This window comes from Bordetella genomosp. 7, assembly GCF_002261265.1.
Lineage (GTDB): Bacteria > Pseudomonadota > Gammaproteobacteria > Burkholderiales > Burkholderiaceae_B > Bordetella_A.
This window is the reverse complement of sequence record NZ_NEVK01000004.1, coordinates 396354-762500: the sequence shown is the minus strand read 5'-3', so window position 1 is coordinate 762500 and position 366147 is coordinate 396354. Positions and strand designations below refer to the sequence as shown.

Sequence of the window (366147 nt, the reverse complement as noted above, 5' to 3'; positions counted from 1 at the left end):
TGTACACACCGCCCGTCACACCATGGGAGTGGGTTTTACCAGAAGTAGTTAGCCTAACCGCAAGGGGGGCGATTACCACGGTAGGATTCATGACTGGGGTGAAGTCGTAACAAGGTAGCCGTATCGGAAGGTGCGGCTGGATCACCTCCTTTAAGAGCGAGTGAGTCCGTGTTGTCAGAGCGTCCACGCTTATCGGTTGTTTGTATGTGTAGCTGGGATCGGTTGTGGGCGTAGGTAGAGGGGGACACCTCCCTGTGCCGCAATCCTGACTGCTGATCCGAAGAGGTTTTTGGGTCTGTAGCTCAGTCGGTTAGAGCACCGTCTTGATAAGGCGGGGGTCGTTGGTTCGAATCCAACCAGACCCACCAGGTTGCCGGGGTTGGCCAGCGTTACGGGTGTTTGCATGGTGGGTTTGTGCAAGGGCGCGTGGTGCGGTCGGTTTCGTGTGATTGGGGGTGTAGCTCAGCTGGGAGAGCGCCTGCTTTGCAAGCAGGATGTCATCGGTTCGATCCCGTTCACCTCCACCATTGATTTGTAGAAGTCAGTGCATAGGGTTGGTAGCCAGTCTTATGCATTGGGTTTTACCCAATGAAGCTATACATTGTTCTTTAACAATTAGGAAGAAGCACAACGAAATTGTGCACATGAAGTAGTTGGCCGCCAGGCTGATGAACATGTGCACGGGTTGTGATTGCATTAGATTGTTCCAAGTTCTCAAGGTTTTGGTTGCAAGACCAGAACGGCTTTGAAACTTATGAACGGCACAAACGCGAAACATATCAGCGTCCTATAAGACGGTAGTGTTATAGGATCAAGCGACTAAGTGCATATGGTGGATGCCTTGGCGATCACAGGCGAAGAAGGACGTGGTAGCCTGCGAAAAGCTGCGGGGAGCTGGCAAACAAGCTTTGATCCGCAGATGTCCGAATGGGGAAACCCACTGCAGCGATGCAGTATCCCTGGCTGAATACATAGGCCAGTGGAGGCGAACCGGGTGAACTGAAACATCTCAGTAGCTCGAGGAAAAGACATCAACCGAGATTCCGAGAGTAGTGGCGAGCGAAATCGGAAGAGCCTTTACGATTTAGCAGATCAGGTAGTCGAACGGAATGGAAAGTCCGGCCGTAGCAGGTGATAGCCCTGTAGACGAAATCTGGTTTGTGGAACTAGGCGTAAGAGAAGTAGGGCGGGACACGTGAAATCCTGTCTGAAGATGGGGGGACCATCCTCCAAGGCTAAATACTCGTGATCGACCGATAGTGAACCAGTACCGTGAGGGAAAGGCGAAAAGAACCCCGGAAGGGGAGTGAAATAGATCCTGAAACCGTATGCATACAAACAGTCGGAGCCTCTTTATGGGGTGACGGCGTACCTTTTGTATAATGGGTCAGCGACTTACATTCAGTGGCGAGCTTAACCGGATAGGGAAGGCGTAGCGAAAGCGAGTCCGAATAGGGCGATTCAGTCGCTGGGTGTAGACCCGAAACCAGATGATCTACCCATGGCCAGGTTGAAGGCACGGTAACACGTGCTGGAGGACCGAACCCACTAGTGTTGAAAAACTAGGGGATGAGCTGTGGATAGGGGTGAAAGGCTAAACAAATCTGGAAATAGCTGGTTCTCTCCGAAAACTATTTAGGTAGTGCCTCAAGTATGACTGCGGGGGGTAGAGCACTGTTATGGCTAGGGGGTCATGGCGACTTACCAAACCATGGCAAACTCCGAATACCCGCAAGTCCAGCTTGGGAGACAGAGCACCGGGTGCTAACGTCCGGACTCAAGAGGGAAACAACCCAGACCGCCAGCTAAGGTCCCAAATTATCGCTAAGTGGGAAACGAAGTGGGAAGGCATAGACAGTCAGGAGGTTGGCTTAGAAGCAGCCATCCTTTAAAGAAAGCGTAATAGCTCACTGATCGAGTCGTCCTGCGCGGAAGATGTAACGGGGCTCAAGCGATAAACCGAAGCTGCGGGTGTGCACTTTAGAGTGCACGCGGTAGGAGAGCGTTCTGTAAGCCTGCGAAGGTGGCTTGTAAAGGCTGCTGGAGGTATCAGAAGTGCGAATGCTGACATGAGTAGCGATAAAGGGGGTGAAAAGCCCCCTCGCCGTAAGTCCAAGGTTTCCTGCGCAACGTTCATCGGCGCAGGGTGAGTCGGCCCCTAAGGCGAGGCAGAGATGCGTAGCTGATGGGAAGCGGGTTAATATTCCCGCACCGTCGTACAGTGCGATGGGGGGACGGATCGCGGAATGTCATCAGGGTGTTGGATGTCCCTGTTGCTGCATTGGAGAAGGCGCTTAGGCAAATCCGGGCGCGTAATTCAAGGGTGTGGCACGAGGTCCCAAGTGGACCGAAGTGATTGGAAGTGGTTCCAAGAAAAGCCTCTAAGCTTCAGCTGTACGAGACCGTACCGCAAACCGACACAGGTGGACGGGATGAATATTCCAAGGCGCTTGAGAGAACTCAGGAGAAGGAACTCGGCAAATTGATACCGTAACTTCGGGAGAAGGTATGCCCCGTTAGGGTGATGCGCTTGCGCGCAGAGCTTGAAGGGGCCGCAGAGAATCGGTGGCTGCGACTGTTTATTAAAAACACAGCACTCTGCCAAGACGAAAGTCGACGTATAGGGTGTGACGCCTGCCCGGTGCCGGAAGGTTAAGTGATGGGGTGCAAGCTCTTGATCGAAGCCCCGGTAAACGGCGGCCGTAACTATAACGGTCCTAAGGTAGCGAAATTCCTTGTCGGGTAAGTTCCGACCTGCACGAATGGCGTAACGATGGCCACACTGTCTCCTCCTGAGACTCAGCGAAGTTGAAATGTTTGTGATGATGCAATCTACCCGCGGCTAGACGGAAAGACCCCATGAACCTTTACTGTAGCTTTGCATTGGACTGTGAACCGGCCTGTGTAGGATAGGTGGGAGGCGCAGAAACCGAGTCGCCAGATTCGGTGGAGCCGTCCTTGAAATACCACCCTGGTTTGTTTGCGGTTCTAACCTTGGTCCGTTATCCGGATTGGGGACAGTGCATGGTAGGCAGTTTGACTGGGGCGGTCTCCTCCCAAAGCGTAACGGAGGAGTTCGAAGGTACGCTAGGTACGGTCGGAAATCGTGCTGATAGTGCAATGGCATAAGCGTGCTTGACTGTGAGACTGACAAGTCGAACAGGTGCGAAAGCAGGACATAGTGATCCGGTGGTTCTGAATGGAAGGGCCATCGCTCAACGGATAAAAGGTACTCTGGGGATAACAGGCTGATACCGCCCAAGAGTTCATATCGACGGCGGTGTTTGGCACCTCGATGTCGGCTCATCTCATCCTGGGGCTGTAGCCGGTCCCAAGGGTATGGCTGTTCGCCATTTAAAGAGGTACGTGAGCTGGGTTTAAAACGTCGTGAGACAGTTTGGTCCCTATCTGCCGTGGGCGTTGGATACTTGACGGAGCCTGCTCCTAGTACGAGAGGACCGGAGTGGACGTACCTCTGGTGTACCGGTTGTCATGCCAATGGCATTGCCGGGTAGCTAAGTACGGAAGAGATAACCGCTGAAGGCATCTAAGCGGGAAACTCGTCTGAAGATTAGGTATCCCGGGGACTTGATCCCCCTGAAGGGTCGTTCGAGACCAGAACGTTGATAGGTCGGGTGTGGAAGCGCAGCAATGCGTTGAGCTAACCGATACTAATTGCCCGTGCGGCTTGATCCTATAACTCTGCGGGTTTTATAGACCTGATATGACACATAGCGAACAAGTGCCGTTCAATCAATAAATACCTTCACAATCGCTGGCCAGGCCGAAACGCCTGTCGCCCAGCTCGATGTGCTTCTTCCCAATTGCGGTGCCCGAGACCCTAAACCTCGTGCACCCTAGCGCTTACGCTTGACGACCATAGCAAGGTGGACCCACTCCTTCCCATCCCGAACAGGACAGTGAAACGCCTTCGCGCCGATGATAGTGGACTTCCCGTCTGTGAAAGTAGGTCATCGTCAGGCTCTTATCCCTCAAAACCCCAGCACATACAACGTGCTGGGGTTTTGTCTTTGAAACACGCAAAATTACAATGCATACGCCGCAGCCCGCTGGACATTGCGGTTGCGCAAATTCTCACCGTTTGTTGATTCTTCAGACCTCGCCCACGCGGGCGCCGCAATAGAATTTCTTCCCGTTCTATTGTTCGGCAGTTTCGCTCCATGCGGGAAATAGTCGTCTACATACGTAGCCGCAACAAATTCGGCGATCAGATTGTCTCGTTCGCTGCTCTGTACCAGCTGAAGCAATGGTGGCCCGACGCGCAACTGCGCATAGCAGCCCAGCACGACGTCGCCAGCTATTACCGCCTGCTGCCCTGGGTGGATGACTTCATTCGGTACGGCAGCTTTCTTCAAATGTTGCGCAGCTTGCCGCGCAAGACAGATATGGCGGTATGCCTGCACCACAGCAGCGAGCGCTATGGCTTGGTAACCCTGCTGCGGCAGGCTACGGTGCGGCTGGGATTTTCCAATGACCGCGTCTTTGATTTTGCCTGGACTCATTCCTGGCGCAAGAACGTCAATGAATATATCGGCCTGGCGAATTTGTATCTACTTAATGCCTACCGTCCGGTAGATCCCGAATCGACGTTCAGGCGGTGCTTCGAACGAATTGCCGCGCTTGCCCCCGAAGCGCGGGCCCAGGCCCACGTGGTATTGATCCCGGGTGGCGGCGACGGCAATTTCAAGCGGTGGGGAATCCGGAATTTCGTGGCCTTGGTGGATCTGTTGAAAGCGCGCCTTGGGCCCCATACCCGTTTTGCGTTTGTTTTGGGCCCGGCTGAATCCGCTGAACGGGCGGCTCTGCAGGCGCTGAATCGGCCCGATTTCGAGCTGGTGTCGGGGTGCTCGTTTCCGGAGTTGACGGCGCTTATGCTGCGCGCGCGCCTGGTGGTGGCGAACGATTGTGGGCCTTCCCATATCGGCCAGGGTGTCTGCGTGCCCTATGTGGGAGTATTCAACGACGCCAATCCGGAGTGGTTCTGGGACCGTCCATATTCCAGACATGTCTGCCCATCGGACGGATCGTCCGATATACAGAAAGTCGATCCGCACAAGGTGGCGCAGGCGTGCTTCGAAGTAATGGCGGGCGCCTGAGGATCAGGGCACCCGGATGCCGACGTGGCGCAGCAATAGTGCTGTTTCGTGCACGGGCAGCCCCATTACGCCCGTATAGCTGCCCGACAGGTGCTCGATGAATGTGCCGGCGAGGCCTTGTATGCCGTACGCGCCTGCCTTTCCATAAGGTTCGCCGCTGTCGCAATAACGGGCGATTTCCGGGTCATCCAACTGCCGCATGCGAACTTCCGACACGGATACGGCTTCGTAGAGCTTGCCCTGGTGACAAAGCGCGAGTGCTGTATGCACGTGATGCGTGCTGCCGGACAGGCGGCTCAGCATCTGTATGGCATGTTCCCGGTTGGCGGGTTTGCCCAGGACTTCGCCACGCAACACCACGGTGGTGTCTGCCGCGAGTACCGGCAAGGCCGGCAGATCCTGTGCGACGATCCATTGTTCAGCGCGTTGCGCCTTGTCGCGGGCGGTGCGCTGCACGTAGATCTCGGCAGGCTCACCCGGGTGCTGCGGCTCGTCCTCTCCTGGGGGAGCCGGGACTTTCAGCACCGTGTGTGCAAGACCTATCTGGGTAAGCAATTCGTGGCGGCGCGGGCTGGCGGATGCCAGGTAAATACGGGGAAGCGCCAGGGCGGGGTTGGTGGCTTGTACCATCACGTTTCAGGCACGGTGGTAGGGATGGTTGGTCAATATTGCCCAGGCGCGATAGAGCTGTTCGCCAAGCACCACGCGCACCATGGGGTGCGGTAATGTGAGCGACGACAGGCGGATCTGGAGGTCGCAGCCGCGTTTCAGGTTTTCGTCCAGGCCATCTGGGCCGCCTACCAGGAATACGACATCGCGACCGCCGGCGCGCCACTGTTCCAGTTGGCGCGATAGCGCCATCGTGGTCAGGTCCCGTCCGCGCTCATCCAGCGCCACCCGTAACGCCGCGCCTGGTATGGCCGTTTCGATGCGGCGCGCTTCGGCGGCCATCATTTGCGCCGGCGTCTTGCCGGTGGTGCGTGGCTCGGGCCGGATTTCACGCAGTTCCAGCGCGCAATCCGGGGGTAGGCGCTTGGCATAGTCGTCCCACGCGGTTTCTACCCAGGCGGGCATGCGATTGCCAACGGCGATGATAATGAGCTTCACGCGGGGTCAGGATTCGGTGTCGCTGACCCAAGTGCCCGCCGCGGGCGCGCCGCCCGAGCCGGGCAAGAGTTTGACGCGCACGGGTTTGTCACCCCAGATTTCTTCCAGGTTGTAATACTGGCGGATGGCAGGCTGCATGATGTGGACCACGATGTCGCCCAGGTCCACGACCACCCATTCGCCCGTATCTTCGCCTTCGACCGTAATGCCCGACAGTCGCAGGGCCCGGCCACGGTCGGCCACACTGGAGGCCAGGGCGCGGGTTTGCCGATTGGAGGTGGCGCTGGCGATCACGACCCGATCGAACAGGCTGGTGAGATGCGTCGTGTTGAAGACCTTGATGTCCTGTGCTTTGACATCCTCGAGGGCATCGATGACGGCGCGCTGAAGTTTCTGAATATCCATGTTCGCAAATATAACCTTTCCGCACATGCGGAATGGGCCGAGGAGGGCGGCTACTGGTACAGGCCCTGGTCGGCGATGTAGTCGGCAACCGCGGGGGGAAGCAGCCCCGCCGTAGAGTCGCCGCCGGCCAGGCGCCGGCGGATGTCGGATGCCGATATGGCCAAGGGAGTAAACGGCAGTTGCAGAAGTGGCCTGCCCAGATCGTGCAGCCAGGCCTGCAGTTCGGCCGGTGCGGCAAGCGATGTGCCCGGACGGCTGGCCACGGCCAGGTCTACGTACCGGACGATCTCCTTCCACTGCCGCCATGTGCAGAAATTGGCCAATTGGTCGGCGCCGAGCAACCATACGTACTTGGCGTCCTGGGGCAGCGCCTTCAGGGTATCGATGGTGTAGGTGGGGCCGTCCCGTTCCAGCTCGATTGGATTCACGGCAAGCCGGGGATCGCCGGCGATGGCCAGTTCGATCATGCGCCGTCGATGGGAGCCCGCCGCACGCAGTGGCGCACGCTGCCAGGGATTGCCGGCCGGGATGAACTGGACCTGGTCCAGCTCAAGCTCGCTCAGTGCCGCGCGGGCCAGCGCCAGGTGCGCCTGGTGCACCGGGTCGAAGCTGCCGCCGAGCAGGCCGACGCGCTTCACACCCAGTCCCGGGGTTGGAGGAAATCGGCCAATGCCGCTTCGGGCGTGCCGGATTCGGGCTTCCAGTCGTAACGCCAGTGCGCGCAGGGCGGCATCGACAAAAGAATGGATTCGGTGCGGCCGCCGGATTGCAGGCCAAAATGGGTGCCGCGGTCGAATACCAGGTTGAACTCGACATAGCGGCCGCGACGGTATGCCTGGAATTGGCGCTGCGGGTCGGCATAGGGCATGTCGCGGCGGCGCTGGACGACAGGCAGATAGGCGGGCAGGAAAGCGTCGCCCACCGAACGCAGCAGCGCGAACGAGGCGTCAAAGCCGGGTTCGTTCAGGTCATCGAAAAAGATGCCGCCTATGCCCCGCATTTCCTGTCGATGCTTCAGGTAGAAGTATTCATCGCACCAGCGCTTGTAACGGGGGTAGTAATCGGCGCCGTGCGGCGCGAGCGCGGCCTGGCAAACCTGGTGAAAATGGCGGGCATCTTCTTCGAAGGGGTAGCACGGCGTGAGATCGAGGCCGCCGCCGAACCAGAATACGTCCGCCTCATCGTGGCCCGCACGCGCCGCCGCCAAGAACATGCGCACATTCATGTGCGTAATGGGCACGTAGGGGTTGCGCGGATGCAATACCAGCGACACGCCCATGGCCTGCCACGACCGGCCCGCAAGCTCGGGCCGGTGTGCGCTTGCCGACGGAGGCAGTTGGCTGCCGTGCACATGGCTGAACAGTACGCCGGCCCGCTCGAACAATTGGCCGCCCTCGATCAGGCGCGATACGCCGCCTCCGCCTTCGGGCCGCTGCCATGAGTCGGTACGAAACGTTTCTTGGCCGGCGTCTTCCAGGGCCTGGACGATGCGTGCCTGCAGGCCGGTGAGGTAGGCGCGGACGTCGGAAATGGGAACGGCGTTCATGGCAGAAAAGGCCTCAGGCCTGCGGCTTGGATTTCTGCTGCGAGGGACGCAGGGCGCGCCAGCCTATGTCGGCGCGGTACTGGCGTCCGGCGAACTGTACGGAGTCGACCATGGCATATGCGCGCTCGCGCGCCATGCGCACCGAGTCGCCCAGGGCCGTGACGCACAGCACGCGGCCGCCTGAAGTAAGCAGTTGATCGCCTTCGGCGCGCGTGCCGGCATGGAAAACCACGCAGTCCTCGGTTTCGGCGGGCAGGGGGGCAATGACGTCACCGGTTCGCGGAGTGCCGGGATAGTTGTGCGCCGCAAGTACCACACCGAGCGCCGTACGGCGATCCCAGATGATGTCGGCCTGGTCCAGTGTGCCGTCGACGGCGTGCTCCAGCGCGTCGAGCAGATCGCTCTTGACCCGCATCATGATGGGCTGCGTTTCCGGATCGCCCATGCGGCAGTTGAACTCGAGTGTCTTGATGGAACGGTCTGGATCGTCGCCGGGCGCGATCATCAGTCCGGCGTACAGGAAACCCGTATAAGGAATACCGTCGCGAGCCATGCCCTGTACGGTGGGCAGGATGATCTCCCGCATGATGCGATGGTGCAGTTCGGGTGTGATGATGGGCGCGGGCGAGTACGCGCCCATGCCGCCCGTGTTGGGGCCGGCATCGCCATCGCGCAGGCGTTTGTGGTCCTGGCTGGTGGCCAGCGCCAGTACGTTGCGCCCGTCGACCATGACGATGAAGCTGGCTTCTTCGCCCACCAGGCATTCTTCGATGACGACGCGCGCGCCGGCCTGGCCCAGGCTGCCGTCGCCGAGCATGGCGTCGACAGCCGCGTGGGCCTCTTCGAGGTCGGCCGCCACCACGACGCCCTTGCCGGCGGCCAGACCGTCGGCCTTGATGACGATGGGCGCGCCCTGTTGGTCGATGTAAGCGTGCGCCAGGGCCGGATCCGTGAAAGTTTCATAGCGGGCCGTGGGGATGCCGTGACGCACCATGAAAGCCTTGGCATAGTCTTTGGACGCTTCGAGCTGGGCGGCTGCCTTGGTAGGCCCGAATATCTTCAGCCCGCGGGCGCGAAACACATCGACAACGCCAGCCGCCAGAGGAGCTTCGGGGCCCACCACGGTAAGCGAAACGCCTTCGCGCTGGACGAAATCGGCGAGTTCTTCCGGGCCGGTAAGCGCCACGTTCTGCAGCAGGTCGCCATGTTCGGTTCCGCCGTTGCCCGGCGCCACATATACCTTGTGAACGCGAGGGGAGCGGGCCAGGCGCCAGGCCAGGGCATGTTCGCGGCCGCCGGAGCCGATTACCAGGAGTTTCATGTGTGGTTGATGCTTCATAAAGTAGCCATGGCGTCGCGGCACGGCACGCCTGGCGGGACCGTCGCGGCGGGTTCGCCGCGGTGCGGGTTTATTGTGCTTCGTCGAACACGACGTTGGTATAGACCTCCTGGACGTCGTCCAGGCTTTCCAGGGCGTCGAGCAGCTTTTGCATCTTGGCCGCGTCGTCGCCGGTGAGCTCGGTTTCGTTCAAGGGCTTCATGACGATGCCTTCGACCTCGGCCTTGAGTCCGGCCGTCTCGAAAGCTTTGCGTACCGCCGCATAGTCGGCGGGCGCACAGATGACCTCGATGACGCCTTCATCGTCGGTGGCGATATCCTCGGCGCCCGCTTCGAGGGCGGCTTCCATGACGGCGTCTTCGGCCGTGCCCGGCGCGAATACGAACTGGCCGCAATGCTTGAACATGAAGGCTACCGAGCCTTCCTGTCCGAGGTTGCCGCCATTCTTGGAAAAGGCGTGCCGGACTTCGGCCACCGTGCGGGTGCGATTGTCGGTCATGCAGTCGACGATGACCGCCGCACCGCCTACGCCATAGCCTTCGTAGCGGACTTCTTCATAATTGGCGCCATCGGCGCCGCCGATCCCGCGCTGGATGGCCCGCTGGATGTTGTCTTTGGGCATATTGGCGTCGGTGGCCTTGTCCCAGGCCACGCGCAGCCGCGGATTGCTGTCGGGGTCGGAGCCGCCTGCCCGCGCCGCGACGGTGATCTCACGGATGATCTTGGTCCAGAGCTTGCCCCGCTTGGCGTCCTGGCGCCCCTTGCGGTGCTGGATGTTGGCCCACTTACTGTGTCCCGCCATAATGTTCCAGAAGGTGATGTACGCAAAACAGGCATTTTACCGTGCTTGCGGGTACTCGGGCCGGGCAACGAGGGGCCGCACACAACATGCGCCGCACGCAATACACTTGTGCCACTATTTTTTGCGCCCCGGAGAGCGAGCCATGCCAGATCCCATTGTCGTTGCACAGAACGCCCAGGCCAAGCTTACCCTGCTGCCGGCGCTGGCCAACCGCCACGGCTGCATCACCGGCGCCACCGGGACAGGCAAGACGGTTACGTTACAGGTGCTGGCCGAAGCCTTTTCCCGCATAGGCACCCCGGTATTCATGGCCGACATCAAGGGCGACCTTACCGGGATATCCCAGGCGGGCGCATCATCGCCCAAGCTGCAGGAACGCCTGAAAACGATAGGGGTGCCCGAACCCGTATGGGGGGCCAGCCCGGCGGTGCTGTGGGATGTATTTGGCGAACAGGGCGTGCCGGTACGCGCTACCGTTTCCGACATGGGGCCGCTGCTGCTTGCCCGCATGCTCGAGCTCAACGACACCCAGGAAGGCGTCTTGACACTGGTGTTCCGCGTGGCTGATGACGAGGGCCAGCTGCTGCTCGACTTGAAAGACCTGCGCGCCATGCTGCAGAACGTCGCCGACCGTGCCGCCGAACTGAAAACGCAGTACGGCAACGTGTCCTCGGCATCGGTGGGCGCGATCCAGCGCAGCCTGCTCAGGCTGGAATCCCAGGGCGCGGACCGGTTTTTCGGCGAACCCATGCTCGATGTACACGACCTGATGCGCACCGATGCGCAAGGGCGGGGCATTGTCAGCATACTGGCCGCTGACAAGCTGATGCAGTCGCCGCGCCTGTACGGCGTCTTCTTGCTGTGGCTTCTGGCCGACCTGTACGAAAAGCTTCCCGAAGTCGGCGATCGCGAGCAGCCCAAACTGGTGTTCTTTTTCGATGAGGCGCATCTGCTGTTCGACGATGCGCCCAAGGCCCTGCTGGACAAGATCGAACAGGTAGTGCGGCTGGTGCGCTCCAAGGGCGTGGGTGTGTATTTTGTCACCCAGAACCCTCTGGATATTCCTGACGCGGTGCTCGGTCAACTGGGCAACCGGATCCAGCATGCGCTGCGCGCGTTTACCCCCCGTGACCAGAAAGCGGTGAAGACGGCCGCACAGACCATGCGCCCGAATCCGGGCCTGGACATCGAGGCCGCCATCACCGAACTCGGGGTGGGCGAAGCATTGGTGTCACTGCTCGACGAAAAGGGCAGGCCCGCGCCTACCGAACGCGCATGGGTCATGCCGCCGGGAAGCCGTATCGGCCCTGCCACCGACGCAGAGCGCCAGGCGTTGCGCCAGGATCCGACCATGGCGGCGAAGTATGCGCAGACCATCGATCGTGAATCGGCCTATGAGGTACTGACAACAAGGGCTGCGGCCGAGGCGCCTGCGACGGCCGGTGATGGCGCTTCCGCCAAGGTTCCTGACGCGCAGGCTCGGCAAGAGTCGGGCGGTCTGATGGATGGCCTTAGCGATGTGTTGTTCGGGTCCACGGGGCCGCGTGGAGGCCGCCGCGATGGCGTCGTGCAGTCCGTGGTCAAGAGCACCGCCCGCACCCTGGCGCGCCAGTTGGTACGGGGCATGCTCGGTTCGCTGCTTGGCTCGCGGCGGCGCTAGGCGCGGGCGCCGATCAGGCGCCCACAAACGCGCTGGTGTCGTCCAAGGTGGCCACAAAGCGTTGCACCATGTCGCGCACCTGCGTGGCCTGGATGATCAGCGGCGGGCAGAATGCCACGGTGTCCTGGATGCCGCGCACGATCAGGCCGTGCGCATGGGCCCGTTCGTAGGCATAAGCGCCGGCCTTGCCCAGCGGGTCGAATGGGCGCCGGCTGGCCTTGTCGGCCACCAGTTCGACGCCCGCGATCAGGCCCAGGCCGCGCACTTCGCCCACCAGCGGGTGGCCGGCCAACGCGCGCAACTCCTGCTGCATGAGTTCTCCCACTTCGGCGGCATGCTCGATCAGCCCCCGCTCGTCGATGATGTTCAGGTTTTCGAGCGCCACGGCGGTGGCCACCGGGTGGCCGCTGGCGGTGTAACCATGGCCGAATGTACCCAGCCGCCCGCTATGCGACGTCACGGCGTCTGCGACCTTCGCATTGAGCAGCACCGCGCCCAGCGGCTGATATGACGATGTGATCTGCTTGGACAGCACCATGATGTCCGGCTCGATTCCCAGCACATCGGACCCGAACCGCTGCCCCAGGCGGCCGAAGCCGGTGATGACCTCGTCGGCCACCACCAGGATGTCGTACTTGCGGCACACGGCCTGGATCTTCGGCCAATAGGTACGCGGAGGAACGATGACGCCGCCGGCGCCCATCACGGGCTCGCCGATGAAGGCAGCGATCGTGTCCGGACCTTCGCGCGTGATCAGGGCTTCCAGCTGCGCCGCGAGCCGGGTGGCGTAGTCTTCTTCCGATTCGCCAGGCAGCGCATTGCGATAATGGTGCGGGCAGTCGGTATGCAGCATGCGGGGCAATGGAAGGTCAAAACCGTTATGGTTGCCCGCAAGCCCCGTCAGGCTCGCGGATGCCACGGTGACGCCGTGATAGCCGCGCTGGCGCGCGATGATCTTCTTCTTGTCGGGGCGGCCCAGGGCATTGTTGTAATACCACACCAGCTTGATCACGGTGTCGTTGGCTTCGGACCCGGAGTTGGTGAAGAAAGCCTTGGCCATGCGTCCATCGGTGTAACCGATCAGGCGCTCGGCGAGCTCGATGGCGGGCGTATGCGATTTGTGGGTGAAGGTATGGTAGTACGGCAATTTCTGCATCTGGCGGGTCGCGGCGTCGACCAGCCGCTGCTCGCCGAAGCCCACCGCCACGCTCCATAGCCCGGCCATGGCTTCCAGATACTGGCGGCCCTGGTCGTCATATACATAAATGCCTTCGCCTCGGTCGATCACGACCGGCCCGGTGCGTTGATGCACGACGGCATTGGTGTACGGATGCAATTGGAAGCGCACGTCGCGCAACTGAGTGTCGTTCAGTGTTGTCATGGTTGTCAGGCCTGGAGAAGGGGCCCGGCGATGCGCCGGCCGCCAATGCGCTTGTTATATCATCATCAGATACATGCGGGGCGCCGGCCGAACTGCGGCGCTGCCGGTTCTTTCACTCTGACGTCTCCCGCGACCATGAAAATTGTCTTCGCTTCTACCCATGAAATCTCGCCCGCCGATTGGATAGACCCGCTGGAAGCAGCATTGCCGGGCTCCCGGGTCGTGATGTGGCAGCCGGACCTGCCGGCGCAGGATGCCGAAATTGCCGTCGTCTGGGGCCCTCCGGCGGCGTTGTTCGAGCGCGAGCGCAAGCTGCGGGCGGTATTCAATCTGGGAGCAGGGGTCGACGCCTTGTTCAAACTGCCCACTTTGCCGGCCGATCTGCCCATTGTCAGGCTCGAAGACGCCGGAATGGCGGTACAAATGGCCGAATACGCCGTTTGGGCCGTGGTAAGGGCCAGCCGGCAGTTTGACGACTATGTCCGCCAGCAAGGCCAGGGTCTATGGAATCCCTTGCCCGAACTCGACCGCGCTCAATGGCCCATAGGCGTGCTGGGCACCGGCGTCATGGGCACTCGCGTGGCCCAGACCCTTGCGTCACTGGATTATCCCGTTGCGGGCTGGTCGCGCAGTGGCGCCGTTCCGCCGGGGGTACAGGGTTTTGCCGGCACGGCGCAATTGCCGGCTTTCCTGGCTCGAACCCGCGTACTGATCAATACGTTGCCCCTGACCGACGACACGCGCAATATCCTGCGTCGCGACACGCTGGAGCAATTGCAGCCCAACGCCTGCCTTATCAACATGGGCCGCGGCGAGCACCTGGTCGAAGAAGACTTGCTGGCCCTGCTGGAAAACGGCCGGATGCAGGGCGCCACGCTGGATGTATTCCGCCAGGAACCGTTGCCTTCGGATCATCCGTTCTGGAGCCACCCACGCGTGACCATCACCCCGCATGTGGCCGCGCTCAGCCTCCGGCGCGAAACTATTGCGCAGGTCGCCGACAAGATCGGGCGCTTCATGCGCGGCGAGCCGCTTACCGGCGTGGTGGCGCGCGACCGGGGGTATTAAGTGCAAGCGCGCGGGCGTCGGTTCGCGGGCCGGCACGTTTGATCTCTGACAATGCGGCAGTGTAGGACTGACTCCTACACTGCCGCATGCAAACGCGTACCTCCAATCTAGAACTGGTCGCGCCCGCAGGCAGCCTGGCTGCCTTGAAAGCGGCGCTCAAAGCTGGCGCAAATGCGGTTTACCTGGGGCTGAAGAACGCCACCAACGCACGCAACTTCGCCGGCCTGAACTTCACCGAAACCGACGTTCGCGCAGGCATCGACCTGGCCCATTCCATGGGGCAGAAGGTGCTTTTCGCCATCAATACCTTCCCGCAGGCGGGGCGCGCCCACGAATGGCGGGCCGCGGTCGATGCGGCGCACGCCTTGCAGGCCGACGCCGTCATCATGGCCGACCCAGGCCTCATGGCGTACACACGCGATCGCTATCCCGACCTGCGCCTGCATATGTCCGTGCAAGGCTCGGCTACTCATGTCGACGCCATAGAACTGATGCGCGAGCAGTTCGGCATCAGCCGCGTGGTGTTGCCGCGCGTGCTCACGATGGCCGAAATAGGCAAGATATGCGCGCAGACCTCGGTGGAAATCGAGGTCTTCGGATTCGGCAGCCTGTGCGTCATGGCCGAAGGCCGTTGCCTGCTTTCGTCATACGCCACGGGCGATTCTCCCAACAACAAGGGCGTGTGCTCGCCCGCGCATGCCGTGCGCTGGTACGAAACCGAAAGCGGCCTGGACGCCCGCCTTAATGGCATCCTGATCGACCGCTACGCGCAAGGCGAACACGCAGCCTACCCGACACTGTGCAAGGGGCGCTTCGAGGTTGAAGGCCAGGCCGATTACGCAATCGAAGAGCCAGCCAGTCTCAACGCGCTGGGGCTGCTGCCGGCCATCTACAACATGGGGGTGGCGGCTATCAAGATCGAGGGCCGGCAGCGCAGCCCCGCCTACGTGCAGCAAGTGGTTGCGACGTTGCGCGCTGCGCTGGACGCCGTGCACGCCGACGTGGCTCGATATTCCGTCAAGCCCGAATGGCTGTCCACGTTGGCTAGCCACGCCGAAGGGTCTCAAGTTACACAGGGCGCCTTCGACCGCCCCTGGAAATAATGCTCATGCCATACCAGATTTCCCTGGGGCCGCTGCTCTATTACTGGCCCCGCCGCACTGTATTGGATTTTTACGCCACCATGCTCGACAGCCCGGTGGATATCATCTATCTGGGCGAAACGGTGTGCAGCAGACGCCACGAACTACGCGCGGCCGACTGGCTGGAGCTTGCATGTGCCTTGCGTGATGCCGGCAAGAGCGTCGTCCTGTCGACCCAGACGCTTATCGAGACCAGCGCCGATGCAAACGCGCTTCGGCGCTGGTGCGAACATGATGACTTCCTGATCGAGGTCGGCGAGGTGGGCGCCTTGCGTCATGTGAACGGACGGCATTTTGTGGCCGGACCGCATCTGAATGTGTATCACGGCGATACGCTGGCCTGGCTGGCCGCGCAAGGCGCCATACGCATGGTGGCGCCCGTCGAGATGGGTCGCGATGACATGCAGCGCCTGTTGCAGGAACGTCCGCGCGGCATACAAGTCGAGCTGATGGTGTGGGGCAGATTGCCTCTGGCATTCTCGGCACGCTGCTTTACCGCGCGGCACTTCCGTCTGAAGAAGGACGCGTGCGAATTCCGCTGCATCGAATATCCCGATGGCTTGCCCGTGAATACGCGCGAAGGCCAACCCTTTCTTGCCATCAACGGGATTCAGACCCAGTCGGCGGCCTGCCTTGACCTTATCGACCGGGCCGGCGAGCTTGTGGGCATGGGGGTAGACGTACTGAGGGTGAGCCCGCACTCGCAGAACACGCTGGCGGCGGTTCGCGCACTGGATGATATCCGGCAGGGCCAGGCGCCCGGCGAAGTCCGGCCGCCAGCCGGCATCAATCGATGCAATGGATACTGGCATGGCCGGCCCGGTATCGATTACGTGGAGTCTCTCTCATGACACGTTTTACCGCCATCATGGCACGCATGGATCGCGTGGTGCCGGCTCCGTTGGTATCGGCGCATTTTGCCGCGAGCCTAGAAATTGCCCGCCTGATGAAGTGGCTGCAGCCGCCGACCGAAATTGAGGGCAAGCGCTTTGCCATCAAAATCGATGATCTGGGCCTGCGCAGTTGCTTCACCTGCCGCCAGGGACGTTTCAGGCCGCTATGGAAGCGCGAGGCCGATCTTGAACTGAGCGCCAGTCTGGGCGATTTCATCGCGATGATGCGCGGTACGTGCGACGCCGATACGCTGTTCTTTCAACGACGGTTGCGCGTAGAGGGTGACACCGAACTGGGCTTGATCGTGAAAAACTGGCTGGATGCGACCGAGCGCCCGGCCTGGTTGCGTCACTCGGGCCAGGTCTGAACGATGAAGTCCGGGCGATCCGATCTGCCGCTGGTGTACTCGTGCTCCGGGTGCTCTAGCGTGGCACAGTTGGCCAACGATCTGGCGGTTCGGTTGGACCACGCAGGCCTGGCTGAAATGTCTTGCATCAGCGGCGTGGGCGGTGGGGTTCCCATGCTCGTAAAGCGCGCTCGCAGCGGCCGGCCCATCTTGGCCCTGGACGGATGCGTACTGGCTTGCGTGCGGGCTTGTCTGGCCAGTGCCGGCGTGCAGGCTTCATGCCATCTGGTACTGAGCGAGCATGGCGCGACCAAGCGATATCACAGCAACTGCACCGACGCCGAGCGGGCAGCCGCCTGGAATCTGGCTAGCGAGGCAGCCCAGCAATTGGCCGGGGCTGGCGGCCCGAGCAAATAGAAATAGCGCTGCGCCGGGATAAGATCGGCGGGGCTGGCGCGAGCCCCCCGCCTTCAAGGCAATGATCAGGTGAGTACGGCGGCGTCACGTTGCGGGGCGGCGTGTGGCATCGCATCCGGCATGTCGCCGTGCAGCAGGTAGTTGATTAGCTCGCGCACCGACCGTATGGCTTCTCCGAATGGCAGCTTCGAGGCGCCGCGGAAGAACAGCCCTTTGTCGACTTCTCCGCGCATGGCGGCGGCCAGCTTCAGGTCGATGCAGAACTGCCCGAAGCGGGCCAGACCATCACGCAGGCCGCATTGGGTCAGGCAGTCCATGCGTTGCGTGCACCGCCGCGGGTCGGGACGGGCATTTTGCTGCAGGCGTTGTTCCTGGCGCAGGTAGCGTGTCAGCCAGGGGGTCGCGACCGCACGGGCCGGCAGGCCGGCCACGCTGATGAATTCTTTGAGCCTGGCAGGGTCGGCATCGATGAGCACCTGCTTGAAGTTGGGGTGGGCGTCGCCTTCGGTGGTAACGGCAAAGGCCGTGCCCACCTGGACGGCGTCGGCGCCGTTGTTCAGCCAGTATTTGACCTTGTCGTGCGAGCCCACCCCGCCGGCCACGATGAGCTTGGGAGCGTCGCGATTCAGCCCTAGCTCGTCGAACAGCGCGCGGCATTCCGCCAGTACGCGGCCGAAGCTGAATCGCTCGTCGTGCAGGTCGGAAAGCTTGGTTGCGCCCAGATGTCCGCCCGCATGGCCAGGATGCTCGATGACCACGGCGGGGGCCAGGCGGCCCTTTTTAAGCCATTTTTTCAGCACGATGCCCACGCCGCGCGCTTCGGACAGAATGGGGATGAGCGCGATTTTCTGGTGGTCGGCTGTCATGTCGGGCAGGTCGATAGGCAGGCCCGCGCCCATGACAATGGCGTCCGCGCCGCTTTCGCAAGCCTGTTTTACCAGGGCGGCATGGTCACGTACCGCTTTCATGACGTTGACGGCGATGAGCCCCCGCCCGCCGGAGCGCTCGCGGGCAGCGCGGATTTCGCGGTCGAGCGCCACGCAGTTGGCTTGGTCGATGGCGGCGCGGTCGCGGCACTTGATGGTTTGCTCAAGCAGGTCTGGATGGTGATGGCGAAGGTCGACGCTGGCGATGGTGCCTACGGCGTTTTCGCTTGCGACGGCGCCGGCCAGCCGGTGCGCCGATATTCCTACGCCCATGCCGCCTTGGACAATGGGCAACAACTCGCGTCCGGCGAGAGACAGTGTTTTAAACCACATGGATACAGAATCCCTAGTTTGGGCAATGGCAAAACGGTAGGCGATCAGATGCCGTTACGTATTGCGCGGAATCAATCTGCCTAGCGATAGGCAAAATGCGGGAACAGCGCGGCCAGCTCGGACTGGGCGTTATCGCTGAGCACGGCGTCGGGCGCCGCGTCGGGGGAACGGCGATAGTTTTGCACTGCGTAATGAGATACGCCGCGGTGCGCGAGGTGGCCGGCAAGGGCAAGCAGTTCGGGTTCGGGCAGCCAGCGCGGGCTCCAGGTGGTTCGGCATTCGAACGCGACACCGCTGGCCAGCACTGCGTCCAGGCAGGCCTCGGTTGTGGCCGATGTACCCGGCCGACCTGTAAGTGCGTCATAGCCCTGGGCATTGCTCTTGACGTCGAACCCTATCCAGTCAAGGCGCGGAAGCAAAGCCTGCAGACGTGAAGGGTAGATGCCAGCCGTGTGCAACGCCACCCGGAAGCCGAGCGCCCGGACGCTGCGTATCATTTGTGCAAGCTGCGGCTCACTGAGCGGTTCTCCTCCCGAGAATACGACGGCATCGAGAAGCCCGCGGCGGGCTTGCAGGAACTCCAGCACGGCATGCCAGTTGTAATGGCCGGCGCGTGTCTGCAAGTGCGGGTTATGGCAGTACCCGCAGCGCCAGGGGCAGCCGGCGATGAACACCACGCAGGCAAGAGCCCCGGGCCAGTCGACACTTGAGAACGGGACGAGGCCGCCGATGCACGGCTCGCCCCGGGGTACCGTGGCAGCCGCGGGCGGCGCCGCGATCCACGAGACCGGTTGGCAGGCTGGATCAGGCGGCACGTTGTTCGCAGAAGAACTGTCGCTCATTGAACTCGCCTTGTTTGCCGATATTGAATGAGGTAACCGGCCGGTGATAACCCATGACGCGCGTCCAGATTTCGCAGCGTACGCGCTGGTCGTCGCTGATCGGTGCGGGGCCGTTGCCGACGGTGGGGGAATTCAAGGTTTGCATGGAAGCTCCTGTGGGAGAAAACAGGCCCGGCTGACCGGGCGGGCAATACCAGGCGCCGAAGCGTCTAGTCATTACTGCATGTCTGGGTCCGCGATAGCAGTTCGGCGTCGCATTTCGGGCAGAACTCGTGTCGGCCCGACAGGTAGCCATGATTGGGGCAGATGGAGAACGTGGGCGTCACGGTGATGTAGGGCAGGCGGAAGTTCTCGAGGGCGCGCCGTACCAGGGCGCGGCAGGCGCTTGCGGACGACACGGCTTCGTTCATGTAAAGGTGCAGCACAGTGCCGCCGGTGTACTTGCTTTGCAGCGCTTCCTGCATGGCCAGCGCCAGGAAGGGATCGTCGGTGTGCCCCACGGGAAGTTGGCTGGAGTTCGTGTAGTAAGGCTGCGCGTCGGTGCCGGCCTGCAGGATGTCCGGCCAGCGCTTGCGGTCCTCGCGTGCGAAGCGGTACGTGGTGCCTTCGGCAGGCGTGGCTTCAAGGTTGTAGAGGTGCCCCGTGGATTCCTGGAATTCGGTGATGCGGGCCCGGATATGGTCGAGCAGGCGAACCGCCAGCGCGTGGCCGCGTGGGGTGGTGATGTCATCGGTGTCGCTGCTGAAATTGCGCACCATTTCGTTGATGCCATTGACCCCCAGCGTACTGAAATGGTTGCGCAGCGTGCCCAGGTAGCGCCGGGTGTACGGATACAGCCCTTGGTCGATATAGCGTTGAACCACCTTGCGCTTGACTTCCAGGACATCGCGGCTGAGGTCGAGCAGTGTGTCCAGGCGCCGCAGAAGCGCGGTTTCGTCGCCGGCATGCAGGTAGCCCAGGCGCGCGCAGTTAATGGTAACGACGCCCACGGAGCCGGTTTGCTCGGCCGACCCGAACAGCCCATTGCCGCGCTTCAGGAGTTCGCGCAGGTCGAGCTGGAGCCGGCAGCACATGGAGCGCACCATGTGGGGCTCGAGGTCGGAGTTGAGGAAGTTCTGGAAGTACGGCAGGCCGTACTTGGCTGTCATGTCGAACAGCAGTTCGGTATTGGGGTGGTCCCAATCGAAGTCGGCCGTGATGTTGTAGGTAGGAATCGGGAAAGTGAACACCCGACCCTTGGCGTCGCCGGCCATCATGACTTCGATGTAGGCGCGGTTGATCATGTCCATTTCGGCCTGCAGCTCGCCGTAGCTGAAAGGCATCTCGGCGCCGCCGATATAGGGAATCTGCTCGCGCAGGTCGGCAGGGCAGGTGAGGTCGAACGTCAGGTTGGTGAACGGCGTCTGCGTTCCCCAGCGGCTGGGCACATTGAGGTTGTAGATGAGTTCCTGCATGGCCTGCTTGACTTCGGCATACGACATATTGTCGCGGCGTACGAAAGGCGCCATGTAGGTGTCGAAGGAGCTGAATGCCTGGGCGCCCGCCCATTCGTTCTGCAGGGTTCCCAGGAAGTTGACGATCTGCCCGATGGCTGCCGACATATGGCGGGGCGGCGTGGCCTCGACCTTGCCCGGCACGCCGTTGAAGCCCTCGGTAAGCAATTGCCGCAATGACCAGCCGGCGCAGTAGCCGCTGAGCATGTCGAGGTCGTGGATATGGATGTCGCCGTCGCGGTGGGCCTGTCCGGCGGCCGGGTCGTACACATGCGACAGCCAGTAGTTGGCGGTGACCTTGCCCGCCACGTTCAGGATCAGCCCGCCGAGGCTGTATCCCTGGTTGGCGTTGGCGTTGACACGCCAGTCGCGCTGGTCGAGATATTCTTCCATGGAGCTTTCGACGTCGACCAGCGTGTGCCGCAATGTGCGCAGCCGCGCGTGACGTTCGCGGTACACGATGTAGGCGCGGGCCGTTTTCCAGTGCCCCGCCTCGACCAGTACTTCTTCGACGATGTTCTGGATGGTTTCTATGCCCGGGCAGGGGTGGCTGGACAGCCGTGCCGCCACGCGCGTGCCCAGGATGTCGGCCTCGGAAGGCTGGACTTCGCCGGTGGCGCGACCGGCGGCGGCGATGGCGCGGACGATGTTTGCGCCGTCGAAGGGAACCACGCGGCCATCGCGTTTGAGGATATGTTGTGGCGTCATTGCGAGCACTTCATGTAGTAGGGTTGCGGGTAGCCTACTACCACATCCTGTGGTCCGAAAGTCAAAGTCGTGGCCAATAGCCCCGGGCTTGATGTGGCGCAAGCGAATCGCTCGTTTGCGGTTTATTTGCGTTGAATCAAGTTGCTGCGCGGCCTCAGTTTGCATAATCGCAGCATGCCTTCGTCTCCCACGTTCTCGCGCGACGTTCTGGCCCGTCTCGATAAAAACGGCCCGCGTTATACCTCCTATCCCACTGCCGACCGCTACCATGGCGGGTTCGGGCCTCCGGAGTACAGCCAGGCGCTGGCGGACCTGAGCGCGCGGGCCGACGCGCCGCTTTCGCTGTACGTGCATATCCCTTTCTGCGAGTCGTTGTGCTACTACTGCGCCTGTAACAAGGTCATCACCCGGCATCACGAGCGGGCGGCCCGTTATCTGGATGCGCTGCAGTCCGAGATGGCCCTGCATTCGCAAATACTCGGACGGGGCCGGCCGGTGTCGCAATTGCATTTCGGGGGCGGCACGCCAACGTTCCTGTCCGACGAAGAACTCAGCGGCCTGATGGGCGGCATACGCGATCATTTCCGCCTGCTGCCCGACGCCGAGCTTTCCATCGAGGTCGATCCGCGTACGGCCACGCCCGAGCGGCTGGAGCACCTGGCCAGCCTGGGCTTTAACCGCCTGAGCCTGGGCGTACAGGATTTCGACCCGGCCGTGCAGCGGGCCGTGCACCGCATTCAGCCTTATGAATGCGTGCGCGATCTGGTGCACAGCGCCCGGCGCCTGGGCTGCGCATCGATCAACATGGACCTGATCTACGGCCTGCCGCTGCAGACCGCCGAATCGTTCGCGCATACGCTGGAACAGGTCTGTGCGCTGCGGCCGGATCGCATCGCGCTTTACGGGTACGCGCACCTGCCCGAACGCTTCAAGCCCCAGCGCCGCATCGTGCCGGCCGAACTGCCTACCGGTGAAACCCGCATCGAACTCCTGGGCAGCGCCATCTCGCGCTTTCTGGACGCGGGCTATGACTACATCGGCATGGACCACTTCGCCCTGCACGACGACACGCTGGCCCGGGCCAAGCGGGCCGGCCTGCTGCACCGCAATTTCCAGGGCTACAGCACGCAGCCGGACTGCGACCTGGTTGCGCTGGGCGTGTCGGCCATCGGCAAGGTGGGTGGCACCTACAGCCAGAACGCAAAATCACTGGATGACTACTATGCGCGCATCGAGCAGGGTACTTTCGCCGTGGAGCGCGGCCTGGAAATGAGCCACGACGACCTGCTGCGCCGCGATGTGATCATGGCGATCATGTGCCAGGGTGGCGTCGAGTTCGACGCCATCGAGCAGGTTCACGACATCGCGTTCGACACCTACTTTGCCGCCGAGCTCCAGGCCTTGCAGCGTTTGGTAGACATGGGGCTGGTGCGCAATGAGCCGGGTGCATTGCGGGTTACCGACATGGGGTGGTATTTCGTGCGTGCGGTAGCCATGACATTCGACCGGTACCTGCGCGAGCGCAGCACGCAGGCACAATACTCGCGCATCGTATGACGCCTGCAGCGCGGCTTGGTCTGTCGCGAGTGCCGCGTTGCGGCACTATCGCGCCGGGGCCGGCCCGCTGCCGGGCGAGCGTGTCAGCAACGACATGCCGGCCACCACGATCAGTGTCATGCCTGCCATTGCCAGCAGGTCCGGCGGGCGGTTGAACAAGAAAGTGCTGAACGCCACCGCCATCAGCAGGTGGCAATAGTTGAACGGCGCCAGGGTCGAGGCGGGCACCCGGTTGAACGCCGCAATCAGCAAGATCTGGCCCACGCCATTGACGACGCCCATGAATATGATGAAGGCCCAGTCGGCAGCGTCCGGCCAGGGCTGGGGCAAGAAGAACGGTGCCGGCAGGGCCGTGACAATCAGGCAGATCACCGCCGTGGATGCATACTGAACGTGGCTCGGCACGCGCCCCGACAGTCGGCGCGTCAATACCTGGAAAATGGCGTAGCTGACCGCCGCAATGGCCATCAACGACGAACCCAGCCACGGAAGATCGCCTCCCGGACGCACGATCAGCAGCATGCCCGTGCAGCCCAAAGCCACGGCCGCCCACTGCCGCAGGCCCACGCGTTCGCCCAGCAGCCATGGCGACAGCGCCACCACTATGAGCGGCGAGGTGAAATAAATGGCTGTGGCCTCGGACAGGGGCATCCAGATCAGGGCCGTCATGAAGCAGGTGCCCACGCTGCCCAATGCCAGTCCGCGAGCCAGCAACAGGCCTTTGTCGGCGGTACTCTCCCAGCGCGGCCAGCCATGGCGTATAAGCAGGCCCACCCCGATGGTGGTCACCGAGAGATAACGCATTACGTTGAGAAAGGGCGCCGGATAGAAGTTCAGCAGATGCTTCATGGCGGCGTCGAAGCTGGCGAAGGTGACCAGTGCCGCGAGGTATAACGCGATCCCCGAACGGGGTGTAGGAGCCGACATGGTTGGAATGGGCCGGGTAGGGGCGGATACGGAGTCAGTCGGGTACGGTTTGCGCCATGCCCTGGAGGAATGCGTCCAGCGCCGGACCGATGGCTTCGACCAGGTAGCCCCCTTCCTGCACGATTACGGTGGGCAGGCCTAGCCCGTTGATCCGTTCGCCGATGTGGCGGTATGCGTCGATATCCAGAGCCAGCACGCTGATGGGGTCGTCGATGTAGGTGTCGAAACCCAACGATAGCACCAGGGCGCGGGGGCGATAGTCACGCAAAGCCACCAGGGCATTGTCGAGGGCGGCCAGGAACGCCTCGGTGTCTGTGCCGTGGGCAAGAGGGAAGTTCAGGTTGTAGCCGTGGCCGCTGCCATAGCCGCGTTCGTGGACGTGTCCCGTATAGAAGGGATAGTACCCGGCCGGGTCGGCGTGCAGCGACAGGGTCATGACTTCGGGACGTTGGTAGAAGATCTGCTGCGTCCCGTCGCCGTGGTGCGCGTCTACATCCAGGATGGCGATCTTGCCATAGGTTTGCAGCAAGCGTTGCGCGGCGACGGCGCCGCTGTTCAGGTAGCAGAAGCCGCTAGCCCGGTCGCGATGGGCGTGGTGTCCTGACGGCCGGCACAGTGCGTAGGCAATGCCCTGGTGCCGGGCCACCTGATCGGCAGCCGCCACGGCGCTGTGTGTCGATCGCAGCGCGGAACGCCAGGTGTGCGGGCCCACCGGGCAGGACAGGTCGCCCAGGTAGTAGCCCGCCTGCGCCACGATGGAGCTGGACGGGCAGGGCCCGCGCTCGGCCTGCTCGGGGTGGCCGCTGTGGTAAGGCGCGAGGTTGGGCAGCACCTCGACGCCCGGGTCCATGCCTTGCGCTTTCAGGGCGAGCCAGCGCGTGTAAGCGTGCTCGAGAAAGTCCAGGTAGTCGGGGCTATGCACGCCATGCAACGGTGCGCGCCCGTAGTCCGGCGGCTGTTCCAGGGACACGCCGCGGGCCGCCAGCGCCGCTTGCAAGGCGCGGGCGCGGGCCGGAGTGTCAGTCGGCGCGCACAGCCGCCCCAGCCGCATGAACTGGCGCGGTTCGTGCAGCAGCTGTTCTTCGCAGAAAAAAGCCTTCATAACGACTCCTAGGCTTGCTTGAGTTCGATTTCCACGAAGACAAATTCGGTCTCGTTCGGGTTGATGACGTTATGTTCCACGCCGGCGGGCCGGAAGTACGAAATGCCGGTGCGCAGTTCGCTGGTGACCTCGCCATCGGGTGTTTCGAGCAGCAGCGCACCGGTGCTCTGGGGAACGATGACATAGGCCAGGCCATGGCGATGCCAGCCGGTTTCGCCGCCGGGCGGGAACCGCCACTCGGTAACCCGCACATGTTCGTTGTCGATCTGCACCGTGGGTGCCGCTTCAGGGCGCTTCATGGTTGTCTCCTGTTGATGGCCGCATCAGGCGGGCATGACTTGCGCAAGGATGTCCATCGCTTCGCTCATGGTTTCATCGGGGATGGTCAGCGGAAACAGGAAGCGGATGACATTGCCGTGCACGCCGCAACTGAGCAAGAGCAGGTTCTTTTCGAGCGCCCGCGCCTGTAGTTGCCGGGTGTAGTCGGGCAGGGGAGTGCCGTCGGCGGGATGGCGGAACTCGGCGGCCACCATGGCGCCCAGCGCCCGTACGTCCGCCAGTTCCGGCACGCGGGGGCGCAGCGCTTCGAGATGGCGGCGCAGCCGTTCGCCATGGGCGGCGCCGCGGGCGGGCAGTTGGTCTGTCTGCATCACCCGCACCACTTCGAGCGCCGCCGCGACCGACAGCGGGTTGCCGGCGTATGTCCCGCCCAGTCCGCCCGGCGGTGGTGCGTCCATGACCTCGGCGCGCCCGCATACGGCCGACAGGGGCATGCCGCCGGCAAGCCCCTTGGCGATGGCGGTAAGATCGGCGGCCACGCCGTAGTGCTCCATGGCGAACATTTTGCCGGTACGCCCGAAGCCGGTCTGCACTTCGTCTGCAATGAGCAGAATGCCATGCTGGTTGCACAGCGCCCGCAACGCGCGCATGAATTCTGGCGGGCAGATGTTGAACCCGCCTTCGCCCTGCACGGGCTCGATGACGATGGCTGCAACCCGCCGCGGGTCGACATCGCTGTCGAACAGCGCCTGCAGCCCGGCAAGCGCGTCGGCGACGGAAACGCCATGCATCGGATTGGGATACGGGGCGTGATAGACATCGGCCGGAAAGGGGCCGAAGCCGGCCTTGTAGGGGATGACCTTGCCGGTGAGCGCCATGCCCATCAGGGTGCGTCCGTGGAAGGCTGCACTGAACGCGATCAGCGCAGGGCGGCCGGTTGCGCAGCGGGCGATCTTGACGGCATTTTCGACCGCCTCCGCTCCGGTGGTGAAAAGCGCGGTTTTCTTGGGAAAGTCGCCCGGGACCAACCGGTTGAGCTGCTCGGCCAGTTCTATGTAGCTGCCGTACGGCACGATCTGGTAGGCGGTATGCGTGAAGCGCCTGACCTGGGCCTCGATGGCCTGCACGACGTCCGGGTGGCGGTGGCCCGTATTGAGCACCGCGATGCCGCTGGCAAAGTCGATATAGCGCCGGCCTTCGATGTCCCAGAGCTCGGCATTGTCGGCGCGGTCTGCATAGAAGTTGCACATGACGCCCACGCCCCGGGGCGTGGCGGCATCTTTTCGGCGCGTCAGGTCGGCATTGGTCATAGCGCGGGTTCCAGTTGCGGACCGCCCGGCGGGTTCCAGTGCTGGCCCGGAATGGCGGCTATCAGTTTCTGGGTATAGGCATGGCGGGGCTGGTCGAAGATCTGGCTCGGGCTGCCGTACTCGACGACCTTGCCCTGGTGCATGACCAGCACTTCGTCGCAGACCTGCGCCGCCACGCGCAGATCATGAGTGATGAAGATCAGGGCGATCTGCAGGCGCTGCTGCAGCCCGTGCAGCAACTGCAACACCTGGGCCTGCACCGAGACATCCAGCGCCGACACGGATTCGTCGGCAACCAGGATTTTCGGCTCGAGCGCCAGCGCCCGGGCGATGCCTATGCGTTGACGCTGCCCGCCGGAGAACTGGTTGGGATAGCGGTCGAATGCGGAAGCGTCCAGGCCCACGAGCTCGAGCAGTTCGCGCGCGCGGGCTTCGGCCTGCGCGCGCGGCTGCCCGCTGGCGACAGGGCCGTCGCTGATGATGCGGCCGACCGTGTGCCGCGGATTGAGCGATGCGAACGGATCCTGAAAGATCATCTGGATCTCTTTGCGCAACGGACGGAACTGGCTTTCGGTCAGCCCCGCGATGTCGCGCCCGTTGAAGATCATCTCGCCGCCATCGATGCCGATCAGCTTGAGCAGGCATTTTCCTATCGTGGACTTGCCCGATCCGGACTCGCCCACGATGCCCAGTGTCTGGCCGCGCCGGACAGCGAAGCTGACGCCGTCGACTGCGCGCACGGTGCGCTTGCGCCCCAGCCAGCCCCGGCCGGTGACGTAGGTCTTGTAGAGGTTGCGCACTTCGAGCACCGGCTTATCGGTGTCGCGCGATTCTTGCGCATGGGCGCGGCGGCGTGGCACTGCGCTGATCAGGCGCTGGGTGTAAGGGTGCCTGGGCGAGTTGAGAATCTGGTCGGCCGGCCCTTGTTCGACCAGTTCGCCGCTTTCCATGACTGCGACGCGATGCGCAATTTCCGCAACGACGCCGAAGTCATGGGTGACGAACATCACGCCCATGCCCTTTTCTTTCTGGATGCGCGCAATCAGGTCCAGGATCTGCGCCTGCGTGGTGACATCCAGCGCGGTGGTGGGCTCGTCGGCAATGAGCAGCGCGGGTTCCAGCGCCAGGGCCATGGCAATCATGACGCGTTGGCGCTGGCCGCCGGACAGGCGGAACGGATAAACATGGTAGAGCGTGGCGGGGTCGGGCAGGCCGACGAATTCCAGCAGCTCGAGCACGCGCTGTCGACGCGCGTCGCCAGGATAGGCCTGATGCACGCGCATGACTTCTGCGATCTGTTCGCCGACCGTCATCAGCGGATTCAGCGCCGACAGCGGCTCCTGGAAGATCATGGCCATGTCTTTGCCGCGCATGGCCTGCAGCGTGGCTTCGTCCTGGGCAAGCAGGTCGGATCCGCGCAGCAGGATCTGTCCGCTTTGCGGGGTCAGGTAATCGGGCAGCAGGCCCATGATGGCGTTCGCGCTCATCGACTTGCCCGAGCCCGATTCGCCCACGATGCACAGGATCTCGCCTTCGTGCACGTCGTAGGAAACGTTATGTACGGCGTAGCGGCGATCCCCACCGGAGGGCAGGGGAATGGTCAGGTTGCGCACTGACAGCAGCGGTGTCTTGTCGCTCATGCGGCCTCCTATTCGCCGCGCTTGCGCAGCTGGGGATTGAGGGCGTCGTTCAAGCCTTCGCCGATCAGGTTGATGGCCAGCACGGTGAGCAGAATGGCCACCCCCGGCCACACGCTCATCCACCAGGCTTCGCGTATCATCGTGCGGGCCGCGCCGATCATGAAGCCCCAGCTCATCAGGTTGCGGTCGCCCAGCCCCAGGAACGACAACGCCGATTCGGTAAGAATCGCCGTGGCCACCATGAACGACGCCGACACGATGATGGGCGACATGGCGTTGGGCAGGATCTGGGTGCAGACGATGCGCGAAGGCGTCTGGCCTATGACGATGGCAGCCTGCACAAACTCGCGCTGCTTGAGCGTCATGAACTCGGAGCGCACCAGGCGCGCCGCCGGAGGCCACGACACGAGTGCGATGGCCCCCATGATCGAATACACAGACGGGCTCAGCACCGCGACCAGCACCACGGCCATGGCCAGCTGCGGAATGGTCTGGAAGAATTCGGTGAACCGCATCAGCGCGTCGTCGATGCGGCCGCCGCAGTAGCCGGCGATCGCGCCGATGACAATGCCGAACGCCAGCGCCACGCCTGTGGACAGCAGCCCCACCAGCAGAGAAACCCGGGCTCCCCATACCAGGCCCGCCGTGATGTCGCGCCCCAGCATGTCGGTGCCGAACGGATAGGCCGGGTCGGTGAACGGCTTGATGAGCGGCTCGGCCACCATCATCCAGGGCGATTCGGGATAGAGCAGCGGCGCGGCCAGCGCAATCGCCACGACCAGCAGCATGACAGCCAGGCCGCCCACCGCGCCATAGTTGCGCATATAGCGCTTCAGGAATGGCTTCATGCTGCGGCCCCCTGTGAATCGGCCGAGATACGCGGATCGATCAGGCGGTAGAGCAGGTCGGTAAGCAGGTTGAAGGCCACCACCATGACGGATGTCACCAGGAAAATGCCCAGCAGCAACTGATAGTCGCGTTGCAGCAGTGCGTCGAACATCAGCCGGCCGATGCCGGGCCAGGCAAACACAGTTTCGGTGAGCACGGCGCCCCCTGCCATCTGGCCCAGCTGGATGCCGGCGAACGTCACCACCGGAAGCAGGGCATTGCGCAGCACATGGGTGCGAATGACGCGATTGGGGCTCACCCCTTTTGCGCGGGCGGTCTTGACGAAGTCCATGCCGATCACTTCCAGCATCGAGGCCCGCGTCAGCCGCACGTAGACGGCCATGAAGAAGCAACCCAGCGTGACGGTGGGCAGGATAAGGTGCAGGGAGATGTCCTGCACTCGCGCCCAGCCGGTGTAGCCCGCACCCACGGTTTCCATGCCGAACGCCGGCAGCCAGCCCAGCAATACCGAGAACAGCAGGATACCCATCAGTGACAGCCAGAACAGCGGCGTTGCGTAAAGCAGCAGCGCACCCGTCATGACGCTGCTGTCTATCCAGCGGCGCTTGTTGTTGTAGCGCGCTTTGGCGGCGATGACCCCCAGCAGCACGCCGAACACAATCGAAAACACGAAAGCGCAGAACATCAGCAGGAAGGTGGCCGGCAGGCGCTCGAGTATCAGATCCAGCACCGGCACGTGATTGCGATAGGAGTAGCCGAGGTCGAGCTGCAGCACTCCCTTCAAGTACAGGCCCAGTTGCGTCAGCAGCGGCTTGTCCAGGCCGAATTCGGCGCGCAGGGCGGCGAGGTAGGCCGGATCGCCCGCGCCCGCCTGGCCGGCCAGCACGGCCGCCGGATCGCCCGGGGCCAGCCGTATCATGAAGAAGTTCAGGATGACCACGCCCAGCACGACCGTGAGGGCCTTGCCCAGGCGCGATATGAAAAAGGACAGGAATTTCATGCAAAGCATCTCCGTCGGAACACCGCGGGCCGGCGGACCGCGGGTTGCGGCGGTCCGCCGGGGCGGAAACCCGCGGCGGACCGGGCGCGCCAGGCGCGCCTGCTTTTACTTCTGGATATAGACGTCGGCGAACGTTTCGTTCAGCCCGATGGCGGTCTGGACCAGGTTCTTGACGTTGCTGCGGTACAGCGTGGGGAATTCCATATCAACCAGGAATCCATTGGCAACGTCGTTGACCAGGATGGTCTGGATCTTGGAATACAGCTCTTGCCGTTTGGCGGGATCGACTTCCGAGGCGGCGGCGGTCCAGAGCTTGTCGGCCTCGGGGTTGTTGTAGCCCTGCACGTTGGCAAAGGGCGAGCCCTTGACCATGTTGGCCGCGGCGTACAGGCGCTGCACGCCCAGTGCCGGGTCGCCGTACTGGTAGGTGTAGTTCAGCGTCAGGTCGAAGTCCCAGTTGCCGGTGCGGCTGGCCCAGCCGCCTGCATCGGTGGCTTCCATCGTGATCTTGAAGCCCAGCTGTTCCATTGACTGCTTGATGTATTCGCCCAGCCGGTCCCAGGTGGGTCCATACGGAAAGCCCAGGAAGCGCAGGTTGTACGCGCCGGGGTCGATGCCGGATTCCTTGATCAGCGCGCGCGCCTTCTTCATGTCGAAGTCGATGGGCGGCATGTTCTTGTCGTAGAACATCTCGGTGGTGACAAACGGGCTGGTGGCCACCTGTCCCAATCCGAAGAAGATGTTGTTGACGATCAGCTTGCGGTTGAGCGCCGCCATGACGGCCTGCCGCACCTTGACGTTGTCCAGCGGCGGCGTGCGCATGTTGAACATCAGGTAGGCCTGCGGTGAGAACATTTCCCAGCCCTGCGTGGTGTATTCGACATTGGGCAGGGAACGCAGGCGCTTGACGTCCACGTTGTCGACGTCGCCGCCACGCAGCGCGTCGACGGTGCCGCGTTCGAAGGCGACCGCGCGCGAGGCCGAATCGGGAATAATGTTGAACACCAGCTCATCGAGGTACGGCTGGCCTTCCTTCCAGTAGTTGGGGTTGCGCACCAGCTTGATGTATTCGCCGCGCTTCCAGTCGTCGAACATGAACGGGCCCGTGCCTACCGGTTTCTGGTTGGCCGGATTCTTCATGTAGTCGGTGCCCTCGTAGATGTGCTTGGGCATCATCGGAGCGAACCCTGGTTCGAACATCAGCATGAAGGCGGGAAAGGGCGTCTTCAGGCTGATCTTGACCGTGTGGTCGTCGATCTTTTCTACCTTGTCCAGGTATCGGCCCAGAATCACGCGGGCCCGGGCGTGCGTCTTGGGCAGCAGCTCGCTCAGCGAAAAGACGACGTCGTCCGCGGTAAAGGGCTTGCCGTCGTGCCACTTGACGCCTTCTTCGAGCTTGAAGGTATAGGACAGCCCATCGGGCGCGACTTCCCACGACTTGGCCAGGCCAGGTTGCGGCTTGAGGTCGAACGAGTACGTCAGCAGGCTTTCATACATTTTGCCTGCCACAAACTGCGTGGGCGCCTGCTGGTTCAGCGCCGGCACCAGGATGGGCGGTTCGGGCTGCACGATCATGCGCAACGTGCCGCCGCGCGTCTGTGCCTGTGCTTGTACCAGGGCCGTGGGTACGGCGGCGATCAGGGCGAGCGCGCCCAAGGACAATTTGAGGCGTGTTGTTAGTTTCACTGTGGACCTCCGGGCATAGTAAGAAATACGGGAGGGCAGCGCAGGGCTCCTGTGCTCTGGCAACCATGCCTTCCCGCGACTCAGGTGCTACGGGTGGAACAGGTACAGCGTGGCGCGGCACGGGGCCGGCCTGGGCACAACAGTGGCAAGTGACGGTAAGTCCGGTTGCATGGTTTTCCCCTTGGCATTTTTTGGACATTTTCTGCTTGCGCTGAAGCAGCGTATCGAATATTTGGTACTCTCAATAGGTCCAAATCGTTTTTAGTTTCTGGTGCCACTTTGAAAGAACTGATTCTGTCCGAGTGCCTGCTACAGCGATTGGAGCGTCGCGCAACGGTGCCCTTGTCCAGGCAAATCTACGACATTCTGCGTGGATTGATCCTGAATGGCGATGTGCCCGCGGGCACGAAGCTGCCGGCCACGCGGGCGCTGGCTGTCGACACAGGGTTATCCCGTAATACGGTGCTGCATGCGTACGACCAGCTGACCGCCGAGGGGTACCTTGTGTCGGTATTCGGAAGTGGCACCTTTGTTTCGGATACTGTGCCCGTGGTGCCGCAGCCACCCGAAGCCGAGCGGCCGGCCGGGGCCGCGCCGGCCCCGCATTTTGCGCTGTCGCGGCGCGGCTCGCAGCTGGTGCACGAAGCCTCTGCCTCGGACCGGCAATGGGGGGCGTTCGTGCCAGGCGTGCCCGACGTGGCGCTGTTCCCGCGCGCGGTGTGGGCCCGGCTGCAAGGACGGCGCTGGCGCCAGTCGACGCCCGAACTCCTGACCTATGCGCACGGGGCGGGATACCTGCCACTGCGCCGTGCGCTGGCCGAGCACCTGCGGCTGTCGCGGTCGGTAAAGTGCGAAGCCGACCAGATCGTCCTGACCAGTGGCATTCATCAGTCGCTGAGCCTGCTGGCCCGTCTGCTGGGCGACTACGGAAACACCGCCTGGATGGAAAACCCGGGGTACTGGGGCGCGCGCTCGACGTTGATGGCATGCGGCATCACGCCCGTGCCGGTTGATGTCGACGACGAAGGCATGGCGCCCAGCGCCGAGCAGATGCGCGATCCACCGCGGTTTATTTTCGTGACGCCATCGCACCAGTATCCGTTGGGCATGGTGATGAGCCTGGCCCGCCGCCGCATGCTGCTCGAATATGCCCATACGCGCGGCGCGTGGATCATAGAAGACGACTACGACAGCGAATTCCGCTTCGACGGCCGGCCGATAGCCTCATTGCAGGGGCTGGACCAGCACGATCGGGTCCTGTACCTGGGTACGTTCTCGAAAACCCTGTTTCCCGGGTTCCGGCTGGGGTACATGCTTTTGCCCAAGCCCCTGGCCAGTCACATGGCGACGGGATTGTCGGAGCTGTACCGGGAAGGGCGGCTGATGGACCAGGCGGTGTTGGCCGATTTTATCGAAGGCGGCCACTATGCGAGCCATATCCGCCGCATGAAGCAGCGTTACGCGGCGCGGCAGGCGCTGCTGCGTGAAGCCATCACGGCGCGCTTCGGAGCCGACTGGCCGATATCGACGCATGAAGCCGGCCTGCACCTGGTGATGCATCTGCCGGATGGCACCGACGACCTGGGGATTTCCATTGCGGCGCGTACGCTGGGCCTGCACGCGCGACCGCTGTCCCGTTACTATGCCAGCGAACGCGACGCCCGGCCGGGCGTGCTGCTGGGGTATGCGTGCGTGCCTGACGAGGAAATCCGGCCGTCGTTCGACCGGCTGGTACAGGTGATCACACCGGCGCTTGAACACGTGCAGCGCTCGCAGCGGCGGCCGGTGTACAGCGATAAACTGAACGCCGAGGCATGGAGCGGCGCGTGATGAAGGCGTGATACATATTCCCTACGTCCTTGCCGGCAGGGCCGGGCAGGGCTGACCTTTACTGGAGAACATCGGTGGCAGGAAACCAACACAAGATCGCAGTCATTCCGGGCGATGGCATCGGCAAGGAAGTGGTGCCCGAAGGCTTGCGCGTGCTGGACGCCGCGGCGCGGCGCTTCGGCATCAATTTTCAATGGGACCACTTCGACTGGAGCTGCGATTACTACGCCAAGCACGGCAAGATGATGCCCGACGACTGGGCCGCGCAGATCGGCGGCCATGAAGCCATCTTCTTCGGTGCCATCGGCTGGCCGGACACGGTGCCCGACCACGAGGCGCTGTGGGGGTCGCTGTTTCGCTTCCGCCGCGATTTCGACCAGTACATCAACCTGCGCCCCGTGCGCCTGATGCCCGGTGTGCCATCGCCGCTGGCCGACCGCAAGCCCGGCGACATCGACTTTTTCATCGTGCGCGAGAATACCGAGGGCGAATACTCCAACAGCGGCGGAAAGCTGTTTGCGGGCACCGAGCGCGAGGTCGTCATCCAGGAAAGCGTGTTCACCCGGGTGGGCGCCGACCGGGTGCTGAAGTTCGCGTTTGAACTGGCGCAAAAGCGCGGCAAGCACCTGACCGCCGCCACCAAGTCAAACGGTATTTCGATTTCGATGCCGTGGTGGGACGAGCGCGTGGCGGACGTGGCCGGCCAGTATCCGGATGTGCGCTGGGACAAATACCACATCGACATTCTGTGCGCCCACTTTGTGCAGCATCCCGACTGGTTCGACGTGGTGGTGGCGTCGAACCTGTTTGGCGATATTCTTTCCGACCTGGGCCCGGCCTGCACCGGCACCATCGGCATCGCGCCGTCGGCCAACCTGAACCCCGAGCGCAAGTTCCCGTCGCTGTTCGAGCCGGTGCACGGTTCGGCGCCCGACATCTATGGCAAGGGTATTGCCAACCCTATCGGCCAGATCTGGAGCGGTGCGCTGATGCTCGATTTTCTGGGCTACCCGCAGGCCTCGCAGGCCGTCGTGGCGGCCATCGAGACCGTGTTGGCCGAGGGCCCGCGCACCCGCGACATGAAGGGCACCGCGTCTACGGCCGACGTAGGCAAGGCCATCGCCGAGGTGGTGGCAGCCGGCTAGGCGCGGCCGGCGAGGTGTGGCCGGCTAGGTGCGGCCGGCGAGGTGCAGCCGGCGAGGCGCGGGGCGCCGCAAACAGATCAGTGCGGCGCCTTGCGCAGCCCCGACCACACGATGGCCGCCACGATAAGGGCAGCCCCGGCCGCCATGCGCAGTGTGGGCTGCTGCGCAAACAGCATCCACGCGAAGGCGATGGCATAGACGGGCTCCAGCGCTATTACCAAGCCGGCGCTTCGCGCATTCAGGCGGGTAAGGCTGGACACGAAAAAGAAATGGGACAGCCCCGTGCAGAAGATGCCCAGCAGGGCAAGCCATAGCCAGTCGAGCGCGGGCAGCATGGGCAACTGACTGGCCGCGAAGGGCAGCATTGCCAGCACCACTACGATATTTTGCCCGCAGGCCACTTGCATGGGGTCGAGCCCCACCGTGGAGCGCCGGTTGGTCAGCGCTAGCAGCGCGAACGACAGGCCCGACAGAAGTCCCCATGCCAGCCCGACGGTGCCTTGATCGGCGAAGTCGAACGAAGGCGTCACCAGTACCAGGCCGGAGGTGACCAGCGCCAGCAGCAGCCATTCTGCCATGCGCACGCGCTCGCGAAACAGCAGCGCCTCGAACAAGGTGATGAAAGCCGGGAAGCTGGCGAAGCCCAGCGTGGCGATGGCGATGCCGCCGGTTTTTACCGAAATGAAGAACGTGACCCAGTGCGCGGCCAGCAGGCCGCCGGCGACGATCAGCATGAACAGCTGCGCTGGCGTCAGGGCGCCGAACAACGGGCGGCGCTGCATGCGCGCAAAGCCGGCCAGGGCCGCCACCGCGAAGGCGGCGCGGCCCAGGGTGATTACCGCGGCGCTGGCCTGGATCAATTCGCCGAACACGCCGGTAAGCCCGAAGAGCACGGCGGCAAAATGGATGTAAACAAGGGCGCGTTGGCGTGTCATGGAAGCAGGAAGGCGGCGTGCCGCGCCCCGGACGGGCGGCGGAAAATATAAAATCATCGCATGAATCGCCCCGCCAGGTATTGGCCCACGACCGTCGTCTCGCCCCGTATATTGGGTTTCATCCTGGCCACGCTGGGCGCCGTGCTGTTCGCGGCCAAGGCGATTGTGGTCAAGCTCACGTACCGGTACAACATCGATGCCGTCACCCTGATCGCGTTCCGCATGCTCTTCGCGATGCCCTTTTTTGCTGCCGTGGCCTGGCGCGAATCGCGTCGGGCGGCAAGGGGCGAACTGCCGGTGCTGACGCGGCGTGAACGTGCCCAGCTTTGCCTGCTGGGCCTGCTCGGGTATTACCTGTCCAGCTTTCTGGATTTCCTCGGGCTGCGCTATGTAACCGCGAGCCTCGAGCGGCTTATCCTGTTTCTGTCGCCTACGCTGGTGGTGCTGCTTTCGGCCTGGTGGCTGAAGCGCCCGGTATCGTCGCGGCAATGGGTGGCCATGCTGGCGTCGTATCTGGGCGTGGTGCTGGTATTCGCCCAGGACCTGAGGCACGGCGCCGGTTCCCACGTGGCGCTTGGGGCTTTCTTTATTTTCGGATCGGCGCTCAGCTATGCTGTGTACCTGATCTGCACGGGTGAGCTGGTCAAGCGGGTAGGGGCGACACGCCTGGTGGCGTACGCCATGCTGGTGTCGTGCCTGGCCTGCATCCTGCAGTTCTTCCTGGTTCATCCGCCCGCCACGCTGGTTCAGCCGGCGGGGGTGTATGGCTATTCCCTGATTCATGCCACGCTCAACACCGTGCTGCCTGTGTTCATGCTGATGTGGGCGGTGGCCCTGGTCGGCGCGCCCACGGCGTCGCTGCTGGGCATGGTGGGGCCGGTGTCGGTGCTGTTCCTGGCGGCGTGGCTGCTCGACGAGCCCATTACCGTGTGGCAGCTCGCCGGCACCGCCCTGGTTCTGTTTGGAGTTTTTGTGCTGATGGGGCGCGGCGCCGGCAAAGGCTGAGCCGGGCACGGGCCGCACCTGCGTCAAGCATGGTTGTCTTGAGGTTCAACACATAAGGAGGCCGCATGGCCAGCAATCTCGTCAAAGCTATCCGCATCGAACAACATGGCGGTCCTGAAGTCCTGAAGCTTGTCGACGTCGAGGTTCCTCCACCAGCGTCAAATGAAGTCACCATCCGGCAGCATGCCGTCGGCCTCAATTTCATCGATATTTACTATCGCACCGGTTTGTATCCGCATGCCCTGCCGCATGGGTTGGGTTTCGAGGCGGCGGGGGTGGTAGAAGCCGTGGGGGCCGACGTAACCAGCCTGAAGAAGGGCGACCGGGTCGCTTACGGCCAGAGCCCGATAGGCGCGTATGCCCAGGCGCGCAACGTGCCTGCCGCACAGGTTGTCAAGCTGCCCAAGGGGGTCAGCTTCGAAGACGCCGCCGCGCTGATGCTCAAGGGGCTGACCGTGCAGTACCTGTTCCGCCAGACCTACCGGCTGCAGGGGGGCGAAACGATTCTGTTCCACGCAGCCGCGGGCGGCGTGGGCCTGATCGCCTGCCAATGGGCCAAGGCCCTGGGCGTGAAGTTGATCGGTACCGTCTCCAGCCCCGAAAAGGCCGAAATTGCCCGCGCCCACGGAGCGTGGCAAACCATCGACTACTCGCGTGAAAACGTGGTCGAGCGCGTGCTTGAACTGACAGGGGGCAAGAAGGTGCCCGTGGTGTACGACGGGGTGGGCAAGGACACCTGGGAAGTTTCCCTGGACTGCATCGAGCCGCGCGGCTTGATGGTGAGCTTCGGCAACGCTTCCGGGTCCGTGACTGGCGTCAATCTGGCCACCCTGAACCAGAAGGGCTGCCTTTATGTCACGCGCCCGTCGCTGGGGCTGCATGTGAACACGCCCGAAAAACTGAACGCGGCCGCGGCCGAGATGTTCGGCCTGGTGCAGAAGAAAAAGATCAAGGTGCGTATCGACCAGCGCTACAGCCTGGCGCAGGCAGGCGAAGCCCAGACTGCGCTGGCTGCGCGCAAGACGACCGGCGCCACGATCCTGACGGTGGATTGAAGTGGCCGGGGCGGCCAGCCCGCCCGGGAAATGAATACGGGCATGCAGCGCGCTGCATGCCCGTACTTATTGGTATCGGCCGTGCCGGTGTGCTTACGCCACGCGCATTTGCTGCAAGGCGGCGATGCGCGAGGGAATGGGCGGGTGCGAGGCAAAGATCGCGGCCAGCCCGCCCTTGCCGGCGATACCCGAGGCCTCGAACGATTTGGGCAGTTCTCCCGCTTCCAGGCCGCCCAGGCGCGCCAACGCCCGAATCATGGGTTCGCGCGAGCCCATCAGCTGGGCCGAGCCGGCGTCGGCACGGTATTCGCGCTGCCGCGAGAACCACGCCACGATGATGGAGGCCAGCATGCCGAAGATGATTTCACAGACCACCACGGTGATGAAGTACCCCGCGCCCACGCCGCGCTCGTTGCGGAACACCGTGCGGTCGATAAAGTAGCCGACCAGCCGCGCCAGGAACACCACGAACGTGTTGACCACGCCCTGGATCAGCGTCAGCGTGACCATGTCGCCATTGGCGATGTGCGCGACCTCGTGGCCCAGCACCGCGGCCACTTCTTCTTCGGTCATGCTGTCGAGCAGCCCGGTGGATACGGCGACCAGCGAGTCGTTCTTGAATGCGCCCGTGGCAAACGCATTGGGAGGGCCGTCGTAGATGGCCACTTCGGGGCGGCCGATGCCGGCGCGGTCGGCCAGCTGGTGCACGGTATCGACCAGCCAGGCCTCGCGATGGCCTTGCGGCGCGGCCGGGTCGATGACGCGCGCGCCGGTGGACCATTTTGCCATGGGCTTGCTGAGCAGCAACGAAATGATCGCGCCGGTAAAGCCGATGACGGCCGACAGGATCAGCAGCGCCTGGATATCGATGCCCTGCGCGGTGATGTAGCGGTCGACACCCAGGATGCGCAGGGTGGCCGACAGCACGACCAGTACGGCCAGGTTGGTAATGACGAACAGGAAAACGCGTTTCATGCTTTTCGGGGTCCTTTGCGAGCAATGGCGCCTTTTTTGACCGGCGCGGGGCACAGCGGTTCCCTCGCGCCCGCAGGCGTTCCGGAGCGGGAGTATAGTATCGCTTTCCCCTATTTCAGTTCTTCTTTCGTTACCTGGCCCCTCGATGCAGGCTCTTTGGATGTTGGTGGCGTCCGCCATGTTCGCCATGATGGGGTCGTTTGTGAAGCTTGCCACAGAGCACGGCGCTTCGCTTCCCCAGATCGTACTGTTTCGCGGCTTCCCGTCGGTTGTGCTGCTGCTGATATGGGCCCGCGCGGCGCGCCAGTCCATTGTGCCGACCAGCTGGCGGTTGCACCTGTGGCGCAACCTGTCGGGCGTCACGTCCATGTGGCTGGGGTTTTTCGCCATATCGCACCTGCCCCTGGCCACGGCCACCAGCCTGAACTACACCGCGCCGCTGTTTATCGCCTGCTGGATGCTGGGGTGGGGCGGGGCGCAACGCGACCCGGTGCGCATTGCGGCCGTCGCCCTGGGCTTTCTGGGGGTAATCGCCGTGCTGCGCCCCAGCATCAACCCCGACGAATGGCTGGCTGCGGCCCTGGGCCTGACTGCCGGCGCCATGTCGGCGGTGGCCATGATGCAGATCCGCCAACTGGGCCGCATAGGCGAGCCCGAATGGCGCACAGTGCTGTTCTTTTCGCTGGGCGTATGCCTGAGCAGCACCGTGGGCTTGCTCATCGAAGGGTGGGGCCACGCCGACCTGCTGGGCTATGCCGCGCTGATCGGCGTCGGCATGGCGGGGCTGTTCGGCCAGCTGGCCATGACGCGCGCCTTCGGCGTCGGCTCGGCCCTGTTGACGGCGGCGTTGCAGTACTCCACGATCATATTCGCCGCGCTCCTGGGCATGGGCTTCTGGGGGGACCATCCCGATGCCCTGGCCTGGGCCGGCATGGGCCTGATCATCGCGGCCGGCCTGCTGTCGGTATGGCGCACCATGCGCATGCCGCCCGAAACTTGAGCATTTCCGTAGGAGCTTGCATGACCCACACGCTGATATCCGCCGCCGCCCTGGCCGAACGCCTGCAGTCGGGCGGCCTGCGCGTATTCGATGTGCGCCACGATCTGGCCGACCATGCCGCGGGCCGCCTTGCCTTCGAGCAGGGCCACATTCCGGGCGCCCGCTACCTCGACCACGAAACCGAACTGTCCGCGCCCCGCACCGGCACCAACGGCCGCCATCCGCTGCCGTCCCGTGATGATCTGGCCGCGCTGATGCGCGCGCACGGCGTGCAGCCCGATACACTCGTGGTGGCGTATGACGCCAGCGCGGGCATGTTCGCTGCGCACCTGTGGTGGATGCTGCGCTGGCTTGGCCATGAGCGCGTGGCGGTGCTGGACGGCGGCTGGCAGGCATGGGTCGCTGCCGGCCTGCCCATCAGCACCGAACCTGCGGCCCCCGGTACGCCGGCGGCGGCGGCGCCCCTGCCTGCGCCATTGGTCGAAACCGTAGATGCCCAGGCGGTGCTCGCCAATCTGGCGCAACCGGCCTTCACGGTGCTTGATGCGCGGGCGGCCAACCGCTACCGGGGCGAAGTCGAGCCCATGGATCCGGTTGCCGGGCATATCCCCGGCGCGCTCAATCGGCCCAATGGCGAAAACCTGCAGGCAGATGGCCGCTTCAAGCAGCCCGAGCAGTTGCGGGCCGAATTTGCGAAGCTGCTGGGAGATCGCGATCCGCGCGCAGTCGTGCATCAGTGTGGCTCTGGCATTACTGCGTGCCACAACCTGCTCGCCATGGAAATCGCCGGCCTGTCGGGCTCGCGCCTGTATCCGGGCTCTTGGAGCGAGTGGTGCAGCGATCCGGCACGACCGGTGGCGCGCGGCGCATAGCACGCCAGCGGGCAGGGCGGCGCGCTGCGGCGTGGGCGCGCGCATAAAAAACGGCCGCCGCGGCGGCCGTTTCGGTCGGGCGTGACCAGAGTCAGTCCTGGTGGGGCTCCTGCATGACGCGCCGATACCATTCATGGAAATGCTGCATGCCGTCTTCCATGGGCGACTGGTAGGGCCCGGACTCGTTGACGCCGCGCAGCATCAACGCCTTGCGGCCGGCGTCCATGCGTTCGGCGATCTCGTCGTCCTCGATGGCGGTTTCCATATAGGCCGCACGCTGCGCTTGGACGAATTCGCGCTCGAATGCCACGATTTCCTCGGGGTAATAGAACTCCACCACGTTGACGGTTTCTTGCGGGCTCTTCGGATAGAGAGTCGACAGCACCAGCACGTGCGGATACAGCTCGATCATGTGGGTGGGGAAGTACGTTACCCATACCGCGCCGAAATCCGGCGCGTCGCCAGCCCGGTAATCGAGCAGTCGATCGTGCCATTGCCTGTAGACGTCGGAACCGGGCTGCGCCAGCGCCTTGTGCACGCCCACGCGCTGCAGGCTGTACCAGTCGGAGAATTCCCAGCTCAGGTCGTCGCAGGTGACGAAGCGACCCAGGCCCGGATGGAAGGGGCCGACGTGGTAGTCCTCGAGATAGACCTCGATGAAGGTCTTCCAGTTGTAGTTGCACTGGTGCACTTCAACGTGATCGAGCACATAGTCGCCGAAGTCGAACTCGGGGCGCGCAAAAAGCGGGGCCAGGTCGGCTGCGGGGTCGCGCGGGCCTTCGAACAACAGCCCGTGGCAATCGCGCAGGCGGAAGCGCTGCAGGTTCATGCAGGGAGTCGATTCGAACTGCGGGGCCCCCAGGAGCTCGCCACGGTTGTTGTACGTCCAGCGGTGCAGGGGGCAAACGATGTTGCCCCCGGTTTCCTTGAGGTTGCCATGCCCGGCGGTATGACTGGTGACATTGCCTGCGTGTCCGCCCAGCATCACGGCCTGGCGGTGGCGGCAGACGTTCGACATCAGTTCGACGCCCTGGGCATTGCGCACCAGCACACGTCCGCCGTCTTCGTGCGGCAGAGTGCGCCAGTCGCCGATTTCGGGAACCAGCTTTTGGTGACCGACGTACAACGAGGATTGCTTGAATATGAGTTCTTGCTCGCGCTGGAAGCGGGCTTCGTCAAAGTATGCGCTGACGGGGAGCTGGGTGCGAGCCGGCACGACATGCGCCATCCGACCAATGTCGGTCATGATTCCCTCCGCTCGGATAAAAAAGCCAGGACGGCAGAGTTTCCGTTCTGGCGCGAAGAAAAATCGGGCTGGCCGATCAAACCGTGAATTGTACCCTATCCCTTATTTCCCGGGACGGCATTTGGCTAGACCAGGCGCCGGGTCATGGGGTGGCGGCGCAGCAGCCAGCTGCTGGCCGCCGAAAGCGTGAACACCGCCACCGCCAGCAGCGGCACATTCCAGGCGGCGCCTGTCGCGTGCGGCGTGCCGGCGAGGTCGGCCAGGTCCAGGAACAGCGGATGGATCAGGTACACCCCGAAGGTAAGAGGGGCCAGAGCAGAAAGCGTGGGCAGCCGCGGCGTGTCGAGGATAAGCTGGAACGCGGCCAGCGACATGAACGGCACCGTGATGCTGAAGTAATCGTAGAAATACAGGTTCAGTTGCCCGCTTTCCGACAGGGTATACACGCCCCATGCCGTGGCGAACACGCTCAGCGCCAGCATCAGTGCGGGCTGGGGCACGCGCAGTTCGCCCTCGTAGATCATGCGGCCGGCCAGAAAGTATCCCAGGTAGGGCAGGAACCAAGTCAGGAAGAAGCCCGGGCCCACGCCCGCCGCCTGGCGATACAGGGCATCCAGGATGGCAATGCCCAGGACGGCCGATACCCACAGGCGGCGCGCCGCGGGTTGGCTGCGCTGGTATAAGGCGCGCACCGCCGGCGCGAACAGATACAACCCCACGATCATATACAGGTACCAGAGGTGGTAATAGGGAGCGCCTTCGGCGATCTTGCGAGGCCAGAACGACACGTCGATGCGGCCGTCGTCCCACCAGTCGAGCAGGGTGCGCCAACACAGATAGAACAGTGTCCAGAATACGAGGGGGGCGCAGATGCGCATGGCGCGCTTCTGATAGAAGCCGCGCGCGTCCTGTGGGCGGCTGCTGTCCAGCAGCAGTGCGCCGCTGACCATGACGAACACCGGCACACACCAGCGCACGGCCGAGTCGTACAGGTTGGCTGCCAGCCAATCCGTGCTGCCGAAGGCCCCGGCATCGGATACCGGCTGCGCTGCGCTGTGCAGCATCACTACCGCGAACGCGGCAATCCAGCGCGCAGCGTCGAGGCGGTCGAGGCGGTCGGTGTCATGCGGCGTGGGCATCTGCGGGCGGCTGGTCCGGAGTCAGGGAAAACCCAGCTTAGCTGCGCGCGCAGGCCCTCGTGTTTCGAACCGTTAGCCCGGGCGTGCAAACGCAATCGGACCGCGCCCCCGCACCGGCCGCGGGGGCATTTGGTTGCAAATGAAGAAATTTACTGGCGTTCGAGCCCGGCCTGTTGCACCAGCTTTTCGATCACGGGCTGCTCGCTGGAGATTTGCCGGGTGAGCTCGCTTGCCGTGCCGGAACGCGGCTCGATGCCCATGTTCAACATTTTCTGGCGCACTTGCGGGTCTTGCAGAGTGGTCACCAGCGCCTTTTGCAGCGTTTCCAGGACGTCTGGCGGCGTGCCGTGCGGCGCCACGAAACTGAACCAGGCGGTCAGGTCGAACGCGGGATAGCCTTGTTCCGACATCGTCGGAAGATCGGGCAGGGTGGCCAGCCGCGACTTGCTCGTGATGCCGTACACCTTCAGCTTGCCCGCTTCAACCTGGGGCATGCCGGTAGCCACCATGTCGAAGAACAGGTCAACGTCACCGTTGATGACAGCCGGCAGGGCCTGGGTCGCCCCCTTGAAAGGCACGTGCAGCAGGTCGATGCCGGCTTCTTGCTTGAACAGTTCACCGGCCAGATGCGACGACGTGCCTGGGCCGAAGGTGGCGAAAGTCAGGCTGCCGGGCCGCTGCTTGGCATGAGCGACAACATCTGCCGTGCTCTTGAAGCCATGCTTGTCATTGGCCAGCAAGACCAGCGGGCCGATGCCCACCATGCCGATCGGTGCGAAGCTGTCGGGGTCGTAAGGCAGGGACTTATACAGGAAGCGGTTGGTCACTAGAGTGGAGTTGGTGGCCATGAGCAGTGTGTATCCGTCGGGCGCCGCGCGGCCGACGTAGGCGGCGCCGATGGTCGTGCCCGCGCCTGCCTTGTTCTCGACGATGATGCTCTGCGCCAGCGCCTTGCTCATGCGGTCGGCCAGGATGCGGGTCAGCACATCGGTGGCGCCGCCGGCGGGAAACGGCGAAACGATGGTAATGGGCCGCTCGGGATAAGCGGCGCTGGCCGTTGCGGCAGATACCGACAAAACGAGTGCAGCGGCAATAGTGGTGAGGCGTTTAAACATGTTTTCCCCTGAAGCTGTCATGGACGTGAAAGTCGACTTCTTGTAAATTTCGTGGATCGAAATTTAATTTTGTTGACCGAAACAAACTATAAAAACGAACGGATTCCTATGCAAGCCCCTTTCGATCGATCTGCCGCCGGCACAGCCGGCACATCCCTGAGCGGACCGGCGCGACGTCGTCGCGGCGACAGCCCGGGGCGCGGAGCGCCCGAGTTCATCGAGGCGCTGGCGCGTGGCCTGGACGTGTTGCGTTGCTTCGGTCCCGCAGCGGCCAGGCTGGGCAACCAGGACATTGCCGGGTTGACCGGGCTGCCCAAGCCCACGATCAGCCGCATTACCTACACACTGACCGAACTGGGCTATTTGCGATACCACGCCGACAGCGGCAAATATTCGCCCGGCTATGGCGTGCTGGCCCTGGGCTTCGGGGTGCTGGCGGGGCTGGAGGTGCGGGAGCTGGCCAGGGATTCCATGCTGCAGCTGGCGAAAGCCACCGGAGCGGCGGTTGCCTTGGGCGCCTTCGACGGCGACGCCATGGTGTATATCGAGGCGATACACGGGTCGTCCGAGCTGTATCTGCGCCTGCCGGTGGGGTATCGCGCCAGTTTCAACAGTGCCATGGGCCGCGCCTATCTCGCAGCGCTGCCCGGTTCGCAAAGGGACGAATTGCTTGGCCGCCTGGGCCAGGCCGCGCCCGATGCGGCGGTTGTGCGTCAGGCGGCAGCCGACCTGGCCGCTACCGGCTGCTGCTTTGCGATTGGCGGCTGGCGCGCCGATATCAATGCGGCCGCGGTTCCGTTTCCGTCCGTAACGGGGGAGGGGGTGTTTGTCGTAAGCTGCGGCGGCCCGTCATCGTTGCTCCCGGCCGATGCCCTGCGCGAACGCGTAGCCCCTGCGCTGCGAGACGTGGCGCGGCAATTGTCCGGGCATCGCCCCTGAGCGGCCGCCTGCGGCAGGCCGCTGGGCCCAGCATCGTACAATTCGGGGATTAATCTATTTATCCCCGCGCACGGAGCCCTGTTTGGCCAATTCTCCGCACACTGATCCTCAGCAAGACGACCGCCCTTTGCCCCAGGACTTCGAAACCGCCCTGGCCGAGCTCGAATCGCTGGTGGCGGCCATGGAAAATGGATCGTTGCCCCTTGAACAGTCGCTGGCGGCCTATCGGCGCGGCGTCGAATTGACTCGCGTCTGCCAAGAACGTCTTGCGCAGGCCGAGCAGCAGGTCAAGGTGCTGGAAGACGGCCTGTTGCGGCCACTGGATCCGCGCGCGCTAGACGACGAATAAGCGCATGAAGCAAAAACACGTTGCATTCGCCGACTGGCTGCACGAACGCGCGCAGCACATCGAAGCGGTGCTGGACGAATGCCTGCCGCCCGCCGACGCGCTGCCCTCGCGCCTGCATGAAGCCATGCGCTACGCCGTGCTGGGTGGCGGCAAGCGTGTCCGCGCGGCCCTGGTCTATGCCGCCGGGCATGCCTGCCCCGTCAACGGCAGCGCGATAGCCATCGAAGCCTCGCTGGACCGCGCCGCGGCAGCCGTCGAATTGATACACGCCTATTCGCTCGTCCACGACGACTTGCCCTGCATGGACGACGACACGCTGCGGCGGGGCCGCCCGACCACGCACGTGCAGTTCGACGAGGCAACCGCAATGCTTGCCGGCGACGCGCTGCAACCGCTTGCCTTCGAGCTTCTGGCGGACATGCCCATTGCGCCGGCGCTGATCGTCCAGGCCACGCAGGCGCTGGCCCGGGCTGCGGGCAGCCAGGGCATGGCGGGCGGGCAGGCCATCGACTTGCACAGCGTGGGGCGTGCGTTGTCGCGCGACGAACTGCAGACCATGCACAGCATGAAAACCGGCGCGATGCTGGCCTGCAGCGTGGCGCTGGGCGGCATCGTAGCGGGCGCAAGTTCCAACACCCGGCTGGCCCTCGACAACTACGCGCAGGCCATCGGCCTGGCGTTCCAGGTGGTCGACGACATCCTCGACGTTACCGCCGACAGCGCCAGCCTGGGCAAGACGCCGGGCAAGGATGCCGCCGGCAACAAGCCAACCTACGTATCCTTGCTGGGGCTCGATGACGCCCGCGCGCTGGCCGAAGAGCTGCGCGTGTCTGCGCACACTGCCCTGGTTCCGCTGGGCGAGGCCGGCTCCATGCTGGCCCGCCTGGCCGATTACATCGTACTCAGAGACCGCTGATAACGAGCATGACGACAGAATTTCTGGACCGCATCCAATCGCCGGCCGACGTGCGCCAGCTAGACCGTCGCGAGCTCAAGGCCCTGGCCGACGAGCTGCGCGGCTTTGTGCTTGAGTCGGTCTCCAAGACCGGCGGCCACTTGTCGTCCAACCTGGGCACGGTGGAACTCACCATTGCCCTGCATCGCGTTTTCGACACCCCGCACGACCGCATCATCTGGGACGTCGGGCATCAGTCGTATCCGCACAAGATCCTGACGGGGCGGCGCGCCGGCATGGCCAGGCTGCGCCAGGCCGGCGGCATATCGGGCTTTCCCAAGCGCAGCGAATCCGAGTACGACGCGTTCGGCACGGCCCATTCGTCCACCTCGATCTCGGCCGCGCTGGGCATGGCGGTCGCGTCGCGCAACATGGGCGTGCAGCGCAACCACATTGCGGTGATCGGCGACGGAGCCATGTCTGCGGGCATGGCTTTCGAGGCCATGAACAACGCCGGGGTCACGCCCGACATCAACCTGCTGGTGGTGCTCAACGACAACGACATGTCGATCTCGCCGCCAGTGGGCGCATTGAACCGCTATTTTGCGCGCCTGATGTCCGGCAGGTTCTACGCCGCGGCCAAGAATGTGGGTCGTGCCGTGCTGCAGCATGTGCCGCCGGTGCTCGAACTGGCGCGCCGCTTCGAAGAACACGCCAAGGGCATGGTCACGCCCGCCACGCTGTTCGAGGAGTTCGGCTTCAATTATGTGGGCCCCATCGATGGCCATGATCTCGATGCCCTGATCCCCACGCTGCAAAACCTGAAGGCCTTGCAGGGCCTTCAATTCCTGCACGTGGTCACCCGCAAGGGGCAGGGCTACAAGCTGGCCGAAAACGATCCGGTGCTGTACCACGGCCCCGGCAAATTCGATCCGGCCGTCGGCATCGAGCAGGGCAAGGCGCCGGCCCGCAAGACATTCACGCAGGTGTTCGGGCAATGGCTGTGCGACATGGCCGAACGCGATGCGCGCCTGGTGGGCATCACGCCAGCGATGCGCGAAGGCAGCGGCATGGTGGAATTCGAACAACGATACCCGCGCCGCTATTTCGATGTGGGCATTGCCGAGCAGCACGCCGTCACCTTCGCGGGCGGGCTGGCCTGCGAAGGCCAGAAGCCCGTGGTGGCGATTTATTCGACCTTCCTGCAACGCGGCTACGACCAGCTCATCCATGATGTGGCGCTGCAGAACCTGGACGTGACCTTTGCGCTGGACCGCGCCGGCCTGGTGGGCGCCGATGGCGCCACCCATGCGGGCAACTATGACATCGCCTATCTGCGGTGCGTGCCCAACATGGTGGTGGCTACGCCGTCGGACGAAAACGAAGCCCGCCTGTTGCTGTCGACCTGCTACGAGTATCCGGGTCCCGCGTCGGTGCGCTATCCGCGCGGCGCCGGCTGTGGCGCCGAGGTATCGGCCAGCCTGGACACCGTGCCGCTGGGCAAGGGCGTGGTGCGCCGGCAGGGCGGCGACATCGCCATCCTGGCCTTCGGCACGTTGTTGCAGCCCGCGCTGGCTGCGGCCGAGGCGCTGGGTGCCACGGTGGCCGACATGCGTTTCGTCAAGCCCATCGACCGCGAACTTATCCTTGAACTGGCCGCCAGCCATCGCGCCCTGGTCACCATCGAAGAGGCCGCCATCATGGGCGGCGCAGGCAGCGCGGTCGCCGAAGTGCTCAACCAGGAAGGCGTCAGCGTGCCGATGTTGCAGTTGGGCCTGCCGGATCGGTTCATCGATCACGGAGATCAGGCCGCGCTGCTGGCCGGTGTAGGCCTGGATGCGGCAGGTATCGAGCGATCGATCCGCGATCGGTTCGGAAATGCCGGCCGCGACGAGGTACAGAAAACGGGGCCATAGAGTTGCCAACCTACTAGTAGGAGGGTTTTCCACACCCTGCGCAGTTCTTTTCGGTAATAATGGCTCCGCTAACATATTTCAGGGCATAGCACTTCGTCCGTTCCGCCCTGACAGGTAACTTTATGAATTCTCCGATCGATCCCGTCCTGGTCATGCCCGACGTCCAAAGTTCGGCTGACACGCGACATATACCCATTCAGCGCGTCGGCATCCGTGGCGTGCGGCACCCCATGCTCGTGGCGGGGCCCGATGGCGCTGCCCAGCCTACGGTGGCGACCTGGACGCTTACGGTGGCCTTGCCGGCCGAAGAGAAGGGCACCCACATGTCGCGGTTCGTGGCGCTGCTCGAGAAATTCCGCAGCGTGCCCATGACGCCGGCATTGTTCGCCGACATGGCGCGCGAGATGCTGCCGCTGCTGCATGCAGAGCGCGGCGACATCACCGCGGCGTTTCCGTATTTCGTCAACAAGTCGGCTCCGGTGTCCGGAGTGCAGAGCCTGCTCGACTACGAAGTGCAATGGATTGCCCGCGCCGCGGGCGACCAGGTCGAATTCGAACTGGTGGTGCAAGTGCCGGTCACCAGTCTGTGCCCGTGCTCCAAGGCCATCTCCGAATACGGCGCGCATAACCAGCGCTCGCATGTCACCGTGTCGGCCATCCTGAATGGTGACGTTGCAATGGATCGCATTATTCGCCTGGTTGAAGACGAGGGCTCGTGTGAACTCTGGGGGCTGCTCAAGCGGCCCGACGAGAAGTTCGTCACCGAGCGTGCCTACGACAATCCGAAGTTCGTCGAAGACCTGGTGCGTGACGTGGCTGCCCGGCTGGCCGCCCACCCGGGCGTGGCGCGCTATCGCGTCGAGGCCGAAAACTTCGAGTCCATTCACAATCACTCGGCCTACGCCGTCGTCGAGGGCTGACGCAGCACGCGGCGCCTGGGCCGCCTACTTGCATGTCTGGCCGTAACAGGCGATAATTAAAGGCTTTCTTGCTCGATCACCCCATTTCAGGGTGGCGGGCTGCCCCTTGCGGGCCGGTGGCGGCGCTTTGCGCGGCCCTGCACCCGCAGGACATCCACAAGGAGTTTTACCTATGCGTCACTACGAAGTAGTGTTCATTGTCCATCCGGACCAAAGCGAGCAGGTGCCCGCCATGGTCGAGCGCTACCAGTCGCTCGTTACCGGCCAGGGCGGTACGGTGCACCGCCTGGAAGACTGGGGTCGCCGTCAATTGGCCTATCCCATCCAGAAGCTGGTCAAGGCCCATTACGTCTGCATGAACATCGAGTGCGGCCAGGCCACGCTCGACGAGCTCGAGCATTCGTTCCGCTACAACGACGCCGTGCTGCGCCACCTGGTCATCAAGACCAAGAAGGCCCAGACCGCTCCCTCGATCATGATGAAGTCGGTCGAGCGCGAAGAGGCCCGCAAGGCAAGCGCCGAATCGTCGGCGCCGGCCCAGGCCCAGTAACCCCGCGCCGCTGCTTTACCACCACGCTCCGGCCGGATGAACACCCTGGAACTGAGCGCCCGCGTTCTTGAATGCGAGCCTTTGCGCCATACTCCTGCCGGCGTGCCAGTGCTGGAAATGCTGCTGGCCCACGAATCGGAAGTCGTCGAAGCGGGGCATCCGCGCCGCGTCGAACTCACGATTACCGCCGTGGCCCTGGGTGATCTGGCGCAATTGCTGACGGGCATCCCCTTGGGGGCCGAACTTCAGGTGCAGGGCTTTCTGGCCGCTGCCCGCAAAGATTCGGTAAAGGTCAAGCTGCACTTGCAGCGGGCCCGTAAAACCGGCGGCAGCGCAGGGCACGACCCACTGGTGGGATGACGGCATACCGGAACCAGAAACAGATTCCGGGCCCGCGACACAACGACGCGGCCCGACTAGACTAAGAGGCACATCATGGCTTTCTTCGGAAAACGCAAAGAAAAACGCAAATTCACGCAGCAGAACCCGCTGTTCAAGCGTCGCAAGTTCTGCCGCTTCACCGCCGCCGGCGTCGAAGAGATCGACTACAAAGATCTGGACACCCTGCGCGATTTCGTCCAGGAAAACGGCAAGATCATCCCGGCCCGCCTGACCGGCACCAAGGCACACTACCAGCGTCAGCTGGACACCGCCATCAAGCGCGCGCGCTTCCTGGCCCTGTTGCCTTACACCGACAACCACAACTGATCCCGGGGGCACTGAAATGCAAGTCATCCTGCTCGAAAAAGTCGTCAACCTGGGCAACCTGGGCGAAGTCGTCCGGGTGCGTGATGGTTACGCCCGCAACTTCCTGATTCCCCAGAAGAAGGCTCGTCGCGCTACCGACGCCGCCCTGAAGGAATTCGAAGCCCGCCGCGCCGAACTGGAAAAAATCCAGGCCGAGAAACTCGCCGCTGCCGAAGCCCTGGGCGCCCGCCTGGCCGGCTTCCAGCTCAAGGTCGTGCAAAAGGCCGGCGTCGATGGCCGTCTGTTCGGTTCGGTTACCAACGCCGACGTGGCCGAAGGCCTGCGGGCTGCCGGCTTTGACGCCGTGGAAAAGGGCCAGGTGCGCCTGCCCAATGGCCCCCTGAAGGCCGTGGGCGAGTTCCCCATCCAGGTTGCGCTGCACCCCGATGTCACTGTCGATGTGAACGTCCTGGTCGAAGGCGACCTCGCCTAAGCGTCTTGTCAGTACCTGCAAAAAGCCGGCGGCCGCGCCGGCTTTTTTGCTTGAGGGCCCCATTCACGCCAGCTTTTTGCAGGAAGGTTTCGTGAGCCAGCCGCCACCCCCGCACAGTCAAGCCCCAGCCGGCCTGCAGGCCTGGCTCGACAGCGTCGACAGCGCCCGCGAGCCTTCCGTGCGCGAGGTCGTCATCGATGGCACGGCCTGCGTGATCAAGCGCCGCCGGGCAGGTCTGGCCCGTGGTATCAGCTATGCCCTGAGATACGTGCGCGCATTGTTCCTGGCGGTGGGCTGCAAGCTGTTCCTGGGCGAGTTTCCCCGCCCCAGTGTGTTGTTGCGCAATGGCCTGCCTTACGAGGCGCAACGCCTGCGCGCGCTGGCGCAGGCCGGTTGCCGCGTGCCGCACGTGTGGCGGGAAGCGCCGGGCTTGCTGGTGCTGGAACATGTGGGGGCCGACCTGGCCGGCGTGCTGCGGCATGGCGATCCCGGGCAGCGCGAGCACTGGGTGCGCAGGCTTGCGATAGATCTGGCGCAGTTCCATGCGGCCGGGCACTGCCATGGCGGCGCCCAGGTGCGCAACATTACCCTGCGCGACGGCCAGCTGTGGCGTATTGACTTCGAAGAGAACATCGGCGGCGCGCTGTCGCTGCCCCTGGCGCAGGCCTACGATCTGTTCCAGTTGGTATCGTCGCTGCTCGCGCTGCGCAAGCTCGACGATGACAATTTGCCCGCACTGGGTAAACTGTTGGTGGATGTCTATTTCGTCACCCATCCCGCTCCCGCGGTCCGGGCCCGCCTGCAACGGCTGGCCCGTGTCGTAGGCGGTGCCGCCGCTGTGTTGCGCCCGGTGGCGGGGCGCCTGCCGGGGCGCGACGTCCAAGGTTTTTTCCGGGTGGCCGACACCCTGCGTACTCTTTATTAGCCCACAGATGAATACACCCGCCGACTCCCAGCTAGATTACTTGCGCGTGCCTCCCCATTCCATCGAGGCCGAGCAGTCGGTGCTGGGAGGGCTGCTGCTGGACAACGCCGCCTGGGACCGGATTGCCGACGTACTCGACGAGTCCGACTTCTATCGCCATGACCATCGTCTGATCTGGCAGCATATTGCGCGGCTGATAGGGCTGGCGCGGCCGGCAGACGTGATCACCGTGAACGAATCGCTGGTCAGCGCCGGCAAGGCGGAAGACACTGGCGGGCTGGCGTACCTGAACGCCCTGGCGCACAACACGCCTTCGGCCGCGAATATCCGGCGCTATGCGGAAATCGTGCGCGAGCGTGCGATGCTGCGCAAGCTCGTGTCGATCGCCGACGAGATCTCCGCCGCCGCGCTCAATCCGCAAGGCAAGGAAGCGCGGCAGTTGCTCGATGAAGCCGAGTCCAAGGTATTCAAGATCGCCCAGGAAGGCGAAAAGGGTTCCGCCGGGTTCCAGGAAATCCAGCCGCTGCTGACCCAGGTGGTCGAGCGCATTGACGAGCTCTATCATCGCGAGGGCGATTCCGACGTGACCGGTGTGCCCACCGGGTTCACCGATCTCGACAAAATGACTTCCGGGCTGCAGCCCGGAGACTTGGTCATCGTGGCCGGGCGGCCTTCCATGGGCAAGACCTCGTTCTCGATGAACATCGGCGAGCACGTGGCCATCGAACAGGGGTTGCCGGTTGCCGTGTTTTCCATGGAAATGGGCGCGGTGCAGCTGGCAATGCGTATGCTGGGCTCGGTGGGCATGCTCGACCAGCACCGCATGCGTACCGGCAAACTGGTGGCCGACGACTGGCCCCGCGTCACGCATGCTGTGCAACTGATGCAGGATGCGCAGGTGTACATCGACGAAACGCCTGCATTGAGCGCCATGGAAGTGCGCGCGCGGGCGCGCCGGCTTGCCCGTCAGTGCGGCCAGCTTGGCCTCATTATCATCGACTACCTGCAACTGATGGCGGGCAATGGCGGCGGCGAAAACCGCGCGACGGAAATCTCGGAAATCAGCCGCTCGCTGAAGGGCCTGGCCAAAGAGCTCAACTGCCCGCTGATTGCCCTGTCGCAGCTGAACCGAAGCCTGGAGCAGCGTCCCAACAAGCGTCCTGTGATGAGCGATTTGCGCGAGTCGGGCGCCATTGAACAGGATGCCGACTTGATCCTGTTCATTTACCGAGACGAAGTCTATAACCCCGATTCGCCCGACAAGGGCACGGCGGAAATCATCGTGGGTAAGCAGCGTAACGGTCCCATCGGCACCGTGCGGCTGACGTTCCAGGGTTCCAGTACCCGCTTCCTGAACTTCACGGCAGCGCCGCAATACTGAAGCCGGGCGTCAGGGCTCGGACTGCGGCTGGCCATCGCCATGGTCGAGCCGTGCATGGGTGTCTTCGATGCCGAACACGGACGTATAGGCGGGATAGAAGCTGCAGTACAGTACGCCGCCCGCGGCGATGTTCAATGGAACCTGCAGTGAGCCGGCCAGCGAAGGCGGCAAGCCGACGGCCATGAGCAGGCCGGCGCACAGATCGATGAACAGAAATACCAGGATCCACGCCACGCCGTATACGAGGAACGGCCATTTATTGCGCCAGCATGCAACGCCCGAAAAGAACAGGGCCTGGCCGATACGCAAGCCGTGCCAGGCCACCAGCACCGGGGCGTGCCAGAACAACGCCGCGATGATGACGTAAAGGAAGCCGAACAGCACCAGGGGCACGCGCATGGCGCTGATGAACGGCGTGAGATCCTGCTCGATGGACGCCACCCGCATGCTTTCGGTCAGGGCCGAAGCGAACGGCATGAACGATACCAGGCCCGCCCCAATGCACAGCCCCGCGTACAGCACGCCCAGGATGAGCATCTTTTTCAGGGCGCCCGGCCGCATCAGCGGTTGCGGCCACATCGAAGGCAGCATGATGCGGCCCGCGTCGATGTGCTTGCATGCCGCGAGCGTCATCAGCGTGATCACCGGCATCAGCGCCACGAAGATCAGCGGCCCGATGGGGGGCGTGAAGGTTGCAAACAGCACCAGCAGGCTGATTGCCAGCGCCCAGGTGAACACTGCGAGGGGCTGCTTCTTGAAGAGCCGCAGGCCATCACGCACCCATTGCCAACCATACGATGCGGGTAAACATGCTGCTTGCATAGGAAAAGTCGGGCCTTAAAGGGGTCTTTACACTCAATTATGCGGGCGGTGGCGCTTAGGGCAAGGCCGGCAGCCCTGGCTGGTGGCGTGCTTGCAACACTCTTTCAAAATGACGCGGATCGTGGGGCTTGAGTGTCTGGGCGGGCCGCGGCAGGAAGAAGTCGTACAGGCGCGATATCCAGAAGCGTAGCGCGGCCCCGCGCAACATGGTGGGCCACGCCTGGCGTTCGTCGTCGGTGAACGGTCGTATCGCGGCATAAGCCTGCAGCCAGGCATGCACGAGTTCGGGCACGAACTTGCCGCTATCGCGCTCGATGCACCAGTCATTCACGCTGACAGCAACGTCGAACAGCCAGGTGTCGCAGCCGGCGAAGTAAAAGTCGATGATGCCGCCCATTTGCGGGGTTTCGAACGTGCCCGCGAACAGCACGTTGTCGCGGAACAGATCGCAGTGCGCCGGGCCCGCGGGCAGAGCCTGCCAGGCGGGCGTGGCGGCGGCGGTTTGTTGCAGTTCCAGTTCGAGCGCAAGCAACCGGGCCTGGCCGGCGTCCAGAAACGGCATGACTTTGGGCGCGGTTTCGCGCCACCACGCCAGGCCGCGCAGGTTGGGCTGCTGCAAGGGAAAATCGCGCGCCGCCAGGTGCGCGCGGGCCAGTGTCGCGCCGGCCAGCGCGCAGTGCGTGGGCCCGGGCGCCGGTTCGTAGCCGCCGGGCAGGCGCGTCACGATGGCGCAGGGCTTGCCGTGCAGGCTCGTCAGGCGGCTGCCGTCAAGCAGGGTCTGGGGCTGCGGTACCGGCACGCCACGCGAGGCCAGGTGATGCATCAACTCGATATAAAACGGCAGTTGTTCCTGGGTCAGCACCTCGAACAGCGTCAGTACATATTCGCCGCGGGTCGTGGCCAGAAAGTAATTGGTGTTCTCGATGCCGGCGGTAATGCCGCGTAGCGATACGAGTTCGCCCAGTTCGAATCGGGTGAGCAGGGCGCGGGCATCGGCGTCAGAAACGGGGGTGAATACGGCCATGGGTCAGCGGTTAGAGTGAGACGGCCGGCGTGCGCCGCAGGCGGCGCCGCACGGGGGTGCGCCGCAATTTTAGTCTACGGGGCGCGCGGGCCTTGCGGGCCGTGGCGGCGGAGCCGGTGCGGCGCGCCGTAAAATAGCCGATTATTCATCGTAATAACGCAATGCTTAACGCTTCCGACTGGCGCCTTTGTGTCGCTCCCATGATCGACGTAACCGATCGCCACTGCCGCTATTTCCACCGGCTGCTGGCGCCGCGCGCGCGTCTTTACACCGAGATGATCACCACCGGCGCGCTGTTGCACGGCAATGTCGATCGTCATCTGGACTTCGATGCGGCCGAGCATCCGGTAGCGTTGCAGCTGGGCGGCAGCGAGCCCGACGCCCTGGCCCATGCCGCCCGCCTGGGCCGCCAGTGGGGCTATGACGAGATCAACCTGAACTGCGGTTGCCCTTCCGAGCGTGTGCAACGCGGCGCATTCGGCGCCTGCCTGATGGCCGAGCCGCTGCTGGTGGCCGATTGCTTCAAGGCCATGCAGGATGCGGTGGATGTGCCTGTCACCATCAAACACCGGCTGGGCCTCGATTACGACGATTCATACAATTTTGTGCGCGATTTCGTGGGGACCATCCACCAGGCGGGTTGCCGCGTGTTCATCGTGCACGCCCGCAACGCCGTGCTCAAGGGGCTCTCGCCCAAAGACAACCGCGAAATTCCGCCGTTGCGCTATCACACCGCCAGGCAACTGAAATCCGACTTTCCCGACTGCGTCTTCGTGGTCAATGGCGGGCTGGCCGACGCGGCGCAGTCGGTTCAGGCGCTGGATGACTTCGATGGCGTGATGCTGGGAAGGGCCGCGTGGCATACGCCCCGGGTATTGTCCGAGGTATCGATGCAATTGTGGCCATCGGTGCGGCTGCCCACTGATGCGCAGGTAGTCGACGAGATGGTGCGCTATGCGGCGCGCGAGATCGCCCGCGGGGTGCCGCTACGGATCATCGTGCGCCCGTTGCTGGGGCTGGTGAATGGCCAGTCTGGCGCGCGGCGCTGGCGCCGGATGTTGTCGGACCCCGCCCGCCTGTCGGCCAATGACCCGACGCTGATCTTCGAGGCCTGGCGTGCCCTGCAGGGCGCACCGCTGGAGCGCGCGCCCGCAGGCGCGCTGAGCGCCGCCCCCTGACCGGGCGGGCTCTGGCCCCTGTATCTTCAGGGCTTGCTGCTGCTGTTGGCGGGCGAGCTGTCCATGGGCCAGTCGCGGATATAGGCCTTGAGCATATTGTTCTCGAACTGTTGCGCGGCCACGATGGCCTGCGCCATGTCGTAGAACGAAATCACGCCCAGGAGCGTGGGGCCATCCATTACCGGGATATAGCGCGCGTGTTTTTCGAGCATCAGGCGCTGCACTTCGTCGGCGCTGGTATTGGGCGATACGCTGACGGGCGCGTCGTCCATGATGGCGCGTATGGTGGTCTGCCCGAGTTGGCCGTCGTGATCGTGCAGGTGGCGGATGATTTCGCGGAAGGTCAGCATGCCGACCAGCATGCCGGATTCCATGATGACCAGCGAGCCGATATCCTGCTCGCTCATGGTCTGGACGGCGGTCGCCACGGGTGTGTCGGGTTTGGCGGTATAAAGCGTGTCGCCCTTGACGCGCAGAATTTCACTGACTTTCAACATGATGATCTCCCGGGGCCCGCGGCCCCCTCTTGCTGCTTATTTTCGTCTCGAGCGGCACCACGGCCGCAAATGCTTCGGTGGTATTGTGCGCCACGCCGGTCAGTTCTTCCAGCGTGGGCGAGGGCTGGCTGCCCAATATGGCTGCGGCCGCACGCAGGATTCCGGGTTCGTCGCGCAGGCGCGGCTGGCGCCTGTCGAGCAGAAAATTGTCCACCACGACTTCTAGCGTAGTTTCGCGCGGATCGCACGCCAATACCCAGCGTTGTTCCGTCGTGCGGGCGGCCAGGCCCACGGTTTCGAGCTTGTCCAGCACATCGTTGAGTTCATCATGGTGCAGGTGCAGCCGCTTGGCCAGGCTTGCGGCACTGCGGCCGGGGGGGCGCATGCCCTGCGCGGCCTGCAGCGAGCGCAGCACCGCCAGCGCGTCGATATAGGGTGCGCCGGGCGCCCGGTTTATTTCCCAGCGGCCCAGCCTTATCAGCGGCCCGCTGGCAGCCACCGTGGCCCCGAACAGCACGGCCAGCCACGACAGGTAAATCCACAGCAGGAAAATGGGCAGCGTGGCGAAGGCGCCATAGATGACCGTGTACGTGGGAAAGCGCGTCAGGTAATAGGCGAACGCCGCCTTGGTCAACTCCAGGACGATGGCCGCACTGAATCCGCCGACCAGCGCGTCGCGCCAATACACGTGGCGATTGGGCACCACCACGAAAAGCGCCGCGAAGCCCAGGCCGGTCAGCATCAGCGGGGCAAAGGAAATGGCCAGGCTGAGCAGTTCCGGAACGTCGCCCACCAGGCCCATCGATTCGCGAGCCAGGAACGACGTGGCCCAAAGGCTGGCCCCCGCCACGACCGGCCCCAGCGTAATGACCGCCCAATACACCAGCGCGCGCTGGGGCAGGGGGCGTTGGCGCGTCACGTGCCAGATATCGTTGAATGACTTGTCGATGGTCATGATCAGCAGCAGCGATGTGACCACCAGGAATGCGCCGCCTATCGCCGTCAGGCGCGAGGCCTGGAAGGCGAACTGGTTGAGGTAATCCATGATGTTGTCTGATACCGCCGGCGGCATCAGACTGTTTGCCAGGAAATCCTCCAGGGCGAGGCGGAAATCCTGGAATACGGGGAAGGCGGTGAACAACGACAACACCACGGCCAGCATGGGGACGATACCCAGCACGGTGGTGAATGTAAGGCTGGAGGCCACCTGCAGGAGCTTTTCTTCGTCGGCGCGCTGCGCGGCGAAACGAAACACCCTGCCGGTGCGCGCCACCCAGGTGGCGCGCCGACGGGAGACAGCGGCCGCCGCCGGCTGAGCGGGGGCGGGCTCTGCAGAGTGGCTCATCAGGCGATAATAGCAGTATGAACTCTGAACTCAACCCCCATCTGCGACGCGTCGCGGCGGCGGCGCTGCTGGCCCTGATTGCCTTGTGCGTGGCCTGGGAAACCGTCCTCGCGCCCATCCGTCCCGGCGGTTCCTGGCTGTTGCTCAAAGCGCTGCCGCTGGCGTTTCCGCTGCGAGGCGTCCTGCGAGGCGACGTGTATACCTTCCAGTGGGCCTCGATGCTGGTGCTGTTGTACCTGATGGAAGGCACAGTGCGCGTGATGTCCGACCCGGCGCCGCTGTCGATGGCGCTTGCGGGCGTCGAAGTCGCATTGTCGCTGGTGTTTTTCATCGCAGCCATTTTGTACGTGCGTCCGGCCAAGCGGGCGGCACGGGCGCGGCGCACGGCAGGTACATCATGAGCCTTGTCCATACCCTGGGCGAACTGCGCCTGCAGAACAGCTATGCGGCCCTGCCGCCGGCGTTCTATACCCGCCTGCAACCGCAACCCCTGACGGACCCCCGCCTGTTGCACGCCAACGAAGAGGCGGCCAGGCTGATAGGGCTGTCGAGCCAGGCGCTGCAGTCCGATGAGTTCCTGCGGGTGTGCGCGGGGGCGCAGGCGTTGCCCGGCGGCGATACCCTGGCAGCGGTGTACAGCGGTCACCAGTTCGGCGTGTGGGCCGGCCAGCTCGGCGACGGGCGTGCTCACTTGCTTGGCGAGGTCGCCGGCCCGCATGGCAACTGGGAATTGCAGCTCAAGGGGGCGGGCATGACGCCGTACTCGCGCATGGGCGATGGACGGGCGGTGCTGCGTTCGTCGGTGCGCGAGTACCTGGCCAGCGAGGCCATGCACGGGCTGGGCATTCCCACCACGCGGGCCCTTGCCATCGTGGTTTCTGCAGACCCGGTCATGCGCGAAACCGTCGAGACGGCCGCCATCGTGCTGCGCATGTCGCCCAGCTTTGTGCGCTTCGGGTCGTTCGAGCATTGGTCGTCCCGGCGCCAGCCCGAAGAGCTGCGCATCCTGGCCGACTACGTCATCGACAAGTTCTATCCGCAATGCCGTGAAACGCCAGCGGGCGGCGACGCCAGCGCCACGGGCCCCGTGCTGCGCATGTTCGAAGAGGTCGTGCGCCGCACCGCCCTGTTGATGGCCGACTGGCAGGCCGTGGGGTTCTGCCACGGTGTCATGAATACCGACAATATGTCGATACTGGGCCTGACGCTCGACTACGGCCCTTACGGCTTCATGGATACGTTCCGGCTCGACCATATCTGCAACCACTCCGACAGCGAAGGGCGCTACGCATGGAACCGCCAGCCGTCGGTAGGGTTGTGGAACCTGTATCGGCTGGGGGGAAGCCTGCATGCGCTGGTTCCGGACGCGGACGCGCTGCGCGGTGTGCTGGACGGTTATGAAGCCGCTTTCACGCGGGCGTTCCACCAGCGCATGGCGGCCAAGCTCGGCCTGAACGCCTGGCGCGCGGACGACGAGCCGCTGCTTGACGACCTGCTGCGCCTGATGCACGAGCAGCGCGCCGACTTCACCTTGACGTTCCGCCGGCTGGCCGACGCGGTACGCGGGCGGCCACAGGGGTTCCAGGACCTGTTCATCGATCGCGCCGCTGCCCTGGCCTGGTACGAACGGCTGGCGGCGCGCCATGCGCAGGATGCCGGCCCGGCCGACGCCGAGCAGCGCGCGCGCGGCATGGATGCCGTAAACCCGCTTTATGTGCTTCGCAATCACCTGGCCGAGCAGGCGATCCGCGCCGCCAAGGCCGGTGACGCCGGCGAGATCGACACTTTGCTGCGCCTGTTGCGCGACCCCTGCGTCGAACGCCCCGGATACGAGGCCTACGCAGGGCTGCCGCCCGACTGGGCCGGCGGCATCGAAGTCAGCTGTTCTTCCTGAGCGGCACGCGCACGCTACGTTTGGTAGCGGGCGCCGCGCCGGTCAGTGTCATAATCGCATCTGCTTCCAACGCCTTTCTGAACCGTTTATGTCCGGCAACACCCTAGGTACTCTGTTCTGCGTCACCAATTTTGGCGAATCGCACGGGCCCGCCATCGGCTGCATTGTCGATGGCTGCCCGCCGGGCATGCCCCTGGAAGCGGCTGACATCCAGGCCGAGCTCGACCGTCGCCGGCCCGGCACATCGCGACACGTGACGCAGCGCCAGGAACCCGACCAGGTCGAGATCCTTTCGGGAGTCTACGAAGGGGTGACCACCGGCACGCCTATTGCGCTGCTTATCCGCAATACCGACGCGCGCAGCAAAGACTATTCGAACATCGCCGATACCTTCCGCCCCGGACACGCCGATTTCACCTATACACACAAGTACGGCCTGCGCGATCCGCGCGGAGGCGGTCGGTCATCGGCCCGTCTTACGGCGCCCACGGTGGCTGCCGGCGCCATCGCCCGGAAATGGCTCGCGCAGCAGTACGGGGTGCGGATACGGGGCTATATGAGCCAGCTGGGGCCCATTCCGATTCCCTTTGTGTCCTGGGATGACGTGCCGGCCAATCCGTTCTATGCGCCCAATGCCGCCATCGTGCCCGAGCTCGAAGCCTACATGGACCAGCTGCGCCGCGACGGCGATTCAGTGGGTGCGCGCATCGAAGTCATCGCCGAAAACCTGCCTGCGGGCTGGGGCGAGCCCCTGTACGACCGCCTGGACGCCGACATCGCGCATGTCATGATGGGGCTGAACGCCGTCAAGGGCGTGTCCATCGGTGCGGGGTTCGATTGCGTTGCGCAGCGCGGCTCCGAGCACGGCGACGAGATCACGCCTGATGGTTTTGTGGGAAACAATGCGGGCGGGGTGCTGGGCGGCATCAGCACCGGCCAGCCCATTACGGTGTCGTTGGCCATCAAGCCCACGTCCAGCATCCGGGTCGAGCGGCGCTCGGTCAATCGGGCCGGCGAGCCCATCATGGTGCAGACGCTGGGCCGCCACGACCCGTGCGTGGGCATACGCGCCACGCCTATTGCCGAGGCCATGCTGGCGCTCGTCCTTATCGACCACGCACTGCGTCATCGGGGGCAGTGCGGCTGAGCCGAAAAACGTTCCGGAGGTGTGCATGAACGCGGGAATTCGAACAGTTTTGCGCAGGCCGCTGCGTGCGGCGGCAGTGGCCGGCGGCATCGCCCTTGCAGGGTGCGCCAGTGTCAATACCACGCAATCGGGCGCCATCGGCATCGAGCGTACCCAGTACATGTCCAGCATGGTGCCCGAACAGGCCCTGACCCAGGAAGCAGGGCAGCAGTATGCCGAGATCATCCAGAAGGCTCGCGCACAGGGGGCGCTGGATCGCGACGCCCGGCAGGTTGCCCGCGTGCGCGAAATTTCCAAGCGGCTCATCGCCCAGGTAGGCACCTTCCGCCCCGACGCTGCAAACTGGCAATGGGAAGTGCACGTCCTGTCGGTCAATGAAGTCAATGCCTGGTGCATGCCGGGCGGCAAGATTGCCGTGTACACCGGTCTGCTCAACCAGATCAAACCCAGCGACGCCGAACTGGCCGCGGTGCTGGGCCACGAAATCGCCCATGCGCTGCGCGAGCATGCGCGCGAACGCGTATCACAGCAGATGGTTACCAACCTGGGCCTTTCGGTCCTGTCCATCGCAACGGGCGTGTCCGCCGACCTGGGCAGCAAGCTTACCGACGTGATGTTCACGCTGCCCAACAGTCGTACGCACGAAACCGAGGCCGACCTGATGGGCTTGGAACTGGCCGCCCGTGCGGGCTACGACCCCCGAGCGGCGGTGACGCTGTGGCAGAAGATGGGCGCGGCCGACGGCGGCAGCGCGCCGCCGGAATTTCTGTCCACGCACCCGTCGGCCGCCACACGCATTTCCGAACTGCAAGCGGCGGCGCAGCGTGTGATGCCGCTGTATGAGCAGGCGGGCGGCAAAGCCAGGTAGCAGCAGGGTGGTGCTACCAATACTAGGATAACAGCTGCCGTTGTACTAGGTTGAGAGCATGGGCATAATCGAGGGCATCGATTTTCGATGTCCCCGTCCGGCTCGTCCGGATCTTGCTCGAGTCTACTCATGGCCCAAACTCTCTACGACAAACTCTGGGACGCCCACGTCGTCCACCAGGAATCCGACGGCACCTGTTTGCTGTACATCGATCGCCATCTGCTGCACGAAGTCACCAGTCCGCAGGCCTTCGAAGGTCTGAGCATGGCCGGACGCAAGCCCTGGCGCGTCAGTGCCAACCTGGCGGTGGCCGATCACAACGTTCCCACGCTGAACCGCGCACGCGGCATCGACGACCCGGTGTCGCGCCTGCAGGTCGATACGCTGGATGCCAACTGCGATAAATACGGCATCACCGAATTCCGCATGGCCGACCTGCGCCAGGGCATCGTGCACGTCATCGGGCCCGAGCAGGGCGCCACGCTGCCCGGCATGACCGTCGTCTGTGGCGATTCGCACACCAGCACGCACGGAGCGCTGGGCGCGCTGGCTTTCGGCATCGGCACTTCCGAGGTCGAGCACGTGCTGGCCACGCAGACCTTGCTGATGAAAAAGGCCAAGAGCATGCTCATCAAGGTCGAAGGCGAGCTGCCCTTCGGCTGTACGGCCAAAGACGTGGTGCTGCACATCATCGGCGTCATCGGCACGGCGGGCGGCACGGGCCACGCCATCGAGTTTGCCGGCAGCACCATCCGGGGCCTGTCGGTCGAGGGCCGCATGACCGTCTGCAATATGGCGATCGAGGCGGGCGCGCGCTCGGGCATGGTGGCAGTGGACGACAAGACCATCGAGTATTTCCGTGGCCGTCCGTTCGCCCCCACCGGCGCGCTGTGGGACCAGGCCGTCGCGTACTGGCGCACCTTGCACACCGACCCGGGCGCCAGCTTTGACCGCGTCGTCGAAATCAACGCCCAGGACATCAAGCCGCAGGTCTCGTGGGGCACATCGCCTGAAATGGTGTTGCCCGTGGATGCGCGCGTGCCCGATCCCGATCGCGAGAAAGACGACGTGCGCCGCAACGGTATGGAGCGCGCGCTGCAATACATGGGGCTCAAGCCCAACACGCCGCTGACGGATATCCGCATCGACCGCGTGTTCATCGGCTCGTGCACCAATTCGCGCATCGAAGACCTGCGCGCCGCGGCCGCCGTGGCGCGCGGCAAGCGCGTGGCCGCCAACGTGCGCCAGGCGATGGTCGTGCCCGGTTCTGGCCTGGTCAAGCAGCAGGCCGAACGCGAAGGGCTGGACAAGATCTTCATCGAAGCCGGCTTCGAATGGCGCGAACCCGGCTGTTCCATGTGCCTGGCCATGAACGCCGACCGCCTCGAACCCGGCGAACGCTGCGCCTCGACGTCGAACCGCAATTTCGAAGGGCGTCAGGGGCAAGGCGGGCGCACGCATCTGGTCAGCCCGGCCATGGCCGCCGCCGCCGCGGTGGCGGGCCATTTTGTCGACGTACGCAACTTCCGCTAAAGAGCGACTCTCATGCAAGCATTTACCACTCACGAAGGCCTGGTCGCGCCGCTCGACCGCGAGAACGTCGACACCGACCTCATCATTCCGAAACAGTTCCTGAAATCGATCAAGCGCACCGGCTTCGGCCCCAACTTGTTCGACGAGCTGCGCTATCTGGATCACGGCGAGCCCGGCATGGACAACAGCAAGCGCCCGCTCAACCCCGATTTCGTGCTGAACCAGCCGCGCTACCAAGGGGCGTCGGTGCTGCTGGCCCGCAAGAATTTCGGCTGCGGATCCAGCCGCGAGCATGCGCCCTGGGCGCTGACGCAGTACGGCTTTCGCGCCATCATCGCGCCGTCGTACGCCGATATTTTCTTCAACAACAGCTTCAAGAACGGGCTCTTGCCCATTGTGTTGTCCGAGCTCGAAGTGGCGCGCCTGTTCGACGAAGTCAGGGCGTTCTCGGGCTACAAATTGCGTATCGATCTCGACCAGCAGGTCGTGGTCACGCCTGAAGGCCGCGCCATGCATTTCGATATCGAGCCGTTTCGCAAGTATTGCCTGTTGAACGGCTTTGACGACATCGGGCTGACGCTGCGCCATTCCGACAAGATCCGCGCCTTCGAGGCCGAGCGCCTGGCGCGCCATCCCTGGCTCGAAAGCCGGCCGCTGGGCTGAGCGCGTACCCGCGCCGCGCATGAGCGGCGCGGGGCGCCTGCTGCCCTGCACTGATTCTTTATTTATCGATAGGTTCTTTTCATGACGCACAACATCGCAGTGTTGCCCGGCGACGGCATCGGCCCCGAAATTGTGGAGCAGGCCGTACGTGTGCTGGGCGCGCTCGGCTTGCCGCTCGAAATACAACAGGCGCCGGTGGGCGGCGCGGCCTACGACCAGGCGGGTCATCCGCTGCCGCAGGCCACGCTGGATCTGGCCCGCAACTCGCACGCCGTGCTGTTTGGCGCGGTTGGCGACTGGAAATACGACAGCCTGCCGCGCGAGCATCGTCCCGAGCAGGCCATCCTGGGCCTGCGCAAGGCGCTGGGGCTGTTTGCCAACCTGCGCCCGGCCATTCTGTATCCCGAACTGGCCAGCGCTTCGTCGCTGAAGCCCGAAATTGTTGCCGGGCTGGACATCCTGATCATCCGCGAACTCACCGGCGACATCTATTTCGGTACGCCGCGCGGCGTGCGCGCCGCGGCCGACGGCCCTTTTGCGGGCGAGCGGGAAGGCTTCGACACGATGCGCTACGCCGATACAGAGGTTCGGCGCATCGCCCGCATCGGCTTCGAGTCGGCGCGCAAGCGCGGCAAAAAACTGTGCAGCGTCGACAAAGCCAATGTGCTGGAGACTTCGCAATTCTGGCGCGACATCGTCATCGAGGTGGCGCGCGATTATCCCGATGTCGAACTGTCGCACATGTATGTCGACAACGCCGCCATGCAACTGGTTCGCAACCCGCGCCAGTTCGACGTCATCGTTACGGGCAACCTGTTCGGCGACATCCTGTCCGACGAAGCGGCCATGCTTACCGGATCGATCGGCATGCTGCCATCGGCTTCGCTGAACGCGTCGGGCCAGGGCCTGTACGAGCCCAGCCACGGATCCGCGCCAGACATCGCGGGGCAGGGCATTGCCAATCCGCTTGCCACGATATTGTCCGCGGCCATGTTGCTGCGCTACTCGCTGAACCTGGCTTCGCAGGCCGATCGTGTCGAAGCGGCCGTGCGCACCGTGCTGGCCGATGGCCTGCGCACGGCAGACATCCACGAGCCGGGCACCACCAGGGTGTCTACGTCGCAAATGGGCGACGCCGTGCTCAAGGCGTTGCGCTGACGCAGCGCCAGCGAGCATCCCTGCGTTGCGGTTCCGCCCGGGACGCAGGGCTCGCGCCGGCTGCACGGCAGTCGCTTTCCGACGGCAGGGGCGGGGGCTCCCGCAGGCCCCTTTTGCCCTGCAGTGCAACATTTCTGTCCGGCATTCTGATAAATTGTCGGGATAACCGGCTTTTTTATCCATTTTTCCAAGAGCATTGAACATGACGCAAGCAGTAGGCCTGGTCGGCTGGCGCGGCATGGTCGGTTCCGTTCTCATGCAACGCATGCGTGACGAAAACGACTTCGCCCTGATCGACCCCGTTTTCTTTTCCACCAGCAACGCCGGTGGCGCTGCGCCCGCCTGGGCCGATGGCGCCGGCCCGCTGCAAGACGCCTACGACATCGATGCTCTGAAAAAACTGCCCATCATCGTCACGGCGCAGGGCGGCGACTACACCACCGAGGTATTCCCCAAGCTGCGCGCGGCGGGCTGGACGGGCATCTGGATCGACGCGGCCAGCACGCTGCGCATGAAAGACGACGCCATCATCGTCCTCGACCCGGTCAACCGGCCGGTTATCGACGCGGCGCTCAAGCGCGGCGTACGCAATTTCGTCGGGGGCAACTGCACGGTCAGCTGCATGCTCATGGGCCTGGCAGGGCTCTTCAATAACGACCTGGTCGAATGGATGACATCCATGACCTACCAGGCGGCTTCCGGCGGCGGCGCGCAGCACATGCGCGAACTTCTCACCCAGTTCGGGCTGCTCAACCAGGCGGTCAAGCCTCTGCTCGACGATCCGGCCTCGGCGATCCTGGAAATCGATCGTGGCGTGCTCCAGGCGCAACAAGACCCGGCGCTGCCGCAAGAAAACTTTGGCGTGCCCCTGGGCGGCAACCTCATCCCCTGGATCGACAAGGACCTGGGCGACGGTATGTCGCGCGAAGAATGGAAGGCCGAAGCTGAAACCAACAAGATTCTCGGTCGCGGGCAGAGCTTTGGCACTCCAGCCACGCCTATCGACGGATTCTGCGTGCGCATCGGCGCCATGCGCTGCCACAGTCAGGCGCTGACCATCAAGCTCAAGCGCGATATCCCGCTCGACGAGATCGAAGCGCTTATCGCGCAGGGTACCCAATGGGCCAAGGTCGTGCCCAACACCAAAGAAGACACCATGCGTGCGCTGACGCCGGTGGCCGTGACGGGCACCCTGGATATCCCGGTCGGGCGCCTGCGCAAGCTGTCGATGGGGCCCCAGTACCTGGGCGCTTTCACGGTGGGCGACCAGCTCTTGTGGGGCGCCGCCGAGCCGTTGCGGCGCATGTTGCGCATTGCGCTGGCCGAAGCCTGATTCACCGGCTTGCGGTTGCACTCATGGCCTTTCGGGCCTGGCAAAGGCACCTGCGGGTGCCTTTGCCTTTTATCCTTACGCAAGAGCGGGATGCGATTTGTGAATCAGAGTCCATCCATTACACTTTCGCCCAGCATAGGCCGGTAAAACGATTCGTTCTGCAGGATTCCACACCATGACCTCGCGTTCGCGCCGCGTTTCCCACACTTGCCGTCTCAAAGCCCTGAACTGGGCCGTGGCCTTGGCGCTGGGTGCATCAGTTGTTCCCATGACGCAGGCGGCCACTGTCGGGCATTCCCGGGTGGTGTCGGCTCCGGGAGCACCTTTGCAAGTGGTAATTCCCTTGGACGGCCTGACTCCCGAAGAGGCGGCCTCGCTGCAAGTCAGGGTGGCCGATGCGGACGCCTGGCGTCGGGCCGGGCTGCAACCGCCCGTGCCGCTGGACACCATGCGGGTCACCATTCGTGACGTGCAACGCCAAGCCGCCCGGAACATCAGCATCACATCATCGCAACCGCTGGCAACGTCCGCGGTCGATCTGCTGCTCGACTTGCAGTCCAGCCTGGGCCAGCGACAAATACAGGTCACCATTCTGGTGCCGCAGCGCGGCGCCGCGCCCGGCGTACAGTCGCCACGTGTAGGGGCGGCGACCGCCGAGCGGGCGGCCGCGGGTTCAGTATCGGTACGCCGCGGCGACAATCTGTTTCGCATTGCTCGCCGCAATGCGGTGCCGGACGCCAGCATGTACCAGATGCTGGTTGCCTTGTGGCGTGCCAATCCGCACGCGTTTATCCAGAGCAACATGAATCTGGTGCGCGCAGGCGAAACGCTGTCCATCCCGGACGCTGCGACCGTTCGCGCCATTGACCCGGCCGAAGCGCGCCGCATCTACGCCCAGCACCTTGAAGCCTTCGACCGCTATCGCGGTCGCGCCGCGGCCGACGCCGCCGGCAGTGCGACGGCTGCCGCCAGTGGCAGCGCGGCAGCGGGGCAGGTAAGCGAGGCGCAGGCGGGCCAGGCCAGTACAGCCCCGGCGCCGCAGGACCGCCTGCGCGTCAGTGCTGCCGACTCGCCCGACGCGCAGGCGGATACGCGTGTTTCGGCCGATCGCGCCATGCAGGATACCCAGCAGCGCGTGCAGACGTTGCAAGGTAACGTCGATGCCCTGAACCAGGCGCTGGGCAGCAATACCGACGGCAATGCCGGGGGCACGCCCGGCCAGGCACCCGGCAATGCCGACTCCTCGGCTGCGGCAGGCAGCGCCGGCACAGCAGGTGGCCCGGGTGCAGCCGGTGCTCCCGGTGCGGCAGGCGCACCCGGTGCGGCAGGCACTCCTGGTGCAGCAGGCGCTCCCGGTGCAGCAGGCACTCCCGGTGCAGCAGGCACTCCTGGTGCGGCAGGCACTCCTGGTGCAGCAGGCACTCCCGGTGCGGCAGGCACTCCCGGCGCAACAGGCACTCCTGGCGCAGCAGGCGCTCCCGGTGCGGCAGGCACTCCCGGTGCGGCAGGCGCACCCAGTGCGGCAGGCGCTCCCGGTGCGGCAGGCGCTCCCGGTGCGGCAGGCGCTCCCGGTGCAGCAGGCGCTCCCGGTGCGGCAGGCGCTCCCGGCGCAGCAGGCACTCCCGGTGCGGCAGGCGCACCCGGTGCAGCAGGCACTTCCGGTGCAGCAGGCACTTCCGGTGTGGCGGGCGCCGACGGCGCTGCCGTCACGCCGGGTACACAATCTACGGCCCGCAGCGCTGCGGATGCGGCCAGCAACAACGAAAAGGAAGCCGCCATGGATTCGATGCCCGGCTGGTTGGCAAACAATCTGCTTGTCGTGGTGACCGCGGCGCTGGCCATCATCGTGCTGATCGTGGCATGGGTGCTGCGGCGCGCCGGCGCGCGCCGCGCGGATGAAGACGAGGCCACCTACGGTGAGGCGCTCGACACCGAAGCCCTGAACCGCAAACTCAATAGCATCAACCTCGACCTCGACCAGCCCCCCACCGACGAGCCGCGTCCTGGCGGACGGGCCTGAGTCCGTGCCCCGCGTTGCACTGGGCCTGGCCTATGACGGGTCGGGTTGGCAAGGTTGGCAGACCCAGCCGCACAGGCAGACTGTGCAGGACACGCTTGAAGCGGCGCTGGGCCGGTTCGCGGGCATAGACGGCCGCGTGGCCACGATTTGCGCGGGCCGCACGGATACGGGCGTGCACGCCGCCATGCAGGTGGTGCATCTGGACACAAGCTTGCAGCGGCGCGCCGAGTCGTGGGTGCGGGGCGTCAACGCCTTCCTGCCGCCCAGTATCTCGGTGCTGTGGGCGCAACCCGTGTCCGACACATTCCATGCGCGGTTCTCCGCGCGGTCCAGAACTTATCACTATCTGCTGTGGCGCGGACGGGTTCGCCCACCGCTATGGGCCGGCCGTGCGGGCTGGTGCTTCCAGCCCCTGGATGTGCAAGCCATGCGCCAGGCTGCGGCGCTTCTGCTGGGCGAGCACGATTTTTCCAGCTTTCGATCCTCGCAGTGCCAGGCGCGTCATCCCGTACGCACGCTGCACGAGCTGGCTATCGAAGAGTGCGGGCCTTTCCTTGTGTTCAGGTTGCGCGCCAATGCTTTCCTGCATCACATGGTGCGCAACCTGCTCGGCGCACTGTTGCAGGTCGGGCAGGGGCGGCAGGCAGTGGCGTGGATGTCGGCCTTGCTTGCCGCGCGCGACCGGCGCTGCGGCGCGGCCACTTTCGCGCCCGACGGCCTATACCTGACCGCGATCGAATATCCGCCTGAATACAGCTTGAACGACACCGACGGCAGCAGCCAATTGATGCCCCGAATTACATTTTCTTAAGGGTAATCAGCAGGCAGGCAACTTCCTGGAATCGCTATATTATTGCGAGCGAAAAAATTGGCGCCCTATACCGGCGCCGTTTCGCGGCCGTTTCACACGAACGGTACGCGCTTGCATATTGATCCCAACCAGGAGACTTCTGTAATGCATCGTCGTTCGTTCCTCAAAAAGGCCACATTGGGCGCCGCAGCTGGCGGCGCCGCGCTTGCCGCTCCGGTGGTGGCGCAAGAATCGCCCACGCTGAACTGGCGGCTGGCATCAAGCTTTCCGCGCAGCGCCGACGCTATTTATTCGGGCGGCGAAAACCTGGCGAAGTATGTCTCCGAGGCCACGGACGGCAAATTCAACATCCGCGCTTTCCCGGCGGGCGAAATTGTGCCCGCCCTGCAGGTGCTGGATGCCGTACAGAACAATACGATCGAATGCGGGCACACTGCCTCGTACTACTATTTCGGCAAAGACCCCGCGCTGTGCTTTGACGGTGCGGTGCCTTTTGGCCTGAACACGCGTCAGATGAACGCGTGGATGCGCCACGGCAATGGCCTGAAGCTCACGCGCGAGCTCTTCCAGAAGTACAACATCGTCAATTTCCCCTGCGGTTACACCGGCACGCAGATGGGCGGCTGGTTCCGCAACGAAATCAAGACCGTCGATGACCTCAAGGGGCTGAAGTTCCGTGCCAGCGCTTTCGCCGGCGCCGTCCTGTCGCGCCTGGGCGTCGTGCCGCAGCAGATTGCCGGCGGCGACATCTACCCGTCGCTCGAAAAGGGCACCATCGACGCCGCCGAATGGATCGGCCCGTACGATGATGAGAAGCTGGGCTTTCACAAGGTGGCCAAGCACTACTACTTCCCGGGTTGGTGGGAAGGCACGCTGCAGGTGTCGCTGTACGTTAACCAGGACGTGTATAACCAACTGCCCAAGCATTACCAGTCGGTGCTGGCGCAGGCGGCCGCCACGGCCACCAACGACATGATCGCCAAGTACGATGCTGAGAACCCGGCCGCTTTGCGCCGCCTGGTGTCGCAGGGCGCCGAGCTCAAGGCTTTTCCCAAGGCCGTCATGGATGCCTGCTATGCCGAGGCCGTGAAGGTGTACAACGAGTTCTCCGCGAAAGACCCCATGTTCAAGAAGGTCTATGACGACATGGTGGCCTTCCGCAATAACGAAATCCCGTGGTTCCGTCTGGCCGAGGGCAGTTTCGACGGCTTCATGGGCACGATCAACCGGGGCCAGTAAGTCGGCAGCGGCTTGGGGTTTCGGGGCGGCGGGGCGGGCCGGGGGTAAAATCGCCCGATTCCGCCTGCCGCAGCGCTTGTCACAAGCCGGCGTCGCCAAGGCGCCGCATGCCCGTGGCATAACCCGGACACCCCGTAGACCACGCATGCTCACGCCTGCGCCGCACCCGGCGCAAGGTATTTTCCCTTTCCGGATATTTTTCCCATCATGAAAGCATTACTCGCTATATCGCGCGCCATTGACGCGCTGAATCTGCGGGTTGGCCAAGCCGTGACATGGATCACGCTGCTGGTGGTGCTGGTCAGCGCCGGCAACGCGGTGGTCCGCAAAGTGTTCGAGACCAGCTCGAACGCCTGGCTGGAACTGCAGTGGTACATGTTTGGCGCCATGTTCCTGCTGACGGCTGGCTACACCCTGCTCAAGAACGAACACGTGCGCGTCGACATCCTGTCGTCGCGGCTGTCCCGGCGGACGCAGATCTACATCGAAATCTTCGGCGTACTGTTTTTCCTGCTGCCGATGGCCATCCTCATTATGTATTTGTCGTGGCCCATGTTCATGGATTCGTACATTTCGAACGAGCAGTCGTCGAACTCCGGCGGCCTGGTGCGCTGGCCGGTCAAGTTGATGATACCGGTGGGGTTTGCGCTGCTGGTGCTGGCCGGCATCTCGCGCCTGATCAAGTGCGTGGCATACCTGCGCGGCCAGGGGCCTGATCCGCTCGCCCGTGCCGAAGGCAAGTCAGCCGAGGAACTGCTGGCCGAAGAAATCGCCCGTGAAGCGCAGGCGCGCGAAGCGGCCCTGCAACAACAAAACAGGGACCGCTGATCATGGAGTTTCTCATCGCAAATCTGGCGCCGATCATGTTCGGCACGCTGGTGCTGTTCCTGCTGCTGGGCTTTCCGGTGGCGTTTGCCCTGGCCGCCAACGGCATCCTGTATGGCCTGGTCGGCATGGAGCTGGGCCTGTTCAACGCTTCGCTGTTCCAGGCATTGCCGCAGCGGGTGTTCGGCATCGTGTCCAACGACACCTTGCTCGCGGTGCCGTTCTTCACCCTGATGGGCCTGGTGCTCGAGCGATCGGGCATGGCCGAAGACCTCCTGGAAACCATCGGGCAGGTATTCGGCCCGTTGCGCGGCGGCCTGGCCATCGCGGTGGTGGTGGTGGGCGCCATGCTGGCCGCCACCACCGGCGTGGTGTCGGCCTCGGTGATCTCCATGGGCCTGATTTCATTGCCCATCATGCTGCGCTACGGCTATGACAGGCGGCTGGCCACGGGCGTCATTGCCGCCTCGGGCACCTTGTCGCAGATCATTCCGCCCTCGCTGGTGCTGATCATCCTGGCCGACCAGTTGGGCCGGTCCATTGGCGACATGTATCGCGCGGCCATGGTGCCGGGGTTCCTGCTGGCTGGCGCGTACATTGCGTACATCGTGCTGATGTCCATCATCAAGCCTTCGTCGGCTCCGGCCCTGCCCGAAGAGGCGCGCGCGTTCCGCGAGCCCAACGGCTCGCGCGGCGGCCGATCATTGCTGGTATTGATGCTGATCTCGGCAGTGTCCGCGTACCTGTTGACGCAATGGCTCGAAAAGGCCGACGCTCCGGTCGACGAAAAGGTGGTGCTCAGCCTGCTGCTGTGGGGCCTGACTGCTTTTGTGATCGCCATCATCAACAGGGTGTTCAAGCTGCGCGTGCTGTCGGCCCTGGCCGAGCGCGTCACCTTCGTGATGATCCCGCCGCTGTTTCTTATCTTCCTGGTGCTGGGCACCATCTTCATCGGCGTGGCCACGCCCACCGAAGGAGGAGCGATGGGTGCCGTGGGCGCCATCATCATGGCCTTGATCCGCCGCCGCCTGACGCTGGACCTGTTGCGCCAGGCCATGGATACCACCACCAAGCTGTCGTGCTTCGTGGTGTTCATCCTGGTTGGCTCGACCGTGTTCGGCCTGACCTTCCGCGGCGTCAGCGGCGACCTGTGGGTCGAGCACCTGCTTACCAGCGTCCCGGGCGGCCAATGGGGCTTCCTGATCGTCGTCAGCGTCCTGACGTTCGTGCTGGCCTTCTTCCTGGACTTCTTCGAGCTGGCGTTCATCATCGTGCCGCTGCTGGGGCCGGTGGCCGACAAGATGGGCATCGACCTGATCTGGTTCGGCATCCTCCTGGCCGTGAACATGCAGACGTCGTTCATGCATCCGCCGTTCGGTTTTGCCTTGTTCTACCTGCGATCCGTGGCCGCCAAGGATCGCTACAAGGACAAGGTAACCGGCCAGATGATCGAACCGGTGACCACGGGGCAGATATACTGGGGTTCTGTGCCGTTCATCGTGATCCAGCTGATCATGGTGGCGGCGGTGATGATTTTCCCCGGCATGGTCATGCATTACAAATCCGGCATGTCTACCGTCGACCCCGACACGGTGAAGATCGAAATCGAAACCACGTATGGCACCGGTATCTACGGCAACGAAGCCGCCGATCCGGCAGCCGCGTTCAAGTAAGCAGCAATCCATGCGTACTCGCGTCAAAATCTGCGGGTTGACCCGCGAAGCAGACATCGCCTCGGCCGTGCAGGCCGGGGCGGACGCGATCGGCTTCGTGTTTTACCCGCCAAGCAAGCGGTATGTGTCGCCGGCGCGCGCGGCGCAGCTGCGCCGCACGGTTCCCGCCTTTGTCGATGTGGTGGCCTTGTTTGTCAACGCCAGCCAGGCCGAGATCCGCGCCGTGCTGGATGAAGTCGGGCCCGATCTGTTGCAGTTTCATGGCGACGAAACCGCCGCTGACTGTGCCCGGTATGGAACCCGCTACCTGCGGGCCTTCCGCGCCGGCGCTCCAGGCCTGGATGCTCCACAAACGCTGGCCGATGCATGCCGTGCCTTCGACGGGGCGGCCGGCTGGCTGTTCGACAGTTACAGCGCCGGTTACGGCGGCAGCGGCCAGGCTTTCGACCACAGCTTGCTGGCCGCTGTGCGGGCCGACGCCGCGGCGCGTCCGGTGATCCTGTCCGGCGGGCTGAATGCCGCCAACGTGGAGCAGGCCATTTCGGTCAATCGGCCGTGGGCGGTCGATGTCAGCAGCGGAGTCGAAACCGCACCCGGCGAAAAATCGCCGGCCAAAATTCGCGAACTCTGCGCGGCTGTGCGGCGGGCCGACGATCGCTTGCGCGGCGAATAGTATGTGTATATAATCTCGCTTCTTTGCAGGCGGTTAGCTCAGATGGTTAGAGCGCTACGTTGACATCGTAGAGGTCGTTGGTTCGATTCCAATACCGCCTACCAGAATTACTTGAGCCGCGCAGCTATTTGCTGCTGCGGCTTTTTGCTGTTTGCCTGCCGTGTATTGCGGCTGCCCCTGGTGATGCATAAAGGGGTTGTCACCCTTGGTTTGTTGCCTGGAGCGGCTCATTTGAAACGGTGGTTGACTTAACTGCACATGCCGCCCATAGTGGGCCTGATTCTCAAGTGTTGTGATCGTAGTGCGGTCATGCGCGTCTGACGCGCCATCATTGTCCACAGTCCTTCCTTGATCGTCTTTTCGAGCATTTGCTCGTGTGTTGTTTACTTAAGGAAGCACTATGGAAACCGGCATCGTGAAATGGTTTAACGCAGACAAGGGCTTTGGCTTCATCATGCCCGAGAACGGCGGCAAAGATTTGTTCGCCCATTTCTCGGAAATCGAAAGTAACGGCTACAAGTCGTTGGAAGAAAACCAGCGCGTCAGCTATGTTCAGTCGCAGGGCGCCAAGGGGCCTCAGGCCACCAAGATCCGCGTTCTCTGATCGGCATCGCTCTCGAAAAACCCTCGTTCGCGAGGGTTTTTTGTTTGCGCATCCGATTCGCGTTCAAAGCGCAGCCAGATGTTGGCGCAGCCGGATTTCCAACTCGAGCAATAGCGCTTCGACGCGTGCGTAGGATGGGCCGACGGCCCCGGCGTTTTCCGTATCGAGCGCGGCCGCAAGCCGGTCGAAAGCCGGCAAGGCATGGACATGTCCGAGAAAGCTCACCGTACCTTTCGCGCGGTGAGCCTGTTGCCGCGCTTGGCGGAAGTCGCCCGCCGTGACGGCCACCCGCAACGTGGCGAGATCGTCATGAAGATGCGCAAGCGCTTCTTCGAGCAGCCGGCGCCTGATGGACGCATCGGGGTACAGCGACAAGACCGTGTCGATATGCACCATGGTGTCAAGGGCCTGCCTGCTGGTCGAATTTTTCTTTCAGGTACAGCGCCAAGGCCAGGTCGTCGGCCAGCCCGAGTTTTTTCATTGAGCGACGCTTGTGCGTGCTGATGGTTTTCTTGCTGCGCAGCAGGCGGGCGGCGATCTGTGTAACGGACAGCCCTTGCGCGATCTGGCGCAGCACTTCGATTTCCGCCGCCGTGAGGCGGGTGTCCGGGTGCGCGGGAGCCGTCGTGAGCAGTTCGCCATTTCGGTAGGTGATGAAACCACGGCCATGCTGGTTACAGGCGGCACGCAAGACGTCAATCAGCACGGGCAGGGATGCGGTTTTGGGCAAGTATCCGTGGGCGCCCGCGCGAAAGGCGGCATATTCCGTTTCGGCCGGCGCGCCGGCCGAAAAGGTGATGATGGCCATCTTGGGGTAGTGGCGCCTGAGCCTGCGTATGAAGTCCACGCCGTCCCAGGCCTGTCGAGGCAGGTAGAAATCGACGATGGCGATATCGCACGGCTGGCGCGCCAGCTTGTCCAGAAGGGCTTCCGACGAAGTCTCGGTGTGCACGATGTCGAAATCGGGTTGTGACCTGAGGTAGGCGGCCACCCCCAGCGTGATGACGGGATGGTCGTCGAGGATGGCAACCCGTATGCGATCGTCGGCGCCCGAAAGCAGCATGTAGCGGCGTCCAGCCGTGCTGGGCACGGAGGCCGGGTGGGTGGGGGCGGAGGTCCGGAAGGGCGGCATGATGTGAAGAACTGGCGGGCGGCGCCCTGAAGTTGGGTACGCAGTGCGTCGAGGGTACCCAGTATGTAGAGCGACAAAGCGAAAGTGCCCGCAAAATCAGACTTGTCCAAGCTGGGCGTGTAGCGCGAGGGGGAGGGCGTCCGCTTTTATATCGACCGTGGCGAGCGTCGTGGGTTCCGAAAGGGCAAAGCGGCGGCGGGGATGCTACAATCTTTGACTACAGGCGCGCACTTCGCGTGCCGGTTTTACAGGCTGCCAGGCATGACGTCTCGCCCGACACGAACTACGACCGGAAACTTCCGCCCCATGTCGCGTTAGTTTTTTCAGCGTCGGGTTTGCCCATGTCAGGCAGTGGCAGTCCCAGCAAGCACCAGACGGAACGCGGCGGACAGCCGCGTTTCTCGTTTCTTCCCCAGGAAATTCTCGATGGTACAGATCACTTTGCCAGATGGTTCGCAGCGTCAGTTTCCCGGCCCGGTCACGGTGGCCGAGGTCGCGCAGTCCATCGGCACCGGACTGGCCAAGGCAGCCCTGGGCGGGCGCATCACCGTGGCGGGCGACGCCCCCCGGCTGGTCGACACCAGCCACCTGCTGGAGCAGGACGCGCAACTGGCCATCGTCACCGCCAAAGATCCTGACGGGCTGGAGCTCATCCGCCATTCCACCGCTCACTTGCTGGCCTATGCCGTAAAAGAACTGTTTCCCGACGCGCAGGTCACCATAGGGCCCGTTATCGACAACGGCTTCTATTACGATTTCTCGTACAAGCGCCCGTTCACGCCGGAAGACCTGGCGGCCATCGAAAAGAAAATGGCCGAACTCGCGCGCAAGGACGAAATCGTGACACGCGAAGAATGGACGCGTGACGATGCCGTGGCGTACTTCAAGAGCATCGGCGAAGACTACAAGGCCGAGATCATCGCTTCGATCCCCGCGAACGAAACGCTCAGCCTGTACCGCGAAGGCAATTTCATCGACCTGTGCCGCGGCCCGCACGTGCCGTCCACCGGCAAGCTCAAGGTTTTCAAGCTGATGAAAGTGGCGGGCGCCTACTGGCGGGGCGACAGCAACAATGAGATGCTCCAGCGCATCTACGGCACGGCCTGGGCAACCCGCGAAGAGCAGGACGCCTACCTGCACATGCTCGAAGAAGCCGAGCGCCGCGATCACCGCAAGATCGGCCGCGAACTCGACCTTTTCCACTTCCAGGACGAAGCCCCCGGGCTGATCTTCTGGCACCCCAAGGGGTGGACGCTGTGGCAGCAGGTCGAACAATACATGCGCGCGGTGTATCGCGACAATGGCTACCAGGAAGTCAAGGCGCCGCAGATCCTCGACCTGTCGCTGTGGAAGAAAACCGGCCACTGGGACAACTACCGCGAAAACATGTTCACCACCGAGTCCGAGAACCGCGTGTACGGACTCAAGCCCATGAACTGCCCGGGCCACGTGCAGATCTTCAACGCCGGCCTGCATTCCTACCGCGAGCTGCCGCTGCGCTACGGCGAATTCGGGCAATGCCACCGCAACGAGCCCTCGGGCTCCCTGCATGGCATGATGAGGGTGCGCGGCTTCACCCAGGACGACGGACATATTTTCTGTACCGAAGACCAGTTGCAGGACGAATGCGCGGCCTTCACCGAACTGCTGCAGAAGGTCTATCGCGACTTTGGGTTCAACGAAGTGCTGTACAAGGTGGCCACGCGCCCCGAAAAGCGCATCGGCAGCGACGAAATCTGGGACAAGGCCGAAACCGCCCTGATGGAAAGCCTGCGGCGTACCGGTTGCGAATTCGAGGTGTCGCCGGGCGAGGGCGCCTTTTATGGCCCCAAGATCGAATACACGCTCAAGGACGCGATCGGACGGCACTGGCAGTGCGGCACGATCCAGGTGGATTTCTCCATGCCGCAGCGGCTGGGCGCCGAGTACGTCGATGCCGAGGATCAGCGTCGGGCGCCGGTCATGTTGCACCGGGCCATCCTGGGTTCGCTCGAGCGTTTCATCGGCATGTTGATCGAAAACTACGCCGGCGCGATGCCGCCCTGGCTGGCGCCGGTGCAGGCCGTGGTCTGCTGTATTTCCGAGCCGTCTGCCGATTATGCGGCGCAAATCACACAAACCCTGAAAAAACAAGGCTTTAGAGTACAGTCCGATTTGCGTGGTGAAAAAATCACTCGTAAAATCCGCGAGCATAGCCTGCAAAAGGTGCCGTACATCCTTGTCGTGGGCGACAAGGAAAAGCAAAATGGTACCGTTGCCGTCCGTGGGCTGGGCGGACTGGACCTGGGCGTCATCCCGCTCGAGGCCTTTACCGCCCGCCTGGCCGAAGACGTTGCCGCCCGCCGCGTCGTGCAACAACAAAGCAGTGATAGTTAATTCTTTTAGGAGTCGTCAACATCGCCACTGAAAAAGCCAATCGCATCAACGGTGAAATCCGCGTCCCCGAGGTGCGCCTGATAGGTCTGGACGGGGAACAGCTCGGTATCGTCAAGATCGCCGATGCGTTCCGTCTTTCCGAGCAAGCCGACGTGGATCTGGTCGAAATCGCGCCCAACGCGGATCCGCCAGTTTGCCGTTTGATGGACTACGGCAAGTTCAAGTACCAGGAACAAAAGCGGCAAGCCGAAGCGCGCGCCAAGCAGAAGGTCATCCAGGTCAAGGAAGTCAAGTTCCGGCCCGCGACCGACGAAGGCGACTATCAGGTCAAGCTGCGCAATCTGCGCCGTTTCCTGGAAGAAGGCGACAAGGCCAAGGTAACGCTGCGTTTCCGTGGCCGGGAAATGGCTCACCAGGAACTGGGCATGCGCGTGCTCGAGCGCGTGCGCGACGACCTGACCGAACTGGCCCAGGTCGAGGCCATGCCCAAGCTCGAAGGGCGCCAGATGGTCATGGTGCTGGCTCCTCGCAAAAAGAGCGTTCCGGGCAAGTCCGATTCGGCCTCCTGAACGCCACGCCCCGCATGGCCGGTGATCCTGTCTCCGGCCATGCGCGCAGGCGGACGGCGCGGGGGTGACAATTACGTTACGATGGCGTTTTGACACGCCGGGCGTGGCACGGCGTGAGGCCTGGACGTTCCTACCATGCATGTACTCTTCATCATCGATCCGCTGCCGCTTCTGAAGGCATACAAGGACTCTTCGGTTGCCATGATGCGCGCGCTGGTGGCGCGCGGCCATACACTTAGCTTCGCCCTTCAGGAAGACCTGTTCATCGACGCGGGGGTGGTGCAGGCCCGCAGCACGCCCATCGAGCTGGTGCAGGGCGCCGATCTGCACGGCCATGCATGGTGGCGTGAAACCGCCGCCGCCCGGGACGTGCCGCTTTCGGAGTTCGGCGCGATCATCATGCGCAAGGATCCCCCCTTCGACATGGAGTATGTCTACTCCACGCATATGCTCGAATACGCCCAGGCGCAGGGCGCCAAGGTGTTCAACGACGCAGCCGCGATCCGCAATCATCCCGAAAAGCTCGCCATCACCGAATTCGCCGACCTGGCCGCGCCCACGCTGGTCACGCGAGATATGGGCCGCATCAAGGCGTTTCATGCGCTTCATCGCGATGTCATTGTCAAGCCGCTGGATGGCATGGGCGGGTCCGGCATTTTTCGCCTGCAGGCCACCGAGCCGAACCTGAACGCCATCCTCGAGACGCTTACCGACAACGGCGCCCGCACTATCATGGCGCAGCGCTATATTCCGGAAATCGTCCAGGGCGACAAGCGTATTTTGCTGATAGGCGGCGAGGCCGTGCCGTATTCGCTGGCGCGCATTCCGCTGGCCGGCGAAACGCGCGGCAACCTGGCTGCCGGCGGTCGAGGCGTGGCGCAGCCGCTCACCGAGCGCGATCGCGAGATCGCGGCCGTGGTGGCGCCGCGGCTGGCGGCGCGCGGGCTATTGGTGGTGGGCCTGGATGTCATCGGCGACTACGTCACCGAAGTCAATGTCACCAGCCCGACCTGTTTCGTCGAAATTGCCGAGCAGACAGGTTTCGATGTGGCCGGTGCTTTCGCCCAGGCCCTGGAACGCGCTGCGACGTAAAGGCACTCCATGACCGGCCTTGTTATCGTGGTGCATGCGCCACTGGGAGTGGCCATGCGCGAGTTCGCCGAACACGTGCTGGGCGCCGCCGTGGGCAGCCAGATGGCGGTGCACGACATCCAGCCCGACGACATGCCGGACGATCGCGTGCCCGCGGTGCTGCAGGACATTCGTGCGGCCGATACCGGCGGCGGCGTGCTGGTGCTGACCGACCTTATCGGCGCCACGCCCGCCAATATCGCCAAGCGTGCCGTCGAAGAGGCGCAAGCCCTCGGTACGCAGTGCTGTGTGGTGGCGGGGCTGAACACGTCGATGCTGCTGCGGGCGCTGACCTCACGCGAGGCCAGCCTTGCGGAAACGCGCGAAAAAGCGCTCGCGGGTGGGGTGCAGGGGTGTCTGCGCGTAGATTGAGCAGCCGGATTTTGCCCTATCATGTCGATGCACGGCGCAGGCGCGGCGGCGACACATCGTTTCCCCGGGCCGGCCGCCAGCGCCAGGCTCTGTTTATCTGATTTCTATGCCAACTTCAGACATCGTCATTTCAAACAAGCTGGGCCTGCATGCGCGCGCAGCAGCCAAGCTCACCCAGCTTGCCAGCCAGTTTGGCAGCGAAATTTTTATTTCCCGGGGCGCCAAGCGCGTCAACGCAAAAAGCATCATGGGAGTCATGATGCTGGCTGCCGGCAAGGGTGTCACCGTCAGGCTCGAAGCGTCGGGCGCCGATGCCGACCGGGCGCTATCCGAAATCCAGAACCTGTTCGACAGCAAATTCGGTGAGCACGAATAGCACGCCTTCTCATCCTGCCACGGCGCATTGCGCCGTGGTGGCGTTGCATGGCAAGGGCGTGGCGCGCGGATATGCGATCGGCCGCGCTGTGGTGATGGGCGCAGCATCGCTCGAAGTGGCCCATTACCGTATCGCACCCGAAGACGTCGAGGCAGAATGCGCGCGTCTGACACAGGCGCTTTCCCGGGCGCAGGATGACCTGGCGCAAATTGTCGATACGCTGCCGGCCGATGCGCCGCGCGAGCTGGGCGCGATGCTGAACGTGCACCGATTGCTGATGGCCGACCCGTTATTGGCCGAGCAAACCTGCGACCTCATCGCGCAGCGGCTCTACAACGCAGAATGGGCGCTCGCCACGCAGGGGCAGATTCTGGGCGAGCAGTTCGACGCCATGGAAGACGAGTACCTGCGCGAGCGCGGCGCGGATGTCCGCCAGGTTATCGAGCGCGTGTTGCAGGTGCTGTCCGGAAGCAGCGCCATGCTGCCCGATGGCGCCGACCTCGATGGCAACGACCCCCTGGTGGTGGTGGCCCACGATATATCTCCGTCGGATATGCTGCGGTTGCGGGGCGGCCGCTTTGCCGCGTTCGTTACCGACCTGGGCGGGCCGACTTCGCATACCGCTATCGTTGCGCGCAGCATGGGCGTGCCGGCCGTGGTGGGGCTGGGCAATGTGCGCGACCTGGCGCGCGATGGCGACACGGTGGTCATCGACGGCGACGCCGGCGTAGTGCTGCTCAATCCTGCGCCGCCCATGTTGCAGGAATACCGCGACCGGCAGGTTGCCTATGCCGCCGAGCGCGCCGAGCTCGCCCTGTTGCGCGACGAACCCGCCGTTACCCTGGATGGCATCGCCATCGTGCTCAACGCCAACATCGAACTGCCCGATGAAGCGGCCGCCGCGGTGCAGGCAGGGGCGCATGGCATCGGGTTGTTCCGCAGCGAGTTCCTGTTCATGGGCCGGCCGTCGCTGCCCGACGAAGAAGAGCAATACCAGGCCTACGCTGCGGTGGCGCGCGTCATGGGAGGGCGCCCCGTCACCATACGTACGCTGGACATCGGCGCCGACAAGACGCTTGACGACGAGGCCACGGTGGCCACCAACCCGGCGCTCGGGCAGCGCGCCATCCGTTATTGCCTGGCCCGGCCCGAGATGTTCGCCACGCAGTTGCGGGCCATCCTGCGGGCTTCGGCGCACGGCAACGTGCGGCTGTTGCTGCCAATGGTGACGCACATGCACGAAGTCGCCGCCGCGCTGGCGGCGATCGACGCCGCGCGGCGCGAGCTGGACGCGCGCGGGCAGCCGTATGCAGAACGCCTGGAAGTCGGCGCCATGGTCGAGGTGCCGGCGGTGGCCATCGCCATTGAACCGTTCGCGCAGGCGCTGGACTTCCTGTCGATCGGCACGAACGACCTGATTCAATACACGCTGGCCATCGATCGTGGCGACCACGACGTGGCCAGCCTTTACGATCCGCTGCATCCCGCGGTGTTGCGGCTGGTGGCCAATACCATCAACGCCGGCGCCCGCCTGGGCAAGCCCGTTGCCGTGTGCGGCGAGATGGCGGGCGATGCCCGCCTCACGCGCCTGCTGCTGGGCCTGGGGCTTACCGAGTTTTCGATGCACCCGCAGCAGCTGCTCGATGTAAAGCGCGAAATCCGCCGCGCGCACAGCAACGAGTTGCGGGTCAAGGTGGCGGCCGCCCTGAACCGGGCCCTGCCGGTCGACCTGGACCTGCTCGGTCAGCCCTGACGACCGATCGCGGCCCGACCGATCGCTGGTTTATGGCGCGATCTCTACGATCACCTTGCCGAAGTTGCGTCCCTGAAGCAGGTCGATGAAGGCGGCGGGCGCCTGCTCCAATCCGCTGACGCGGTGTTCGCGCACCTTGATGCGGCCAGCGTCGATCCACGCGCTCATGTCGCGCCGGAAAGCCTCGTAGCGATCGGCATAGTGGTCCAGGATGATGAAGCCCTGCAGGCGGATGCGCTTCTGCAGCGCGGCGGCCATCATGGCCGGCAGACGGTCGGGCCCTGTGGGCGGCCCGTCGTCGTTGTAGTGCGCGATCACGCCGCAGATCGGTACACGGGCCCCGATATTCAACAATGGCAGCACCGCATCGAAGACGGTTCCTCCCACATTTTCGAAGTACACATCAATGCCCTGGGGGCAGGCGGCGGCCAGCATAGCCGGCAGCCGTGGGTCGTGGCGGTCGAGGCAGGCGTCGTAGCCCAATTCCTGCACTGCATAGCCGCACTTTTCGCGGCCCCCCGCAATGCCCACCACGCGAGCGCCCTGGAGCTTGGCGATCTGGCCCACCATGGCGCCCACCGCGCCGGTGGCGGCCGCCACCACCACAGTCTCTGCGGGCCGTGGCTGGCCGATATCCAACAGGCCCACGTAGGCCGTGAAGGCGGGCATGCCCAGCGCGCCCAGCGCATAGCTGGGTTGCGGCATGCCCGCAAGCGGCAGCAGATCCGTTCCATCGGACAGGGCGTAGTCCTGCCAGCCTGCGTTGGCCAGCACCAGGTCGCCCGGCCGGAATTGTGCATGGCGCGACTCCACCACGCGGCTGACAGTGCCGCCCACCATGGGTTCGCCCAATGGCACGGCTGCCGCGTAGGCCGGACCCACTTCGTCCATCAAATTGCGCATATATGGATCCAGCGACAGGGCAAGGGTGCGCAGCAGCACCTGCCCATGATGCGGCGCGGGAACTTCGGTGTGTTCCAGCCTGAAGTCGGTGGTCTGGGGCAGGCCGCGGGGGTGCGCGGCCAGGACAAAGCGGCGGTTGATGGATGCATTTTGCGGCATATCGGGTCCCTGAGGCGTTTTCGGGCAGACACACTGTGTTGGCGGCTTTGTGGGCCGGCTTCGAAATACTAGGGGCGTCTGGCCTGGTGGAGGGAGTTCGGCATGCTGCCGGCAGGGTCTTGCCGGCTTATGGATGAATTGTGCAGTGCGCAATAAAATTGTGGAATGAAAAAGCGCGTAGGCCATGTGGGTGCTGATGGCAGCCAGTTTGTGCTTTAAACACAACAAAAATTATGATGCATCAAAAAATGTTGTGAAGCAGCAAAAGCAGGACTAAGATGGTCCAGGTGGTGCCCTTTCATTCTCTCAAGGAGCAGGTCATGGCAGATTCCACTCGCAGGGCCACGACGCCGGGCCAACCGGCAGGCGGGATGCCAGGCTTCTGGCGCCGCATGCAGGACCGTGTAACCGGCTTTCTGGAAGCGGTGGGCGAAGTGCTGCACGGCATGGATCAAGCCAGGCAGATGCATCCCACCATTTCCGCCTATCACGATCCGCACCGCTGATACGGGCGCTGCCCGTCAGGCAAATGCCAGTCGCCCGACTGGCATTTTGTTTTGGGCGGCCGCCCGCGGGCGTGGCCTGCCCGCAGGGCCCGGCCCAAGCGATAATGGCGATCCTACAGGAGGATTGCATGCAAGTTATCGACACCGAAAAGACCCGCAGCGTATTGGAATTTCCCGCCGTGATCTCGGCCCTGCGCACCGCCTTCCAGGCGGGCGCCAGCGTGCCGCCGCGCCACGTCCACGCCATTGAGTCGGGCGGTTCGCAGGGCACGTCGCTGATCATGCCGGCGTGGAACGAGCAGGGTTATTTCGGCGTAAAGGTCATCAATATCTTTCCCGAAAACACCCGGCAGGGCCTGCCCGGCCTGCATGCCACCTACACGCTTTATAGCGCCCGTACCGGAGTGCCCCTGGCACAGGTCGATGGCGATATCGTGACGGTGTATCGCACGGCGGGTGCGGCGGCACTGGGCGCCTCGTACCTGGCGCGGCAGGATGCCAAGGTATTGCTGATCGTCGGGTCGGGACGCATTGCCGGGCTGGTGGCGCAGGCGATGCGCGCCGTACGGCCCATCGAGCGGGTGCTGGTTTGGAACATACGCCCGGCAGGGGCACGCAAGCTGGCCGAGTCGCTGGTGCAACAGGGTTTTGACGCCGCCGCTATCGAATCACTGGAAGACGGGGTGCGCCAGGCCGACATTGTCAGTTGCTCGACGCTGTCGACCGAGCCGCTGGTGCGTGGCGCGTGGCTGCGCCCGGGCACGCACCTGGACCTGATCGGCAGCTTCAAGCCCGAAATGAAGGAAACGGATCCACAGTGTTTCGCGGGGGCGGAAGTCTATGTAGACACCGACGAGGCGCCGACCAAGGCAGGCGACCTGCTGGCGGCGTTTGACGCGGGCGTGCTCACGCCGGCCGCCATACGCGGCACGCTGACCGAGCTGGTTGCGGGGCAGGCTCCCGGCCGCGCCGATGACCGCCAGATCACCGTGTTCAAGGCGGTGGGCAGCGCGCTGGAAGACCTGACGCTGGCCGCCATGGTGTACGAAGCGCATCAAGGGCGCGCAAACGCAGAGCCTGGGGCAAAATAGCGCCTTGCACGCCTGCTGACGGATTTTTTCAACATTTCTGCCGGATACCCGCCATGTCCTCTTCGTTACTACGGTTGGCTGCCGCCGCCGCCACTATCCTGCCGATGCTGTCCTGGTCGGCCCGCGCCGAAGTCGTGATCGGGATCGACGTCTCGACCACGGGGCCAGCCGCCGCCATCGGCATCCAGACCAACAATGCCCTGCGCCTGTGGCCGCAGACGCTGGCAGGCCAGCCGGCGCGCTACATCGTGCTGGACGACGGCACCGATGTCAGCCGCGCCGTCAAGAACATCCGCAAGCTCACCTCCGAAGACAAGGTGGATGCGATCGTCGGACCCAACATCACCGCATCGGCACTGGCCGCCCTGGACGTACTTGCCGAGACGGGCACTCCCATGGTGGCCCTGGCCGCGTCGGCCGTCATCGTCGAGCCGCCGAGCGACCCCAAGCGGCGCTGGGCGTTCAAGATGCCGCAGAACGATTCCCTGATGGCCACGGCGCTGGTGGATGACATGCGTCGCAAGGGAATCAAGAGCGTGGCCTTCATCGGTTTCGCGGACTCTTACGGCGACAGCTGGCTCAGCGAATTCACCAAGGCGGCCGGCAGCGACATCAAGCTGGTGGCGCAAGAGCGGTTCCAACGCAATGATGCATCCGTGATGGGACAGGTGCTCAAGGCCATGGCGGCGCAGCCGGAGGCGATATTGATCGCCGGGTCTGGCACGCCTGCGGCCTTGCCTCAAAAGACCCTGGTGCAACGTGGCTACAAAGGGCCCATTTACCAGACGCACGGCATCGGCACGCTCGAATTCCTGCAGGTAGGCGGCAAGGATGTCGAAGGCACGCTGTTCCCCACGGGGCCGGGCGTCGTGGCGCGCGAACTGCCCGATGACAATCCGGTCAAGAAAGTGGCCGTGGAATTCGCGGACAAGTACGAGGCCCAGTATGGGGCCAATACCCTTACCCAGTTCGCCGGCGACGCGTATGGCGCCTGGATACTGCTCGATTCGGCGGTAGGGCGCGCGCTCAAGACGGGCGCCAAGCCGGGTACGCCGGAATTTCGCGCCGCGCTGCGCGATGCGCTCGAAAGTACGCAGGATCTGGTCGTGCCCAACGGGGTGCTCAACATCTCCAAAACCGATCATCAGGGCTTTGACGAGCGCGCCCGGGTCATGGGTGTGATACGAGACGGAAAGTTTTCCTACGCTCGGTAACGACCCTGATTCGCCGGGGCAGACGCCGCTTCAGGCGTGCTGCAACGGGCGAATCGTGAAAACTTTGCCCTTCAAGCAGGCCGCGCGCCTGCTTTTTTGTCGCCATATGGTTTGTGTTGAAATGATTGATTGACGTACTATTTCGCGTGAATTGGTTTTGTATATAACTATCTTCAATGGGAGCTGCGCATGTCACTTATTCTGGACAAAATGAAATGGGCCGTATTGGCAGTCAGTCTGGGGTTGTTGGCGGCATGCTCGGATTCGGCAGACGAAGAACCCGCCAAGGCTGCGTCCAATGAGCCGCCGCCGGCGACCCAAAGCACGCTGCAGGCCGCCAAAGAGGCGGGCAAGGTCCGTATCGGGTACGCCAACGAGGCGCCTTATGCCTATATGGACAGCGCCGAAAACCGCCTGACGGGCGAGGCCGTCGAGATCGCGCGCGTGGTGCTCAAGCGCATGGGCATCAACGAAGTAGAAGGCGTGCTGACAGAGTTCGGCTCGCTGATCCCCGGCCTGCAGGCCAATCGCTTCGACATTATTGCGGCGGGCATGTACATCACGCCCGAACGTTGCCAGCAGGCGACTTTTTCCAACCCCACCTACGGGGTGGGCGAAGCGTTCCTGGTGCAGAAAGGCAACCCCAAGAATCTGCACAGCTACGAAGACATCGCCAAGCAGGACGACGTGCGCCTGGGCGTGGTCGTGGGTGCGATCCAGAGCGAGTATGCGCGCAAGCTGGACATTCCGACCGACCGGGTAGTGGTGTTTCCCGATGTCGTGAGCGCGTTGTCCGGCGTGCAGGCCGGCCGGGCCGATGCCTATGGCGCCACCGCGCTGACCATCAACGACCTGATGAAGAAGTCGGCCACCGGCGACCTGGAAAAGGCCGAACCGTTTACCGATCCGGTGATCGACGGCGAAAGCGTGCGCGGCTATGGCGCATTCGTTTTCCGCCCGGCTGACCAGGAATTCGTCGACGCGTTCAACGCCGAGCTGGCCAAGTTCATCGGTTCCGAAGAGCATGCGAAGCTGGTGGAGCCCTTCGGGTTTGGCAAGAACGAACTGCCCGGCGACGTGACGGCTGAAAAGCTGTGTGCGGCCAACGGCCAGTAACGCATGGCTATTACGCTAGAAGGCATGGCGGGGCTGCTGCCCCCCTTGCTCGATGGGCTGGCGATGACGCTGCGCATCACGATCGGAGCGGCTGCGCTGGCCGTTCCGATCGCGCTGCTGGCGGGCCTTGCACGCCTGTCGCCGCATCGCTGGATCCGCTGGCCGGCCACGACCTACGTTGAAGTATTCCGCGGCACATCGGCGCTGGTGCAATTGTTCTGGTTCTACTACGTGCTGCCCTTGTTCGGCATGAAGCTGCCGGCGGTCACAGTGGGCATTGTGGTGCTGGCCGCCAATGCAGGCGCGTACGGCGCCGAGGTGGTGCGTGGCGCCATCCAGGCGGTGGCGCCGGGGCAACGTGAAGCGGCGGTGGCGCTGAACATGACGTCGGCGCAGAGCATGCGGCGCATTGTGCTGCCGCAGGCCTTTCCGGCCATGTTGCCGCCCGCCGGCAATCTGCTGATCGAGCTGTTGAAGAACACCGCGCTGGTGTCGCTGATCACCATTACCGACCTGACATTCCGAGGGCAGATGCTCAGGGCTGAGACCCTGCGCACGACTGAAGTCTTCCTGCTCCTGCTGCTGCTGTATTTTGCCGTGGCGTTGGTGATTACTGCCGGCATACGCCTGCTCGAGCGGAGGTTCCGCGTCCGATGAAGCCCATTTTTGATTGGACTTTTGCCTGGGAAATACTGCCCGCATTGGGCTCGGCGTTGGTGATCACCGTGCAGGCCACGGCGCTGGGGATGTTGCTGGCCATCGTGCTGGGACTGGTGCTGGCCTTGCTGCGCCGGTCGCGCTTGCGCGTGATCTCGGCGCCGACGGCGCTGTTGATCGAGTTCGTGCGCAGCACGCCGCTGCTGGTACAGATGTATTTCCTGTTCTATGTACTGCCGCAGAGCGGGTTTCGGATGTCGCCGCTGGCCACCGGCATTCTGGCCTTGGGCGTGCACTATGCCGCGTACTGCGCCGAGGTCTACCGCGCCGGTTTGGAATCAGTGCCTCGTGGGCAGCTCGAGGCGGCTACGGCATTGAACATGTCGCCCTGGCGTACGGCGGTGGGCGTCGTCCTGCCCCAGGCTATTCCGCCTGTGGTGCCGGCGCTGGGCAATTACCTGGTGGCCATGTTCAAAGACACGCCGCTGCTGTCGGCCATTACGGTGGTAGAGCTGCTGCAGCAGAGCAAGATCATCGGATCGGCCACATTCCGCTATACCGAGCCGCTGACCCTGGTCGGGGCACTGTTCCTGGTGCTAAGCCTGGGCGCCGCCTGGGGCGTGCGCCGCCTGGAGGCGTGGTTGAAAAAATTTGGAGGTTCTCGATGAGCGCGAGCATCAGCCTGAAAAATCTGTGTAAACGCTATGGCGAGCTGGAGGTGCTGCGCGGCATCAACCTGGAAATTCCGGCGGGCCAGACGGTATCGGTCATCGGTCCGTCGGGCTCTGGAAAGTCGACGTTGCTGCGCCTGTTGATGACGCTGGACCGCCCCACCAGCGGCGAGATCCTGATCGACGGGCAGTCGATGTGGGTGGACGCCCAGGGGCGGCAGGCGGGGCCCAATTCGGCCCATGTGCGGCGCGTGCGCGGCAAGATCGGCATGGTGTTCCAGCACTTCAACCTGTTTCCGCACAAAACGGCGATGGGCAACGTGATGGAAGCGCCCATCTACGTAGAGGGCCTGTCGCGGGACGAGGCAGCGCAGCGCGCGCGCGAATACCTGGAACTGGTAGGCCTGGGCGACAAGCTGGACGCCTATCCCGCCCAGCTCTCGGGCGGCCAGAAACAACGCGTGGGCATTGCGCGGGCGCTGGCGATGCGTCCGGAAGTCATGCTGTTCGACGAGGTGACCTCGGCGCTGGACCCGGAGCTGGTGGGCGGCATCCTGCAGATCCTGCGCGATCTGGCGGCCCAGCGCACGATGACGATGATCATCGTCACGCACCAGATGGGTTTTGCCGAACGCAGTTCCGACCGCACTCTGTTCTTCGACCAGGGCAACGTGGTCGAAGATGCGGAGTCCAGCGTGTTGTTCTCGAACCCGCGCGAAGAGCGCACGCGCCAGTTCCTGCAGACGGTGATCGAGGCGGCCTGAGCGGGGCCGCCCGGGCGCCTGCGGCGGGAAGCCCCGGGCGCCTGCCCAAAGGGCCGTCAGCGCACTTTCGCGTAGGCTTGCGACAAGCCGCCGTGCAGGGCTTCGGCAAAATCGGCGCGCGTGGGGTCCAGGGCGGACATCAGGCGCGCCAGTACCACATTGTCTTCTTCGCCGTGCCACATCTTGATATAGGTGCCGGCCTGGTAACCGTTTTCCTGGCGGAAGATATTCAGTACGTTCTTGGAGACGTACTGATTGAAGGCTTCGTCCCAGGTGAGGCCGCAGCGCGCCATAGTGCATTCCAGCGTTTTGTAGCTGGCGCGTCCGCATACTGCCAGGCCGCCGATCAGCTCGAGCAATTGCGGCACATCGAGTGCTTCGAGCCTGTGCGGGTTGCCGTCGAGCACAATGGTGTCGGGGGCGGCCAGGTCGGCCACCAGCAGCAACGCCGCATCGGTTGCGCAGCCCTTGGCCGACACCAGTGTGTGAGACAGGTAAAAGTGCAGGATGTCGATGAGTTCCATCTGCACTTGCGGCAGGTCGGTGCTTTGCTTCTTCCACCATTTCCAGCCATAGTGTTCCAGCGCTTCTGCCGATTCCACGAAGGCGGCACGCAGGAATCGGGCGCCGCCGTCTATCCATTGTGGATTGATCAGGCTGTTGAGGCGGTCCTGCAGTTTCAGCATGGTTGCCGCTTGGGCTTCGGTCAGTCCGGCTGGGGTGTCGCTCACGAATGCTCCGCAATGTCAGTTGGCATGGCCGCCTTGGGCCCGGAATGTTAGCACCAGGCCGCGGCCCGGTCAGGCCCGCCCCTGGTCGCGCGGCGGCAGGGTGCTCAGCGGCGGCAAGGCAGGCAATGGCCGGCGGCGTTGTGCCGAACGCAGGCGGCTGCCGCCCTTGAGCAGCATGAACGCGCAGATTCCCAGGAACACTGCGGGAACCAGGTCGTCGAACTCCATCGGGTCGTACTCGAGCGCCAGCATGAGCAGCCGCACCGCGTGCCAGAGGGCAAAGGCGCCGGCGATGGTCAGGGCAAGCGCCACTCGTCGCTGCCCGGTGCGGGCGGCAAGGGTGGGGGGCGGCCTGCCGGCATCGCCCGGGGCCACGCCAGGCAGGGCGGCGGCGGGCGCCGGTGCGGACGGGGTGCCGTGAGACGTGGTGGCGCCGCGGCGGCCCCAGCCGCCCCTGTCGCTTGCTCGCGCCGGCTTCTGCAGCACCTGTCCGGGCGAGCCGGCCTGGCGATTCAGGGAGTCGATGTAGCGTACGTAATCGCCGTCTTCAGGTTCGCCATCGATGGCCATGGGTTCCGTTCCGAGTCAGTGGTATATCGCATGAGGCGCCACGACGTTGCAACAAACCGACGTGGCCGATGCGGTATCTTAACGCCTGCCATCGTGGCCGCGCCCGCCGGGATCGCCGGCCAGTCCATCAACAACCGCGCCACCTATCCCGACGACTATGGATTCTCTGACACAAGCGGTGCTGGGAGCCGGCATCCAGGGCAGCCTGATGGGCCGGTACCAGGGTCGCAAGGCCTTGCTGTACGGCGGCCTGCTTGCCACCTTGCCCGACCTGGATGTCCTGGTGAGCTACCCCGATCCGGTGTCGCTCATGACCTACCATCGCGGCTTTTCGCATTCCGTCTTCGTGCTGGGCGGCCTGGCTGCCGTGCTGGCATGGCTGATACGCAAGAAATGGCCGCATGCGCCCTACAGCGCCGGGCGCCTGTTCCTGACGCTGTTCCTGGTGCTGGTCACACACCCCGTCCTGGACGCGTTCACGGTGTATGGCACGCAGCTCTTCTGGCCGTGGCCCAGCGTGCCGGAAAGCTGGTCGGCGATGTTCATCATCGACCCGGTCTATACGGTGCCGTTGGCCCTGGCGGTATTGGCCGCTGCGATTTTCGGCTGCACGGGCGGGACGCGCCGCGCCCTGGCAATAGTGTTGATGCTGGGCACGGTGTACCTGGGCGCGGCCCTGGCAGGGCGCTGGCACGCAGAAGAGCGGGTCAGGCAGGCGCTGTTGCAGCAAGGCGTGCGCCCGACTGCCGTGCTGGCAACCCCCATGCCGTTCAATATTTTGTTGTGGCGCGTGCTGGCCAAAGACGGCCACGGTCAGTACTACGAAGCCGTAAGCGGCTGGCTCGACAGACATCCCCCCGAAATGCTGGCGCTGCCGCTGCACCTGGCGCAGCGGCCCATTCTGGACGGGGTGGCATTGCACGATCGCCTGCGCTGGTTCACGGACGATTGGCTGCGCTACGACGTGATCGGCGACGTCCTGGTGGTGACCGACCTGCGCATGGGTGTGGCCGGCTATTACACCTTTCGATTCGTGATGGCCGAGCGCGGCGCCGATGGGCGCTGGCATCCCGTGGTGCCGCGCCGGTGGCCGAGCGGGCGCGGCGGATGGCCGCAGATGCAGTTGCTGCTGGCGCGCATCTTCGACAGCAGCACGCCGTTGCCGCTGGCCGAATGGGCCGCCTACGCCGCGCGGGCGCTGCCGTAAACGCCGCGCACTACATCAGTATGCCGGGCTCGTGCTTGATGGTCTGCATCACGATGTGCGTATAGAACGCCTGGACGTTGTCGTCTCGTTCGAACAGCCGGTCGGCCAACGCCAGGTAATCGTCCATGTCGCGCATATGGGCGATCAATACGCAACTGACGTCGCCGGTGACCATATAGCATTGCGTGACGGTCGGTTCGATACGCACGCGCGCAAGAAAGTCCTGCCGGTGAACCGTGCCATGCCGCGCGAATTCCACGGTGACAATGGCGGTCAATCCATGAGCGACCCGGGCGGGGTCCACCACGGCCACGATGCGCCGAATGATGCCTTGCTTTTTTAGCCGGGCAACGCGCCGCAGGCAGGCCGAGGGCGACAGGCCCACGCGCGCTGCGAGCGCGGCGTTGGAAAGGTCGGCATCACGCTGCAGTTGCGCCAGGATGCGCACGTCCAGGTTGTCCAGGGTCATATTGGGTTTTCAGGCTAGCGGGGTCGCACGCCCGCCGGTGCGCGCGTGCATTGGGCGATTCGTGCAGTTTCAAGGCAACTTAGCACAATAATCGTGCGCGATACACAATAAAATGCGTCCTAATTTCGCGGCGGCTGCCTTATGCTGGTGCCCCGACTCTCATTGCATACTGGATGTTCCCCGTGCCGTATCTCGTCAACCTGTGGCGCCGCAGCCGGCGCTTGTTCCTGGTCCTGGTAAAGGTGATGCTGCCGGTCATGGCGCTGGTCCAGGTCATGCAGTGGCTGGGTTGGGTCGACGCTCTGGGTCGTGTCATCGCGCCCGCCATGGGGCTGCTGAATCTGCCGCCCGAGGCCGGCATGATCTGGGTGGCGGGCATGTGCGTGGGGGTGTATGGCGCCATTGCCGCCATGATCAGCCTGGCGCCGACACTGGATTTCACCGCTGCCCAGTTGAGCGCCTTGTGCGCCATGGTGCTGTTTGCGCACGGTCTGCCGGTGGAGCAGGCCATCGTGCGCCGCGCCGGCGCGAGCTTCTGGGCAACGGGCGCGCTACGCGTGGGGGCGGCCGTCCTGTATGCGGCCATCGTGGGGTGGGCCTGCAGTTGGGGCGGCTGGTTGCAAGACCCGGTTTCCCTGGGTTGGCTGCAGGGTTCGGCCCTGGAGGGGGAACCCGCCGGCAGCGGCCTGATGGCCTGGCTGCAGAGCACCGCCGTGTCGTTGCTGATTACATACGGAGTGATTGTCGCGCTGTTAGTACTGCTCGACATCTTCGACCGGACCGGGCTGACCCGTGCCATTACGGCCCTGTTGATGCCGTTGTTGCGCCTGTCGGGCCTGAACGCCCAGGTTGCTCCGGTGACCACCGTGGGCGTCCTCCTGGGCTTGAGCTACGGCGGCGCGCTCATCATTGAAGAGGCTGACAAGAACGAACTGTCGGCGCGCACGCGCTTTCTGGCGCTGGCCTGGATTTCGCTGTCGCACTCGCTTATCGAAGATACCGCGCTGCTGCTGACGCTGGGCGCGGATATCTGGATCATCCTGGTGGGGCGCGTGGCCCTGACCCTTGCCATCGTGGCGCTGCTGGCGCGGGTGATCAAGGGAGACGGGCCCGCCGATGCCCGGCTCAGCCCGGCCGCAGGCTGAATGCGCAAGCAGGCGCGCTCAGGGCAGGCGCGCCGCGATTTCCGCGATGAGCCTGCGCGCGGCCTCGAGCTTGGAGCCCGCCGGCAACGGGTGGGGGCCGTTGGCGTCGAACAGCACCAGTTCGGTGGTGTCTGCGTCCATGACCTTGTGGGCCAGGTTGCCCACCAACAGGGGGATGCCCTTGCGCAGGCGCTTGGCCTCGGCATGTTCTGCCAGTTTTTCGGTTTCGGCCGCAAAGCCTACGCACCATGGCCCATTGGGCAGCTTGGCGACTTCGGCCAGGATATCCGGGTTGGGCTCGAATTCGAGCACGGGCGCGCCGCCGCCTTCGGTGGTTTTCTTCAGTTTCTGATCGCTGACGTTTTTCACGCGCCAGTCGGCCACGGCTGCTACCGCGATAAATACGTCGGCGTCGTGCGCGTTGGCCATGACGGCGTCGTGCATCTGGCGCGCGGTGGTCACCGACAGCGCGGTAACGCCACGCGGGATGGGCAGGGCGGTCGCGCCGGTTACCAGCGTGACCCGCGCGCCGGCTTCGCGCGCGGCCCGCGCCAATGCGTAACCGGTCTTGCCCGACGAGCGGTTGCTCAGCACACGCACGGGGTCCACGGGTTCGGAAGTGGGCCCGGCGGTCAACAACAGGTGACGGCCGGCCAGCACCTTGGGTTGGAAAAAGGCAATCAGGTCGACCAGCAGTTCGTGCGCTTCAAGCATGCGGCCGTCGCCGGTTTCGCCACAGGCCTGCTCGCCGGACGCCGGCCCCAGCACGGTGATGCCGTCGGCCCGCAGTTGCGCCACATTGCGTTGAGTCGCGGGGTTGGCCCACATCTCGCGGTTCATGGCGGGAGCCACCAGCAGCGGGCAGGCGCGCGCCAGGCACAGCGTAGAGAGCAGGTCGTCGGCCATGCCGTACACCAGCTTGGCCATGAAGTCGGCGCTGGCCGGCGCCACGAGCACAGCGTCGGCGCCGCGGGTCAGTTCGATATGCGCCATGTTGTTGCCGATGCGCGCATCCCAGGCGTCGACATAGACCGGCCGTCCGGACAGGGCCTGCATGGTGACCGGCGTAATGAAATGGGTGGCGGCTTCTGTCATGACGACATCGACCACGGCCCCCTGTTCCGTCAGGCGCCTGACCAGCTCGGCGATCTTGTAGCAGGCGATGCCGCCAGTCAGGCCGAGGACGATGCGTTTGCGGGCAAGATCAAGCATGGAGGGCCGGCGAGCGAGCGCCGTCAGTCAGGGCGTGAAAGGAATGAAGTGATTTTAAGCGTTGCGGGAGCGGCGCGTGCGCAACAGTTCGTCCAGCACCAGCAGTACGGCGCCGCACGTGATGCTGATGTCCGCCACGTTGAACGCCGGGTAGTACCAGTCTTTCCAGTAGAAAAGCAGGAAATCGATGACGTGCCCGTAGGCCAGGCGGTCGATCACGTTGCCCAGCGCGCCGCCCAGAATCAGCGTCAGCGCCAGGCAGAAACGCGGCTGTTCACGGTGGCGCCGAAGCATCCAGACGATGATGACCGCGGCCACGATCCCCAGCGTCGTGAAGAACCAGCGTTGCCAGCCGCCTTCGGATGCCAGGAAACTGAAGGCCGCCCCGCGGTTGTACATCAACGTGAAGTCGAACACCGGCAGTACATTCAGGCGCTCGCCGTATTCGAAGGCCGCGTCGAAATACAGCTTGGTGACCTGGTCCAGGATGATTATCGCCGCCGCCAGCGCCAGCCAATGCCCGATACGGGGCGTACGGCTGGACGGGGCGGGGGCTTTGCCGGCTGCAGTGGCAGCCATGCGTCAGGCCTTCTCGCGCGGTTCGCCCGCGCCGAACAGGTTGCTGACACAACGGCCGCAGATCTCCGGATGGTCGGCATGGCTGCCCACATCCAGGCGCCAATGCCAGCAGCGCTCGCATTTCTGGTGCGCCGAGGGCGCGATTTCGATGCGCAGCTCGCCCTCGCCCGCATGTACGGTTGCGCGCGAGACAATCAGGACGAAACGCAGGTCGTCGCCCAGACTTTGCAGCAATTCAAGATCGGCGCCATGGGCATACATGTCGACTTCGGCCTGCAGCGACGAACCGATGCCGCCGGCGGTACGCACTTCTTCGAGCTTGCGCTGGACCTCGGCACGGATCGTGCGCAGGCGCGCCCACTTCTGCAGCAAGGCGTCGCTGTCGGCGTCCGGCGGCAAGGTGTGATAAACCTCGGTGAAAATGGTGACACGCCCCGCATCTGCCTGGTTGCGCAAGGCAGAGTCGGCCAGCACCTTCCAGGCTTCTTCGGCGGTGAACGACAGGATAGGCGCCATCAGCTTGAGCAGCGCCTGCGTGATCTCGGCCAGGGCTGTCTGTGCCGAGCGCCGTGCGCGGCTGTCGGCGGCCGTGGTGTACAGCCGGTCTTTGAGGATATCCAGGTAGAACGCGCCCAGGTCTTCCGAACAGAAAGTCTGCAGGCGCGCCACCGCAGGGTGGAAGTCGTAGCGTTCGCAATGCGCCACGACTTCGGCCTGCATCTGCGCCGTCATTGCAAGCGCGTACCGGTCGATTTCCAGCAGCTCGCCATAAGGCACCGCCTGGCCCACGGCGTCGAAGTCGGCCAGGTTGGCCAGCAGGAAGCGCAGCGTGTTGCGGATGCGCCGATAGCCTTCGACCACCCGCTTGAGGATCTCGTCGGAAATGGAGAGCTCGCCGGAATAGTCGGTGGATGCCACCCACAGGCGCAGGATCTCGGCGCCCAGCGAGTCGGAAACCTTTTGCGGGGCAATCACATTGCCCACCGACTTGCTCATTTTGCGGCCCTGGCCATCGACGACGAACCCGTGCGTCAGCAAGCCTTTGTAGGGGGGCTGCCCATACAGCATGCAGCCGGTCAGCAACGACGAATGGAACCAGCCGCGGTGCTGGTCCGAGCCTTCCAGGTAAAGGTCGGCCGGCCACGCCAGTTCGGCGCCGTGCGAGCCGCCCAGTACCTGGTCTTTGCCGCCCAGCACGGTGGCGTGGGTAGTTCCGGAATCGAACCACACATCGAGCGTGTCGCGGTTCTTTTCGTATTGATCGGCCTCGTCGCCCAGCAATTCGCGGGGGTCCAGCGCCTGCCAGGCTTCGATGCCGTGCTTTTCGACGCGCTGGGCCACCTGTTCGAGCAGTTCGGGCGTGCGGGGGTGCAGCGCGCCCGTTTCCTTGTGCACGAAGAAGGCCATCGGCACGCCCCACTGGCGTTGCCGCGACAGCGTCCAGTCGGGGCGGTTTGCGATCATGGCGTGCAGCCGCGCGCGTCCCCAGGCGGGGTAGAACGCCGTGGCCTCGATGCCGGCCAGGGCCGTCTCACGCAGCGTGGGGCCGCCGTCGGCGGGCTTGACGTCCATGCCGGCAAACCACTGGCTGGTGGCGCGGAAGATCACCGGCGTCTTGTGGCGCCAGCAGTGCATATAGCTGTGGGGCAGCTTCTGTACATGCATGAGCGAGCCGGCCGCCTTCAGGGCGTCGACGATGCGAGGATTGGCGTCCCAGATCGACAGCCCGCCGAACAACGGCAAGCTTTCCGCATATTTGCCATCGCCCAGCACGGGATTGAGGATGTCGTCGTCGGCCAGGCCATGCGCCTTGCAGGATACGAAGTCCTCGATACCGTAGGCGGGCGCGGAATGCACGACGCCGGTGCCGGTATCCAGCGTGACATAGTCCCCCACGTAAACAGGCGAGCTGCGGTCATAGCCGGCGTCGGCCTGGGCCAGCGGATGATGAAAGCGCAGGCCCGCCAGCGCCGCCCCGGTAGCCGTGGCGATCACTTCGCCCTGCAGGCCCCAGGCCTGCAGGCAGGGCTCGACACGTTCGCGCGCCAGCAGCAAAAGCGGGCCATGCGCGGGAACCGGCGTGACGCGGACCAGCGCGTAGTCGATTTCCGGATGCACGTTCAAGGCCTGGTTGGCGGGGATGGTCCAGGGGGTGGTCGTCCAGATCACTACCGCGCCATCGTCTACCGAAGGCAGGCCGAACGCCTGGGCCAGCGCCGGTTTGTCGGCGAACGGAAAGGCCACGTCGATGGCAGGGTCGACGCGGTCCGCGTATTCGACCTCTGCCTCTGCCAGCGCCGAGCCGCAATCAAAACACCAGTTCACCGGCTTCAGCCCGCGGAACAGGTACCCCTTTTGCAGGATGTTGCCCAGCGCGCGGATTTCATTGGCCTCGTTGGCGTGGTTCATGGTCAGGTACGGGCGGTCCCATTCGCCCAATACGCCGAGCCGCTTGAAGTCCTTGCGCTGCCGGTCGATCTGCTCAAGCGCATAGGCGCGCGCCTTGGCCTGCACCTCGGTCACGGGCAGATGCTTGCCGTATTTTTTTTCGATCTGGATCTCGATCGGCATGCCGTGGCAGTCCCAACCGGGCACGTAGTGCGCATCGTAGCCCGCCATGTTGCGGCTCTTGACGATGATGTCCTTCAGGATCTTGTTGACCGCGTGGCCGATGTGGATATCGCCGTTCGCATAGGGCGGCCCGTCATGCAGAACAAAGCGAGGGCGCCCGCGGCTGGCCGCTCGGATGGCCTGGTAGACGTGGTTTTCTTCCCACTGGGCAACCCAGGCGGGTTCGCGCTTGGCGAGATCCCCCCGCATGGGAAAAGGGGTGTCGGGCAGGTTGAGGGTTTTTTTATAGTCCATGAACGGCAAAATAGGCGCGCGCATTTCGCGCGTCTTCGGCGATGGCGGCAGTCAGGGAAGGGAGATCAGGAAATTTTTCTTCGTCCCGCAGTTTGTGCAGGAACTCGACTCGCACGAGTTTACCGTATGCGTCGGCCCCGCCATCGAGCAGGTGTGCCTCGAGCAGCACCCGCCCGCCATCTTCGACCGTGGGGCGCACGCCCAGGCTGGCGACTGCCGGCCGGGCCTGGTCGCCCAGCCCGTGCACGCGCACGACATAGATGCCCGACCGTGCGGCGCAACGGGCGGCCACGCGCAGGTTCAGGGTGGGAAAGCCCAGGGTGCGGCCCAGTTTCTGGCCGTGGACGACATGGCCGCTGATCTGGAACGGCCGGCCCAGCAGGTCCTGGGCGCGGGCGATGTCGCCCACCGCCAGCGCGGTGCGTACCTCCGAGCTGGACACGCGATGGCCATGGTCGTCTGTCACGTCAGCCAGCGTCTGCACCTCGAAGCCATGCACCATGCCGGCCTCGCGCAACAGGTCGATGTCGCCGCTGCGCTTGCGGCCGAAGCGGAAATCTTCGCCCACCAGGAGCCACCGCGTGCACAGCCGGTTTACCAGCAGGTCTTCAATGAATGCGTTGGCCGACATATCGGCCAGCCGGGCGTCGAAGCGTTCGATCAGCACCTGCTGCATGCCGTGGCATGCCAGCGCTTCGAGCTTGTCGCGCAGCCCGGAAATGCGGGTGGGAGCGAGTTCGGGGCGCTGGTTCAGCCGGGCGAAATACTCGCGGGGATGCGGCTCGAACGTCATGACGCCTGGCACCAGGCCGCGCTCGAGGGCCACCTGCCTGACGCGCGCCAGGATGGCCTGGTGGCCGCGATGGACGCCATCGAAATTGCCGATGGTCAGGGCGCATGGCGCGCGCCGCGAGGCGGGCGGCGCGGATCGGTAGAAGTGCAGCGAGGTTTTCACGACCGAGAGTTTACAATTTTGGGTTGGCGTGCCTTCGGAATCTTTTATCTTGCCTGAATCTTCACCCATGACGTCCCGGCGCCGGCTGGTCATCCTGATATCCGGACGGGGCAGCAATATGCAAGCCCTGGTGCAGGCCTGCCGTGACCAGGCATGGCCGGCCGAGGTCTGCGCGGTCATCGCCAGCCGGCCCGACGCACAGGGGCTGGAATGGGCCCGCGAGCAGGGTATTGCCACCGGTGCACTGCACCACAAGGATTTTCCCTCGCGCGAAGCCTTCGACACCGCGCTCGCCGCGGAAATCGACCGGTACCGGCCCGATTATGTTGTGCTCGCCGGTTTCATGCGGGTGCTGACGCCGGCGTTCGTCAACCACTACGCCGGGCGGCTGGTAAATATCCATCCTTCGCTGTTGCCCATGTTCCCGGGCTTGCATACCCACGCCCAGGCGCTGGCAACGGGCGTGCGCCTGCACGGGTGTACCGTCCACTTTGTCACGCCGGTACTGGATCACGGGCCCATCATCGCCCAGGGTTGCGTGCCGGTGCTGGCCGGCGATACGCCCGATGCCCTTGCACAGCGCGTACTCGAGGTTGAACACCGTGTGTATCCGGCGGCGGTGCGCTGGCTCGCCGAGGGGCGGGTGCGCCTGACGGCCGACCAGCGGGTGGAAGTCGAGGGCGAGCCGCCTCGCTTGTTCACAGGAAGCGGGATGGGCTGACCGCCCGATGCCTTATCCTTCAGTGTTATGACCGGCCCGCATGTTTCGTTCGGGCCCCACTGGAATCACCATGACCAAGAATTCTGTTTCCCGGCAGCCCGCCACTTCGCGCCCCGCGCGAGGCGGACAGCGCCGCGCGCCGGCCGGCCGGGGGGCAAACCCCGCTGCCATCCATCCGCGCACCCCGCTGGCCGCCATCCGTATCGATCAGGTGCAGCGTGTGCTGGGCGAACTCCTGCAATGGCGCTATCCCGCCGACGCGGTGCTGTCGCACTGGTTCCGCGCGCATCCCGCCCTGGGCGGACGCGACCGCGCCGAAGTCGCCGAAGCGGTCTTCAATGTGCTGCGCAACCTGCGCAAATATCGGCAGCTGGCTGAAAGCGGCAGCGGGGCGGCATCCCGGCGGCTGGCCATTCTGGGCCTGGCGGCCACGTTGGGCACAGGCGCACTGCGGGACGGGCTGGGGGCCGAAGAAGATCAATGGCTGCAGCGCGTCGGCCGCATCGATCCGGCGACGCTGCCGCGTGCCGTACGCGCCAGCATGCCCGACTGGCTGGACGAACGGCTGGGCCAGCTGGACGATGCCGAAGGCCTGATGGCCGCGCTCAATGTGCCCGCGCCCCTGGATCTGCGCGTGAACCCCTTGAAAGCCGAACGCGACGCCGCGCTGGCTGCGCTGATCGACAGCCCTGCGGGCCGTTACGATCCCCGTCCCACGCCGCATTCCCCCTGGGGCATTCGCCTGGCCGGCCGTCCGGCGGTCAACCGCTGGCCGCAGTTCGAAAATGGCAGTATCGAAGTCCAGGACGAGGGCAGCCAGCTTCTGGCGCTTCTGGTTGGCCCGCGCCGCGGCGAGATGATCATCGATTTCTGCGCGGGCGCGGGCGGCAAAACCCTGCTGCTGGGGGCGCTGATGCGCTCTACCGGCCGCTTGTATGCGTTCGATGTGTCGGCGGCGCGCCTGGCCCGCGCCAAGCCGCGGTTCGCCCGCAGCGGCCTGTCCAACGTGGTCCCGGTGGCCATCGACAGCGAAAACGATGCGCGCGTCAAGCGCCTGGCGGGCAAGGCGCAACGTGTGCTGGTCGACGCGCCGTGCAGCGGCATCGGCACGCTGCGGCGCAACCCCGACCTGAAATGGCGACAACACCCCGAGGCGCTGGCCGAACTATGTACGTTGCAGGCTCGCATCCTGGCCAGCGCGGCGCGTTGCGTAGCTCCTGGCGGGCGGTTGGTATACGCCACCTGCAGCCTGCTGCCCGAAGAAAATGAAGCCCAGGCTGCGCAGTTCCTGGCCGCCCATCCCGGGTTCGAGCTGATCGATGGCGCGGCGCTGCTGCAGGCGCGGTGCCCCGATCTGGCTATCTCCGGTCCGTACGTGCGGCTGCGCCCCGACCTGCATGGCACCGACGGCTTCTTTGCCGCGGTTTTCGAACGCAAGAAAGTGGGTGCCGGGCAGGATGCCGGCGCGGCCGTGGTGTCGGATGCCGCTGCCGCCGAAACGACGGATCCCGCCACGTCTGCGTAGCGGGCCCGCTACCTGGGTCGGGCGGGCGCGGGGCGCGGCATGACACGTATGGCGGCGTCGATCTCTCTGGGGGCGGCGCCGCGCGCCTGGTACGTGACTTCCCATGCCATCGTGTCGCTGCCCGGTTGCAGCGCCTGGTAGCGGATCTGCACGGCAGGTACCGCCATGGTCCCGCAGCGGCCTCCCGTCTGTACGACTTGCCGTTGGAGTTTTACAACGGTCGCGCGCCCCAGGCGCGGTTTTTCCCCCAGTCGCACCCGGGGGGCGGCCAGTGCCTGGCAGCTTCCCCGGTCGATCTCGTAATACGTGCCCAAGGGCAGTTCCTGGCCCTGCGTAACCGCAGTGTTCAGGTCCGCCGCTTGCGTCGCTGTAACGCACAGACATAACAAGAAAAGGGGTCGCATGGCGCGGACAGTGTGCAGCAGTATTATCGAAGAGTGCAAGGCTTAGTCCTTGATTTGTCATTGAAAACTATTTTGAAAACCGGCTGTCCTAAGCCAACCAGGTAGGCTAAACTCCCTGGCATTCTTTTCTGCGAGGGTCGCAAAAAGCTTTATGGATCAATTCCTTTCCTTTCTTTCCGGGGGCTTAGCCCAAGCCACGTGGTGGCAGATCGTCCTGTACACGTTGGCCCTGACCCATGTCACCATCGTGTCGGTCACGATCTTCCTGCACCGCAGCCAGGCGCACCGCGGCCTTGATCTGCATCCGGCAGTCATGCACTTCTTCCGGTTCTGGCTCTGGCTGACCACCGGCATGGTCACGAAGGAATGGGTTGCCATCCATCGCAAGCACCACGCCAAATGCGAGAAAGAAGGCGACCCGCATTCGCCCATGCTGTTCGGCGTCTGGAAGGTGCTGTTTCGTGGCGCCGAGCTGTACCGCCTGGAATCCAATAATAAAGAAACCATGGCCAAGTTCGGCCACGGCACGCCCGACGACTGGCTCGAGCGCAACCTGTATTCCAAGCACAGCCTGATGGGCGTGCTGATCATGCTGGGCATCGACGTCGCGCTGTTCGGCGCCGTCGGCCTGACGGTGTGGGCCGTGCAGATGGCCTGGATCCCCTTCTGGGCGGCTGGCGTGGTCAACGGCATCGGCCATTATTGGGGCTACCGCAACTACAACAGCCCCGATACCAGCACCAACGTGTTTCCGTGGGGCATCGTGATCGGCGGCGAAGAGCTGCACAACAACCACCATGCGCACGGCACTTCGGCCAAGTTCTCGGCCAAGTGGTACGAATTCGACATCGGCTGGTGCTATATCAGCGTGCTCAAATTCTTCGGCCTGGCCAAGGTCAAGAAGGTTGCGCCCAAGCTCAAGCTCGAATCCAGCGCCAAGGCCATCGACCTGCGCACGCTGCAAGGCGTCATCACGCACCGCTACGAAGTCATGGCGCGCTATGCCGACATCGTCAAGACCGCTGTGCGCGAAGAGCTTGCCAAGCGCCAGTCGGCCCAGGATGAATCCGTCTCGCGCCTGCAACGCGTGCGCCGCTGGCTGCATCGCAACGAAGAAGTGCTGCAACCCGAGCAGCGTGCCGAGGTCGACCAGGCCATCGCACAGAACACGGCCCTGGCAACGCTGGTGCAGATGCGCCGCGAACTCGGCCGCCTGTGGGAAAGTTCCAGTGCCAGCAGCGAACAACTGCTGCACGACCTGCAGGCCTGGTGCCAACGCGCCCAGCAAAGCGGCATCGCCGGGCTCGAGCAATTCGCGCATCGCCTGAGCCGCTACGCGGCATGATGCTAGAGAAGCTCAATCCTGAACAACGTGCCGCCGTAACGCTCGAACCGCAGCATGCCCTGGTCCTGGCCGGGGCGGGCAGCGGCAAGACCCGGGTGCTCACCACCCGCATGGCCTGGCTGATTCAAACCGGCCAGGCCAGTCCTTTTGGGCTGCTGGCGGTCACGTTCACCAACAAGGCTGCGCGCGAGATGGTTGCTCGCATGTCGGCCATTTTGCCGATCGACACGCGCGGCCTCTGGATCGGTACATTCCACGGCCTGTGCAACCGCCTGCTGCGTGCGCACCACCGCGACGCCGGACTGCCGCAAACGTTCCAGATCCTCGACACGGCAGATCAACTGGCTGCAATCAAGCGCCTGCTCAAGGCCAATGGCCTGGACGACGACAAATATCCGCCGCGGGACGTGCAGCGCTTCATCAACGGCGCCAAAGAAGACGGCCAGCGCCCGGCGGATGTGCAGGCCTACGACAGCCACCAGCGCAGGCTGGTCGAAATCTATCAACTGTACGAAGCCCAGTGCCAGCGCGAGGGCGTGGTGGATTTCGCCGAGCTGCTGTTGCGCGCGTACGAATTGCTCAGCCGCAATGCCCCCGTGCGCGAACACTATCAGCGGCGCTTTCGCCACATCCTGGTCGACGAGTTCCAGGACACCAATACGCTGCAATACCAGTGGCTGAAGCTGCTGGCCGGCGGCGGCGCCGCCATCTTTGCCGTGGGCGACGACGACCAATCCATCTACGCATTCCGTGGCGCCAATGTCGGCAACATGGCCGACTTCGAGCGCGACTACGCGCGCGGCACCGTCATCCGCCTGGAGCAGAACTATCGCTCGTACGGGCATATCCTGGATTCCGCCAATGCGCTCATCGGCCATAACAGTGGCCGCCTGGGCAAGAACCTCTGGACGGAACAGGGAGAAGGCGAGCCGGTGCGCGTGGTCGAGCAGCCCACAGACGGCCTCGAGGCGCAGTGGGTCGTCGACGAAGTGCGGTCACTTATCAACGAAGGCAGCCTGCGACGCGAAATCGCCGTGCTGTACCGCAGTAACGCGCAATCGCGCGTGCTGGAGCACGCGCTGTTCTCTGCCGGCATCCCGTACAAGGTGTATGGCGGGTTGCGCTTTTTCGAGCGTCAGGAAATCAAGCACGCACTGGCCTACCTGCGTCTGATGGCCAACCCCCATGACGACACGTCTTGGATGCGGGTCGTCAATTTTCCTACGCGCGGCATCGGAGCGCGCACGCTCGAATTGCTGGCCGATGCGGCGCGCGCGCAAGATTCCAGCCTGTTCGGGGCCGTGGCCCGAGTGCCGGGCAAAGGCGGCGCCAACCTGGCGCAATTCGCCCAGTTGATCGGACGCCTGGCGCACGAAACACAAGACCTTCCGCTGCCCGAGCTGGTCGGCCACATGCTCGAGGCGAGCGGGCTGATCGCTCACTACAAGACCGAGCGCGAGGGTGCCGAGCGCCTTGAAAACCTTAACGAACTGGTCACCGCGGCGGCCGTATTCGCCTCGGAAGAGAACTACGAGGGGCTGCCGGCGGGGCGTGTGCCCGACCTGGGGCCGGATGTGCCTTCAGATGGCCTGACGCCCCTGGCGGCCTTCCTGACCCACGCGGCGCTCGAGGCCGGCGACAACCAGGCACAGGCCGGTCAGGACGCTGTCCAGCTCATGACCGTCCATGCAGCCAAGGGGCTGGAATTCGACGCGGTGTTCATCACCGGCCTCGAAGAGGGCCTGTTTCCGCACGAAAACAGCATTCTCGAGCCCGCCGGCCTTGAGGAAGAGCGGCGCCTGATGTACGTGGCGATCACCCGTGCCCGCCAGCGCCTGTATCTCAGCCTGGCCCAGAGCCGCATGTTGCACGGCCAGACACGCTATGCAATGCGCTCGCGCTTTCTGGACGAAATCCCCGAGCAGCACTTGAAATGGCTGACGCCCCGCATGGGGTCGATACCCGCGCAGAGCGGCTTTGGCGATTCAGGCTGGGCGAGCCGCGGCGACGCTTTCGGCCGCCGGTCTACCGGCACGATCTCGCCTCGCCAGCCCAGGGGAGTCACCAGCGGGGTCACCGTCGGCGACAGGCAGTATCGTATCGGGCAGGGGGTGCGGCATGCGCGCTTTGGCGACGGCACCATCATCGGCTTGAGCGGCGCGGGCCAGGACGCCCAGGCTCAGATCCAGTTTCGCGACGTGGGCGCCAAGACTTTGGCGCTGGGCATCGCCAAACTGGACATCATCCAGGGGTAGGCACATGGGCAGCAGCGACGACACCCAAACCGAATTGGCGGCTCTGCGCGCCGAAGTAGACGAGATCGATCAACAGATCATGCTGCTGTTGGGCGTGCGGTTTCGCTGCACCGACATGATCGCCGAGCTCAAGCAGGCGGGCGGGCTGGATCCCTTTGATCAAGAGCGCGCTCAACAGCAGCTCGAGCGTATCCGCGATGTTGCCATCGACGCCGGCGTGCCTCCTGATCTTGCCGTGACGATCCTGCGTGCCATTATCGATGTGGTCGTGGCCGATCATCGCCAGCAGCGCGATCGCCCGTACTCGTAACGCGGCCCGCATGGCGCAGTGCCGGGACAGGCCCTGCGCCATGGCTGGGGGCGATCAGTTGCCGGACGAGGCGGCCAGTTCATCCAGTGATGTCTGGACTTGCAGCCATTCTTCTTCAAGCACATCCAGGCGCTTGGCCAGTTCGCCATGTTCGGCCATCACCTGCTGCCGCTCGACGCGGCGGGCGTCCGAATAAAGATCGGGGTCCGCGATCAGCGCGTCCAGTGCGTGCAACCGTTGGCGCAACTGGTCCATTTCGCGTTCTACTTTGTCCAGCTGCGTCTGTAGCGGCTTGCGCAGCGACGCCAGTTTCTGGCGTTGTTCCGCTTCGAGGCGGCGCTGGGTCTTGCGGTCGGGCGCAGCATTGTCCGGATCGCGGGCCGCGGTTTCTGCGCGCGCCTCGGCCCGCATCGCGGCGTTGCGTTGGTTCAGCCAGTCACGATAGTCTTCCAGGTCGCCATCGAACTCGCGCACCTGGCCATCGGCCACAATCCAGAAGCTGTCGACAGTGGTGCGCAGCAGATGGCGGTCGTGCGACACCAGCAACATGCTGCCGGAAAACTCGGCCAGGGCCGTGGCCAGGGCCTCGCGTGTTTCGACGTCCAGGTGGTTGCTGGGTTCGTCCAGCAGCAGCAGGTTGGGTTTCTGCCAGACAATCAATGCCAGTGCCAGCCGCGCCTTTTCGCCGCCGGACATCGGGCCCACCAGGCCGGTGGCCGCGTCGCCCGAAAAGCCGAATCCGCCCAGGTAATTGCGCAGTTCCTGTTCGCGCGCATCGGGCGCCAGGCGTGCCAGGTGCGCCAGTGGGGTGGCCTGCAGATCCAGCATGTCGAGCTGGTGCTGGTGGAAATAGCCAATCGCCAGGCCCCGCGACGCTCGTCGCTGGCCGGCCTGCACCGGCAGCTCTTCAGCCAGGGTCTTGATCAGGGTGCTCTTGCCTGCCCCGTTGGCGCCGAGTATGCCGATGCGGCTGCCGGCGCGCACCATCAGGGTGACGTCGCGCAGAATGGGCACCTGCGTTCCGGATGCATCGGTATAGCCCGCGGCCAGATTTTCCAGCGCCAGCAGCGGGTCTGGCATATGGTCGGGCGACGGGATGCGTATATCGATGCCTGCCTCGGCATGTACCGGCGCCAATGCTTCCATGCGCGCCAATGCCTTGACGCGGCTTTGGGCCTGCTTGGCCTTGGAAGCCTTGGCTTTGAAGCGGTCGATGAAGCTCTGCAGGCGGGCAGCTTCGCGCGCCTGGCGCTCATGCGCAAGCCCGGTCTGGCGTAGCCTTTCGGCGCGCTGGGTCAGGAAGTCCTGGTAACCGCCGCGATAGCGGATCAGTTTGCCGTGGTCGAAATGCAGGATGACGCGCGCGACCGCATCCAGGAATTCGGTGTCGTGCGAAATCAGCAGCACCGTGCCGGAATAGGCGGCCAGCCACTTCTCCAGCCACAACATCGCGTCCAGGTCCAGGTGGTTGGTGGGCTCGTCCAGCAACAGCAGTTCGGAAGGCGCCATCAGCGCCCGCGCAAGCGCCAGACGCATGCGCCATCCGCCCGAAAAACTGGCCACAGGCCTGAGCCATTCGTCCGGAGCAAACCCCAACCCAGCCAGCAGCTGCTCGGCGCGCGAATTGGCGCTCCAGGCACCTGCTTCGGACAGTGCGGCCTCGAGTTCGCCGATGCGCGTGCCCTGGTCGTCCGGCACGGCCGCGCGTTGCGCCTGCAGATCGCGCAGGTGCGTGTCGCCGTCGATGACGAATTCCCGCGCCGGGCGATCATCGGCGGCGATTTCCTGTTGCACGCTCGCAATGCGCCAGCCGGCCGGCACGTCCAGTGTGCCGGCGTCCGGATCCAGGCTGCCGGTAAGTAAGGCGAATAACGATGATTTGCCGGCGCCGTTCTTGCCAACGAACCCCACGCGCTCGCCCGGGTTCACCACGAAATCTGCGCCTTCGAGCAGCACCTTGGTGCCGCGACGCAAGGTCAATCCTGTAGCGCGTATCACGGCGTGGCCGTATGCGGGGCGAGCTGGTCGCGTGCGAGCAGCAAGATTTGGTCGCTGGCCGCTTCGGTGTCCAGCCACACGGGCTGCAGCTGCGGAAAAGCCGCGTCAAAGTGTTCGCGCTCATGCCCGATTTCGAGCACCAGCACGCCTTGCGGCGCCAGGTAACGCGGCGCGGCAGCCAGAATGCTGCGCACCAGATCCATGCCATCCACGCCTCCGGCCAGCGCCAGGCTGGGCTCGTGGCGATATTCCTGGGGCAGGGCGGCCATCGAGCCGCTGTTTACATATGGCGGGTTGCAGACGATCACGTCATAGGCGCGTTGCGGCAGTTCGTCGAACAGGTTGCTGCGATACAGGGTAAGGCGGTCCTGCAGGCCGTAGTCGTCGACGTTGCGGCGCGCCACCTCCAGCGCGTCTGCCGAAACGTCCACGGCATCGACATGCGCATCGGGAAACGCCAGCGCAGCCAGGATCGCCAGGCAGCCCGAGCCCGTGCACATGTCCAGTGCCGTGCCTACCGCGTCAGGCTCGACCCAGGGCGCCAGGCCTTGCTCCAGCAGTTCTGCAATAGGCGAGCGCGGCACGATGACGCGCGGGTCGACATAAAACCGATGTCCGCACAGCCAGGCCTCCTGGGTGAGATAGGCCGCCGGCATGCGCCCGGTTACGCGCCGTTCCAGCAGGTCGAGCACGCGCGCGCGTTCGTCGGGCAGCACCCTGGCGTCGATGAACGGGTCCAGCGTGTCCAGTGGCAGGTGCAGGGCATGCAAGACCAGGTAGACAGCCTCGTCCCAGGCGTTGTCGCTGCCGTGGCCCAGCGCGACGCCGGCCTCGCGCAGGCGCGAGACGCCGTAGCGGATCAGGTCGCGCAGTGTCTGCAATTCGGGGTGAGAAGCAGGTGGCATGAATTCCTAGCGGGGCAGCAACAGATTTTCCAGCGTGCGCCGGTAAATGTTCTTCAGGGGTTCGAGCGCGTCGAGCGCGATGCGCTCGTTGACCTTGTGGATCGTGGCGTTGACCGGACCGAACTCGATGACCTGCGGGCAGATCTTGGCGATGAAGCGGCCGTCGGATGTGCCGCCCGTGGTGGACAGTTCGGCCGCCGCCCCTGTTTCGGCGCGTATGGCTTCGACCAGCGCGTCGGTAAGCGTGCCGCGGGGTGTCAGGAAGGGCTCGCCACCCAGTTCCCATTGCAGTTCGTATTCCAGGCCGTGCTTGTCCAGCATCGCGTGGACGCGCTGCTTCAGGCCGTCCGGCGTGCTGGCCGTCGAGAACCGGAAGTTGAACAGCACGACCGCCTCGCCAGGCACGACATTGGTGGCGCCCGTTCCGGCCCGCAAATTGGATACCTGGAACGTGGTGGGTGGAAAGTACTCGTTGCCGCGGTCCCATTCCGTGGCCGCCAGTTCCGCCAGGGCGGGGGCCAGCTGGTGTACCGGGTTGCGCGCCAGGTGGGGATAAGCCACGTGACCCTGAATACCCTTGACGGTGAGCCGGCCCGACAGTGAGCCGCGCCGCCCGTTCTTGCAGGTATCTCCGAGCACGTCCACCGACGTGGGTTCGCCCACGATGCAGTAATCGATCTGTTCGCCGCGCGCCTGCAGTTCGTTGCAGACGATGACGGTGCCATCCACCGCGGGGCCTTCCTCATCCGAGGTGAGCAGCAGCCCGATCGAGCCGGCGTGGCCGGCATGGGCGGCCACGAATTCCTCGGCCGCCACCACGAAGGCGGCAATCGAGCTTTTCATGTCGGCCGCCCCGCGTCCATACAGGTGGCCGTCGCGTTCGGTCGGCACGAACGGGTCGCTATCCCATTTTTCGCGCGGGCCGGGCGGCACCACGTCGGTGTGACCGGCGAACACCACCAGGGGGCCGGCGCTGCCGCGCCGTGCCCAAAGGTTGGTGACCCCGCCGCGGGCGATGGTCTCGCAGCGAAAGCCTGCCTGCTCCAGGCGCTGCGCGAGCAGCACCTGGCAGTCGACGTCATCCGGCGTGACCGAAGGGCGGGCGATCAGCTCGCGCACCAGCGCGAGTACGGCGCTGTTGGCGGTCATCAGGCCCTCAGCAGGTCGTTGATGCTGGTCTTGGCGCGGGTCTGCGCATCGACGCGCTTGACGATCACCGCGCAAGCCAGGCTGTGCGAGCCGTCTTCGGCCGGCAGCGAACCGGGCACCACGACCGAGCCGGACGGTATGCGGCCGTACGTGACCTTGCCCGTGGCGCGGTCGTAGATCTTGGTGCTTTGCGACAGGTACACGCCCATGGCCAGCACCGAGTTTTCTTCAACGACGACGCCTTCCACGACTTCCGAGCGCGCGCCGATGAAGCAGTTGTCTTCGATGATGGTGGGGTTGGCTTGCAGGGGCTCGAGTACGCCGCCGATGCCCACGCCGCCGGACAAGTGCACGTTCTTGCCAATCTGCGCGCACGAGCCCACCGTGGCCCAGGTGTCGACCATGGTGCCTTCATCGACATAGGCGCCGATGTTCACATACGACGGCATCAGCACGACGTTGCGGCCAATGAAGGCGCCCCGGCGCGCTACGGCGGGTGGTACAACGCGGTAGCCGCCATGCTGGAATGCGGTGTCGCCGAATTCAGCGAACTTCAGCGGCACTTTGTCGTAGAACTGCATGGGCGACTGGCCCATGATGGCATTGTCGTACAGGCGGAACGACAGCAGCACGGCTTTCTTGATCCATTGGTGCACGATCCAGCCCGCCTCGGTTTTCTCGGCCACGCGCAGGCGGCCCAGATCCAGCGCGGCGATGGTCTGGTCGACGGCTTCGCGCACTTCGGCGGTGGCGTCGACGGGCGACAGGCTGGTACGGTTTTCCCAGGCGTTTTCGATGGTGGTCTGAAGATCGAGAGTCATAACGGCTCAGCTACGTAAAAAGGGTTGATCAAAGCGTGGTGCGAACAAACTGGGCAATGCGGCCCGCGGCCTCGACGCATTGTGCCAGGGGCGCTACCAGGGCGATGCGGATGCGGCCATGGCCGGGGTTGACCCCGTGCGCTTCGCGGGCCAGGTAGCTGCCCGGCAGCACGGTAACGCCGGTGCGTGCGTAAAGATCGCGTGCGAATGCCGTGTCCGACCCGGCCACCGGCAGCCACAGGTAGAAAGATGCCTGCGGATGCCGGGCATCGAGCGCGGGCTGCAGCAGCGGCACGACGGCGGCAAATTTTTCGCGATATTGGGCGCGATTGTCGCGCACATGGGTTTCATCGTTCCAGGCCGCGACGCTGGCGGCCGAGACAACCGGGCTCATGGCGCTGCCATGATAGGTCCGGTACAGCAGGAAGCGGTCCAGCAGGCGCGCATCGCCTGCAACAAAGCCCGAGCGCAGTCCCGGCACGTTCGAACGCTTGGACAGGCTCGAGAACACCACCAGATTCTTGTAGTCGTCGCGCCCGAGCCTGCGAGCCGCCTGCAAGGCGCCCAGCGGCGCGTCGCCCTCCTCGAAGTAGATCTCCGAATAGCACTCGTCTGACGCAATGGCGAAACCATAGCGGTCCGACAAGTCGAACAGGATGCGCCAGTCTTCCAGCGGCATGACGTTGCCTGCGGGGTTGCCCGGCGTGCAGACGAACACCAGCTGCGTGCGCCGCCATGTCGCCTCGCGCACGCCCAGCCAGTCGCAGCCAAAGTTGCGCGACGGGTCGGCATTGACGTAGTAGGGCTGTGCGCCAGCCAGCAAGGCCGCGCCTTCGTAGATCTGGTAGAAGGGGTTGGGGCACACCACCAGCGGCTGTTGTGCTGCGTCCAGCACCGTCTGTGCGAACGAAAACAAGGCTTCGCGCGAACCGAGCACCGGCAGCACCTGGGTGTCAGGGTTGGGAGCAGGAATGCTGTAGCGGCGCGCCAGCCACTGGGAAATGGCCGCGCGCAGCGCGGGGTCGCCCTTGGTGGCCGGGTACACCGACAAGCCCCCGAGATTGTTGCAAAGCGCCTGCCCTACGCAGGCAGGGGCGGCGTGCTTGGGCTCGCCTATCGACAGGTCGATGGGAGCAATATCGGCCGGCGGGGGGCCGGCCGATTCAAGCAGCGCCCGCAATTTCGTGAAGGGATAAGAGTGCAGGGCATCAAGGCGCGAGTTCATGACGCAAGATTTTAGCAAGCAAGCTACAATACCGGGCTTGGCTTTGCGAAGGTGGCGAAATTGGTAGACGCACCAGGTTTAGGTCCTGACGCCGTAACAGGTGTGCGGGTTCGAGTCCCGCCCTTCGCACCAACTCATTTCGCCGCAGCCTGAACGGGCGGCGGCTGGGGCCGGGTCGGCCCCATCAGCAAGAGTCACCGTGCAACACTACGAAGACCTTTTCTGGGCCATGGCGGCCATCGTGGCCGCGTCATTGGCCGGCGGCGCGCTGCTGGGCCGTTGCGCGACCGTGGCGCGCAGCCTGGCGGGCGTCGCGGCGATATCGGCCCTGGTGGTGGTGCTGGTGGTTGTGCTTGCCGGCCGCGCCGGGCTCGGCGATATCGTCACCTTGCTGGCCGTTGCAGCCTTCATGTTTTCACTGGTCATCGGCACGGCCGCCACACTGGTGTCGCGCAAGGTGTGGCGCCTGCGCAGGGTCAGGCGCCTGCCGCCCGGCAGCGCCTGACACCGCGGCGCGCTCAGTCGTCGTCTTCCGGCTCCTCGTCGTCTTCATCCTGCTGGTCCAGCGCATCGTGTCCTTTCCACGTCAAGCGCCAATGCGGTTGGCTTGCCTGGCCGTTTTGCGCGACCATGGAGATGAGCCCCGCGTCCGCAAGGATGTCCAGATGGTGCACCATCACGGCAGTGGCCGGCGCGTCCGGCATGCTGGCCGCCACGGCCGCCTCGATATCCTGCTGCGACAGCGACGCCGCATCGGCATTGCGCAGTTCACTCAAAATCGTTACCACCAGATCAAAATCACGCTGCATGGGCCGCTCCCGGACAAGACCAGATCACACCATACCAGCACTTGTGTGGTGCGTGCGACAGTTTCCGATGCGGCTGGTATAGTCGCGGCCCGGCGCACACCTACGGATGCATAAGCCATGGATATAACCAGTCGTCAAGTTGCAACAATCGCGCACGGCGTGCACCTCGAGACCACGCTCGACGGCGAGCGTATCGACGCTTACGTCGTCATTGGCGCGCCCGACCTCGAAATGGTGGCCGATATCGTGCCGCGCGACAAAGCCGAGGCCGGTGCCGATATCCATGTGGCTGCGGTCGATGCGGTAGATACCGCGCAAGAGCAGGTGGACCAGGTGCTCGAAAACGTCAATCCGGCAGATGTGGTTGTGTTCCTGTGCGCGGATGAAGACGCATACAACGCGGCGCTGGATCTCCTGGGCGTTCCCCTCGACTAGCGCGCGCTGGCGCGCGATTGCGGCCCGGCGCCACAGGCTTGCCCGGCCTTCGCGCGACGCGCGCGGACCGCTCGGACGCGGATTGGTTCCAATATCACCCGTGTGCCGTTTCGCTTTGTTGCATTATTGGCACGTATTTTTGAGGATTATGTTGACTTGTGAGGGGAACCTAACGATAGTGTCGGGACACGATCTCAAGCGTTGCGATTTTCGTTCAGTGCAGTGCCTTTTCCGGCCAGCGTTATTGTTCTACTGTCCCCTCCTTGTTGATTCGTGACCCCCGGGCATTTGCCCATTATCTCTAGGAAATACAGTATGGAAACCGGCGTTGTTAAGTGGTTCAACTCGGAAAAGGGCTACGGCTTCATTACCCCGGAAGCGGGCGGCAAGGATTTGTTCGCGCACTTCTCGGAAATCCAGGCCAACGGCTTCAAGTCCCTGGAAGAAAACCAACGCGTCAGCTTCGTGACCGCTAACGGCCCCAAGGGTCCGCAAGCCACGAAAATCCAGGTGATCTAAGCTCCTGGCACTAAAAAAGCCCCTTCGGGGGCTTTTTTATTGGTGCGCCATCCAGTCGGTCTGTCCGGCGCCGGGGCAGACGCGCGCGTTCATCCCGGGCGCGCTCGTGTACGGGCGTTGACGCGTTTCCGGGTTCCCCCATACACTGGCTGAGCGAGATTCTCAAGCGACGTGGTCGCCGCTCCAGTCGCCGTACACGGTAGCCAGTTGCCCATCCCATCCTTGAAGATCTGGCGTCCCGCGAGCAATCGCTATTCCGAAGGTGAAGGGCACATCCATGGCAACAGGCATCGTCAAGTGGTTCAACGCTGAAAAGGGTTACGGGTTCATTACTCCCGACGACGGCAGTAAAGACCTTTTCGCGCATTACTCGGAAATCAGCAGCGAAGGCTACAAGTCGCTGCAGGAAAACCAGCGAGTGACGTTCGAAGTCGGGCAAGGGCCGAAGGGCCCTAGCGCCAAGAACATCAAAGTCACCAGCTGACCGCTGCGGCGCTGTCCGCAGGGGTATCGTGCGCCTCGCCGGCCCTGGGCCGGGCGGGGCGTTTTTGTCTGACCGCTATCGGCGCGAGCCGACAAAGATGTAAACAAATATGGCAGTTGCTGCGCCTGCCGGCCGGTATTGGCCGGCCGTTCAGGCGGCACAGGGTGGGGAGTTCCCCAGGTCTGGCTACCCGTTCAAGCAGGGGCCTGGAGCTTTACGGTAAAATGCGCCGTTTACCTGTTCGTTCACTTACTTTCGGAAAATTTGATGCAGCCTGAGGTTGAAACCCTATCTGGTCTGGAACGCCGTGTCGATCTGACGGTTTCCGTGGCCGACGTCGAAAAGGAAGTCCAGGCGCAACTCAAGCGCGTTGCCCGTACCGCCAAGGTGCCCGGATTCCGTCCTGGCAAGGCTCCGCTGGCCATGCTCGAACGCAGCCATGGCCCCGGCATCCGCTACGACGTCATCAACGGCCAAGTCGGCCGCGCCTTTGAACAAGCCGTCGAGGGCGCCAAGTTGCGCGTCGCGGGCGCGCCCACGCTCGAGCCCAAGACTGAAGGTGTTGCCGACGACACCCTGGCCTTCAGCGCCACGTTCGAGGTCTATCCCGAAGTAACCTTGCCCGACCTTTCGGCCTTGTCCGTTACGCGTTACGCCACGCCTGTGACCGACGCCGAAGTGCAACAGACGCTCGATGTGCTGCGCAAGCAGCGCGCTACCTACGAAGCCCGCACCGACCGCGCCGCCCAGGATGGCGATCGCGTCACGCTCGACTTTGCGGGCACCATCGACGGCGTGCCGTTCGAAGGCGGCAAGGCCGAGGACTTCCCGTTCGTGCTGGGTCAGGGTCGCATGCTGCCGGAGTTCGAAGCGGCGGCCACGGGCTTGAAGGCCGGTGAAAGCAAAGTGTTCCCGCTCAAGTTCCCCGACGACTACCAGGGCAAGGAAGTGGCGGGCAAAACCGCCGAATTCACCATCACCGTCAAGGAAGTGGCCGAAGCCATCCTGCCCGAGGTCGACGCCGAGTTCGCCCGGGCGCTCGGCCAGGCCGAAGGCGATGTCGAGAAGCTCAAGGCCGACGTCCGCACCAACATCGAGCGCGAGGTCAAGGCTCGCACCCAGGGCCGCACCAAGGCCAGCGTCATGGACGCCCTGGTCGAAGCCGGCAAATTCGATGTGCCCAAGGCGCTGGTCGACAGCGACGTGCAGAGCCGCGTGCAGGCCGCCCGCGAAGAGCTCAAGCAGCGCGGTGTGCCCAATGCCGAATCCGTGCCGATCCCGGCCGAAATGTTCACCACCGAGTCCGAGCGCCGCGTGCGTCTGGGCCTGCTGGTGTCCGAACTGGTCAAGCAGGCCCAGTTGCAGGCCAAGCCGGAGCAGGTGCGCGCGCGCATCGAAGAGTTCGCGCAAAACTACGAGCAGCCGGCTCAGGTGGTCAGCTACTACCTTGCTGATCGCCAGCGTCGTGCCGAAATCGAGGCTATCGTGCTCGAAGACAACGTCGTTGAGCACGTGCTCAGCCAAGCCAAGGTCACTGAAGAACAGGTGGCCTTCGATCAGTTGATGGGGATGGCATAAACATATGCAGCGTTTTACCGATTTCTACGCGTCAATGTACGGTGGGGCGTCGGTCACGCCCACCGGGTTGGGATACATCCCGATGGTCATCGAGCAGTCGGGGCGCGGCGAGCGCGCCTACGACATCTACTCGCGCCTGCTGCGCGAGCGCCTCGTGTTCCTGGTGGGCCCCGTCAACGACAACACGGCCAACCTCATCGTGGCGCAGCTGCTGTTTCTGGAATCGGAAAACCCTGACAAAGACATCTCGCTGTACATCAACTCGCCCGGTGGGTCGGTCTATGCCGGCATGGCAATCTACGACACCATGCAGTTCGTCAAGCCCGATGTGTCCACGTTGTGCACGGGCCTGGCAGCCAGCATGGGCGCGTTCCTGCTTGCCGCGGGCAAGAAGGGCAAGCGGTTCACGCTGCCCAACTCGCGCATCATGATCCACCAACCCTCGGGCGGGGCGCAGGGGCAGGCTTCCGACATCCAGATCCAGGCTCGCGAGATCCTGGACCTGCGCGAACGCCTGAACCGCATCCTGGCAGAGAATACCGGCCAGCCCGTCGACCGCATCGCCATAGACACCGAGCGTGACAACTTCATGTCCGCCGAAGATGCGGTATCGTATGGTCTGGTGGACAAGGTTCTCGCATCCCGCTCCGAGAGCTAGGCCGCGGTAATCCCGCGGGCAGTGCGGTACCGTCACGTCCGAGTAAGCGCTGAATGTGCCGGCCCGGCCCGGGCCGCCATATTCTCACCAGAGATACGAAACACATATGCCTGACAAGAAGGGATCGGCCGACGCAAAGGTGCTGCATTGCTCGTTCTGCAATAAAAGCCAGCACGAAGTCCGCAAGCTGATCGCGGGGCCATCGGTGTTCATTTGCGACGAGTGCATCGACCTCTGCAATGACATCATCCGCGAAGAAGCGCAGGCCAGTGCGCGTGCGGCCATACGGTCCGAGTTGCCCACGCCGTCCGAAATCAAGACGTTCCTCGACCAGTACGTCATTGGCCAGAGCCTGCCCAAGCGCATGTTGGCGGTGGCCGTATACAACCACTACAAGCGCATCCGTCACGGCGAGATCAAGGGCGACGACGTCGAACTGTCCAAGAGCAACATCATGCTCATCGGACCTACCGGTTCGGGCAAGACGTTGCTCGCACAGACCCTGGCGCGCATGCTGAATGTGCCCTTCGTCATGGCCGACGCCACGACACTGACCGAGGCCGGCTACGTAGGCGAAGACGTCGAAAACATCATCCAGAAGCTGCTGCAGAACTGCAACTACGAGGTCGAGAAGGCGCAGCGCGCCATCATCTACATCGACGAAATCGACAAAATCTCGCGCAAATCCGACAACCCGTCGATCACGCGCGACGTGTCCGGCGAAGGCGTGCAGCAGGCTTTGCTCAAGCTCATCGAAGGCACGGTGGCCTCGGTGCCGCCGCAGGGCGGCCGCAAGCACCCCAACCAGGACTTCGTCCAAGTCGACACGACCAACATTCTGTTTATTGTGGGCGGCGCCTTCGACGGGCTCGAAAAGGTCATCCGCGACCGCACCGAGAAGTCCGGCATCGGCTTTTCGGCTTCGGTACGCGCCAAGTCCGAGCGCGGGGTAGGGGAACTGTTCAGCGAAGTCGAACCGGAAGATCTGATCAAGTTCGGGCTCATTCCCGAACTGGTGGGTCGACTGCCGGTGGTCGCCACGCTCGACGAGCTTGACGAGGCCGCGCTGGTACAAATTCTTACCGAACCCAAGAACTCGCTCATCAAGCAGTTCCAGAAGCTGTTCGCCATGGAAGGCGCGGAACTCGACGTGCGTCCGGGGGCCCTGAAGGCCATCGCCCGCAAGGCGCTCAAGCGCAAGACTGGCGCGCGCGGGCTGCGCTCCATTATCGAGGCGGCATTGCTCGACACCATGTACGATCTGCCTTCCCAGGGCAATGTCGGCAGGGTGGTGCTCGACGAGAACGTCATCGACGGCGACGGCAAGCCGCTGTTGATCTACGCCGACGAAACCACCGCGCCCGACAAGCCGGCGCGCAACCAGGTTCGAGGTGCGGCAGCCTGAAAATGAATGAAGCAAAAAAACCCGTTACGTAACGGGTTTTTTGCCTATAGCGCCCGCCCGGATGCCGGCCGCTTGATTTTTCGGCTATCGTTCCCATATCAGACGTAACCCATACGGATAAAAACGTCCGACCGGACGTCCGTACCGATACGCCGAGTCTCACAAGGAATTTTTTATGTCTGCCAGCCAGACCCTGCCTTCAGAACCCATCGATCTGCCGCTGCTTCCGCTGCGCGACGTCGTGGTGTTCCCGCACATGGTCATCCCGCTGTTCGTCGGGCGCCCGCGTTCGATCAAGGCGCTCGAGGTGGCAATGGAAGCCGGCAAGAGCATCATGTTGGTGGCGCAGAAGTCCGCCGGCAAGGACGACCCCACGCCCGAAGACGTCTATGAAATCGGCTGCGTGGCGGGCATCCTGCAAATGCTCAAGCTGCCCGACGGCACCGTAAAGGTATTGGTCGAAGGCACCCAGCGCGCCCGCATCGACAGCATCGAAGACGCCGAATCGCACTTCGTGTGCCAGGTGACCCCCGTGGCGCATGACGTCGTGCAGGGGGCCGAAACCGAGGCGCTGCGCCGCGCCATCGTGGCCCAGTTCGAGCAGTACGTCAAACTCAATAAAAAGATCCCGCCCGAGATCCTGACTTCGCTTGCAGGCATCGATGACGCCGGCCGCCTGGCCGACACCATTGCCGCGCATCTGCCGCTCAAGCTTGAGCAAAAGCAGAAGATGCTCGAAATCCTGGGCACCTCCGAGCGCCTTGAAGGGCTGCTGACGCAACTCGAAACCGAGATCGATATCCTCCAGGTCGAAAAGCGCATTCGTGGCCGCGTCAAGAAGCAAATGGAGAAAAGCCAGCGCGACTACTACCTGAACGAGCAGGTCAAGGCCATCCAGAAGGAACTCGGCGAAGGCGAAGAGGGCGCTGACATCGAGGAACTCGAGAAGAAGATCATCGCCGCGCACATGCCCAAAGAGGCGCGCAAAAAGGCCGACGCTGAACTGAAGAAGCTCAAGCTGATGTCGCCGATGTCCGCCGAAGCCACGGTGGTGCGCAACTATATCGACACGCTGATCAACCTTCCCTGGAAGCGCAAGAGCAAGATCAACAACTCTATCGGCAATGCCGAGAAGGTACTTGACGACGACCACTACGGCCTGGAAAAGGTCAAGGAACGCATCCTTGAATATCTCGCCGTGCAGCAACGGGTGGACAAGGTCAAGGCGCCCATTCTGTGTCTGGTCGGCCCCCCGGGGGTAGGCAAGACCTCGCTGGGCCAGTCGATCGCCCGCGCCACCAATCGCAAGTTCGTGCGCATGGCGCTGGGCGGCGTGCGCGATGAAGCCGAGATCCGCGGTCATCGCCGCACCTACATTGGTTCGATGCCTGGCAAGATTCTGCAGAACATGAGCAAGGTGGCGGTGCGCAACCCGCTGTTCCTGCTCGACGAAATCGACAAGCTGGGCATGGATTTCCGCGGCGACCCGTCGTCGGCCCTGCTTGAAGTGCTCGACCCCGAACAGAACCACACGTTCCAGGACCATTACGTCGAGGTCGACTTCGACCTGTCTGATGTCATGTTCGTGGCAACCAGCAATACGCTGAACATTCCGCCGGCCCTGCTCGACCGTATGGAAGTCATTCGCCTGTCGGGTTACACCGAAGACGAAAAGGTTCACATCGCTCGTGACCACCTGCTGCCCAAGCTGATGAAGAACAATGGGCTGAAAGAGTCCGAGCTTACGGTCGATGATTCGGCCCTGCGCGATATCGTGCGGTATTACACCCGCGAAGCCGGCGTGCGTGCGCTCGAGCGCGAAGTCGGCAAGATCTGCCGCAAGGTGGTCAAGGAACTGCTGTCCGAAGCCGACAAAGCCAAGGCCGATGGCAAGCCCGCGCAGCCGGCGCCGGTGCATGTCAATGCCGACAACCTCAACGATTACCTGGGCGTGCGGCGTTACACCTTCGGCATGGCCGAGAAAGAGAACCAGATCGGACAGGTCACGGGGCTTGCCTGGACCGAAGTGGGCGGCGACCTGCTGACCATCGAAGTCGCCGACATGCCGGGCAAGGGCGCGATTCAGCGCACGGGTTCGCTGGGCGACGTCATGAAGGAATCGGTAGAAGCCGCGCGCACCGTAGTGCGCTCGCGGGCGCGTCGTCTGGGCTTTGCCGACGGTGTTTTCGAAAAGCGCGACATGCACGTACACGTGCCTGAAGGCGCAACCCCCAAGGACGGCCCTTCGGCTGGTATCGCCATCACGACGGCCATGGTTTCGGCGCTTTCGGGTATTCCCGTGCGCGCCGACGTTGCCATGACCGGCGAAATCACCCTGCGCGGCGAGGTGCTGCCCATCGGTGGCTTGAAAGAAAAGCTGTTGGCCGCGCATCGTGGCGGTATCAAGACGGTGTTGATCCCCGAGGAAAACGTCAAAGACTTGGCCGAGATTCCGGACAACGTCAAGAACCAGCTCGAGATCGTGCCGGTGCGCTGGATCGACAAGGTGCTGGAACTGGCGCTTGAGCGCCAGCCCGAACCCCTGGCCGACGATGATGCCGTGAAAGAGCCGCTGGTCAGCAAGCCGGCCGACCCCGCGCCGACAGACCCTGTCTTCAAGCATTAAGGGTTGTAGGGGCGGTTATCCGCCCGGGCAAAAAAACAGGGCGCTACATGGCGCCCTGTTTTTTTTTGCGTGCTCGCCGCGCCGGTTCGATTTTTTTTGCACACCGTTGCCGGCGCGGAGACTCTCGTTGTGGGCCGGCGGGATGCCGCCTTGGCCAGGCCGGCGGCGCCTTAGTGCAACGGTTGGGTGCGAATCAGCCCTACCGCAATACCTTCAAGCGCGAATTCCTGAGTGTTGTCGACGAGGATGGGAGAGAAGTCGGGGTTTTCGGGCAGCAGCTCGATGCGACCCTGGCGGCGCTGCAAGCGCTTGACGGTGACGTCGTCACCCAGGCGGGCGACGATGATCTGCCCGTTGCGAGCGTCGGCGGCGCGTTTTACCGCGAGCAGGTCGCCTTCCAGAATGCCTGCGTCGCGCATGCTCATGCCGCGTACCTTCAACAGGTAGTCGGGAGCCTGCGCGAACAAGGCTGGGTCGACGCCGATTTCGCGCTCGACGTGTTCGGCAGCCAGGATGGGGCTGCCGGCCGCCACCCTGCCCACCAGCGGCAGCAGCAGCCGCCCGACGGTGTCGGCCATGCCGGCCAGCGCGGACGATGCAGCAGCGGATGCGGCGGCAGCGGATGCGGAGGAGTGGCCGGCGTCTTTCAGGCGTATGCCGCGCGACGCGCCGGCTGTGAGTTCAATGGCCCCTTTGCGCGCCAGCGCCTTGAGATGGTCTTCGGCGGCGTTGGGCGAGCGGAACCCCAGCGCGCGGGCGATTTCTGCCCGCGTGGGAGGAAAACCGGTGCGCTCGACCGTAACCCGGATGAGATCCAGGATTTCCTGCTGGCGGTCGGTGAGTTTAGTGGCCATGGCGATGATCCGAAAGGCGGACTGTATGGATATACAGCGTGGATTCTGGACGAGCGCGGGCGAAAATGCAAGCGCCGTGCAGCGGGAGCGGCTGCGCGGTTTGTTGCACGGGTGTGGCATGGACGAGCGTCGCCGCGGATCCGGCCGCGGGGAAAGCCGACTCGCAACAAAAAAGGCCCGTCCTTTGCCGGACGGGCCTTGCTGCGCAGTGGCCGGGCTTACTGCTTGATGACTGCGGCGATCGCGTTGGCGACGGTGTCGATATTGCGGCTGTTCAAGGCCGCCACGCAGATGCGGCCGCTGGACACAGCGTAAATGCCATGTTGCTCGCGCAGGACGTCCACCTGAGCGGAGGTCAGGCCGGAATACGAGAACATTCCGCGTTGCTGCAGCACGAAGCTGAAGTCCTGCGTGGCGCCTGCGGCGGCGATTTTCTCGACCAGTTCCTTGCGCATCAGGCGGATGCGGTCGCGCATGCCAGCCAGTTCTTCTTCCCACAGCGCATAGAGCTCCGGCGTATTCAGCACGGTGGAGACCACCGTGCCGCCGTGCGTGGGCGGGTTCGAATAGTTGGTGCGGATGACGCGCTTGAGCTGGCTGAGCACGCGCGTGGCTTCGTCCTTGTTGCCGGCCACTACAGTCAGCGCGCCCACCCGCTCGCCGTACAACGAGAACGATTTGGAGAACGACGAGCTGATCAGCATGGTCAGCCCCAGGCTTGCAAACAGGCGCACTACCGCGGCGTCTTCCTGCAGGCCTGCGCCAAAGCCCTGGTAGGCGATGTCGAGGAAGGGCACCAGGTTGCGCGCCTTGACGACCTGTGCGATCTGCTGCCATTGCTCGGGCGTCGGGTCGACGCCGGTGGGGTTGTGGCAGCACGCGTGCAGCACCACGATGGTCTGTTCCGGCGCGGCCTGCAGCGAGGCCAGCATGCCCGGGAAGTCCAGGCCATGAGTGGCCGGGTCGTAGTAGGCATACGTATCGACCGTGAAGCCCGCGCGTTCGAACAGCGCCCGGTGGTTCTCCCAGCTGGGGTTGCTGATCAGCACTCTGGATTGCGGCAGCAACTGGCGCAGGAAGTCGGCGCCGATCTTCAGGGCGCCGGTGCCGCCCAGCGCCTGGGCGGTCAGGACGCGGCCTTCTGCGGCCAGCGAGGAGTCCGCGCCCAGCAGCAGCGTTTGCGCGCCTTTGTTGTAGCCGGCGATGCCTTCGATCGGCAGGTAACCCCGCGCCGACGCGGCCTCGATGCGCGCGATTTCCGCCTTGCGCACCGCCGACAGCAGCGGAATACGGCCATCGTCGTCGTAGTACACACCCACGCCCAGGTTGACTTTACCGGGGCGGGTATCGGCGTTGTACTGTTCGTTCAGACCCAGGATGGGGTCGCGCGGCGCAAGTTCGACGGAATCGAAAAGGGAGCTCATGGGAGTTCAGTAAGGTGTGTGGACGCGAGAAGGCCCGCTGTGGATAATGGGGGGTTTACCCTGAAACAGTCTAGCATGACCGCCCCCGGATTCGTCGATTTTCCCGACAGCCCCTTCCATTTGTACCAGCCCTATCCGCCGGCTGGCGACCAGCCCACGGCCATCGACAGCCTGGTGCAGGGCATACAGGACGGGCTCATGTACCAGACGCTGCTCGGGGTAACCGGCTCGGGCAAGACGTACACCATGGCGAACATCATCGCCAGGCTGGGGCGGCCCGCGCTGGTGCTGGCGCCCAACAAGACCTTGGCCGCCCAGCTGTACGCCGAAATGCGCGAGTTCTTTCCCAAGAATGCGGTGGAGTATTTCGTTTCGTATTACGACTACTACCAGCCTGAGGCCTACGTGCCGACACGCGACCTGTTCATTGAAAAAGACTCGTCCATCAACGAGCACATCGAACAGATGCGGCTGTCGGCCACCAAAAGCCTGCTGGAGCGGCGCGACACAGTCATTGTGGGCACCGTATCGTGCATATACGGTATCGGCAACCCCGGCGACTACCATGCCATGGTGCTGATCCTGCGCGCCGGCGATCGCATTTCGCGCCGCGAAGTGCTGGCGCGCCTGGTGGCCATGCAGTACACCCGCAATGACGCCGATTTCACCCGCGGGACTTTCCGCGCCCGCGGCGAAACGCTCGACATCTTTCCGGCCGAAAGCCCGGAACTCGCCGTGCGCGTCACCCTTTTCGACGACGAAATCGAGTCGCTCGAACTGTTCGACCCGCTTACCGGCCGCGTGCGCCAGAAGGTGCCCCGGTTCACCGTGTACCCGGGTTCGCACTATGTCACCCCGCGCGATACCGTGTTGCGCGCCATCGAAACGATCAAGGAAGAACTGCGCGAACGGCTGAAGCTGCTTACCGCCGAAGGCAAGCTGGTCGAGGCCCAGCGTCTGGAGCAGCGCACCCGCTTCGACCTCGAAATGCTGCAGGAACTCGGTTTCTGCAAGGGCATCGAAAACTACTCCCGGCACTTGTCGGGCGCGGCGCCCGGCGAGCCGCCGCCGACGCTCATCGATTACCTTCCCGCCGACGCCCTGATGTTCATCGACGAAAGCCATGTCACCATCGGGCAGCTGGGCGGGATGTACCGTGGCGACCGGGCACGCAAAGAAACGCTGGTGCAGTATGGCTTCCGGCTGCCGTCGGCGCTCGACAACCGGCCGCTGCGCCTCGAAGAATTCGAGGCGCGCATGCGGCAATGCGTGTTCGTGTCCGCGACGCCGGCCGCCTACGAGCAGGAGCACACTGACAACGTCGTCGAACAGGTGGTGCGCCCCACCGGGCTCGTCGATCCCCAGGTCGAAGTGCGCCCCGCGCGCACGCAGGTCGACGACCTGCTTGGTGAGATCAAGCGGCGGGTGGCGGTCCAGGAACGCGTGCTGGTCACCACGCTGACCAAGCGCATGGCCGAAGACCTTACCGATTTCCTGGCCGAGCACGGGGTGCGCGTGCGGTACCTGCATTCCGACATCGACACCGTCGAGCGCGTCGAGATCATCCGCGACCTGCGGCTGGGCACCTTTGACGTGCTGGTGGGCATCAACTTGCTGCGCGAAGGGTTGGATATCCCCGAAGTTTCGCTGGTGGCCATCCTGGACGCCGACAAAGAAGGCTTCCTGCGATCCGAGCGCAGCCTGATCCAGACCATCGGGCGCGCGGCGCGCAACCTCAACGGGCACGCCATTCTTTATGCCGACAACATTACGGCGTCCATGCGGCGCGCCATCGACGAAACCGGGCGCCGCCGCGCCAAGCAACTGAAGTTCAACGCCGACCACGGCATTACCGCACGCGGCGTCAACAAAGCCGTGCGCGAGCTGATCGACGGGATTGTCGCCCCGGCGCGCCACGATACGCTCGAAGCCGCGGTGGCGCCGGAACTGCTGGCCGACGAAAAGGCAATGGCGCGCGAAATCCGGCGCCTGGAAAAGTTGATGACCGATCACGCGCGCAACCTGGAATTCGAGCAGGCGGCCGCCGCGCGCGACGCCCTCAATGCGCTCAAGCAGAAGGTCTTGCTGGGCGGCGGCGCCTAGCATGGCGCGGCCCCGGATCGGCATTAAAAATGGGCTGATAACAGCCTTGTGTTGCATCGCAGCCAGCGCTCCGCGGCTGTTACAAATGCGGCGCAACAAAAACCGAGAATAAGCTTTCAGTGATCGCTATAAGCTATTGATTTGATATAGATAAACAATGGCTGTGATTGCGCGCTGCATGACTGCGCAAATGCAAAAAAAACTTGCTATATTCCGGGTTTTCCCTCAGACTTGCACCCATGATGACCAAGGTACTTTTCGTTTGCATGGGTAATATCTGTCGCTCGCCGAGCGCAGAGGGCGTTTTTCGCCATTTGGTGAACGATGCCGGCTTGGGCGATGTCGTACATGTGGATTCCGCAGGTACGCACGCCTATCACATTGGCGAGGCGCCGGACGCGCGCGCGCAGGCGGCGGCCCGTAAGCGCGGCTACGAGATCGGCCATTGCCTGGCTCGTCAGGTCACGGCCGACGACTTCCGCGAATTCGACCTCATTCTGGCTATGGACTGGGACAATCTGTCTGCGTTGCAGCAACAGTGTCCCAAGCAATATCAGCACAAGCTGATGCTGCTGATGCGCTTTGCCAACGAATTCGAAGAAGCCACGGTGCCCGATCCCTACTACGGCGGGCCTGAAGGTTTCGGCAAAGTGCTCGATTACCTTGAAGACGCCTGTCAGGGCGTGCTCGAACTCGTCCGCAAGCGCGCAACCCAATATCAGGCTGCCTGAACCGCAGCTTTCCCGCAAAACCGCGCCCAGGCGCGGTTTTTTGCGACTGCGATGACTTAGCAGTTTAGTCGGGAATTTGCTATACTTGAGGTAATTACTCAGGTATTGGTTGCCCATCCGGGGTGGCCTGCCGGTTTTACAGGAAACCACCATGCGGCTTACGACGAAAGGGCGGTTCGCGGTCACCGCGATGATCGACCTGGCCATGCGGCAGCACAGCGGTCCGGTGACTCTCGCGGCGATCAGCCAGCGCCAGAATATTTCGCTTTCCTATTTGGAACAACTCTTCGGCAAGTTGCGCCGCCACGAACTGGTCGACAGCGTGCGGGGCCCGGGCGGCGGCTATTCGCTGGCCCGCTTGGCGCGCAACGTCACTGTGGCCGACATCATTTTCGCAGTCGACGAACCCCTGGATGCCACCAACTGTGGCGGCAAGCACGATTGCACCAGCGGCAAGGACGGCAAGTCGGGCAAGTGCATGACCCACGAGCTCTGGACCACGCTGAACCGCAAGATGGTCGACTATCTTGATTCCGTTTCCCTGCAAGACCTGGTGGACCAGCAGCGGCTGCGCCAGTTGCAGGAAGCCTCCCAGGCGGCGCAGAGCTGTGCGGCTGTACGGGTAGAGCGCGGCAGTGCCGGCGCCCCCGCAGCCTCGAGCTCTTCAGTTGCCGCCGGTGCCACCGTATAAGAAGCAGGAGCCTTTCCCTCATGACCACCCGCCCGATTTACCTTGATTATTCCGCCACCACGCCGGTCGATCCGCGCGTGGTCGAAAAAATGGTGCCCTGGTTGTACGACAATTTCGGCAACCCGGCTTCGCGCAGCCACGCGTTTGGCTGGGAAGCCGAGGAAGCGGTCGAAAATGCGCGCCGTGAAGTGGCATTGCTGGTCAACGCCGACCCCCGCGAAATCATCTGGACATCCGGCGCCACCGAGTCCGACAACCTGGCCATCAAGGGCGCCGCCAACTTCTATTCCGAGCGCGGCAAGCACATCGTCACCGTCAAGACCGAGCACAAAGCAGTGCTGGATACCTGTCGCGAGCTCGAGCGGCAGGGCTTCGAGGTGACGTATCTCGACGTGCGCGACGATGGCCTGATCGACCTGGATGTATTCAAGTCGGCGTTGCGGCCGGACACCGTGCTGGTTTCGGTGATGATGGTCAATAACGAAATCGGCGTGATCCAGGACATTGAAACCCTGGGCGAGATCTGCCGCGAAAAGGGCATCGTGTTTCACGTCGACGCGGCCCAGGCTACCGGCAAGGTGGCCATCGATCTGCAAAAGCTGAAAGTCGACCTGATGTCGTTTTCGGCGCACAAGACGTACGGCCCCAAGGGTATCGGGGCGCTGTATGTGCGCCGCAAGCCCCGGGTGCGCATCGAAGCGCAGATGCACGGGGGCGGGCATGAGCGCGGCTTCCGTTCGGGCACGCTGGCCACGCACCAGATTGTCGGCATGGGCGAGGCTTTCCGGCTGGCCCGCGAAGAAATGGGCACCGAGAACGAGCGTGTCCGCATGCTGCGCGACCGCCTGTGGTCGGGTCTGTCCCAGATCGAGGAAACCTACCTGAACGGCGATTTCGAGCAGCGTGTTCCGCACAACCTGAACGTCAGCTTCAACTACGTCGAGGGCGAATCGCTGATCATGGCCATCAAGGAACTGGCGGTGTCCAGCGGCTCGGCGTGCACGTCGGCGAGTCTGGAGCCGTCGTACGTGCTGCGGGCGCTGGGGCGCAACGATGAACTGGCGCACAGTTCGATCCGTTTCACGCTGGGACGCTTCACGACCGAGCAGGATATCGACTTCACGATTGAACTGATCAAGAGCCGCGTGGGCAAGTTGCGCGACATGTCGCCGCTTTGGGAAATGGCCCAGGCCGGCATAGACCTGAACACCGTACAGTGGGCTGCTCACTGAGCCTGCACGCGACCGACACAGGAGAATCACCATGGCATACAGCGCCAAAGTACTGGATCACTACGAAAACCCCCGCAACGTGGGCTCGTTCGACAAGGGCGACGAGTCCGTGGGCACCGGCATGGTCGGCGCGCCCGCCTGTGGCGACGTCATGAAGCTGCAGATCAAGGTCAGCGAGTCGGGCGTCATCGAAGACGCGCGCTTCAAGACCTACGGCTGCGGGTCTGCCATCGCCTCGAGCTCGCTGGTTACCGAATGGGTCAAGGGCAAGACCCTGGACGAAGCCCTGTCCATCCGCAACACCCAGATCGCCGAGGAGCTGGCGTTGCCGCCCGTGAAGATCCACTGTTCGATCCTTGCCGAAGACGCCATCAAGGCTGCAGTGCACGACTACAAGGCCAAGCACGAGGCCCCCGTGGATTCGGTAGCGGCTGCCACGACGAACTGATATGCCCATTACCCTGACCCAACAGGCGGCCTCGCATATCGGGCGCTACTTGCAGAAGCGCGGCAAGGGCGTAGGGTTGCGGCTGGGCGTGCGTACCACGGGGTGCTCGGGCATGGCCTACAAGCTCGAGTACGTGGATGAGCCCTCTCCCGAAGACTTGGTGTTCGAGAACTTCGGGGTGAAGGTGTTCATCGACCCCAAGAGTTTCGCCTACCTGGACGGGACCGAGCTCGACTACGCCCGCGAGGGCTTGAACGAAGGGTTCAAGTTCCGTAACCCCAACGAAAAGGCGACCTGCGGCTGCGGCGAGTCGTTCACGGTGTAGCCTTTGGCGGCAGACGATCACTTCAGCCTGTTCGGCCTGCCCGCGCAGTTCGACATCGATACGCAGGCGCTCGAGCAAGCCTGGCGACGCGTGGCGGCGCAAGTGCACCCCGACCGCTACGCAACGGCCAGCCCAGCCGAGCGGCGGGTGGCCATGCAATGGGCGGCTCGCGCCAACGAAGCCTACAGGCAGTTGCGCGATCCGTTGCTGCGAGCCCGCTATCTGTGCGAGCAGGCGGGCATAGACCTGCAGACCGAAAGCAATACCGCGATGGATCCCGCGTTTCTGATGCAGCAGCTGCAGTGGCGCGAGATGCTGGACGACGCGCGTACCGATGCGGCCGTGCACGCCGCGCTGCAAGCCGAATTGAACGACGCGCGCCAACAGATGCACGCCACGCTCGCCATGCTGCTGGACGAACGCCGCGACTACGCCGCCGCCGGCACGAAGGTGCGCGAGTGGATGTTCGTCGACAAACTGACGCGTGAACTCGCGGCCAGCCGGCCGCCCGGCTGACGGCGGCCCCCAAGGGCCCGCGCCAAGCCGCTATTCCGCTTACCGACCTGAAGCTTAATCATGGCCTTATTGCAGATTTCCGAGCCTGGCGAATCGCCCGCCCCGCACCAGCGCAAGCTTGCGGTGGGTATCGACCTGGGCACGACCCATTCCCTGGTGGCCGCGGTGCGTAGCGGCACGCCCGAAGTCCTGAACGATGCCGACGGGCAGCCTTTGCTGCCGTCGGCCGTACGCTATTTTCCGGATGGCAGGGTGGCCATCGGCCGCGAGGCCCTGGCAGGCCAGAGCTCCGACCCGTTCAATACGGTGGTTTCCGTCAAGCGGTTCATGGGGCGCTCGATCGACGAAGCGCAGGCCAGCGGCGCACCTTATGAATTCGTGGACGCCCCCGGAATGGTACGGCTGCATACGGTGCAGGGCGATCTCAGCCCCGTGGAAATCTCTGCCCAGATCCTGGCCGTGCTGCGCCAGCGTGCCGAAGACGTGCTGGGCGATGACCTGGTCGGGGCAGTTATTACCGTGCCAGCGTATTTCGACGATGCACAGCGCCAGGCTACCCGCGACGCGGCCCGTCTCGCGGGCCTGAACGTATTGCGCCTGCTCAACGAGCCGACCGCCGCAGCCATCGCGTACGGGCTCGACCAGGCGGCCGAGGGCACCTACGCGGTGTACGACCTTGGCGGCGGCACTTTCGATATTTCCATACTGCGCCTGACCAAGGGTGTATTCGAGGTGGTGTCCACGGGCGGCGACACCGCGCTGGGCGGCGACGATTTCGACTGGGCCATCAGTGAGTTTGCTCGCGAGTCGCTGGGCGAAGCGCCATTTGCGCCAGCCGACCGGCGCAACGTGCTGGTTGCCGCACGCCAGGCGCGCGAAGCGCTTTCGCAGGCCGAGCAGGCGCCGCTGCGCGTTGCGTTGCAGGATGGCCGCGAGGTCGACCTGACGCTCACGCGCGCGCAATTCGAGGAACTGGCCCGGCCGCTGGTGCAGCGGACGCTGGACCGCGCACGCTCGGCCCTGCACGACGCCGGCCTGTCTGTGTCGGAGGTCAAGGGTGTGGTGATGGTGGGCGGAGCCACCCGCATGCCGGTGGTGCGCCGGGCAGTGGCCGAATTGTTCGGTACCGAGCCGCTCGTCGACCTCGATCCGGACCAAGTGGTGGCGCTGGGGGCGGCGTTGCAGGCCAACCTGCTGGCCGGCAATCGCATGCCGGGCGAAGATTGGCTGCTGCTCGACGTCATTCCGCTGTCGCTGGGGCTGGAAACCATGGGCGGCCTGGTTGAGCGCATCATCCCGCGCAACAGCACCATCCCCGTTGCGCGCGCGCAGGAATTCACCACGTTCAAGGACGGCCAGGGAGCCATGAGCGTGCATGTGGTGCAGGGCGAGCGCGAGCTCGTGTCCGATTGCCGGTCGCTGGCGCGATTCGAGTTGCGCGGTATTCCACCCATGGTGGCGGGCGCCGCCCGCATCCGGGTCACATTCCAGGTCGATGCCGACGGTTTGCTGAGTGTGACGGCCCGTGAACAGAGCACCGGCGTCGAAGCCGCCGTGGCGGTCAAGCCATCGTATGGCTTGTCGGACGACGAGATTACGCGCATGTTGGCCGACAGCGTGGCGCAGGCCGACAGCGACGCCCAGGCGCGCATGCTGCGCGAGCAGCAAGTGGAGGCCCGGCGCCTGGTCGAATCCGTACAGGCCGCGCTGGCCGCAGACGCCGACCTGCTGGACGCCGAGGAACGCGCCCTGGTGGATGCCCGCCTGCAGGCGGCGATCGCCGCGCGGGAATCCGAGGATGTCGACACGGTGCGCAACGCCGTGCAGGCGCTTTCGGACGCTACCGAGGATTTCGCCGCGCGCCGCATGGACCGCGGAATTCGTGCCGCCCTGGCTGGCCGTAAACTGGACGAAATCGCCTGATATAACTACCGTATGCCCAAACTTACCGTACTGCCTCACCCGGACGTCTGCCCAGAAGGGGCGGTGATCGAAAACGCCCCCCAGGGCACGTCCATTTGCCGCGTGCTGCTCGATAACCATATCGAAATCGAGCATGCCTGTGAGCTGTCGTGCGCATGCACGACGTGCCATGTCATCGTGCGCGAAGGTTTCGGGTCGCTCGAGGATGCCACGGACGACGAAGAAGATTTGCTGGACAAGGCCTGGGGACTGAGCCCGACTTCGCGCTTGTCGTGCCAGGCGCGGATTGCCCAGGCCGACCTGACGATCGAAATTCCCAAGTACACCATCAACCACGCCAAAGAGGAACACTGATGAAGTGGGTTGATACTTACGAGATCGCCGCCGCGCTGGCGGATGCGCACCCCGACGTGGACCCTGCCACGGTACGATTCACGCAACTGCGCGAGTGGGTAATTGCGCTGCCCGGGTTCGACGACGACGCGGCGCGCAGCGGCGAGAAAATCCTGGAAGCGATACAGATGGCCTGGATCGACGAAGCTGCCTGACTGCGCGTCGATCCGGCCACACCGTTGCGGCGTCTTTCGTAATCCCTCATTGATCCGAGTGCCATGACTGCCTTGCGTTTCGGCCTAGCTGCCAACCGCCTGCATCACGAAACGCCCGATGCGGCCTTGTTCGACTGGCTGCGCGCCAGTTCTGCGGGCATACGCAATCTGGGGATGCAGCTGCACACGGTGGGGCGCACGCACGACGCCATTCTGCGTGAAGGCATGTTGCAGGGTTATAGCGGCCTGATCCGCTATCCGTATGGACGCGAGGGCGGGCTGATGAAGCTGGTGGCCCGGGTGACCGAAGGGCGCGATGGCGACGCGCCTTTCGACGGCGCGATCTACCTGATCGATCCGGTCGACCCCTCGTCCATTTTTCCGGAGGCCCTGGCGCTCAAGCGGCAGTGCATCACGCATGGCCGGCCGTTCATCTCGACGCTGGCGGGCGCTATCGAATGGATCGAAGTGGAGTCCGTCCTGGCACAGCTTCCGCCCGACCCGGCCGTGTCGCGCTATTTCGATTTCGGGTCGCAGACCATCGCCCTGATTGCGCACGACGCGCTCAAGGACGAAATGATGGCTTTCGCGGCCGAACACTTCGACTTGTTGTCGCAGTTTGCCGGACGCGTGGCCACCGGCACGACCGGCGGCCGCCTGAACGAACTGGCATGGTCGCGCGGCTGGCCCGCCGACAAACCCTGGGTGCATCGTTACCTGAGCGGCCCGCTGGGCGGCGATGCCCAGATTGCCGAACTGGTGCTGGAGCACCGCTGCCAACGGGTGGCTTTCTTTGAAGATCCGCACGTGGCACGGCAACACGAGGCCGACATCCAGTTGCTCGAGCGCGCGGTGCGCGTGGCTACCCGCCATGCCACTTGCGTGACCTCGCCCAGCGTGGCCAGGCGCTGGGCGCAGGCCGTGACCATACGCCAGCAGAAAGCCCGACGCTGAGGGCACAGGCCCGCATGCGCCACCAGGGCGGCATGGCGCCGCCCGCTAGCGGCGCTTGAACAACACGATGACGCCGCACGCCAGCGACAGCGCCAGCAGCACGCCGGCGATACGCAGCAGGCCGGTGCCGCCCAGCACGTCGCCGGCCCCCGTAACGGTGTCGGAAATGCCGCCCAGCCAGAGCAGCGCGCAGAACAAAGACAATATGAACAGCACCACGCCCGCGGTGGCCAGCAAGGTCAGCGCCAGCCGGTTGGCGGGGGCACGGGCGGCAGTGGCGCGGCGCCTGGGCAGGACCAGGTACAACACCCCCAGGATGACGGCCGCGATGATCAGCAACTTGATGAGCAAGGCGGCCTCCCGGGTCAGTCTTCGCGCCGCAGGTGCGGGAACAGGATGACGTCGCGGATGCTGGGGCTGTTGGTCAGCAGCATGACCAGCCGGTCGATGCCGATGCCGCACCCGCCGGTGGGCGGCATGCCGTATTCAAGGGCACGGATGTAGTCGGCGTCGAAGTACATGGCTTCTTCGTCGCCCGCGTCCTTGGCCTCGACCTGGGCATGAAAGCGTGCGGCCTGGTCTTCCGGGTCGTTGAGTTCGGAAAACCCGTTGGCGATTTCACGGCCCGTCATGAAAAGCTCGAAGCGCTCGGTAATGCCCGCCCGCGTATCCGAAGCGCGGGCCAGCGGCGAGACTTCGACCGGATAGTCGATGATGTAGGTGGGGTTCCACAGCTGCGCTTCGGCGGTTTCTTCGAACAGCGCGAGCTGCAGCGCCCCCAGGCCGGCGCGAGCCAGCACCGGGCCATTGATGTCGGTGCCGAATTTCTTCAGCTCTGCGCGCAGGAAGGCGGCGTCGTCGAGCTGGGCCTGCGTATACCCCGGCGCATACTTGAGTATGGCTTCGCAGATCGTAAGGCGATCGAACGGCCGGGAAAGATCGAGTTCGCGGTCCTGGTATCGCAGCACTGCGCTGCCGGTGGCCGCAACGGCGGCCTGGCGCAAGATCTGCTCGGTGAAGTCCATCAGCCAGCGGTAATCCGCATAGGCCGCGTAGAACTCCATCATGGTGAACTCGGGGTTGTGCCGGGGGCTGACGCCTTCGTTGCGGAAGTTGCGGTTGATCTCGAACACGCGCTCGAATCCGCCGACGATCAGGCGCTTCAGGTAGAGCTCGGGCGCAATGCGCAGGAACATTTCCATGTCGAGCGCATTATGGTGCGTGACAAACGGCTTGGCCGCCGCGCCGCCGGGAATGGGGTGCAGCATGGGCGTCTCGACTTCGAGGAAGCCGGCGTCGAGCATGACCTGGCGGATGGCGCCCACGGCCTTGCTGCGGATCTCGAACGTGCGGCGCGTGTCCTCGGTCATGATGAGGTCGACGTACCGCTGGCGATAGCGCAGTTCCTGGTCGGCCACGCCGTGGAACTTGTCGGGCAGCGGCCGCAACGACTTCGCCAGCAGCCGGGCCGTGGCGGCGTGCACGGACAGTTCACCCTTGTTCGTCTTGAAAACCGACCCTTCGATCGCGATGATGTCGCCGATGTCCCATTGCTTGAAAGCCGCGTAGGCCTCTTCGCCCAGTGTGCCGCGGTCAAGGTAGATCTGGATGCGGCCGCTGCCGTCTTGTACGGTGGCGAAACTGGCCTTGCCCATGACGCGCTTGAGCATCATGCGGCCGGCCACCTTCACCTGCTTGTCGGCGCTGGCCAGGGCTTCCTGGTCTTGCTCGCCATATTGGCGATGCAGGTCGGCGGCATGTGCGTCGGGCACGAAATCGTTGGGGTACGCGACGCCGGCTTCACGCAGCTTGGCCAGCTTGGCGCGCCGCTCGGCGATCAAGCGGTTTTCATCCTGGGCAGCCGGGGCGGGCGAGTGGTCGGTCATGGTGGATCAGTTGTAATTGCGGATGTCGTCGATTTCGGTCGCACCGAAATCATCGCGGTCTAGGTAGGCGAGGATGCGGTCGGCCACGGCCGACGGCGATGCAAGCTGGCCGGTGGCGTGGAGTTCCTGGAAACGGGGCAGGGCCGGGAAGCTGGAGGGATCGCTGGCGCGTATGGCCTGCTGCATGTCGGTGTCGACCACGCCCGGGGCCAGGGCGACGGCACGTACGCCGCTGGCGCCTTGTTCCTGGTTCAGCACACGGGTGTACATGTCGAGCGCGGCCTTGGTGGCGCAGTAGACGCCCCAGCCCGCATTGGGATTGCGGCCGGCGCCCGAAGAGATATTGAGAATGCGGCGCTGCGCCTGCAGGCCTTGCACCGCCGACACGAAATGCGCTGAAAGCAGCATGACGGCGGTGACATTCAAGTTGAAGGCGCCGGCGATGGCGGCGCCTTCGGTAAGCGAGGCAGTGCTGGCCACGGGTTGCACCGTGCCGGCATTGTTGATGAGCAGATAACGCTTGGCGTCGCGGGGCAGCGCCGACGCGATGCGGGTGGCGGCCGCGGCCGCTGCCTGCAGGTCGGACAGGTCGACCTGGATCTGCTCCAGTTCGGCGCCCTGCGCCTGGGCGTGGGCAGCCAGATCCGGATCGGCGCGGCGCGCCAGCGTAATCAGGCGCGTGCCGGGCCGGGCCAGGCCGCGGGCCAGCGCCGCGCCTATGCCGCGGGAGGCGCCGGTCAGGATTGCGATCGTATCGGTCATGCGCTTGCCTCTTGAGGGGTTCACGATAGAAAGCGGCGCGCAAGCGCGCCGCCGTGGATCACACGCCTTGCTTCAGGCTGGCCTGGATGAAGGCATCGAGGTCGCCATCGAGGACTTTCTGGGTGTTGGAGATTTCGACGTTGGTGCGCAGGTCTTTGATGCGGCTCTGGTCGAGCACGTAGGAACGGATCTGGTGCCCCCAGCCTACGTCGGTCTTGGAGTCTTCGAGCTTTTGCTGTTCGGCCATGCGGTTGCGCATCTCGAGCTCGTAGAGTTTCGACTTGAGCATCTGCATGGCTTCGGCGCGGTTGCGGTGCTGCGAGCGGTCGTTCTGGCACTGCACAACGATGCCGGTGGGGATGTGGGTCAGCCGCACCGCCGAGTCGGTCTTGTTGATGTGCTGCCCGCCCGCCCCGCTGGCGCGGTAGGTGTCTGTGCGCAGGTCGGCCGGATTGACCTCGACCTCGAACGAGTCGTCGACTTCGGGATAAACAAAGACGCTGGCAAAAGACGTGTGCCGTCCGCCGGAGGAGTCGAACGGGCTCTTGCGCACCAGCCGATGCACGCCGGTTTCGGTGCGCAGGTAGCCGAACGCGTATTCGCCTTCGATCTTGATGGTGGCCGATTTCAGGCCGGCGACTTCGCCTTCGGATTCTTCGAGCACCTCGGCCTTGAAGCCCTTGCGTTCCGCGTACTTGAGATACTGGCGCAGCAGCATCGACGCCCAGTCCTGCGCTTCGGTGCCGCCCGCGCCTGCCTGGATGTCCATGAAGCAGTTCAGCGGATCGGCCGGATTGGCGAACATCCGCCGGAATTCCAGGTCTTCGAGCTGTTCCTGGAATGTGTCGGCATCGCGCTCGATGGACGATAGGGTGGCGTCGTCGTCGTCGGAGGCAGCCAGTTCGAACAGTTCGAGCGAATCGGCGATACCCGCACGCAGGTGCGTCAGGGTTTCAACGACGGTTTCGAGGGATTTTTTTTCGCGGCCCAGGTCCTGGGCGTGCTTGGGATCGTTCCAGACCGCCGGGTCTTCCAGTTCGGCGTTGACGACGTGCAGGCGTTCGGCCTTCAGGTCGTAGTCAAAGATACCTCCGTAGCGCCTGCTCGCGCTCTGCGTAGTCTGCGAGGCGGGCGGCTAGCTGGTTCTGGCGTTCGGCTTCCATGATGTGTCCTGGCTTGATTCCGGTGCGAAACCAAGCATTTTAGCGTGGATTATTCGGCGTGTTCGACGACGAGCTGGGCCGATACGATGCCGTTCCAGACGTTGGGTTCCAGCCGGTAGGCCACGCGCACGTGTCCGGGCAGCGGCTGGTCGTGTCCAAACCAGATGGCGTCGAACCGCTGATGGCCGCGCTCCAGCGACAGCTTCAGGTGCTTTTCGCCCACCAGCCGCTGATTGCGCACGGCGAATTCGTCCAGGAACAGGGGCGGCGCGAAACCCGCCCCCCATACCTGCTGCTGCAGCAGCGTGGCCACCTCGGCGTTGGCATAGCCGGACTCGAGCGATCCGTCGGTTTCCAGCAGCGGCTCGAACGAGTGGCGTCCGGTAAGTTCGCGCACGGCCGCGTCGAATGCGGGCGCGAAGGCGGGGAAGTCGTCCCGGCCCAGCGTCAGGCCGGCCGCCATGGCGTGGCCGCCGAATTTCCGGATAAGCCCCGGGTGGCGCTTGGAGACGAGATCGAGCGCATCGCGCAGGTGCACATCGGGGATGGAGCGCCCCGATCCGCGGATTTCTGTATCGCCGGCCGGGGCAAACGCCAGGGTAGGGCGCCAGAATTTTTCTTTCAGGCGCGACGCCACCAGCCCGACCACACCCTGGTGCCAGCCCGGGTCGAAGACGCATACCGTGGCGCCGCCCGTGTCGCCGGCCGCGTCCATGGCGGCCAGCGCCTGGTCGCGCATTTCGGCCTCGATGCCGCGCCGCTCGCGGTTGATCTGGTCGAGCTGGCGCGCCATGTCGAGCGCCTGGTCTTCATCGTCGGTGGTCAGGCAGGCGATGCCCAGGCTCATGTCGGCCAGGCGGCCCGCCGCATTGATGCGCGGACCCAGGGCGAAGCCCAGGTCAAAGCCGCTGGCGTTGCGCGGCTCGCGCGCGGCCACTGCGAACAGGGCGCGCACGCCGGGCTGCATGCGGCCGCTGCGCATGCGCTGCAGCCCCTGCGTGACCAGCAGGCGATTGTTGGCGTCGAGCTTGACTACGTCGGCCACGGTGCCCAGGGCCACCAGATCGGCCAGGGCATCCAGGCGCGGGCCTGCGTCCGGCGCATAGACGCCGCGCCGACGCAGCTCGGCTCGCAGGGCCAGCATGAGATAGAAGATCACGCCCACGCCGGCCAGGTTTTTGGAGGGGAAGCCGCAGCCCGGCTGATTCGGATTGACGATCGCCAGGGCGTCGGGCAACGTGTCGCCGGGCAGGTGATGGTCCGTGACTAGTACGCCTATTCCTGCCGCATTGGCCGCCGCTACGCCATCGACGCTGGCGATGCCGTTATCCACGGTGATGATCATGTCCGGCTTGCCGTTGCGATGATTGCAGGCCAGCTCGACGACGGCCGGCGACAAGCCGTAGCCGGTCTCGAAGCGGTTGGGCACCAGGAAATCCACGTCTGCCCCGAAGGCCCGCAATGCGCGCAGGCCCACGGCGCATGCCGTCGCACCGTCGCAATCGTAGTCGGCCACGATCAACAGCCGCTTGCGCTGCGCGATCGCATCAGCCAGGATGGCCGCGGCAGTCGCGACGTGGGTCAGGGTTGCCGGCGGCAGCAGCGCGGGCCAGGCCAGGCGTGTCTGATCGGGATGCGTGACGCCGCGTGCAGCCCACAGGCGCGCCAGCAGCGGGTGTATGCCTGCGGCCTGCAGGGTGCGGCAGGCGTCGAAATCGGCGGGGCGGATTGTCAGACGGGGCGAGACCACCAGCTATTCCAGTTTTTGTTCGGGGCAGGCAGCCAGCCCAGCAGGCGGCTGCGGGGTTTGAGGGTCAGATGGGCGCGGCGGTCGGCGCCCAGCAATAGAAGCTGCATGGGTTCGAGGGGACGCCGTGCCGCATCGGCCAGCGGCCGCAGCCGCAGCCGGTCGATGTCGGCAAGCGCCTGCAGCCATGCGGACCAATCGGCGGCACGATGCGGAGCGTCCAGCTCATCGGCCACCATCGCCGGCGGGGCGTCGGCGGCTTTCCAGGCGGTGCCGCCGCCGTATAGCCACAAGGCATTGACGGGCGGCGCGCCGCGCGCCTGGCGGGCTTCATTGGCCGGATGCCCGTGCCATGCCATCTGTATTTCGTTCAGCAACCGGCGCCACGGACGCATGGCCGGGTCCTGGCTCCACCAGTCGCGCAGCGGCTGGCCTGCGACGGCGGCCGGACTGGCCGTGGCGGGCGCCAGGCCTGCGGGCAAGCCGAGGCGCCAGCGTTGCGGCGCCAGCGGTTGAACGGCGAACCCCGCGGCGTCGAGGCTGGGCCGCGCGGCCTGCAGCAGGGCATCGCTCTCGTCCGCGCGCACGTCCATTTGCGCCGGATCGAGCAGCACGGCCTGGTCGGCGCCCAATGCCAGGTGCGACAGCTCGGCCAGCCACACCGGCTCGCCGTCCGGGGCATGGCCTGGGGCCAGCAATGGTCCCAGCCCGCTGCCCAGCGGCAGGCCTTGGGCAGGCCGGTAGCCTGCCTGCTCCAGCTGCCAGCCTTCGTAAGGCGTGCAACCGTGCGTGCGCACATCGAACCGTTCCACCCGTGCGGTTGCGGCCTGCAGCCAGGCGTGCAGCACGGGGGCTTGCTGCGGCAGCAGGCGGGCCAATTCGGCGGCAACCGGCGGGGGCGGCAGTGCGCCCGGGATGGCTATGAACATGGCGCAGATTGTAGTCGCAGCGCGCGGCTGCTGGCTGTCGTGGCAGTTAATGCCATAATGCGCGGGTGCTGAAAATACCTTATGAACTCTGGATCGGCGCCCGCTATGCGGGCATGGCCCGCATCCGCCAGCGACGCGGGCGCCGCGACCGCTTTATTTCTTTCATTGCCGCCACTTCCATGGCGGGCATCGCGCTGGGCGTCGCCGCCTTGATCGTGGTGCTGTCGGTGATGAACGGGTTCCAGAAAGAAGTACGCGACCGCATGTTGTCGGTCTTGCCGCACATCGAGCTCTACATTCCGGGCGCCGTGCCCGAGCGGGTGCTGGAGCAATGGCGGCAGTTTGCCGACGCGGCCGAACGCAACAGCGAGGTCAGGGGTGCGGCGCCTTTCGTGGCCGCACAAGCCATGCTGGCGCGGGGCCAGGCGCTGCAGGGGGTGCAGGTGCGCGGCATCGACCCCGGCACCGAGGCCCAGGTTTCCGATGTGCCCGGCCAGATGAGCACCGGCCGGCTTTCCGACCTGCAGCCGGGCAGTTTCGGCGTGGTGCTGGGCAGCGACCTGGCCAATGCCCTGGGCGTGCAGGTGGGCGATACGTTGCTGGTGCTGGCCCCGCAAGGCTCGATCAGCCCGGCGGGCTTTACGCCCCGGATGCGGCAGTTCACGGTAGTGGGCACCTTTCACTCGGGGCATTACGAATACGATTCCAGCCTGGCGTTCGTCAATGCACAGGATGCGGCGCGGGTGTTCCGCGACAGCGGCACGGCGGGAGTGCGGCTGCGGATCCAGGACATGCAAAGGGCGCCGCAGGTGGCGGCCGAGCTCGGCAAGGTGCTGCCGCCCTATGTCATGGCCAGCGACTGGTCGCGCAACAACCGTACGTGGTTCGCGGCGGTGCAGACAGAAAAACGCATGATGTTCCTGATTCTTGCCCTGATCGTGGCCGTGGCGGCTTTCAACCTGCTGTCGTCGCTGGTAATGGCCGTGAAGGACAAACAGTCGGATATCGCGATCCTGCGCACGCTGGGCGCTGGCCCGGGCGAGGTGGCGCGCATCTTTCTGGTGCAGGGCGCATTGATAGGCGTGGTCGGCACCGTGGTCGGCGTGCTTGGCGGCATGCTCATCGCCTATAACGTGCACGTCATCGTGCCCTTCATCGAAGGGTTGCTGGGCATACATTTCCTGCCTCGCGAGATCTACTTCATCAGCCAGCTGCCTTCCGATCCGCGCTCGGGCGACATCATCTCCATAGGCGTGACTTCGCTGGTGCTTTCGCTTCTGGCCACGCTGTACCCGAGCTGGCGCGCTTCGCGCCTGCAACCCGCCCAGGTGCTGCGCCATGACTGACGCCGTTTCTATGTCCGCTCCCGACACGCCGGCCCTGGAAGCCCGCAACCTGGTAAAGACCTACGACGAGGGGCCGGCGCGCATCCAGGTGCTGGATAACGTCAGCCTGACCGTGCAACGCGGCGAGATGGTTGCCATCATAGGCGCGTCGGGCTCGGGCAAGAGCACGCTGCTGCACATCCTGGGTCTGCTCGATGTGCCCACCTCGGGGCAGGTCACCGTAGACGGGGTGGCGGGCAACGGGCTGTCAGAGTCGCAAAAGAGCGCACTGCGCAACCGCAGCCTGGGGTTCGTGTACCAGTTCCACCACCTGCTGCCCGAGTTCTCAGCGCTTGACAACGTTGCCATGCCGCTCATTGTCAGGCGCGAACCGCGCGACAAGGCGCGCATCGCCGCGCGCGAGGTGCTGGAGCTGGTGGGCCTTGCAGCGCGCGAAGGGCATTTTCCCGGCCAGTTGTCTGGCGGTGAAAGGCAGCGCGTTGCCCTGGCGCGTGCGCTGGTCACCCGGCCGGCATGCGTGCTGGCCGACGAGCCCACAGGCAATCTGGACCGCGGCACGGCGCACAAGATGTTCGAATTGCTGACCCGCGTAAACCGGGAATCCGGCACAGCGTTTGCTATCGTCACGCATGATGCCGAACTGGCCAGGCTGGCCGACCGCCAGTTGCTGATGGAAAGCGGGCAACTGGTGTCGGGATAGCACTGCCATGGGTCGCGGCCGCGGGCCGCGAAGCGCAAGCCGTACCGAATCGCTATGTTGATCGACACGCACTGCCACCTGGATGCCGAGGAATTCGACGCCGACCGCCACGACGTAGCGCGGCAGGCGCATGCGGCCGGCGTGAGGCATATCGTCATCCCCGCGGTCGAGCGCGCCAACTTTTGCGTCGTGCGCGATCTTGCCCGACGGATCGAAGGCGGAACATACGCGCTGGGCATACATCCATTGTTCGTCCAACGCGCCCGGCAAGAGGACCTGGATGCCTTGCGCGAGGCCGTGGTGTCGGCACTGGACGACCCGCACTTCGTCGCCATCGGCGAGATCGGCCTGGATTTCTTCGTGCCGGAGATCGCCTCGGGTCAGGCGCGGGATAAGCAGGAGCGCTTCTACGACGCTCAATTGGCCATGGCCGCGGAATTCGACCTGCCCGTGCTGCTGCATGTGCGTCGTTCGCAAGATATCGTATTGAAGTATCTGCGGCGTCGCATCGGCGTGCGCAGCGGCATTGCCCATGCATTCAACGGCAGCGCCCAGCAGGCCCAGGGGTTTGTCGAACGCGGCTTTGCCCTGGGGCTGGGGGGCGCCATGACATATGCGCGCGCGTTGCAGATACGCCGCCATGCCACCGACATCGGCCTCGAGCACCTGGTGTTGGAAACCGACGCTCCGGATATTCCTCCCGCCTGGCTGCACCGGCCAAACCGGCGCAACGACCCCGCGCAACTGCCGCGAATTGCCCAAGTGCTGGCGGAGCTGCGCGGCATCGAACTCCACGAGATCGCGCGGGCGACCACGGCCAACGCACGCCGCGTGCTGCCTCGCCTGCCGGCCTGAATTTGCTTGCTGGTTCCATCGTGCGTTGATGAAACGCAACGCCTTGTTGCGCCATATGGCTGTCGCAGATTGACATAATTCTGAGAATCAATATCATTTGCGCAGCTTAAATAAAGCTGAATGCAAATGATCCATGCGTGCGGGGCAGGCTGACGCCCGCGGCGCTTTTTTCGATTTCAGATTCCGGAGATTATGTCGTGACTGCTTCTATGTCCGCGCCGCCCGAGGTGCCGCTATCGCAACCCTGGCGTGCCGCGCGATACCCTGCCTTGGTGGCCGCACTTGCTGCCGCCTGGTCTGCTTGCGCGCAGCAGGGTTTGGCCGAGGACACCATGGGCATCGCCCAGATGGACACCGTTGTGGTGACGGCGGCCGGGTTCGAGCAGGAAATCAAGAACGCGCCGGCTTCGATTTCGGTAGTGACGCGCGAGCAGCTGGAGGCGCGGCCGTTTCATAACCTGGCCGATGCGGTCGCCGATATCGAAGGTGTGTCGGTCGAGCGGGGCGGCAAGGCCGGCGGCATGAACATCAGTATTCGCGGCATGCCGAGCGACTACACGCTGATCCTGGTGGACGGCAAACGCGTCAACCGCAACAGCAGCGGGTCGCGCCCCAACGGTTTTGGCGATGTCGACACCAATTTCATCCCTCCCATGGCAGCGATCGACCGCATCGAAGTGGTGCGGGGGCCGATGTCCACCCTGTACGGCTCCGACGCGATGGGCGGCGTGATCAACATCATTACGCGCAAGGTGGCCGAGGACTGGATGGGCCAGGTTACGGTAGATGGCACCGTGCAAGGCGACAATCGGTTCGGCAACAGCTATGGCTCGGCGTTCTACCTGAGCGGGCCCATCAAGTCGGACATGCTGGGCTTGTCCCTGCGTGGCGGCTACCAGCGCCGCCTGGCGGCAACCGGCCAATACCCTGCCAATCTGGCCGAATACAACAGCGGCGACTATACGGGCGACGTCGGCAGTTTCAGCGGCCTGGGCGAAAGCAAGTTGACGAACGTGGGCATGCAGCTGGCGTTGACCCCCACTCGCGACCACGACATCCTGTTCGATGTGGACCAGAGCTGGCAGCAGTACGATAACTCCAACAGCCAGGTGGGTACGCTCAACAGTGAGGTCGAGCCGGGCCGCGCCGGCGGCGGCTATGCGCCCGAGTTGAAGTTCAACCGCACGCGCTACGCGCTTACTCACCTTGGCCGGTATGCGTCGGTTACGTCGGACACGAGCCTGGTGTACGACACTACCGAGACCAAAGGGCGCACCAACCCCATGAGTTCGCCGCGGCAGCCGGCCGATGGTACGTCTCGCAAGCTGGAATACGACAACTGGGTGTTCGACACGAAGTGGACCATGCCGCTGTTCAACGATCGCCACAACCTGACGGTAGGCGGTCAGTGGCGCGAGCAGAAGTTCGTCGACTCGCTGGCGTCGGCGCCGCTGGACCTGACGCAGTGGCAATGGGCGTTGTTCGCCGAAGATGAATGGCGCATCGTGGACGACCTGGCCCTGACCCTGGGCGCGCGCTACGACCGCAACCAGCAGTTCGGCGGAGAATGGAGCCCGCGGGGCTACCTGGTGTGGAACGCCACGCCGTCATGGACGTTCAAGGGCGGCGTCAGCCGCGGTTACAAGACGCCCGACATCAATCTCATGACCGACGGCATCATCGGCCTGGGCGGGCAGGGCACCATCCCCTTGCTGGGCAATTCGGAACTCACTCCCGAGCGCAGCACGTCATCCGAACTCGGCGTGCTGTTCGACGACCAGGAAGGCCTGCGCGGCAACCTGACGTTCTTCCATACGAAGTTCAAGGACAAGATCGATACCGAAGATGTGCCCAACTGCCGCGCGCCCGGCAACAACGTTCCGGGCTGCCTGGACCTGGGAGACTGGCGTCGGCGCGGCGTGCCGGTGGACACATTCTCGCGGCGCGTCAACATCGATTCGGCCACCATACGCGGCCTGGAAATCGGCGGTACGGTGCCGCTCTACGAAGGCCTGTCGTTCAATGGCAACTACACCTACACCGCCAGCGAGCAGACGTCGGGCGCTTCCGAGGGCCAGCCGCTGGGCTCGCAGCCGCGCCACGCCTTGAACCTGGGGTTGAACTGGAGCATCAACGAGCGCGCCAACACGTGGATTCGCGGCGAATACCGCGCCAAGCAGTTCCAGGGCGTGGACTGGAACGAAAAACAGGTGTTCTATAAACCGTACTGGCTGACCAGCGTGGGCGGATCGTATGTCGTGAACAAGAACGTCACCGTGTCGGCCGCCGTGTTCAACCTGTTCGACAAGAATTTCGTCGACTACGGGCCGCCTCGCACGGGCACCAGCGCGCCTGTGGCCGACGCGAGCTGGAGCAACTCGTATCGCCAGGTGCTGGAAGGCCGCCGCCTTTGGGTGTCTGCCAACATCACGTTCTAGGCAAGGTGCCGGCGCGGCCTGACGGCCGCCAGGGACTTTTCCATTCACTGCACGCCCCCGATGCCCCGGCCACGGCCTACGCTGTGCGCTTTGGGGGAACAGCATCGTCGGGCGTCTTTTCCTGTTGGCCATACTGGCGGGCGTATCGGCCGTCCAGCTGCTGCCAGAGTTGCCTGCCGCGAACCGGTGGGGGTTGTGGGCGGTGTCGTGGCTGCCGTCGGCCGTCGTGGCGTCGAGTCGGCGGCGCCACCGGCTGGCCGGCCAGTGCGCTGCGGCCTGGTTCGGCTTCGGGTTGGGCGCAGTATGGGCCGCCTGGCATGCCCACGCCAGGCTCGATGACGCGCTGGCGCCCGCGCATCATGATGTGGTCACGCGGCTTGCCGTGCGCGTGACTGACCTTGCCCAGGGTGATGCCGGGCAATGGCGCTTTACGGGCGAGCCGGCCGAGGGCGCCCCTGCCGGCGTACCGGCGCGCATCGCGGTGTCGTGGCGGGCGTCCCAAGGCATGCGGCTGCCCGAACCCTTGCCCGGCCAGGTATGGCGCATGGCGCTGGTGCTGCGCCACCCGCACGGCACGCGCAACCCGCATGGCAATGATGCCGAAGGGCGCTTTTTTGCATCGGGCATAGGCGCGATGGCAACCGTGCGCGGCATGCCCGTGTTGCTGCGCGATCAGCCGTGGGCCAGCGCAGGCGTCGTGATAGAACGCATGCGACACCATGTGCGTGCCGCCATGCGCGAGGCCATCGGGCAGCGGCGCTACGCGCCGGTGCTAGTGGCGTTGGCCATGGGAGACCAGGCTGGAGTGCTACGCGACGATTGGCGGATATTCAATCGCACGGGCATCACGCACCTGGTATCGATCAGCGGCATGCATGTGACCCTGATCGCCGGGCTTGGAGGGTACCTCGCCATGTTCGCCTGGCGCCGGGCGCGCTGGCGTCACATCGGCCTGCCGGAGCGGGTGCCCGCCCAGATGGTCGGCGCTGCGGTCGCGCTGGGCACTGCGCTGTTGTACTGCCTGCTGGCGGGATGGGGCGTGCCGGCGCGCCGCACGTTCTTCATGCTGGCGGTGGTGGCGGTGGCGGCCATGATGCGGCTGCCCCTGTCCGGCATGCGCGTGCTGGCGCTGGCAGCGGCGGCCGTGGTGTTGTTTGATCCGTGGGCGGTGCTGGCGCCGGGTTTCTGGCTCTCGTTCGGCGCGGTGGCGATTCTGCTGCGCGCCGCCGACACGCCGGCGCCTGCCGCCCGGAGCGGCTGGACTGTGCGCCTGGGCCGCCTGGTGCAGGAATTCAGCCGCATCCAGATGGCCATTACGCTGGGTTTGGTGCCATTGCTGGCTTACCTGGTGCACCAGGTGTCGCTCGCCTCGCCCGTGGTCAATGCATACGCTATTCCCATCGTCAGTTTTCTGGTGACGCCGCTGGCCTTGCTGTGCGCTGCGTTCGCGGCCGTGCCGGGGCTGCAGTTCGTCGGGCAGGCCTGCGGCATTGTCGGGCATGCGATTTTCGAAGCGATGATGTGGCCCACGCTATGGGCCGCAGCATCGCCGTGGGCCGTGATGGACGTCGCGGCGGCGCCGTGGCCATGGGTGGCGCTCGCCGCGGTGGGCGTGGCCTGGGCGCTGCAGCCATCGGGCTGGCCGGCGCGCGGCGCGGGTTGGCTGCTGTTGCTGCCCATGCTCTGCTGGCGGCCGGAGCGGCCTGCCGCCGGTCACTGGACCCTTACCGCGCTGGATGTGGGGCAGGGCAGCGCCATCGTGCTCGAAACGGCCACGCAGGCATGGCTGATCGACACCGGCCCGCGCCATGGCGATGCGGCCGATGCCGGCGAACGCTATATCGTGCCGTTCCTGCGGGCGAGGGGTTATCGGCGCCTGGACGGGCTGGTGGTCTCCCACGCCGACCTGGACCATGCCGGCGGCCTGGCCAGCGTGCTGGCATCGATGCCCGTTTCCCAGGCGCATGCATCGTTCGACATGCGCGCGAAAGTGACGGCGGACACCACCCCTGCCGGTGCTGCGATGCCGCGCCTGCCGCAGTCCATGCGGCGCTGTGCGGCGGGGCAGGCATGGCATGTCGATGGCGTGGCGTTCCGTTTCCTGCATCCGCCCGAGGGCGCAGGCGGCGAGGGCAACGCGTACAGTTGCGTACTGCTGGTGCAAGGACGCTCGCACGCCGTGCTGCTGCCGGGCGACATCGGCGCCGCCCAGGAGCGCGGCGTGGCACGGCAGCTTCCTCGCACGGACGTAGTGTTGGCGCCGCACCACGGCTCGGCCACGTCCTCCAGCGCCCCACTGGTCGGCGCCGCGCAGGCCACCCACGTGATCGCCCAGGCCGGACGCCTGAACCGCTTCCGGCACCCGTCGCCCCGGGTGCAGGCACGCTGGGAGGCCGCCGGCGCGCGGTTCTGGCGCACAGACGTGCACGGCGCCGTTACCGTCATCTCGGCTCCGGGCGATCTGGAAGTGCGAGCACATGCGCTGGCCTCGCGGCGCTATTGGCACCGGGAGGCTCGCCACTGATGCTGCTATAAGATGTAGCTCTTGTTCGTCCAGGCGGAGCACTACATGCAGGCACCCCGATTCGATTTCGTCACATGCGCCAGCGCTGCAGGATTGCATCGCATGGCCTATACCGAATGGGGCGATCCCGACAACGACCGGATACTGCTCTGCGTGCATGGCCTGACCCGCACCGGGCGCGATTTCGATACCTTGGCGCGACGGCTTGCCGGCCAGTACCGTGTGGTGTGCCCGGATGTCGTGGGACGAGGACGGTCTGATTGGCTGAGCAATCCTGCGCTGTATACCGTGCCGCAGTACGTGTCCGACATGGTGACGCTGATCGCCCGGCTGCGACCCGCTACGCTGGCTTGGGTGGGCACCTCGATGGGCGGACTGATCGGACTGGGGCTGGCGGGCGCCGCGGCATACGCCCGCATGGCGCGTGCCTCGCAGCCCAATGGTGGCGACTGGCCCGAAGGCCGCGACATCCGGTTCGAGCGTATGGTGCTCAATGACGTCGGCCCGCGGCTCGAACTGGCGGCGCTGGCGCGCATTGGGCAGTATGTCGGGCAGCCAGGGCGTTTCGACTCGTTTGACCAGGCGGTGCGGGCGGTGCGCGAGGTATCGGCCACCTTCGGGCCGCACACCGATGAGCAATGGGAGGATCTGGCCAGGCACGTGTACGTGCAGCGCGACGGCAAGTGGGTCAAACACTACGACCTGAACCTGGCACTGCCGCTTGCGGCGCAGACGGCGGACGCCTACGCCACCGGCGAGCAGGTCCTATGGCACGCGTACGATTCGCTGGACTGCCCGGTGTTGGTCGTGCGCGGCGCGCAGTCGGATCTGCTGACGGCCGAAACCGCGGCCGAGATGCTGGCGCGCAACCCGCGAGCAAGGCTGGTAGAAGTGCCCGACGTGGGGCATGCGCCTACGCTCCTGGACGACGCACAGGTCGATCCGGTGGCGAAATTTTTGCTTGCTCATCCGGCAGCCTGAAACGGACTGCGCGCGCCCTGCGGCCGTACAATGAACTCATGCCTACCGCTCTCAACGTCGATCTGCATTGCCATTCCACCGTGTCCGACGGCGTGTTGCCGCCGGCCCAGGTGGCTGCGCGCGCATGCGCCAATGGGGTCGATGTGTGGGCGCTGACCGATCACGACGAGGTCGGCGGCTTGGCCGAGGCGGGCGCCGCGGCAGCGGGCTTCGGTATGCGATTTGTCACCGGCGTCGAAATATCGGTGACGTGGGCAGCGCAAACGGTTCACATTGTCGGCCTGGGCTTCGATGCGGCCAACCAGGCCCTGGTGCACGGGCTGCGAGCCACGCGTGCGGGCCGCGCCGAGCGTGCGCGCCGCATGGGACAGCGCCTGGCCGAATTGGGTATTCCCGGCACGTATGAAGGCGCCTTGCCCTTTGCGGGCAACCCCGAACTGGTCAGCCGCACGCACTTTGCAAGGTACATGGTGCAGGCGGGCCATTGCCCCGATGTGCAGACCGTATTCAACAAATATCTGGGCGACGATTGCCCGGGGTACGTGCCCATGCAATGGGCAAAGCTCGCCGACGCGGTGACATGGATCCGCCAGGCCGGTGGCCGCGCCGTCATCGCGCATCCGGGCCGCTACAAATATACGCCCACCCAGTTTGATGCCCTTTTTGAAGAGTTTCTGCAGTGCGGAGGCGAGGGCATCGAAGTCACCACGGGCAGCCATACGGTCGAAGAAGCAAGGCATTATGCGCAGGTGGCGCGGCGCTACGGCTTCCTGGCCTCGCGCGGCTCGGATTTCCACAGCCCGCGTGAAAGCCGGGTCGACCTGGGTGCGCTTGCGCCGTTGCCTGCAGACCTAAAACCCGTATGGCACGACTGGTTCTGAAGTTTCCATGAACAAGGCTTTTGTCAAGGAATCCGATCGCGACGACGACGATGAGCTGCCCGACGCGCAGGTCCTGCCGGCCGGCACGCGCAACTACATGACGCCTGCGGGCTATGCCAGGCTGCGCGACGAGTTGGCGCACCTGATGAATGTCGAGCGGCCGGCCGTTGTGCAGGTCGTGTCGTGGGCCGCGTCAAATGGCGACCGCTCCGAGAACGGCGACTATCTCTACGGCAAGAAGCGGCTGCGCGAAATCGATCGGCGGATGCGGTTCCTGACCAAGCGGCTCGACGTGGCCGAGGTGGTCGACCCCTCGGCGCAGCCCAACCGCGACCAGGTGTTCTTCGGCGCCACGGTCACCTACATGGACAAGGCGGGCGAGACACACGCCGTCACCATCGTCGGCGTCGACGAGGCCGAACCGCTCACGGGCAAGATCAGCTGGATATCGCCCGTGGCGCGTGCGCTGATCAAGGCCCGCGAGGGCGACACCGTGGTGCTGCGCACACCGGGCGGCGTCGAAGAGCTCGAGATCCTCGAAGTCAATTATCCCGACCCGGCCTGAACGGGCCGGAACACACTTGCGCGGCCGCGGGTGTCCGGCCTCGTCGGCCCCAGGCGCCGCCGCGCAAAAAAACACGGACGCCCGATGGCGTCCGTGCTGGAGGCGGGTTCTGTGCCCGGCCTTCCGGTGGCGGCAATGCCGCCGTTCTCCCCTGTGGGCTGCTGCTTATTTCGTGCGGGCCGCGATCGACTTCTCGGCCAGGTCGACCAGTTCCTGGCCGATGCGCGACTTCCATTTGTCGTATACGGGCTTGGTTGCCTTCACGAACGCCGCGTGCTGTTCCTGCGTCAGCGAAGTAACCGTCACGCCATGCCCTTCGATTTCCTTGAGCAGCGATGGGTCTTGCGGCGTGACACCCTTGCGCGCGATGGCGATCTGGCGCTTGCCGGCTTCCAGCGCTGCTTCACGCACGATCTTGCGGTCGGCCTCGGACCACGATTCCCAGACCTCGCGGTTGACCACGAACACCAACGGGTCGGCCACATAGTTCCATAAGGTCAGGTACTTCTGCGCAACATCGTACAGCTTGGCGCCGGTGTAGATGGACAGCGGGTTTTCCTGGCCGTCCACCGCGCCGCTGGCCAGCGCCGGCTGCGCGTCTGCCCAGCTCATTTGCGTAGGGTTGGCTCCCAGGGCCGTAAAAGTATCGATGTACAGCGGCGACCCCACTACGCGCAGCTTCAGGCCCTTGAGGTCTTCAGGCTTGGACACGGGGTGGCGCGAATTGCTCAGCTGGCGGTAGCCGTTTTCGCCCCAGGCCAGCGGCACCACGCCCGCTTTCTCGATAACCTTGAAGAGCTCCTGGCCGACTTCGCCCTGCACCAGTGCGTCGATGGCGGCATAGTCGGGCATCAGGAAGGGCAGCGAGAACAGGTTCAGTTGCCTGACCTGGGGCGACCAGTTGATGGTAGAGCCCACGGCCATGTCGATCACGCCCTGGCGTATTGCGGTGAATTCGCGTGTCTGGTCGCCCTGCACGAGCGAGGTGCCGGGATACACCTTGATGTTGATGCGGCCGTCGGTGCGCTCGCGTACCAGGTCCGACCAGATGGTGGCGCCCTGGCCCCACGGGAACGTGGTGCCGACCACGATGGACAGCTTGTACTCCGATTTGTAATTCTGTGCGTGCGCCGCCGGCACGGCCAGCGTGATGGCCGCGCACAAGGCGGCGCCGATCATGTTGCGTAATTTCATCGTGTTCTCCTCGCTATATGACGTTGTGGATTTATCAGGCCGCCTTGCTTCAGTATCCTAGGTAATGCGGCAGCCAGAGAGCCAGCTGCGGAAAGGCCAGCACGGCTATCAGTACCAGGAACATAGCGCCCAGCAACCATAGCACCCAGGGAATCGTCGACTCCATCGGCACGCGCGCGATGCGGCACGACACCATCAGGTTGACGGCCAATGGCGGCGTGAACTGGCCCAGCGCCACCTTCAAGGTCAGGATCACGCCGAACCACACCGGGTCCCAACCGTAGGCGTCGGCGATCGGCATGAGCAGCGGCACGAAGATCAGGAATATCGAGATCCCGTCCAGGAACATGCCCATGATCATCAGCAACAGGACCAGCAGCGCCAGCACGCCCCATTCGCCCAGGCCGGAGTTGACGATGGCATGTGTAACAGGGTCGATGATGCTGAGCGTGGACAGGGCCCACGCAAAAATGCCGGCCAGCGCCACCACCAGCATGATGACCGCCGACAGCTCGGCCGCCTCTCGCAAGATGATGAACAGGTCGCGCACTTTGATGCTGCGGTGAATGCACATGCCCACGAACAGGCCATAGAACACCGCGACCACGGCGGCTTCGGTGGGCGTGAACCAGCCCATGCGCATACCGCCCAATATCAGTACCGGGGCGGCCAGCCCCCAGCTGGCCTCGCGCAGGCTGGCCCAGAACGGGGGGCGGGGCAGGTGGGCTTCCAGCCCGCCGAACTTGTTTCTGCGAGCCAGCCAGACCGTGGGCACGATCAGGGCGATGCCGGCGAGCAGGCCGGGCACCATCCCGGCCGCGAACAGCGCGGGCACCGAGGCGCCGGGCACCAGCACCGAATAGATAATGAAGGCAATCGACGGCGGGATCAGGATGTCTGTGGCCGCCCCGGCGGCCACCACCGATGCCGAGAACGAACCCGGATAGCCGGCGCGTGACATCGCGGCGATCATGACCGCGCCCACGGCGGCTGCACAAGCCGGCCCCGAGCCCGAAATGCCGCCCAGGAACATGGCAACGGCAATTGCCACCAGCGGCAACATGCCCGGCCCGCGCCCCACGATGGCAATCGCCAGGTCGACCAGCCGTCGCGCGACCCCCGACCGGTCGAAGATCGAACCGACCAGCACGAACATGGGGATGGCCAGCAGGGGATACTTGGCCAGGCCGGCGTAGAAATTCTGCGGCACCGCGAGCAGGCCGAACCATGCCACGTCCTGGTTCGACATCACGATCGCCAGCGTGCCTGCCACACCCAGCGCCACGCCTACCGGCACGCCGATGATCATCAGCGCCGCGAACACGACGAAGAGCAGGGTGGCGATCATCGCCGCTCGCTCCAGAGCCGGCGCAGTGTGCCGAGGGTGCGCAGTGCAACCACTGCCGCCAGCACGGGCAGCCATATGGAATACCACCACGTAGGCACACCTATGGCCGGCGAAGTCTCTTCATAGATGTACTCGTCGTACACCAGCCGCGTCGACAGCACGGTAAGCAGGACGAAGAACAGCAGCACCACCACGTTGGAAACCAACGCCAGGCGGCGCTGGCGGGCCGGCGAGCCGGCGTCGGCTACCGCTTCGATCCGGATATGGTGGTTGCGCACGAATGCGGCGCTGCCGCCCGCCATGGTCAGCACAATCAGCAGGAATACCGAAATTTCTTCCGTCCAGGCAAATGACTGGTCGGTAAAGTAGCGCACCAGCACGTTGCCGAACGTAATGAGCGCAAGCACCGCCAGCACGCTCACTGCCAGCCAGTCTTCCAGGGCCAGGGGGACTTTTACGGCAGGATCGCGTTCGTCGGGGATGATGGGCTCGACCGGTTCGGCCGGTTCGGTGTGGACATCATGGCGGGGCATTGGCAACAGCGGCAAGGCGGGCAAGTCGGGATCGCAGCATCCTACCCGCGGTGCGGCGGCGCGTTAGTGCGTGTTTTCCCGTGGATGAAGACGCGGCACAACATACTGCAGCGCAATAAAAACTCTACATGCATGGGTCGACTTCTCGATGAAATCGCCGGGTTTCCGCAAAAGGCATGAATATTGCAACGCGGCAATCTGGACGCCCGCCACGGGAATTATTTTGTAACCGGGGCCATTTCGTGCGTGATTCCGGGCCGGGGCTGGCGCGGCGAAGCGCCAATTCCGGGAAATCCCTGAAAAGGTAAAATCCCTGTTTTGCCTTTCCTCAATTTCAAACGGCGCCCGCATCGTGTCTTTCGTTCAGCATCTGCCCGGTTCTTCCGTCCTTTCCGCTTTTCGCCGCGAGCGGCTGCTGGCGCAATTGCGCGAAGCGGGCTTGCCCGTCGCCGATATCTCGGCCCGCTACGAGCATTTCGTCAGCACCGATGCGCGGCTGGACGACGCCCGGCAACAGCAGCTTGTGCAACTGCTCGACTACGGCACCGAGCCGGCCGGCGAAGTCCCGCCCAAGAGCCTGTCCCTGCTGGTCATCCCCCGCCTGGGCACGATCTCGCCGTGGGCCAGCAAGGCGACCGACATCGCGCATAACTGCGGCCTGGATGCCGTGCGCCGCGTCGAGCGTGGCGTGCGTTATTTCCTGGTTCCCGAACGCGGGCTGCTCGGCGCCAAGACGCTGGACGAAACCATGCTGGCGCGTGCGGCCGATTGCCTGCACGACCGCATGACCGAAACGGTGGTCAATGCCGATTTCGACGCGCAGGCGTTGTTCCAGCCGCTCGAAGGCAAGCCGATGCGCACGGTGCCGGTGCAGGCCGACGGGCGCGCCGCGCTGGCCGAGGCCAACATCGCCCTGGGCCTGGCGTTGTCCGAGGACGAAATCGATTATCTCGCACAGGCATTCGGGGCGCTGGGGCGCGATCCCACCGACGTCGAACTCATGATGTTCGCGCAGGCCAACAGCGAACACTGCCGCCACAAGATCTTCAACGCGCAGTGGGTCATCGATGGCCAACCGCAATCCGAGACCCTTTTCGGCATGATCCGCGCCACGCACAGGGCGCAGCCCGAAGGCACCGTGGTGGCCTATTCCGACAACGCCGCGATCATGCAGGGCGGCCCGGCGCAGCGTTTCCAGGCCGGCGTTCCGGCTTCGGACAGCGCCGGCGATGGCAATGGCGACGCGACGCGCTATGTGCGTCGTGACGCGGTCGTCCACACCCTGATGAAGGTCGAAACGCACAACCATCCTACGGCGATCGCGCCATTTCCAGGCGCCGCGACGGGCGCGGGCGGCGAGATCCGCGACGAAGGCGCCACGGGCCGGGGTTCCAAGCCGAAGGCCGGCCTGACCGGCTTCACCGTGTCGCACTTGCGTTTTTCCGACGCTTTGCAACCCTGGGAAGCCGACCATCACGGGCTGCCCGATCGCATCGCCTCGCCGCTGTCGATCATGATCGACGGCCCCATCGGCGGCGCGGCCTTCAACAACGAATTCGGGCGTCCCAATCTGCTGGGCTACTTCCGTACCTACGAGCAAACGGCCGGCGGCACGCGCTGGGGCTACCACAAGCCCATCATGATCGCGGGCGGCCTGGGTTCCATCGACGCCGACCTCACGCACAAAGAAGTCATCCCCCCCGGGGCGCTGCTCATCCAGCTGGGCGGCCCGGGCTTTCGCATCGGCATGGGCGGTGGCGCTGCGTCCAGCATCAGCATGGGCAGCAATTCCGCCGAGCTCGATTTTGATTCGGTGCAGCGCGGCAATCCGGAAATCGAACGCCGGGCGCAGGAAGTCATCGACCGCTGCTGGCAGCAGGGCAAGGCCAACCCCATCCTGGCCATTCACGACGTGGGCGCCGGAGGGTTGTCCAACGCTTTTCCCGAACTGGTCAACGATGCCGGGCGCGGCGCCGTATTCGACCTCAAGCGCGTGCCGCTCGAAGAATCCGGCCTGTCGCCCGCCGAAATCTGGAGCAACGAGTCCCAAGAGCGATACGTGCTGGCGATTCTGCCGCAAGACCTTGAACGCTTCGATGCGATCGCGCGGCGCGAGCGCTGCCCCTATGCCGTGGTGGGCGTGGCTACCGAATCGCGGCAGTTGCGCGTGGTCGATGGTGAAGGCCTGCCAGGGCTGGACGCCGAGCAGGCGGCCGGCGCGGCCGGTACGCGGCCCGTCGACGTGCCCATCGACGTCATCCTGGGCAAGCCGCCGCGCATGACGCGCGATGTGCAACGCCTGCCGGCGGTCGCCGAGCCGCTCGACCTGGTCGGCATCGATCTCACCGAGGCCGCCTACCGCGTGCTGCGTCATCCCACCGTGGCCAATAAATCGTTCCTCATCACGATCGGCGACCGCACCGTGGGCGGCCTGTCCAGCCGCGACCAGATGGTCGGGCCCTGGCAGGTTCCCGTGGCCGACTGCGCCGTCACCCTGGCCGACTATGAGGGTTTCCGGGGCGAGGCCATGGCCATGGGCGAGCGTACGCCCTTGGCGGTGCTCGATGCCCCCGCGTCCGGCCGCATGGCGGTTGCCGAGGCGCTGACCAACCTGGCCGCCGCCGATGTGGCCCGCCTCGAAGATATCAAGCTTTCGGCCAACTGGATGGCGGCCTGCGGCGTGCCCGGGCAGGATGCCGCGCTGTACGACACCGTGTCCGCCGTCAGCGAGCTGTGCCAGGCCACCGGCCTGTCCATTCCGGTGGGCAAGGATTCGCTGTCCATGAAAACCTCCTGGGAACAGGACGGCGAGCAGCGCCAGGTCGTGGCTCCGGTGTCGCTCATCGTGACCGCGTTTGCGCCGGTGGGAGACGTGCGCGCCAGCCTCACCCCGCAATTGCGCACGGACGCCGGCGACAGCGTGCTCATCGTCATCGACCTGGGACGCGGCCGGCACCGCATGGGCGGCTCGATCCTGGCGCAGGCGTACAACCAGGTCGGCGACAGCGTGCCCGACATCGATACGCCGCAAGACCTGCGCACGTTCTTCGTCACGATCCGCACGCTGGCCGAAGCCGGCGTATTGCTGGCCTACCATGACCGCTCCGACGGCGGCCTGTTTGCCACGCTGTGCGAAATGGCGTTCGCAGGCCGCACCGGCATTTCGGTCAACCTGGACATGCTCACGTTCGACCCCGGCTCGGCCGACTGGGGCGACTACAAGATCCGCCCCGAACAAGTGGCGGTGCAGCGCGACGAACTCACGCTCAAGGCCTTGTTTTCCGAAGAGGCGGGCGCCGTCATCCAGGTGCCTGCGGCGCAGCGCGATGCGGTGATGCAGGTGCTGCGCGGCGCCGGCCTGTCGGCGCATTCGCATGTCATCGGCGGCCTGAACGATGCCGACATGGTCGAATTCTTCCGCGATGGCAAAAAGGTGTGGAGCCAGCCGCGCGCCGAGTTGGGCCGCGCCTGGAGCGAAGTCAGCTATCGCATCATGGCGCGTCGCGACAATCCGGCCTGCGCGCAGGCTGAACTCGATACCTGGAACGACGTCGCCGATCCCGGCCTGTCTCCGCGCGTGAGCTTCGACCCCCAGGAAGACGTCGCAGCGCCGTTCATCGCCGGCGGCGCGCGTCCCCGCGTGGCCATCCTGCGTGAACAGGGCTGCAACAGCCAGGTGGAGATGGCCTGGGCGTTCGACACCGCCGGCTTCGAGGCCATCGACGTGCACATGACCGACCTGCTGGCGGGCCGCATCGATCTCAGCGCCATGCAAGGGCTGGTCGCCGTGGGTGGCTTCAGCTATGGCGACGTCCTGGGCGCGGGCGAGGGCTGGGCCCGCACCATCCGCTTCAACAGCCGTCTTTCCGACCAGTTCGCCGCCTACTTCAACCGCCCCGACACCTTCGCGCTGGGAGTGTGCAATGGCTGCCAGATGATGGCTGCGCTGGCGCCCATGATCCCCGGCGCCGAGCACTGGCCGCGCTTTACCCGCAACCAGTCCGAAAAGTACGAAGCGCGCCTGTCGCTGGTCGAAATCGCCGATACGCCGTCGATTTTCTTTGCGGGCATGGCGGGAACCCGGGTGCCCGTCGCGGTAGCGCATGGCGAAGGCTACGCCAACTACGCGGTGCAGGGCGATGCCGCCAAGGCGCTGGTGGCGGCGCGTTTCGTCGATCACCGCGGCAACCCCACCGAAGCCTATCCGTTCAATCCCAATGGCAGCCCGGGCGGGCAGACCTCGGTCACCACCGCCGACGGCCGCTTTACGGTCATCATGCCGCACCCGGAGCGCGTCACGCGCAATGTGATGATGTCGTGGGCGCCGCAAAAATGGGGCGCGGCCGACAGCGGCGGCGCCTACAGCCCCTGGATGCGCATGTTCCGCAATGCCCGGGTGTGGGTAGGCTGATCGGCGAAGAATCCGGGCCGCCCGCAGCGCTCCGTTGGCAGGGGCGCCGGGCAGGCGCCCCTTTTTTTGGTGCCCGGGCATAAAATCCAGGTTCAGCCCTGCCGGAGAACTCCGCCATGAACGCCCGCATTCCCGACGACGCCCTGCCGCCCACGCTCGATCCCGACGCCCTGCAGGCGTATGTCGACCGCCAGTGGGATGACGAGATCATCCCGGCGCTGACCGACTATATCGCCGTGCCGGCCAAGAGCCCGGCCTTCGACGCCGACTGGGAAAAAAACGCCTATATCGAGCGCGTGGTGCGCGATGCGGCGCAGTGGGTGGAATCACGCAAGGTGGCGGGGCTGAAGCTCGAGGTGGTGCGCCTGCCTGGCCGCACGCCGGTCATTTTCTTCGACGCGCCCGCCACGCGCGCCGATAGCGGCGACACCATACTGTTGTACGGCCATCTCGACAAGCAGCCGGAATTCTCGGGATGGCGTTCCGACCTGGGCCCCTGGACGCCCAAATATGAGGACGGCAAGCTCTACGGCCGCGGCGGCGCAGACGACGGCTATGCCATCTACGCGTCTCTCACCGCGATCATGGCGCTGGACGCGCAGGGCGTGGCCCGCCCGCGCTGCGTGGGCATCGTGGAAACGTGCGAAGAATCCGGCAGCTATGACCTCCTGCCCTATATCGATGCCCTGCGCGACCGCCTGGGCAATGTCGCGCTGGTGGTGTGCCTGGATTCGGGCGCGGGCAACTATGACCAGCTCTGGATGACCACCTCGCTGCGTGGCCTGGTCGCGGGCACCCTCGAAGTCCAGGTCCTGGACGAAGGCGTGCATTCGGGCGATTCCAGCGGCGTGGTGCCCTCCAGTTTCCGCATCCTGCGCCATCTGCTCGACCGCCTGGAAGACAGCTCGACCGGCCGTCTGCTGCCGCAAAGCCTGCATTGCGAAATTCCGGCCCAGCGCCGCGAACAGGTGCGCGAGACGGCGCGCATTCTGGGCGACGAAGTCTGGCGCCGCTTTCCCTGGAGCTGTGGCGCCGAGGGCGGCTTTGTGTTGCCCATGACGACGCATCCCGAAGAAGCGCTGCTGAACCGCACCTGGCGGCCGACCCTGTCGGTTACCGGAGCCGAAGGCCTGCCGCCGCTGTCCAGCGCCGGCAATGTGCTGCGTCCGCGCACCGCCTTCAAACTTTCGCTGCGCCTGCCGCCGCTGGTCGACGCCGTGTCGGCTTCGCAAGAAATCAAGCAATTGCTCGAAGCCGATTCCCCCTATAACGCCAAGGTCATCTTCCATGCCGACCAGGGCGCCGCAACCGGCTGGAACGCGCCCGAGTCGGCGGCCTGGCTCACCCGGGCGCTTGACGCCGCTTCGCACCAGTACTACGGCGCGCCTTGTGGCTATATCGGGCAGGGCGGCACGATTCCCCTGATGAGCATGCTGCAGCAGGGGTTTCCCAAGGCGCAGTTCATGGTGTGCGGCGTGCTGGGGCCCCGCTCGAACGCGCACGGCCCCAACGAGTTCCTGCATGTACCGTACGGCAAGCGCCTGACCGCCGCCGTTGCGCAAACCATGGCGGCCATGCCGGTTTGATCGAGAGCCCATGATACATACCGCCGGCGCCTATCAGCGCGTCATCGACGAAACTCGCCTCTGGGTGGAGCGCGCCGTCATCGGCCTGAATCTGTGCCCGTTTGCCAAGGCGGTGCAAGTCAAGCAGCAAGTACGCTATGCGGCCAGCGACGCCACCGACGCCGAGGGCGTGCTGGCCGACCTGGAAGACGAACTGCTGCTGTTGTCGCAGGCCGATGACCAGGAAATCGACACCACGCTGCTGATCGTGCCGGACGCGCTGGATGATTTCTACGAATTCAACGATTTCGGCGACCTGTCGGACCGCCTGCTCAGGCGCATGCGACTGGTGGGCACACTGCAGGTGGCGACGTTCCATCCCGCGTTCCAGTTTGCCGACAGCCTGCCTGACGACATCGAAAACTGCACCAACCGGTCGCCGCATCCGATTCTTCATTTATTGCGAGAAGACAGCATCGACCGCGCCGTAGAGGCTTATGCCGATGCTGCGGAAATCTACGAGAAGAACATCCAGACGATGCAGCGGCTGGGCTGGGAGGGCTGGCGCAAGCTCATGGCGGGCTGACCGCCTGGCACGGGCGCCGCTAGCGCGGACGCCGGGCGTATCGCGCGGCCAGAATGGCGCATACCATCAGCTGTATCTGATGGAACAGCATCAGGGGCAGCACCATGGCGCCCACCGCCTGGCCCGCGAAAATCACCTGGGCCATCGGAATGCCGCTGGCCAGGCTTTTCTTCGAGCCCCCGAACAGCAGCGTAATGCGGTCTTCGAGCTTGAACTTGAACACCCGGCCCAGCGCCACGCAACCCAGCAGCGACAACGCCAGCAGCACGCCGCACGTCAGCACCAGGCCCATCAGGGCGGGGGCAGGGGTGTCACGCCACAGACCTTCGTTGACCGACTCGGAAAAAGCGGTATACACCACCAGCAGGATAGAGCCCTGGTCCACGTACTTGAGCAGGCTCTTGTGGCGGAACACCCAGGCGCCGATCCACGGGCGAAATAGCTGCCCCAGCACGAACGGCAGCAACAGCTGCAGCATGATCTTGCCCACGGCATCGAATGAAACCGGCGCGCTCGCGCTGGCCACCACGACCACACCCACCAGCAGCGGCGTCAGGAAGATGCCCAGCAGGCTGGAGGCCGAGGCGCTGCACACGGCCGCGGGCACATTGCCGCGCGCCATCGAAGTAAATGCGATAGCCGACTGCACCGTGGCCGGCAGGCAGCACAGGAACAGCACGCCGGTGTAGAGTTCGGGCGTTACCAGCGGCTGCAGCAGCGGCTTCAGTGCCAGGCCCAGCAGCGGAAACATCACGAACGTGGCCGAGAATATCGTCAGGTGCAGGCGCCAGTGCATCATGCCGGCCACGATGGCTTCACGGGGCAGGCGCGCGCCATGAAGGAAGAACAGCAGGGCGATGGCGACGTTGGTGATCGTTTCAGATGCCGCCATGCCGACGCCGTGGGCGGGCAGCACGCTCGCGATGATGACGGTGGCAGCAATAAAGAGCGTGAAGCGGTCAGGCAGAAAGCGGGTGTGGCGGGACATGAGACGGCTGGCGCGGGTGGCGCCACGGTGAGCGCCGAAGGCCGGTATTGTAGACCCGCCGTGCAACGCCCCGTGTTCAGGGCGTCATGGACAGGGCCAGATCGAACGCCGCCACCAGCGATGCCGCATCGGCAACGCCTTTGCCGGCAATGTCGAACGCCGTGCCGTGGTCGACGCTGGTGCGCACGAAGGGCAGGCCCACCGTGACATTGACGCCTTGATCCAGGCCCAGGTATTTCACGGGTATCAAGCCCTGGTCGTGATACTGGGCCACCACGATGTCGAATTCGCCCCGGCGCGCGCGCATGAACACGGTATCGCCGGGCCAGGGGCCCGATACGTCCAGGCCGGCGTCGCGGGCCTGGGCGATGGCCGGCCCGATGATGTCGATGTCTTCGCGTCCGAACTTGCCGTCTTCGCCCGCATGCGGGTTCAGCCCGGCCACGGCGATGCGCGGCCGTGCAATGCCCATCTGGCGGCATGCGCGGTCGGCGAGCCGGATGGCGCGGGATTCTGCCTGCAACGTGATGGCGCGCGGCACGTCGGCCAGCGCGATGTGTATGGTTACCAGCAGCACGCGCAGTTCGTCGTTGGCCAGCATCATGGCGTAATCGGCCGTGTGCGTGCGTTCTGCCAGGATTTCGGTATGGCCCGGCTGGTCTATGCCCGCCAGATGCATCGAATGCTTGCTCAGCGGCGCGGTCACAATGGCCCGGATGTGGCCGGCCTGCGCGGCATCGATCGCCGCGCAGAGATAGTCGTAGGCGGCCTGCCCCGCGGGCGCGCAGGCCTGGCCCACGGGCAGGTCCGGCGGCAACGGGGCGCCGCACGGCACCACTTCGATGCATCCCGGCTCGCATTGCGCCTGCGCGGCAGAGCCGACTTCAACGACGTCCAGGCGCGCGCCCAGGGCGGCCGCGGCGCGCCGCATGATGCCGGCATCGCCATAAACGACCGCCGGCGCCCGCAGGCCTTGCGCGCACGCCTTGACGATGATTTCCGGGCCGATGCCGGCTGCATCTCCCATGGTGATGCCGACAGGCCGGGCAGGGGTCATTACAGTACGTCGCCCGCGTAGTCGGCCAGCCGCGAGCGTTCGCCGCGCTGCAAGGTGACATGCCCGGCGTGCGGCCAGCCCTTGAAGCGGTCAACCACGAACGTCAGGCCCGAACTGCCTTCGGTAAGGTAGGGCGTGTCGATCTGGGCGATGTTGCCCAGGCACACCACCTTGGTGCCCGGGCCGGCGCGTGTCACCAGGGTTTTCATCTGCTTGGGCGTCAGGTTCTGGGCTTCATCGATGATGAGGTACTTGTTCAGGAACGTGCGGCCCCGCATGAAGTTCAGCGACTTGACCTTGATCCGCGAGCGGATCAGGTCCATGGTGGCCGCGCGGCCCCAGTCGCCGCCGTCGCCGTCGCCCATGTTGAGCACATCCAGGTTGTCTTCCAGCGCTCCCATCCAGGGCAGCATTTTTTCTTCTTCGGTGCCCGGCAGGAAGCCGATGTCTTCGCCCACGGGCACGGTCACGCGCGTCATGATGATTTCGGTATAGCGCTTGGTTTCAAGCACCTGCGTGATGCCGGAAGCCAGCGCCAGCAGCGTCTTGCCCGTGCCGGCCTGCCCCAGGAGCGATACGAAATCGCAGTCGGGATTCATCAGCAGGTTCAGCGCGAAGTTCTGCTCGCGGTTGCGCGCCGTGATGCCCCACACGTTGTTCTTGCCGTGCGTGTAGTCGCGCAGCGTGGCCAGCACCGCCGTTTTGCCGCTGACTTCGCGCACCTGCGCATACAGCGGCATCTGCCCCTCGAAATACACGAACTGGTTGACGACGAACTGCGCGCAGAGCGGCCCGTGCACGCGGTAAAACGTGGTGCCGCCTTGCTGCCAGGATTCGACGTCCTTGCCATGGCGGTTCCAGAAGTCTTCGGGCAGCTGCATCACGCCCGAATACATCAGGTCGGTGTCTTCCAGGACGTGATCGTTGTAATAGTCTTCGGCCGCCATGCCCAGCGTGCGCGCCTTCAGGCGCATGTTGATGTCCTTGGACACCAGCACGACTTCGCGCTGCGGGTAGCGTTCCTGCAGCGCGCGCACCACGCCCAGGATCTGATTGTCGGCCTTGCCCATCGGCAGGTCGGCCGGCAGCGTGCTGTGTATGGCCGTGGTCTGGAACATCAGGCGACCGGTGGCTTCTTTGTTGCCCAGCGCGCTCAGTTCGAGGCCGTCGTCCAGCTGGCTGGCGTCATGCACCAGCGCGTCGAGCGAGCGGCTTACCTGCCGCGCGTTGCGCGCCACTTCCGACATGCCCTTTTTCTGGTGATCGAGCTCTTCGAGCGTCATCATGGGCAGGAAGATGTCGTGTTCTTCGAAGCGGAATAACGAACTCGGGTCGTGCAGCAGCACGTTGGTGTCCAGCACGAAGAGCTTGCGTCCGGCGGCGCCGGCGCGGGCTTTCGGCTTGCGCGCCGGCGCCGCGGCCGGCGTCGGGCGTCGCGAGGGCGCGGCCGGCGCGGCCGGCACGGCCTGCGCCGCCGGGGCGGAATGCGTTTTCAGGCCATCCAGTTCGGGCTGCACGGGCAGCGCAGCCGCTGCAGCCGGGGCGCTCTTGGGGGTGTCGGCCCGCCTGGAGGGCTTGGTTTTGGTACGGGCGGCTTCGCCCGAGGGGAATGTCAGGATAGCTGCGGGTCGGGAGGGCAACTTCGGTAGCGGCATGTAGGGGGATCTCCTGTGGGGCCGGCTATAGCGCCTGACAAAAAAAGTTCTCGGTTCAACCGATGCTGCGGGCGGCCTGCAGCACTTCGTTGGCGTGGTTGGGCACCTTCACCCCGCGCCATTCCTGCACGAGCCGGCCTTCGGCATCGATGAGGAAGGTGCTGCGCTCGATGCCGCGTACCTGTTTACCGTACATATTCTTCTGCTTGATGACGCCGTACAGATTGCATACGGTTTCGTCGGCATCGGAAATCAGGGGAAAGGGCAACTGGTGCTTGGCCTGGAAGTTCGCGTGCGACTTCAGGGAATCGCGCGACACGCCAATGACGACGGCGCCCGTGGCCAGGAAATCGGCGTGCAGGTCGCGGAAATCCTGGCTTTCAGTGGTGCAGCCCGGGGTGTTGTCCTTGGGGTAGAAATACAGCACGACGGCACGGCCGCGGCATTGTTCGAGACTGAGAGGGCCTATCGTGCTTTCGGCGGTGAAAGACGGGGCGGGCTTGCCTATGTGAGGCGTCATGCGGGGGAATCTCCGTCGGTGGGCAGCAGGGCGACGATTACGCGCCGGCCCTCGGCCATCAGGATGTTGTAGGTGCGCGCGGCTGCCTGCGTATCCATGACTTCCACGCCCACGCCGGCGGCCAGCATGGGGCGCAGCACGTCGTGCGGCAACAGCCGCTGCCGCGCGCCCGTGCCTACCAGCAGCACTTCGGGGCCCTGGCCACGGGCCGGGGCCGCCGATTCGGGCGCGTCCAGGAAGGCCATGGGGTCGCTTGTCGCCTGGGTCAGGCCGGCAGCCTGCTGCAGCAGGGCGGCGGTGATATCTGTGGCGGTCCGGACCGGCCACTCGGCGACGGCGCCTTCGGGACCGAAGGCCACCGCGTGGGAAAATCGTACCTGGTTGACCTCGATGTAACCGTCACCGTAGGCGGTTACCGTGTTCAGGGCCGATGCAGGGTCAGTATGCAGCTTCAATAAAAACTCCGGCTTGATGCTTCCGATGATAGCGCATTGGAATCGGGCCATGTTGCAGGATATCCCTGGGCGAGGGGGGGTGGAATGCCCCATTTGCCGCCTGGGCCCGCTTGCGCTAGATTACTGAGTTTTGCTGCGCCGCAAACTGCGCTGCGCGTCCCGCCTTAACCCTAGGAATGTCCCCATGAGGAAGTTCTCCCGCATCGAGCGTCTGCCGCCGTACGTGTTCAATATCACTGGCGAGCTCAAAATGGCCGCCCGGCGGCGCGGCGAGGACATCATCGACATGTCCATGGGCAACCCCGACGGCCCCACGCCCAAGCACATCGTCGACAAGCTGGTCGAAGCCTCGACGCGGCCCACGACGCACGGCTATTCCGTATCCAAGGGCATCCCGCGGCTGCGCAAGGCCATCTGCGACTGGTACCAGCGCCGCTATGCCGTCGGCCTCGACCCCGACAGCGAGGCTATCGTCACGATCGGCTCGAAAGAGGGCCTGGCGCACCTGATGCTGGCCACGCTCGACCGCGGCGACACCGTGCTGGTGCCCAACCCCAGCTACCCCATCCACATCTACGGCGCCGTCATCGCGGGCGCCAACATCCGCTCGGTGCGCATGACGCCGGGCGTCGATTTTTTCGAAGAGCTCGAGCGCGCGGTGCGCGAATCCATTCCCAAGCCCAAGATGATGATTCTGGGCTTTCCCAGCAATCCCACCGCGCAATGCGTCGACCTGTTGTTCTTCGAGCGGGTGGTCGCGCTGGCCAAGGAACACGATATCCTGGTCGTGCACGACCTGGCGTACGCCGACATCTGCTTCGATGGCTACGTCGCGCCGTCCATCATGCAGGTGGAAGGGGCGCGCGACGTGGCAGTCGAATTCTTCACCATGAGCAAGAGCTATAACATGGCCGGCTGGCGCATCGGCTACATGGTGGGCAACCGCGAACTCGTCAATGCGCTGGCGCGCATCAAGAGCTACCACGACTACGGCACCTTCACGCCGATCCAGGTGGCTTCGATCGCGGCGCTGGACGGCCCGCAGGAATGCGTGACCGAAGTCGTCGAGCAGTACCGCAGCCGTCGCGACGTGCTGGCGCGCGGCCTGCATGAAGCGGGCTGGAACGTCGAGATCCCCAAGGCCTCGATGTACATCTGGGCGCTGATTCCCGAACCTTACCGGGCCATGGGTTCGCTCGAATTCGCCAAGCGCCTGTTGTCTGACGCGAAGGTCGCCGTTTCGCCCGGCATCGGCTTCGGAGAATACGGCGACGAATACGTGCGCTTCGCGCTCATCGAAAACGAGCAGCGCACGCGCCAGGCCGTGCGCGGCATCAAGGATATGTTCCGCAAAGACGGGCTGCTGAAGTAAACGAGCCGCCGTCGGCACATGGCGGCATGCCGCCATGTGCCGATGCCCGCCGTATCTGGAAACTGAAATGACGAATTCTGCAAGTACGCTGTCTGCCACGCCCGCTTCCTTTCCGCGCGCCGAGCTGCAACCCATCAAGATCGGCTTGCTGGGCCTGGGCGTGGTGGGCGGGGGCACCTGGACAGTGCTGTCGCGCAACGCCGAAGAAATCGCCCGCCGGGCCGGAAGGCGCATCGAGGTCAGCCGGGTTGCCGTGCGCGACGTCGCCAAGGCGCGCGCCCGCGTGGGCGACGGGGTGGCGGTCGATAGCGACGTGCATGCGCTGGTGCGCGATCCCGAAGTGGATATCGTGGTCGAACTGATCGGCGGCGATACGCTGGCGCGCGAACTCGTGCTCGAAGCCATTGCGCATGGCAAGCACGTGGTCACCGCGAACAAGGCGTTGCTGGCCAAGCATGGCAACGAAATCTTCGCCGCGGCCTCTGCGCAAGGCGTGATGGTCGCCTTCGAGGCGGCCGTGGCGGGCGGCATTCCCATCATCAAGGCCATACGCGAAGGGCTGACGGCCAATCGTATCGAATGGCTGGCCGGCATCATCAACGGCACCACGAACTTCATCCTGTCCGAAATGCGATCGCGCGGCCTGCCGTTTGCCGACGTGCTGGCAGAAGCGCAACGGCTGGGCTACGCCGAGGCCGATCCGACGTTCGACATCGAAGGCGTCGACGCCGCCCATAAACTGACCCTGTTGGCCTCGCTCGCGTTCGGGGTGCCGGTGCAGTTCGACAAAGCCTATATCGAGGGCATTTCGCAACTGGCCCAGGAAGACATCGCCCACGCCGAGCGCCTGGGGTATCGGATCAAGCTGCTGGGCATCACCAAGCGCCGCACCGATGGCATCGAGTTGCGCGTGCATCCGGCGCTGGTGCCCGCCGAGCGCCTGATCGCCAACGTCGAAGGCGCGATGAACGCTGTGCTGGTGCGCGGCGACGCCGTGGGCCCCACGCTTTACTACGGGCAGGGCGCCGGCGAAGAACCCACCGCATCGGCCGTGGTGGCCGATCTGGTCGATGTCACGCGACTGCATACGGCCGATCCGGGCAACCGCGTGCCGCACCTGGCTTTCCAGCCCGATGCGCTGTCCGACCTGCCCATTCTGCCTATCGAGCAGGTCAGCACCTCGTACTACCTGCGCCTGCGCGTAGACGACCAGCCTGGCGTGCTGGCCGATATCGCCCGCGTGCTGGCCGACCATTCCATTTCCATTGGCTCCATGATCCAGCAGCCGTCCCATATCGGCGGGGCCGACATCATCTTCCTGACACATCAGGCGACAGAAGGCGATGTGGCGCGCGCCATCTGCAGCATCGAGCAATTGCCGTTCGTGCGTTCCAACGTGACGCGCCTGCGTGTCGAGACACTGACATGAAATACATATCCACCCGCGGCGGCATGGCCCCGCAAGCCTTCAGCGACATCCTGCTCGAAGGCCTGGCGCCCGATGGCGGCCTGGCCGTGCCCGAGACGCTGCCGCAGATCTCTGCCGAAACGCTCGAAAGCTGGCGCGGCCTGTCGTACCCCGAACTGGCCTATGAGGTCCTGTCACGCTTTGCCACCGACATTCCCGCCGACGACTTGCGCGCACTGACGCGCGCAGCCTATCGGCAGGGCGTCTTCAGCAGCGAAGATATCGTGCCGTTGCGCCCGCTCGATGGCGGGCTGCATCTGCTGGGCCTGTCCGAGGGGCCGACACTGGCCTTCAAGGACATGGCCATGCAGTTCCTCGGCCAAGTGTTCGAGTATGTGCTCACGCAGCGCAACGCCACCCTGAACATCCTGGGCGCCACCTCGGGTGACACGGGGTCGGCGGCCGAGTATGCCTTGCGCGGCAAGAAAGGCGTGGCCGTGTTCATGCTGTCGCCGCACGGCCGCATGAGCGCGTTCCAGCGCGCGCAGATGTATTCGCTGCAAGACGAAAACATCCACAACATCGCCGTGCGCGGCGTGTTCGACGACGCGCAGGATATCGTCAAGGCCCTGGCGGGCGACCTGGAATTCAAGACGCGTTACCGCATCGGCGCTGTCAATTCCATCAACTGGGCGCGCATCGCGGCCCAGGTGGTGTATTACTTTCAGGGCTGGCTGCGCGCCACCACCGCGCCGGGGCAGGAAGTCTCGTTTGCCGTGCCGTCGGGCAATTTCGGCAACATCCTGTCGGGCCACATTGCGCGATCCATGGGCTTGCCGGTGCGTCGCCTGGTGCTGGCCACCAACGAGAACAATGTGCTGGAAGAATTTTTCCGCACGGGTATCTATCGTCCGCGCGGGGCGGCCGATACGTTCGCCACGTCCAGCCCGTCCATGGACATTTCGCGGGCGTCCAATTTCGAGCGCTTTGTGTTCGACCTCACGGGCCGCGATCCGGGCCGTGTACAGGCGTTGTGGGCAGGGCTTGCGCGCGATGGCTACTTCGACCTGTCCGAGCTGAAGCCGGAATTCGAATCGCGCTATGGCTTCCTGGCAGGCACCAGCACGCATGCCGACCGGCTGGCAGTTATCCGTTCCACGTACGACACCACGGGCGTTCTGGTTGATCCGCATACCGCCGATGGGGTGAAGGTGGCTCGCGAGTTCGTCGAGCCTGGCGTGCCCATGCTCGTGCTCGAGACAGCCTTGCCGGCGAAATTCTCGGACACCATCGAGGCTGCCCTGGGCCGTCCCGTTACGCCGCCGCCCGCGCTGGCAGGGCTGGAATCGCTGCCCCAGCGGGTCACGGTCTTGGACTGCGACGCACAGTTGGTTCGACGCTACATCGAGGCTCATGCCAAGGTGTAAGGGTGTATCCGCTGTGTAAGTTTGCAACCCCGAAAAAACCCCGGAGCGTTCATGCCGGGGTTTTTTTTATCGCCGGCGCCGCGCACGATCGCGTCAATGCGTAGGCGCGCCGGCGCGGGCCGCGCCATTACACACTTATGCATTTTGCCGACATCCCGTCACTGTCCGGGCACGGGCGCGAGCCTACAGTGAAACTTCGTTCAACCAGACGGAGAAACGCCCATGAAACTCAAGACCACGACGCTTGCCCTGATCCTGTCCGGAGTCGGCGTACTGGCGGGTTGCTCGTCGCCCTCGGTGGTGCATACGCGCGACGGCGGCCAGGTCGTGACCCCGGATGAGCCCGAGTACGACAAGAATAGCGGCTTTTACGAGTACGAACAGAACGGCAGCAAAGTCCAGATGAACAAGGACGACGTGAAGACGATCGAAGAGGTTGATTGATCGTTCTGGCTTGCCGGGTAGCCGGCATTGCGGCGCTCAAGTTAAAAAGGTGTCTGGCTCCTGCAAGAGCCGGACACCTTCGACAGCGCAATCAGGCTTGCGCAGCTGTCGCTTCCGCGTGGTAGCGGCCCACGCGCTCCACCTCGTTTTTTGATCCCAGTATGACGCTGACGCGCTGATGCAGCTTTTCGGGCTGGATGTCCAGAATGCGCTGGTTGCCGTCGATTGCCGCGCCGCCCGCCTGCTCGATGATCATGCTCATGGGATTGGCTTCGTACATCAGGCGCAGCTTGCCCGCCTTGCCCGGTTCGCGCGCATCCCAGGGATACATGAAGATGCCGCCGCGGGTCAGGATGCGATGCACATCGGCCACCATCGAGGCGATCCAGCGCATGTTGTAGTCTTTGCCCAACGGGCCGGTGGTGCCGGCAAGGCATTCGTCGATATAGCGCCGCACGGGCGGGGCCCAATGGCGCATGTTCGACATGTTGATGGCAAATTCTTTGGTGTCTTCGGGTACGCGGATCTGGTCGTGCGTCAGTACCCACGAGCCCATTTCGCGGTCCAGCGTAAAGCCGACGACGCCATTGCCGATGGTGAGCACCAGCATGGTCTGCGGCCCGTACACCGCGTAGCCTGCCGCAACCTGCTGGTTGCCGGGCTGCAGGAAATCCTGTTCGCAGACTTCGGCCCCGGACACGTGATGAGGGGCGCGCAATACCGAGAAAATCGTGCCGATCGACACGTTGACGTCGATGTTCGACGAGCCGTCCAGGGGATCGAACAGCAGCAGATACTCGCCCTTGGGATACCGGTTGGGAATCAGATGGATGGTTTCCATTTCTTCGGACGCCATCGCGGCCAGGTGGCCGCCCCATTCGTTGGCCTCGAGCAAGATTTCGTTGGACAGGACGTCCAGTTTTTTCTGGACTTCGCCCTGGACGTTTTCGGAGTCCAGGCTGCCCAGCACGCCGCCCAGCGCGCCTTTGCTGACGGCGTGGCTGATCGCCTTGCAGGCGCGGGCCACGATTTCGATCAGCAGGCGTACTTCGGGGGCCAGCGCATCGGCCGAGCGCTGCTGCTCGACCAAGTATTGAGTAAGGGTTTTGTGTTTCAAGAGCGGTCTCCGTTGGCAGCGAATAAGGGCCTGGAACTCAAGCGGCGAGATCCAGTGCCTTGGATACGATTTCGACAACATTGCGCGACAGGCCAGGCTGGCTGCGAACCGTCTGCAGCGCTTGCTGCATGGGCGTGCGCAACGCGGGCACGAAGCGACTCCAGTTGTCGAGCGCGCGCGCCAATCTGGCGGCGATTTCGGGGTTTAGCGCGTCCAGGGCCAGAACCTGCTCGGCCCAATAAGCATAGCCGTCGCCATCCGGGCGGTGCATGCCGCGCGCATTGTTCAGGCAGAACTGGAATACCAGCGCGCGCGCGCGGTTGGGGTTGCGCAGTGTGAAGGCCGGATGCGCCATCAGCGCGCGCACGGCAGCCACATCGGTACTGATGGCGGTGGCCTGAAGCGCGAACCATTTGTCGACGACCAGCGGATCGTCCTGCCAGCCGGCATAGAAGGTTGCCAATGCCTCGGCGGCGACGTCGGGATGGCCATGATTCACCAGGGCGGACAGGGCGGCCAGGCGGTCGGTCATGTTGTCTGCCTGGGCGAATTGGTCTTGCGCCAGTGTTTGCGCGCCATTGATTTCCGCCGCCATCAGGTGTGCAAGCGCCTGGTTCTTCAGGGCGCGGCGGCCCGCGGGGCCGGGGGCCGGGCTGTACGCACCGGGCGTCTGGTTGGCATCGAAGGCGTTGCGCCATTGATCGGCGAGTTCACGGCCCAGCGCGGCGCGCAGGAAGTCGCGCGCCACGGCCAGGGCGCGCGGGTCGATCTCGTGCATGCGTTCGGCCAGCGTTTTCTCCGAAGGCAGGGCCAGCGCGCGCGCGCGGTAGCCCGCGTCCAGCGCAGGGTCGGTAAGCAGCGCGCGCCAAGCGTCGACAAACCCGGCGTCCACGCGCAGGTCGGCGCCCGACTGGTGCTGCGCCGCCAGGCCGAGTATCTGCCGGGTCGCGAGCTCCTGTCCGGCTTCCCATCGTGCGAACGGGTCGGTGTCGTGGGCGGACAGCAGGGCCAGCTCGGCATCGGTCCAGTTGTATTCCACGATCACCGGCGCGGAAAATCCGCGCAGCAACGATGGCACTGGCTTGGCGGGAATGTCTTCGAACACCCATTGCTGGCGCGCCTGCGTCAATTCCAGCAGCACCGTATCTTGCGCCGCGCCGTTGCCCAGCCGCAGCGGCTGGGCACGCCCCTGCGGGTCGAGCAGGCCCAGGGCAAAAGGAATGTGGAAAGGCTGCTTGACATAGTCGCTGCCGGCGCGTTTTTCCACCCCAACCGGCGGGCATTGTTGCGCCAGGGTGACGGTGCAGCGCCGCGTGGCGGGTTGGTAATCCAGTGTGACCGTCACGCGCGGCGTACCCGCCTGGCTGTACCAGCGACGGAATACCGCAAGGTCGCGCCCGGGATGCTGGCGCATGTAGACCGATTCCATCGCCGCGACGAAGTCGTCGCAGGTCACGGCCTGGCCATCGTGGCGGCGGAAGTACTCGTCCATGCCTGCGCGAAAGCCCTCGGCGCCCAAAAGCGTGTGCTGCATGCGGATGACCTCGGCCCCCTTCTCGTATACCGTGGCGGTATAGAAGTTGCCGATTTCCTGGTAGCTTTCCGGACGTATGGGATGAGCCATGGGGCCGGCGTCTTCGGGAAACTGCGCGGCGCGCAGCGTGACCACGTCATCGATGCGCTTGACGGCGCGCGCGCTGGCGGCCGCGGCGGGGTCCAGATCGCGCGCCATCATGTCGGCGGTGAATTCCTGGTCGCGGAATACCGTCAGGCCTTCTTTCAGGCTGAGCTGGAACCAGTCGCGGCAGGTGACCCGGTTGCCCGTCCAGTTATGGAAGTATTCATGGCCGATGACGGCCTCGATGCCTTCGTAATTGGCGTCGGTGGCGGTTTGCGGGTCGGCCAGCACATATGCGGCATTGAAAATGTTCAAGCCCTTGTTTTCCATGGCGCCCATGTTGAAGTCGCGCACTGCGACCACCATGAAACGGTCCAGGTCGAGCTCGAGGCCGAAGCGGGTTTCGTCCCAGCGCAGCGCCCGCTCCAGCGATTCCAGAGCCCATTGCGTGCGGTCTTCCGAGCCGGGGTCGCTGTATACCTGCAGCAGAACGGCGCGCCCGGACGCCGTGCGCACCGTGGTCTCGCGGTGCGTCAGGCGGCCGGCCACCAGCGCGAACAAATAGCAGGGCTTGGGGAAGGGGTCTTCCCATTGGGCTTGCTGGCGCCCGTCCGGCAGCGTGGCGGTGTCCAGCAGGTTGCCGTTGGACAGCAGGACGGGGAAGTCGGGGCTTGCCCGCAGCGTGACGTGGTAGCGCGACATGACGTCGGGCCGGTCGGCAAACCAGGTAATGCGCCGGAACCCTTCAGCCTCGCATTGCGTGAAGAAATTGCCGCCCGACACGTATAGGCCCATCAGGGTCGAATTGGCCTGGGGCCGGCAACGGCTGGCGATCTCGACCACGGCCTCGGGCGGCAGGCCGCAGATGCTCAGGGTTTCGTCGTCGAGCGTGTACCCGCTTGCCGGCCAGTCCCGGCCATCGACGCGCAGCGATATCAGTTGCAGGTCGGTGCCATCGAGCACGAGCGGCGCGTCTGGGGCGGCGTCTGCCTTGCGCTGCACCCGCAGCTTGCTTTGCACGAGTGTGGAATCGGGATCAAGGTCGAACTCCAGCGACACTTCCGGAATCGCGTACGGGTAGGGTCGATAATCCTTGCGATACACGGTTACAGGGGTTTCGGTACGCATGCGCGGAATCAGTCCAGAATAGGCAATGGCGTATTGTAGTGGCACGCTATGTGCTCGATGGCCGGCAGAAATATCCCGTTGAAAACTTTCGGGCCCCGGCGCGGTCGAAACTTGCGTACGATAGGCGCCCTGGGAGAAGCATCATGTCAGCAATCTGGTCGAAAATGTGGCGCTGGGCCGCCTTGGCTTTGGTTTTGTCGGCGGGTTTGCTAAGCGGATGCGCCGCGCCCACGGTGCAGGCGCGGGTGACGTCCTTCCAGCAATGGCCGGCCGGGGTCGAAGGCCAGACCTATAAATTCGTGGACGCCACGCCAGGACAGGCCGGCAACCTTGAATACCAGACCTATCAAGACGCGCTGCGGGCAAGCATCGGGCCCACCGGTCTGGTCGAGGCTCAACCGGGCCAGAAAGCGCGTTTTCATGTGTCGTTCGAATATGGGGCGCAGCAGACTCAGGTGATGGTGCGCCGCGCCTACGATCCATATTTCTATGGCGGGTTCGGCGGATTTTACGGGCCCCGCTGGTGGGGGCCGGGCGTGGGCTATTGGGGCCCCGATTGGGTAGACGTGCCCGCCGTGGCCTATCGCAACCGGCTCAGCGTGCAGATAACCGATACCGCCCGGGGCGGCGCCGAAGTATATCGGGCGTCGGCTTATATCGTGACTGGGCAGGAAGACCTGGTGCGCACCATGCCGTACCTGGCACGCGCGATTTTCGACGGTTTTCCGGGTAATAATGGCTCGGAGCGTCAGGTTGAATACCCGTCGGGGCGCTAGGGCGTCGCGTTATATCCGCGTTCTGTTACGTTACCGTGCTGAAACCGGCGGCGTGGGCGCCGCCGGTGGCTCTTGCAGGCAATGCCGGGCCGTTGCGCCGCCGTTAATCGGCAATAAGAAAGGCCTCGCGGGTGCGGCCCGCGGCCTCTTCGGCCGTCAACCAGCGCGGGGGCTTGCCGCGGCCGCTCCAGGTTTCGCCGGTTTCGGGGTGGCGATATTTGGGCGCCACCTGACGCTTGGCGGGAGCCGCCTTGCGTGCGCTGGCGCCGCGCGGCGCCTTGACGCCTTTATTAAAGGCCAACGCAATTTCTTCAGGGGTAATATTGTATTCGCGCATGGACGTAATGATTGACGCGATTACCGGTTTGCGCCGCTTATTCTGCAAAGCTTCGGCTTTTTTTTGCAATTTGTTGATTTCTCTTTCTATCTTTGCTTGCAAGGCGGAATAGCTTTCTCGGGCCATGTGGTGTCCTGGGATTTATTGGGTATATACGAAATGGCGCCGCATAATGTTCGAAGTTGCGGCATTACGCACATAATACAGAAGTTCATATGTGGCGAACATTATGGTGCGCTGTTTTTAATTTGGCAGAGGGTCTAAATATGGGTAATTCTGGCTCGAATTCGACGCATGTGGCCGCAATTCAGATGATTTCCACGCCCAATGTGCAGGATAATCTTGCGCAAGCCGCCGAATTAATCGAGAAGGCCGCCGCCGCCGGGGCGCGCCTGGTTTCCTTGCCCGAATATTTCTGCTTCATGGGCCATGGCGACCTGCAAAAGCTTGAAATCAAAGAAGAACCCGGCGCCGGGCCCGTCCAGGACTTTCTTGCAGCACAGGCGCGCCGCCATCAGGTATGGCTGGCGGGGGGAACCTTACCGCTGGCGTGCCCGGATCCCGGCCGCGTATTCAATACGACGTTTGTATACGGCCCGGACGGTCAGCCGGCGGCTCGCTATGACAAGATCCATTTATTCAATTTCAAGCGCGGCAACGAAGCGTACGACGAGTCCATCGCGATCCGTCCGGGTGACACGGTACGGGCTTTCGATGCGCCGTGGGGGCGGGTGGGTTTGTCGGTGTGTTACGACCTGCGCTTTCCCGAGCTGTATCGGGCGTTGGGGCAAGTGGACCTGATTCTGGTGCCCGCGGCATTTACCTATACCACCGGTAAAGCGCACTGGGAATTATTGCTGCGCGCGCGCGCCATTGAAAACCAATGTTATGTGCTCGCTGCCGCCCAGGGCGGCCGCCACCCCAATGGCCGCCGTACCTGGGGCCATTCGATGCTGATCGACCCCTGGGGCGAAATTATCGACGTATTGCCAGAGGGGCCGGGCGTGGTCAGCGGTACCATAGAGGCTGAGCGTCTGGCGCAAGTGCGGGCCTTGCTGCCCGCGCTGCGCCATCGCGTCCTGTAGACACAGAGACAACATTTAATGAACCTGATAGATCCTGATATTCAATCCCTGGCCACTGCCAAGTCACTGCTGCTCGACCCCTGGGGTCTGGACGAAGCGCACCTGGCCCGGGCCCTGGGCGAGATTTTCACCCACAAGGTCGACTATGCCGACCTGTATTTCCAGTACACGCGCAGCGAAGGCTGGAGCCTCGAAGAAGGCATCGTCAAGACCGGCAGTTTTTCCATCGGGCAGGGCGTGGGCGTGCGCGCCATCAGCGGCGAGAAAACCGCCTTTGCCTATTCCGATTCGCTGTCGCCGGACGCGCTGCTGTCCTCGGCCCATGCGGTGCGGGGCATTGCACGGCGGGGCGCGGGCAAGGTGAAGGTGGCCGCGCAGGTGCCGCCTGTTTCAGGCCGCAGCCTGTATGCGGACATCGACCCGCTGTCGACCCTGACCGCGCCCGAAAAAGTGGCGCTGCTCGAGCGCGTCGAGCGCATGGCGCGCGCGCGCGACCCGCACGTCATCCAGGTGATGGCCGGGCTCGGCGCCGAATACGACGTAGTGCTCGTGGCCGGCAGCGATGGGCGGCTGGCGGCCGATGTGCGTCCGCTGGTGCGGCTGTCGCTGACCGTGATCGCCGAGCGCAACGGGCGTCGCGAGATGGGCCATGCCGGCGGCGGCGGGCGCCTGGGCCTCGATTATTTTTCCGACGAAATTCTGCAGGGCTATGTCGAGCGCGCGGTACACGAGGCCATGGTCAATCTCGAGGCCCGGCCTGCGCCCGCCGGTGAAATGACGGTGGTGCTGGGGTCGGGCTGGCCGGGCATCTTGCTGCACGAAGCGGTGGGGCACGGCCTGGAGGGCGATTTCAACCGTAAAGGGTCCAGTATTTTTTCGGGGCGCATAGGCCAACGGGTGGCGTCCAAGGGCGTTACCGTCATCGACGACGGAACTTTGCCCGATCGTCGCGGTTCGCTGAATATCGACGACGAAGGCAATGCCACGCAGTGCAATGTGCTGATCGAAGACGGCATTTTGCGCGGCTATATGCAAGATACGCTGAATGCGCGGTTGATGAAGACGGCGGCCACCGGCAACGGGCGCCGTGAGTCGTTCGCGCATCTTCCCATGCCCCGCATGACCAACACCTACATGCTGGCGGGCGACACGCCGCCGCAGGAAATCATCGCCTCGGTCAAGCGCGGCCTGTACGCGGCCAACTTCGGCGGCGGCCAGGTCGATATCACGAACGGCAAGTTCGTGTTTTCGGCTTCCGAGGCCTACATGATCGAGAACGGCAAGGTGACCTATCCCGTCAAGGGAGCCACGCTGATCGGCAATGGCCCCGACGCGATGAACCGCGTCAGCCTGATCGGCAACGACCTGCAGCTCGATTCGGGCGTGGGCACCTGCGGCAAGGACGGCCAGAGCGTGCCCGTGGGCGTGGGGATGCCGACCGTGCGCATGGATGGCCTGACGGTGGGCGGCACAGGCTGAGCGCCCGGCCGGGCATCAGGGTGCGCCGAGCCAGCCGCCTACGCTGGCCGGGTCGACCCGCGCCAGTTCATGCGGCCGCTGGTCACGCCACAGTGTCAGGCTGTCGCCGGCGTGCAGTTCCACATAATCGCGCGGGCCGGCCGCCGGGGTCTGCACCCTTACGGTTCCGGCCTGTACTTGCACTTGCAAGGCGTCGGGGGTTGCCCGAACATTGAATCGGGTATCCGGCACGGGAACGCGGGTGCCGACGATTTCAATGGTGTCCGGGCCGTTGCTCACTTCAAAGGCGGCGCGGCGCTGCCAGCGCACATGGAAAAATGCCTCGCCGCTGCCCAGCGCGATGCGACGCCGCCGGGAAAAATACGCGACGGCCAGGGCGGTATTGCGGTTGAGCGCCACGGTGGAATCGTCGGGCAGCGTCAGCTTGAGCAGTTCGCCGCTGCCCGTGCGCGCCTGCGTGCTGTACTGGGGCGACGTGTCGCGCATGACCCAACTGGCGGTAAATAACAGCGCCAGCCCCAACAGCACGACGCCGGCGCCTATCGTCAGCCAGCGCCGCGTGCGAGTCCATACCTCGGTGGCCATATCGTTCGGTGTTGTCCTGGGAACCAAGAGTGTAGCGCCCGGGCGGATCAAGGGGCGCGCAGCAGGGGGTACGGATTGATGGCGCCGCCCGATTGATATATGCCGTAATGCAGATGCGGCGGTGTGCCGCGCGCGTTGCCGCTGTTGCCGACGTAGCCCAGCGGCTCGCCCGGCGCCACCAGTTTGCCCGGGGCGGCGGCCGCGTAGCCGTCCAGGTGCGCGTAATAGTGCATCTGCCTGCCCGGGCCCAGCACCCACGCGACCTTGCCGCCTATGGGCGTGGTGTCCAGGCGCGTTACCACGCCCTCTGTGGCTGACAGCACCGGCGTGCCGCGCGGCGCGAATATGTCGATGCCCTCGTGGCGGCGATCGGCGCCACGGGACGCGCCCCAGGTGTCGGCCAGTTGCTGTGGCGCGACCCCGGCCACCGGGACGGGCAGGGCGGTGGGCGCGGGCTGGAGACTCAACCTGACGATGTGCCAGGGCGCGCGCCAGCCGTCGGGCAGGCGGGGCCAGCCCCACCAGGCCAGGGCGCCCAGCGCCACGAGCAGGGCCAGGCGCTTTGTTGCGCGCCAGAGCCAGGACAATCTGGTGAGTCGAGCAGTCATGAGGGTTGGATGGCTGGCTGCCGGCCGGGTTCCGCAGCCAGAAAACCGTGGACGGCCGAAAAACTATGTGCTAGAGTTTGCCGCTATGAAATTCGCGTCCCCCGCTTTTTATTTTTATTTTTTTGGGTTTCTGAAGCCGCTGGCGGAGGAAGGGGCACGCTCAACCTGAAGTTCGTACCGAATCCCTCAAAAAAGCCGCCAGCACCCTGGCGGCTTTTTTGTGCCGTCAGCCTGGCGGGTCATCCAGGAGCTTTACCGTGTCGCACAATACCGACGACTTACGCATTCGCGAAATCAAAGAACTGAACCCGCCGTCGCACGTCATGCGCGAGTTTCCCTGCACCCAGCAGGCATCCGAAACCGTTTTCCAGGCGCGCCAGGGCATGCACCGCATCTTGCACGGCATGGACGACCGCCTGATTGTCGTCATCGGCCCTTGTTCTATTCACGATACCCGTGCGGCCCTCGAGTACGCATCGCGCCTGAAGCCAGTGCGCGACCGCCTGCTCGGCGAACTCGAAATCGTGATGCGGGTGTACTTCGAGAAGCCGCGCACCACGGTGGGATGGAAGGGGCTCATCAACGACCCGGCGCTGGACGGCAGTTTCGACATCAACCGCGGTATCCGGGTGGCCCGCGAGCTGCTGCTGGACATCAACACGCAGGGGCTGCCCGCCGGCTGCGAGTTCCTGGACATGATCACCCCGCAGTACATCGCTGACCTGGTGTCCTGGGGCGCCATCGGGGCGCGCACGACCGAAAGCCAGGTTCATCGCGAGCTGGCTTCCGGGCTGTCGTGTCCGGTGGGTTTCAAGAACGGCACCGACGGCAATGTGAAGATCGCCGTCGATGCGATCAAGGCCGCGTCGCAGCCGCATCATTTTCTTTCGGTGACCAAGGGCGGGCACTCTGCCATTGTCGCAACGGCTGGCAATGAAGACTGCCACGTGATCCTGCGCGGCGGCAAGGCGCCCAACTACGATGCGGCCAGTGTCTCGGCGGCATGCCAGGAAATGGCCAAGTCGGGGTTGGCGCAGCGCGTCATGATCGACGCCAGCCACGCCAACAGCAGCAAGAAGCCCGAGAATCAGCCGCTGGTGGCCGACGACGTGGCGCGCCAGGTCGAGGCCGGTGATGCACGCATTGTCGGCCTGATGGTAGAGAGCCACCTGGTAGGGGGGCGGCAGGATATGCTGCCGGGGGAACCGCTGGTCTACGGCCAGAGCATCACCGACGGCTGCATCGATTGGGACGCTTCGGTGCAGGTGCTGGAACGGCTGGCCCGCGCCGTGAAAGAGCGGCGCCGGGTGCTGGCCACCGCCGGCAAATAGGCGCACGGGGGCGGGCACGGCCACGGCGCCAGCCACAGGCGGCCGCCAGGCTGCGGGCGGCGTAGAATGGAAGGTTCCAAATCTTTCCTGCGTTGATGTCGCCATGAATGCACCCGCCACAGCCGAAACCCTGCGCCGCCCGGTTCCTTCTTCATGCCTGGATGCCCTGCGCGCGCAGTTCGCTGACCGCCTTTCTGTGTCGCACGCCGTGCGCGAGCATCATGGGCGCGACGAATCGCCGTATCCGCCCATGCTGCCCGATGCTGTGGTGTTTGCCGAAACCACCGAAGAGGTGGCGGCGGTGGCCCGCCTTTGCAATGAGCATCGCGTGCCGCTCATTCCCTACGGCGCCGGGTCATCGCTGGAAGGCCATCTGCTGGCCATCCAGGGCGGTATCAGCCTGGACCTGTCGCGCATGAACCAGCTGCTGGCCGTCAATGCCGAAGACCTGACCGCCACGGTACAGGCCGGGGTGACACGCAAGCAACTCAACGAGCAGATCCGCGATACCGGCTTGTTCTTTCCCATCGACCCGGGCGCCGACGCCAGCCTGGGCGGCATGGCCGCGACGCGGGCATCGGGCACCAACGCGGTACGGTACGGCACCATGCGCGAGAACGTCGTGTCGCTGACGGTGGTCACTGCCGACGGTCGCGTCATCCGCACTTCGAGCCGGGCGCGCAAGTCATCGGCAGGCTACGACCTTACCCGCCTGTTCGTGGGCAGCGAAGGCACGCTGGGCATCATCACCGAGGTAACCGTGCGCCTGTATCCGCAGCCCGAGGCAGTGTCCGCAGCGGTTTGCAACTTTCCGGTGCTCGATGAGGCCGTCATGAGCGTCATCGAGATCATCCAGATGGGCGTGCCCGTGGCCCGGGTGGAATTCATGGATACGGCCGCGGTGCGCGCGGTCAATCTGCACAGCAAGCTGAACCTGCGCGAATCGCCCATGCTGGTGTTCGAGTTCCACGGCAGCCCTGCGGGCGTGCAAGAGCAGGCCGCACTGGTGCAGAGCATCACGGCCGACCACGGCGGCATGGATTTCGAGTGGGCCGAGCGTCCCGAAGACCGCAACCGGCTCTGGACGGCGCGGCACAATGCCTACTTCGCGGGGCTGCAGCTGCGGCCCGGTTGCCGCGCCAGCACGACCGACGTCTGCGTGCCCATTTCCCGGCTGGCGGATTGCGTGCGGGAAACCGTCGACGAACTTGAACAGGCCAGCTTTCCCTACACCATCGTCGGTCACGTGGGCGACGGCAATTTCCACGTACTGATGTTGCTGGATCCCGACAGCGAAGCAGAATGGCAAGAGTCTGAAACCATAAATCACAATTTGGTGCGGCGCGCGATCGCCGCCGACGGCACGTGCACGGGCGAACACGGCATCGGCCTGCACAAGATGCAATTCATGGCAGATGAGCACGGCCCCGATGCGCTGGCCCTTATGCGCAGCATCAAGCATGCCCTGGATCCTCACAATATCCTCAATCCGGGCAAGGTAATCAGCTGGTAGCCGGGGCGGGCGGGGTTTGGTTGGGGCGTGCGTGTGCGGGTAAATCCGCTCTGCCGCGAACGATAGGCGCGCGCTATCGTTGCGCTCATGAATTCCCTGGCAGAACCGAACCTCAGTCACGCCTCGCAGCCTTTCTCCGCCACCCGCGTCATCGACGCACTGCACGGGGTGTTGCCGGCCCATTGCGTGCTCCACCGTGAAGAAGACACGCGCCCATACGAATGCGACGGCCTGTCGCTGTATCGGACGCTGCCGCCCGTCGTGGTGCTTCCCGAAACCGAGGAGCAGGTGGTGGCCGTACTGCGGCTGTGCAAGCGCATGAACGTGCCCGTGGTGGCGCGCGGCGCCGGCACGGGCCTGTCGGGCGGCGCCATGCCGCATTCACAAGGCATATTGGTGGGGTTGGCCAAATTCAACCGCATCAAGCACGTGGATGTGGCCAGCTGCACGGCCGTCGTCGAGCCGGGGGTGCGAAATCTTGCCATCTCCGAGGCGGCCGCGCCTTATGGCCTGTATTACGCGCCAGACCCGTCGAGCCAGATTGCCTGCACCATCGGCGGCAACGTGGCTGAAAATTCAGGGGGCGTGCATTGCCTGAAATACGGCCTGACTGTGCATAACGTGTTGCGCGCGCGCGTGGTCACCATCGAGGGCGACGTGGTCGAGCTGGGCTCCGATGCGCCCGACGCTCCGGGGCTGGACCTGCTGGCGTTGTTCGTCGGCTCCGAAGGCATGCTGGGGCTCGTGACCGAAATAACCGTCAAGCTGATACCCAGGCCTGCGTGCGCGCAGGTGATCATGGCCAGCTTCTCCAGCATCGAGGCCGCCGGGCAGGCCGTGACCGACGTCATCGCTGCCGGCATCATACCGGCCGGGCTCGAGATGATGGATCGACGGGCGGTGCAGATGGTCGAGCCCTTCGTCAATGCGGGCTACGATCTCACGGCGCAGGCCATACTGCTGTGCGAATCCGACGGCACACCCGAAGAAGTCGCCCACGAAGTCGAGCGCATGGAGGCGGTTTTCCGCCAGGCCGGCGCCACGCGCCTGCAGGTCTCGCGCGACGAAGCCGAACGGCTGCGGTTCTGGGCAGGGCGCAAGAACGCCTTTCCCGCTGCAGGCCGGATCTCGCCCGACTATTACTGTATGGACGGCACGATTCCTCGTCGCCACCTGGCGCGCGTGCTGGGCGCCATCGAACAGATGGAAGATGAGTTCGGGCTGCGCTGCGCCAATGTGTTTCACGCGGGAGACGGCAACCTGCATCCGTTGATCCTGTTTGATTCCAATAAGCCCGACGAGGTCGAGCGGGCGGAAAAATTCGGCGCGGCAATTCTTGAGCTGTGCGTGCAGGTGGGAGGCACCCTGACCGGAGAGCACGGGGTGGGAATGGAGAAGATAAATCAAATGTGTGTGCAATTTTCGCGTGATGAACTGGACGCGTTTCTTGCAGTGAAGAGGGCGTTTGACCCTCCTGGCCTGCTGAACCCCGAAAAGGTCATACCGACCCTGGCTCGCTGCGCGGAATACGGCAAGATGCACGTACACGCGGGCCAAATAAGTTTTCCCGATCTGGCGCGCTTCTAGGGCTGCGCTTTATGGAATTTGTCCTCAGGGAACTGTGCGAGCAGGTCATGACGGCGCGCGCCGGCCACCGGCCGCTGTTTGTGATGGGCGGCGGCAGCAAATCGTTCTACGGCAACTACCGGGCGGTGACGCCCCAGGACGGCCACTGCCTGCTCGACATGACCCCTTACAACGGCATCATCAGCTACCAGCCGTCCGAGCTGGTTGTGACGGCGCGCGCCGGCACGCCGCTGGCCATGCTGGAAGCGGTGCTCGATGAACAGGGGCAGATGCTGGCGTTCGAGCCGCCGCATTTCGGGTCGACGGCCACCGTTGGCGGCTGTGTGGCCGCGGGCCTGGCCGGGCCGCGCCGGATGGCGGCAGGGGCGGTGCGCGATTACGTGCTGGGCGCGCGGTTGCTCGATTCGCAGGGCCGCGTTCTGTCATTCGGCGGCGAAGTCATGAAGAACGTGGCGGGCTACGATGTATCGCGGTTACTGGCCGGGTCGCATGGGATCTTCGGCGCGATTCTCGATGTATCGCTCAAGGTGATGCCGCGGCCCTACGAGGAACGCACTGTTCGTTACGACGCCACAGAGGCGCAGGCGCTGCAACACTTCGCGGCCTGGCGCGCCCGGCCGCTTGCGGTGTCGGCCAGCTGCTGGGTCCCGGCCGATGGCGACGAAGGCTGCGTGACGGTACGCCTGTCCGGCGCTCCTGCGGCGGTACGCTCGGCAGCCAGGCACATCGGCGGCGATGAAATGGACCCGGCCGACGCGCAACGGTTCTGGACGTCGCTGCGGGAGCAGACGCATCCGTTTTTCAGCCGCGGCCTGCCCCTGTGGCGCCTGGCTTTGCCGCCGGCGGCGCCGGGGCTGGGGCTGGACAGGCCGGCACTGATCGAATGGGGCGGCGGCCAGCGTTGGGTCAGCGGCAACGCCGACGCGCATGCGATGCGCGAGCTTGCGCAGCGGCTTGGCGGACACGCCACGTTGTTCCGCGCCAACGGCACGGCGACCCCGGACGATGGCGTGTTCCATCCGCTTTCGCCCGGCGTGGCGGCGATTACGCGGCGCCTGAAACATGAACTGGATCCGGCCGGCTTGTTCAATCCAGGCCGCCTGGTACGGGAGCTATGACCCGGTATGCAAACTAATCTTGCTTCCTGGGCGCGTGACACCGACAACGGCCGCGAGGCCGACGCTATCCTGCGCCGCTGCGTGCATTGCGGGTTCTGTACGGCCACGTGCCCGACGTACCAGGTGCTCGGCGACGAGCTGGATGGGCCGCGCGGCCGCATCTATCTCATCAAGCAGGTGCTTGAAGGCGCGCAGCCCTCCCATTCGACTCAACAGCATCTGGACCGCTGCCTGACATGCCGCAACTGTGAAACCACCTGTCCGTCGGGGGTGCAGTACGGGCACCTGGTCGATATCGGGCGCCGCCTGGTCGACGAAAAGGTGCGGCGCCCGTGGCGCGACCGCATGATGCGGCTGCTGTTGCGCAAAGGAATGAACTCCGCCCTGTTCGCTGCGGCGATGCGCGCGGGACAGATGCTGCGGGAACTGTTGCCGGCCGCGCTCAGGCGCAAGGTGCCGGTGCGGCGCGACCCGGGGCGGTTGCCGGACACCAGGGGCCATGCGCGCCAGGTGCTGCTGCTGGCCGGCTGTGTGCAGCCAGCCATGATGCCCACCATCGATGCCGCCACCGTGCGCGTGCTGGATGCGATCGGCATCGGGGCGCGTGCGACGCCCGGCGCAGGGTGCTGCGGAGCCATCAACTTTCACCTCGACGCCCAGGACGAAGCGTTGGACCAGATGCGGGCCAACATCGATGTCTGGTGGCCGATGGTCGAGCGCGGCGAGATCGAGGCCATCGTGATGAATGCGTCCGGGTGCGGCGCCATGGTCAAGGAATACGCCCACCATCTGCGCAAGGACGCGCGCTATGCCGGGAAAGCGGCGCGCATCGTCGAAATGGTAAAGGACGTAGCCGAGGTCGTGGCTCCGCATGCGCCGGCATTGCGCACCCGCATGGCACGCGCCGGCAAGGCGGCATTCCATCCGCCTTGCACGTTGCAGCACTGGCAGGGCCTGCGCACAGTCAGCGAACGCCTGCTGGCCGATCTGGGGTTTGAGCTGCAGCCTTTCGCCGACACCCATCTGTGTTGCGGCTCGGCGGGCGCCTATTCGGTGCTGAACCCCGACATGGCGCTGGAACTGCGCGACCGCAAGCTCAAGTCCATCGCGGCGCAGGCGCCGCCCATCATCCTGTCGTCGAACATGGGTTGTGTTGCCCACCTGCAAAGCGGTACCGATACGCCGGTGCGGCACTGGATCGAGATCGTGGACGAACTATTGCAGGCGCAGACGACGAAGTCGTAGCGCGGCCGCGTTGGGGCAGGCGCGGGCCTACCTGGCCTTGGGCGCGCCCGCGGACAGGAATCTGTCGCCCTGGTGCTTTTTCAGCGCCCCGGACAATGCGCGCTCATAGTCTGGGCGGGCCTGCTCCAGCCGCGCACGGCCGGCATCGGTAAGCACCGTATAAACGCCGCGCCTGTCGTCCGGACAAAGGTCGCGCACGGTCAGGGCGGCGCGTTCGAGCCGTTCGACCATGCGCGAGACCGAACTCTGGTTCAGCCCCAGGTGCGAGGCCAGGTCCTGCATGCGCAGTTCCGCGTTTTCGGCTTGCGCCAGGGCGGCCAGCGCACGGTATTCCGACAGCCCCAGGCCGTGGCCGGCCTGCAGCGTCTTGCCCAGGTCGTTCTCGACTGCCGCAACCACCTGGATCAGGTGCAGCCATGCGTCGCTCTTCTTGCTCATTCCGGAACCGATGTCAGCCTGCAGAAAAGCACATTTTCGCATATGCATGGCCATGCAAGTTGGCGCCCATGCCCGTCATGGCGCGCGGCCGCGCGCCCGGTGCGCATGAAAGGGCTTGTGGGCCGGCGGCACCGCGAGCCGCGCCGAGGCCGCAGCGGGCCAATCCAGCGGGTCGTGCGCGAAGATCCGATAGGTGTCGCGGTAGTCGAATCCATGCGCGGCGGCCTCGTCGCGGCTGGCTGCAAACCAGATCTGCGTCACACCCGCATAAAGCGCGGCCAGGTAACACAGGGCACATGGTTCGCCAGATGCCAGCAGGATCGTGCCGGGCAGGCGCGTCGCACCTGCCCGTGCGCAGGCATTGCGCATGGCCTGCACTTCCGCGTGGGCCGTAGGATCATGGTGTTCGCGCACCTGGTTCACACCACTGCCCAGCACGCGGCCATGAACATCCAGCACCATGGCAGCAAAGGGTATGCCTCCGCGGTCCACTTGGCGCAGTGACAGCTCCACTGTTTCCTGCATGCGCTTGAGAATGAGTTCCTGGGGTTGGCCGTTCATTGCCTGGCCCCCGAGGCTGCGCCTTGCGCGAGTGTCGCGAGCCGCGCGCTGTCGGCCAGCTTCAGCCACACCACGCCCGCGATGATCACCGCCAGCCAGAACGCCTGCGCCAGGGTGAGCGGCTGGTGCAACATTACGCTGCCCAGGGCGGCTGCACCCACCGAACCTATGCCGGCCCATACTGCGTAGCCGATGCCCACGTCGATGGTGCGCAGCGCCACGCTCAGCGTGTATAGCGTCAGCAGGAAAAACACCCCGGCGGCGAGTGACCAGTCCAGAACTGTGAAGGCCTTGCTGCTGGCTACGCTCAGTGCGTAGCCGATCTCGAAAGCACTTGCCAGCATCAGCATCAGCCAGGCTCGCCCGTTGTTTGTTTGCTTTTCAGTAGTCATGTCGTTTCCCATCCTTTTCTGTTAAGCCGCGCCGCTTAGCCGCAGGCCCACCACGCCGCCTATCACAAGCAATATACCGAGTAGTTTCTTGCCGGTTATCGGTTGACCGAAGAACAGTGCGCCGAGTATCACAATGCCCACGCCGGCCACTGACGTCCAGATTGCGTAGCCCACGCCCACATCGAAGGTGAGCAGGGCAAGGCTCAGGAAAAACGTCGCGATGGCGCCGCTGGCAAGCGTGGCGACCGTCCAGCCGAGACGGGTGAATCCCATGGCCTTGCCTGCGCTGACGGCGACGGCGATCTCGAACACTACGGCGACGCTCAGATAGATCCAGTTCATGTTGTTTCCTTAAATAGAGACCAGGGCGCTGGCCAACGCAGCCGGGGCCGGTATGCCGCGGAAGGTCTGGTTGCCCACGATGATGGTTGGTACGGAGGTGATGCCCAGGACATCGCGCGCGTGATGCTGCGCCGCGCGGTGTGCGCCGCTGTATCGGCCGGAATCAAGCGCTTGGCGGGCTTCTTCTGAGTCCAGCCCCGATTGCCCGGCCAGCCGTACCAGAACTTCGGCGTTGCCGATGTCCTGACCGTCCTGGAAAAATGCGCGCAGAACCTGCATGGTGTACGAATGGCCCCGGCCACGCTCTTGAGCCAGCCACAGCAGCTCGCTGGCCAATCGGGTGCGGGGTTGAGGAGAAATCGCAGGCAGGCGGATGGGCACGCCGAGCCGTTCAGCCAGCGGATAGACGGATTGCCGCCAGACTTCAGGCAGGTACGCGTCCTGCGGCTTGAGCGTCGGCACCGGGTAGGGCCTCAGTTCAAAGGCCCGCCAATCGATGCGGAACTCGTTGCCGGCCAGGCTTTCCGACAGGGTCTTTTCTGCCAGCAGGCAGTACGGGCATACAAAGTCGGAGTAGACGGTGATGGTATGCATGGGTTCTCCATATAAATGCATGTGCATGCATATTATTGGCGTTGCGCAGGCATGTCAACATAAATGTATGTGCATGCATTTATTTAGCGGGCGTACGAAAGATAAGCCGCATTTGTCGCGGCTTGGGAGAATGTCGGGGAAGGGGGGCGGCGGCCCACGCGGGGCCGCGACGAAGGGTCAGACGTCCGGCCGCAGGGGCCAGGCGGCCGGTCCGGCGGCTTGGTTCAGCCCAGCTGCGTACGGGTCCAGTCGAGCAGGGCGGCCGTCAGGTCGCGCAGATCGCTCTTCAGCTTGGCATAGTTGGCGGTGGGGCGCAGGCTGGTTTCATCCATGTAGAGTTTGCGGTTGATCTCTACCTGCAGGCTGTGACGGCCTTGCGAAGGTTGGCCGAAGGCACGCACCAGCTCAACGCCCTTGTAAGGGTCGTTGACAGTAACGTCGTAGCCGCGCTCGGCCAGCCAGGCCGCGACGAACTCGCGGAACGCCGGATCGCTGGTCGAGCCGTCACGGTCGCCCAGCACGAAATCGGGATGCACCAGGCCAGGCTTGTCGGTGGCGTACGCGCCGGCGACGCTGGGCATGGAGTGGCAGTTGATGTGCCAGACCTTGCCGTGGCGCGCATGTGCGGCGTCGATCAGCTGGCCCAGGCGCGCGTGGTATGGCTTCCAGCAGGCATCGATGCGATGCCGCACTTCGTCCACGCTGAGTTTGCGGTCGTACAGCGGCGTGCCGTCATCCAGCATGCGCCATACCAGGCCTTTGCCCAGCTTTACCTTGGGCGATTCCGGCAGCGGCTCGGGCCAGGGCTGATCGAGCAGTTGCGGATCGATTTCTTCGACCGAACGGTTGGCGTCGATATAGGCGCGTGGAAACGAGGCCGCGATCAGCGGCACGCCCATCGATACCGCATCGCCCCACAGGTCATCGACCCAGGTGTCTTCCGCCGTGCGCAGTGCGCCCAGGGGCGCCGATGATGCGAAATCCGGGGGGTAGGCGGTGCCGCTGTGCGGCGAGTCCAGCACCAGGGCGGCCGAGGCTTCGGGATAGTCGGCGGGCAGCGCCAGGCGATAGGACAGGGGTTCGGTGATGAGCATGGGGATGGCAAGGCAAAAGCGGAAAAGCCTCCGCCCGGGGAGGGCGGAGGCCCGATCGATCAGTCGATCTTGACGTTGGCTTCTTTGGCGATACGCTTGTTCTTGGCGATTTCGGCCGAGATCTGCTGGGCGTATGCGTCGGGCGTGTTGGCCACGGGCGCGGCGCCCAGGTTTTCCAGGCGTTGGATCACGGCAGGGTCAGCGCTGGCCTTCACGACGGCGGCGTACAGCTTGTCGACGATGGGCTTGGGCAGATTGCCCGGCGCCACGAGCCCGAACCAGGACGAATCGTTTACGGGTTCCAGCCCGGCTTCGGCGAAAGTAGGCACGTCCGGCAGCGCGGCGACGCGCTTGGGCGAGGCCACCGCCAGCGCCACGAGCTTGCCGGCCTGTATGTGCGGCAGCGACGAAGGCAGGTTGTCATACAGCACGTCCACCTGGCCGGCCAGCGTGTCGTTCAGCGCCGGGCCGACGCCACGATAGGGCACGTGCATCAGGTCGGTGCCGGACGCCATCTTGAAGAGTTCGCCCATCATGTGGGACACCGAGCCGTTGCCGGCCGAGGCGTACGCAAGCTTGCCCGGCTCTTTCTTGACCAGCGCAATGAACTCGGCCATGTTCTTGGCCGGCACCTTGGGGTTGACGACCATGACGTTGGGCACGGCTGCCAGGTTCGAGATCGGCGTGAAGTCTTTCTCGGCGTCGAAGGGCAGGTTGTGGTAAATGGCCGGGTTGATGCCATGGGTGCTCACCGTGGCGATGCCCAGCGTGTAGCCATCGGGTTCGCTGCTGGCCAGCTGGGCGCTGCCGATAGAGCCGCCGGCGCCAGCCTTGTTTTCCACCACCACGGGTTGGCCCAGCACCTTGCCGAGCTGGTCGGCGAACAGGCGGCCGACGATATCGGTGGTGCCGCCGGGCGGGAAGGGCACGACCAGGCGTATCGGTTTGTTGGGATACGCGTCCTGGGCGTGGGCGATGCCTGCGCCCAGCGGCGAGGCCAGCACGGCGGCCAGAGACAGGCCTAGAATGACATTGCGACGTTGCATGGATTCCCCTGAAAGAAATAGTCGGTGCGTTGCGATTCGCAAACTCCACGATTCTGGGCGGCGCGCGCCCATTTGCGCAAACGAAAGATTCTCCGTAAGCTATTCCTTTTGGTCATGCTTGTTGTTGTAATTCGTTACGAATTGCCTCGCGCCCGATGCGCCGATTCTGTCCTTCCCTTACCGACCTCCGGGCCTTTGAAGTCGCTGCCAGACATAGCAGCTTCACGCGGGCGGCTCAGGAACTCTGCGTAACGCAGGGGGCCGTCAGCAAACAAGTGAAACACCTCGAACAGTTTCTTGGGGTGGAACTATTCCTGCGCATCCGGCAGGGCCTGGTCCTGACGGAAGCAGGGCAAAGCTATCTGAAGAAAATCCAGGCGGGCCTGGGGCAGATCGAGGCTGCCACGGTCGAGCTTATCGCTCACCAGGGCAAGGGCGGCACGCTGTACCTGACCTGCATGCCCACGTTCGGCGCGCGGTGGCTTATTCCCCGCCTGGCGGCGTTCATGAGGGTGCGGCCGGATATCCATGTGGAGTTCCTGCCTCATCGCCTGGGCTACGACTTTTCCAACCATGAGCTGGACGCCGCTGTACGATTTGGCGACGGCATCTGGCCCGGCAGCGGGGCCGATTACATCGTGGGGCGGGATGTCGTGCCCGTATGCAGCCCGCGCCTGATTTCGGACGGCTGTGAGCAGGCCGACGAACTGTTGCGCTATCCGCTACTGCACCACACGTCCGCACTGGAAGGCTGGCGCGATTGGTTCGAGCAGGCCGGTTGCGACACGCGGCGCGCGCTCGAGGGCGCACGTTTCGATCAGTATTCCCTGTTGTCGCAGGCCGCCGCCGCCGGCTTTGGCATTGCGCTGATTCCGCGCTGCCTCATCGAAGACGAGCTTCGCGACGGCAAGCTGGCGTTGGCGTTGCAGTTGCCGATACGCGCACGCCAGGGCTATTACCTGTGCTACCCCGAGCAGAAGGCCAGCCTGCCCATCCTGCAGGCATTTCGCGCCTGGCTGATGGAGGTGTCCGCGGCGGCCGAGCCGCGTCCGGCAGAGGCATCCGCATCGGTCCGGGCCGCCTCGCTCTAAAATGGCCGCCATGTCACCTGCAACACTCCCCCCGATTTCCGGCAAAGGCCGCCGCGTAGTCGTCGGCATGTCCGGCGGCGTCGATTCGTCCGTTTCCGCCTGGCTGCTCAAGCAGCAGGGGTACGAAGTCATCGGCCTGTTCATGAAGAACTGGGAAGACGATGACGATTCGGAATATTGCTCGACCCGCCAGGACTTGCTGGACGCGGCCAGCGTAGCCGACCTGGTGGGTGTGGAATTCGAGTACGTCAATTTTGCCGCCGAATACAAAGACCGCGTCTTCGCCGAGTTTCTGCGCGAGTATTCGGCCGGCCGCACGCCCAATCCCGATGTGCTGTGCAACGCCGAGATCAAGTTCAAGGCGTTTCTCGACCATGCGATGACGCTTGGCGCCGACCATATTGCCACGGGCCATTACGCTCGGGTGCGCGCCATTGCCGGGCCGCATGGCCGCGAATACCAGTTGCTGAAAGCGCTGGATGCCACCAAAGACCAGAGCTACTTCCTGCACAGGCTGAACCAGGCGCAGCTGTCGCGCACCTTGTTCCCGCTGGGGGAAATCAACAAGACCGAGGTGCGCCGGATCGCCCATGAAATCGGGTTGCACAATGCCGCCAAGAAAGATTCGACTGGCATCTGCTTTATCGGCGAGCGGCCGTTTCGCGAGTTCCTGAACCGCTACCTGCCGAGCGAGCCGGGCGATATCCTGACGCCGGAAGGCCAGCGCGTGGGGCGCCATCACGGCTTGTCTTTCTATACGCTGGGCCAGCGCAAGGGGTTGGGGGTGGGCGGCGTCAAGGGCAGCCAGCGCGAAGACGGCACGGCCGACGCCTGGTACGTGGCCCGCAAGGACCTCGAACGCAATATTCTGTATGTCGTGCAGGGTCACGACCATCCATGGCTGCTTTCGAGCAGCCTGAAGGCGCAGGACGCCAGCTGGGTGGCGGGCCGTCCGCCGCAACCGGGCGACTACGGCGCCAAGACGCGTTACCGCCAGGCCGACGCGGCCTGCGCCATCGATGCCGTCACGCAAACCGATTTCGGGCTGTCATTCAGCCAGCCCCAGTGGGCGGTAACCCCCGGCCAGTCGGCCGTACTGTATGACGGCGATATTTGCCTGGGCGGCGGCATCATCGCCTGATGCCGCCCGGGCCGCGCGCACGTTTTTTCTATCAAGCCAAGGAGTAGTACGTGGATGTAGCAATGCTGGTTTGCCTGTTGGCGCTGGGAGCCGTGGTGGGGTTCGCGGCCGGCCTGCTGGGCATCGGTGGGGGGATGCTGCTGGTTCCCTTCCTGACAATGCTGTTTACCTGGCAGGGGATGTCGCCGGATCTTATCGTGCACGCCGCCATCGCCACGTCCATGACCTCCATTCTGTTTACTTCGGTATCCAGTGTGCGCGCGCACCAGCGCAAGGGCACCATTCAATGGAAGATCGTGTTCGCCATGGCGCCGGGCATCATCGTGGGCGGCTTGCTGTCGGGCGGCGCCGCGTTTGCGGCGTTGAGTACCGCCTGGCTGTCCCTGTTCTTTGCGCTGTTCGTGGGTTATTCGGCCTGGAGCATGTTGCGCAACAAAAAGCCCAAGCCGTCCCGCCAGATGCCGGGTATCGCGGGCACCACGGCGGCCGGCGCCGGTATCGGGTTCCTGTCGGGGCTGGTGGGCGCCGGGGGCGGGTTCCTGTCGGTTCCGTTCATGGTCTGGTGCAATGTCGCGCTGCACTCCGCCGTGTCCACGTCGGCCGCGCTGGGGTTTCCCATTGCCCTTGCCAATAGTGTCGGCTACGTCGTGTCGGGCCTGAACGAGCAGATCAGCCGGCCAGGCATGCTGGGCTACATCTATTGGCCGGCCTTGCTGGCCCTGGTGGCCACCAGCGTGCTTACCGCGCCGGCTGGCGCCCGCATGGCGCATCGCCTGCCCGTGGCCACGCTCAAGCGGGTATTTGCCTGCCTGTTGTTTGCGCTGGCCGCATACATGCTGGTCAAGGCCTGGCAGGCATTCGCGATGTAAGCGCACAACTGGGGTTGCGCCCGCTTGCGGGCGTGGCCCCATGCCCGGACGCATATGATCAGACTCCGGCGCGGCCCGCCGCGCGGCGGCCTGGCGGCGCCGGAAACCGCGCTTACCGCGGGGGCGCGCTGTCGATGAACGAGACGCGCGCCGACAGTTTTTCGTACAGGCGCGCCAGATGGGAATGGTCCGCGCGCCAGTCCAGCGACGCAAAACGGAAATCAAGGTATCCCAGCGCGCATCCCACGGCGATGTCGGCCAGGGTGTAGTTCACGCCCATGCAATGCGGCTGGTCGCCCAGGCTGGTGTTCATCGCGTCCAGAGACGCGTGAATCTTCCGATACTGGCGCTCGATCCAGTCCGGGCTGCGCTGCGTCTCGGGGCGTTGGTTTTCTTTTACGATCGTGACACAGGCGTCAAGCACGCCATCGGCAATGGCCTCCCAGCACTTGACTGCGGCGCGCTCGCGCCCCGATTGCGGAATCAGCCGGGCAACCGGCGACAGGGTATCCACGTACTCGACGATGACGCGCGAATCGAACAGAGCGCCGCCGTCTTCCATGACCAGGCAGGGCACTTTGCCCAGCGGGTTGTAGGTGTGGATCTGGGTGTCGGGAGACCAGACGTTTTCGAGTTCGAGCTGGAAGTCCAGCTTCTTCTCGGCCATGACGACCCGCACTTTGCGGACATAGGGACTGGTAAGCGAGCCGATCAGTTTCATGGAGGCCACAAGCGAAGTCGGAAAGCGGCCGCAGTATAGCAGGAGCGGTATCCGCTAATGTGCGAAGTTCTCTTTATGCCACGGATTGTTGCCAAGTTGTTACACAGCCTGGGTGATAAAATCGCCAGCCCGCCCGTTCATTCGTCTTTTCCCCCACTTCGCCATGCAAATCGCCGATCAGATCAGTTATCTCAATGCGCTGTCCCCATTGGACGGCCGCTACGCCGCCCGGGGCGATGCGCTGCGGGGGCTTTTGTCCGAGGCGGGCTTCATGGCCCATCGGGTCGAAGTCGAAGTGGCGTGGCTGGTGGCGTTGTCCGACGCCGGCCTGCCCGAACTGCCCCCATTCACGCAGGCCGCGCGCAGCCGGCTGGCCCAATTGGTGCGCGACTTCTCCGAATCCGATGCCGCCCGCATCAAGGAAATCGAACGCACCACCAATCACGACGTCAAGGCGGTGGAATACTGGCTGAAAGAGCAGGTTGAAGGCGACCCCGAACTGGCCCGCGCCGCCGAATTCATCCATTTTGCCTGCACGTCGGAAGACATCAACAATACGTCGCATGCACTGATGCTGACCCGTGCGCGCTCCCAGGTGCTGGTTCCGCGCCTGCGCCAGATAGCCGACACCCTGCAGGCAATGGCCGGGCAGCATGCCGACCAGCCGATGCTGTCGCGTACGCACGGCCAGCCGGCCAGCCCCACCACGCTGGGCAAGGAGTTCGCCAATGTGGCGGCCCGGCTGCAGCGCGCCATTGCCGCCATCGAGGCGGTCGAGCCGCTGGCAAAACTCAACGGCGCCACGGGCAACTACAACGCGCACCTGTCGGCCTATCCCGAGATCGATTGGCCCGCCTTCAGCGCGCGCGTGCTGGCCGGCCTGGGGCTGACGCAAAATCGCCACACCATCCAGATCGAACCGCACGACTGGATGGCGGCGCTGTTTGACGCCGTGGCGCGTGCCAACGTCATCGTGCTGGATCTCGATCGCGATATCTGGGGGTATGTGGCGCTGGGGTACTTCAAGCAGCGCCTGAAAGAAGGCGAGGTGGGGTCTTCCACCATGCCGCACAAGGTCAACCCTATCGATTTCGAGAATTCCGAAGGCAACCTGGGACTGGCCAATGCCGTGCTGCGCCATTTGTCCGAGAAGCTGCCGGTGTCGCGCTGGCAGCGCGACCTTACCGACTCCACCGTGCTGCGCAACCTGGGGGTGGGGTTCGGGTACAGCCTGGTGGCGTGGGACTCGTGCCTGCGCGGCCTGGGCAAGCTGGAAGTGAATGCCGCCGCCATCGATGCGGATATCGACGCATGCTGGGAGGTGCTGGCCGAGCCGGTGCAGACCGTGATGCGTCGCTACGGGTTGCCTCAGCCTTACGAACAGCTCAAGGCCCTTACCCGGGGCAAGGGCATCACCGAAGAAGCCTTGCGCGAATTCATCCAGGGCCTGGAGTTGCCCGACGAACCCAAGGCGCGCCTGCTGGCCATGACGCCCCGCACGTACGTGGGGCTGGCGGCGCAACTTGCCCGGGCGATATAGTCCGTACACTGCCGGTCGTCCGGCTTTGTCTGTCCTTCACGGGAGATTATTCATGAAGCAGTTCCCCATGTTGGCTCTTGCCGCCTGTATCAGTGTCACGTCGCTGTGGCCCGCTGCGGCGCATGCGCAGTTCGCCAAGCCGGCCGACGCCATCAAGTACCGGCAGTCGGCGCTCGCGCTGATGGGCTCGCATTTTGGCCGCATGCAACCGGTCATCAAGGGCCAGGCGCCGTACGATGCCGAGCAGATCAAGGCGAATGTGCAAATCCTGAATACGCTGGCCGCCTTGCCCTGGGCTGCGTTCGGGCCGGGCACCGAAGGCGGCGATGCGCGTCCGGAAGTCTGGAGCGATGCGGCCGGTTTCGAGCAGAAGCGCGAACGGTTCGCCCAGAGCATGACCAAGCTTACCGCGGCGGCTGATTCGGGCGACCTGGACAAACTGCGCGCGGCTTTTGGCGATGTGGGAGCAAGCTGCAAGGCCTGCCACGACTCGTACCGGAAGAAGAAATAACGGCTGTCCGTGGCCGAAAAGCAAACCCCCCGGCGCCCTTGCGGGCGCCGGGGGGTCTGTCTTGTATGGTTGGGCGGCCAGCTAAAACGAGAAGCTGGCGACCACTTCCAGCGACCGTATCCAGAATACGAGCGCGGCGGCAAGGCCGGCGACCAGCAGGGCGCGCAGCCATATGTGCAGCCCGTCATCGGCGGGCGGGGTGCCGGGCGGCACATCCTGCGGGCGAGCGTCTCCGGTGATCATGGTGCGCACCAGGCGTTTGCGGCGCACTACCGCATACCAGGCCACGGCCAGCAAGTGCAGGCAGACCAGGCCTATGATGACCCACTCGTTGGTGCCGTGCCACGACGTAAACCATGCCGACAAGGGCTCATCGACGCGCGCGTAGAGCGGGCCTTGCGTCATGATGTCGTCGGTGGCGAACAGGCCGCTGACTGCCTGGAAACCCACAACGGCCAGCAGGGCGAGCACAGACCAGGCGCCCAGGGGGTTGTGTCCGGCCGGGGCCATCGCCCCTTGCAGATAGCGTTTGACCGCTGCGGGGCCTCGCACGAAGGTGGCGAACCGGGCATAGCGCGGCCCTACCAACCCCCACATCAACCGGAATGCCACCAGCCCCAGCGTGGCCAGGCCGAACCATACATGCCATTCCATGTACAAGCCGCCGAGCTTGACGCTGATGTATGCGCCGACGATGCAGGCGGCCAGGGCCCAGTGGAACAGGCGGGTGGGAAGATCCCAGATGCGTACGGACGAACGTGTGTGCTGCATGGGCAAGACAAAAGAAGGCGACGACGCCGACTTTAGCATGCGTGCCGGCGATGCCGGCCGGGTCAGGCAGTGCGGGATTCCGGGCGGCGCACCGGCTCGATGCGGTGCACGTGTTCGTGGCGAAAGCGGATACGCATGGCGGGGCCGACGGACTGCCCGCACGGCCGCACCAGGTCAGTGGTGTAGGTCACCGTGCCGTTGATCGGCGCGTTGTAGATCACGGTGGCGCGGATTTCGGGCCCGTTGGCAGGTTTGAGGTGCACCACGTCGCCCACGTGAATAGGCGTGTGGTCGAGCTTGCAGTGGCGGTCGCGAGGCAGGAGCTGGGCGACGTTCAGGGGGTGGATGGATCGGTTCATATTGTTTCCTTTCGAGTTGTCGTTATGGAAATGCAGCAACGTGCGTGCGCATGCAGGGGCGACGTGGCCTGTGTGCACTAGCTGGTACGATCGGGCATACGCAAGCGCAATGCGCTTCGATGCGGCTCGGGGCGGTTGCCGATGTCGGCGGGAAGTTGCCGCCCGCGTACCGGGCGGCAGCCATGGCAGGCACTGCGGCGCAATGACCAGCCGGATGGCTGCGACGGGATGACTTTATTGAATAGCCGGACGAATCGCGTTGACGGCCGGCAATCTTTTCGAATACCCGTGTATTGAGCGCGCCCTGGCTGGGGCGTCGCAAACCATTAATAGTAGGACTAAATTATTGTTTTGTCAATACTTTTTTGGGTTCAGTGCCCTTGATGCCTGAGGGCGGCGTCCTGGTGGGCAAGACGCTGCGCTTCGATGATCTGGTCTTCCAGTTCGGGTGACATTTCGAGTGCCACCTGCGCGCCACCGCCAGGCGAATGCTCAAGCTTCAAAGTGATGCGCTGGCCGGCAAAGGCGGCCGGGGCAGCCTGGATGTCGATATAGCGTTGCAGCAGGGCGTCGACCGCCAGCTGGGCGCGTGCCAGGGCGGCGTCGTCAATCGTGGGCGACGCCAGTTCCTGGTTGACCGTGCGCGCCAGGTCTGAAGTGAAGAACAGGAATGCCGTGGCGCCGCGGCAGTCAGGGTGGCTGTAGCCCCAGGGTTGCGGGGTGGCGTCGGGTCTGGTGGTCATGCCGAGCATTGTAGGGCAAGAGGCCGGCTAGCTGCGGGCGGCTAGCTGCGGGCGGCCAGCTGCGGGCGGCCAGCTGCGGTCGCGGCTGTCACATATCGATTCCCAGGCAACAATACCTGTATACCCGCCCTGCAGGGGCGCAGTTCAGGTAATGTTCGAACCGGCGGCAAGACAGCCGGGCCGGGAGGACTCTTGAGTATTGAGCGTATGGTGGTGAACGGATGGTTTCGCCTGGCCTGGCTGGCGGTGGTCGGGCTGGCGCTTGCGGCATGCATGAATAACGAACCTGAAGAGCGCGCGGCATTTATCGCATGGTTGCAGCCACAGGCTATGCCCGAGCACACCGGCCCGTTGCGCGTGCCGGATGATGCGCAGCGCGATGCCTTCGGCACATACGCCCGACATTACGAGGTGCTGGCAGATTACGACCAGGTCGCCCGGCGGGCAGTCGACGTCTTGAAGGCCGCGCTCGAGCACGACGAACTTCATACCCTGGCGCAGTTGCTCGAGCGCGGGCCGGCGCTGGCCACCGACCGCCAGGCGCTGGCGCGCGCGCGTGACGACCTGCAGCAGGCGCTGGGCCACGCGAACGCCGAGGTCGCCGAACTGCGGCAGCCAGACGAAGTGCTACGCGTCTATGCGCCGGTATACCAGCGCATCGTCATCGACCAAGGGGCCCGACTGGACGTTTGGCTCGCGACCGCGGCAGCGGCGACGGACGATGCGTTGCGTGTCGTGGAATACGTGGACCGGCACGGCGATCAGATCGCGGTAACCGCAGACGCCGCGGCGGTGCGCGACCCATCCGTACTGCACGAACTCAATCGGCTGCTCGATATTCTGAACGGACACGCGACGACCATCGGTCAGGCCCGGGCCGGTCTTTGGGCCCTTGCCCCCGACTGATCTGCGGCGGGCTTTGTACAATGCGCATCACACTGCAACCGCCGGGACAGGACTGAAACATGAGCGGATCTAGCCTGCATTACCGTTTTTTCTTGCTGTTGCTGACCGTAGTCACAATCGCTTTCCTGGCAGTGTTGTGGCCGTTCTACGGCGCCGTGTTCTGGGGCGCCATCCTGGCCATCATTTTTGCTCCGGTGCATCGGCAAATCGCGGCCAAGCTGGGGGCGCGCCGCAACCTGGCCGCGCTTATCTCGTTGACCCTGGTCTTGCTGGTGGTGATAGTGCCCGTAGCCTTCATCGCCGGGTCGCTCGTGCAAGAGGGCGCCAACCTGTACCAGCGCGTCAAGTCCGGCAGCGTGAACTTCGGCGCGTATTTTCAGCAGGTTCTGGGCGCGCTGCCGGTGTCGGTGCAGGAACTGCTCGACCGTTTCGGCCTGGGCGACCTGACCAGCATGCAAGACAAGCTGACCGCCGGCGTCATGCAGGGTAGCCAGTTTCTTGCCACACAGGCCTTCAACATCGGGCAGGATACCTTCCAGTTCGTGATCAGCTTCGGCGTCATGCTGTACCTGCTGTTCTTTCTGCTGCGCGACGGATCATTGCTGTCGGCGCGGCTGCGCGGCGCGCTGCCGCTGAGCAAGGCGCGCAAGACGCATCTGCTGCGCAAGTTCACCACGGTCATACGCGCCACCGTCAAGGGCAATATCGTGGTGGCCGCAGTGCAGGGCGCCCTGGGCGGCACGATTTTCTTCCTGCTGGGAGTACAGGGCCCGGTGCTGTGGGGCGTGGTCATGGCGTTCCTGTCGCTGTTGCCCGCCATCGGCGCCGGCCTGGTCTGGGTGCCGGTAGCCATTTACTTCCTGGGCACCGGCGCTGTCTGGCAAGGGGTGGTGCTTATCCTGTTCGGAGTGCTGGTGATCGGCATGGTCGACAACGTGCTGCGGCCCCTGCTGGTGGGCAAGGACACCAAGCTGCCCGACTATGTCGTGCTGATATCCACCTTGGGAGGCATGGCTCTGTTCGGCCTGAATGGCTTCGTCATCGGGCCCCTGGTGGCGGCGCTGTTTGTGGCCTGCTGGGATCTGTTCAGCACCGACCTCGACAAGGCCCGGGCGCGGGACGACCTGCCCGCATCCGATGGGATGTAGGCAAGTGTGGCAGTTGTAACCGCGCAGTAATCGTTCTCAACGATTGCAAAGGAAACACGTGCGGGTACGTGTCTTGCTCTACCCTGGAAGGGCATCACTTCACAGGGAGATCAAGCCATGGACACGCTTTCTGCTTTCGCTTCCAAGGTGAGTTATTCCATCCGGCCACGGGTGCATGAGGTCGACTTCGGCGAATATCGCGGATGCGTCGATATCATCGGGCGCGAAGGTGCGCATACGTTCAGCTTTGCGCGCTTCTGCGACATGGTGCGATCGGGGCGCGAGCGCGCCGAGCTTGATGCGCTGCGCCTGGCCAGGCATCTGCAGGCCACCGAGTGTAAAGACGGCAAAAGCTGGATATTGCCGGGGCAGGTCAGCGCACGGTGCGAACCGGCTCTGGTGGAAGACGTGCCCAGCAGCCTGCTGCGGCCCGCCAAGCCGGGCAAGCCCGGGCGGCATTTGCGCGTGGCCGCGTAGCCGGGCCCGCACGCTCGATGCAGAATGGCCCGCCCAAGCGCGGGCCATTTGGCTGTTGGCGGCACGGCGATGTGGATGCGGGCAGGAATTGGGCGACGTTGAGCCGGGCGCGCGAATAACTACGTCACGCCGGACGCGCGAATAAAAACGGCCCGCATTGCTGCGGGCCGTGTAATTCTGGTGGCGCATCCCTGATTCTCGAAAGCCACTTCAAAAATCAGGGAAAACCTTTATTTATCAAATCATTAGAGGCTGCTTGACCCCCAGTGTACCAGTACCGTGTGCCAGTGTCCAAGCCCATTTTTTGGGCTACCCGAGCCAGAAAAAAAGAGGTCCATATACAAGTTAGGAACGTGGGTTTATTCGACTGAATCATAGCCCGCAGTGACCAGAGCCACTTGTATAGGAACCTCAGAATGAAAGACAAAAACGACGTCAGCGGTGCGGCATCCAGGGCGCAGACGCGCAAGAAACTACAGGCCATTGTTGACCAGGAGCTGACGTGGGACGGGCATTTGGATGCCGACGTCCTCAAAGGAGGCGTAAAGGGGGCCGCTTTGTATGCCGCTCTCCAGAACCGTGCCAGGCAGATGGGGCATACGTTGCAAGAAATGTGCGAGTTCATTGACCTGCCCCCAGACTTAGTACGAAATCGATGTAGAGTCCGTTCACAAAGGAACGGCAATGAAGAAACGATTTACGGAAGAACAGATCATCGGGGTGCTGAAGGAGGCCGAGGCAGGGGCCAAGGTGGCCGAACTGTGCCGCAAGCACGGGATCTCGGAGGCCACCTACTACAACTGGAAGGCGAAGTTCGGCGGTATGACCGTCTCGGACGCCCAGCGCCTGAAGGAACTGGAGCAAGAGAACAACAAGCTCAAGAAGCTGTTGGCTGAATCGATGCTGGACAAGGCTGCGCTTCAGGACCTTTTGAGCCGAAAGTAGCAAGCCCGCAGGCCAAACGCGAAGCGGTCAGAACGTTGATGACCGAGCGCGGCATGGGTATCACCCGGGCCTGCGGGCTGGTAGGCATTTCCCGGTCGCTATTCGCTTATGAAAGTAAGCGTACGGGCGATGTGGCATTGATCGAGCGCATGAAGGAGATGGCAGCGCTCAAGCGACGCTACGGTTATCGGCGCATCCATATTCTGCTGCGCCGTGAAGGCTGGCAGATGAATCACAAGCGGGTCTGGCGGCTTTACAGCCAAGCCGGCTTGAGCGTTCGTAAGCGTCGCCGCAAGCGCATCGCTCCCGCAGAGCGGGTAGTTCGTCCCGTTGCGACGGCGCCGAATCAGAGCTGGTCGATGGACTTCGTGTCCGACGGTCTGGCCTATGGCCGCAGGTTCCGGTGCTTGAACATCGTCGATGACTACACGCGCGAGTGTCTTGCCATCGAGGTCGATACATCACTGCCGGGATTGCGGGTGGCGCAGGTGCTGCAACGGCTTGCGGAACTGCATGGGCTGCCCAAATCCATCACCGTGGACAACGGCCCAGAGTTTGCCGGCAGGGCCTTGGACGCTTGGGCCTATCAGGTCGGCGTGAAGCTGTCGTTCATCAGACCAGGCAAACCCGTGGAGAATGCATACATCGAGAGCTTCAACGGAAAATTCCGCGATGAATGCCTGAATGAGCATTGGTTCCTGTCGCTGCGCCAAGCCAAATCCTTGATCGAAGACTGGCGCGTCGAGTACAACACCGAACGCCCGCATAGCGCGCTGGGATACTTAACGCCGGAGCAGTTTGCTCAGGCGCATCGACAACAACGGTTTTTAACCCTGGACTCTATGTCGGTGCCGTACTAAGTCTGGGGGCAGGTCAGGGACACCCCGCCGGAACCAATAACTTTGCGACTGCGGGTGGGGAAACAGATACGGTGTTTTTTCAAGTAAACGAGTCATTTGGGGTAGCCTTCTAAACGTTGATTTGATGGCTGGTTCCCAAGGCATTTGTACCAGTGTTTTGTACCAGCCTTTTGTACCAGCTACAGCGTCTAGCAACCCCCAACCACACTTAAATAAAGTGCGACTTTAGATTTGATAAATCCCTTATAAATCAAGGGCTTACCAGAAAATTTGCGTAAAAAAGCCCCGAAGCACAAGGCCTCGGGGCTTTTTGATATCTCTGGTGGCGCATCCCTGATTCGAACAGGGGACCTGCGGATTATGATTCCGTCGCTCTAACCGGCTGAGCTAATGCGCCTAAGCAAGGGGGCATGATATGCCTGCGCCTGCTTCCTGCCTGGCAACGCGTGCCCGGGCAAGAACAAAATTCTAGCACGATCATTTTGCTTCTTGCAAACAGCCTAGGCGTCACGCGCCAGGCGGATCCCGGAGAACTGCCATCGCGCTTCCGGCGGGAAGAAATTGCGGTAAGTGGCGCGGATATGGCCGGGCGGCGTGACGCACGAGCCGCCGCGCAGCACAAACTGGTTGCACATGAATTTGCCGTTGTATTCGCCCACCGCGCCCGCCGCGGGCGCGTAGCCCGGATACGCGTCGTAGGCGCTGCAGGTCCATTCCCAGGTGTCGCCATAGAGCTGGGCGGGTTCCGTGGGCACGCGGCCCCCGGCGGGCGCGGGCTGGGGGTGCAGTCGTTGCGCGTCGAGCAGGTTGGCGGGGCCGGGCTCGGCGAGCGTGCGGGCCGCGTGTTCCCATTCGGCTTCACGAGGCAGCCGCGCCTGTTTCCAGCGCGCATAGGCATCCGCTTCGTAGTAGCTGATATGCGTCACTGGCGCGGCCGGATCAAGCGGCTGCATGCCTTGCAGGGTGAACGCGTGCCAGCCGCCCTGGTGATGTTCCCAGTACAGCGGCGCCTGCCATTGTTCGCTGCATACGCGTTCCCACCCCAGCGACAGCCACAGTTCGGGGCGGCGATAGCCGCCGTCGTTCATGAACTCCAGGTATTCAGCTTGGGTGACCAGGCGGTCGGCCAGCAGGAACGGCTGCAGCAGTACATCATGGGGCGGGCCTTCGTTGTCGAAGGCGAAACCGGCCTGTTCGTGGCCGATGCGCACGATGCCGCCCTTGTAGCGCACCCAGCCCGCGGGCAAGCTGGGCGTTGTGCCGGATGGCTGCGACGCCTGCGCATAGGCCGGTCGCAGCGGGTTCAAGGACAGGGCGTGCTTGATGTCGGTGAGAATGAGTTCCTGGTGCTGCTGTTCGTGATTCAGGCCAAGTTCGGCCAGCGCGGCGCAAGCGGGGTCGGCCGAGTCGCCGAGCAGTTTCGCCATGGCCAGGTCTACGTGTTCACGATATCGCAGAACGTCATCCAGAGACGGCCGCGACAGCATGCCGCGCTGCGGACGCGGATGCTTTTCGCCCACGGCGTTGTAGTACGAGTTGAACAGCACCCGGTATTGCGGGTGGAACGGTTCGTAGCCGGGCTGGAATCGCGTCAGCAGGAAAGTCTCGAAGAACCAGGTTGTGTGGGCCAGGTGCCATTTCACCGGGCTGCAGTCGGGCATGGACTGGATCTGGCAATCTTCGGCGCTCAGGGGTTGCGCGAGCATGCGCGTCAATCCGCGCACATCGGCATAGCGTTGCGCAAGTTCACGCACGGGCGGCGTTGCGGCAAGAGAATCTGGCCCGGCGGGCTGTGCTGGCAAGACGGGAGCGTCCATGGCGTCTCGGGTATTGCGGATCAAGCGCGGGCGCTGAACACGGAAAACCAGCCGCGCTCGTCCGACCAATGTTGTATGTCGCGAAAGCCCGCCTGGGCGAGCAGGTCGCGGAATTTCTCGGGCGTGTACTTATACGAGTTCTCGGTATGAATGCGCTGGCCGGCGGCAAAGCGCCGCTGTCCTGCGGGCCAGCGTACGAGCACATCGCGTTGCGCCTGCAGGAACATCTGGATGCGCGAGTTGGCTTCATCGTAGTGCGCCACGTGGGACCAGTCATCCACCTGGAAGTCGCTGCCCAGCAACTGGTTTACGTGTCGCAGCAGGTTGAGATTGAATGCGGCGGTCAGGCGCAATGCGTCGTCATAGGCCGGCTCGAGTATGCTGCGCGGCTTGACCCGGTCGACGCCCACCAGCAGGCCCCCGCCGGGGCAGGCGGCGCGGATGCGCGCGAGCATCCGCGCTGCCCGGCCGGGGTCGAGGTTTCCGATGCTCGAGCCGGGGTAGAAAAACAGCCGGTTCCGTTCGGGAATGGCGTGCGGCAGGTCGAGCGTGTCGTGGACATCCTGGCAGACTGCCATGATCTCGATATCCGGATGCGCGTGTTGCAGGCGCTGTACCGCCGTTTGCAGGTAGCCGGCCGAGATATCAATAGGCACGTAGCGGCGCGGTTGCAGGCTGGCGAACAGGCGTTCGGCCTTGACACAGTCGCCGGCGCCCACGTCTATCAAGGCCTCGACTTTCCCCGCATGCGCGGCGATATCGGCCGCATGCTCCTGCAGTATCTCTGCTTCGCAGCGGGTGGGGTAGTACTCGGGCAGTAGCGTGATGGCTGTGAACAGACTGGAGCCCAGGCGGTCGTACAGGTACTTGGGGTCAATATGCGGCGATGGGGCCAGCAACCCGGCCTGTAGTTCCTGGCTGGCCTGCGCCGGCGCGCCGGGCGAGTCTTCTGCCAGGGCGTGCGACGCGGGGGCGAACATGCTGCGGGGTGGGACCATTCGACGGTTTCCAGGCAGTTGTGCGTAGGCTATTGTCGCGGCGCACCCCGTTGCGCTGTCAAGCATACGACGCCGATTGCAATGCTTTTTAACTAAACGATAGCCAATCGGCCGAGTTCCCGAACAAGTGTATCTGGGGTGGCTTCGGCGAAATACTGCATTACCGCTGGTTGCCAAAGCAGGGGGATTCGCCGTCGGACTACGAGCAGAATAGGGGCACGGTCTATCTGCCAAGGGTCTGCGTATGTCGTCGATAATCGTTGCCCGTTTCGATAGTGTTCCATCGGCCAAGAGCGCCGCCCATGCCCTGTTTACCGATGGGTTCCGCGAAGACGCGGTGAGCCTGTTCCGCGGCGGCCGGCGCACTGGGCAAGTGCAATCGTGGGCGGATGACCCCGAGGCGCAGGCCGGCCAGGTCCGCTACAGCCTGGCTTGGCGCGCAGCGGCCCTGGCAGCCGTGGGCGCATTGCTGGCCACCGTCGCGGCAATTTTTCTGTCCAGCGGCGATATTGCCGTGGTGGTCGGGGGCGCGCTCGGCGCCTGCGCCGGGGCGGCGGTAGGCGCGTGGTGGGCAGGGCGCAGCCTGATGATGCAACGCGACCAGCGTCTGCGCACCGTGCCCGCAGCCGACCAGGCAGTATTGCTGGCCGTACAGGTGGAGCCGGACGAAGAAGAAGCGGTGATGGCGCTGCTGCGCGACGCGGGCGGGTTCCAGGTAGACCGGGAGCACGGTCGGTGGCGCGGCGGACGCTGGACGGATGTCGAGGCGCAAAGGCGCCCGGCCGCCCGCCGCGCGCCGGTGTCGCACCGCACCCAGTGGCAACCCTGAGCCGCGACATTCCCCATGAACGCCGGCTACTCGAGAGTTGCGGCAAGGTTGATGTGCCTGCTCGCGGCGGGCGCCTTGGCGGCGTGTGCGAGCGTGCCAGACTCCGAGCAGCGGCAGGCCCGCAAGGTGCAGGCGGGCCTGTCGGCCGATTCGGGCTGGGCCAGCTACGAACGCGGAAAGGCCATCGCGGCGCGTGCGCCGGATGCGCGCAACAGGGATTTCCTGGCACGGCACCAGGCAGTTGAAGAAGCAATCAGCGGAGCTCCGCTAGTTGCCGGCAACGACGTGCATCTGCTGGCCGATGGGCCCGCCACCTACCGCGCGATGCTCGAATCCATTGCGCACGCGCGGCGCTACGTGCACATGGAAACCTACATCTTCGACGACGACGATGAAGGGCGGCGCTTTGCCGACGCGCTGATCGCCGCCCGTCAGCGCGGCGCCGCCGTGGCGGTGATGATCGACGCGGTGGGCACGCTGGGTACGGCCGATACCCTGTTCGACCGCATGCGCGAGGCGGGTGTGCAGGTCGTCGTGTTCAACCCGGTCAATCCGGTGCGAGCGCGTGCGGGATGGTCGCCCAATCAGCGCAATCACCGCAAGATCCTGGTGGTGGACGGTCAGGTGGGTTATCTGGGCGGCCTGAATGTCAGCAGCGTATATTCGTCGGGGTCGAATCCCGGCAAGGATGGCCGCGAGTCGCAGCCGTGGCGCGATACGCATATCCGCATTGAGGGGCCCGCGGTGGCCGAACTGGAACGCGTGTTGCTCGCGGGCTGGGAATCGCAGAAGGGGCCGCCGCTTGAGCACACCGATTTTTTTCCCCAGGTGCCCAGGCAGGGCGACCTCGCGGTGCGCATCCTGGCCAATCAGCCCGATCGCAGCGACGGCTATACGGTGTACCTGACGCTGATGTCGGCCTTCGAAAGCGCGCAGACGTCCATACACATCACCATGGCGTACTTCGTGCCGGACCCGGCGTTCATCGAAGTGCTCATGAATGCCGCGCGCCGGGGCGTGGACGTCGTGCTGGTGCTGCCCGGGTTCAGCGATTCGTCGCTGGTGTTCCATGCCGGTCGATCGCACTATGAAGACCTGCTCGAGGCCGGCGTGAAAATCTACGAACGTCGCGATGCGCTGCTGCATGCCAAGACGGCCGTCGTGGACGGGGTGTGGTCCACGGTGGGGTCAAGCAATATGGACTGGCGCAGTTTTGCGCTGAACTACGAAGTCAATGCCGTAATTCTGGGGCCGCGTTTTGGCGCCGAAATGGAAGCCCTGTTCGAACGGGATGTGGCCGCCGCGCAGCAGGTCACCCTGCAGGAATGGCGTGCGCGTGGCGCCGATGATCGGTTCATGGAGTTTTTTTCGCGCCTGTTCGAACGCTGGCTATAGGCGGCCGGCCGGGCCCCGGGCGGCCGCGCTGACTCAGTGCGCGTGCATGGTTTGTTCGCGATGCAGCGCGGCCAGGGCGACGGTAACGTCATGCGCCGGCTGGAATGAATCGGGGCGAGCCATCGACCAGCCCACCTTGAACACGTTGTGCCGGAATTCGCCGCGCAGCAGTTCGCCCGGCTCAAGCTCCGGATACAGCGCGGACAGCAGCCGCACTTCGCTGGTGGATACGCGACGGGCAATGTGGTGCGGGCGCAGTTGGCTGGGATGCGTCAGGCCGGCAGCCTGCAGCAGCTCGGCCAACGCCTGCAGCGTATTGCCATGGAAATTCGCCGCGCGCTGGGCCTTGTCCGGCACCACCAGGGCCCGCTGGCGCCCCGGATCCTGGGTGGTGACTCCGGTAGGGCATTTATCGGTATGGCAAGCCTGGGCCTGGATGCAGCCGATGGCGAACATGAAGCCGCGGGCCGAGTTGCACCAGTCGGCGCCCATGGCCATGGCGCGAGCCATGTCAAAGGCGGTGATGATCTTGCCCGAGGCCCCCAGCCGGATGCGATCGCGAAGGTTGATGCCGATAAGAGTGTTGTGCACCAGGCGCAGGCCTTCGCGCAATGGGGTGCCGACGTGGTCGACGAACTCGACCGGCGCCGCGCCGGTGCCGCCTTCGGCGCCGTCGACAACGATGAAGTCGGGCGTGATGCCGGTTTCCAGCATGGCCTTGGCGATGGCAAACCATTCCCATGGATGGCCCACGCACAGTTTGAATCCCACAGGCTTGCCCTCGGACAGCTGGCGCAGGCGCTGCACGAAGTGCAGCAGGCCAATGGGAGAATCAAACGCGCTGTGGCTGGACGGCGAGTTGCAGTCTTGTCCGGGCGCGACACCCCGCGCTTCGGCGATTTCGGCAGTGACCTTGGCGCCCGGCAGGATGCCGCCGTGGCCCGGCTTGGCCCCTTGCGACAGTTTTATCTCGATCATTTTTACCTGGGGCGTACAGGCGTTGCGCACAAAGGCCTGTTCGGAGAAGGCGCCGTTTTCGTCGCGGCATCCGAAGTACCCCGAGCCGATGTTCCACACCAGCGCGCCGCCGGCCTTGCGGTGATACCGGCTGATACCGCCTTCGCCGGTGTCGTGCGCGAAGTCGCCCAGGCGTGCGCCTTCGTTCAACGCCATGACGGCGTTGGCCGAAAGCGCGCCGAAGCTCATCGCAGAAATGTTGAACGCCGACATCGAGTACGGCTGGGTGCATTCCGGCCCGCCCACCATGACGCGGAAATCCGCATCCGCAATGCGCGCCGGCACCAGCGAATGGTTGACCCATTCGTAGCGCTCGCCATACACATCTTCGCGGGTGCCGAATGGACGCTTGTCGATTTCCTGCTTGGCGCGCTGGTAAACGATAGAGCGCTGTGCGCGCGAGAACGGCGTGGCCTGCGTATCGTCTTCCAGAAAATACTGGCGGATCTCTGGCCGGATGAACTCGAAAAAGAAGCGCAGATTGCCCAGGATGGGGTAGTTGCGCCGAATCGCGTGCCGCGGCTGGATCAGGTCATAGACGCCCAGCAGGGTCAACAGCGTCAGCGGAACCACAGCCCAGAGCCAGTGGGGCGAAATCGCGAATGCGAGACTCGCCGACAGCGCTGTGCCCAGTATCACGAGGACGAAGGTGGTATAGCGGCCAAACATCCAGCTCATGTGTGTCTCCTGTGGAGGATGACGGCAACCTTACCACCAGATGCGGCGAGATCAGTAGTATGTCAGCCGCACTGCCAGTGCAGCCAGCGTCACCAGCAGCACCGGCAGCGTGAGCACGATGCCCGTCTTGAAGTAATAGCCCCAGGTGATCCGCAAGCCCTTGCGGGCCAGCACATGCAGCCAAAGCAGCGTGGCCAGGCTGCCTATGGGGGTGATCTTGGGGCCCAGGTCGGTGCCGATGACGTTGGCGTAGATCATGGCGTCGCGCACCGCGCCGGTGGCGCCGGTGTCGGCAATGGCCAGCGCGCCCACCAGCACTGCGGGCAGGTTGTTCATCACCGAGGCGAGAAAGGCCGTCACCACGCCCGTGCCCAGCGCCGCGCCCCATATGCCCATTTCGGCAAAGGCATCGAGCAGTTCCGCCAGGTGCGCGGTAAGGCCGGCATTGCGCAGGCCATACACCACCAGGTACATGCCCAGCGAAAAGACCACAATGTGCCAGGGCGCCTGGCGCATGACGCGACGTGTGCCGACGATGTGCTGGCGTCCGGCCACCAGCAGCAGGATGAGCGCGCCGGCGGCGGCGATGGCGCTGACAGGGACGCCAAGGGGCTCCAGCACGAAGAAGCCGCCAAGCAGCAGCACCAGCACTGCCACCCCGGCGCGGAACGTGACGGGGTCGCGCACTGCCGAGCGGGGAGCGGGCAGCTGCGACACATCGTAGCGGGCCGGAATGTGGCGGCGGAAGTATAGAAACAGTACCGCCAGGGTGGCGGCTACGGCCGCAAAGTTGACGGGCACCATTACAGACGCATAGCGGCCGAAACCGATCCCGAAGAAATCCGCCGAGACAATATTGACCAGGTTGGACACCACCAGCGGCGTGCTGGCCGTGTCGGCGATGAATCCCGCGGCCATGACGAAAGCCAGCGTCGCGCCGGGCCCGAACCCCAGCGCCAGCAGCATTTCCATGACGATGGGAGTCATGATCAGCGCCGCACCATCGTTGGCAAACAGCGCCGACACCGCCGCGCCCAGCAGCACGACCAGCGCGAACAGCCAATGCCCACGGCCCCGGCCCCAGCGGGCCACGTGCAGCGCCGCCCATTCGAAGAAACCCGCCGCATCCAGGATGATGCTGGTGATGATGATGGCAATGAAGGTGGCCGTTGCGTTCCATACGATCTGCCAGACCGCCGCGACGTCGGCCAGGTGCACCACGCCGGTGGCCAGCGCCAGCGCGGCGCCGGCGCTGGCGCTCCAGCCGATGCCCAGGCCGCGCGGCTGCCAGATGACGAAGGTAAGCGTAGCGATGAAGATGAAAGCGGGCAGCAGCATGGGAACGACGGTCACGAGAGTTCGCGGGTGCTGATCCAGGCAACCAGCAGGCTGACGGTCACCACTGACAGCAAGGTGGAAACCAGGATGGCCCGGGATGCGGCGCGGGCGTCCCGGCCGTACATCTGAGCCAGCATGAAAGGCCCGGTGCCGATGGGAAGGGCGGCCATCAGCACGGCGCACCACGCCCATAGCGCAGGCTGGGGGAATATGACAAACGCAAACAGTGCCGTGGCAGCCGGCTGCAGCAACAGCTTGCCGGCGACCAGTCGCGCAACGGCGGCATTGTGGCCGCCGGGCCGCGCCTGCGCCAGGAACAAACCTATCGTGACCAGTGCGCAGGGGCTGGCAGAAGCGCCCAGCAGTTCCACGTAACGATCCAGCCCCACGGGCAGCGAAACACCGGACCCGGCGCAGGCCAGCCCGAGCAGCGGCGCGATCAGCAGCGGGTTGCGCGCCAGGGCGCGCATGACTTTCGCGAGCGTGATGCCCACGTGGCGGCCACGATGCTGATCGAACTCGATCAGGGCGATTGCCACGCCGAACAGGCCGCAGGCCGTCAACAGGGTGGTGATGACAGCCGGAGCCAGGCTGGCGGGCCCGAGCAGCGCCAGGCACAGCGGAATGCCCATATAGCCCGCGTTGGTGTACGAAGCCGCCAGCCCTTCGATGGCGAGATCGGTCAGGCCCTGGCGGCGTCGCCCGGGATGCAGGCATGCCGCGGCAAACGTGATCGCAATGCCGCCCGCGAACGACGCCACGAACCCCCACGGCACCTGGCCGGTGTCGGCGTTGGCCATTGCCCGAAACAGCAGGGCCGGCAGAGACAGATAAACAACGTAGCGGTTCAGGGCGTCGGTTGCCGCGGCGCCCAGCACCCCCAGGCGGGCGGCCAGCCAGCCAGTCAGGATCAGGGCAAATACCGGCAGGGCGGCGGTGACGACGGCGTCCATGAAATGGCGGGGGCGAAAAGACCGCACATTCTACTGTGCCGGCGGGTTTGCGCCAGCCGCGTTGCCTGCGAAAATCTACGCCTGTGCGTGGGCGCGAACGCCCTCATCGACTTCTGGAGATCTGCCATGCCGACTTCGCCCGCCATCCGCATCGTTCTGGGAACCTGGGACCGCCTGCGCGATGACGCCTATGTGGTACGACACGAAGTTTTCGTGGTGGAGCAGGGCGTTGCGCCCGACATCGAACTCGATGACAACGACGCCGTTTCCGTGCATGCGGTGGCCTACGATGAGCGGGGCACGCCGGTCGCAACCGGCAGGCTCCTGCCCGACGGCCACATCGGCCGCATGGCGGTGCGCAAGGCGTTGCGCGGCGCCGGAGTCGGCGGGCAGGTGCTGGATGCGTTGATTTCGCAAGGGCGGGGCGACGGGCATCGGATGCTGGTGCTGCACGCCCAGACCCACGCCCGCCACTTTTACGAGGCCCACGGCTTTGTCGCGCAGGGGGACGAATTCATGGAAGCCGGTATCAGCCACGTTGCCATGAGCCGAAATTTGGCCGGCTAGGCGAGCGGGCCGCCCGGCAGCACCGGCGCAGACCTGCGCCGGGCAATAAAAAAACCCGAGCGTCCGGCAGGACGATCGGGTTTCTGGCGCATCGCGCAGGTAAACGCGATGTAGTAATTGGTGCCCAGGAGAGGACTCGAACCTCCACACCTTGCGGCACATGGACCTGAACCATGCGCGTCTACCAATTCCGCCACCTGGGCGCTGTTATTCGGGCGCGGTGTTGTTTAATCGCGTTTGAATATCAGAGGACGCGCATTATGCACACTTTTCAGACGGCGCGCAACTTGGGCGCCGGAAGGCGGCCCGTTTGCATGCGCTGCCAGCGGCCACAGGCGCATTGCCTGTGTCCGCTGATTCCGGACCTGGACAGCCGTACGCGCGTGGTGGTGCTGCAACATCCGGATGAGGCGCGTCATGCGCTCAATACCGCGCGCCTGGCTGTGCTGGGCCTGCGCAATGCCAGCCTGCACGCAGGAACGGAATTCGACCCCGGCCTGTGGCGGATTCCCGGGTATGAACCCTGCCTGCTTTTTCCCGGCGAGACTGCGCAGGCGCTGACGCCCGGCGCGACGCCACCGGACGCGGCGCCACGCGTGCTGGTGGTGCCCGACGGTACTTGGCGCCACGCGCGCCAATTGCTTGCCAGGCACGCCAGCCTGGCCGAGTTGCCGCGCGTCACGTTGCCGCCGGGGCTGACCTCGCGCTACCGGGTGCGTCATGCGGGGGAGCCGGGCGCGCTGTCGACCATCGAGGCGATTGCCGCCGCGCTGCAGGCGCTGGAGTCGCCGCGCTCATACGACGCGCTGCTCAAGCCGTTCGAGGCGCTGGTGGCGGGCCAGATTTCCGCCATGGGGCGTGCGCGCTACGAGCGCGACCATGTGCGGCGCGCCGGCCCGCGCGCGCTGCGCGGACGGCAAGATCCGGACTGAGCAGCGGGGCGCGGCAGGCGCAGTGGACAAAAAACAACCCCCGGGAGCCTGAAGCTGCCGGGGGCTGGGTTGGCATTCGGTTGTGCCGAATTGCCGGAATTCCGTGGTGCCCAGGAGAGGACTCGAACCTCCACACCTTGCGGCACATGGACCTGAACCATGCGCGTCTACCAATTCCGCCACCTGGGCACTGAGCAAAACTTACGGTGTAGTGTGATACGCTGCAATTACTGGCAACGCGCTACGTGGTTTACCATAAGGTCTCGCTGCAGTGATCAGCCTTGGGCAGACCACAGAAGCAAAAGATTATATACAGGATTTCCAACTTTGGCAAAACGATCGAACAAAGATTCAAACAACAATAACAACGGCAGATCAGGATTCGTATTGCCCGAAACGCCTCCGGATTTCGACCCCGACGTCCCGTCCCGCGAGGCTATTCTTGCAACCCTGCGTTCGGCGGGGGCGCCATTGTCGCCGGTCGAGCTGGCCGAACGCATGGATGTGCTGCGGCCGGAAACCCTGGTGGGTTTCGAGCGCCGCCTGGCGGCCATGGAACGAGATGGCCAGCTGATGCCCAACCGCAAGGGGGTGCTGCTGCTTGCCACCAAGCTTGATTTCGTGGCCGGCAAGGTGCAAGGGCATCGCGATGGTTTCGGCTTCCTGCTGCGCGATGATGGCGGGCCGGACCTGTTCTTGTCGCCGCGCGAGATGCTCAAGGTGCTGCATGGCGACCGTGTGCTGGTGAAGCCTTCGGGCGAATACCGCGGCAAGCCCGAAGGCACGATCGTCGAGGTGATCGAGCGGCGCACCAACAAGCTGGTGGGCCGCTTTCTGCATGAGCATGGGCTGTCTATCGTCGTGCCCGAAGACCAGCGCATCAAGCACGATATTCTGATTCCGCCCAGCGATACCAACGGGGCGCAGCATGGCCAGGTGGTGTCGGTGCAGATCATCGAGCAGCCCACCCGCCATACACAGCCCCTGGGCCGCGTCGCCGAGGTGCTGGGCGAAATCGACGACCCGGGCATGGAAATCGAGATTGCGGTGCGCAAGTTCGACGTGCCGGTCGAGTTCTCGGAGCCTGCCGCCCGCCAGGCGGCGCGGCTGCCCGACGTGGTGCGCAAGGCGGACCTGAAAGACCGCATCGACCTGCGCGACGTGCCGCTGATCACCATCGACGGCGAGGATGCGCGCGATTTCGATGACGCCGTGTACTGCGAGCCGGTGGAGCTCGGCACGGCTGCGCGCAAGCGCCCCGGCTGGCGGCTGTTGGTGGCCATCGCCGACGTCAGCCATTACGTGACCCCGGGCGATGCGCTGGACGGCGACGCGATCGAGCGCGGCACCAGCGTGTATTTCCCGAGGCGGGTCATCCCCATGCTGCCGGAATCGCTGTCCAACGGCCTGTGTTCGCTGAACCCGCAGGTCGACCGCCTGGTGCTGGTCTGCGACATGGTGATACCGGCCAGCGGGGCCAAGGCGGGCACTGTCACTGCCTACCAGTTCTACAACGCGGTGATGAATTCGCATGCGCGCACCACCTACACGCAGGTCTGGGAGGCGCTGCAGCAGCCGGGAGGCCCGGTGGCTCATGCGCTGGGCGACCTCATGCCGCACGTGCGCCATCTGCACGAGCTCTACCAGCTGCTGTCGCAACAGCGCAGAAAGCGCGGGGCGATCGATTTCGACACCGTCGAGACGAAGATCGTCTGCAATGAGCTGGGCCGCATCGAACAGATCGTGGGCGTGGTGCGCAACGACGCGCACAAGCTCATCGAAGAATGCATGCTGGCCGCCAACACTTGCGCGGCCGATTTTATGGTGCGCAGCAAGCATCCCGGCCTGTATCGCATCCATGAAGGCCCCACGCCCGAACGGCTGACATCGCTGCGCGAGTTCCTGCGCACCATGGGCCTTGCGCTTGGCGGCGGCGACGACCCCACCGCCAAGGATTACGGCGAGTTTCTTGACAGCGTGCGCGGCAGGCCGGACTTCCAGTTGCTGCAGACGATGTGCCTGCGCTCGATGCAGCAGGCAATCTACAGCCCAGAGAACGTCGGCCATTTCGGCCTGGCGTATCCCGCCTACAGCCATTTCACTTCGCCCATCCGTCGTTATCCCGACCTGCTGACGCACCGGGTGATCAAGGCGTTGCTGGCCGGCAAGCGCTACGTCCCGGGTCTTGAGGACCAGCCCGTGGTGATTGGCCGCACCCAGCGCGAGCACGAGCACGCCACCTGGGAAAAGCTCGGCCTGCTGCTGTCGGCCAGCGAACGGCGCGCCGACGAGGCTTCGCGCGATGTCGAGGCCTGGCTGAAGTGCTGGTTCGTGAAAGAGCGCGTGGGCGAGGATTTCAGCGGTACGGTGACCGGCGTGGCGAGTTTCGGCGTGTTCGTGACGCTGGACACCTTGCACGTGGAAGGCCTGGTGCACGTTTCCGAGTTGGGCGGCGAGTATTTCCAGTTCAACGAATCGCTGCATGAACTGCGCGGCGAGCGCACAGGCATGCGCTACCGGCTTACCGACAAGGTGCAGGTGCAGGTGTCGCGTGTCGATCTGGAAGCGCGCCGCATCGAGTTCCGGCTGGTCAAGGGCACCAGCTTCGAGGCGCTGCGCAAGGCAGCTTCGCGCAACCCCGACGAGCCGCGCAAGATCAAGAAGGCTGCCGCGCCCAAGCCCGAGGCGCTGAAGGGCCAGACCGCCAAGCAGCGGCGCGCCGAGGCCAAGAAGGCGGCCAAGCCGGCGCCTGCGGCCAAGAAGCGCGGCGCGGCCACCAAGACAGCCTCGCGCACGCGGCGCTGATGCTCCCCAGGCCGGCGGCGTGCCTTGGCGCGCCGCCGGCGCGCGGCTTGCGCACGCAGTAACATGGCGGAAATGTCCCCGGGCGCGCCGGGGCAGCCGGCCCTTGGCGGCCGGCCTTCCGTTACCCAAGATTAAGGTGAAAGTTTCATGGCGTCGGCCCAAGTCCTGGCGGGATTTCATGCGGTGGTGGCGCGGTTGCGCCACGCGCCCGACTCAGTCAAAGACATCTACGTCGAGGCATCGCGTCGCGACAAGCGCATGCTGGCATTCCTGGAGCAGGCCGAACGCGCGGGGCGGCGCGTGCATCCGGTGTCTGCCGAGCGGCTCGATGGCCTGGCGCGCGGCACCCGCCACCAGGGCGTGGTCGCCCTGGCCGACCAACGTCAGCTGGCCGTGGACGTGGACGAAGTGCTGGACACGATAGAGGGGCCCGCGCTGTTGCTGGTGCTGGACGGCGTGACCGACCCGCACAATCTTGGCGCCTGCCTGCGCACGGCCGATGCCGCGGGCGTGCACGCTGTCGTGGCGCCGCGCGACCGGGCGGTGGGGTTGAACAGCACCGTGCAGCGGGTGGCGTGCGGCGCCGCCGATACGGTTCCGTACATAACCGTCACAAACCTTGCCCGCACCTTGCGCGCGCTGAAAGAGCGCGGCATATGGGTGGTGGGCACCGACGACCAGGCCCCCGACAGCCTGCATGCCGTCGATGCGCGCCAGCCGCTGGCCTGGGTAATGGGAGCCGAAGGCGAGGGAATGCGCCGCCTGACGCGCGAAACCTGCGACCAGTTGGTCAACATCCCCATGCTGGGATCGGTGGAGAGCCTGAACGTCAGCGTGGCCAGCGCCGTATGCCTGTACGAGGCCGTGCGCCAGCGCCAGGAGTAAACTTTCTGCGCCGGGCCCATTTCCTTGTGGCGCAACGCGCCGCCTAGATTCCTATTTCATCATGCACCAGATCGGCTTTACCACCGCCATTCTTCATTCCGACCGTCAGCGCGCCGTTGAGCATGGCGCTGTGCACCAGCCCATCCATACGTCGTCCGAGTTCGCCTACGAAGACGCGCGCGAACTGGCCGCCGTGTTTCAGGGCAAGGCAGGCTTTACGTACGGACGGCAGGGCACGCCCACCACCACCGCGCTGGAAGCGAAGATCACCGGCATGGAGCAGGGCGCCGGCACGGTTACCTTCGCCACGGGCATGGCTTCGCTGGCCGCGGTGTTTTCGACACTGCTGCGCAAGGGCGACCACCTGTTGTCCAGCCACTATGTTTTCGGCAACACGAACAGCCTGCTGGGCACGCTGTCGGAACTCGGCGTCGAAGTCAGCTACGTGGATCCCACCGACGTGGCGCAGGTGCGGGCCGCACTGCGGCCCAATACCCGCATGGTGTTTACCGAAACCATCGCCAACCCCGGCACCCAGCTGGCCGACCTGGCCGGCATCGGCGCACTCTGCCGCGAGCGGGGGCTGGTGTATATGGTCGACAACACACTGACCTCGCCCTGGTTGCTGCAGGGACGCTCGGTGGGGGCGTCGCTGGTGATGAATTCGCTGTCCAAATACATAGGCGGGCATGGCCATGCATTGGGCGGCGCCATCACCGACACCGGCCTGTACGACTGGTCGAACTATCCGAACATCCACGACAGCTACCGCAAGGGGCCGCCTACCGGCTGGGGGCTGTTGCAGATCAAGAAGAAGGGCCTGCGCGATATGGGCGGCACCTTGTCGGCCGATTCGGCGCATCGCATCGCCATCGGTTCCGAGACGCTCGCGCTGCGCATGGCGGCGCATTGCAGCAATGCGCTGGCCCTGGCCCGCATGCTCGACGCGCATCCGGGCGTGTCGAAAGTGCATTACCCAGGCCTGCCCAGCCATCCACAGCACCAGCGGGCCGCCGAACTTTTCGGACAACGTTATGGCGGGCTTCTGGGCATTGAGCTGGCTGCGGGCGTGGATTGTTTTGATTTCCTGAATCGCCTGAAGGTCGTGCTGATGGCCACGCATCTGGGCGACACGCGCAGCCTGGCGCTACCCGCGGCACACACCATCTATTACGAGATGGGGGCGGCGCGTCGCGCCGAGATGGGGATTTCGGACAGCCTGATCCGGGTGTCCGTGGGCATTGAAGACCAGGCGGACCTGCTGCACGACTTCGACCAGGCGCTATCGGCCTGTCTGGCGTAATTCGCGCCGTCCTGCTCGCAGGCTTGCCATGCTTATACACATTGCAGAAGTTTTCAGCGCCGAAGAAGCGGCGCAGATCCGCCGTCGCCTGCAAGAGGCCGACTGGGTAGACGGCCGCGCCACCGCCGGCCACCAGTCGGCCCAGGTCAAGCGCAACAGGCAGCTGCCCGAGCAGCATCCGCTTGCCCAGGAGTTGGGCAACCAGATTCTGCAGCGGCTGTCGGCCAACAATCTCTTCATGTCGGCGGCGCTGCCTTGCAAGATATTCCCGCCGTTGTTCAATCGCTACGAAGGCGGCGAGGCTTTCGGCTATCACGTCGACAATGCCGTGCGCGCCGTGCCCGGCTCCAGCGAACGGGTGCGCACCGACTTGTCGGCCACCCTGTTTTTCTCTGATCCGGCGTCGTACGACGGCGGCGAATTGGTGGTGGACGACACGTACGGGCCGCGTGCGGTCAAGCTGCCGGCCGGGCACATGGTGTTGTATCCGGGTACAAGTCTGCACAAGGTGAATCCGGTTACGCGGGGTGCTCGCATCAGCGCGTTTTTCTGGATGCAGAGCCTGGTGCGCGAGGACAGCCAGCGCGCGTTGCTGCTGGACATGGATGTGGCGATCCAGCGCCTGAACCAGGACGCGGCAGGGCATCCGTCCATTGTGCAGCTCACCGGCGTGTACCACAATCTGCTGCGCCGCTGGGCCGAAGTCTGAAACACGCGTGCTGCCGGCGCGGCATGCGCGAACGCAAATGTACTTATGCGGCGCGCCTCTGTCAGCCAGTATTGGCGCGGTTCTTGGCTAGTTTTCCTCTTGACAGCCGCTTCGGCGCAAGGCCTAATACGTCTCTGCGTCGCTGACACTTCGCCGCCATAGCGTGCGGCAAAGTCTCCGCGACGCAGCAATTTTGCAGTTGCGCTTGGTAGTGCCCAGAAGCATTCCACTCGTCCGTTCTTCCGCCTGCCGGCACCCGAGATCCACACTCGAAAGCCGCGGCGCGCCCGACAGAACCAAATACCGTGAGGGGTAAACCTGAATGAACAAAACCGAACTCATCGATCATATCGCCAGCAAGGCTGATATTTCCAAGGCTGCTGCCGGCCGTTCGCTTGACGCCCTGATCGGTGCTGTCAAGACCACGCTCAAGAAGGGCGGTACGGTCACGCTGGTGGGCTTCGGCACGTTCGCCGTTTCGGCGCGCGCCGCTCGCACGGGCCGCAACCCGCGCACGGGCGAAACGATCAAGATCAAGAAGGCCAAGGTGCCGAAGTTCCGTCCCGGCAAGGCCCTGAAAGACGCCGTCAACTGATTGACGACGCATCGTGCGGCGCCCGGGGCGCCGCAACCCTGAAGCCCTTGATCGGCGCCTGGCGCGGCCTCAAGGGCTTTAGTATTTTTTGGCCACACTGCAAACAAAAAGGCACCCGATGCCGGGTGCCTTGATGCGGGGGGTGGTGGGTGCTACAGGGGTCGAACCTGTGACCTACGCCTTGTAAGGGCGCCGCTCTACCAACTGAGCTAAGCACCCCCTCTGCCGTTCGCGTGACTGCATGGCAGCAACGCGCTGCGCAGTATACCGGAGCCGCAGGCATGCCGCAAATGCATTCGCCGTAGCTGCCGGCGCACACTTGCCGCATCTTGCCTGCGGCGGTCATCGGTTACATGCCGGCGGGCATGGGATGCATCATGTTGGCGTTCATGTTGTGCAATACCCAGGCCGAGCCGCCCACGATGATGGCTATGACGAATACCGAGAACACGAACACCGAGAGGTTGTCGCGTTGCGAGGGCGAAGTGCCCATGTGCAGGAAGTACACCAGCTGCACCAGCAGCTGCACGACGCACAGCACCACGATGCCGGGCAGCGCCAGGCGCTGCGGCACGGCATCGGCCATCACCAGGCCGAACGACAGCAACGTCAGGATGATCGAAAGGCCGAAGCCCACCAGGTACGATTTCAGGGTGCCATGGGCGGCGCTGTCGTGGTGATCCCGGTCGTGGCCGGCAGAGGTCGTATGGTGCGGCATCAGAGCGCTCCCATGAGATAGACGAAGGTAAACACGCAGATCCAGACAATGTCCAGGAAGTGCCAGAACAGGCTCAGGCATGCCAGGCGGCGGGTGTTGGTGGAATCGAGTCCGTGGCGGCGCAGCATGTCCACCATTACCACGATCCACACCAGGCCGAACGTGACGTGCAGCCCGTGGGTGCCGATGAGCATGAAGAAGGCCGACAGGTAGGCGCTGCGCTGCGGGCCCGCGCCGATGCTGATCAGGTGGTGGAATTCGTACACTTCCATGGCGATGAAGCCCGCTCCGAACAGGAACGTCACCCACAGCCAGCCGATGACGCGGCGCTTGTTGGCCGCATGCATGTTCAACATGGCCATGCCGAAGGTGAAACTGCTGACCAGCAGCAGCATGGTCTCGGTAAGTACGAACTTCAGGTCGAACAGCTCTTTGCCCGTGGGGCCGCCGGCGGTGGCCTGCGACAGCACGGCAAACGTGGCGAACAATACTGAAAAGATCAGCAAGTCGCTCATCAGGTAGATCCAGAATCCGAACACGGTCTTGGATCCATCGTCATGGTGTCCGGCGTGGCCGGCCCCATGGGGCAGGGTGGTGACAGCTTGGGTCATGGCTCAGGCGGCTTTCGATAGATTGGCAAAATGGGCGGACTCGATGCGCTCGACTTCGGCCGCGGGCACGTAGTAATCGATGTCGCGGTCATAGGCGCGCACGATGAAGCTGCCGATCATGCCGACCAGGCCCACGATGGCCATCCACCAGATGTGCCAGATCAGGCCGAAGCACATGGCCAGCCCGAAGGCGCCGATGTAGACGCCGGCCGCCGTATTGCGCGGCATGTGGATGTCTTCGTAGCTGGCCGGCCGGACGTGTGCCACGCCTTTTTCCTTGTTTTCCCAGTGCTGGTCCAGGTGCTCGACATGGGGCACGTGCGCAAAGTTGTAGAACGGCGCGGGTGACGGAATCGACCATTCGAGCGTACGGCCGCCCCAGGGGTCGCCCGTGATGTCCAGGTTCTGCTTGCGGTCGCGGATGCTGACGAACACTTGTTGCAGCAGGAACCAGATGCCCAGCGCCACGAAGCAGGCGCCGACCAGGGCGACGATGAGATAGGGTTGCCAGTCGGGGTTGTCGTAATGGTTCAACCGGCGGGTCATGCCCTTGAAGCCCAGGATGTACAGCGGCATGAAGGCCAGGTAGAAGCCCACCAGCCAGCACCAGAACGAATACTTGCCCAGGCGCTCGTTCAGTTTGAAGCCGAAGGCCTTGGGAAACCAGTACGTCATCGCGGCGATGCAGCCGAACACCACGCCGCCGATGATCACGTTATGGAAGTGCGCGATCAGGAACAGGCTGTTGTGCAGCACGAACGATACGGCGGGAATGGCCATCAGCACGCCGGTCATGCCGCCGATGACGAAGGTGACCATGAACCCCACGGTCCACAGCATGGGCGAGGTCATTTCCACGCGCCCGCGGTACATGGTGAAGAGCCAGTTGAAGACCTTCACCCCCGTGGGCACCGAGATGATCATCGTCATGATGCCGAAGAACGCATTGACGTTGGCGCCCGACCCCATGGTGAAGAAGTGGTGCAGCCACACCAGGAACGACAGGACGCCAATCGCCGCGGTGGCGTATACCATCGACTTGTAGCCGAACAGCGGCTTCTTGCAGTACGTGGCGACGATTTCCGAGAACGCGCCGAAGCACGGCAGGATCAGGATATAGACCTCGGGGTGACCCCAGATCCAGATCAGGTTCACGTACATCATGACGTTGCCGCCAAGATCATTTGTGAAGAAGTGCGTGCCCAGGTAGCGGTCGGCGGTCAGCAGCGCCAGCGTGGCGGCGAGCACCGGGAAGGCGGCCACGATCAGCACGTTGGTGACCAGCGCCGTCCAGGTAAAGACGGGCATCTTCATCAGGCCCATGCCCGGCGCGCGCATGCGCAGGATGGTGACGATGAAGTTGATGCCGCTGAGCGTCGTGCCCAGCCCTGATATCTGCAGCGCCCACAGGTAATAGTCGACCCCGACGCCCGGGCTGTAATCCAGGCCCGACAGCGGCGGATAGGCCAGCCAGCCCGTCGCGGCGAACTCGCCCACGAACAGCGACAGCATCATCAGCACGACGCCGGCGCCGAACAGCCAGAAGCTCAGCGAATTCAGGAACGGGTAGGCCACGTCGCGCGCGCCGATCTGCAGGGGCACTACGATGTTCATCAGGCCGGTGATGAAAGGCATGGCCATGAAGAAGATCATGATCACGCCGTGCGCGGTGAAGATCTGGTCATAATGGTGCGGCGGCAATATGCCGGCCGCATCGCCGGCGGCCACCGCCTGCTGGGTGCGCATCATGATGGCATCGGCGAAGCCGCGCAGCAGCATGACCAGCGCCACGATGATGTACATGACGCCGATGCGCTTGTGGTCGACCGACGTCAGCCATTCAGTCCACAGATACTTCCACTTGCCGTAGTAAGTCACCGCGCCTACCAGGGCGGTTCCCAGGATCACGCACGCGACCAGCGTCCCCAGGATGATGGGGTCGTGGTAGGGAACGGCGTCTAGGGTCAGTTTGCCGAACATCAGTTGTTTCCTGCTATCAGATTCTTTGAGGTGGGCGTGCAGGTGGCGGGATCCAGGCCGGCCATCTTGCTCATCTGGTTATGCATGATGTAGTCGAACATGCCGGTAGGAGCGCTGGAATACCGGGTCACGGCGGCATGCGTGCCGGGCTGGGCCAGGGCCTCGTAGGTTTGCGGGGTCAGCGGGTTGCCGGCGGCGCGCGCCTGGGCGATCCAGTCGTCGAAACCCTGTTGCGAGGTGGCGATGGCCTGGAAGCGCATGCCGGAGAATCCGCCGCCGCTGTAGTTTGCCGAAATGCCTGCGTAGGTGCCGGCTTCGCGTGCAATCAGGTGAAGCTTGGTTTCCATGCCGGCCATCGAGTAGATCTGGCTGCCCAGCTGCGGAATAAAAAACGAGTTCATGACCGACGCCGACGTGATGCGGAAATGCACCGGCGCGTCGACAGGGAAGGCGATCTCGTTGACGGTGGCGATGTCGTAGTCGGGGTAGATGAAAAGCCACTTCCAGTCCAGCGACACCACGTCGATATTGATGGGCTTGACGGTGGACTCGATGGGGCGGTAGGGGTCCAGCGCGTGCGACGAGCGCCAGGTAAGCACGGCCAGGATGCCGACGATGATGCAAGGGATCGTCCACACCACCACTTCGATGCGGGTCGAGTGCGCCCAGCGCGGCATGTACACCGCCTTGGTGTTCGAGGCGCGGTACTTCCATGCGAAGTACAGCGTCATCGCGATGACGGGCACCACGATCAGGAGCATCAGCCCCAGGGCGGTCAGGATCAGGGTCTTTTCTTGGGCGCCAATGTCGCCCTTGGGGTCGAGCACTTCCATGGTGCAGCCGCCGAGCAGCATGAGCGCACCGATGCCGAGCATGCGCCCGCAGGTGGCAAGGTGGGGGTGTTTCACGTACAGCCTTGAGGGTGGATCGCCGTGATAGGCAAAAGGTCGCAGCGCACGCTTTGCGCGAACGCAAATTTGCGGTGAGGCGCCATGCTAATAGTTTGCTGCGGCGCAAACATGCGACGAAAAGTCGCATCTTTTCGGCGGCCATCCGCCGCTATGGGGGGAAACCCTGGGTTGTCGCAGGGGAGGCGACTCGCGGAGCCGCCGGGTGGGTGCGACAACGCGTCGCACCCGGCAGAAGATGTATCAGCCCACGGAAAGGTCGCGTTCGGGGCCTGGCTTCTTGGCCAGCTTGCGTTGCAGCGAGCGCCGATGCATGCCCAGCAGCCGCGCGGCCGCCGACACGTTGCCCCCGCATTCGTGCAGCGCCTGCTGGATGTGTTCCCATTCCAGCCGGTGCAGCGGCGTCATGGTGGATTCGATGGCGACGGATTCGGGCTTGGCCAGGCCCAGGGTGCGCAGGATCATCGGCGCGGTGGCCGGCTTGGGCAGGTAGTCGTCGGCGCCGCGCTTGATCGCTTCTACTGCAGTGGCCACGCTTGCATAACCGGTTACCAGCAGGATGCGCATGTCGGCGCGCAGCGCGCGCAGGGGGCGGATGAGGGTCAGGCCGGAATCTTCGCCCAGCCGCAGATCCACCAGCGAGAACGCCGGCAGGATTTCTTCTGCGACGCGCAGAGCTTCGGCAATGCTTGTGGCTATGCGGGTTTCCAGGCCATGGCGGGCCAGGCTGCGCTGCAGGGTGCGCACGTAGATTTCGTCGTCATCGATCAACAGGCCGAGCTCGGATGGGTTCATGCTGGTGTTCCGGTGGCGCGTGGCGCGCGGGGCGCGAACGGCAGGTAAAAACGGATGCGGGCGCCTCCTCCGTCGGCCGCGGTCATGGTCATTTCGCCGCCCAGTTGTTCTACGGTGGCGTGCGATAAAGCGAGTCCTACGCCAAGCCCGCCGGGCTTGCCGCTATGAAACAGGCTGGTGGCCGGCAGCAGGGCATGGTCGGGGTCGAATCCCCGGCCATGGTCGCGGACTTCGCCCTGGAGCGCGCCGTCGCGGTATTCGAGATGCAGGTCCACGCGCGCGCTGCCGGCGGCTTCGCCGGCGTCGGCGGCATTGTTCAGTAGCGCCTGCAGCAGGTGGGCAATGGCAGGTTCCACCCTGAGACTGGCGGGCAGCTCGCCGGTGCGGCGCAGGTCTATGGTGGGGCGCACCAGGCGCCACTGGCTGACTACCCGCACCAGGTCGACTTCGGTGGGCACCGCCAGGTTGCGTATGCGCTCGCGGCAAAGCGCCAGCAGCTGGCCCAGCAAGGCGGCGTCGGCACGCAGGCCATCTGTTTGCGCTTCGGCGGCGATTTCATCTGCTAGCAAGGCCATGGTAGCCAGCGGGGTGTTCAGTTCGTGGGCCATGGCGGCCGCGTGCGTGGCCAGCGCCACGATGCCTTCATTGCGCGTGAAGCGCTCGCGCAGCGCGGCCAGTTCCCGTTCGCGGCTGCGCAGGTCTGCCGCCAGGCGGGTCGAGAAATACAGGACCACCATGGCAGAAATGAAAAAACTGGCGCCTATGCCCCACAGTATCAGCGAATAGGGATCGTGCTGCCCTTGCAGCGGCTGCCCGAGCATGGCCGAGGCTGCGTAGCCGGCCAGGCACGCCATGGCGGCGGCCAACGCCCATCCGCGCGGCAATGCGAGCGCCGCCAGCGCGATCAGGATGATGAACATCAGGCCGAACGGATTGTGGATGCCGCCGCTCCAGGTGATCATCCAGGCCAATACGACGATATCGACCAGCAGGTGGGCGAACGCGACGGCCGGCCCGGTTTGGCCACGGCTGCGGCGCACGCGCACGATGGCGTACAGGTTGAATGCCACGAGCGCCGCGACGCCGCTCCAGAGCGGCCCGAGGGGCAGGTTCAGGCCGAGCGGGCCGCTTGCCACCAGCACCGTCGCCGCCTGGCCCGCGATAGCCAGCCAGCGCAGGCTGCACAGCGTGCGTAGGAATGAGTTGGAGGAACTACCGGACATGTCGAGAACCAGGGGCCGGCGCAGGCGGCAGTGCAGCCGGCAGGCCGGGCGGGCGAGGGAGCCCGCGGTGTAAAGGCCCGCCGTGCGGCGGCGCCAGGCGCGCACCCGTGCAGCGAGCGCCGTGCCTGCATTGTATTGCGATTTGCGGCCGCTTGCTGCGCTGCAGCGAAACGCTTGCTCCGCCGGCGGCCATACGCGCATACTGCGGTCGCGGGCGCGGCTCGCGCCTGTTGGTTTTTCCTGGAGTTTTCATGAACGCACGGAATCGTCCCCGCATCGGCATTACGTACTGCACCCAATGCCAATGGCTGTTGCGGGCCGCATGGATGGCGCAAGAATTGCTGTCGACCTTTGGCACCGATATTGCGTCGGTCGCGCTGGTGCCCGGAACGGGCGGGGTGTTCCGCATCCATTACGACGACCGCGTCATCTGGGACCGCACGGTCGACGGAGGGTTCCCGGACGCCAAGGTGCTCAAGCAGCGGGTGCGCGATTGCCTGGATCCGGGCCGGGACCTGGGCCATATTGACCGCACGCGGACGGACGCTTGAGCGGCCGTGGCCGCATTCAAAAAGTATGTGCGAATCATTCGCATTTAATATATTATGTCGGACTTGGAATTCGCCGGCCCCGGCGTTCCCCGGCGTGGTGCCGGTTGCGCGGCCGGCCGACACTGACGCATTTCGGCTGATTCATGCCACGTCTTCAACACGGTTGGTCTACTCGTTCGCATACATCCCTGGGTTTACGGGCTGGCGCCGCAATGGCGGTGCTGGCGGCCCACATGGCGGTGGTTGCTGCCATTGTCTGGATGCCCGAAGAGAGCCCGCCCAAGTTGCTGGAACCCGAAGCCGTCATGGTCAGCGTCATCGAGGCGCCCGTGCCGCAGATGGCCCAGGCGGAGCCCGTCGTCGAGCCGCCGCCGCCCGAACCGGAACCTGAGCCCGAACCCGAACCCGAGCCTGAACCTGAACCTATTCCCGAGCCCGAGCCGGTGGTCGAGCCCGAGCCCGAGCCGGAGCCGGAGCCTATCATCGAGCCCGAGCCGGAACCGGTGGTAGAAAAAGCGCCCGAGCCGGCGCCCAAACCCAAACCCAAGCCGAAGCCCAAACCCAAGCCCAAGCCCAAGCCCAAACCTCAGCCCAAGGTCGAGAAGCCCGTCGAGCCGCCCAAGACGCCGCCGCCGCCGGCCGGTGCGCCCCAGGGCGAGCAGCAGGTGACCCAGGCGCCCGTGCAGGGGCCGCCGCCCGACGAACCGATCATGGTGTCCAGCGTGGAATATATGGGCCGACGGCCCATGCCCGTGTATCCCATGACTTCCAAGCGCCTGCGTGAAGAGGGGCGGGTGGTGGTGCTGGTGGAGATCAATACCCGTGGGCTGGTCGAGCGCGCGTCGGTTGCTCAGTCGTCGGGCTACGAGCGGCTTGACGAGTCGGCGTTGACCGCCGCTCGAAAGGCGCGGTTCAAGCCCTTGATGCGCAATGGCGTGGCGTACCCGGCCAAGGCCAAATTACCGTTCGATTTCGTGATGAGGAACTGAGATGTCCAACGCTATGCATAACGCCATTGTGGTGGCGCAGGCGAGCACCGCCCCCGCTGCGCCCGCCGCCCCGGCAGCGGCCGCCCCGGCGGCAGCCGCGGTGGAGCCGGGCGCATCCGCGGCGCTGCCCGCCGCGCAGCAGGCGGCCGACGCCCTGGGCCAGGCCCCGGCGCTGGCGCAGGCCGCTGCCACGACGCCGCCGGCGCCGCTGCCGGTGCCGGCAGACATGGGCTTCCTGCATTTCATCGCGCAGAGCGATTTTGTCGGCAAGGCCTTGTTTGTCATCCTGATCGTAATGTCACTGGTGACGTGGTATCTCATCCTGGTGAAGTTCGTCAGCAACGTGCGCATGCGCCGCCGCTCGGCGGAGTTCCTGAACAAGTTCTGGAATTCCAGCTCGCTGGAGCAGGTCGAGAATGAAATCGTGACGCACGGGGCGCGCGACCCGTTCTCGCACCTGACCAGCCATGCGATGCATGCGCAGGCGCATCATGCGAAATTCGGCGCCACCAAGCTCGAAGAGACGGGGGCCAACGGCGAATTCGTGACGCGAACCATGCGCAAGGTCATCGATGAAGAGACCGCCAAGCTGGAAAACGGCCTGACTGTGCTGGCTTCGGTAGGGTCGACCGCTCCGTTTGTCGGCCTGTTCGGCACGGTATGGGGCGTGTACCACGCACTCGTGGGCATCGGACTGGCCGACGGCGTGACCATCAACCGCATCGCCGGGCCGGTGGGCGAGGCGCTCATCATGACCGGCCTGGGCCTGGCGGTGGCAATCCCGGCCGTGCTGGCATACAACGCGTTCGTACGCGGCAACCGCGTCTTCCTGTCGCGCCTGGACGCTTTCGCACATGACCTGTTCGCCTTCCTGAGCACGGGCCAGCAAGTCGCCGTGTCCGATGGCAAGGTGCGCGCACTGCGGCGCCAGCCCCATGCCGGATCCGGCCGGGGAGCGCAGTAATGGCTTTCGGCAGCTTCGACAGCAAGGGTCCGGGCAGTCACGCTGTCTCGGAGATCAACATGGTGCCGTTGATCGACGTGATGCTGGTGCTGCTGGTGATCTTCATCATCACGGCGCCGCTGATGGCGCACTCGATCCGCATCAATATGCCGCAGGTCAGCTCGGAGCAGGTGCAGGAAGAGCCCAAGACCGTCGACCTGGCTATCGACGCCGCGGGCGCGTTGTTCTGGGATGAACAGCCGGTTGCCATCGAGGACCTGCCCAACCGCTTCGCGACGCTGGCGCAGGACAAGCCGCAGCCCGAACTTCGCATACGCGCCGATTTGAATACGCGCTACGAGACGCTGGCCAAGGTCATGGCGGCCGCACGCCGCTCGGGGTTGTCGCGCATCGGTTTCATCACGGCGCCGCAGCCCGACGGCGCGGCGGCGGACACCGGCGTGCCCGGCACCGGCGCCGCAGCACCGGCTGCCGCAGCACCGGCTGCGGGAAAATGATCGTATCGGGCGAGGGGCTTGCGCCGGTTTCTTTGTCTTCGCGTTAGAATCGCCACATGCGAGTCCTCGTAATCGAAGATGACACCACCCTGGGCCATGCGCTGCAGGAGTTCCTCGCCGACCAAGGCTACGCGGTCGACTGGCTGGCTGACGGAGACAAGGCCCCGGGCGCGCTCGCGGGGCAGCCTTACGACCTGCTGCTGCTCGACCTGAACCTGCCGGGCCGCAGCGGCCTGGACATACTGCGCCAGTTGCGCCAGGACGGCAACCAGATCCCCGTGCTCATTGTCACGGCGCGCGACGGCCTGGACGACCGCGTGGCCGGTCTTGACGCGGGCGCCGACGACTACGTCACCAAGCCTTTCGATCTTCCCGAACTTGCCGCGCGTGTACGCGCCTTCGGTCGTCGCCGCGCGGGCCAGGCTCAGCCCCTGATCGAGGCCGGCCAACTAGTATTCGATACGGTAGGACGCGAAGTGCGCGCCAACGGCCAGCGCCTGTCGCTGTCGGTGCGCGAATTGTCCGTGCTCGAAATGTTGATGGCGCGCGCGGGCAGGGTGGTCACCAAGCGGCAGATCGTCAATTCGCTGTCGGCCTGGGATGCCGATTTCAGCGAGAACGCCGTCGAGGTCTACGTCTACCGCCTGCGCAAGCGGCTGGAGGGCACCGGCGCCAGTATCCAGACGGTGCGCGGCTTCGGCTACCTGCTGGATACCGAACAGGCGTGAACAGGCCCGGCCGGCACGGCTGCGCACCGGCCCGGCCGGCGACCCCCACCATGCACGACTCTCCCACTGCAACCGCTGCCACCGTGCGCTGGCGTCTTCGGCGCGGTTCGCTGGCGCGCTATCTGGTCAAACGTCTGCTTCCGCCCATCCTGCTGCTGGTGGCGCTGGACCTGCTCGCCACTTGGGTCATCAGCCACAAACTGGATATGGCCGGCTGGATGCTGGAGGATTTCTTCTGGCTGATGGTCGTGGGGCAGGCCGTGCTGGTGCTGGTGTTCGCGGGGGTGATCGTGCAGGGTATACGTTCGGGGCTGCGTTCGGTCAACCATCTGTCCGATGAAATCAGGCAGCGCTCCATCGACGATATGCAGCCGCTGGAAGTGGCCGGCGTGCCGGTTGAGATCGAGCCCCTGGTCACCCATACCAACGACCTGCTGCGCCGCCTGGATGCCTCGCTGGCGGCGCAGCGCCGCTTCATCGGCCACGCGGCGCACCAGTTGCGCACCCCGTTGAGCGGGCTGCGTCTGGAATCCGAACTGATGCTGTCGCGGCCCTTGCCCGACGATGTGCGTGCGCGCGCCGAACGCATCAAGGCGGTCAGCGACCGCATGATACGCCTGGGACAGCAGTTGCTGGTGCTGGCGCGCGCCGACCCCAACGTGCGCCCGCAAGACAGTTTCGTGCGCATCGATCTGTGTGAATGGGTCAGGGCCAGTGGCGCTGAATGGATACCCCAAGCCCGGGCGGCGCAGTTCGCCATTGACCTGGCGGCGCCCGACGAGCCGGTGTGGATCGACGGCGACCCGTTGCTGCTGGATGAATTGCTGGGCAACCTGATCGACAACGCCGTACGTTATGGCAAGGGCGGCGGACGCATCACCCTGACGGTGGGAATCAACCCGCCGACCTTGACCGTCGAAGACGACGGGCCCGGCATTTCGCGCGACGAGCGCGAGCGGGTATTCGAGGCTTTTTATCGCTCGCCGGGCAGCACGGCGGGGGGCTCGGGGCTGGGACTGGCCATCGTGCGCGAGATCGCGCAGGCGCATGGCGCCTGGTGGAAGCTCACCAGCCGGCCCGAATATGCCGGCACGCGCCTGTCGGTGGTGTTTCCCGGACCCCGCAAAGGGGCGCAACTGACACGCCACGACCGCGCATCATGACTTCACCCAGGCCCGGCCCGTTGTCGGGCCATGCGCAGGCGCCGACTCCCGGGGCGATGTTGATGCTGGGCGCGTTGGGCGTCGTGTATGGCGATATCGGCACCAGCCCCCTGTATACGTTGCGGGCCTGCCTGACAAGTTTTGGCGACTTCGCCCCGGCGCATGTGCTGGGCGTGTTGTCCATATTGTTCTGGCTGTTGATGCTGGTGGTGTCGGTCAAGTACGTGGCGCTTGTGCTGCGGGCCGACAACCGCGGCGAAGGCGGCACGCTGGCCCTGCTGGAACTGGCGGTGCGCGGCCGGCAAGGCCGCACACGCTGGGCGCTGATCGTGCTGGGCATTTTCGGCGCAGCGCTTTTCTACGGCGACAGCATGATCACGCCGGCCATTTCGGTGCTGTCGGCCGTCGAAGGTATAGGCGTGGTGTCGCACCGGTTCGACGCCTGGGTGGTGCCGATCTCGCTTGCCGTGCTGGTGTCGCTGTTTGCCATCCAGTCGCATGGGACGGGCGCAATGGGAAAGCTGTTCGGGCCCGTGATGGCGCTGTGGTTCGCCTCGCTTGCGGCGCTGGGCGGGTGGCAGGTCTGGCAGGCGCCCCAGGTGTTGCAGGCGCTCAACCCTATCTGGGCGTTCAGGCTGATCGAAGAGTTTCCCCTGGGCAGCTTCCTGCTGCTGGGGGCCGTGGTGCTGGCCTTGACGGGCGCCGAGGCGCTGTATGCCGACATGGGGCATTTCGGCAGGCCCGCCATCCGGCGCGCCTGGTTCGCGATGGTTCTGCCGGCGTTGGCGCTCTGTTATTTCGGGCAGGGCGCCTTGCTGTTGCGCGATCCGCAGGCCATTCGCAATCCGTTCTTCCTGATGGCGCCGGGCTGGGCCCTGGCGCCGCTGGTGGCGCTGGCAACGATCGCCACCGTCGTGGCATCGCAGGCGGTGATATCCGGGGCATTTTCCGTCACGCGGCAGGCGGTGCAGCTCGGCTTCTGGCCGCGCATGCAGATCCTGCATACGTCGGCGGCGGAGAAAGGGCAGATCTACCTGCCGCAGGTCAACGCCATGCTTCTGGTGGCGGTGCTGGCGCTGGTGGCGTTATTCCGGAACTCGGAGAACCTGGCAGCCGCCTATGGCTTTGCGGTAACAGGCACCATGCTGGTGACCACGGTACTGGCTTTTGCGGTGCTGCCGCGCGGCTCCGCCGGCGCGCGGCGGGCATTGTGGCTGGCCGGGCTGAGCGTACTGTTGATCGTAGACCTGCTGCTGTTCGGCGCCAACGTGTTGAAGATTCACGAAGGCGGATGGCTGCCGCTGCTGGTGGGGGTGGCCGTGTTCACGATGATGATGACGTGGCGGCGCGGCCGGCAATTGCTGGCCACCCTGCAGCAGCGCGACCATCAGCCCCTGAAGGAGTTCATGCTGGGTCTTGCGCAGTTTCCGCCGGCCCAGGTGCCCGGCACGGCGGTTTTCATGGCCATGAATCCCGGCGTGGTGCCCGCCGCGCTGCTGCACAACCTGAAGCACAACAAGGTGCTGCATGAACAGGTGCTGTTCCTGACCATACAGGTGGCTGACGTGCCATACGTGTCGTCGGACGAGCGCTATGTGCTGGACCGCATAGGCACGTCGTGCTGGCAGGTGGTGGCGCAGTACGGGTTCAAGGAAGCCCCCGATGTGCCCGCCGTGCTGCGGCTGGTGGCGCAGGCCTGTCCCGAAATTGACCTGGAACCTATGCGCACGTCGTACTTCGTGTCCAGGCAGACCGTGGTGGCCGCGCGCCGGCCCGCCATGCAGCGCTGGCGCCGCGCATTGTTTTCGTTCATGGCGCGCAATGGAATGCGCAGCACCAAGTTCTTCAAGATACCGCCGAACCGGGTGGTAGAAATGGGGATGCAGGTAGAGCTGTAGCTTGCCTGCGATGCGGCTCCGCGCGCCCGGAACGGGCACGCGGGTGCGCGGGGGAATTTACTTCTTGGCGTCTTTCAGCTGGGGCAGCGATGCGCCCGCCGATGGCGCCAGCAAGCCGGTCTGGACGTACGTGTGGAGCTTCTCGCGCGTGTCGATGATGTCGAGGTTGCGCATGGTGAGCTGGCCGATGCGGTCGGCGGGCGAGAAGGTCGAATCGCCCTTTTCCATGGTGAGGCGCTCGGGCTTGTAGGTCAGGTTGGCCGATTCCGTATTGAGGATGGAATAGTCGTTGCCACGGCGCAGTTCCAGCGTCACTTCGCCGGTAACGGCGCGCGCGACCCAGCGCTGTGCGGTTTCGCGCAGCATGATGGCCTGCGGATCGAACCAGCGGCCCTGGTACAGCAGGCGGCCCAGCTTGCGGCCGTTTTCGCGGTACTGCTCGATGGTGTCTTCGTTGTGGATGCCGGTGACCAGGCGTTCGTACGCGATGAAAAGCAGCGCCATGCCCGGGGCTTCGTAGATGCCGCGGCTCTTGGCTTCGATGATGCGGTTTTCGATCTGGTCGCTCATGCCCAGGCCGTGGCGCCCGCCGATGCGGTTGGCCTCGAGCAGCAGCTCGACCAGGTCGGGGTATTCGACGCCATTGAGCGCAACCGGTACGCCTTCGTCGAACCGCACCCGGACTTCTTCGGCCTTGACCGAGACGTCGTCGCGCCAGAAAGCCACGCCCATGATCGGCTGGACGATCTTGATGCCCGAATTCAGATGTTCGAGATCTTTGGCTTCGTGGGTCGCGCCCAGCATGTTCGAGTCGGTGGAGTAGGCTTTCTCGGCCGACATTTTGTAGTCGAAGCCCGCCTGCTGCATGTATTGCGACATTTCGGCGCGACCGCCCAGCTCGTCGATGAACAGCTGGTCGAGCCAGGGCTTGTAGATCTTGAGGTCGGGGTTGGTGAGCAGGCCGTACCGGTAGAAACGCTCGATGTCGTTGCCCTTGTACGTGCTGCCGTCGCCCCAGATGTTGACGCCGTCTTCTTTCATGGCGGCCACGAGCATGGTGCCGGTGACGGCGCGCCCGATGGGCGTGGTGTTGAAGTACGTGATGCCGGCGGTGCTGATGTGGAAGGCGCCGGCCTGCAGGGCCGCGATGCCTTCGGCAGCCAGCTGGGCCCGGCAATCGACCAGGCGGGCGTTCTCGGCGCCGTATTCCATGGCGCGGCGGGGGATGGCGTCGTAGTCGGACTCGTCGGGCTGGCCCAGGTTGGCCGTATAGGCATACGGGATCGCGCCCTTGTTGCGCATCCACAGCAGCGCAGCACTGGTGTCCAGGCCGCCCGAAAAGGCAATGCCGACCTTCTGGCCGACGGGAAGGTGGGGAAGGATAGTGGTCATTGTGAGTTCTAAGCGCCTACGGACAGACAGGGCAGTGGCGGGGCGCGGGGTGCGCGCTCGCCGCGGTTGAAGCAGGGATTTTAGCGCGTTTGCGTTCGCAGCCGGCCAGGCGGCCGTTGCGTTGGCGCCGGGTGCGGGCAGCGGCAGCCCGGCCCGGCCCATGCCGCGCGGGCGCTATTCGACGCGGCCCAGCAGCAGGAATTCCATCAGGGCCTTCTGGACGTGCAGCCGGTTTTCGGCTTCGTCCCAGACCACGCTTTGCGGGCCGTCGATGACTTCGCCGGTGACTTCCTCGCCACGATGGGCCGGCAGGCAGTGCATGAAGATTGCCTGGGGATCGGCGGCAGCCATCATTTCGGCGTCGACGCACCAGTCGGCGAAGGCCGCGCGGCGGGCGTCGTTCTCGGCTTCGTAGCCCATGCTGGTCCAGACGTCGGTGGTGACCAGGTGCGCGCCGCGGCAGGCCTCGATGGGGTCGGCGAACTGGCGCAGCACGCCGGCAGGCGGCGCGCCCACTCGCGCCGGATCGAGTTCGTAGCCGGGCGGGGACGAGACGTGCAGGGTGAAACCCAGCATCTCGGCTGCCTGCAGCCAGGTATACGACATGTTGTTGGCGTCGCCGATCCAGGCCACGGTTTTGCCTGCGATAGGCCCGCGATGTTCGATGAAGGTGAACAGGTCGGCAAGGATCTGGCAGGGGTGGTATTCGTTGGTAAGTCCGTTGATGACCGGCACCCGGGAATGCGCGGCAAAGCGCTCGATGCGGGTTTGCTCGAAGGTGCGGATCATGACGATATCGACCATGCGCGAAATCACGCGTGCCGTGTCTTCGACGGGCTCGGCCCGGCCCAGCTGCGAATCGTTCGATGTCAGGTTGATGACCGAGCCGCCCATCTGGTACATGCCCGCCTCGAATGACACGCGGGTGCGGGTGCTGGCTTTTTCGAACACCATGGCCAGGGTGCGGTCGTGCAGCGGCATATGGGGCTCGTAGCGCTTGAACTTGTCTTTGATCAGGCGGGCGCGTTCGAGCACATAGGCGATTTCGGCCGGAGAAAAGTCCCGGAACTGCAGGAAGTGCCGCAAGGGGCCGGTCTGGTGCGTGGGAGGTGTCATGGTCGAGACGGCAGGGCCAAAAGAGCAATCATATACAATTCGCGGCGCGGGCCGCATCTTTGGTGCCTGGCCAGTCTAGACCCTGCACACGCAGCCCGTGGTGAAAAATACATGGCAACTCGCGTCAAACAATTCGTTATCCACGGCGTTACCGAAAGTGGCGCCCGGTTCCGGCCGAGCGACTGGGCCGAACGTCTGGCCGGCGTCATGGCGCAGTTCCGGCCACCGGGATCCACGGGCAGCCACCTGACGTATTCTCCGTATGTGGTGCCCGTCATGATCGACGGCGTGCGCGGCATCGTGGTCGACCAGCGTCTGCGCGAGCTAGAACCGCTGGCATATAAGTTCGTGGTCGATTTTGCCCACGACAACAACCTCAGGACCGAAGAGCGCGAAGTCTGATGCGGCCCCCGTGCCGGCCGCCGGCCGGCACGGCCGGCTGGCTTACTCGACCGGCGTCACCAGTTTGCCGGTCTGGAAGAACGACTGCAGGTTTTCCAGCATCAGGTCTTCCATGGCCATCCGGGTTTCATACGTCGCGCTGCCGATGTGGGGCAGCAGCACGGTGTTGTCGCTGGTTTTCAGGGCGTCCGGAACGTTGGGTTCGTGCTCGAAGACGTCCAGCGCGGCGCCGCCCAGCTTGCCATTTTCGAGCGCGGTGACCAGCGCCTGTTCGTCGATGACGGGGCCGCGCGCGATGTTGACGATGATGCCCTTGGTGCCGAGCGCCTCGATGACTTCCTGGTTGACCAGGTGCCGGGTCTGCGGCCCGCCCACGGTGGCCACCACCAGGAAGTCGGCCCAGCGCGCCAGTTCGACCAGCGTCGCTTCGTAGCCGTACGGCGAGTCTTCGCGCGGGCGACGGTTGTGGTAGCGCACCTCCATGTCGAAGCCTTGGCCACGCCGGGCGATGGCCTGGCCGATGCGGCCCAGCCCCACGATGCCGAGCTTCTTGCCGCTGACGCGCGTGCCCAGGGGGATGTTGCCGTGGACCTGGCCCCAACGTCCCGCCCGCACGTAGCGGTCGCCCAGGGTCATGCGGCGCGCCCCGGCGATGATCAGGCCCCAGGCCAGGTCCGCCACGCAGTCGGTGAGTACGTCGGGGGTGTTGCTGACCATTACGCCGCGCGCGCGCGCGGCCTGCAGATCGATGGTTTCGTATCCCACGCCCCAGCTGCAGATGGACTTCAGGTCGGGCAGCGCCTCGATCAATTCGGCGTTGGCGCCCATGGTGGCCGAGGTGACCAGGGCGGTGATGCCCTTGCCGTACTCGGCCAGCGCAGCCTTGCGGTCGGTGTGCTTCCAGAGTTCGAGGACGTCATAGGCGTCGGCCAGCCGCTGGTTGGCCGACGGAGAACCGGCCAGGGAGCCGACCTGCAGGATGCGATGCTTGGAGGCCATGTCGTGTAAGCGCTATCAGGGAGGAAAGCTCAAATGCTACTTGATTACGGGCCGGCCTGTGCATGCCGGCCCGGGCGCGAGCCTCGTGTCACTGCAACTGGATGCCGGCGTCTTTGATCACCTGTTTCCAGCGCTTGACCTCGGCTTGCTGGAAGGCGGCGAATTCTTCGGGGGAATTGGCCACAACCTCGAAGCCCAGGCCTTGCAGCGTCTTGGTGACATCGGGCTCGCGCAGCGTCTTGCGCAGGGCGTCGGACAGCGTTTTTGCCACGGGCGCGGGGGTGTCCTTGGGCACGGCAAAGCCCTGCCACGAATACACCACCATGTCGGGAATGCCGGCTTCGGCCAGCGTGGGCACATCGGGCAGGTCGGGCGCGCGCTTTTCGCCCGTAATGGCCAGCGCCTTCAGCTTGCCTGCCAGTACGTGCTTCTGAACCGCGCCCAGATTCTGGAACGACACATTGACCTGCGAGCCCAGCAGGTCGGCGATGGCCGCAGCGCCGCCGCGGTAGGGCACATCGACACCCGTGGTCCCGGTGCGCTGGCGGAACAGGATTGCCGACAGGTGATCGGACGACCCCGTGCCCGACGATGCGTAAGAGACTTCGCCAGGATGCTTTTTCGCATACTCGACGAGCTCGGCCACCGTGTTGGGCGCAAACGAGGGCGGCGCGACCAGCACGTTGGGATTGCGCACGGCCTGTGTCAGGTACCGGAAGTCCTTGCTGGGGTTGTAGGCGAGTTCTTTGTACAACGCTTCGTTGATGGCGAAGGTGCCGATCGAGCCCACCATCATGGTGTAACCGTCGGCGGGAGCGCGGGCCAGGGCCTGCGCGCCGATGGCGCTGTTGGCGCCCGGCTTGTTCTCGGCCACGAACGTCTGGCCCAGCTGTTTCTGCATGCCCGGTAGCACCGAGCGCGCCGTAATGTCAGACGAGCCGCCCGGCACGAACGGAACGATCACGGTGACCGGCTTGTCGGGATACGAGGCCGCGTGCGCGGCCTGGCCACCCAGCAAGGCCAGGCTGGCAGTGGCGATAGCACTGATCAGTTTGTTCACGATGTCTCCTGGTGCGCGTGTTGTTGGGAACAGCCGCCGGCCACGCGCGCCAGCGGCCTGGAAATTAAGCGGGTCAGTCGACCCGCGCGCCCGACTGCTGCACCGCCTTGGCCCACTTGGCGGTTTCCTGCGCCATGAACTGCCCGAACTCGGCGGGCGTCATGGATTGCGGCTGCGCACCCAGGGCAACGAAGCGCTCGCGCACGGCCGGGTCCTGCAGGATTTTCGCGACATCGCGCTGCACCTTGTCGACGATGGGCCGGGCAGTGCCTGCCGGCGCCAGCAGGCCGAACCAGCTGGATGCATCGTAGCCGTCGACGCCGGCCTGCGCCATCGTGGGAACATCGGGCAGGGCGGGTGAGCGCTCGGCGCTGGTGACGGCAAGCGGCCGCAACTTGCCTGCCTTCAGGAAGCCCATCGACGAGGGCAGGTTGTCGAAGATCAGGTCGGCCGAGCCGCTCATGACGTCGGTGAGCGCGGGGCTGCTGCCCTTGTAAGGCACATGGGTCATCCTGGTGCCGGTCATGGCCATGAACAGTTCACCCGACAGGTGAGTGGAGGTGCCGTTGCCCGTGGACGCCATGTTCACCTTGCCGGGGTTGGCTTTCAGGTACGCGATCAGGTCGGCGACCGAACGGATGTTGTTGCGATCCGCGAACGCGGGATTGAGTTCGAGGATGTTGGGCACCGGTATGACCATGGTGACCGGCGTGAAATCCTTTACCGGATCATAGGGCAGCCGGGCATAGACCGACTGATTGATGGCGTGGGTGCTGACGGTGCCCATCAGCAGGGTATAGCCATCGGGGCGGGCGCGAGCGGCTTCGGCCGTGCCTACGTTGCCGCCGGCGCCGGCGCGGTTGTCGACCACGACCGGCTGGTTCCAGGCTTTGCCGAGTTCGGCGGCCACGACCCGCGCCGCGATGTCTGTGGTGCCGCCGGCGGGGAAGGGCACCAGGATGGTGACCTGGCGGGCGGGGTAGTCGTCGGCTGCGCCTGCGGGCGCCACCGCAAACAGGGCGGCAGCGCCCAGCGCGGCCATTGCGGAACGGAACGCGGGTTTTGCAAGCATTGCGGGTGTCTCCTGGCGCTCGGAAGGCGCATGTCTTGTGGTGGGAAAAGCCAGCGCCCGCGCGGTGGGGCGCGAAGGCCTGCGCGGCGCTTCTGCCTGTGCCGCCGGTAATTCATGTTGTCAAACAAATATATGTATTGAGCATTCACTTGTCAACCAAGTATACTTTTTTGGACACTTGTCTTACCTCTGGCATCCAGGAGAATTCCGCCATGAAAACCACACCGGTCAGCACGGCCGACCTGCAGCGATCCGTGATTGCCGTGCCCCCCTTTGCGCGCCAGGCCGACTTGTCGCCGGACGAGGCAGCCAACCGCGCGCTGTTGCGCCACCTGGAGCAAGGCGGCGTGCGCAGCGTGATGTACGGCGGCAATGCCAATTTCTACAACATCAGCGTCAGTGAATACGCGCGCGTGGTCGACTTCCTGGCCGAAAGCGCGGGTGCGGACACCTGGGTGCTGCCGTCGGCCGGGCCCGACTTCGGCAAGCTGATGGACCAGGCCGCCATCCTGCGCAGCCGCGAATTTCCCACCGCCATGCTGCTGCCGATGTCGTTTCCCTATACCGATGCGGGGCTGGCAGATGGGATCCGGCGCTTCAGCGATGCGCTGGGCAAGCCGGTGGTGGTGTACCTGAAGAGTTCCGGCTACCTGGCGCCGGCCACGCTTGCCCGATTGATCGAAGAACAGCGCATCGTCGCGCTCAAGTATGCGGTCGTGTGCCCGGATCCGGCCGACGATCCCTACCTCGAATCTCTGCTGCGGGCCATCGACCCGCGCTGGCTGGTCAGCGGCAGCGGCGAGCGGCCGGCCATTACGCATTTCCGCAAATTCGGGCTCAAGAGCTTTACGTCGGGCTCGGTGTGCATCGCTCCGCGCGGCGCGATGCGCATGTTGCAGCTGTTGCACGCCGGGCGCTTCGACGAGGCCGAGCAGGTGCGCGCACAGTACCTGGGCATGGAAGACTGCCGCGACGAGATCAGCCCCATCCGCGTGCTGCACGACGCCGTGACGCTGGCGGGCGTGGCCGACATGGGGCCGATGCTGCCCTTGGTGACCGGCTTGTCCGAGCAGGATCGCCAGCGCGTGGCCCCGGTGGCGCGCGCACTGCTGCAGTGGGACAAGGAAGTCGTGCCGGCCTGATCGGGCAAGCCCGCGATAGACGGGCGCCGGCGCAAGGTTTTTCCACGCAGCGCTTTATACCGGAGACACGCGATGCATGATGCCGATATGCGGCCACGCCGCAATGCTTGCAAGAAAAACCCCGGCGGCGGCGATTTGGCCGACGCTTCACGCCGGCGCCTGCTGGCCACCGCCGGCGCGGCCGCCCTGGCCGCGTTGCCGGGCGCGGCGCTGGCGTGGCGGCCATCGCCCGTTTATCCCGATCCGGCCATCCAGGTGCTGGATCCGGCATTCGAGCCATACCGCCTGTTCAATGCCGGCGTCGAGCGCATTGCCACGGACATGCGCTGGGCGGAAGGCCCCGTATGGTTCGGCGACGGGCGCTTCCTGCTCTGGAGCGATATTCCCAACGACCGCATCATGAAATGGGAAGAGGAAACTGGCAACGTAAGCGTCTTTCGCAAGCCGTCGAATTACGCCAACGGCAACACCCGCGACCGCCAGGGCCGCCTGGTCACCTGCGAACACCTTACCCGACGCGTCACGCGCACGGAATACGACGGTTCGATAACGGTGCTGATGGACAGCTACCAGGGCAAGCCGCTGAACTCGCCCAACGATGTCATCTGCCATACCGATGGCGCCGTCTGGTTTTCCGATCCGCCTTTCGGCATCGGCGGCAACTATGAAGGCCGCAAGGCCCAGGCGCAGCTGCCGCATACCGTTTATCGCATCGATCCGGCCACGGGCGAGGGCGCTGCCATGATCACCGACCTGAAAGGCGTCAACGGGCTGTGCTTTTCGCCGGACGGCGCCCTGCTTTATGTGGTCGAGGGGCGCGCCACGCCCAACCGCCTGATCCATGTGTACGACGTGGCCGATGGCGGCCGGCAGTTGGCCAACCGCCGGGTCTTCCTGGATGCCCAGGGCGGCACGCTGGACGGCATGCGCTGCGATGTGGACGGCAATCTGTGGTGCGGCTGGGGCATGGGCGAAGGCAAGGACGGCGTCATGGTGATTTCGCCGCAGGGCAAGCGGATCGGCCATATCCATCTGCCCGAACGCTGCGCCAACCTGTGTTTCGGCGGTGCGCAGCGCAATCGCCTGTTCATGGCTTCGTCGCATTCTGTGTATGCCTTGTACGTCAACACGCAGGGAGCGCCGGGTGGTTGAGCAGGCGGTGCTTCACAAATGGTATATAGGTGTGTGCGCCTGGGCGCCACGCCCATGCGCCGCGAGTGATTCGTACAGGTTGTGCGCTACGTTCAAAGGGAAGCAAGGTGAAACGCAACAGAACGGCCCGCGTCGCGCCGGCGGGCGACGGCATGGCCGCCGCCCAGCCGCAGGCTGGCACAGGAGAGGCCGCCATCGGCACGCTGGTGCTGGAGCGCGGCCAGCGTGTAAGGCTGGCCGACCAGCTGTACGGCCAGATCTTCGAGCAGATCGCCGCCGGCAATCTCAATGTCGGCGACAAGCTTCCGTCGGAACATGAAATCTGCGAGCGATTCGGCGTTTCGCGGCCGGTGGTCCGCGAGGCGTTGCTGCGCCTGCGTGCCGATGGGCTGATCACCGCGCACCAGGGGCTGGGCACCTTTGTCAGCCAGCAGCCCGCGCCGCGGCTCAAGACGTTCAGCGACGTGCGCAACGTGGGCGCCTACCTTCGGGCCCAGGAAATCCGCATGGCGCTCGAAGGCGATGCCGCGCGGCTGGCTGCCCTGCGCCGCACCGATGAAGAATTGCGCACCATTGCCGAGGCGCATGCGGCATTCGTCGATGCCCTGGATCGCGGGCACGTATCGCCCGAAGCGGACCTGGCCTTTCATGCCAGTATTGCGCAGGCGACCGGCAACGATTATTACCTGGGTGTGCTCGAATCCATACATGAATCCATCAGTGGCTTCATGCGCCTGTCGCTGAGCCTGACGCGCACGGGCTCGCGCCAGCGCGCGCAGCGCGTCGCCGACGAGCATGCCGCCATCCTGGGCGCCATACGCGAACAGGACGGCGAGCGGGCCCGCGTGGCGATGCAGTTTCACCTGGGGCAGGCGCGCCACCGCCTCGTCGACCGCGAGCGCGATTGACGTTTCGCCCACGCTGCGCCCATCAATAAATGCATAGCCAGGAGACCTCAGTGCAGTCCAGCGGCAATGACTTCGTGACCCGGGTGCGCGCCGAGCAGGTGCGCGAACAGATACTCATGGTGCTGGTGGCCTGGGGCATGGCCCACGACCTGGCCGCCCTCACGGCCGGGCTCATGGCCGAGACCGACCTGCTGGGCATCGATTCGCACGGCATTTCGATGTTGCCGTCCTACGAATCCAAGTTGCATGCCGGTACCCTGCGCATTGACGCACGTCCGCGCCTGGTGCGCGAAGCGGCCTCGACGGCTTTGCTCGACGGCATGGGCGGCCTGGGCTACCCGGCGGCGGCCCAGGGTATGCAGCTGGCGGTGGACAAGGCGCTCGAATACGGGGTGGGCGCGGTTTCGGTGCGCAATTCGCATCACTTCGGCGCGGCTGGCGTCTACGCCCGCATGGCCGCACAGCGCGGCGTGGTCGGCCTGGTCACCAGCAGCGCGACCACCCTCATCATGGTCCCCACGCATGGATCGATGCCGGTGCTGGGCACCAACCCCATTGCGTTCGCCGCGCCGGCCGCGCAGAACGACCCTTTCGTGCTCGACATGGCCACGACCACCGTCGCCGCCAACAAGGTCAAGGTGTACGAGTTCCACGACAAGGCCTTGCCCGCAGGCTGGGCGGTGGACGGGCAGGGTCATAGCGTGACCGATCCGACGCAGGCCATGCAGTACATCTTCGATCGCCCCGAAGGGGGGCTGACGCCGCTGGGCGGCACGCCCGACATGAGCAGCCACAAGGGTTACGGGCTGGCCGTGATGGCGCAGCTGTTGGGCGGCACGCTCGGTGGCAGCGCGATGGCGGCACGCCACGCCCGGACGCGGCGGCCCGGAGACCCGGACGACATCGGGCATTTCTTCCTGGCGCTCAATCCCGACGCGTTTCGCGAGTCGGGCTCGTTCGAAGATGAGGTGGACGACGTGCTGGACACGTTGCGCGATACGCCGCCCGCGGACCCCACGCAGCCCGTGCTGGTGGCGGGCGACCCCGAGGCCGCCGAGCGCGACCGGCGCCTGCGCGAGGGCATTCCGCTGCCGGCCGCATTGGATCAACGCCTGCGCGCGATCTGCCAGCGCAGCAACGTACCGTATCTGCTGGGCGCCTGACGCGCCAGGCACGTACCGGCGCCCGCCCCCCATCCAGACGACCTATCGAAGGATCCGCCCGACATGACTGACAACTCTCAGCGCAAACGTCCCGAAGATCTACGCAGCCATCGCTGGTATGGAGTCAAAGACCTGCGTTCATTCGGCCACCGGTCGCGCACCGCCCAAATGGGGTATCACCGCTCCGACTACGCCGGCAAGCCGGTCATCGCCATCATCAACACCTGGAGCGACATCAACCCCTGTCACAGCCATTTCAAGCAGCGTGTGGAAGAGGTCAAGCGCGGCATCTGGCAGGCGGGCGGCTTTCCGGTGGAAATGCCGGCGATGAGCCTGTCCGAGCCGTTCCAGAAGCCGACCACCATGTTGTACCGCAACCTGCTGGCCATGGAAACGGAAGAACTGCTGCGTTCTTACCCCGCGGATGGCTGTGTGTTGATGGGCGGCTGCGACAAGACCACGCCGGCCCTGCTGATGGGCGCGGCCTCGATGAACCTGCCCACGATTTTCGTGCCGGCCGGCCCCATGCTGCGCGGCAACTGGAACGGCAATACGCTGGGCTCCGGATCCGACACCTGGAAGTACTGGGCCGAACTGCGCGCCGGCAACATCACCGAAGACGATTGGCAAGGCATTGAAGACGGTATCGCGCGCTCGCCGGGTCATTGCATGACCATGGGCACGGCTTCCACGATGACCGCCGCGGTGGAAGCGCTGGGGATGTGCCTGTCGGGCTATTCGTCGATTCCCGCTCCCGATTCGCGCCATGCGCAAATGGCCACGCTGTCGGGCAAGCGCATCGTCGACATGGTGTGGCACGACATCACGCCTTCCAGCCTGCTGACGGCCGCGTCGTTCGATAACGCCGTGCGCGTGGCGCTGGCCCTGTCGGGTTCGACCAATGCGGTGGTGCATCTTATCGCGATGGCGCGGCGATGCGGGTTCGGGCTTGATCTGGCGCGCTTTGACAGCCTGGCGCGCACGACGCCGGTATTGGCCGACCTGCGCCCGGCCGGCAAGTACCTGATGGAAGATTTTTATTATGCGGGCGGACTGCGGGCGCTGATGGCGCAGCTGGGCGACCTGCTCGACACCAGTCAGCAGACCGTCGACGGGCGCACGCTGGGCGAGAATATCGCGGGCGCGCGCGTATTCAACGACGATGTGATCCGCTCGCGCGACCGTGCCCTGGTGGCCTGCGACGGATTGGCGGTGTTGCGCGGCAATCTTGCGCCCGATGGCGCCGTGATCAAGCCGCCGGCAATGGAGGCGCGCCTGCAGGTCCATACGGGCCGCGCGGTGGTGTTCCGCGACTACAACGACATGGCCGCTCGCATCGACGACCCGCAGCTCGACATCGACGCCGATAGCGTCATCGTGCTGCAGAATGCCGGCCCGCAGGGCGCGCCCGGCATGCCCGAATGGGGCCAGCTGCCCATTCCGCAGAAGCTGCTCAAGCAGGGCGTGCGCGACATGGTGCGTATATCGGACGCGCGCATGAGCGGCACCAGCTATGGCGCATGCGTGCTGCACGTGGCGCCCGAGTCATACATAGGCGGGCCGCTGGCGCTGGTGCGCGACGGCGACATGATTACACTGGACGTACCGAACCGGCGTCTGGACGTGCAGCTGAGCGACGCGGAACTGGCGCAACGCAAGGCGGCCTGGCAGCCGCCGCCGCCGCGTTTCGAACGTGGCTATGGCGTGCTGTACCTGAAGCATGTCAGCCAGGCCAACGTCGGCTGTGACTTCGACTTCCTGCAGACCGAGCCGCAGGCGGGCGGGGAAGCGCCCGAGCCCGAAATCCATTAAGCGGGAACGCTGCGCCGAACCCGACTGAGCCCGCTATCCCAAGGAAAAGCAATGATCTCACCGTTACCCAACCGCTTCCGGCAACGCATCCTGGCGCGCGAACGGCTGATCGGTTTCTGGATGTGCATGTCCAGCCACATCACGGCCGAACTGGCCGGCCTGGCAAATTTCGACTGGCTGTTGCTCGATGGCGAGCATTCGCCCAACGACATCCCGATGTTCCTGCAGCAGTTGCAGGCGCTGCAGGGCAGTGACAGCGCGCCGGTGGGCCGTCCGTCATGGAACGATCCAGTCGAGATCAAGCGCCTGCTCGATATCGGGTTCTATAACTTGTTGATCCCGTTCATCGAATCCGAAGACGACGCACGCCGCGCGGTGGCAGCCACGCGCTATCCGCCGCAAGGCATGCGGGGCGTGGCAGGCATGCAGCGCAGCAACCGGTACGGCTCCGTGCCGGATTATCTGCACACGATCAACGACAACATCTGCGTGCTGCTGCAGATCGAAAGCCGGCCCGGCATCGAGGCGGTGGACGAGATTGCCGCAGTCGAAGGCGTGGATGGCGTATTCATCGGCCCTTCGGATCTGGCGGCAGCGCTGGGCCATCTGGGCAATCCCGGGCATCCCGAAGTGCAGGAGGCCATTCGCCACCTGTACCAGCGCGTCAAGGCCCAGGGCAAGGCGGTGGGTATCCTGGCGCCCGTGGCGGCGGATGCGCGCCGCTACCTTGACATGGGTATGCACTTCGTTGCGGTGGGCACTGACCTGGGCGTGTTCAAGCAGGCGACATTTGCCTTGCGCGAGGCGTTTCCCACGTAAACGAAGGGGGCGGCAAGCACCGCGCCATGACAAAAAGGACGCCCGCGAGCGTCCCCTTGTATTGCCGTATTCATGCCGCCCCGCGATGGGGCGGCAGAATGACTTACGCCAGCGCCTTGATGGCGGCGGCCAGGCGGCTCTTGTGGCGAGCGGCCTTGTTCTTGTGGATGATGTTCTTGTCAGCCACGCGGTCGATCACGCTGGTAGCTTTCTGGAACACTTCGCCTGCCGCCGCCTTGTCGCCGGCGGCAATGGCTTGGCGTACGCGCTTGATGGCGGTGCGCAGCATCGAGCGCAGGCTGGAATTGTGCTTGTTGCGCTGCACCGATTGACGAGCGCGTTTGCGTGCTTGGGCGGTATTGGCCATGTTGCGATATGTAGTGAATTCGGCAAAGTCCAATATTCTAACAAGTCTGCCGAAGATTGCAAGGTATTTGCGGCAAGAGCGTCACTGGGCTCAGGCCGATGACACGCCGATGGATATGAACCATGGCGTGTAGCGGCGCACCGTGATGGGCATGCCGGCCTCCAGACTACGCAGTGTAGCGGACACGTCGTCCAGCGGAAATCGCCCCGATACAGGCAGGCCGCCGGCTGCCATGGATACCCGCAAGGCGCCACGGTAGTAGGGACGCAGGATGTCCACCACATCGGCAAGGGGTTGGCCGCGCGCGTCGATAATGCCGTTTTCCCAGGCGGCCGCCGCTGCAAGGTCGGCGCGTGCCGCGCCGACGCGCACGGCATCAAAGCGCACACCCATGCCCGGGGCAAGCACATTGTGCATGCCTGCTCGGGTTTCGATGGCCACGGGGTCCTCGTGCGCCACCACCAGGGTGCGGTGCGGCAACTGGCGCACCATATAGCGGTTGCCCGCCGAGCGGACGATACCCTCGGCGGTCTCGACGACGAACTGGCGGTCGTCGTAAGCGCTGGCGGCGACCATGACGGCCCCCGCCCGCAGTTTCAACAGGCGCATGCCGGGGGTGAAGGTCAGGTCCACCTCGCTGCGCGCGTCGAGCAGCAGTTCGCTGCCGTCGGACAGTTTGTAACGGCGCCGCTCGGCAGTGCCCGTGGTCGCATCGGCGGCCAGGCCGCCCAGAGGGTAGTAGAAATTGCCAATATAGGCGGCCGAGGCGCCCCCCGCGGCCAGCAGGGTCGCGCCCGCCAGGAAGCGGCGGCGCGCGGGGGAAACCGGGGCGGCATGCGCCGGGGCTTCCTGAGCGGCAGGGGGAGTGAATTCATATCCTTCCGGGTACGTATCACCCAAGCGTCCGAAAGCGCCGCCACCCAGCGTGACGGCTAGCTGCTGCCATGCGCTGTCGTGTTGCGGATTGGCCTGGCGCCAGGCCATGAAATCGGCGTAATCGCGCTGCGTTGCGCGGCCGGAACGCAACAATAGCAGCCAGTTGACCACCTGGTCAGACAAGGGAGACGGCTGGCTGGAGGGAGAAGTCGGTGCCATAAGCAACCCCGGACGGCGACCAAGCACTTGCATTCGCAGATAGTAATGCTTTTTTTACTTTAAATTACATGATAGCGCGAAAAGTTCTCGTTTATTTACAGGTCTGGTCGAAAACTGCAATTTTCGTGACTTTGTAAGACCTCAGGGGTTGCGACGCCGGGCGAAATCGCGTGGCCGGAAGCCGCAGACAAACAGCGTGGCGAAGTAAGCCGCGCCGCTGGCGCACAAGACGGCGGCCAGCCATAGCGCCCGATGGGCGGGGGCGGCCTGCAGGGCCACCCAGTCCAGGTGACGGCTTGCGTAAACAAGCACGGCCGCCAGGGCGCCCAGACCCGGAACCAGCCGCAGCACGAAGGCGGGCCAGCCCGCCTGGGGTCGGTACAGCCCCCTGCGCCGCAGCCCGATGAGCAGCGCCAGGGCGTTCAGGGTGGCGCCCAGGCCGATGGCCAGGGCCAGGCCGGCGTGAGCCAGCGCGGGCACCAGGACCAGATTCATCAACTGGGTGGCCACGAGCACCATGATGGCGATTTTTACGGGCGTGCGGATATCCTGCTGCGCGTAGAAACCGGGGGCGAGGATCTTCACTCCCAGGATGCCGATCAGTCCGGCGGCATAGCAGACGACGGCCAGGCGGGTCTGCGCCACGTCGCCGGCGTTGAAGGCGCCGTAATGGAACAGCGTGGCCACCAGGCCGTCCGACAGCAGGGCCAGCCCCATGGCGGCCGGCAGGCCCAGCAGCAATATCAGTCGCAGGCCCCAGTCGAGCAATGACGAATAGGCGGCGTCGTCCTGCCGCGCGTGCGCGGCCGACAGGCTGGGCAACAGCACGGTGCCCAGCGCGACCCCCAGCAACGCGGTGGGAAATTCCATCAGGCGATCGGCGAACGACAGCCAGGTCACGCTGCCTGGCGTGAGCCAGGTTGCAATATTGGTGTTGATCAGCAGTGAAATCTGGGCGACCGAGACGCCCAGCGTGGCGGGCGCCATCTGCTTGAGTATGCGCTGCACGGTGGGATCGCGCCACGCCAGGGACGGGCTGGTGCGCAGCCGGGGCAGCAGGCCCAGGCGCGCCAGCGCCGTCCATTGGATGGCCAGCTGGGCCACGCCGCCCGCCATGACGCCGATGGCCAGTGCATAGATGGGCACCTGCATGCGCGGCGCCAACCACAGGCAGGCGGCAATCATGGACAGGTTCAGCAGCACGGGCGTGAAGGCCGGAACGGCGAAGCGCCGCCAGGTGTTGAGCACGCCGGAGGCGAACGCGACCAGGGACATGCACACGATGTACGGGAACATCACGCGCGTCATCCACACGGCTGCGCCGAACTCGGCGCCCCGCGCGGCATCGCGCATGCCGCTGGCCATGGCAGTGACGACCCAGGGCGCAGCCAGGATGCCCAGCAGGGTGATCGTCATCAGCGCCAGCGTGAGCAGCAAGGCTACGCGGTCGAGCAGGGTGCGGACTTCGGACAGGCTGCGCTCATTGCGCGCCGCGCCCAGAATGGGCACGAATGCCTGCGCGAAGGCGCCCTCGGCGAACAGCCGCCGCAACAGGTTGGGGATGCGGAACGCAACCCAGAAAGCATCCGTGAGCGGCCCCGCGCCAAAGGCGCGCGCGATCAGGATGTCGCGAAGCAGGCCGGTTATGCGCGACAGCAACGTAAAGCTGCTGACGGTGGCGGCCGAGCGGAATAGACCCATGAGTGTTGGTGCAAGCGCGCGCCGCCAGGGCGCGCGCGGGCCCTGTTACTTGGGTGGCATGCGGATCGCGCCGTCGAGGCGGATCGTTTCGCCGTTGAGCATGTCGTTGGTGATGATGCTGTGGACGAGTTTTGCGTAGTCTTCGGGGCGGCCGAGGCGTGCGGGGAAGGGGATGCTGGCGGCCAGTGAATCCTGCACTTCTTGCGGCATGCCGAAGATCATCGGGGTGCCGAAAATACCCGGGGCGATGGTCATGCAGCGGATGCCCGTCCTGGCCAGGTCGCGCGCGATGGGCAGCGTCATGCCCGCCACGCCGGCCTTGGACGCGGCGTAGGCGGCCTGGCCGATCTGGCCGTCGAACGCGGCCACGGAGGCGGTATTGATCAGCACGCCGCGCTCGCCGGTCGCCTCGGGGGTGTTGGCGCTCATGGCCTCGGCGGCCAGGCGCATCATGTTGAAGCTGCCCACCAGGTTGATCGCGATGACCTTCTGGAACAGATCGAGCGGGTGAGCGCCGTTCTTGCCCACGATCTTGGCCGCCGGCGCAACCCCGGCGCAGTTGACCAGGCCGAACAGCGGCCCAAGTTCAAGGGCGGCCGCCACGGCCTGCCGGCCGTCGGCTTCCTGGGTGACGTCGCAGTGCACGTAGCGCTGGCCCAGCTCTTTGGCCAACGCCTGGCCGGGTTCGTCCTGTACGTCGGCAATGACGACCTTGGCGCCGTTGTCCACCAACATGCGCGCCGTGCCGGCGCCCAGGCCCGATGCGCCGCCGGTGACGATAAATACCTTGTTCGCTATTTCCATGGGGGGAATCTCTGAAACGGTTGCATGGGGTGGCGCCGCGAACGTGTCGCGGCGCGGGAGGTTGCCGGGTGCGCGGCTCAGCTGGCCAACGCCTGGAACAGGCGGGCCTTGATGTCTTCGACGGCGCCCACGCCGGAGATCTTGCGATACTTGGGCGCCTTGGCGTCGCCGGCCTGCGCCCACGAGGAGTAGTAGTCCACCAGCGGGCGGGTCTGCTTCTGGTACACGGCCAGGCGATTGCGCACGGTATCTTCGCGGTCGTCGTCGCGCTGCACCAGGGGTTCGCCGGTGATGTCGTCCAGGCCTTCCTGCTTGGGCGGGTTGAAACGCAGGTGGTAGCTGCGGCCGCTGGCAGGGTGCACGCGGCGCCCGCTCATGCGTTCGATGATGTCGTCTTCGGGAACTTCGATTTCAACGACGTAGTCCAGCGCCACGCCGGCGCTCTTGAGTGCGTCGGCCTGCGGAATGGTGCGCGGGAATCCGTCGAACAGGTAGCCGTTGGCGCAGCCGGGTTGCTTCAGGCGGTCCTGGACGAGGCCGATGATGATGTCGTCGGACACCAGGCCGCCCGCATCCATGACCTTCTTGGCTTCCAGGCCCAGGGGCGTGCCTGCTTTCACGGCCGCGCGCAGCATGTCGCCGGTGGAGATCTGCGGAATCGCGTAGTGCTGGGTGACGAAGGCCGCCTGGGTGCCTTTGCCGGCGCCGGGAGGTCCTAGCAGGATGAGACGCATGGGTGCTCCTGAATGGTGGGTGATTTTTTTGACCGGGAAAGATTATGCCGCAACGCAGCACCCCATGTTGCCGCGTCTATCAAGGGAAACCCCTTATAAGGCGGCGTAAATTTGCCGGACGCGTTCCAGGTCGGCCGGGGTATCGACGCCCGCCATGGGGGCGTGCGGCGTGCGGTGTACGACAATTGCGTGGCCGTGCTCGAGCGCGCGCAGTTGCTCAAGGGCTTCGTAGCGTTCCAGCATGCCTTGCGGCAGCGCCGGGAACCTGCGCAGGAAGCCGGCGCGATAGGCATACAGGCCGATATGGTGCAGGGCGGGCAGGCCGGGAGCCAGGGTTTCGGGCCGGGCCGCCAGGGCGTCGCGCGCCCAGGGGATCGGTGCACGCGAAAAATACAGGGCGCGCCCGTCGGCGGCGCACACGACCTTCACCACATTGGGGTCGAACAGCGACCGGGCGTCGGCCACCGGACAGGCGCAAGTGGCGATGGCCGCGTCGGGATGTTCGTGCAGGGTGGCCGCGACGGCATCGATAAGCGCAGGGTCGATCAGGGGTTCGTCGCCCTGCACATTGACCACGACGGCATCGTCGCCCAGGCCCAGGTGCTCGATGGCTTCGGCGAGCCGGTCGGTGCCCGTGGGATGGTCGGCCCGGGTAAGCAGGGCCTGGTGGCCATGCGATTCGACGGCCTGCGCCACGCGATGATCGTCGGTGGCGATGCAGACGCGCGCGGCCCCGGATCGCGCGGCGCGTTCGGCGACGCGCACAACCATGGGCTTGCCGACGATATCGGCCAGCGGCTTGTCCGGCAGCCGGGTGGATGCCATGCGGGCCGGGATCAGGGCGACAAAGCTCACGGTTCAGCCGGCGTCAGGCCGCGCGGCATCGAGTTGCCGGGCTTCCGACTCGAGCATGACGGGAATGCCGTCGCGCACGGGGTAGGCCAGGCGATCGGCGCGGCAGATCAATTCGGCCTGGGCGCGATCGAAGTCGAGGCGGCCCTTGCATAGCGGGCACACGAGCGTATCGAGTAAACGGGATTCCATGCCGCGATTCTAAAGCAGTTTGGGGCGCCTCAGCGCGGGGCGTCGCCGATTGCGTGTCGCAGGCGTGCCGCCAGCCAGTGGAATAGTTCCGGATCGGAAAAATGCGCTTCTACGGGCACTTCCCAAAGGCGCGGGTCGTTCAGGCCGCGGCATTTGATCGCATCTTTGGATGTGATGAGGATGGCTGCGGCGCCGACCGATTCGAAGGGCGATCGCCGGTAATCGTAGTGGTCCGGCAAGGCCAGGCAGGGATCGGGCCGCAGCCCCGCCGCCCGCAGTGTTGCGAAATAGCGCTGTGGGTTGCCTATCCCGGCCGCCGCGGCCACAGAAGGGAACAGGGCCACATCGGCAAAGTCGGCAAGCGGACGGCGCGTGTCGCTCGAAAGGTGGCGGGCGTCGGCCGGTTGCAGCCACATGTCGGCGCGCCGGGGCCCGCCGGCATGATGCGCCGGGGGCGTGCCGGGCGCCCGATTGGTGATGATGACGTCCACCGATTCGAGCCGGGAGGCCGGCTCGCGCAAGGGGCCGGCCGGCAGCAGGCGGCCGTTGCCCAGGCCGCGTTCGTCCTGGACCACGATTTCGATGTCGCGGGCCAGCGCAAGATGTTGCAGCCCGTCGTCGGACACGATCACGTCCACTTCGGGGTGGCGCGCCAGGAGCGCCTGGGCGGCCAGCGCACGGCGCGGATGAACGGCCACCGGCGCCCCGGTCGTGCGCGCGATCAGCGCCGGCTCGTCACCGAAGTCGGACGGCGCAAGCTCGCCCTGGCCGACGCGCGGCTGCGGGCCGACCTGCGCGCCGTAGCCGCGGCTGACTACGCCCGGCGTCCAGCCGCTTGCGCGCAGCGCCTGTACGGTGGCGATGGCCACCGGCGTCTTGCCCGTGCCGCCTACGTAGATGTTGCCGATGACCACCACCGGCACCGGCGCGCGGTACACGGCTCGCCGGCCGGCGCGAAATTGGGCGCGCCGCCGCTCGACATGCCAGCCCGTGATAGCGGCCAGAGGTTGCAGCAAGCGGGCCAGCCAGCTGTTGCGCTGCCAGTGGCGCTGTGCGAATGCGGCGCGGTCGACGGCTTTCACCGGGCGTTCTGGGCCGCGAAGTTGACCCTGCCGATACCGGCCATGCGCGCGGCTTCCATGACATTGACCACCGATTGATGGGTGGCCTGCGCATCGGCGTTGATGAGCAACAGCGGTTGGCTGTGGCCGGCGGCGGCCCGCAAAAGCGCCTGCGCCATGTCGGCGGCGTCGGGCGCATCCACCAGCGTGCCGTTGACCGCGTAGCGGCCGTCGCGGCTGATGGCGACTTCGATGGCCGGCGGCGTTTCGAGCTCTATGGCCGCTTCGGGCAGTTGGACCTGCAGTTGCGTGTAGCGGGTAAACGACGTGGTGGCGGCCAGGAAGATCAGGATGACCAGCAGTACGTCGATCAGCGGGATCAGGTTGATCTCGAGATCGTCGGCATTGCCGCGCGTGCCCCGGAAATTCATGGCTGGCGGCCGCCCGGCGCCGCCAGCGCGCCTGCGCGCGCCACCCGGGCGGCAATCTGCTCCATGGCGTTGACCAGGCTGTCGACGCGTCCGCGAAAGTAGCGGTGGGCGATCATTGCCGGAATGGCGATGAGAATGCCGAACGCGGTGTTGTAGAGCGCGATGGAAATGCCCCGGGCGAGCTGCGCGGGGTCGCCGCCTGTGGGCGTGTACGAGCCGAAGATTTCGATCATGCCGACCACGGTGCCGAACAGACCCATCAGCGGCGCAATGACCGCCACTGTACCCAGGGCCGCAACGTACCGGTTCAGATCGTGGGCGACTGCGCGCCCCACATCCTCGACGGCGGCGCGCTGTACCTCGCGCGGCTGGTGCCGATGCCGCAGCACCTCGGCCAGCACGCGGCCCAGCGGCGAGTTGCGTTCCAGGCGCGACAGGGCTTCCGGCGCGTCCTGCCCGTTGCGCTGCATTTCCGCCACTTGGTCGGCCAGCCCGCGGGGCATGACCAGGCTGCGCCGCAGCGAGAGAAAGCGTTCGACGATCAGGGCCAGGCCCAGCACGGACGTGGCGAGCAGCGGCCAGATCGGCCAGCCGGCCTCTTGGAAAATGGACAGCAAGTCTGAAGCTCCTGGAATGGCCGCGCGCTTCGGGCGGCCAGGCTCAAGGGCGAACTGTAACGGCCCTGGGCCGCTCGTGGCAAGACCGCTTCCCGGCAATGCAACTATCCACAATTTTTGTGGATAATTCTGTGCAAAACTTCCGGCAAAGGCGGATAAATGCTGCTTTTGCGCTGGGTCGCGCCAGCGGAGCTCGCAAGGGCAGATTCGATTTATTGTTGAAAATCAAACACTTGATACGAATTTGCTAGCGCTGCGGGCAGGCGCAATTGCTGCGGCGCGTTGAGATATCATCGGGGCCCGCCCGCCAAGCCCTGTGGACAGATATCCCGCCGGAAAGCCTTATGACAATTGAATTTCCCGTAAAAAACCACGTATTTACGCGGGATATCATGACGGTCGCCCAGCTGAACCAAGCAGTAGGGCAGTTGCTGGAGACAAATGTCCCGGTGGTGTGGGTTCGTGGCGAGATATCCAACTTTACGCAGGCTGCGTCGGGGCACTGGTACTTCACGCTGAAAGACAGCCGTGCTGCCGTGCGCACCGTGATGTTCCGCAGCCGCGCCGCGGCGGTGGGGTTCGTGCCGCGCGCGGGAGACCAGGTAGAAGTCCGCGCCCGGGTGTCGCTGTACGAGCCGCGGGGCGACTACCAATTGCAGGCCGACGCCATGCGGCGCGCCGGGCTGGGCAATCTGTACGAGGCGTTCCTGCGCCTGAAGGCGCAACTGGAATCAGAAGGCCTGTTCGACCCGGCCGCCAAGCGCACCCCGGTGGCGCTGCCCCGGGCGATCGGCGTCATCACTTCGCTGCACGCGGCGGCTCTGCGCGACGTGCTGTCCGCGCTGGCGCGTCGCGCGCCGCAAGTGCCCGTGGTGATTTATCCCGCGCCGGTGCAGGGGGCGGATGCGGCGGCCCGGCTGGCCGCGCAGCTGCAGGCCGCCAATGCACGCCAGGAAGTGGACACGCTGTTGCTGGTACGCGGCGGCGGCAGTATCGAAGACCTGTGGAGCTTCAACGACGAGACGCTGGCGCGGCTGGTGGCGGCCAGCCCGATCCCGGTGATCAGCGGCGTCGGCCACGAAACGGACTTCACCATTGTCGACTTCGTGGCTGACCTGCGCGCGCCGACACCCACCGCCGCAGCCGAGCTGGCGTGCGTGCCGCGCGCCGATCTGCTGGGGCAGGTAGGTCAGGCGGCCCGGCGCCTGGCGCGTGCCCAACAGCGCCGCCTGGAAATCGCGGCCCAGCGGCTGGATCGCGCGGCAGCGCAATTGATCTCGCCGGCGAGCCGCCTGGCGCACCAGGCCGAGCGCCTGAACTCGTTGCGGCACCGTCTCGCCGCCGCGTGGGGCAGGCCGCATGGCCGTCGCGCCGCGCGCCTGGATCTCGCGGTGCAGCGCCTGGCGCACGCAACCCCTGATACGGGGCGGGCGGGCGAACGGCTCAATTCGCTGGCGCGCCGGATGGTCCAGGCGCATACGCGACATCTGGATGCGCGGCGGGCGCGCATCGCGGCGGTGGCCGCGCAGTTGCGCGCGCTGGATCCGCAGCACACGCTGGCGCGCGGCTATGCCATTGCGCGCGACGCGCAGGGCCGCATCGTGCGTGATGGCGCGGCGCTGGCGGGCGGGCAGGAGCTCGACCTGAAGTTCGCGGCGGGCGCGGCGCGCGTACATGTCGTCGAGCCGCGCAGCGACAGCCCAGAAACCTGAGCGGCGCACAGCGCCGACATGCGAGGGCAGGGCGCCGCATCGCCGCCTGGCGACGCTATTCCTGCGCCCGAACAGGGTTAAGCTGCCGCACGCCGGCCAAGGCCGATACAATGGCAGCGCTTGATCGTGCACTCAACAAAGAAGGAACCCAAATGGCACATACTCTTCCCCCCCTGCCTTATGCCCTGGATGCATTGGCTCCGCACATCTCGAAAGAAACGCTCGAGTTTCACTACGGCAAGCACCACCAGACTTACGTCACGAACCTGAACAACCTGGTTCCCGGCACCGAATTCGAAAACGCCACGCTCGAAGAAATCGTCAAGAAGTCGTCGGGCGGCATTTTCAACAATGCAGCGCAGGTCTGGAACCACACGTTCTACTGGAACAGCCTGGCTCCCAACGCCGGCGGCGCACCCTCGGGCGCACTGGCCGACGCCATCAACGCCAAATGGGGCAGCTTCGACGCCTTCAAGGAAGCCTTCAACAAGTCCGCCGCCGGCAACTTCGGTTCGGGCTGGACCTGGCTGGTAAAGAAGGCCGACGGCTCGCTCGATATCGTCAACACCAGCAATGCCGCCACGCCGCTGACCACCGACGACAAGCCCCTGCTGACCTGTGATGTGTGGGAACACGCCTACTACATCGACTATCGCAACGCGCGACCCAAGTACCTGGAAAACTTCTGGGCGCTGGTCAACTGGGACTTCGCGGCAAAGAACTACGCCTGATCCCGAGCATCAGTGTCTGGCAAGGCGCCCGGCCCCGGCCGGGCGTTTTTTATTGGCGGCGCAGCCGGCGCGACACCGCCAGACCCGTCGGCCCGATGGTAAGGTAGCGCCTGGCTGCGCCGCGCCGGACGCAGCATTCCTGTTCCCCGTGCCCCATGTCGATATCGCATTCAGTGTCTTCGCGTTTGCTTATCGTTGCGCGCCGCAAGGCGCGCCAGACCCGGCGGCTGTCTCGCAAGAGCATGCCCCTGATGTTGTTGCTGGGCGGCGCCGCGCTGGTGGCGTTGGTCGCGCTGGCTTTTGCCCAACTGGCCGATCTGGCGCTGGAGTGGAACCGCGCCTGGGTGGCCGATTACGGTTGGGCGGCATTCATCCTGATTCCTGCGGCGTTTGCCTTGTTGCGCTGGGCCACCATCCGGCTTGCGCCCAATGCGGCGGGCAGCGGCATTCCGCAGGTAATCGGCGCGTTGTCGATGGCGCCCGGGCCGGCGCAGACGAGCCTGGTGTCGCTGCGCCAGACGTTGTGGAAGATTCCGCTTACCTTCCTGGGTCTGGCGGCCGGCGCTTCGGCCGGGCGCGAAGGTCCGTCGGTTCAGGTCGGCGCCGCGCTGATGCTGGCCTGGGGCCGCTTCTGGCAGCGGCTGGGCGTGCCGCTGCGGGGTTTTCATGCCAACGAGCTGTTGGCCGCTGGCGCGGCAGGGGGCCTGGCCGCAGCGTTCAATGCGCCGCTGGCCGGCGTGATCTTCGCCATCGAAGAACTCGGGCGCGGCACGGTGTTGCGCTGGCAGCGGCTGGTGCTGATAGGGGTGCTGGCTTCGGGTTTCCTGGTCGTGGCGCTGGCGGGCAACAACCCTTATTTCGGCATCTTCCAGGGTGAGGCATTGCCTCACTATATGGCGTTGTGGGTGTTGCTGTGCGGGCTGGTCAACGGCATTCTGGGCGGTGTGTTCGGGCGCCTGCTGAGCAAGGGGCCTGCGGGCATGGCGCCTGCAGCATGGCGCGCCTGGATCCGTTCGCACCCGATCTGGACTGCGGCGGCGATGGGCCTGGCGCTGGCCGTATTGGGCGCGCTCAGCCAGCACACGGTGTACGGCACGGGCTACGCCGTGGCGGGCGGCCTGCTGGCTGGCGAGTCCGAAGGCCCGGCGGCGTTCGGCCTGGCGAAGATCGCCGCTACCGTAGTGTCGTACTGGGCCGGTATTCCCGGCGGCATCTTCACACCTGCGCTCACCGCCGGCGCCGGCGTCGGCCAGCATTTGTGGGACCTGGCAGGCGGGGACATCGACCGGCGCGTACTGGTGCTGATATCCATGGCGGCATTCCTGGCCGCAGCCACCCAATCTCCGCTGACGGCCAGCGTAATCGTGATGGAAATGACCGGCAGCCAGCCGATGCTGTTCTGGCTGTTGATCGGCTCGCTATCCGCATCGCTGGTTGCGCGCCAGTTCTGCCCGCAGCCGTTCTACCACTTTGCCGCAGGGCGCTTCCGCCGCCAGGCGCAGCTCGACGCGGCGCGCGCGGGCCGCGAGCGCGCCCCGTAGTGTCCGGCTGGTGTTCGCTAGGCGGGCAATGTCCGCCATGCGGACAGGCGCGGCCGCTGTCGCACTGCGCCGCCGGCGCCTGACGTAACATCGCTGAGTTCAAGACTTTTTATCTACTGTCGAGCCAGACCCATGACTGTGCATGCCTACATCTGCGATGCCATCCGTACTCCTTTCGGCCGCTACGGCGGCGCCCTGGCGCCGGTGCGCGCCGACGACCTGGCCGCCATTCCCATCAAGGCACTGATGGCGCGCAATCCCGGTGTGCATTGGGAAGAACTGACCGACGTCATCCTGGGCTGCGCCAACCAGGCCGGCGAAGATAACCGCAACGTGGCTCGCATGGCCGCGCTGCTGGCCGGGCTGCCTATCGAAGTTCCGGGCGCCACGCTCAACCGTCTCTGCGGCTCGGGGCTGGATGCCGTGGGCACCGCCGCGCGCGCCATCCGTGCCGGCGAAGCCGGCCTGATGCTGGCCGGCGGCGTGGAAAGCATGACGCGTGCGCCCTTTGTCATGGGAAAGGCCAATACTGCCTTTTCGCGCGATGCCGCCATCTATGACACCACCATCGGATGGCGCTTCGTCAACAAGCTCATGAAGGCGCAGTACGGCGTGGACTCGATGCCTGAAACCGCCGAAAACGTGGCGGACGATTTCAACATCAGCCGCGAAGACCAGGACAAGTTCGCCCTGGCGAGCCAGCAAAAAACCGCCCGCGCGCAGCAGGAAGGCTTTTTCGACGCCGAGATCACCCCGGTGTCGATCGCGCAGAAAAAAGGCGATCCGGTCATCGTCGATAAAGACGAGCATCCGCGCCAGACCAGCCTTGAATCCCTGGCGCGCCTGAAAGGCGTCGTGCGTGAAGGCGGCACGGTAACGGCGGGCAATGCCTCGGGCGTCAACGACGGCGCGGCCGCGCTGCTGCTGGCCGACGAGCGGAGCGCAGCCCGCCACGGGCTGACCCCGCGCGCCAGGGTTGTCGGCATGGCCACCGCGGGCGTGGCGCCCCGCATCATGGGCATGGGCCCCGCACCGGCCACGCGCAAGGTGCTCGAGCTCACCGGTTTGAAGCTGGACCAGATCGATGTCATCGAATTGAACGAGGCCTTCGCGGCCCAGGGCCTGGCCGTGTTGCGCGATCTGGGCATTGCCGATGACGATCCTCGCGTCAACCCCAACGGGGGCGCCATCGCGCTGGGGCACCCGCTGGGGGCCAGCGGCGCCCGCCTGGCCACGACTGCCGTAAACCAATTGCACCGCACCGGCGGGCGTTACGCGTTGTGCACCATGTGCATCGGCGTGGGCCAGGGCATCGCGCTGGTGCTCGAGCGCGTGTAATCGTCCGGCATGCGCAAAAAGAGCCGGCTTGCCGGCTCTTTTTGTTTGACGGCCGCTCAATTGCGCGGCAGGCCCTTGATCAGATTCCCTGCTTTGATGCCGCGCCTGGCATACCAGCCCTGGGCCATTTCCAGCGCATAGCGCACCGGCCGCGCCGAACAGTGCGCGTCGTCGGTCTGGGGCGCCATGTCGGCAATGTTCACGATCACGCCGTCATCGGCGATAAAGGCGATGGACAACGGCAGGGGCGTGTTGCGCATCCAGAAGCACTGCAGGTCCGGCGAGTCGAATACGAACAGCATGCCGTTGTTGTCGGGCAGGCTCTGCCGGTGCATCAGTCCGATGCGACGGGATTCTTCGGTATCGGCGAGTTCGGCCTGGATGACGTGGATGCCAGCGGTGAGCTTGGCCACGGGCAGCGGCGGCTGTGCGGTGACGGGGCCGGATTGCGCGCTTGTATGGCACGGCAGGCCCAGCCACAAGGCAACAACGGCGGCCGCACCCGTCAACAGGCGAGGCAAAGACAACGGGCGATGGGTCGACATGTAGCGGGAAAACGGCGGACAATAACAGCAGGGCGGGGCATTGCGCCCCGCCCGGGCATTAACGCCGCAACGCCGGCCTGCCGGCCCGCGTGCGGCGCTGTACAGCAGATAATGGGCGTCAGGCCGACGTAATATTCAGTGCCTGCTTGCCTTTAGGGCCCTGGATGATTTCGAAAGCCACTTTCTGGCCTTCTTTCAGGGTCTTGAAACCGTTCATCTGGATGGACGAAAAATGCGCGAACAAATCTTCACCGCCGTCATCGGGCGTTATGAAGCCGAAACCCTTCGCATCGTTGAACCATTTGACGGTACCCGTCGATTTGGGATTGTCCCCTTGGACGGCGGTTGCGGTCGTATCAGACATGCGGACTGCCTCATTGAATCGTATGTTTGACAGAAGGCAGCGGCCACACCGGAGCCTTCCGGCTTCCGGGCGCACGTCGCCGCGGCGACCCGCCCCCGAATGCGCCGATAATGCTCTGCTTTTCTGTAACGAGTCAAGTGTGGAAACTACGCATTTCTCCGTATAACTTTGGCTAAGTACTGGCGTTGTCGGCCCCAGTTTCAATAGAATCCCGCCTTATGAGTACCACCTTGGATAGCCAGCACGACTTGCATGTGGAGAAGGCGCCCGCCCGCGCCGCGCCGCCGCCGATGTATCAAGTGGTGCTGCTCAATGATGACTACACGCCGATGGAATTCGTCGTGAAGGTCTTGCAGAAGTTCTTCGGCAAGAACCCGGAAGACGCCACGCGCATCATGTTGCAGGTGCACCATGAAGGCCGCGGCGCCTGTGGGGTGTATCCCCGCGACGTGGCCGCCACGCGCATCGCGCAAGTATCCCAGTACGCGCGCGCGCGCCAGCATCCGCTGCAGTGTGTCATGGAACCCGTACAAGAATAGAAAGACCCGCTGTACCTGCTTGGCCGCGGGCGCATGCCTGTCGCCGGTCCGGGGCGCGCCGCGCCCGCATACGCTGCATAAGGCATGTCATGAGTCAGAAAAGGGGAACACTCGGTATCCTGGCGGTATTGCTTGCCGTCGCACTGGGGATGGGGTGGCTGGCGGGCCGCGCTGTCGTGCCGCCCACGTACGGCACCTCCGGCCAGGCCGGCAGTTCCACGGAAAAACCGCCTTCGGCGGCTTCGCCTGCCATGCCGCCGGCTGCCACGGTGGGGCGCGCCGATCCGTTTGGCGTGCTGGACTGCCAGGCGCGCGAGTACAACGATACCCTGGCCCTGGCCGTGACTTTCACCCAGCCGGTGGATCGCCGGGCATCGCTGGACAGCTTTTTTTCGGTGATGGACGCGGGGCCCGCCAAAGACGAGGGCGAAGGCGGCACGGCCGGTTCCGCTGCCGCAGGCAAGGGCAATGATACGAACCCCGGCCCGGGCAAGCCGGTGCAGGGCGTCTGGGTAGTGGGTGACAACCCGCGCATGGTGTACTTTCCGTACGTGCTGCCGCAGCGCAGCTACGCGGTGCGGATTCAGGCCGCTATGCCGGGTGCGCAGGGTGCGACGCTGGGCGCCGGCCACCAATGCACGGTCCAGACCCCGGCCATGCCGCCTTCGTTCTATTTTGCCAGCCGTGGCGTGGTGCTGCCGGCCGGGCAGAACGGCGGCCTTCCCATCACTACCGTAAATATCCCCGAGGTAGACGTGCAGTTCCTGCGCGTCGCGCCCGAGCGCATGCCGGACTTTTTCGACAGGGTGCTGGGCCTGCGCGACAGCCGGGCCGATAACGGCGAGGACAACGAGGACGACGAATGGCGCTATGCCGATAACCGCAGCCTGAAGGGCTCGGTCAGCAACTGGGACCTGGACCGGCTGCACAGCCTGACCACCAGTGTCTACCAGGGCCGTTTCCTGACCGATGACCGTCCCAACCGCCGGCATGTCACATATCTTCCGGTCGAGAACATTGCCGAGTTGCGCGAGCCGGGCATCTATGTGGCGGTCATGAGCGAGCCGGGGCGCTTTCGCTACGAATACCAGGTCACGTACTTCTACGTCAGCGACATCGGGCTGCATGCGCGGCGCTACGCCGATCGCATCGAAGCCTTTACCATGTCGCTGCGTTCGGGCCAGCCGCTGACCGATACTGAGGTCGAGCTGGTGGACGCATCGGGCAAGGTGTTGGGGCGGACGCGCGCCGATTCTTCGGGGCATGTGAGCTTTGACGGCGACTCGTCGCGCGCCCGCCTGCTGCGCGCGGTGCGCGGAGCCGAGCTGACCGTGCTGGCGCTGGGCGAGCCGGCGCTCGATTTGTCCGAATACGACATAGGCGGCCATCCGTCCAGGCCCAACAATCTGTTTGTGTATGCCGGCCGGGATCTCTACCGGCCCGGCGAATCCTTCCAGGTGTCGGTGCTGCCGCGCGACCCCGATGGCCGCGCGCTTGCGGCGGCGCCGCTTACCGCCACCCTGAAGCGTCCCGACGGCCGCGTGGTGCGCAGCGAGCTGTGGCAGCCTTCCGGGCAGGCGGGCGGGTATGTCGAGCACCCGATCAACCTGCCGCCCGATGCGCAAACCGGCAAATGGCTGCTGGAGCTGCGGGTAGATCCGGCCAGCCGCGTTCCCGATGCAGCGTGGTGGTTCCAGGTGGAAGAGTTCCTGCCCGAACGCATGAAGCTGCGGCTGGAATCCCGGCAGGCCGTGCTGTCGCCGGGCGAGCCCTGGCACATCGATGTGCAAGGCGACTATCTGTACGGCGCGCCGGCGGCGGGCAACCGCCTGCTTGCCAGCTTCCAGGTGCGCCGCGACCGCTATCCCCTGGCCGAGCAGTGGCCCGGTTTTCTGTTCGGCGACGCCGCCGATGACACGCTGCGCCATTACGAAGAACTGCCGCAGGGCGAGCTGGATGCGCAGGGCGCAGCGCACCTGACGGTAGATCCCCAGGGCGCCGGCGTGGCCCATTCGCCGTTGCGCGTGCGGCTGTCTGCGAGCCTGCTCGAATCGGGCGGGCGGCCGGTGGTGCGCTCCATCGAGCGCACAGTGTGGCCGGCCGCCGAGCTCATTGCCATACGGCCGCTCTTTGACAATGACGTGGCGCGCGAAGGCGCGCCGGCCTCGTTCGAAGTGGTGCGTGTCGACGCCGCAGGCAAGGTCGCACCGCTGGCCGAGGCCCAATTGCGGCTGTACCGCGAACACCGCCGGTATTACTGGCGCTATGACGATCAGCGGGGCTGGAACAGCGGCTATACCGACTCCGAAGAACTGGTGGAATCGCGCGTCATCGCGCTGCCGGACCGCACCTCGCTGAGCCTGCCGGTAGGGTGGGGCCGCTACCGGCTCGAGATAGCCGACCCGCAGACGGGGCAAGTGATGCGCTATCGCTTCTATGCCGGCTGGGGGGCGCAGGACGCGGACGCGGTAGGCAACCGGCCGGACCGCGTGCAGATGAAGCTCGAAGGCGTGCCGGCGCGGCTGGGCGATAGCGTCCGGCTGACGGTGACGCCTCCGCATGACGGGCATGCGCTGGTGACGGTCGAGGGTGACCGCATGTTGTGGTCGCGCTGGCTTGCGGTGCAGGCCACCGGCACCGTCCTGGACATTCCTGTCGACCCCGCCTGGAAACGACATGACCTGTATGTGTCGGCCGTGGTGTTCCGCCCCGGCAGCGAGGGCGACCGCGTCACGCCGGCGCGCGCGGTGGGCCTGGCGTTCCTGCCCATCGCCAGCGAGGACCGCCGGCTGGGCGTGACGCTCCAGGCGCCTGCCAAGGTAGAGCCCGAGCAGCGCACCATGGTGCGCATCAAGGTCGATGGCGCCGCGGGCGGGGTGGCCACGGCAACCTTGTCGGCGGTGGACGTGGGCATTCTCAATATCAGTCAGTACGCCACGCCCGATCCGCTGGATTTTTTCTTCGGCAAGCATCGCTACGCCGCGGAAATGCGCGATATCTACGGCAAGCTCATCGAGAAAATGGACGGCGCCACCGGACGCCTGAAATGGGGGGGCGATGCAGCCCTGCGCGGCGACAGCCGCAGCCTGCCTCGCAAGGTCAAGCTGGTCGACCTGTTTTCCGGCCCTGTGCTGCTCGACGAAAGCGGCCAGGCCGATATTGCGCTGGATCTGCCTGATTTCAACGGCACCCTGCGGCTCATGGCAGTGGCGTTCACCGACGACCGCTACGGCAGCGCCGAGGCCGAAATGGTGGTGGCAGCTCCCATCGTGGCCGAACTCAGTACGCCACGATTTATCACGCCAGGCGACCAGGCCGCCGTGGCGCTGGACCTGACCAACCTCAGCGGCGCGACGCAGCAGGTCAGGGTCGACCTGCGCGCGCTCGACCCGCTCGCAATCGACGACGGCGTGCGCAGCGTAACCTTGAAAGACCGCCAACGCGCCACCTTGCGCTTTGTGGCAACCGCCACCGGATCGTACGGCCTGGGACGGCTGCGTTTGCAGATTGACGGGCAGGGCGGGGCGCGTCCCGTGCACATCGTCCGGGAATCCGTGCTGCAAGTGCAGCCGGCGCATGCCGCCGAAAACCGGGTGCAACGCCTGCGTCTTGCGCCGGGCGAGAGTTTTGCGCCGGGCGGCGCATCGATTTCGGGCTACTACACCGATTCCATCACCGCCAGCCTGAGCCTGTCGAACCGTCCACCCATCAACGTGACCCGGCTGGTGCAGCGGCTGCTCAGCTATCCGTACGGGTGCACAGAGCAAACGATCAGCGCCGCCGTGCCCTGGATCCTGATCGATGATGCGCAAGCGCGGCGCTACAGCCTGCCCGGACGCACGCAGCAGGAACGCGCCGGGCAGGTCGCCAACGCGTTGGCACGCCTGGCTGGCATGCGCAACGCATCGGGCGCCTATTCCCTATGGGGCGACGGTTCGTCACAGGACATCTGGCTGACGGCATACGCGGCGGGCTTCATGCAGGACGCGCGCGACCATGGCTTTGCCATACCCGATGACGCGCTGACGCGGTCACAGGCGTGGTTGCTGCAACAGCTGCAGCAAAGCGGCGGGCGTTTCGGAACCTGGCCGGAGCAGTTGCGCCGCAATCTGGACAGCGGGCGCATCGACCGCGACGATATGGCCACCTTGCGCAACGACCATCGGCGATTCGCCAGCTTTGCCGCTGCCGCGCTGACGCTGGCCCGCGATCGCCAGGCGCCGCTTTCCACGGTGCGCCAACTGTACGACCGGTATCAAGAAAGGGCCCTGTCTCCCTTGCCGCTGTTGCAGCTGGCGGCAGCATTCCAGTTAATGGGCGACGCCGGGCGGATGGAGCAGGCCGTCAAGCAGGCCCTGGACCGTCCGTACGGCATGCGGCGGCATGGGGGCAGCGCCTATGCCGATGAGTGGCTCGGCGACTATGGCAGTGCGGTGCGTGACTACGCGCAGGCCTATGCGCTGGCGGTGCAATACCAGTTGGCGCAGGATGGCCGCGAGCGCTGGCTGACTCAGCTCGACGGCCGCCTGCAAGGGCGCAGCTATTTCTCTACACAGGAACAGATGGCGCTGCTGCTGGCGGCGGAGGCCGCCGGTGGCGATGCGACCCAACCGTGGGCGGCCGCGCTGACCACCGCCGCCGGGACGCAGGCGCTGGCCGGAACGGCCGACCGCACCGTCGCACTGGATGGCGCTGCACTTGCCGGCCTGCAGCTGACCAACACCGGCGTGCAACCGCTGTTCATCGAGCTCGATCTGCAAGGCACGCCGGTACTGCCGCCTGCGCCGCGCAGCGATGCCATCCGCGTGCAGCGCAGCTGGTATCTGCCGGACGGACGTGCGTGGGACGGCGGCGCGCTGCGCACCGGCGACCTGCTGGTGGTAAAGCTGCGCGTGTCGGCCAACCAGGCCGTGCCCGACGCGCTGGTGGTCGATCGCGTGCCGGCAGGTTTCGAGGTAGAGAACCTGAACCTCTCGCAAAGCCCCGACATGCAGGACTGGAAGATCGGCGGCACCCGGGTGGCCGACGCCATGACCAACCCGGCCATCAAGCACCGCGAGTTCCGCGACGACCGATACGTGGCCGCCGTTGCGCTGAACCGCCACCCGGTCGACATCTTTTATATGGCGCGCGTGGTCACGCCGGGGCGTTTTGCCGTGCCGTCCAGCATGGCGGAAGACATGTACCGGCCGGAACTGCGAGGCGTAGGCGAACGATGGACGCACATCGAGATCCGCGACCGCGGCGCCGCCGCAACGCGCTAGCCCGGGGGCGGTGGCGCCGCATTCTGGCGTTGCCGGCCGAGGTCCTGCTGGGCGGCGCGGCGTTGCTGCTCGCGCTCGACCGCCTGTTTCCGCTGCCGGCCGCCGACAATGGCGGCGCGGTCGTGGTCGTGGCTGCCGACGGCACGCCCCTGCGCACCTACCCCAGCCGGGATGGCATATGGCGTTATCCCGTGGCGCCGGCGCAGGTCGCGCCTGTCTACCTGGAAACGCTGCTGGCCTACGAAGACCGCTGGTTCTATTGGCATCCGGGCGTCAATCCGGTGTCGCTCGCCCGCGCCGGCTGGCAATGGCTCGTCCATGGCCGCATCGTGTCCGGCGGCTCGACGCTGACCATGCAGGTCGCCCGCTTGCTGGATCCCCACCTGTCGGCGCGGCCTTCGCGCTCGCTGGCTGCCAAGCTGCACCAGATCGGCCGCGCGCTGCAGCTGGAGTGGCACTACAGCAAGGACGAAATCCTGGCCCTGTATCTGGCGCGTGCGCCCATGGGCGGCATCGTCGAGGGCGTGGAAATGGGGGCGCGGCTGTGGCTGGGAAAATCGGCCATCGACCTGAGCCCGGCCGAGGCCGCCCTGTTGACGGCCTTGCCGCAGGCGCCGTCCCGCCTGCGGCCCGACAGACATCCGCAGGCGGCCCGGGCGGCGCGCGACAAGGTGCTGGAGCGTATGCGGGCCAGGGGCTGGACGGGCGCCGAAGTGGCCGATGCCAAGCTCGAAACCGTGGTGGCGCCGCCCCTGCGGGCGCGCTGGCTTGCGCCCCTGGCCGCCCAGCGGCTCGTGGTGTCGCAGCAGCAGGCCGGCGGCAGGCCTGCCGTGGTGGCGTCGACCTTGGATTCCAACATCCAGGCCACCACCGAAGGCATGTTGCTCGACCGCGTCGCCGCGTTGCCGCCCCGGGTGTCGATGGCGGTGTTGGTCATGGACAACGATACGCTCGAGATCAAGGCATACGCGGGCTCGGCAGATTTTTCCGATGCCGCCCGCTATGCGCACGTCGATATGGTGCGCGGGGTGCGGTCCCCGGGGTCCACGCTGAAGCCGTTTCTGTACGCGCAGGCGCTGGACGACGGCCTGGTGCATTCCGAAAGCCTGCTGCTCGATGCGCCTTTGTCCTTCGGCGGGTATGCGCCGGGCAATTTCCAGGCGGCGTTTTCCGGCCCGGTCAGCGTGGCGCAGGCGCTGCAGCGTTCGCTTAACGTGCCGGCGGTCGATCTGCTGGACCGCGTCGGGCCGGCTCGCTTTGCCTCGATGCTGCTGGCCGGCGGGGTGCATTTGCGCCTGCCCGACGGCGCCGCGCCCAACCTGAGCTTGATTTTGGGCGGGGCCGGCACCACATTGGAAGAATTGGTGGGCGCATACCGGGCGCTGGCCCGCGGCGGCCTGGCCGGCCGGCCGCGCCTGTTGCCCGCCCAACCGCGTGTCGAGTCCCGCATGTTCAGCGCAGGGGCGGCGTGGATCGTGCGCGACATACTCGAAGGCGGCGGGCACCCCGACCGGCCCCTGCTGCAAACCGGCAGGGCGCTTGCCTGGAAAACCGGCACCAGTTTCGGCTTTCGCGACGCCTGGGCCGTCGGCGTCACCGATGCCTGGACCATCGGCGTGTGGGTGGGCCGGCCCGACGGCACTCCCAATCCGGGTTTTTTCGGCGCGAACGTGGCCGCGCCGCTGCTGCATGACCTTGTCGCGGCATTGCCTGCCGGCGTTGCGCCGCGGTCGCCGCGCCCGTCCAGTGTCCGCGCCGTGATCACATGCTGGCCGCATGGATGGCGGCAGGGCGGCGTGCCGGCCGGCCCGTGCACGCAGCCGCGCGCTGCGTGGGCGCTCGACGACACGGTGCCGCCGAGCTTTGCCGGCTACGCCGACGCTGCCGAGGGCCCGCTGCGCCTGGCAGGCGTGGCCAACGGGTCGGTGTTGAGACCGGTACCGGGCCGGCAAGAAGTAGTACTGGATGTAAGCGTACAGGGCGCGCGAGGTCAGGTATGGTGGATGCTGAACGGACGCGTGCGCCAGCAGGGCGCGCCATCGGCGCCGTTGAAACTCGCAATGGTGCACAATGGCCGCTATACCTTAACCGCGATGGATGAGCAAGGCCGTTACGATCGTGTGGTTTTTGAAATCGCTGGCGTTGCGCCCTGATCAGCTTAGAATATGAATCGTGTATTTCGACCGCTTCGATGCGTTACGGAGGAAGCGTGATTTCCCAAGAACTTGAAGTCAGCCTGCATATGGCTTTTGTCGAGGCCCGTTCGGCCCGGCATGAATTCATTACCGTAGAGCATCTGCTTTTGTCGCTGCTCGACAATGCGTCGGCTGTTGAAGTCCTGCGCGCCTGCGCCGCCAATCTGGACGACCTGCGTCGCAACCTGCGCCAGTTCGTGTCCGAGAACACGCCCGTCATTCCCACGGGCGCCGAAGTCGACACGCAGCCCACGCTGGGCTTTCAGCGTGTCATCCAGCGCGCCATCATGCATGTATCGGCGGGCGGCACCGGCAAGAAACCCGTTACCGGCGCCAACGTGCTGGTGGCCATCTTCGGTGAAAAAGATTCCCACGCCGTGTACTACCTGCAACAGCAGGGCGTTACCCGGCTGGACGTCGTCAACTTCCTGTCGCACGGAATCACCAAGCAGCCGCAGGAAGACGCGCCGGCCGCCCCGAAAGAGCAGCCAGGCGCCGAGGAAGCGGGCGAATCCCGCCAGTCGCCGCTGGATCAGTACGCCAACGACCTGAACGCGGCCGCGCTGGCCGGCCGCATCGATCCCCTTATCGGGCGCGAACACGAGGTCGAGCGCGTCATCCAGGTGTTGTGCCGCCGCCGCAAGAACAACCCCCTGCTCGTGGGCGAAGCCGGCGTGGGCAAGACCGCCATCGCCGAAGGCTTGGCGTGGCGCGTCACGCGCGGCGAAGTGCCGGAAATCCTGCAAGGGGCCCATGTGTACGCGCTCGACATGGGCGCGCTGCTGGCCGGCACCAAATACCGTGGCGATTTCGAACAGCGCCTCAAGGGCGTCCTGAAGCAAATCCGCGGCAACCCCGACGCCATCCTGTTCATCGACGAAATCCACACGCTTATCGGGGCCGGTTCCGCCTCCGGCGGCACGCTCGATGCATCCAACCTGCTCAAGCCGGCCCTGTCGTCCGGGCAGCTCAAGTGCATCGGCGCCACCACCTATACCGAATTCCGCGGGGTATTCGAAAAAGACCACGCCCTGTCGCGCCGCTTCCAGAAAATCGACGTGTCCGAGCCCAGCGTCGAGCAAACCGTGCAGATCCTGCGCGGCCTGAAGAGCCGCTTCGAAGAGCACCACAACGTGCGTTATTCGGCAGCCGCGCTCAGCGCCGCGGCCGAGCTCTCGGCCCGCTACATCAACGATCGGCACCTGCCCGACAAGGCCATCGACGTCATCGACGAAGCCGGCGCCGCGCAGCGACTGCTGCCGCGCTCGCGCCAGAAAAAAGTCATCGGCAAGGTCGACATCGAAAATATCGTGTCCAAGATCGCGCGCATTCCGCCGCAGTCGGTTTCCAACGACGACCGCAGCAAGCTGGCCACGCTCGAACGCGACCTCAAAACCGTCGTGTTCGGCCAGGACACCGCCATCGAAGCCTTGGCCGCCGCCATCAAGATGGCGCGCTCGGGCCTGGGCAAACCCGACCGTCCGATCGGTTCGTTCCTGTTTTCGGGCCCCACGGGCGTAGGCAAGACCGAGGTGGCGCGCCAACTGGCGTTCACCATGGGTGTCGAGCTGCTGCGCTTCGACATGTCCGAATATATGGAACGCCACGCGGTGTCGCGCCTGATCGGTGCGCCGCCGGGGTATGTCGGCTTCGACCAGGGCGGCCTGCTTACCGAAGCCATCACCAAGCAGCCGCACTGCGTGCTGCTGCTCGATGAAATCGAGAAGGCGCATCCGGATGTGTTCAACATCCTGCTGCAGGTCATGGACCACGGCACCCTTACCGACAACAACGGGCGCAAGGCCGATTTCCGCAACGTCATCATCATCATGACCACCAACGCGGGCGCCGAGACGCTGAATCGTCCGTCCATCGGGTTTTCCAACAGCCGCGTGGTTGGCGATGAAATGGCCGAAATCCGGCGCATGTTCACGCCTGAATTCCGCAACCGGCTCGACGCCATCATTCCGTTCGCGCCGCTGTCGCGCGATATCATCCTGCGGGTGGTCGACAAGTTCCTCATGCAGCTCGAAGACCAGCTGCACGAGCGCCGCGTCGACGCCGTGTTCACGGACGTGCTGCGCGAGCACCTGGCCAAAGAGGGCTTCGACCCGCTCATGGGTGCGCGTCCGATGCAGCGGCTCATCCAGGACACCATCCGCCGTGCGCTTGCCGACGAACTCCTGTTCGGCAAACTGGCCGATGGCGGCACGGTCACCGTCGACCTCGATGACGCCGGCAAGGTGAAACTGAGCTTCAACGGCTCCGGAAAATCCTCGGGTTCGGGGGCGCCCGACAAGCAGGAAGTCGAACTGGTCGATTGATTTGACACGCGAGCCCCTGATCTCGTGCGAACACTGCGCCAATATCTTCAGGCGCCACGAACTGCAGCCGGGCGAGACCGCGTCTTGCTCGCGCTGCGGCACCATTCTCTGGCGCTATAGCCGCATCTCCCTCTCTGGCTGGCTGGCGCTCACGCTGGCCGCTCTCATCACGTTCGTGGTGGCCAACGGCTACCCCGTAATCAAGATGTCGGTGCGCGGCATGACGCGCGAGGCGTCGCTGCTGGACGCCGTGGTCATGACCTGGCAACAGGGTTACGTGGCCACGGCCTTGATGACCGGCCTGGCCGGCTTCATGCTGCCCTTGGCGCAACTGTGCCTGCTCGCCTGGGTGCTGGTGCCGCTGGCGTCCGGGCGCGAGCCGCGCGGATTGCGGCCGGCCATGCGGCTGCTGGGCATGTTGCGGCCCTGGTGCATGGTGCCCGTGTTCCTGCTGGGCGTCGTGGTGTCCGTGGTCAAACTCGCCGGCATGGCCCGGGTCGGCCCGGCGCCGGGCCTGTTCGCGTTCGGGGCGCTGACGGTGCTGCTGACCATGCTCGACCGGCTGTCGCCGCACGCCATCTGGCGGCATGCCGAGCAGCAGGGGGTGGTGCCGGTGCGCGTGCCCAGCCCCGAGCCGGGGCAGGTGCTGGCCGGCTGCCATGTGTGCGGGCAGGTGCAGGCCATGGGCCATCCAGACGCCGGACACGCGGGCGTGGCCCGGTGCGTGCGCTGCCATGCCGCCATGCATCACCGCAAGCCCAACAGCCTGGGCCGGACATGGGCGTTGCTGCTGGCCGCCTCGGTACTGTACGTGCCCGCCAATGTGCTGCCCATCATGAACATCGGTTCCATCCTGGGCGACAGCGGTCATACCATCCTGGGGGGTGTGGTCGAGCTATGGGAAACCGGCTCCTGGGACATCGCGCTCATTGTGTTCGTGGCCAGCGTCGTGGTGCCTCTTACCAAGATACTGGCCTTGGTCGTGCTGGCGTGCGCGGTACAGTGGCGCAGCGAGGCCAACCTCAGGCAGCGCACGCGCTTGTACGAGATGGTCGAGCTCATCGGCCAGTGGTCGATGCTGGATGTGTTCGTCGTGATATTGTTGTCCGCCCTCGCGCATTTCCGGGGCATTCTCGAAATATCGGCGGGCCCGGCAGCCGGCGCGTTCGGGCTGGTGGTCATTCTTACCATGCTGGCGGCCATGAGCTTCGATCCCCGCCTGGCATGGGACCGCGCGGCGCAAGGCGCCGGACCACAAGGTACTGAGCGCGGTTTCGCCGCGGGCGGGCACAATACGGCATAACCCTACAAATAAACACGATATGGCCGATCAAACCCGATCATCCGACACAGACGGCATCGATGTGCCTGAAGTCGCACGCAAGAGGCAACGCCGCGTTTCGTGGATATGGCTGGTTCCAGTCGTCGCGTTGCTGGCGGGCCTGTCGCTGGTGATACGCACCTGGATGGCCGTGGGCCCCGAGGTGGCCATCGAGTTCAATACCGCCGAAGGGCTGGAAGTCGGCAAGACGCAGGTGCGCTACAAAGACGTGGTGGTGGGCGTTGTCGAGAACATCCGTTTCAACGACGACCGCTCCAAGGTCATCGTGCAGGCCCAGTTGAGCAAAGAGGCCGCCGGGTTGGCGACCGAAGGCACCAATTTCTGGGTGGTGCGGCCTCGCCTGGGCCTCAGCGGGGTGTCGGGCCTGGGCACGCTGCTGTCGGGTGCATATATCGGCGTGGACGCGGCAGACGGGGCGGGCGCCACCACCACCGCCACCAAATTCGAGTTCGTCGGCCTGGAAACGCCGCCGGCGGTCACGCATGACCGCGCCGGCAAACGCTTCATGCTCAAGGCCCACGATCTGGGGTCGCTGGATATCGGTTCGCCCGTGTATTTCCGGCGCATTACCGTCGGACGCGTCATCGGCTACAAGCTCGACGACGACGGCAAGGCCGTCAATGTCGAGGTTTTCATCGATGCGCCCAACGACAAGTTCGTTACCGCGGGCACCCGGTTCTGGAATGCAAGCGGGGTAGACCTGACCGTTGACGGCAGTGGCCTGAAACTGCACACACAATCGCTGGTATCGCTGGCGCTGGGCGGCGTAGCGTTCGCCCCGGTCAACCTCAGCGACGAAACACCGGCCAAGCCGGACACGGAATTCCAGCTTTACACCAGTGAAAGCGACGCCAAGGCCAACCCCGACGGCGACCCGGTGCCTATCCGCATGCGCTTTGACCAGTCGGTGCGGGGCCTGAGCGTGGGCGCCACGATCGACTTCCAGGGCATCGCGCTGGGCGAGGTCACGCAGATCACTGTGGATTTCGATTCAGACAAGAAGCGCTTCTTCGCCGTGGTGGACGCTTCGCTGTATCCGGAGCGGCTGGGTCCGGTCTACGACCGGGTGCAGGAGCGGGCCAGGCGCGAGGGCGGCGGGGCCGAGGGCAAGCTCTTGGCATCCATGATCCAGCACGGTCTGCGCGCGCAGTTGCGCACAGCCAACCTGCTGACGGGCCAGTTGTATGTCGTGCTCGAGCATTTCCCCAAGGCCGAGCCTGTCCAGTTCCACTTGACGCACCCGCTCATGATCCCGACCGTGCCGGGCAACCTCGAACAACTGCAGCAGCAACTTACCAATATCGTTGCCAAGATCGACAAGATCCCGTTCGAGGAAATCGGCCGTGACCTGCGCAGCACTCTGTCGAGCGCGTCGAAGCTGATGAACAACCTGGACAAGAGCCTGGCGCCGGAGGCCCGGGCCACGCTGCGGGCGGCTCGCCAGTCGTTGGACAACATCAACGAATTGCTGGCCAATGATGCCGCGCTGCCCGTCAACGCCGAGCGCGCCATGCAGGAACTGGGGCGCGCGGCGCGCTCGCTCCGGGCCCTGGCCGATTACCTGCAAGCCAACCCTCAAGCGCTGATCCGCGGCCGCGGGCCCGATTCGTTGCCCGGCGCTTCCAGGAACTGACCTATGCGTATGTATACCCGTGCGTCCCTTCTTGCCGCCGCGGCGTTGATTTCGGCCTGCAGCACGTCGCCGCCCGCGCAGTTCTACACGTTGCAGCCGGCCCGGGATGCCCGGCCCTCGCCGGCGGCGCCGGCGGGTTTCCAGATCGAAATTGCGTCGGTTTCCGTGCCCATGCAGGCCGACCAGCCGCAGATCATGCTGCGCGAACGCGCCACCGACAACTCGCTGACTCCGTTGTATTCACACCGCTGGAGCGCGCCATTGCCCGACGAGATCCGGTCGGCCCTGTCGGATGTGCTGACGCGCGATCTGGGCGCGCTGAACGTGCAGGCCCTGCAGCCCTCGCCGGGCACGCCGGTGTGGCGGGTACAGGTGGACGTACAGCGCTTTGACATCGTGGGTGACGCCGCGGCGCGCCTGGATGCCACCTGGCGGGTGCGGCCGGTGCACCACAAACACGGCAAATCCTTGCTGTGCCGTACCCTGGTGCAGGTCGAGCCGTCGGGCCAGAGCATATCGGAACTCGTTCAGGCCCAGCAGCAGGCGGTGCGCCTCTTGGCCGACACCATTGCTTCGGCCATCCGATCGGATGGCGCCCGGGCAACCCCTGCGGCGGCCAATGTGCAGCTCGAGGGCTGCAGTATAGGGTAAACCCTTACGGGTTAACCATCATACAACCCGGGTTGTATCTTCCTTAGTATCTTGGTTGTCCCTCTTGGCGGCGGCCGCGCGCGTGCATGGCCGGACGCCGCCGCTGACCCCGTATCGCGGGGTGAATACTGAACTAAGGATTACATTAATCATGGCCAGCACCACACTGGGCGTCAAAGTAGACGACTCGTTGCGTGATCGCTTGAAAGCCGCCGCGCGGAACCTCGGTTGCACCCCTCACTGGCTGCACAAGCAGGCGCTGGTGGCTTATCTCGAAAGAATCGAGCGCGGGCAGGTGCCTGCCGAAATATCCCATCTTTCCCGCTCCGATGAGCCGGATCTCGACAGCGCCGATCTCGACACCGCCCCGGTCACGCCGCCGTTTTTCGAGTTCGGCCAGGACGTACAGCCGCAATCGGTGTTGCGCGCCGCGATCACGGCCGCCTATCGCCGCCCGGAGCCCGAATGCGTGCCGTTACTGTTGGGCCAGGCGCGCATGCCCAATGCCGAAAAAATCCACGCCATGGCCGCGCGCCTGGTGCAGGCGCTGCGCGACAAGGGCCGCGGCGGCGGGGTAGAGGGGCTGATACACGAATTTTCATTATCGAGCCAGGAAGGCGTCGCGCTGATGTGCCTGGCCGAGGCGCTGCTGCGCATTCCCGATCGCGCCACACGCGATGCGCTGATCCGCGACAAGATTTCGCGCGGCGACTGGCGCGCCCATATGGGCGGATCGCAATCGTTGTTTGTCAATGCCGCCACGTGGGGGCTGATGCTGACCGGCAAGCTGGTGGCGGTCAACAGCGAACAATCGTTGTCCAAGGCCTTGACGCGCCTTATTGGCAAAGGGGGCGAGCCCCTGGTGCGCAAGGGCGTGAACCTGGCCATGCGCATGATGGGCGAGCAGTTCGTGTCGGGGCAGACCATTTCCGAAGCGCTGGCCAACAATCGCAAACTCGAGGCCCGGGGCTTTCGCTATTCGTACGACATGCTGGGCGAGGCCGCCACGACCAGCGAGGACGCCAGCCGCTACTACGCCTCGTACGAGCAGGCCATCCACGCCATCGGCAAGGCCGCCGCGGGCCGCGGCATCTACGAAGGGCCGGGCATTTCGATCAAGCTTTCAGCCCTGCATCCGACTTATTCGCGCGCCCAGCGCGATCGCGTCATGGAAGAGCTGCTGCCCCGCGTGAAGGCGCTAACGGTGCTTGCGCGCAGCTACGACATCGGCCTGAATATCGACGCCGAAGAGGCCGACCGTCTCGAAATATCGCTGGACCTGCTCGAGGCGCTGTGCCTGGCGCCCGAGCTCGAGGGCTGGAACGGCATTGGTTTTGTGGTGCAGGCCTACCAGAAGCGCGCTCCGTTCGTCATCGACTACATCATCGACCTGGCGCGCCGCAGCCGCCATCGCATCATGGTGCGCCTGGTCAAGGGCGCCTACTGGGATACCGAGATCAAGCGAGCCCAGGTCGATGGCCTGGAAGGCTATCCGGTGTATACGCGCAAGGTCTATACCGATATGTCGTACCTGGCGTGCGCGCGCAAGCTGCTGGGCGCGCCCGAGGCCGTGTATCCGCAGTTCGCAACGCACAATGCGTACACGTTGTCGGCGGTGTACCACCTGGCAGGCCAGAACTATTACCCCGGGCAGTACGAATTCCAGTGCCTGCACGGCATGGGCGAGCCCCTGTATGAAGAAGTCGTCGGACCGGTATCGCAGAATAAGCTGAACCGGCCGTGCCGCATCTACGCGCCGGTGGGCACGCACGAAACCTTGCTGGCCTATCTGGTGCGACGCCTGCTCGAAAATGGCGCCAACACCTCGTTCGTGAACCTGATCGGCGACGAGAGCATTTCCGTGGACGAACTGGTCGCCGACCCGGTAGACGTGGCCTCGCGCATTGCGCCGCTGGGCGCCCCGCACGACAAGATTCCGCTGCCGCGCGAGCTCTACGGCCCGGCGGGCAGTGGCGCGCGACCCAACTCGGCCGGTCTGGACCTGACCAACGAGCATCGCCTGGGCTCGCTTGCCGCCGCGCTGCTGGGAAGCGCCGCCACGCCATGGCAGGCGGCGCCCATGCTGGGCGAGTCCAGCGTGGCATGGGACGCCGCGCGCGCGGCGGATGTGCGCAATCCTGCGGACCATCGCGACGTGGTGGGCCAGGTCATCGAAGCCGACGCCGATGACGTCGATGCGGCGGTGAGCGCTGCCGGGAACGCCGCGCCGATCTGGCAATCCACGCCGGTGGGCGAGCGCGCGCAGTGCCTGCGTCGCGCGGCGCAGCTGCTCGAAGAAGGCATGCAGCCGCTGCTGGGCCTGATCGTGCGCGAAGCCGGCAAATCATTGCCCAACGCCATCGCCGAAGTGCGAGAGGCCGTGGACTTTCTGCGCTATTACGCCGACCAGGCCGAGCGCGAATTCAACAACGACACCCACCGCCCGCTGGGCACGGTGTTGTGTATCAGCCCCTGGAACTTCCCGCTGGCCATTTTCACCGGCCAGGTGGCCGCGGCGCTGGTGGCGGGCAACACGGTCATTGCCAAACCGGCCGAGCAGACGTGCCTGATTGCCGCGCAGGCGGTACGCGTGCTGCGCGAAGCGGGTGTGCCGGCCGGCGCCGTGCAATTGTTGCCGGGCCGTGGCGAGACCATAGGCGCGCAACTGGTTCAGCACCCGGCCATCGATGGGGTGATGTTCACGGGGTCGACCGACGTGGCGCGCCTGATCGCGCACACGCTTGCACAGCGGCTGGATGACCGCGGGCACACCATACCGCTGATCGCCGAGACGGGCGGGCAGAATGCCATGATCGTCGACTCTTCGGCGCTGGCCGAGCAAGTGGTGTTCGACGTGCTGGACTCGGCCTTCGATTCGGCGGGCCAGCGCTGTTCGGCCCTGCGTGTGCTGTGCCTGCAGGAAGACAGCGCCGACCACGTCCTGCACATGCTGCGCGGCGCGATGCGCGAGCTGCGCGTGGGCAACCCCGACCAGCTCAAGACCGATGTCGGGCCGGTCATCGACGTCGACGCCCGCGACAACATCCTGCGCCATATCGAGGCCATGCAGTCGGCGGGGCATCGCGTCGACCAGGTGGAGCTGGACCCCGGCTGCCGGTACGGCACGTTCGTGCCGCCGACATTGATCGAAATCGACAATATCGCCGAGCTGACGCGCGAAGTATTCGGGCCGGTGCTGCACGTGCTGCGCTATCGGCGCGAAGAGCTCGACCAGGTGCTCGAGCAGATCAATGCCACCGGCTATGGCCTGACCTTCGGCGTGCACAGTCGCATCGACGAAACCATCAACGACGTGACGCAACGCGTGCATGCCGGCAACGTGTACGTCAACCGCAATATCGTGGGTGCGGTTGTGGGCGTGCAGCCCTTTGGCGGCGAGGGCCTGTCGGGCACCGGCCCCAAGGCGGGCGGCCCGCTGTACCTGTATCGGCTGCTGGCCACTCGCCCGCCGGGCCTGCCGCCGTGCGTGGCGACGTCGGACCCGTTGCCCAGAACGCTTGCGCTGCCGGGGCCCACGGGGGAACAGAACACCTATGTGCTGCGGCCGCGCGGCACGGTGCTGTGCGTGCCCGCCACCGAAGCCGGCGTGCGTGCGCAGTACGCCGCCGTGCAGGCCACCGGCAATCTCGCGCTGTTCCTGGACACGCCGGTTGTGCGGGCGTGGCGCGAGGCGCAGGGGGCGGGGGCGTCAGTCACCCTGGTGGGCGATGCCGAGATCGACACCGCCGATTTCCAGGCAGTACTGTTTGAAGGCGATGGCGATGCTCTGCGTGGCTGGAACCAGCGTATCGCCGCACGCAGCGGCCCGATACTGACCGTGCAGGGCTTGACGTCCGACGCCGTGGCGGGCGGCGCGGCCTATGCCCAGGAACTGCTGCTGGCCGAGCGCTCGATCAGCGTCAACACGGCTGCAGCAGGCGGCAATGCCAGTCTGATGTCCATCGGATAACGGGTTGTACACGGGTTATCGCCAATAGCGCCGGGGGTTGCACCTGATTGAAAATTCGGTGCTACTTCCAGGCAGCCCGCCACTGCGGACTTGCCCGGGCTGACCGCCCGCGCATTTCAGGTCGACAATGATTAGCTTGCCGCGCCACAAGCGCGTCAGGCAAATGTATCGCCCCATTCACACAGGAGGGTTCACATGAAATCCGCATTTTCCCGCCCGGCCTTGCTGGCCGCTTTCGCCGCGGCCTGCGTGGCCGGTGCCGCGCACGCCGAAGAAATCAAGTTCGGTTTTGCGGCGCCCCTGACAGGCCCGCAGTCACACTACGGCGAAGACATGCAAAATGGCCTGACGCTCGCGCTCGAAGAGGCCAATAAGAAGGGTATCAAGGTCGATGGCGAAACCGCGAAATTCGTGCTGGTGTCGCGCGACGACCAGGCCGACCCGCGCACCGCCGTGCAAGTGGCCCAGCAATTGGTCGATGAAGACGTCGACGGCATTCTCGGCCACTTCAACTCGGGCACCACCATTCCGGCGTCGCGCGTCTACAACGAGGCCGGGCTGCCGCAGATCGCCATGGCGACCTCGCCCGAATATACCAGCCAGGGCTACGACACGACCTTCCGCATGATGACCAGCGACACCCAGCAGGGCGCTGCGGTGGGGCAGTTCATTGTCGAGAAGCTCAATGCCAAGAAGGTCGCGATCATCGACGACCGCACGGCCTACGGCCAGGGCCTGGCCGACGAAGTCGAGAAGGCCGTCAAGAAGGCCGGCGGCGAGATCGTGCGCCGCGAGTACACCACCGACAAGGCCAACGACTTCACGTCCATTCTTACCAACATCAAGGCCGCGGGCCCGGATGCCATTTTCTATGGCGGCCTGGACGCGCAATCGGGCCCCATGAAGCGGCAGCTCGTGCGCCTGGGCATCCAGGCGCCGCTGGTGTCCGGCGAGATGACGCGCAGCGATACCTTCATCAAGCTGGCGGGCGACGCGGCCGACGGCACGTACGCGTCGCTGGCGGGCGTGCCGCTGGAGCAGATGGCGGCCGGCAAAGACTTCGCGCAGCGCTACGAAGCCCGCTTCAAGAAGGCGCCCGGCGTCTACGCGCCCTATGCCTACGACGGCGCCTGGAACATGATCACCGCCATCGAGCAAGCCGATTCGGCCAATCCGGAAGACTACCTGCCCAAGCTTGCGCAGCTGCAGCGCAAAGGCGCCACGAGCGAACACATCGCCTATGACTCCAAGGGCGACCTGAAAGAGGTCTCGGTCACCATCTACCAGGTCAAGAACGGCAAGTGGGAAATGGTCCAGACCATGGTAAGCCAGGCCGACTGAGCGAGCCGGCGGGATGCGCGCGCGGGACGGCCGTGCGCGCGTGAGCACGGCGCGGCACCGCGTCCGCGCCGTGCGGCGTTTCTCTCAATGAGCACCTGTCGAGCCCGGGCCTTATGGACATCTTCATTCAACAACTCATTAACGGCCTGACGCTGGGTAGCGTCTATGCGCTTGTGGCGCTGGGCTACACGATGGTGTACGGCATCATCGGATTGATCAACTTCGCCCATGGCGACGTCGTGATGATCGGCGCCATGGCGGCCACCATGATCGCGGCGGCGCTGGTCGGCGGCGACCCCACGGTGTCCGCGTTCGCGGTCCTGGGCGCGGGCCTGCTGGTGTCGGTGCCGCTGTGCATGGGAGTGGGCTGGACGGCCGAGCGCCTGGCGTACCGGCCGTTGCGCCGCGCGCCACGCCTGGCGGCGCTCATTACCGCCATAGGCGTGTCCATCATCCTGCAGAACGTGGCCATGATGGTGTGGGGCCGCAACTACCTGAATTTTCCGCAGGTGCTGCACCCCCAGGTGTATGAACTGGCCGGGGCGCGCATGAGCTCGCTGCAGATCGCCATCGTGGTGATCGCTGCGCTGATCATGGGCGCGCTGCTGCTGGTCGTGCACAAGACCCGCCTGGGCACGGCCATGCGCGCCACCGCACAGAACCGCGAGGTGGCCGGCCTGATGGGCGTGGACATCAATACCGTGATTTCGGCTGCGTTCCTGATCGGCTCGGCGCTGGCCGCGGTGGCCGGCATGATGGTCACCACCTATTACGGCGTGGCGCAGTACACCATGGGTTTCATGCTGGGCCTGAAGGCCTTTACCGCCGCGGTGCTGGGCGGCATCGGCAACCTGGCGGGCGCCATGGCCGGCGGCCTGCTGCTGGGCATCATCGAAGCGCTTGGAGCCGGCTACATTGGCGACCTGACCGGGGGATTCCTGGGCAGCCACTATCAGGACGTGTTCGCGTTCGTGGTACTGGTCATGGTGCTGATCTTCCGCCCGTCCGGCCTGCTGGGCGAGCGCGTGGGAGACCGCGCATGAAGGCGGCACTGAACAAACACGGCCTGTCGCCCCGCATGCTGGTGGGCGTCGTGCTTATCGGCGTGGCGCTGGCGGTGCTGCCCTTCGTGCTTGGCGCGGCAGGGCAGAGCTGGGTGCGCATACTCAACTTCGCTCTGCTGTACGTGATGCTGGCGCTGGGCCTGAATATCGTGGTGGGCTTCGCGGGGCTGCTCGACCTGGGCTACATCGCCTTTTATGCCGTCGGCGCCTATACGTGGGCGCTGCTCGCTTCGCCGCATTTCGGCCTGCACTTGCCGTTCTGGGTCATCCTGCCCATCAGCCTGGGGCTGGCATGCCTGTTCGGCGTGCTGCTCGGCGCGCCCACCCTGAAGCTGCGCGGCGATTACCTGGCCATTGTCACGCTGGGTTTTGGCGAGATCATCCGCATCTTCCTCAATAACCTCAACGCCCCGGTAAACATCACCAACGGCCCGCAGGGCATCAACCGCATCGACGGCTTCAAGGTTGGTGAATTCATGTTCGGCCGCAGCGAGTCGATACTGGGCATGCGCATCACCGGCCCGGAAAAGTACTACTACCTGCTGTTGGGCCTGACGCTGCTGATTGTTCTGGTGTGCGTGCGCCTGCAGAACTCGCGCATCGGCCGTGCATGGGAGGCCGTGCGCGAAGACGAGATCGCGGCCAAGGCCATGGGTATCAATACCCGCAACATCAAGCTGCTCGCGTTTGCCATGGGCGCCTCGTTCGGCGGCATCGCGGGTTCGCTTTTTGCCTCGATGCAGGGTTTCGTCAGCCCGGAAAGCTTCAGCCTGACCGAATCCATTTCCGTGCTGTGCATGGTCGTGCTGGGGGGCATGGGCAATATTCCGGGCGTGATCCTCGGCGCCATTCTGCTGGCCGCGCTGCCGGAGTTTCTGCGCGCGGTGGTCGAGCCCCTGCAACGGCTGGTGTTCGGCGAAGTGGTGCTCGATCCGGAAGGCATCCGCATGCTGCTGTTCGGCCTGGCCATGGTGTGCGTCATGCTGTTCCGTCCAGCCGGACTGTGGCCTTCGGCGGTGCGCAAGCGCGAACTCACCACCCAGACCGGAGGCCAGGCATGAGCACTATCCTGAAAGCCGAAGGCCTGGGCAAGCGGTTCGGGGGCCTGCGCGCCCTGAGCGATGTCAGCTTCGACATACAGGCAGGCGAAATCTATGGCCTGATCGGCCCGAACGGCGCCGGCAAGACCACGCTGTTCAACGTGCTGACCGGCCTGTATATCCCCGAGGAAGGCCGCTGCATGTTCGACGGTTCCGCGCTTACCGGCCTGAAGCCTCACGAAGTGGCGCAGGCCGGGCTGGCGCGCACCTTCCAGAACATCCGTCTGTTTGCCAACCTGAGCGCGATCGAGAACGTGATGATCGGACGGCACGTGCGCACCGGCGCCGGGGTGCTGGGCGCCATTTTCCGCACGCGCGCCGAGCGCGCCGAAGAGGCGGCCATCGAGCGTCGCGCGCACGAACTGCTGGAATACGTCGGTATCGCGGCGCGCGCCAACGACGTGGCGCGCTCGCTGTCGTATGGCGACCAGCGGCGCCTGGAGATCGCCCGGGCGCTGGCAACCGAGCCCAAGCTGCTGGCGCTGGACGAGCCCGCTGCCGGCATGAACGCGTCCGAAACGCTGGTGCTGCGGCAGTTGATCGAGAAGATCCGCGCCGACGGCATCACCGTGCTGCTGATCGAACACGACATGAAACTGGTCATGGGGCTGTGCGACCGGGTGCTGGTGCTGGAATACGGCAAGGTGCTCGCGCAAGGCAGGCCCGCCCAGGTGCAGCGCGACCCCAAGGTGATAGAGGCCTACCTGGGCGCGGGCGCGGCCCACGACGCGCCCGCGCAATCATCGGAGCAAGCATCATGAGCGCGACCCAGCCTTTACTTGAGTTGCGCGGCCTGGCGGTCGCGTATGGAGGAATACGCGCGGTGCGCGGCATCGACCTGCATGTCAATGCCGGGGAGCTGGTGTGCCTGATCGGCGCCAATGGCGCCGGCAAGAGCACGACCCTGCGGGCCATCTGCGGACTGGTGCCGCCATCGGACGGCGATATTGTCTATGACGGCCAGTCCATCAAGGGTCGAAAATCGTTCGAACTGGTGCGGCAGGGCCTGGTCATGGTGCCCGAAGGGCGGGGTATATTCGGCCAGCTCACCATTGAAGAAAACCTGGCCATGGGCGCCTACGTGCGTCGCGACGCGGCCCAGGTGCGCCGCGATACCGAGCACGTATTCACGCTGTTTCCGCGCCTGGCCGAAAGGCGCAGGCAGCCCGCGGGCACCTTGTCGGGCGGCGAGCAGCAGATGGTGGCCATGGGCCGCGCAATGATCGCGCGGCCACGGCTGCTGCTGCTGGACGAACCCTCGATGGGGCTCGCGCCCCTGATGGTGGAGAAAGTCTTCGAAGTGGTGCGGGCCATTGCGGACGAAGGCGTGACGATCCTGCTAATCGAGCAGAATGCCAGGCTGGCGCTTGAACACAGCCATCGCGGCTACGTGATGGAGTCCGGGTCGCTGACCCTGTCGGGGCCGGCGCGCGAACTGCTTACCGACCCCAAAGTGCGCGCGGCCTACCTGGGCGAAACCGAGGAAACCGCCTGACCCGCAGCGCCCGCGCGGGTGGCTTGGCTGGTCGCTTCGCGGCGGCCTCGGCCGCGAAAAACAGCAACGCCGCAGGCGCGGCGTTGCAAACGGCAGTGCCAGGGCCCCAAGGCCCTGGCAGATGATGCGGATCAGCTGTGATAGGCCGATTCGCCGTGGCTGGTGACGTCGAGGCCCTCACGCTCCTGGTCTTCGGGAACCCGCAGGCCGCACAGCGCATTGGCGATCTTGTACGCGATCCAGGCCACCACGCCCGACCACACAATGGTCAGCAGCACGCCCTCGAGCTGCACCCACACTTGGCCGAGGATCTGGCCGGCGCTTTCCAGGCCCGGGCCGCCCAGCGCTTGCGCGTTGAACACGCCGGTCAGCAAGGCGCCCACGATACCGCCCACGCCATGCACGCCGAATACATCCAGGGCGTCGTCGGCGCGCAGCATGCGCTTCAGGCCATTGACCCCCCACACGCAAATGATGCCGGCGGACACGCCGATGACCAACGCTCCGCCGGGGCCCACCAGGCCGGCGGCGGGCGTGATGCCTACCAGGCCGGCGATGGCGCCCGAGGCCGCGCCCAGCATCGAAGGCTTGCCCTTGACGGCCCATTCGGTAAACAGCCAGGCCAGCACCGCGCCCGCCGTGGCGATCATGGTGTTGAAGAACGCCAGCGTGGCGCCGCCGTTGGCGGCCAGCGCCGAACCCGCATTGAAGCCGAACCAGCCCACCCACAGCAGGGCCGCGCCGATGAAGGTCATCGACAGGTTGTGCGGCTGCATGGCTTCACGGCCATAACCCAGCCGCTTGCCCACCACATACGCGCCCACCAGGCCCGCGATGCCTGCATTGATATGCACAACCGTGCCGCCGGCGAAATCCAGCGCGCCGCGCGCATTCAGCAGGCCGGGCGCCGTGTCCGAGGCGAACCACACCATATGCGCGATGGGAACGTAGGCGAAGGTGAACCAGATCACCGTGAAGACCAGCACGGCCGAGAACCGTGCGCGCTCGGCGAAGCTGCCCACGATCAGCGCGCACGTGATGCCCGCGAAGGTGGCCTGGAACGATGCGAACAACAGTTCGGTCAGGGTGCCGGACATGGCGTACGACCCGTCGGCCGGCGTGAACATGCCCGAGAAGAATGCCCGCGAAAGGCCCCCGAAGAACGCGTTGCCTTCGGTGAAAGCCAGTGAGTAACCATAGACGAACCACAGCACGATGCCCAGGGCGAAGGTGCAGAGCACCTGCAGCAGCACGGACAGTACGTTCTTGCTGCGCACCATCCCGCCATAGAACAGCGCGAGACCCGGCACGGCCATCATCAATACCAGCAGGGTGGAAACAAGCAACCAGGAGATATCCGCTTTATCCATTTTTCAGGCTCCAATGCATCTTTCTTTATCGTTGTTTACAGCGCGGCCTCGCCGGATTCGCCGGTCCGGATGCGAATTACCTGTTCCAGGGGCGCGGTGAAGATCTTCCCGTCACCGATCTTGCCGGTGCGGGCCGATTGTTCGATCACGTCGATGACCTGGTCGACCAGATGGTCGGGCACGGCGGCCTCGACCCGCAGCTTGGGCAGGAAGTCCACCGCGTATTCGGCGCCCCGGTACAGTTCGGTGTGGCCTTTCTGGCGGCCGAATCCCTTGACTTCCGTTACGGTCAGGCCCTGGACGCCGATACCGGATAGCGCCACCCGTACTTCGTCGAGCTTGAAAGGCTTGATGATGGCGATGATGAGTTTCATGGCAATTCCTCTCTTGGTTGCACATAGGCATGCCCAATCAAGCAACATCCATGCCATGTTTGGCCGCGGGGTCACGGCCGTCGCGCAGAGAGGGACGCAGGGCGGCCAGCGCTTGCGCGGCGCGCCATGGCGGTGCAGGCGTGCCCACCGGTATGCCCCACATTGGGGCATCGCACCTGACCGGGGCGACCTGCAACAAAATATTGATGGAACAAGTTTGTTGTATCGAATTGCTGCGCGAGGAGGGGGCGGCACCGTGGCGCGGGCGGCCGACCCTTTGGGCGGGTGGTGGGCGTTTTCCCTTGAGCGGGCGTGCAAAGCACGCATTTCCGGCGGCATTCGGAGTGTCAGAATTGGCCCGAATTTGGTCATAGATGTATCAGGCCGCTGATACGGGGAATTACATGACGCCGCTTGTGGCGCGCGCCGCCCTGGGGAAGAATCAAGCCATGTCGCATGTGGATGCGGCCAGCACCTCCGGGTGTGATTGCTTCTGGGAGTCGCCCGGTGGCGATTCGGTTTTCTCCTGTGCTTTGAGGCGGCGCCGCTTGCGGCCCGCCCATTTTTTTGGGCGCGTGCAGAACAGGTTCGCGTCTACACTGTAGGCACCGAACATGAATGCGAGGATGTCATGAACCGCACGCAGTGGCTTGAAGATTTTCAGAAGAACCTGTCCGACCTGATCGCCCGCAGCCCGGCGGCCGATCTCGAACGCAACGTCAAGGCCATGATGGGCCAGGCGTTCACCCGGATGGACCTGATCACGCGCGAAGAATTCGATGTGCAGACCGAGTTGCTGGCGCGTGCGCGCGAGCGGGTTGATCAGCTCGATGCGCAGGTGCGTCAACTGGAAGCGCGCGTGGCCGCGCTGGAGGGCGGCCCCTCGTCCCAGGCCGATGCCTGAGGGCCAGCCGCGCTTGGCGTGACAATCCCGGCACGGCGGGCCTTCCGGGCCGCGGCCGTGCTTGCATACTGGCGGTTTTCCATACGCAACCGCCATGACTCTTGCCATCCTTGCCAGCCGGGCCCTCTGTGGCGCAGAGGCGCCGGCTGTGCGAGTCGAAACGCACCTGGGGCCGGGCCTGCCGGCCTTTACCGTCGTGGGCCTGCCCGACACTGAAGTGCGCGAAAGCCGCGAGCGGGTGAGGGCGGCCATTCTTAACAGCGGTTTCGAATTTCCCAATGGCCGCCTCACGGTCAACCTGTCGCCCGCCGATCTGCCCAAGGCGTCGGCCCGTTTCGACTTGCCGATCGCACTGGGCGTGCTGCTCGCGTCGGGCCAGGTGGCCGTGCCGGGGCCGGACGGGGCCGCGGCGCCCGCGGGCCTGCAACACCTGGTGCTGGCCGGCGAGCTTTCCCTGACGGGGGCGCTTGTGCCGGTGGGCGCGCCGCTTCCCCTGGCCTTGGCCGTGGCGCGCGAACAGCCCGCGGCGGCGCTGGTGCTTCCGGCAGGCAGCGCCGAAGTGGCGGCCTGGGTGCCCGGGCTGCGTGTGCTGCGGGCGGCGACGCTGGCCGACGTGGCGGCCCACCTGGCCGGCACCGTGCCGCTGCCCCAGGCGCAACCTGGCGCGTGGCCGCCCGCCGGCCCGTTGCCCTGCCTGGCAGACGTGCGGGGGCAGCCCATGGCGCGCCGCGCGCTCGAGGTGGCCGCTGCCGGGGCGCACAGCCTGCTCATGGTGGGGCCCCCGGGAGCCGGCAAAAGCATGTTGGCGCAGCGCCTGCCGGGCCTTTTGCCGCCGCTGTCGCGCACCCAGGCGCTGGAAGCCGCCGCCGTGGCGGGCCTGGTGGGGCAGCAAGGGGTGGCCGCGGCGCTGTCGGGCCAACCGCCGTTCCGTGCGCCGCATCACGGCGCCACGGCCGCCGCGCTGATCGGCGGCGGCTCGCGGCCTCGCCCGGGCGAAGTGAGCCTGGCTCATCACGGTGTGCTGTTCCTGGACGAACTGCCCGAATTCGAGCGCCGCGCGCTCGAATCGCTGCGCGAACCCCTGGAAACCGGCCGCGTGGCCATTGCGCGCGCCCGTCACGCGGTACAGTACCCGGCGCGGTTCCAGCTGGTGGCCGCCATGAATCCGTGCCCATGCGGCTGGCGGGGCCACCCCGCGCGTCCCTGTCATTGCACGCCCGACCAGGTGGCACGTTACCTGGGCCGGATATCCGGCCCGCTGTTCGACCGCCTGGACCTGTCCATAGAATTGCCGGCCGCGGCGCCCGAGTGGCTGGATGGCCCGCCGGGCGAGCCGTCCGAGGCGGTGCGCGCGCGAGTGGCCCGCTGCCGTGAACAGCAGGAACGGCGCCAGGGCGGCCCCAATGCCGGCCTGCAAGGCGCCGCCCTGGAAGCCAGCTGCGCGCTGGACGCCGACGGCCGGGCCTTGCTGCAGCAGGCCATGCGTCGCCTGCACGGTTCGGCCAGGGCCACGCATCGCGCGTTGAGGGTGGCGCGTACCGTGGCCGACCTGGACGGCGAGCCGCTCATCCTGGTCCGGCACGTTGCCGAGGCGCTTCAGTACCGGTGCACTTTGCGGTAGGCGCGCGCCGTTCGACAACGGCGCCAAAATCGCCTTATAATCAAGGGCTTTTCTTGGATGGCCCCAGTGGTTTCGGGTTGCCAGGCAAAAGAAGCGAAGTAGAAGCGAAGTAGTTTTGTAGTACCCCAGCAGTTGAAGCACCAGAAGTGGGCCCGGGTATGGCAAGCCTTGTCTATGCACAAGCACCTGAGGTTCATGTAATCATCAACAAGTAGGAATCATCATGCCCAAGATGAAAACCAAGAAAAGCGCGTCCAAGCGCTTTCAGGTTCGCGGCAGCGGATCCATCAAGCGTGGCCAGGCTTTCAAGCGCCACATCCTGACCAAGAAAACCACCAAGAACAAGCGCCAGCTGCGCGGTTCGGCGGCGGTTCATGAAACCAACGTGGCCTCCGTCAAGGCCATGATGCCTTTCGCTTGATAAAGGAGATCCACTATGCCTCGCGTTAAACGTGGCGTTACCGCCCGTGCCCGTCACAAGAAAGTCATTGCCGCTGCCAAGGGTTACCGCGGCCGCCGCGGCAATGTGTTCCGCATTGCCAAGCAGGCAGTCATGCGCGCCGGGCAATATGCCTACCGCGACCGCCGCAACAAGAAGCGCACCTTCCGCGCCCTGTGGATCACCCGCATCAACGCCGCCGTGCGTGAGCAGGGCATGAGCTACAGCGTGTTCATCGCCGGCCTGAAAAAGGCGTCGATCGAACTCGACCGCAAGGTGCTGGCCGACCTGGCCGTACGCGACAAGGCCGGCTTTGCCGCCATCGTGCAGCAGGCCAAGGCAGCCTTGTCTGCCTGATCGCGCATCGCATCGCGCAATTGCTGCAAACGGGGCTGTAGGCCCCGTTTGCGTTTTGCCGCCGGGCCGCCCCCAGGCAGGACGCCCCCACGGGTAGCAAGCAAGGCGCAGCGTGGGGGCGTTGTTTTTAGGCTGTGAATCCATGACTCTATTGGCTGACGACCTGGTTTCCCAGGCCAAAGAACGCTTTGCCGCGGCTCAGGACGCCGTCGCCCTGGAAAACGCCAAGGCGCGCTTTCTGGGCAAGGAAGGCGCACTGACCATGCTGCTCAAGGGGCTGGCCAAGCTCGACCCCGAACAGAAGCGCCAGATGGGGGCGCGCATCAACCAGGCCAAGCAGCAGATCGAAGCACTGCTGAACCAGCGCCGCGCCGAGCTGGCGCAGGCCGAGCTGGACGCCCGCCTGGCTTCTGAAACCATCGATGTCACGCTGCCCGGCCGCGGTCGCGCGCCCGGCGGCATACACCCGGTGGCGCGCAGCTGGGAACGCGTCGAAGACATCTTCCGCTCTATCGGTTTCGACGTGGCGGACGGCCCCGAGATCGAGAACGACTGGACCAACTTCACGGCCCTGAACAACCCGCTGGACCATCCGGCGCGGTCCATGCAGGATACGTTCTACGTCGACCTGCAGGACGGCGACGGCCTGCCGCTGTTGCTGCGCACGCATACCAGCCCCATGCAGGTGCGCTATGCGCGCATGCACAAGCCGCCCATCAAGGTCATCGCGCCGGGGCGCACCTACCGTGTCGACAGCGATGCGACGCATTCGCCGATGTTCCACCAGGTAGAAGGGCTCTGGATCGCCGAAGACATTTCCTTTGCCGACCTGAAGGGTGTCTACACCGATTTCCTGCGCCGCTTTTTTGAAAGCGACGACCTGGTCGTGCGCTTTCGCCCGTCGTTCTTTCCGTTTACCGAGCCTTCGGCCGAGATCGACATGATGTTCACGTCCGGCCCCAACCGCGGGCGCTGGCTGGAGATCTCCGGCTCGGGCCAGGTGCATCCGCAAGTGGTGCGCAACTTCGGCCTCGATCCCGAGCGCTACATCGGTTTCGCGTTCGGCTCCGGCCTCGAGCGCCTGACCATGCTGCGCTACGGCGTCAACGACCTGCGCCAATTCTACGAAGGCGACCTGCGCTTCCTGCGCCAGTTCAACGAATAACCGACGGCTGATCATGCAATTTCCCGAATCCTGGCTGCGCGCCCTGGTCAATCCCGATATCGCAACCGACGAGCTCGCCCACCGGCTCACCATGGCCGGCCTGGAAGTCGAAGAAACCGCGCCCGTGGCGCCGCCGTTCGCGGGCGTGGTGGTGGCGCGCATCGTTTCGATTGCCCCGCATCCCGATGCCGACAAGCTGCGCGTGTGCCAGGTCGATGACGGCTCTGGTGAACTACTGCAGATCGTGTGCGGCGCGCCCAATGCCGCGCAGGGGCTGACGGTGCCGCTGGCGCGCGTGGGCGCAGAGCTGCCGGGCGGAATCAAAATCGGCGTGGCCAAGATGCGCGGCGTGCCGTCTTCGGGCATGCTGTGCTCGGCGCGCGAGCTGGGCCTGTCGCAAGACCATGGGGGCCTGCTCGAACTGCCTGATGCATTCAAGCCCGGCCAGCCGCTGCGCGAGGCGCTCGACCTCGACGACACCCTGTTTACGCTAAAGCTCACCCCCAACCGCGCCGATTGCCTGTCCATCCTGGGCGTGGCGCGCGAAGTGTCCGCCCTGACGGGCGCGCCGCTGTCGGTGCCCGCCGCGCAGCCCGTGCCGGTCACCTTGCAGGATCGCGTGCCGGTCACCATCCAGGCGCCCGATCTGTGCGGCCGGTTTGCCGGCCGGGTGATCCGGGGCGTGAACGCGCGCGCGCAAACGCCGGCCTGGATGAAATCGCGGCTCGAGCGCGCCGGCCAACGATCGGTGTCCGCACTGGTCGATATCTCCAACTACGTCATGCTGGAACTCGGCCGCCCCTCGCACGTGTTCGACCTGGACAAGATCCACGGCGACATCCAGGTGCGCTGGGCGCGCGACGGTGAAACCCTTGAACTGCTCAACGGGCAGACGGTCGAGCTCAACAGCAAGGTCGGCGTGGTGGCTGCGGGCGAGCAAGTCGAAAGCCTGGCCGGCATCATGGGGGGCGAAGCCACGGCGGTCACGCTGGATACCGCCAACATCTATGTCGAGGCGGCCTTCTGGTGGCCCGAGGCCATCGCCGGTCGTGCGCGCCGTTATAAGTTCAGCTCCGAGGCCAGCCATCGGTTCGAGCGCGGCGTCGATTACGCCAGCATTCCCGAGCACCTGGAATTCATCACGCGGCTGATCGTCGACATCTGCGGTGGCCAGGTTGGCCCCGTGGACGACCAGGTGGCGCGCCTGCCCAGCCGCGAACCGGTTCGCATGCGCCTGTCGCGTTGCCACCGCGTGCTGGGCGTTGAAGTGCCGCACGATGAAGTGACGCAGATCTTCACTCGCCTGGGCCTGCCGCACCGGACAGACGGCGACGACTTCATCGTCGAGCCGCCGTCTTACCGCTTTGACCTGTTGCTCGAAGAAGACCTGATCGAAGAGGTTGCGCGCATCTACGGTTTCGAGCGCCTGCCCGATGTGCCGCCGGTGGCGCGGGCGCAGATGTTCTCGCATCCGGAAGCGCGTCGCGGCCCGCACACGTTGCGCCGCCTGGCCGCAGCGCAGGACTATCAAGAAGTCGTCAACTACAGCTTCGTAGAAGAAGCCTGGGAACGCGACTACGCGGGCAACGAAAACCCGGTGCGCCTGCTCAATCCCATCGCCAGCCATCTGTCGGTGATGCGCTCCAGCCTGATCGCCGGGCTGGTCGCCAATATTCGCTACAACGCCAATCGCAAGCAGACGCGCGTGCGCGTGTTTGAACTGGGCCGGGTGTTCTTGCGCGACGCTGCGCAACCCGATGGCCCGCTCGAAGTGGCCGGCGTGCGCCAGCCGCTGTACCTGGCCGGCGCGGCCTGGGGGCCGGCTGTTGAAGAGCAGTGGGGCGTGCCTACCCGCCACGTCGATTTCTATGACGTCAAGATGGATGTGCAGGCGCTGTTCGGGGTGCGCGCGGCACGCTTGCGATTCGAGCCCGCCGTCCATCCCGCCATGCATCCGGGGCGCAGCGCCCGCGTGCTGCTCGATCGCCAGCCCGTGGGCTGGATCGGCGAGCTGCATCCGCGCTGGGCGCAGCAATCCGACCTGCAGCACGCGCCGGTGGTGTTCGAACTCGAAGTCCAGGCGCTGACACAGGGTAGCCTGCCGCAGGTGCGCGAACTGTCGCGCCAGCCCGTGGTGGTGCGCGACCTGGCCCTGTGGGTTGATCTGTCGGTCAGTGCGCAAGCCATGCTCGACACGGTGGCCGCCGCGGTGGCGGCCGACCCGCAGCTGGCGGTGGTGCAGGAAGCCAGGCTGTTCGACGTGTGGCGCGACCGGCCGGCAGACGGCCGCCGCGCTACCGAGAAAAGCCTTGCCTTTCGCTTCTGGCTACAGGACACTGAGATCACGCTGGACGAAGCTCGCGTGGCCGATTGCCTGGCACGTATCAACCAGGCGCTGGCCAGCGCCCATGGCGCGCGGCAGCGCGCCTGACTCGAATAGGGGACTTCCATGCTTCCCGAGCCGCGCACCCTTACCAAGGCCGAACTCGCCGAACTGCTGTTCGAGCGGGTGGGCCTGAACAAGCGTGAAGCCAAGGACATTGTCGACACGTTCTTCGAAGAGATACGCGATGCGCTCGCGCGCGGCGAGCCCGTGAAGCTGTCGGGCTTCGGCAATTTCCAGGTTCGCAACAAGCCACCGCGTCCCGGCCGCAATCCCAAGACCGGTGAAACCATTCCCATCGCGGCCCGGCGCGTGGTGACTTTCCACGCCAGCCAGAAACTGAAAAGCGCTGTCGAGCAGGCCGATCCGGTCCAAGGTGCCGACAGCACCAGGGAGTGATACCCTTTGTCGGTAATTGTTATCGGAATGCCGCCCTTGCCCGGCATAAAATCCTGACATGACTCGTCCCGAAACCACTGCCGCACTTCCCCCGATTCCCGCCAAGCGCTACTTCACCATTGGCGAAGTCAGCGACCTGTGCCAGGTCAAGCCGCACGTGCTGCGCTATTGGGAACAGGAATTCACGCAGCTCAAGCCAGTGAAGCGGCGCGGCAACCGCCGCTATTACCAGCACCACGAAGTGCTGCTCATCCGTCGCATCCGCTCGCTGCTGTACGAGCAAGGCTTCACGATCAGCGGTGCGCGCAATCGCCTGGGTGATGCGCGCGATATTGCGCACGACCAAGACGCCGCGGTGCGCCTGAGCGCCGCCGAACTGCAGGCATTGCGGGCCGAACTGGGCAATGTGTCGGCCATGTTGGGCGAAGCCTTGGGTGCCGCGCACACGGCAGACAAACCCGCCTGACGCACGGGACGCAATCGATAAAAAAACCTGCCTCATGCGATGCAGGTTTTTTTTTGTTCTGATATACTCTCGTTCTTTCGGGGCGTAGCGCAGCCTGGTAGCGCACTTGCATGGGGTGCAAGGGGTCGCGAGTTCGAATCCCGCCGTCCCGACCAGAAATACAGCGGTAAAAAAGGGCTTACATGCTTTTGGCATGTAAGCCCTTTGTCTTTTTACGCGCTTGCGAGCGCTGCCGCGATGGTTCAGTGCCATGACCGTGGGCCCAGTCGCCGCCCATGTGCGCCGCCAGGCGCAATTTCGTCGGCTAAATAGCTAATTTCGTCGAAAAATTCTTGTTCGCCACAAACTCGAACAACAAAATCGCGTTCGTAGAAGTTCCACGCCGGCGGCGCGTTGCGTTGCGAGAATCCGCCGTGCCCACGAAGCGAGAACAACATGAACAAGAATTCCGTGCATCGAGGCAGTGTAGCGGCCAGGCTCTCTTGCCAAGGCGCACTGCGGCTGGCGATCATGTCCGCGCTGGGAACCTGCGCAGTGGGCCTGCCCGGCGGCGCGCAGGCCGACTACTGGTGCGAGGGCGGCTCCACGCAAAACATTCCCGCGGGAAATTATGGCTACGCCTATTCCGTGTGCCAGGGCGATGCGGGCGAGGACAAAAGTGGCGAGAAAGATGGCGACAGCGGGCCGCCAGTTTCCATCACCACCAACGGCGGCTCGTTCAGCGAGGATGCCAGCACGTGGCTGCCCCTGGACGACTACGATTACCAGCTGGGGGTAGTGACGGCGGCATCGATCGGAGGCGCCGGCGTGGACGAAGGCTCGGCCGGCGCCAGCGGTTATGTAACGATCAACAATACCGCCAATATTTCGCTCACGGCGACGACGCAAGAACAGGGATCCATCAACGGCCTGCTTAGCGGGATATCACTGGGCGGCCAGGGCGACCTGACCAACGACAACAACAACTCCAACGGCGGGCCGGGAGGCCTGGCGCAGGCGGTCTCCATCACCAACACCGGCGAACTGACCATAGACGGCACGGTGCCCTCGAATGGTGGCCTGTTCGGCATCAATGCCCTGGCCCAGGGCGGCGGCGGCGGAGACCAGAATGACCCCGCCCTGGACTATGGCGACCAGGTGGGTGGCGACGGCGCCAACGCCAGCACGGTCACCATAATCGACAGCGGCATCGTCAATATGGGCAGCAGCGATACGCGCCTGAAAACGTCGGGCACGGGGATGGCGCTGGCCGCGCGTTCGCTGGGCGGCGCGGGAGGCGACTACAACAGCAATGCCGGCACCGGCGGCACGGTGCAGGTCACGCATCGGGGCTCAACCAGCAGCTACTGGCAGCTATACGAAAATAGCAAAATCTTCGGTATCAAAGCGGAAAGCCTGGGCGCAGACGGTAATGGCGCCAATCCGAACAACCCCGACAACAGCGACAACGGGGGTGACGGCGGCGGCGACGGCGACGGCTGGACCCAGAAGGTCACGGTGGATGCCTACGGCACTGTGCTGCTGGACCTGGCGGGGTCCGATCCCGATGTCGCGGTCGAAGGGGCGGGCATCGCGGCGCGCGCCGTCGGCGGCAAGGGCGGCAAGGGCCCCGCCAAAGATCATTGGGGCGGCGATGGCGGCATGGGCGGCGCCGTCACGGTGAACCTGTATTCCGGCGCCAGCGTGACGACCCGCGGCGATAATCTTCCCGCTATTGCCGCGCAGAGCCTGGGCGGGCAGGGGGGCGACGCCGACGACGGCACGGCCCTGGCCGGGCAGGGAGGCGGGGGCGGCTTTGGCGGCGCGGCCGGCACCGTCAACGTGACCACGCAGAGCAACAGCATTGTGTCCACATCAGGCATGTATTCTTCGGGCATCATCGCGCAGTCTATCGGTGGCGGCGGTGGCACCGGCAGCGACTTTGTCGCGGTATTGGGCGGCCAGGGGGGCAATGGCGGCAATGGCGGCGACGCGGGCGCGGTCACCATTACGACCGCCGGCTCGGTCCAGACCACGGGCGACCACGCGTTCGGCGTGGTGGCGCAATCCATCGCCGGCAGCGGCGGAACCGGTGGCGCGGACACCTCGGCCGCGGTCGCGCTGGGCGGCGACGGCGCCGGCGGCGGCACGGCCAACCTGGTAACCATGAACAACTCGGGCACCATCGGCACCCTGGGCTACAACGCACACGGCATGGTGGGTCAATCCATCGGCGGCGGAGGCGGCGCCTCGGGCAGCGCTACGGGCCTGCTCAGCGTGGGAGGCAATGCGGCCGGCTCTACCGGGTCTTCCGGCGGCGAAGTGGTCATGGGCAATACGGGAACCATCACTACCGCCGGCAACGCATCCATCGGCATCGTCATGCAATCGATCGGCGGCGGCGGCGGCAGCGGCGGCGACAGCAAAGGCGTGGTCGGCGTGGGCGGCGCCGGGGCCGCTGGCGGCGACGGCGCGAGCGTGATCCTCAATGACCTGGGCTCTGTCTCCACTGCAGGCCAGTACAGCCCCGCAGTGCTGGCACAGTCTATAGGCGGGGGTGGCGGCAACGGCGGCGACACGTTCACGGCATCGGCGGTCGTATCGGTGGCCATAGGCGGCAGCGCCAGCGGGGGCGGCGATGGCGGCTCGGTCTGCCTGAGCAATCATGGCGGCTGCGCGAATGGCTGGGCCTCTTACTCGGCGTCCGCGATCGACACCCATGGCGATTATGCCCCGGGCATCATTGCCCAGAGTATCGGCGGCGGCGGAGGCAACGGCGGCAGCGTCACGAATGTCAGCGCCCTGTCGTTCGTGGCCCTGCAGATGGGCGGCACGGGCGGCGGCGGCGGCGTATCCGACGAGGTCAAGGTGGGCTACACCAACCTGAATATCAACACAGGCGGGGCTCATTCCACCGGCATCCTGGCCCAATCGATCGGGGGCGGTGGCGGCAATGGCGGCTCGGCCAGCTATTACGACGCGTCAATCGGGTTCAATGCCGCTGTGGTGTTGGGCGGCAGCGGCGGGGAAGGCAACACGGGCGACTCGGCTATCGTCAATCTCAGCAATTCTTTTATTGCTACCGGCATGGACTATGCGTCGGCCGACCCCGAAACCTACGCGCCGAATGACTCTTTCGGTATTCTGGCGCAAAGCATCGGCGGAGGCGGGGGCAACGGCGGCAGTTCGAGCGCCAGCGATATGGTCATTGCTGTCCCCACAGGCGAAGGCGAGTCGCTGGCGTTCAATTTCCAGGCGACCATGGGCGGCAACGGCGGCGCCGGCGGCCACGCCTGCCCGGCGGGCGAAAGTTCGTGCGTCACCGAAGTCGTATTGCAGAATGGCTCGTCCATCGGCACTCTGGGCGATGGCTCGCACGCCATCGTGGCGCAATCCATCGGAGGAGGCGGCGGCAACGGCGGCGATTCTTCGGCGCTGTCGACCATACTCGGCGATGAAACCACCATCTCGGCCGAGATGGGCATGTCGCTGGGCGGCGCCGGGGGCGCGGCCGGCAATGGCGGCGCCGTGACCATCGCGCTGGGCGACAGCGGCAGTGCGTATGCGCCTGCGCCCGGCGCGATGCCGTTGCCTCCTGCGTCCAGCGTGCTTCCTTGGTCCAGCATTACCACGTACGGCAACTTCGCCAATGGCGTGCTGGCGCAGTCGATCGGCGGCGGGGGCGGCAACGGCGGCGTAGGCAGCAGCGATGCCTACACCCATGGCGGCCCTGCCAACGTCAAGCTGAGCATCGCGCTGGGGGGCACGGGCGGTTCGGGAGGCACTGGCGGCGAAGTCGACATTACGCTGAATCCCAATTTCGTTATCCGGACCCTGGGTTCCGGGTCGCGCGGTATTGTCGCGCAGTCGATCGGCGGAGGCGGCGGCGCATCGCAGGGCGGCACCTTGAGCCTGTCGGCGGGAATGGACAACGCACCTTCGGGCCGCCTGCAATTGGGTCTGGGCGCGCACGGGGGCTCGGGCAGCCAGGGGGGCGCTGTCAACGCCGTTCTGAGCGGCGCCATCCGCACTGAAGGGGGCGATGCAGATGGCGTGCTGCTGCAATCAATTGGCGGGGGCGGCGGGCTGGGCGGGTCGCTCGGCGCCGATGCGTCGTCACACTCCATCCTGGATCGCATCGGCATCTATAACGACAACCAGCAACGGCTCGATGATTCGGGGTCGACGTACCAATTTGGTGTAGACCTGGGCGGCCACGGTGGAACCGGTGGCAACGGCGGCGAAGTGCAGGTGGCCTTCGACGGGCAGATCGCCACGGTTGGCGACTGGGCCGATGGCCTGGTCGCGCAGTCCATTGGAGGCGGGGGCGGCGCGGGCGGATCTTCCACGGCCTCTGGCAGCAAGGTCAAGGCAAATGTGCTGATCGGGCTGGGGGGCCATGGCGGGGCGGCGGGCAACGGCGGCGATGTCGTTTTCAGCTTCGACGGCTCGCATGACGACAGCATCTCTACACAGGGGTATCACGCCTACGCTGCCTTGCTGCAAAGCGTCGGCGGGGGCGGAGGCCTGGGAGGCGATGGCTCTGACCAGGCCACAGGCACCCTGACGGTAGGCGGATCACATGGCGGCGACGCAGGCGCGGGCGGCGACGGTGGCGCCATCCGGACTATCAATGGCAGCACGGCCGGATGGTTGGCGGCATCGACCCGGGGCGACGAGTCTGTGGGGCTGGCCATGCAATCCATCGGTGGCGGCGGCGGCATCGGTGGCGCGGGCAACAGCGCGTCGAAGCTGCTTGAAGAAAACAGCCATGCCATCTCGGTATCGGTAGGCGGCAAAGGCGGCGCGGCGGGCAACGGCGGCACGATCGATGTGACCCTGGGTGTCAACATCGAGACTAACGGCGATCGCGCCCATGGCCTGCTGGCGCAAACCATAGGCGGCGGCGGGGGTGTGGGTGGCGCTGGCGCGGCCGGCAACCTGAGCAGTGTCGCCCTGGGCGGGCGCGGCGGCGCAGCAGGAAATGGCGGCACGCTAACTTTGGGCTTGAACGCGGGCAGTGTATTGGCGACGCATGGCGCCGGATCTCACGCCCTCGTTGCGCAATCCATCGGCGGAGGCGGCGGAATCGCGGGCGATACATCCGTGGGCATACAGCTGGGCGCGGACGACTGGACCGCCGCTGCGCACGATGGCAGTGAAATTGGCGGCGACGGCGACGGTGGTGTCGTTACCGTGAACGCGGACGGCGACATCTGGACATCCGGCATCAATGCCTTCGGCATCATCGCGCAGTCCATCGGCGGCGGCGGAGGCCTGGGCGGCAGTGCCGAAAGCGGCTTTGCGGGCAGTACGGCGCCCATCGGCGGTACGGGCTACGGCAACGATGTCACGGTCAATCAATCCGGTAGTGTCAGTGCGCAAGGCGAAGGCTCGACCGGCATTTTTGCTCAAAGCGCCGGCCCGCAAGGATCGGGCGCTGTCACCGTGAACGTCAGCGGCACAGTCACCGGCGGTGCGGGGCCTGATGGTTATGCGGTGTGGTTGGTCGGCAGCCGGCAAAACACACTGAACGTGAACGGAACCGGCAAAATCGTTGCTGGGGCCGGAGGTGCGGCCGTGAATCATGACGGCGCCGCGCTGGGGGGCAACGGCGCCGGGTTGGCCAGCGCCGCCGCCGACACGGCCTCGCTGACTATCAACAACGCCGGCACGATACTGGGCAATATCGAATGCGCCGACGGTACCGGCGGCATTGCATGCACGGCGTACAACGCCGCCACCGGCACGCTGAGCGACGCCACGCTGTACCAAGCCCACATCAATAACGCGGGCGTGGTGGGCATAGGCAGGCCGGGATCGTTCGACGAACTGGCCGTTGCCGGAGACTTCAACTTGCAATCGGGAGGGTACCTGCGGGCCGTGGTGGACTTTGAGCAGCTCAAGTCGCCTCGCATGGTCGTGCAGGGCGATACGCGCCTGGATGGCCAGATCGATGTGCGGCCGACTGCGCTGCTTCCCGATCGGGAACTCGTCGTCGCGACGCTCGAGGGCAACGTACACGGTGTGCCCGACGCATTGGACAGCCCCGTGATCGATTACGCCGCCAGGCTGGATGGCAAGAACGTGCGTGTAAAAGCCGCCAACGCCGATTTCGCATCGCCGTCGATGGGGTTGGCCGACAATCCCCGGGCGGTGGCGCGCCATGTGCAGGACACCTGGAGCAAGGGCGGCAATTCCGCCATGGCGCCGCTGTATGCGGTGCTGGACAAGGCCTCGCGCCAGGGCAGCGATACCTATTCCAGCCGGCTGGCCGACTTGTCGCCCGGCGTGGCGGTAGCGCCGGCCGCGCAGATGCAGGCCGGCATGGCGAGCTTCACGGGCGCCATGATGTCGTGCCCGGTATTCCAGGGCGCCGATGCGTTCACGGGCGAGCAGAACTGCGTGTGGGGCCAGGTGTCTGGCGTAAACACTAACCAGGACGGCGATGGCGGCGTATCGGGCTTTTCGTTCGATGGCGTCACGTACCAGTTCGGCGGGCAGCAGCAGGTGAGCCCGGGCTGGTTCCTGGGGGGCTCGGTGGCCTACCAGAATACGCACATGCGCGGCGACGACGGCCGCGTCAGCGGCAAAGGCGACAGCGGCTATGCCGGGCTGGTGCTCAAGCGCGAAGCCGGGCCGTGGACGTTCTCGGCGGCATTGAGCGGCAGTTATGGCCAGTACGACATCGACCGCCGCATCCGTATCCCGGGGCTGCAGAGCCAGGCCAGCGCAGACCTGGACGTGTATGGCGCTGCCCTGCGCCTGCGCGCCGCACGCACATTCGCCTCGGAACGGTTCTACCTGAAGCCGTATGTCGACGTGGATATGTTCTATACCCACATGCCGGGCTACAGCGAATCGCGCAACGACCTGCACCTGGACGTGGACAGCAGCAACCAGTTTGTCATGGGCCTGTCGCCGACGCTTGAAGTCGGGGGCCGCGTGCCGCTGGGCAACGGCGCGATCATGCGGCCGTACATGTATGGGGGCGTTTCGTTCCTGTCCGAGGACGAATACACGGTCAACGCGCATCTGCAGGGCGCGCCGGCCGGGTCGGGGTCGTTCGAGACCGCGGTGCCCATGGATGATGTCATCGGACGGATCGGCGCGGGCCTGCAAGTGTCGCACGCCGGTGGCATCGATTTCCGCCTGCAGTACGACGGCGAGTTTTCATCGCATACCCAGAGCCACCGCGGCTCGCTGAAGGTTATGGTGCCGTTCTGATAGGCCGCGCGGCGGTGCTGTTCAACTGGTGCGGCCGGTGGCAGGAGTGGCCAGGTACGACAGCACCGCGTCCGCCGAGGGGCCGACCTGGTGCACGGCTTCCTGCAATTGTTCGGGGGTGACGCCGCATCGCTCGCTCCAGTAGCGGCATTCGCGCTCGTCGTCGATATTGATGGTGGACGTGTCTTGCGGGACGAAGTTCTGCGTGGGGTCGCTCATGGCATGGTGCTCCATGGTGGATCGAACCCTCGCCTTCAGCAAGCGCCGTGCCTTGGTCAGTTACATCACGTAAGGGTAATTCCGTCCTAACGCGGCGAGATAACCGTACTACAGTGAATTGCGTCGCCAAGATTCTCCGCGGCGCGAACCCCCAAGGAGAAAACGATATGTCCAACAGCCCTATGAAGGCATGGAGCGATTACAAACCCAGCAAAACTGTCTGGCTATGGTCGTGCGTGGGTGCAGCGGTCGCGACGATGGTGGTCGGCTTTACAGCCGGCGGCTGGGTGACTGCCACTACCGCGCAAGAGCAGGCCGAGGCATCGACTCACGCCGCCGTCGCGCAATTGGCGGCGGGCATCTGCGTCCACCGGTTCATGGCGGCGCCGGATGCTCAGGCGGCCTTGGCCGCGCTCAAGAGCGCCGACTCGTGGAAGCGCGACACGATGATCGAGAAGGGCGGCTGGGTCACCTTCGCCGACGCGCAGGCGCCGGTGGACGGCGCCGCGGACTTGTGCGCCAGCAAGTTGATGGAATCATCGGCGGCCGGCACGCCCACGGTGCCGCGCACCACAGGCGCTTCTTGATCGGTCCGGCCCGCGGCGGGCGCCGGACCGGCGCAGCCGTCAGTAAGGGCCGCCGTCCTTGCCGGGCGCGGCCGGCGCGCCCTTGAAGTCCTGCGCGAGCTTTTCGGCGGCGCGGGCCAGCAGCGTAGCATCGACGCCTACCGCGACGAAAGTCGCGCCCAGCTCCAGGCAGTGGCGGGCCTGTGCGGCGTCCGCGTGCAGAATGCCGGCAGCCTTGCCTGCGCGCACAATGCGAACGATGGCGTCATCGATGGCCGCGCGCACTTCCGGGTGGCCCGGGTTACCCATATGCCCCATGGTGGCCGACAGGTCGGCCGGGCCGATGAACACGCCGTCGACACCATCGACGGCCAGGATTTCGTCAAGCGCTTGCAGGCCTTCCGGCGTTTCGATCTGCACCAGCAGGCACATTTCGTCATTGGCGCGCCGGATGTAGTCGGGAATGCGATTCCAGCGCGACGCACGGGCCAGCGCTGCGCCCAGGCCGCGGATGCCTTCGGGCGGATAGCGCATGGCCGATACCGCGGCGGCCGCTTCTTCGGCCGACTGGATCATGGGCACCAGCAGCGTTTGCGCGCCGGCGTCGAGCAACTGCTTGATCTGCACAAAGTCGTTCCAGGACGGGCGCACGACGGGCGCCACCGGATACGCGGCGACCGCCTGCAATTGCGCCAGCACGGTCTGCACGGTGTTCGGTGCGTGTTCGCCGTCGATGAGCAGCCAGTCGAATCCGGCGCCCGCGCAGATTTCGGCGGGGTAGGGGTGGGCCATGCCGGCCCACAGGCCGATCTGCGGTTGCCCGGCGCGCAGCGCGCGCTTGAAATTGTTGGTCAGGATATCCATGTGCGTGAGCTTATACGAAGCGGCAGTTGACCGTGCCCAGCGGTCCGTAGTCGACGGCAAAAGTATCGCCCGGCTTGGCGAACACCGGCCGGGTGAAAGAGCCGGACAGGATGATCTGGCCGGGCTCGAGCGTGACGCCGCGCGGGCCCAGCCGGTTGGCCAGCCATACGACGCCATTGGCGGGATGGTTCAGCACTCCGGCGGCCAGCCCGGTTTCTTCGATGATGGCGTTGCGCGTCATGATGGCCCCCGCCCAGCGCAGGTCCAGGTCGTGCATGCGCACCGGACGGCCGCCTTGCACGACGCCCGCGTTGGCGGCGTTATCGGCGATGGTATCGAAGACTTTGCGCGGCCGCTTGGTGTCGGGGTCGATCATGTGCGAGCGGGCATCGATGATTTCCAGCGCAGGCACGACGTAGTCCACGGCGTTGTACACGTCGGCCAGGGTCACGCCGGGGCCGCGCAGCGGCTTGGCCAGGATGAACGCCAGCTCGACTTCCAGGCGCGGCGCGATGAAGCGGCTGGATGGGATCTCGCCCTCGTTAAAGAACATGTCGTCGAGCAGGGTGCCCGAATCGGGTTCGTCGATCTGCGACGCCTGCTGCATGGCGCGCGAGGTCAGGCCGATTTTATGGCCCTTGACCACCCGGCCTTCGGCGAGTTTGATCTCGAGCCACTGCTGCTGTATGGCGTAGGCATCGTCGATCGTGATGTCGGGGTGGTCCAGCGAAATCTGGCGGATCTGCGTGCGGCTGCGTTCCGCCTCGTGCAGGCGGGCGGCCAGGGCCTTGGTGGTGGCGAGGTCGAGCATCGGGATATCCGTGTAATAGTTAACACGTTATCTATTATGGGGAATGCCGCCACCCCTGGCAAGCCCGCCATGGCGGGCTATGCAGGCGGGTGGCGCTTGATATGTTCGATGGCGGCGTCGATGTCGTGGTAGAGCCGCTCCAGGCGCGCTTTGCCCAATGAGGCTTCCAGGCGTTCGTAGCAGGCGTCCACTTGCGGCCGCAGGGTGTCGATGAGCCGCCGGGCCTTGGGGGTCAGGGTGATGTCCTGCCGGCGTTGGTCGGCGCTGGAGCGCGTGCGTTCGATCAGGCCGGATTGCTCCATGCCGATCAGCATGCGCGTCAGGCTGGGGCGCAGGATCTGGCATTGCGCCGCGATCTGGTTGGGCTCCATGGGTTCCAGTTCGCTGAGGGTGCGCAATACGCGCCATTGCTGTTCGGTGATGCCCGCGGCATGCAGGATGGGCCGGAAATGCGCCATCAGGGTTTCGCGCGCATGCAGCAGCAGATGGGGCAGGTTGCGATGGTGGAACTGGCTCATGCGCGGCATGTTAGCAAGATAAGCGGCATGCACCGGTGAAATGCGCAGGCGGCGCGCCCCCGGGGGCGCGCACAATAAAGAGCGCCCCAACTCGCGATGAGTGTGGGGCGCTCTTGCCTGGCTTCGCACGCATGGGTGTCAGAACGCCTGGCAACTTTAATTTAGTGCCGCCGCGCTGCCAATGCAAGCACAAAATCGTATCAGCGTTTACCATCCGCCAGGCGCCGCCGCACGCGACGCAAGGGGGACGCAATTGCCGATGGATGGCGCACTGTTACTGATCGTCGTAGGCGCAGCCGTGGCCGGCTTCGTCCAGGGCCTGGCCGGTTTCGGGTTCGGCCTGGTGGCCATGGCGTTCTGGGCCTGGGCGCTGGACGCCCGCCTGGCGGCGGCCCTGGCGGTATCGTGCGGGCTGGCCGGCCAAGTGCTGGCCGCCCTGACCGTGCGGCGGGGATTCGACGCGCGGCGCCTGTTGCCCTTCCTGGCCGGCGGCCTGCTTGGGATTCCCGTGGGGGCAGCGGCATTGCCGCTGCTGGATCCGGCGCTGTTCAAGGCCCTTGTCGGCGCCATTCTGGCGATCTGGTGCCCATTCATGCTGGCAGCCCGGCGCCTGCCACGCATCACCCGAGGCGGGCGCGTGGCCGATGCCACGGTGGGCGCGCTGGGCGGGGTCATGGGCGGCCTGGGCGGATTCACCGGAGTGGTGCCTACGCTATGGTGTACGTTGCGCGGGTTCGACAAGGACGCGCAACGGGCCATTATCCAGAACTTCAACCTGGCCATGCTGGCGGCCACGCTGGCCACGTATCTGTACCGGGGCGTTGTCACTACCCAGACGGCGCCGTATGTGGCCATTGCCATTGCCGCCATGTTGTTGCCGGGCTGGCTGGGCGCGCGCGCGTATCTGGGCATCAGCGATGCAATGTTTCGCAAGCTCGTGCTGGGGTTGCTGACGGCGGCGGGCTGGGCGATGCTGGCATCGTCGCTGCCGGCGTTGTGGCGCTGAGCCCGGCATGCCGCATGCTATCGTAGATGCAGCACTTTCATTATTTTGTACACACATGCCGCGCATGAAGATCCAACAGGGCGAACTGGCCCGCTGGCTGCAGGTTGTCGCCGACGGTGAATCCGAAGGGGTGCCGGCCGCGCAGGTCCCGCCCCATGTTGCCGAAAGCCTCATCATCCTGCGCTGTGTGCGCGAGGCCGACGCCGGCCGGCTCGTACTGACCGACAAGGGCCGCCTGGCGCTGCGCATGCAGGCGCCGGGCGCCATCCACCTGCAGTAGGCCTCGCGTCCACGGGGCGGGCGTCCCACTATCGCGCCCGGGGGCACGTCGGTAATATGAACTTGCGTGCCGCTTGCGGGTCCAACCACCTAGCGGACCTTCACCAACGGACCCCGCCAGCGCCACGCGTGGATCCACGCGTTTAGGTAACCGACTGGGAGGCAGCCATGCAGCATCATGACCAGGAAGTACTGATCGACGTATCCACAGCGGCCATGGATACCGGCGGATACGGTGTACTGCTGACGGTAACGGCCGAAGGGGGCACTGAAGTCGATGCCGCCTTTTCGTATCTGGGCGATTGCGCATCGTTGCACGAGGCGCGCGACCGTGCAGAAGTCTTCGCCCAGAACTGGGTAGAAGAAAACATCTTCCGCTGACCACACACAGGCGGAAACTTGCAGGCCGCGCGCGCCCATGACGTGGAATCGATGGCTGGCCCGGCTTCGGCCTGAATCCGGGTTATCGTCGCTGCTTCGTCATTTTCGGCGCGCGCCACCGGCGCGCCAGGCATCGATGGCCGCTCCGCTTTCCGATCTTTCCCTCACGATCCAGGCATTGCGCTGGCACTTCAACGAAGTCATCCTGCCGTTGTGGTGCGGCGCGGGTTTCAACACGCAAATGGGCCTGCCCTGCGAGTCGCTGTCGGGCGGCGCTGCGCAGCCGCTGCCGGCGCAGCGCTATCGCGCCATGGCGTGCGCGCGGCAACTGTATGTGTATTCGCGCGCGCCCGACCCTGCGCATGCGCGCCATGCCGACCGCCTGTTCGAAGCGCTGGCCCGCCATTTCCGCGACGACAGGCATGGGGGCTGGCGCTATAGCATCGACGCAGACGGTCATCCGCTCGACGACACCCAGGATCTCTACACGCATGCGTTCGTCGTCTTTGCCTGCGCGGCATACTTCGAACGGTCGCGCAACGCCGACGCGCGCCAGGCCATGCTGCACACGGCCGAGACCATCGAGGCGCGCTTTCGCCGCCCGGATGGCCTGTACCACGCGGCCATGTCGGCCGATTGGCGACAGGCGCGCCAGCCGCCGGCCCAGAATCCCATGATGCACCTGACCGAAGCGTACCTGGCCGCGGCCCGCGTGGCCGAGCCCGCCTGGTTCGCGCAGAATCTGCGCGGCATCGCGCAGGCGGTGGCCGATGCCTTCCTGCACGCGCCCAGTCTCTGCATTGCCGAGGCCCCCCTGGGCACGCCGGGCAACCGCATCGAGCCCGGCCATCAGTTCGAATGGTTTGTGCTGCTGCACAGCGCGCCGGCCGTGTTCGCCGGGCTGGAACTGCCCCTGGCCGTGCCGCGCGGCTGCGACTGGGCGCGGCGGCACGGGGTAGACCGCGGCACGTGCGGCGTGCTGGCCTCGCTACATGAAGACGGGCAGGTCCGCGACCCGGTGCAGCGGCTCTGGGCGCAAACCGAGTATGGCCGCTACCTGGCGGCCATTGGCGACAGCGGCGCGCTGGCCAGCCAGTTGGCCGCCTTGCGGCGACGCTTCCTCACGCCGTGGGGCTGGCACGAGTGCCTGCATCCGGACGACACCGTGGCGCGCGCCGATATGCCGTCCACGACTCCGTATCACCTGGCGACTTGCTATGAAGGGCTGCCCGCAGCCTGATGCGCTTGCGCAACACTCGCGCGCCACCGCCGTAGACCAATTCGTTTACAATTTGCGAATTATTGTCTAGAGGTATGGCATGAGCGTTATGTGTGCAGGTTGCCAGGGGATCACGCCCGGCATACCCGGTATTGAGCCGCATGCCGGGCTGGGGCACCAGGGCTTTGTGCACCCTCAGGCCAAGGGGCGCGAGGGCTGCCGTGAAGACCACTTCCGCTGCCTGGAATGTGGCGCCAAATGGCTGCGCGAAACCGACAAATGGGGCACTGACCAGGGGTTCAAGCTGGCCCCCTAGGCTGGGCACGACCGCGCCCCTTCGCGCGGTCTGCCGCCTCCTTGGGCCGCTGCGCCTGCGGCTTCAGTCGACCCGGGCGCCCGAGGCGCGCACCACTTCTCCCCAACGCTTTACGTCCGCCGCAAGGATTTTCTCGAATTCGGCGGGGCTGGTGGCAAACGGCTCGGCCCCTTGCGCGTTGAAGCTTTCCACGACCTTCGGATCCGCCAACGCCGCATTGACGGTCTCGTTGATGCGCGTGATGCGCGCCGGCGGCGTGCCCTTGGGCGCCATCAGGCCGAACCAGGGGTTGACGTCGAAGCTCTTGAAGCCTGCCTCGGCGATGGTGGGGATATCCGGGAACGACTTGGCCCGCTGGGCGCTGGTGACCGCCAGGGCGCGCAGCGCGCCGCCCTTGATTGAGCCGGCTACCGACGGCAGGCTGGTGAACACCATGTCGATGCGTCCGCCCAGCAGGTCCTGCAGGGCGGGCGCGGCGCCTCGGTAAGGCACGTGCTGCAGCGGCACCTGCGCGGCGCTGCTGAACATTTCGCCCAGCAGGTGGTTGACCGAGCCGTTGCCTGCCGAACCGTAGGTCAGGTTGCCTTTCTTGGCCGCCTGCACCACGTCGTCCACGCTTTTGTAGGGTGAATCGGGCCGCGTGACCAGCACGAAAGGCAGCGTGGCCAGCGTGGCCACCGGCGCGAAATCGGCGCCGGGGTCGAAATTCAGCTGCTGGTAGAGCGCGCCGTTGATGGCCTGCGTGCCGACATAGCTCATCAGCAGGGTATAGCCGTCGGGCGGGGCCGCGAGCACCGCTTCCATGCCCACGTTGCCGCCGGCGCCCGCGCGGTTTTCGATGACCACGGTCTGCTTCCATTTGTCGCCCAGCTGCTGGCCGATGATGCGCGCCAGCGTATCCGATGCGCCGCCCGGGGTCTGCGGCACAATGATGCGCACGGGTTTGTCGGGATATTCTTGCACGGCGGCCGCGGGTGCGCCCAGCGCGGCCGACAGCAGCAGGCCCAGGGCCCAGGGTATGTAACGCATGTGTCTCTCCTTTGGTGTTGCCGGCCTTATGACTGGCCGTGCGGTTGTGCCAGGCCGCTCAGCAGGCGCGCCAGCTGGTCGGGCAGGGGCAGGGCAAAAAATGCATTGTCCTGTGTGGCGATGAATTCGGCTGCCCGGATCTCCAGCAGGCGGCGCAGGCGGTAGCGGGCGCGCTGCTGGCGGATGGCTTCGTGCCGGCGCGTGGACGCCAGCCATGCCTGGTGGCGGTCGATCGCGTCGGACAGGGCCTGGATCGAATCCGGCTGGTCTTGCGCCACCAGCAGCACCGGCGGCACCCAGGCGTCGGCCGCATGGCGCATGGCCGAGGCAATGCGCTTGATGTCGGCGGCCATCTTGCGCGCGCCGGGCAGGTCGGCTTTGCTGACGACAAAGATGTCGGCCATTTCCATGATGCCCGCCTTCATGGCTTGCACCGTGTCCCCGCTGTCGGGCAGCAGCACCAGCACCAGGGTGTCCACGTGCATGCGCGCGGCATATTCGGCCTGGCCCACGCCCACGGTTTCCAGCAGCACTTCGACGAATCCGAAGTCATCCATGGCGTCCAGCATTTCGGGCAGGTTGTCGGCCAGCCCGTCGGACGTGCGGCGCGACCCCAGGGAACGGATGTACAGCTCGTCGATGCCCGCCAGTTCGTCCATGCGTACCCGGTCGCCCAGGATGGCGCCGCCGCTCTTGGGGCTGCTGGGGTCGACAGCAAGCGCGCCCAGGCGCCCGCCGCCCAGGCGGGCCAGGGCCAGCCGTCCCAGCAGGGTGCTCTTGCCCGCGCCGGGCGCGCCCGTAATGCCGATACGGCGCGCCGCGTGGGCGGGTTGCCGGGGCGGCTGCGCCGCCAGTTCGAGCGGGCTGGCGTTGGCCAGCCGCGTCAGCGTGCGGCCCAGGGCAAGACGATCCAGGGGCGGGGTGGCTGTCATGGGCCGGCCCAGCTCATGATTTCGTCGCGGTGTTCGTCCAGCAACGGCGGCAGCGCGCGTGGGGCCTCCTGGTCTTCGAAACGCACGGGGCTGGCGACCGCCCGCAACGGCAGGCTGCCGTCGCCCAATTGCACCACCAGCTTGCGAGCGGCCGCGATGTCGCTGTCCAGCGCTTCGTTCAGCGTGCCCACCCGGGCCGCGACGATGCCCAGCGGCGCCAGGCGGTCCGCCCATTGCGCCGCCGTCGCGCCGGCCAGTTCATGGGTGATCGCCGTCACGACTTCGGCGCGGTGCGCGCGGCGGGCCGCCATTGTGGCGAAATGCGGATGTTCGACCCAGTCCGTGCGTCCGATCTCGTGGCAGAAAATGCGCCAGAATTTGTCGTGCGTGATAAACAGCACCAGCCATCCGTCGGCAGTGGGGAACAACTGCGCCGGCACAACATAGGGGTGCGAAGACGCCGGCAGGCGCTCGATGGTCTCGCCCGCATTCAAAGCCGCGCCCGCCAGGTAGTTGAGCTGGGACAGCATCACGTCATACATCGATACGTCCACCTGGCCGCCCCGGCCTTGCACGACCTTGGCAAGCAGGCCCAGCGCGGCCACCAGCCCCGCCGAGTTGTCCACCGCCGAATAGCCGGCCTTGGCCGGCGGCGCGTCGGGTTCGCCCGTGATGGCCATGACGCCCGTCATCGCCTGGATCACGTAGTCGTACGCCGGGTTTTCGGAATACGGGCCCTCGAGTCCGTAGCCGGTGAGCGCCACGCACACCAGTTTGTCGTTGTGGATCCGCAGCGCGTCGTAGGTCAATCCCAGCTTGCGTATCGCCGATGGCCGCAAATTGGTGACGAGCGCATGCGAACGGGCGGCGATGCGGCCCAGCGCGGCCTGGCCTGCTGCGCTGGCCAGGTCCAGCACGATGCTTTTCTTGTTGCGGTTCAGGCTGGCGAAGTATGCGTTGTGCGGGCCGATACTGTGCGGGCTGATGGTGCGGCCGATATCGCCTTCGCGCGGCTCGATCTTGATGACTTCCGCCCCCATGTCGGCCAGCATCAGGCCGCAATAGGGGCCGGCCAGCATATGGCCGACTTCAATGATGCGGATGCCCGCCAGCGGCGCGTTCATGCGGGGTTCCTTGCCGCGCCGGCCTCATGCAGGCGCTGCGCGAGTATGCCGATCATCTGCTCCAGGGGCATGTCGGCAGTGAAGATGGCGGCCACGCCCAGTTCCAGCAGCGCGGGATGGTCGCTGGCCGGAATCGTTCCGCCCAGAAAGACCCGGACATCTGTGGCGCCGAGCTCGCGCAATTGCGCGATGACTTCGCGCGTGAGTTCATGGTGACTGCCCGACAGAATGCTCAGGCCCACTGCGTCCACGCCTTCATCGACCGCCACCTGGGCAATTTGCCGCGGCGTGCGGCGCAGGCCGGTGTAGATGACTTCGGCCCCCGCATTGCGCAGGCTGAGCGCGACGATCTTGGCGCCGATGTCGTGGCCGTCCAGCCCGGGCTTGCCGACCAGGATGCGCTTGCCGGCCAGCGCGGGCTTGTCTTGGGTAGGCGTGTTCATAGATTGACGGGCTCCTTGAATTCACCCCATTCTTTTTTCAGGCATGCCACCATCTCTCCGACGGTGGCGTAGGCATGGCAGCAATCGACCAGGTAAGGCATCAGGTTTTCGCGGTCTTTGGCCGCGGCGCCGGCGAGCTTGGCCAGCGACGCATCCACCGCGGCCTGGCTGCGCGTATCCAGCACGCGCTGGAATTTCTCGAGCGCGCGCTGCGCCACAGTGGGGTCCAGCGTGAACACGTCGCCGATCTTGGTTTCGTCGCCCGGCCTGGCGAAATGGTTCTGCCCCACGATGACCTGCTCGCCGGCGTCGATAGCCAGCTTGCGTTCCAGCCCCCGCTCGGCCAGGCGCAGCTGTATCCAGCCGTCTTCGATGGCGCGGATGACGCCGCCATACTCGTCGATCTCGGCCATCACCTGTTCGATCTTTTCTTCCATGCGTTCGGTGTGCTGCTCAAGAAAGTAGCTGCCACCCAGCGGGTCCACGGAGTTGGCGATGCCGCTTTCGTAGGCAATGATCTGCTGGGTGCGCAGCGCCAGCTCGGCTGAAAACTCGGTGGGTATCTGGTAGGCCTCGTCCAGCGCGCACGTGAAGATCGACTGCGCGCCGCCCAGCACGGCCGCCATGGTTTCCACGGTGACGCGCACCACGTTGTTGTAGGGTTGCGGCGCCACCAGCGAAGAGCCGCCGCACACCACGCCGAAGCGGAAATGCTGGGCCTTGGGATCCTGCACGCCATAGCGTTCTTTCATCAGGCGCGCCCACAGCCTGCGTCCCGCGCGGAACTTGGCGATCTCTTCAAAGAAGTCCATATGGACATAGAAGAAGAACGACAGGCGCTTGGCGAACTTTTCGATATCGCCGCCGCGTTCGCGCAGTTCGTCCACATAGGCCAGCCCGTTGGCGATGGTATAGGCCATTTCCTCGGCGGCCGTCGCGCCCGCGTCGCGCACGTGCGCCCCCGCAATGCTGATGGGGTTGAAGCGCGGCGATACATCGTTCGAATACAGGATGGTGTCGGCGATCAGGCGCATGGATGGCCGCACCGGAAAAATCCAGGTGCCGCGCGCCACGTATTCCTTCAGGATGTCGTTCTGGATCGTGCCCGTGAGCTTGCTGCGCGGCACGTTCTGCTTGTCGGCCACCGCAAGGTACATCGCATAGATGATGGCCGCCGTGCCGTTGATGGTGAACGAGGTCGAGATGCGCGACAGGTCCAGGCCGTCGAACAGGATTTCGGCCTCGCTGAGATTGGACAGCGAAACGCCGACCTTGCCGATCTCGGGCCGCGCCATCGGGTCGCTGGGATCGAGCCCGCACTGAGTGGGCAGGTCCAGCGCCACCGAAAGGCCCGTCTGGCCCTGTTCCAGCAGGAACTTGTAGCGCGCGTTCGATTCTTCGGCGGTGCCGAAGCCGGAATACTGGCGGAAGGTCCACAGGCGGCCCTGGTAGCCGTCCGGAAATATGCCCCGTGTGTACGGGTACTGGCCGGGCATCCCGATGCGGGACGGATCGACCGAATCGGGGCCGACGCTGACGGGAATCTCGATGCCGCTTCGATTGACCGAATGCAGGCGTGGCGGCCGTTCGGGCTGGGGGTGGCTACTCATTGTTTTCCTTTCGATAGGATCTGCTCGCTGGCGCGCCAATGGTCGCCATGCAGCCAGGTGCTTAACAAATGCTGTTGCTCGGTGGCGCGCGCGGCGTCGTAGGCGGCGCCCTGGCGCCACGCCCGGACCTGGGCCTTGATACCGCGCAGCACCTGCGGCGGGCAGGCAAGCATGGGGCGCAGAAAGGCCTGTATGTCGGCGCCATCGGGCCCGTCGGCGATGACGGCATCGGCCAGCCCCCAGGCCAGGGCCTGCTGCGCATCCACAAGCTCGCTGCGCGCCATCATGCGCATGGCGCGCGCTCCGCCGACCAGCCGGCACAAGTCCGTTCCGCCGCCCCAGGCCGACGTGATCGCCAGGCGCGCCTGCACAAAGCCGATGCGCGCGTGGCTGGCCTGCAGACGCAGGTCGCAGGCCAGGGCCAGTTCGGCGCCGCCGCCGATGGCGTCACCGTTCAGATAGGCCACGACCGGCACCGGGCACTCGCGCACGGCGTCCAGCGCCGCGCGGGCCTGGCCCGCCATGGCCAGCGTGGCCGCTTCGTCGCGCACGGTGGCCAGGTCGCGCAGGTCGCCGCCGGCGGCGAAATAACGGTCACCCGCGCCGCTCAATACGATAAGGCGGGTATCGGGGTGGGCGCCGGCGTCCGTCACGGCCTGCCCCACGGCGTCGAGCAGGGGGCGCGCCAGCGCGTTGTGCTTGGCAGGGCGGTTGATGGTGATCCGGCATGCCCCGGATGGCTGGCGGTCTATGAGTACGTCTTCGGTGCCTGGCAAGTCGTGTCTCCGTCTTTTAGGTCGGCCGCGTCATGCGTGAGCAGACCGTACTCGCATGCTAGGCGCGCAATTTTTCTGCATCAAGGACAAAAGTTCGGTATTCTGAACAAATAGCGTCCGTGTGGCCGCCGCAGGCCCGATTCGCCGCTTTTTGTTCAGCCCGCCGAATTTCGCGCGAGCCCCTCATGCATCCGGAGCCCCCGCCATGTCCTCCAGCAATGTCACCGCCGTCGATCGCCTGCTCGACATCTTCGAAGCCTTCCAGGCCAGCCAGCGTCCCCTGTCCCTGACCGAACTGGCGGATGTGGCGGGCCTGCCCAAGAGCACCTGCCACGCCATCGTGGGCACCTTGACGGCCCGGGGTTATCTGTATTCCCTGACGCGCCCGCGCTCGCTGTATCCCACCAAGCGCATGTTCGATGTGGCGCGCGACATCGTCGCCAAAGACCCGTTCGTCGAGCGCATGACGCCCGTGCTCGAACGGCTGCGCGACGCTTCGCGCGAGACGGTCATCCTGGGCAAGCGCCAGGGCGACGCCGTGGTGTACCTGCAGGTAGTGGAAGGCACCCATTCGATCCGTTATTCGGCCAAGCCCGGGGAGTTGAAGCCGCTGCATTCCAGTTCGATAGGCAAGGCGATGCTCGGATGCGTGAAAGACGCCGAACTGAAGGACTGGCTGCAGGGCCATGCGCTGCCCGGAATCACGCTCGCCACGCTCACCGATCCCGAAGCGCTGCTGGCGGATGTGCAACAGGGCCGCAAGCTCGGGTACTACCGCACGCTGGGCGAGAACGTGGACGACGTGTGGGCCGTGGCGTCATCGCTGGTGCTCAACAAAGAGACCTTCGCGGTGGCGGTGGCCGGCCCGAAGCACCGCATGGAAGGCACAATGGCCGAATGCGCGCGACTGCTGGTCGCCGCCTGCAGCTTCATCCTGAGGCAATCGCAATCCAGGCCGTGACTGCGCCACGCAATGCCTTGTTTCAGGCGCGGCACGGCAGGGGCGCTATCATGGTCCGGCAAGCCGGCTGGCATGCAGCTTGCCGGTTAATGACTTCATCTGCCATTCGGAGGTCCCATGGTGCAGGCACCCATACTGAAACTGAATGACGGCAACACCATCCCGCAACTTGGCCTGGGCGTCTGGCAAGTGCCCAACGGCGAGGCGGCGCAGTGCATCAAAGAGGCGCTGGCTGCCGGCTACCGGCTGATCGACACGGCGGCCATCTACGGCAACGAGGCAGGGGTGGGCGAAGGATTGCGCGCGTCGGGCGTGGCCCGCAAAGACCTGTTCATCACTACCAAACTATGGAATGACAGGCATAGCTACGACGACGCCCAGAAAGCCATGGACGAAAGCCTGAACAAGCTGGGCCTGGCTTACGTAGACCTTTACCTGATCCACTGGCCCGTGGCGGGCAGCGACGCCTACCTGGATGCCTGGCGCGCGCTGGTTGCCATGAAAGAAGACGGACGCGCGCGATCGATCGGCGTATCGAACTTTCCGCGGGCGCAGTTGCAGCGGCTGGTCGACGAAACCGGCGTGGTGCCGGCGGTGAACCAGATCGAACTGCACCCGGAATTTGCGCAGAAGGAATTGCGGGCTTTCCATGCCGAGCTGGGTATCGCCACGCAATGCTGGAGCCCCCTGGGGCAGGGCGCCGTCATGCGCCACGACACGCTCGTGGCGCTGGCCGCGAAATATGGAAAGTCGCCCGCGCAGGTCACGCTGCGATGGCATGTGCAGAATGGCCTGCTGCCGATTCCCAAGTCGGTGACGCCCGAGCGCATTCGCGCCAATATCGATGTTTTCGATTTCGAGCTGTCGGCCGACGACATGGCTGCCATCGACAACCTGCCCGAGGGGCCGCGGGTGGGGCCCGACCCCGAGCGCTTCAAGGGCTGAGCTCAGCGCGGCGACGGAAACCACCAGTAGCGGGCAATGACGAGCAGCAGAATGCTCAGCGACACCCAAGAAGCCCAATGCCATGCGCCGGTGCCCAGCAGCGCCGCCAGCAGGCCGAATACGCTGAGCACGCCCAATGCGATGGGCACGCCCCAGATGAACCAGAAACGCCGGCGCGGGGTCATGCGGGGCTCCGTTGCGGCGTCGCCTGCCGGTGGCGCCGCACGAGCTCGGCGACGCGGGCGTCGGTGGCCCTGCGGCGTGCAACCCACAGGTACAGGCCGCTGCCCAGCACCACGATGGTGACCAGGTCGAGCAGCGTCCACAGAATCTTCAGGGGCATGCCGCCGTAGTCGCCGAAGTGCAGCGGGCGCGAGATTTCCAGGGCAGTCAGGTACCAGGGCATGCGGGCCACCGCGCTGAGTTCGCCGGTGACGCCGTCAACCAGCACCGGACTGTTCAGCTTGGAAGTCAGCGGCGTATTGCCGCGCAGCCAGACGATGTAATGGTGAGGGCTGCCGAAGGCGTTGCCGGGATACGCAATGAACGAGACTTCGCGGTCGGGCAGGGCCTTCATGGCGGTGTCGGCGGCCTGTTGCACCGATGCCAGCGCCGTGGGCACGGGGCGGCCCTGGTACGGCGCCAGGATGCGGGGCAGTTCGGTGGATTGCCACAGGCGGAACAGCGGCGTGGAAAGCTCGTTGATGACGCCAGTGAGGCCGACCACGAATGCCCAGACCAGGGTGACGATGCCCAGCAGGTTATGCAGGTCCAGCCATTTCAGGCGGGTGGAACGTGCGGCGCGCACGGTGCCGAATTCCAGCTTTTTCATGAACGGGCCATACAGCACCACGCCCGATACGATGGCCACGACGAACAGCAACCCCATGAACCCCAGGAACAGTTCCCCGGCCAGCCCCGCGAACAGGTCGACGTGCAGCGCCAGCATGATGCCCATGAATGAAAAGCGGTCTTCGGCATAAGGCGGGCCATCGTGCAGCACGTCGGTGGTGCGCAGGTCCACGCGCACGGCGTGGCCTTTTTCGACGGCCTTGCCCAGTTCGGGCACCATGCCCACATACGCCTGGGGTTCGTGGTCGTCGATATAGACGTAGTCCACGTATTCGTCCGGGTAGAGCGCCCTGGCCTGCGCCACGATGCGGTCCAGGCTGGCGCGTGGCGCGTCTGCCGGCAGCTCGGCCACCGGCTTGCCCTCATCGAACAGGTGCTCGATTTCGTGGTGGAAGATCAGCGGCAGGCCGGTCAGGCAGATGACCAGCAGAAATAGGGTACAGACCAGGCTGGTCCATTTGTGTATCAGGTACCAGGCCTTGACGGTGGTCGCGGTGGTCATGGAGCGCGCGTCCGTGAGCGTGAAGAAACCTGAACGATATCATGAACAATATCTATTCTCATCATTAGTGCGTCATTAAAACGCCGCTGCAGACAAAAAAAGCACGTGCGTGCACGTGCCGGGCAAGGGCGCTGGGCCGGGCCGCTCTGGGCCGGGCCGCGCCAGGCCGGGCCGCGGGCGCCCGGCCGCCGAACTCAAAGCGGACGCAATTCGACCGACCCTGGCGACTGGATGGGCCGCGCGCTGGCCGGGCCCGTGGCGGAAGGAACGGGGATGGTCACGATGGGCGCGGGGCCGCTGCGCGGCGGTGCCGCGGCGGGCATGGCCGGAGCGTCCGCCTGGCCCACCTGGGGGGTGTAGGCGGGCGGCGGCGCCGGCACCGGAATGGAAGCCGGACCAGGCGACGGGCCGGCGGGCGGCGCCGGGTTGAGTGGCCGCACCTGTGTGGGCGCATTGTCGGCCGGGCGCATGTTGTTCAGGAAATCCGTGAGCTCATCGCCCGTGGACAGGTCCAGCGCCGCCACTGCCTGCCCGGGCGGGAACTCGGAAAAGTAGTATTCGCCGTTGTGCACGATAAGGCCGCCCGGCAGGGGGCGCTGCGGCTGCTCGGGCACATCTTGCAGTACCGGTTTCGTGTAGTCGAGCCAGGTGGACAGGGCCAGGCCGCTGCCGAATGCGTTGCTGCCCAGCGACCGCGGCTGGTCGAAACCCATCCACACGGTGGTGCTGAGCGTGGGCGTATAGCCGCTGAACCAGACATCCACCGCGTCATTGGTGGTGCCGGTCTTGCCGCCCAGGTCGGAACGCTTGAGCGTGCGCTTGGCCCGGGCGCCCGTGCCGATGGATGCGACATCGCGCAGCATGTCGTCCATGATCCATGCGGTGCGGGGATCGATGGCCCGGGCTGCCTCGTCGCCGGCGGCCACCGGCTGCGCCTGCATCAGCACCTTGCCGGCTCGGTCGGTGACGCGGTCGATCAGGTAGGGGGGCACGCGGTACCCGCCGTTGGCGAATATGCTGTAGGCGCTTGCCATCTGCAGCGGCGTGGCGCCGCCGGCGCCCAGGGCCAGCGGCAGCACGGCCGGCCAGCGCTCTTTCTGGAAGCCGAAGCGGGTCAGGTAGTCCTGCGCGTATTCCGGCGTGATGGCCTGCAGAATGCGTATCGACACCATGTTCTTCGACCGGTACAGCCCTTCGCGCAGGGTCTGCATGGGTTCGTAGCGGTTGCCGTCGTTCTTGGGCGTCCAGGGCCGCGAGCCGGTCTGTTCGACAGTGAGCTCGAATGGCATGTCGGATACCTGGGTGGCCGGGGTCATGCCGCGCTCGAGCGCCGCCGCGTAGACAAAGGGCTTGATGGTGGAGCCGGGCTGCCGGAACGCCTGGGTGGCGCGGTTGAACGAGCCGCGGTAGAAGTCGAAGCCGCCGACCATGGCGCGTATGGCGCCGTCTTGCGGCGACATCGACACCAGCGCGGCCTGCAGGGCCGGCATGTTGATGATTTCCCAAGTGTCGCCCTGACGGCGGACATAGACGACGGAGCCGCGGCGGATCTGCCGGTCGGCGTCGGCCTTGGGGTTGAGCGCCCGGGCAACGACCGCCAGGGCTTTCTTGTCGGAAATCGTGACGATCTCGGTGGCGCTGCGCGCGACGGTGACTTCAGTGGGGCTGGCCGACAGCACCACGCCGGCCAGCAGGTCGCCGCTGTCGGGGGTGTCTTCCTGTACGCTGTCGAGGATTTCTTCGAATGCCTGGCGGTCTTGTTCGATGCCGTCGGGCAGGTCGATCTGGTCTTCGGGGCCCGGGTAGGGCGCGCGCCGGGTGTAGTCCAGCACGCCGGCACGCACCGCTTCGTAGGCAGCCTGCTGGGCTTTCGAGTCGATGGTGGTGTAGACATCCAGGCCCAGCGTGTAGGTTTCATCCTGGAACATGCCATACATGATCTGGCGCACCAGTTCGGCCGGGTACTCGCCATGCACCGTGAAGCCGTTGGCCTGCGCGCCCTCGCTGCCGCGTATCAGCAGCGGTTGCGCAAGCGCGGCCTGCGTCTGTTCGGGCGTCAGGTATCCCAGCGCCTGCATGCGGCCCAGCACGTAGTGCTGGCGGATCTTGGCGCGTTCGAGGTTGGTGATGGGGTTCGAGCGCGACGGCGCCTTGGGAACGCCCGCCAGCAGCGCGGCCTCGGCGGCGGTGACCTCGGACAGCGGCTTGCCGAAATAGGTGCGCGAGGCCGCGGCAAACCCATACGCCCGGTGGCCCAGGTAGATCTGGTTCATATAGAGCTCAAGGATCTGGTCCTTGGTGAGCTCGGATTCGATCTTGAAGGTCAGCAGCAGTTCGTAGAACTTGCGCAGGTAGGTTTTTTCGGACGACAGGTAGAAGTTGCGCGCCACCTGCATGGTGATGGTGCTGGCGCCCTGCGACTTGGACATGCTGACCACGTTGGCCAGGCCCGCGCGCAGCATGCCCATCCAGTCGATGCCGCGGTGCTCGTAGAAGTCGTCGTCTTCGGCGGCCAGGATGGCCTGCTTCATGACGAGCGGGATTTCTTCGAAGCGCACCACGTTGCGGTGTTCTTCGCCGAATTCGCCGATGAGCACGCCGTCGGCCGTGTAGATGCGCAGCGGCACGCTGGGCCGGTAGTCGGTCATGGCATGCAGCGCGGGCAGGTTGGGCCAGGTAAGCCCGATAGCCAGGCCCAGCAGCAGCGCGCCGCATAGCCCCAGCCCGGCGACAGCCACGGCGGCCTTGGCCAGGAAGCGTCGATGCGTGAACTTTTTCAAGCCCCGGCGGGGGGAGGAAGGACGATTTTCAGGGGTATTCATTGCTGCCGATTCTAGGCCAGAACCGGATAGACCCATCAAGGGCCCATTAGGTTTCGTAACTAAAGATGGCAGAGCGGCGTGGCCATGCCGGCCGCGCCGCCCAGGTTGTGCATTATGGTTGCAGGTGTTCTACAAAAAACGCCTCCATGGCGGCGTAGAACTCGAACTTGTTTTCGTCATTGTGAAATCCGTGCCCTTCGTTGTCTTTGACCAGATACTGGACCTCGACGCCGCGCGACCGCAATGCCTGGACCACCTGGTCGCTTTCGGCCTTGTTGACGCGCGGGTCCTGGGCCCCCTGGGCGATCAGCAGCGGCGCGCGGATGCGCTCGACGTGCAACGCGGGAGACGTGGCCGCCAGGCGTTCGCGATCGCGCTCGGGATGGCCCACCATGTCGTACATCTTGGCCAGCAGCGGTTTCCAGTACGGCGGAATGGTGTTCATGAAGGTGAACAGATTGGACACGCCGACATAGTCGACCGCCGCGGCGTACACCTCGGGCGTGAACGCCACGCCGGCCAGCGCCGCATACCCGCCGTAGCTGCCGCCATAGATGCCGATGCGCGCCGGATCGGCAATGCCTTGCCCGATGAGCCAGTGCACGCCGTCGGTGATGTCGTCCTGCATGGCCAGGCCCCATTGCCCGAAGCCGGCTTCCCAGAAGCGGCGGCCATAGCCGGTAGAGCCGCGGAAGTTGATCTGCAGCACGCAGAAGCCGCGATTGGCAAGGAATTGTACTTCGGGGTTGTAGCCCCATCCGTCGCGCGCCCAGGGGCCGCCGTGCGGGTTGACAATGCAGGGCAGGCCGCGCGCCGGGCGGCCGGCGGGCAGGGTCAGGTAGCCGTGTATTTCCAGGCCGTCGCGGCTGGTGTAACGCACGGGCCGCACCGGCGACATGTCGGCCTCGGGTATGGCGGGGTTGATCTCGGCGAGCCTGTGCAGCGCGTCCGTGCCTGCGCGGAACAGGTAGCGTGAACCCGGTGTGCGGTCGTTATAGGCCGCGACGATATAGGTGTCTTCGTCGCGGTTCCAGCCTTGCAGGGCGACGTCGTAGCCGGGCAGCAGGCTTTCGAGCTGTCGGTACAGCGACTGGGTCTGGTCGTCGAAGTAGTGGCGGCGCGGTTTGTCGGTCTGGTAGGCGGCCAGGGTCAGCACGCGGCGCTTGCGCGAGTACATGGCCGCGTCCAGGTCGACTTCGTCCGTGGCGTATACCAGTTCTTCCTGGTCGGGACGCGCAGGGTCTATGATGACCAGGGCAAGCTTGTCCCGCCCGCGGTTGCTCAAGGCATAAAAGCCCCGGTCGTCGAAGGTGAAAAACAGCGGCGTGACGCTGGTGCGGTAATCGGTCGTGATCAGCGGGCGCAGCGGCTCGGCTTCATCGTCGCGATACAGTAGCGTCGTGTCCAGGCCATCGCTGGCAAGCGCGGCGCGCACCCTGCCGGCGTGGTCGGTTTGCCAGCCCACCACGTTGCCCGGGTTCTGCGCCACCAGCACCGCAGCCCCCGTCTGCACGTCGACCCGGTAGACGTCAAACACCTGCGGATCGCGCTGGTTGTGACTGATGAGCACGTGGCGAGGGTCGTCGGGCAGGTCGTCTTCGATGCCCGCCCGCACGCCCTCATACGGCGTCAGGTCGCGTACCGAGCCGGTTTGCGCATCGACGGCCAGCACGTGGAAGTTCTCGTCGCCGCCGAAATCTTTCTGGTACAGCACCGTGTCGTTGCCCTTCCAGAAGAAGTCGCTGACGTCGCGCGCCGTTTCGCCAGTCAGGCGACGCGGCTCGCCGGTGGGGCGGCCGTCCTGCAGCGGCTGGACGAAGATGTTCATGCGGGCAGGGTGCCCGTCCACCGCGACGGGTTGCATGAACCCCAGCATCCGGCCGTCGTCGGCCAGGCGGAAGTAGCCGCGGTCCGGGTTGCGAAAGAAGTCTTTCAGGGGGTACTGGCGGGGCGGCTGGGCAGCCGGGGGCAAGGCATGGGGCAAGGCGGTCTCCTGGGCCGGATGGCCGGCGCGATCTGTCGATCATGCCACAGGCGCCGCGGCGTGGTCGAACCCGCCGCGGGCGGCCCGCTGGCCGGCGGCGCGCGGATTGCGGGATAATCGCAGCCACTTCAGGGAGTCGACATGATCAGAGTTGCAATGGCGGCGGCCGTGGCCGCGCTGGGGCTGGCGGGCTGCTCCACCGGTCTTTCCAGCGGCGGCGGGCTGCATGACAGCCTTTCCGTGCAATCCAGTTATCGCGATGCGTACCAGGCCGCGACGGCGCAGGCCCGGCGCTGCCTGCAGGGCACCGGGGCGTACACCGTGCACGGCCAGATCGATGACACCGCGCGAACCGCACTGGTGCGCGTCGAGGCGCCTTTCACCGGCGATGACGTGACCCGCGTGCAGATCGCCGCCACCGGCGAGCGCCAGTCGAAGGTGGACATTGCCATGTGGGGCCGCGGCATCTGGAACGAGGACGCCGTGCGCGCCATGCGCGAAGCCATCATCTACGGATTGCCGTCTTGTGTGGCGTACATGCCGGGCGATCCGCGTCCCCAGGACAACGCGCCCCTGCCGCAGCCGCGCTAGGCGCCTGCGGCGCGCCGTTCAATCGCCGCCCGGACGGCGCCTGATGATCTTGAAAGTGGCCGAGGCCTTGGCCACCAGTTCGCCGTCGGCGCCGCGCACTTCGCCCTCGCAAAAGGCGATCGACGCGCCGCGCCGCAGGCAACGCGCTTCAATGACAAGATCGGTGGTGCCGGGCGCCATGAAACTGGTGGTCATGTCTATCGTGGCCATGCCCAGGCCGGGCTCGCCGCCCCGCGCCGCAGCGCTCAGCGTGAAGTCCAGCACCGCCATCATGGTGCCGCCATGGATGTCGCCCCGGCTGTTGGTCAGGTCGGCGCGCCAGGGCAGGACGGTGCGGGCCTGGTCGGGCCCCACGCGCTCGGGCACCAGGCCCAGCAGGCTCATCAGCGGGATGGTCAGGCCAAAATAGTCGGTCGTCGCGGGCGTGGTCATGGGTACGGCAGCTTCCAGGTAGTGCTTGACAGCGCGTCATAATATGCCGATTTTCGCCGTTGCGCCGGTGCGCCCGCGGCCTTCGTACTGCAAGTTGCCTGTCATGCCTTCGCCCATGCGCAAGATCGTACACATCGACATGGACGCGTTCTACGCGTCTGTCGAACAGCGCGATAACCCGTCGCTGCGCGGGCTGCCGGTAGTGGTGGCCTGGGAAGGGCCGCGCTCGGTGGTCTGTGCGGCTTCTTACGAGGCGCGCCGCTACGGCGTGCATTCGGCGATGTCGGTGGCCCGCGCGCAGCGCCTGTGCCCGCAGGCGCTTTATGTGCCGCCCGATTTCAACCGATACCGCGACGTGTCGCGCCAGGTGCGGCAGATTTTCATGCGCCATACCGACCTGGTCGAGCCATTGTCGCTCGACGAGGCGTATCTGGACGTCACCGCCAACAAGCAGGGCCTGGCGTCGGCCACCGATGTCGCGCGCGCGATCCGGCATGAAATCCGGCAGGCCACGCAGTTGACCGCTTCGGCCGGGGTGGCGCCCAACAAGTTCCTGGCCAAGATCGCGTCCGATTGGAACAAGCCCGATGGCCTGTTCGTCATCAAGCCCTCGCAGGTGCTTGCGTTTCTGCAGCCCTTGCCGGTGCGCAAGGTGCCCGGGGTGGGCAAGGTGATGCAGTCGCGCCTGGCGGCGCTGGGCGTGCAGACGGTGGGCGACCTGGCGCGTTTCAGCGCGGCAGAGCTGGAGCATCATTTCGGCCGCTATGGGTTGCGGCTGCACGAGCTGTCGCGCGGCGTGGACACGCGCCCGGTGCAGCCGGATGCGCCGTTGCAGCAGATTTCGGCGGAAACCACCTTTGCCACCGATTTGCGGCTGGACGCGCTGGACGAAACGCTTGCGCGCCTGGCGGCCAAGGTATGGGAGCAGGGCACGCGCAAGGGGGCTATCGGACGCACCGTGGTGCTCAAGCTCAAGACAGACCGCTTCCGCATCCTGACGCGCACGCTGACGCTGGCGCGGCCCGTGGAATCGGCGGCCATGCTGGCCGAGGCGGCGCGCCAGTTGTGCACGCGGGTGGATCTGCCGCCCGCCACGCGCTACAGGCTGGCCGGCGTGGGGATGAGCAATTTCGACGAGGGCGCCGTGCCGGGCCGCCAGGCCCGGCTGGACCTGTTCGGCCACGAGGCGCCTGCGCCCGCTACTACACCAGGCGCTGCTTGACCTGCTGAGATACCAGCGTCATGTCGGCGCGGCCGGCAAGGGCGGGTTTCAGGATGGCCATGACCTTGCCCATGGCCGGGCCGCCGCTGACGCCTTGCGCGGCCACCGCTGCCAGCGCGGCGCTGATGGCCGCGTCGATTTCTTCCGGGGTGGCGGCCTGCGGCAGGAATTCGCGCAGCACATCGAGTTCGGCGGTTTCCTGGGCGGCGGTTTCCAGGCGGCCGGCTTTTTCGTATGCCGTGATGGATTCGCGTCGCTGCTTGACCTGTTTTTCGATGACGGCCGTGATGTCGGCATCGCTCAGTTCGTGGCGGTCGTCGACTTCTTTCTGCTTGATGGCGGCGGACAGGAACCTCAGGGTAGCAAGGCGCTGCGAGTCGCGCGCGCGCATGGCGTCTTTGATGGCATCGGACAAGCGGGTCTTGAGCGAGTTGCTGCTCATGAAAATACCTTTAATGGGATACGGCTGAACCCATGTTTTAACCGGGCGCGCGGGCGCTGCGCAAACGGGCACGGCGAGCGGTCGCTTAAACATGTAGAATAAATACATGTTCAAGTTTTATCGTGAAAGGAGCAGTACACATGTTGAGCCAGGAAGTCCGCACGCTGGTGAAGTCCACGGCGCCTGTTCTGAAAACCCATGGCGAGGCGCTTACCTGCCATTTCTATGCGCGCATGTTCCAGCACAACCCGGAACTGAAGCAGGTTTTCAACCAGGGCCACCAGGAAGGCGGGCAGCAGCAGCAGGCGTTGGCGGCGGCCGTGGCTGCCTACGCGGAACACATTGACGATCCGTCGGTGCTGGCGCCGGTCATCACGCGCATCGTGCACAAGCATGTCAGCCTGGGCATACGCCCCGAGCACTACGCCATTGTGGGCAAGCACTTGCTGGCGTCCATCCGCGAAGTGCTGGGCGAGGCCGCCACGGACGAACTCGTCGCCGCCTGGGCGGCCGCCTACGGCCAATTGGCCGACCTGCTGATCGCCGAAGAAGCGCGCCTGTATGCGCAGTCGGCCAGCAAAGAGGGCGGCTGGACGGGCTGGCGCGCCTTCCGGGTGGAACGCAAGGTGCCCGAAAGTGCCGAGATCACCTCGTTTTACCTGGCGCCCGCCGACGGCGGCCCGGTGCCCGGATACCTGCCGGGCCAGTACATCTCGCTACGGGTCTATGTGCCCGAACTGGGGTTGATGCAGCCGCGCCAATACAGCCTGTCCGACGCGCCGGGCCAGGGCCGCCTGCGCATCTCCGTCAAGCGCGAAGGCGGCCGGGGCGGGGCGCCCGCCGGCAGCGTATCGAACGTTTTGCATAACCACATCAACGAAGGCGATGTGCTCGACCTGGCGCCGCCGCAGGGCGATTTCACGCTCGACGACCAGCGCGCCGCGCCCGTGGTGCTGCTCAGCGGCGGCGTGGGGCTGACTCCCATGGTGTCGATGCTGAACCACCTGGTGGCGCGCGACGACGGCCGCCAGATCCGTTTCGTGCATGCTTGCCGCGACCGCTCGGTGCATGCCATGAAACAGCACGTCAACGCCGTGGCGCAAGAGCGGCCCAACGTGCGCAAGATCGTTTACTACGAAACGGTGGGCGCCGAAGACCAGCCCGGCATCGATTACGACTATTCCGGCCGGGTCGATCTGCACGCCATACGCGATGTGGCGGTGCTGCCGGACGCCGATTACTACTTGTGCGGGCCGCTGCCGTTCATGGACGAACAGCGCCGCGCGCTGTCTGAACTGGGCGTGCCGCCCCAGCGCATCCATGCCGAAGTATTCGGCACGGGCGGGCCGGGCGCATAGCGGTATAGTCTGGCCCCATGCAACTGACCCGATACACCGACTTCGGCCTGCGCGTACTGATGTACCTGACGCAGGCGGGGGCGCGCGAGACGCCCGTGACGATTCCCGAGATCGCCGAGCGTTTCGCGGTATCGCGCAATCATATGGTCAAGGTGGTGCACTTCCTGGGCCAGCAGGGCTGGGTGGCCACCACGCGGGGCAAGGGCGGCGGCTTGCGGCTGGCCCACCCGCCCACGGCGTACCGCCTGGGCGACCTGGTGCACACACTCGAGCGCCAGGGCCAGCTCATCAACTGCGCGCAGCCCCCTTGCGCGCTCAATGGCATGTGCCGCTTGTCGGGCCTGTTGGCCGACGGCCTGCAGGTCTTTTTCGACACGCTGAACCGGCACACCCTGGCAGATCTGGTGCGCGCGCCCACCGGCGAGGCCATTGTGCAGTTGTACCGGGCGGCCTGAACGGCCTGCCATGGCGGAATTTCCCGCGTTTTTCGCGGAGCAAACCTTAGGTTATGGGTGCCCGCCGCATTGGCATTTGTGCCACGCGCCCCCGCGTCCCACAATGACCTTGGAATGATTGTTCAAGGTTTGCCATGAAAATCTGCGTAATCGGCGCCGGGGTGGTGGGAGTCACCTCGGCCTATTTTCTTGCCCGGCAGGGTCACGAGGTTGTCCTGGTCGACAGCCGCGCCAATCCGGCGACGGTGTCCAGCTATGCCAACGGCGGGCAGCTCAGCTACAGCTATGTGGCGCCACTGGCGGGCCCCGGCGTGTTGCCCAATGTGCCGGCGTGGCTGCTGCGGGCCGATTCGCCGTTGCGCTTCCGGCCGCGCCTGGACCCTCACCAATGGCTGTGGAGCCTGCGCTTCGCGCTGGCGTGCCGCGCGTCGGTGGCGCAGGTTTCCACGGCGCAACTGCAATCGCTGTCGTACCTGAGCCGTGACGTGCTGCACCGGTTGCTGGCCGAAGAAAATCTGGATTTCGGCCACGTGCGCAACGGCAAGCTGATTGCCTACCGCAGCCCTGAACTGCTCGAAAAGGCCCGCAAGCTCGTGGCCTACCAGGCTTCGCTGGGCGCCGAGCAGCGCGTCCTGGATGCGGTAGAAACACTGGAACTCGAACCCGCCCTGGCCGGGCTGGGAGCAAGCCTGGCGGGGGCGGTATATACGCCGAGCGAAGAAGCAGGCGATTGCCGCCAGTTCACCGAAGGCCTGTTCAAGCGCCTGCAGGCGTTGGGCAATGCCGAATGCCGCATGGCCAGCCCCGTGCACCGGTTGCGGCGCGAAGGCCGCAAGATCGTGGCGGTGGAAACCGCAACGGGCGACATAGCCGCCGACGCCGTGGTGCTGGCGGCCGGCATGGGCGCGCGCGCGCTCATCAAGCCGCTGGGCCAGGACTTGCCGCTGTATCCGCTGAAGGGCTATAGCCTGACCGTGCCGCTGGAACCGGGCGACACCACCGCGCTGGCCATCAGCGTCACCGATTACGAGCGGCGCATCGTCTATGCGCGCGTCGGTGGCGTGCTGCGCATCGCCGCGATGGTAGACATAGGCAGTGCCGACGCCGATATCGATCCCGCGCGCATTGCCCTGCTCAAGCGGCAGGTGCACGAGATTTTCCCGAACCTGGACTTGAGCAAGGCCGAAGCGTGGGCCGGCTTGCGTCCGGCCACGCCCACCGGCAAGCCGCAAATCGGCGCCGCGCGGGTGGCCGACAATCTGTGGCTGAACATCGGCCATGGCGCACTGGGCTTTACGCTGGCGTGCGGCAGCGCGGCGCTGCTGACCGCGCAGATGTCGGGGCTGGAACTGCCTATCGATGCGCTGCCGTTTCGGCCGTAGGCGGGCGGCTTGCTGTAGATGCTTTGAGTTCTTGAGTCGCCTTGCCGTGCGCGTCCACGGGTTGCCACGAAGGGGCGATACAACGGGAACGCTGACGCTTCGTTGAATCCAGGCATAGTCCTGTCCGGTTTGCGCGGGCGGGCGGTGCGTTGGGCGGCGGGGCAGCCGGCGCAGCCGGCCGAGGGTGCCTGTATGCACCCGAGCCCGACGCACGTGCACCGCCCGCCCGCGCAAACCGGGCAGGACGGCCCAAGAAAACGCACCCCCCGGCAACCATCCACTTCATCGCCCTGAAAATTTCCCGCGCCCGGAAAGAATCCCAAAGACCGGATCAATGAAAATTCCGGCTCCGCGCCTGCAGATTTCCCAGCAACCCCGATAAATCCACCAGCCGCCGTGCGATCAGGTGCCGCACGCCGCCGACGTTCTGCCACACTCCGTACACCCCAAGCAGCGTCGCCCCCAGCAATTCGCGGCGCTGGCGCTCGATAAGCTCCGTGCGCACCACCACATTGACGGGCCCGGTTTCGTCTTCCAGCGTCACGAAAATCGTTCCCTTGGCCGTCTGAGGCCGCTGGCGCACCGTAACCAGCCCGCAGGCCCGCGCCAGGCGCCGGTCGGGATAGGTATTGAGCACCTCGGCGGGCTCGAATCGCAACGCTCCCAGACGAGACCGCAGCAACGCCAGCGGATGGCTGCGCAGCGTCAGGCGCAGGCTGCGATAGTCAGCCGAAACCGATTGCCCCTCGGTAGGGTCGGGCAACACGGGCGCATCGGTATCGGCGCTATCCGCATCGCGCAGCAAATCGCGATGGGCCACGCTGGCGCTGGCTTCCCAACTGGCCAGGCGGCGGTGGCCGGCCAGGCTGTTCAACGCATCGGCCGCGGCCAGCGCATCCAGATCACGCCGCGTCAGCGCCGCGCGGCGGCCCAGGTCGCGCGTGTCCGAAAACGGCGCTTGCGCGCGCGCCTGCTCAATACGCCGTGCGGCGGCTTCCGCAAGCCCCTGCACCTGGTTCAGGCCCAGGCGCACAGCCGGACGGCCTGGCGCGTCGGGCAGGCCTTCCAGGCCGGCTTCCCAGCCGCTGGATGAGACGTCTGCGGGCAGCACGGTGACGCCGTGCCGGCGGGCATCCTGCACCAGTTGCGCGGGCGCATAAAACCCCATGGGCTGCGAATTGAGCAAGGCGGCCAGGAACGCCTCCGGCTCGTGACACTTGAGCCAGGAGCTCGCGTAGGCCAGCAGGGCGAAACTGGCCGCGTGGCTTTCGGGGAAACCATATTCGCCGAACCCTTCGATCTGGCGGATGATGGCCTCGGCGAATGCCATGCTGTAGCCGTTCTTGAGCAAACCCTGCACCAGCTTCTTGTTGAAGCGGTCGATGCCGCCCTTGCGTTTCCAGGCTGCCATCGAACGCCGCAGTTCGTCGGCTTCGCCTGGAGTGAAATCGGCCGCCACCATGGCGATCTGCATGACCTGTTCCTGGAAGATCGGTACGCCCAGCGTGCGCGACAGCACGGTTTCCACGGCCTTGCTGGGATAGGTCACGCGTTCCTGCTTCTGGCGCCGGCGCAAGTACGGATGCACCATGCCGCCCTGTATCGGCCCCGGCCGCACGATGGCCACCTGCACCACCAGGTCGTAGTATTCGCGCGGCTGCAGGCGCGGCAGCATGCTCATTTGCGCACGCGATTCGATCTGGAAAACGCCCACGGTGTCGGCGGCGCAGATCATGTCGTAGGTGGCCGGGTCGTCTTGCGGAATATCCTGCAGCGCCAGGGGCTGGCCGCGCCGCCGGGCGGCCAGGTCCAGGGCGCGATGCAGGACAGACAGCATGCCCAGCGCCAGGATGTCGACCTTGAGCAGGCCCAGGGCGTCGAGGTCGTCCTTGTCCCATTGCACGACGCTGCGGTCGGGCATGGCGGCGTTTTCGATGGGCACCAGGCGGGCCAGGTTGTCGCGCGCGATGACAAAGCCACCGGGGTGCTGCGACAGGTGGCGGGGAAAGCCCATCAGCGTCTCGGCCAGCGCGGCCCAATGCCGCGCCTCGCGCGATGCCGGATCCAGCCCGCAATTGCCCAGCGTGTTCAGCATGGCATGCTTGCCGTCCCACCATTGGTGCGCGCGCGCCACCGCGTCGATGATGCCTGGGTCGATGCCCAGCGCGCGGCCGGTATCGCGCAGCACGCTGCGCGGGCGGTATGAAATCACCACGCCCGTCAGCGCGGCGCGGTGCCGCCCGTATTTTGTGTAGATGTATTGAATGACTTCTTCGCGCCGCTGGTGTTCGAAGTCCACATCGATATCAGGCGGCTCGTTGCGTTCTTTGCTGATGAAGCGTTCGAACAGCGCCTGGCTTTTGTCTGGCGGCACCGCGGTAATGTCCAGGCAATAGCACACCGCCGAATTGGCGGCCGAGCCGCGCCCCTGGCACAGGATGTTGTTGCGACGCGCATATTGCACGATGTCGTACACCGTGAGGAAGTAGGGTTCGTACTTCAGTTCGGAAATCAAGGCCAGTTCTTTTTCGACCAGCGCCACCACGGTGGCGGGAACCTCGCCCGGGTAGCGGCGGCGCATGCCCGCATAGACTTCCTGGCGCAGATAGCTTGCGGGCGTGGCGCCGGGGGGCACGATTTCATCGGGATATTCGTAACGCAGCTGATCAAGCGAAAAGGCGCAGCGTTGCGCGATGGCCAGGGTCTGGGCCAGGGTTTCGGGCGGGTACAGCGACGCGAGCCGCAGGCGGGTGCGCAAGTGCTGTTCGGCGTTGGCCTGCAGGCTGTAGCCGCATTGCGCCACGCTGCGCCGGGTGCGTATGGCTGCCAGGGTATCGTGCAGCGGCTTGCGTGAGCGCAGGTGCATCTGCACGCAACCCACGGCCACCACCGGCAGCCCGCTGGCCTGTGCGGCGTGCTGCACGGCCGCGCGATGCAGGTCGTCGCGGGCGTGGTGCAGCAGGGTCAGGCCCACCCACGCGCGGCCGGCGAAATGCCGCGCCACCCAGCAGGCCTGCGCGGCCAGGGTGTCGGCATCGATGCCGGCCGGCGGCGCCAGGATGGCCAGGCAATCGGGCATGCCGCGCAGGTGTGCGTGGGCGGGCGCGGGTGCGGCGATGTCATCGGCATACAGGCGGTATTCGCCCTTGGGCGCGCGCGAGCGCGCCCAGGTGATCAGTTCGGACAGGTTGCCGTAGCCTTCACGGTTCTGCGCCAGCAGTACCAGCGTCAATGGCGGCGTATCGGGGCCTTGCTGCAAGACCAGGGTGCTGCCGATGATGAGCGACAGGTTGCATGCCTTGGCCGCCACGTGCGCCCGCACCACGCCCGCCAGCGAGCACTCGTCGGTGATGGCCAGCGCGGCGTAGCCCAGCTGCGCGGCCTGTTCCACCAGCTCGCCGGGATGCGAGGCGCCTTGCAGGAAAGAAAAATTCGACAGGCACTGCAATTCGGCATAGGCCGGCAGCAGGCCGGGCAAGGCAGACTGCATCATGCGTAGCGTCCGTGCAGAAACCAGCGCGCGTGCTCGGTATCGCGCTCGCGGTAGATCCAGTAGCGCACTGTGGCGGCATCTTCGGCCACGAAGTAGTCGCGCACCGTCAGGGGCGCGTCCCACCAGCCGCTTTCGATGCGCTCGGGGCCGCGCACCAGTCGCAAGGCCTGTCCGGCATAAACGGGACGATGTCCCGCTTCTGTCAGTTGCAGGGGCGGATCAAGCAGCCAGAAGGGCCGGTCCAGCGGCCCGGGATGGGCGGCCATGCCGGCCGGGCCGTCTTGCGCGGCTTGCCAGCCGTTGGCGACTTCAGGGCGATGATCGGCCACGGGCTGGGCATGCAATACCCGATGGCGGCCCAGCCGGGCGCTGAGCAGGTCGATCAGCCGGGCATGTTCGGCGGGAGTGCCGCCGGGTTCGGGAAACAGGCAGGCGCTGGCGGCGGGCTGTTCCACGGTGTCGGTCACGCTGAGCACCAGGGCGATGACCGGGGCCTGGAGTTGCAGGCGGTCGAGTTTTTCGCGCAGCAGATCCAGCAGGTGCGACTGTTGCCATGCCGGCTGGGCCAGGCTCAGGGGCAATTCGGTAGGGGCCCGGGCGTGCCGGCCGCGTTCGTGTTCGAGGATCAGGTTCAGGTGCTGCACGGCGCGCCGCCGTGCAGCCAGCCAGCCGCACAGGGGTTCGAGCAGGCGGCGCGTCCAGGCCAGCAGGGCGTCGGCGTGCTGGAGATAATCGGGCAGTTCCAGCCGTTGCCGGAAGCGCGCGGGCGGCTGGATCCAGGCGTGGCATTCGGGTTGCGTGCCGTAGGCGGCATCGAGCTCTTGGGTGAGCGTGGTACCGCAGCGCCGCTGCAGACCGGCGCGGGGCAGGCGGCGCAAGGCGCCCAGCGTATGGCAGCCCAGGTCGCCCAGCCATTCCAGGCGGGGCCTGGCGCCCGGCAGCAGGGCGCAGGGCAGGGCATCGAGGCGCCGCGCCAGGGTTGCCGCCTGCAATGCCCGGCGCGGTGTGCGGGCCGCCGCGTGGTGTGCCAGCAGCCAGGCGCCCTGGGCGGTAGGGGCCATGCCCAGCCGGGCATGCAGGCTCATGGCGCGCAAGGTGGCGGCCACGCGCCGGTGCAGGGCGCGCGGCCCGCCGAAATACGTCAGGCTGGCGCCCACTTGCAGCAACACGGTATCCGGGCCGGCCAGGGCGATGTCGGGCGTGTACTGCAGCAGGGCCAGCGAGGCTTCGTGCAGCAGCGTGTTTTCGGCAGGCGCATCGCGATCCAGCAGCGGAATATCGGGCGCCATGGCGGCCGCGCCCGCGCGGCGCATGCCGGCCCGCAACCCGGCGGCGGCCGCTGCCGGCGTCAGGGCGGCGATGCGTTCGTGGTCCAGCACCGCAAACGCCGCATCAGGAGACCACTGAGGGCGTGCGGCGTCCAGCGGCAGGCAGCGCAGGAAGACGGCGATCCAGAGGGGCATGGCGAGTGGGGGCGTAAGCCGGCGCCGAAGCGGGCTCGAAAACGATATGCAGGGGTTCGGCGCAGGCCGGCCCGCGCCGCTTCAGGATATGAACCGACAGCCCGCCGGGGGCGGGGGCCAGGGCCAGGCGCAGCGGCGCAGGCGAAGCCTGCTGGGCCGCCGTAGCCGGACGCAGGATGAAGCACAGCGTGTCGTGGCCCTGGGCCGCCAGGTGCAGCCGGCGCAATGCCTCGGGCCGCGCCCGGGGCAGCCAGCACATCAAGGCCCCGCAAGTGCCGTGTTTCAGGATTTGCTCGGCAGCCCACAGGGCGTCGGCAGGACGTTCGGGCGCCACCCAGAGCAGTTGCCGGGGATCCAGCCGCCAGCCTTGCCAGCAGGCCAGATGCGGGACATGAGGAGGCTGCACCAGCGCGATGACATGGCGGCGGTCGAGTTGGGCCAGCGCCGGCTGCAACAGGCGGATTTCGCCAATGCCGGGATGGGGGGCCAGCAGTTCGACCAGCGCGCCCTGCGGCCACCCGCCCGCGGGCAACTGCGCAGACAGTGCGGCATGGCCGGTGGGCACGCCGCGGGCGGCGCTGCGCGCCAATTGCGTGGCGCGCCACAGGGCGGGGTGGATGTGTTCGGGCTGCATGGCAAAAACGTATTTACTGTACAAATATACAGTATTTGTCCGAGGAAGTGGGCTGGCCTATTCGCGCCGCATCACCGTCGTGCCCCCAGGTCTACAATGATCCAACGCCACATCCACAGCCGCGCCCCGTTCCTCTCATGTCCCACGCCGACGCCTACGAATCCCTGCCTGCCGCCGATATCAGGCAGTTGTTCATCCTGCTGCACGGCGTGGGGGGCACGCCCCAGGACATGCAGCCGCTGGCGCAGGCCCTGCGCGGGGCGTTCCCGCAGGCCGCGATCCTGGTCCCGGCCGGCTTCGAACCCTATGACGGCGCCGCTGCCGGCCGGCAGTGGTTCTCGGTCAGCGGCGTCACCGACGACAACCGCCCCGAACGCGTGGCCCGTGCCATGCCGGCCCTGGTCGATTACGTTCGCGGGGCGCAGGCGCGGTTCGGCCTGCTGCAATCCGACACCGCACTGGCGGGGTTTTCACAAGGCGCGATCATGGCGCTCGAAGCCGTGCAGGCCCACGATGGGTTGGCCGGGCGCGTGTTGGCGTTTTCCGGCCGGTATGCCCAGCTGCCCAAGGCAGCGCCGCAATACACCACCATCCACCTGCTGCATGGCGCCGATGATCCGGTGATGGCCGTGGGGCATACGCAGGCCGCGCAGGCGCGGCTGCAGGCGCTGCATGGCGATGCCACGATAGACGTTGCCAGCCGCGTCGGCCACTCGTTGCATCCGGCCCTGGTGCAACGGGCCATTGAACGCCTGCAAACCTGTGTGCCGCTGCGCAGCTGGGAAGCGGCCCTGGGTCTGTCCCAGACACCGCCCCAGGGCACGACCCTGCATTAGCTTGTTCCCGCCTTCCGGCCGCCGCGGCTTCAGGCCTGGCCGCTGGCGATGATGACCAGCGCACGGGCGGTCTTGCGGCCCTCGGCGCTCAGGCTGTGGGGCAGGTATCCCGGAAAGCGCACGCTGTCGTCGCGTTCGAGCACGACGGTATGTTCGCCGAAATGCACCCGCACCCGGCCTTCCAGCACGAAGATCAGTTCGTCTCCGTTGTGGCGCGCCACGCTCTGTTGGCCATGCGTGCCTACCTGCACCACCATTACCGACAGACCGCTGTTGGGCGCGCCCATCGTAATGGCTTCGTAGGCGTGCTCGCCCGGATCGCCGGGCGCCGTCGCCACCCTGTGCCGTTCGTCGGCGCGCACGACGTGGATTTCATCCTGCGGATCGGTTTCGCCCAGCAGCGCCGACAGCGACGTACCCAGGACCACCGCCACGGTGTGCAACGACCCCACCGACGCGAATTTCTCGCCGCGCTCCAGGCGCGACAGGAAGCCTTTGTCGAGCTGGGTCAGTTCGGACAACCCCGCCAGTGTCAACTTGCGCTGGCGGCGCATCGCCCGTATCCGCAATCCCACCTGCTGGGCATCGGGGGCGGTGGCGGCGGCGAGTGTGCGGCGTTTCGGCGGCATGGATGAAGGGCAGTCAGGACGGCGAAGGCTGCATGATGCCACTTTTGTGATTGTGTGGCAGGGGCGCCCTGCGGGTTTCCCCTTGTTGAGGAATCAGGCAATTGTTTGTACGTTAGACAACAAGTTGCCTAAAAGGCAACCACAAAAACTACATCAGGCAGGCCTTCGCGCCAGCCGGCATTTACCAGGATGATGATTGATGTCTGATTACGCTTCCCAAGACAAGGACGCGCTGCGCCGCCGTGTCGATCGCGAGATCGAAGAACGCGCGACCCAGCAGGCCGACTGGACCTCCGCCCAGAAAATGGCGCTGGCCTGCCGCATGCTGGCCGCGCAAGGCCATTGGCACGGTGGCTTGGCCGGCCAGATCACCGCGCGCGGCGACCAGCCGGGCACCATCTGGACCTTGCCGTTCGGCCTGGGCGCCGACGAGGCCCGCGCCAGCGAGTTGATCCTCATCGATGAAGACATCAACCCGCTGGACGGCAAGTCGCTGCCCAACCCCGCCAACCGCTTTCACGCGTGGATCTACCGGCACCGGCCCGACGTGCAGTGCATTGTGCATACGCATCCACCCGCGGTGTCTGCGCTGTCGATGGTGGGCGAGCCGCTGGTGGTAGCGCACATGGACGCCACGCCTTTCTTCGATGATTGCGCCTACCTGGCCGAATGGCCGGGCCTGCCCATCGGTGACGACGAGGGCCAGATCATTTCGACCGCGTTGGGCGACAAGCGCGCCATTCTGCTGGCCAACCACGGCATGCTGACCGCCGGCAAGTCAATCGAAGAGGCCACGGTGATGGCCTTGTGGCTGGAGCAAGTGGCGGCGTTGCAATTGCGGGCCCGCGCAATAGGGCCGGTCAAGCCGGTGCCCGCCGAACGCGCTCGCGAGGCCCATGATTTCCTGGTCAAGCCCAAGATCCTGGGCCTGACGTTCGCCTATTTCGCCCGCCGCGCCCTGCGCGAGGCGCCCGATTGCATCGATTAAGGAATCCGTGCCATGCAACGACGTCGTTTTCTGACTCTCGCCGGCGCCGGTGGCGCCGCGCTGGCTGCGCCGGCAGTGGCGCAGGATGCGCCCGTGATCCAGTGGCGCATGCCCAGCAGCTTTCCGCGATCGCTCGATACCGTGTGGGGAGCGGCGGAGTTCCTGTGCGCGCGCGTGGCTGCGCTGACCGATGGCAAGTTCAGCATCCGGCCGTTTTCGGCGGGAGAACTGGTGCCGCCGCTGCAGGTGCTGGATGCGGTGCAGAATGGCACCACCGAATGCGGCCACACGGCGGGTTTTTATTACGTGGGCAAAGAGCCTGCGCTGGTGTTCGACACGGGCGTGCCGTTCGGGTTGACCCCGCGTCAGCACAATGCGTGGCTGCTGTATGGCGGCGGCGCGCAGTTGATCGATGAGCTGTATGCCGGCTTCAACGCCCTGGCGATTCCGTGCGGCAACACGGGCGCGCAGATGGGCGGCTGGTTCCGCAAGGAAATCAACACTCCCGCCGATTTCAAGGGCTTGCGAATCCGTACGCCCGGGCTGCTCAGCATGGTGTACCAGAAGCTGGGCGCCATTCCACAGCAGGTGGCCGGCAGCGATATCTACCCCGCCCTGGAGAAAGGCGCGCTCGATGCCGTGGAATTCGTGGGCCCCTACGATGACGAGAAGCTGGGCTTTGCCAAGGTGGCCCAGTATTACTACGGCCCCGGCGTCATGGAGCTGGGCGCCAATCTGTGCGTCACCGTCAACCGCGACAGCTGGGCCAGGCTCCCGCCCCGCTACCAGGAGGCCCTGCGTGCGGCCAGCGCACTCGCGGCCGATGACCTCCTCGCCAAATACGACGCCAACAATATCGGGGCGCTCAAGCGCCTGGTGGGGCAGGGCGTCAAGCTGAAGTCGTGGCCGCCCGAGGTCATGCACGCCATGCAGCGCGCCACGCGCGAGGTGCTGGAGGAATACGCCGGCAAGAATCCTGCCTTTGCGAAAGTGCTGGCTTCGTGGCGAGCCTTCCGCAATGACCAGCTGCTGTGGGCCAGCGTCAACGACGGCGCCGCCGAGAACTACCTGATGGCGACCCGCCAGCAGGGCCTATAGCGAGCAGGTCGCCTGGCCGCTAGCCCGTGCAGTCGGCCCAGCAGTTGGGGGTCTCGTACAGGCGTACGCGCGCCAGGCGCAGTTGCGCGCCATAGTGGCTGTGATAGTGCGGCGCCAGGGTGGCGAAAACCACCTGCGCCAGGTTTTCGGCCGTGGGTATGCAGTCGAGCACCACGGTCTTGTGGCCGGGCAGGCTGTCGAGAAACTCGCGCACCGCCGTGTCGCCGCGATAGACCAGGAACGCGTGGTCCCAGGGGTCGACGATATGACGCTTGGCGATGGCCTTGATTTCCGAGAAATCCATCAGCATGCCGTTGTCGGACTGGCCGGGCGCATCGACCACGTCGCCCTGCAACGTGATTTCAAGAACATAGCGATGCCCGTGCAGGTTTCGGCACTGGCTGCGATGGTCGGGAATGCGGTGGCCGGCGTCGAATTCGAGTTTGCGGGTCACCGAGATCATGCGTGGCTCCGCCAGGCACGTGAACAGTTCATGGAATGCCTATGTATTTGTGGGTTTGCAGGCTGAGCCGCCATTGAGGGTGCTGCAGGCAATACTGCACCGCCTGCTCGGTGTGGGCCGCGCGCCGGGGGCCATCCATGGGCTGCAGGAAAAAATGCTGGAAGTCCAGGTGCGCAAACGCTTCGGGCCGCGCGTCGGGTTGCGGATAGACCAGCTTGAGCTCGTGCCCGCGTTCGATCACCACTTCCGCGCTGCCCTTGGGGCTGACACAGATCCAGTCGACGCCGTCGGGCGCGGGCAGCGTGCCGTTGGTTTCAATGGCCACGGTAAAGCCGCGGGCGTGCACTTCGTGCAGCAAGGGGGCGTCGAGCTGCAGCAGGGGTTCGCCGCCCGTGAACACCACGTAGCGGTCGCGCGTATCCGGCCCCCATGCCGCGGCGATTGCGTCGGCCAGCAGGGCCGCGCTGGCGAACTTGCCGCCGCCCGGGCCGTCGGTGCCCACGAAGTCGGTGTCGCAGAACGTGCAGGCCGCCGCCGCACGGTCGGATTCGCGCCCCGACCACAGGTTGCAGCCGGCAAAGCGGCAGAATACTGCGGCGCGGCCTGCCTGGGCGCCTTCGCCCTGCAGTGTCTTGAAGATTTCTTTGGTGGAGTATGTCATGCCATGCAGGCGGCACATGGCCGGCCCTGTCCAAACCGCCATTTTAGCGGCACGGCGCCAGTCGCGGCGGCGGGCTGGCTGGCGTAGACTGACGGCCTGCCATGTACCACGTTCAAGATGACCTGTACCTGGACGAACGCGATATCGAGTTCGGCATGATCCGCGCGCAGGGCGCCGGCGGCCAGAACGTCAACAAGGTATCCAGCGCCGTCCATCTGCGCTTCGATGTGCGCGCATCCGGCCTGCCGGCGCACATCAAGGAAGCGCTGTGCGCGCTGCCCGACCGCCGGGTGTCCGGCGAAGGCGTCATCGTGATCAAGGCGCAGAGCTCCCGCAGCCAGGAAAAGAACCGCGCCGAGGCGCTCGAGCGGCTGGCCGATATGGTGCGGCTGGCCGCCCGGCCGGCCAAGCCGCGCCATCCCACCCGGCCCACGCGCGCCTCGCAGCGCCGCCGGGTGCAGCGCAAAGTGCTGCGCGGCGAGATCAAGCGCCTGCGGGGCAAGATCAGCGATGACTGAAGCGCGGCCCCATTTGCCCAATCACGACACCCACACATGAAAGCGCCCCCTCGCCACGCCTATCTTTGCCTGCTGGCCACGCTGTACGCGATATGGTGGCTGATACTGGCCATTGATCCGCATGACCGTCCGGCATGGCTGCTGGAAAACGCGCTGGTGCTGCTGTTTGGGGCGGCGCTGGTGTTCACGCGGCGCTGGTTCGCGTTTTCGCGCGTGTCGTACACCTTGATCTTCCTGTTCATGTGCCTGCATGCCGTCGGCTCGCACTACACCTATTCGCTGGTGCCCTACGACGACTGGTGGCGCGCCCTGACCGGGCACAGCCTGAACGAGGCGCTTGGCTGGCAGCGCAACCATTTCGACCGCCTGGTGCACTTTTCGTATGGCCTGCTGTTTGCCTATCCCATCCGCGAAATCTTCCTGCGCGTGGTCGAGGTGCGGGGCTTCTGGGGGTACCTGCTGCCGCTGGACGTGGCGCTGTCTACCTCGGCGCTTTATGAACTGGTCGAATGGGGCGCCGCCGTGATGTTCGGCGGCGACCTGGGAACAGCCTATCTGGGTACCCAGGGCGATATCTGGGACGCCCAGAAAGACATGGCCCTGGCCGCCGCAGGCGCCTGCATTGCGATGCTGGTGACCGCGTTGGCTAACTGGCGCGCGCATCGCGACCTGGCGCGCGAATGGGCCGACAGCCTCAAGCCGGCAGCGCGCCAGTCCGCACGCGGCGCATAGCGACCTGCGGTGCGCCGCGTGGGGCGCCGGGCGCCGGCCGACGCTTTGCGTCCCGGCCTGCCGGGTCAGGCATTCCAGGTGAATGTGGCCCGCGCCGTGCCGCTCTGCGGCACGGAGATCTGCCGGGTTTTTTCATCGTCCTTGAAGCTGGCCGATACGTGGTAGCGCCCGGCCGGCAGCTTCACCAGCAGATAGGGGCCGTTGGCAGTGGTATCGAGCACCGTGGCGCCTTGCGCGTCGGTGATCTTGACCCGCACGTCGGCCAGGTAGGCGCCGCCTTGCGACGACGCGAATGTCAGTGCCAGCGGATACTGGCTGCTGGCGGCCTTGATGGCCTCGGACTCGTCATAACCGAATCCCCCGGTCAGATATTGCACCTGGCCTTGCTGCTGCACCGGCGGCAGGACGCCGGCGGTTTGCGCGCCGGCCGATCCGGCGGCCAGTGCCAGGCACCCGGCCGCCAGCGCGGCGGCCAGGCGCGAAGGAGTATGGCGTGGGTTCATGGGCATTCTCCGATAGGAAAGGCCCGGCGCCAGCCGCGGCCGGGCTCGCGGGCGCCCGGCCCGCCGGGCGTAACCATTTAGATGATATTGCGGGCGGCGAGTTCGTCACGCCACAGGTTGCAACCGGTGTTTCCGCAAGTGTCCCGTTTCCGGGCGGTTTACGGCGCGTGTGACCGGCGCGTCACGGGGCGGCGCGCCACGCGAACAACAGGTCGCTGTCGCCCTGCGGCTGGCCATCGGGGCCGTAGCGGCGCTCGTGCAGCTCGCCGCGCCCGCCGGCGTGCAGCGCCAGCACCGTGGATCCGCGCGTGCCGTAATCGGGGCTGATGATGAACGGGCTGCTCAGCAGCCGCTCGCGCGCCAGGCCGATGCCGGTGTCGGGCAGGCTGGCGTCGTCGGCCGGCGTGTCGTCGCGCAAGGCGTCGTACAACGCCGCGAGATCGGGTTGCGGCGTGGCGCGCAGTACACGCCGGAAGGCGGCCTTGACGCGCGCCAGCTTGGGCCACGGGGTGTCGAGCAGGTGGTTGGATACGGCGTAGATGCCGGGCGTCAACTGGCGTGGCGCGCCATTGCGGTTGCTGACATACCAGCAGACGGCCGCATCGCCCACGATCAGGTTGAATCCGTTGTACCGGCCGCCGCGCTCGTGCACCGCGGCGGCGTAGTCGGCGGGCGAAGCCTCGCCGCGCAGATAGTCTTCGACCAGCGCGCCGCGCGTCGGCGCGTCGGGCAACACGTTGGCGGGGTCGCGGAAGTTGGTGACGAGCGCATAGCGTCCGCGCTCATTCGCGGCCATCCATGCGCCGCCGGCTCGCAGGTCGCGCCCGCCATAGATGACGGGGCGGGCCGGCCAGGCGGCCGCGGGCTGGGTGGGGCGCGCATGGAATTCATCGCGATTGGCGGCGATCAAGACCGGGATGCCGGTGACGGCATGCAGGGCCAGCACGGCCAGACACATAACACGTTTCCTGTCGGGTGCCCGCCTGCGTTGCGGCTGGCGCCGCGGCGCGGCGTGATTCAGTTGGCCGGGCCGGCATACGCGGGAGCACATTCATGGCAATTGGACGACGAAGCGTCCGGATGCGGGGATGATACGCTTTCTGCCTCGTTCCACCACCCGCCGCCCAGGGCCTGCAGCAATGCGGCGGTGTCTGCGTAGCGGTCGGCCTGGGCCTGCACGCGCGCCGCTCGCGTGCGCCATTGCTCGCGCCGGGCGTCCAGCAACGCCAGCTGACTGACGCCCCCCGCCTGGTAAAGCCGCTCGGTAATGCGATATGCCTGCTCGGCCTGTTGGTCGGCTTCGGTGGCCGCCTGCAGGGTCGCGGCATCCGCATGCACCGCGCGCAAGGCATCGGCCACTTGCTGGAAGCCCTGCAGCACGGTGTCGCGATAAGCCGCCGCAGCGCCCTGCAAAGCCGCCTCGGCCGCGCGCTGGCGGGCCAGCAATTCGCCGCCGCGAAACAGCGGCTGGGTCAGCCCCAATGCCAGGTTCCAGACATTGACACCGTCGGCCATGTCGCCGGCCCGGGTGCGTTGTGATCCGAAACTGCCTGTCAGCGTAAAACGGGGGTAGCGGTTTGCCGCGGCCACGCCCGCGTCGGCGGTGGCGCGCCGCCACAGGGATTCCGCCGCGAGGATGTCCGGCCGCTGCCGCACCAGTTGCGACGGTACGCCCAGCGGCACGTCCAGCGGCAGTTGCAGGTCGGCCAGCGACAACGCCGGCAGCGCAGCCTGCGACGGCAACCGCCCCAGGTACACCGCGAGCTGGTGGCGCGCGCGATCCAGCTCTTGTTCCAGGGGCGGCAGCTCGGCGCGCGCCTGCGCCACCAGCGATTCCTGGCGCCGCACATCCAGGGCCGACACGCCGCCTGCATGGTGGCGCTGGCGCAGGATGGCCAGCTGGCGTGTCTGCGCGGCCAGTAATTCGCGATGGGCGTCCAGGCACTCCTGCAGGCCGGCCTGGCGGATCGCGGTTGTCACCACGTTGCCGGCGAGCATCATGCGGGCCGCCTGCAACTCGTATTGCTGGTGGTCGGCCTGCGCCTGCAGCCCTTCTATCGCGCTACGTTCGGCGCCGAACACATCCAGCGTGTACGACACTTCGATAGACGCGTTGTACAGCGTGAAGGGGGGTGGCAGTTCGGTGACGGGAATGCCATAGGCCGAGGGGTCGACTTTCTGGCGCGCGCCTGACGCTTCCGCGTCAACTGAAGGCAGGGTGCGCGCGCCGGCTTGCGCGCGCAGTTCTTCCTGCGCCTGCAACAGGCGTGCGCGCGCCTGTTGCAGTGTGGGGCTGTGTTCCAGGGCCTGGCGCACCAGCTGGTCCAGGGCGGGCGAGCGGAACAGCGTCCACCATTGAGCCGGGATGTCCGTGCCCGCATGCAGGCGTTGTGCGGGAACCGACTCGTTGCCGGATGTCGACGCCGCGGCGGGCGCGGCCGCGTAGCGCTGTACGTCCGGCGGGGCCGGACGCTCGAAATCGGGGCCGACGGCGCAGCCGGACAGGGCCGCAGCCAGGATGCCGCCGGCCCAGGCCACGCCGGGCCGCCGCATCAATCGCGAAACGAGAAGATAAGGGCTCATGCGTCAATCCAGGGTGCGGCGATAGAACTTCACCGCCAGTGCCATGACCAGGACCGTGAACAGCAGCAGCGGCCATACATGCGGCCACAGGTCGGCCCAGCCGCTGCCCTTGAGCAGGATGCCGCGGATCAGCCGGTTGAAGTATGTCAGCGGCAGCAGGTTGCCCACGTGCTGCGCCCAGATGGGCATGCCGTGAAACGGAAACATGAACCCCGACAGCAGGATGTTGGGCAGGAAATAGAACGTGGTCAGCTGCATGGCCTGCAGCTGGTTCTGCGCCAGCGAAGACAGGGTGATGCCCACGGTCAGGTTGGCCGCCACGAACAGCGAGGCCGCCAGGTATGCCGCCACCAGGCTGCCCATGAAGGGCACGTGGAACACGTAGCGGGCGGCCAGCAGGATGATGGTGGCCTGCGCAAGCCCGATGAAAATGTAGGGCACGATCTTGCCGGTCATGACTTCCAGCGGATGCACCGGCGTGGCCAGCAGGTTTTCCATGGTGCCGCGTTCGCGTTCGCGGGTCATGGCCAGGCCCGTCATCATCACCAGCGTCATGCTCAATATCACGCCCATCAGGCCGGGCACGGTGTTGTATTGGGCGATCTGCTCTTCGTTGTACAGGCGGTGCACGCGCACGTCGAATGGCGGCTCGCCGCCGGCCAGGTGCGCCAGCGGGCCGGTAAGGTCTTTGCGCGCCACGGCCTGGCTCAGCTGCGTGGCCGCGGCCACCGCCATGCCCGTGGCGGTAGGGTCGGTTGCGTCGGCCTCGATCAGCAGCGCGGGCCGTTCGCCGCGCAGCAGGCTGCGCGTGAAATCGGGCGGAATGGTCAGCACGAACAGGACACGCCCCTGCGCCAGCGCTGCGCGGCCCGCCTCTTCGTTGGGCAGTTCTTCGACGATATTGAAGTAGTCCGACGCCTTCATGGCCGACACGAAGGTGCGGGTGAACTCGCTGTGGTCGGATGCGATGACCGCCGTGGGCATCTGCTTGGGGTCCGTGTTGATGGCATATCCGAACAGGGCCAGTTCCATGATGGGTATGCCCACGATCATGCCGAAGGTAAGGCGGTCGCGGCGCAGCTGCAGGAATTCCTTGAGCACCATGCTCCACCACCGCAGCCACGAAAACCGCCGCTCGCGCGCGCTCATGGCCGCCCGCCGTAGTTGTCGGTGGAGCGGTTCATCAGGTAGATGAACACGTCTTCCAGGCTGGTGTCGACGGGCTCGGCGCGCAGGTCGCTGCCCTGGATGGCCGCGCGCACGGTGCGTTCAAGCGTGTCGTGGTCGGCGCCGCTGACGTGCAGCGCCGCGCCGAAGGCAACGGTCTGGTCCACGCCGGGGCTGCTGCGCAGGCGCTGGCCCAGCGAAACCAGATCCTGCCCGTGGATGGCCCAGGTCGCCAATCCCTGTTCGGCGGTGACGCTGGCGGCCGTGCCCTGGGTCAGCAGCCGGCCATAGGCCAGGTACGCCAGCTTATGGCAGCGTTCGGCTTCGTCCATGTAGTGCGTGCTGACCAGCACGGAAATGCCGCGCGCGGCCAGCATGTGGAGCTCTTCCCAGAAGTCGCGGCGCGCCGTGGGGTCGACCCCCGCGGTGGGTTCGTCCAGCAGCAGGAGCCGGGGCTCGTGCAGCAGGCAGGCCGCCAGGGCCAGGCGCTGCTTCCATCCGCCCGACAGTGCGCCGGTAAGCTGGTTGGCGCGGCTCTGCAGGCCCAGGTTTTCGAGCGCCTGGTCGACGGCGTCGCGGCGGTTGGGCATTTCGTACATGCGCGCGACGAAGTCGAGGTTCTCGCGTATGGTCAGGTCTTCCCAGTACGAGAACTTCTGCGTCATGTATCCCACGTGGCGCTTGATGTCGGCGCTTTGGGTCAGGATGTCGTAGCCCAGGCAGGTGCCGCTGCCCGAATCGGGCGTAAGCAGGCCGCACATGAGCCGTATGCAGGTTGTCTTGCCGCTGCCGTTCGGGCCCAGGAACCCGAAGATCTCGCCCCGGCGCACCTGCAGCGACACGTCGTTGACCACTTGCTTGTCGCCGAACCGCTTGCTCAGGCCCTGCACATCGATCACCAGTTCGCTGTCGGCAGTTGCGCTCATTGCAGCGTGACCTCCACGGGCTGGCCCGGATGCAGGCGCGCCGCGGCCTGCGGTTCGGGGTGCGCTTCGATCATGTAGACGAGTTTGCCGCGGCTGTCGCGGCTGTAGATCACCGGCGGGGTGTATTCGGCTTGCTGCGACACGTAAGTGATGGCCGCGGGTATCGCCTGGCCGCAACCGTCGCAATGCACGTCCACGCGCTGGCCGATGCGCAGCGCGCCCAGCGCCGCTTCGGGCACGAAGAACCGCAGTTTGATGTTGTCCGGCGGCAGCAGGCGCACCACGGGGTTGCCGGCCGCCACCCATTCTCCGGGGCGGAACATGGTGTCGTACACGCGTGCGGCCTGGGCGGCGGCAACCTGCTTTTGCGCCAGGGCCCATTCAGCCTGGGCCAGCGCGGCGCTTGCCGCCTCGACCTGGGCGTCCTGCGCCTTCAATTGTTCGCGCCGGCCCGGCAGTTCCGCGACCTGCAGCTGCGCGCGCAATTCGCGCGCGCGGGCGGCGCTGGCTTGCGCCTGGGCGCGGCTGTCATCGAGCTGGGCTTGCGCGATGCCGCCGGCCGCGAATTGGGCGCGATCGCGCTTGTACTGCGCCGCGGCGCGGCCGGCTTCGGCGTCGGCCTGCGCGAGCTGCGCGCGCACGACCTCGACTTCCTGAGGGCGCTTGCCGCTGTCCAGGTCCAGGCGCCGCGCCCGCGCGGCGTCCAGCCGGGCGCGTGCTTCGCGCCGCGCCTGGGCTTCCGGCGTGGCGTCCAGCGAAAAAAGCGGGGCCCCGGCGGCAACCTCGTCGCCTCGCGCAACGTGCAATGCCTGCAAGCGCCCGGGGCGCTCGGGCGCCATGTAGACGAATTCGCCTTCCACGTAACCTTGATAGAAGGCCTGGCGGTTGTCATCGCAGGCGGCCAGCAGCAGGGGCAGGCAGGCAGCGGCCAGAACGTGGCGCAGCCGCAGATTACGGCGATTCGCGAGCGGGCGCGATCGGGCGGGCATATCAGGCTCCAGGATGAGAGGCGGCGGAGGGTGGCGCGGCAGAAGCCGTGAACAGTCCTCCGGACAACAAGGCGAGCGCGTGGGCAATAATCGTGCCGGCATCGGGCGCGGCGTTGTCCGCGTCTTTCCACAGGCGCTGCGACAACGCGGCCGTGGCCATGGGCAGCATCGTGATGCCCAGAATCGACAAAAACACCAGGCGCGGCTCGATCCCCGGGTTCACGATGCCGGCCGCCTGCCCGGCGCGGATAGCGTGGGCGAACCCGTGCAGGCGGTCGACAGGCAAACGGCTGAATACTCTTTCCCGCAGCATGCCGCCTTCGTTGACGACTTCGCGCATCCACAGCGGGGGCAGCCACGGGCGTTCGCTGGCGCATTGCACGATGCGCGTCACGATCTGGGTGGCCATGGCGCGCAGATCGGGGGCGGCGCTTTGCGCGGCGGCGGCGGGGGCCCACACATAAGCGATGAGGGGCCCCAGGCGTTCGGCCACCACGACGTCGAGCAGTTGATCCCGGTTCTTGAAGTAGTAATGCACCATGGCTGGAGTGACGCCTGCGTGCACCGCGATGTGGGCAAGCGTGGTGCCGGCCACCCCTTTCGAGGCGAACAGCGTCGTGGCGGCATCGAGCAAGGCGTCGCGGCCATCGGCGCGCCGCGGACGGCCGGGCTTGCGAGGTGGGGAGCGGGTGGCATCGGTCATGGCGGCATTTTAATTAACTAATTAGTTAATTAAAAGAGGCAGGCATACGAGGCCGGGCACGAACCGCTCGATGGCGGCAGGAAGAGGCCCAGGCAGCGGTGCTGCGCTGGGCCGCAGCGTCAGTCCAGGCGGTAATGCGCCGCGGTGCGCGCGAAGTCTTCGACCGTGCCGCGTTGCCAGGCCGCGTCGTGGCCCAATTCTTCGGCCAGGATGCGGGCGACTTCGGGGGCGGCCAGCATGGCGGCCTGGCTGTCCAGGAACAATGCCCGATTGCGCCGCGCCAGCACGTCTTCGGCGCTGCGCGCAAGCTCGTGCCGCGCGGCGAACCGCACGTGCGCTTCGGTCAGGCCGCTGGCCTTGACCAGCACATGATCCAGGCCCGGCAGCGCGCGTAGCGCCGGCAGGTCGGTGCCGTAGTAGCTGTCGGGCGTGCCGTAGTGCACGCCATCGGGCAGCGCGCCGGCGCCGTGCAGCGGCAATTCGGCGGTGCGGCAGAACGCCTGGGGCAGCAACTGGTGCTGGATGGCGGTGTCGATCACATCCTGCGCCATCTTGCGATAGGTGGTCCATTTGCCGCCGGTTACCGTCACCAGGCCGGCGCGCGACACCACGATGGTGTGCTCGCGCGACAGGCTCTTGGTAGAGGCTTCTCCGGTGGCTTTCACCAGCGGACGCAGGCCGGCCCAGACGCTGGTGACGTCGGCGCGGGTGGGCTGCCGGCTCAGGTAGCGGGCGGCCGTCTGCAGGATAAAGGTGATTTCGTCGTCCCTGGCCGGCGGTTCCAGCGGCAGGTCGTCGCGCGGCGCATCGGTGGTGCCGACAATGGTGTGACCGTTCCAGGGCACCACGAACAGCACCCGGCCGTCGTCGGTCTTGGGAATGAGAACGGCCTTGTCGCCCGGCAGGAAGTCGCGCGGCAGTGTCAGGTGCACGCCCTGGCTGGGCGCCACCATGGTTTGCGCCTGCGGGTCGTCCATGCGGCGCACGCTGTCGACCCACACCCCGGTGGCGTTGATCACGCAGCGGGCGCGCAGCGTGTATTGCGTATCGCCCAGCACGTCCTGCACGACCACTCCGTCGATGGCGCCCTGCCGGTTGCGCGTCAGGCCGCCGGCCCGCACGTAGTTGATGGCGGTGCCGCCCAGGTCGAACAGCGTACGCATCAGGGCCATGGCCAGCCGCGCATCGTCGAACTGGCCGTCGTAATACAGCACGCCGCCGCGCAGCCTGCGCCCGCCCACGGATTGCGCCACGGTGGACGCCTGGGTCAGGGTTTCGGTGCGCGACAGCCAGCGGCTGGGCGACAGGTTCAGCCTGCCGGCCAGCATGTCATACATTTTCAGGCCGGCGCCGTAGAACGGCTGGTCGAACAGGCCGTAGGCGGGCACCACGAAGCCCAGCGGCCACACCAGGTGGGGGGCGTTGCGGTTGAGCAGGCCGCGCTCGTGCAGGGCCTCGCGCACCAGGCTGATATTGCCCTGGGCCAGGTAACGCACGCCGCCGTGCACGAGCTTAGTGGCCTTGCTGGATGTGCCTTTGGCGAAGTCGGCCGCTTCGATCAGCAATGTGCGGTATCCGCGCGCTGCGGCGTCCACGGCGGTGCCCAGCCCGGTGGCACCGCCGCCGATCACGATGACGTCCCAGGCGGCCGGGTCGTTCAAGGTTTCGAGCAGGGCGGGGCGGCTCGGCATGGGCTGGGAAGCAGGGGTGGGATTCATAAGGGAAAGACGGTCGGCATATGGCGTGGATAAAGGTTCAAGAGCCGGGGTGCGCGGTCATGGCGGGCAGGGCGTCGGCTTGGTCGCCGGCGGCGGCGATTTCGCAGCGCACGCCGGCTTCCTGCAATGCCTGGGCAAGGGGTTCTTGCGGCCATGCGTCGGTAAAGAAGCGGTCGATCTGCGAAATGTGCGCCAGTTCGACCATGGCCTGTCTCTGGAACTTGCTGCTGTCGGCGGCCAGCCAGACTTCGCGGGACTGTTCGATGATGCAGCGCGCCACGCGCACTTCGCGGAAGTCGTAGTCGCGCAGCGTGCCGTCGGCTTCGATGCCCGAAATGCCGATCAGGCCGATGTCGACCTTGAACTGGCGGATGAAGTCGATGGTGGCTTCGCCCACGATGCCGCGGTCGCGCGGCCGCACGACGCCGCCGGCGATAATGACTTCGCAGTCGGGGTTGTCCGACAGGATGTCCGCCACGTGCAGGTTGTTGGTAATGACCCGCAGGCCGCGGTGGTGCAGCAGGGCGCGCGCAATGGCTTCGGTGGTGGTGCCGATGTTCAGGATCAGCGAACAGCCGTCGGGCACGGCTTGCGCGACGGCATCTGCGATACGCTGCTTGGCGTCGGCGTGCAGGCCTTGCCGCTTGCGGTATGCGATGTTCTCGATGGTGGAGGCCTCGATGCGCACACCGCCGTGAAAGCGCGACAGCAGCCCGGCCTCGGCCAACAGGTTGACGTCGCGCCGCACCGTTTGCAGCGTGACGCCGAAGTGGCGGGCCAGGGCTTCGATGGTGGCGGACCCCTGGGAGCGGACCAGCTCCACCAGGGCGCTTTGGCGCGGGTTCAGTGTCATATTCGAATCATAAAGCAACAAAAGCGAAAAATAATGACGCGCTGCAAGATTGTTTTTCGTTCGCTTGTTGGGTAAAACGCAAAAAAGCAAAAAAACAACGAAAGCGAAGTGCATCAGCCCACCCCGGAGGAGAACGATGCAGTTGACGCTGGACCAGATTGCCCTGCAGGCGGGCTCGCAGACCCACCTGTATCCCATGAGCCTGGCCCCCGTGCCCGGCGCGATGACGGTGTTGCTGGGCGCCACGCAGGCGGGCAAGACGAGCCTGATGCGCATCATGGCAGGCCTGGATCGCCCGACACAGGGCAGGGTGCTGGTCGACGGCGCCGACGTCACCGGGGTTCCCGTGCGGCGGCGCAACGTGGCGATGGTGTACCAGCAGTTCATCAACTATCCGTCGATGACGGTGTACGACAACATCGCGTCGCCGCTGAAGCTCAGCGGCGCGCCCGACATCGCCCGCCGCGTGCTGGCCATGGCCGAACGGCTGCATATCGAGCATTTGCTGCAGCGCTATCCCGCCGAACTGTCGGGCGGACAGCAACAGCGGGTCGCCCTGGCGCGCGCCCTGGCCAAAGACGCGCCGCTGATCCTGCTGGACGAGCCGCTGGTGAACCTGGACTACAAGCTGCGCGAAGCCCTGCGCGATGAGCTGGCGGCGTTGTTTGCCGACGGCGCGTCCACCGTCGTGTACGCCACCACGGAACCCGCCGAAGCCTTGCTGCTGGGCGGTTATACGGCCGTGCTCGATGCGGGGGAGCTGCTGCAGTACGGTCCGGCCGCGCAGGTGTTTCACCGGCCGGCCTCGCTGCGGGTGGCCCTGGCCTACAGCGACCCGCCCATGAATCTGTTCGCGGCGCAGCGCACCGCCGACGCCATCGTGCTGCCTGGCGGCGTGGCCGCCGCGCGGCGCCTGGCCCAGGGCGTGGAGTCGGACACGCTGACGGCGGGGTTGCGCGCCGGAGCCTTCCATCTGCAGCCCGCGCCGGGACGGGTGGCCTTGCCGGGCGTGGTGAAACTGGCCGAGATATCCGGTTCCGACACCTACCTGCATGCGGAAACGGCGGCCGGCGCCGTGGTGGCCCAGCTGCCTGGGGTGCACCACCATGGGTTGGACGATGCGTTGACCCTGTACTTCGACCCCGCCAGCCTGTATGCCTTCGATGCCGATGGCCGCTTGCTGGCTGCCGGCGGCCCCGGGGAGGCAGGCTGATGGCGGCCATTGAACTCGACCTGGCGCATTCGTATGTGCGCAACCCGCGCAGCGACGACGATTACGCTTTGCTGCCATTGCATTTCACCTTCCGGGACGGCGGAGCGTACGCGCTGCTCGGGCCGTCGGGCTGCGGGAAGACAACGCTGCTGAACTGCGTGTCGGGGCTGTTGCGCCCGTCGCAGGGCCGCATATTGTTCGACGGGCGTGACGTCACCGGTCTGACCCCCCAGCAGCGCAATATCGCCCAGGTATTCCAGTTTCCGGTGGTGTACGACACCATGACGGTGGCGCAGAATCTGGCGTTTCCGTTGCGCAACCGCGGCATGCCGCCGGCGCATATCCGCGAGCGCGTGGGCCGCATCGCCGAAATGCTGGAACTGTCCGCGCTGCTGGACCGCCGCGCCAGCGGACTGGCGGCCGACGCCAAGCAGAAAATTTCGCTGGGACGCGGGCTGGTGCGCAGCGACGTGTCCGCCGTGCTGTTTGACGAGCCGCTCACCGTCATCGATCCCCACCTCAAGTGGCAGCTGCGGCGCAAGCTGAAAGAGATCCATCAAGAGCTCAAGCTGACGCTGATTTATGTGACGCACGATCAGACCGAGGCGCTGACGTTTGCCGAACACGTGGTGGTGATGTCGCGCGGCAAGGCGGTGCAGATCGGCACGCCGGGCGACTTGTTCGAGCGGCCCGCGCATACTTTCGTGGGGCATTTCATCGGCTCGCCGGGCATGAACTTCCTGCCGGCGCAGTGGCGCGAGGGCGCCCTGGAAGTCGGCGGATACCGCCTTGCCGGCCTGTCGCCCGGCCAGGCCGATGTACTGGCGGGCGCCGACACGCTGCAGCTGGGTGTGCGGCCCGAATACCTGCAGCCTTGCGAACCGCATACGCAGGGCGCGGTGCCGGTGCGCATCACGCGCGTGCAGGACCTGGGCACCTATTTGCTGCTTACCGGCGATTTCCAGGGCGCCGTGCTGCGGGCGCGCGCCGCGGCGGGCCACGCTCCTGCCGTCGGCGATACGGCGTGGCTGCCGCTGGTGAATCCGCATACCTGCTTCTACCGCAACGAGGAGCGCCTGACATGAAGCCCATCAATCAACGCGCCTGGCTGCTGGTGCTGCCGGTGGTGATCTGCGTGGCCTTCTCGGCGATCCTGCCGCTGATGACCATCGTGAACTATTCGGTGCAGGACATCATCGCGCCGGATCGCCGGGTCTTTGTCGGCACCGAATGGTATGCCATGGTGCTGCAGGACGAGGAACTGCACGGGGCCTTGCTGCGGCAGATCGGGTTTTCGCTGGCCGTGCTGGCGATCGAAGTCCCGCTTGGAATCCTGCTGGCGCTGTGCATGCCCGCATCGGGCTGGCGCGCATCGGCCGTGCTGGTGATCATTGCGCTGTCGCTGCTGATTCCGTGGAACGTGGTGGGCACCATCTGGCAGGTATTCGGCCGCACCGATATCGGGCTGATGGGCGCCGCGCTCACCTGGCTGGGCGTCGATTATCACTACACCGGCCATCCTCTGGATGCCTGGCTGACCGTGCTGGCCATGGACGTCTGGCATTGGACGCCGCTGGTCGCGCTGCTGTGCTATGCCGGCCTGCGCGCCATTCCCGAAGCCTATTACCAGGCCGCGCGCATCGATGGCGCATCGCGCGTGGCCGTGTTCCGCTACATCCAGCTGCCGAAACTGCGCGGCGTGCTCATGATCGCGGTGCTGCTGCGCTTCATGGACAGCTTCATGATCTACACCGAGCCTTTCGTGCTGACTGGCGGCGGGCCCGGCAACGCCACGACCTTCCTGTCGCAGTACCTGACGCAGAAGGCCGTGGGGCAGTTCGACCTGGGGCCTGCGGCGGCGTTCTCTATTGTGTATTTCCTGATTATCCTGCTGCTGTGCTTCATCCTGTACAACTGGATGTTGCGGGCCGGCACCGCAGCCGAGGAGACCGGACATGAGTGATCGATTCACCGTCGGGCGCGCGGCGTTCCTGGTGTTGTACCTGGTGTTCGCCATCCTGCCGCTGTATTGGATGTTGAACATGTCGTTCAAGACCAATACCGAGATCGTCAGCACGCTTACGTTCTGGCCGCGCAATTTCACCCTGGACCACTACCGCACCATCTTCACGGATCCGGCCTGGTATTCGGGGTATATCAACTCGCTGATCTATGTGGCCATCAACACCGTCGTGTCGCTGGCGGTGGCGCTGCCCGCGGCGTATGCGTTTTCGCGCTACCGCTTCATCGGCGACAAGCATGTGTTTTTCTGGCTGCTTACCAATCGCATGACGCCGCCTGCGGTGTTCTTGCTGCCGTTCTTCCAGCTGTACAGCTCGTTGGGGTTGATGGACACGCACCTGGCGGTCGCATTGGCGCACCTGGTGTTCAACGTGCCCCTGGCCGTATGGATACTCGAAGGCTTCATGTCGGGCGTCCCGCGCGAGATCGATGAAACCGCGTACGTCGACGGTTATTCGTTCCCGCGTTTCTTCCTGACGATCTTCCTGCCGCTGATCAAATCGGGCGTGGGAGTCGCCGCCTTTTTCTGCTTCATGTTCAGCTGGGTCGAGCTGCTGCTGGCCCGCACGCTGACCTCGGTCAACGCCAAGCCCATCGTGGCCACCATGACGCGCACCGTGTCGGCGTCCGGCATGGACTGGGGCGTGCTGGCGGCGGCGGGCGTGCTGACGATCGTGCCCGGGGGCATCGTGATCTGGTTCGTCCGGCACTACATCGCCAAGGGTTTTGCGATGGGCCGGGTATAGCGACGCGGAGGACGGGCATGTTCGACTGGATGGTATGGACAACGCCGGTGGCAGTGTTTTTTGCCTGCATCGTGCTGATGCTGGCCGGCATGACGGTGTGGGAACTCAAATCGCCCACACGGCTGCGCAAGGGGTTCCTGCCTATTGCTACCACGCGTGGCGATCGCCTGTTCATCGGGCTGATGGCGGCGGCGTGGGTGAACCTGGCCTATGTGGGCCTGGGCGAGCACCTGATGGATTGGTTCGGGCTCGACGATCCGCCCACGGTCTGGATCAGTTTCGCGGTGTCGATGCTGGTGCTGGCGTGGATCATGCGCAAAGGATAGCTGTTGCCGTTCCGATAACGAGTTGTGAGACGACCGTCGGCCATGTCTTCCCAGGCCCGGTCCGCAGCAAAAGGGGAAGGTACATCGAGGAGCAAGGTCATGAAACTGCGCAGGCAAGCCGTGGCGGCAAGCATCGCCCTGATGGGGTGCTCGGCCGCATGGGCAGCAATGCCCGAGGCCCAGAAATGGGTGGACGCCGAATTTCAGCCGTCGACGTTGTCAAAGGATCAGCAGCTGGCCGAAATGCAATGGTTCATCGAAGCGGCCGCCAAGCTCAAGGCCAAGGGCGTCAACGAGGTCAATGTCGTGTCCGAGACCATCACGACCCACGAGTACGAATCCAAGACGCTGGCGCGGGCTTTCACCGAGATCACCGGCATCAAGGTCAACCACGATCTCATCCAGGAAGGCGACGTGGTCGAGAAGCTGCAGACGTCGATGCAGTCGGGCAAGTCGATCTACGACGGCTGGATCTCCGACTCGGACCTGATCGGCACGCATTATCGCTATGGCGCGATCCTGCCGCTGTCGGACTATATCGCCGGCGCGGGCAAAGAGTGGACGAACCCGGGGCTGGACTTGAACGACTTCATCGGCACGAAGTTCACCACCGCGCCCGACGGCAAGCTGTATCAGCTGCCGGACCAGCAGTTCGCCAATGTGTACTGGTTCCGCGCCGACTGGTTCGCGCGTCCGGACCTGCGCGAGAAGTTCAAGGCCAAGTACGGATATGACCTGGGCGTGCCGACCAACTGGTCGGCCTACGAGGACATTGCCGACTTCTTTACCAACGATGTAAAGGAACTCGATGGCAAGAAGGTCTATGGCCACATGGACTACGGCAAGAAAGATCCGTCGCTGGGGTGGCGCTTTACCGACGCCTGGCTGTCGATGGCAGGCGCGGCCGACAAAGGGCTGCCCAACGGCATGCCGGTCGACGAATGGGGCATACGCGTGGCCGATGATAAATGCACGCCGGTGGGCGCGTCTGTGGCGCGCGGCGGGGCCACCAACAGTCCGGCCGCGGTGTATGCGCTGACCAAGTACGTCGACTGGATGAAGAAATACGCGCCGCCGCAGGCCATGGGCATGACCTTCTCCGAGTCCGGCCCCGTGCCGGCGCAGGGCCAGATCGCCCAGCAGATCTTCTGGTACACCGCCTTTACCGCGGACATGACCAAGAAAGGCCTGCCGGTCGTCAACGAAGACGGCACGCCCAAGTGGCGCATGGCGCCGTCGCCTTACGGGCCCTACTGGAAAGAGGGCATGCAGAACGGCTACCAGGACGTGGGGTCGTGGACCTTCTTCAAGTCCACCGATCCTGACCGGCTGGCCGCCGCGTGGCTGTATGCGCAGTTCGTCACGTCCAAGACCGTGTCGCTGAAAAAATCGATAACCGGGCTGACTTTCATTCGAGACAGCGACATCAACAGCGATTACTTTACGGAAAATGCCGACCGCTACGGCGGGCTGATAGAGTTCTATCGCAGCCCGGCGCGCGTGGCCTGGACCCCCACGGGCAACAACGTGCCCGACTATCCCAAGCTGGCGCAATTGTGGTGGAAGAATGTCGCCACGGCGGTCACGGGCGAACAGACCCCGCAGCAGGCCATGGATAACCTTGCCGACGAAATGGACCGCGTGATGGCCCGTCTTGAGCGCGCCGGCATGGCCCAGTGCGCGCCCAAGCTCAACAAGAAGAGCGACCCGTCGAAGTGGCTGTCCGATGAGCACGCCCCCTGGAAGAAACTGGCCAACGAGAAACCGCAAGGCCAGACCATTCCGTACGACCAGCTGCTGCAAGCCTGGAAGGCCGGCAAAGTGCGTTGATCCGCGCGTGGAAGGCATCTCGCGCACCCAGGGGGTCTTTTGCACGGAAGGTGTCTCGCGCACCCAGGGTGTCTCTCGCGCGGAAGGTGTCTGACACCCTACGGGAGTCAGACACCTTTTCTCTCCGCCTGCGGCGTCTGACTGCCTTCCACTGCGCCTCCGGTGTCTGACTCCCGTAGGGTGTCAGACACCTTCCCCCACATCCGGCAGTGCGATCCGGGCCGTGCCGGGCAGCACCCATAGCGCGCATTCGCGGGTGGCGTCGATACAGCCGCCGTCCGCGTACACGCCCTGCGGATCGCGCCGCCGCAGCATGCGCGCCAGTACGCTGTCCAACGCAGCCGGGTCGCCCAAGGTGCGTGCCGCGTGTTCTTCGACAATGGCTTCGTCGATCATGAGCCGGCCCTGCGCATCCCGCTGCGCCGCGTCACGCCAATGGTAGATTTCGACGCATTTCGCGGCCAGCGTATACGGCCGGTCGCGCTTCCAGAAGTTGTTGAACAACCCGCCGCCCAGGTAAAACACCCAAGACCCTTCGTAGCCCTCGACATTGGATGAATGCGCGTCGGGGTTGCGGAACCACAGGCGATCGCCCGGCACGTAATACCTGGACGGCAACGGGTGCTGCATCGAGCCGTACTCGCGCAGGAACACCTCGTGGAACTGCCCAGACATGATGGCCCGCGTTTCCCACTGCTTCTGCAGGCGCTCGTACAGCGCCGGGTGCGCTGCCTGCAGTTCAAGCGCAATGCCCAGCAGCGTCACGTATTCTGTGGCCCGGTAGCACGAAAACGAATACAACTTGCCCGACGCTTCCGGCTGCGTGGCCTTGCGCAGCGCGTCGATCAGTGACACGCCGGGTTCGATCGTGAAACCGCGCGCGTCGTCGTAGCGCCAGTACCCCGCCGGGCGCTCGGCGTGTTCGGTGTCGAACGCCAGGGCCGTCTTGCGGGCGGCCTGGACAATATGCTGGCGTATCCGCACCGCGCTGCGCATTTCTGCCGCCCCGGGAAACGGAAACGGCTCAGGTCCCAGCAGCATCGCCAGCACGATTTCGCGCGCCAGGTCGTCGGCATTGCCATGCGTGTCCAGGCCCAGCGCCGTGCAAAGGCCGGTGGTATCGCGTTGCGGCGCCAGTTTCGGCAGGGCGGGCGCGGGCTCGAACTGCACGGCGCAGGGCCCGTCGGGCAGCGCCACGAAGTACGGGTGCAAGCCCCATGCGCGCAACATGGCAAGCGCGGCGTCGCGTTCGGCAGGCAGGGCTCGCTCGTGGGCAGTCTCGATGCGTATGCCTTGCCGCGCGGCGATGTCGGGGGGCGTGTCGGTGTGGGGCATGCGTCGGCTCCGCTTGCCGGCGCAGTGGGGGGGCTGATGGCGGCGCCGTGTGGCGCCAGATTCTACCGTTGAGCGGAAACTTGCGGTATCCCCCGCGGCAACAGGCGCGCCAGCGACTCGGCATCCATGAAGCGGATGCTGTGCCGTGCCGCGAACTCCCGCGCGGGGGCCGATGGCGTACCCAGGGATACGTAAATGCCTTCCCCGGCGCCGGCGGCCGCCAGTGCGGCGTGCAGGCGTTGCAGAGGTTCGACGCCCGTGTGCGCAGCCTTCCAGCGCCGCGCGGAAAGCAGCGCCCGGGCGCCGCCGGCGCGGGTCAGCGCGAAATCGGCGGCCTTGCCGTCCAGCCGGGTGACCTCGCAGCCGTCGCGGCGCAGGGCGGCTTCGAGCACGTCGGCAAAGGCCGGCCAGGGCAGGGCGGCCAAGGTCGCGGCGGTCTGCTCGACGCGCGCCGCCGACGGTTTGCCGCGTTGCTTCCAGGCGGCGATCCCGGCGATCACAAGGAACGGAATGGCGCCGAATGCCGGAAATGCCGCGTACGCCGGCGGCACTGCCGCCACCGCAACCACCACCAGCGCGGTCGCGATCACTAGGCTGATCCACCACGGCGAGCGCAGCAAGATACCGAACAGCGAATTCCTGGCCATGAACTTCATGCAATGTTCCTATTCAGTGTTCCGGTTGACTGCGGCGCCGACCCGTCACGGGCGAGGCGCGTCCGACGAGGCGGCCGGCCCCGGGGCCGGCGCGGCGGGTTCAGCGGGTTCGGCCGGGGCGGCGGCAGGCGTCGGCGTGCCCGCGGGAGCGGCCGCGGGAGCGGCCGGTTGGGGCGCCGCACTTGCCGACCCGTCCGGGGCGCGCGCCATCCATGCGATCAGCGAGGCGCGCATGGCTTCTTCGACCGACATGTCGATGGGGTTGACCCATTCGGTGGGCACGAACACCGTGTAGCCGCCGATCATGTATCCCATGGGCAGATACACCGCCACGCGCTCGCCCGGTAAAAAACCTTCCGGCAGCCCGGCCGTGCCGCGGCGTGTAATCAGCCCGACCAGTTCCAGGGGCTGCCCGGGGATGCGCAACACCACCACGTGCTGAGTGTCGGTCTTGGCGCTGGGCGAGAAATAGTCGGCAAAGCTCTTGAGCGACGAATAGATGCTCTTGACCACCGGTATGTTGGTGAACGGCATTTCCACCAGCAGGAACACACGCTGCACGCGTTCCTTCGAGACCAGGTACCCCACCAGCAGGATGCCCAGTATGCCCAGGCCCAGGCCCATGCCGGGTATGTAGAAACTGCCGATGAACGGGCTGAGCAGCGCCATGGCCACACGTTCGGTCCAGGAAAGCAGGATATACAGAACGTAGATCGTCAGTGCGATCGGCAATAAGGTAATCAGACCGCGAAAAAAGTATCGGGACAGGCGTGTCATGGAAATGAGTTTCCGGTAAGGCTTAGGGGCGGGCATGTCGCGATCCTCAGTGGCTGTAGGTCGGCAGGAACAGAGTTTCCTTGATTTCTTCCATTACGACATAGCTGCGCGACTCGGCCGAGGCCGGCAGGCGCTTCAGGATCTCGCCCAACAGCCGCCGGTATTCGTTCATTTCGGTCAGCCGGGCCTTTACCAGATAGTCGAAATCGCCCGACACCAGGTGGCATTCCATGACTTCGGGCACGTAAAGCAGTTCCTGCTTGACGCGGTCGAACATGTCGCCCGACTTGGCCGACAGCTTGATTTCCAGGAACACCAGCAAATTGCGACCCAGGGCCGCCGGATTGACGCGAGCGTAATAGCCCGAGATGACGCCTTCGCGTTCCAGGCGCTTGACGCGCTCGGAACATGGCGTGGCCGACAGGTTGACGCGCTCGGCCAGGTCGGTAATGGACATCCGCCCGTCGCGCTGCAGGATATCGAGAATTTTCAGGTCGGTACGGTCGAGTTCGCGCATTTCACTCTTGCAGGGCGCTTAAAGGCCATGCCGCCAGTAAAAAATTGAATCGGGGCCGCCGATTTTAGTGCTTTTCACTGCCGCATCGCTCCTAGACTATTTGTTTATCAGTGTGGCCTGTCTAAAACGGAATTTCTTATGCATGTCATCGTCCTGGGCGCCGGCGTCATCGGCGTGACAACCGCTTACTACCTCGCGCGGCACGGCGCCAGGGTAACGGTGCTGGATCGCCAGCCCGAGGCCGCCAGCGAAACCAGCTACGCCAATGCCGGCCAGGTCTCGCCCGGCTATTCCACCCCCTGGGCGGCGCCGGGCATTCCGCTCAAGGCCCTGAAATGGTTGTTCCAGAAAGACGCGCCGTTGGCCATACGGCCCGACGGCACCCTGTACCAGTGGCGCTGGATGGCGGCGATGCTGGCCAATTGTTCCGCCAGCCGCTATGCCGTCAATAAAGAGCGCATGCTGCGCCTGGCCGAATACAGCCGTGATTGCCTGCGCGAACTGCGGGCCGAGACCGGCATCCAGTACGAACAACGCGCTTTGGGCACGCTGCAGCTGTTCCGCACCCCCGCCCAGTTTGCCGCCGCGCAGCGTGACATCCAGGTGCTCGAGCGCTGCGGCGTGCCCTACGAGCTGCTCGACCGCGCACGCCTGCAGACAGCCGAGCCGGCCCTGGCCCGCAGCGCCCATAAGCTGGCGGGCGGTTTGCGTCTGCCCAACGACGAAACCGGCGACTGCCGCCTGTTCACGCGCCGGCTCGCGCAGATGGCGGCCGACCTGGGCGTCGAGTTCCGCCATGGCCAGCAAGTGCAGGGCCTGCAAACGGCCGGCGCTCAGGTGCAGGGCGTGCAGGTGGATGGCGAACTACTGTCGGCCGACCGCTATGTCGCGGCGTTCGGCAGCTATACCCGGGGTTTTCTGGCGCCGCTGGGGCTGGACCTGCCGGTCTACCCGGTCAAGGGATATTCCCTTACCGTGCCCCTGGCCCAGGCCGATGCCGCGCCGGTGTCCACGGTGCTGGATGAAACCTACAAAGTGGCCATTACTCGTTTCGACAACCGTATCCGCGTCGGCGGCATGGCCGAGCTCGCAGGGTTCGACTTGAGCCTCAAGCCGGCACGCCGTCGTACGCTCGAACGCGTGGTCACCGACCTGTATCCCGGGTGCGGCGACGTGTCCCAGGCGGAATTCTGGACCGGGCTGCGCCCCATGACGCCCGACAGCACGCCCATCGTGGGCCCCACGCGCTATGCCAACCTGTTTCTCAATACGGGGCATGGCACGCTGGGCTGGACCATGGCCTGCGGATCCGGCAAGCTGGTGGCCGACCTGGTCACCGGGCACCAGCCCGCCATACGCGCCGACGACCTCGACCTGTCGCGCTACGGGGCCTCGCGCCTGCGGGCGGGCCGCGAACCGCTGGGCGCGCGTTCGGCGGCGTAGCGCGCCGCCACGCAACTTCCCGGGCCGGCGCGATCTGCGCCGGCCTTGTGCCACAATCGCGCATGGCCGCCGTCAGGCGCAGGCACTACCCGGGTAACGACGCGTGATCCACCTTCTACATACCGCCGACTGGCAGATCGGCCGGCAGTACGGCCAGTTCGATAACGATGATGCCGCCATGCTGGCCGAGGCCCGCTACGAGGCAGTTGGCCGCATTGCGGCATTGGCTGCCCAGCGGCGGGTCGATGCGGTGCTGGTGGCCGGCGACGTGTTCGATACCCAGGCCGTGTCCGACCGCAGCATCCGCAGGCTGTTCGACGCTCTGGACGCGTATTCCGGTCCGTGGGTGCTGATTGCCGGGAACCACGACGCGGCGCTGGCCGACAGTGTCTGGACGCGGGCGCGTCAGCTGGGCTGCGTCAGGCCCAACGTACATATCCCCCTGCGGCCCGCCCTGGTCGATTTCCCGGACCTGAACCTGGCCGTGCTGGCCGCGCCGCTCACGCAACGCCACACCTACGATGACACCACCGCCGTATTCGATACGCTGGCCGCCGAGGCGGGGCGCATACGGGTGGGGCTTGCGCACGGCAGCGTCGCCGGCCGGCTGCCGGATGCCGTGGATTCCGCCAACCCGGTCGCCGCCGACCGGGCCAGCCGCGCTGGCCTGGACTACCTGGCCCTGGGCGATTGGCACGGATGTCTGCAGATCGATGCGCGAACCTGGTATTCGGGCACGCCGGAGCCCGACCGGTTCCGGGCCAATGCCTCCGGCTGCGTGCTGGACGTGCGCATACCCGGGCCCGGCGCAGTGCCCGTGGTCGAGCAGTTGCCGGTGGCCCGGTATCGCTGGCAGCAATGGGCCGAATCGCTGGTGTTGCCGTCGGACGCCGAAGCGCTCGCGCACCGGCTGCAGGCCGTGGGCCCGGACGATGTGCTGCGCGTGGAACTGTCCGGCCAGCTGCCTCTGGACGCCTGGGATGCACTGCAGGACGCCATTGCGCGCGCCACGGCCCGTGCGCGGGCCTTGCTGCTGGACGCCGAGCAGGTATCCCTGACGCCCCACATGCAGGATCTGGCCGCGCTGGGTGCGAGCGGCTACGTGGCCGAAGTCGCGGCGCAATTGCAGGCGTTGCAGGATGACCCCACGCAGGCTGCGCCGGCCCGGCAGGCGCTGCGCCTGCTGGTGCAGTTCCAGCGCGAGCGGGAGCAGACGCCATGAAACTGCGCCGCATAGCCATTGAAGAGTTCCGCAGATTTCGCAGCGGCGCGGCGCTGGACGATCTGGCCGACGGGCTGAACGTCATTGCCGGCCCCAACGAGGCGGGCAAGAGCACGTTCGTGGCGGCGATCCGGGCGGCGTTTCTGGAACGCTACAAGACCACCAAGGTGGCCGACCTGGCTCCGTGGGGCATGCAGGGCGCCCGGCCGTCCATCGAGATCGATTTCGAGCACGCCGGCCGTCGCTACCTGCTGCGCAAATCGTTTCTCAGCCGCGCGCGCTGCGAGCTGCTGGTCGACGGCGGCGCCGAGCGCCACGAAGGCGAGGCCGCCGAAACCGCGCTGGCCAGCCTGCTGGGGTTCGAATTTCCGGCCAAGGGGAGCAGTCGCCCCGAACATGGCGGCATACCGGGCTTGCTGTGGATCGCGCAAGGCGAAGGGCAGAACCTGGCCGAGCCGGCCGCGCATGCGCAGGCGCATTTGCGCGACGCCCTGACGCGGCTGACAGGCGAGCTTGCCGGCGCCGACGGCGATTACCTGTACGAGCGCGTCGAAGCCGAACGCGCCGCGTTGCGCGACGCGCGCAGCGGCCGGCCCAAGGGGGCTTTTCGCGACGCAGAAGACGCCTTCCTGCAGGCGATGCAGAAAGCCGAGGCGCTCGCTGCCGCCAAGGGCGCGCTGGACGCCGATGTCGACCGGCTTGCCGAACTGCGGCGCGACTACGACAAGGCACAGCAAGAACAGCCATGGCTCGAGCTCGAGCAGCGGGCCGCGCAGGCGCGCGCACGGCTTGCCGAGATCAGCCGCGAGCGCGAGGCGCTGGCCGGTTTGCAGCGCGAGCTCGCACAAGCCGACGACACGCTGTCGCTGCTGCACGACCAGGTCCAGCGCGACCAGCGCGACGGCGAGGTGCTGCGCGAGCTGCAGGCCAAGGCCGAGGCGGCAGCCGCCGAAATCGAGCCGGCCGGCGCGGCGCTCGAGCGCGCCCAGCAATTGCAGCAGCAGGCCGGCGAGCGCCTGGCGCAGTGTCAGGCGCAAGTTGCCGCGGCGCACCAGGCCGCGCAAAGGCAGGATTGCGACGCGCAACTGAGCCGGCTCGATGACGACCTGCGCAGGCTGGATGACGCCATTGCGCAGGCCGCGCAGATCCAGGAGCAGCGACAGCAGTTGCAGCGCACCGTGGCAAGCCTGGCTATCGATATGCAGGCCTTGCGCGCGTTGCGCGAACTGGAACAGCGCATTGTCCAGTTGCAGACGCAGCAGCGCGCCGGCGCGACGCGACTGCAGTACGACCTGCAAGGCGGCCAGCAAATCGATCTGGACGGCGCCGCCCTGGCCGGAGCCGGCGACACGCTGCTGGTCGAGGCCGTTGCGCTGCGCATCCCCGGCGTCGGTACATTGCGCATCGAGCCGGGCGGGCGCGACCTGCCTGCGGTGCAGGCCGCGTTGCAGACGGCGTTGGGCGAGCGCGGCGCCTTGCTCGCACGCCTGCAGGCCGACGACCTTGCTGCTGCCGAATCGCGCGCCGCGGCCTACGAGCAGGCACGCCGCGATCTCGATCTGGCGGACAAATACCTGCGCATCCAGGCGCCGGACGGCACAGACGCTCTGCATGCCGCCCGCGCGCAAGCCCAGGAGCGGCGCGCGCAGCTGCAGGGCTTGCGCGAGCGCCTGCCCGAACCCCGCCAGCCCGTCGCGGATCTGGCGCAGGCGCAGCAGGCCCAGCGTGACGCAACCGGCGAGGCCGACCAGGCCGCGCAAGGCGTGGTGCATGCGCGCACCTATCTGGATACCCTGCGAGCGCGCGCACAGGTGCTGCACGACCAATGGATGGCGCAGCAGCGCGAGTTCCACAGCGCCACGCGGGCCGAGCAGCGTGACCAGCGCAGCGCCAGGCTGGTCGAAGTGCGAGCGGGGCGGGACACGCTGGCGCGTCGCGTGCACGAGGCGCAGGCCGCCCTGCAGGCGCACCAGCCCGAACTGATCCAGCAAGATGTGCAACGCTACGAACAGTCGGCAGTGCTGGCGCGCGCCGAACAAGAGCGTCGCCATGCCGAACTGCTGCAGCTGCAGGGCAAGCTTGAGCAGGCGCAGGCCCAGGGGCTGGGCGAACAGCTGCTGCAGGCGCAGGCCGATGCCCAGCGCTTGGCCAGGCGTCGCGACGAGTTCGCCGCGCGCGCACAGGCCCTGGACCTGCTCTGGCGCTTGCTCGCAGAAGGGCGGGCGGCGGCCACGCAGCGGCTTCTGGATCCGCTGGCGCGGCGGCTGCAGCACTATGTGGGTCTGCTGTTTCCCGGTGCGCAATCGCGCCTGGATGAGACGCTGACACCCGCGGCGCTGGCCCGCGGAGGCGGCGAAGATGCGCTCGATGCGTTAAGTTTCGGCACGCGCGAACAGCTTGGCGTGCTGGCGCGCCTGGCATATGCCGACCTGCTGCAGCAGGCCGGGCGTCCTACCTTGCTGGTGCTGGACGACACCCTGGTGCACGCGGACGAAAAGCGCCGCGAATTGATGAAACGCGCGCTCTACGACGCGGCATCGCGCCATCAGGTGCTGCTTTTTACCTGCCACCCCCAAGCCTGGCAGGACATGGGCGTGGGCATCCGGTCTGTTCCCGCGTAGGCCGGTTCAAGCGTCGGTACGGCGGTGTCTGACACCTTCGGAGCAAGCGTCGGTACGGCGGTGTCTGACACCTTCGAGGACGGTTCAAACATCGGTATGGCGGTGTCTGACACCTTCGGAGTCAGACACCGGTTTCGGCAACGGTACTGCGGCGTCCGACGCGCGGCAACGTACTGCGGTGTCTGACTCCGAAGGTGTCAGACACCCACCCGCGCGCCTGCGCGGCGCGTCAGTTCAGCTTGATGTTCTGCTCGTTGGCGATGCGCTTGCGCAGCTCAAGCTCGCGCTTGATCAGCGCCGCATACTGCTCGGGCGTGCCGCCGTCGACCAGTGCGCCGCGGTCTTGCAGGCGCTGGCGGATGGCCGGGTCCTGCAGCGCCTTGGCGGCCGCGTCGTGCACGCGAGCCACGATGGCGGGCGACACGCCGGCCGGGGCCACCAGGCCATACCAGGCCATGTTGTCCATGGCGGGCAGGCCCGCTTCCGCAAAGGTCGGCACGTCGGGCAGCCCGGCGACGCGAGCCGTGGACGCCACCGCCAGGGCGCGCAGCTTGCCCGCCTGGATGTGCGCAATAGAAGAGGGCAGGTTGTCGAATTGCGCGCTTACCTGCCCGGCCAGGGTGTCGTTCAGGGCCGGACCCGATCCCCGGTAGGGCACGTGGATCATGTCGGTGCCGGTCAACGATTTGAACAGCTCGCCATCCAGATGCGAAATACTGCCTGTGCCGGCCGAGGCGTAACTGTACTTGCCGGGGTTCTCCTTGAGCAGCGCAATGAACTCCTGCAGGTTGCCGGCCGGCGTCTTGGGGTTGACGCTCAATACGTTGGGCACATTGACCAGGTTGATGATGGGCACGAAGTCCTTCAGCGGATCGTAGGGCGTCTGCGCATTGGTGGCCGGGTTGGTCGCCATGGTGCTGACGGTGGCCACGCCTATCGTGTAACCGTCGGGCGCGGCGTTGGTCAGGGCTTCCGCGCCGATGGATCCGCCGCCTCCGCCGCGGTTTTCTACTACCACCGGCTGGCCCAGCTCACGGCCCAGGCCATCGGCCACGATGCGCGCCACAAGGTCGGTGGTGCCCCCGGCCGCAAACGGCACCAGCAGGCGCACGGGGCGCTCGGGGTAAGCTTGCGCATGGGCAGCGCCGCCTCCCAGGAAGCACGCGGCTGCTGCGGTGATAATTGCTGTTTTGATGGCGGTTTTCTTCTTCAACTTACGTCTCCGTCTGGGCTTGCTGGCCAACTGGCCGGTAAAAAGGGGTTTTATTGCACCGTGCGAACCTTACTAGAATCTGATATTTTTCGGGGGGGATTCCCGGCCGGCTTCGTTGACGCGCAGGCGTCGCGGCCGCGGCGCCGCAATGGCGTGCCATGCCAGGGTCTCCGAATAATGCCAGCCCGGCCATTGGCGCCGCTCTTGCCCGCGAGCGACGCCGATGGTCTTCCCGGAACGACATGTCGCTGATTCTTATCCTCGCTCTGCCGTTTATCGGCAGCCTGTGCGCCGCGCTGCTGCCTTCCAATGCCCGCAATGCCGAAGCGTGGCTGGCCGGCCTGATCGCGCTTGCCTGTACCTTGCTGGTGGCCTTCCAGTATCCGCACGTCGCCGATGGCGGCATCGTCCGCGCCGATCTGGAATGGGCGCCCGCGCTGGGCCTGCAGTTCACGCTGCGCATGGACGGGTTTGCATGGCTGTTCGCGCTGATCGTGTCGGCCATGGGGGCGCTGGTCGTGCTGTATGCGCGGTATTACATGTCGCCCGAAGATCCGGTGCCGCGCTTTTTCTCGTTTTTCCAGGCGTTCATGGCGGCCATGCTCGGGGTGGTGCTGTCGGGCAATCTGATACAGCTCGTGCTGTTCTGGGAAATGACCAGCCTGGCCTCGTTCATGCTGATCGCTTACTGGCATCACCGGCTCGACGCCAAGCGGGGCGCCCGCATGGCATTGACGGTCACCGGGGCGGGCGGCCTGTGCTTGCTGGCAGGGGTGCTCATCCTGGGCCATATCGTGGGTAGCTACGACCTCGACCAGGTGCTGGCTTCTGGCGAGCTGGTTCGCAACGACCCCTGGTATCCGGCCGTAATTATCCTGGTCGCTCTCGGGGCGCTGACCAAGAGCGCCCAGTTCCCGTTCCAGTTCTGGCTGCCCAACGCCATGGCGGCGCCCACCCCGGTGTCGGCGTATCTGCATTCAGCCACCATGGTGAAGGCCGGGGTCTTTTTGCTGGCCCGCTTCTGGCCGGTGCTGGCCGGCACCGACGAATGGTTCTGGATCATCGGAGGAGCAGGGCTGTGTTCGCTGGTGCTGGGCGCCTACGCGGCGATTTTCCAGCAGGACATGAAAGGCGTGCTGGCGTATTCCACCATCAGCCATCTTGGACTGATCACCTTGCTGCTGGGCATGAACAGCCCGCTGGGGCTGGTGGCCGCCATATTCCACATGGTCAATCACGCCACGTTCAAGGCGTCGCTGTTCATGGCGGCCGGCATCGTCGACCACGAAACCGGCACGCGCGACCTTTCCCGGCTCAGCGGCCTGCGGCGCGCCATGCCCATTACCGCCACGCTGGCCATGGTGGCGGCCGCTGCCATGGCCGGCGTTCCGCTGCTCAACGGCTTCATCTCCAAAGAAATGTTCTTTGCCGAGACCACGTTCGTCAGCGGCGATCCGGTCGTGCAGTATGGGTTGCCGGCCATGGCCGTGCTGGCCAGCGCGTTCAGCGTCACGTACTCGCTGCGGTTCATCCTGCAGGTATTCTTCGGCCCGCCGGCGCACGACCTGCCGCGCGCTCCCCATGAGCCGCCGCGGTGGATGCTGGTGCCCAGCGGCTTGCTGGTGCTGTGCTGCCTGGTGGTGGGCATCATTCCGGGGCTGACGGTGGGCCCGTTCCTGCACACGGCCGCGGGCAGCGTGCTGGGCCCGGACATGCCGGCCTACAGCCTGTCGGTATGGCACGGCCTGAACCTGCCTTTGATGATGAGCTTCGTCGCCATGGTTGCCGGCGTGGCGCTGTACCTGGCGTTGCGCGCGCGCCAGCGCAAGTATCCGGGCCGTGTGCCATTCATCTACCGCTTCGACGGCCGGCGTTCGTTCGAATTCCTGCTTGACTATTCCAGCGTGGCCGCCAGCTGGCTGCTGGCCCGGTTGGCGTCGCCCCGCCTGCAGGTGCAGATGCTGTTGATCGTACTGGGCGCCTTGCTGGTGGCATGGCTGCCGCTGCACACGGGCGACTGGAACGACGCGCCGGCCGGCCTTACGCCGTTGGACCCCGCCTTTGCCGTGCTCTGGATCGTGGGCGGCATTTGCGCAATAGGGACAGCGTTCCAGGCCAAGTATCACCGCCTTGCCGCCCTGATTCTTGCCGGGGGCGCAGGCCTGGCCACCTGCATGACCTTCGTCTGGTTCTCGGCGCCCGACCTGGCGCTCACGCAGCTGGCCGTCGAAGTGGTGACCGTTGTGCTGCTGTTGTCGGGCCTGCGCTGGCTGCCGCGCCGTATCGAAGGCGGGCTGGACGGCGAACGCCACGAAACGCGCGCCCAATTGCGCCGCACACGCGATCTCGTGATTGCTGCCGTAGCGGGCACGTCGGTGGCGGCGCTTGCCTATGCCGTCCTGACCCGCGGTCCGCAACAGACAATCTCCGAGTTCTTTGTCGACAAGGCGCTGTCCGAAGGGGGCGGCACCAATGTGGTAAACGTGATCCTGGTCGACTTCCGCGGCTTTGATACGCTGGGCGAGATCACCGTGGTGGGCATTGTTGCCCTGACGGTCTATGCGCTGCTGCGCCGCTTCCGGCCGGCTCCCGAAAGCGCCGGCCTGCCGCACCAGCAGCAAGACCCGGCCAGCGCTCCCACGGCCGCGCCCGATATTCACGCGGTGCTGCCTGCGGGCGCGCTCGCGCTGCCCGCTGTGCTGGTGCGCCTGTTGCTGCCCATTGCGGCAATGGCGTCGGCGTACTTGCTGCTGCGCGGCCATAACCAGCCGGGTGGCGGGTTCGTGGGGGGCCTCGTAATGGCGACCGCCGTTCTGTTGCAATACATGGTGGGCGGCGTGTATTGGGTGGAATCGCGCAGCCGCCTCAATCCGCAACACTGGATCGCGCTCGGGCTGTTGTGCGCCGGCCTGACGGCGCTGGCCGCCGGACTGGCGTCTCGTCCGTTCCTGTCGGCGCTGGCCTGGGACCTGGCCGTGCCGCTGATTGGCCATATTCATGTTTCAACTGTGCTGTTGTTCGATATTGGGGTTTATATGCTGGTTGTGGGCGGCACGTTATTGATCTTGGTCGCGCTGGCGCACCAATCGCTGCGCGCGCAACGCAAGGCAGCCGCCGAGGCCCAGGCGGCAATCGAATCGGGGAGCGCTGCCTGATGGAACTCATTTACGCGGCGGCGATAGGCGTGATGGCAGGGTCGGGCGTGTGGCTGATCCTGCGCCCGCGCACATTCCAGGTCATCATGGGCCTGACGCTGGTTTCCTATGCCGTGAACCTGTTCATTTTCGGAATGGGCCGGCTGATGGTGGGGCGGCCTCCCGTGCTGGAAACCACCGGGGCTGTCGATCCCTCCACACTGGCCGATCCGCTGCCCCAGGCGCTGGTGCTCACCGCCATTGTCATCGGCTTTGCCACGACGGCGCTGTTCCTGGTCGTGCTGCTTGCATCCCGCGGCCTCACCGGCACCGACCATGTTGATGGCAGGGAGTCGGAATCTTGATCGACCTGCTGCAACACGCTCCTATCTATCCCATTGCGGTGCCGCTGGTGGCCGGCGCAGCCATGCTGCTGCTGGCCGACACGAGCCGCAATGCGCGCGCCGCGATCGCCGTGGTTTCGAGTCTGGCCCAGCTGGCCGCCGCGGTGGTGCTGCTGGCCCTCGCGGCCGGGGCCTGGGGTTATTGGCCCAATGAAATCGGCGTGTACCTGCCGGGTGACTGGCCCGCGCCGTTCGGCATCGTGCTGGTGGTCGACCGCCTGGCTGCGATCATGCTCGCGCTCAATGCCGTACTGGGGTTGATGGCGCTCATTTATTCGCTGGCACGCTGGGACCGCCTGGGCGTGCATTTCCATCCGTTGTTCCAGTTCTTGCTGATGGGACTGAACGGAGCCTTCCTCACCGGCGACCTGTTCAACCTCTTCGTATTCTTCGAAGTGCTGCTGGCGGCATCCTATGGCTTGCTGCTGCACGGCTCCGGCGTGGCGCGGGTCAGCGCGGGGCTGCATTACATTGTCGTGAACCTGGTGGCATCGTTCCTGCTGCTGATCAGCATCGCCCTGATCTACGGCGTGACCGGCACCCTGAACATGGCCGACCTGGCGGTGCGCGCGGGCACGCTGGACGGCAGCGAGCGCCTGCTGTTCGAAGCAGGCGCCGCGGTGCTGGGCCTGGCGTTCCTGGTGAAGGCGGGCGCATGGCCGCTCAACCTGTGGCTCGTGCGCGGCTACGGTTCGGCCAGCGCGCCGGTGGCGGCGGTGTTTTCCATCATGACCAAAGTCGGCATCTATGCGTTGCTGCGCATCGGTTCGCTGCTGCTGCCCACCGGCGCGCCGGCGGCCTTCAGCCTCGAATGGATGTTCGCCGCGGGCCTGGCCACCCTGGTGTTCGGGGCGATAGGCCTGCTGGCCACGCAGCAGCTCGAACAGATGGTGAGCTACTGCGTCATCATATCGGCCGGCACGCTGCTGACCGCGCTGGGCATGCCGGGCGTCACCCTGACGGGGCCCGCGCTGTTCTACCTGCTGAGCTCGGTGCTGACCACCGGGGCCTTTTTCCTGTTGGTCGAGCTCGTCGAGCGCACCCGCACCTTCGGCGCCAACGTCCTCGCCGTCACCATGGACATGTTCGACCTGGACGATCCCGAGACGCCCAACCGGTCCGACGACGTGGTGGGCGTGGCGATCCCGGCCGCCATGGCCTTCCTGGGCCTGGCGTTCGTGTCCTGCGCCTTGCTCGTGACGGGGCTGCCGCCGCTGTCCGGCTTCGTGGCCAAGTTCTCGTTGCTGTCGGCTGCGGTAACCGCGGCCAACGAGTCGGCCCAACCCGCCGATGCCTGGATTCTCGTGGCGGCGGTGCTGGTTTCCGGCCTGGCCGGCATCGTGGCATTCGGCCGCGCCGGCATGCGCGTGTTCTGGAGCGCCGACGAGCGCACCACGCCGCGGCTGCGCGTGATCGAGGCAGGCCCCGTGGCGGTGCTGATCCTGCTGTGCGTGGCGCTGGCCGCGGGGGCCGGGCCCGTCTCGGCCTACCTGGATGAGGCGGCGCGTTCGCTCGACCAGCCGGCGCAGTACATCGATGCCGTGCTGTCGGCCGACACGGTGCGCAGCCTGGAGGGCAAGTGATGCGGCGCCTGTACTGGTTTCTGTTGCCGCTGGTGCTGCTGGCGCTCTGGCTGGTGCTCAATCAGTCTCTGTCGGCTGGGCAGATCGCGTTGGGCGCGGCGCTGGCGCTATGGCTGGGATACGCGTCCACGCGGCTGCGGCCGCTGCGCAGCCGCCCGCACCGCCTGTGGCTGTTTCCGGGCCTGCTGTGGCGGGTGGCGGTCGATATTGCCAAGTCCAACATTGCCGTGGGCCGGCTCATCATCGACCACCGTCGTGAATTCAACCCGGGCTATGTCCATATACCGCTCGACCTGCGCGATCCGCACGCGCAGGCGCTGCTCGGGTGCATCGTCACCTACACGCCCGGCACCGTGTGGGTGGATGTGTCCGACAACACGCTGACGCTGCACGTGCTCGACCTCGAAAACGAGCAGGCCTGGATCGACCTGATCAAGCAGCGCTACGAGCGGACCCTGAAGGAGATCTTCGAATGAACACCGTGCTGTACTGGGCAGCTTCCTTCGCGCTGCTGTGCTTCGTACTGGGCATGGCTTGCGCCACGGTCCGCATGGTGCGCGGCCCTACGGCGCAAGACCGCGTGCTGGGCCTGGACGCCTTTTACGTCAATGGCATGTTGGGCATCCTGACCTTCGGCATCCGGTCGGGCACAGCCGTGTACTTTGACGTGGCTCTGCTGATTGCCCTGTTCGGCTTCGTGGGCGCCACGGCGATGGCCAAGTTCCTGCTGCGCGGCGAGGTCATCGAGCCATGAGCGCCGATATCCCCCTGTGGGCGGGCATTCCTGCCGCGATCCTCTTGGTGGCCGGCGGCTTGCTGGCGCTGGTCGGTTCGCTGGGCCTGCTGCGCTTTGACAATTTTTTCTGCCGGATCCACGCGCCCACGCTGGGCAACACCATGGGCGCGGGGTGCGTACTGGCGGCCTCGATGCTGGTGTTCTCCGCTACTGAACACCGGCCCGTGGTGCACGAAATCCTGATCACACTGTTGCTGTTCGTGTCCTCGCCGGTCACGGCCATGCTGCTGATGCGCGCCGCCATTTATCGCGGCCGCCGCAAACGGGGCGAAGCCTACCCCGCCGATGCGCCGCCCCGCGAACGTTACGGGCGGACGGATCTGTAACATCTGCATTCCGCTTGGGCACGCGCTTTCCCTTACCTTAAATGCACGGCCGCGCCCTGGCGCGGCGCAGCAAAAGGAGCGAAAGATGAACATGCGACGTATGCAGCAACTGTATTGCGCCCTGGCCCTGGGCGCAGCGGGCCTGGCCGGTGCGCCAGCAGCCCTGGCAGCCGGCGCGGCGGCGTCCGGCTCCATCCAGTCCCAGTATGAACTCGATGTACAGCGGTGCAACACGGGGCAGACTCACCAGGATCGCGCCACCTGCCTGCGCGAGGCCGGAGCGGCCCGCGAAGAGGCCGCGCGCAACCGGTTGGACAACAACCAGTCCGCCAACTTCGATGCCAACGCCACGGCGCGCTGCAACAACTTGCCAGCAACCCAGCGTGAAGATTGCCTGCGCCAGATGGCCTCGCCCAGCAGCGTCAGAGGCAGCGTGGAAAGCGGCGGGGTGCTGCGCGAGACGGTGATCCAGGTTCCCGCCCAGCCGTCTGGCGCCAGCACGCCGGGCGTCGGCACGCCGGGCGTCGGTACGCCGGGCGTCGTCACGCCGGGCGCGGGTATCCCTGGCACGACAACGCCGGCTCCGGCAACGCCCTTGCC

At 65.3% G+C, this 366147-nt stretch carries 339 protein-coding genes, 9 tRNA genes and 3 rRNA genes (2 of these 351 running past the window's edge); 203 read left to right on the top strand and 148 right to left on the bottom strand.

Features of this window, described 5'->3' with window-relative positions; genetic code table 11:
- From CAL19_RS10780 to CAL19_RS10755, 6 genes are all read left to right on the top strand, one after another.
- Positions 1 to 152, top strand: a 16S ribosomal RNA gene (locus CAL19_RS10780) (it extends 1379 nt beyond the left edge of the window).
- 139 nt (positions 153 to 291) lie between these two features.
- Positions 292 to 368: transfer RNA gene (locus tag CAL19_RS10775), tRNA-Ile, on the top strand.
- A gap of 83 nt (positions 369 to 451) precedes the next feature.
- Positions 452 to 527 (top strand) — tRNA-Ala (locus CAL19_RS10770).
- A 282-nt stretch (positions 528 to 809) separates the two neighbouring features.
- A 23S ribosomal RNA gene (locus tag CAL19_RS10765) occupies positions 810 to 3696 on the top strand.
- Positions 3697 to 3869: 173 nt separating this feature from the next.
- Positions 3870 to 3983 (top strand): 5S ribosomal RNA (rrf, locus tag CAL19_RS10760).
- The 16S, 23S and 5S rRNA genes sit together here with 2 tRNA genes alongside, the layout of an rRNA operon.
- Positions 3984 to 4181: 198 nt before the next feature.
- Positions 4182 to 5117 (top strand): glycosyltransferase family 9 protein, encoded by a 936-nt coding sequence (locus CAL19_RS10755; RefSeq protein WP_094796740.1) that lies wholly within the window; start codon positions 4182 to 4184, stop codon positions 5115 to 5117.
- 3 nt (positions 5118 to 5120) lie between these two features.
- Here the strand turns inward: CAL19_RS10755 and CAL19_RS10750 are convergent, their stop codons facing one another.
- The 7 genes from CAL19_RS10750 to CAL19_RS10720 form a co-directional block, all read right to left on the bottom strand.
- A complete protein-coding gene (locus tag CAL19_RS10750; RefSeq protein ID WP_026641258.1) occupies positions 5121 to 5747 on the bottom strand; it encodes a Maf family protein in 627 nt (208 codons plus the stop codon).
- A 6-nt stretch (positions 5748 to 5753) separates the two neighbouring features.
- A complete protein-coding gene (rlmH, locus tag CAL19_RS10745) occupies positions 5754 to 6224 on the bottom strand; it encodes a 23S rRNA (pseudouridine(1915)-N(3))-methyltransferase RlmH (RefSeq protein WP_026641257.1) in 471 nt (156 codons plus the stop codon).
- Positions 6225 to 6230: 6 nt separating this feature from the next.
- Positions 6231 to 6629 carry a ribosome silencing factor gene (rsfS, locus tag CAL19_RS10740; protein ID WP_026641256.1) on the bottom strand — a complete coding sequence of 133 codons (399 nt, stop codon included), beginning with the start codon at positions 6627 to 6629 and terminating at the stop codon, positions 6231 to 6233.
- A 50-nt stretch (positions 6630 to 6679) separates the two neighbouring features.
- Positions 6680 to 7267, bottom strand: a complete 588-nt coding sequence (nadD, locus tag CAL19_RS10735; protein ID WP_026641255.1) for a nicotinate (nicotinamide) nucleotide adenylyltransferase — start codon at positions 7265 to 7267, stop codon at positions 6680 to 6682.
- Positions 7264 to 8175, bottom strand: coding sequence for an oxygen-dependent coproporphyrinogen oxidase (hemF, locus tag CAL19_RS10730; RefSeq protein WP_026641254.1), 912 nt, complete (start codon positions 8173 to 8175; stop codon positions 7264 to 7266). Before hemF ends, nadD begins: the two co-directional genes overlap by 4 nt.
- A 13-nt stretch (positions 8176 to 8188) precedes the next feature.
- Positions 8189 to 9496 (bottom strand): phosphoribosylamine--glycine ligase, encoded by a 1308-nt coding sequence (gene purD, locus CAL19_RS10725; RefSeq protein ID WP_026641253.1) that lies wholly within the window; start codon positions 9494 to 9496, stop codon positions 8189 to 8191.
- Between the two features lie 88 nt (positions 9497 to 9584).
- Complete coding sequence (locus CAL19_RS10720; protein WP_026641252.1) at positions 9585 to 10316, bottom strand: YebC/PmpR family DNA-binding transcriptional regulator; 732 nt, start codon at positions 10314 to 10316, stop codon at positions 9585 to 9587.
- Positions 10317 to 10458: 142 nt separating this feature from the next.
- Between CAL19_RS10720 and CAL19_RS10715 the strand changes: the two genes are divergently transcribed.
- A complete protein-coding gene (locus CAL19_RS10715; protein WP_094796738.1) occupies positions 10459 to 11976 on the top strand; it encodes a helicase HerA-like C-terminal domain-containing protein in 1518 nt (505 codons plus the stop codon).
- A 13-nt stretch (positions 11977 to 11989) separates the two neighbouring features.
- Here the strand turns inward: CAL19_RS10715 and CAL19_RS10710 are convergent, their stop codons facing one another.
- Complete coding sequence (locus CAL19_RS10710) at positions 11990 to 13357, bottom strand: aspartate aminotransferase family protein (protein WP_094796737.1); 1368 nt, start codon at positions 13355 to 13357, stop codon at positions 11990 to 11992.
- A 135-nt stretch (positions 13358 to 13492) separates the two neighbouring features.
- On the opposite strand from CAL19_RS10710, the gene CAL19_RS10705 reads away from it, so the two are divergent.
- From CAL19_RS10705 to CAL19_RS10685, 5 genes are all read left to right on the top strand, one after another.
- Positions 13493 to 14425: a 2-hydroxyacid dehydrogenase gene (locus tag CAL19_RS10705; protein WP_026641249.1), complete on the top strand. Its 933-nt coding sequence runs from the start codon at positions 13493 to 13495 to the stop codon at positions 14423 to 14425.
- Positions 14426 to 14511: 86 nt separating this feature from the next.
- On the top strand, positions 14512 to 15528 hold the full coding sequence (gene ubiU, locus CAL19_RS10700) for a ubiquinone anaerobic biosynthesis protein UbiU (protein WP_026641248.1): 1017 nt from the start codon (positions 14512 to 14514) through the stop codon (positions 15526 to 15528).
- Between the two features lie 5 nt (positions 15529 to 15533).
- Entirely contained in the window at positions 15534 to 16418 is an 885-nt protein-coding gene (locus tag CAL19_RS10695; protein ID WP_094796770.1) for a U32 family peptidase, read from the top strand.
- Complete coding sequence (ubiT, locus tag CAL19_RS10690) at positions 16415 to 16828, top strand: ubiquinone anaerobic biosynthesis accessory factor UbiT (RefSeq protein ID WP_094796736.1); 414 nt, start codon at positions 16415 to 16417, stop codon at positions 16826 to 16828. Before CAL19_RS10695 ends, ubiT begins: the two co-directional genes overlap by 4 nt.
- Before the next feature lie 3 nt (positions 16829 to 16831).
- Positions 16832 to 17224 carry a putative zinc-binding protein gene (locus CAL19_RS10685; RefSeq protein WP_081745775.1) on the top strand — a complete coding sequence of 131 codons (393 nt, stop codon included), beginning with the start codon at positions 16832 to 16834 and terminating at the stop codon, positions 17222 to 17224.
- A 65-nt stretch (positions 17225 to 17289) separates the two neighbouring features.
- On the opposite strand, the gene CAL19_RS10680 is transcribed toward CAL19_RS10685, so the two are convergent.
- The 4 genes from CAL19_RS10680 to CAL19_RS10665 all read right to left on the bottom strand — a co-directional run bounded on the left by CAL19_RS10680 (position 17290) and on the right by CAL19_RS10665 (position 21526).
- On the bottom strand, positions 17290 to 18483 hold the full coding sequence (locus CAL19_RS10680; RefSeq protein ID WP_094796735.1) for an NAD(P)H-dependent flavin oxidoreductase: 1194 nt from the start codon (positions 18481 to 18483) through the stop codon (positions 17290 to 17292).
- 80 nt (positions 18484 to 18563) lie between these two features.
- Positions 18564 to 19325, bottom strand: a complete 762-nt coding sequence (locus CAL19_RS10675) for an anaerobic ribonucleoside-triphosphate reductase activating protein (RefSeq protein WP_094796734.1) — start codon at positions 19323 to 19325, stop codon at positions 18564 to 18566.
- Positions 19288 to 19470 (bottom strand): anaerobic ribonucleoside-triphosphate reductase, encoded by a 183-nt coding sequence (gene nrdD, locus CAL19_RS10670; protein WP_026641243.1) that lies wholly within the window; start codon positions 19468 to 19470, stop codon positions 19288 to 19290. The genes CAL19_RS10675 and nrdD overlap by 38 nt, the downstream gene beginning before the upstream one ends.
- 64 nt (positions 19471 to 19534) lie before the next feature.
- Positions 19535 to 21526 carry a ribonucleoside triphosphate reductase gene (locus tag CAL19_RS10665; RefSeq protein ID WP_094796733.1) on the bottom strand — a complete coding sequence of 664 codons (1992 nt, stop codon included), beginning with the start codon at positions 21524 to 21526 and terminating at the stop codon, positions 19535 to 19537.
- A gap of 174 nt (positions 21527 to 21700) precedes the next feature.
- Between CAL19_RS10665 and hemN the strand changes: the two genes are divergently transcribed.
- Positions 21701 to 23083, top strand: a complete 1383-nt coding sequence (gene hemN, locus CAL19_RS10660; RefSeq protein WP_094796769.1) for an oxygen-independent coproporphyrinogen III oxidase — start codon at positions 21701 to 21703, stop codon at positions 23081 to 23083.
- 45 nt (positions 23084 to 23128) lie between these two features.
- Here hemN and CAL19_RS10655 read toward each other — a convergent pair whose 3' ends face one another.
- The 8 genes from CAL19_RS10655 to CAL19_RS10620 all read right to left on the bottom strand — a co-directional run bounded on the left by CAL19_RS10655 (position 23129) and on the right by CAL19_RS10620 (position 31876).
- Positions 23129 to 24010 (bottom strand): DMT family transporter, encoded by an 882-nt coding sequence (locus tag CAL19_RS10655; RefSeq protein WP_094796732.1) that lies wholly within the window; start codon positions 24008 to 24010, stop codon positions 23129 to 23131.
- 34 nt (positions 24011 to 24044) lie between these two features.
- Positions 24045 to 25112 (bottom strand): histone deacetylase family protein, encoded by a 1068-nt coding sequence (locus CAL19_RS10650; RefSeq protein WP_094796731.1) that lies wholly within the window; start codon positions 25110 to 25112, stop codon positions 24045 to 24047.
- 8 nt (positions 25113 to 25120) lie between these two features.
- Positions 25121 to 25411 carry a cupin domain-containing protein gene (locus CAL19_RS10645; protein ID WP_026641238.1) on the bottom strand — a complete coding sequence of 97 codons (291 nt, stop codon included), beginning with the start codon at positions 25409 to 25411 and terminating at the stop codon, positions 25121 to 25123.
- A 24-nt stretch (positions 25412 to 25435) separates the two neighbouring features.
- Positions 25436 to 26701, bottom strand: coding sequence for a 4-aminobutyrate--2-oxoglutarate transaminase (gabT, locus tag CAL19_RS10640; protein WP_094796730.1), 1266 nt, complete (start codon positions 26699 to 26701; stop codon positions 25436 to 25438).
- On the bottom strand, positions 26698 to 28341 hold the full coding sequence (locus CAL19_RS10635; protein WP_094796729.1) for an ABC transporter ATP-binding protein: 1644 nt from the start codon (positions 28339 to 28341) through the stop codon (positions 26698 to 26700). The genes gabT and CAL19_RS10635 overlap by 4 nt, the downstream gene beginning before the upstream one ends.
- 8 nt (positions 28342 to 28349) lie before the next feature.
- The gene (locus CAL19_RS10630; RefSeq protein ID WP_026641235.1) at positions 28350 to 29189 is read right to left on the bottom strand and encodes an ABC transporter permease; all 840 of its coding nucleotides are present in this window, start codon (positions 29187 to 29189) and stop codon (positions 28350 to 28352) included.
- Positions 29186 to 30190, bottom strand: coding sequence for an ABC transporter permease (locus tag CAL19_RS10625; protein ID WP_432759162.1), 1005 nt, complete (start codon positions 30188 to 30190; stop codon positions 29186 to 29188). The genes CAL19_RS10630 and CAL19_RS10625 overlap by 4 nt, the downstream gene beginning before the upstream one ends.
- A gap of 105 nt (positions 30191 to 30295) precedes the next feature.
- Entirely contained in the window at positions 30296 to 31876 is a 1581-nt protein-coding gene (locus CAL19_RS10620) for an ABC transporter substrate-binding protein (protein ID WP_026641233.1), read from the bottom strand.
- A gap of 279 nt (positions 31877 to 32155) precedes the next feature.
- Between CAL19_RS10620 and CAL19_RS10615 the strand changes: the two genes are divergently transcribed.
- Both CAL19_RS10615 and CAL19_RS10610 read left to right on the top strand, forming a co-directional pair.
- Positions 32156 to 33706, top strand: coding sequence for a PLP-dependent aminotransferase family protein (locus CAL19_RS10615; RefSeq protein WP_026641232.1), 1551 nt, complete (start codon positions 32156 to 32158; stop codon positions 33704 to 33706).
- Between the two features lie 74 nt (positions 33707 to 33780).
- Positions 33781 to 34851 carry a tartrate dehydrogenase gene (locus tag CAL19_RS10610; protein WP_026641231.1) on the top strand — a complete coding sequence of 357 codons (1071 nt, stop codon included), beginning with the start codon at positions 33781 to 33783 and terminating at the stop codon, positions 34849 to 34851.
- A 77-nt stretch (positions 34852 to 34928) separates the two neighbouring features.
- Here the strand turns inward: CAL19_RS10610 and CAL19_RS10605 are convergent, their stop codons facing one another.
- Positions 34929 to 35786 (bottom strand): DMT family transporter, encoded by an 858-nt coding sequence (locus CAL19_RS10605; protein WP_026641230.1) that lies wholly within the window; start codon positions 35784 to 35786, stop codon positions 34929 to 34931.
- 60 nt (positions 35787 to 35846) lie between these two features.
- Between CAL19_RS10605 and CAL19_RS10600 the strand changes: the two genes are divergently transcribed.
- Both CAL19_RS10600 and CAL19_RS10595 read left to right on the top strand, forming a co-directional pair.
- Positions 35847 to 36791 carry a DMT family transporter gene (locus CAL19_RS10600; RefSeq protein WP_094796727.1) on the top strand — a complete coding sequence of 315 codons (945 nt, stop codon included), beginning with the start codon at positions 35847 to 35849 and terminating at the stop codon, positions 36789 to 36791.
- Positions 36792 to 36856: 65 nt separating this feature from the next.
- The gene (locus CAL19_RS10595) at positions 36857 to 37846 is read left to right on the top strand and encodes a quinone oxidoreductase family protein (protein WP_026641228.1); all 990 of its coding nucleotides are present in this window, start codon (positions 36857 to 36859) and stop codon (positions 37844 to 37846) included.
- A 93-nt stretch (positions 37847 to 37939) separates the two neighbouring features.
- Here the strand turns inward: CAL19_RS10595 and htpX are convergent, their stop codons facing one another.
- Positions 37940 to 38821 (bottom strand): protease HtpX, encoded by an 882-nt coding sequence (gene htpX / locus CAL19_RS10590; RefSeq protein ID WP_026641227.1) that lies wholly within the window; start codon positions 38819 to 38821, stop codon positions 37940 to 37942.
- A 145-nt stretch (positions 38822 to 38966) separates the two neighbouring features.
- Here htpX and CAL19_RS10585 point away from each other — a divergent pair, with 145 nt between their 5' ends.
- Both CAL19_RS10585 and CAL19_RS10580 read left to right on the top strand, forming a co-directional pair.
- Positions 38967 to 39821 (top strand): DMT family transporter, encoded by an 855-nt coding sequence (locus CAL19_RS10585; protein WP_026641226.1) that lies wholly within the window; start codon positions 38967 to 38969, stop codon positions 39819 to 39821.
- A gap of 20 nt (positions 39822 to 39841) precedes the next feature.
- Positions 39842 to 40693: a sulfurtransferase gene (locus CAL19_RS10580; RefSeq protein ID WP_026641225.1), complete on the top strand. Its 852-nt coding sequence runs from the start codon at positions 39842 to 39844 to the stop codon at positions 40691 to 40693.
- A gap of 91 nt (positions 40694 to 40784) precedes the next feature.
- On the opposite strand, the gene CAL19_RS10575 is transcribed toward CAL19_RS10580, so the two are convergent.
- The 3 genes from CAL19_RS10575 to CAL19_RS10565 form a co-directional block, all read right to left on the bottom strand.
- Positions 40785 to 41939, bottom strand: coding sequence for an aromatic ring-hydroxylating oxygenase subunit alpha (locus tag CAL19_RS10575; protein WP_026641224.1), 1155 nt, complete (start codon positions 41937 to 41939; stop codon positions 40785 to 40787).
- Positions 41940 to 42064: 125 nt separating this feature from the next.
- Positions 42065 to 43078 (bottom strand): acyltransferase, encoded by a 1014-nt coding sequence (locus CAL19_RS10570; protein ID WP_026641223.1) that lies wholly within the window; start codon positions 43076 to 43078, stop codon positions 42065 to 42067.
- Between the two features lie 149 nt (positions 43079 to 43227).
- A complete protein-coding gene (locus tag CAL19_RS10565; protein WP_094796726.1) occupies positions 43228 to 44193 on the bottom strand; it encodes a Bug family tripartite tricarboxylate transporter substrate binding protein in 966 nt (321 codons plus the stop codon).
- Positions 44194 to 44301: 108 nt separating this feature from the next.
- Here CAL19_RS10565 and CAL19_RS10560 point away from each other — a divergent pair, with 108 nt between their 5' ends.
- From CAL19_RS10560 to CAL19_RS10510, 11 genes are all read left to right on the top strand, one after another.
- The gene (locus CAL19_RS10560; protein WP_094796725.1) at positions 44302 to 45132 is read left to right on the top strand and encodes an IclR family transcriptional regulator; all 831 of its coding nucleotides are present in this window, start codon (positions 44302 to 44304) and stop codon (positions 45130 to 45132) included.
- A gap of 82 nt (positions 45133 to 45214) precedes the next feature.
- The gene (locus CAL19_RS10555; protein ID WP_026641220.1) at positions 45215 to 45481 is read left to right on the top strand and encodes an exodeoxyribonuclease VII small subunit; all 267 of its coding nucleotides are present in this window, start codon (positions 45215 to 45217) and stop codon (positions 45479 to 45481) included.
- A 4-nt stretch (positions 45482 to 45485) separates the two neighbouring features.
- Complete coding sequence (locus tag CAL19_RS10550; protein WP_094796724.1) at positions 45486 to 46397, top strand: polyprenyl synthetase family protein; 912 nt, start codon at positions 45486 to 45488, stop codon at positions 46395 to 46397.
- 8 nt (positions 46398 to 46405) lie between these two features.
- Positions 46406 to 48292, top strand: coding sequence for a 1-deoxy-D-xylulose-5-phosphate synthase (gene dxs / locus CAL19_RS10545; protein ID WP_026641218.1), 1887 nt, complete (start codon positions 46406 to 46408; stop codon positions 48290 to 48292).
- Between the two features lie 122 nt (positions 48293 to 48414).
- On the top strand, positions 48415 to 49212 hold the full coding sequence (folE2, locus tag CAL19_RS10540; protein ID WP_026641217.1) for a GTP cyclohydrolase FolE2: 798 nt from the start codon (positions 48415 to 48417) through the stop codon (positions 49210 to 49212).
- Positions 49213 to 49384: 172 nt separating this feature from the next.
- The gene (gene rpsF / locus CAL19_RS10535; protein ID WP_026641216.1) at positions 49385 to 49762 is read left to right on the top strand and encodes a 30S ribosomal protein S6; all 378 of its coding nucleotides are present in this window, start codon (positions 49385 to 49387) and stop codon (positions 49760 to 49762) included.
- Between the two features lie 36 nt (positions 49763 to 49798).
- Positions 49799 to 50122: a primosomal replication protein N gene (gene priB, locus CAL19_RS10530; protein WP_026641215.1), complete on the top strand. Its 324-nt coding sequence runs from the start codon at positions 49799 to 49801 to the stop codon at positions 50120 to 50122.
- A gap of 75 nt (positions 50123 to 50197) precedes the next feature.
- Positions 50198 to 50470 (top strand): 30S ribosomal protein S18, encoded by a 273-nt coding sequence (rpsR, locus tag CAL19_RS10525; RefSeq protein WP_012249960.1) that lies wholly within the window; start codon positions 50198 to 50200, stop codon positions 50468 to 50470.
- A 16-nt stretch (positions 50471 to 50486) separates the two neighbouring features.
- The gene (gene rplI, locus CAL19_RS10520) at positions 50487 to 50942 is read left to right on the top strand and encodes a 50S ribosomal protein L9 (RefSeq protein WP_094796723.1); all 456 of its coding nucleotides are present in this window, start codon (positions 50487 to 50489) and stop codon (positions 50940 to 50942) included.
- A 91-nt stretch (positions 50943 to 51033) separates the two neighbouring features.
- Positions 51034 to 51867 (top strand): hypothetical protein, encoded by an 834-nt coding sequence (locus tag CAL19_RS10515; protein WP_038852683.1) that lies wholly within the window; start codon positions 51034 to 51036, stop codon positions 51865 to 51867.
- A 7-nt stretch (positions 51868 to 51874) separates the two neighbouring features.
- Entirely contained in the window at positions 51875 to 53248 is a 1374-nt protein-coding gene (locus CAL19_RS10510; RefSeq protein ID WP_026641212.1) for a replicative DNA helicase, read from the top strand.
- A gap of 9 nt (positions 53249 to 53257) precedes the next feature.
- On the opposite strand, the gene CAL19_RS10505 is transcribed toward CAL19_RS10510, so the two are convergent.
- Positions 53258 to 54070: a BPSS1780 family membrane protein gene (locus CAL19_RS10505; protein WP_094796722.1), complete on the bottom strand. Its 813-nt coding sequence runs from the start codon at positions 54068 to 54070 to the stop codon at positions 53258 to 53260.
- 55 nt (positions 54071 to 54125) lie between these two features.
- On the bottom strand, positions 54126 to 55094 hold the full coding sequence (locus CAL19_RS10500; RefSeq protein WP_094796721.1) for a homoserine kinase: 969 nt from the start codon (positions 55092 to 55094) through the stop codon (positions 54126 to 54128).
- Between the two features lie 200 nt (positions 55095 to 55294).
- On the opposite strand from CAL19_RS10500, the gene dusA reads away from it, so the two are divergent.
- Complete coding sequence (dusA, locus tag CAL19_RS10495; protein ID WP_026641209.1) at positions 55295 to 56272, top strand: tRNA dihydrouridine(20/20a) synthase DusA; 978 nt, start codon at positions 55295 to 55297, stop codon at positions 56270 to 56272.
- Positions 56273 to 56298: 26 nt separating this feature from the next.
- Here the strand turns inward: dusA and CAL19_RS10490 are convergent, their stop codons facing one another.
- Positions 56299 to 56769: a CBS domain-containing protein gene (locus CAL19_RS10490; protein ID WP_026641260.1), complete on the bottom strand. Its 471-nt coding sequence runs from the start codon at positions 56767 to 56769 to the stop codon at positions 56299 to 56301.
- Entirely contained in the window at positions 56753 to 58114 is a 1362-nt protein-coding gene (locus CAL19_RS10485) for a YihY family inner membrane protein (protein WP_026641208.1), read from the bottom strand. The genes CAL19_RS10490 and CAL19_RS10485 overlap by 17 nt, the downstream gene beginning before the upstream one ends.
- Before the next feature lie 17 nt (positions 58115 to 58131).
- Here CAL19_RS10485 and CAL19_RS10480 point away from each other — a divergent pair, with 17 nt between their 5' ends.
- The 16 genes from CAL19_RS10480 (at position 58132) to CAL19_RS10405 (ending at position 74555) form a co-directional block, all read left to right on the top strand.
- A complete protein-coding gene (locus tag CAL19_RS10480) occupies positions 58132 to 58515 on the top strand; it encodes a DUF2069 domain-containing protein (protein WP_026641207.1) in 384 nt (127 codons plus the stop codon).
- Positions 58512 to 60008 carry a protein adenylyltransferase SelO gene (locus CAL19_RS10475; RefSeq protein WP_094796720.1) on the top strand — a complete coding sequence of 499 codons (1497 nt, stop codon included), beginning with the start codon at positions 58512 to 58514 and terminating at the stop codon, positions 60006 to 60008. Before CAL19_RS10480 ends, CAL19_RS10475 begins: the two co-directional genes overlap by 4 nt.
- Before the next feature lie 88 nt (positions 60009 to 60096).
- Positions 60097 to 61155, top strand: coding sequence for a chorismate synthase (aroC, locus tag CAL19_RS10470; protein ID WP_026641205.1), 1059 nt, complete (start codon positions 60097 to 60099; stop codon positions 61153 to 61155).
- Between the two features lie 25 nt (positions 61156 to 61180).
- A complete protein-coding gene (locus CAL19_RS10465; protein ID WP_419670217.1) occupies positions 61181 to 62023 on the top strand; it encodes a M48 family metallopeptidase in 843 nt (280 codons plus the stop codon).
- A gap of 129 nt (positions 62024 to 62152) precedes the next feature.
- Positions 62153 to 63556, top strand: coding sequence for a 3-isopropylmalate dehydratase large subunit (leuC, locus tag CAL19_RS10460; protein ID WP_026641203.1), 1404 nt, complete (start codon positions 62153 to 62155; stop codon positions 63554 to 63556).
- Positions 63557 to 63568: 12 nt separating this feature from the next.
- Positions 63569 to 64219, top strand: a complete 651-nt coding sequence (gene leuD, locus CAL19_RS10455; RefSeq protein ID WP_026641202.1) for a 3-isopropylmalate dehydratase small subunit — start codon at positions 63569 to 63571, stop codon at positions 64217 to 64219.
- Between the two features lie 81 nt (positions 64220 to 64300).
- Entirely contained in the window at positions 64301 to 65377 is a 1077-nt protein-coding gene (leuB, locus tag CAL19_RS10450; RefSeq protein WP_094796719.1) for a 3-isopropylmalate dehydrogenase, read from the top strand.
- 202 nt (positions 65378 to 65579) lie between these two features.
- Positions 65580 to 66710, top strand: a complete 1131-nt coding sequence (gene asd, locus CAL19_RS10445; protein WP_026641200.1) for an aspartate-semialdehyde dehydrogenase — start codon at positions 65580 to 65582, stop codon at positions 66708 to 66710.
- Positions 66711 to 66885: 175 nt separating this feature from the next.
- Positions 66886 to 68730: a type IV pilus assembly protein FimV gene (locus CAL19_RS10440; protein ID WP_094796718.1), complete on the top strand. Its 1845-nt coding sequence runs from the start codon at positions 66886 to 66888 to the stop codon at positions 68728 to 68730.
- Between the two features lie 4 nt (positions 68731 to 68734).
- Positions 68735 to 69541, top strand: a complete 807-nt coding sequence (gene truA, locus CAL19_RS10435) for a tRNA pseudouridine(38-40) synthase TruA (protein ID WP_094796717.1) — start codon at positions 68735 to 68737, stop codon at positions 69539 to 69541.
- Between the two features lie 144 nt (positions 69542 to 69685).
- Positions 69686 to 70780, top strand: a complete 1095-nt coding sequence (locus CAL19_RS10430; protein ID WP_026641198.1) for a TRAP transporter substrate-binding protein — start codon at positions 69686 to 69688, stop codon at positions 70778 to 70780.
- Positions 70781 to 70987: 207 nt separating this feature from the next.
- Positions 70988 to 71608, top strand: a complete 621-nt coding sequence (locus tag CAL19_RS10425) for a TRAP transporter small permease subunit (RefSeq protein WP_026641197.1) — start codon at positions 70988 to 70990, stop codon at positions 71606 to 71608.
- A 2-nt stretch (positions 71609 to 71610) separates the two neighbouring features.
- The gene (locus CAL19_RS10420; protein WP_094796716.1) at positions 71611 to 73278 is read left to right on the top strand and encodes a TRAP transporter large permease; all 1668 of its coding nucleotides are present in this window, start codon (positions 71611 to 71613) and stop codon (positions 73276 to 73278) included.
- A 10-nt stretch (positions 73279 to 73288) separates the two neighbouring features.
- Entirely contained in the window at positions 73289 to 73951 is a 663-nt protein-coding gene (locus tag CAL19_RS10415) for a phosphoribosylanthranilate isomerase (RefSeq protein ID WP_249276286.1), read from the top strand.
- Between the two features lie 27 nt (positions 73952 to 73978).
- A tRNA-Val gene (locus CAL19_RS10410) sits at positions 73979 to 74055 on the top strand.
- A gap of 296 nt (positions 74056 to 74351) precedes the next feature.
- Positions 74352 to 74555, top strand: a complete 204-nt coding sequence (locus CAL19_RS10405; protein WP_026641194.1) for a cold-shock protein — start codon at positions 74352 to 74354, stop codon at positions 74553 to 74555.
- A 63-nt stretch (positions 74556 to 74618) separates the two neighbouring features.
- Here CAL19_RS10405 and CAL19_RS10400 read toward each other — a convergent pair whose 3' ends face one another.
- Both CAL19_RS10400 and CAL19_RS10395 read right to left on the bottom strand, forming a co-directional pair.
- Positions 74619 to 74951: a hypothetical protein gene (locus CAL19_RS10400; protein ID WP_094796714.1), complete on the bottom strand. Its 333-nt coding sequence runs from the start codon at positions 74949 to 74951 to the stop codon at positions 74619 to 74621.
- 4 nt (positions 74952 to 74955) lie between these two features.
- Positions 74956 to 75687, bottom strand: coding sequence for a response regulator transcription factor (locus tag CAL19_RS10395; protein ID WP_249276285.1), 732 nt, complete (start codon positions 75685 to 75687; stop codon positions 74956 to 74958).
- A gap of 426 nt (positions 75688 to 76113) precedes the next feature.
- On the opposite strand from CAL19_RS10395, the gene thrS reads away from it, so the two are divergent.
- The 6 genes from thrS (at position 76114) to ptsP (ending at position 82264) form a co-directional block, all read left to right on the top strand.
- Positions 76114 to 78063, top strand: coding sequence for a threonine--tRNA ligase (thrS, locus tag CAL19_RS10390; RefSeq protein WP_094796712.1), 1950 nt, complete (start codon positions 76114 to 76116; stop codon positions 78061 to 78063).
- Positions 78063 to 78632 carry a translation initiation factor IF-3 gene (infC, locus tag CAL19_RS10385; protein WP_231494617.1) on the top strand — a complete coding sequence of 190 codons (570 nt, stop codon included), beginning with the start codon at positions 78063 to 78065 and terminating at the stop codon, positions 78630 to 78632. Before thrS ends, infC begins: the two co-directional genes overlap by 1 nt.
- A 135-nt stretch (positions 78633 to 78767) precedes the next feature.
- The gene (gene gshB, locus CAL19_RS10380; RefSeq protein ID WP_026641189.1) at positions 78768 to 79724 is read left to right on the top strand and encodes a glutathione synthase; all 957 of its coding nucleotides are present in this window, start codon (positions 78768 to 78770) and stop codon (positions 79722 to 79724) included.
- A 9-nt stretch (positions 79725 to 79733) separates the two neighbouring features.
- Positions 79734 to 80135, top strand: a complete 402-nt coding sequence (locus CAL19_RS10375; protein WP_026641188.1) for a PTS sugar transporter subunit IIA — start codon at positions 79734 to 79736, stop codon at positions 80133 to 80135.
- 106 nt (positions 80136 to 80241) lie between these two features.
- On the top strand, positions 80242 to 80511 hold the full coding sequence (locus tag CAL19_RS10370) for an HPr family phosphocarrier protein (RefSeq protein WP_026641187.1): 270 nt from the start codon (positions 80242 to 80244) through the stop codon (positions 80509 to 80511).
- A 43-nt stretch (positions 80512 to 80554) separates the two neighbouring features.
- Complete coding sequence (ptsP, locus tag CAL19_RS10365; RefSeq protein WP_038852681.1) at positions 80555 to 82264, top strand: phosphoenolpyruvate--protein phosphotransferase; 1710 nt, start codon at positions 80555 to 80557, stop codon at positions 82262 to 82264.
- A gap of 30 nt (positions 82265 to 82294) precedes the next feature.
- Here the strand turns inward: ptsP and CAL19_RS10360 are convergent, their stop codons facing one another.
- A complete protein-coding gene (locus tag CAL19_RS10360; protein ID WP_094796711.1) occupies positions 82295 to 83326 on the bottom strand; it encodes an NADP-dependent oxidoreductase in 1032 nt (343 codons plus the stop codon).
- 320 nt (positions 83327 to 83646) lie between these two features.
- On the opposite strand from CAL19_RS10360, the gene CAL19_RS10355 reads away from it, so the two are divergent.
- The 7 genes from CAL19_RS10355 (at position 83647) to ehuA (ending at position 89345) form a co-directional block, all read left to right on the top strand.
- Positions 83647 to 83832 carry a hypothetical protein gene (locus CAL19_RS10355; protein WP_141214373.1) on the top strand — a complete coding sequence of 62 codons (186 nt, stop codon included), beginning with the start codon at positions 83647 to 83649 and terminating at the stop codon, positions 83830 to 83832.
- 128 nt (positions 83833 to 83960) lie between these two features.
- A complete protein-coding gene (locus CAL19_RS10350) occupies positions 83961 to 84923 on the top strand; it encodes an ornithine cyclodeaminase family protein (protein WP_026641184.1) in 963 nt (320 codons plus the stop codon).
- Positions 84924 to 84976: 53 nt separating this feature from the next.
- Entirely contained in the window at positions 84977 to 86137 is a 1161-nt protein-coding gene (locus CAL19_RS10345; RefSeq protein ID WP_026641183.1) for an ABC transporter substrate-binding protein, read from the top strand.
- Between the two features lie 189 nt (positions 86138 to 86326).
- On the top strand, positions 86327 to 87253 hold the full coding sequence (gene ehuB, locus CAL19_RS10340) for an ectoine/hydroxyectoine ABC transporter substrate-binding protein EhuB (protein ID WP_026641182.1): 927 nt from the start codon (positions 86327 to 86329) through the stop codon (positions 87251 to 87253).
- 3 nt (positions 87254 to 87256) lie between these two features.
- Complete coding sequence (gene ehuC / locus CAL19_RS10335) at positions 87257 to 87910, top strand: ectoine/hydroxyectoine ABC transporter permease subunit EhuC (RefSeq protein ID WP_026641181.1); 654 nt, start codon at positions 87257 to 87259, stop codon at positions 87908 to 87910.
- A complete protein-coding gene (ehuD, locus tag CAL19_RS10330; RefSeq protein WP_026641180.1) occupies positions 87907 to 88578 on the top strand; it encodes an ectoine/hydroxyectoine ABC transporter permease subunit EhuD in 672 nt (223 codons plus the stop codon). The genes ehuC and ehuD overlap by 4 nt, the downstream gene beginning before the upstream one ends.
- On the top strand, positions 88575 to 89345 hold the full coding sequence (gene ehuA, locus CAL19_RS10325; RefSeq protein WP_026641179.1) for an ectoine/hydroxyectoine ABC transporter ATP-binding protein EhuA: 771 nt from the start codon (positions 88575 to 88577) through the stop codon (positions 89343 to 89345). The genes ehuD and ehuA overlap by 4 nt, the downstream gene beginning before the upstream one ends.
- A 56-nt stretch (positions 89346 to 89401) precedes the next feature.
- On the opposite strand, the gene CAL19_RS10320 is transcribed toward ehuA, so the two are convergent.
- Together CAL19_RS10320 and CAL19_RS10315 are read right to left on the bottom strand one after the other, a co-directional pair.
- Positions 89402 to 90076, bottom strand: coding sequence for a dUTP diphosphatase (locus tag CAL19_RS10320; protein ID WP_026641178.1), 675 nt, complete (start codon positions 90074 to 90076; stop codon positions 89402 to 89404).
- A gap of 69 nt (positions 90077 to 90145) precedes the next feature.
- Positions 90146 to 90646, bottom strand: a complete 501-nt coding sequence (locus CAL19_RS10315; RefSeq protein ID WP_094796709.1) for a hypothetical protein — start codon at positions 90644 to 90646, stop codon at positions 90146 to 90148.
- A 157-nt stretch (positions 90647 to 90803) separates the two neighbouring features.
- On the opposite strand from CAL19_RS10315, the gene CAL19_RS10310 reads away from it, so the two are divergent.
- Positions 90804 to 91853, top strand: a complete 1050-nt coding sequence (locus CAL19_RS10310; RefSeq protein WP_094796708.1) for a metal-dependent hydrolase — start codon at positions 90804 to 90806, stop codon at positions 91851 to 91853.
- 10 nt (positions 91854 to 91863) lie between these two features.
- Here CAL19_RS10310 and CAL19_RS10305 read toward each other — a convergent pair whose 3' ends face one another.
- Positions 91864 to 92322, bottom strand: coding sequence for an Lrp/AsnC family transcriptional regulator (locus CAL19_RS10305; RefSeq protein WP_026641175.1), 459 nt, complete (start codon positions 92320 to 92322; stop codon positions 91864 to 91866).
- Between the two features lie 173 nt (positions 92323 to 92495).
- Here CAL19_RS10305 and CAL19_RS10300 point away from each other — a divergent pair, with 173 nt between their 5' ends.
- Positions 92496 to 93467 (top strand): hypothetical protein, encoded by a 972-nt coding sequence (locus CAL19_RS10300; RefSeq protein ID WP_094796707.1) that lies wholly within the window; start codon positions 92496 to 92498, stop codon positions 93465 to 93467.
- 18 nt (positions 93468 to 93485) lie between these two features.
- On the opposite strand, the gene coaBC is transcribed toward CAL19_RS10300, so the two are convergent.
- Genes coaBC through CAL19_RS10280 form a run of 4 tightly spaced genes read right to left on the bottom strand, consistent with a single transcriptional unit; the run spans position 93486 to position 99078 of the window.
- Complete coding sequence (coaBC, locus tag CAL19_RS10295; RefSeq protein WP_026641173.1) at positions 93486 to 94679, bottom strand: bifunctional phosphopantothenoylcysteine decarboxylase/phosphopantothenate--cysteine ligase CoaBC; 1194 nt, start codon at positions 94677 to 94679, stop codon at positions 93486 to 93488.
- Between the two features lie 54 nt (positions 94680 to 94733).
- Positions 94734 to 95258, bottom strand: a complete 525-nt coding sequence (lspA, locus tag CAL19_RS10290) for a signal peptidase II (RefSeq protein WP_051423900.1) — start codon at positions 95256 to 95258, stop codon at positions 94734 to 94736.
- Positions 95259 to 95261: 3 nt separating this feature from the next.
- Positions 95262 to 98123 carry an isoleucine--tRNA ligase gene (ileS, locus tag CAL19_RS10285; RefSeq protein ID WP_094796706.1) on the bottom strand — a complete coding sequence of 954 codons (2862 nt, stop codon included), beginning with the start codon at positions 98121 to 98123 and terminating at the stop codon, positions 95262 to 95264.
- Complete coding sequence (locus CAL19_RS10280) at positions 98113 to 99078, bottom strand: bifunctional riboflavin kinase/FAD synthetase (RefSeq protein WP_094796765.1); 966 nt, start codon at positions 99076 to 99078, stop codon at positions 98113 to 98115. The genes ileS and CAL19_RS10280 overlap by 11 nt, the downstream gene beginning before the upstream one ends.
- A 67-nt stretch (positions 99079 to 99145) precedes the next feature.
- Between CAL19_RS10280 and purN the strand changes: the two genes are divergently transcribed.
- Together purN and CAL19_RS10270 are read left to right on the top strand one after the other, a co-directional pair.
- Entirely contained in the window at positions 99146 to 99799 is a 654-nt protein-coding gene (purN, locus tag CAL19_RS10275) for a phosphoribosylglycinamide formyltransferase (RefSeq protein ID WP_094796705.1), read from the top strand.
- 220 nt (positions 99800 to 100019) lie between these two features.
- On the top strand, positions 100020 to 101324 hold the full coding sequence (locus tag CAL19_RS10270) for an RsmB/NOP family class I SAM-dependent RNA methyltransferase (RefSeq protein WP_094796766.1): 1305 nt from the start codon (positions 100020 to 100022) through the stop codon (positions 101322 to 101324).
- An 8-nt stretch (positions 101325 to 101332) separates the two neighbouring features.
- Here the strand turns inward: CAL19_RS10270 and CAL19_RS19810 are convergent, their stop codons facing one another.
- On the bottom strand, positions 101333 to 101491 hold the full coding sequence (locus CAL19_RS19810) for a hypothetical protein (protein ID WP_155807786.1): 159 nt from the start codon (positions 101489 to 101491) through the stop codon (positions 101333 to 101335).
- A 388-nt stretch (positions 101492 to 101879) separates the two neighbouring features.
- Here CAL19_RS19810 and CAL19_RS10260 point away from each other — a divergent pair, with 388 nt between their 5' ends.
- Genes CAL19_RS10260 through CAL19_RS10250 form a run of 3 tightly spaced genes read left to right on the top strand, consistent with a single transcriptional unit; the run spans position 101880 to position 105638 of the window.
- The gene (locus CAL19_RS10260) at positions 101880 to 103073 is read left to right on the top strand and encodes a DesA family fatty acid desaturase (RefSeq protein WP_094796703.1); all 1194 of its coding nucleotides are present in this window, start codon (positions 101880 to 101882) and stop codon (positions 103071 to 103073) included.
- The gene (locus tag CAL19_RS10255) at positions 103070 to 105328 is read left to right on the top strand and encodes a UvrD-helicase domain-containing protein (RefSeq protein ID WP_094796702.1); all 2259 of its coding nucleotides are present in this window, start codon (positions 103070 to 103072) and stop codon (positions 105326 to 105328) included. Before CAL19_RS10260 ends, CAL19_RS10255 begins: the two co-directional genes overlap by 4 nt.
- A 4-nt stretch (positions 105329 to 105332) precedes the next feature.
- Positions 105333 to 105638, top strand: coding sequence for a chorismate mutase (locus CAL19_RS10250; protein ID WP_026641165.1), 306 nt, complete (start codon positions 105333 to 105335; stop codon positions 105636 to 105638).
- Between the two features lie 54 nt (positions 105639 to 105692).
- Here CAL19_RS10250 and CAL19_RS10245 read toward each other — a convergent pair whose 3' ends face one another.
- The 5 genes from CAL19_RS10245 to dapC are packed head-to-tail and all read right to left on the bottom strand — an operon-like array spanning position 105693 to position 111736.
- Positions 105693 to 107636, bottom strand: a complete 1944-nt coding sequence (locus CAL19_RS10245; RefSeq protein ID WP_094796701.1) for an ABC-F family ATP-binding cassette domain-containing protein — start codon at positions 107634 to 107636, stop codon at positions 105693 to 105695.
- Complete coding sequence (gene prmB / locus CAL19_RS10240; RefSeq protein ID WP_094796700.1) at positions 107633 to 108541, bottom strand: 50S ribosomal protein L3 N(5)-glutamine methyltransferase; 909 nt, start codon at positions 108539 to 108541, stop codon at positions 107633 to 107635. Before prmB ends, CAL19_RS10245 begins: the two co-directional genes overlap by 4 nt.
- 6 nt (positions 108542 to 108547) lie before the next feature.
- Positions 108548 to 109690, bottom strand: a complete 1143-nt coding sequence (gene dapE, locus CAL19_RS10235; protein ID WP_026641162.1) for a succinyl-diaminopimelate desuccinylase — start codon at positions 109688 to 109690, stop codon at positions 108548 to 108550.
- Entirely contained in the window at positions 109690 to 110511 is an 822-nt protein-coding gene (gene dapD / locus CAL19_RS10230; RefSeq protein ID WP_026641161.1) for a 2,3,4,5-tetrahydropyridine-2,6-dicarboxylate N-succinyltransferase, read from the bottom strand. The genes dapE and dapD overlap by 1 nt, the downstream gene beginning before the upstream one ends.
- A gap of 28 nt (positions 110512 to 110539) precedes the next feature.
- Entirely contained in the window at positions 110540 to 111736 is a 1197-nt protein-coding gene (gene dapC / locus CAL19_RS10225; RefSeq protein WP_170940302.1) for a succinyldiaminopimelate transaminase, read from the bottom strand.
- 45 nt (positions 111737 to 111781) lie between these two features.
- On the opposite strand from dapC, the gene CAL19_RS10220 reads away from it, so the two are divergent.
- Positions 111782 to 111868 (top strand) — tRNA-Leu (locus CAL19_RS10220).
- A 67-nt stretch (positions 111869 to 111935) separates the two neighbouring features.
- Positions 111936 to 112241: a hypothetical protein gene (locus tag CAL19_RS10215; protein ID WP_419670170.1), complete on the top strand. Its 306-nt coding sequence runs from the start codon at positions 111936 to 111938 to the stop codon at positions 112239 to 112241.
- Positions 112242 to 112254: 13 nt separating this feature from the next.
- Here the strand turns inward: CAL19_RS10215 and CAL19_RS10210 are convergent, their stop codons facing one another.
- Positions 112255 to 112545 carry a DUF2513 domain-containing protein gene (locus CAL19_RS10210; RefSeq protein ID WP_026638136.1) on the bottom strand — a complete coding sequence of 97 codons (291 nt, stop codon included), beginning with the start codon at positions 112543 to 112545 and terminating at the stop codon, positions 112255 to 112257.
- 117 nt (positions 112546 to 112662) lie between these two features.
- Between CAL19_RS10210 and CAL19_RS10205 the strand changes: the two genes are divergently transcribed.
- The 7 genes from CAL19_RS10205 to lon all read left to right on the top strand — a co-directional run bounded on the left by CAL19_RS10205 (position 112663) and on the right by lon (position 120250).
- Positions 112663 to 112980, top strand: coding sequence for a hypothetical protein (locus tag CAL19_RS10205; RefSeq protein WP_026638135.1), 318 nt, complete (start codon positions 112663 to 112665; stop codon positions 112978 to 112980).
- A gap of 315 nt (positions 112981 to 113295) precedes the next feature.
- Positions 113296 to 113499, top strand: coding sequence for a cold-shock protein (locus CAL19_RS10200; protein WP_026638134.1), 204 nt, complete (start codon positions 113296 to 113298; stop codon positions 113497 to 113499).
- A 277-nt stretch (positions 113500 to 113776) separates the two neighbouring features.
- Positions 113777 to 113983: a cold-shock protein gene (locus tag CAL19_RS10195; RefSeq protein WP_026638133.1), complete on the top strand. Its 207-nt coding sequence runs from the start codon at positions 113777 to 113779 to the stop codon at positions 113981 to 113983.
- A gap of 267 nt (positions 113984 to 114250) precedes the next feature.
- Positions 114251 to 115561: a trigger factor gene (gene tig / locus CAL19_RS10190; protein WP_094796698.1), complete on the top strand. Its 1311-nt coding sequence runs from the start codon at positions 114251 to 114253 to the stop codon at positions 115559 to 115561.
- Between the two features lie 4 nt (positions 115562 to 115565).
- On the top strand, positions 115566 to 116219 hold the full coding sequence (gene clpP / locus CAL19_RS10185; RefSeq protein WP_026638131.1) for an ATP-dependent Clp endopeptidase proteolytic subunit ClpP: 654 nt from the start codon (positions 115566 to 115568) through the stop codon (positions 116217 to 116219).
- A 106-nt stretch (positions 116220 to 116325) separates the two neighbouring features.
- Positions 116326 to 117624, top strand: a complete 1299-nt coding sequence (clpX, locus tag CAL19_RS10180; protein ID WP_026638130.1) for an ATP-dependent Clp protease ATP-binding subunit ClpX — start codon at positions 116326 to 116328, stop codon at positions 117622 to 117624.
- A 175-nt stretch (positions 117625 to 117799) separates the two neighbouring features.
- On the top strand, positions 117800 to 120250 hold the full coding sequence (gene lon / locus CAL19_RS10175; protein ID WP_094796697.1) for an endopeptidase La: 2451 nt from the start codon (positions 117800 to 117802) through the stop codon (positions 120248 to 120250).
- Positions 120251 to 120420: 170 nt separating this feature from the next.
- Here the strand turns inward: lon and lexA are convergent, their stop codons facing one another.
- Together lexA and CAL19_RS10165 are read right to left on the bottom strand one after the other, a co-directional pair.
- A complete protein-coding gene (lexA, locus tag CAL19_RS10170) occupies positions 120421 to 121104 on the bottom strand; it encodes a transcriptional repressor LexA (RefSeq protein WP_026638128.1) in 684 nt (227 codons plus the stop codon).
- Between the two features lie 218 nt (positions 121105 to 121322).
- Positions 121323 to 122528 carry an amino acid aminotransferase gene (locus CAL19_RS10165; RefSeq protein WP_094796696.1) on the bottom strand — a complete coding sequence of 402 codons (1206 nt, stop codon included), beginning with the start codon at positions 122526 to 122528 and terminating at the stop codon, positions 121323 to 121325.
- Positions 122529 to 122603: 75 nt separating this feature from the next.
- Here CAL19_RS10165 and uvrB point away from each other — a divergent pair, with 75 nt between their 5' ends.
- The 11 genes from uvrB (at position 122604) to CAL19_RS10110 (ending at position 131999) form a co-directional block, all read left to right on the top strand.
- The gene (uvrB, locus tag CAL19_RS10160; RefSeq protein WP_094796695.1) at positions 122604 to 124631 is read left to right on the top strand and encodes an excinuclease ABC subunit UvrB; all 2028 of its coding nucleotides are present in this window, start codon (positions 122604 to 122606) and stop codon (positions 124629 to 124631) included.
- 239 nt (positions 124632 to 124870) lie between these two features.
- On the top strand, positions 124871 to 125362 hold the full coding sequence (locus CAL19_RS10155) for a low molecular weight protein-tyrosine-phosphatase (protein ID WP_026638125.1): 492 nt from the start codon (positions 124871 to 124873) through the stop codon (positions 125360 to 125362).
- Positions 125363 to 125513: 151 nt separating this feature from the next.
- A complete protein-coding gene (gene iscR, locus CAL19_RS10150; protein ID WP_026638124.1) occupies positions 125514 to 126053 on the top strand; it encodes a Fe-S cluster assembly transcriptional regulator IscR in 540 nt (179 codons plus the stop codon).
- 20 nt (positions 126054 to 126073) lie between these two features.
- Positions 126074 to 127285, top strand: coding sequence for an IscS subfamily cysteine desulfurase (locus tag CAL19_RS10145; protein ID WP_026638123.1), 1212 nt, complete (start codon positions 126074 to 126076; stop codon positions 127283 to 127285).
- A 31-nt stretch (positions 127286 to 127316) separates the two neighbouring features.
- Complete coding sequence (gene iscU / locus CAL19_RS10140; protein WP_026638122.1) at positions 127317 to 127733, top strand: Fe-S cluster assembly scaffold IscU; 417 nt, start codon at positions 127317 to 127319, stop codon at positions 127731 to 127733.
- Position 127734: 1 nt separating this feature from the next.
- Complete coding sequence (iscA, locus tag CAL19_RS10135) at positions 127735 to 128058, top strand: iron-sulfur cluster assembly protein IscA (RefSeq protein WP_026638121.1); 324 nt, start codon at positions 127735 to 127737, stop codon at positions 128056 to 128058.
- 3 nt (positions 128059 to 128061) lie between these two features.
- The gene (hscB, locus tag CAL19_RS10130) at positions 128062 to 128574 is read left to right on the top strand and encodes a Fe-S protein assembly co-chaperone HscB (RefSeq protein WP_094796694.1); all 513 of its coding nucleotides are present in this window, start codon (positions 128062 to 128064) and stop codon (positions 128572 to 128574) included.
- Positions 128575 to 128634: 60 nt separating this feature from the next.
- The gene (hscA, locus tag CAL19_RS10125; protein WP_094796693.1) at positions 128635 to 130497 is read left to right on the top strand and encodes a Fe-S protein assembly chaperone HscA; all 1863 of its coding nucleotides are present in this window, start codon (positions 128635 to 128637) and stop codon (positions 130495 to 130497) included.
- A gap of 12 nt (positions 130498 to 130509) precedes the next feature.
- Positions 130510 to 130851 carry an ISC system 2Fe-2S type ferredoxin gene (gene fdx / locus CAL19_RS10120; RefSeq protein ID WP_026638118.1) on the top strand — a complete coding sequence of 114 codons (342 nt, stop codon included), beginning with the start codon at positions 130510 to 130512 and terminating at the stop codon, positions 130849 to 130851.
- Positions 130851 to 131045, top strand: a complete 195-nt coding sequence (gene iscX / locus CAL19_RS10115) for a Fe-S cluster assembly protein IscX (protein ID WP_026638117.1) — start codon at positions 130851 to 130853, stop codon at positions 131043 to 131045. The genes fdx and iscX overlap by 1 nt, the downstream gene beginning before the upstream one ends.
- A gap of 63 nt (positions 131046 to 131108) precedes the next feature.
- Positions 131109 to 131999 (top strand): methylglyoxal synthase, encoded by an 891-nt coding sequence (locus CAL19_RS10110; protein WP_094796692.1) that lies wholly within the window; start codon positions 131109 to 131111, stop codon positions 131997 to 131999.
- 45 nt (positions 132000 to 132044) lie between these two features.
- Here CAL19_RS10110 and CAL19_RS10105 read toward each other — a convergent pair whose 3' ends face one another.
- The 6 genes from CAL19_RS10105 to CAL19_RS10080 all read right to left on the bottom strand — a co-directional run bounded on the left by CAL19_RS10105 (position 132045) and on the right by CAL19_RS10080 (position 138486).
- Positions 132045 to 132350, bottom strand: coding sequence for a hypothetical protein (locus tag CAL19_RS10105; RefSeq protein ID WP_026638115.1), 306 nt, complete (start codon positions 132348 to 132350; stop codon positions 132045 to 132047).
- 14 nt (positions 132351 to 132364) lie between these two features.
- On the bottom strand, positions 132365 to 133885 hold the full coding sequence (gene lysS, locus CAL19_RS10100; RefSeq protein ID WP_094796691.1) for a lysine--tRNA ligase: 1521 nt from the start codon (positions 133883 to 133885) through the stop codon (positions 132365 to 132367).
- A 6-nt stretch (positions 133886 to 133891) separates the two neighbouring features.
- Positions 133892 to 134647, bottom strand: coding sequence for an SDR family oxidoreductase (locus CAL19_RS10095; protein ID WP_026638113.1), 756 nt, complete (start codon positions 134645 to 134647; stop codon positions 133892 to 133894).
- 58 nt (positions 134648 to 134705) lie between these two features.
- Positions 134706 to 135810, bottom strand: a protein-coding gene (gene prfB / locus CAL19_RS10090) for a peptide chain release factor 2 (protein WP_141214372.1) whose coding sequence is annotated in 2 segments (ribosomal slippage) — positions 134706 to 135728 and positions 135730 to 135810 — 1104 coding nt in all. Because the reading frame shifts where the segments join, the coding sequence is not laid out codon by codon here.
- A 49-nt stretch (positions 135811 to 135859) separates the two neighbouring features.
- Entirely contained in the window at positions 135860 to 137560 is a 1701-nt protein-coding gene (recJ, locus tag CAL19_RS10085; RefSeq protein ID WP_026638111.1) for a single-stranded-DNA-specific exonuclease RecJ, read from the bottom strand.
- The gene (locus CAL19_RS10080; RefSeq protein WP_094796690.1) at positions 137542 to 138486 is read right to left on the bottom strand and encodes a hypothetical protein; all 945 of its coding nucleotides are present in this window, start codon (positions 138484 to 138486) and stop codon (positions 137542 to 137544) included. Before CAL19_RS10080 ends, recJ begins: the two co-directional genes overlap by 19 nt.
- 113 nt (positions 138487 to 138599) lie before the next feature.
- Here CAL19_RS10080 and CAL19_RS10075 point away from each other — a divergent pair, with 113 nt between their 5' ends.
- The 8 genes from CAL19_RS10075 (at position 138600) to greB (ending at position 148776) form a co-directional block, all read left to right on the top strand.
- Positions 138600 to 139832, top strand: coding sequence for a lipoprotein-releasing ABC transporter permease subunit (locus tag CAL19_RS10075; RefSeq protein WP_051423600.1), 1233 nt, complete (start codon positions 138600 to 138602; stop codon positions 139830 to 139832).
- Positions 139825 to 140532, top strand: a complete 708-nt coding sequence (locus CAL19_RS10070; RefSeq protein WP_038851866.1) for an ABC transporter ATP-binding protein — start codon at positions 139825 to 139827, stop codon at positions 140530 to 140532. Before CAL19_RS10075 ends, CAL19_RS10070 begins: the two co-directional genes overlap by 8 nt.
- A gap of 54 nt (positions 140533 to 140586) precedes the next feature.
- A complete protein-coding gene (locus tag CAL19_RS10065) occupies positions 140587 to 141387 on the top strand; it encodes a TatD family hydrolase (RefSeq protein ID WP_026638107.1) in 801 nt (266 codons plus the stop codon).
- Between the two features lie 197 nt (positions 141388 to 141584).
- Positions 141585 to 143825 carry a TonB-dependent receptor domain-containing protein gene (locus tag CAL19_RS10060; protein WP_231494511.1) on the top strand — a complete coding sequence of 747 codons (2241 nt, stop codon included), beginning with the start codon at positions 141585 to 141587 and terminating at the stop codon, positions 143823 to 143825.
- Positions 143826 to 143949: 124 nt separating this feature from the next.
- A complete protein-coding gene (locus tag CAL19_RS10055) occupies positions 143950 to 146349 on the top strand; it encodes a DNA internalization-related competence protein ComEC/Rec2 (RefSeq protein WP_094796689.1) in 2400 nt (799 codons plus the stop codon).
- Positions 146350 to 146394: 45 nt separating this feature from the next.
- Positions 146395 to 147330, top strand: coding sequence for an alpha/beta fold hydrolase (locus tag CAL19_RS10050; protein WP_051423599.1), 936 nt, complete (start codon positions 146395 to 146397; stop codon positions 147328 to 147330).
- 38 nt (positions 147331 to 147368) lie between these two features.
- A complete protein-coding gene (locus CAL19_RS10045) occupies positions 147369 to 148211 on the top strand; it encodes a 3',5'-nucleoside bisphosphate phosphatase (protein WP_026638104.1) in 843 nt (280 codons plus the stop codon).
- Positions 148212 to 148218: 7 nt separating this feature from the next.
- Positions 148219 to 148776, top strand: a complete 558-nt coding sequence (gene greB / locus CAL19_RS10040; RefSeq protein WP_026638103.1) for a transcription elongation factor GreB — start codon at positions 148219 to 148221, stop codon at positions 148774 to 148776.
- 165 nt (positions 148777 to 148941) lie between these two features.
- Here the strand turns inward: greB and CAL19_RS10035 are convergent, their stop codons facing one another.
- The 3 genes from CAL19_RS10035 to CAL19_RS10025 are packed head-to-tail and all read right to left on the bottom strand — an operon-like array spanning position 148942 to position 151851.
- A complete protein-coding gene (locus CAL19_RS10035; RefSeq protein ID WP_026638102.1) occupies positions 148942 to 149970 on the bottom strand; it encodes a DctP family TRAP transporter solute-binding subunit in 1029 nt (342 codons plus the stop codon).
- A 49-nt stretch (positions 149971 to 150019) separates the two neighbouring features.
- Positions 150020 to 151318: a TRAP transporter large permease gene (locus tag CAL19_RS10030; RefSeq protein WP_026638101.1), complete on the bottom strand. Its 1299-nt coding sequence runs from the start codon at positions 151316 to 151318 to the stop codon at positions 150020 to 150022.
- Positions 151315 to 151851 (bottom strand): TRAP transporter small permease, encoded by a 537-nt coding sequence (locus tag CAL19_RS10025; RefSeq protein ID WP_038851865.1) that lies wholly within the window; start codon positions 151849 to 151851, stop codon positions 151315 to 151317. The genes CAL19_RS10030 and CAL19_RS10025 overlap by 4 nt, the downstream gene beginning before the upstream one ends.
- A 352-nt stretch (positions 151852 to 152203) precedes the next feature.
- On the opposite strand from CAL19_RS10025, the gene purL reads away from it, so the two are divergent.
- The 3 genes from purL (at position 152204) to CAL19_RS10010 (ending at position 158413) form a co-directional block, all read left to right on the top strand.
- Positions 152204 to 156262, top strand: coding sequence for a phosphoribosylformylglycinamidine synthase (gene purL, locus CAL19_RS10020; RefSeq protein WP_026638099.1), 4059 nt, complete (start codon positions 152204 to 152206; stop codon positions 156260 to 156262).
- Between the two features lie 116 nt (positions 156263 to 156378).
- A complete protein-coding gene (locus tag CAL19_RS10015) occupies positions 156379 to 157848 on the top strand; it encodes a M20 family metallopeptidase (protein ID WP_026638098.1) in 1470 nt (489 codons plus the stop codon).
- 10 nt (positions 157849 to 157858) lie between these two features.
- Positions 157859 to 158413 (top strand): DUF1415 domain-containing protein, encoded by a 555-nt coding sequence (locus tag CAL19_RS10010; protein WP_026638097.1) that lies wholly within the window; start codon positions 157859 to 157861, stop codon positions 158411 to 158413.
- A 19-nt stretch (positions 158414 to 158432) separates the two neighbouring features.
- Here the strand turns inward: CAL19_RS10010 and CAL19_RS10005 are convergent, their stop codons facing one another.
- The 5 genes from CAL19_RS10005 to CAL19_RS09985 all read right to left on the bottom strand — a co-directional run bounded on the left by CAL19_RS10005 (position 158433) and on the right by CAL19_RS09985 (position 163088).
- Complete coding sequence (locus tag CAL19_RS10005) at positions 158433 to 159401, bottom strand: bile acid:sodium symporter family protein (protein WP_026638096.1); 969 nt, start codon at positions 159399 to 159401, stop codon at positions 158433 to 158435.
- Between the two features lie 76 nt (positions 159402 to 159477).
- Complete coding sequence (gene pdxA, locus CAL19_RS10000; RefSeq protein WP_094796688.1) at positions 159478 to 160458, bottom strand: 4-hydroxythreonine-4-phosphate dehydrogenase PdxA; 981 nt, start codon at positions 160456 to 160458, stop codon at positions 159478 to 159480.
- Complete coding sequence (locus CAL19_RS09995; RefSeq protein ID WP_026638094.1) at positions 160458 to 162113, bottom strand: PhoH family protein; 1656 nt, start codon at positions 162111 to 162113, stop codon at positions 160458 to 160460. Before CAL19_RS09995 ends, pdxA begins: the two co-directional genes overlap by 1 nt.
- A gap of 55 nt (positions 162114 to 162168) precedes the next feature.
- A complete protein-coding gene (locus CAL19_RS09990; RefSeq protein WP_026638093.1) occupies positions 162169 to 162633 on the bottom strand; it encodes a peroxiredoxin in 465 nt (154 codons plus the stop codon).
- Entirely contained in the window at positions 162630 to 163088 is a 459-nt protein-coding gene (locus tag CAL19_RS09985) for an Mth938-like domain-containing protein (protein WP_026638092.1), read from the bottom strand. The genes CAL19_RS09990 and CAL19_RS09985 overlap by 4 nt, the downstream gene beginning before the upstream one ends.
- A 184-nt stretch (positions 163089 to 163272) precedes the next feature.
- On the opposite strand from CAL19_RS09985, the gene alaC reads away from it, so the two are divergent.
- From alaC to CAL19_RS09965, 4 genes are all read left to right on the top strand, one after another.
- The gene (gene alaC, locus CAL19_RS09980; protein WP_094796687.1) at positions 163273 to 164460 is read left to right on the top strand and encodes an alanine transaminase; all 1188 of its coding nucleotides are present in this window, start codon (positions 163273 to 163275) and stop codon (positions 164458 to 164460) included.
- 124 nt (positions 164461 to 164584) lie between these two features.
- Positions 164585 to 165889 (top strand): homoserine dehydrogenase, encoded by a 1305-nt coding sequence (locus CAL19_RS09975; protein ID WP_026638090.1) that lies wholly within the window; start codon positions 164585 to 164587, stop codon positions 165887 to 165889.
- Positions 165886 to 167295, top strand: a complete 1410-nt coding sequence (gene thrC, locus CAL19_RS09970; protein ID WP_026638089.1) for a threonine synthase — start codon at positions 165886 to 165888, stop codon at positions 167293 to 167295. Before CAL19_RS09975 ends, thrC begins: the two co-directional genes overlap by 4 nt.
- A gap of 222 nt (positions 167296 to 167517) precedes the next feature.
- Positions 167518 to 167739, top strand: coding sequence for a YgdI/YgdR family lipoprotein (locus CAL19_RS09965; protein ID WP_026638088.1), 222 nt, complete (start codon positions 167518 to 167520; stop codon positions 167737 to 167739).
- Positions 167740 to 167830: 91 nt separating this feature from the next.
- Here CAL19_RS09965 and CAL19_RS09960 read toward each other — a convergent pair whose 3' ends face one another.
- Entirely contained in the window at positions 167831 to 168856 is a 1026-nt protein-coding gene (locus tag CAL19_RS09960) for a class 1 fructose-bisphosphatase (RefSeq protein WP_026638087.1), read from the bottom strand.
- Positions 168857 to 168893: 37 nt separating this feature from the next.
- The gene (gene pepN, locus CAL19_RS09955) at positions 168894 to 171602 is read right to left on the bottom strand and encodes an aminopeptidase N (protein ID WP_094796686.1); all 2709 of its coding nucleotides are present in this window, start codon (positions 171600 to 171602) and stop codon (positions 168894 to 168896) included.
- A 143-nt stretch (positions 171603 to 171745) separates the two neighbouring features.
- Between pepN and CAL19_RS09950 the strand changes: the two genes are divergently transcribed.
- Complete coding sequence (locus CAL19_RS09950; protein WP_026638085.1) at positions 171746 to 172378, top strand: DUF4136 domain-containing protein; 633 nt, start codon at positions 171746 to 171748, stop codon at positions 172376 to 172378.
- A gap of 103 nt (positions 172379 to 172481) precedes the next feature.
- Here CAL19_RS09950 and CAL19_RS09945 read toward each other — a convergent pair whose 3' ends face one another.
- The gene (locus tag CAL19_RS09945) at positions 172482 to 172841 is read right to left on the bottom strand and encodes an H-NS family nucleoid-associated regulatory protein (protein WP_094796685.1); all 360 of its coding nucleotides are present in this window, start codon (positions 172839 to 172841) and stop codon (positions 172482 to 172484) included.
- Positions 172842 to 172981: 140 nt separating this feature from the next.
- Between CAL19_RS09945 and CAL19_RS09940 the strand changes: the two genes are divergently transcribed.
- Together CAL19_RS09940 and tldD are read left to right on the top strand one after the other, a co-directional pair.
- On the top strand, positions 172982 to 173800 hold the full coding sequence (locus tag CAL19_RS09940) for a carbon-nitrogen hydrolase family protein (RefSeq protein ID WP_094796684.1): 819 nt from the start codon (positions 172982 to 172984) through the stop codon (positions 173798 to 173800).
- An 18-nt stretch (positions 173801 to 173818) separates the two neighbouring features.
- Positions 173819 to 175279: a metalloprotease TldD gene (gene tldD, locus CAL19_RS09935; RefSeq protein ID WP_026638082.1), complete on the top strand. Its 1461-nt coding sequence runs from the start codon at positions 173819 to 173821 to the stop codon at positions 175277 to 175279.
- A 15-nt stretch (positions 175280 to 175294) separates the two neighbouring features.
- Here tldD and CAL19_RS09930 read toward each other — a convergent pair whose 3' ends face one another.
- Positions 175295 to 175864, bottom strand: coding sequence for a FecR family protein (locus CAL19_RS09930; protein ID WP_094796683.1), 570 nt, complete (start codon positions 175862 to 175864; stop codon positions 175295 to 175297).
- A gap of 47 nt (positions 175865 to 175911) precedes the next feature.
- Positions 175912 to 176472 carry a M23 family metallopeptidase gene (locus tag CAL19_RS09925; RefSeq protein ID WP_094796682.1) on the bottom strand — a complete coding sequence of 187 codons (561 nt, stop codon included), beginning with the start codon at positions 176470 to 176472 and terminating at the stop codon, positions 175912 to 175914.
- Between the two features lie 257 nt (positions 176473 to 176729).
- On the opposite strand from CAL19_RS09925, the gene aroG reads away from it, so the two are divergent.
- The 5 genes from aroG (at position 176730) to glcF (ending at position 183266) form a co-directional block, all read left to right on the top strand.
- Positions 176730 to 177803 (top strand): 3-deoxy-7-phosphoheptulonate synthase AroG, encoded by a 1074-nt coding sequence (gene aroG, locus CAL19_RS09920; protein ID WP_026638079.1) that lies wholly within the window; start codon positions 176730 to 176732, stop codon positions 177801 to 177803.
- Positions 177804 to 177906: 103 nt separating this feature from the next.
- Positions 177907 to 179316: an FAD-binding oxidoreductase gene (locus CAL19_RS09915; RefSeq protein WP_094796681.1), complete on the top strand. Its 1410-nt coding sequence runs from the start codon at positions 177907 to 177909 to the stop codon at positions 179314 to 179316.
- Between the two features lie 87 nt (positions 179317 to 179403).
- Positions 179404 to 180903, top strand: a complete 1500-nt coding sequence (locus tag CAL19_RS09910; RefSeq protein WP_094796680.1) for an FAD-linked oxidase C-terminal domain-containing protein — start codon at positions 179404 to 179406, stop codon at positions 180901 to 180903.
- Between the two features lie 11 nt (positions 180904 to 180914).
- A complete protein-coding gene (glcE, locus tag CAL19_RS09905) occupies positions 180915 to 182021 on the top strand; it encodes a glycolate oxidase subunit GlcE (protein ID WP_094796679.1) in 1107 nt (368 codons plus the stop codon).
- Between the two features lie 6 nt (positions 182022 to 182027).
- On the top strand, positions 182028 to 183266 hold the full coding sequence (gene glcF / locus CAL19_RS09900) for a glycolate oxidase subunit GlcF (RefSeq protein ID WP_094796678.1): 1239 nt from the start codon (positions 182028 to 182030) through the stop codon (positions 183264 to 183266).
- A 27-nt stretch (positions 183267 to 183293) separates the two neighbouring features.
- Here glcF and CAL19_RS09895 read toward each other — a convergent pair whose 3' ends face one another.
- The 7 genes from CAL19_RS09895 to CAL19_RS09865 form a co-directional block, all read right to left on the bottom strand.
- On the bottom strand, positions 183294 to 183704 hold the full coding sequence (locus CAL19_RS09895; protein WP_026638074.1) for a MarR family winged helix-turn-helix transcriptional regulator: 411 nt from the start codon (positions 183702 to 183704) through the stop codon (positions 183294 to 183296).
- Between the two features lie 75 nt (positions 183705 to 183779).
- Positions 183780 to 184265, bottom strand: coding sequence for a nucleoside deaminase (locus tag CAL19_RS09890; protein WP_026638073.1), 486 nt, complete (start codon positions 184263 to 184265; stop codon positions 183780 to 183782).
- The gene (locus tag CAL19_RS09885; RefSeq protein WP_051423592.1) at positions 184262 to 184657 is read right to left on the bottom strand and encodes a DMT family transporter; all 396 of its coding nucleotides are present in this window, start codon (positions 184655 to 184657) and stop codon (positions 184262 to 184264) included. Before CAL19_RS09885 ends, CAL19_RS09890 begins: the two co-directional genes overlap by 4 nt.
- Before the next feature lie 21 nt (positions 184658 to 184678).
- Positions 184679 to 184999 (bottom strand): DMT family transporter, encoded by a 321-nt coding sequence (locus CAL19_RS09880; protein WP_026638072.1) that lies wholly within the window; start codon positions 184997 to 184999, stop codon positions 184679 to 184681.
- Between the two features lie 9 nt (positions 185000 to 185008).
- On the bottom strand, positions 185009 to 185593 hold the full coding sequence (locus tag CAL19_RS09875) for a DsbA family oxidoreductase (RefSeq protein ID WP_094796677.1): 585 nt from the start codon (positions 185591 to 185593) through the stop codon (positions 185009 to 185011).
- A 224-nt stretch (positions 185594 to 185817) separates the two neighbouring features.
- Positions 185818 to 186687, bottom strand: coding sequence for an N-formylglutamate amidohydrolase (locus tag CAL19_RS09870; RefSeq protein ID WP_094796676.1), 870 nt, complete (start codon positions 186685 to 186687; stop codon positions 185818 to 185820).
- A 59-nt stretch (positions 186688 to 186746) separates the two neighbouring features.
- Positions 186747 to 187733, bottom strand: a complete 987-nt coding sequence (locus tag CAL19_RS09865) for a Bug family tripartite tricarboxylate transporter substrate binding protein (protein WP_094796675.1) — start codon at positions 187731 to 187733, stop codon at positions 186747 to 186749.
- Between the two features lie 155 nt (positions 187734 to 187888).
- Between CAL19_RS09865 and gcvA the strand changes: the two genes are divergently transcribed.
- Genes gcvA through CAL19_RS09850 form a run of 3 tightly spaced genes read left to right on the top strand, consistent with a single transcriptional unit; the run spans position 187889 to position 190834 of the window.
- Positions 187889 to 188824: a transcriptional regulator GcvA gene (gene gcvA / locus CAL19_RS09860; protein WP_094796674.1), complete on the top strand. Its 936-nt coding sequence runs from the start codon at positions 187889 to 187891 to the stop codon at positions 188822 to 188824.
- A 10-nt stretch (positions 188825 to 188834) separates the two neighbouring features.
- Entirely contained in the window at positions 188835 to 189965 is a 1131-nt protein-coding gene (gene mnmA, locus CAL19_RS09855; protein ID WP_094796763.1) for a tRNA 2-thiouridine(34) synthase MnmA, read from the top strand.
- A 50-nt stretch (positions 189966 to 190015) separates the two neighbouring features.
- Complete coding sequence (locus CAL19_RS09850) at positions 190016 to 190834, top strand: sulfite exporter TauE/SafE family protein (protein ID WP_026638066.1); 819 nt, start codon at positions 190016 to 190018, stop codon at positions 190832 to 190834.
- A 112-nt stretch (positions 190835 to 190946) separates the two neighbouring features.
- On the opposite strand, the gene CAL19_RS09845 is transcribed toward CAL19_RS09850, so the two are convergent.
- Positions 190947 to 191555: a glutathione S-transferase gene (locus CAL19_RS09845; protein WP_026638065.1), complete on the bottom strand. Its 609-nt coding sequence runs from the start codon at positions 191553 to 191555 to the stop codon at positions 190947 to 190949.
- 163 nt (positions 191556 to 191718) lie between these two features.
- On the opposite strand from CAL19_RS09845, the gene purB reads away from it, so the two are divergent.
- Both purB and CAL19_RS09835 read left to right on the top strand, forming a co-directional pair.
- Positions 191719 to 193095 carry an adenylosuccinate lyase gene (gene purB / locus CAL19_RS09840; RefSeq protein ID WP_026638064.1) on the top strand — a complete coding sequence of 459 codons (1377 nt, stop codon included), beginning with the start codon at positions 191719 to 191721 and terminating at the stop codon, positions 193093 to 193095.
- Positions 193096 to 193147: 52 nt separating this feature from the next.
- Positions 193148 to 193606, top strand: coding sequence for a c-type cytochrome (locus tag CAL19_RS09835; protein WP_026638063.1), 459 nt, complete (start codon positions 193148 to 193150; stop codon positions 193604 to 193606).
- Positions 193607 to 193687: 81 nt separating this feature from the next.
- On the opposite strand, the gene CAL19_RS09830 is transcribed toward CAL19_RS09835, so the two are convergent.
- From CAL19_RS09830 to CAL19_RS09820, 3 genes are all read right to left on the bottom strand, one after another.
- Entirely contained in the window at positions 193688 to 194377 is a 690-nt protein-coding gene (locus tag CAL19_RS09830; protein ID WP_094796673.1) for a cytochrome b/b6 domain-containing protein, read from the bottom strand.
- 62 nt (positions 194378 to 194439) lie between these two features.
- A complete protein-coding gene (locus tag CAL19_RS09825) occupies positions 194440 to 194736 on the bottom strand; it encodes a hypothetical protein (RefSeq protein ID WP_026638061.1) in 297 nt (98 codons plus the stop codon).
- Positions 194737 to 195107: 371 nt separating this feature from the next.
- Positions 195108 to 195479 (bottom strand): hypothetical protein, encoded by a 372-nt coding sequence (locus CAL19_RS09820; protein WP_026638060.1) that lies wholly within the window; start codon positions 195477 to 195479, stop codon positions 195108 to 195110.
- 192 nt (positions 195480 to 195671) lie between these two features.
- On the opposite strand from CAL19_RS09820, the gene CAL19_RS09815 reads away from it, so the two are divergent.
- The 4 genes from CAL19_RS09815 to CAL19_RS09800 all read left to right on the top strand — a co-directional run bounded on the left by CAL19_RS09815 (position 195672) and on the right by CAL19_RS09800 (position 199815).
- Positions 195672 to 196385, top strand: a complete 714-nt coding sequence (locus CAL19_RS09815; RefSeq protein ID WP_141214371.1) for a DUF3053 family protein — start codon at positions 195672 to 195674, stop codon at positions 196383 to 196385.
- A gap of 59 nt (positions 196386 to 196444) precedes the next feature.
- The gene (locus CAL19_RS09810; RefSeq protein ID WP_094796672.1) at positions 196445 to 197533 is read left to right on the top strand and encodes an AI-2E family transporter; all 1089 of its coding nucleotides are present in this window, start codon (positions 196445 to 196447) and stop codon (positions 197531 to 197533) included.
- Between the two features lie 117 nt (positions 197534 to 197650).
- On the top strand, positions 197651 to 198010 hold the full coding sequence (locus CAL19_RS09805) for a hypothetical protein (protein ID WP_026638057.1): 360 nt from the start codon (positions 197651 to 197653) through the stop codon (positions 198008 to 198010).
- A 684-nt stretch (positions 198011 to 198694) separates the two neighbouring features.
- A protein-coding gene (locus CAL19_RS09800; RefSeq protein ID WP_094796671.1) for an IS3 family transposase occupies positions 198695 to 199815 on the top strand; the annotation gives its coding sequence in 2 pieces (ribosomal slippage) (positions 198695 to 198953 and positions 198953 to 199815; 1122 coding nt in all).
- Between the two features lie 320 nt (positions 199816 to 200135).
- Here the strand turns inward: CAL19_RS09800 and CAL19_RS09795 are convergent.
- The 3 genes from CAL19_RS09795 to egtD form a co-directional block, all read right to left on the bottom strand.
- Positions 200136 to 200212 (bottom strand) — tRNA-Met (locus CAL19_RS09795).
- 103 nt (positions 200213 to 200315) lie between these two features.
- Positions 200316 to 201632: an ergothioneine biosynthesis protein EgtB gene (gene egtB, locus CAL19_RS09790; protein ID WP_094796670.1), complete on the bottom strand. Its 1317-nt coding sequence runs from the start codon at positions 201630 to 201632 to the stop codon at positions 200316 to 200318.
- 20 nt (positions 201633 to 201652) lie between these two features.
- The gene (gene egtD, locus CAL19_RS09785; protein ID WP_094796669.1) at positions 201653 to 202630 is read right to left on the bottom strand and encodes an L-histidine N(alpha)-methyltransferase; all 978 of its coding nucleotides are present in this window, start codon (positions 202628 to 202630) and stop codon (positions 201653 to 201655) included.
- Positions 202631 to 202874: 244 nt separating this feature from the next.
- Between egtD and CAL19_RS09780 the strand changes: the two genes are divergently transcribed.
- Positions 202875 to 203459 (top strand): hypothetical protein, encoded by a 585-nt coding sequence (locus CAL19_RS09780; RefSeq protein WP_051423590.1) that lies wholly within the window; start codon positions 202875 to 202877, stop codon positions 203457 to 203459.
- A 15-nt stretch (positions 203460 to 203474) separates the two neighbouring features.
- The gene (gene cls, locus CAL19_RS09775; protein WP_026638054.1) at positions 203475 to 204854 is read left to right on the top strand and encodes a cardiolipin synthase; all 1380 of its coding nucleotides are present in this window, start codon (positions 203475 to 203477) and stop codon (positions 204852 to 204854) included.
- A 33-nt stretch (positions 204855 to 204887) separates the two neighbouring features.
- On the opposite strand, the gene CAL19_RS09770 is transcribed toward cls, so the two are convergent.
- The 3 genes from CAL19_RS09770 to CAL19_RS09760 are packed head-to-tail and all read right to left on the bottom strand — an operon-like array spanning position 204888 to position 208840.
- Positions 204888 to 206549 carry an FMN-binding glutamate synthase family protein gene (locus CAL19_RS09770; protein ID WP_026638053.1) on the bottom strand — a complete coding sequence of 554 codons (1662 nt, stop codon included), beginning with the start codon at positions 206547 to 206549 and terminating at the stop codon, positions 204888 to 204890.
- Positions 206550 to 206600: 51 nt separating this feature from the next.
- The gene (locus tag CAL19_RS09765) at positions 206601 to 207887 is read right to left on the bottom strand and encodes an arsenic transporter (RefSeq protein ID WP_026638052.1); all 1287 of its coding nucleotides are present in this window, start codon (positions 207885 to 207887) and stop codon (positions 206601 to 206603) included.
- Between the two features lie 11 nt (positions 207888 to 207898).
- On the bottom strand, positions 207899 to 208840 hold the full coding sequence (locus tag CAL19_RS09760) for an AEC family transporter (protein ID WP_094796668.1): 942 nt from the start codon (positions 208838 to 208840) through the stop codon (positions 207899 to 207901).
- 126 nt (positions 208841 to 208966) lie between these two features.
- On the opposite strand from CAL19_RS09760, the gene CAL19_RS09755 reads away from it, so the two are divergent.
- Entirely contained in the window at positions 208967 to 209407 is a 441-nt protein-coding gene (locus tag CAL19_RS09755) for a GNAT family N-acetyltransferase (protein ID WP_026638050.1), read from the top strand.
- A 118-nt stretch (positions 209408 to 209525) separates the two neighbouring features.
- On the opposite strand, the gene CAL19_RS09750 is transcribed toward CAL19_RS09755, so the two are convergent.
- A tRNA-Leu gene (locus CAL19_RS09750) sits at positions 209526 to 209610 on the bottom strand.
- A gap of 111 nt (positions 209611 to 209721) precedes the next feature.
- Between CAL19_RS09750 and CAL19_RS09745 the strand changes: the two genes are divergently transcribed.
- Positions 209722 to 210339 carry a tRNA-uridine aminocarboxypropyltransferase gene (locus CAL19_RS09745; protein ID WP_249276283.1) on the top strand — a complete coding sequence of 206 codons (618 nt, stop codon included), beginning with the start codon at positions 209722 to 209724 and terminating at the stop codon, positions 210337 to 210339.
- A 104-nt stretch (positions 210340 to 210443) separates the two neighbouring features.
- Here the strand turns inward: CAL19_RS09745 and CAL19_RS09740 are convergent.
- Positions 210444 to 210528 (bottom strand) — tRNA-Leu (locus CAL19_RS09740).
- A 138-nt stretch (positions 210529 to 210666) separates the two neighbouring features.
- Between CAL19_RS09740 and rnr the strand changes: the two genes are divergently transcribed.
- The 5 genes from rnr to CAL19_RS09715 all read left to right on the top strand — a co-directional run bounded on the left by rnr (position 210667) and on the right by CAL19_RS09715 (position 216636).
- On the top strand, positions 210667 to 213144 hold the full coding sequence (gene rnr, locus CAL19_RS09735) for a ribonuclease R (RefSeq protein ID WP_026638048.1): 2478 nt from the start codon (positions 210667 to 210669) through the stop codon (positions 213142 to 213144).
- A gap of 147 nt (positions 213145 to 213291) precedes the next feature.
- The gene (gene rlmB, locus CAL19_RS09730) at positions 213292 to 214029 is read left to right on the top strand and encodes a 23S rRNA (guanosine(2251)-2'-O)-methyltransferase RlmB (RefSeq protein ID WP_094796666.1); all 738 of its coding nucleotides are present in this window, start codon (positions 213292 to 213294) and stop codon (positions 214027 to 214029) included.
- A 61-nt stretch (positions 214030 to 214090) separates the two neighbouring features.
- Entirely contained in the window at positions 214091 to 215332 is a 1242-nt protein-coding gene (locus CAL19_RS09725; protein WP_026638046.1) for a cystathionine gamma-synthase family protein, read from the top strand.
- Positions 215333 to 215360: 28 nt separating this feature from the next.
- Entirely contained in the window at positions 215361 to 216041 is a 681-nt protein-coding gene (locus tag CAL19_RS09720) for a Fe2+-dependent dioxygenase (RefSeq protein WP_094796665.1), read from the top strand.
- A 322-nt stretch (positions 216042 to 216363) separates the two neighbouring features.
- Complete coding sequence (locus tag CAL19_RS09715; protein ID WP_003812968.1) at positions 216364 to 216636, top strand: HU family DNA-binding protein; 273 nt, start codon at positions 216364 to 216366, stop codon at positions 216634 to 216636.
- A 143-nt stretch (positions 216637 to 216779) separates the two neighbouring features.
- Here CAL19_RS09715 and CAL19_RS09710 read toward each other — a convergent pair.
- From CAL19_RS09710 to CAL19_RS09680, 7 genes are all read right to left on the bottom strand, one after another.
- Positions 216780 to 216855 (bottom strand) — tRNA-Val (locus CAL19_RS09710).
- 130 nt (positions 216856 to 216985) lie between these two features.
- The gene (gene cyoD, locus CAL19_RS09705) at positions 216986 to 217354 is read right to left on the bottom strand and encodes a cytochrome o ubiquinol oxidase subunit IV (protein WP_094796664.1); all 369 of its coding nucleotides are present in this window, start codon (positions 217352 to 217354) and stop codon (positions 216986 to 216988) included.
- Positions 217354 to 217965, bottom strand: coding sequence for a cytochrome o ubiquinol oxidase subunit III (gene cyoC, locus CAL19_RS09700; RefSeq protein WP_026638043.1), 612 nt, complete (start codon positions 217963 to 217965; stop codon positions 217354 to 217356). Before cyoC ends, cyoD begins: the two co-directional genes overlap by 1 nt.
- A 3-nt stretch (positions 217966 to 217968) precedes the next feature.
- On the bottom strand, positions 217969 to 219945 hold the full coding sequence (cyoB, locus tag CAL19_RS09695; protein WP_094796663.1) for a cytochrome o ubiquinol oxidase subunit I: 1977 nt from the start codon (positions 219943 to 219945) through the stop codon (positions 217969 to 217971).
- Positions 219945 to 220853 (bottom strand): ubiquinol oxidase subunit II, encoded by a 909-nt coding sequence (cyoA, locus tag CAL19_RS09690; RefSeq protein WP_094796662.1) that lies wholly within the window; start codon positions 220851 to 220853, stop codon positions 219945 to 219947. The genes cyoB and cyoA overlap by 1 nt, the downstream gene beginning before the upstream one ends.
- A 243-nt stretch (positions 220854 to 221096) precedes the next feature.
- Positions 221097 to 221648, bottom strand: a complete 552-nt coding sequence (locus CAL19_RS09685; RefSeq protein ID WP_026638040.1) for a response regulator transcription factor — start codon at positions 221646 to 221648, stop codon at positions 221097 to 221099.
- Positions 221645 to 222871: an ATP-binding protein gene (locus CAL19_RS09680; protein WP_094796762.1), complete on the bottom strand. Its 1227-nt coding sequence runs from the start codon at positions 222869 to 222871 to the stop codon at positions 221645 to 221647. Before CAL19_RS09680 ends, CAL19_RS09685 begins: the two co-directional genes overlap by 4 nt.
- 251 nt (positions 222872 to 223122) lie before the next feature.
- Between CAL19_RS09680 and CAL19_RS09675 the strand changes: the two genes are divergently transcribed.
- From CAL19_RS09675 to CAL19_RS09645, 7 genes are all read left to right on the top strand, one after another.
- Positions 223123 to 223422 (top strand): SelT/SelW/SelH family protein, encoded by a 300-nt coding sequence (locus CAL19_RS09675; protein ID WP_026638038.1) that lies wholly within the window; start codon positions 223123 to 223125, stop codon positions 223420 to 223422.
- 143 nt (positions 223423 to 223565) lie between these two features.
- On the top strand, positions 223566 to 224411 hold the full coding sequence (locus tag CAL19_RS09670; RefSeq protein WP_094796661.1) for an energy transducer TonB: 846 nt from the start codon (positions 223566 to 223568) through the stop codon (positions 224409 to 224411).
- Position 224412: 1 nt separating this feature from the next.
- Positions 224413 to 225375, top strand: coding sequence for a MotA/TolQ/ExbB proton channel family protein (locus CAL19_RS09665; RefSeq protein ID WP_026638036.1), 963 nt, complete (start codon positions 224413 to 224415; stop codon positions 225373 to 225375).
- A complete protein-coding gene (locus CAL19_RS09660) occupies positions 225375 to 225872 on the top strand; it encodes an ExbD/TolR family protein (RefSeq protein ID WP_094796660.1) in 498 nt (165 codons plus the stop codon). The genes CAL19_RS09665 and CAL19_RS09660 overlap by 1 nt, the downstream gene beginning before the upstream one ends.
- A gap of 56 nt (positions 225873 to 225928) precedes the next feature.
- The gene (locus CAL19_RS09655) at positions 225929 to 226600 is read left to right on the top strand and encodes a response regulator transcription factor (protein ID WP_094796659.1); all 672 of its coding nucleotides are present in this window, start codon (positions 225929 to 225931) and stop codon (positions 226598 to 226600) included.
- Between the two features lie 50 nt (positions 226601 to 226650).
- Positions 226651 to 227763: a sensor histidine kinase gene (locus CAL19_RS09650; RefSeq protein ID WP_026638033.1), complete on the top strand. Its 1113-nt coding sequence runs from the start codon at positions 226651 to 226653 to the stop codon at positions 227761 to 227763.
- Positions 227760 to 229661, top strand: a complete 1902-nt coding sequence (locus CAL19_RS09645) for a potassium transporter Kup (protein WP_094796658.1) — start codon at positions 227760 to 227762, stop codon at positions 229659 to 229661. Before CAL19_RS09650 ends, CAL19_RS09645 begins: the two co-directional genes overlap by 4 nt.
- 57 nt (positions 229662 to 229718) lie before the next feature.
- On the opposite strand, the gene argG is transcribed toward CAL19_RS09645, so the two are convergent.
- Positions 229719 to 231053, bottom strand: a complete 1335-nt coding sequence (argG, locus tag CAL19_RS09640; RefSeq protein WP_026638031.1) for an argininosuccinate synthase — start codon at positions 231051 to 231053, stop codon at positions 229719 to 229721.
- Between the two features lie 174 nt (positions 231054 to 231227).
- On the bottom strand, positions 231228 to 232169 hold the full coding sequence (argF, locus tag CAL19_RS09635) for an ornithine carbamoyltransferase (RefSeq protein ID WP_094796657.1): 942 nt from the start codon (positions 232167 to 232169) through the stop codon (positions 231228 to 231230).
- 111 nt (positions 232170 to 232280) lie between these two features.
- Here argF and CAL19_RS09630 point away from each other — a divergent pair, with 111 nt between their 5' ends.
- Positions 232281 to 232571 (top strand): DUF3579 domain-containing protein, encoded by a 291-nt coding sequence (locus tag CAL19_RS09630; RefSeq protein WP_026638029.1) that lies wholly within the window; start codon positions 232281 to 232283, stop codon positions 232569 to 232571.
- Positions 232572 to 232613: 42 nt separating this feature from the next.
- On the opposite strand, the gene CAL19_RS09625 is transcribed toward CAL19_RS09630, so the two are convergent.
- From CAL19_RS09625 to CAL19_RS09615, 3 genes are all read right to left on the bottom strand, one after another.
- Positions 232614 to 233570 carry a 2-hydroxyacid dehydrogenase gene (locus CAL19_RS09625; protein WP_094796656.1) on the bottom strand — a complete coding sequence of 319 codons (957 nt, stop codon included), beginning with the start codon at positions 233568 to 233570 and terminating at the stop codon, positions 232614 to 232616.
- An 88-nt stretch (positions 233571 to 233658) separates the two neighbouring features.
- Positions 233659 to 234630: a Bug family tripartite tricarboxylate transporter substrate binding protein gene (locus CAL19_RS09620; protein WP_094796655.1), complete on the bottom strand. Its 972-nt coding sequence runs from the start codon at positions 234628 to 234630 to the stop codon at positions 233659 to 233661.
- Positions 234631 to 234703: 73 nt separating this feature from the next.
- Positions 234704 to 235702, bottom strand: coding sequence for a Bug family tripartite tricarboxylate transporter substrate binding protein (locus CAL19_RS09615; RefSeq protein ID WP_026638026.1), 999 nt, complete (start codon positions 235700 to 235702; stop codon positions 234704 to 234706).
- Between the two features lie 212 nt (positions 235703 to 235914).
- On the opposite strand from CAL19_RS09615, the gene CAL19_RS09610 reads away from it, so the two are divergent.
- From CAL19_RS09610 to garL, 6 genes are all read left to right on the top strand, one after another.
- A complete protein-coding gene (locus tag CAL19_RS09610; protein WP_026638025.1) occupies positions 235915 to 236844 on the top strand; it encodes a dihydrodipicolinate synthase family protein in 930 nt (309 codons plus the stop codon).
- A 72-nt stretch (positions 236845 to 236916) separates the two neighbouring features.
- Positions 236917 to 237996, top strand: a complete 1080-nt coding sequence (locus tag CAL19_RS09605) for an SMP-30/gluconolactonase/LRE family protein (RefSeq protein WP_094796654.1) — start codon at positions 236917 to 236919, stop codon at positions 237994 to 237996.
- Between the two features lie 152 nt (positions 237997 to 238148).
- Positions 238149 to 238904: a FadR/GntR family transcriptional regulator gene (locus tag CAL19_RS09600; protein ID WP_051423598.1), complete on the top strand. Its 756-nt coding sequence runs from the start codon at positions 238149 to 238151 to the stop codon at positions 238902 to 238904.
- A 50-nt stretch (positions 238905 to 238954) separates the two neighbouring features.
- Positions 238955 to 240067: an Ldh family oxidoreductase gene (locus tag CAL19_RS09595; RefSeq protein WP_283162340.1), complete on the top strand. Its 1113-nt coding sequence runs from the start codon at positions 238955 to 238957 to the stop codon at positions 240065 to 240067.
- 63 nt (positions 240068 to 240130) lie between these two features.
- Positions 240131 to 241879, top strand: coding sequence for an L-arabinonate dehydratase (araD, locus tag CAL19_RS09590; protein ID WP_026638020.1), 1749 nt, complete (start codon positions 240131 to 240133; stop codon positions 241877 to 241879).
- 51 nt (positions 241880 to 241930) lie between these two features.
- Entirely contained in the window at positions 241931 to 242698 is a 768-nt protein-coding gene (gene garL, locus CAL19_RS09585; protein WP_026638019.1) for a 2-dehydro-3-deoxyglucarate aldolase, read from the top strand.
- 103 nt (positions 242699 to 242801) lie between these two features.
- Here the strand turns inward: garL and rpsT are convergent, their stop codons facing one another.
- The 10 genes from rpsT to CAL19_RS09535 all read right to left on the bottom strand — a co-directional run bounded on the left by rpsT (position 242802) and on the right by CAL19_RS09535 (position 250552).
- Complete coding sequence (gene rpsT, locus CAL19_RS09580; RefSeq protein ID WP_026638018.1) at positions 242802 to 243065, bottom strand: 30S ribosomal protein S20; 264 nt, start codon at positions 243063 to 243065, stop codon at positions 242802 to 242804.
- A gap of 90 nt (positions 243066 to 243155) precedes the next feature.
- Positions 243156 to 244160 (bottom strand): FecR family protein, encoded by a 1005-nt coding sequence (locus CAL19_RS09575; RefSeq protein ID WP_094796652.1) that lies wholly within the window; start codon positions 244158 to 244160, stop codon positions 243156 to 243158.
- A gap of 141 nt (positions 244161 to 244301) precedes the next feature.
- The gene (gene murJ, locus CAL19_RS09570; protein WP_094796651.1) at positions 244302 to 245861 is read right to left on the bottom strand and encodes a murein biosynthesis integral membrane protein MurJ; all 1560 of its coding nucleotides are present in this window, start codon (positions 245859 to 245861) and stop codon (positions 244302 to 244304) included.
- Positions 245862 to 245906: 45 nt separating this feature from the next.
- Complete coding sequence (locus CAL19_RS09565) at positions 245907 to 246665, bottom strand: 3-hydroxyacyl-CoA dehydrogenase (protein ID WP_026638015.1); 759 nt, start codon at positions 246663 to 246665, stop codon at positions 245907 to 245909.
- Between the two features lie 77 nt (positions 246666 to 246742).
- Positions 246743 to 247399, bottom strand: coding sequence for an adenylate kinase (gene adk / locus CAL19_RS09560; protein ID WP_094796650.1), 657 nt, complete (start codon positions 247397 to 247399; stop codon positions 246743 to 246745).
- Positions 247400 to 247492: 93 nt separating this feature from the next.
- Positions 247493 to 248254, bottom strand: coding sequence for a 3-deoxy-manno-octulosonate cytidylyltransferase (gene kdsB, locus CAL19_RS09555; protein WP_094796649.1), 762 nt, complete (start codon positions 248252 to 248254; stop codon positions 247493 to 247495).
- Positions 248255 to 248257: 3 nt separating this feature from the next.
- Positions 248258 to 248443, bottom strand: coding sequence for a Trm112 family protein (locus CAL19_RS09550; RefSeq protein ID WP_026638012.1), 186 nt, complete (start codon positions 248441 to 248443; stop codon positions 248258 to 248260).
- A 29-nt stretch (positions 248444 to 248472) separates the two neighbouring features.
- The gene (gene lpxK / locus CAL19_RS09545) at positions 248473 to 249525 is read right to left on the bottom strand and encodes a tetraacyldisaccharide 4'-kinase (RefSeq protein WP_094796648.1); all 1053 of its coding nucleotides are present in this window, start codon (positions 249523 to 249525) and stop codon (positions 248473 to 248475) included.
- Positions 249522 to 249935, bottom strand: coding sequence for an ExbD/TolR family protein (locus tag CAL19_RS09540; RefSeq protein ID WP_026638010.1), 414 nt, complete (start codon positions 249933 to 249935; stop codon positions 249522 to 249524). Before CAL19_RS09540 ends, lpxK begins: the two co-directional genes overlap by 4 nt.
- The gene (locus tag CAL19_RS09535; protein ID WP_026638009.1) at positions 249932 to 250552 is read right to left on the bottom strand and encodes a MotA/TolQ/ExbB proton channel family protein; all 621 of its coding nucleotides are present in this window, start codon (positions 250550 to 250552) and stop codon (positions 249932 to 249934) included. The genes CAL19_RS09540 and CAL19_RS09535 overlap by 4 nt, the downstream gene beginning before the upstream one ends.
- A 344-nt stretch (positions 250553 to 250896) precedes the next feature.
- Here CAL19_RS09535 and xseA point away from each other — a divergent pair, with 344 nt between their 5' ends.
- From xseA to pcaF, 4 genes are all read left to right on the top strand, one after another.
- Positions 250897 to 252264: an exodeoxyribonuclease VII large subunit gene (gene xseA, locus CAL19_RS09530; RefSeq protein WP_094796647.1), complete on the top strand. Its 1368-nt coding sequence runs from the start codon at positions 250897 to 250899 to the stop codon at positions 252262 to 252264.
- A gap of 152 nt (positions 252265 to 252416) precedes the next feature.
- Entirely contained in the window at positions 252417 to 252995 is a 579-nt protein-coding gene (gene sodB / locus CAL19_RS09525; RefSeq protein ID WP_026638008.1) for a superoxide dismutase [Fe], read from the top strand.
- 155 nt (positions 252996 to 253150) lie between these two features.
- Positions 253151 to 254536, top strand: a complete 1386-nt coding sequence (locus CAL19_RS09520; RefSeq protein WP_051423587.1) for a chloride channel protein — start codon at positions 253151 to 253153, stop codon at positions 254534 to 254536.
- Positions 254537 to 254668: 132 nt separating this feature from the next.
- A complete protein-coding gene (gene pcaF, locus CAL19_RS09515; RefSeq protein ID WP_094796646.1) occupies positions 254669 to 255874 on the top strand; it encodes a 3-oxoadipyl-CoA thiolase in 1206 nt (401 codons plus the stop codon).
- 56 nt (positions 255875 to 255930) lie between these two features.
- Here pcaF and CAL19_RS09510 read toward each other — a convergent pair whose 3' ends face one another.
- The gene (locus CAL19_RS09510) at positions 255931 to 256419 is read right to left on the bottom strand and encodes a DUF192 domain-containing protein (protein ID WP_094796645.1); all 489 of its coding nucleotides are present in this window, start codon (positions 256417 to 256419) and stop codon (positions 255931 to 255933) included.
- 118 nt (positions 256420 to 256537) lie between these two features.
- A complete protein-coding gene (locus CAL19_RS09505) occupies positions 256538 to 256783 on the bottom strand; it encodes a cold-shock protein (protein ID WP_012249572.1) in 246 nt (81 codons plus the stop codon).
- A gap of 218 nt (positions 256784 to 257001) precedes the next feature.
- On the opposite strand from CAL19_RS09505, the gene clpS reads away from it, so the two are divergent.
- The 13 genes from clpS (at position 257002) to CAL19_RS09440 (ending at position 279701) form a co-directional block, all read left to right on the top strand.
- Positions 257002 to 257322 (top strand): ATP-dependent Clp protease adapter ClpS, encoded by a 321-nt coding sequence (gene clpS / locus CAL19_RS09500; protein ID WP_026638004.1) that lies wholly within the window; start codon positions 257002 to 257004, stop codon positions 257320 to 257322.
- Positions 257323 to 257411: 89 nt separating this feature from the next.
- Positions 257412 to 262586, top strand: a complete 5175-nt coding sequence (locus CAL19_RS09495) for an alpha-2-macroglobulin family protein (RefSeq protein ID WP_094796644.1) — start codon at positions 257412 to 257414, stop codon at positions 262584 to 262586.
- On the top strand, positions 262538 to 264739 hold the full coding sequence (gene pbpC / locus CAL19_RS09490; RefSeq protein WP_094796643.1) for a penicillin-binding protein 1C: 2202 nt from the start codon (positions 262538 to 262540) through the stop codon (positions 264737 to 264739). Before CAL19_RS09495 ends, pbpC begins: the two co-directional genes overlap by 49 nt.
- Positions 264740 to 264795: 56 nt before the next feature.
- Complete coding sequence (clpA, locus tag CAL19_RS09485) at positions 264796 to 267105, top strand: ATP-dependent Clp protease ATP-binding subunit ClpA (RefSeq protein ID WP_026638001.1); 2310 nt, start codon at positions 264796 to 264798, stop codon at positions 267103 to 267105.
- Position 267106: 1 nt separating this feature from the next.
- Entirely contained in the window at positions 267107 to 268408 is a 1302-nt protein-coding gene (locus CAL19_RS09480) for a paraquat-inducible protein A (protein WP_026638000.1), read from the top strand.
- Positions 268409 to 268427: 19 nt separating this feature from the next.
- Positions 268428 to 270080 (top strand): intermembrane transport protein PqiB, encoded by a 1653-nt coding sequence (locus tag CAL19_RS09475; RefSeq protein WP_094796641.1) that lies wholly within the window; start codon positions 268428 to 268430, stop codon positions 270078 to 270080.
- Between the two features lie 3 nt (positions 270081 to 270083).
- Positions 270084 to 270731, top strand: coding sequence for a PqiC family protein (locus tag CAL19_RS09470; protein ID WP_094796640.1), 648 nt, complete (start codon positions 270084 to 270086; stop codon positions 270729 to 270731).
- Between the two features lie 151 nt (positions 270732 to 270882).
- Positions 270883 to 274701 carry a trifunctional transcriptional regulator/proline dehydrogenase/L-glutamate gamma-semialdehyde dehydrogenase gene (putA, locus tag CAL19_RS09465; RefSeq protein ID WP_094796639.1) on the top strand — a complete coding sequence of 1273 codons (3819 nt, stop codon included), beginning with the start codon at positions 270883 to 270885 and terminating at the stop codon, positions 274699 to 274701.
- A gap of 195 nt (positions 274702 to 274896) precedes the next feature.
- Positions 274897 to 276042: a branched-chain amino acid ABC transporter substrate-binding protein gene (locus tag CAL19_RS09460; protein WP_026637996.1), complete on the top strand. Its 1146-nt coding sequence runs from the start codon at positions 274897 to 274899 to the stop codon at positions 276040 to 276042.
- A gap of 113 nt (positions 276043 to 276155) precedes the next feature.
- Positions 276156 to 277085, top strand: a complete 930-nt coding sequence (locus CAL19_RS09455; protein ID WP_026637995.1) for a branched-chain amino acid ABC transporter permease — start codon at positions 276156 to 276158, stop codon at positions 277083 to 277085.
- Positions 277082 to 278167 carry an ABC transporter permease subunit gene (locus tag CAL19_RS09450; protein ID WP_094796638.1) on the top strand — a complete coding sequence of 362 codons (1086 nt, stop codon included), beginning with the start codon at positions 277082 to 277084 and terminating at the stop codon, positions 278165 to 278167. Before CAL19_RS09455 ends, CAL19_RS09450 begins: the two co-directional genes overlap by 4 nt.
- Entirely contained in the window at positions 278164 to 278967 is an 804-nt protein-coding gene (locus CAL19_RS09445; protein ID WP_026637993.1) for an ABC transporter ATP-binding protein, read from the top strand. The genes CAL19_RS09450 and CAL19_RS09445 overlap by 4 nt, the downstream gene beginning before the upstream one ends.
- Positions 278964 to 279701 carry an ABC transporter ATP-binding protein gene (locus CAL19_RS09440; protein ID WP_026637992.1) on the top strand — a complete coding sequence of 246 codons (738 nt, stop codon included), beginning with the start codon at positions 278964 to 278966 and terminating at the stop codon, positions 279699 to 279701. The genes CAL19_RS09445 and CAL19_RS09440 overlap by 4 nt, the downstream gene beginning before the upstream one ends.
- 131 nt (positions 279702 to 279832) lie before the next feature.
- On the opposite strand, the gene amt is transcribed toward CAL19_RS09440, so the two are convergent.
- Positions 279833 to 281071, bottom strand: coding sequence for an ammonium transporter (gene amt / locus CAL19_RS09435; RefSeq protein WP_026637990.1), 1239 nt, complete (start codon positions 281069 to 281071; stop codon positions 279833 to 279835).
- Between the two features lie 35 nt (positions 281072 to 281106).
- Entirely contained in the window at positions 281107 to 281445 is a 339-nt protein-coding gene (locus CAL19_RS09430; RefSeq protein WP_026637989.1) for a P-II family nitrogen regulator, read from the bottom strand.
- A 631-nt stretch (positions 281446 to 282076) separates the two neighbouring features.
- On the opposite strand from CAL19_RS09430, the gene CAL19_RS09425 reads away from it, so the two are divergent.
- From CAL19_RS09425 to CAL19_RS09380, 10 genes are all read left to right on the top strand, one after another.
- On the top strand, positions 282077 to 282349 hold the full coding sequence (locus tag CAL19_RS09425) for an accessory factor UbiK family protein (RefSeq protein ID WP_094796637.1): 273 nt from the start codon (positions 282077 to 282079) through the stop codon (positions 282347 to 282349).
- A gap of 94 nt (positions 282350 to 282443) precedes the next feature.
- Positions 282444 to 283970, top strand: a complete 1527-nt coding sequence (locus tag CAL19_RS09420) for a YifB family Mg chelatase-like AAA ATPase (protein WP_026637987.1) — start codon at positions 282444 to 282446, stop codon at positions 283968 to 283970.
- 223 nt (positions 283971 to 284193) lie between these two features.
- Positions 284194 to 284391: a 50S ribosomal protein L35 gene (gene rpmI / locus CAL19_RS09415; RefSeq protein WP_012249552.1), complete on the top strand. Its 198-nt coding sequence runs from the start codon at positions 284194 to 284196 to the stop codon at positions 284389 to 284391.
- A 15-nt stretch (positions 284392 to 284406) separates the two neighbouring features.
- The gene (rplT, locus tag CAL19_RS09410) at positions 284407 to 284766 is read left to right on the top strand and encodes a 50S ribosomal protein L20 (protein WP_026637986.1); all 360 of its coding nucleotides are present in this window, start codon (positions 284407 to 284409) and stop codon (positions 284764 to 284766) included.
- Between the two features lie 142 nt (positions 284767 to 284908).
- Positions 284909 to 285931, top strand: a complete 1023-nt coding sequence (gene pheS, locus CAL19_RS09405) for a phenylalanine--tRNA ligase subunit alpha (RefSeq protein WP_094796636.1) — start codon at positions 284909 to 284911, stop codon at positions 285929 to 285931.
- A gap of 13 nt (positions 285932 to 285944) precedes the next feature.
- Positions 285945 to 288362: a phenylalanine--tRNA ligase subunit beta gene (gene pheT / locus CAL19_RS09400; RefSeq protein ID WP_094796635.1), complete on the top strand. Its 2418-nt coding sequence runs from the start codon at positions 285945 to 285947 to the stop codon at positions 288360 to 288362.
- Positions 288363 to 288380: 18 nt separating this feature from the next.
- Positions 288381 to 288713 (top strand): integration host factor subunit alpha, encoded by a 333-nt coding sequence (locus CAL19_RS09395; RefSeq protein WP_026637983.1) that lies wholly within the window; start codon positions 288381 to 288383, stop codon positions 288711 to 288713.
- A gap of 58 nt (positions 288714 to 288771) precedes the next feature.
- On the top strand, positions 288772 to 289179 hold the full coding sequence (locus CAL19_RS09390) for a MerR family transcriptional regulator (RefSeq protein WP_094796634.1): 408 nt from the start codon (positions 288772 to 288774) through the stop codon (positions 289177 to 289179).
- A gap of 78 nt (positions 289180 to 289257) precedes the next feature.
- Positions 289258 to 289334 (top strand) — tRNA-Pro (locus CAL19_RS09385).
- A 280-nt stretch (positions 289335 to 289614) separates the two neighbouring features.
- Complete coding sequence (locus CAL19_RS09380; RefSeq protein ID WP_212589895.1) at positions 289615 to 296385, top strand: autotransporter outer membrane beta-barrel domain-containing protein; 6771 nt, start codon at positions 289615 to 289617, stop codon at positions 296383 to 296385.
- A gap of 21 nt (positions 296386 to 296406) precedes the next feature.
- Here CAL19_RS09380 and CAL19_RS09375 read toward each other — a convergent pair whose 3' ends face one another.
- Positions 296407 to 296604: a DUF3606 domain-containing protein gene (locus CAL19_RS09375; RefSeq protein ID WP_026637981.1), complete on the bottom strand. Its 198-nt coding sequence runs from the start codon at positions 296602 to 296604 to the stop codon at positions 296407 to 296409.
- A 167-nt stretch (positions 296605 to 296771) separates the two neighbouring features.
- On the opposite strand from CAL19_RS09375, the gene CAL19_RS09370 reads away from it, so the two are divergent.
- Positions 296772 to 297191, top strand: coding sequence for a hypothetical protein (locus tag CAL19_RS09370; RefSeq protein WP_094796633.1), 420 nt, complete (start codon positions 296772 to 296774; stop codon positions 297189 to 297191).
- Between the two features lie 39 nt (positions 297192 to 297230).
- On the opposite strand, the gene hpaI is transcribed toward CAL19_RS09370, so the two are convergent.
- The 3 genes from hpaI to hpaR all read right to left on the bottom strand — a co-directional run bounded on the left by hpaI (position 297231) and on the right by hpaR (position 299372).
- On the bottom strand, positions 297231 to 298034 hold the full coding sequence (gene hpaI / locus CAL19_RS09365) for a 4-hydroxy-2-oxoheptanedioate aldolase (protein WP_026637979.1): 804 nt from the start codon (positions 298032 to 298034) through the stop codon (positions 297231 to 297233).
- Between the two features lie 10 nt (positions 298035 to 298044).
- Entirely contained in the window at positions 298045 to 298845 is an 801-nt protein-coding gene (gene hpaH / locus CAL19_RS09360) for a 2-oxo-hept-4-ene-1,7-dioate hydratase (RefSeq protein WP_094796632.1), read from the bottom strand.
- A gap of 77 nt (positions 298846 to 298922) precedes the next feature.
- Complete coding sequence (gene hpaR / locus CAL19_RS09355) at positions 298923 to 299372, bottom strand: homoprotocatechuate degradation operon regulator HpaR (RefSeq protein ID WP_419670169.1); 450 nt, start codon at positions 299370 to 299372, stop codon at positions 298923 to 298925.
- A 250-nt stretch (positions 299373 to 299622) separates the two neighbouring features.
- On the opposite strand from hpaR, the gene CAL19_RS09350 reads away from it, so the two are divergent.
- The 5 genes from CAL19_RS09350 to CAL19_RS09330 all read left to right on the top strand — a co-directional run bounded on the left by CAL19_RS09350 (position 299623) and on the right by CAL19_RS09330 (position 302564).
- Positions 299623 to 300369, top strand: coding sequence for a sulfite exporter TauE/SafE family protein (locus tag CAL19_RS09350; RefSeq protein ID WP_026637976.1), 747 nt, complete (start codon positions 299623 to 299625; stop codon positions 300367 to 300369).
- Positions 300370 to 300433: 64 nt separating this feature from the next.
- Positions 300434 to 300649, top strand: coding sequence for a hypothetical protein (locus tag CAL19_RS09345; RefSeq protein ID WP_231494510.1), 216 nt, complete (start codon positions 300434 to 300436; stop codon positions 300647 to 300649).
- A gap of 167 nt (positions 300650 to 300816) precedes the next feature.
- Positions 300817 to 301029: a hypothetical protein gene (locus tag CAL19_RS09340; RefSeq protein WP_026637974.1), complete on the top strand. Its 213-nt coding sequence runs from the start codon at positions 300817 to 300819 to the stop codon at positions 301027 to 301029.
- Positions 301030 to 301165: 136 nt separating this feature from the next.
- Positions 301166 to 302269, top strand: coding sequence for an AGE family epimerase/isomerase (locus CAL19_RS09335; protein ID WP_249276282.1), 1104 nt, complete (start codon positions 301166 to 301168; stop codon positions 302267 to 302269).
- A gap of 79 nt (positions 302270 to 302348) precedes the next feature.
- Positions 302349 to 302564 (top strand): hypothetical protein, encoded by a 216-nt coding sequence (locus tag CAL19_RS09330; protein ID WP_026637972.1) that lies wholly within the window; start codon positions 302349 to 302351, stop codon positions 302562 to 302564.
- 63 nt (positions 302565 to 302627) lie between these two features.
- On the opposite strand, the gene CAL19_RS09325 is transcribed toward CAL19_RS09330, so the two are convergent.
- Genes CAL19_RS09325 through CAL19_RS09300 form a run of 6 tightly spaced genes read right to left on the bottom strand, consistent with a single transcriptional unit; the run spans position 302628 to position 308478 of the window.
- On the bottom strand, positions 302628 to 303593 hold the full coding sequence (locus CAL19_RS09325) for a Bug family tripartite tricarboxylate transporter substrate binding protein (protein WP_026637971.1): 966 nt from the start codon (positions 303591 to 303593) through the stop codon (positions 302628 to 302630).
- A 26-nt stretch (positions 303594 to 303619) separates the two neighbouring features.
- Positions 303620 to 304525, bottom strand: coding sequence for a GTP-binding protein (locus CAL19_RS09320; RefSeq protein ID WP_094796630.1), 906 nt, complete (start codon positions 304523 to 304525; stop codon positions 303620 to 303622).
- Entirely contained in the window at positions 304522 to 305649 is a 1128-nt protein-coding gene (locus tag CAL19_RS09315; RefSeq protein WP_038851858.1) for a CaiB/BaiF CoA transferase family protein, read from the bottom strand. Before CAL19_RS09315 ends, CAL19_RS09320 begins: the two co-directional genes overlap by 4 nt.
- On the bottom strand, positions 305646 to 306092 hold the full coding sequence (locus CAL19_RS09310; protein ID WP_026637970.1) for a cobalamin B12-binding domain-containing protein: 447 nt from the start codon (positions 306090 to 306092) through the stop codon (positions 305646 to 305648). Before CAL19_RS09310 ends, CAL19_RS09315 begins: the two co-directional genes overlap by 4 nt.
- Positions 306089 to 307702, bottom strand: a complete 1614-nt coding sequence (locus CAL19_RS09305; RefSeq protein WP_094796629.1) for an acyl-CoA mutase large subunit family protein — start codon at positions 307700 to 307702, stop codon at positions 306089 to 306091. The genes CAL19_RS09310 and CAL19_RS09305 overlap by 4 nt, the downstream gene beginning before the upstream one ends.
- Complete coding sequence (locus CAL19_RS09300) at positions 307699 to 308478, bottom strand: enoyl-CoA hydratase/isomerase family protein (RefSeq protein WP_094796628.1); 780 nt, start codon at positions 308476 to 308478, stop codon at positions 307699 to 307701. Before CAL19_RS09300 ends, CAL19_RS09305 begins: the two co-directional genes overlap by 4 nt.
- Before the next feature lie 205 nt (positions 308479 to 308683).
- Here CAL19_RS09300 and CAL19_RS09295 point away from each other — a divergent pair, with 205 nt between their 5' ends.
- Entirely contained in the window at positions 308684 to 309439 is a 756-nt protein-coding gene (locus tag CAL19_RS09295; RefSeq protein WP_026637967.1) for an IclR family transcriptional regulator, read from the top strand.
- Positions 309440 to 309556: 117 nt separating this feature from the next.
- Complete coding sequence (locus tag CAL19_RS09290) at positions 309557 to 310384, top strand: aldo/keto reductase (protein ID WP_094796627.1); 828 nt, start codon at positions 309557 to 309559, stop codon at positions 310382 to 310384.
- A gap of 2 nt (positions 310385 to 310386) precedes the next feature.
- On the opposite strand, the gene CAL19_RS09285 is transcribed toward CAL19_RS09290, so the two are convergent.
- From CAL19_RS09285 to CAL19_RS09270, 4 genes are all read right to left on the bottom strand, one after another.
- The gene (locus CAL19_RS09285; RefSeq protein WP_026637965.1) at positions 310387 to 310569 is read right to left on the bottom strand and encodes a hypothetical protein; all 183 of its coding nucleotides are present in this window, start codon (positions 310567 to 310569) and stop codon (positions 310387 to 310389) included.
- Positions 310566 to 311738: a PepSY-associated TM helix domain-containing protein gene (locus CAL19_RS09280; RefSeq protein ID WP_094796626.1), complete on the bottom strand. Its 1173-nt coding sequence runs from the start codon at positions 311736 to 311738 to the stop codon at positions 310566 to 310568. Before CAL19_RS09280 ends, CAL19_RS09285 begins: the two co-directional genes overlap by 4 nt.
- A gap of 194 nt (positions 311739 to 311932) precedes the next feature.
- Positions 311933 to 314560 (bottom strand): penicillin-binding protein 1A, encoded by a 2628-nt coding sequence (locus CAL19_RS09275; protein ID WP_094796625.1) that lies wholly within the window; start codon positions 314558 to 314560, stop codon positions 311933 to 311935.
- A gap of 112 nt (positions 314561 to 314672) precedes the next feature.
- Positions 314673 to 316544, bottom strand: a complete 1872-nt coding sequence (locus CAL19_RS09270; protein WP_094796624.1) for a S9 family peptidase — start codon at positions 316542 to 316544, stop codon at positions 314673 to 314675.
- A 141-nt stretch (positions 316545 to 316685) separates the two neighbouring features.
- Here CAL19_RS09270 and CAL19_RS09265 point away from each other — a divergent pair, with 141 nt between their 5' ends.
- The gene (locus tag CAL19_RS09265; protein ID WP_038851857.1) at positions 316686 to 317135 is read left to right on the top strand and encodes a BPTD_2524 family lipoprotein; all 450 of its coding nucleotides are present in this window, start codon (positions 316686 to 316688) and stop codon (positions 317133 to 317135) included.
- A gap of 18 nt (positions 317136 to 317153) precedes the next feature.
- On the opposite strand, the gene CAL19_RS09260 is transcribed toward CAL19_RS09265, so the two are convergent.
- The gene (locus CAL19_RS09260) at positions 317154 to 317567 is read right to left on the bottom strand and encodes a PaaI family thioesterase (RefSeq protein WP_026637960.1); all 414 of its coding nucleotides are present in this window, start codon (positions 317565 to 317567) and stop codon (positions 317154 to 317156) included.
- A gap of 103 nt (positions 317568 to 317670) precedes the next feature.
- On the opposite strand from CAL19_RS09260, the gene dinB reads away from it, so the two are divergent.
- Positions 317671 to 318789: a DNA polymerase IV gene (dinB, locus tag CAL19_RS09255; protein ID WP_026637959.1), complete on the top strand. Its 1119-nt coding sequence runs from the start codon at positions 317671 to 317673 to the stop codon at positions 318787 to 318789.
- On the opposite strand, the gene CAL19_RS09250 is transcribed toward dinB, so the two are convergent.
- Entirely contained in the window at positions 318770 to 319231 is a 462-nt protein-coding gene (locus CAL19_RS09250) for a GatB/YqeY domain-containing protein (RefSeq protein WP_026637958.1), read from the bottom strand. The two genes, dinB and CAL19_RS09250, sit on opposite strands and share 20 nt — an antisense overlap.
- Positions 319232 to 319371: 140 nt before the next feature.
- Here CAL19_RS09250 and hmpA point away from each other — a divergent pair, with 140 nt between their 5' ends.
- The 3 genes from hmpA (at position 319372) to CAL19_RS09235 (ending at position 322426) form a co-directional block, all read left to right on the top strand.
- Positions 319372 to 320589 carry an NO-inducible flavohemoprotein gene (gene hmpA / locus CAL19_RS09245; protein ID WP_026637957.1) on the top strand — a complete coding sequence of 406 codons (1218 nt, stop codon included), beginning with the start codon at positions 319372 to 319374 and terminating at the stop codon, positions 320587 to 320589.
- 17 nt (positions 320590 to 320606) lie between these two features.
- Positions 320607 to 321044, top strand: coding sequence for an Rrf2 family transcriptional regulator (locus tag CAL19_RS09240; RefSeq protein WP_026637956.1), 438 nt, complete (start codon positions 320607 to 320609; stop codon positions 321042 to 321044).
- Positions 321045 to 321178: 134 nt separating this feature from the next.
- Complete coding sequence (locus tag CAL19_RS09235; RefSeq protein WP_094796623.1) at positions 321179 to 322426, top strand: D-amino acid dehydrogenase; 1248 nt, start codon at positions 321179 to 321181, stop codon at positions 322424 to 322426.
- A 331-nt stretch (positions 322427 to 322757) separates the two neighbouring features.
- Here CAL19_RS09235 and CAL19_RS09230 read toward each other — a convergent pair whose 3' ends face one another.
- The 3 genes from CAL19_RS09230 to imuA are packed head-to-tail and all read right to left on the bottom strand — an operon-like array spanning position 322758 to position 328016.
- Entirely contained in the window at positions 322758 to 325919 is a 3162-nt protein-coding gene (locus tag CAL19_RS09230) for an error-prone DNA polymerase (protein ID WP_283162338.1), read from the bottom strand.
- The gene (locus CAL19_RS09225; RefSeq protein ID WP_094796622.1) at positions 325916 to 327382 is read right to left on the bottom strand and encodes a Y-family DNA polymerase; all 1467 of its coding nucleotides are present in this window, start codon (positions 327380 to 327382) and stop codon (positions 325916 to 325918) included. The genes CAL19_RS09230 and CAL19_RS09225 overlap by 4 nt, the downstream gene beginning before the upstream one ends.
- On the bottom strand, positions 327312 to 328016 hold the full coding sequence (imuA, locus tag CAL19_RS09220; protein ID WP_094796621.1) for a translesion DNA synthesis-associated protein ImuA: 705 nt from the start codon (positions 328014 to 328016) through the stop codon (positions 327312 to 327314). The genes CAL19_RS09225 and imuA overlap by 71 nt, the downstream gene beginning before the upstream one ends.
- A gap of 137 nt (positions 328017 to 328153) precedes the next feature.
- Between imuA and ypfH the strand changes: the two genes are divergently transcribed.
- Entirely contained in the window at positions 328154 to 328852 is a 699-nt protein-coding gene (ypfH, locus tag CAL19_RS09215; protein ID WP_094796620.1) for an esterase, read from the top strand.
- A gap of 29 nt (positions 328853 to 328881) precedes the next feature.
- Here ypfH and CAL19_RS09210 read toward each other — a convergent pair whose 3' ends face one another.
- Positions 328882 to 329481, bottom strand: a complete 600-nt coding sequence (locus CAL19_RS09210; RefSeq protein WP_094796619.1) for a helix-turn-helix domain-containing protein — start codon at positions 329479 to 329481, stop codon at positions 328882 to 328884.
- 199 nt (positions 329482 to 329680) lie between these two features.
- On the opposite strand from CAL19_RS09210, the gene CAL19_RS09205 reads away from it, so the two are divergent.
- Together CAL19_RS09205 and CAL19_RS09200 are read left to right on the top strand one after the other, a co-directional pair.
- Complete coding sequence (locus CAL19_RS09205; protein ID WP_026637950.1) at positions 329681 to 330469, top strand: aldolase; 789 nt, start codon at positions 329681 to 329683, stop codon at positions 330467 to 330469.
- A 12-nt stretch (positions 330470 to 330481) separates the two neighbouring features.
- Positions 330482 to 331567 (top strand): TRAP transporter substrate-binding protein, encoded by a 1086-nt coding sequence (locus CAL19_RS09200; protein WP_094796618.1) that lies wholly within the window; start codon positions 330482 to 330484, stop codon positions 331565 to 331567.
- 19 nt (positions 331568 to 331586) lie between these two features.
- Here CAL19_RS09200 and queD read toward each other — a convergent pair whose 3' ends face one another.
- Both queD and queE read right to left on the bottom strand, forming a co-directional pair.
- Positions 331587 to 332030, bottom strand: a complete 444-nt coding sequence (queD, locus tag CAL19_RS09195; protein WP_026637948.1) for a 6-carboxytetrahydropterin synthase QueD — start codon at positions 332028 to 332030, stop codon at positions 331587 to 331589.
- Positions 332031 to 332058: 28 nt separating this feature from the next.
- Entirely contained in the window at positions 332059 to 332691 is a 633-nt protein-coding gene (gene queE, locus CAL19_RS09190; protein WP_026637947.1) for a 7-carboxy-7-deazaguanine synthase, read from the bottom strand.
- A 101-nt stretch (positions 332692 to 332792) separates the two neighbouring features.
- Between queE and arfB the strand changes: the two genes are divergently transcribed.
- Positions 332793 to 333209: an alternative ribosome rescue aminoacyl-tRNA hydrolase ArfB gene (gene arfB / locus CAL19_RS09185; protein ID WP_026637946.1), complete on the top strand. Its 417-nt coding sequence runs from the start codon at positions 332793 to 332795 to the stop codon at positions 333207 to 333209.
- Between the two features lie 36 nt (positions 333210 to 333245).
- Positions 333246 to 333941 (top strand): DUF2238 domain-containing protein, encoded by a 696-nt coding sequence (locus tag CAL19_RS09180; RefSeq protein WP_094796617.1) that lies wholly within the window; start codon positions 333246 to 333248, stop codon positions 333939 to 333941.
- 65 nt (positions 333942 to 334006) lie between these two features.
- On the opposite strand, the gene CAL19_RS09175 is transcribed toward CAL19_RS09180, so the two are convergent.
- The 9 genes from CAL19_RS09175 to CAL19_RS09135 all read right to left on the bottom strand — a co-directional run bounded on the left by CAL19_RS09175 (position 334007) and on the right by CAL19_RS09135 (position 343383).
- Positions 334007 to 334444 carry a carboxypeptidase-like regulatory domain-containing protein gene (locus CAL19_RS09175; protein ID WP_094796616.1) on the bottom strand — a complete coding sequence of 146 codons (438 nt, stop codon included), beginning with the start codon at positions 334442 to 334444 and terminating at the stop codon, positions 334007 to 334009.
- Positions 334445 to 334625: 181 nt separating this feature from the next.
- Entirely contained in the window at positions 334626 to 335402 is a 777-nt protein-coding gene (locus tag CAL19_RS09170; protein ID WP_026637943.1) for an NRDE family protein, read from the bottom strand.
- A 59-nt stretch (positions 335403 to 335461) separates the two neighbouring features.
- On the bottom strand, positions 335462 to 336997 hold the full coding sequence (locus CAL19_RS09165; protein ID WP_094796615.1) for an efflux transporter outer membrane subunit: 1536 nt from the start codon (positions 336995 to 336997) through the stop codon (positions 335462 to 335464).
- Positions 336998 to 337030: 33 nt separating this feature from the next.
- Positions 337031 to 338176 carry an ABC transporter permease gene (locus tag CAL19_RS09160; protein WP_026637942.1) on the bottom strand — a complete coding sequence of 382 codons (1146 nt, stop codon included), beginning with the start codon at positions 338174 to 338176 and terminating at the stop codon, positions 337031 to 337033.
- On the bottom strand, positions 338173 to 339120 hold the full coding sequence (locus CAL19_RS09155; RefSeq protein WP_026637941.1) for an ABC transporter ATP-binding protein: 948 nt from the start codon (positions 339118 to 339120) through the stop codon (positions 338173 to 338175). Before CAL19_RS09155 ends, CAL19_RS09160 begins: the two co-directional genes overlap by 4 nt.
- A complete protein-coding gene (locus CAL19_RS09150; RefSeq protein ID WP_094796614.1) occupies positions 339117 to 340109 on the bottom strand; it encodes an HlyD family secretion protein in 993 nt (330 codons plus the stop codon). The genes CAL19_RS09155 and CAL19_RS09150 overlap by 4 nt, the downstream gene beginning before the upstream one ends.
- Position 340110: 1 nt before the next feature.
- Entirely contained in the window at positions 340111 to 340812 is a 702-nt protein-coding gene (locus CAL19_RS09145) for a TetR/AcrR family transcriptional regulator (protein ID WP_094796613.1), read from the bottom strand.
- A 119-nt stretch (positions 340813 to 340931) separates the two neighbouring features.
- Positions 340932 to 342530, bottom strand: a complete 1599-nt coding sequence (locus tag CAL19_RS09140) for a glycerol-3-phosphate dehydrogenase/oxidase (RefSeq protein WP_094796612.1) — start codon at positions 342528 to 342530, stop codon at positions 340932 to 340934.
- Between the two features lie 37 nt (positions 342531 to 342567).
- Positions 342568 to 343383, bottom strand: coding sequence for a DeoR/GlpR family DNA-binding transcription regulator (locus tag CAL19_RS09135; RefSeq protein ID WP_170941512.1), 816 nt, complete (start codon positions 343381 to 343383; stop codon positions 342568 to 342570).
- Positions 343384 to 343519: 136 nt separating this feature from the next.
- Here CAL19_RS09135 and CAL19_RS09130 point away from each other — a divergent pair, with 136 nt between their 5' ends.
- From CAL19_RS09130 to CAL19_RS09105, 6 genes are all read left to right on the top strand, one after another.
- Positions 343520 to 344596 carry an ABC transporter ATP-binding protein gene (locus CAL19_RS09130; RefSeq protein WP_094796611.1) on the top strand — a complete coding sequence of 359 codons (1077 nt, stop codon included), beginning with the start codon at positions 343520 to 343522 and terminating at the stop codon, positions 344594 to 344596.
- On the top strand, positions 344596 to 345681 hold the full coding sequence (locus tag CAL19_RS09125; RefSeq protein ID WP_094796610.1) for an ABC transporter ATP-binding protein: 1086 nt from the start codon (positions 344596 to 344598) through the stop codon (positions 345679 to 345681). Before CAL19_RS09130 ends, CAL19_RS09125 begins: the two co-directional genes overlap by 1 nt.
- Positions 345678 to 346559 carry a carbohydrate ABC transporter permease gene (locus CAL19_RS09120; RefSeq protein ID WP_026637934.1) on the top strand — a complete coding sequence of 294 codons (882 nt, stop codon included), beginning with the start codon at positions 345678 to 345680 and terminating at the stop codon, positions 346557 to 346559. The genes CAL19_RS09125 and CAL19_RS09120 overlap by 4 nt, the downstream gene beginning before the upstream one ends.
- The gene (locus CAL19_RS09115; RefSeq protein WP_094796609.1) at positions 346552 to 347364 is read left to right on the top strand and encodes a carbohydrate ABC transporter permease; all 813 of its coding nucleotides are present in this window, start codon (positions 346552 to 346554) and stop codon (positions 347362 to 347364) included. The genes CAL19_RS09120 and CAL19_RS09115 overlap by 8 nt, the downstream gene beginning before the upstream one ends.
- Positions 347365 to 347381: 17 nt before the next feature.
- Entirely contained in the window at positions 347382 to 347690 is a 309-nt protein-coding gene (locus CAL19_RS09110; RefSeq protein WP_026637932.1) for a DUF2160 domain-containing protein, read from the top strand.
- Positions 347691 to 347789: 99 nt separating this feature from the next.
- On the top strand, positions 347790 to 349520 hold the full coding sequence (locus CAL19_RS09105) for an ABC transporter substrate-binding protein (protein ID WP_026637931.1): 1731 nt from the start codon (positions 347790 to 347792) through the stop codon (positions 349518 to 349520).
- 183 nt (positions 349521 to 349703) lie between these two features.
- Here the strand turns inward: CAL19_RS09105 and CAL19_RS09100 are convergent, their stop codons facing one another.
- The 4 genes from CAL19_RS09100 to CAL19_RS09085 all read right to left on the bottom strand — a co-directional run bounded on the left by CAL19_RS09100 (position 349704) and on the right by CAL19_RS09085 (position 352805).
- A complete protein-coding gene (locus CAL19_RS09100) occupies positions 349704 to 350855 on the bottom strand; it encodes a hypothetical protein (protein ID WP_249276281.1) in 1152 nt (383 codons plus the stop codon).
- Between the two features lie 62 nt (positions 350856 to 350917).
- Positions 350918 to 351511 carry a restriction endonuclease gene (locus CAL19_RS09095; RefSeq protein WP_026637930.1) on the bottom strand — a complete coding sequence of 198 codons (594 nt, stop codon included), beginning with the start codon at positions 351509 to 351511 and terminating at the stop codon, positions 350918 to 350920.
- A gap of 45 nt (positions 351512 to 351556) precedes the next feature.
- Entirely contained in the window at positions 351557 to 352324 is a 768-nt protein-coding gene (locus CAL19_RS09090) for a DUF502 domain-containing protein (RefSeq protein ID WP_419670168.1), read from the bottom strand.
- 10 nt (positions 352325 to 352334) lie between these two features.
- Positions 352335 to 352805 carry a winged helix-turn-helix transcriptional regulator gene (locus CAL19_RS09085; protein ID WP_026637928.1) on the bottom strand — a complete coding sequence of 157 codons (471 nt, stop codon included), beginning with the start codon at positions 352803 to 352805 and terminating at the stop codon, positions 352335 to 352337.
- Between the two features lie 138 nt (positions 352806 to 352943).
- On the opposite strand from CAL19_RS09085, the gene CAL19_RS09080 reads away from it, so the two are divergent.
- From CAL19_RS09080 to CAL19_RS09070, 3 genes are all read left to right on the top strand, one after another.
- Positions 352944 to 354248, top strand: a complete 1305-nt coding sequence (locus tag CAL19_RS09080) for a D-amino acid dehydrogenase (RefSeq protein WP_026637927.1) — start codon at positions 352944 to 352946, stop codon at positions 354246 to 354248.
- Between the two features lie 103 nt (positions 354249 to 354351).
- Positions 354352 to 355470, top strand: a complete 1119-nt coding sequence (locus CAL19_RS09075) for a metallophosphoesterase family protein (RefSeq protein WP_026637926.1) — start codon at positions 354352 to 354354, stop codon at positions 355468 to 355470.
- Entirely contained in the window at positions 355467 to 358091 is a 2625-nt protein-coding gene (locus CAL19_RS09070; protein ID WP_094796608.1) for an AAA family ATPase, read from the top strand. The genes CAL19_RS09075 and CAL19_RS09070 overlap by 4 nt, the downstream gene beginning before the upstream one ends.
- Positions 358092 to 358320: 229 nt before the next feature.
- Here CAL19_RS09070 and CAL19_RS09065 read toward each other — a convergent pair whose 3' ends face one another.
- On the bottom strand, positions 358321 to 359274 hold the full coding sequence (locus CAL19_RS09065; protein WP_432759139.1) for a Bug family tripartite tricarboxylate transporter substrate binding protein: 954 nt from the start codon (positions 359272 to 359274) through the stop codon (positions 358321 to 358323).
- A gap of 272 nt (positions 359275 to 359546) precedes the next feature.
- Here CAL19_RS09065 and CAL19_RS09060 point away from each other — a divergent pair, with 272 nt between their 5' ends.
- The 7 genes from CAL19_RS09060 to CAL19_RS19805 all read left to right on the top strand — a co-directional run.
- Positions 359547 to 362459, top strand: a complete 2913-nt coding sequence (locus tag CAL19_RS09060) for a monovalent cation/H+ antiporter subunit A (RefSeq protein WP_094796606.1) — start codon at positions 359547 to 359549, stop codon at positions 362457 to 362459.
- Positions 362459 to 362803, top strand: a complete 345-nt coding sequence (locus CAL19_RS09055) for a Na+/H+ antiporter subunit C (RefSeq protein ID WP_026637922.1) — start codon at positions 362459 to 362461, stop codon at positions 362801 to 362803. The genes CAL19_RS09060 and CAL19_RS09055 overlap by 1 nt, the downstream gene beginning before the upstream one ends.
- Positions 362800 to 364425 carry a monovalent cation/H+ antiporter subunit D gene (locus CAL19_RS09050; RefSeq protein WP_094796605.1) on the top strand — a complete coding sequence of 542 codons (1626 nt, stop codon included), beginning with the start codon at positions 362800 to 362802 and terminating at the stop codon, positions 364423 to 364425. The genes CAL19_RS09055 and CAL19_RS09050 overlap by 4 nt, the downstream gene beginning before the upstream one ends.
- Positions 364425 to 364901: a Na+/H+ antiporter subunit E gene (locus CAL19_RS09045; protein WP_038851853.1), complete on the top strand. Its 477-nt coding sequence runs from the start codon at positions 364425 to 364427 to the stop codon at positions 364899 to 364901. Before CAL19_RS09050 ends, CAL19_RS09045 begins: the two co-directional genes overlap by 1 nt.
- Entirely contained in the window at positions 364898 to 365179 is a 282-nt protein-coding gene (locus CAL19_RS09040; RefSeq protein WP_026637919.1) for a K+/H+ antiporter subunit F, read from the top strand. The genes CAL19_RS09045 and CAL19_RS09040 overlap by 4 nt, the downstream gene beginning before the upstream one ends.
- Positions 365176 to 365547, top strand: a complete 372-nt coding sequence (gene mnhG / locus CAL19_RS09035; protein WP_026637918.1) for a monovalent cation/H(+) antiporter subunit G — start codon at positions 365176 to 365178, stop codon at positions 365545 to 365547. The genes CAL19_RS09040 and mnhG overlap by 4 nt, the downstream gene beginning before the upstream one ends.
- Before the next feature lie 85 nt (positions 365548 to 365632).
- On the top strand, positions 365633 to 366147 hold the 5' portion of the coding sequence (locus CAL19_RS19805; RefSeq protein ID WP_026637917.1) for a hypothetical protein. It continues 109 nt past the right edge of the window; 515 of the gene's 624 nt are visible here — the first part of the coding sequence; its start codon is at positions 365633 to 365635; the stop codon falls past the right edge of the window.

Bases quoted from the DNA above. Each gene is read 5' to 3' on its own strand.
- CAL19_RS10440 (WP_094796718.1), top strand. From the start codon at position 66,886: ATGACCTCGCGTTCGCGCCGCGTTTCCCACACTTGCCGTCTCAAAGCC.
- rplI (WP_094796723.1), top strand. From the start codon at position 50,487: ATGCAAGTCATCCTGCTCGAAAAAGTCGTCAACCTGGGCAACCTGGGC.
- CAL19_RS10300 (WP_094796707.1), top strand. From the start codon at position 92,496: ATGTTCCCCGTGCCGTATCTCGTCAACCTGTGGCGCCGCAGCCGGCGC.
- purB (WP_026638064.1), top strand. From the start codon at position 191,719: ATGCAAATCGCCGATCAGATCAGTTATCTCAATGCGCTGTCCCCATTG.
- CAL19_RS09145 (WP_094796613.1), bottom strand. From the start codon at position 340,812: ATGACCGATGCCACCCGCTCCCCACCTCGCAAGCCCGGCCGTCCGCGG.
- CAL19_RS09315 (WP_038851858.1), bottom strand. From the start codon at position 305,649: ATGAACGCGCCGCTGGCGGGCATCCGCATCATTGAAGTCGGCCATATG.
- clpP (WP_026638131.1), top strand. From the start codon at position 115,566: ATGCAGCGTTTTACCGATTTCTACGCGTCAATGTACGGTGGGGCGTCG.
- CAL19_RS09745 (WP_249276283.1), top strand. From the start codon at position 209,722: ATGCGCTGCCAGCGGCCACAGGCGCATTGCCTGTGTCCGCTGATTCCG.
- CAL19_RS09835 (WP_026638063.1), top strand. From the start codon at position 193,148: ATGAAGCAGTTCCCCATGTTGGCTCTTGCCGCCTGTATCAGTGTCACG.
- lexA (WP_026638128.1), bottom strand. From the start codon at position 121,104: ATGGCCACTAAACTCACCGACCGCCAGCAGGAAATCCTGGATCTCATC.
- CAL19_RS09280 (WP_094796626.1), bottom strand. From the start codon at position 311,738: ATGACCACCGCGACCACCGTCAAGGCCTGGTACCTGATACACAAATGG.
- CAL19_RS09460 (WP_026637996.1), top strand. From the start codon at position 274,897: ATGAAATCCGCATTTTCCCGCCCGGCCTTGCTGGCCGCTTTCGCCGCG.
- sodB (WP_026638008.1), top strand. From the start codon at position 252,417: ATGGCACATACTCTTCCCCCCCTGCCTTATGCCCTGGATGCATTGGCT.
- CAL19_RS10360 (WP_094796711.1), bottom strand. From the start codon at position 83,326: ATGCCGCAAAATGCATCCATCAACCGCCGCTTTGTCCTGGCCGCGCAC.
- purD (WP_026641253.1), bottom strand. From the start codon at position 9,496: ATGAAACTCCTGGTAATCGGCTCCGGCGGCCGCGAACATGCCCTGGCC.
- CAL19_RS09680 (WP_094796762.1), bottom strand. From the start codon at position 222,871: ATGTCCGGTAGTTCCTCCAACTCATTCCTACGCACGCTGTGCAGCCTG.
- gabT (WP_094796730.1), bottom strand. From the start codon at position 26,701: ATGACCAATGCCGACCTGACGCGCCGAAAAGATGCCGCCACGCCCCGG.
- CAL19_RS09675 (WP_026638038.1), top strand. From the start codon at position 223,123: ATGAACGCACGGAATCGTCCCCGCATCGGCATTACGTACTGCACCCAA.
- dxs (WP_026641218.1), top strand. From the start codon at position 46,406: ATGACGACAGAATTTCTGGACCGCATCCAATCGCCGGCCGACGTGCGC.
- dapE (WP_026641162.1), bottom strand. From the start codon at position 109,690: ATGACCGCCAACAGCGCCGTACTCGCGCTGGTGCGCGAGCTGATCGCC.
- CAL19_RS09175 (WP_094796616.1), bottom strand. From the start codon at position 334,444: ATGAACCCACGCCATACTCCTTCGCGCCTGGCCGCCGCGCTGGCGGCC.
- ileS (WP_094796706.1), bottom strand. From the start codon at position 98,123: ATGGACTATAAAAAAACCCTCAACCTGCCCGACACCCCTTTTCCCATG.
- CAL19_RS09350 (WP_026637976.1), top strand. From the start codon at position 299,623: ATGGATGGCGCACTGTTACTGATCGTCGTAGGCGCAGCCGTGGCCGGC.
- araD (WP_026638020.1), top strand. From the start codon at position 240,131: ATGACTGACAACTCTCAGCGCAAACGTCCCGAAGATCTACGCAGCCAT.
- greB (WP_026638103.1), top strand. From the start codon at position 148,219: ATGAACAAGGCTTTTGTCAAGGAATCCGATCGCGACGACGACGATGAG.
- CAL19_RS09910 (WP_094796680.1), top strand. From the start codon at position 179,404: ATGAATTCCCTGGCAGAACCGAACCTCAGTCACGCCTCGCAGCCTTTC.
- CAL19_RS09260 (WP_026637960.1), bottom strand. From the start codon at position 317,567: ATGACCACGCCCGCGACGACCGACTATTTTGGCCTGACCATCCCGCTG.
- CAL19_RS09430 (WP_026637989.1), bottom strand. From the start codon at position 281,445: ATGAAACTCATCATCGCCATCATCAAGCCTTTCAAGCTCGACGAAGTA.
- alaC (WP_094796687.1), top strand. From the start codon at position 163,273: ATGAGGAAGTTCTCCCGCATCGAGCGTCTGCCGCCGTACGTGTTCAAT.
- purN (WP_094796705.1), top strand. From the start codon at position 99,146: ATGACGTCCCGGCGCCGGCTGGTCATCCTGATATCCGGACGGGGCAGC.
- CAL19_RS09445 (WP_026637993.1), top strand. From the start codon at position 278,164: ATGAGCACTATCCTGAAAGCCGAAGGCCTGGGCAAGCGGTTCGGGGGC.
- CAL19_RS09055 (WP_026637922.1), top strand. From the start codon at position 362,459: ATGGAACTCATTTACGCGGCGGCGATAGGCGTGATGGCAGGGTCGGGC.
- CAL19_RS09965 (WP_026638088.1), top strand. From the start codon at position 167,518: ATGAAACTCAAGACCACGACGCTTGCCCTGATCCTGTCCGGAGTCGGC.
- lysS (WP_094796691.1), bottom strand. From the start codon at position 133,885: ATGACCGACCACTCGCCCGCCCCGGCTGCCCAGGATGAAAACCGCTTG.
- CAL19_RS09880 (WP_026638072.1), bottom strand. From the start codon at position 184,999: ATGAACTGGATCTATCTGAGCGTCGCCGTAGTGTTCGAGATCGCCGTC.
- CAL19_RS10705 (WP_026641249.1), top strand. From the start codon at position 13,493: ATGAAAATTGTCTTCGCTTCTACCCATGAAATCTCGCCCGCCGATTGG.
- CAL19_RS09625 (WP_094796656.1), bottom strand. From the start codon at position 233,570: ATGGCCTCCAAGCATCGCATCCTGCAGGTCGGCTCCCTGGCCGGTTCT.
- CAL19_RS09765 (WP_026638052.1), bottom strand. From the start codon at position 207,887: ATGCTGCTGCCCGCTTTCATCTTCATCGCTACGCTTACCTTCGTCATC.
- pepN (WP_094796686.1), bottom strand. From the start codon at position 171,602: ATGCGTACCGAAACCCCTGTAACCGTGTATCGCAAGGATTATCGACCC.
- CAL19_RS10500 (WP_094796721.1), bottom strand. From the start codon at position 55,094: ATGGCCGTATTCACCCCCGTTTCTGACGCCGATGCCCGCGCCCTGCTC.
- CAL19_RS10680 (WP_094796735.1), bottom strand. From the start codon at position 18,483: ATGTGGTTTAAAACACTGTCTCTCGCCGGACGCGAGTTGTTGCCCATT.
- dapC (WP_170940302.1), bottom strand. From the start codon at position 111,736: ATGAACTCGCGCCTTGATGCCCTGCACTCTTATCCCTTCACGAAATTG.
- CAL19_RS09995 (WP_026638094.1), bottom strand. From the start codon at position 162,113: ATGCCGCTACCGAAGTTGCCCTCCCGACCCGCAGCTATCCTGACATTC.
- CAL19_RS09210 (WP_094796619.1), bottom strand. From the start codon at position 329,481: ATGCCGCCGAAACGCCGCACACTCGCCGCCGCCACCGCCCCCGATGCC.
- argG (WP_026638031.1), bottom strand. From the start codon at position 231,053: ATGACCACTATCCTTCCCCACCTTCCCGTCGGCCAGAAGGTCGGCATT.
- CAL19_RS10015 (WP_026638098.1), top strand. From the start codon at position 156,379: ATGAACGCCCGCATTCCCGACGACGCCCTGCCGCCCACGCTCGATCCC.
- CAL19_RS09265 (WP_038851857.1), top strand. From the start codon at position 316,686: ATGATCAGAGTTGCAATGGCGGCGGCCGTGGCCGCGCTGGGGCTGGCG.
- CAL19_RS10075 (WP_051423600.1), top strand. From the start codon at position 138,600: ATGGCCCGCATCCGCCAGCGACGCGGGCGCCGCGACCGCTTTATTTCT.
- CAL19_RS10505 (WP_094796722.1), bottom strand. From the start codon at position 54,070: ATGCAAGCAGCATGTTTACCCGCATCGTATGGTTGGCAATGGGTGCGT.
- CAL19_RS09370 (WP_094796633.1), top strand. From the start codon at position 296,772: ATGTCCAACAGCCCTATGAAGGCATGGAGCGATTACAAACCCAGCAAA.
- CAL19_RS09600 (WP_051423598.1), top strand. From the start codon at position 238,149: ATGGCCGCCGCCCAGCCGCAGGCTGGCACAGGAGAGGCCGCCATCGGC.
- CAL19_RS09845 (WP_026638065.1), bottom strand. From the start codon at position 191,555: ATGAAACTGATCGGCTCGCTTACCAGTCCCTATGTCCGCAAAGTGCGG.
- CAL19_RS09875 (WP_094796677.1), bottom strand. From the start codon at position 185,593: ATGCATACCATCACCGTCTACTCCGACTTTGTATGCCCGTACTGCCTG.
- ehuA (WP_026641179.1), top strand. From the start codon at position 88,575: ATGAGCGCGAGCATCAGCCTGAAAAATCTGTGTAAACGCTATGGCGAG.
- CAL19_RS09205 (WP_026637950.1), top strand. From the start codon at position 329,681: ATGTCTGATTACGCTTCCCAAGACAAGGACGCGCTGCGCCGCCGTGTC.
- CAL19_RS09720 (WP_094796665.1), top strand. From the start codon at position 215,361: ATGCTTATACACATTGCAGAAGTTTTCAGCGCCGAAGAAGCGGCGCAG.
- arfB (WP_026637946.1), top strand. From the start codon at position 332,793: ATGTACCACGTTCAAGATGACCTGTACCTGGACGAACGCGATATCGAG.
- CAL19_RS09235 (WP_094796623.1), top strand. From the start codon at position 321,179: ATGAAAATCTGCGTAATCGGCGCCGGGGTGGTGGGAGTCACCTCGGCC.
- CAL19_RS10630 (WP_026641235.1), bottom strand. From the start codon at position 29,189: ATGAAGCCATTCCTGAAGCGCTATATGCGCAACTATGGCGCGGTGGGC.
- iscR (WP_026638124.1), top strand. From the start codon at position 125,514: ATGCGGCTTACGACGAAAGGGCGGTTCGCGGTCACCGCGATGATCGAC.
- CAL19_RS10250 (WP_026641165.1), top strand. From the start codon at position 105,333: ATGGGCAGCAGCGACGACACCCAAACCGAATTGGCGGCTCTGCGCGCC.
- gshB (WP_026641189.1), top strand. From the start codon at position 78,768: ATGCATGTACTCTTCATCATCGATCCGCTGCCGCTTCTGAAGGCATAC.
- CAL19_RS09660 (WP_094796660.1), top strand. From the start codon at position 225,375: ATGGCTTTCGGCAGCTTCGACAGCAAGGGTCCGGGCAGTCACGCTGTC.
- cls (WP_026638054.1), top strand. From the start codon at position 203,475: ATGAACGCCGGCTACTCGAGAGTTGCGGCAAGGTTGATGTGCCTGCTC.
- pdxA (WP_094796688.1), bottom strand. From the start codon at position 160,458: ATGACCCCTGCCCGGCCTGTCGGCATCACCATGGGAGATGCAGCCGGC.
- CAL19_RS09305 (WP_094796629.1), bottom strand. From the start codon at position 307,702: ATGAGTAGCCACCCCCAGCCCGAACGGCCGCCACGCCTGCATTCGGTC.
- dinB (WP_026637959.1), top strand. From the start codon at position 317,671: ATGCCTTCGCCCATGCGCAAGATCGTACACATCGACATGGACGCGTTC.
- pcaF (WP_094796646.1), top strand. From the start codon at position 254,669: ATGACTGTGCATGCCTACATCTGCGATGCCATCCGTACTCCTTTCGGC.
- garL (WP_026638019.1), top strand. From the start codon at position 241,931: ATGATCTCACCGTTACCCAACCGCTTCCGGCAACGCATCCTGGCGCGC.
- CAL19_RS09470 (WP_094796640.1), top strand. From the start codon at position 270,084: ATGCGTATGTATACCCGTGCGTCCCTTCTTGCCGCCGCGGCGTTGATT.
- CAL19_RS10315 (WP_094796709.1), bottom strand. From the start codon at position 90,646: ATGGCCATCGATGGCGAACCTGAAGACGGCGATTACGTACGCTACATC.
- CAL19_RS09615 (WP_026638026.1), bottom strand. From the start codon at position 235,702: ATGCTTGCAAAACCCGCGTTCCGTTCCGCAATGGCCGCGCTGGGCGCT.
- cyoB (WP_094796663.1), bottom strand. From the start codon at position 219,945: ATGTTCGGCAAACTGACCCTAGACGCCGTTCCCTACCACGACCCCATC.
- priB (WP_026641215.1), top strand. From the start codon at position 49,799: ATGAACACCCTGGAACTGAGCGCCCGCGTTCTTGAATGCGAGCCTTTG.
- htpX (WP_026641227.1), bottom strand. From the start codon at position 38,821: ATGAAACGCGTTTTCCTGTTCGTCATTACCAACCTGGCCGTACTGGTC.
- CAL19_RS09390 (WP_094796634.1), top strand. From the start codon at position 288,772: ATGACTCGTCCCGAAACCACTGCCGCACTTCCCCCGATTCCCGCCAAG.
- CAL19_RS09760 (WP_094796668.1), bottom strand. From the start codon at position 208,840: ATGGACGCCGTCGTCACCGCCGCCCTGCCGGTATTTGCCCTGATCCTG.
- CAL19_RS09770 (WP_026638053.1), bottom strand. From the start codon at position 206,549: ATGAGCTGGATGTTTGGCCGCTATACCACCTTCGTCCTCGTGATACTG.
- CAL19_RS10345 (WP_026641183.1), top strand. From the start codon at position 84,977: ATGTCCTCTTCGTTACTACGGTTGGCTGCCGCCGCCGCCACTATCCTG.
- CAL19_RS09105 (WP_026637931.1), top strand. From the start codon at position 347,790: ATGAAACTGCGCAGGCAAGCCGTGGCGGCAAGCATCGCCCTGATGGGG.
- CAL19_RS10465 (WP_419670217.1), top strand. From the start codon at position 61,181: ATGAACGCGGGAATTCGAACAGTTTTGCGCAGGCCGCTGCGTGCGGCG.
- clpS (WP_026638004.1), top strand. From the start codon at position 257,002: ATGAGTACCACCTTGGATAGCCAGCACGACTTGCATGTGGAGAAGGCG.
- CAL19_RS10200 (WP_026638134.1), top strand. From the start codon at position 113,296: ATGGAAACCGGCGTTGTTAAGTGGTTCAACTCGGAAAAGGGCTACGGC.
- amt (WP_026637990.1), bottom strand. From the start codon at position 281,071: ATGGATAAAGCGGATATCTCCTGGTTGCTTGTTTCCACCCTGCTGGTA.
- CAL19_RS09140 (WP_094796612.1), bottom strand. From the start codon at position 342,530: ATGAATCCCACCCCTGCTTCCCAGCCCATGCCGAGCCGCCCCGCCCTG.
- CAL19_RS10210 (WP_026638136.1), bottom strand. From the start codon at position 112,545: ATGCAGCGTGATTTTGATCTGGTGGTAACGATTTTGAGTGAACTGCGC.
- CAL19_RS09060 (WP_094796606.1), top strand. From the start codon at position 359,547: ATGTCGCTGATTCTTATCCTCGCTCTGCCGTTTATCGGCAGCCTGTGC.
- CAL19_RS10575 (WP_026641224.1), bottom strand. From the start codon at position 41,939: ATGACCGACATTGGTCGGATGGCGCATGTCGTGCCGGCTCGCACCCAG.
- CAL19_RS09115 (WP_094796609.1), top strand. From the start codon at position 346,552: ATGAGTGATCGATTCACCGTCGGGCGCGCGGCGTTCCTGGTGTTGTAC.
- CAL19_RS09825 (WP_026638061.1), bottom strand. From the start codon at position 194,736: ATGAACCGATCCATCCACCCCCTGAACGTCGCCCAGCTCCTGCCTCGC.
- CAL19_RS10480 (WP_026641207.1), top strand. From the start codon at position 58,132: ATGAACTCTGAACTCAACCCCCATCTGCGACGCGTCGCGGCGGCGGCG.
- CAL19_RS09505 (WP_012249572.1), bottom strand. From the start codon at position 256,783: ATGTCTGATACGACCGCAACCGCCGTCCAAGGGGACAATCCCAAATCG.
- CAL19_RS09165 (WP_094796615.1), bottom strand. From the start codon at position 336,997: ATGCGGCGGCCCGGCGTGGCCTGGGCCGGCGGCATCCTGGCTGCGGCC.
- CAL19_RS09325 (WP_026637971.1), bottom strand. From the start codon at position 303,593: ATGCGTTACATACCCTGGGCCCTGGGCCTGCTGCTGTCGGCCGCGCTG.
- CAL19_RS09915 (WP_094796681.1), top strand. From the start codon at position 177,907: ATGAATGCACCCGCCACAGCCGAAACCCTGCGCCGCCCGGTTCCTTCT.
- dapD (WP_026641161.1), bottom strand. From the start codon at position 110,511: ATGACTCTCGATCTTCAGACCACCATCGAAAACGCCTGGGAAAACCGT.
- CAL19_RS09160 (WP_026637942.1), bottom strand. From the start codon at position 338,176: ATGAGCGCGCGCGAGCGGCGGTTTTCGTGGCTGCGGTGGTGGAGCATG.
- CAL19_RS10710 (WP_094796737.1), bottom strand. From the start codon at position 13,357: ATGACAACACTGAACGACACTCAGTTGCGCGACGTGCGCTTCCAATTG.
- CAL19_RS09130 (WP_094796611.1), top strand. From the start codon at position 343,520: ATGCAGTTGACGCTGGACCAGATTGCCCTGCAGGCGGGCTCGCAGACC.
- CAL19_RS09865 (WP_094796675.1), bottom strand. From the start codon at position 187,733: ATGCAACGTCGCAATGTCATTCTAGGCCTGTCTCTGGCCGCCGTGCTG.
- CAL19_RS10695 (WP_094796770.1), top strand. From the start codon at position 15,534: ATGCCATACCAGATTTCCCTGGGGCCGCTGCTCTATTACTGGCCCCGC.
- CAL19_RS09425 (WP_094796637.1), top strand. From the start codon at position 282,077: ATGAACCGCACGCAGTGGCTTGAAGATTTTCAGAAGAACCTGTCCGAC.
- CAL19_RS10070 (WP_038851866.1), top strand. From the start codon at position 139,825: ATGACTGACGCCGTTTCTATGTCCGCTCCCGACACGCCGGCCCTGGAA.
- CAL19_RS09100 (WP_249276281.1), bottom strand. From the start codon at position 350,855: ATGCCCCACACCGACACGCCCCCCGACATCGCCGCGCGGCAAGGCATA.
- CAL19_RS10165 (WP_094796696.1), bottom strand. From the start codon at position 122,528: ATGAGCTCCCTTTTCGATTCCGTCGAACTTGCGCCGCGCGACCCCATC.
- rlmB (WP_094796666.1), top strand. From the start codon at position 213,292: ATGGCGTCGGCCCAAGTCCTGGCGGGATTTCATGCGGTGGTGGCGCGG.
- dusA (WP_026641209.1), top strand. From the start codon at position 55,295: ATGATCGACGTAACCGATCGCCACTGCCGCTATTTCCACCGGCTGCTG.
- CAL19_RS10605 (WP_026641230.1), bottom strand. From the start codon at position 35,786: ATGACACGCCAACGCGCCCTTGTTTACATCCATTTTGCCGCCGTGCTC.
- hpaI (WP_026637979.1), bottom strand. From the start codon at position 298,034: ATGGATATCCTGACCAACAATTTCAAGCGCGCGCTGCGCGCCGGGCAA.
- CAL19_RS10310 (WP_094796708.1), top strand. From the start codon at position 90,804: ATGGATTCTCTGACACAAGCGGTGCTGGGAGCCGGCATCCAGGGCAGC.
- CAL19_RS10065 (WP_026638107.1), top strand. From the start codon at position 140,587: ATGTTGATCGACACGCACTGCCACCTGGATGCCGAGGAATTCGACGCC.
- CAL19_RS10430 (WP_026641198.1), top strand. From the start codon at position 69,686: ATGCATCGTCGTTCGTTCCTCAAAAAGGCCACATTGGGCGCCGCAGCT.
- prmB (WP_094796700.1), bottom strand. From the start codon at position 108,541: ATGCCACCTGCTTCTCACCCCGAATTGCAGACACTGCGCGACCTGATC.
- CAL19_RS09275 (WP_094796625.1), bottom strand. From the start codon at position 314,560: ATGAATACCCCTGAAAATCGTCCTTCCTCCCCCCGCCGGGGCTTGAAA.
- CAL19_RS09335 (WP_249276282.1), top strand. From the start codon at position 301,166: ATGGCCGCTCCGCTTTCCGATCTTTCCCTCACGATCCAGGCATTGCGC.
- hpaH (WP_094796632.1), bottom strand. From the start codon at position 298,845: ATGCTCGACCTCGCCACCACCAAGGCCCTGGCCGCCCGCCTGCACGAG.
- CAL19_RS09330 (WP_026637972.1), top strand. From the start codon at position 302,349: ATGAGCGTTATGTGTGCAGGTTGCCAGGGGATCACGCCCGGCATACCC.
- CAL19_RS09375 (WP_026637981.1), bottom strand. From the start codon at position 296,604: ATGAGCGACCCCACGCAGAACTTCGTCCCGCAAGACACGTCCACCATC.
- CAL19_RS10645 (WP_026641238.1), bottom strand. From the start codon at position 25,411: ATGAAGCGCCCTGAAGCGGCACCCACGGTGCAGATCGACAACGAACAT.
- CAL19_RS10400 (WP_094796714.1), bottom strand. From the start codon at position 74,951: ATGGTGCATATCGACACGGTCTTGTCGCTGTACCCCGATGCGTCCATC.
- tig (WP_094796698.1), top strand. From the start codon at position 114,251: ATGCAGCCTGAGGTTGAAACCCTATCTGGTCTGGAACGCCGTGTCGAT.
- mnmA (WP_094796763.1), top strand. From the start codon at position 188,835: ATGTCACCTGCAACACTCCCCCCGATTTCCGGCAAAGGCCGCCGCGTA.
- CAL19_RS09990 (WP_026638093.1), bottom strand. From the start codon at position 162,633: ATGACGCCTCACATAGGCAAGCCCGCCCCGTCTTTCACCGCCGAAAGC.
- CAL19_RS09230 (WP_283162338.1), bottom strand. From the start codon at position 325,919: ATGATGCAGTCTGCCTTGCCCGGCCTGCTGCCGGCCTATGCCGAATTG.
- CAL19_RS09070 (WP_094796608.1), top strand. From the start codon at position 355,467: ATGAAACTGCGCCGCATAGCCATTGAAGAGTTCCGCAGATTTCGCAGC.
- CAL19_RS09575 (WP_094796652.1), bottom strand. From the start codon at position 244,160: ATGGCACCGACTTCTCCCTCCAGCCAGCCGTCTCCCTTGTCTGACCAG.
- uvrB (WP_094796695.1), top strand. From the start codon at position 122,604: ATGACCGCCCCCGGATTCGTCGATTTTCCCGACAGCCCCTTCCATTTG.
- CAL19_RS09805 (WP_026638057.1), top strand. From the start codon at position 197,651: ATGGACACGCTTTCTGCTTTCGCTTCCAAGGTGAGTTATTCCATCCGG.
- CAL19_RS09520 (WP_051423587.1), top strand. From the start codon at position 253,151: ATGTCGATATCGCATTCAGTGTCTTCGCGTTTGCTTATCGTTGCGCGC.
- CAL19_RS10095 (WP_026638113.1), bottom strand. From the start codon at position 134,647: ATGACCGATACGATCGCAATCCTGACCGGCGCCTCCCGCGGCATAGGC.
- CAL19_RS09200 (WP_094796618.1), top strand. From the start codon at position 330,482: ATGCAACGACGTCGTTTTCTGACTCTCGCCGGCGCCGGTGGCGCCGCG.
- CAL19_RS10080 (WP_094796690.1), bottom strand. From the start codon at position 138,486: ATGTTCATAGCCATCCCGGGCGCACTGCCGCCCCCGCCGGTTGCCGCC.
- CAL19_RS10350 (WP_026641184.1), top strand. From the start codon at position 83,961: ATGCAAGTTATCGACACCGAAAAGACCCGCAGCGTATTGGAATTTCCC.
- CAL19_RS09715 (WP_003812968.1), top strand. From the start codon at position 216,364: ATGAACAAAACCGAACTCATCGATCATATCGCCAGCAAGGCTGATATT.
- CAL19_RS09830 (WP_094796673.1), bottom strand. From the start codon at position 194,377: ATGCAGCACACACGTTCGTCCGTACGCATCTGGGATCTTCCCACCCGC.
- CAL19_RS10205 (WP_026638135.1), top strand. From the start codon at position 112,663: ATGGATATAACCAGTCGTCAAGTTGCAACAATCGCGCACGGCGTGCAC.
- thrS (WP_094796712.1), top strand. From the start codon at position 76,114: ATGGTACAGATCACTTTGCCAGATGGTTCGCAGCGTCAGTTTCCCGGC.
- CAL19_RS10260 (WP_094796703.1), top strand. From the start codon at position 101,880: ATGGATCAATTCCTTTCCTTTCTTTCCGGGGGCTTAGCCCAAGCCACG.
- CAL19_RS10025 (WP_038851865.1), bottom strand. From the start codon at position 151,851: ATGCCCCGCCATGATGTCCACACCGAACCGGCCGAACCGGTCGAGCCC.
- CAL19_RS09885 (WP_051423592.1), bottom strand. From the start codon at position 184,657: ATGACTACTGAAAAGCAAACAAACAACGGGCGAGCCTGGCTGATGCTG.
- CAL19_RS10565 (WP_094796726.1), bottom strand. From the start codon at position 44,193: ATGTTTAAACGCCTCACCACTATTGCCGCTGCACTCGTTTTGTCGGTA.
- CAL19_RS10355 (WP_141214373.1), top strand. From the start codon at position 83,647: ATGGCAGATTCCACTCGCAGGGCCACGACGCCGGGCCAACCGGCAGGC.
- thrC (WP_026638089.1), top strand. From the start codon at position 165,886: ATGAAATACATATCCACCCGCGGCGGCATGGCCCCGCAAGCCTTCAGC.
- egtD (WP_094796669.1), bottom strand. From the start codon at position 202,630: ATGGTCCCACCCCGCAGCATGTTCGCCCCCGCGTCGCACGCCCTGGCA.
- ehuD (WP_026641180.1), top strand. From the start codon at position 87,907: ATGAAGCCCATTTTTGATTGGACTTTTGCCTGGGAAATACTGCCCGCA.
- CAL19_RS10155 (WP_026638125.1), top strand. From the start codon at position 124,871: ATGATGACCAAGGTACTTTTCGTTTGCATGGGTAATATCTGTCGCTCG.
- hmpA (WP_026637957.1), top strand. From the start codon at position 319,372: ATGTTGAGCCAGGAAGTCCGCACGCTGGTGAAGTCCACGGCGCCTGTT.
- CAL19_RS09225 (WP_094796622.1), bottom strand. From the start codon at position 327,382: ATGCCCCTCTGGATCGCCGTCTTCCTGCGCTGCCTGCCGCTGGACGCC.
- gcvA (WP_094796674.1), top strand. From the start codon at position 187,889: ATGCGCCGATTCTGTCCTTCCCTTACCGACCTCCGGGCCTTTGAAGTC.
- CAL19_RS10045 (WP_026638104.1), top strand. From the start codon at position 147,369: ATGCCTACCGCTCTCAACGTCGATCTGCATTGCCATTCCACCGTGTCC.
- CAL19_RS10375 (WP_026641188.1), top strand. From the start codon at position 79,734: ATGACCGGCCTTGTTATCGTGGTGCATGCGCCACTGGGAGTGGCCATG.
- CAL19_RS09780 (WP_051423590.1), top strand. From the start codon at position 202,875: ATGTCGTCGATAATCGTTGCCCGTTTCGATAGTGTTCCATCGGCCAAG.
- CAL19_RS09180 (WP_094796617.1), top strand. From the start codon at position 333,246: ATGAAAGCGCCCCCTCGCCACGCCTATCTTTGCCTGCTGGCCACGCTG.
- CAL19_RS09475 (WP_094796641.1), top strand. From the start codon at position 268,428: ATGGCCGATCAAACCCGATCATCCGACACAGACGGCATCGATGTGCCT.
- CAL19_RS10050 (WP_051423599.1), top strand. From the start codon at position 146,395: ATGCAGGCACCCCGATTCGATTTCGTCACATGCGCCAGCGCTGCAGGA.
- CAL19_RS10305 (WP_026641175.1), bottom strand. From the start codon at position 92,322: ATGACCCTGGACAACCTGGACGTGCGCATCCTGGCGCAACTGCAGCGT.
- CAL19_RS19810 (WP_155807786.1), bottom strand. From the start codon at position 101,491: ATGGCGGTACCTGCCGTGCAGATCCGCTACCAGGCGCTGCAACCGGGC.
- CAL19_RS10595 (WP_026641228.1), top strand. From the start codon at position 36,857: ATGGCCAGCAATCTCGTCAAAGCTATCCGCATCGAACAACATGGCGGT.
- CAL19_RS09895 (WP_026638074.1), bottom strand. From the start codon at position 183,704: ATGAGCAAGAAGAGCGACGCATGGCTGCACCTGATCCAGGTGGTTGCG.
- CAL19_RS09085 (WP_026637928.1), bottom strand. From the start codon at position 352,805: ATGCGCGAACTCGACCGTACCGACCTGAAAATTCTCGATATCCTGCAG.
- iscU (WP_026638122.1), top strand. From the start codon at position 127,317: ATGGCATACAGCGCCAAAGTACTGGATCACTACGAAAACCCCCGCAAC.
- CAL19_RS10010 (WP_026638097.1), top strand. From the start codon at position 157,859: ATGATACATACCGCCGGCGCCTATCAGCGCGTCATCGACGAAACTCGC.
- CAL19_RS09240 (WP_026637956.1), top strand. From the start codon at position 320,607: ATGCAACTGACCCGATACACCGACTTCGGCCTGCGCGTACTGATGTAC.
- CAL19_RS10255 (WP_094796702.1), top strand. From the start codon at position 103,070: ATGATGCTAGAGAAGCTCAATCCTGAACAACGTGCCGCCGTAACGCTC.
- rplT (WP_026637986.1), top strand. From the start codon at position 284,407: ATGCCTCGCGTTAAACGTGGCGTTACCGCCCGTGCCCGTCACAAGAAA.
- CAL19_RS09090 (WP_419670168.1), bottom strand. From the start codon at position 352,324: ATGCCCGCCCCTAAGCCTTACCGGAAACTCATTTCCATGACACGCCTG.
- CAL19_RS09870 (WP_094796676.1), bottom strand. From the start codon at position 186,687: ATGCTCATCACCGAACCCCTGTCCTATCGCCTGGCGCTGCCCGCCGAC.
- CAL19_RS09940 (WP_094796684.1), top strand. From the start codon at position 172,982: ATGGGTAATTCTGGCTCGAATTCGACGCATGTGGCCGCAATTCAGATG.
- CAL19_RS10580 (WP_026641225.1), top strand. From the start codon at position 39,842: ATGACCCACACGCTGATATCCGCCGCCGCCCTGGCCGAACGCCTGCAG.
- CAL19_RS10110 (WP_094796692.1), top strand. From the start codon at position 131,109: ATGACTGCCTTGCGTTTCGGCCTAGCTGCCAACCGCCTGCATCACGAA.
- CAL19_RS09395 (WP_026637983.1), top strand. From the start codon at position 288,381: ATGCTTCCCGAGCCGCGCACCCTTACCAAGGCCGAACTCGCCGAACTG.
- CAL19_RS10570 (WP_026641223.1), bottom strand. From the start codon at position 43,078: ATGCCCACGCCGCATGACACCGACCGCCTCGACCGCCTCGACGCTGCG.
- CAL19_RS09650 (WP_026638033.1), top strand. From the start codon at position 226,651: ATGCACGACTCTCCCACTGCAACCGCTGCCACCGTGCGCTGGCGTCTT.
- CAL19_RS10715 (WP_094796738.1), top strand. From the start codon at position 10,459: ATGCCAGATCCCATTGTCGTTGCACAGAACGCCCAGGCCAAGCTTACC.
- CAL19_RS10035 (WP_026638102.1), bottom strand. From the start codon at position 149,970: ATGAAATTACGCAACATGATCGGCGCCGCCTTGTGCGCGGCCATCACG.
- ubiU (WP_026641248.1), top strand. From the start codon at position 14,512: ATGCAAACGCGTACCTCCAATCTAGAACTGGTCGCGCCCGCAGGCAGC.
- CAL19_RS09450 (WP_094796638.1), top strand. From the start codon at position 277,082: ATGAAGGCGGCACTGAACAAACACGGCCTGTCGCCCCGCATGCTGGTG.
- CAL19_RS09380 (WP_212589895.1), top strand. From the start codon at position 289,615: ATGAACAAGAATTCCGTGCATCGAGGCAGTGTAGCGGCCAGGCTCTCT.
- CAL19_RS09930 (WP_094796683.1), bottom strand. From the start codon at position 175,864: ATGGCCACCGAGGTATGGACTCGCACGCGGCGCTGGCTGACGATAGGC.
- CAL19_RS10490 (WP_026641260.1), bottom strand. From the start codon at position 56,769: ATGTTGAAAGTCAGTGAAATTCTGCGCGTCAAGGGCGACACGCTTTAT.
- CAL19_RS09110 (WP_026637932.1), top strand. From the start codon at position 347,382: ATGTTCGACTGGATGGTATGGACAACGCCGGTGGCAGTGTTTTTTGCC.
- CAL19_RS10550 (WP_094796724.1), top strand. From the start codon at position 45,486: ATGAAGCAAAAACACGTTGCATTCGCCGACTGGCTGCACGAACGCGCG.
- CAL19_RS10625 (WP_432759162.1), bottom strand. From the start codon at position 30,190: ATGAAATTCCTGTCCTTTTTCATATCGCGCCTGGGCAAGGCCCTCACG.
- hemN (WP_094796769.1), top strand. From the start codon at position 21,701: ATGCCTTCGTCTCCCACGTTCTCGCGCGACGTTCTGGCCCGTCTCGAT.
- cyoC (WP_026638043.1), bottom strand. From the start codon at position 217,965: ATGACCCAAGCTGTCACCACCCTGCCCCATGGGGCCGGCCACGCCGGA.
- rpsF (WP_026641216.1), top strand. From the start codon at position 49,385: ATGCGTCACTACGAAGTAGTGTTCATTGTCCATCCGGACCAAAGCGAG.
- CAL19_RS09440 (WP_026637992.1), top strand. From the start codon at position 278,964: ATGAGCGCGACCCAGCCTTTACTTGAGTTGCGCGGCCTGGCGGTCGCG.
- ehuC (WP_026641181.1), top strand. From the start codon at position 87,257: ATGGCTATTACGCTAGAAGGCATGGCGGGGCTGCTGCCCCCCTTGCTC.
- CAL19_RS09890 (WP_026638073.1), bottom strand. From the start codon at position 184,265: ATGAACGGCCAACCCCAGGAACTCATTCTCAAGCGCATGCAGGAAACA.
- egtB (WP_094796670.1), bottom strand. From the start codon at position 201,632: ATGGACGCTCCCGTCTTGCCAGCACAGCCCGCCGGGCCAGATTCTCTT.
- aroC (WP_026641205.1), top strand. From the start codon at position 60,097: ATGTCCGGCAACACCCTAGGTACTCTGTTCTGCGTCACCAATTTTGGC.
- CAL19_RS09495 (WP_094796644.1), top strand. From the start codon at position 257,412: ATGAGTCAGAAAAGGGGAACACTCGGTATCCTGGCGGTATTGCTTGCC.
- tldD (WP_026638082.1), top strand. From the start codon at position 173,819: ATGAACCTGATAGATCCTGATATTCAATCCCTGGCCACTGCCAAGTCA.
- CAL19_RS09095 (WP_026637930.1), bottom strand. From the start codon at position 351,511: ATGAAGTTCATGGCCAGGAATTCGCTGTTCGGTATCTTGCTGCGCTCG.
- CAL19_RS09080 (WP_026637927.1), top strand. From the start codon at position 352,944: ATGCATGTCATCGTCCTGGGCGCCGGCGTCATCGGCGTGACAACCGCT.
- clpX (WP_026638130.1), top strand. From the start codon at position 116,326: ATGCCTGACAAGAAGGGATCGGCCGACGCAAAGGTGCTGCATTGCTCG.
- CAL19_RS09540 (WP_026638010.1), bottom strand. From the start codon at position 249,935: ATGAATTTCCGGGGCACGCGCGGCAATGCCGACGATCTCGAGATCAAC.
- CAL19_RS09565 (WP_026638015.1), bottom strand. From the start codon at position 246,665: ATGGAAATAGCGAACAAGGTATTTATCGTCACCGGCGGCGCATCGGGC.
- pheT (WP_094796635.1), top strand. From the start codon at position 285,945: ATGCAATTTCCCGAATCCTGGCTGCGCGCCCTGGTCAATCCCGATATC.
- cyoD (WP_094796664.1), bottom strand. From the start codon at position 217,354: ATGCCGCACCATACGACCTCTGCCGGCCACGACCGGGATCACCACGAC.
- adk (WP_094796650.1), bottom strand. From the start codon at position 247,399: ATGCGTCTCATCCTGCTAGGACCTCCCGGCGCCGGCAAAGGCACCCAG.
- CAL19_RS10030 (WP_026638101.1), bottom strand. From the start codon at position 151,318: ATGATCGCCACCCTGCTCTTCGTCGTGTTCGCGGCGCTGATGATCATC.
- CAL19_RS09820 (WP_026638060.1), bottom strand. From the start codon at position 195,479: ATGACCACCAGACCCGACGCCACCCCGCAACCCTGGGGCTACAGCCAC.
- CAL19_RS09150 (WP_094796614.1), bottom strand. From the start codon at position 340,109: ATGCCCGCCCGATCGCGCCCGCTCGCGAATCGCCGTAATCTGCGGCTG.
- queE (WP_026637947.1), bottom strand. From the start codon at position 332,691: ATGACATACTCCACCAAAGAAATCTTCAAGACACTGCAGGGCGAAGGC.
- CAL19_RS10405 (WP_026641194.1), top strand. From the start codon at position 74,352: ATGGAAACCGGCATCGTGAAATGGTTTAACGCAGACAAGGGCTTTGGC.
- CAL19_RS10675 (WP_094796734.1), bottom strand. From the start codon at position 19,325: ATGAGCGACAGTTCTTCTGCGAACAACGTGCCGCCTGATCCAGCCTGC.
- CAL19_RS09295 (WP_026637967.1), top strand. From the start codon at position 308,684: ATGTCCTCCAGCAATGTCACCGCCGTCGATCGCCTGCTCGACATCTTC.
- glcF (WP_094796678.1), top strand. From the start codon at position 182,028: ATGCAAACTAATCTTGCTTCCTGGGCGCGTGACACCGACAACGGCCGC.
- fdx (WP_026638118.1), top strand. From the start codon at position 130,510: ATGCCCAAACTTACCGTACTGCCTCACCCGGACGTCTGCCCAGAAGGG.
- CAL19_RS09320 (WP_094796630.1), bottom strand. From the start codon at position 304,525: ATGACAGCCACCCCGCCCCTGGATCGTCTTGCCCTGGGCCGCACGCTG.
- CAL19_RS10510 (WP_026641212.1), top strand. From the start codon at position 51,875: ATGAATACACCCGCCGACTCCCAGCTAGATTACTTGCGCGTGCCTCCC.
- hscA (WP_094796693.1), top strand. From the start codon at position 128,635: ATGGCCTTATTGCAGATTTCCGAGCCTGGCGAATCGCCCGCCCCGCAC.
- CAL19_RS10415 (WP_249276286.1), top strand. From the start codon at position 73,289: ATGCGTACTCGCGTCAAAATCTGCGGGTTGACCCGCGAAGCAGACATC.
- imuA (WP_094796621.1), bottom strand. From the start codon at position 328,016: ATGCAGCCCGAACACATCCACCCCGCCCTGTGGCGCGCCACGCAATTG.
- argF (WP_094796657.1), bottom strand. From the start codon at position 232,169: ATGACACCTCCCACGCACCAGACCGGCCCCTTGCGGCACTTCCTGCAG.
- lspA (WP_051423900.1), bottom strand. From the start codon at position 95,258: ATGGCTGCCACTGCAGCCGGCAAAGCCCCCGCCCCGTCCAGCCGTACG.
- CAL19_RS09170 (WP_026637943.1), bottom strand. From the start codon at position 335,402: ATGTGTCTGGCCGTGCTGGCCCTGCATGCCGTCACCGGCATCCCGGTC.
- CAL19_RS09755 (WP_026638050.1), top strand. From the start codon at position 208,967: ATGCCGACTTCGCCCGCCATCCGCATCGTTCTGGGAACCTGGGACCGC.
- CAL19_RS09510 (WP_094796645.1), bottom strand. From the start codon at position 256,419: ATGTCGACCCATCGCCCGTTGTCTTTGCCTCGCCTGTTGACGGGTGCG.
- xseA (WP_094796647.1), top strand. From the start codon at position 250,897: ATGACAATTGAATTTCCCGTAAAAAACCACGTATTTACGCGGGATATC.
- lon (WP_094796697.1), top strand. From the start codon at position 117,800: ATGTCTGCCAGCCAGACCCTGCCTTCAGAACCCATCGATCTGCCGCTG.
- CAL19_RS09685 (WP_026638040.1), bottom strand. From the start codon at position 221,648: ATGAACCCATCCGAGCTCGGCCTGTTGATCGATGACGACGAAATCTAC.
- pheS (WP_094796636.1), top strand. From the start codon at position 284,909: ATGACTCTATTGGCTGACGACCTGGTTTCCCAGGCCAAAGAACGCTTT.
- CAL19_RS09045 (WP_038851853.1), top strand. From the start codon at position 364,425: ATGCGGCGCCTGTACTGGTTTCTGTTGCCGCTGGTGCTGCTGGCGCTC.
- CAL19_RS09155 (WP_026637941.1), bottom strand. From the start codon at position 339,120: ATGAGCGCAACTGCCGACAGCGAACTGGTGATCGATGTGCAGGGCCTG.
- CAL19_RS09340 (WP_026637974.1), top strand. From the start codon at position 300,817: ATGCAGCATCATGACCAGGAAGTACTGATCGACGTATCCACAGCGGCC.
- rpsT (WP_026638018.1), bottom strand. From the start codon at position 243,065: ATGGCCAATACCGCCCAAGCACGCAAACGCGCTCGTCAATCGGTGCAG.
- hemF (WP_026641254.1), bottom strand. From the start codon at position 8,175: ATGAACGCCGTTCCCATTTCCGACGTCCGCGCCTACCTCACCGGCCTG.
- coaBC (WP_026641173.1), bottom strand. From the start codon at position 94,679: ATGCTTGATCTTGCCCGCAAACGCATCGTCCTCGGCCTGACTGGCGGC.
- CAL19_RS09665 (WP_026638036.1), top strand. From the start codon at position 224,413: ATGTCCAACGCTATGCATAACGCCATTGTGGTGGCGCAGGCGAGCACC.
- CAL19_RS10420 (WP_094796716.1), top strand. From the start codon at position 71,611: ATGGAGTTTCTCATCGCAAATCTGGCGCCGATCATGTTCGGCACGCTG.
- CAL19_RS09120 (WP_026637934.1), top strand. From the start codon at position 345,678: ATGAAGCCCATCAATCAACGCGCCTGGCTGCTGGTGCTGCCGGTGGTG.
- CAL19_RS09135 (WP_170941512.1), bottom strand. From the start codon at position 343,383: ATGACACTGAACCCGCGCCAAAGCGCCCTGGTGGAGCTGGTCCGCTCC.
- putA (WP_094796639.1), top strand. From the start codon at position 270,883: ATGGCCAGCACCACACTGGGCGTCAAAGTAGACGACTCGTTGCGTGAT.
- CAL19_RS09925 (WP_094796682.1), bottom strand. From the start codon at position 176,472: ATGACTGCTCGACTCACCAGATTGTCCTGGCTCTGGCGCGCAACAAAG.
- CAL19_RS10685 (WP_081745775.1), top strand. From the start codon at position 16,832: ATGAAGTCCGGGCGATCCGATCTGCCGCTGGTGTACTCGTGCTCCGGG.
- murJ (WP_094796651.1), bottom strand. From the start codon at position 245,861: ATGGGTCTATTCCGCTCGGCCGCCACCGTCAGCAGCTTTACGTTGCTG.
- CAL19_RS09945 (WP_094796685.1), bottom strand. From the start codon at position 172,841: ATGGCCCGAGAAAGCTATTCCGCCTTGCAAGCAAAGATAGAAAGAGAA.
- CAL19_RS10635 (WP_094796729.1), bottom strand. From the start codon at position 28,341: ATGAGCGACAAGACACCGCTGCTGTCAGTGCGCAACCTGACCATTCCC.
- CAL19_RS09610 (WP_026638025.1), top strand. From the start codon at position 235,915: ATGAAAACCACACCGGTCAGCACGGCCGACCTGCAGCGATCCGTGATT.
- CAL19_RS09725 (WP_026638046.1), top strand. From the start codon at position 214,091: ATGCACCAGATCGGCTTTACCACCGCCATTCTTCATTCCGACCGTCAG.
- iscX (WP_026638117.1), top strand. From the start codon at position 130,851: ATGAAGTGGGTTGATACTTACGAGATCGCCGCCGCGCTGGCGGATGCG.
- glcE (WP_094796679.1), top strand. From the start codon at position 180,915: ATGGAATTTGTCCTCAGGGAACTGTGCGAGCAGGTCATGACGGCGCGC.
- CAL19_RS09655 (WP_094796659.1), top strand. From the start codon at position 225,929: ATGCGAGTCCTCGTAATCGAAGATGACACCACCCTGGGCCATGCGCTG.
- CAL19_RS09810 (WP_094796672.1), top strand. From the start codon at position 196,445: ATGAGCGGATCTAGCCTGCATTACCGTTTTTTCTTGCTGTTGCTGACC.
- rpsR (WP_012249960.1), top strand. From the start codon at position 50,198: ATGGCTTTCTTCGGAAAACGCAAAGAAAAACGCAAATTCACGCAGCAG.
- ubiT (WP_094796736.1), top strand. From the start codon at position 16,415: ATGACACGTTTTACCGCCATCATGGCACGCATGGATCGCGTGGTGCCG.
- nrdD (WP_026641243.1), bottom strand. From the start codon at position 19,470: ATGCAAACCTTGAATTCCCCCACCGTCGGCAACGGCCCCGCACCGATC.
- ypfH (WP_094796620.1), top strand. From the start codon at position 328,154: ATGTCCCACGCCGACGCCTACGAATCCCTGCCTGCCGCCGATATCAGG.
- CAL19_RS10145 (WP_026638123.1), top strand. From the start codon at position 126,074: ATGACCACCCGCCCGATTTACCTTGATTATTCCGCCACCACGCCGGTC.
- CAL19_RS09645 (WP_094796658.1), top strand. From the start codon at position 227,760: ATGACTTCACCCAGGCCCGGCCCGTTGTCGGGCCATGCGCAGGCGCCG.
- CAL19_RS10005 (WP_026638096.1), bottom strand. From the start codon at position 159,401: ATGTCCCGCCACACCCGCTTTCTGCCTGACCGCTTCACGCTCTTTATT.
- CAL19_RS10370 (WP_026641187.1), top strand. From the start codon at position 80,242: ATGCCAACTTCAGACATCGTCATTTCAAACAAGCTGGGCCTGCATGCG.
- CAL19_RS10650 (WP_094796731.1), bottom strand. From the start codon at position 25,112: ATGAAGGCTTTTTTCTGCGAAGAACAGCTGCTGCACGAACCGCGCCAG.
- leuD (WP_026641202.1), top strand. From the start codon at position 63,569: ATGCAAGCATTTACCACTCACGAAGGCCTGGTCGCGCCGCTCGACCGC.
- CAL19_RS10395 (WP_249276285.1), bottom strand. From the start codon at position 75,687: ATGCCGCCCTTCCGGACCTCCGCCCCCACCCACCCGGCCTCCGTGCCC.
- folE2 (WP_026641217.1), top strand. From the start codon at position 48,415: ATGAATTCTCCGATCGATCCCGTCCTGGTCATGCCCGACGTCCAAAGT.
- asd (WP_026641200.1), top strand. From the start codon at position 65,580: ATGACGCAAGCAGTAGGCCTGGTCGGCTGGCGCGGCATGGTCGGTTCC.
- CAL19_RS09250 (WP_026637958.1), bottom strand. From the start codon at position 319,231: ATGAGCAGCAACTCGCTCAAGACCCGCTTGTCCGATGCCATCAAAGAC.
- leuB (WP_094796719.1), top strand. From the start codon at position 64,301: ATGACGCACAACATCGCAGTGTTGCCCGGCGACGGCATCGGCCCCGAA.
- CAL19_RS10195 (WP_026638133.1), top strand. From the start codon at position 113,777: ATGGCAACAGGCATCGTCAAGTGGTTCAACGCTGAAAAGGGTTACGGG.
- CAL19_RS09670 (WP_094796661.1), top strand. From the start codon at position 223,566: ATGCCACGTCTTCAACACGGTTGGTCTACTCGTTCGCATACATCCCTG.
- CAL19_RS10720 (WP_026641252.1), bottom strand. From the start codon at position 10,316: ATGGCGGGACACAGTAAGTGGGCCAACATCCAGCACCGCAAGGGGCGC.
- CAL19_RS09455 (WP_026637995.1), top strand. From the start codon at position 276,156: ATGGACATCTTCATTCAACAACTCATTAACGGCCTGACGCTGGGTAGC.
- CAL19_RS09605 (WP_094796654.1), top strand. From the start codon at position 236,917: ATGCATGATGCCGATATGCGGCCACGCCGCAATGCTTGCAAGAAAAAC.
- CAL19_RS09125 (WP_094796610.1), top strand. From the start codon at position 344,596: ATGGCGGCCATTGAACTCGACCTGGCGCATTCGTATGTGCGCAACCCG.
- ehuB (WP_026641182.1), top strand. From the start codon at position 86,327: ATGTCACTTATTCTGGACAAAATGAAATGGGCCGTATTGGCAGTCAGT.
- rpmI (WP_012249552.1), top strand. From the start codon at position 284,194: ATGCCCAAGATGAAAACCAAGAAAAGCGCGTCCAAGCGCTTTCAGGTT.
- CAL19_RS10750 (WP_026641258.1), bottom strand. From the start codon at position 5,747: ATGGTACAAGCCACCAACCCCGCCCTGGCGCTTCCCCGTATTTACCTG.
- CAL19_RS10475 (WP_094796720.1), top strand. From the start codon at position 58,512: ATGAGCCTTGTCCATACCCTGGGCGAACTGCGCCTGCAGAACAGCTAT.
- CAL19_RS09950 (WP_026638085.1), top strand. From the start codon at position 171,746: ATGTCAGCAATCTGGTCGAAAATGTGGCGCTGGGCCGCCTTGGCTTTG.
- CAL19_RS09345 (WP_231494510.1), top strand. From the start codon at position 300,434: ATGAAGATCCAACAGGGCGAACTGGCCCGCTGGCTGCAGGTTGTCGCC.
- leuC (WP_026641203.1), top strand. From the start codon at position 62,153: ATGGCCCAAACTCTCTACGACAAACTCTGGGACGCCCACGTCGTCCAC.
- hpaR (WP_419670169.1), bottom strand. From the start codon at position 299,372: ATGCCGCGCATGAGCCAGTTCCACCATCGCAACCTGCCCCATCTGCTG.
- CAL19_RS10560 (WP_094796725.1), top strand. From the start codon at position 44,302: ATGCAAGCCCCTTTCGATCGATCTGCCGCCGGCACAGCCGGCACATCC.
- CAL19_RS10600 (WP_094796727.1), top strand. From the start codon at position 35,847: ATGAATCGCCCCGCCAGGTATTGGCCCACGACCGTCGTCTCGCCCCGT.
- pbpC (WP_094796643.1), top strand. From the start codon at position 262,538: ATGGACGCACATCGAGATCCGCGACCGCGGCGCCGCCGCAACGCGCTA.
- CAL19_RS09040 (WP_026637919.1), top strand. From the start codon at position 364,898: ATGAACACCGTGCTGTACTGGGCAGCTTCCTTCGCGCTGCTGTGCTTC.
- CAL19_RS10755 (WP_094796740.1), top strand. From the start codon at position 4,182: ATGCGGGAAATAGTCGTCTACATACGTAGCCGCAACAAATTCGGCGAT.
- CAL19_RS09285 (WP_026637965.1), bottom strand. From the start codon at position 310,569: ATGACCCCGCGCCGGCGTTTCTGGTTCATCTGGGGCGTGCCCATCGCA.
- CAL19_RS10425 (WP_026641197.1), top strand. From the start codon at position 70,988: ATGAAAGCATTACTCGCTATATCGCGCGCCATTGACGCGCTGAATCTG.
- CAL19_RS09630 (WP_026638029.1), top strand. From the start codon at position 232,281: ATGGCAACTCGCGTCAAACAATTCGTTATCCACGGCGTTACCGAAAGT.
- CAL19_RS09420 (WP_026637987.1), top strand. From the start codon at position 282,444: ATGACTCTTGCCATCCTTGCCAGCCGGGCCCTCTGTGGCGCAGAGGCG.
- mnhG (WP_026637918.1), top strand. From the start codon at position 365,176: ATGAGCGCCGATATCCCCCTGTGGGCGGGCATTCCTGCCGCGATCCTC.
- rsfS (WP_026641256.1), bottom strand. From the start codon at position 6,629: ATGGATATTCAGAAACTTCAGCGCGCCGTCATCGATGCCCTCGAGGAT.
- CAL19_RS10655 (WP_094796732.1), bottom strand. From the start codon at position 24,010: ATGTCGGCTCCTACACCCCGTTCGGGGATCGCGTTATACCTCGCGGCA.
- CAL19_RS10485 (WP_026641208.1), bottom strand. From the start codon at position 58,114: ATGAGCCACTCTGCAGAGCCCGCCCCCGCTCAGCCGGCGGCGGCCGCT.
- CAL19_RS09310 (WP_026637970.1), bottom strand. From the start codon at position 306,092: ATGAACACGCCTACCCAAGACAAGCCCGCGCTGGCCGGCAAGCGCATC.
- iscA (WP_026638121.1), top strand. From the start codon at position 127,735: ATGCCCATTACCCTGACCCAACAGGCGGCCTCGCATATCGGGCGCTAC.
- CAL19_RS10665 (WP_094796733.1), bottom strand. From the start codon at position 21,526: ATGACGCCACAACATATCCTCAAACGCGATGGCCGCGTGGTTCCCTTC.
- CAL19_RS09290 (WP_094796627.1), top strand. From the start codon at position 309,557: ATGGTGCAGGCACCCATACTGAAACTGAATGACGGCAACACCATCCCG.
- CAL19_RS10585 (WP_026641226.1), top strand. From the start codon at position 38,967: ATGCAGGCTCTTTGGATGTTGGTGGCGTCCGCCATGTTCGCCATGATG.
- CAL19_RS09550 (WP_026638012.1), bottom strand. From the start codon at position 248,443: ATGGAATCCCGTTTACTCGATACGCTCGTGTGCCCGCTATGCAAGGGC.
- queD (WP_026637948.1), bottom strand. From the start codon at position 332,030: ATGATCTCGGTGACCCGCAAACTCGAATTCGACGCCGGCCACCGCATT.